The 461,373-nt window shown below is 63.1% G+C and carries 385 protein-coding genes, 2 tRNA genes, 1 other RNA gene and 4 pseudogenes (2 of these 392 cut by a window edge); 201 read left to right on the forward strand and 191 right to left on the reverse strand.

Going from position 1 to position 461,373, the window contains the following annotated elements:
- Positions 1–1,214, forward strand: partial view of a class II fumarate hydratase gene (fumC, locus tag ACE3TJ_RS14990; RefSeq protein ID WP_374597512.1) — the 3' portion only. 178 nt of this gene lie to the left of the window's left edge; only the last 1,214 of its 1,392 coding nucleotides appear in the window; its start codon lies off the left edge, out of view; the stop codon is at positions 1,212–1,214.
- On the opposite strand, the gene ACE3TJ_RS14995 is transcribed toward fumC, so the two are convergent.
- Positions 1,211–3,838: a putative bifunctional diguanylate cyclase/phosphodiesterase gene (locus tag ACE3TJ_RS14995; protein ID WP_374597514.1), complete on the reverse strand. Its 2,628-nt coding sequence runs from the start codon at positions 3,836–3,838 to the stop codon at positions 1,211–1,213. The two genes, fumC and ACE3TJ_RS14995, sit on opposite strands and share 4 nt — an antisense overlap.
- A gap of 1 nt (position 3,839) precedes the next feature.
- Positions 3,840–5,564 (reverse strand): diguanylate cyclase, encoded by a 1,725-nt coding sequence (locus tag ACE3TJ_RS15000; RefSeq protein ID WP_374597516.1) that lies wholly within the window; start codon positions 5,562–5,564, stop codon positions 3,840–3,842.
- A 125-nt stretch (positions 5,565–5,689) separates the two neighbouring features.
- Between ACE3TJ_RS15000 and gmk the strand changes: the two genes are divergently transcribed.
- Together gmk and ACE3TJ_RS15010 are read left to right on the forward strand one after the other, a co-directional pair.
- Complete coding sequence (gene gmk / locus ACE3TJ_RS15005) at positions 5,690–6,349, forward strand: guanylate kinase (RefSeq protein WP_374597518.1); 660 nt, start codon at positions 5,690–5,692, stop codon at positions 6,347–6,349.
- A 4-nt stretch (positions 6,350–6,353) separates the two neighbouring features.
- Positions 6,354–7,910, forward strand: a complete 1,557-nt coding sequence (locus ACE3TJ_RS15010) for a Do family serine endopeptidase (RefSeq protein WP_374597520.1) — start codon at positions 6,354–6,356, stop codon at positions 7,908–7,910.
- 6 nt (positions 7,911–7,916) lie between these two features.
- Here ACE3TJ_RS15010 and ACE3TJ_RS15015 read toward each other — a convergent pair whose 3' ends face one another.
- Genes ACE3TJ_RS15015 through ACE3TJ_RS15045 form a run of 7 tightly spaced genes read right to left on the reverse strand, consistent with a single transcriptional unit; the run spans position 7,917 to position 16,569 of the window.
- Complete coding sequence (locus ACE3TJ_RS15015) at positions 7,917–9,935, reverse strand: acetyl-CoA carboxylase biotin carboxylase subunit (RefSeq protein ID WP_374597522.1); 2,019 nt, start codon at positions 9,933–9,935, stop codon at positions 7,917–7,919.
- A 60-nt stretch (positions 9,936–9,995) separates the two neighbouring features.
- Positions 9,996–11,072 (reverse strand): sugar-transfer associated ATP-grasp domain-containing protein, encoded by a 1,077-nt coding sequence (locus ACE3TJ_RS15020; RefSeq protein WP_374597524.1) that lies wholly within the window; start codon positions 11,070–11,072, stop codon positions 9,996–9,998.
- Between the two features lies 1 nt (position 11,073).
- On the reverse strand, positions 11,074–12,162 hold the full coding sequence (locus tag ACE3TJ_RS15025; protein WP_374597526.1) for a sugar-transfer associated ATP-grasp domain-containing protein: 1,089 nt from the start codon (positions 12,160–12,162) through the stop codon (positions 11,074–11,076).
- Positions 12,159–13,334, reverse strand: a complete 1,176-nt coding sequence (locus ACE3TJ_RS15030; RefSeq protein ID WP_374597528.1) for a hypothetical protein — start codon at positions 13,332–13,334, stop codon at positions 12,159–12,161. The genes ACE3TJ_RS15025 and ACE3TJ_RS15030 overlap by 4 nt, the downstream gene beginning before the upstream one ends.
- Positions 13,331–13,966: an N-acetyltransferase family protein gene (locus ACE3TJ_RS15035; protein WP_374597530.1), complete on the reverse strand. Its 636-nt coding sequence runs from the start codon at positions 13,964–13,966 to the stop codon at positions 13,331–13,333. The genes ACE3TJ_RS15030 and ACE3TJ_RS15035 overlap by 4 nt, the downstream gene beginning before the upstream one ends.
- Positions 13,967–14,009: 43 nt before the next feature.
- Positions 14,010–15,023 (reverse strand): biotin synthase BioB, encoded by a 1,014-nt coding sequence (gene bioB, locus ACE3TJ_RS15040; protein ID WP_374597532.1) that lies wholly within the window; start codon positions 15,021–15,023, stop codon positions 14,010–14,012.
- Between the two features lie 13 nt (positions 15,024–15,036).
- Positions 15,037–16,569 carry an acyl-CoA carboxylase subunit beta gene (locus ACE3TJ_RS15045; protein ID WP_374597534.1) on the reverse strand — a complete coding sequence of 511 codons (1,533 nt, stop codon included), beginning with the start codon at positions 16,567–16,569 and terminating at the stop codon, positions 15,037–15,039.
- A 145-nt stretch (positions 16,570–16,714) separates the two neighbouring features.
- On the opposite strand from ACE3TJ_RS15045, the gene ACE3TJ_RS15050 reads away from it, so the two are divergent.
- Positions 16,715–17,269: a hypothetical protein gene (locus tag ACE3TJ_RS15050; RefSeq protein WP_374597536.1), complete on the forward strand. Its 555-nt coding sequence runs from the start codon at positions 16,715–16,717 to the stop codon at positions 17,267–17,269.
- On the opposite strand, the gene ACE3TJ_RS15055 is transcribed toward ACE3TJ_RS15050, so the two are convergent.
- The 5 genes from ACE3TJ_RS15055 to crcB are packed head-to-tail and all read right to left on the reverse strand — an operon-like array spanning position 17,223 to position 20,311.
- Positions 17,223–17,945 carry an ATP12 family chaperone protein gene (locus tag ACE3TJ_RS15055; RefSeq protein ID WP_374597538.1) on the reverse strand — a complete coding sequence of 241 codons (723 nt, stop codon included), beginning with the start codon at positions 17,943–17,945 and terminating at the stop codon, positions 17,223–17,225. The two genes, ACE3TJ_RS15050 and ACE3TJ_RS15055, sit on opposite strands and share 47 nt — an antisense overlap.
- Positions 17,942–18,163 carry a hypothetical protein gene (locus ACE3TJ_RS15060; RefSeq protein WP_374597540.1) on the reverse strand — a complete coding sequence of 74 codons (222 nt, stop codon included), beginning with the start codon at positions 18,161–18,163 and terminating at the stop codon, positions 17,942–17,944. The genes ACE3TJ_RS15055 and ACE3TJ_RS15060 overlap by 4 nt, the downstream gene beginning before the upstream one ends.
- On the reverse strand, positions 18,160–18,825 hold the full coding sequence (locus ACE3TJ_RS15065) for an HAD-IA family hydrolase (protein ID WP_374597542.1): 666 nt from the start codon (positions 18,823–18,825) through the stop codon (positions 18,160–18,162). The genes ACE3TJ_RS15060 and ACE3TJ_RS15065 overlap by 4 nt, the downstream gene beginning before the upstream one ends.
- Complete coding sequence (locus ACE3TJ_RS15070; RefSeq protein ID WP_374597544.1) at positions 18,822–19,949, reverse strand: RluA family pseudouridine synthase; 1,128 nt, start codon at positions 19,947–19,949, stop codon at positions 18,822–18,824. Before ACE3TJ_RS15070 ends, ACE3TJ_RS15065 begins: the two co-directional genes overlap by 4 nt.
- Positions 19,946–20,311: a fluoride efflux transporter CrcB gene (gene crcB / locus ACE3TJ_RS15075; RefSeq protein ID WP_374597546.1), complete on the reverse strand. Its 366-nt coding sequence runs from the start codon at positions 20,309–20,311 to the stop codon at positions 19,946–19,948. Before crcB ends, ACE3TJ_RS15070 begins: the two co-directional genes overlap by 4 nt.
- Positions 20,312–20,545: 234 nt before the next feature.
- On the opposite strand from crcB, the gene ACE3TJ_RS15080 reads away from it, so the two are divergent.
- Positions 20,546–21,229 carry a PEP-CTERM sorting domain-containing protein gene (locus tag ACE3TJ_RS15080; protein WP_374597548.1) on the forward strand — a complete coding sequence of 228 codons (684 nt, stop codon included), beginning with the start codon at positions 20,546–20,548 and terminating at the stop codon, positions 21,227–21,229.
- On the opposite strand, the gene ACE3TJ_RS15085 is transcribed toward ACE3TJ_RS15080, so the two are convergent.
- The 4 genes from ACE3TJ_RS15085 to ACE3TJ_RS15100 are packed head-to-tail and all read right to left on the reverse strand — an operon-like array spanning position 21,226 to position 25,061.
- Entirely contained in the window at positions 21,226–22,074 is an 849-nt protein-coding gene (locus tag ACE3TJ_RS15085; protein ID WP_374597550.1) for a hypothetical protein, read from the reverse strand. The two genes, ACE3TJ_RS15080 and ACE3TJ_RS15085, sit on opposite strands and share 4 nt — an antisense overlap.
- Positions 22,071–22,412, reverse strand: coding sequence for an MmcQ/YjbR family DNA-binding protein (locus ACE3TJ_RS15090; protein WP_374597552.1), 342 nt, complete (start codon positions 22,410–22,412; stop codon positions 22,071–22,073). Before ACE3TJ_RS15090 ends, ACE3TJ_RS15085 begins: the two co-directional genes overlap by 4 nt.
- On the reverse strand, positions 22,409–23,764 hold the full coding sequence (locus ACE3TJ_RS15095) for a serine hydrolase domain-containing protein (protein WP_374597554.1): 1,356 nt from the start codon (positions 23,762–23,764) through the stop codon (positions 22,409–22,411). The genes ACE3TJ_RS15090 and ACE3TJ_RS15095 overlap by 4 nt, the downstream gene beginning before the upstream one ends.
- Entirely contained in the window at positions 23,748–25,061 is a 1,314-nt protein-coding gene (locus ACE3TJ_RS15100; RefSeq protein ID WP_374597556.1) for a replication-associated recombination protein A, read from the reverse strand. The genes ACE3TJ_RS15095 and ACE3TJ_RS15100 overlap by 17 nt, the downstream gene beginning before the upstream one ends.
- Before the next feature lie 150 nt (positions 25,062–25,211).
- On the opposite strand from ACE3TJ_RS15100, the gene ACE3TJ_RS15105 reads away from it, so the two are divergent.
- Positions 25,212–25,793 (forward strand): PadR family transcriptional regulator, encoded by a 582-nt coding sequence (locus tag ACE3TJ_RS15105; protein WP_374597558.1) that lies wholly within the window; start codon positions 25,212–25,214, stop codon positions 25,791–25,793.
- A 2-nt stretch (positions 25,794–25,795) separates the two neighbouring features.
- On the forward strand, positions 25,796–26,083 hold the full coding sequence (locus ACE3TJ_RS15110; protein WP_374597560.1) for a DUF2218 domain-containing protein: 288 nt from the start codon (positions 25,796–25,798) through the stop codon (positions 26,081–26,083).
- A gap of 3 nt (positions 26,084–26,086) precedes the next feature.
- Here ACE3TJ_RS15110 and ACE3TJ_RS15115 read toward each other — a convergent pair whose 3' ends face one another.
- The 6 genes from ACE3TJ_RS15115 to ACE3TJ_RS15140 form a co-directional block, all read right to left on the reverse strand.
- Positions 26,087–27,334: a dicarboxylate/amino acid:cation symporter gene (locus ACE3TJ_RS15115; RefSeq protein WP_374597562.1), complete on the reverse strand. Its 1,248-nt coding sequence runs from the start codon at positions 27,332–27,334 to the stop codon at positions 26,087–26,089.
- A complete protein-coding gene (locus ACE3TJ_RS15120) occupies positions 27,331–28,920 on the reverse strand; it encodes an amidohydrolase family protein (RefSeq protein ID WP_374597564.1) in 1,590 nt (529 codons plus the stop codon). Before ACE3TJ_RS15120 ends, ACE3TJ_RS15115 begins: the two co-directional genes overlap by 4 nt.
- Before the next feature lie 110 nt (positions 28,921–29,030).
- The gene (gene dgcA / locus ACE3TJ_RS15125; protein WP_374597566.1) at positions 29,031–30,017 is read right to left on the reverse strand and encodes an N-acetyl-D-Glu racemase DgcA; all 987 of its coding nucleotides are present in this window, start codon (positions 30,015–30,017) and stop codon (positions 29,031–29,033) included.
- Complete coding sequence (gene dgcN, locus ACE3TJ_RS15130) at positions 30,005–31,012, reverse strand: N-acetyltransferase DgcN (protein ID WP_374597568.1); 1,008 nt, start codon at positions 31,010–31,012, stop codon at positions 30,005–30,007. Before dgcN ends, dgcA begins: the two co-directional genes overlap by 13 nt.
- Before the next feature lie 98 nt (positions 31,013–31,110).
- On the reverse strand, positions 31,111–31,995 hold the full coding sequence (locus ACE3TJ_RS15135; RefSeq protein ID WP_374599427.1) for a LysR family transcriptional regulator: 885 nt from the start codon (positions 31,993–31,995) through the stop codon (positions 31,111–31,113).
- Between the two features lie 67 nt (positions 31,996–32,062).
- Positions 32,063–32,554, reverse strand: a complete 492-nt coding sequence (locus ACE3TJ_RS15140) for a flavin reductase family protein (protein ID WP_374597570.1) — start codon at positions 32,552–32,554, stop codon at positions 32,063–32,065.
- A gap of 185 nt (positions 32,555–32,739) precedes the next feature.
- Between ACE3TJ_RS15140 and ACE3TJ_RS15145 the strand changes: the two genes are divergently transcribed.
- The 4 genes from ACE3TJ_RS15145 (at position 32,740) to ACE3TJ_RS15160 (ending at position 39,109) form a co-directional block, all read left to right on the forward strand.
- Complete coding sequence (locus ACE3TJ_RS15145) at positions 32,740–33,768, forward strand: AraC family transcriptional regulator (RefSeq protein WP_374597572.1); 1,029 nt, start codon at positions 32,740–32,742, stop codon at positions 33,766–33,768.
- Positions 33,769–33,881: 113 nt separating this feature from the next.
- Positions 33,882–35,114 carry a styrene monooxygenase/indole monooxygenase family protein gene (locus ACE3TJ_RS15150; protein ID WP_374597574.1) on the forward strand — a complete coding sequence of 411 codons (1,233 nt, stop codon included), beginning with the start codon at positions 33,882–33,884 and terminating at the stop codon, positions 35,112–35,114.
- 51 nt (positions 35,115–35,165) lie between these two features.
- Positions 35,166–37,514, forward strand: a complete 2,349-nt coding sequence (locus ACE3TJ_RS15155; protein ID WP_374597576.1) for a TonB-dependent receptor — start codon at positions 35,166–35,168, stop codon at positions 37,512–37,514.
- Between the two features lie 86 nt (positions 37,515–37,600).
- Positions 37,601–39,109, forward strand: a complete 1,509-nt coding sequence (locus ACE3TJ_RS15160; RefSeq protein WP_374597578.1) for an AMP-binding protein — start codon at positions 37,601–37,603, stop codon at positions 39,107–39,109.
- Here the strand turns inward: ACE3TJ_RS15160 and ACE3TJ_RS15165 are convergent.
- Positions 39,103–39,858, reverse strand: a complete 756-nt coding sequence (locus ACE3TJ_RS15165) for an aspartate/glutamate racemase family protein (RefSeq protein WP_374597580.1) — start codon at positions 39,856–39,858, stop codon at positions 39,103–39,105. The genes ACE3TJ_RS15160 and ACE3TJ_RS15165 overlap by 7 nt on opposite strands.
- A 22-nt stretch (positions 39,859–39,880) precedes the next feature.
- Positions 39,881–40,663 carry an IclR family transcriptional regulator gene (locus tag ACE3TJ_RS15170; RefSeq protein WP_374597582.1) on the reverse strand — a complete coding sequence of 261 codons (783 nt, stop codon included), beginning with the start codon at positions 40,661–40,663 and terminating at the stop codon, positions 39,881–39,883.
- Positions 40,664–41,019: 356 nt separating this feature from the next.
- Here ACE3TJ_RS15170 and ACE3TJ_RS15175 point away from each other — a divergent pair, with 356 nt between their 5' ends.
- The 7 genes from ACE3TJ_RS15175 (at position 41,020) to ACE3TJ_RS15205 (ending at position 50,370) form a co-directional block, all read left to right on the forward strand.
- Complete coding sequence (locus ACE3TJ_RS15175; protein ID WP_374597584.1) at positions 41,020–43,407, forward strand: TonB-dependent receptor; 2,388 nt, start codon at positions 41,020–41,022, stop codon at positions 43,405–43,407.
- Between the two features lie 169 nt (positions 43,408–43,576).
- Entirely contained in the window at positions 43,577–44,461 is an 885-nt protein-coding gene (locus ACE3TJ_RS15180; protein ID WP_374597586.1) for an alpha/beta fold hydrolase, read from the forward strand.
- 31 nt (positions 44,462–44,492) lie between these two features.
- The gene (locus ACE3TJ_RS15185) at positions 44,493–45,833 is read left to right on the forward strand and encodes a Rieske 2Fe-2S domain-containing protein (RefSeq protein ID WP_374597588.1); all 1,341 of its coding nucleotides are present in this window, start codon (positions 44,493–44,495) and stop codon (positions 45,831–45,833) included.
- Positions 45,833–46,864 carry an FAD-binding oxidoreductase gene (locus ACE3TJ_RS15190; RefSeq protein ID WP_374597590.1) on the forward strand — a complete coding sequence of 344 codons (1,032 nt, stop codon included), beginning with the start codon at positions 45,833–45,835 and terminating at the stop codon, positions 46,862–46,864. The genes ACE3TJ_RS15185 and ACE3TJ_RS15190 overlap by 1 nt, the downstream gene beginning before the upstream one ends.
- Before the next feature lie 20 nt (positions 46,865–46,884).
- Entirely contained in the window at positions 46,885–47,751 is an 867-nt protein-coding gene (locus ACE3TJ_RS15195; protein WP_374597592.1) for a VOC family protein, read from the forward strand.
- A gap of 4 nt (positions 47,752–47,755) precedes the next feature.
- On the forward strand, positions 47,756–49,027 hold the full coding sequence (locus ACE3TJ_RS15200) for an amidase (RefSeq protein WP_374597594.1): 1,272 nt from the start codon (positions 47,756–47,758) through the stop codon (positions 49,025–49,027).
- Positions 49,028–49,044: 17 nt separating this feature from the next.
- Positions 49,045–50,370 (forward strand): acetylornithine deacetylase, encoded by a 1,326-nt coding sequence (locus tag ACE3TJ_RS15205; protein ID WP_374597596.1) that lies wholly within the window; start codon positions 49,045–49,047, stop codon positions 50,368–50,370.
- Here ACE3TJ_RS15205 and ACE3TJ_RS15210 read toward each other — a convergent pair.
- The 5 genes from ACE3TJ_RS15210 to ACE3TJ_RS15230 all read right to left on the reverse strand — a co-directional run bounded on the left by ACE3TJ_RS15210 (position 50,367) and on the right by ACE3TJ_RS15230 (position 54,543).
- Positions 50,367–51,374 carry an NAD(P)-dependent alcohol dehydrogenase gene (locus tag ACE3TJ_RS15210; RefSeq protein WP_374597598.1) on the reverse strand — a complete coding sequence of 336 codons (1,008 nt, stop codon included), beginning with the start codon at positions 51,372–51,374 and terminating at the stop codon, positions 50,367–50,369. The genes ACE3TJ_RS15205 and ACE3TJ_RS15210 overlap by 4 nt on opposite strands.
- Complete coding sequence (locus ACE3TJ_RS15215) at positions 51,371–52,207, reverse strand: alpha/beta fold hydrolase (protein ID WP_374597600.1); 837 nt, start codon at positions 52,205–52,207, stop codon at positions 51,371–51,373. Before ACE3TJ_RS15215 ends, ACE3TJ_RS15210 begins: the two co-directional genes overlap by 4 nt.
- Positions 52,208–52,289: 82 nt before the next feature.
- Positions 52,290–52,811: a winged helix DNA-binding protein gene (locus ACE3TJ_RS15220; RefSeq protein ID WP_374597602.1), complete on the reverse strand. Its 522-nt coding sequence runs from the start codon at positions 52,809–52,811 to the stop codon at positions 52,290–52,292.
- A gap of 53 nt (positions 52,812–52,864) precedes the next feature.
- Complete coding sequence (locus tag ACE3TJ_RS15225; protein WP_374597604.1) at positions 52,865–53,644, reverse strand: Asp/Glu racemase; 780 nt, start codon at positions 53,642–53,644, stop codon at positions 52,865–52,867.
- A gap of 137 nt (positions 53,645–53,781) precedes the next feature.
- Positions 53,782–54,543 (reverse strand): META domain-containing protein, encoded by a 762-nt coding sequence (locus ACE3TJ_RS15230; RefSeq protein WP_374597606.1) that lies wholly within the window; start codon positions 54,541–54,543, stop codon positions 53,782–53,784.
- A gap of 147 nt (positions 54,544–54,690) precedes the next feature.
- On the opposite strand from ACE3TJ_RS15230, the gene ACE3TJ_RS15235 reads away from it, so the two are divergent.
- A tRNA-Ser gene (locus ACE3TJ_RS15235) sits at positions 54,691–54,781 on the forward strand.
- Between the two features lie 158 nt (positions 54,782–54,939).
- Positions 54,940–56,250 carry a tyrosine-type recombinase/integrase gene (locus ACE3TJ_RS15240; protein ID WP_374597608.1) on the forward strand — a complete coding sequence of 437 codons (1,311 nt, stop codon included), beginning with the start codon at positions 54,940–54,942 and terminating at the stop codon, positions 56,248–56,250.
- On the opposite strand, the gene ACE3TJ_RS15245 is transcribed toward ACE3TJ_RS15240, so the two are convergent.
- Positions 56,247–56,429: a helix-turn-helix transcriptional regulator gene (locus ACE3TJ_RS15245; RefSeq protein ID WP_374597610.1), complete on the reverse strand. Its 183-nt coding sequence runs from the start codon at positions 56,427–56,429 to the stop codon at positions 56,247–56,249. The two genes, ACE3TJ_RS15240 and ACE3TJ_RS15245, sit on opposite strands and share 4 nt — an antisense overlap.
- 3 nt (positions 56,430–56,432) lie before the next feature.
- Complete coding sequence (locus ACE3TJ_RS15250; RefSeq protein ID WP_339707831.1) at positions 56,433–56,639, reverse strand: AlpA family phage regulatory protein; 207 nt, start codon at positions 56,637–56,639, stop codon at positions 56,433–56,435.
- A 473-nt stretch (positions 56,640–57,112) separates the two neighbouring features.
- On the opposite strand from ACE3TJ_RS15250, the gene ACE3TJ_RS15255 reads away from it, so the two are divergent.
- From ACE3TJ_RS15255 to ACE3TJ_RS15265, 3 genes are all read left to right on the forward strand, one after another.
- Positions 57,113–57,514, forward strand: coding sequence for a sigma factor-like helix-turn-helix DNA-binding protein (locus tag ACE3TJ_RS15255; protein WP_374597613.1), 402 nt, complete (start codon positions 57,113–57,115; stop codon positions 57,512–57,514).
- An 84-nt stretch (positions 57,515–57,598) separates the two neighbouring features.
- Entirely contained in the window at positions 57,599–58,522 is a 924-nt protein-coding gene (locus ACE3TJ_RS15260; protein WP_374597615.1) for a HEPN domain-containing protein, read from the forward strand.
- Positions 58,523–58,635: 113 nt separating this feature from the next.
- Positions 58,636–60,111: a hypothetical protein gene (locus ACE3TJ_RS15265; RefSeq protein WP_374597617.1), complete on the forward strand. Its 1,476-nt coding sequence runs from the start codon at positions 58,636–58,638 to the stop codon at positions 60,109–60,111.
- Here ACE3TJ_RS15265 and ACE3TJ_RS15270 read toward each other — a convergent pair.
- A complete protein-coding gene (locus ACE3TJ_RS15270; RefSeq protein WP_374597619.1) occupies positions 60,108–60,326 on the reverse strand; it encodes a conjugal transfer protein TraD in 219 nt (72 codons plus the stop codon). The two genes, ACE3TJ_RS15265 and ACE3TJ_RS15270, sit on opposite strands and share 4 nt — an antisense overlap.
- Before the next feature lie 16 nt (positions 60,327–60,342).
- The gene (locus ACE3TJ_RS15275) at positions 60,343–60,666 is read right to left on the reverse strand and encodes a conjugal transfer protein TraD (RefSeq protein ID WP_374597621.1); all 324 of its coding nucleotides are present in this window, start codon (positions 60,664–60,666) and stop codon (positions 60,343–60,345) included.
- A 174-nt stretch (positions 60,667–60,840) separates the two neighbouring features.
- On the opposite strand from ACE3TJ_RS15275, the gene traA reads away from it, so the two are divergent.
- Positions 60,841–63,708 (forward strand): Ti-type conjugative transfer relaxase TraA, encoded by a 2,868-nt coding sequence (traA, locus tag ACE3TJ_RS15280; RefSeq protein ID WP_374597623.1) that lies wholly within the window; start codon positions 60,841–60,843, stop codon positions 63,706–63,708.
- A 10-nt stretch (positions 63,709–63,718) separates the two neighbouring features.
- Positions 63,719–64,213 carry a hypothetical protein gene (locus tag ACE3TJ_RS15285; protein WP_374597625.1) on the forward strand — a complete coding sequence of 165 codons (495 nt, stop codon included), beginning with the start codon at positions 63,719–63,721 and terminating at the stop codon, positions 64,211–64,213.
- A 218-nt stretch (positions 64,214–64,431) separates the two neighbouring features.
- Here ACE3TJ_RS15285 and ACE3TJ_RS15290 read toward each other — a convergent pair whose 3' ends face one another.
- Positions 64,432–65,559, reverse strand: coding sequence for an alanine--glyoxylate aminotransferase family protein (locus ACE3TJ_RS15290; RefSeq protein ID WP_374597627.1), 1,128 nt, complete (start codon positions 65,557–65,559; stop codon positions 64,432–64,434).
- A 296-nt stretch (positions 65,560–65,855) separates the two neighbouring features.
- Here ACE3TJ_RS15290 and ACE3TJ_RS15295 point away from each other — a divergent pair, with 296 nt between their 5' ends.
- Both ACE3TJ_RS15295 and ACE3TJ_RS15300 read left to right on the forward strand, forming a co-directional pair.
- Positions 65,856–67,220 (forward strand): aspartate aminotransferase family protein, encoded by a 1,365-nt coding sequence (locus ACE3TJ_RS15295; RefSeq protein WP_374597629.1) that lies wholly within the window; start codon positions 65,856–65,858, stop codon positions 67,218–67,220.
- Between the two features lies 1 nt (position 67,221).
- Positions 67,222–68,526 carry an NAD(P)/FAD-dependent oxidoreductase gene (locus ACE3TJ_RS15300; RefSeq protein ID WP_374597631.1) on the forward strand — a complete coding sequence of 435 codons (1,305 nt, stop codon included), beginning with the start codon at positions 67,222–67,224 and terminating at the stop codon, positions 68,524–68,526.
- A 12-nt stretch (positions 68,527–68,538) separates the two neighbouring features.
- Here the strand turns inward: ACE3TJ_RS15300 and ACE3TJ_RS15305 are convergent, their stop codons facing one another.
- Positions 68,539–69,375, reverse strand: coding sequence for an IclR family transcriptional regulator C-terminal domain-containing protein (locus tag ACE3TJ_RS15305; protein ID WP_374597633.1), 837 nt, complete (start codon positions 69,373–69,375; stop codon positions 68,539–68,541).
- Positions 69,376–69,569: 194 nt separating this feature from the next.
- Here ACE3TJ_RS15305 and ACE3TJ_RS15310 point away from each other — a divergent pair, with 194 nt between their 5' ends.
- The 24 genes from ACE3TJ_RS15310 to ACE3TJ_RS15425 all read left to right on the forward strand — a co-directional run bounded on the left by ACE3TJ_RS15310 (position 69,570) and on the right by ACE3TJ_RS15425 (position 99,906).
- A complete protein-coding gene (locus ACE3TJ_RS15310; protein ID WP_374597635.1) occupies positions 69,570–70,913 on the forward strand; it encodes a Rieske 2Fe-2S domain-containing protein in 1,344 nt (447 codons plus the stop codon).
- A gap of 1 nt (position 70,914) precedes the next feature.
- The gene (locus ACE3TJ_RS15315) at positions 70,915–72,384 is read left to right on the forward strand and encodes a glutamine synthetase family protein (protein ID WP_374597637.1); all 1,470 of its coding nucleotides are present in this window, start codon (positions 70,915–70,917) and stop codon (positions 72,382–72,384) included.
- A 195-nt stretch (positions 72,385–72,579) separates the two neighbouring features.
- Positions 72,580–74,778: a TonB-dependent receptor gene (locus ACE3TJ_RS15320; RefSeq protein ID WP_374597639.1), complete on the forward strand. Its 2,199-nt coding sequence runs from the start codon at positions 72,580–72,582 to the stop codon at positions 74,776–74,778.
- Between the two features lie 126 nt (positions 74,779–74,904).
- Entirely contained in the window at positions 74,905–75,165 is a 261-nt protein-coding gene (locus ACE3TJ_RS15325) for a DUF3303 family protein (RefSeq protein ID WP_374597641.1), read from the forward strand.
- A 184-nt stretch (positions 75,166–75,349) separates the two neighbouring features.
- Positions 75,350–76,054 carry an amidohydrolase family protein gene (locus ACE3TJ_RS15330; protein WP_374597643.1) on the forward strand — a complete coding sequence of 235 codons (705 nt, stop codon included), beginning with the start codon at positions 75,350–75,352 and terminating at the stop codon, positions 76,052–76,054.
- Positions 76,055–76,065: 11 nt separating this feature from the next.
- The gene (locus tag ACE3TJ_RS15335) at positions 76,066–77,340 is read left to right on the forward strand and encodes a M28 family metallopeptidase (RefSeq protein WP_374597645.1); all 1,275 of its coding nucleotides are present in this window, start codon (positions 76,066–76,068) and stop codon (positions 77,338–77,340) included.
- Positions 77,341–77,365: 25 nt separating this feature from the next.
- Positions 77,366–78,676, forward strand: a complete 1,311-nt coding sequence (locus ACE3TJ_RS15340) for a spinster family MFS transporter (RefSeq protein WP_374597647.1) — start codon at positions 77,366–77,368, stop codon at positions 78,674–78,676.
- Between the two features lie 43 nt (positions 78,677–78,719).
- Positions 78,720–80,072, forward strand: a complete 1,353-nt coding sequence (locus ACE3TJ_RS15345) for an aldehyde dehydrogenase family protein (RefSeq protein ID WP_374597649.1) — start codon at positions 78,720–78,722, stop codon at positions 80,070–80,072.
- Between the two features lie 11 nt (positions 80,073–80,083).
- The gene (locus tag ACE3TJ_RS15350; protein ID WP_374597651.1) at positions 80,084–81,088 is read left to right on the forward strand and encodes a 1-aminocyclopropane-1-carboxylate deaminase/D-cysteine desulfhydrase; all 1,005 of its coding nucleotides are present in this window, start codon (positions 80,084–80,086) and stop codon (positions 81,086–81,088) included.
- 531 nt (positions 81,089–81,619) lie between these two features.
- Positions 81,620–82,261, forward strand: coding sequence for a DUF4198 domain-containing protein (locus ACE3TJ_RS15355; protein WP_374597653.1), 642 nt, complete (start codon positions 81,620–81,622; stop codon positions 82,259–82,261).
- A 144-nt stretch (positions 82,262–82,405) separates the two neighbouring features.
- Complete coding sequence (locus tag ACE3TJ_RS15360) at positions 82,406–83,503, forward strand: carbohydrate porin (protein WP_374597655.1); 1,098 nt, start codon at positions 82,406–82,408, stop codon at positions 83,501–83,503.
- Between the two features lie 25 nt (positions 83,504–83,528).
- Positions 83,529–84,644, forward strand: coding sequence for a PepSY-associated TM helix domain-containing protein (locus ACE3TJ_RS15365; protein WP_374597657.1), 1,116 nt, complete (start codon positions 83,529–83,531; stop codon positions 84,642–84,644).
- 143 nt (positions 84,645–84,787) lie between these two features.
- Entirely contained in the window at positions 84,788–86,872 is a 2,085-nt protein-coding gene (locus ACE3TJ_RS15370; protein WP_374597659.1) for a TonB-dependent siderophore receptor, read from the forward strand.
- Between the two features lie 99 nt (positions 86,873–86,971).
- Positions 86,972–88,102, forward strand: a complete 1,131-nt coding sequence (locus ACE3TJ_RS15375) for an NAD(P)/FAD-dependent oxidoreductase (RefSeq protein WP_374597661.1) — start codon at positions 86,972–86,974, stop codon at positions 88,100–88,102.
- 52 nt (positions 88,103–88,154) lie between these two features.
- On the forward strand, positions 88,155–88,568 hold the full coding sequence (locus ACE3TJ_RS15380; RefSeq protein WP_374597663.1) for a Rid family hydrolase: 414 nt from the start codon (positions 88,155–88,157) through the stop codon (positions 88,566–88,568).
- Positions 88,555–89,910 carry an NAD(P)/FAD-dependent oxidoreductase gene (locus ACE3TJ_RS15385; RefSeq protein WP_374597665.1) on the forward strand — a complete coding sequence of 452 codons (1,356 nt, stop codon included), beginning with the start codon at positions 88,555–88,557 and terminating at the stop codon, positions 89,908–89,910. Before ACE3TJ_RS15380 ends, ACE3TJ_RS15385 begins: the two co-directional genes overlap by 14 nt.
- 10 nt (positions 89,911–89,920) lie before the next feature.
- Positions 89,921–91,429 (forward strand): aldehyde dehydrogenase, encoded by a 1,509-nt coding sequence (locus tag ACE3TJ_RS15390; protein ID WP_374597667.1) that lies wholly within the window; start codon positions 89,921–89,923, stop codon positions 91,427–91,429.
- Positions 91,430–91,450: 21 nt separating this feature from the next.
- Positions 91,451–92,359, forward strand: a complete 909-nt coding sequence (locus ACE3TJ_RS15395; RefSeq protein ID WP_126494590.1) for a LysR substrate-binding domain-containing protein — start codon at positions 91,451–91,453, stop codon at positions 92,357–92,359.
- A 14-nt stretch (positions 92,360–92,373) separates the two neighbouring features.
- The gene (locus tag ACE3TJ_RS15400) at positions 92,374–93,960 is read left to right on the forward strand and encodes an ABC transporter substrate-binding protein (RefSeq protein WP_374597669.1); all 1,587 of its coding nucleotides are present in this window, start codon (positions 92,374–92,376) and stop codon (positions 93,958–93,960) included.
- Positions 93,957–94,901, forward strand: a complete 945-nt coding sequence (locus ACE3TJ_RS15405; RefSeq protein ID WP_374597671.1) for an ABC transporter permease — start codon at positions 93,957–93,959, stop codon at positions 94,899–94,901. The genes ACE3TJ_RS15400 and ACE3TJ_RS15405 overlap by 4 nt, the downstream gene beginning before the upstream one ends.
- Positions 94,894–95,736 (forward strand): ABC transporter permease, encoded by an 843-nt coding sequence (locus tag ACE3TJ_RS15410; protein WP_374597673.1) that lies wholly within the window; start codon positions 94,894–94,896, stop codon positions 95,734–95,736. The genes ACE3TJ_RS15405 and ACE3TJ_RS15410 overlap by 8 nt, the downstream gene beginning before the upstream one ends.
- On the forward strand, positions 95,736–97,493 hold the full coding sequence (locus ACE3TJ_RS15415; RefSeq protein ID WP_374597675.1) for a dipeptide ABC transporter ATP-binding protein: 1,758 nt from the start codon (positions 95,736–95,738) through the stop codon (positions 97,491–97,493). The genes ACE3TJ_RS15410 and ACE3TJ_RS15415 overlap by 1 nt, the downstream gene beginning before the upstream one ends.
- A gap of 103 nt (positions 97,494–97,596) precedes the next feature.
- The gene (locus tag ACE3TJ_RS15420) at positions 97,597–98,736 is read left to right on the forward strand and encodes a serine hydrolase domain-containing protein (protein WP_374597677.1); all 1,140 of its coding nucleotides are present in this window, start codon (positions 97,597–97,599) and stop codon (positions 98,734–98,736) included.
- Between the two features lie 30 nt (positions 98,737–98,766).
- Entirely contained in the window at positions 98,767–99,906 is a 1,140-nt protein-coding gene (locus ACE3TJ_RS15425; RefSeq protein ID WP_374597679.1) for a CaiB/BaiF CoA transferase family protein, read from the forward strand.
- A 700-nt stretch (positions 99,907–100,606) separates the two neighbouring features.
- On the opposite strand, the gene ACE3TJ_RS15430 is transcribed toward ACE3TJ_RS15425, so the two are convergent.
- The 6 genes from ACE3TJ_RS15430 to ACE3TJ_RS15455 form a co-directional block, all read right to left on the reverse strand.
- The gene (locus ACE3TJ_RS15430; RefSeq protein ID WP_374597681.1) at positions 100,607–101,653 is read right to left on the reverse strand and encodes a FecR domain-containing protein; all 1,047 of its coding nucleotides are present in this window, start codon (positions 101,651–101,653) and stop codon (positions 100,607–100,609) included.
- A complete protein-coding gene (locus ACE3TJ_RS15435; protein ID WP_374597683.1) occupies positions 101,646–102,254 on the reverse strand; it encodes an RNA polymerase sigma factor in 609 nt (202 codons plus the stop codon). The genes ACE3TJ_RS15430 and ACE3TJ_RS15435 overlap by 8 nt, the downstream gene beginning before the upstream one ends.
- Before the next feature lie 118 nt (positions 102,255–102,372).
- A complete protein-coding gene (locus tag ACE3TJ_RS15440; RefSeq protein ID WP_374597685.1) occupies positions 102,373–103,485 on the reverse strand; it encodes a dipeptidase in 1,113 nt (370 codons plus the stop codon).
- A 22-nt stretch (positions 103,486–103,507) separates the two neighbouring features.
- The gene (locus ACE3TJ_RS15445) at positions 103,508–105,928 is read right to left on the reverse strand and encodes a DPP IV N-terminal domain-containing protein (protein ID WP_374597687.1); all 2,421 of its coding nucleotides are present in this window, start codon (positions 105,926–105,928) and stop codon (positions 103,508–103,510) included.
- Between the two features lie 61 nt (positions 105,929–105,989).
- Positions 105,990–108,728 (reverse strand): TonB-dependent receptor domain-containing protein, encoded by a 2,739-nt coding sequence (locus tag ACE3TJ_RS15450; RefSeq protein ID WP_374597689.1) that lies wholly within the window; start codon positions 108,726–108,728, stop codon positions 105,990–105,992.
- 201 nt (positions 108,729–108,929) lie between these two features.
- Positions 108,930–109,979 carry a DUF1611 domain-containing protein gene (locus tag ACE3TJ_RS15455; RefSeq protein ID WP_374597691.1) on the reverse strand — a complete coding sequence of 350 codons (1,050 nt, stop codon included), beginning with the start codon at positions 109,977–109,979 and terminating at the stop codon, positions 108,930–108,932.
- A gap of 151 nt (positions 109,980–110,130) precedes the next feature.
- Between ACE3TJ_RS15455 and ACE3TJ_RS15460 the strand changes: the two genes are divergently transcribed.
- The 3 genes from ACE3TJ_RS15460 to ACE3TJ_RS15470 all read left to right on the forward strand — a co-directional run bounded on the left by ACE3TJ_RS15460 (position 110,131) and on the right by ACE3TJ_RS15470 (position 113,899).
- A complete protein-coding gene (locus ACE3TJ_RS15460; protein ID WP_374597693.1) occupies positions 110,131–111,054 on the forward strand; it encodes a LysR substrate-binding domain-containing protein in 924 nt (307 codons plus the stop codon).
- Positions 111,055–111,171: 117 nt separating this feature from the next.
- Positions 111,172–112,488 (forward strand): spinster family MFS transporter, encoded by a 1,317-nt coding sequence (locus ACE3TJ_RS15465; RefSeq protein WP_374597695.1) that lies wholly within the window; start codon positions 111,172–111,174, stop codon positions 112,486–112,488.
- 25 nt (positions 112,489–112,513) lie between these two features.
- Positions 112,514–113,899, forward strand: coding sequence for a peptide MFS transporter (locus tag ACE3TJ_RS15470; RefSeq protein WP_374597697.1), 1,386 nt, complete (start codon positions 112,514–112,516; stop codon positions 113,897–113,899).
- 16 nt (positions 113,900–113,915) lie between these two features.
- Here the strand turns inward: ACE3TJ_RS15470 and ACE3TJ_RS15475 are convergent, their stop codons facing one another.
- Positions 113,916–114,782, reverse strand: a complete 867-nt coding sequence (locus ACE3TJ_RS15475; protein ID WP_374597699.1) for a LysR substrate-binding domain-containing protein — start codon at positions 114,780–114,782, stop codon at positions 113,916–113,918.
- A gap of 129 nt (positions 114,783–114,911) precedes the next feature.
- Here ACE3TJ_RS15475 and phnX point away from each other — a divergent pair, with 129 nt between their 5' ends.
- The 6 genes from phnX to ACE3TJ_RS15505 all read left to right on the forward strand — a co-directional run bounded on the left by phnX (position 114,912) and on the right by ACE3TJ_RS15505 (position 124,031).
- Positions 114,912–115,739, forward strand: coding sequence for a phosphonoacetaldehyde hydrolase (gene phnX / locus ACE3TJ_RS15480; RefSeq protein ID WP_374597701.1), 828 nt, complete (start codon positions 114,912–114,914; stop codon positions 115,737–115,739).
- Positions 115,736–116,869, forward strand: coding sequence for an iron-containing alcohol dehydrogenase PsrA (gene psrA / locus ACE3TJ_RS15485; protein WP_374597703.1), 1,134 nt, complete (start codon positions 115,736–115,738; stop codon positions 116,867–116,869). Before phnX ends, psrA begins: the two co-directional genes overlap by 4 nt.
- Positions 116,866–118,350: an MFS transporter gene (locus ACE3TJ_RS15490; RefSeq protein WP_374597705.1), complete on the forward strand. Its 1,485-nt coding sequence runs from the start codon at positions 116,866–116,868 to the stop codon at positions 118,348–118,350. The genes psrA and ACE3TJ_RS15490 overlap by 4 nt, the downstream gene beginning before the upstream one ends.
- The gene (locus tag ACE3TJ_RS15495) at positions 118,347–119,975 is read left to right on the forward strand and encodes an alkaline phosphatase (RefSeq protein WP_374597707.1); all 1,629 of its coding nucleotides are present in this window, start codon (positions 118,347–118,349) and stop codon (positions 119,973–119,975) included. The genes ACE3TJ_RS15490 and ACE3TJ_RS15495 overlap by 4 nt, the downstream gene beginning before the upstream one ends.
- Before the next feature lie 45 nt (positions 119,976–120,020).
- Positions 120,021–122,801 carry a TonB-dependent receptor gene (locus ACE3TJ_RS15500; RefSeq protein WP_374597709.1) on the forward strand — a complete coding sequence of 927 codons (2,781 nt, stop codon included), beginning with the start codon at positions 120,021–120,023 and terminating at the stop codon, positions 122,799–122,801.
- Between the two features lie 84 nt (positions 122,802–122,885).
- A complete protein-coding gene (locus ACE3TJ_RS15505) occupies positions 122,886–124,031 on the forward strand; it encodes an alkaline phosphatase family protein (protein WP_374597711.1) in 1,146 nt (381 codons plus the stop codon).
- Positions 124,032–124,057: 26 nt separating this feature from the next.
- Here ACE3TJ_RS15505 and ACE3TJ_RS15510 read toward each other — a convergent pair whose 3' ends face one another.
- From ACE3TJ_RS15510 to ACE3TJ_RS15520, 3 genes are all read right to left on the reverse strand, one after another.
- On the reverse strand, positions 124,058–124,471 hold the full coding sequence (locus ACE3TJ_RS15510) for a hypothetical protein (protein WP_374597713.1): 414 nt from the start codon (positions 124,469–124,471) through the stop codon (positions 124,058–124,060).
- A 102-nt stretch (positions 124,472–124,573) separates the two neighbouring features.
- Complete coding sequence (locus ACE3TJ_RS15515) at positions 124,574–125,602, reverse strand: YeiH family protein (RefSeq protein ID WP_374597715.1); 1,029 nt, start codon at positions 125,600–125,602, stop codon at positions 124,574–124,576.
- A gap of 2 nt (positions 125,603–125,604) precedes the next feature.
- Positions 125,605–125,859, reverse strand: coding sequence for a DUF6356 family protein (locus tag ACE3TJ_RS15520; protein WP_374597717.1), 255 nt, complete (start codon positions 125,857–125,859; stop codon positions 125,605–125,607).
- A 259-nt stretch (positions 125,860–126,118) separates the two neighbouring features.
- On the opposite strand from ACE3TJ_RS15520, the gene ACE3TJ_RS15525 reads away from it, so the two are divergent.
- The 4 genes from ACE3TJ_RS15525 (at position 126,119) to ACE3TJ_RS15540 (ending at position 131,079) form a co-directional block, all read left to right on the forward strand.
- Positions 126,119–127,342 (forward strand): MFS transporter, encoded by a 1,224-nt coding sequence (locus ACE3TJ_RS15525; protein ID WP_374597719.1) that lies wholly within the window; start codon positions 126,119–126,121, stop codon positions 127,340–127,342.
- Positions 127,343–127,440: 98 nt separating this feature from the next.
- Positions 127,441–128,778 (forward strand): amidohydrolase family protein, encoded by a 1,338-nt coding sequence (locus ACE3TJ_RS15530; protein ID WP_374597721.1) that lies wholly within the window; start codon positions 127,441–127,443, stop codon positions 128,776–128,778.
- A 31-nt stretch (positions 128,779–128,809) separates the two neighbouring features.
- Complete coding sequence (locus ACE3TJ_RS15535; RefSeq protein ID WP_374597723.1) at positions 128,810–129,982, forward strand: iron-containing alcohol dehydrogenase; 1,173 nt, start codon at positions 128,810–128,812, stop codon at positions 129,980–129,982.
- Positions 129,983–130,035: 53 nt separating this feature from the next.
- Positions 130,036–131,079 carry an alpha/beta hydrolase family protein gene (locus ACE3TJ_RS15540; RefSeq protein ID WP_374597725.1) on the forward strand — a complete coding sequence of 348 codons (1,044 nt, stop codon included), beginning with the start codon at positions 130,036–130,038 and terminating at the stop codon, positions 131,077–131,079.
- On the opposite strand, the gene ACE3TJ_RS15545 is transcribed toward ACE3TJ_RS15540, so the two are convergent.
- Positions 131,076–131,729, reverse strand: coding sequence for a TetR/AcrR family transcriptional regulator (locus ACE3TJ_RS15545; RefSeq protein ID WP_374597727.1), 654 nt, complete (start codon positions 131,727–131,729; stop codon positions 131,076–131,078). The two genes, ACE3TJ_RS15540 and ACE3TJ_RS15545, sit on opposite strands and share 4 nt — an antisense overlap.
- Before the next feature lie 125 nt (positions 131,730–131,854).
- Here ACE3TJ_RS15545 and ACE3TJ_RS15550 point away from each other — a divergent pair, with 125 nt between their 5' ends.
- Genes ACE3TJ_RS15550 through ACE3TJ_RS15565 form a run of 4 tightly spaced genes read left to right on the forward strand, consistent with a single transcriptional unit; the run spans position 131,855 to position 139,101 of the window.
- Positions 131,855–133,012, forward strand: coding sequence for an efflux RND transporter periplasmic adaptor subunit (locus ACE3TJ_RS15550; protein ID WP_374597729.1), 1,158 nt, complete (start codon positions 131,855–131,857; stop codon positions 133,010–133,012).
- Positions 133,009–136,173 (forward strand): multidrug efflux RND transporter permease subunit, encoded by a 3,165-nt coding sequence (locus ACE3TJ_RS15555; protein WP_374597731.1) that lies wholly within the window; start codon positions 133,009–133,011, stop codon positions 136,171–136,173. The genes ACE3TJ_RS15550 and ACE3TJ_RS15555 overlap by 4 nt, the downstream gene beginning before the upstream one ends.
- Positions 136,166–137,563 carry an efflux transporter outer membrane subunit gene (locus tag ACE3TJ_RS15560; RefSeq protein WP_374597733.1) on the forward strand — a complete coding sequence of 466 codons (1,398 nt, stop codon included), beginning with the start codon at positions 136,166–136,168 and terminating at the stop codon, positions 137,561–137,563. Before ACE3TJ_RS15555 ends, ACE3TJ_RS15560 begins: the two co-directional genes overlap by 8 nt.
- A 47-nt stretch (positions 137,564–137,610) precedes the next feature.
- Complete coding sequence (locus ACE3TJ_RS15565) at positions 137,611–139,101, forward strand: ATP-binding protein (protein ID WP_374597735.1); 1,491 nt, start codon at positions 137,611–137,613, stop codon at positions 139,099–139,101.
- A gap of 6 nt (positions 139,102–139,107) precedes the next feature.
- On the opposite strand, the gene ACE3TJ_RS15570 is transcribed toward ACE3TJ_RS15565, so the two are convergent.
- From ACE3TJ_RS15570 to ACE3TJ_RS15580, 3 genes are read right to left on the reverse strand one after another with little or no spacing between them, the layout of a single operon-like run.
- Positions 139,108–140,310 (reverse strand): dihydrolipoamide acetyltransferase family protein, encoded by a 1,203-nt coding sequence (locus ACE3TJ_RS15570; protein ID WP_374597737.1) that lies wholly within the window; start codon positions 140,308–140,310, stop codon positions 139,108–139,110.
- Positions 140,311–140,321: 11 nt separating this feature from the next.
- Positions 140,322–142,403, reverse strand: coding sequence for a transketolase C-terminal domain-containing protein (locus ACE3TJ_RS15575; protein WP_374597739.1), 2,082 nt, complete (start codon positions 142,401–142,403; stop codon positions 140,322–140,324).
- A 14-nt stretch (positions 142,404–142,417) separates the two neighbouring features.
- Positions 142,418–143,605 carry an aromatic amino acid transaminase gene (locus ACE3TJ_RS15580; protein ID WP_374597741.1) on the reverse strand — a complete coding sequence of 396 codons (1,188 nt, stop codon included), beginning with the start codon at positions 143,603–143,605 and terminating at the stop codon, positions 142,418–142,420.
- A 135-nt stretch (positions 143,606–143,740) separates the two neighbouring features.
- Here ACE3TJ_RS15580 and ACE3TJ_RS15585 point away from each other — a divergent pair, with 135 nt between their 5' ends.
- The gene (locus ACE3TJ_RS15585; RefSeq protein WP_374597743.1) at positions 143,741–144,193 is read left to right on the forward strand and encodes an Lrp/AsnC family transcriptional regulator; all 453 of its coding nucleotides are present in this window, start codon (positions 143,741–143,743) and stop codon (positions 144,191–144,193) included.
- Positions 144,194–144,210: 17 nt separating this feature from the next.
- Here the strand turns inward: ACE3TJ_RS15585 and ACE3TJ_RS15590 are convergent, their stop codons facing one another.
- Positions 144,211–144,324 (reverse strand): entericidin A/B family lipoprotein, encoded by a 114-nt coding sequence (locus ACE3TJ_RS15590; protein WP_374597745.1) that lies wholly within the window; start codon positions 144,322–144,324, stop codon positions 144,211–144,213.
- Between the two features lie 188 nt (positions 144,325–144,512).
- On the opposite strand from ACE3TJ_RS15590, the gene ACE3TJ_RS15595 reads away from it, so the two are divergent.
- The 3 genes from ACE3TJ_RS15595 (at position 144,513) to ACE3TJ_RS15605 (ending at position 148,479) form a co-directional block, all read left to right on the forward strand.
- On the forward strand, positions 144,513–144,908 hold the full coding sequence (locus tag ACE3TJ_RS15595; RefSeq protein WP_374597747.1) for a DUF2946 family protein: 396 nt from the start codon (positions 144,513–144,515) through the stop codon (positions 144,906–144,908).
- 146 nt (positions 144,909–145,054) lie between these two features.
- The gene (locus tag ACE3TJ_RS15600) at positions 145,055–147,097 is read left to right on the forward strand and encodes a TonB-dependent receptor (RefSeq protein ID WP_374597750.1); all 2,043 of its coding nucleotides are present in this window, start codon (positions 145,055–145,057) and stop codon (positions 147,095–147,097) included.
- A 17-nt stretch (positions 147,098–147,114) separates the two neighbouring features.
- The gene (locus ACE3TJ_RS15605) at positions 147,115–148,479 is read left to right on the forward strand and encodes a PepSY-associated TM helix domain-containing protein (protein ID WP_374597752.1); all 1,365 of its coding nucleotides are present in this window, start codon (positions 147,115–147,117) and stop codon (positions 148,477–148,479) included.
- On the opposite strand, the gene ACE3TJ_RS15610 is transcribed toward ACE3TJ_RS15605, so the two are convergent.
- A complete protein-coding gene (locus tag ACE3TJ_RS15610; RefSeq protein ID WP_374597754.1) occupies positions 148,439–149,581 on the reverse strand; it encodes an acyl-CoA dehydrogenase family protein in 1,143 nt (380 codons plus the stop codon). The two genes, ACE3TJ_RS15605 and ACE3TJ_RS15610, sit on opposite strands and share 41 nt — an antisense overlap.
- A 150-nt stretch (positions 149,582–149,731) precedes the next feature.
- Between ACE3TJ_RS15610 and ACE3TJ_RS15615 the strand changes: the two genes are divergently transcribed.
- The gene (locus ACE3TJ_RS15615) at positions 149,732–150,463 is read left to right on the forward strand and encodes a winged helix-turn-helix transcriptional regulator (RefSeq protein ID WP_374597756.1); all 732 of its coding nucleotides are present in this window, start codon (positions 149,732–149,734) and stop codon (positions 150,461–150,463) included.
- Here ACE3TJ_RS15615 and ACE3TJ_RS15620 read toward each other — a convergent pair.
- Positions 150,433–152,013, reverse strand: a complete 1,581-nt coding sequence (locus ACE3TJ_RS15620) for a hypothetical protein (RefSeq protein ID WP_374597758.1) — start codon at positions 152,011–152,013, stop codon at positions 150,433–150,435. The genes ACE3TJ_RS15615 and ACE3TJ_RS15620 overlap by 31 nt on opposite strands.
- Positions 152,014–152,204: 191 nt before the next feature.
- Between ACE3TJ_RS15620 and rnpB the strand changes: the two genes are divergently transcribed.
- Positions 152,205–152,581: RNase P RNA component class A (gene rnpB, locus ACE3TJ_RS15625), an RNA gene on the forward strand.
- Here rnpB and ACE3TJ_RS15630 read toward each other — a convergent pair.
- Positions 152,582–153,028 (reverse strand): NfeD family protein, encoded by a 447-nt coding sequence (locus tag ACE3TJ_RS15630; protein WP_374597760.1) that lies wholly within the window; start codon positions 153,026–153,028, stop codon positions 152,582–152,584. It lies immediately after the preceding RNA gene.
- A 10-nt stretch (positions 153,029–153,038) separates the two neighbouring features.
- On the reverse strand, positions 153,039–154,013 hold the full coding sequence (locus ACE3TJ_RS15635; RefSeq protein WP_374597762.1) for an SPFH domain-containing protein: 975 nt from the start codon (positions 154,011–154,013) through the stop codon (positions 153,039–153,041).
- 77 nt (positions 154,014–154,090) lie between these two features.
- Here ACE3TJ_RS15635 and ACE3TJ_RS15640 point away from each other — a divergent pair, with 77 nt between their 5' ends.
- From ACE3TJ_RS15640 to tesB, 4 genes are all read left to right on the forward strand, one after another.
- The gene (locus tag ACE3TJ_RS15640) at positions 154,091–154,936 is read left to right on the forward strand and encodes a CoA ester lyase (RefSeq protein WP_374597764.1); all 846 of its coding nucleotides are present in this window, start codon (positions 154,091–154,093) and stop codon (positions 154,934–154,936) included.
- 64 nt (positions 154,937–155,000) lie between these two features.
- The gene (locus tag ACE3TJ_RS15645; protein ID WP_374597766.1) at positions 155,001–157,088 is read left to right on the forward strand and encodes a TonB-dependent receptor; all 2,088 of its coding nucleotides are present in this window, start codon (positions 155,001–155,003) and stop codon (positions 157,086–157,088) included.
- A gap of 74 nt (positions 157,089–157,162) precedes the next feature.
- Positions 157,163–157,585 carry a methylmalonyl-CoA epimerase gene (mce, locus tag ACE3TJ_RS15650; RefSeq protein ID WP_339710584.1) on the forward strand — a complete coding sequence of 141 codons (423 nt, stop codon included), beginning with the start codon at positions 157,163–157,165 and terminating at the stop codon, positions 157,583–157,585.
- Complete coding sequence (gene tesB, locus ACE3TJ_RS15655) at positions 157,585–158,451, forward strand: acyl-CoA thioesterase II (protein ID WP_374597768.1); 867 nt, start codon at positions 157,585–157,587, stop codon at positions 158,449–158,451. Before mce ends, tesB begins: the two co-directional genes overlap by 1 nt.
- A 119-nt stretch (positions 158,452–158,570) precedes the next feature.
- Here tesB and nhaA read toward each other — a convergent pair whose 3' ends face one another.
- A complete protein-coding gene (gene nhaA, locus ACE3TJ_RS15660; protein WP_374597770.1) occupies positions 158,571–159,761 on the reverse strand; it encodes a Na+/H+ antiporter NhaA in 1,191 nt (396 codons plus the stop codon).
- A gap of 154 nt (positions 159,762–159,915) precedes the next feature.
- Here nhaA and ACE3TJ_RS15665 point away from each other — a divergent pair, with 154 nt between their 5' ends.
- The 3 genes from ACE3TJ_RS15665 to ACE3TJ_RS15675 are packed head-to-tail and all read left to right on the forward strand — an operon-like array spanning position 159,916 to position 162,031.
- Positions 159,916–160,542, forward strand: coding sequence for a class I SAM-dependent methyltransferase (locus ACE3TJ_RS15665; RefSeq protein WP_374597772.1), 627 nt, complete (start codon positions 159,916–159,918; stop codon positions 160,540–160,542).
- The gene (locus ACE3TJ_RS15670) at positions 160,539–161,153 is read left to right on the forward strand and encodes a TetR/AcrR family transcriptional regulator (RefSeq protein ID WP_374597774.1); all 615 of its coding nucleotides are present in this window, start codon (positions 160,539–160,541) and stop codon (positions 161,151–161,153) included. Before ACE3TJ_RS15665 ends, ACE3TJ_RS15670 begins: the two co-directional genes overlap by 4 nt.
- Complete coding sequence (locus tag ACE3TJ_RS15675; protein ID WP_374597776.1) at positions 161,150–162,031, forward strand: SUMF1/EgtB/PvdO family nonheme iron enzyme; 882 nt, start codon at positions 161,150–161,152, stop codon at positions 162,029–162,031. The genes ACE3TJ_RS15670 and ACE3TJ_RS15675 overlap by 4 nt, the downstream gene beginning before the upstream one ends.
- Here ACE3TJ_RS15675 and ACE3TJ_RS15680 read toward each other — a convergent pair.
- From ACE3TJ_RS15680 to ACE3TJ_RS15715, 8 genes are all read right to left on the reverse strand, one after another.
- Entirely contained in the window at positions 162,016–163,662 is a 1,647-nt protein-coding gene (locus ACE3TJ_RS15680) for a sulfatase-like hydrolase/transferase (protein WP_374597778.1), read from the reverse strand. The genes ACE3TJ_RS15675 and ACE3TJ_RS15680 overlap by 16 nt on opposite strands.
- Positions 163,659–164,681: a glutathione S-transferase family protein gene (locus tag ACE3TJ_RS15685; protein WP_374597780.1), complete on the reverse strand. Its 1,023-nt coding sequence runs from the start codon at positions 164,679–164,681 to the stop codon at positions 163,659–163,661. The genes ACE3TJ_RS15680 and ACE3TJ_RS15685 overlap by 4 nt, the downstream gene beginning before the upstream one ends.
- Positions 164,678–166,450, reverse strand: coding sequence for an arylsulfatase (locus tag ACE3TJ_RS15690; RefSeq protein WP_374597782.1), 1,773 nt, complete (start codon positions 166,448–166,450; stop codon positions 164,678–164,680). The genes ACE3TJ_RS15685 and ACE3TJ_RS15690 overlap by 4 nt, the downstream gene beginning before the upstream one ends.
- A gap of 97 nt (positions 166,451–166,547) precedes the next feature.
- Positions 166,548–178,817 (reverse strand): YDG domain-containing protein, encoded by a 12,270-nt coding sequence (locus ACE3TJ_RS15695; RefSeq protein ID WP_374597784.1) that lies wholly within the window; start codon positions 178,815–178,817, stop codon positions 166,548–166,550.
- A 29-nt stretch (positions 178,818–178,846) separates the two neighbouring features.
- On the reverse strand, positions 178,847–179,347 hold the full coding sequence (locus tag ACE3TJ_RS15700) for an invasion associated locus B family protein (RefSeq protein ID WP_374597786.1): 501 nt from the start codon (positions 179,345–179,347) through the stop codon (positions 178,847–178,849).
- Positions 179,348–179,366: 19 nt separating this feature from the next.
- Positions 179,367–181,070 carry a ShlB/FhaC/HecB family hemolysin secretion/activation protein gene (locus tag ACE3TJ_RS15705; protein ID WP_374597788.1) on the reverse strand — a complete coding sequence of 568 codons (1,704 nt, stop codon included), beginning with the start codon at positions 181,068–181,070 and terminating at the stop codon, positions 179,367–179,369.
- Positions 181,063–181,848, reverse strand: a complete 786-nt coding sequence (locus ACE3TJ_RS15710) for a SapC family protein (protein WP_374597790.1) — start codon at positions 181,846–181,848, stop codon at positions 181,063–181,065. The genes ACE3TJ_RS15705 and ACE3TJ_RS15710 overlap by 8 nt, the downstream gene beginning before the upstream one ends.
- 143 nt (positions 181,849–181,991) lie before the next feature.
- Positions 181,992–183,290, reverse strand: a complete 1,299-nt coding sequence (locus ACE3TJ_RS15715; RefSeq protein ID WP_374597791.1) for an EAL domain-containing protein — start codon at positions 183,288–183,290, stop codon at positions 181,992–181,994.
- Between the two features lie 153 nt (positions 183,291–183,443).
- Between ACE3TJ_RS15715 and ACE3TJ_RS15720 the strand changes: the two genes are divergently transcribed.
- The gene (locus ACE3TJ_RS15720; protein ID WP_374599429.1) at positions 183,444–184,424 is read left to right on the forward strand and encodes a tyrosine-type recombinase/integrase; all 981 of its coding nucleotides are present in this window, start codon (positions 183,444–183,446) and stop codon (positions 184,422–184,424) included.
- 18 nt (positions 184,425–184,442) lie between these two features.
- Here the strand turns inward: ACE3TJ_RS15720 and ACE3TJ_RS15725 are convergent, their stop codons facing one another.
- Positions 184,443–184,874 (reverse strand): DUF488 family protein, encoded by a 432-nt coding sequence (locus tag ACE3TJ_RS15725; protein WP_374597793.1) that lies wholly within the window; start codon positions 184,872–184,874, stop codon positions 184,443–184,445.
- Positions 184,875–184,950: 76 nt separating this feature from the next.
- On the opposite strand from ACE3TJ_RS15725, the gene ACE3TJ_RS15730 reads away from it, so the two are divergent.
- Positions 184,951–188,298 carry a PAS domain-containing hybrid sensor histidine kinase/response regulator gene (locus ACE3TJ_RS15730; RefSeq protein ID WP_374597795.1) on the forward strand — a complete coding sequence of 1,116 codons (3,348 nt, stop codon included), beginning with the start codon at positions 184,951–184,953 and terminating at the stop codon, positions 188,296–188,298.
- On the opposite strand, the gene ACE3TJ_RS15735 is transcribed toward ACE3TJ_RS15730, so the two are convergent.
- A complete protein-coding gene (locus tag ACE3TJ_RS15735; RefSeq protein ID WP_374597797.1) occupies positions 188,299–188,925 on the reverse strand; it encodes a response regulator in 627 nt (208 codons plus the stop codon).
- A 6-nt stretch (positions 188,926–188,931) separates the two neighbouring features.
- Entirely contained in the window at positions 188,932–190,893 is a 1,962-nt protein-coding gene (gene acs / locus ACE3TJ_RS15740) for an acetate--CoA ligase (RefSeq protein WP_374597799.1), read from the reverse strand.
- 183 nt (positions 190,894–191,076) lie between these two features.
- On the opposite strand from acs, the gene ACE3TJ_RS15745 reads away from it, so the two are divergent.
- From ACE3TJ_RS15745 to ACE3TJ_RS15760, 4 genes are all read left to right on the forward strand, one after another.
- Positions 191,077–192,444 carry a DcaP family trimeric outer membrane transporter gene (locus ACE3TJ_RS15745; RefSeq protein ID WP_374597802.1) on the forward strand — a complete coding sequence of 456 codons (1,368 nt, stop codon included), beginning with the start codon at positions 191,077–191,079 and terminating at the stop codon, positions 192,442–192,444.
- Positions 192,445–192,462: 18 nt separating this feature from the next.
- Complete coding sequence (locus ACE3TJ_RS15750) at positions 192,463–194,130, forward strand: MFS transporter (RefSeq protein ID WP_374597804.1); 1,668 nt, start codon at positions 192,463–192,465, stop codon at positions 194,128–194,130.
- 120 nt (positions 194,131–194,250) lie between these two features.
- Positions 194,251–194,326: transfer RNA gene (locus ACE3TJ_RS15755), tRNA-Glu, on the forward strand.
- 163 nt (positions 194,327–194,489) lie between these two features.
- Entirely contained in the window at positions 194,490–195,719 is a 1,230-nt protein-coding gene (locus ACE3TJ_RS15760; RefSeq protein ID WP_374597806.1) for a tyrosine-type recombinase/integrase, read from the forward strand.
- Positions 195,720–195,730: 11 nt separating this feature from the next.
- Here ACE3TJ_RS15760 and ACE3TJ_RS15765 read toward each other — a convergent pair.
- From ACE3TJ_RS15765 to ACE3TJ_RS15775, 3 genes and pseudogenes are all read right to left on the reverse strand, one after another.
- A pseudogene (locus ACE3TJ_RS15765) lies at positions 195,731–195,862 on the reverse strand (AlpA family phage regulatory protein); the annotation flags it as partial.
- A gap of 300 nt (positions 195,863–196,162) precedes the next feature.
- Positions 196,163–197,377 carry an NnrS family protein gene (locus ACE3TJ_RS15770; RefSeq protein ID WP_374597808.1) on the reverse strand — a complete coding sequence of 405 codons (1,215 nt, stop codon included), beginning with the start codon at positions 197,375–197,377 and terminating at the stop codon, positions 196,163–196,165.
- Positions 197,374–197,892 (reverse strand): hypothetical protein, encoded by a 519-nt coding sequence (locus tag ACE3TJ_RS15775; RefSeq protein WP_374597810.1) that lies wholly within the window; start codon positions 197,890–197,892, stop codon positions 197,374–197,376. The genes ACE3TJ_RS15770 and ACE3TJ_RS15775 overlap by 4 nt, the downstream gene beginning before the upstream one ends.
- A gap of 227 nt (positions 197,893–198,119) precedes the next feature.
- Between ACE3TJ_RS15775 and ACE3TJ_RS15780 the strand changes: the two genes are divergently transcribed.
- Positions 198,120–199,205, forward strand: a complete 1,086-nt coding sequence (locus ACE3TJ_RS15780; protein WP_374597812.1) for a hypothetical protein — start codon at positions 198,120–198,122, stop codon at positions 199,203–199,205.
- Here the strand turns inward: ACE3TJ_RS15780 and ACE3TJ_RS15785 are convergent.
- Positions 199,202–199,894, reverse strand: a complete 693-nt coding sequence (locus ACE3TJ_RS15785; protein ID WP_374597814.1) for a helix-turn-helix domain-containing protein — start codon at positions 199,892–199,894, stop codon at positions 199,202–199,204. The two genes, ACE3TJ_RS15780 and ACE3TJ_RS15785, sit on opposite strands and share 4 nt — an antisense overlap.
- Positions 199,895–200,106: 212 nt before the next feature.
- On the opposite strand from ACE3TJ_RS15785, the gene ACE3TJ_RS15790 reads away from it, so the two are divergent.
- The 9 genes from ACE3TJ_RS15790 (at position 200,107) to ACE3TJ_RS15830 (ending at position 213,184) form a co-directional block, all read left to right on the forward strand.
- Positions 200,107–202,860: a nitrate/nitrite transporter gene (locus ACE3TJ_RS15790; protein ID WP_374597816.1), complete on the forward strand. Its 2,754-nt coding sequence runs from the start codon at positions 200,107–200,109 to the stop codon at positions 202,858–202,860.
- Entirely contained in the window at positions 202,857–206,594 is a 3,738-nt protein-coding gene (locus ACE3TJ_RS15795) for a nitrate reductase subunit alpha (protein ID WP_374597818.1), read from the forward strand. The genes ACE3TJ_RS15790 and ACE3TJ_RS15795 overlap by 4 nt, the downstream gene beginning before the upstream one ends.
- Positions 206,591–208,117: a nitrate reductase subunit beta gene (narH, locus tag ACE3TJ_RS15800; protein WP_339708237.1), complete on the forward strand. Its 1,527-nt coding sequence runs from the start codon at positions 206,591–206,593 to the stop codon at positions 208,115–208,117. The genes ACE3TJ_RS15795 and narH overlap by 4 nt, the downstream gene beginning before the upstream one ends.
- The gene (gene narJ / locus ACE3TJ_RS15805; protein ID WP_374597821.1) at positions 208,117–208,821 is read left to right on the forward strand and encodes a nitrate reductase molybdenum cofactor assembly chaperone; all 705 of its coding nucleotides are present in this window, start codon (positions 208,117–208,119) and stop codon (positions 208,819–208,821) included. Before narH ends, narJ begins: the two co-directional genes overlap by 1 nt.
- A 3-nt stretch (positions 208,822–208,824) precedes the next feature.
- Positions 208,825–209,526 (forward strand): respiratory nitrate reductase subunit gamma, encoded by a 702-nt coding sequence (gene narI / locus ACE3TJ_RS15810; protein ID WP_374597823.1) that lies wholly within the window; start codon positions 208,825–208,827, stop codon positions 209,524–209,526.
- On the forward strand, positions 209,519–210,331 hold the full coding sequence (locus ACE3TJ_RS15815; RefSeq protein ID WP_374597825.1) for a peptidylprolyl isomerase: 813 nt from the start codon (positions 209,519–209,521) through the stop codon (positions 210,329–210,331). The genes narI and ACE3TJ_RS15815 overlap by 8 nt, the downstream gene beginning before the upstream one ends.
- Positions 210,328–211,356 (forward strand): GTP 3',8-cyclase MoaA, encoded by a 1,029-nt coding sequence (moaA, locus tag ACE3TJ_RS15820; RefSeq protein ID WP_374597827.1) that lies wholly within the window; start codon positions 210,328–210,330, stop codon positions 211,354–211,356. The genes ACE3TJ_RS15815 and moaA overlap by 4 nt, the downstream gene beginning before the upstream one ends.
- A gap of 80 nt (positions 211,357–211,436) precedes the next feature.
- Positions 211,437–211,973, forward strand: a complete 537-nt coding sequence (gene moaB / locus ACE3TJ_RS15825; RefSeq protein ID WP_374599431.1) for a molybdenum cofactor biosynthesis protein B — start codon at positions 211,437–211,439, stop codon at positions 211,971–211,973.
- 26 nt (positions 211,974–211,999) lie between these two features.
- Complete coding sequence (locus ACE3TJ_RS15830) at positions 212,000–213,184, forward strand: molybdopterin molybdotransferase MoeA (protein WP_374597829.1); 1,185 nt, start codon at positions 212,000–212,002, stop codon at positions 213,182–213,184.
- A 56-nt stretch (positions 213,185–213,240) separates the two neighbouring features.
- Here the strand turns inward: ACE3TJ_RS15830 and ubiM are convergent, their stop codons facing one another.
- The 17 genes from ubiM to ACE3TJ_RS15915 form a co-directional block, all read right to left on the reverse strand.
- Positions 213,241–214,398: a 5-demethoxyubiquinol-8 5-hydroxylase UbiM gene (gene ubiM, locus ACE3TJ_RS15835; RefSeq protein WP_374597831.1), complete on the reverse strand. Its 1,158-nt coding sequence runs from the start codon at positions 214,396–214,398 to the stop codon at positions 213,241–213,243.
- Positions 214,399–214,429: 31 nt separating this feature from the next.
- Positions 214,430–215,164 (reverse strand): anaerobic ribonucleoside-triphosphate reductase activating protein, encoded by a 735-nt coding sequence (locus ACE3TJ_RS15840; RefSeq protein ID WP_374597833.1) that lies wholly within the window; start codon positions 215,162–215,164, stop codon positions 214,430–214,432.
- A gap of 1 nt (position 215,165) precedes the next feature.
- The gene (locus tag ACE3TJ_RS15845; protein WP_374597835.1) at positions 215,166–217,187 is read right to left on the reverse strand and encodes a ribonucleoside triphosphate reductase; all 2,022 of its coding nucleotides are present in this window, start codon (positions 217,185–217,187) and stop codon (positions 215,166–215,168) included.
- A gap of 303 nt (positions 217,188–217,490) precedes the next feature.
- Complete coding sequence (locus ACE3TJ_RS15850; RefSeq protein ID WP_374597837.1) at positions 217,491–217,712, reverse strand: helix-turn-helix transcriptional regulator; 222 nt, start codon at positions 217,710–217,712, stop codon at positions 217,491–217,493.
- Positions 217,709–217,930: a DUF2274 domain-containing protein gene (locus ACE3TJ_RS15855; protein ID WP_374597839.1), complete on the reverse strand. Its 222-nt coding sequence runs from the start codon at positions 217,928–217,930 to the stop codon at positions 217,709–217,711. Before ACE3TJ_RS15855 ends, ACE3TJ_RS15850 begins: the two co-directional genes overlap by 4 nt.
- Before the next feature lies 1 nt (position 217,931).
- On the reverse strand, positions 217,932–219,026 hold the full coding sequence (locus tag ACE3TJ_RS15860; RefSeq protein WP_374597841.1) for a TrbI/VirB10 family protein: 1,095 nt from the start codon (positions 219,024–219,026) through the stop codon (positions 217,932–217,934).
- Positions 219,023–219,811 carry a P-type conjugative transfer protein TrbG gene (gene trbG / locus ACE3TJ_RS15865; protein ID WP_374597843.1) on the reverse strand — a complete coding sequence of 263 codons (789 nt, stop codon included), beginning with the start codon at positions 219,809–219,811 and terminating at the stop codon, positions 219,023–219,025. The genes ACE3TJ_RS15860 and trbG overlap by 4 nt, the downstream gene beginning before the upstream one ends.
- Positions 219,808–220,572, reverse strand: coding sequence for a conjugal transfer protein TrbF (gene trbF / locus ACE3TJ_RS15870; RefSeq protein ID WP_374597845.1), 765 nt, complete (start codon positions 220,570–220,572; stop codon positions 219,808–219,810). Before trbF ends, trbG begins: the two co-directional genes overlap by 4 nt.
- Before the next feature lie 19 nt (positions 220,573–220,591).
- A complete protein-coding gene (gene trbL / locus ACE3TJ_RS15875; RefSeq protein ID WP_374597847.1) occupies positions 220,592–221,887 on the reverse strand; it encodes a P-type conjugative transfer protein TrbL in 1,296 nt (431 codons plus the stop codon).
- Positions 221,888–222,021: 134 nt separating this feature from the next.
- Positions 222,022–222,762, reverse strand: a complete 741-nt coding sequence (trbJ, locus tag ACE3TJ_RS15880; protein ID WP_374597850.1) for a P-type conjugative transfer protein TrbJ — start codon at positions 222,760–222,762, stop codon at positions 222,022–222,024.
- A 3-nt stretch (positions 222,763–222,765) separates the two neighbouring features.
- The gene (gene trbE / locus ACE3TJ_RS15885) at positions 222,766–225,201 is read right to left on the reverse strand and encodes a conjugal transfer protein TrbE (RefSeq protein ID WP_374597852.1); all 2,436 of its coding nucleotides are present in this window, start codon (positions 225,199–225,201) and stop codon (positions 222,766–222,768) included.
- On the reverse strand, positions 225,195–225,467 hold the full coding sequence (locus ACE3TJ_RS15890; RefSeq protein ID WP_374597854.1) for a VirB3 family type IV secretion system protein: 273 nt from the start codon (positions 225,465–225,467) through the stop codon (positions 225,195–225,197). Before ACE3TJ_RS15890 ends, trbE begins: the two co-directional genes overlap by 7 nt.
- On the reverse strand, positions 225,464–225,787 hold the full coding sequence (locus tag ACE3TJ_RS15895; protein WP_374597856.1) for a TrbC/VirB2 family protein: 324 nt from the start codon (positions 225,785–225,787) through the stop codon (positions 225,464–225,466). Before ACE3TJ_RS15895 ends, ACE3TJ_RS15890 begins: the two co-directional genes overlap by 4 nt.
- Positions 225,784–226,773 (reverse strand): P-type conjugative transfer ATPase TrbB, encoded by a 990-nt coding sequence (gene trbB / locus ACE3TJ_RS15900; protein WP_374597858.1) that lies wholly within the window; start codon positions 226,771–226,773, stop codon positions 225,784–225,786. The genes ACE3TJ_RS15895 and trbB overlap by 4 nt, the downstream gene beginning before the upstream one ends.
- The gene (locus ACE3TJ_RS15905; RefSeq protein WP_374597860.1) at positions 226,770–227,168 is read right to left on the reverse strand and encodes a CopG family transcriptional regulator; all 399 of its coding nucleotides are present in this window, start codon (positions 227,166–227,168) and stop codon (positions 226,770–226,772) included. The genes trbB and ACE3TJ_RS15905 overlap by 4 nt, the downstream gene beginning before the upstream one ends.
- A complete protein-coding gene (gene traG, locus ACE3TJ_RS15910; RefSeq protein WP_374597862.1) occupies positions 227,165–229,171 on the reverse strand; it encodes an IncP-type conjugal transfer protein TraG in 2,007 nt (668 codons plus the stop codon). The genes ACE3TJ_RS15905 and traG overlap by 4 nt, the downstream gene beginning before the upstream one ends.
- Before the next feature lie 138 nt (positions 229,172–229,309).
- Positions 229,310–230,209, reverse strand: coding sequence for a hypothetical protein (locus ACE3TJ_RS15915; protein ID WP_374597864.1), 900 nt, complete (start codon positions 230,207–230,209; stop codon positions 229,310–229,312).
- Positions 230,210–230,448: 239 nt separating this feature from the next.
- On the opposite strand from ACE3TJ_RS15915, the gene ACE3TJ_RS15920 reads away from it, so the two are divergent.
- The gene (locus ACE3TJ_RS15920) at positions 230,449–231,696 is read left to right on the forward strand and encodes a Fic family protein (RefSeq protein ID WP_374597866.1); all 1,248 of its coding nucleotides are present in this window, start codon (positions 230,449–230,451) and stop codon (positions 231,694–231,696) included.
- Between the two features lie 82 nt (positions 231,697–231,778).
- Here ACE3TJ_RS15920 and rlxS read toward each other — a convergent pair whose 3' ends face one another.
- The 5 genes from rlxS to ACE3TJ_RS15945 form a co-directional block, all read right to left on the reverse strand.
- Positions 231,779–233,728 (reverse strand): relaxase/mobilization nuclease RlxS, encoded by a 1,950-nt coding sequence (gene rlxS, locus ACE3TJ_RS15925; RefSeq protein ID WP_374597868.1) that lies wholly within the window; start codon positions 233,726–233,728, stop codon positions 231,779–231,781.
- Between the two features lie 231 nt (positions 233,729–233,959).
- Positions 233,960–234,319, reverse strand: a complete 360-nt coding sequence (locus ACE3TJ_RS15930) for a hypothetical protein (RefSeq protein WP_374597870.1) — start codon at positions 234,317–234,319, stop codon at positions 233,960–233,962.
- A 205-nt stretch (positions 234,320–234,524) separates the two neighbouring features.
- Positions 234,525–235,124: a lytic transglycosylase domain-containing protein gene (locus tag ACE3TJ_RS15935; protein WP_374597872.1), complete on the reverse strand. Its 600-nt coding sequence runs from the start codon at positions 235,122–235,124 to the stop codon at positions 234,525–234,527.
- Entirely contained in the window at positions 235,112–235,660 is a 549-nt protein-coding gene (locus ACE3TJ_RS15940; RefSeq protein ID WP_374597874.1) for a S26 family signal peptidase, read from the reverse strand. Before ACE3TJ_RS15940 ends, ACE3TJ_RS15935 begins: the two co-directional genes overlap by 13 nt.
- A gap of 32 nt (positions 235,661–235,692) precedes the next feature.
- A complete protein-coding gene (locus ACE3TJ_RS15945) occupies positions 235,693–235,920 on the reverse strand; it encodes a helix-turn-helix domain-containing protein (RefSeq protein WP_374597876.1) in 228 nt (75 codons plus the stop codon).
- Between the two features lie 122 nt (positions 235,921–236,042).
- Here ACE3TJ_RS15945 and ACE3TJ_RS15950 point away from each other — a divergent pair, with 122 nt between their 5' ends.
- Positions 236,043–236,306: a DUF5818 domain-containing protein gene (locus tag ACE3TJ_RS15950; RefSeq protein WP_374597878.1), complete on the forward strand. Its 264-nt coding sequence runs from the start codon at positions 236,043–236,045 to the stop codon at positions 236,304–236,306.
- Between the two features lie 12 nt (positions 236,307–236,318).
- Here ACE3TJ_RS15950 and ACE3TJ_RS15955 read toward each other — a convergent pair whose 3' ends face one another.
- The 5 genes from ACE3TJ_RS15955 to ACE3TJ_RS15975 form a co-directional block, all read right to left on the reverse strand.
- Positions 236,319–237,242, reverse strand: a complete 924-nt coding sequence (locus ACE3TJ_RS15955) for a HEPN domain-containing protein (protein ID WP_374597880.1) — start codon at positions 237,240–237,242, stop codon at positions 236,319–236,321.
- A gap of 100 nt (positions 237,243–237,342) precedes the next feature.
- Positions 237,343–237,660, reverse strand: a complete 318-nt coding sequence (locus ACE3TJ_RS15960) for a DUF736 domain-containing protein (RefSeq protein ID WP_374597882.1) — start codon at positions 237,658–237,660, stop codon at positions 237,343–237,345.
- A 762-nt stretch (positions 237,661–238,422) separates the two neighbouring features.
- Complete coding sequence (locus ACE3TJ_RS15965; RefSeq protein WP_374597884.1) at positions 238,423–239,826, reverse strand: cyclic GMP-AMP synthase DncV-like nucleotidyltransferase; 1,404 nt, start codon at positions 239,824–239,826, stop codon at positions 238,423–238,425.
- A gap of 6 nt (positions 239,827–239,832) precedes the next feature.
- Complete coding sequence (locus ACE3TJ_RS15970) at positions 239,833–240,819, reverse strand: CBASS cGAMP-activated phospholipase (RefSeq protein WP_374597886.1); 987 nt, start codon at positions 240,817–240,819, stop codon at positions 239,833–239,835.
- 96 nt (positions 240,820–240,915) lie between these two features.
- Complete coding sequence (locus ACE3TJ_RS15975; protein WP_374597888.1) at positions 240,916–241,596, reverse strand: hypothetical protein; 681 nt, start codon at positions 241,594–241,596, stop codon at positions 240,916–240,918.
- Between the two features lie 418 nt (positions 241,597–242,014).
- Between ACE3TJ_RS15975 and ACE3TJ_RS15980 the strand changes: the two genes are divergently transcribed.
- Positions 242,015–243,517 (forward strand): DUF2235 domain-containing protein, encoded by a 1,503-nt coding sequence (locus ACE3TJ_RS15980; RefSeq protein ID WP_374597890.1) that lies wholly within the window; start codon positions 242,015–242,017, stop codon positions 243,515–243,517.
- 320 nt (positions 243,518–243,837) lie between these two features.
- On the forward strand, positions 243,838–244,491 hold the full coding sequence (locus ACE3TJ_RS15985) for a DUF4240 domain-containing protein (protein ID WP_374597892.1): 654 nt from the start codon (positions 243,838–243,840) through the stop codon (positions 244,489–244,491).
- A gap of 109 nt (positions 244,492–244,600) precedes the next feature.
- On the opposite strand, the gene ACE3TJ_RS15990 is transcribed toward ACE3TJ_RS15985, so the two are convergent.
- Complete coding sequence (locus ACE3TJ_RS15990; protein ID WP_374597894.1) at positions 244,601–246,388, reverse strand: recombinase family protein; 1,788 nt, start codon at positions 246,386–246,388, stop codon at positions 244,601–244,603.
- Positions 246,389–246,858: 470 nt separating this feature from the next.
- The gene (locus ACE3TJ_RS15995; RefSeq protein WP_374597896.1) at positions 246,859–247,503 is read right to left on the reverse strand and encodes an SOS response-associated peptidase; all 645 of its coding nucleotides are present in this window, start codon (positions 247,501–247,503) and stop codon (positions 246,859–246,861) included.
- Positions 247,504–247,599: 96 nt separating this feature from the next.
- Between ACE3TJ_RS15995 and ACE3TJ_RS16000 the strand changes: the two genes are divergently transcribed.
- Together ACE3TJ_RS16000 and ACE3TJ_RS16005 are read left to right on the forward strand one after the other, a co-directional pair.
- Positions 247,600–247,989, forward strand: coding sequence for an excalibur calcium-binding domain-containing protein (locus tag ACE3TJ_RS16000; RefSeq protein WP_374597898.1), 390 nt, complete (start codon positions 247,600–247,602; stop codon positions 247,987–247,989).
- A gap of 1 nt (position 247,990) precedes the next feature.
- A complete protein-coding gene (locus ACE3TJ_RS16005) occupies positions 247,991–248,311 on the forward strand; it encodes a hypothetical protein (protein WP_374597900.1) in 321 nt (106 codons plus the stop codon).
- On the opposite strand, the gene ACE3TJ_RS16010 is transcribed toward ACE3TJ_RS16005, so the two are convergent.
- The 3 genes from ACE3TJ_RS16010 to ACE3TJ_RS16020 form a co-directional block, all read right to left on the reverse strand.
- Positions 248,300–248,839 carry an SOS response-associated peptidase family protein gene (locus ACE3TJ_RS16010; protein ID WP_374597902.1) on the reverse strand — a complete coding sequence of 180 codons (540 nt, stop codon included), beginning with the start codon at positions 248,837–248,839 and terminating at the stop codon, positions 248,300–248,302. The two genes, ACE3TJ_RS16005 and ACE3TJ_RS16010, sit on opposite strands and share 12 nt — an antisense overlap.
- Before the next feature lie 12 nt (positions 248,840–248,851).
- Positions 248,852–249,157, reverse strand: coding sequence for a hypothetical protein (locus ACE3TJ_RS16015; RefSeq protein ID WP_374597904.1), 306 nt, complete (start codon positions 249,155–249,157; stop codon positions 248,852–248,854).
- 574 nt (positions 249,158–249,731) lie between these two features.
- A complete protein-coding gene (locus ACE3TJ_RS16020) occupies positions 249,732–250,820 on the reverse strand; it encodes a sugar-transfer associated ATP-grasp domain-containing protein (protein WP_374597906.1) in 1,089 nt (362 codons plus the stop codon).
- 180 nt (positions 250,821–251,000) lie between these two features.
- Between ACE3TJ_RS16020 and ACE3TJ_RS16025 the strand changes: the two genes are divergently transcribed.
- Positions 251,001–251,183 carry a DUF465 domain-containing protein gene (locus tag ACE3TJ_RS16025; RefSeq protein ID WP_121053877.1) on the forward strand — a complete coding sequence of 61 codons (183 nt, stop codon included), beginning with the start codon at positions 251,001–251,003 and terminating at the stop codon, positions 251,181–251,183.
- 390 nt (positions 251,184–251,573) lie between these two features.
- Here the strand turns inward: ACE3TJ_RS16025 and ACE3TJ_RS16030 are convergent, their stop codons facing one another.
- The gene (locus ACE3TJ_RS16030; protein WP_374597908.1) at positions 251,574–251,747 is read right to left on the reverse strand and encodes a DUF1328 domain-containing protein; all 174 of its coding nucleotides are present in this window, start codon (positions 251,745–251,747) and stop codon (positions 251,574–251,576) included.
- A gap of 189 nt (positions 251,748–251,936) precedes the next feature.
- The gene (locus tag ACE3TJ_RS16035; protein WP_374597910.1) at positions 251,937–252,245 is read right to left on the reverse strand and encodes an excalibur calcium-binding domain-containing protein; all 309 of its coding nucleotides are present in this window, start codon (positions 252,243–252,245) and stop codon (positions 251,937–251,939) included.
- Between the two features lie 200 nt (positions 252,246–252,445).
- Between ACE3TJ_RS16035 and ACE3TJ_RS16040 the strand changes: the two genes are divergently transcribed.
- Positions 252,446–252,649, forward strand: a complete 204-nt coding sequence (locus ACE3TJ_RS16040; protein ID WP_374597912.1) for a hypothetical protein — start codon at positions 252,446–252,448, stop codon at positions 252,647–252,649.
- 3 nt (positions 252,650–252,652) lie between these two features.
- Here the strand turns inward: ACE3TJ_RS16040 and ACE3TJ_RS16045 are convergent, their stop codons facing one another.
- From ACE3TJ_RS16045 to ACE3TJ_RS16090, 10 genes and pseudogenes are all read right to left on the reverse strand, one after another.
- Positions 252,653–252,898: a hypothetical protein gene (locus ACE3TJ_RS16045; RefSeq protein ID WP_374597914.1), complete on the reverse strand. Its 246-nt coding sequence runs from the start codon at positions 252,896–252,898 to the stop codon at positions 252,653–252,655.
- Between the two features lie 57 nt (positions 252,899–252,955).
- Entirely contained in the window at positions 252,956–253,618 is a 663-nt protein-coding gene (locus ACE3TJ_RS16050; RefSeq protein ID WP_374597916.1) for a RadC family protein, read from the reverse strand.
- A 419-nt stretch (positions 253,619–254,037) separates the two neighbouring features.
- Positions 254,038–254,232, reverse strand: a complete 195-nt coding sequence (locus ACE3TJ_RS16055) for a DUF5818 domain-containing protein (protein ID WP_374597918.1) — start codon at positions 254,230–254,232, stop codon at positions 254,038–254,040.
- The gene (locus ACE3TJ_RS16060) at positions 254,232–254,681 is read right to left on the reverse strand and encodes a thermonuclease family protein (protein ID WP_374597920.1); all 450 of its coding nucleotides are present in this window, start codon (positions 254,679–254,681) and stop codon (positions 254,232–254,234) included. Before ACE3TJ_RS16060 ends, ACE3TJ_RS16055 begins: the two co-directional genes overlap by 1 nt.
- Positions 254,682–254,887: 206 nt before the next feature.
- On the reverse strand, positions 254,888–255,403 hold the full coding sequence (locus tag ACE3TJ_RS16065; RefSeq protein WP_374597922.1) for an outer membrane beta-barrel protein: 516 nt from the start codon (positions 255,401–255,403) through the stop codon (positions 254,888–254,890).
- A 413-nt stretch (positions 255,404–255,816) separates the two neighbouring features.
- Positions 255,817–256,881, reverse strand: coding sequence for a DNA polymerase IV (gene dinB, locus ACE3TJ_RS16070; RefSeq protein WP_374597924.1), 1,065 nt, complete (start codon positions 256,879–256,881; stop codon positions 255,817–255,819).
- Positions 256,882–256,920: 39 nt separating this feature from the next.
- Positions 256,921–257,094 (reverse strand): annotated as a pseudogene (locus ACE3TJ_RS16075) (IS630 family transposase); the annotation flags it as partial.
- Between the two features lie 123 nt (positions 257,095–257,217).
- Positions 257,218–257,772, reverse strand: coding sequence for a GNAT family N-acetyltransferase (locus tag ACE3TJ_RS16080; protein ID WP_374597926.1), 555 nt, complete (start codon positions 257,770–257,772; stop codon positions 257,218–257,220).
- Positions 257,769–258,074 carry a DUF1778 domain-containing protein gene (locus tag ACE3TJ_RS16085; protein WP_374597928.1) on the reverse strand — a complete coding sequence of 102 codons (306 nt, stop codon included), beginning with the start codon at positions 258,072–258,074 and terminating at the stop codon, positions 257,769–257,771. Before ACE3TJ_RS16085 ends, ACE3TJ_RS16080 begins: the two co-directional genes overlap by 4 nt.
- A gap of 233 nt (positions 258,075–258,307) precedes the next feature.
- The gene (locus ACE3TJ_RS16090) at positions 258,308–258,496 is read right to left on the reverse strand and encodes a DUF6771 family protein (RefSeq protein WP_374597930.1); all 189 of its coding nucleotides are present in this window, start codon (positions 258,494–258,496) and stop codon (positions 258,308–258,310) included.
- Positions 258,497–258,606: 110 nt separating this feature from the next.
- Here ACE3TJ_RS16090 and ACE3TJ_RS16095 point away from each other — a divergent pair, with 110 nt between their 5' ends.
- Both ACE3TJ_RS16095 and ACE3TJ_RS16100 read left to right on the forward strand, forming a co-directional pair.
- Complete coding sequence (locus tag ACE3TJ_RS16095; RefSeq protein ID WP_374597932.1) at positions 258,607–258,945, forward strand: thermonuclease family protein; 339 nt, start codon at positions 258,607–258,609, stop codon at positions 258,943–258,945.
- A gap of 49 nt (positions 258,946–258,994) precedes the next feature.
- Positions 258,995–259,381 (forward strand): excalibur calcium-binding domain-containing protein, encoded by a 387-nt coding sequence (locus ACE3TJ_RS16100; RefSeq protein ID WP_374597934.1) that lies wholly within the window; start codon positions 258,995–258,997, stop codon positions 259,379–259,381.
- 101 nt (positions 259,382–259,482) lie between these two features.
- Here ACE3TJ_RS16100 and ACE3TJ_RS16105 read toward each other — a convergent pair whose 3' ends face one another.
- Both ACE3TJ_RS16105 and ACE3TJ_RS16110 read right to left on the reverse strand, forming a co-directional pair.
- Positions 259,483–261,216, reverse strand: coding sequence for a ParB/RepB/Spo0J family partition protein (locus ACE3TJ_RS16105; RefSeq protein ID WP_374597936.1), 1,734 nt, complete (start codon positions 261,214–261,216; stop codon positions 259,483–259,485).
- A 90-nt stretch (positions 261,217–261,306) separates the two neighbouring features.
- Positions 261,307–261,678, reverse strand: a complete 372-nt coding sequence (locus ACE3TJ_RS16110; RefSeq protein WP_374597938.1) for a DUF2958 domain-containing protein — start codon at positions 261,676–261,678, stop codon at positions 261,307–261,309.
- A 704-nt stretch (positions 261,679–262,382) separates the two neighbouring features.
- On the opposite strand from ACE3TJ_RS16110, the gene pobA reads away from it, so the two are divergent.
- The gene (pobA, locus tag ACE3TJ_RS16115; RefSeq protein ID WP_374597940.1) at positions 262,383–263,552 is read left to right on the forward strand and encodes a 4-hydroxybenzoate 3-monooxygenase; all 1,170 of its coding nucleotides are present in this window, start codon (positions 262,383–262,385) and stop codon (positions 263,550–263,552) included.
- Between the two features lie 105 nt (positions 263,553–263,657).
- Here pobA and ACE3TJ_RS16120 read toward each other — a convergent pair whose 3' ends face one another.
- Positions 263,658–264,197, reverse strand: a complete 540-nt coding sequence (locus ACE3TJ_RS16120) for a cupin domain-containing protein (RefSeq protein ID WP_374597942.1) — start codon at positions 264,195–264,197, stop codon at positions 263,658–263,660.
- A gap of 198 nt (positions 264,198–264,395) precedes the next feature.
- Between ACE3TJ_RS16120 and ACE3TJ_RS16125 the strand changes: the two genes are divergently transcribed.
- The 3 genes from ACE3TJ_RS16125 to ACE3TJ_RS16135 are packed head-to-tail and all read left to right on the forward strand — an operon-like array spanning position 264,396 to position 267,811.
- Positions 264,396–265,973, forward strand: coding sequence for a hypothetical protein (locus ACE3TJ_RS16125; RefSeq protein WP_374597944.1), 1,578 nt, complete (start codon positions 264,396–264,398; stop codon positions 265,971–265,973).
- Entirely contained in the window at positions 265,970–267,526 is a 1,557-nt protein-coding gene (locus ACE3TJ_RS16130; protein ID WP_374597946.1) for a S10 family peptidase, read from the forward strand. Before ACE3TJ_RS16125 ends, ACE3TJ_RS16130 begins: the two co-directional genes overlap by 4 nt.
- Before the next feature lie 48 nt (positions 267,527–267,574).
- Positions 267,575–267,811: a hypothetical protein gene (locus ACE3TJ_RS16135; protein WP_374597948.1), complete on the forward strand. Its 237-nt coding sequence runs from the start codon at positions 267,575–267,577 to the stop codon at positions 267,809–267,811.
- Between the two features lie 272 nt (positions 267,812–268,083).
- Here the strand turns inward: ACE3TJ_RS16135 and ACE3TJ_RS16140 are convergent, their stop codons facing one another.
- From ACE3TJ_RS16140 to ACE3TJ_RS16155, 4 genes are all read right to left on the reverse strand, one after another.
- Entirely contained in the window at positions 268,084–269,193 is a 1,110-nt protein-coding gene (locus ACE3TJ_RS16140; RefSeq protein WP_374597950.1) for a hypothetical protein, read from the reverse strand.
- Positions 269,194–269,211: 18 nt separating this feature from the next.
- The gene (locus ACE3TJ_RS16145) at positions 269,212–270,714 is read right to left on the reverse strand and encodes an aldehyde dehydrogenase (RefSeq protein WP_374597951.1); all 1,503 of its coding nucleotides are present in this window, start codon (positions 270,712–270,714) and stop codon (positions 269,212–269,214) included.
- Between the two features lie 63 nt (positions 270,715–270,777).
- Complete coding sequence (locus tag ACE3TJ_RS16150) at positions 270,778–272,166, reverse strand: aminotransferase class III-fold pyridoxal phosphate-dependent enzyme (protein ID WP_374597952.1); 1,389 nt, start codon at positions 272,164–272,166, stop codon at positions 270,778–270,780.
- A 111-nt stretch (positions 272,167–272,277) separates the two neighbouring features.
- Positions 272,278–273,681 (reverse strand): APC family permease, encoded by a 1,404-nt coding sequence (locus tag ACE3TJ_RS16155; RefSeq protein WP_374597953.1) that lies wholly within the window; start codon positions 273,679–273,681, stop codon positions 272,278–272,280.
- A gap of 159 nt (positions 273,682–273,840) precedes the next feature.
- Here ACE3TJ_RS16155 and ACE3TJ_RS16160 point away from each other — a divergent pair, with 159 nt between their 5' ends.
- Positions 273,841–274,185: an NIPSNAP family protein gene (locus ACE3TJ_RS16160; RefSeq protein WP_374597955.1), complete on the forward strand. Its 345-nt coding sequence runs from the start codon at positions 273,841–273,843 to the stop codon at positions 274,183–274,185.
- Between the two features lie 8 nt (positions 274,186–274,193).
- Here the strand turns inward: ACE3TJ_RS16160 and ACE3TJ_RS16165 are convergent, their stop codons facing one another.
- Positions 274,194–275,534, reverse strand: coding sequence for an MFS transporter (locus tag ACE3TJ_RS16165; protein ID WP_374597957.1), 1,341 nt, complete (start codon positions 275,532–275,534; stop codon positions 274,194–274,196).
- Between ACE3TJ_RS16165 and ACE3TJ_RS16170 the strand changes: the two genes are divergently transcribed.
- From ACE3TJ_RS16170 to ACE3TJ_RS16190, 5 genes are all read left to right on the forward strand, one after another.
- The gene (locus ACE3TJ_RS16170) at positions 275,518–276,021 is read left to right on the forward strand and encodes a nuclear transport factor 2 family protein (protein ID WP_374597959.1); all 504 of its coding nucleotides are present in this window, start codon (positions 275,518–275,520) and stop codon (positions 276,019–276,021) included. The two genes, ACE3TJ_RS16165 and ACE3TJ_RS16170, sit on opposite strands and share 17 nt — an antisense overlap.
- Before the next feature lie 30 nt (positions 276,022–276,051).
- On the forward strand, positions 276,052–276,801 hold the full coding sequence (locus ACE3TJ_RS16175; RefSeq protein ID WP_374597961.1) for an SDR family NAD(P)-dependent oxidoreductase: 750 nt from the start codon (positions 276,052–276,054) through the stop codon (positions 276,799–276,801).
- Between the two features lie 98 nt (positions 276,802–276,899).
- Positions 276,900–277,964, forward strand: a complete 1,065-nt coding sequence (locus ACE3TJ_RS16180; RefSeq protein ID WP_374597963.1) for a Rieske 2Fe-2S domain-containing protein — start codon at positions 276,900–276,902, stop codon at positions 277,962–277,964.
- 20 nt (positions 277,965–277,984) lie between these two features.
- Positions 277,985–279,166 (forward strand): SRPBCC family protein, encoded by a 1,182-nt coding sequence (locus ACE3TJ_RS16185; RefSeq protein WP_374597965.1) that lies wholly within the window; start codon positions 277,985–277,987, stop codon positions 279,164–279,166.
- Positions 279,163–280,350 (forward strand): hypothetical protein, encoded by a 1,188-nt coding sequence (locus ACE3TJ_RS16190; protein WP_374597968.1) that lies wholly within the window; start codon positions 279,163–279,165, stop codon positions 280,348–280,350. Before ACE3TJ_RS16185 ends, ACE3TJ_RS16190 begins: the two co-directional genes overlap by 4 nt.
- Here ACE3TJ_RS16190 and ACE3TJ_RS16195 read toward each other — a convergent pair.
- Together ACE3TJ_RS16195 and ACE3TJ_RS16200 are read right to left on the reverse strand one after the other, a co-directional pair.
- Positions 280,347–281,576, reverse strand: a complete 1,230-nt coding sequence (locus ACE3TJ_RS16195; protein WP_374597970.1) for a multidrug effflux MFS transporter — start codon at positions 281,574–281,576, stop codon at positions 280,347–280,349. The genes ACE3TJ_RS16190 and ACE3TJ_RS16195 overlap by 4 nt on opposite strands.
- 49 nt (positions 281,577–281,625) lie before the next feature.
- Positions 281,626–282,423, reverse strand: coding sequence for a LuxR C-terminal-related transcriptional regulator (locus tag ACE3TJ_RS16200; protein WP_374597972.1), 798 nt, complete (start codon positions 282,421–282,423; stop codon positions 281,626–281,628).
- A 188-nt stretch (positions 282,424–282,611) separates the two neighbouring features.
- On the opposite strand from ACE3TJ_RS16200, the gene ACE3TJ_RS16205 reads away from it, so the two are divergent.
- The 5 genes from ACE3TJ_RS16205 to ACE3TJ_RS16225 all read left to right on the forward strand — a co-directional run bounded on the left by ACE3TJ_RS16205 (position 282,612) and on the right by ACE3TJ_RS16225 (position 286,459).
- Positions 282,612–282,893 (forward strand): hypothetical protein, encoded by a 282-nt coding sequence (locus tag ACE3TJ_RS16205; RefSeq protein ID WP_374597974.1) that lies wholly within the window; start codon positions 282,612–282,614, stop codon positions 282,891–282,893.
- Positions 282,893–284,269, forward strand: a complete 1,377-nt coding sequence (locus ACE3TJ_RS16210; RefSeq protein WP_374597976.1) for an NAD(P)/FAD-dependent oxidoreductase — start codon at positions 282,893–282,895, stop codon at positions 284,267–284,269. The genes ACE3TJ_RS16205 and ACE3TJ_RS16210 overlap by 1 nt, the downstream gene beginning before the upstream one ends.
- Before the next feature lie 75 nt (positions 284,270–284,344).
- Positions 284,345–284,971, forward strand: coding sequence for a VOC family protein (locus tag ACE3TJ_RS16215; RefSeq protein ID WP_374597978.1), 627 nt, complete (start codon positions 284,345–284,347; stop codon positions 284,969–284,971).
- A 34-nt stretch (positions 284,972–285,005) separates the two neighbouring features.
- Positions 285,006–286,130 carry a class II histone deacetylase gene (locus ACE3TJ_RS16220; protein ID WP_374597980.1) on the forward strand — a complete coding sequence of 375 codons (1,125 nt, stop codon included), beginning with the start codon at positions 285,006–285,008 and terminating at the stop codon, positions 286,128–286,130.
- Positions 286,127–286,459 carry a DOPA 4,5-dioxygenase family protein gene (locus ACE3TJ_RS16225; protein ID WP_374597982.1) on the forward strand — a complete coding sequence of 111 codons (333 nt, stop codon included), beginning with the start codon at positions 286,127–286,129 and terminating at the stop codon, positions 286,457–286,459. The genes ACE3TJ_RS16220 and ACE3TJ_RS16225 overlap by 4 nt, the downstream gene beginning before the upstream one ends.
- A 7-nt stretch (positions 286,460–286,466) precedes the next feature.
- Here ACE3TJ_RS16225 and ACE3TJ_RS16230 read toward each other — a convergent pair whose 3' ends face one another.
- A complete protein-coding gene (locus ACE3TJ_RS16230; RefSeq protein ID WP_374597984.1) occupies positions 286,467–287,264 on the reverse strand; it encodes a LuxR C-terminal-related transcriptional regulator in 798 nt (265 codons plus the stop codon).
- Positions 287,236–288,663, reverse strand: a complete 1,428-nt coding sequence (locus ACE3TJ_RS16235; RefSeq protein WP_374597986.1) for an NAD(P)/FAD-dependent oxidoreductase — start codon at positions 288,661–288,663, stop codon at positions 287,236–287,238. Before ACE3TJ_RS16235 ends, ACE3TJ_RS16230 begins: the two co-directional genes overlap by 29 nt.
- 205 nt (positions 288,664–288,868) lie before the next feature.
- Here ACE3TJ_RS16235 and ACE3TJ_RS16240 point away from each other — a divergent pair, with 205 nt between their 5' ends.
- The 4 genes from ACE3TJ_RS16240 (at position 288,869) to ACE3TJ_RS16255 (ending at position 294,409) form a co-directional block, all read left to right on the forward strand.
- Positions 288,869–289,909: a Rieske 2Fe-2S domain-containing protein gene (locus ACE3TJ_RS16240; RefSeq protein WP_374597988.1), complete on the forward strand. Its 1,041-nt coding sequence runs from the start codon at positions 288,869–288,871 to the stop codon at positions 289,907–289,909.
- A 267-nt stretch (positions 289,910–290,176) separates the two neighbouring features.
- Complete coding sequence (locus ACE3TJ_RS16245) at positions 290,177–292,324, forward strand: TonB-dependent receptor (RefSeq protein WP_374597990.1); 2,148 nt, start codon at positions 290,177–290,179, stop codon at positions 292,322–292,324.
- 88 nt (positions 292,325–292,412) lie between these two features.
- Complete coding sequence (locus ACE3TJ_RS16250) at positions 292,413–293,369, forward strand: 2Fe-2S iron-sulfur cluster-binding protein (protein ID WP_374597992.1); 957 nt, start codon at positions 292,413–292,415, stop codon at positions 293,367–293,369.
- Between the two features lie 29 nt (positions 293,370–293,398).
- Positions 293,399–294,409 (forward strand): hypothetical protein, encoded by a 1,011-nt coding sequence (locus ACE3TJ_RS16255; RefSeq protein WP_374597994.1) that lies wholly within the window; start codon positions 293,399–293,401, stop codon positions 294,407–294,409.
- On the opposite strand, the gene ACE3TJ_RS16260 is transcribed toward ACE3TJ_RS16255, so the two are convergent.
- Entirely contained in the window at positions 294,400–295,602 is a 1,203-nt protein-coding gene (locus tag ACE3TJ_RS16260; protein ID WP_374599433.1) for an MFS transporter, read from the reverse strand. The genes ACE3TJ_RS16255 and ACE3TJ_RS16260 overlap by 10 nt on opposite strands.
- 45 nt (positions 295,603–295,647) lie before the next feature.
- Positions 295,648–296,802 carry an aromatic ring-hydroxylating dioxygenase subunit alpha gene (locus ACE3TJ_RS16265; RefSeq protein ID WP_374597996.1) on the reverse strand — a complete coding sequence of 385 codons (1,155 nt, stop codon included), beginning with the start codon at positions 296,800–296,802 and terminating at the stop codon, positions 295,648–295,650.
- Positions 296,803–297,079: 277 nt separating this feature from the next.
- On the opposite strand from ACE3TJ_RS16265, the gene ACE3TJ_RS16270 reads away from it, so the two are divergent.
- Complete coding sequence (locus ACE3TJ_RS16270; protein WP_374597998.1) at positions 297,080–297,919, forward strand: helix-turn-helix transcriptional regulator; 840 nt, start codon at positions 297,080–297,082, stop codon at positions 297,917–297,919.
- A 27-nt stretch (positions 297,920–297,946) separates the two neighbouring features.
- Here the strand turns inward: ACE3TJ_RS16270 and fahA are convergent, their stop codons facing one another.
- On the reverse strand, positions 297,947–299,263 hold the full coding sequence (gene fahA, locus ACE3TJ_RS16275; protein ID WP_374598000.1) for a fumarylacetoacetase: 1,317 nt from the start codon (positions 299,261–299,263) through the stop codon (positions 297,947–297,949).
- Between the two features lie 399 nt (positions 299,264–299,662).
- Here fahA and ACE3TJ_RS16280 point away from each other — a divergent pair, with 399 nt between their 5' ends.
- A complete protein-coding gene (locus ACE3TJ_RS16280; RefSeq protein ID WP_374598002.1) occupies positions 299,663–301,312 on the forward strand; it encodes an arylsulfatase in 1,650 nt (549 codons plus the stop codon).
- Positions 301,313–301,381: 69 nt separating this feature from the next.
- Here ACE3TJ_RS16280 and ACE3TJ_RS16285 read toward each other — a convergent pair whose 3' ends face one another.
- On the reverse strand, positions 301,382–301,723 hold the full coding sequence (locus ACE3TJ_RS16285; RefSeq protein ID WP_374598004.1) for a hypothetical protein: 342 nt from the start codon (positions 301,721–301,723) through the stop codon (positions 301,382–301,384).
- 416 nt (positions 301,724–302,139) lie between these two features.
- Here ACE3TJ_RS16285 and ACE3TJ_RS16290 point away from each other — a divergent pair, with 416 nt between their 5' ends.
- A complete protein-coding gene (locus ACE3TJ_RS16290) occupies positions 302,140–302,376 on the forward strand; it encodes a hypothetical protein (protein WP_374598006.1) in 237 nt (78 codons plus the stop codon).
- Positions 302,377–302,513: 137 nt separating this feature from the next.
- Here the strand turns inward: ACE3TJ_RS16290 and ACE3TJ_RS16295 are convergent, their stop codons facing one another.
- From ACE3TJ_RS16295 to ACE3TJ_RS16305, 3 genes are all read right to left on the reverse strand, one after another.
- Entirely contained in the window at positions 302,514–303,992 is a 1,479-nt protein-coding gene (locus tag ACE3TJ_RS16295; RefSeq protein WP_374598008.1) for a hypothetical protein, read from the reverse strand.
- A 222-nt stretch (positions 303,993–304,214) separates the two neighbouring features.
- Complete coding sequence (locus tag ACE3TJ_RS16300; protein ID WP_374598010.1) at positions 304,215–305,816, reverse strand: amidase family protein; 1,602 nt, start codon at positions 305,814–305,816, stop codon at positions 304,215–304,217.
- On the reverse strand, positions 305,816–308,098 hold the full coding sequence (locus ACE3TJ_RS16305) for a TonB-dependent receptor (protein ID WP_374598012.1): 2,283 nt from the start codon (positions 308,096–308,098) through the stop codon (positions 305,816–305,818). The genes ACE3TJ_RS16300 and ACE3TJ_RS16305 overlap by 1 nt, the downstream gene beginning before the upstream one ends.
- A 157-nt stretch (positions 308,099–308,255) precedes the next feature.
- On the opposite strand from ACE3TJ_RS16305, the gene ACE3TJ_RS16310 reads away from it, so the two are divergent.
- Entirely contained in the window at positions 308,256–308,519 is a 264-nt protein-coding gene (locus ACE3TJ_RS16310; RefSeq protein ID WP_374598014.1) for a hypothetical protein, read from the forward strand.
- A gap of 140 nt (positions 308,520–308,659) precedes the next feature.
- On the opposite strand, the gene ACE3TJ_RS16315 is transcribed toward ACE3TJ_RS16310, so the two are convergent.
- Positions 308,660–309,796, reverse strand: coding sequence for a dipeptidase (locus tag ACE3TJ_RS16315; protein ID WP_374598016.1), 1,137 nt, complete (start codon positions 309,794–309,796; stop codon positions 308,660–308,662).
- 117 nt (positions 309,797–309,913) lie between these two features.
- On the opposite strand from ACE3TJ_RS16315, the gene ACE3TJ_RS16320 reads away from it, so the two are divergent.
- Positions 309,914–311,380, forward strand: coding sequence for a hypothetical protein (locus ACE3TJ_RS16320; protein WP_374598018.1), 1,467 nt, complete (start codon positions 309,914–309,916; stop codon positions 311,378–311,380).
- Between the two features lie 135 nt (positions 311,381–311,515).
- Here ACE3TJ_RS16320 and ACE3TJ_RS16325 read toward each other — a convergent pair whose 3' ends face one another.
- The 3 genes from ACE3TJ_RS16325 to ACE3TJ_RS16335 are packed head-to-tail and all read right to left on the reverse strand — an operon-like array spanning position 311,516 to position 314,997.
- A complete protein-coding gene (locus ACE3TJ_RS16325) occupies positions 311,516–313,021 on the reverse strand; it encodes a hypothetical protein (protein WP_374598020.1) in 1,506 nt (501 codons plus the stop codon).
- Positions 313,022–313,026: 5 nt separating this feature from the next.
- On the reverse strand, positions 313,027–314,376 hold the full coding sequence (locus tag ACE3TJ_RS16330; RefSeq protein ID WP_374598022.1) for a CapA family protein: 1,350 nt from the start codon (positions 314,374–314,376) through the stop codon (positions 313,027–313,029).
- Between the two features lie 3 nt (positions 314,377–314,379).
- Positions 314,380–314,997 carry a hypothetical protein gene (locus ACE3TJ_RS16335; protein WP_374598024.1) on the reverse strand — a complete coding sequence of 206 codons (618 nt, stop codon included), beginning with the start codon at positions 314,995–314,997 and terminating at the stop codon, positions 314,380–314,382.
- A 463-nt stretch (positions 314,998–315,460) separates the two neighbouring features.
- Between ACE3TJ_RS16335 and ACE3TJ_RS16340 the strand changes: the two genes are divergently transcribed.
- The 3 genes from ACE3TJ_RS16340 to ACE3TJ_RS16350 all read left to right on the forward strand — a co-directional run bounded on the left by ACE3TJ_RS16340 (position 315,461) and on the right by ACE3TJ_RS16350 (position 320,464).
- Positions 315,461–317,713, forward strand: coding sequence for a TonB-dependent receptor (locus ACE3TJ_RS16340; RefSeq protein ID WP_374598026.1), 2,253 nt, complete (start codon positions 315,461–315,463; stop codon positions 317,711–317,713).
- A gap of 131 nt (positions 317,714–317,844) precedes the next feature.
- On the forward strand, positions 317,845–319,074 hold the full coding sequence (locus tag ACE3TJ_RS16345) for an aminotransferase class V-fold PLP-dependent enzyme (protein ID WP_374598028.1): 1,230 nt from the start codon (positions 317,845–317,847) through the stop codon (positions 319,072–319,074).
- 82 nt (positions 319,075–319,156) lie between these two features.
- Positions 319,157–320,464: a spinster family MFS transporter gene (locus tag ACE3TJ_RS16350; RefSeq protein ID WP_374598030.1), complete on the forward strand. Its 1,308-nt coding sequence runs from the start codon at positions 319,157–319,159 to the stop codon at positions 320,462–320,464.
- Here the strand turns inward: ACE3TJ_RS16350 and ACE3TJ_RS16355 are convergent.
- Genes ACE3TJ_RS16355 through ACE3TJ_RS16365 form a run of 3 tightly spaced genes read right to left on the reverse strand, consistent with a single transcriptional unit; the run spans position 320,437 to position 324,139 of the window.
- Complete coding sequence (locus ACE3TJ_RS16355) at positions 320,437–321,765, reverse strand: spinster family MFS transporter (RefSeq protein WP_374598032.1); 1,329 nt, start codon at positions 321,763–321,765, stop codon at positions 320,437–320,439. The genes ACE3TJ_RS16350 and ACE3TJ_RS16355 overlap by 28 nt on opposite strands.
- Positions 321,766–321,788: 23 nt before the next feature.
- Entirely contained in the window at positions 321,789–323,099 is a 1,311-nt protein-coding gene (locus tag ACE3TJ_RS16360) for an MFS transporter (RefSeq protein ID WP_374598034.1), read from the reverse strand.
- A 32-nt stretch (positions 323,100–323,131) separates the two neighbouring features.
- Positions 323,132–324,139, reverse strand: coding sequence for a dipeptidase (locus ACE3TJ_RS16365; RefSeq protein ID WP_374598036.1), 1,008 nt, complete (start codon positions 324,137–324,139; stop codon positions 323,132–323,134).
- Positions 324,140–324,233: 94 nt separating this feature from the next.
- Between ACE3TJ_RS16365 and ACE3TJ_RS16370 the strand changes: the two genes are divergently transcribed.
- The gene (locus tag ACE3TJ_RS16370; protein WP_374598038.1) at positions 324,234–324,965 is read left to right on the forward strand and encodes a transcriptional regulator; all 732 of its coding nucleotides are present in this window, start codon (positions 324,234–324,236) and stop codon (positions 324,963–324,965) included.
- Positions 324,966–324,983: 18 nt separating this feature from the next.
- Here ACE3TJ_RS16370 and ACE3TJ_RS16375 read toward each other — a convergent pair whose 3' ends face one another.
- The 4 genes from ACE3TJ_RS16375 to ACE3TJ_RS16390 form a co-directional block, all read right to left on the reverse strand.
- Positions 324,984–326,696: a hypothetical protein gene (locus tag ACE3TJ_RS16375; RefSeq protein ID WP_374598040.1), complete on the reverse strand. Its 1,713-nt coding sequence runs from the start codon at positions 326,694–326,696 to the stop codon at positions 324,984–324,986.
- A gap of 73 nt (positions 326,697–326,769) precedes the next feature.
- The gene (locus tag ACE3TJ_RS16380) at positions 326,770–328,362 is read right to left on the reverse strand and encodes a hypothetical protein (protein WP_374598042.1); all 1,593 of its coding nucleotides are present in this window, start codon (positions 328,360–328,362) and stop codon (positions 326,770–326,772) included.
- Positions 328,363–328,490: 128 nt separating this feature from the next.
- Positions 328,491–329,432 carry a hypothetical protein gene (locus ACE3TJ_RS16385; protein WP_374598044.1) on the reverse strand — a complete coding sequence of 314 codons (942 nt, stop codon included), beginning with the start codon at positions 329,430–329,432 and terminating at the stop codon, positions 328,491–328,493.
- Entirely contained in the window at positions 329,429–330,280 is an 852-nt protein-coding gene (locus tag ACE3TJ_RS16390; RefSeq protein WP_374598046.1) for a hypothetical protein, read from the reverse strand. Before ACE3TJ_RS16390 ends, ACE3TJ_RS16385 begins: the two co-directional genes overlap by 4 nt.
- Positions 330,281–330,372: 92 nt before the next feature.
- Here ACE3TJ_RS16390 and ACE3TJ_RS16395 point away from each other — a divergent pair, with 92 nt between their 5' ends.
- The 8 genes from ACE3TJ_RS16395 (at position 330,373) to ACE3TJ_RS16430 (ending at position 341,677) form a co-directional block, all read left to right on the forward strand.
- Positions 330,373–331,350 (forward strand): ornithine cyclodeaminase family protein, encoded by a 978-nt coding sequence (locus ACE3TJ_RS16395; protein WP_374598048.1) that lies wholly within the window; start codon positions 330,373–330,375, stop codon positions 331,348–331,350.
- A gap of 72 nt (positions 331,351–331,422) precedes the next feature.
- Positions 331,423–333,840 (forward strand): FAD-dependent oxidoreductase, encoded by a 2,418-nt coding sequence (locus ACE3TJ_RS16400; protein ID WP_374598050.1) that lies wholly within the window; start codon positions 331,423–331,425, stop codon positions 333,838–333,840.
- Between the two features lie 5 nt (positions 333,841–333,845).
- Positions 333,846–335,090 (forward strand): aromatic ring-hydroxylating dioxygenase subunit alpha, encoded by a 1,245-nt coding sequence (locus ACE3TJ_RS16405; protein ID WP_374598052.1) that lies wholly within the window; start codon positions 333,846–333,848, stop codon positions 335,088–335,090.
- Positions 335,091–335,092: 2 nt separating this feature from the next.
- Positions 335,093–336,793: a peptidase M61 gene (locus ACE3TJ_RS16410; protein ID WP_374598054.1), complete on the forward strand. Its 1,701-nt coding sequence runs from the start codon at positions 335,093–335,095 to the stop codon at positions 336,791–336,793.
- 91 nt (positions 336,794–336,884) lie between these two features.
- Complete coding sequence (locus tag ACE3TJ_RS16415) at positions 336,885–338,300, forward strand: CapA family protein (RefSeq protein ID WP_374598056.1); 1,416 nt, start codon at positions 336,885–336,887, stop codon at positions 338,298–338,300.
- Positions 338,301–338,348: 48 nt separating this feature from the next.
- Positions 338,349–339,842, forward strand: coding sequence for a hypothetical protein (locus ACE3TJ_RS16420; RefSeq protein WP_374598058.1), 1,494 nt, complete (start codon positions 338,349–338,351; stop codon positions 339,840–339,842).
- A gap of 11 nt (positions 339,843–339,853) precedes the next feature.
- A complete protein-coding gene (locus ACE3TJ_RS16425; protein WP_374598060.1) occupies positions 339,854–341,458 on the forward strand; it encodes a hypothetical protein in 1,605 nt (534 codons plus the stop codon).
- 15 nt (positions 341,459–341,473) lie between these two features.
- On the forward strand, positions 341,474–341,677 hold the full coding sequence (locus ACE3TJ_RS16430; RefSeq protein WP_374598062.1) for a hypothetical protein: 204 nt from the start codon (positions 341,474–341,476) through the stop codon (positions 341,675–341,677).
- Here the strand turns inward: ACE3TJ_RS16430 and ACE3TJ_RS16435 are convergent.
- The 3 genes from ACE3TJ_RS16435 to ACE3TJ_RS16445 all read right to left on the reverse strand — a co-directional run bounded on the left by ACE3TJ_RS16435 (position 341,674) and on the right by ACE3TJ_RS16445 (position 342,698).
- Positions 341,674–342,174 (reverse strand): DUF2285 domain-containing protein, encoded by a 501-nt coding sequence (locus ACE3TJ_RS16435; RefSeq protein ID WP_374598063.1) that lies wholly within the window; start codon positions 342,172–342,174, stop codon positions 341,674–341,676. The genes ACE3TJ_RS16430 and ACE3TJ_RS16435 overlap by 4 nt on opposite strands.
- On the reverse strand, positions 342,152–342,409 hold the full coding sequence (locus ACE3TJ_RS16440) for a transcriptional regulator domain-containing protein (protein WP_374598065.1): 258 nt from the start codon (positions 342,407–342,409) through the stop codon (positions 342,152–342,154). The genes ACE3TJ_RS16435 and ACE3TJ_RS16440 overlap by 23 nt, the downstream gene beginning before the upstream one ends.
- Before the next feature lie 100 nt (positions 342,410–342,509).
- Positions 342,510–342,698, reverse strand: a complete 189-nt coding sequence (locus tag ACE3TJ_RS16445; RefSeq protein ID WP_374598067.1) for a sigma factor-like helix-turn-helix DNA-binding protein — start codon at positions 342,696–342,698, stop codon at positions 342,510–342,512.
- 457 nt (positions 342,699–343,155) lie between these two features.
- On the opposite strand from ACE3TJ_RS16445, the gene ACE3TJ_RS16450 reads away from it, so the two are divergent.
- From ACE3TJ_RS16450 to ACE3TJ_RS16475, 6 genes are all read left to right on the forward strand, one after another.
- Positions 343,156–343,905 carry an autoinducer binding domain-containing protein gene (locus ACE3TJ_RS16450; protein WP_374598069.1) on the forward strand — a complete coding sequence of 250 codons (750 nt, stop codon included), beginning with the start codon at positions 343,156–343,158 and terminating at the stop codon, positions 343,903–343,905.
- Between the two features lie 111 nt (positions 343,906–344,016).
- The gene (locus ACE3TJ_RS16455) at positions 344,017–344,895 is read left to right on the forward strand and encodes a phytanoyl-CoA dioxygenase family protein (protein ID WP_374598071.1); all 879 of its coding nucleotides are present in this window, start codon (positions 344,017–344,019) and stop codon (positions 344,893–344,895) included.
- 208 nt (positions 344,896–345,103) lie between these two features.
- Positions 345,104–345,622 (forward strand): sigma-70 family RNA polymerase sigma factor, encoded by a 519-nt coding sequence (locus tag ACE3TJ_RS16460; protein ID WP_374598073.1) that lies wholly within the window; start codon positions 345,104–345,106, stop codon positions 345,620–345,622.
- Positions 345,619–346,542, forward strand: a complete 924-nt coding sequence (locus ACE3TJ_RS16465) for a FecR domain-containing protein (protein ID WP_374598075.1) — start codon at positions 345,619–345,621, stop codon at positions 346,540–346,542. Before ACE3TJ_RS16460 ends, ACE3TJ_RS16465 begins: the two co-directional genes overlap by 4 nt.
- Before the next feature lie 115 nt (positions 346,543–346,657).
- A complete protein-coding gene (locus tag ACE3TJ_RS16470; RefSeq protein WP_374598077.1) occupies positions 346,658–349,162 on the forward strand; it encodes a TonB-dependent receptor domain-containing protein in 2,505 nt (834 codons plus the stop codon).
- Between the two features lie 54 nt (positions 349,163–349,216).
- Positions 349,217–351,346 carry a prolyl oligopeptidase family serine peptidase gene (locus tag ACE3TJ_RS16475; RefSeq protein WP_374598079.1) on the forward strand — a complete coding sequence of 710 codons (2,130 nt, stop codon included), beginning with the start codon at positions 349,217–349,219 and terminating at the stop codon, positions 351,344–351,346.
- On the opposite strand, the gene ACE3TJ_RS16480 is transcribed toward ACE3TJ_RS16475, so the two are convergent.
- From ACE3TJ_RS16480 to ACE3TJ_RS16495, 4 genes are all read right to left on the reverse strand, one after another.
- The gene (locus ACE3TJ_RS16480) at positions 351,297–352,988 is read right to left on the reverse strand and encodes an asparagine synthase-related protein (protein WP_374598081.1); all 1,692 of its coding nucleotides are present in this window, start codon (positions 352,986–352,988) and stop codon (positions 351,297–351,299) included. The genes ACE3TJ_RS16475 and ACE3TJ_RS16480 overlap by 50 nt on opposite strands.
- Complete coding sequence (locus tag ACE3TJ_RS16485) at positions 352,985–353,632, reverse strand: lasso peptide biosynthesis B2 protein (RefSeq protein ID WP_374598083.1); 648 nt, start codon at positions 353,630–353,632, stop codon at positions 352,985–352,987. Before ACE3TJ_RS16485 ends, ACE3TJ_RS16480 begins: the two co-directional genes overlap by 4 nt.
- Positions 353,633–353,682: 50 nt before the next feature.
- Positions 353,683–353,808, reverse strand: coding sequence for a benenodin family lasso peptide (locus ACE3TJ_RS16490; RefSeq protein WP_374598085.1), 126 nt, complete (start codon positions 353,806–353,808; stop codon positions 353,683–353,685).
- A gap of 155 nt (positions 353,809–353,963) precedes the next feature.
- Complete coding sequence (locus tag ACE3TJ_RS16495) at positions 353,964–354,596, reverse strand: GntR family transcriptional regulator (protein WP_374598087.1); 633 nt, start codon at positions 354,594–354,596, stop codon at positions 353,964–353,966.
- Between the two features lie 401 nt (positions 354,597–354,997).
- Between ACE3TJ_RS16495 and ACE3TJ_RS16500 the strand changes: the two genes are divergently transcribed.
- The gene (locus ACE3TJ_RS16500) at positions 354,998–355,147 is read left to right on the forward strand and encodes a hypothetical protein (RefSeq protein ID WP_374598089.1); all 150 of its coding nucleotides are present in this window, start codon (positions 354,998–355,000) and stop codon (positions 355,145–355,147) included.
- Positions 355,148–355,346: 199 nt separating this feature from the next.
- On the opposite strand, the gene ACE3TJ_RS16505 is transcribed toward ACE3TJ_RS16500, so the two are convergent.
- Genes ACE3TJ_RS16505 through ACE3TJ_RS16525 form a run of 5 tightly spaced genes read right to left on the reverse strand, consistent with a single transcriptional unit; the run spans position 355,347 to position 362,163 of the window.
- Entirely contained in the window at positions 355,347–355,997 is a 651-nt protein-coding gene (locus ACE3TJ_RS16505) for a GntR family transcriptional regulator (RefSeq protein WP_374598091.1), read from the reverse strand.
- Between the two features lie 38 nt (positions 355,998–356,035).
- The gene (locus ACE3TJ_RS16510) at positions 356,036–357,265 is read right to left on the reverse strand and encodes an amidohydrolase family protein (protein ID WP_374598093.1); all 1,230 of its coding nucleotides are present in this window, start codon (positions 357,263–357,265) and stop codon (positions 356,036–356,038) included.
- 24 nt (positions 357,266–357,289) lie between these two features.
- Complete coding sequence (locus ACE3TJ_RS16515; RefSeq protein ID WP_374598095.1) at positions 357,290–358,465, reverse strand: MFS transporter; 1,176 nt, start codon at positions 358,463–358,465, stop codon at positions 357,290–357,292.
- A 3-nt stretch (positions 358,466–358,468) separates the two neighbouring features.
- A complete protein-coding gene (locus ACE3TJ_RS16520; RefSeq protein ID WP_374598097.1) occupies positions 358,469–360,112 on the reverse strand; it encodes a hydantoinase B/oxoprolinase family protein in 1,644 nt (547 codons plus the stop codon).
- Complete coding sequence (locus ACE3TJ_RS16525) at positions 360,109–362,163, reverse strand: hydantoinase/oxoprolinase family protein (protein ID WP_374598099.1); 2,055 nt, start codon at positions 362,161–362,163, stop codon at positions 360,109–360,111. The genes ACE3TJ_RS16520 and ACE3TJ_RS16525 overlap by 4 nt, the downstream gene beginning before the upstream one ends.
- 182 nt (positions 362,164–362,345) lie before the next feature.
- Here ACE3TJ_RS16525 and ACE3TJ_RS16530 point away from each other — a divergent pair, with 182 nt between their 5' ends.
- The 5 genes from ACE3TJ_RS16530 to ACE3TJ_RS16550 all read left to right on the forward strand — a co-directional run bounded on the left by ACE3TJ_RS16530 (position 362,346) and on the right by ACE3TJ_RS16550 (position 367,997).
- Positions 362,346–364,601 (forward strand): TonB-dependent receptor domain-containing protein, encoded by a 2,256-nt coding sequence (locus tag ACE3TJ_RS16530; RefSeq protein WP_374598101.1) that lies wholly within the window; start codon positions 362,346–362,348, stop codon positions 364,599–364,601.
- Between the two features lie 30 nt (positions 364,602–364,631).
- Positions 364,632–365,918, forward strand: coding sequence for an NAD(P)/FAD-dependent oxidoreductase (locus tag ACE3TJ_RS16535; RefSeq protein ID WP_374598103.1), 1,287 nt, complete (start codon positions 364,632–364,634; stop codon positions 365,916–365,918).
- 8 nt (positions 365,919–365,926) lie between these two features.
- A complete protein-coding gene (locus tag ACE3TJ_RS16540) occupies positions 365,927–366,298 on the forward strand; it encodes a hypothetical protein (RefSeq protein WP_374598105.1) in 372 nt (123 codons plus the stop codon).
- A 15-nt stretch (positions 366,299–366,313) separates the two neighbouring features.
- Positions 366,314–367,483 (forward strand): pyridoxal phosphate-dependent aminotransferase, encoded by a 1,170-nt coding sequence (locus ACE3TJ_RS16545; protein ID WP_374598107.1) that lies wholly within the window; start codon positions 366,314–366,316, stop codon positions 367,481–367,483.
- A 118-nt stretch (positions 367,484–367,601) separates the two neighbouring features.
- Complete coding sequence (locus tag ACE3TJ_RS16550) at positions 367,602–367,997, forward strand: Rid family hydrolase (protein WP_374598109.1); 396 nt, start codon at positions 367,602–367,604, stop codon at positions 367,995–367,997.
- 340 nt (positions 367,998–368,337) lie between these two features.
- Here ACE3TJ_RS16550 and ACE3TJ_RS16555 read toward each other — a convergent pair whose 3' ends face one another.
- Entirely contained in the window at positions 368,338–368,532 is a 195-nt protein-coding gene (locus ACE3TJ_RS16555; RefSeq protein ID WP_374598111.1) for a hypothetical protein, read from the reverse strand.
- Between the two features lie 190 nt (positions 368,533–368,722).
- Between ACE3TJ_RS16555 and ACE3TJ_RS16560 the strand changes: the two genes are divergently transcribed.
- A complete protein-coding gene (locus ACE3TJ_RS16560; protein WP_374599476.1) occupies positions 368,723–368,980 on the forward strand; it encodes a hypothetical protein in 258 nt (85 codons plus the stop codon).
- Here the strand turns inward: ACE3TJ_RS16560 and ACE3TJ_RS16565 are convergent.
- Positions 368,960–369,162 (reverse strand): annotated as a pseudogene (locus tag ACE3TJ_RS16565) (IS3 family transposase); the annotation flags it as partial. The gene ACE3TJ_RS16560 and the pseudogene ACE3TJ_RS16565 overlap by 21 nt on opposite strands.
- 366 nt (positions 369,163–369,528) lie before the next feature.
- Positions 369,529–369,691: pseudogene (locus ACE3TJ_RS16570) on the reverse strand (transposase); the annotation flags it as partial.
- Positions 369,692–370,125: 434 nt separating this feature from the next.
- Between ACE3TJ_RS16570 and ACE3TJ_RS16575 the strand changes: the two are divergent.
- From ACE3TJ_RS16575 to ACE3TJ_RS16610, 8 genes are all read left to right on the forward strand, one after another.
- Positions 370,126–371,685, forward strand: coding sequence for an aldehyde dehydrogenase (locus tag ACE3TJ_RS16575; RefSeq protein WP_374598113.1), 1,560 nt, complete (start codon positions 370,126–370,128; stop codon positions 371,683–371,685).
- A 4-nt stretch (positions 371,686–371,689) separates the two neighbouring features.
- A complete protein-coding gene (locus ACE3TJ_RS16580) occupies positions 371,690–373,768 on the forward strand; it encodes a PQQ-dependent dehydrogenase, methanol/ethanol family (protein WP_374598115.1) in 2,079 nt (692 codons plus the stop codon).
- A gap of 130 nt (positions 373,769–373,898) precedes the next feature.
- Positions 373,899–376,352, forward strand: a complete 2,454-nt coding sequence (locus ACE3TJ_RS16585; protein ID WP_374598117.1) for a TonB-dependent receptor — start codon at positions 373,899–373,901, stop codon at positions 376,350–376,352.
- 76 nt (positions 376,353–376,428) lie between these two features.
- Positions 376,429–377,970, forward strand: coding sequence for an acetyl-CoA acetyltransferase (locus tag ACE3TJ_RS16590; protein ID WP_374598119.1), 1,542 nt, complete (start codon positions 376,429–376,431; stop codon positions 377,968–377,970).
- On the forward strand, positions 377,967–380,114 hold the full coding sequence (locus ACE3TJ_RS16595; RefSeq protein WP_374598121.1) for an acyl-CoA dehydrogenase family protein: 2,148 nt from the start codon (positions 377,967–377,969) through the stop codon (positions 380,112–380,114). Before ACE3TJ_RS16590 ends, ACE3TJ_RS16595 begins: the two co-directional genes overlap by 4 nt.
- 33 nt (positions 380,115–380,147) lie before the next feature.
- Complete coding sequence (locus ACE3TJ_RS16600) at positions 380,148–381,269, forward strand: NAD(P)H-dependent flavin oxidoreductase (protein ID WP_374598123.1); 1,122 nt, start codon at positions 380,148–380,150, stop codon at positions 381,267–381,269.
- Between the two features lie 44 nt (positions 381,270–381,313).
- A complete protein-coding gene (locus tag ACE3TJ_RS16605) occupies positions 381,314–383,428 on the forward strand; it encodes an acetate--CoA ligase family protein (RefSeq protein WP_374598125.1) in 2,115 nt (704 codons plus the stop codon).
- Positions 383,425–384,219, forward strand: coding sequence for an enoyl-CoA hydratase-related protein (locus tag ACE3TJ_RS16610; RefSeq protein ID WP_374598127.1), 795 nt, complete (start codon positions 383,425–383,427; stop codon positions 384,217–384,219). The genes ACE3TJ_RS16605 and ACE3TJ_RS16610 overlap by 4 nt, the downstream gene beginning before the upstream one ends.
- Positions 384,220–384,233: 14 nt before the next feature.
- Here ACE3TJ_RS16610 and ACE3TJ_RS16615 read toward each other — a convergent pair whose 3' ends face one another.
- Both ACE3TJ_RS16615 and ACE3TJ_RS16620 read right to left on the reverse strand, forming a co-directional pair.
- Complete coding sequence (locus ACE3TJ_RS16615; protein WP_374598129.1) at positions 384,234–385,868, reverse strand: flavin-containing monooxygenase; 1,635 nt, start codon at positions 385,866–385,868, stop codon at positions 384,234–384,236.
- 171 nt (positions 385,869–386,039) lie between these two features.
- Complete coding sequence (locus ACE3TJ_RS16620) at positions 386,040–386,942, reverse strand: SDR family oxidoreductase (protein WP_374598131.1); 903 nt, start codon at positions 386,940–386,942, stop codon at positions 386,040–386,042.
- Between the two features lie 218 nt (positions 386,943–387,160).
- On the opposite strand from ACE3TJ_RS16620, the gene ACE3TJ_RS16625 reads away from it, so the two are divergent.
- From ACE3TJ_RS16625 to ACE3TJ_RS16655, 7 genes are all read left to right on the forward strand, one after another.
- Positions 387,161–387,880: a TetR/AcrR family transcriptional regulator gene (locus ACE3TJ_RS16625; protein ID WP_374598133.1), complete on the forward strand. Its 720-nt coding sequence runs from the start codon at positions 387,161–387,163 to the stop codon at positions 387,878–387,880.
- A 195-nt stretch (positions 387,881–388,075) separates the two neighbouring features.
- Positions 388,076–389,353, forward strand: a complete 1,278-nt coding sequence (locus tag ACE3TJ_RS16630; RefSeq protein ID WP_374598135.1) for an MFS transporter — start codon at positions 388,076–388,078, stop codon at positions 389,351–389,353.
- A complete protein-coding gene (locus ACE3TJ_RS16635) occupies positions 389,354–390,460 on the forward strand; it encodes an NADH:flavin oxidoreductase (RefSeq protein WP_374598137.1) in 1,107 nt (368 codons plus the stop codon).
- On the forward strand, positions 390,457–391,224 hold the full coding sequence (locus ACE3TJ_RS16640; RefSeq protein WP_374598139.1) for an enoyl-CoA hydratase/isomerase family protein: 768 nt from the start codon (positions 390,457–390,459) through the stop codon (positions 391,222–391,224). Before ACE3TJ_RS16635 ends, ACE3TJ_RS16640 begins: the two co-directional genes overlap by 4 nt.
- Positions 391,221–392,765 carry an acyl-CoA carboxylase subunit beta gene (locus ACE3TJ_RS16645; RefSeq protein WP_374598140.1) on the forward strand — a complete coding sequence of 515 codons (1,545 nt, stop codon included), beginning with the start codon at positions 391,221–391,223 and terminating at the stop codon, positions 392,763–392,765. Before ACE3TJ_RS16640 ends, ACE3TJ_RS16645 begins: the two co-directional genes overlap by 4 nt.
- The gene (locus ACE3TJ_RS16650) at positions 392,762–393,565 is read left to right on the forward strand and encodes a hypothetical protein (RefSeq protein WP_374598142.1); all 804 of its coding nucleotides are present in this window, start codon (positions 392,762–392,764) and stop codon (positions 393,563–393,565) included. Before ACE3TJ_RS16645 ends, ACE3TJ_RS16650 begins: the two co-directional genes overlap by 4 nt.
- 38 nt (positions 393,566–393,603) lie before the next feature.
- Positions 393,604–395,334, forward strand: a complete 1,731-nt coding sequence (locus ACE3TJ_RS16655) for a biotin carboxylase N-terminal domain-containing protein (RefSeq protein ID WP_374598144.1) — start codon at positions 393,604–393,606, stop codon at positions 395,332–395,334.
- On the opposite strand, the gene ACE3TJ_RS16660 is transcribed toward ACE3TJ_RS16655, so the two are convergent.
- From ACE3TJ_RS16660 to ACE3TJ_RS16670, 3 genes are read right to left on the reverse strand one after another with little or no spacing between them, the layout of a single operon-like run.
- Entirely contained in the window at positions 395,331–396,488 is a 1,158-nt protein-coding gene (locus ACE3TJ_RS16660) for an epoxide hydrolase family protein (protein ID WP_374598146.1), read from the reverse strand. The two genes, ACE3TJ_RS16655 and ACE3TJ_RS16660, sit on opposite strands and share 4 nt — an antisense overlap.
- The gene (locus ACE3TJ_RS16665; protein WP_374598148.1) at positions 396,481–397,260 is read right to left on the reverse strand and encodes an SDR family NAD(P)-dependent oxidoreductase; all 780 of its coding nucleotides are present in this window, start codon (positions 397,258–397,260) and stop codon (positions 396,481–396,483) included. The genes ACE3TJ_RS16660 and ACE3TJ_RS16665 overlap by 8 nt, the downstream gene beginning before the upstream one ends.
- Positions 397,260–398,273: a zinc-binding alcohol dehydrogenase family protein gene (locus tag ACE3TJ_RS16670; RefSeq protein ID WP_374598150.1), complete on the reverse strand. Its 1,014-nt coding sequence runs from the start codon at positions 398,271–398,273 to the stop codon at positions 397,260–397,262. The genes ACE3TJ_RS16665 and ACE3TJ_RS16670 overlap by 1 nt, the downstream gene beginning before the upstream one ends.
- A 167-nt stretch (positions 398,274–398,440) precedes the next feature.
- Between ACE3TJ_RS16670 and ACE3TJ_RS16675 the strand changes: the two genes are divergently transcribed.
- The 4 genes from ACE3TJ_RS16675 to ACE3TJ_RS16690 all read left to right on the forward strand — a co-directional run bounded on the left by ACE3TJ_RS16675 (position 398,441) and on the right by ACE3TJ_RS16690 (position 402,915).
- Positions 398,441–400,096 carry a class I adenylate-forming enzyme family protein gene (locus ACE3TJ_RS16675; RefSeq protein ID WP_374598152.1) on the forward strand — a complete coding sequence of 552 codons (1,656 nt, stop codon included), beginning with the start codon at positions 398,441–398,443 and terminating at the stop codon, positions 400,094–400,096.
- Positions 400,093–400,782, forward strand: coding sequence for an SDR family NAD(P)-dependent oxidoreductase (locus ACE3TJ_RS16680; RefSeq protein WP_374598154.1), 690 nt, complete (start codon positions 400,093–400,095; stop codon positions 400,780–400,782). The genes ACE3TJ_RS16675 and ACE3TJ_RS16680 overlap by 4 nt, the downstream gene beginning before the upstream one ends.
- A gap of 16 nt (positions 400,783–400,798) precedes the next feature.
- Entirely contained in the window at positions 400,799–402,043 is a 1,245-nt protein-coding gene (locus ACE3TJ_RS16685) for a cytochrome P450 (RefSeq protein ID WP_374598156.1), read from the forward strand.
- 86 nt (positions 402,044–402,129) lie between these two features.
- Complete coding sequence (locus tag ACE3TJ_RS16690; protein WP_374598158.1) at positions 402,130–402,915, forward strand: alpha/beta fold hydrolase; 786 nt, start codon at positions 402,130–402,132, stop codon at positions 402,913–402,915.
- Positions 402,916–402,954: 39 nt separating this feature from the next.
- On the opposite strand, the gene ACE3TJ_RS16695 is transcribed toward ACE3TJ_RS16690, so the two are convergent.
- Positions 402,955–403,752, reverse strand: a complete 798-nt coding sequence (locus tag ACE3TJ_RS16695) for an SDR family oxidoreductase (RefSeq protein ID WP_374598160.1) — start codon at positions 403,750–403,752, stop codon at positions 402,955–402,957.
- A gap of 136 nt (positions 403,753–403,888) precedes the next feature.
- Between ACE3TJ_RS16695 and ACE3TJ_RS16700 the strand changes: the two genes are divergently transcribed.
- Positions 403,889–404,560 (forward strand): TetR/AcrR family transcriptional regulator, encoded by a 672-nt coding sequence (locus ACE3TJ_RS16700; RefSeq protein WP_374598162.1) that lies wholly within the window; start codon positions 403,889–403,891, stop codon positions 404,558–404,560.
- Here the strand turns inward: ACE3TJ_RS16700 and ACE3TJ_RS16705 are convergent.
- From ACE3TJ_RS16705 to ACE3TJ_RS16715, 3 genes are read right to left on the reverse strand one after another with little or no spacing between them, the layout of a single operon-like run.
- Positions 404,557–404,946 (reverse strand): MaoC family dehydratase, encoded by a 390-nt coding sequence (locus ACE3TJ_RS16705; RefSeq protein ID WP_374598164.1) that lies wholly within the window; start codon positions 404,944–404,946, stop codon positions 404,557–404,559. The genes ACE3TJ_RS16700 and ACE3TJ_RS16705 overlap by 4 nt on opposite strands.
- The gene (locus tag ACE3TJ_RS16710; RefSeq protein WP_374598166.1) at positions 404,943–405,368 is read right to left on the reverse strand and encodes a hypothetical protein; all 426 of its coding nucleotides are present in this window, start codon (positions 405,366–405,368) and stop codon (positions 404,943–404,945) included. Before ACE3TJ_RS16710 ends, ACE3TJ_RS16705 begins: the two co-directional genes overlap by 4 nt.
- A complete protein-coding gene (locus ACE3TJ_RS16715) occupies positions 405,368–406,528 on the reverse strand; it encodes an acyl-CoA dehydrogenase family protein (protein WP_374598168.1) in 1,161 nt (386 codons plus the stop codon). Before ACE3TJ_RS16715 ends, ACE3TJ_RS16710 begins: the two co-directional genes overlap by 1 nt.
- Positions 406,529–406,685: 157 nt before the next feature.
- On the opposite strand from ACE3TJ_RS16715, the gene ACE3TJ_RS16720 reads away from it, so the two are divergent.
- From ACE3TJ_RS16720 to ACE3TJ_RS16740, 5 genes are all read left to right on the forward strand, one after another.
- On the forward strand, positions 406,686–407,894 hold the full coding sequence (locus ACE3TJ_RS16720; RefSeq protein WP_374598170.1) for an acetyl-CoA C-acetyltransferase: 1,209 nt from the start codon (positions 406,686–406,688) through the stop codon (positions 407,892–407,894).
- A gap of 1 nt (position 407,895) precedes the next feature.
- Positions 407,896–410,031 (forward strand): 3-hydroxyacyl-CoA dehydrogenase NAD-binding domain-containing protein, encoded by a 2,136-nt coding sequence (locus ACE3TJ_RS16725; RefSeq protein WP_374598172.1) that lies wholly within the window; start codon positions 407,896–407,898, stop codon positions 410,029–410,031.
- On the forward strand, positions 410,031–411,194 hold the full coding sequence (locus tag ACE3TJ_RS16730; RefSeq protein WP_374598174.1) for an acyl-CoA dehydrogenase family protein: 1,164 nt from the start codon (positions 410,031–410,033) through the stop codon (positions 411,192–411,194). The genes ACE3TJ_RS16725 and ACE3TJ_RS16730 overlap by 1 nt, the downstream gene beginning before the upstream one ends.
- Complete coding sequence (locus ACE3TJ_RS16735; RefSeq protein WP_374598176.1) at positions 411,191–412,258, forward strand: aminoglycoside phosphotransferase family protein; 1,068 nt, start codon at positions 411,191–411,193, stop codon at positions 412,256–412,258. The genes ACE3TJ_RS16730 and ACE3TJ_RS16735 overlap by 4 nt, the downstream gene beginning before the upstream one ends.
- 140 nt (positions 412,259–412,398) lie before the next feature.
- Positions 412,399–414,582: a TonB-dependent receptor gene (locus tag ACE3TJ_RS16740; RefSeq protein ID WP_374598178.1), complete on the forward strand. Its 2,184-nt coding sequence runs from the start codon at positions 412,399–412,401 to the stop codon at positions 414,580–414,582.
- A gap of 265 nt (positions 414,583–414,847) precedes the next feature.
- Here the strand turns inward: ACE3TJ_RS16740 and ACE3TJ_RS16745 are convergent, their stop codons facing one another.
- From ACE3TJ_RS16745 to ACE3TJ_RS16790, 10 genes are all read right to left on the reverse strand, one after another.
- A complete protein-coding gene (locus tag ACE3TJ_RS16745; protein ID WP_374598180.1) occupies positions 414,848–415,312 on the reverse strand; it encodes a MarR family winged helix-turn-helix transcriptional regulator in 465 nt (154 codons plus the stop codon).
- 11 nt (positions 415,313–415,323) lie between these two features.
- Complete coding sequence (locus ACE3TJ_RS16750; protein ID WP_374598182.1) at positions 415,324–415,803, reverse strand: aromatic-ring-hydroxylating dioxygenase subunit beta; 480 nt, start codon at positions 415,801–415,803, stop codon at positions 415,324–415,326.
- The gene (locus tag ACE3TJ_RS16755; RefSeq protein ID WP_374598184.1) at positions 415,800–417,092 is read right to left on the reverse strand and encodes an aromatic ring-hydroxylating dioxygenase subunit alpha; all 1,293 of its coding nucleotides are present in this window, start codon (positions 417,090–417,092) and stop codon (positions 415,800–415,802) included. Before ACE3TJ_RS16755 ends, ACE3TJ_RS16750 begins: the two co-directional genes overlap by 4 nt.
- A gap of 20 nt (positions 417,093–417,112) precedes the next feature.
- The gene (locus ACE3TJ_RS16760; RefSeq protein WP_374598186.1) at positions 417,113–417,841 is read right to left on the reverse strand and encodes an SDR family oxidoreductase; all 729 of its coding nucleotides are present in this window, start codon (positions 417,839–417,841) and stop codon (positions 417,113–417,115) included.
- Positions 417,834–418,160, reverse strand: coding sequence for a Zn-ribbon domain-containing OB-fold protein (locus ACE3TJ_RS16765; RefSeq protein ID WP_374598188.1), 327 nt, complete (start codon positions 418,158–418,160; stop codon positions 417,834–417,836). The genes ACE3TJ_RS16760 and ACE3TJ_RS16765 overlap by 8 nt, the downstream gene beginning before the upstream one ends.
- Positions 418,157–419,329 carry a thiolase family protein gene (locus ACE3TJ_RS16770; RefSeq protein ID WP_374598190.1) on the reverse strand — a complete coding sequence of 391 codons (1,173 nt, stop codon included), beginning with the start codon at positions 419,327–419,329 and terminating at the stop codon, positions 418,157–418,159. Before ACE3TJ_RS16770 ends, ACE3TJ_RS16765 begins: the two co-directional genes overlap by 4 nt.
- The gene (locus tag ACE3TJ_RS16775; protein WP_374598192.1) at positions 419,326–420,942 is read right to left on the reverse strand and encodes an AMP-binding protein; all 1,617 of its coding nucleotides are present in this window, start codon (positions 420,940–420,942) and stop codon (positions 419,326–419,328) included. Before ACE3TJ_RS16775 ends, ACE3TJ_RS16770 begins: the two co-directional genes overlap by 4 nt.
- A gap of 94 nt (positions 420,943–421,036) precedes the next feature.
- The gene (locus ACE3TJ_RS16780) at positions 421,037–422,491 is read right to left on the reverse strand and encodes an indolepyruvate oxidoreductase subunit beta family protein (protein WP_374598194.1); all 1,455 of its coding nucleotides are present in this window, start codon (positions 422,489–422,491) and stop codon (positions 421,037–421,039) included.
- Between the two features lie 2 nt (positions 422,492–422,493).
- The gene (locus tag ACE3TJ_RS16785; RefSeq protein WP_374598197.1) at positions 422,494–424,623 is read right to left on the reverse strand and encodes a thiamine pyrophosphate-dependent enzyme; all 2,130 of its coding nucleotides are present in this window, start codon (positions 424,621–424,623) and stop codon (positions 422,494–422,496) included.
- Between the two features lie 3 nt (positions 424,624–424,626).
- Positions 424,627–425,406: a cyclase family protein gene (locus ACE3TJ_RS16790; protein ID WP_374598199.1), complete on the reverse strand. Its 780-nt coding sequence runs from the start codon at positions 425,404–425,406 to the stop codon at positions 424,627–424,629.
- Positions 425,407–425,494: 88 nt separating this feature from the next.
- Between ACE3TJ_RS16790 and ACE3TJ_RS16795 the strand changes: the two genes are divergently transcribed.
- The 8 genes from ACE3TJ_RS16795 to ACE3TJ_RS16830 all read left to right on the forward strand — a co-directional run bounded on the left by ACE3TJ_RS16795 (position 425,495) and on the right by ACE3TJ_RS16830 (position 434,885).
- Positions 425,495–425,959 carry a MarR family winged helix-turn-helix transcriptional regulator gene (locus tag ACE3TJ_RS16795; RefSeq protein ID WP_374598201.1) on the forward strand — a complete coding sequence of 155 codons (465 nt, stop codon included), beginning with the start codon at positions 425,495–425,497 and terminating at the stop codon, positions 425,957–425,959.
- An 89-nt stretch (positions 425,960–426,048) separates the two neighbouring features.
- Positions 426,049–427,035, forward strand: a complete 987-nt coding sequence (locus ACE3TJ_RS16800) for a YihY/virulence factor BrkB family protein (RefSeq protein WP_374598202.1) — start codon at positions 426,049–426,051, stop codon at positions 427,033–427,035.
- A gap of 63 nt (positions 427,036–427,098) precedes the next feature.
- Positions 427,099–427,707, forward strand: coding sequence for a TetR/AcrR family transcriptional regulator (locus ACE3TJ_RS16805; RefSeq protein ID WP_374598204.1), 609 nt, complete (start codon positions 427,099–427,101; stop codon positions 427,705–427,707).
- Between the two features lie 336 nt (positions 427,708–428,043).
- Positions 428,044–428,457 carry a hypothetical protein gene (locus ACE3TJ_RS16810; protein ID WP_374598206.1) on the forward strand — a complete coding sequence of 138 codons (414 nt, stop codon included), beginning with the start codon at positions 428,044–428,046 and terminating at the stop codon, positions 428,455–428,457.
- The gene (locus ACE3TJ_RS16815) at positions 428,454–429,728 is read left to right on the forward strand and encodes an efflux RND transporter periplasmic adaptor subunit (RefSeq protein WP_374598208.1); all 1,275 of its coding nucleotides are present in this window, start codon (positions 428,454–428,456) and stop codon (positions 429,726–429,728) included. Before ACE3TJ_RS16810 ends, ACE3TJ_RS16815 begins: the two co-directional genes overlap by 4 nt.
- Positions 429,729–429,800: 72 nt before the next feature.
- Positions 429,801–432,959 (forward strand): efflux RND transporter permease subunit, encoded by a 3,159-nt coding sequence (locus ACE3TJ_RS16820; protein WP_374598210.1) that lies wholly within the window; start codon positions 429,801–429,803, stop codon positions 432,957–432,959.
- A 15-nt stretch (positions 432,960–432,974) separates the two neighbouring features.
- A complete protein-coding gene (locus tag ACE3TJ_RS16825; RefSeq protein ID WP_374598212.1) occupies positions 432,975–434,402 on the forward strand; it encodes an efflux transporter outer membrane subunit in 1,428 nt (475 codons plus the stop codon).
- Between the two features lie 48 nt (positions 434,403–434,450).
- A complete protein-coding gene (locus ACE3TJ_RS16830; protein ID WP_374598214.1) occupies positions 434,451–434,885 on the forward strand; it encodes a hypothetical protein in 435 nt (144 codons plus the stop codon).
- Here the strand turns inward: ACE3TJ_RS16830 and ACE3TJ_RS16835 are convergent.
- The 6 genes from ACE3TJ_RS16835 to ACE3TJ_RS16860 all read right to left on the reverse strand — a co-directional run bounded on the left by ACE3TJ_RS16835 (position 434,882) and on the right by ACE3TJ_RS16860 (position 440,189).
- Positions 434,882–435,823, reverse strand: coding sequence for a Gfo/Idh/MocA family oxidoreductase (locus tag ACE3TJ_RS16835; protein WP_374598216.1), 942 nt, complete (start codon positions 435,821–435,823; stop codon positions 434,882–434,884). The genes ACE3TJ_RS16830 and ACE3TJ_RS16835 overlap by 4 nt on opposite strands.
- A 19-nt stretch (positions 435,824–435,842) precedes the next feature.
- A complete protein-coding gene (locus ACE3TJ_RS16840; protein WP_374598218.1) occupies positions 435,843–436,682 on the reverse strand; it encodes a class III extradiol dioxygenase subunit beta in 840 nt (279 codons plus the stop codon).
- Between the two features lie 2 nt (positions 436,683–436,684).
- Entirely contained in the window at positions 436,685–437,089 is a 405-nt protein-coding gene (gene ligA / locus ACE3TJ_RS16845) for a protocatechuate 4,5-dioxygenase subunit alpha (RefSeq protein ID WP_374598220.1), read from the reverse strand.
- The gene (locus ACE3TJ_RS16850) at positions 437,086–438,111 is read right to left on the reverse strand and encodes an amidohydrolase family protein (protein WP_374598222.1); all 1,026 of its coding nucleotides are present in this window, start codon (positions 438,109–438,111) and stop codon (positions 437,086–437,088) included. The genes ligA and ACE3TJ_RS16850 overlap by 4 nt, the downstream gene beginning before the upstream one ends.
- Positions 438,108–438,965 carry a DUF1932 domain-containing protein gene (locus tag ACE3TJ_RS16855; protein WP_374598224.1) on the reverse strand — a complete coding sequence of 286 codons (858 nt, stop codon included), beginning with the start codon at positions 438,963–438,965 and terminating at the stop codon, positions 438,108–438,110. The genes ACE3TJ_RS16850 and ACE3TJ_RS16855 overlap by 4 nt, the downstream gene beginning before the upstream one ends.
- 72 nt (positions 438,966–439,037) lie before the next feature.
- Positions 439,038–440,189 carry a LysR family transcriptional regulator gene (locus tag ACE3TJ_RS16860; protein ID WP_374598226.1) on the reverse strand — a complete coding sequence of 384 codons (1,152 nt, stop codon included), beginning with the start codon at positions 440,187–440,189 and terminating at the stop codon, positions 439,038–439,040.
- Positions 440,190–440,289: 100 nt separating this feature from the next.
- Between ACE3TJ_RS16860 and ligK the strand changes: the two genes are divergently transcribed.
- Genes ligK through ACE3TJ_RS16880 form a run of 4 tightly spaced genes read left to right on the forward strand, consistent with a single transcriptional unit; the run spans position 440,290 to position 444,086 of the window.
- Complete coding sequence (ligK, locus tag ACE3TJ_RS16865) at positions 440,290–440,964, forward strand: 4-carboxy-4-hydroxy-2-oxoadipate aldolase/oxaloacetate decarboxylase (protein ID WP_374598228.1); 675 nt, start codon at positions 440,290–440,292, stop codon at positions 440,962–440,964.
- The gene (locus tag ACE3TJ_RS16870) at positions 440,957–442,009 is read left to right on the forward strand and encodes a 4-oxalomesaconate tautomerase (RefSeq protein ID WP_374598230.1); all 1,053 of its coding nucleotides are present in this window, start codon (positions 440,957–440,959) and stop codon (positions 442,007–442,009) included. Before ligK ends, ACE3TJ_RS16870 begins: the two co-directional genes overlap by 8 nt.
- On the forward strand, positions 442,009–442,878 hold the full coding sequence (locus ACE3TJ_RS16875) for an amidohydrolase (protein WP_374598232.1): 870 nt from the start codon (positions 442,009–442,011) through the stop codon (positions 442,876–442,878). The genes ACE3TJ_RS16870 and ACE3TJ_RS16875 overlap by 1 nt, the downstream gene beginning before the upstream one ends.
- A gap of 59 nt (positions 442,879–442,937) precedes the next feature.
- Entirely contained in the window at positions 442,938–444,086 is a 1,149-nt protein-coding gene (locus ACE3TJ_RS16880; RefSeq protein ID WP_374598234.1) for an acyl-CoA dehydrogenase family protein, read from the forward strand.
- An 18-nt stretch (positions 444,087–444,104) separates the two neighbouring features.
- Here the strand turns inward: ACE3TJ_RS16880 and ACE3TJ_RS16885 are convergent, their stop codons facing one another.
- A complete protein-coding gene (locus ACE3TJ_RS16885; RefSeq protein WP_374598236.1) occupies positions 444,105–446,168 on the reverse strand; it encodes a prolyl oligopeptidase family serine peptidase in 2,064 nt (687 codons plus the stop codon).
- 203 nt (positions 446,169–446,371) lie between these two features.
- Here ACE3TJ_RS16885 and ACE3TJ_RS16890 point away from each other — a divergent pair, with 203 nt between their 5' ends.
- The 4 genes from ACE3TJ_RS16890 to ACE3TJ_RS16905 all read left to right on the forward strand — a co-directional run bounded on the left by ACE3TJ_RS16890 (position 446,372) and on the right by ACE3TJ_RS16905 (position 450,326).
- Positions 446,372–447,664 (forward strand): amidohydrolase family protein, encoded by a 1,293-nt coding sequence (locus ACE3TJ_RS16890; protein ID WP_374598238.1) that lies wholly within the window; start codon positions 446,372–446,374, stop codon positions 447,662–447,664.
- 111 nt (positions 447,665–447,775) lie between these two features.
- Entirely contained in the window at positions 447,776–448,540 is a 765-nt protein-coding gene (locus ACE3TJ_RS16895) for an SDR family oxidoreductase (RefSeq protein ID WP_374598240.1), read from the forward strand.
- Positions 448,541–448,601: 61 nt separating this feature from the next.
- A complete protein-coding gene (locus ACE3TJ_RS16900; protein ID WP_374598242.1) occupies positions 448,602–449,306 on the forward strand; it encodes a GntR family transcriptional regulator in 705 nt (234 codons plus the stop codon).
- An 84-nt stretch (positions 449,307–449,390) separates the two neighbouring features.
- Entirely contained in the window at positions 449,391–450,326 is a 936-nt protein-coding gene (locus tag ACE3TJ_RS16905) for a 3-keto-5-aminohexanoate cleavage protein (RefSeq protein WP_374598244.1), read from the forward strand.
- 39 nt (positions 450,327–450,365) lie between these two features.
- Here the strand turns inward: ACE3TJ_RS16905 and ACE3TJ_RS16910 are convergent, their stop codons facing one another.
- Positions 450,366–451,394: a Gfo/Idh/MocA family protein gene (locus tag ACE3TJ_RS16910; RefSeq protein WP_374599435.1), complete on the reverse strand. Its 1,029-nt coding sequence runs from the start codon at positions 451,392–451,394 to the stop codon at positions 450,366–450,368.
- Between ACE3TJ_RS16910 and ACE3TJ_RS16915 the strand changes: the two genes are divergently transcribed.
- On the forward strand, positions 451,281–451,508 hold the full coding sequence (locus tag ACE3TJ_RS16915) for a hypothetical protein (RefSeq protein WP_374598246.1): 228 nt from the start codon (positions 451,281–451,283) through the stop codon (positions 451,506–451,508). The genes ACE3TJ_RS16910 and ACE3TJ_RS16915 overlap by 114 nt on opposite strands.
- Here ACE3TJ_RS16915 and ACE3TJ_RS16920 read toward each other — a convergent pair.
- Positions 451,457–453,745, reverse strand: coding sequence for a TonB-dependent receptor (locus tag ACE3TJ_RS16920; RefSeq protein WP_374598248.1), 2,289 nt, complete (start codon positions 453,743–453,745; stop codon positions 451,457–451,459). The genes ACE3TJ_RS16915 and ACE3TJ_RS16920 overlap by 52 nt on opposite strands.
- Positions 453,746–453,962: 217 nt before the next feature.
- On the opposite strand from ACE3TJ_RS16920, the gene ACE3TJ_RS16925 reads away from it, so the two are divergent.
- On the forward strand, positions 453,963–455,369 hold the full coding sequence (locus ACE3TJ_RS16925) for an APC family permease (RefSeq protein WP_374598250.1): 1,407 nt from the start codon (positions 453,963–453,965) through the stop codon (positions 455,367–455,369).
- On the opposite strand, the gene ACE3TJ_RS16930 is transcribed toward ACE3TJ_RS16925, so the two are convergent.
- The gene (locus ACE3TJ_RS16930; protein ID WP_374598252.1) at positions 455,275–456,681 is read right to left on the reverse strand and encodes a peptide MFS transporter; all 1,407 of its coding nucleotides are present in this window, start codon (positions 456,679–456,681) and stop codon (positions 455,275–455,277) included. The two genes, ACE3TJ_RS16925 and ACE3TJ_RS16930, sit on opposite strands and share 95 nt — an antisense overlap.
- Positions 456,682–456,685: 4 nt before the next feature.
- On the reverse strand, positions 456,686–457,741 hold the full coding sequence (locus ACE3TJ_RS16935) for a helix-turn-helix domain-containing protein (RefSeq protein WP_374598254.1): 1,056 nt from the start codon (positions 457,739–457,741) through the stop codon (positions 456,686–456,688).
- Positions 457,742–458,060: 319 nt separating this feature from the next.
- On the opposite strand from ACE3TJ_RS16935, the gene ACE3TJ_RS16940 reads away from it, so the two are divergent.
- Both ACE3TJ_RS16940 and ACE3TJ_RS16945 read left to right on the forward strand, forming a co-directional pair.
- Complete coding sequence (locus tag ACE3TJ_RS16940; protein WP_374598256.1) at positions 458,061–459,755, forward strand: gamma-glutamyltransferase; 1,695 nt, start codon at positions 458,061–458,063, stop codon at positions 459,753–459,755.
- Positions 459,756–459,790: 35 nt separating this feature from the next.
- A protein-coding gene (locus ACE3TJ_RS16945) for a TonB-dependent receptor (RefSeq protein WP_374598258.1) crosses the window boundary here: on the forward strand, positions 459,791–461,373 show its 5' portion. The gene runs 643 nt beyond the window's last position; only the first 1,583 of its 2,226 coding nucleotides appear in the window; its start codon is at positions 459,791–459,793; its stop codon lies beyond the right edge, outside the window.

Below are 461,373 nucleotides of genomic sequence, written 5' to 3' on the forward strand. Positions count from 1 at the left end.
AACTCGGCGTGCTCGACAACAATCTTGCGCCCGCAATCATCGAGGCCGCCGCCGAGGTTGCGGCGGGAAAGCGTGATGACCAGTTCCCGCTCGTCGTCTGGCAGACCGGTTCGGGCACGCAGAGCAACATGAACGCCAACGAGGTGATCGCCGGCCGCGCCAACGAGATCCTCACCGGCACGCGCGGCGGCAAGGTGCCGGTGCACCCGAACGACCACGTCAACGCCTCGCAAAGCTCCAACGACACGTTCCCGACCGCGATGCACGTCGCGGCGGCGCGCGAGGTGAACGAACGGCTGATCCCGGCGCTCCGCCACCTGCACGTGGCGCTGGCGGCAAAGGCAGAGGCGTTCGCGGACATCGTGAAGATCGGCCGCACGCACCTTCAGGATGCGACGCCGGTGACGCTGGGGCAGGAATTCTCGGGCTACGCGCAACAGCTCACGGATGGCATCGCGCGCGCCGAGGCGGCGCTGCCGCGGCTGTACCGGCTGGCGCAGGGCGGCACGGCGGTCGGCACGGGCCTCAACGCGCCCGAAGGCTTCGCCGAGGGCATCGCGAGCGAACTCGCGCGGCTTTCCGGCCTACCGTTCGAAACCGCGCCCAACAAGTTCGAAGCGCTGGCCACGCACGATACGATGGTGGAGCTGTCGGGCGTTCTGAACGTACTCGCGGTCAGCCTCAACAAGATCGCGAACGATATCCGTCTGCTCGGCTCCGGGCCGCGTTCGGGGCTCGGCGAGCTTTCCCTGCCGGAAAACGAGCCCGGCAGTTCGATCATGCCGGGCAAGGTGAACCCGACGCAGGCCGAGGCGCTGACGATGGTCGCCGCGCAGGTGATGGGCAATCATGTCTCCGTCACCGTGGGTGGCGCGCAGGGGCACATGGAGCTCAACGTCTTCAAGCCGGTAATCGCCTACAACGTGCTGCAGTCGATCCGCCTCATCGCCGACGCATCCGTGAGTTTCGCCGATCGCTGCGTCGTCGGGATCGAACCGAACCGCGCGCGCATCGCCGATCTCGTGGAACGCTCGCTGATGCTGGTGACCGCGCTTGCGCCGGAAATCGGCTACGACAATGCCGCAGCGATCGCCAAGCACGCGCACAAGCATGGGCTGACCTTGCTGGAAGCGGCAAAAGCGCTCGATCTCATCGACGAGACACGCTTCCGCGCCCTCGTCCGCCCGGAAACGATGCTCGCACCGGGGCGTTAGGCGGCGCGTTCCTCGTTTTCGATGTCGGCTGCGATGACCTGTTCGTCGTAGTGGATGCCGAACCGGTCTTCCTCCACCCATCGCACGATCCCCGAGCGGGGCTGCTGCCCTTCGACGAAGGTGGTTACCCGGTCATCCGGCCTCGGCAGCCAGCGCGCCTCGAACATCGCGCCCGTATCCGAGGTGTTGCGCAGCCGGGCGCTTCGTCTGCGACCGTTGTGCAGGATCGTCGCGCGTCGCAGCATCGCGATACGGCGCGGCCGGTTCGATTTCACGCCGTTCGGCGCGATTGGCGCTTCCGATCGCGCCAGGATGCCCGCCTCGGCCCAGGGCACGGCCTTGCCGAAGATGAAGCCCTGTACCTGCGTGCAGCCGATGCGGCGGATGATATCGAGATCGTCGTGCGTCTCGACGCCTTCGGCCGTGGTGATCATGCCGAGACTGTCGGCAAGCGCCACGATCGCCCTCACGATCGCGGCCTTCTGCCCGCCGCGCTCCGCCGCGCCGGAGACGAACGAGCGGTCGATCTTGATCTTCTTGAAGGGCGCCTTGGTGAGATAGGCGAAGCCCGAATAGCCGGTGCCGAAATCGTCGAGCGTCAACCGCACGCCGATCGCGCCGAGGCGCTGCAGCGTGGCGCGCGTGGCGGGATTTTCCTCAAGGAAGACGCTTTCGGTGATCTCCAGCTCCAGCCGTTCGGGCGCGAGGCCCGCCTGCGCGAGCGCGTTGATCACGAGCGTTGGGAGTTCCGGGTTCGTCACCTGCAGCGGCGAAAGGTTGACGGCGATGCCGATGTGCTCGGGCCATTTCGCTGCCACCATGCAGGCGTTGCGCAGCACCCACTCGCCGATGCCGTCGATAAGGCCGGTTTCCTCGGCGATCGGAATGAAGCTCGCGGGTGAGATCTCGCCGTGGCGCGGATGGTGCCAGCGCACCAGCGCTTCGAACCCGACGAGCGTTTCGCTCGCTGTCTCGACGATGGGCTGGAAATTGAGCGACAATCCGTTGCTGACGAGTGCGCTACGCAGGTCGGTTTCGATCTGCCGCCGCGTTTCGGCATTGCGGTGCATCCCGCCCTCGTAAAAGCGGTGCTTGCCGCGCCCGTCCGATTTCGCCGCGTAGAGCGCGAGATCGGCGTTCCGCATCAGCGCGTCGACGCTGTGGCCGTTGTCGGGGCCGATGGCGATGCCCACGCTCGCCCCGATGATGATGCGGTGCCCCTCCACCGTATAGGGCGCGGAGAGGTAGTCGATGATACGCTGGGCGAAGGCGGAAAGCGCGCCCATCGTTTCTGCGTCGCGCACGACGATCGCGAACTCGTCGCCGCCGAGGCGCCCGACGCGACCGTCCGCGCCGACGAGCGTGCCGAGCCGGTCGGCAACCTGTTCGAGCAGCTTGTCGCCCACCGGGTGGCCGAGCGTATCGTTCACCGATTTGAAGCGGTCGAGATCGAGCAGCAGCAGCGCGCAGCGCTGTGGCACGACACCGCCGTGGCTGAGCAGCGCGGTTTCCAGAGTTTCGCGGATGGTGACGCGGTTCGCAAGGCCCGTGAGCGGATCGAAGCGCGCAAGGCGCATGGCGCGGTCTTCGGACCGGCGCACGTCGGTAAGATCGCCGCCGATCCCGGTGAAGCCTTCGAAATGGCCGTGCTGGCTGTAGATCGGCGTGCCTGCGATCGACCACCACTGGATGCCGAGCGGGAACAACACGGGGATCACCACATCATGAAACGGCAGCTTGCCTTGCAGGTGGAACTCCAGCGTTCGTAGCGAGGTTGCCGCCTCGTCCGGGTCTTCCACCTCAAGCGAGATGATATCCCCAAGCGGGCGTCCGATCAGCAGGTCGTTCGTGGTGCCGTGTGCCGCGCCGAACGAGGGCGAGATATAGGTGATCCGGCCATCGACGTCGGTTTCCCAGAACCAGCCGCTGCCGCAGGTCTCGAATGTCGCGCAGAGCCTGCGCACGCGCTGTTCGCCGAGATCGCGCATCGATCCCTCGACGCGCTCGATGAGTGTGCGCCGCCCCGCGAGATAGAGCGTGAGCGCCCCCGACAGCACGACGACCGCGGCGGCGGACGATGCGAAGCCATCGAGCCGGGTGACGAGCGTGACCGCGAACGCGACCATGTAGGCCATCGCCGCAAGCGGCATCGGGGAGAGGGCGACGATGCCGAGCACGAGCATCGAAATGGAAAGAACGAGCGCGAACGGGATGTCGCTGATGACCGGAAGCGTGCTCCAAAGGAGCCCCGCCGCTGCGCTCAGCGTAACGAGGCCTCGCGCCGTATCGGCGACCTCGCCCGCCTTCGGCTGGGCTTCGCGCAGCCCGAACACCGCGAACAATGTCGTCAGCACGCCGCCCGCCGCAAGCCACGCGCCCTGGATCGATGCGGTGAGCGGCACGTGCCACAGCGTGACACCCGCCCAGATCAGCGCGCCGATTGCCGCGAACAGCGGAATCGTGGGGCGGAGATCGAGCAGCTGCCGATGCGTGTTGGCGATCTCGCTGCGCGAGCCGAGGCGGGGCAGTGCGACGCCGGCCAGCCAGTTCCGGGGCTCGCGAAGATTGGCGGCAGGATCGCCGCCTACGGTATCGCGGATCGGCTTGGCGGGGCGGCTGCGCATCTCAGGCCGCCGTCGCGACCGAAGGGTCGGGCTCGGCGGCGGCGACGTGCCGGTCGCGCCCGGTCCTCTTGGCCTCGTAAAGCGCTGTGTCGGCTCGCCGGTAGACCTGCCGCCAGCTGCGGTCGTCCGCGATGATGCCCGATGCGGAGCCGATGCTGACGGTGATACGGATGCCATCCGTCATCGGTGTCGCGCGGAAGGCGCGGAGGATCGTGCCCGCGCTATCGTCGCGTTCGCTATAGGGTACGATGAGTGCGAATTCCTCGCCGCCGAGGCGCCCGACGACCGCGCCCACCGGGGAGATGCTCTCGATCAGACGCCCGGCCTCGCGCAGCACGCGATCGCCGAATTCGTGCCCGAAACCGTCGTTGACGGTCTTGAAGTGATCGATGTCGATCAGCAGCAGCCGTGATTTCAGCTTGCCTTTGCCGCTCCGGCGGATGCCGTATTCGATGAAGGCGCGGCGGTTGAGAAGCCCGGTCAGCGCGTCGGTTTCGGCAAGGTAGGTCAGCTCGATCTCACGGGCGCGGGCTTCGTCGCGCTCGGCGCGAATGTTGGAGATGCGGTAGGCGATACCGATCATGCTCAGCACGCATTCCAGGCACATCGCGTAGAAATAGCTGTCCTCGATGAACGCGCTCGTCTCGACGAAGCCGAGCGCGACGAGGATGCGGGCGAAAGCGCCGGCGAGCGGTACGGCCCATGCCACCGTATAGATGAGGATGATGCGGCTGCCCCGACGCCATGCGATGATCGCCATCGGGAAGATCAATGCCATGGTGAGCGCGCCGAGGATGTTGACCACGGCGAGCGGGACATGCAGCAGCTCCGGCGCCTGGAACAGCGTGATGAGCGCGATGACGCCCGCGCCGCATTGCAATGTCGCGAGCGCGATTCCCGTGATCGCCAGCCGCATGTGTACGGTACCGCGCTCCAGCAGCGTGACCGTGAAGACGACCGCGAACCATAGCATGACAGGGAGAACGGCTTCTGCGGCGACGTTTCCCAGCATCGGCGGCAATCCCGCGGGAAGCATCCGCATCAGGATGCCGGATGCGGCGAGGCCATAAAGCAGGGTCGCTGCGGTCATGCCGCAGTAGAAAAAGAGGAACGCGTAGCGCAGCCACACGAGCAGCACGAGATTGAAGAACAGGGTGGCGAAGATCACGCCGCCGAACAGGCCATAGATCAGCGATTGCCGTTCGGTTTCAATGGACTCCGCCTGGGCGTTCTCGACCGCGGGGCGAACGAAGGCGCCGCGCGGGTCCACGACCTTCTCGGCGTGCAGCGCGATGGTTTCGATCGTGCCCGCCCGCCACGGAATGCGCAGCCGGAACATGCCGCCAAGCTCGGTGTGACGATTGGCGGAGGCGGCATCATGGCGCACGGTCCACACGAAGCCGTCCGCATAGCGGACGTAGAGCGTAACCTCTTCGAAAAGCGTTTGTTTGACGTGGACGGAGAGGGGCTCCGCGGGATGCTGCGTGAGTTCGAGGCCGGATTTCACCAGCCAGCTGTCGCGCATCTCGCCCGTGGATAGCCCGCCCGGGCAATCGTCGCGCGCGGCCCTCGCCATCGCGCCGGCAAGGCCCAGGTCCTTGTGATCGGGGAAAATGCACGCGCCGGTGCCGATATCGAGCGCAATCCGCGCGTTCGCCGCCGATGAAATGGCCAGCGCACAGAAAAGCAATCCCGCAAACAGGAGCAGCCCGCGCCGTGCGAACACGGCGGTTATGCCGAAAAAACCATGCATCCGCTTTAGGTTAACGCAGTGGATGATAACGATTCGCTAATTACGTTCTTCTTTGCGCAATCTTGACCGTGGCTCACCTTGCTTTATGTCCGGCGCGCATGGACGCACGGACAGACAAGGCCGGAAAAATCGAGCGGCGCGGTATCCTTTTCGTGCTGTCCTCCCCCTCGGGCGCGGGAAAAACCACCATGGCGCGGCGGCTGCTGGCGGCGGAGCCGCAGATGGCGGTCTCGGTGTCGGCGACGACACGCGCCAAGCGCCCCGGCGAGGTGGACGGCATCGACTATCACTTCCGCACCGAGGCGCAGTTCGAGCGCATGGTCGAGGCGGGCGAGTTCCTCGAATGGGCGCACGTGTTTGGCAACCGCTACGGTACGCCGCGCGCCGCCGTCGAGACCGCGCTCCGCATGGGCCGCGATGTGCTGTTCGATGTGGACTGGCAGGGCACACAGCAGCTTGCGCAGTCGATGGGCGACGACGTCGTCTCCATCTTCCTGCTGCCGCCGACGATGGCCGAGCTGGAGCGCCGCCTGCGCGCGCGCCGCACCGACAGCGAAGAGGTGATCGAGGGTCGCATGGCGCGCGCTGCCGCTGAAATAAGCCACTGGCCCGAATACGACTACGTGCTCGTCAACGAGGACATGCACGACTGCTTTGAGCAGATTCACACCGTTGTTCATGCCGAACGGCTCCGGCGACCGCGCCGGGGGGCGTGGCTCACCGAATTCACCCGCGAGATGGTGGGAAAACAAGGCTGATCGAATGCGGTGGCAGGGGGTTAACGCCCGCGCCTCGCGTACCTATGTGATTGCCGGAAACATCACGGGACGAACGATGAAAGCGAACCGATCACTTTGGCTGCTGGCGGCGGGCGTCATTGCCGGAACCAGTTTCGCCATGGCCATCGACCAGATCGAGCCGCAGGCCTCGGCGCAGCAGGTGGCGGCGCTTGCCGCGGCCGCCGCGCCGCCGGAGGTGCCGCGCCGCGTGCCGACCAGCAATACCGAGCTGATGCTGTCCTACGCACCGCTCGTGAAGGCGAGCGTGCCGGCCGTCGTCAACGTCTACACGGCGCGCCTCAATCGCACACGGCGCGATCCGTTCTGGGACCTGTTCTTCGGCGGCGGTCGCATGACGCCGCAGCCGCGCGTCGAGCAGTCGCTGGGCTCGGGCGTCATCGTCGATGGCACGGGGCTCATCGTCACCAACAACCATGTCGTGGAAGGCGCGGACGAGATCGTCGTCGCGCTTGCCGATCGCCGTGAATTTCCGGCCAAGCTGATGTTCACCGACAAGCAGCTCGATCTTGCGCTTCTGAAGGTGGAAACCGGCGGGGCGGCGCTTCCCGTCGTGCCGCTCGGCGACAGCGACAGCGCCGAGGTCGGCGACGTCGTCATTGCCATCGGCAACCCGTTCGGCGTCGGCCAGACTGTGACGCACGGCATTGTCTCCGCGCTGGCGCGCACTGGGGTCGGCATTAGCGACTACCAGTTCTTCGTGCAGACGGACGCCGCCATCAACCCCGGCAACTCGGGCGGTGCGCTCATCGGCATGGATGGCCGCCTCGTCGGCATCAACACCGCGATCTACTCGCGCTCGGGCGGCTCGAACGGCATCGGCTTCGCCATTCCGGCAAACATGGTCCGCCAGTTTATCGCGGGTGCGAAAACCGGCAAGATTTCCCGCCCGTGGCTCGGCATGGTGGGCCAGCCGGTAACGGGGGAGATTGCGCGTGCCTCCGGTCTCGACCGGCCGATGGGCGTCGTTATCAACGAGGTGACGAAGGGCTCACCCGCCGAGCGTGCCGGTGTGCGCGTCGGGGACATCATCTACGCCGTCGACGGCAAGGACGCCTCCGATCCCGATACGCTGCGCTACCTCGTCGCCAGCAAGCCCGTGGGCGAAACCGTGAAACTGACGCTTCTTCGCGGCGGAAAGGCGGAAAACGTGGCGCTGAAGCTCGTCGAGCCGCCCGAGGTGCCCGCACGCGACACGACGCTGCTCGCCGGCCGCTCGATCCTTGCGGGCATCACGGTCGCGAACCTGTCGCCGGCGCTCTCTGCCGAGATCGGCGGCGGGCTGCCCGACGCGGGCGTGGTGGTGATCGGCGCCGATCCGCGTGCGCCCGCGCTGCGCTTCGGGCTTGTCCAGCCCGGCGACATCCTCGAAGCGGTGAACGGCCGGGCCGTCACGAGCGCCAAGGGGCTACAGTCACAGGTGAATGATGCCGCTGCCGAGATGACGCTGCGCATGAACCGGGGCGGGAACACACGCGAATGCTATTTCCGCGCGCCGTCCTCGCTGCAATGCCGGGGCTGAGGAGCCCTATTCGAATTCCATGATGATGGCGTCCACGGCGAGGCTGTCGCCCGCCTTGGCGTTCACGGACTTCACCACCGCCGCCTTTTCGGCGCGGAGGATGTTTTCCATCTTCATCGCTTCGACAACCGCAAGCGCTTGGCCCGGTTCCACCTTGTCGCCCTCCGTCGCCGAGATGGAAACGACGAGACCCGGCATCGGGCAGAGCAGGAACTTCGAAAGGTCCGGCGGAATCTTCTCGATCATGTGCCCGGCGAGCGCACTCGCACGCGGCGTCAGCGCGCGGACGTTGTGGGCGGAGCCCTTCACCGTCATGCGGTAGCCCACGGGCCTCAGCGCGAGCTTCACGGCAACGTCGCGGCCGTCCACGTCGGCAAGGAACACCGGATCGCCCGGCTCCCACTCCGTCGCCACGTTGTGCGTATGCGCGCCGCCTTCGAATGAGTGCGTCACGCTCCAGCCGCTGCTCGTCTCCTCGGCGCGCACGCTAAACGGCTTGCGGTCAATCTCGATCACCCAGTCCGGGCCGAACTGCGCGCCGTGGCCGTTAAGCTGGCCTTCGATGAACTGCGCCCGCTGCACGGTGATGGCGTTGATGACAGCGGCGGCGATGATGAGGTCGTCGCGCTTGCCGTCGGTGAACGGCGCACCCTCGAATCCGTCCGGATACTCCTCGGCGATGAAGCCTGTGGTGAGCCGCCCGTCGCGGAAGCGCTGGTGCTGCATCACCGCGGAGAGGAAGTCGATGTTATGGCCGATGCCGTCGATCCGGTAGCGATCGAGCGCTGCGACCTGAAGATCCGCGGCTTCCTCGCGCGTCGGCGCGTGGGTGATCAGCTTGGCGATCATCGGATCGTAGAACATCGAGATCTCGCTGCCCTCGACGACGCCGGTATCCACGCGCACCGTCGTTTCGCCGCTCGTCTCCTCCGGCGGCGCATAGCGCGTCAGGCGGCCGATGGAGGGCAGGAAGTTACGGTAGGGGTCTTCCGCGTAAACGCGGCTTTCGAGCGCCCAACCGGAGAGCTTCACATCGTCCTGCGTGAAGGCGAGTTTCTCGCCCGCCGCGACGCGGATCATCTGCTCCACGAGGTCGAGCCCGGTGATCAACTCCGTCACCGGATGCTCCACCTGCAGGCGGGTGTTCATCTCCAGGAAGTAGAAGCCCTGACCCGTGGTGTCCGCGCCGCTGACGATCAGCTCGACCGTGCCCGCGCTGTAGTACCCCACGGCCTTCGACAGCGCGACGGCCTGCTCGCCCATGGCCTTGCGCATCTCGGGCGTCACGAAGGGCGATGGCGCCTCTTCGATCACCTTCTGGTGGCGGCGCTGGATCGAGCATTCGCGCTCGCCGAGGTAGAGCACATTGCCGTGCTGGTCGCCGAGCACCTGAATCTCGATGTGGCGCGGTTCGACGATGAACTTCTCGATGAACACGCGGTCGTCGCCGAAGCTCGACAGCCCTTCGCGCTTCGTCGCCTCAAAGCCCTCGCGCACGTCCTTTTCGGAGTAGGCGAGGCGCATGCCCTTGCCGCCGCCGCCAGCGGAGGCCTTCATCATCACCGGATAGCCGATCTCGTTTGCGATGCGGACGGCGTGCTCGGTGTCCTCGATCTCGCCGACGAAGCCGGGGACGACGTTGACGCCCGCGGCCTTGGCGAGCTTCTTCGATTCGATCTTGTCGCCCATCGCGGCGATGGCGTTCGGCGGCGGGCCGATGAAGGCGATGTTCTCTTCGGCGAGCTTCTTCGCGAACCACTCGCGCTCCGAGAGGAAACCGTAGCCCGGATGCACAGCCTCGGCGCCGGTCGCCTTGCACGCGGCGATGATGGCGTCGCCAAGCAGGTAGGATTCGGCTGCAGGCGGCGGACCGAGCCGCACGGCCTCATCCGCCATTTCCACATGCAGCGCGCCCGCGTCCGCATCCGAATAGACCGCGACCGTCTTGATGCCCATGCGCCGCGCCGTCTTGATGACCCGGCAGGCGATCTCACCGCGGTTCGCGATCAGGATTTTCTTGAACATGAAAGGCGCCGCCCCCCGAAAGCTATGACGCGGACCTTCAAGCGGTGAAGTGCGGCGCCGTCAAGCCTTGAGGAGGCTAAGGAAGGTTTCGTCCGCCACGCCGCGCCCTTCCGCCTGTTGCAGAAGGTCGAAGTCGCCGCGGTGGTTGACCTCGACGAACGACGGGCCTTCGGGTGTGATGGCAACGTCCCAGCCCTGTACGGGAACCCCCGCAAGCCCCGCAGCGGCGAAGCGCACGGCGTCCAGCGTCTCCGCCCAGAACGGCAGCCGCCAGCCGGCGAAGGCGGCGCCCGTGTCGGGATGGTTTTCGATCGTTCGGTGGGCAGCGCCGACACCCGAATGCACGCGGAGCACCTCGCCCGTTGCGGCATCGACATGGCCGAGCATGTTGCCGCTTTTGCCGCTGCGATAATTGTCGGTCATGTTGAGGCCCACCGGGATGCGGAAGGCGATGCGATGCACGCGCGGCCCTTCCGGGAGCAGCAGCACCATGATCCGAAGCGTCGCCGCACGCGGACCGATGACGCGCACGAGGTCGGCGTGAGGGACGATCAGTTCCTGGAAGATGAGCGGACCGGCCGAGCGGGTCCACATCTTGCCCACATAGTCGGTAACGCGGATCGTGCTCCCGTCCGACATCCGCAGCGAGTCCGATGCGCGGTCGTACCCCTCCAGCAGCGCACAACCCATGCCGAGGGCAAGATCGGAAGGCTTCGCAAAAAGCGGGTAGGGGCAGCCCTCGCGCAGCCAAGTGCCAAGCGCTTCGGGAGAGCCGAGCGTAGGCACGCCGGGATAGGTACGGTGCGGGTGTCCGATCGCGACGACCTTCGGGTAGAGAAGGCCAAGCCCGTCCAGAAACTGGTAGGTAAGCAGCTTGTCGTCGGCGACCGCATCCCAGCGATGATTGCCGACGTTATAAATCGTTCCTTTCGCCCAGGACCCGACGAAGGCGCGCTTCGACGCAGGGTTCATGCCCGGGCGGTAGAGCCGCTGCTCGTAATATTCCTGCGGCCGCAAACGGAATGGTCCGAACCGAAGCTGCACCATCTCCGCGAGCTGTGCGGCCAGGGGAAGCCCGCCGTCGGCGGCGCCCGCGCGCGCATAGCGCAGCGTGGCGGCGATGTTGCGCATACCCATCTCAGGCGGCCTTTCCGCGTGCGGGGAGCGCGTCCGTATCGGCATCCATCAGCGGTTCGAGGTAGAGCTGCGGCAGGATGACCCCCGGCGCGGCATTCACTTCAATGAGCATCGGCCCCTCATCGGTAAAGGCGAGGTCCCAGCCGGCGAACTTCAGCCCCGGCAGATAGGAAGCCGCCTGTCTTATGTCGGCGATTGCCTTCTCCCAGTCCGGCATGGTCAGCCGGGCAAAAGGCACGCCCGTATCCGGATGACATTCGAGTACATGCTGGTCCGGGCCGGTGCCGCGTGTCGCGGTGACGAGCTTGCCGGTTTCGGGGTCGATCGCCGCGTAGGCGTTGCCGGTGATGCCGCCCGCGAAGTTGTCGGTCATCGACGTGCCGACCGGGATGCGCAGCAACGCGCGCTTCACCTTGAACGCGTCTTCATGCGCGTAGGTCATCACGCGCACCGTGGCGAGCCGATCCCCGATCACTGCCGCCAGGTCCGGATGCGGCCGCGCCAGTTCCTGAACGACGAAGCCGCCGTCGCGCGTGCCGCTGTGCCGTGCCACGAACGCATCGAGCGGGACAGTCTCTCCGCTGCCGAGGCTCACGACGCCCGCGGTCGGGTCCACCGAACGCACAAGTGCCGCGCCGCGCCCTCGAATGTCGTCCACGCGCTTGATGAAAAAGGGGGCATTCCCCCTCCGCGTGAAAAACGCCCGGATCGCGTCGGCATCGCGCAGCATTTCGGCGCCCGCGAACACGCGCCACGGATGGATCACGGCGATCACGCGCGGTGCCGGCAGGTTCCACGCGCGCATCATCGTGTAGAACAGCAGCTTGTCCGTACCGATCGCGTAGAAGCGGCGGTCGTCGAAGCTGTAGAAGCGGGGCCGCGCCCATTCGTCAACGAAGCGCCGCTTGCGTTCCATGGGCAGGCCCGGCGTGTAGAGGCGATATTTGAAATAGGCCTCGGGCCTGATCCGGCCGGGAGCAAAACGCAGCCGGGCCATGTCGAGAATCTGTCCGGCGATCGAACGGCCGGTTTGCGCCTTCGCGCGGCGGGCCGATTTCACGATCTGATCGAGCGTCAGCCCGAGGCTCATAAAGTCGCTTTCCTGCGCAGTGCACGAATCTCGTTCGCCGCGAAGCGTCCGAACTCTCGGAAATACAACGCCCTATCTCCCGGAAAGTTTAAATCGGCATGAATGCGGGGATCGACGAAGCGCCATGCGAACGCGCCGAGCCGCGCCGCCTTGCTGCCGGGGCGCCGCAGCGCGTTCGCGAGCCAGGCAAATTCGCCGGGAAACGTGTCGCGGCAGACGACGTTCTGCTTCGGCCGGATCGGTGGCGGAATGCGGCCTTCGAGGAACCATTCGGCGGCGAGGCGGGGGAAATCGACGCCTGCGTGCAGATCGAGGTGCAGGTACTGCCAGAAGCGGGCATTCACTTCGATCACGTGGAAATCGCCGCTCTCGTCGTCGCGCCGGTATTCCACCATCGCGCAGCCGATCCAGCCGAGTGCGGACAGGCGGCGCACGGCGTCGTCGTAGATGTCCTGGTGCCACTGCGTGCGGCGCAGCGACATCGTGCCCTTGCTGTGCGGCTCTGCGTGGCAATCGACGACGACGTTGCCCGCAAGCGGTCCCTCCGGCCCCATCAGCAGGCTGACGCCCACCTGCCGCCCGGTGACGCCACCCTGTACGAGAACGCTCTCGTAGCCCGCCGCGAGCGTCTTGCGGATGGCGTCCTTGGCGGCGTCCACGCTCCGGCACTGATGGAAGCCGATACCGACCACCTCGCCGTCCGCGCCCCGGCCGCCCTTCACGTAGATCGGCAGCGGAAAGCCCGAAAGGTCGGGTGTTTCGCCCGCGCGTACCACCAGCGTTTTGGGATGATGATCGAGGAGGCCCGCTGCGCGCCAGCGGTCGTAGGCCGCGATCTTGTCGCCGCCCGCGTAGACGATCGCGGGATCGGCCGCGACGGGGAGGAGCGGCTTGAATTCCGCGAAACGCTCGCGCACGGCGGAAAGCAGGCCGCCCGAGGGCACGATCATGCGGATGCCGTTCGCCTCCACATAGGCGGCGAGCCAGTCGCAGAAGGCCGGGTCGCCGTAGCGCGGATGCGTCGCCGTGTGCCGCGCGAAGGTCGATCGCAGGCCCATCGCCTGTGGGTCTGCCGCCACGGCGTGCGTCTCGTAGCCCGCGCGGCCGAGCGAGCGCAGCGCCGCGAGCTGCGCGCGCGTCTGGACATCGGGGACGAGGATCGCGGGCTTCACGCGGCGTCCACAAAGCGGGCGTCGAAGGTCGGGTCGATACGCTCGGCAGTCATGCGCGCCATGCCCAGCCGCCGCCGCGTGCGGAGCAACGCGACCGGGCGCACGCCGGATTTCCGGGCGCTCGCGAGGGCCGCAAGGTTCGTGCTCACGACACCGCTCACCACCCAGCGCATACCGAGGTCCGCGATCAGATAGCGGATGCGCGCAAGCTGTAGTGCGGCGTGAAGGCCGTGCCCGCGCGCCATGGGGTGTACATATCCGCCGTAGAGCGTCGCCGTTCGTTCCGGCCACAGGACGCGCTGGCCGACATGCGTGTAGAGGGTGTCCTCGGAATTCGGATGCGCAAGGCCATAGCCGAGCAATGGTCCATCGGCGGCGGCAACCGTGAACAGCAGAGTCTTGCCTTCCGCGAGGCGCTGCTCCGCTGCGGAAACGAAGTCCTCGCGCGTCTGCCAGGGTACGGTCTGTTCGAAACGGCGGACATGGCCCATGTCGTTGACGCGAACATCGAGATCGGCGGGCGCCCCGGCGCCGGGCGTGTCGGCGGCGAACAGATGCAGCGCGTGATCGCTCCACAACCGCGCAACCGCTGGTTGCCGGGCTATCTTCGAAAGGATGCCGTCGCCGCTCATGCGCGCCTGTCTATGGGTGGGCGCGTTGCGAATGCGCTAATTTTCAGGCGGTTGCAAGCGCCGGCGCGGCCAATTCCATCGGATGGACGCCAAGGCGTGCGAACAGCGCCGCATCCTTGCTGTCACCCGCGTTCGGCGTGGTGAGCAGCCGGTCGCCGGTGAAGATGCTGTTCGCGCCCGCCATGAAGCACATCGCCTGCGCGGCATCGGACATGCTCTCCCGGCCCGCGGAAAGGCGCACCATGCTTTCGGGCATCAGAATGCGCGCGACGGCGACGGTGCGCACGAACTCGATCTCGTCGATCTTGGCGAGCGGCGTGTCCGCGAGCATGTCGCCGAGCACGGTGCCCTTCACGGGCACGAGCGCGTTGATCGGCACGCTTTCGGGGTGATGCGGAAGCGTGGCCAGCGCGTGCAGGAAGCCGACGCGGTCGCTACGCGTTTCGCCCATGCCGACGATACCCCCGGAGCACACGTTGATGCCCGCGCTGCGCACGTTCTCCAGCGTTTCGATGCGATCCTCGAAGGTGCGCGTGGTGATGACGTTGGCGTAGTTCTCGGGGCTCGTGTCGATGTTGTGGTTGTAATAGTCGAGCCCGGCCTCAGCCAGTTGCTTCGACTGGTCGGCGGTCAGCATCCCGAGCGTCATGCAGGTTTCGAGGCCCATGGCGCGGACGCCTTTCACCATCTCGACGATCGCGGGCATGTCGCGGTCCTTGGGGCTGCGCCACGCCGCGCCCATGCAGAACCGGCCGGAACCCGCGTCCTTCGCGGCGCGCGCCTCGCTGAGCACGGCCTCCACGTCCATCAACTTCTCGGCCTTGAGGCCGGTTTCGGCGCTCGCGGACTGGCTGCAATAGCCGCAATCCTCCGGGCAGCCGCCGGTCTTGATGGAGAGCAGCGTCGAGAGCTGCACCGCGTTCGGATCGAAGTGCGTGCGGTGCACGGTCTGCGCCGCGAACATCAGGTCTGCGAACGGCAGGTCGAAGAGGGCGGCGACTTCGTCGCGCGTCCAGTCGGTGCGGACCTCACGGGAGATGGGCGTGTGGAGGTTCATGTGGTCTTCCCTTTTAGAGCGGGATGTTGTCGTGCTTCTTCCACGGGTTTTCGAGGCTCTTGGTGCGGAGCTTGCGAAGACCGATGGCGATGCGCCGCCGCGTGGAGTGCGGCATGATCACTTCGTCGATGAAGCCCTTGGACGCCGCGACGAACGGGTTCGCGAAGCGCGCTTCATACTCGCGCGTGCGCTCGGCGATCTTCTCGGGGTCGCCAATGTCCTTGCGGAAGATGATCTCCACCGCGCCCTTCGCGCCCATCACCGCGATCTCGGCGGTCGGCCACGCGTAGTTCAGGTCGCCGCGCAGGTGCTTGGAGGCCATGACGTCGTAGGCGCCACCATAGGCCTTGCGGGTGATGACGGTGATCTTCGGCACGGTTGCCTCGGCATAGGCGAACAGCAGCTTGGCGCCGTGCTTGATGATGCCGTTGTGCTCCTGCGCGGTGCCGGGAAGGAAGCCGGGCACGTCCACGAAGGTGACGATCGGGATATTGAAGGCGTCGCAGAAGCGCACGAAGCGCCCGGCCTTCTTCGACGAGTTGATGTCGAGCACGCCCGCCAGCACCATCGGCTGGTTGGCGACGATGCCGACTGTTGTGCCCTCGACGCGTGCGAAGCCGATGATGATGTTGCCTGCGTGGTTCGGCTGAAGCTCGAAGAACTCGCCTTCGTCCGCCACTTTGCGGATCAGCTCGTGCATGTCGTAGGGCTTGTTGGCGCTGTCCGGGATCAGCGTATCGAGGCTCATCTCCAGGCGTTCGGGGTCGTCCTCTGTGGGGCGGAACGGCGCCGGCTGGCGGTTGTTGAGCGGCAGGAAGTCGAAGAAGGCGCGGGTGCGCAGCAGCGCGTCCACATCGTCTTCCATCGCGACGTCGGCGACGCCGGACTTGGAGGTGTGGGTAACGGCGCCACCCAGTTCCTCCTGCGTCACCACCTCGTTCGTCACGGTCTTCACGACGTCCGGGCCGGTGACGAACATGTAGGACGAGTCCTTCACCATGAAGATGAAGTCGGTCATCGCCGGCGAATAGACTGCGCCGCCCGCGCACGGACCCATGATGAGGCTGATCTGCGGGATGACGCCCGAGGCGAGCACATTCCGCTGGAACACCTCGGCATAGCCGCCGAGGCTCGCGACGCCCTCCTGGATGCGGGCGCCGCCCGAATCGTTGAGGCCGATGACGGGTGCGCCGACCTTCATCGCCATGTCCATCACCTTGCAGATCTTCTGCGCGTGACGCTCCGAAAGCGAGCCGCCGAACACGGTGAAGTCCTGGCTGAACACATAGACGAGGCGGCCGTTGATCGTGCCCGATCCGGTGACGACGCCGTCGCCGGGGATCGTCTGCTCGGCCATGCCGAAATCGACGCAGTTATGCTCGACGTACATGTCGAGCTCTTCGAAGCTGCCGGGATCGAGCAGGATGTCGAGCCGTTCGCGGGCCGTCAGGCGGCCCTTGGCGTGCTGCGCGTCGATGCGGGCCTGTCCGCCGCCAAGCTTCGCCGCCTCGCGGCGGCGTTCGAGTTCGGCAAGCACCTTCTGCATCGGCAAGTTCCCCGGTCCGTTTGTCGATTCGCCACCGCGCTTAGCCGTGTGGGGCGGCGATGTCACGCCCGCGCGAAAATGTGCTACGTTCGCGCCCGGCGGCCAAAGGGCCCCGCCCGCGCCGCCTGAACCAGGGGAGGGAGATATGGGCAGACTGCTCGTCGGCAGCCTCGTCGCTGCCGTTGCAATGTTCCTGATCGGCTTTGTGTTCTTCGGTACGCCTTTGTTCTCAAACGCCTACAAGACAGCACCTTTCGAAACGCAGGTGGCGGTGCAGGAGGCGTTGAAGGCGCTGCCTGCGAGCGGCACCTATTTCATTCCGATGGGCGAGGACGAGGCGGCGATGGCGGCGCACCGCGCCGGGCCGACGGCGATGCTGCGCGTGAACCTGCAGGGATCCGAGATGATGGACCCGATGGTGATGGTGAAGGGCTTCGTCCACATGGTGGTCTCGGCCTTCCTGCTTGGCCTCCTGCTGCTGCGCGTCGCGCCGAAGATCTGGAACTTCGGGGAACGGATGGGGATCGTGGTGGCGGCAAGCCTCGCGGTCGTCGTCTTCTCCCGGCTGGGTGAGCCGATCTGGTTCGGCGCGGACTGGCCGTTCACACTCTACGTGGCGGTGACCGACCTGATCTCGCTCGTCGTCGCGGGGTTCATCCTCGCGAAGTGGTTCCTGCCGAAGTCGCATCCAGCAGGCTGAGAAAGCGGGCGGCGGCGTCGAACGCGGCACGGCGCGCGGTGCGCGCGGCCGTCGCTTCGGCATCGTCGCCCCATTTTTCGGCCTGATACAGCTCGTCGAGATGCCCCGCGGCGAACGCCGCTTCCGCATCGACTTCGCCCTCGGCGAGCGCCAGCGCGATGACAAGCGAGCCTGCGATGGTGACGAGAGGCTGCATCGCGGCGAGCCTGTAGGCGTCCATGCCCTGAAGCGCAGCGGCAAGGCGCTGGACTGCCGTCGCGTCCTGCGCGATGTGCGCGATACCGTCCGTCACGCGCAGTGCGGCATCGTAACGCGTGCGTGCGAAGGTCACGAACGTATCCCACGCTTCCGCCTGACACGCCGCGAGGTCGGCGGGCGCATCGGCGCGGTAGCAGACAAGGTCGGATTCCGCATAGGCCGCGAGGCCCGCCGCGAACGCCTTCGGGTCCGGCAGCACGTGATCGATCGCCGCGTTGGCAAGGCCGGTCATCGGCATCGTCGCGGGCGCGATGCTACCGCCCTGCGCGTCCCATTCCTCGGCGACCGCGGCGGCGAGCGCGGCGGTCGGCAGGGAGAGGAACGCGCGCTTCGGCGTCCGCACCGGGCGCCCGTCGAGCGTGATCCGCCACGCGCCGTCTTCGGGAACGGCGGCAACCGCCGTGTAGAACCGCTTCACTTGCCGCCTGTATCCTTGCTGCGCCACGCCCGGCGCAGCAGCGCGGGGATGATCAGCGTTTCAAGCAGGCCGATGAGGAAGATGGCTTTCCCGATCAGCTCGTCCTGAAAGCCGCCGATGCCTTTGCGCCAGATGAGCAGGCCAACGCCCATGAAAATCAGCCCGCCCACGCGCAGAACGTTCAGCAGGATCCAGCGGTTCTTCGCCGGATCGTTCACGCCTGCCGCTCCAGCTCGGCGATCAGCGCGCCGAAATCGGCGACGACATGCCGCGCGCCCGCGGCGGTCAGCTCATGCGCCTCGTGATAGCCCCAATCGACGCCGATCGCGCGCGTACGCGCTGCCACAGCCATTTCCATGTCGAACACGGTATCGCCGATCATCACCGTGTCTTCTGCCCGCGCGCCGGTTTCCGCCATCGCCGTCTGGATCATCGACGGGTGCGGCTTGGAAGGGTGCCGGTCCGCCGTCTGCAGCGTGACGAAGCGGCCGTGAATTTCGTGGTGCATCAGTGTGATCGCGAGGCCCCGGTCGGATTTGCCCGTGGCGACGCCGAGCAGCCAGCCGCTGCGTTCAAGCTGGATGAGCCCGTCCCGAACCCCAGGATATAGCGGCTCGGCCGCAAGCCCGCCGTTCGCGCGCCGGCCCTGAAAGGCGAGCTTGTAGTCCTCCGCGAGCCGGTCGTGAAAGTCTGCTTCCGCATCCGGCAGCAGCACCGCCATCGCCTCGGCGAGAGACAGGCCAACAACACGCCGCACGGCATGCCGGTCCGGCTCATCGAGGCGGTGCTTCGCGAAGGTATCGGCCATGCAGTCGATGATGTTCGCCTGGCTGTCGACGAGTGTACCGTCGCAATCGAAGATCGCGAGGCGGAGCGTCATTTCTTGCCCCGTTTGGGCGCGACGCGTCCGCTGCCCCGGCGGCTGCGGTGCGTATCGCGGCGCTCGCGGCGGGCGTCGCGCGCCTTGTGCCGGGCCTTCCGCTCTTCGGCGCCGGGATCGACGAGTTCTTCTTCAAGCGGAAGGTCGCCGATCGAGGCGTCGAAGCCGATGGTGGCGAGGCTTTCGGCGAAGTGCGGCGCGGGATCGGCCTTGATGTCGAGCATCTTGCCGCCCGGAAGCTCGATCACCAGCCGCCGCGCGTGCAGGTGCAGCTTGCGTGAGACGCTGCCCGAAAGGAACGCTTCCTTGCCGCCGTATTTCGCATCGCCGACGATGGGATGGCCGATCGCGGCGGCGTGAACGCGAAGCTGGTGCGTGCGGCCGGTGAGCGGCTGCATCTCCAGCCATGCCGCCCGGCTGGCAGCACGCTCGATGCGGCGATAGCGCGTCACGGCGCGCTGCCCCCCGGCTTCATCGATATGCATCTTCTCGCCGCCGGTGCCCGGCTGCTTGCTGATGGGCAGCTCGATCATGCCGTCGCGGATATCGGGCACGCCCATCACGATCGCCCAGTAGAGCTTCTTTGCCGTGCGGCCCGCGAACGCCTTCGAGAAATGCGCCGCCGCGCGCGCCGTCCGCGCGAGGAGCAGCACGCCGCTCGTATCCTTGTCGAGCCGGTGGACAAGCTTCGGCCGGTCGGTGCGATCGAACATCAGCGCATCGAGCAGACCGTCGACATGCTCGGTCATCTTCGTGCCGCCCTGCGTGGCGAGGCCCGCGGGCTTGTTGATCACGATCGCGTACTCGTCGCGGTAAATGACGAGGCTCTGCGCGAACTCGATCTGGTCGTCCGTCAGCGCCCGGCGTTCAGGCTTCTTCACCGACATGATCGTCGGCGCCGCCGCTTCGGCCGGGGGCACGCGGATGCTCTGGCCGGTTTCGATCCGGTCGCCCGGCTGCGCGCGTTTGCCGTCCAGCCGCAGCTGGCCGGTGCGCGCCCACTTGGCGACGGTGGTGAAGCTGGTGTCGGGCAGGTGCCGCTTGAACCAGCGGTCGAGCCGGATGCCGTCGTCGTCCTCGCCGACGGTGAATTGGCGGACGCCGTCGCTGTCGTTCTCACTCATACCAGCGTCTTTCCGATGAAAAGCGCGGCAATCGAAAGCGCGACCGAAGCCGTCACGTAACCGATTGCGGTCAGCGCCGCGCCGCGCTCCAGCATCGCCACGACGTCGAGCGAGAAGGCCGAGAAGGTCGTGAACCCGCCGAGCACGCCGACGCCGAGCAGCAGACGCAACGGCTCGCTGCCGCCGCGCTCCGCGAGGATGCCGACAAGCAGCCCCATCAGAAGTCCGCCGCCGACGTTCACGATCAGCGTCGCCCAAGGGAAGCTCGGCCCCATGAGGCGCAGCGACGCCATGCCGACGCCATGCCTGAGCATTGCGCCCGCAGCGCCCCCGATTCCGACGATCAGGAAATGTTGAATCATGGCCCGCGCTTCTGAGCCATAGGTCGGCATCCGTCCACCCTTGTTGTGGCGCTTCTTCGGCTTCCGGCCATTTCGAATACGTCACAAATAATCGTCGGAATACATTACAGAAATTTATGAATATAACGATCGTGAAACGCCAAATAAAAGAAAATAATCAGAAAATCTTGTTGGTATAAATATTGCTTAAAATCATCCTGTTGGGAGAATGGATTTTTATTACGGGAGGTAAACATGAAACGAGTCGCCGCTGCTCTTTCTATTGCTTTTGCCCTGTCTTTCGTTTCACTTCCGGTACAGGCTGCCTTGATCGCGGATGGATTTACATTTGCCGTTGCCAGTGCTGGCGATGATTTCAGCGTCGGCACGCATTTCCATTCGAACACCGGCGGCGCCTTCGGCAATCCGGCCGGCAAAGCCGAGGTCGGTCGCTATTCGACGGAGGAGGTGCGCGGTCTTTCGGAGTATGATCTCACGGGCCTCGCCGCATCGCCGGCCGCCTTCGTGACGTTCAACGTGTTCAAGGCGGGCGGGCTTTTCGTCGGCGAAAACGACACGCCGTTCGATGGTACGATCGACATCGAGATTTACCAGGGCAACAACACCGAGGATCTCTCGGACTTCGAAGCGCCCACGGTGGCCTTTGTGATGAGCTTCGCCACGGCCGGCCTTTCGGTCGGCGAGGTGATCAGCGCCGACATCACGACATGGTTCAACCAGGCGATTACCGACGGTTGGACCAGCCTCGGCATTCGCCTGCGCAACGAACCGCTGCACGCCACAAGCCAGGCGTGGACCTTCGATCTGTTCCGCCTCACGACGGAAGATGAAACGACTGCGATTCCAGAACCGGGCGTGCTCGGTCTCCTCGGCATCGGGGTCGCAGCGCTCGGCATGGCGCGACGCCGACGGTCTTAGAGTACGCCGAACGTCCAGCCCTCGGTGCGTGCGACAGCCGCATCGAGGGTTTCCGGGCTCCAGTATGCGGTGTTGTCCGCAACGGCGCGCAGACCCGCCGCCGCCACGAGAACGTCGGTCTGATTGTCGTTCAGCGGCCTGCGGCTGCGCATCGGCCGCGCGCCGAGCCCGGCAAGCGCCGTGTTGAGATCGGCAAGGCTGCGCAGCTTGAGCCCGCGCCCGCCGGAAAGGCGAATGAAAGCGCGGCAATAGATCTCGACGAGCAGCGAGCCTTCGGCGGGCGGTGGATCGAACGGCCACACCGGCACGCGCCCGGCGAGATGATGCAGCAGGCGCATCCCCGCGAAGCTCGCCTTCGCCACCTGCGCCGCACCGATCGCATCGAACACGGTGGAAGGCTTGCCGCCGCCGCCCGCGTTGAACGCGTCTTCGCAGACGCGAAGATGCATGAAATCGGCTTTCGTGCCGTCCGCCTTGCCGAAATAGAAATGCCGTCGGAAGCTGCGTTCGAGGAAGGATGCGGCGCCAAGGTCTTCATCGTCGCAGGCGGTGTCCACGAAGGCCCAGAAGCTCCGTGCGTCATCCGGCGCGCTATCTCCCGGCAGATAGGCGCCGCGCGCGACGAACGGCGGCGCGAAGCTGAAATCCATGCCCACGAGTGTTGGCGGGCCGTCGGCAAGCGCCGCGATCCAGTCCAGCACCTCCGTGCGGGACCAGACATGGCCGGGCTTCACCAGCCGGGGCGGCGCGTCACCCGCCTCGGCGATGCCGACCGCGATGCCCTTGTGGCGGCTGCCTTTCGCGCCGGACCAGTCAATCGCGGCGAAACGCGCGAAACGGCTCAAGCCTTTTTCCTGCTGCGCGGTTTGGGCCTGCCCGCCTGCCATGCGTGGGCGCGTTCGATCATGGCGTGCACGCGCTCGGGGTCGTCCGTCTCAAAGCGAACCAGCACGGCAGGCCAGCCTTCATAGTGCGGCGATTGCCAATAGGTGGCGGGCTCGGTTTCCTTCAGCATCAGCACCGTGTCCATGTCGATCTGCAGGCAGAAGGAGCCCGGCTCGTGTCCGGTGTTCACGAACGCGCGGCCGTTCACCTTCACGGCGGGCTGGCCGTAGCTCGTGGAACGTTCCGCGCCGGGCAACGTCACCGCGAACGCGGCGACACTGTCCCAGTCGAGGCTCATTTCAGGGTTTTCAGCACGGATGCGGCAAAGCCCGCGATGTCGAAGCGCGTGCCCGCGTGATCCTCGCCGCGGCGCACGATCACGATGTTGCGGCTCGGTACGATCACGATGAACTGGCCGCGGTTGCCGAAGGCGCCGAACGTGTCCTTCGGGATGTCGTCCCGCGTGTTCAGAAGCCAGAAGGTCGCGCCGTAGCCGACACCTTCGTCGCCCGGCTGCGGCCCCGAAGGCGTGCTGACGTAGCGGACCCAGCCCTCGGGTAGCAGGCGCTCGCCGTTCCACACGCCGTCGTTCAGGTACAGGAGGCCGAGCCGCGCGAAATCGCGCGCCGTCGACCAGACCTGCGAGGAGAGGATGAAATTGCCGCGCCAGTCGGTTTCCGCAAACGTGTGCGTCATGCCGATTTTCCAGAACAGCTCGGTGAACGGGAAGGCATTGTATTTCGCGTCGTCGCCAATCGCGGCGCGCAGACCATAGGCGGCGAGCAGCGTGTCGTTGTTGGCATAGCGGAAGCGTGTGCCCGGCTTGGCTTCCAGCGCCTGTCCGGGCACATTCTCGTCGACATGCGTGCCGCCGAAATAGATCGCGTCGGTGCGGTTGCCCGCGAAGTCGCTGTGGAGGCCTGATGCCATGCGCAGCAGATTGTCCGTGGTGATCGCGGCGCGTGGGTCTCCGGGCGCCTGCCATTCGGGAACCGGCGCGGGTTTCGCGGGGTCGATCAGGCCCTTGTGCGCGGCAACGCCGATCAGCGTTCCGGTCATGCTCTTGGCGGCGGACCATGTGCGCTGCGGCACGTGCTGTCCGAAGCCTTCGGCGTATTTCTCGGCGACGATGCGGCCGCGCTGCACGATGACGACGCCGGTCGTGCTCGATGTCGTGAACGCCGCGTCGATAGCGGCGGCAAGTGCCTTGGCGTTGCCCTTCGGCTTCGCCTCGGCGCCGACATCGCCATAGGGCCAATCGGGTGCGCGGATGAACTGCGGCGGGGACACGGAGAGCGTTGGTAAGTTCACGGTCGTCGCGCCGATCGGCAGGCCGGTGCAGCCGAGCCATGGGCGCCATGCCGCGATGCGCGGCGGCAGCGCGGGGTCGAACGTCACCGATACCGTTTTCGCCGTCTCGTCGATGCGCGCTTCAAGGGTCGCGAGCAGCGGCGCGACATTCTCCTGCGTGCCGGCAAGCTCATAACGGTCGATCGCCTCGGGCGTGCGCCCGGCGCTGAACACGCCGCTGCAAACGAACTGCGCCTTGTAACCGGCGGCAAGCGCGCGCGTGTAGGGATCGGCATCCGCTGCCACCGCCGCGCTGCTCAGCAGCATCAATGCTGCGACAAGGCTATTTCCGGCGTTCACGGCGTTCCTCCCACCAGGCCAGCCGCTCGCTGACACGCTTCTCGAAACCCCGTTCGGTGGGGCGGTAATAGGTTTCGGGCTGCATTTCGTCAGGCCAGTAATTGTCGCCCGAAAAGCCGCCTTCGGCATCGTGATCGTAGGCGTAGCCCTTGCCGTAGCCGATGTCCTTCATCAGCTTGGTCGGCGCGTTCAGGATGTTCGCAGGCGGCATCAGTGATCCTGTTTCGCGTGCGCTCCGCCACGCCGCCTTCTGCGCCACGTAGGCGGCGTTCGATTTGGGCGCGGTCGCGCAGTAGAGGCAGGCCTGCACGATCGCGAGTTCGCCTTCGGGGGAGCCGAGGAAGTCGTAAGCGTCCTTCGCGGCCATGCACTGGATGAGCGCCTGCGGGTCGGCAAGGCCGATATCTTCGCTCGCGAACCGTGCGAGGCGGCGCAGCACGTAGAGCGGTTCTTCGCCCGCCGTCAGCATTCGCGCGAGATAATAGAGCGCCGCCTGCGGATCGGACCCGCGCAGCGATTTGTGGAGCGCGGAGATGAGGTTGTAATGCCCCTCGCGGTCCTTGTCGTACACGGCGACGCGGCGGTGCAGCAGGTCGCGCAGGCCAGCAGGATCAAGCGGCGCGTCGAGGTGCACCGACATCAGCGTTTCGATCTGGTTCAGCAGGAAGCGCCCGTCGCCGTCCGTCGAATGGAGGAGCGCCTCGCGCGCTTCGGGCGTGAGGGGGAGGGGGCGGCCGAAATCGGCTTCCGAGCGTTTCAGCAGCTCTTCGAGCGCCGCTTCATTGAGCCGGTGGACGAGCAGCACCTGGCAGCGCGAAAGGAGCGCGGCGTTGAGTTCGAAGCTCGGGTTCTCGGTGGTGGCGCCGACCAGCGTCACCGTGCCGTCCTCCACGAAGGGCAGGAAGCCGTCCTGCTGCGCGCGGTTGAAGCGGTGAATCTCGTCCACGAACAGCAGCGTCTTCTGCCCGATCTTCGCGTACTCGCGCGCCTCGGCGAACGCCTTCTTCAGATCGGCGACGCCCGAGAACACAGCCGAGATCTGCACGAAGCGCAGGCCCACCGCGTCGGCGAGCAGGCGCGCGATCGTGGTCTTGCCGGTTCCGGGCGGCCCCCAGAAGATGATGCTCGAAAGCTTCCCCGCCGCCACCATCCGCCCGATCGCACCCTCCGGGCCGGTCAGGTGTTCCTGCCCCACGACTTCATCCAGCGCACGCGGCCGCAGCCGCTCGGCAAGCGGTGCGTCGGCGGCAGGCCGCGCGTCGGGGCGCGGAGACTCCTTGGCGAAGAGATCGGGCATGAGGCGCGGACTTTAGAGCCTGATCGTTTGAGGGGAAAGCGCGGTGCGCTCTCACCTCAAACGATCAGGCTCTCATCCAAAAGCATCTTGCATTCGATGCATTAAGATATATCTTAGAGTCAATATAATGAGTCGAAAGGTATCGAAGATATGAGAGAACACAGACATGGCCACCACCCGCGGTGGCGCGGTCGTCGCGGTTGGGGCGGCTTTGCCGAAGCCCTCGCCGGCCTCGGCGCTGCAATGGAAGGCGACGAGCACGGACGCGGCCATCGCCGCCGCCGACTCGGCGCGGGCGAGCTGCAACTGCTGCTGCTCTCCCTGATCGAGGAAGCGCCGCTCCACGGTTACGCGATGATCGAAGCGATCGAGGCCCGCACCGGCGGCGCCTATGCGCCGAGCCCGGGCGTCGTCTACCCGACGCTGACGCTGCTCTCCGACATGGAGCTTGCCGAGGAGCGCGCCGACGGCAGCCGGAAACTCTATGCGGTCACGGCGAAGGGCAAGGCGCACCTCGACGAGCGCCGCGAGGAGCTGAACGCCCTCCTCGAACGGCTCGACGCGGCGGGCGAGGCGAACACCCGCGCCGACGCCGCGCCGGTCTGGCGCGCGATGATGAACCTCGGGTCCGTACTCAAGGGCCGCATGTGGGATCGCGGCGCCGACCGCGAGGCGATGCTGGAAGCCGCGCGCATCATCGACGAGGCTGCGCAAAAGATCGAAAGACTCTGAACATGGCGAGCGCAACCGCCGCCGTTCCGACCACGAACGGCAGCCGCTACATGCAGCAGCTCTGCAAGCACTGGAGCCACAAGTTCGACGTGAGCTTCGACAAGGCGCAGGGCCGGATCACGTTCCCCGAAGCGACGGTCATCATGACCGCAGAACCGGAAGCCCTCGCCGTAGTTCTGGATGCCGACGATCCCGCCGTCCTCGAACGGATGAAGGACGTGCTGGCAAGCCACCTCGACCGTTTCGCCTTCCGCGAGGCGCCGCTACCGTTCCGCTGGCTGAATGCCTGAAGTCTAGACGGTTTCCCGCGTGGGGGACGTGCTGCCCAGCTCACCCTCCCAGTGTGCAACCGTCGTCGCAGCAGCGAGGTTGGCGCAGGCGCTCGGCACCGTGCGCATCATGTCGAGCAGCCGATCGAACGGCAGGATGAACCCGACGATGAGCGCAGCCTGCTCGGTTGTGACGCCGACGGCGTTCAGCACCGCGGCGAGCATGAACAGCGAGGCGGACGGGATCGGTGCGGTGCCGAACGCGGCAAGTGCGGCCGTGAGGAAGATGATGACCAGCATATCTGCACTCGGCGTGATCCCGAGCGCCTGAAGGCTGAACAGGCTGAGCAGGCCGACGTACATCGCCGTGCCGTCCTTCCCGATGGCGGCGCCGATCGGCAGCACGGTCGAGGCGATGGGCGTCGGCACGCCGAGATTCTCGCGCGCGACACGCAGCGACACCGGCAGCGTTGCCGAAGACGAGGCGGTCGAGAAGGCGACCGCGAGCGCATCGATGATGCCGCGGAAGAAAAACGGCAGCGGCACACGCGCGATGCTCCGCACGATCACGCTGTGCACGACCCCCATCTGAAAGAGCGCGCCGAGCGCCACGCAGAGCGCGAGCAGGCCGATGTTGGTGAAGACGGCAAGGCCGTTCGCCGCGATGGCGCCTGCCGTCAGCGCGAAGACGCCGAAGGGCGTCGTTTCCATGACGACGCGGATCATCTGGAACAGTACGCTTGCCGCCGATTGCAGGAGCGATGCCACCGGCTTTCCGGCCTCGCCGGCAAGGATCGTGGCGATGCCGAGCATGAGCGAGAAGAAGATGATCGCGAGCATGTCGCCCGCCACCAGTGCTTCGAACACGTTCGTGGGAACGATGCCGACGAGCTGATCATATGTGGATTTCGGATCGCCGAGCGGACGAGGCTCCGCACTGCCGAGATCGGCGCCGATCCCCGGCTCCACGATGAGCGCGAGCACCATGCCGATCGCAACACCGATGCCGGTCAGCACCGCGAACAGGCCGATTGTCCGCCCACCGACCGAGCCGAGCCGCTTCGGATCGCCGAGCGAGGATACGCCCGACGCGATCGTGACGAACACGATCGGAACGACGAGCATCCGAATAAGGCGGATGAACAGGTCGCCCAGGATCGCGACCGAATCGGTTGCCGCAGGCCACAGCAGGCCGAAGGCGACGCCGAGCGCGAGCCCGCCGAGTACCCGTTTCCAAAGCGCGATGCCGAACCATGCGCGGATGAGCGTCATGAGCAGGCTCCCGCTTTGGGCGTGCGCGGCAATCCCCGGCCCGCGGCGACGCCCGTGGGTGCGCCGTCCTCCACCGCGACCTTGCCGTTGACGATGACCGTGCGGACGCCCTTCGCGAACAGCGCGGGCTGCGCGAAATCGGCACGAGGCGCGTAGGTTGCGGGGTCGAAAGCGATCACATCGGCGAACGCGCCGGGCGTCAGCCTGCCGCGGCCCTGGAGCGAAAATGCGTCCGCAGGCAGGGCGGTGCTGCGTTCGATGAAGTCCCTGAGCGGGATGACCTTGTTCGTCTTCACGTACGTCTCGTATTTCCGCGCATAGGAGCCGTAAAGGCGCGGATGGCCGGTGGAGGCATCCGAGCTGGTCATCACCCACGGCTGCTTCATGAACGCGGCGATATCGGCCTCGCTCTGGTTGAACGACGCGACGCCCGCTGGCGCGCGCCTCAATATGGCGATTGCGGCCTCAATGGGTTCGACGCCGCTTTCCTTCGCGATCGCTTCGAGCGTCTTGCCGACAAGATCGTCCGGCCCGGAGGTGATCAGCAGCGAAGCGGCGCCGCCGCGCCGCCGCAGGTTCTCGCGCATTTCGGGGCGGAGGCGTGCAAGCGTTTCCGGCTCGTCGAAGCGTTTCAGCATCGCCGCGCGCCCGCCATCTTCCGCCCAGCGCGGCAGCAGCGATGCCGAGAGCCCGGTGCCGGATGCCGACCACGGATACTGATCGGCGTGAACGATCTGTCCGGCGGCGCGCGCCGCCTCGATCTTCGCGATGATCGCAGGCGCCTGGCCATGCACATCGACGCCGAGCGCCTTGATGTGTGCGATGTGGGCGGGCAATCCCGCTTCACGCCCAACGGTGATGGCTTCGTCGATCGCAGCCGAGAGCCCGATCGTGTAGCTCGATTCGTCGCGAATGTGGCTGTCGTAGATGCCCCCGCGCGTTGCCGCTTCTTTGGCCAGCGCGATCACCTCATCCAGCTTCGCGAAGCTCTGCGGTGCGTAGAACAACCCGGTCGAAAAGCCGAGCGCGCCGCTGCACATCGCCGAGGCGACGAGCGTTTTCATTTCGGAAAGTTCGGTCGCTGTCGGCGCGCGGTCATCCTGCCCCACGACCTTCGTGCGAACGGCGCCGAAGCCAACGTATGCGGCATAGTTGATGCCGACCGGTCGCACCGCCGCGCTGCCCAGAACCTTCGCCGTGTCCGGATCGCCGTAGCCGTCGTTGCCGATGAACGCCGTAGTGACGCCCTGCATCAGGAACGGCAGGACGAGCCGCTCGGCGGCGTCATCGCCCGCGATCATGCCGTTCACGTGCGTGTGCGTATCGATGAAGCCCGGGGCGACGATCAGGTCCCTCGCATCGATCACGCGCTTTGCTCTGCCGGGGGCTTTTTTGCCGACGTAGGAAATGCGGTCACCGGTGATCGCGACATCGCCAACAAAGGCCGCAGCAGCGCCGGTGTAGATGGTGCCGCCCTTGAGAACGAGATCGGCTTCGGCAGCGGAGGCTGCGAGGAGCGGCATTGCCGTGAACGCCGTCGCGGCCATCGCCGTGCGCACCTTGCGCTTCAGCCCTCGAACACCCATCGCGCCCCCCTCGCTTGCTGTCCCTATCCGCCGATCCGACTGTGCAGGTGCAGCATGGGAAAGAAAAGCGGACAGGCCATTGTATGCGTTTGTATACATATAACGAGAGGCTATGCACCGCCCCATAGCGTAGGAGAGGGCGGTGTCAGAATGCCGTTGGAGCAGGTAACGCCGCCCGCGCGGTCGTTTGCCAGCCAGACCGGGCCGTCGAGATCGGTGAACGCCGCGTCTGCAGCGATAATGAGCGCGGGCGCAATGCTGAGCGACGAGCAGATCATGCACCCGGTCATCAGCCCCATGCCCTTTGCGCGCGCAGCATCGGCGAGCTCAAGCGCGGCGGTGAGCCCGCCTGTCTTGTCCAGCTTGATGTTGATGACCTGGTATTTCTGCATGAGCGCATCGAGATCCCCGGCGACGTGCGCGGATTCGTCTGCGGCGATCGGCACCGCCGAGCGAAAGCCTTCGAGCGCGGCGTCTTCGGCGGCGGGAAGCGGCTGCTCCAGCAGATCGATGCGGAGGTCGACGAGCAGCGATTGCAGATCCCGCACCTCGGCGATCGTCCAGCTTTCGTTCGGATCGACGATGAGCTTCGGCTTCGGCGCGGCGGCGCGCACGGCCCTGATCTGCGCCGCGGGGTCGCTGCGATCGACCTTCACTTTGACGAGCGGCACGTCCGCGAGCTTCAGCGCGGCGGCGCCCATGGCTTCGGGGGTATCGAGGCTGACCGTGAGCGCGGTCGGCGTCGGTCCAACCGGCGCACGGCCGATGAGCGCGGTGACGCTCTTTCCGGCGAGCCGGGCTTCGAGATCCCAGAGCGCGCAATCGACGGCGTTGCGGGCGGCGGACGGCGGCATCAGCGCATTGATTTCGGCGCGCCCCGCACCGGCTTCGATCGCGCCGCGCACGCTCTCGATCGCGGCGAGCGCGCTTTCGATCGTCTCGCCGTAGCGTGGATAGGGCACGCCCTCGCCGCGCCCGAAGTGGCCCTCCGCGGCGATTTCCACGGTGACGACGTCGGCGGCGGTCTTCACCCCGCGCGAGATGCGGAACGGGGCGACCAGCGGGAAATTGTCGCTGCGGGCGATCAGGCTTCGCATGTGAGAATCCGGTCGATGATGGGTTCCACGCCCATGGTGACCGGATCGACGCAAGGCAAGCCAAAAGCGTCCGACGTTTCGGCGCAAAGCTTCGCAGCCGCCTCCGGCGTCATCTTGGAGGTGTTGAGCGCGATGCCGACGGCTTTCACATCGGGGTTGGTAAGGCGTGCAGTGCGCAGGTTCGCTTCGAGGCAATCGGCAAGACTTGGCAGCTGATAGTGCGGCAGGCCGCGCATGTGCGGGCGATTCGGCTCGTGACACAGCACCAGCGCGTCGGGCTGCGCACCGTGCAGCAGCCCGGTGGTGACGCCCGCGAACGAGGGGTGGAACAGCGATCCCTGGCCCTCGATGAGATCCCAGCCGCCGTCGTGGCGTGCGGGGGAGATGTGCTCGATCGCGCCCGAGATGAAGTCCGCGACCACGGCATCGAGCGGAACGCCGTCGCCCGCGATGAGGATGCCGGTCTGGCCGGTCGCGCGGAAATCGGCGGGCACGCCGCGCGCCTGCAGCGCGCGGGCGAGGTGGAGTGTCGTGTACATCTTGCCCACCGAACAGTCCGTGCCGACGGTGAGCAGACGCTTGCCTGCGCGGCGGGCACCGTTGCCGACGGGAAGGTCGGGCGCCGGATCGCGGACGTCGAACAGGGAAACGCCCTTCGCCTGCGCGGCGGCAACGAGGCGCGGCTCGTCGCGCAGGCGCTGGTGGAGGCCCGATGCGATGTTGAGGCCCGCCTCGATCGCGGCGAGCGCATCCTGCACCAGATCCTCGCCGAGCGTGCCGCCCGCGTTCGCGATGCCGAGCACGAGCGTCTTCGCGCCCGCCGCGACGGCCTCTTCGATGGTCAGGCGGGGAAGGCCGAGTGTGAGGCCGCAATCATCGTGGCGAAACTCGCCGACGCAGTCTTCGCGGCGGAAAACCGCGAGTCCGCGCGAGGTCTTGATCCCGATCTCGTCGTTCGAATGACCGAGATAGAGGAAATAGGGACTGGGGATCATCGCGCACCTTTTTGCCATGCAATCTGTTGCCTGGATGCGATAGACGCGAGGCGCGCGCCCGGCTTCATATCAAGCGCCGTCACCCCTATAACGCGGGTCTATAGGGCCTCAATGACCTCGCTCAGCACCTTCAGAAACGCTGTCGCGAGGCCGGAGGGTGGGCGGTTCTGCAGGTGGACGGCGTGGATGTCGAACGCCAGTGAAGGCTGGATCGGACGGAAGGCGAGGCCCGGCGCCCTGGCGGCTTCCGCCGTGAAATTATCGACGATCGTCATGCCGACACCCGCCTTCACCAGTGCGGATGCGATGTAGAAGGTCCGCGCCGAGACGATCTCGTTCAGTTCGACGCCCACGCGCTGAAGTTCGGCGGAGAGGAGCCGGCCGATGGGGCCGCTCTGGATCGGGCTGATGAACGGCCGGTCCCGCAGCATCTCAAGCGGGATGCGCGGCGGCGCGTCCGGCATGTCCGCTTCCCGGTAGAGCACGACGAGTTCGCCCTCGCCGAGCCAGCGGTGGGAGACGGGCGCGGCGGGCGGCACTTCGTAGCTGACGACGATGTCCGTCTCGCGTTCGTAGAGCTTGCGGACCATGTCGTCGTGGTGGACCGTCTGCAGATCGAAGCTGACGCCCTCGTGATCGCGGAGGAAGCGGGCGACGGCGTCCGGCAGCGCGCTGAGGCTGAGCGAGGGAAGGGCGGAGACGCGCAGCGTGCCGCCGCGTCCGTGCCGCAGGTTCTGGCTCGCCTGCCGCAGCGAATAGACGCGCGTCTGGATCTCGGCGACCTCGGCGAACAGCGTGTGCGCGTCTTCGGTGGGCACCAGTCCGCTCTTGGCACGCTCGAACAATGGGAAGCCGAGCAGCATCTCGGCATGGCGCAGCACCTTCGTCACCGATGGCTGTGAGACGTTGAGCGCGCGCGCGGCCGCACTGACGGACCCGTTGCTGTAAACGGCGTGGAAAATCTCGATGTGACGCAGGTTGATCATGGAGGCCCATCCTCCCGTCCGGGGTGGGCCTGCGTCAATCCCGATTGTGACCGAAAACGCGCGTTTAGGCTATGTCGGGCACGGCGAGGCGTGCAAACCGGCCTTCGTGGTAGAGTAGCGGATCGTCGGCGCCCGTGATGTGAACGGCGTCCACATCGCCGATGACAAGACCGTGCGTCGCAAGCATGGTGATGCTGTGCACGCTGCATTCGAACGCGGCGAGCGCCGAAGCGAGCCGCGGCGCGCGGTCCGTCGTGCGCACCCACGCCCCGGCGGCGAAGCGATCGCCCGGCGCCGCGCCGATGCCCGCGAAAACCTCCGCAGCGGCGCGGTCGCCGCTGCCGACGAGGTTGACGCAGAACCGGCCGTGGCGGCGCAGGATGTCGAACGTCGCGCCGCCGCTGTTCAGGCAGGCGAGGAGGCGCGGCGGCTCTGCCGTCAGCGAGCAGACCGCCGTGGCGGTGAGGCCGCCCGCGTCCTCGCCTTTGCCCGCCGTCACGATCGTCACGGCCCCGGCGAGCCGGCGCATTCCCCGGCGGAAATCGTCTGTCTGCATGTCCGTCCTCACCTGATCACTGGGCCGCGATTCGTAGATGGTGAGAATCGGGGCCGCTATCCGGCCGGCGACGCCGATTGTCCGCTCCGCGCAAGACCGCCGCGCGATTGACGGAGGGAAGCGCTCTTCAATAAGCTGCGGCGTCCGCGTGGAGGGCGCGGATCGACATCGCCGAAAGTCCGCCGATGACAGCGTCACCTGATCCGGGGCTGCTCGCGCTGTGCGAGATGAGCCCGCTCGCCGCCCATAGCCGCTTCGCTTCCACCGACCGGGACGAGGTGCAATCGCACGTGGCCGACGTGTTCTGCGGCCACAGCCTCAGCGTGCTGAACCGCGCGCAGCCTCTGGACGCCGAGCTGGATCACATCCGCCTCGGCGGTGTGGCGCTGGCGATCATGCGCTACGGCGCGGACGTGATCGTGGAACCGGGCGTGCTTCAGGATTTCTACCTTGTGCAGATCCCGACGCGCGGCAAGGCGCGCATCAGCTTCGGGCGCGACGATGCGGTGATCGAACCCGGACGCGCTTCGGTGCAGCATCCCGCCGCGCCGCTCAGGATGCACTGGGATGCCGCCTGCACGAAGGTGGTGCTGCGCTACGACCGCGTCCGCTTCGAGCGCTTCGTGGAGGGCTGCGTCGGCCGCCCGCTGCGCGAGCCGTTATACCTGCGCCCGGAGATGGACCTTTCGGGCATCGCCGGCCAGATGCTGCTCGACCAGATCAAGTCGGGCCTGCGCTGCGCGAGCAAGCTCGGCGGTGCGGCGCTGCCGCCGCTCCTTGCGGCGCATCTGGAGAACAGCCTGATGAGCACACTACTGTTCACGCAGCCGCACGACCGCTCCGAAGAGTTCGCAGGCGCCATCGACGGCACCGAACCACGCCTCGTCACGCGCGTGCGCGACTATCTCGCCGCCCACGCCGACGAGCCGATCGACATGGCGATGCTGGCGGAAGTCGCAGGCGCGCCTGTGCGGACGATCTACCATCAGTTCAAGCGCACGCTCGGCATCGCGCCGCTGCAGCTGCTGCGCGACATCCGCATGGACCGCGTACGCCGCGACCTGATGGACGGCGGCGTCGATGCCAACGTCACGCGCATCGCGCTCGGCTGGGGCTTCGAACACCTCGGCCGCTTCGCCGCGCAGTACCGCGAGCGCTTCGGCGAAACCCCGCGCGACACGCTGCGCCGCCACCGCACCGGCCGGATGAACTGACGCTCCCAGCGCCGCTTGCACGCACCGGATAGTCGTTGCCGCCAGCGGATTGTGGGCGGCTCCCATGTTTCTAGTCTTTCCGCATCGGCCAATTCGGGATGTCGGGAGGGACTATGGCGAGGATCGCGATCGTGGGCGCGGGGCAGGGCGGATTGCACCTTGCGATCGGGCTGCTGCACGGCGGCCACGAAGTGACGGTGCTGTCCAATCGCACGGGTCAGCAGATCGCGGACGGCACCGTCACGTCGAGCCAGTCGATGTACGGCATGGCGCTCGCGCTCGAACGCGAACTCGGCATCGATTTCTGGGAGCACGGCAGCCCGCAGTACGGTGCGGCCTCCATGTGGATCGGCGATGGTGCGGGTAACCAGATGCTGCGCTGGGAAGGCGCGATGGACGTGCCGGGCCAGTCGATCGACCAGCGCGTGAAGATGCCGCGCTGGATGGCGCATTTCGAGTCGCTGGGCGGCACGCTGCGCTACGAGGACGCCGACATCGAAACGCTGGAGGCGCTCACGCTGGAGCACGACCTCGTCGTCGTCGCGTCCGGCAAGGGGCCGATCGGACAGCTCTTCGCGCGCGATCCGTCGCGCTCGCCCTACACGCAGCCGATGCGCGTGCTCGCGCTTACCTACGTGAAGCCGATGCTGCCGCGCGAAGGCGGCCCGGCGATCAGCATCAACATCAATCCCGGCATCGGCGAGTTCGTAACCTTCCCGGGCCTGACGCTGAGCGGCGCGTGCGACATCTTCACGATCGAATGCGTGCCGGGCGGTCCGATGGATTGCTGGGACGATGTACGCACCCCCGCCGATCATCTGGCGGTGAGCGAGCATCTGCTGCGCACCTATTTCCCCAAGGAAGCGGAGCGCATCGACGGGAAGCTCGTACTCACCGACGAAGGCGGCGTACTGCGCGGCCGGGTGACGCCCACGGTAAAACATCCGGTCGGCCGCCTGCCGAGCGGGCGCGTCGTGCTCGGCCTCGGCGATGTGCTCGTGCTCAATGATCCCATCACGGGGCAGGGATCGAACAACGCATCCAAAGGCGCGAAGATTTATCTCGATGCGATCAACGCCCATGCGGGGGTGTTCGATGACGAATGGATGACGACTGTTTTCGAGCGTTATTGGGACTACGCACGCTGGGCGGTCGCCTACACCAACATGACGCTGGGGGCGCCGCCCGAGCACATGCTGCGCATTTTGAAGACCGCGGAATCCGATGCCGGTCTCGCGCACAAAATGGCGAACAGCTTCAACGATCCGAAATCGATCTCGCCCTGGTACTTCGATCCCGCGGCGGCAAACGATTTCCTCGCCGCGCGCGCCCGCGCCGCGGCCTGAACTTCATTCGAAAAAACAAGAAACAAATATCAACACCAGAGGGGGTGACCTATGATGAAATCGCGATATCCGCTTGCCTGTTTCCTGCTTGCCACCACAGCAGTCATCGAACCCGCGCTCGCGCAGGATGCGCCCGATACGGCGAGCGACTCCGCACTCGGCGAAGCCATTGTCGTCACAGCGCGCAAACGCGAGGAATCGCTTCAGGAAACGCCGATCTCGATCACCGCGTTCAGCGGACGCGGCCTTGAAGCGCGCGGCATCCAGACGACCGAGGGCATTGCCCAGATCACGCCCAACCTGACGCTGCAGAACAACCCGGCGTTCAGCGGCGCGAGCAACAGCGCGACGATCTATATTCGCGGCGTCGGCCAGCAGGATTTCGTGCCTACGGTCGAGCCCGGCGTCGGGGTCTATGTCGACGGCGTGTATGTTGCGCGCTCGATCGGATCGATTCTCGATCTCGTCGATTTCGAACGCATCGAAGTGCTGCGCGGGCCGCAGGGCACGTTGTTCGGACGCAACACGATCGGCGGCGCGATCTCGGTGACGACCAAGGCACCAGGGCAGGAATTCGAGGCGTCTGGATCGGCGACCTACGGCACCGATGATCTCTTCGTGCTGAAGGGCTCGCTCAACCTGCCGCTCGGCCCGCGCGCAGCGCTGCGCGCATCGGTCGGCTGGTTCAATCAGGACGGCTACGTGACGCGGACGTTCGACGGCAAGAAGCTCGGCGATTCCGATCGCCTCGCCGGACGCGTCGCGCTACGCCTCGAACCCGTCGACGGCTGGACCGCCGACCTTGCCTTCGACGGCACCACGGCGCGCGAGAACGGTCCGGCGATCAGCCTCATCGGCATCAACTACGGCCGCACCATCGACCCCGCCACACCACCGTTCGCCGACATCAGCAACATCATCGCGAACGTGATGAGCGGCGGTGGCATGGTGCCCTGCGCGACCGCCGCCGCACCGATCAACCTTGCCGTCGCGGGATGCTACGACAACCGCTACGTGCTCGGCCCCGATACCAATGCGGGGACGGCACCGTCCTATTCGCGTTCCGACGTGTGGGGTCTCAGCCTCACCAACAGCTTCGAACTTTCTGATAGCCTCGATCTCAAGTCGATCACCGCATACCGCCACCTCAGCGGCAGCTTCGCGCGCGACGGCGATGGCTCGCCCGCCGTGATCGCGCAGTTCTACGACCGGCTGAAGCAGAAGCAGTTCAGCCAGGAAATCCAGTTGCTCGGCAAGAACTTCGACGAGCGGCTGAACTGGATTCTCGGCGCCTATTATTTCAAGGAAAGCGGCATCAACACCAACCGGCTGCTGTTCACGATCTCCGAGTTCCAGTCGGGCGGTGATTTCAAGAACGAAAGCCTTGCCTTCTTCGGGCAAGGCACGCTGAAGATCGGCGAGCGCTTCAGCCTCACGGCGGGCCTGCGCTACACCGAGGACGAGAAATCCTTCCACCCCGACCAGTTCATCATCGAAAACCGCGCCGCGTTCCTCGGGGCGCCGTTCGACAGCCCGATCTTCGCGGAAGGCACGCGCGTGCTCCCTGACGTGAACGCCAAGGTGAAGTTCAGCGAGATCACGCCGATGGTGAACCTGTCGTATGACGTGGCGGACGGGCTAATGACCTATGCGACGTGGTCGCGGGGCTTCAAGTCGGGCGGCTTCAGCCAGCGCGTGTTCCCGCCGATCATCCCGGGCGTGACGACGCCGATCACCGATCCCGTCGCGGCGATCCCATCCTTCTCGCCGGAGAAGGTCGATGCCTACGAACTCGGTGTGAAGTTCCAGACGCCGGACCGCGCGCTGACGCTCAATGCCTCGGCGTTCTACACCGATTACAAGGACATGCAGGTGCAGGTATTCACCAGCGTGGCGCCGGTGTTCCAGAACGCGGCGAGCGCATCGATCAAGGGCTTCGAGCTTGAAATGCAGGCACGGCCGCTCGCCGGGCTGACCATTGAGGGCACGGCGGGCCTCACCGACGCCTCTTATGACAGCATCGACGAGACGACGACGTTCATCGATCCCGAGAACGCCTTCGAGCGTGTCTCCAAGTGGACGCTGTCGGCGGCGCTCACCTACGAGCACGAACTGGCGGGCGGATCGACGCTGCGGCCGCGTGTCGATTGGTCGTGGCGCAGCCGCTTCTACAACAACACGTTCAACACGCCGGAGATTGCCCAGAGCGGCTATCATCTCGTGAACGCCAGCCTCGGCTGGACGTCGGCGGACGAGCGCTTCGGCCTGCAGGCAGGCGTGAAGAACATCGCCGACAAGCGCTACCTTGTCTCGGGCATCACCGTCGACGCAATCCAGGCGTTCGAAGGCGTCTACAACCGGGGCCGCGAGTGGTCGCTGACCGCGAGCGTCCGCTACTGATCACTAAAAATGAGAACCGCGCTTTGCCTTGGCCCCCCGTTCGGGGCTAAGGCCAGCGGGCGTATGGGCATTACTAGGGACAGGGCATGTCTGAGAATCTGGTCGCGATCTTCCTTGGCCGGCAGGCGGCGTTCGGCGCGAAGCCCGCGATCGTCTGGCGTGATGCGCCGCTGATCGATTTCGCGGGACTGCCCACGATGGTCGGGCGATACCGCGCGGCGCTTGCCGCGCTTGGCGTGAAGCGCGGCGATCGGGTGATGGTGAAGACCGAGAATTCGCCATCGTTCGTCTACACCTATCTTGCCGTGCTCGCGTCGGGCGCGATCTTCGTACCGATGAACGCGGCGTACACCGCCGCCGAGGTGGCGCTGCTGATCGAGGACGCGGAGCCTGCGCTCCTCGTCCACGCCGCCGCGACCCCGGTGCCCGGCGAGGACGCGGCGCCGGTGAAGCGCGTGACGCTGGAACCCGACGGGTCGGGGTCGCTGCCCGACCTCGCGCTGTCGCTGGCGCCGGACCTCTCGATCGAGCCGGTTGCGTCCAGCGATCTCGCCGCGATCCTGTTCACCTCGGGCACCACGGGGCGGCCGAAGGGCGCGATGCTGAGCCACGGCAATCTTTCGAGCAACGTCGCTGCGCTGCACGAGGCGTGGCAGTTCTCGTCCGACGATTCGATCCTGCACGCGTTGCCGCTGTTCCACGCGCACGGGCTGTTCGTGGCGCTGCACCTTGCGCTCTATAACGCCGCGACATTGGTGATGCTGCCCAAGTTCAACGCCGCCGACGTGCTCGCGCGGCTGGGGCAGGTGAGCGTGTTCATGGGCGTGCCGACCTTCTACGCGCGCCTGCTCGCAGAGCCCGCATTCGGCCGCGATGCCTGCGGCACGATCCGCCTGTTCGTCAGCGGTTCTGCGCCGCTGCTGCCGTCCGTGTTCGAAGCGTTCGAAGCGCGCACGGGCCACCGCATCCTCGAACGCTACGGCATGACCGAGGCGCTGATGATCACCTCCAACGCCTATGCGCAGGCGGGGCGTATCGCGGGCACCGTCGGCTATCCGCTGCCGGGTGTGTCGCTGAACGTTGTCGATGCGGACAGGAAGCCGCTCCCGGCGGGCGAGGTCGGCGAGATCGAGATCAAGGGGCCGAACCTCTGCGCGGGTTACTGGCGCCGCCCCGAGGCGACTGCGGAGAGCTTCTATGCGGACGGTTTCTTCCGCACCGGCGACACCGGGCGCAAGGACGCGGACGGGCGCGTGACCATCGTCGGGCGCTCGAAGGACCTTATCATCTCTGGCGGGTTCAACGTCTACCCGGCCGAGGTCGAGATCCTGCTCGCCGAAGTGGCGGGCGTCGTCGATGTCGCCGTGTTCGGCGTGCCGCACCCCGATTTCGGCGAGGCGGTGGTCGCGGCGGTAACGGTCGATGGACCGGACTTCGATGTCGCCGCGCTGGAAGCGGCGGCCACCGCGAACCTCGCGCGCTTCAAGCAGCCGAAGGCGATCCACGTGCTTGCCGAACTGCCGCGCAACGCCATGGGCAAGGTCGTGAAGACCGAACTGCGCCAACGCTACGCGGACAGCTTCACCGCTCAGTAGACAGAGGGCACGCCCGACAGCACGTCGTCGGCCGGGTTTTCCGGCGGCATGTACGTGCGCTTGCTGTGGCTGAGGCCGAGATCGAGCAGCATCTCGCACTGCTTGTAGGCGACGAGGCCCGGATTGAGCACGGGCACCTCCAGCCGTTCGCTGAGGTAGCGGTGCGACTGGTGCATCGTCGTGGAGCCGAGCACGATCACGTCGGCGCCGTCCTCATCGATGGCCTTGCGGCATTCGGCTTCGAGCAGGGCGAACACCGAGTCCTCCTTGCCGGAGAGAAGCTCCTGCGTATCCGGGCGGATGCCGATGTCGCGCACCGAGGCGAGGCGGTCACCGAGCCCGGTTTCAAGGGCGAGCTTGTCGTAAATCCAGCGCCAGCGCGGCCACATGGTGACGACCGAGAAGCGCTTGCCGAGATCGGCGGCGAGATGGAACGACGCGCGGCCCGGACCCGTGACCGGGATGCTGAGCCGCGAGCGCAGCGCCGCGAGGCCGGAATCGCTCATGCTGTTGAGGCAGATCGCGGCATAGCCTTCCTGTTCGGCGCGGATACCCGCTTCAAGGCAGAAGGCGTCGGCGAGCGTCGCTTCGAACTGCGAATCGAGGCAGGTGGTGCCGGCGCGGATGCCGGTGAAATCGACGGCGATCCCCGGCCGCACGAGGCCCGGCGGCATCTGCGCGGCGAAGCCCGCGACGGCCTCCGGCGGCAGCGGAACGGGCACGATGATCTTGATGCGGATGTCCGTCACGCGGCGGTTCCTTCTTTAGGCTTCAGTGCGCGCGGGGCGCGGTGGACGCGGCAGGATAGAGCTTGAGGCTGATCTCGCGCGCGTGCTCGGCGAGCGCCCGCGCGATGTCCGGAAGGTCCGCAGGCGCGAACACTGAGGCGGGCGCGGAGGTCGAAAGCGCGGCGACCACCTTGCCGTTCCGCCCCGTGATCGGCACGGCGACGCAGCGCAGGTCATCGAAAATCTCGCAGTCGTCGATCGCATAGCCCTGGCGCCGGACCTGTTCGAGTTCGCGTGCGAGCTGCGCCGCCTCCGTGATCGTGTTGACGGTGAGCGGCACGAACGGACCTTCCGCGATATAGGCGCTGCGCTCCGGGCACGGCAGCGCCGAGAGCAGCACCTTGCCGAGGCCCGAGCAATAGGCTTCGAGCTGGCTGCCGATCTGCGTCGGCATCCGATGCGACTTGCGCGCCATCTTGGCGATGTAAGTGACCATATAGTCGTCGTCGAGCATACCGACGTGCGCGGTGTGCCCCAGCGTCTGGATGATCCGGCGCAGCGCGGGCTCTGCGGCAGCGGCGAGGAGCTTGTCGGGTGCCGCCGTTCGCGCGAGATCGACGAGGCCCATCCCGATCCGGTATTCGCCGGGCGCGGTGTGTACGATCACGCCCAGCGTTTCGAGCGTCGCGAGCAGGCGGTGCGCCGTCGCCACCGAAAGCCCGCACTCCGCCGCCATCGACGGCAGGCTCTGGCAGCCGCCGTTCAGCGCCAGCTGCGATAGCAACGAGAATGCCCTGTCCACAGACTGAATCCGGGGTGTTGCCACTGCTCCCATCCCTCCCTTGCCTCATCGCGAAGTGCGACTCGCACCGCTCTGCGAATCCACCGCGAATCCCGTCCCACCGTTTTTTGAAGATTTAAGCGAAAATATATCGAATATCGATTGAACTTCGATGTAACGTAAATCCGGACTTTGCGAACCGGCGGTTTTCCGCGTATCTCAGATAATGAGAGCCAGGCCGTCAGGCGCTTTGACAGCCTGCCCGACCCCGCACATCCTCATCATCAGGACCGAACCTGCCGATAAAACGGGCGGTCGGGACAGGGAGCGGCCGGTGGAGATTGGAAGGTCTCGGCATCGGTACATGTGGTGGGATTCAAGAGGGGGACGGAATGAAAAGCATGTCGATGTTTCGGGCCGGTGTTGCGTTTGCGGCACTCGCCCTGCCGCTCGGTGCCGCCGCCGCGCAGGATGCGCAGCCGGAAGCGCCGGAAACCTTCGGTGAGATCGTGGTGACCGCACAGCGCCGTGCGCAGTCGCTTCAGGATGTCGGCATCTCGGTCGCCGCCTTTGCCGGCGAGGAGCTGAAATCGCTCGGCGTCGAGTCGAGCCTCGAGATCGCCCGGCTCACGCCCGGCGTGCACATCTCGGGCAACGTAGGCGGCCAGAACAGCCAGTTCACGATCCGCGGTGTCACGCAGAACGACTTCAACGACGCCATCGAAGCGCCGGTCGCCGTCTATGTCGATGACGGTTATATCCCCAACCTGCAGGGCCAGACCTTCGGCCTGTTCGACCTCGAACGCGTCGAGGTTCTGAAAGGCCCGCAGGGCACGCTCTTCGGGCGCAACGCCACCGGCGGCCTCGTGCACTATGTAATCAAGAAGCCCTCGGACACGCTCGAAGGTTCGATCGACGGCACCTACGGACGCTTCAATCAGGTGCGCATCGAGGCCGGGATCGGCGGGCCGCTTTCCGAAACGGTAAGTGCGCGCGTGTCGGTGTTCTACAACCGCCACGACGAGATCTGGAAAAACATCTATCCGTCGGGCGCCGCCGCAGGCGCACCGCTCAACCTCGGTCAGGAAGTCTCGCCCTGCTGCGAGGACGAGTGGAACGACGACACGCTCGCGGGGCGCGCCCAGCTTCAATTCAAGAGCGACCGCCTGACCGTCCGCCTCGTCGGCGCGGCCGCCCGCCAGCACCTCTCGACCGGGCCTTACACGCAGGCTGCGACGGTGCCGGTGGTCGACTCTCTCGGCCGCGTCGTCAATGCGATCTACGCGGGGCCGAACGAAACCCGCGTCGGCATCGATCACAACGGCAATAATTACACGGCGTTCCCCGGTGCGCCGGCAACCCGCCTTCCGGGTGCGGACTGGTTCGGCTTCATCGCCCCCGATCCTTCGAAGCGCCTGGTTTCCAAGGACTTCGCGCAGTCCGATCTCAACCGCACCGAAAGCTGGAACGGCGCACTGCACCTCGATTATGAATTCGACGGCGCGACGCTCGTTTCGATCAGCGATTACAAGAAGTTCACCAAGAACTTCAGCATGGACGTCGAAGCCTCGCCGCTCAGCCTCGTCGAATACGGCACCAAGGCGAACACGCGCAGCTTCACGCAGGAAATCCGCCTGACCGGCAGCAGCGACACGCTCGACTGGACGGTGGGCGCCTATTACCTCGATATCGATGCGAAATCCTCGAACGGCTTCCTCGCGCCCGCTTACTCGATCTATTCGAGCCTGCTCGGCGCAACGACGACCGGCATCGATCTCGTCAACACGTTCCGCCTGAAGACGCAGTCCGGATCGATCTTCGGTCAGGTGGAATACAAGTTCGCGCCGCAGTGGACGTTCATCGTCGGCGGCCGACTGATCCGCGAGCACCAGGAATACGAATTCGCCTCGAACGGCATCGTCGACGAAGATCCATACCGGATCGACACGGGCACGATCCTGTTCCCGCTGCAGCCCTCGTTCGCCGACAAGCGCACCAAGACATTGTGGGCGGGCAAGGCGCAGATCGAGTTCCGTCCGAACGACGATCTGCTGCTCTACGCGGGCATCAACCGTGGCGTGAAGGGCGGCAGCTACAACGCCAAGCTGCCCGACGGCACGCCGCCGCTCGACCCCAGCGATATCCCGTACAAGCCCGAAGTGCTGCTGTCGTACGAAGGCGGCTTCAAGTCGACGCTGATGGATGGGCGCGCGACGTTCAACGGTTCGGTCTATTACTACGACTATTCGAACTACCAGGCGTTCACCTTCTCGAACGTCTCGGGCTTCGTGCAGAACCGCGACGGGCGCACCTACGGCGCCGAGGCGGACGTTGCACTGCGGCCCACGCCCGGTCTCGAGATCGGCCTTGCCGCATCGGTGTTCAACGCGCGGGTGAAGAACGTGCAGATCGCGCCGGGCGTGTTCGAAACCGTGCGGCCGACATTCGCGCCGCAGACCCAGCTTTCGGGCCGGATCAGCTATGAGCTGCCCACCGACGTGTTCGGCGGCGCGCTCACCATCGGTGTCGACGGCAATTATTCGTCGAGCTTCTACCACAACATCCGCAACTTCGATGCGAACAAGATCAATGGCTATGCACTGTTCAACGCCCGGGTCAGCTGGACGGATGCAAGCGAGGCGTATCGCATCTCGGCGTTCGTGAACAACTTCACCAACAAGACATACAAAACGGTGGGTTACGATCTCTCGACGCTCTGCGGCTGCACCGAGGAGTCCTATGGACGCCCGCGCTGGTGGGGGCTGAGCATGGGTTACAGCTTCCGCTGAGGTCCGGTTTCCGGGGGCGGGCAGGGAGACCGCCCGCCCCCGGAAAGCTGCGATCCAGCGGATTTTTCGTACCTGTTAAATTGAAAGTCTATTGATTTTTTATTGTAAATCGAGTGATCATGAATCGGCTGTTACGGTGGATGCGGATCACGTCATGCGGAGAGACACGGTGGCTTCAATTCATATCGACCTGCTTGGAACGGAAACCCGGTTTGTGGACACGGGCCGTTTCCGCACGCGCATCATCACGGTCGAAAACGACAAGCCGCCGCTCATCCTCCTGCACGGCGGCGGCGGCCACGCGGAAACCTATTCGCGCAACATGATGCGGCTTGCCGAATATTGCCGTCCGATCGCGATGGATTTCATCTGGCACGGCATGTCGTCGGCACCAGCATATTCCGACAAGGGGCCCGATGAGGACGGCAACTGGCTCGATCAGTTCACCGCGCAGGTGATCGATCTGATGGATCATCTCGGCATCGAGAAGGCGGCCATCGAGGGCGAATCGCTTGGCGGCTGGATTGCGTATGACATGGCGGTCAATCACCCGGAGCGGACCTCGAAGGTCATCCTCAACACCACGTGGGGAATGAGCCTCGATCCTTCGAAGGTGCACGAGGGCGATACCGATCTCGATGCGCTGCGCCAAACCTCGGTGAACGCGCTGATGAACCCCACGCGGGAATTGCTGCGCAAGCGTCTTGAATGGCTGATGCCGCTCGGCGGCGTCACCGAAGAGCTGGTCGATCTGCGCATGGCGCTGTGGTCGATCCCGCAAACGCGCGATGCGCTTATCGAATATTACAAGCGGCTGTTCGCGCCAAACATCGGTGAATTCTATTTCACGGAGGACGAGATCCGGCGGATCACATGCCCGACGCTCGTGCTCTGGACCGACAAGAACCCGATCCACGGGGAAGACGCGGCCGATCGGCTCGCGGAGATCATTCCGGGCGCACAGAAGCACATCATGCGGGGCTGCGCGCACTGGCCGCAATGGGAGCGGCCCGAGGAGCACGACGAGGTGGTGGGAGCCTTCATGCAGGCGTGAGCATGAACTCAATTCCGAGGGAGACGACACGATGAACGAAGCAACACCGATCCGCCGCCGACAGACCGTGCGGCTGAACGAGATCAGCGACAAGCGCATGAACGACCAGAAGCTGCAGGGGCAGTATCAGCCCTACAAGGATGCGGCCTGGGGTTTCATCAACCATTGGTATCCGGCGCTGTTCAGCGAGGAACTGCCAGAGGAGGGCGTGGAGGGCATCCAGATCTGCGGCGTGCCGATCGTGCTGCGCCGCGTCGACGGCAAGATCTATGCGCTGAAGGATCAGTGCGTTCACCGCGGCGTGCGGCTCTCGGCAAAGCCAATGTGCCTCACGAAGAAGAGCATCAGCTGCTGGTATCACGGTTTCACGTTCGATCTTGAATCGGGCAAGCTGACGACGATCATCGCCAATCCCGAAGACAAGCTTATCGGCAACACCGGCATCACCACCTATCCGGTGGAAGAGAAGGGCGGGATGATCTTCGTCTTCGTGCGCGAGGATGATTTCCCCGATGAAGACGTGCCGCCGCTCGCGTCCGACCTGCCGGTACGCTTCCCCGACAACAGCGAGCGTTTTCCGCATCCGCTGTGGCCCGCGTCGCCGAGCATCCTCGATGAGAATGCGGTTGCGCTCGGCATTCACCGCACCGGCGAGACCAACTGGCGGATCGCGTGCGAGAACGGTTTCGATAATGCACACATCCTCGTCCACAAGGACAACACCATCGTCCAGGCGATGAACTGGGTGCTGCCGCTCGGCCTGCTGCCGACGTCGGACGATGCCATCACGCTGATCGAGGATGAAGACGGGCCGAAGGGCCTGATGCAGTGGCTGTTCACCGACAAGTGGGCGCCGGTTCTCGAAAACGAGGAACTGGGTCTGAAGGTGGAAGGCGTCAACGGCCGCTTCTATCGTACGTCGGTGGTGCTGCCGGGCTGCCTGATGGTCGAAAACTGGCCCGAGGAGCATGTCGTTCAATACGAGTGGTACGTGCCGATCACGGACGACCTCTACGAATATTGGGAAGTGCTCGTGAAGGTGTGCCGCACCGACGAGGAACGGACGAAATTCAAGTACCGCTTCGACCGCGTCTACGTGCCGCTCTGCCTCAACGGTTTCAACGACTGCGATCTCTACGCCCGAGAGGCGATGGAGGAATTCTACGCGGACGGCACCGGCTGGGACGACGAACAGCTCGTCGCGACGGACGTTTCGCCCGTCACCTGGCGCAAGCTCGCCTCGCGCTGGAATCGCGGCATCGCGAAGCCGGGACGCGGCGTCACCAACGCCACCAAGACGTCGAGCATCCGTATGCGCCGGCTCGCGGAAGGCAAGAAGCCCAGCTACTTCGTGGAAAAGATCGAAGACTGATGACGGACGGTCCGTTCCAGGTCGAGATCGCATTCAGCGACGGCGTCGAACATCGGCTCGAGGTCGCCCCCGGCGAAACCGTGCTCGATGCCGCGCTGAAGGCGGACCTGCCGGTGCTCTACCAGTGCCGGTCGGGAAGCTGCTCGAGCTGCCTCGCCAGCCTCACGGCGGGCGAAGCGGACACCCGGGCGGGTGCAAGCTCGACGCTGCTCGCTTCCGAACGGGCCGAAGGGTTTCGGCTGCTGTGCGTCACCGAACCGCACGGCAACTGCCGCTTCGAACTTGGCTACGACAGCGAGGCGGGGGCCTCGCGCCCGGTGGAGGGCCACGCCTTCGTCAACGCGGTCGAGCGCGTTGCGGCGGACGTGGTGCGGTTGGAGCTGGAACTCGCCGAAGGCTGCTGGTTCGATTTCCGGCCTGGCCAGTTCGTGCAGGTCAAGGTGCCCGGCACCGATGCGATGCGCAGCTATTCGATGTCGAGCACGCCCGGCGAACTGCCGAAGATCGAGTTGCTGATCCGCATCCTGCCCGGCGGCGTGATGTCCGAATGGCTGACGCAGCGCGCGGCGCCGGACGACGTCGTGGAGATTTCGGGGCCTTACGGCCACTTCTTCCTGCGGGAGAAGGTGCGCGCGCCGCACATCATGATCGCGGGCGGCACCGGCCTCGCGCCGATGATGTCGATGATCGACAGCTTGCGCGGCGTGCCCGGCCGCAAGCCGCAGATGCTGCTCAGTTTCGGCTGTCAGTCCGCGGAAGGCCTGTTCCATCTCGATGCGCTCGATCTGCGCCGTCACTGGTTGCCGACGCTCGACCTCCGCATCTCTGTGGAGCGCGGCGACGGACCCGAAGGCGTGCGGATCGGCAATCCGGTTGCGGCGATCGGCACGGGAGAGCCGATCGATCCGGCGAGCGTTGCCTATCTGTGCGGCCCACCGGGCATGATCGACGCGGCGCGGCGTCACCTGGAGGGGCTCGGCCTCGCGGCAGAGAATATTTTCGCGGAACAGTTCACCGCCAGCGGCACCTGAACGCGGCAAGGGAGGGAACCATGGGAGTTTCAGCACTCGGTTACGTCACGCTCGACGTCAGCGATATGGACGCATGGCTGAAGATCGCGACGAACGTTCTGGGGATGCAAACGACGCGACGCCCGGATGGCGCCGTCGACCTGCGCATTGATGATTTCCACCACCGCTTCACGCTCTATCCCGCTGCCACGGACCGGCTGCACAGCCTTGGCTGGGAAATGGCTTCGCCCGAAGATTTGCTCGCGCTTGTTGAGAAACTGCGCGGCCTCGGTTTCACCGTGGATGAGATGGACGCCGCGACGCGCGCCGACCGCAAGGTGATCTCGGGGTATCGTTTCCACGAGCCGCTGCTGAACGCGGAGACCGAATTGTTTTTCGGTCCTCTCGCGCACAATCTCGCCTTCGCGCCGACGCGCGGTATCGCCGGATACAACACACGCGGTCTCGGCCTCGGCCATGTCGTGTTCCACGTCGCCGATACCGACGCGACGGTTGCCTTCTACCGGGACGTGCTCGGCTTCAGCCTTTCCGACTACATCGGCTGGGATGGGATCGAAGCGATCTTCCTGCACTGCAATCCGCGCCATCACACGCTCGCGATCATGAACTGCTTCAACGGCATCCAGCCGGGCGCGCTCAACCACATCATGATCGAGGCGCTGAGCTACGACGATGTCGGCTATGCCTACGATATCGTGCGCGACAGCGGCGTGCCGCTGTTCATGGAAATGGGCAAGCACAGCAACGATCACATGCAATCCTTCTACATCCGCACACCCTCGGGTTTCTGTATCGAATACGGCTTTGGCGGCCGGCTGATCGGCCCCGACTGGGAAGTGCGCAACTACGATCAGCCGATGCTGTTCGGGCACCGGATGGTCGGCTGAGCGGATGACAGCCGTAACCGATCTCCCTGCGCTCTCCGCCTCCGAAGCCGCCGCCCGCATACGCACCGGATCACTCGGATCGGAAGAGCTCGTCCGCGCCTGCCTCGATCGCATCACCGCCCGCGAACCCGTAGTCCATGCCTGGGCCTGGGTCGATCCCGATGCCGCACTCGCCGCCGCCCGCGCCTGCGACGCGGAAGCTCCGCGCGGCCCGCTGCACGGCGTCCCCATCGGCCTCAAGGATGTCATCGACACCGCCGACATGCCGACCGAATTCGGCTCCGAGGCATTCGCCGGACATCTCCCCACCCGCGATGCGGCCTGCGTTGCGGCGCTGCGCGCGGCGGGTGCCGTCATCATGGGCAAGCTCGTCACCGCCGAGTTCGCGACCTATCGGCCAGGCCCCACGGCCAACCCTCTCAACCCCGGCCACACGCCCGGCGGCTCGTCGAGCGGATCGGCGGCGGCGGTGGCGGACTTTCATGTGCCGCTCGCGCTCGGCACGCAGACCGCGGGATCGGTGATCCGCCCGGCGAGCTTCTGCGGCATCCACGGCTTTAAGCCGACGTTCGGCCGCTATTCGAACGACGGCGTCATCGCGACTGCGCACCGGCTCGACACGCTCGGCAGCTTCGCACGCACGGTGGACGACCTGCTGCTCGTCGACGCCGTGTTCGGCGATGCTGTCGATCTGCCAGCACCGGCGCCCGTCATCGGCCTCTACCGCAGCGAGGCGTGGCAGGAGGCAAGCCCCACCATGCAGCGTGCGCTCGAGGAGACCGCCGTGAGACTCCGCGCAGCCGGTTACGACGTGATCGACATCGCCGCGGCAGAACCGTTCGTGAAGCTAGCCGAAGCGCAGGCGATCATCCACAAGCGCGAAGCCTTTCTCTGCCTTGGCGATATGCGCCGCGAACGTGCGGACAAGGTGAGCCAGATCTTCCGCGACTTCATCGACGAGGGCGAGCGGATCAGCGCGGACACTTACACGTGGGCCTGCGGCGTGCAGGATGCCTGCAAGGCGGACGAGGCACTGCTGTTCGGCCGGGCCGACGTGCTGCTCACCCCCGGCGCGCCCGGCATCGCGCCCGAGGGGCTGTCGGCGACCGGCAACCCGCGTTTCAACCGCGCGTGGACGGCGCTCGGCACACCCTGTCTCGGCTTCCCCGGCGGCAGTGAAAGCGGCCTGCCGCTCGGGCTGCAGTTCGTCGGGCGGAGCGGAAGCGACCGGGCGTTGCTGCGGCAAGGCGCAGCCATGCTCGCGGCATTGGCATAACGAAGGAGCGATCAGCCATGGAACCCACCGTCAAGGCCCCCTTCTCGGCGGAGCAGCAGGCCTGGTACGAAGCGGCTTGCGCGCGGCTCGATGCGGGGCGGCTGAAGCAGTTCCTGTTCGACCTCACCAACATCCACAGCCCCACGGGCGCGACGCGCGCGGCGAGCGAGTTCGTGGCGGCGCGGCTGGGCGCGGCGGGGCTGCGCTCCGCCTACAAGCCGATGAGCGAGCGCACCGGCAACGTGCTCGCCGAGCGGCGCGGCAGCGGCGGCGGCGCGACGCTGCTGCTCTACGCGCCGATCGACACGCATCTCGAAGGCGACGAAAGCGATTTTCCTTGGGCCGGGCCCGAGCAATACGCGGACCTGAGGCCCGAGGCGAAGATGGTGGGAAACTGGGTCTATGGGCTCGGCTCGTCGAACCCGAAGGCGATGGTTTCGACGCTCGTCGAGATCGCGACCGCGCTCATTGAGGCGGACGTGCCGATCGTGGGCGACCTCAACGTCGGGTTCGCCGACGGCGGCATGCCGGTGAACATCGCCGCGCGCGACAACGCGGGCATGTCGAACGGCGTGTTCCACCTGCTCAACCGCGGCATGGCGCCCGATTTCGCGATCATCATGAAGCCATGGAACTGGGTGTACCACGAGGAGCCGGGCATGGGCTGGTTCCGCATCGATGTGAAGGGCACGCTCGGCTACGCGGGCGTGCCGCGCGGGCTGCCGGCGTTCCGCAGCTCCGTGGTGCCGGCGGCGACGGTGATCCAGAAGCTGGAGGCATGGCTGATCGACTATGCCGAACGCAACACCTCGGGCGTCGTGAAGCCCTACGGCTGGATCGCGGGCGTGCGCGGCGGCTGGCCGGAGCGGCCAGCGTTCCCGAGCGCGACGACGCAGATCTTCCTCGATGTACGCATCAACCCGCGCACGACGCCGGGCGAAGTGAAGAGTCAGTTCGCGGCGTTCATCGCCGAACTGCGTGCGGCGCATCCCGACCTCGATCTCGACTGGGAGATGTATGGCTCCACGCCCGGCGGCACGACGGATGCATCCAACTGGATCATCCAGTCGGCGCGGCGCGGCTGGGAGACGATCGAGGACGCGCCCTACCGCGATCCAGACCTGCTCGGGGGGCAGACCGACGGCGCGGCGCTGCGGCGGCTCGGCGTGCCCACGGCGCGCATCGGCTGGCCGTGGCCGGCGACGGGCTCGCCCGAGCCGATCGCCGAAGGGCTGGGCGGCATGGGCGCGACCTACGTGCCCGACCTGATGCCCTGCGCGCGGAAGATCATGTACGCCGTGATCGACACACTTACGCGGAGCCGCGGCGAGATGGGCCTCTAGGACGGATCGACGTCCACCACCAGTTTGCCGAAGTGCTTCCCCGTGGGGAGTTCGGCGAAGGCGGAGACGGCGTCCTCGAAGGCGAAGCGGCGGTCGATGACGGGTTTCAGCCCCGCCGCATCCACGGCGGCGACGAGCGCCCGGAAATCCGCGCGGTGGCCGACGGTGATGCCCGACAATGTGATGTGGCGGAACAGGATCTGCGGCACCGGCACCGGGGCGACGAGGCCGGAAAGCACGCCGACGACGCTGATCCGCCCGCCGACGCGAACCGAGCCGAGCGACTGCGCCAGCGTGTCCTGCCCACCGACCTCGACGACGATGTCGGCGCCCTTGCCGCCCGTCGCGTCGAGGACGGCGGCGGACCATTCGGGCGTCTCGCGGTAGTTGATCCCGACATCGGCACCGAGCGCCTTGGCGCGTTCGAGCTTCGCGTCGCTGCCCGACAGCAGGATGACGCGCGCGTGTGACAGCTTCGCGAGCTGCAGCGCGAAGATGGCGACGCCGCCGGTGCCCTGCACCAGCACCGTCTGCCCCGGCCGCAGCCCGCCTTCGGTGTAGAGCGCCGTCCACGCCGTGAGCGCCGCGCACGGCAGCGTGGCGGCCTCGGCGAAATCGAGCGTGGCGGGCTTCAGGACGAGGCCGCTCGCCGGCACGAGCGCGTATTCCGACAGCATGCCGTCGAGGTTGCAGCCGAGCGAGGTGCGGTTGTTCTCGTCGGCGGGGCCGCTTTCCCAGAAGGGGTAGAAGCAGCCCATCACCGCGTCGCCGGCCGCGAAGCCGGAGACGCCGGGTCCCACCGCCTCGATGATGCCGGCGCCGTCGGAGAATGGTACGACATCCGGCTTGTTGGGATAGTGGCCGGCGAGGGTGCCGAGATCGCGCGCGTTGATCGCCGCGGCCTTCACGCGCACCAGCACCTCGCCGTGGCCGGGCGTGGGCACTCGCGCTCTGTTCAGCTTCAGGGCCTCGATGCCGACGCCTTCGAGCTGCCAGCGCCTCATGCCGCGCGCTCCTCCTCCAGGAAGTTCTCGACGAGCTGCCGGAAGCGGCGGCCGTGCTCGATCATCGTCCAGTGGCCGCAGCGCGAGATGCTGTGGAACTGCGAATTGATGAGGTGCTGGTGGAGGTTCCACGAGACCTTGGGATCGACCACGCGGTCGTCGCGGCCGTGGATCAGCAGCACCTCGTTGGTGATGCCCTGCAGCGCCGCGATCGGCAGCGCCTGCGCATCGAGCCAGCGCTGGTAGGGCGGCGGGAACACGCTCTCGAAGGCCTCCTGCGCGCCCTCACGCAGCGTGGCGCGGTAACGCATCTCGACGAGTTCGTCGGTGATGAGGCCCTGATTGTACGCCATCACGCTCATCGCCTGCCGCATGGCCTCGGGCGAAGGCTTGTAGCCCCACAGCGAGGCCAGCTCGGCGCCGACCGCGAGCGGCCAGCCGCCGGGGCCCATCAGCACCAGCCGGCCGGAGCGCTCGGGCTGGCGGTGCGCCATCCACAGCGCCACGGCGCCGCCGAAGCTGTTGCCGACGATGTGGGCGCGCGCGATGCCGAGCGCGTCCATCACGCCGAACACCTGATCGACCCAGCTGTCCATGAAGCGGAACGTGAAGCCGTCCGGCGTTTCGGTGTAGCCGAAACCAACGAGATCGGGCGCGAGCACACGCCACGACTTGGCAAGCTCGGGGATGAGGCCGCGCCAGTTCGCCCAGCCGGACACGCCCGCGCCGGAGCCGTGCAGCAGGATCACCGCATCGCCTTCACCCTGATCGTGGCAGTTGGTGCGATAGCCGCAGGTCGGCAGCATGGTGCCGAGTTCGGGATTGTCCGTCATGTCGTTCCTCCTGTCTTCACGGGAGGAGGGGGCGTCGAAACAGGCCAGGGGTTCAGCGTGCACGGCGCCCGCGAAGGCGGGATCAGGGCGTGCTGAACGTGGCCGCGCTGCGGGCCATCTCCTCGTAGATGCCGGTGAGCACGCCGAGAAGCTGGGTCATCTCGGTGATGCGCTCGTCGATGTTCGAAATCGTGCCGATCGCCTTCAGCAGCAGGTCGCTGCGGATATCGGCGTATTCGTCGGTCATCCGCTTGCCCGCCTCGGTGACGCTGTAGGAGAAGATCTTGCCGGCCTTTTCCTTGGTCTTGCGGATCAGCTTCGCGGATTCGAGTTTGCGCAGGCTGTACTGGATGTTGGGGATGTCATCCCGGTTGATCATCCGCGCGATGGTGGCGCTGCTCTTCGGGCGGTTCTGCATCCGGATCACGTGTAGGATCAGGTGCTCCGAGAATTTGATGTCGGCATCGGTGAGCACCGAGCCCGTCGTCGTCACCCAGCGCGAAAAGGCCTCGTAGAAGCGGATGATCGACCATTCGAACTCGGTGACGCGGTATTCCCCATCGGTCTTGGCTAAATGCCAGTTTTGATAGAATTTCGATTCCATGCGCTTTTCCTGCCTGACCACCGAACTGACAGGCCGGGTTAACGGAGCCACGCTCACAAGGAAAGAGCTTCGGGCAGTGGCGCGAAAGCCGGGGAAAGCGCGAAGCCGGCGCCGGGGGCCACGGGTTCCAGCCCGAGCGACTGCAGCATGACGCGCGCGGTGCAGGCCGCGGCGGACACGACGGGGAGGCCGACGGCGTCCTCCGCGCGCGAAAGCGCGTCGAGCGACGGCATCTGCACGCAGGCCGACAGCACGACGGCCTCGGCGCCGGTGACATCGAGGCGCTTCAGGTCTTCGAGCAGCAACAGCGGATCGCGGCGGCCGACCTCCAGATTGTCGGCGATCTCGAGCGCGATCGTATCGACGACGCGGACGCCTTCATGCTCGATATATTCGGCGACGAGATTGGTGAGCGGCCGCAGATAGGGCGTGATGATCGCCGCGCGGCGCACCCGCATCTCGCCCAGCACCTGAACGAGCGCGCCAGCGCTGGTGACGATGGGACAGGGCGCGCCGGCCTCGCGTACCGCCGCTCCGAGCCGTTCCTCGCTGGTGCGGTGGTAGCCGAGCCCTGACGACATGATGGCGACGAGGCAGGCGTAACCCATCACGTCGACCTCCGCGTCGGCAAGCTCCTCGGCGCAACGCACGCTTTGCGCGTCCATCGCGGCGAGTTCATCGCGCGTCACACGCTTCATCCGCATCCGCGAAGAATGGAAGCTGAACTGCTCCGGCCGGATGCTCTCGCGGGCGCGCAGCATGGCCGGGATCTCGGTCTCCATCGTGGTGTTGGAGCTCGGTACGATCTGGCCGATACGAAAGAGACGCGCCATGGATGCCCTTACGCGGCGGGAGTGCCGTTCCCGTGCATAGGGGAAGCCGCGCCGGGGCTGCAAACCGCACCCGGCCGGGGTCTATCACATCGTGATAAGCCGCCGGCGGATGGATAGAATGGGCACCCCGAAGAGGGTCAGTTCTGCGCGAGGATGCAGGGCATCAGCGCCATGCGGCCGCGTGCGAAGCGGAAGCCGTGCTGCGGCGACGTCTGGCGCTCCAGAGTCATGCGTCCGTTCGTGTAGGTTTCGGCGGCGCCTGTTTCACCTGCAAGCCGCGGGAGCATGGTGGCGCTGCCGTCATCAAGAATCACCTCCGCTTGCTCATCCACAAGCCGCACGCGCAGCTGCTCCGCGCCGCAGCGCATCACGATGTGCGAGGGAACGGGCATCGGCGGGGCAATACCTCCCGTGGCCGCGTTTTCCGCGGCACCGCTCTCCCATGCCCCGGTATTGGCGAAGCGAAGCATGCGGCCGTCGCTGCTCGTCACCTTCAGTTTGCCATCCGCGCCTACCGACGCTGTGGTCGCCGTCTCCAGCACGGCGCGGAAGGTCGCTTCCTGTGCCATGACTGCCTCGGGGCACGCCATCTTGGTGCCGATCATCGGCGGGTGCACCGTGAACGCGGTGCCGTTCAGCGCATAGCGCGCCGAAAAATTGTTGCAGCCCGAACGACCGCCGATTCGCCCGTCCACGCCCAGTTTGAGCTGGAACCGGGCACCGGGTGCGGGTGTCTCGCCCACAATGGTTTCCAATGCCCACATCGCGGGAGTGACAGGTGATGTGGGGGTAGTGGCGGCCGCTGCCGGTGCAACCGGCGCTGCTGCATCCTGCCGCTGTGTTTCCGCTGCGCACCCCGTCGCCATCAGAACCGTCACCATCCAAAGGCCACACTTCATTACGGCTCTCCTTTCACAGCGCCTCGCGCATGTCGCAGCTGACTGCCGGAAGAATAGCCATTTTCGGGACATCGAGGGAGACTGCATTTTGCATTGAGGGCTGGACGAACCCCCGCAATGGGCGCTAAGGCGCTCCCCCAGCGATGCGGAGCGGTGGCCGAGTGGTCGAAGGCGCTCGCCTGGAAAGTGAGTATACGGCAAAACCGTATCGAGGGTTCGAATCCCTCCCGCTCCGCCACCAAGCCTCTTCTAGAGCGCTCTGAAAGTACCGGAATTCCTTGCTTTTCAGCCAATTTTCGGTTAGTCTTCTCTCTCATTTGATTCCTTTGAGTGCCCCCAAATCCCATGCTGTACGGGACGTTTCTGGGGGCGCCGATTTGAGAGATGGGGGCACTTGTGCTGACAGACCTCCAGGTGCGGAAAGCAAAGCCCGCCGAGCGGGACTACAAGCTTGCGGATTCCGGCGGGCTTTACCTCTACGTGACGCGCAAGGGCGCGAAGTCGTGGAGGATGAAGTACCGCTTTGCTGATCGGGAAAAGCGGCTGGTCTTCGGCCTTTACCCCGAGGTGTCTCTGGACGCGGCGCGCAAGCTTCGCGATGAGGCCCGGCAGCAGCTGCGCGATTTCCGCGATCCCGCCGTCGAGAAGCGCAAGCGCAAGCTCGCAGCGTCTGCCGCGGCGATGGAGACGTTCGAGAAGCTGGCGCGCGCGTGGCACGCGCTGCAGGCGCCCCGCTGGGCGCCGGTGCATGCCGCGGATGTAATCTCGAGCCTTGAGAACGATGTTTTCCCGCACCTCGGCAAGCTTCCGATCCCGGCGATCGACAGCCGGGTGATCCTCGCGACCCTGCGCAAGGTCGAGGCACGCGGCGCGATCGAGACGGCGCGGCGGCTGCGCCAGCGCATCTCGTCGATCTTCTGCTACGCGATTGCCGAAGGCGTCGCTGATCATGATCCCGCGTCCGGCATTGTGAAGGCGATGAAGCCGGTGCCGAAGAAAGGCCGGCAGCCGGCGATGCTGCAGATTGAGGATGCGCGCAGCGTTCTGCTCGCGGCGGAAGGTTCTGACGCAACGCCGGTGGTGAAGCTCGCGTCGCGGCTGGTCGCGCTGACAGCGGTCAGACCCGGCGTCATCCGCGGCGTAACCTGGGACGAGTTCGAGAACATCGACTGGGAGCATCCTGATGGTGTTGGTGGAGACCCGCCGCTGTGGCGTATCCCCTCTACGCGGATGAAGCTGGTGCTTGTGCGCAAGGACGAGGCGGCGTTCGATCATCTGGTGCCGCTCTCCCGGCAGTCTGTTGCTGTGCTGCGCGCCATGCGGACGCTGACCGGGCGGAACCAGTTGGTGTTTCCCTCGCAGCGCCATGCGCATCGGCCGATGAGCGAGAATGCCATCGGCTATCTTTACAACCGCGTGGGGTTCCACGGCCGCCATGTGCCGCACGGCTGGCGGGCGAGCTTCTCGACGATCATGAACGAGGTGGCCGAGCGCAGCGCCCGCGAGAGCGGCCAGCGCCTCCTTGCCGAGCTCGATGCCAAGGTCATCGACCTGATGCTTGCGCATGTCCCCGCGAACACGGTGGAGAGCGCCTACAACCGGGCGGCGTTCATGGATCGCCGCATCGAGATCGCGCAGGACTGGGCCGACATGCTGTGCGAGGGGCTCGCCGAGCCCGCAGAGCTTCTGGAAGGCAACCGCCGCTAACGTGCCTCTGCGATCCATGCATCGATCTCGGACTCGTACCAGCCGACGCAGGTCGCGCTGAAGCGGACCGGCGCCGGGAATGATCCGGCCTTCACGCTCCGTGCGATCGTCGTGCGGCTGAGGCTGATGCGCCGGGCCACGTCACGAATACCGATGAGCCTGTCGGTGAGTTGCGGCACGGGCTACTCTGCGGGCAGGTCGTCGACATGGAAGAACATCGGGTTCTTCATCCATGCGCTGACGGCGGACTCGCGCCAGCCGGTACAGCGCGTGGCGATGCGCACCTGCCTTGGGAACGTGCCGCTTTGCATCTTCCGGTAGAGCGTCGAGCGGCTGAGCCCGGTGCGGTCGAGAACGGCTTTGAGGCGGATGATGCGGTCATGGGACATGGCTGGTCCTTCCTTAAGCGGTTGTCAGCTTCCCCAGTCGGGTCAGGATGCCGGGTCCGGTACGGGCGTCAAGAGTGGCGGAAATGGTGCCATCTCGCCGCATACGGACCCATGGGATATCCCAGGACGTCACCGAACGTCAGCGCACGTCCGTTCGCCGCCAAAGAATTTTTTGCAGCCGATCGCGGCGATGCGGGCCTGGCGTCCCATGATGTCCCGTACGCTGGATCGGCGCGCGAATCAGGCGCCGGGCTTTTGCCCGGCGGCGTGTTTGATCCGTCTGTTCCGGCGGGGGAGCGGGCGTCACGGGGCTTTAGGCGGGCCGCGTCGGCCTGCAACCTGCCTTCGGCCGGTCTTCCTCTCCGTTCCAGCCCTTCGGGTGCAGGCCGCCTCATGCAGCCCGCCTGACCCCGTTCCTGCCGCCCGCCCCCGCCCTTCCGGCCGGGGCCACGGCTGTTGGCAGGAGAAGGATCATGAACGGCAAATCTGTATCTGAACCCGGCGTGCCCCTTGAGCGGGATCGTCACGCGGTGATGAGGGCATGGCTTAGGCGACTGCCCGAACGGACGCTGCTGGTGTTCATAGCCCACAGGGTCGAAGGCCAGTCTTACGCCGAGATCGCCGCTGAGCTGGGCATCGGCGAGTGGCGCGTGCGCTGGCATATGCGCAGGGCCATCCGGCACATCGTGAAGATCGGCAAGCCCTACCGGGAAGCGCTCGCAGCGCTCGACCCGGTATCGCAGCAGGTCATGGAGCTTGCCTGGGACGGGCTGCTCAACGACAGGATCGCGTTGCGGCTCGGCCTCTCGGTCCGCGACGTGGAAACCCGCATGGCGGCGGCGCTGGTGGCGCTGCACAGGGCCGCAACCCTCTGATCAGGGGGTTGCGGCGCCCATCCTTACGGCAACAGCCTGTTCTTGCAGTGCAAAGTCATGCCTGAGTTGCTAGGAAGGTGTCCCATGCGCACGAGCCTCGATCATCTTCCGCCCACAAAGCAGCGCGAGCTCGAATGCGTCGTCGGGATTCTGTTCGAGGAGTTCAATGACACCCTCGCGCTTGCCCAGCACCAGTGGAAGAAGAAGGGCCGCATCACCAAGGTCATCCTCTACGGCAGCTACGCACGCGGCGGCTGGGTCGACGAGCCGCACACCGCCAAGGGCTACAAGTCCGACTTCGATCTCCTCGTCATCGTCAACGACAAGCGGCTCACCGACTATGTGAAATACTGGGCGAAGGCCGAGGAGCGCTTCCACCGCGAATACGGCATTACGAAGAGCATCAAGACCCCGGTCAACTTCATCGTGCACACGCTGCAGGAAGTGAACGATGGCCTCGCGCATGGCCGGTATTTCTTCATGGACGTCGCCAATGACGGCATCGCGCTCTACCAGAGCGATGACAGCGTGCTCCTTACGCCGAAGCCCAAGACGCCGAAGGACGCGCTCAAAATGGCGCGGGAATACTTTGATGAGTGGCTACCCAGCGGGGTCGAGTTTTTCGACAATTACAAGTTCAATCTGGGAAAGGGCCGGCGGAATAACGCGGCCTTCCAGCTACACCAAGCTGTTGAACGCCTCTATCACTGCGTGCTTTTGGTGTGCACGTTCTACACTCCTCACGTCCACAATCTGGGTTTTCTGCGGTCGCAGGCAAACCTCATCGACCGTCGATTGATGTATGTCTGGCCCGAAGACAACCGCAAGCAGCGGGCGATGTTCGAGAAGCTGAAGCAGGCCTATGTGAAGGCCCGCTACTCGAAGCACTACCGTATCAGCGAGGAAGAGCTCACGTGGCTCGGCGAGCAGGTCGAGGAGCTCGGCCGCGTCGTCCATGCCGTCTGCAGCGAGCGGATTGCCGAGCTGGAAGCGACGGCGAGGGGCTGAAAGCACGCGGCATCATGCCTGACCAACGTATCGGACTATAGATGAGTCGCCTCAGCCGGGACCTTCGTCGGCGTAAACTTGAGAAGCTGCTTGGTTATAGCAAGGATGAGCCGATGATCCGGCTCGTCACAAAGATAGGTGCGGTGCTTGGCGGCAATTCGGGTGCGCGGCATTCAGTGCTTGACCTGCCTGAAGACGCAGTCGGCGCAGAGATCGGATCCAAGTACTATATTGCACCCTGGACTCTCGAGACCTTTATAAACGAATTATTATGTACGCCGAAGCACCGGGTACCCGCCACGGGAACATCTCGCGAACTTCGTTCCGACAGTTATGCGGTGCTACGCATTCTGACGAACTTGATCATCGCACTCGAGAATGCTGAGGACGGTATATTTCTCGAAAAGCACGATGTCTTCACGGAGATGCATCGGCTTGGCCAGCGACAGTTTCCTTGGCAACGCGGCATGGGAAATAGTCCATCATTCTACCGTTCACTTCTGCTCTATGGCACCGGCAGCGCCGCCGATTATTTTGAATGCGACGTGGGGCTGACAACCGCTGACTTTGTCAAAGTGGGAGTTTGGCTCGCCAGAGCGCTAGACCGCTCCGATGGCGTCAACCGAAATACAGACCTGTCCTCGATTTCGATCACGCCAGAGGTCCGCGAGCGAGCACTGTCGCGGGTCGCTATTAGCCATAACGATGCCCGCGCTCGCGCCCGCTGTATGCGTGCGACGAACCTGCATACCGCATACAAACCTAGCATTCTTCGCAATTTTCCCATCATTGCTTTCGGGACTTATAATGAACGATTGCGTGCTCCCCTCCCAGCGCTAATCCTCGAGCGCGTTACGGGTGGGCATTATCTCGACGTGGTGGGTGGTGGCCCAACTGTATGGTCAGAGATTGGTGAGCGTTTCGAGCAATATTGCGTCAACTATCTATCCATAATGCTTGCGCCTTACACGGTTCGTGGCGAATACTCCTATGGTCCGAAAAAGATTCGCCAGCGCACACCAGATGTACTGGTTTCGGATGGCAACGAGGTAATCCTCATCGCTGAATGCAAGGCGAAGCGAATGACCTTTGAGGCCCGCTTCTCCGAAGATCCCATCACTGATGCCGCAACGGGTTATGCCGAGATTGCCAAGGGCATCTTCCAAATTTGGCGTTTCTTGTCACATGCTCGACGAGGCATAAGCGGGACACCCCCTGTTCGATCCGATTGCCTGGGCATTCTGTTGACGGTGGACCCATGGCTGACAATGGCACGAAACCAGGAAGAGAAAGTTTTCGCCGCTGCGCATGCGCTTGCTGATAAAGAGGGCAGCATTGAAACCGCTGATCGTTGTCACGTTCCTGTGTGCCTGATCGACGACGTCGAGTTCGCACTGCAGAATGGGACTGCCACCACATTTATTGATGCGTGTCGAGAGCTCTCCTTCGGAAAAAAGAAGGGCTGGATTCTGTCGGTGGCACATGTCTCAGAACCATCTGTTACGCGGCCATATCCCTTTCGAGAACGCATCGGTGACATATTGCCTTGGTGGCCATCATCAAGTGGTACAGACGAACTGGAGCGTTAGTCACCTCCTATTGTTTCTACCTCGAACGCTCGTTTCCCCTTGCGCCGCCAGAGTGCAACCAACCCTTCCCTCCGCTCGCCTTCCCCTTGTTGCACGATCCCGAGCAGCGCACCGTAAATCGCTGCCCGATCATCATCGACCAGCACATCGAGTCTGGCCTTGACGATAAGCCCACCGAGTTCGATGAGGCGTCGCGTCCGCGCGCGGCGTTTCACCACCCAGTCCCGCGTATCAGCCCGCGCCCGCTGTGCCTGCAGCCGGTGGCGCAATGCCCGGAGCTTTCGCTCGGCGCACAGTGTCTTTCGCAGCCGCAGCTTGAGCGAATTTCCCCCGCAGAAAAAACGCCGCGCCAGCCGTGCGCCATTCCTCCTTCTGCACCATGTTTGTCGTGGCGACGGCGTTGACCAGCACACCCGCAAGCACATCGATCCCGAGGCTATCGGCGCCCGTCGCCGAGACCAGCTGCCCAAGCTCGCGAAGCTTGCGGTCCTGAAGCGCTTTCGCCTTGTCAGCGAGCAGCTTCATCTCGGTATCATAGTCACGGGGCCTGCGCATGGGATGGGGTCCTTCCATTTGCGGTGATGTGCCCAACGCTACGAGTCGTTCTGGCGCGCGGTAAAGAGGCAGAACCCGTGTGAGACCACCCGGTCCCTCGCGAGCTTCGATCTTGTGAGGGCGCGCTTATACGTCGTGCCGACGTGGCTTTGGGGGTGTAGATCGTGTGCCGCCATGGCGATCTATCACTTCAGCGCGAAGATCATCAGCCGGTCGACCGGCGCCAGCGCGCTCGCGTCCGCCGCGTACCGCTCAGCCTCGCGGCTCCACGACCAGCGCCTCGATCGCCATCACGACTTCACCAACAAGGCCGGGGTCATCCACTCCGAAGTGTTGCTGCCGGAGAACGCCCCCGAACAGCTTCGGAATCGCGAAGCGCTCTGGAACAGCGTCGAGGCCGTCGAGGTACGCAAGGACGCACAGCTCGCGCGTGAGGTCGAGTTCGCGCTGCCGCGCGAGCTGGAACAGGCCGACGCGGTTCAGGTGGCGCGCGACTTCGTGGCCCGCGCGTTCGTCGAGCGCGGCATGTGCGCCGATCTCAACGTGCACTGGGACATCGGCGCCGATGGGCTCGCGAAGCCCCACGCCCACGTCATGCTCACGATGCGCGAAGTCGATGAAAACGGCTTCGGCGCGAAGGTGCGCGACTGGAACAGCACGCAGCTTCTCGAACACTGGCGCGAAGCCTGGGCGCAGCACCTCAACCGCGCACTCGCCGAGCGCGATATCGATGTCACCGTCGATCACCGCAGCCTCGAGGCGCAGGGCATCGACCTTGAGCCCCAGAACAAGATCGGCCCGGCAGCCGCGCGCATGGCGGATGTGGGGCTTACGGGCGAGCGTCTCGAGGAGCACCGCGCCATCGCGCGCGCCAACGGCGAGCGGCTGCTTCGCAGCCCTGAACTTGCCCTTGATGCCCTGACGCAACAGCAGTCGACGTTCACGCGGCGCGACCTCGCGATGTTCGTGCACCGGCACAGCGACGGCAAGGACCAGTTCGACCGTGTCCTCGCCGCCGTTGAAGCCTCGCCGGCGCTCGTCGCCTTGGGCAAGGATGGCCGCGAGCAGGAGCGGTTCACGTCCCGCGCGATGCTGGAGACCGAGCAGCGGCTGGGACACGCCACAGAGCGCCTGCACGAACAGCAGAAGCATAATGTCCGCGACCTGCTGCGCGACCATGCTGTCGCGCGCGCCGAGCGGCACGGGCTCGTGCTCTCGTCCGAACAGCGCGCCGCGCTCGATCATGTGACCGAAGCGAAGGGCCTCGGCGTCATTGTCGGGTACGCCGGAACGGGAAAGTCGGCATTGCTCGGCGTGGCACGTGAAGCGTGGGAGGATGCGGGCTACCATGTGCACGGTCTCGCTCTCTCCGGCATCGCCGCCGAGAACCTTGAAGCGGGATCGCGCATCGCGTCGCGCACGATCGCGGCGCAGGAGCACGCCTGGGCAAACGGCACCGATCATCTCACGCCGCGCGACGTGCTCGTCATCGACGAGGCGGGCATGATCGGAACGCGGCAGATGGAACGCGTACTGTCACATGCGAGCGAGGTCGGCGCGAAGGTGGTGCTGGTGGGCGATCCCGAGCAGCTGCAGGCGATCGAGGCGGGCGCCGCGTTCCGCAGCATCCATGAGCACCATGGCGGGGTCGAGGTCACCGAGATCCGCCGTCAGCACGACGCCTGGCAGCGCGATGCCGTCCGGCAGCTCGCCACCGGGAGAACCGCGGAGGCGGTCCATGCGTTCAAGGCACATGATCGCATCCATGCCGCACCAACCGAAGCCGACGCGAAGAAACAGCTGATCGATCGCTGGGACAAGGACCGGAAGGCGGCGCCGCAGAAGAGCCGGCTCATCCTCGCGCACACGCGCGCCGACGTCGCGGAACTCAACGCGCTTGCACGGCAGCGCCTGCGGCTGGGAAAACAGCTGGGTGATGACGGCCGTGTGGAAACGACGAAAGGCCCAAAGCCGTTCGCGCGCGGCGATCGGGTGATGTTCCTCCGGAACGAAAAGAGCCTTGGGGTGAAGAACGGCTCGCTCGGCAGAGTCGAGAGTGTGACGCAGGCCCGCATGGCGGTGATGCTCGATGATGGTAGGAGCCTCAGCTTCGACACGAAGCTCTATACCGACATCGACCATGGCTATGCCGCCACGATCCACAAGGCGCAGGGCGTCACCGTCGGCAGGGCCTATGTCCTCGCAACGCAGGGCATGGACCGGCACGGTGCCTATGTGGCGCTGTCACGTCACAGGGAGCGCGTGGACCTCTATTACGGCAAGGAGACGTTCAAGAACGAGCAGCAGCTGATCCGCACAATGGCACGCGATCGCGGCAAGGACATGGTCGGGGATTACGGCCCCGTTGCCGACAAAACGGAGGCGTTCGCCGCAAGGCGCGGCATCACGCTTCGGGAGCGGGTCAAGGCGGTCGCGGTCAAGGTCCGCGACATGTTCGAGGGGCTCCAGCTCAAAAGCACCCCCATCCAGGCACCGAAGCCGCAGCTCGAGCCTGCGGTCGAGCAGTACGCGCGCACGGTGCACAAGGTCCGCGAGATGGGCATCGCAGGCGTACCGATGAGCGAACCCTTGCGCGTCCTGCACGAACGCGACGAGGCCGCGCTCGATGCGATCCGGCCCGGCGCGGCGCGCGACCTTCGGAACGCATGGCGCGCGGACCTGAACTTGCTGGACACGATGGCGCGCGGCGATGTGCGGCAGGCGCGCGCCCTCCTCGACGAGGCCGAGCGTGTCCGCAGCGACCCCGCGTACCGGGCCGACCGGTTCGTCGCAGAATGGACGCGGCTCCGGAAGCAGCAGGAACATGCCCGGTTCTGGGGCGAGGAGTACAAGCTCCCGAAGATCAGCGCGGGCATGGCCGGGCTCGCCAAGAGTCTCGAGCGCGACGCGCAGATGGAATCACTCCTTCGGCCACGCGCCCGCGAGCTCGGGCTCGGTATCGGCATGGAACCGGAGCGCGGGCTGTCCCGGGAGCTCTCAGACTGGTTCGGCCTCTCGCGCGGAAGAGGGCTCAGCCGTTAGGCTCATGCTCATGACGACCGACTCATCCCCGGCAGAGGCGTTTGAGGCGCTCAGGCGCGAGGTGGCGCTGCTCCGCCGTGCGCTCGAAGGGCTTGCCGCCGAGCAGAAGGCACAGCCCGATTACAGCGGCGCGCTCGCCGGGGTCGGGGAACGCATCAAGGAGCAGAATGCAGCGCTCGGCACCATGGCCAACGCGCCGGCGCTTCAACTGACCCCCGAGGCCTTGGCGCAGCGGATCCTGCGCGCCAGCGAGCAGGTACGCGCGGAGGACGCTCGGCTGCTCGGTCATGCGCAGAACGGGATGACAGGCGCAGCGCGTCAGATCGAGGCCGCACTCGCGACGGCACGGACGGCGCAAGCCCAACAACGCACCGTGAGGTGGTCTGCGATTCTTGGGATTGTGATCGGCGCAATCCTCGGCATTGCCTGCACTACCGCTGCCGTTGAATGGAATGCATCCCATAGCACGATCGCTACCGAAGGTATCCCAAGGAGCGCCAACTAACGCCGGACGTGAACCGCTATTGCCTCACACGGCTGCAATCGCAATTTACAGATCACGCTTTCGACTATGCACATGTAAACGTGGAACCTTTCCGACGCTCGAACGTGAATTCTGCAGAGAGCTCACGTACTGATCCAATCTCTGACAAGGTTTGAAGCGGGAGGATCGCACCATTTGTCCCTATCGCGCCGAAGTGTGATTCTTCGGAAGGGCTTCGGTCAAAATACTTGGTCGAAGGCCGATTTAATTCGGCTTAGGCTCGCGTCAACATCGCGAAGTTTGTCCAGGCCGAACAGTCCGAGTCGGAAGCTGCGATAGTCGGCCCCCTCATCTATCATGAGCGGCACACCAGCTGCGATCTGCACGCCAATTTCGGAGAATTTTCTCCCGCTTTGTATCTCTGGTTGGCTAGTGAAGGATACAACGACACCGGGTGCGCCAAAACCTTCCGCAGAAACTGATCGTATCCCGTAGCCGCCCAACATGGCGCGGACACCATTGCCGAGCTCCCATTGAGCCTCACGCAGGTATTCCAGACCGGAAGCTCGCGTTTCCAACATGGCATCCCTCAACGTCTTCAAAGCATCCGTCGGCATGGTTGCATGATAGGCATAACCCCCGTTCAGATAGGCCTCCGTGATCTCGAGCCACTTGCCAAGGTTGGCCGCGAAGCTTGTGGAGCGTCCTGAACGGCAGCGTTCCAATGCAGCCGCGTTCATCATGACAAGCCCGGCGGATGGCGGAGCCGACCAGCTTTTTTGCGGCGCTGAAATCAAGACGTCGACACCGGAAGTTTCCATATCGACCCAGACGCAACCGGAAGCGATGCAATCGAGAATGAATAACCCATCGACGGCATGAACGGCATCAGCAAGCGCGCGAACATAGCTGTCGGGCAGGATCATACCGGAAGCAGTTTCAACATGAGGTGCAAAAAGAACGGCGGGCCGTTCAGCATGGATACGCGCGACCACGTCTTCGATCGGGGCGGGAGAAAAAGGTGCGTCGATGGTGTCGCCCTTTCGACAAGCTTTCATCACAATCTCTTCGACGGGTATGCTGCCCGCTTCGAAAATCTGACTCCACCGATAGGAAAAGAGCCCGTTGCGAATCACCATTACCCGGGCGTCAGTGGCGAACTGTCGCGCCACGGCTTCCATGGCATACGTACCTCCACCCGGAACAACCACAGCGCGCTGAGCCCCGTATGTTTCGCAAAGTATACCGTGAATGTCGTGCATTACCTTCTGGAAGGCTTCGCTCATGTGATTGAGCGAACGGTCTGTGAAGACGACAGAATATTCGAGCAACCCGTCAGGGTCGATGTCGGGACGTAGTGCTGGCATCCGTTTCCTCATCCTTCGTTTTGTACCTGATCCGGGAATCGCCGGGGTGTTTCGCAACGGGTGATCCGATCTTCCGTAAACGAATATCTTATTTGGCCCGCGCCCGATCCTGGCGCCGCTCGACGCCGTGCAATCCCCGCATGTCGTTCATCTTTTAGACGGCCACATTTCAATAATTTGCGCGTCATTCCACGCGATCCGTACTTTCACCCCTTGCCAAGCTGCAAAATGCATGAGAAATGTTCGTATAACGAATTTATGTTCGTAAAAAATAATTACGTCAATGAGGGAAAGCCATGGATCTGAGGGAACGCGCTCTAGACAAGATCTGGTTTCACGTGACGCCTCCAGCCGCCCTGAGGTCGCCGGGCGGCATGATGGTCTTCGAGAGGGGGGAAGGCTGTTATCTGACCGAGGTTGGGGGCGATGTGTACCTCGACGCCCTTTCGGGTGGCGCCTTTGTCACCAATGTGGGTCACGGCCGCAAAGAAATTGCCGATGCCATGGCGGAGCAGGCGGCAAAGCTTGCATACGTCACCCCTTACAACTTCGCGGCAGAACCGACTGTAAAGCTCGCCGAGAAGATTGCGGAAATCACGCCCGGGGATCTCAGCCGTGTATTCTTCACATCGGGAGGCTCAGAGGCTGTCGAAACGGCTCTGAAGATCGCCAAGCAGTATCACTGGCTCGGCGGTGACCAAAAACGAACCAAGGTCATAAGTCGCCACGGTTCGTATCATGGCTCAACCCACTACGCGATGAGCATCACGGGAGCGAGCCACGATTTCAACAGCAAGATTTTTGCACCACTCGTTCCCGGTACGCTTCAAGCGCCCCACCACAATTGCTATCGCTGTGAGCTCGAGCAGACCTATCCTGCGTGTCGTATCCAATGCGCACGGACGATGGAGAAGATCATTCTCCACGAAGGGCCGGATACGATCGCTGCTATCATCGCAGAGCCAATCCCGTCCGCTGCTTCGATCTATCTGCCACCGGACGAGTATCTGCCGGTGCTGCGCGAAATCTGTGACAAATACGGCATTCTTCTCATTCTGGACGAGGTCATTAACGGCTTCGGACGTACGGGGAAAATGTTCGCCAGTGAGCACTGGGGCGTCACACCGGACATCATGACGATGGCCAAGGGGCTCACCAGCGGTTACGCCCCGATGGGCGCCACGGTAACCAGCCCCAGGGTGACAAGCCGCTTCGAGGCGGCGGGTGGTCGCGAATCCGGCCTCAACCACGTCATCAGTTTCGGAGGGCACGCGGCCTCGGCCGCGGGCGCCCTCAAGAACATCGAGATCATGGAAAACGAAGGCATGATCGAGAATTCGCGCGTGATGGGCGACTATCTGCTCGAAGGCCTGAAGGACGTGCAGAAGCGCAGCCCAATCATCGGCGATGTGCGCGGCAAGGGGCTGCTCGCTGCAGTGGAACTGGTGCGCGACAAGAAGACCGGCCAGCCGTTCGCGCCATCCGACATGCTGTCGGCGAAGTTCACGGCAAAGATGCGCGAAGAGGGCGTTCTGATGCGTACGTTTGCCGTTGCCGAATTCGGCCCGCCGCTGTGTGCCGGGCGCAGAGAGGTGGAGAAGATCGTGGAGGCTTTAGAAAAGAGCGCCGCGTGGTTCGCCTCCGAAGCTGGGGTGGCCTGATATGGCAGAGAAAACCGCCGTCATCATCGGTGCGGGCGTGCTCGGCTGCTCGATCGCCTATGCGCTTGCGAAGGCAGGGTACAGGGTGATCGACATCGATAAGCTGCCTGCGCCCGGTTATGGATCGACCAGCAGCAGTTGCGCCATCGTTCGCTTCACCTACTCCACCCTTCCCACCGTCTCCCTCGCATATGAAGGTTATCACTACTGGAAAGACTGGGCGGGATTCCTGGGCGCGGGCACCGAAGAAGACCTTTCGCGCTATCTCGAAACCGGCCATCTCGTGCTGCGCACAAGCGCGGACGACCGGCGAGAGACGATCGAACTCTATCGTCAGCTCGGCATTTCGTACGAGGAATGGAGTCTCGACCAGATTCGCGAGCGGCTGCCGCTGCTTGATCTGCACCGCCTCGGTCCGCCCGTCAGCCTTGATGATCCGGCCTTCTATTCGGAGCAACAAGCGACTCTGGAGGGAGGCGTTTATCTACCGCAGGGCGGTTACGTCACCGATCCGCAGCTCGCCGCACGGAATCTCTACGACGCCGCGCGGCGAGCCGGCGCGACATTCATGTTCAACCGGGAAGTCGCCTCCATCGATCGCCGGGGTGGGCGTGTCTGCGGCGTAACGCTAGTCAGCGGCGAAGTGATCGAGGCGGATATCGTGGTCAATGTCGCCGGTCCGCACTCCGCGATCATCAATCGGATGGCGGGCGTAGAAGAGGACATGAGTGTTCGCACGCGTGCGCTCCGCCGCGAAGTGCATCATGTTCCCGCGCCGCAAGGCTTCGACCCGATCACCGATATGCCGGTGATGTCGGATCCCGACGCCGGTGTCTATCTGCGCCCCGAAACCGGGCGGACCATCTCGATTGGTTCCACTGATCCGGTTTGCGACGAGAAAACTTGGGTGGACGACCCTGACACGGTGGATCGCAACATCACCGACGTGTTTTGGAAAACACAAGTTTACCGCTTCGCGCGCCGTATGCCCACTCTGCCAATTCCGAATCAGGGCAAGGGCGTTGTCGACATGTACGACGTGTCGGACGACTGGACGCCGATCTACGATCGGTCCAGCCTTCCCGGCTTTTACATGGCAATCGGTACCAGCGGCCACCAGTTCAAGAACGCCGGCGTTGTCGGCGTGCTGATGGCGACGCTGATCGATGCCTGTGAAGCCGGTCTCGATCACGATGCGCGGCCGCTTTCCATCACAGGCACCTATACGGGTTTACCGATCGATTTGGGTGCCTTTTCCCGGCTCCGCGATCTCAACAGCAAGAGCAGTTTTTCGGTGCGCGGCTGAACAGCGATGTCGTCAGACGATCTCCAGCTGCTTCAGGTTCCGCGGCGTCAGCGGCAGCGCGTGCAGCGAGTCTTGGATGTTCTTCGCGGCCTTTCTCAGCGCGGGGAGATATTGCTCGGTCAGCATCTCCGTGCTGACGGTAGCAATGTCGGTGAGTATGATGGCGGCAGCCTCAACCTCGCCCGAGGGGTTGAGGATCGGCACGGCCACCGTGCGAATGCCGATCTCGACCTCCTGATCGAGAACGCAGAACCCCTGCGCACGAATGTGGTGCAATTCTTCCATCAGCAGCTTGGGGTCGCGGATGCTGCGCTCGTTGAAGGGGGTCAGCGGAGCTCCGAAGATGAACTTCTCCAGCGCCTCCTCGCTCATGTGGGCAAGGATGATGCGCCCTGCGGAGGTATAGAGCGCGGGCAGCCTGCGGCCGACAGGCACGCGGACCGACAACATGCGCTCCGCAGTGGACTGCGCGATGTAAACCGATTCTCTTCCGTCGAGCACGGACAGCGCGGACGATTGCACTATGGTCTCTGTCAGTTCGTCGAGAAACGGCTGTGCAAGGCCCCAAAGCGGCGTACCCGCAAGATAGGCATAGCCGAGTTCGAGCACCTTCGGGGTCAGGCGGAATTCGCGCCCGTCCTTGGCGAGATAGCCAAGATGGGCAAGCGTCAACAGGTAGCGCCGTGCGCCGGCACGGGTCATATCTGTCATTTCGGCGACCTCGGTAAGCGTCATCCTGGGTCGGATGCCGGCGAAGGCGCCAAGAACGTTAAGGCCGTGCACGAGCGAACTGACAAAGTCGCGCGGGCGTTCGTCCTCTTCCGTTTTCACCGGCTGTTTCTTCTTCATTACCTGCCCCTTGTTCGTGCGGCGACCCAAGCCTCCGCGGATGGTTCGACGACAATTGATCCGCGATCCTATCTTGCCGCTCGCGCGACGGCGATCAAGCAAACAAAATATCACGAACGTATGTTCGGTATGCGAACATACGCCGAAATGTCAAATCGAAGATTGAATCCATTTCGTACCGAAGGAGGGGCGCCATGCTGACGGCGGCAGAGAATCATCGTCTCACGCGGATTGGAAGAGGCGAGCCCGCGGGCAAACTTATGCGCCTTTATTGGCAGCCTGCCGCGCTCAGCGAAGAACTGCCCGTGGATCGTCCGGTGCGCGGCATCCGCCTGCTTGGCGAGGATCTCGTCCTGTTCCGTAACCAAGCCGGAGAGCTTGGTGCGATCGGACGCTATTGCACGCATAGAGGGGTCGATCTGGCATATGGTCGGTGTGAGAACGGCGGCCTGCGCTGCCCGTTTCATGGCTGGCTTTTTTCGACCGACGGCACCTGTCTCGAGCGGCCGGCGGAACCGGCGGGCGACAAGCCGCCACGTGCTGTTGCAGCCAATGCCTACCCCTGCGTTGAACGCAAGGGTATCATCTGGGTCTACATGGGGCCGGACACGCCGCCCGCCTTCCCCGATCTGGATTGTTTTGTCGCGCCCGACAGCCACAGCTTCGCCTTCAAGGGGCTTTGGGAGTGCAACTGGTTGCAGGCGGCCGAAGTTGGGGTCGATCCCGCGCACGCTTCATTCTTGCATCGCTTCTTCGAAGACGAGGACACAAGCCAGAGCTACGGTCGCCAGTTCCGCGACCGGGGTGCCGTGGATAGCGATCTGCCGATGACGCAGTTGCTGCGGGAATATCCCCGTCCGAAGATCAAGCCTTCGCGTACCGATTATGGTATGCAGATCGCCAGCATTCGCGAAACGCCGATCGGCACCCATGTGCGCGTAACGAACCAGATATTTCCGCACGCCATCTGCATTCCGATGAGCCCGACCATGACCATCACGCAGTGGCATGTGCCCATCGATGACGAAAGTTGCTACTGGTATTCGATCTTCACCAGCTTCGATGCGCCGGTGGACGCCGCGACGATGCGCGAACAACGTCTGCGTGAGCACCAGTTGCCCGATTACCGTCCGCTGAAGAACCGCCACAATGCTTATGGTTTTGATCCGCGCGAACAAGCGGCGCGGACCTACACGGGCATGGGCGACGACATCAACGTACACGACCAGTGGGCCGTGGAATCGCCGGGCCCAATCACCGACCGCAGCCGCGAACATCTCGCCACCACTGATATTGCGATCGTTCAATACCGCCGGGCACTGATGGAGGCGATCGCCATGGCCGAGGCGGGTGAGAACGATCTGCCGCTGCGCGCGGCCGGATCGTCGGGCGGTGACTATCGGGGGCCGCAGGCGATCGACGTTCTGCTTTCACCGGGCGAGCCGCTCGATGCATGGCGTGACCGTGAAGCTGCTCGCCGTGCCAACGCGCCGTGGGTAGATGCCGCTGGCGGCGTCGGCGTGACGGAGCGCGCATGACATGAGCGACTTTTCGATTCCGCCATCCTCGTTCGTCACCCGTTTCGACCTTTGGGATGATGCGCAGCGCGATGCCGCGGCGCGGATGCTGGCGACGGTTCGCGAAGCGGGCCTCACGCAGATCCGCTTTTCCTTTCCCGATCAGCACGGCGTGCTGCGCGGCAAGACGGTAACGGCGGCGTCGCTCGAAGAGTTCTTGTTTTCCGGCTGCGGCATGGCATCCACCATGTTGCTGAAGGATACGTCGCATCGCACCGTTTACCCGGTCTGGCAGAAATCGGGCGGGGACTTCGCCGGCTTTTCGGGCGCTGCGGACTTCCTGCTTGTAGCCGATCCGCTCACGTTCCGTGTGTTACCCTGGGCGGAAGCCACGGGCTGGGTGCTTTGCGATGCCTATGATCCGTCCGGCCATCCCGTGTTTTGCTCCACGCGCTTGCTGGCGCGGCAGGCACTGGCGCGTTTACAGGCGAGGGGGCTCGCCTACGTCGCCGGGCTGGAGATCGAACTGCATATCTTCCGCGTGATCGATCCGAAGCTGGCCGCCGGCGATTCGGGCCAACCGGGCACGCCGCCGGACGTGGCGCTGTGCGCGCAGGGCTTCCAGTATCTGACCGAACAGCGATACGATCAGCACGAGCCGATGTTCGAGCGCATCCGAAAGGTATGCGAGACACTCGACCTGCCGCTGCGCACCATGGAAGTCGAGTTCGGGCCGAGCCAGGTGGAACTGACCTTTGCGCCACTGCGCGGCATCCGCATTGCGGACGATTTCATGCTGCTCCGCTCCGCGGTCAAACAGGTCTGTGCGCGGCACGGTTATCACGCCACGTTCATGTGCCGCCCGGCGTTGCCGAATATTTTTTCCAGCGGCTGGCATCTGCACCAGTCTCTCGCCCAGCTTGAAGATGGCGGAAATGCCTTCGCGCCGGAAACGGGCGGCGGGCGGGATGCGCCGCCGCTTTCTCCGCTCGGCATGGATTTCGCGAATGGGTTGCTCCGCCATGCAGAGGCTTCGTGTCTGCTGACCACACCAACAATCAACGGATACAAGCGCTACCGGCCCTATTCGCTGGCGCCGGATCGTATCCTGATGGGCCGGGACAATCGCGCCGCCATGCTGCGGGTAATCAGTGCACCCGGCTCACCGGCGTCGCGGATCGAGAACCGGGTGGGTGAATCGGCTGCCAATCCCTATCTCTACATCACCTCGCAGATCCTCTCCGGGCTGGATGGAATCGATCGGCCGACTCCGTGGCCGGATGTGACCGAGGCGCCATACGAGACCGATGCCGCCAGCCTGCCGCGCAATATTCTTGCCGCGATCGACAGTTTCGCGGCTTCGGATTTCTACCGTGAGTCGCTTGGTACGGACGTGGTTGACTATCTGCTGATGCTAAAGCGAGCAGAGGCCAGCCGCTTCTTCGAGAGCGTAACCGACTGGGAACACAAGGAGTATTTCGACCTGTTCTGAAGGCGGTGAGGCGTGCGTCCTCAGGGCAAAGTGGGCAACATGAAATCTAAATTACGAACAAATGTTCGAAATTTACAACTTTCTTGTTTTCGATTTGCGTTTGTGTATTGTGAACAAAAATCCGCATAACGAACTTTCGGCGTTGGTGATTCTTGGGAGGATCAGGGAGCCCTGGAAGATAGGGAGGGAACGGAAATGAAAAATGTAACACTCGCTGGTGCAAGCCTTGCGGCCATGGTGGCGGCATCGACTGTGCAAGCTCAGACAAATGCCGATGAACCCATCGTGGTGACGGCAACGCGCATTCAGCAATCAATTCAGGATGTGCCGGTAAGTATCACCGCCTACACCGGCGAAGACCTCAAGGATCGAGGTATTGGCAGCATCGTCGATCTCGCACGGCAGACGCCGGGCCTGTCGATCGGGCAAAGCACGGGCGAGGGTGGCATTCCCCTCATCTCCATTCGCGGCGTTTCGCTTCAGGATTATTCCGACATCAACGAGAGCCCCTCGGCGGTCTACATCAATGAATTCTACAAGGGCGCGCTGTTTGGTCTCGATAACCAGCTTTTTGACATGGAACGTGTCGAGGTGCTGCGGGGACCACAGGGCACTCTATTCGGACGCAACGCCACCGGCGGCGTCATCCAGTACGTGACGGTGGCCCCCAGTGAGGCATTCTCCGGTTATGGTGAACTCGGAATTGGCGAATATGGCCTCTTCCGCGCCGAAGGTGCGGTCGGCGGCCGGCTTGCCGAAGGCGTGCAGGCACGCGTATCTTATTTCCACAAGGAATCGAACGGCTACAACAAAAACCTGTTCGCCGGTCGACCGAACGGCAACGGCCTCAATGTCGAGGCAGTGCGCGCGCAGTTGCGCTTCAAACCGACAACCAATTTCAGCGCCGACCTGTTCTTCCAATATTCGGAGAACAACAGCAACGGCAACATGTTCACGCACATCAGCGTGCTCGTGGATCCGGCGACAGGGCTGGCGGGTAACAACCCGGGCGGGGTCGATACCACGGGGTATCGCGATCCGACGCCTGGAAACCCGTGGGATGTCAACGTCGATGCCGAAACCTATTTGAAGACGAAGCAATACACAGTGATCGGTCGTTTCGACTGGAACATTTCCGATGCGCTGACGCTGACCTCGATCACTGGGTACGAGGCATCGCACAAGGACATGCTGGTGGATTCGGACGCCAGCCCGAATTTCGTTCGGGAGTCGGATTTCCATCCTGATGCCGAGGAGTTCTCGCAGGAGCTAAGGCTGGCCGGAGATATGGGCGATGTACGTTGGGTCGCCGGCGCCTATTACTTCAACTATGATGTAAAAGGCACGCAGGCGTCCAACGGCGTGTCTTTCGTCAGCGCCAACTACGAGCCGATGGATTACTCGGTTTCGACCAAGTCTTATGCATTGTTCGGCAACGTCACGGTGGACCTTTCGTCAACGCTCAGCGTCGATGCTGGCCTCCGCTACACGAAAGACAAGAAGTCCCTCGATCTCTTTATCCCGTTCACGTTCACCTATAATCCCGATGGGAGCTTCGCTGGCTTCGGATCGTTCACCTTTTCCGAGGCGACAGTCGGTGACCTTTCGCGCATCAAGGATGACAATCTCAGCTTCACCGGTCGCCTGAACTGGAAGCCGAACGACGATACGCTGGTTTATGCCGGAATCTCGCGCGGCTACAAGGGCGGCACGTTCAATCTCGGCCTGTTTGCGCTGCCACTCGTCGCCGACTATCCGGTGATGGAAGAGCAACTCACCAGCTACGAGATGGGTCTGAAGCTCGATCTGCTGCCGGCTGTCCGGCTCAACGCTTCGGCTTTCTACTATGACTACAAGGATTATCAGGCGTTCCTCTACGACAGCACGATCAGCGGATCGCAGATATTCAACGCCGATGCGAAGGTGCGCGGCTTTGAGGCCGAACTTTTGACACGCCCGTTCGATGGTTTCAGTCTTTCGGCCAGTGCCGCCTATCTTCACGGAGAGGTGAAGGACGTCGAGGACAAGCGCGGCAACATCGAAGATCGACGCATGGCACTCGCGCCGCGTTGGACGCTGGGCGCACTCGCGCGGTATGCGTTCGCGGCGCCGTGGGGCGGCGAACTCGCGCTTCAGGGCGATGTCGTTTACAAGTCGATGCAGTATTTCGACGTTCTGAACAGCCCTGCGCTGCGCGAATCCGGCTATGCCATCGCGAATGCCCAGGTTTCGTGGTCGAGCGCTGATGATCACTGGCGGGTCGCAGTGCGTCTCGATAACGTGGCGGACAAGTTCTACCGCAATTACGTATACGATTTCAGCTCGTTCAATTACGTGCAGGGTATGACCGGGAAGCCGAGATGGCTTGGCGCAAGCGTCGCCTATCGATGGTAAGCGCGCCTGTCGTTGCGCGGGGCCATGTGCGGGAGATGGCGGCTGCTGTCTCCCGGAGGCCTTCGCTCTTCAAATCCCGCGTTTCAGTGAAATCGCTCTACAAAGATCAACCACAAGGATGATATGATGGCTGAAGCCGCCCTGCAGTTTGCGGTATTTTTCACGCCCAAGGCCGGTTCCGCGGAAGAGCGGGTCAAACTCACGCGTGACTGGGTGTTTCCGGAAGGTCTGCGTTCCGTCCGATGGTATCACTTTCCCGACAGTGCGCTGCGATGGATGGAGATCGTCGAGGCTGATAATGTCGCGGTTCTGATGAATCTCGTGAAGGCCTTCGACGCGTTCTACGACATCAAGATTCTCCCCACTGAATTCGGAACGAGGGGCTGATCTTTCAGCACACACTTCATCTTTCCGTTTCATAACCAGCTCTGCTTGAAAGGATTATCAGTTGATTACCGATTACAACAGTCATCTCGGCAGCATTTTCGATGCGGAGGCTTTCGCCCATTGGGAAAAAACGGGCACGATCCTGGAGCGCATCGAGCAGCGCTATTTCGAAGTTATGGAAAACGTGGATCGCGCGATCGTAGTGGCCTTTCCGCAAGGGCCGCACATGAACAACAACGAGCCGATCGCGCATTTCGCGTCAAAGTATCCGAACAAGATCGCGCCGTTCTTCCTGATCGATCCGACCAAGCCGGACTGCGCGGATCTCATCGACAAAGCGGTGGCTGAATGGAACGCTAAAGGCTTTCACATGGCGCCGATCTATCAGAAATTCAGGCCCGACGACGAGGCGTACTTCCCGATTTACGAGAAACTGGAGAAGATCGGAAAACCGCTGATGTGGTTTCAAGGGAGCTCGTTCGAAGCTGTCGACGGCCCGCTGGAATGGGCGAATCCGATTCTTCTCGACAAAGTCGCCCGCAATTTTTCCGAGCTTCGGATGATCGTCGCGCATTTCGGTTCGCCCTTCTTCCGCGAAGTGATTGCGATGCTGAGAAAACACAAGAATTTCTATACGGAAATGAGTGCGCTTTCACACCGCACCTGGGCGCTCTACAATGCGTTGATTGATGCGAAGCAGTACAGCGTTCTCGACAAGGTTCTGTTTGGTTCGGAGTTTCCGATGCAATTGCCGCAGCAGAGCATGGATGGCCTCGCCGCAGTCGCCGCATTGACCGAGGGCACGAATCTTCCCGCGCTGACGCAGGATGATATTGACAGTCTGCTGCACCGGGATTGCTTCGAAGCGCTTGGCATAAAGCTCGGCTGAAGGAAGAGGCGATGACGGGCAGGTTTTCATTCGATCCCGACATCGCTTTCCAGCACGTGCGCGCGTTGACTGCGGGTGGTAGCCGGCTGGTAGGGTCGGCGGCTGATGCCGCCGCCGGCCATTATATTCTCGAACAGCTCCGGGCCTTGGGCCTCGCACCCTACGAGCAGGTTTTTCCCGTGGTGGCCGGAGAGACCGGTGAATGCCGCTTTGCGATTGAAGGCGCCCCGGAGCTGTTGATCGAAGCCGCGCCGATGTGCCTGTGCCCGTCGACGCCGCCGGAGGGTCTCACCGCTTCGACGGCATGGGTCGGCGGTCGCGGCGAAGAGCCTGTGGGACCGGGGCTAGCGGGAAGAATCGTCGTCTGGGCGGTCCGCTCGCGCAGTGATTTCCTCATGTCCTATCCGCGCATCGCGGCCCAGCGCCCGGGCGCGGTTATCGCGGTGTGGCCCGTGGCCGGCATTCCTCCCAAGCACCAGCAATTGCCGCAGGTGCTCGCCGCGAAGGGGAGCGGCGTTCCCACGGTCTGCATCGGCTTCGAAGATGGTGTGCGTCTTTGGCGGGAGCGACCCGAACGCCTGCATCTGCTTCTGGTCTCCCGCACATGGGCGAGTCAGACGTCGAACATCATTGTCGAGATTCCCGGGCGTACCCGGCCCGGCGAGGTCATTCTCGTCGGTGCACACCGTGATACGGCACCAGTGATCCCCGGCGCTATCGACAACGCGTCGGGCGTGGCCGTGCTTCTGGAACTCGCCCGTCATTTCGCGGAATTTCCCATGGACGCCACGCTCCGCATTGTCGCGTGGGGCGCAGAAAAGGCCGGCATGGCGGGCAGCCTTCATGCCATCAACAAAGCCGCGATGAACCTGGATCCGCTGCTTGCCACGATCAGCATCGACGGCGTGGGAAGCTGGCAGGCGTCGGACCAGTGTTATGTGGCCGGCAGCGAAGACATGACGGCGCGGATCCGTGCCGTACTTGGCGAGCTACCGGTGGGTGTTTCGGTTGGCTATTTCGGGTCGGACAGCGAGATGTTCGCGCTGCACGGCGTGCCCGGCGTATCCTTTGGTCAGGCCGGCCCCGCGCTGTCCTTGCTGCACACCTTGGCGGATGATCTCGGCATGATCGATCGCTCTTCGCTGATACGAAGCGCAGAGACGGTGGGAACGCTCGTCGGGGCGATGGGAACGGCACCCGACGAATGGCGGACCTTGCGCAACGTGCCGGTCGCTGTTTCTTCGGGGATAAGGGAAATTCTGGAAGCGTCGGGCTGGCTCGACTGACAGGAACGGTGAGGGAGGCCGGTTCATGACGACAGGGGAAGATGGGGAGGGGGCACGACAACCAGGCCGCGCTTATTCGATCTATGTGCTTGTTCTGCTGACCACCGTATACGCGTTTAACTGGCTTGACCGCTATATCTTCACCATCCTGATGGAGCCGATCAAGCAGGATCTCGACCTGTCGGATACCCAGCTCGGTTTTCTCAGCGGTTTCGCCTTCTCGCTCATGTATGCGGTCGCAGGCGTTGCCATCGCGCGCTGGGCGGATGTTGCGAACCGTCGCTCAATCGTAGCCGGCGGGCTTGCAATTTGGAGCGGTATGACCGCCGTCTGCGGTCTCGCCGGGAATTTCATGCACCTGCTGCTCGGCCGCATCGGCGTCGGGCTGGGCGAGGCGGCCTGCAGCCCGCCTTCGCACTCGCTGATCTCGGACTATTTCCCGAAGCACAAGCGCGGCGGCGCTTTTGCCATCTACGGTCTTGGCCTTTACCTGGGCATGGCGGCTGGGCTGATCATCGGCGGTGTTGTAAACCAGTATTACGGCTGGCGTACGGCCTTCTTCGTTGCCGGGCTTCCCGGCATATTGCTGGCGTTGTTGTTCCGTTTCACGGTGCGTGAACCGATAAGAGGCGGTCAGGATACGAGTGCGACGGATGTGCAGCCATATTCGCTCGGCAAGGCGCTCCACCGCCTGGCGCGGATGCCGTCCTTCATCGCCTATGTGCTGGGCATCGGCTTCTTCTCCTTTGCCGCAAATGCAGTGAACGTCTGGTCCACCGTCTATTTCATGCGTGTACAGGGCATGGAGAGCGCTCACGTCGGCTGGCTGACCGGCATCATCGGCGGTAGTGCGGGCCTCATTGGTACGCTGTTGTTCGGCTTCGTCGCCGATTGGCTCGCACGGAAGGACGTACGCTGGTATCTCTGGACGCCATGTCTCGCCATCGCGGCGCTGCTGCCAGCCACGGTGTATATGCTCTTCAGCGAAGGCAACATCATGATCGCCGGCTATTTCGTCGCGATGATGATGGGTGCCTCATGCCTTGCACCAGCCATCGCCATCACCCAGCGGATCATGCCAGTGCGGATGCGGGCACTCGCGTCCTCGATCCTGCTTCTCGGGCTCAATCTTATCGGCATTGGTGCCGGCACGTTTGCGGCTGGGGCCTTCACGGACATGTTCGAGCCCGCGTACGGCATCGAGGCGCTTCGTTATTCGCTGTCACTCACCACGCTGATCGGAACGGGACTTGGCCTGTTGCTGACGCTGGCTGGCGCTGCACGTCTCAACGCTGATCTTTGGAAGATCGAGATGGACGTTGCATCTCAATCATAAATCCACTATTTGAACAATTGTTCGTATATTGAATGGAATTGCTATGTCGATCACGGTCATCAATCCTGCCACGGGCGCATCCTGCGACACGGTGAAGGCCGTTTCGCCAGAAGAATTGAACGCGGTCGTTGAACGTGCAGCACGCGCATTCATCGGTTGGAAAACCGATCTGGCGGCGCGCCGCTCTGCCTTGCTCGCCTGTGCCGAGAAGATGCGCGCCAATGTCCATATGCTTGCCCGCCTTGTGACGCAGGAGCAGGGCAAACCGCTTCCCAAGGCCGAACGTGAGGTGATGGGCGCGGCGCGCTGGTTCGAATACACGGCCGGGCTCGAGATCCCTGTCGAGGTCATTCACGATGATGCCGCTATCCGTGCCGAAGTTCATAGGAAGCCGTTCGGGGTGGTCGGTGCGATCACGCCGTGGAACTATCCCGTGATGATCGCCGCATGGAAAATCGCGCCGGCACTCCTCGCCGGCAATACCGTCGTGTTGAAGCCGTCGCCCTTTACTCCGCTCGCAACGATCGCTCTCGGCGACCTGTTGAAGCCGCTCTTGCCTGAGGATGTGCTGACGGTCGTTCCAGGTGGTGATGATATCGGCGTAGCGCTGACAGCGCACGCGGCGATCCGCAAGATCAGCTTCACGGGATCTACCGCAGCCGGCCAGTCCATTGCGCGCACCACAGCCGGACAGTTGAAGCGCTTGACGCTGGAATTGGGTGGGAACGATGCGGCGATCGTGCTGCCGGATGCGAACATCGATGCAATCACGGAAAAACTGTTCTGGGCTGCCTTCGACAATTCGGGCCAGATCTGCGCTGCCGTGAAGCGCGTCTATGTGCATGAAAGCCAGCATGATCGCCTCGTCGAAGCGCTCGCCGCAAGACTGGACGCGGCCATCGTAGGCGATGGTCTGGAACAGGGGGTCGAACTGGGCCCGCTTACCAACAAGCCACAATTCGAGCGCGTGGTAGCCCTGGTTGAAGATGCGCGCGCCCGCGGCGGCGAAATCGTCGCTGGCGGCTCAAAGATCGATGGCCCGGGTTACTTCTTCCGGCCAACATTGGTGACCGGTCTTGCCGATGACGCACGGCTCGTGGCCGAGGAGCAGTTCGGCCCTGCGCTACCCGTCCTGTCCTATCGGGATGAAGACGAAGTGATCGCACGCGCGAACGATACGAACTTCGGCCTGTCCGGTTCGGTATGGGGCACGCCCGAGCGCGCTGCCGAAATCGGCGAGCACCTTCAGTGCGGTACGCTCTGGATTAATCAGCACATGACAATTCTGCCGCACGCGCCTCTGGCGGGCACCAAATTGTCCGGCGTCGGCGTCGAAAACGGCCCGTGGGGTCTCGCCGCCTACAGCGAAATTCGAACCGTCAACATCGCGCATTGAAGGCGAAATCCGTGATCGATGAACTGCCCCGCTTTCGCGCCGCGCAGCTTCCCACGCCGCTCGAGGAAGCAAAACGCCTATCCGATGCCCTTGGCGGCCCCCGCATCCTGTTGAAACGCGACGACCTGACGGGCGCCGGCCTCGGCGGCAACAAGGTTCGCAAGCTTGAATATATCGTCGGAGCCGCCATCGCGGAGGGTGCCGACACGCTGGTTGTCTGCGGTGGCTATCAATCGAACCTGGCGCGGATTGCCTCGGCACTCGGCGCGCGCGCGGGGCTGAAGGTCGAACTGATACTCGGCGGCGTGCCTGGGGAGCCGCGTCCCATTAAGGGAAATCTTCTACTCGACGGGTTGCTCGGCGCCCGGGTTCATTTCGTCGAAACCATCCCGCGTTGGGAATTCGGCACAGCTATAGAAGATGTGGCCGAAGATGTGAGACGCCGGGGCGGAAAGCCCTTCGTTATGCCGCTTGGGGGGTCGAGTCCGGCCGGTATGGCGGGCTATGTCCGTGCCGTGACGGAATTGAACGGACAGCTCTCCGCAATGGACGTACGGGCCGATTATCTGGTTGCTGCGATCGGGTCGGGGGGAACCTATTCGGGGTTGATTCTAGGGGCCGTCAATCAGAACGTCTCATGGAAGACGCTGGGTGTCAGCGTCAGCCGAACGGCAGAATACCTTGTCGACAAGATGGTAGAGGAACTGCCTAGTGCCGCTGCGCAACTGGGTTTGCAGCACGTGCCAAGCCGCTCTGACTTATTGATTACCGATGAATACATTGGAGAAGGGTACGGAGTCGCTACCCAAGGTGGTGTTGAAGCAATAAAGTTGCTGGGACGTACCGAAGGTATCCTTCTGGATCAGGTTTATTCCGGCAAGGCATTTCACGCGCTGGCCGACTGGATTGCAAAGGGACGTATTGGCAAGACGCAGACCGTTGTATTCCTGCTTAGCGGAGGCGTTCCCGCATTGTTTGCGGAAAGTCCCGAAATCTTTGCAATCTCCAATGGGTGATCGGGAGCCGATTGCTTTCGGTTTTAGCCGGAATAACGAGCAGCCATCCTGCCAGTCAGTTTATCATAAAATTGGTATGAGCATTCGGGGCATTGATAGGGGCGCTCTACGAGGAAAATTATCTTAAATAGTTGAATTTATTTATATTTCATGAGAAATGTACTTTCCTCCCGCGAAAATACCAGCGACGAATAAAGCTCAATAACGCCATGTCCAACACTCCTTGACCCCTCGCTCGTCAAAGCCAGGGGGAAGTTCAACATGGGTCAATTCTCAGTGGAAATTTATGCCCGCCCCGGGTCACTTCTCAGCGGCAATCAACAGCTAAGGGTCAGCTCGTCTTAGTCTGGCTGCGGTACCGCGCTAAAGAGTCTACAGCTCAAACCTCTGTTTATGAAAATCAGTATCATCAGTGGTTTCAATAATGTGGAAGGCGTATCCAATAATTATAATTGCTGTTTCACGCCGAACTCCATCCACTAAGCGCCGGTTCTGAATGGGCCTTGGCGAATAGCGATGGGAGTGATGCTAATGAGAATTTTACTGGCGGCAATATTTGCGATGTCAGGAGCCCAAGCCCAAGCGCATGAAATTTGGATTGAAAAGGATTCCGGTGGTCCGGCGAGAATATACCTTGGAGAGCCCGACTACCCGACTCCTGAAGGTGGCGACAAGGAGTTCCATCGTCTACGCGCGCCGCAGGTGTTCCAGACGAGCGCCAAGGAAGTGATTCCTGTTGTTCGCCGATCGGATCACCTGGAAGCTAACATATCAGGCAAGGGCGACATTCGGCTGCGCGATGATGATATTTTTGCGCCGGAGATGGGTGAGGACGGGAAATACGCCGCGCGCATCTATTATGCAAAAGCGGGCAGGGCCGAAATCGCCCCTAAGCTTGACTTCGAAGTCGTTCCTTTGGAGCCGGGCGGATCCACCTTTCAAATTCTGTTCCAAGGTAAGCCCACGCCCAAAGAGGGGGTGAGAATCATCCGTCCCGACGGATGGCTGAAAAATATCAAGTCTGATCAAAATGCCCAGTTCACGGTGCCGACCGATGTCAGCGGTCGTTATCTGCTCTTCGTTGACCACAACAAGGCTGTAAACCGTCAATTGGATGACAAGGCGGTATCCAAGATAACGCATGTCACAACCCTCACATTTGTTCAGCCCTGATGGGCGTGATGGGCATTGTCTGAGAATGCGCGGCTCATGATTGCTCCGTGCGAGGCCGGGTCTCGCCCGGTCGTCCCAAGCGTTTACCTGCGTCGCCCTGAATCGGCGACGCAGGTACTTTCCTGGGCGTTTGCATCTCTCGGGATGGCTTTCATCAGCGATCCGGCGCAGGCGGATGGTCGCGATGCACTGGAATGGAGGCTTGCCAGCACAACGGATGGCTGGGTCGCGCTCTCCAACCCAGTCCGGCGGGACGCTGTCGTGTTCAGCAAAATTGATGCGGAACTGACCGTCAAGGGTGAGGCGTTCGGGCTCGATGGGGTAACAGGGCGGGTAAGTTCCTTTCATGTCCTGGGTCATGGCCCATCCGAGCGCCTTGTCGCCGATGCGCACGGTATCGATAATGCGGAAAGCGATGTGCGGCACCGTCTCCTGGAGGCGTGGGTGGATGCGCGTCTTTCCGATAACGTCTCGGTACGTTTGGGATTGATGGATCTGAACGCCCAGTTCGATGCCATCGAGGCCACCGGGCTGTTTTTAAACAGTGGTCATGGCATGGGTAGTGAGTTTGCCGCCAGCGGGGTAAATGGCCCTTCCACGTATCCCGCAACCGGGCTTGGGATAAACGTACGCGGAGAATGGTCGGGGCTGACGGTTCAGGGTGCGGTTGTCGATGGCGCGCCGCGCGGCTTTTCTGATGATGGGAAGTTTCTTGCCATTCGATTGCACAGGGAAGAGGGTGCACTGCTTCTGGGACAGGTCGAATACGACATTGAAGATACTGGAGTGTCGTTTGGCTTTGGCGCCTATCACTATAGCCGCGCCCCTTCATCAGACATAGAAGGTCCTTCCCGCGCCGGAGGAGGTGCGTATGCAATGACGACCTTTGCGCTCGGTTCAGACACGGCCGCGTGGTTCAGAATAGGGCATGCCAGCGCCTCCGTATCGGATATCCGCCACCAAATCAGTGGAGGTCTTACTCAAAGCGCACCTTTTGGCCGTGACGGAGATATGATCGGCATAGCCCTGAGTTCGATACGTCTGCGCCCCGATGGTCCCGGGCAGACGGGATATGGCAGACGGGAGACAAATCTGGAACTCACCTATCGTTATGCGTTTAACGATCGGATCAGCCTGCAACCCGATGTCCAGTATGTTATCCAGCCGGCCTATGACCGGGGCGGGGGCAATGCGTTGGTCGTGGGTGCGCGGCTCCAGATTGTACTCGGAAACGACATATAAAATATCACCGGCAGGATTTATCGATGTGAAGCGCCTTTTGGTAAAAATACATCGCTATGGGTCGCTTTGTTTCGCGATATTCTGGATTCTGCAGATTCTTTCAGGCGTTCTTCTGGTTTTTTCCCGAGAGTTCGACGATGCAGTTGTCCTCGGCGCTTCGTCTCAACTTGTTTCTGCCGATGCGATGGAGCGGGTGCGCGAGCGCATCGCGCGAGAAGGCGGTAGCGCGGGTGAATATTTCATCAGCGGAGGGTTGGCCGGGCAGGTCGATATTCTCGGCGAAGATAAATCCGGAAAACTCAGGGTCTGGCGCGTCGAAGGCGCGGACGGCCGCATCGAGCGTATAAGTGCATGGTCGGATCCCTGGTGGGATTTGTCGATCGCACGGGGCGTTCTGCTCTTTCACAAATCACTTCTGGCAGGGCCTACCGGACGGATAATCGTGATTGCGAGCGGTGTGCTGCTGCTCGTCAACATGCTTGTAGGTCTGCGTCTGGTCTGGCCGCAGAAGGGCCGTTGGCGGGCCATATTGTTTCCGAAACGCGCTGCCAGTCCAATTGCAAGCTTCTACACTTGGCACCGGTTTCTGGGCGTGTGGATTCTGCCGTTCGGCGTGATCATGACGTTGACGGGTCTGGGGCTTCTTTTCCTTCCATCGCTCCAGAGAGTGACCGGCAGCCCGGCTGAATTGCCGGAACAGTGCGAGGCGATACACGGCGATGTTCAGCAGCATTCTTCCGCGCGAGCGGTAGAGCGCGCAAAGCAGGTGTTCCCGAATGCGGAGACCGTTGTCGTTACCCTGCCTAGTCGGAGCAATATTTGCTACACTGTGCAGATGCGGCAACCGGGTGAATGGCGCCGCGCCTTCGGCACAACACGGGTGTATGTAGATTCCCGCACATATAGCGTCGTCTCGGCCTGGGATGCCGTGGAAGCTCCAGCGTCCGTGAAGGCTGTGACGGCATTGTATACCGTGCACAGCGGAGAATGGGCGGGAATGGCTGGCCGATTATTGGCCGTGGTGATGGGGGCGGCATTCCTGATGCTTATGCTGATGGGAATACGGCTCTGGTGGTCGCGATACAGGTTGAAGATGCGCGGCTCCACCAAAGTCGGCGGTCTGTACGCGAACGGCAATTAGACACCGCCTTCCAAAAATTGTCATCGACTAGACCGTCACGACAGGTCCATCATCTCATAAAGAAAATGGACGCCAAAGCCTGCGTGCGTGGTCTCCGTAAGTGACGGTGGTCTTTGCAAATACAAACTAAAAAGGGGGTTGAAATGAAGTCGTGCAAAAAAATAATATTTCACTGCATTGTTCTTTCATCGGTTTCAATGTCATCGATAGCCAGTGCCCAGACGTCACCGGCAACTTCGGACGTCAATGAAGAAATCGTTGTAAGTGCTGACCGGCGGAACAGCTTTAGTCAGGATTATCTGCAGGCGGGTGCGTTTCGTGATGCCAAGATCATCGACACGCCGCTTACCGTGTCGGTGCTCAGCCGCGAACTTCTCGATGCGCAGCAGGCTGCCAGCATCCTTGACGCGGCGCGCAATACGGCGGGTGTCACGCAGTCGCAGCTCAACGCAACAATTTACAGCAACCTGTCGATCCGCGGCATCGCCGTCGACAACCTGACCAATTATCGATTCAACGGCATTCTGCCGATGATTAACTTCATCGACATGCCCATCGAGAACAAAGACCGCGTTGAAGTTCTGAAAGGTGCGGCGGGCCTCTATTACGGCTTCGCATCACCGTCGGGCATCGTGAACCTGGTGTCCTCGCGTCCGACGCTTGACCCGGTCAACCGCATTGACGTGTCTGGGAACGTGCATGGCGCGTTTGGTGCACACGCGGATATCGGCCGGAAATGGGGCGATGTCGGCCTCCGTATCAACGCTGCAGCCAGTTCGATCGAGAACGGTGTCGAAGACACCAAGGGCCGCCGCTTCTTCACCTCGGCTGCATTCGACTGGGAGCCGGTTGACGGGCTGCTCCTTCAGGTTGATGCGGAATATATCGACAAGTCTATTACCGAAGCGACGGAACTCGTCCTTCCGGCTGCGGTCAACGGCGTGATCACCGTGCCGCCGCTGCAAAAGGCCTCCAAGAACCTGGGTTCGACCTGGCTTCTGTCCGAAGGATACGAGTATAACCTTCTGGCTCGTGCAAGATACAATGTGTCGGCCGACTGGAGTGTGTCGATCGGCGTCGGCGAGTCCTATCTCAAGCGCGACCGTCGATACTCATCCTTCTCGGGCTATGATATTGTCACCGGAAACGGCACGCTTGGCGTCGCCCTGACTCATGGCAACGATTATCGTGCACGGATTGTTCGTGGCGATGTCGCCGGCGTCATCGAAACTGGCCCGATAAAGCACAATATTCTGATCGGCGTTTCCCACTACGAGCGCGACAGCAATATTCCTGCAGCGACACGTTACACGTTTTCGCAGAATCTCTATGATCCCATCGAAATTCCGGAGCAGCCGACGCCGGCGCGGACGATCACCAGCATCTCGCGTGTCAACGAGGATGCGTTTTTCATCTTCAACAGGGCGAGCCTGGATGATTGGCTCAACCTGATCATCGGCTACCGCAAGACCGAATACAAGGATCGCAGCCTCGTTTCCACCTACAAGGCCAGCCCCGATTCCTGGTCCTACGGTGCGCTCGTGAAGCCAATGTCCTGGCTTAGCGTGTATGGGAACTATATCGAAGGTTTGGAGTCGGGCGGGATCGTGCCGCAGATCGCGACAAACGCCGGCGAGGTGCTGCCAGCGGCGCTCAGCAAGCAGCATGAATTCGGCATCAAACTTGAACCAAAAAGGGGATTCCTGATCACGGGCGCCTATTTTGATATCGACAGGGCGTCCTCTTATCTCAATGCCGCCAATCTCTACGTTCAGGACGGTGAAGCCAACTACAAGGGCTTCGAGTTCAGTGCGTCGGGAGAACTCTTGACCGATCTTTCGCTTTCCGTGAGCGGGGTCCGTCTTGATGCGGAACAGAAGACGGGAAGCGCATCGGTTATCGGCAACAGGATCGAGAATACCGCAAAGTTCAGCGGTTCGATCTTCGCGGAGTATCGCATCGAGGCGCTCGATGGTCTCCGTGCTTCCGCCGGCGTGTTTCGCGTTGGAAGACGGGCATCGAATGCCGTCAATTCAGCCTTTGTGCCGGGTTATACAACGTTCGATCTGGGCCTTCGTTATGAGAAGGAAATGTACGGACGTCCGGTTTCCTTCCGGGTCTACGGCGAGAACGTAACCGGCAAGAAGTATTGGGCGGCTACAGGTTCGAGCCTGATCCAGCAGGGCTTGCCCCGCAGTGTGAAGTTCTCGGTATCGACGTCCTTCTGATTAAAATGCCGAAACGGGGCGGCCTCTTGTCGATCATGTTCGAGAAGGAGCCGCCCCGATCTTTCCGCATCAATAGCGAGTACTAGGGGTAAGAACGAAATGAAGTACGATGCGATCGTGATAGGTGGTGGCTTCGCTGGAACATCGGCGGCCTACTTTCTGTCACAGGCTGCAAACGTGATGTTGATCGAGGGAGAGACCTCGCTCGGTACGCAGAGCTCAGGGCGCTCGGCCGAGCAATTCACGGTTGGCATCGCTGCCGATACGATGCGCGGCCTTGGCGCTGCCAGTCGGTCGTTCTTCGATAACCCGCCGGACGGCTTTTGCGAAGGCGCGTTGCTTTCGCCGCGAGGCTGTCTCACCGTCGGGTCAACGGAGCAGAAAGGGCGTCTCGACGCCCTCGTTGAGCGTCTTGTATCGGCGAAGGCGGAAGCACAGATTCTATCAGGTTCGGAAGCGCTTGGCATGTTTCCATCGCTGCTCCCGGCAGGCGTCGAGTGTGGCGTCTATGAGCCCGGCGCTGCCGATATAGACAGCAACAAGTTGCTGCAGGGCTATGTACGCGGCGCCCGCCTGCACGGCGCCACGATTGAAAGCGGTCAACCCGCAATCAGCATCCGGAAAACCGCAAAGGGGTGGGAAGTCACCACACCGAGCGGGTGTCACGAAGCGGCGGTGCTCGTGAACGCGGCGGGCGCCTGGGTCGACGAGGTTGCCGCCATGGCAGGGATCAAACCCGTGGGCATTATGCCCATGCGCCGCACGGCCTTCACATTTGCTGCGCCGACGGGCGTCCGCGTCGACGACTGGCCGCACATCTTCAAGGTCGGCAGGCAATGGTATCTGAAGCCGGAGGCCGGACGCTTCATGGGGAGCCTTGCCGAGGAAGTGCTTACACCGCCCGGCGATGTCTACCCGGATGACATTGATGTGGCGCAGGCGATCGAGAACATTCAGGCCGACACTGATCTCGAGGTCGGGCGCCCGCTGAGCACGTGGGCCGGTCTCAGGAATTTCGTTCGCGATCGCAATCCGTTGTGCGGCGTGCGCGCGTCTGATCCGTCGTTTGTATGGGTGGCGGCTCAGGGCGGTTGCGGTGTGCTGACATCCCCGGCGCTCGGTGCTGCTGCCGCAGCCGCTGCGCTTGGTCAGCCGCTTCCCGAGATCGTCTCCGCTTTCGGCATTACGTCTGCAGATCTCTCTCCGGATCGTCTTTCCCTGAATCACTGATGCTTGTGTTTCAAAGCATCGCGGAATTGCTTCACCAACTACAGGATAGACAATGACCATCTACAAGCCGACTGCCGTACCCCGCACGCGTTATACTTCAGGCAGCGAGTACGAACGTCAGTATAACTACAGCCGGGCTGTTCTGGTAGGGAACCACTTGATGATTTCCGGCACGACGGGTTACGACTACGCGACCAGCACCCTCGTGGGTACCGCTGAGGCGCAAACGGCACAGCTTATCAGAAATGTCGAGAACGTCCTGGCACAGGCCGGGGGCACGCTTGCCGACATCGTGCGTGTGCGCATGTATCTGGCCTATGCTGAAGATTACGACGTCATCATGGACGTGTACGCTCGCGCATTCGAAGGGATCTGCCCGGCGTGTACGACGGTAGAGGCGAAGCTGTTCGACGCTGATATCCGCATCGAAATGGATATGGACGCGATCATCGATGTCCGCTCTTAGCCTTAGTTCTCATACACCGGATGACGTGCTCGCCCGTATCGAAGGGCGATATCCGCCAATTCCAAGCCAGGCTGATGCTGTCATCATCGGGGGCGGCATCATGGGTCTCGCGACAGCCTTTTACATGGCTGTCTCCGGTCTCAAGGTCCTGGTGATCGAGAAGGATCGTGTTGCCGGCCAGCAATCGGGTCGCAACTGGGGCTTTGTGCGCACCCAGTATCGGGATCCGGCCGAGATGCCATTGGCTGTCGAGGCGCTGCGTCTCTGGCGGGGTCTTGAAGCCGAACTTGGGATGCCTGTTGGCTGGCGGGAAACCGGCTGCCTGTTCGCCGCTTCAAATGAGCTGGAATATGATGCCTTTGCGGCTTGGTTGAAGTCAGTCGACGGGATCGCGCGTTCGTCCCGACTGCTGAACCGCAGCGAGACCTCAATGCTTTTGCCTGCACTGAAGCAGGGAACGGCGGGCGCTCTTTATACACCCGACGACGGGCAAGCGGAGCCGGGAGAGGCAACGTCCGCCTTTGCGAAGGCTGCGCGAGGTCTAGGCGCTCAAATTCTGGAAGACTGCGGGGCGATCGAGATCGACGTTGCTGGCGGACGCGTGAAGGGTGTTTACACGGAACATGGCAGAATAGCCGCCGACATTGTTGTCTGCGCGGCGGGAGCGGTGTCGCACCAACTGCTGCGCTCGTTGTTCCTGGTGCTGCCGCAGAAAACGGTTCGGAACACGGTGTCGTTGACGACCGTGGCGCCCCGGCTATCCCAGCCCTGCTTTTGCGGATTTGGTCTCGGGCTCAGGCAACGCGCTGACGGTTCCTGCATCATCGCTGCAGAGTCCATGTCTGATGTGGATGTCACATTGGGATCGTTCACGAACATCAAATATTTCCTGGGAAGTTTCCTGGCGAATCGCCGGTCGTTCCAGCTGAATGTCGGCCGAGCGCTGCTTGACGATCTGTATGCGCTGATGGTGAAAGGCCGGGATGAACGCAGGGTCGAACCTCGCCGTCCGTTCCTGCCGCCCAACGAGAAGCGCGCGGCCACGATGAAAGCGCTGTTGGGAAAGCTCTTCGAGGGCGCAGACAGTCTTGGGATCGTGAAATCGTGGGCCGGCGCGATCGATGTTCTTCCCGATGCGTTGCCCGTTATCGACGGTACGACGGGCGTGTCGGGGCTGATCGTCGCGACCGGCTTTTCCGGGCACGGCTTTGGCCTTGCGCCGGCGGTCGGGAAAGCCGTGTCGGGTATCGCGCAGGGGCAGGCGCCCTCCCTCGGGCTCGAGGCTTTTCGTCTCGACCGCTTTGCGAAGGGCACGTTCGGCCAGCCCCACGCGCCACTCTGAGGAGATTGTCATGACAGGTTCCAGTCACGCGCACTACGAAGCCATAGCGAGCCGGCTGGTCATGCCTTCGCGTGCACTGATCGGCGGCAGATCGCAATCCGCGACCAAGGGAGAGGTCTTCGAGACGGTCAACCCCGCGACCGGAGAGGTGCTGGCCACTGTTGCTCACTGCAGCGCGGCGGATGTCGACAGCGCTGTGATCGCCGCCCGGCGCAGCGTGCGCGAAGGCGTATGGTCACGCAGCGCACCTGAGTTTCGGAAGGAAATCCTCCTGCGGCTGGCCGATACCATCGCGCAGCATGCAGAGGAACTCGCCGTTCTTGAAAGCCTCGACAGCGGAAAGCCGATCCGGGACTGCCTGAAGGAGATCGGTGAAGAGGTGCCGAACTGCTTTCGCTGGTATGCAGAACTCATCGACAAGAGTTTCGGCAAGGTTGCGCCGACGGGTGAGCATGTTCTGGCCATGATCGTGAAAGAGCCGGTCGGTGTTGTCGGATTGGTGCTGCCCTGGAACTTCCCCTTGCTGATGGCTGCCTGGAAGATGGCGCCCGCGCTTGCCGCCGGGTGTTCTGTAATCGTCAAGCCCGCCGAACAAACGTCACTGTCCGCGTTGAGGCTCGGTGAACTCGCGGTTGAAGCGGGCATACCGGACGGTGTTCTCAGTATCGTGCCGGGGCTTGGAGAAACCACTGGCGCCGCAATCGGGCGTCATCCGGATATCGACGCCGTTTCCTTCACCGGATCGACGGAAATCGGGCGTGTCTTCCTTCGGTATGCGTCGGATTCCAATCTCAAGACTATCGGACTTGAGATGGGCGGAAAAAGCCCGTTCATCGTTCTGGACGATGCGGAAATTTCGGACGATCTCGTCGAAAGCGCAGTGATGTCGGCCTTCTGGAACGGAGGCCAGAACTGTTCTGCGAACATGCGTCAGATTGTATCCGCGAAGGTTCATGATGATTTCCTGCACGCCGTTGTTGAGCGCGCACGCGGAATCGTGATCGGCCATTCGCTTGATCCTGAAACCGAGATGGGACCGCTTGTGTCGGCGGAACACAAGGAAAACGTGTGCCGTTTCCTCGACATCGGCCGCAAGGAGGGGGCTCGGACCGTTCTGGATCTCGCCGATCAGGGTAGGCGGGGCAGCTATCTCGGGCCAACTGTATTTACGGACCTCTCTCCCGACATGCGGATCGCGCGGGAGGAAATTTTCGGGCCCGTTCTGGGTGTCCTGAAGGTCAACGCCCTCGACGAGGCGATCCGGGTGGCGAATGATTCCGACTACGGCCTGCATGCCACCGTCTACACGCGCGACATTGATGCCGCGCTTCATGTTGCCAAACGGCTCGAATGTGGCACGGTAGCCGTCAATGGGTTTACGGAAGGCGATATGAAGACGCCGTTTGGCGGATACAAGCAATCTGGCTCCCTGGCCCGGGACAAGGGAACAGAAGCGCTCGACCAATATCTCCGCAGTAAAACCATATGGATAACGTCAGGTGCCGATCGTCTCGGCTGACAATAACGAGGGAGTGCCGTCATGACCCGCCGTCTTCCGTCAGTCAACGCACTGAAATGCTTCGAGGTCGCGGCGGCACAGATGAGCATTCGCAAGGCGGCGTCGGTTCTGCGCGTCAGTGAGAGTGCGGTAAGCCGGCAGGTGCGGATTCTGGAGCAGCAGTTGAGCGTCACGCTGTTTCACCGCGGGCACAATGGTCTTGAGTTGACTCCGGAGGGCAAAATACTTGCATCCAGTACCAAGGATGCCTTCGATCAGATCGCCAGGACGATCGACAGTTTTCACCGTGATCAGGATGTGGTCGAACTTCGCGTTCTGCCGACGTTTGCGCTGCGCTGGCTATACCCGCGCCTTCGGGAGTTTCAGGAGCAGTATCCTTTCGTAAAGGTGATGATACACACGCGCTGGCATGACATGATCTCCAGCGACAACGACGCGGAGCTTGGCATTCGCTATGGGCTCGGAAACTGGCGGAACGAGGACGTAACCGAACTCTACGCAGAGCAGCTCGTCCCCATCTGCGCCCCGGGCTACATCTCCGGCGGCGAACTCCGCAGTGCGGAAGATTTGCGGGGCAAGACGTTGCTTCATTCCCAGCCAGACCATCAGGATTGGAAAACCTGGGCCGCGGGCTGGAACGGCGGCGTGATCGACACCGACAACGGGCTGGATTTCGATGTGCTCGACATGGCGCTTCGCGCTGCGGAGGCGGGGTTCGGTATCACGGCGAGCGATCTGCTGCTCGCCCACGACGCCATTCGGGATGAACAGCTGATTATGGCTTCACGTCGTGTCGTAGCGAGTGGCACGTCCTACTATCTGGTCCGTCCCGCAAATCTCAACGCGCGCCGCCAGGTCCGACTGCTCTCCGAATGGATCTGCGACGAGATGAGCTCGGCACGGCAGATGCTTGCCGCGTACAGAAACTGAAGGGGATGACTTCCTTGATTGCACGTCGGCTGCCGGCCGCCATGGCGCTTTGTGGCCTTCTTCTGGGCGCATGTACCGCATCGCAGCCATCCGGCACGAAATCGCAAGACATGATGCAGATTCCGCTCACGTCGGATATTCGCGGTACCAACCCTGGCGTTAATCGCGATGCCAATACCGATACCATCATGATGCATGTTCTTGAAGGGCTGGTTGGCTACCGCGAAGACGGCACGCCCGATCTGCTGCTCGCCGATGCCCTCACGGTGTCTCCCGATGGGAAGCGCTACACGTTCCACCTGCGCGAAGGGCTGGTGTTCCACAACGGTCAGCCCGTCACGTCACGCGAGGTCGTTTGGTCGTGGCGTCGGTATCTCGATCCCAAGACCAACTGGACCTGCCTCGCCGATTTCGATGGGACACGCGGCGCGAAGATCGAGTCTGTGGACGCGATCGACCCCCTGACCGTTTCCTTCACGCTTGATCGCCCCCAACCGCTGTTCCTGACCTTGATGGCGGCAATCAGCTGTGGTGGCGGGGCCGTCCTCCATCCGGATTCCGTCGCCGCCGACGGAAGCTGGCGCGAACCGATCAGCACGGGGCCATACCGGATCTCCAGCTGGGTGCGGGGGCGCTACATCGACATGACAGCCTTTGCCGGATATCGGCCTCTGGAAGGTGAACCCGACGGAAATGTGAGAGGCAAAACCCCGTACGAGCGTCATTTGCGCTGGCTGATCATCCGTGATGCATCGTCTCGCCTGGCTGCGCTCGTGAAGGGGCAGGTCGACGTGATGCCGGAGGTGCCCGCCGCGGAGATGCTGCAACTTCGCCGGATGAAGGATATCCGCATCGTCGCAGCGCCGATGCTCGGTTCCTACGGCATTCTCGTTCAGGACCGGAATCCGCTGCTTGCCGATCTCCGGCTTCGGGAAGCGATCGCCTATTCGATTGACCGGCGCACCTTGGCGCGACTGGTTACCGAAGACACCGCGGATGCCAATCCGTCGATTGTCGCCTCGGCAAGTCCCTTTGGCGTGTCCGCCGACACGGCGGAGGCACTGTTCGATCCCGCCCGCGCGAGAGCGTTGCTGAAGGCCGCGGGCTATCGAGGCCAGCCGATCGTTCTCACAACAAACCGGCGCTACCCCGCCATGTTCAATCAGGCGCTCCTCGTCCAGGCGATGGCGCGGCAGGTTGGGCTCAATATCAAGATCGAGGTTCTCGAGTGGGCGACACAGATGGATCGATGGCGCAGTGGTGATTTCCAGCTGCTGTCTTTTGGTTTTTCCGCCAAGGCAGATGCCGCGCAGAGTTATGAGTCCATCCTCGGCGACCGCGACGCTTCCCCGGGAAAAACATGGGGTGACCCCGAAGCCCGGAGGCTTCTGGCTGAAAGCATGATGACGGCGGATATGGCGGAGCGCCGCAAGATATTAAGCAAGCTGCACAGCGAAATGCTGCACGATGTTCCCTTTATCGGCTTGTTCAGTCCAGCGGATACCAACGCCATACGAGATGGCGTGACGGGGTTCCGTTCGTGGCAATTTGGGCGTGCCCGCTTCTGGGGCGTGCGTCGCAATGGGACACCTGCATCATGATACGCTACGCCATCACCAGGCTGGCGCTGGCCTTGCCGACGATCGTCATTGCGCTGTTTCTGATCTTTGCGCTCATCCGGCTCATCCCCGGCGATCCCGCGCAGCTCATTCTGGGCGAGACGGATGATCCGGCGGCGCTCGCGCGCATTCGTGCGGAGCTGGCGCTCGATCAGCCGCTCGCCGTGCAGTTCTATCACTGGGTGACAGCGCTGGGACAGGGGGATTTCGGGAAATCCATTTCGATGGAAAGCCCGGTTCTCGACCTTCTCGTGCCGGCCATGGGTGTAACCGCGTCCCTTGTGATTCCGGCGGTCGTGCTTGCCGCGATCATGGCTGTGCCGCTCGGCATGTTCGCCGCGTGGCGTCAGAACACCCGCACGGACACAGTCGTGGTCGCGCTCGCAACCGTCTCGCTGTCCATTCCAAGCTTCTGGCTGGGGTTGATGCTGCTGCTTCTCTTCGGTGTTCAGCTCGATATTTTCCCCGTGGTTGGATACATCTCGCTGACTGAAGATTTTGCGCAGGGGCTGCATTATCTCGTGCTTCCCGTGCTCACGCTTGCGTTGATCGAGGCCGGTGTGCTGGTGCGTTTGGCGCGCGCCAGCACGATTGAAGTCCTGCAGCTCGAATATGTTGCTCATGCGCGGGCCAAGGGGCTTTCGGAATCGGCTGTCGCCTGCCGGCATGTGCTGCCAAATGTGATCGGGCCGACGTGGATCATGATCGGGCTCGTACTCGGCGGCCTTCTCGGCGGCGCCGTTGTCATCGAGACGGTGTTTTCGTTGCCGGGCCTAGGACGCCTCATGGTCGAAGCCGTGTTCGCGCGTGATTACCCCGTTGTTCAAGGCTGTATGGTGATTGTGATGCTCTGCTATGTCGGCGTCAATTTGATGATCGAGCTTACCGCTCCTGTCGTATGTCCGGCGCTTCGCTATGATTAACTCTACGCGCAGCTGGACGACGATGCTGAAAACCCGCCCGAGCGGCGTCGTGGGAATGGTGGTGCTCGTTCTTGTCGTTTCCGCTGCGATTGCGGGGGCCATAGCCACGCCTTTCGATCCAACGATGGTGGATTTTTCCTCCCGCCTGCTGCCGCCATCCCTGCGGCATTGGCTTGGAACGGATGAGTGGGGACGAGACGTCTTCAGCCGCCTACTGTCCGGCGCGGCGATCACCGTGAGTGTTGCGGGCATGACGACGCTCCTCGTCACAGTTTTCGGCGCGCTGCTGGGCGCCTTCTCCGGCTTTGTCGGGGGCTGGTTCGATCGCGGCATCGTCGCGCTGATGGATGCGTTTCTTGCCTTTCCAGCGCTCGTTCTGGCGATCGCGATGACGACGGTTCTCGCGGGTTCGCCTGTCGCGCCCGTGATCGCGCTTGCCGTTGCCTACATGCCGTACATGGTTCGCGTGGTGCGGGCGAATGTCATGACGATGCGTCAAAGGGATTTTATCGCGGCATCGAAAGTGATGCGTAACAGCGCGGCATTCACGCTTGTTCGGCACATCATGCCGAACACCGTCGCCCCCGTGCTCGTTATGGCGACTTCGCTTTTCGGGTGGGCGTTGCTGGCAGAATCGGCCTTGTCGTTTCTCGGCCTGGGTCTCGCCCCGCCCGCGGCGAGCTGGGGCGGAATGTTGGCGGACAGCCGCAACTACTTCGCCGATGCGCCCTGGCTTGCAATCGCTCCCGGGGTCGCGATTTCAGGCGCCCTGCTCGGCATCAATCTTTTTGGTGATTTCTGCAGGGATTACTTCGATCGGAAGATGAAAGACTGATGAGCCCTTCTTCATCTACGCCCGTGCTTGCCGTTGAAGGCCTCACGATCGCCGCGAAAGGCGGCTCTGCCATTGTCCAGAATTTGGGATTTTCGCTGAAATCCGGGGAAATCGGCGCACTTGTGGGCGAGTCCGGGAGCGGCAAAACCACGGTGGGGCGTGCGATCCTCCGCCTTCTGTCACCGGCTCTGTCCGTTACGGCGGGCTCCATCCGTTTCGAAGGTCATGATCTCGTCCAGGCTGACGCCGGCATCATGCGTAACCTGCGCGGGCGGCGTATCGGCGCGGTCTTTCAGGAGCCGATGGTTTCGCTTAATCCGTCACTGACCGTCGGCCGACAAATGATGGAAGCGCTTTTGCTTCACGAAGCGATCTCCCGGCGAGAGGCGCGTGCGCGATGCCTCGATATGCTGGAAAGGGTGAGGATCAGCGATCCGCTTCGCTGTTTCAATGACTATCCCGGCAAGTTCTCGGGCGGCATGCGCCAGCGCTTCATGCTCGCATCGGTATTGTCGACGCGTCCATCACTGCTTATCGCAGACGAACCGACGACCGCACTGGACGCGATAATCCGCAAGGAAATCATGGATCAAATGGTCGAGCTCGTGCGGGAGCTCGGGACGACAGTGCTTCTCATCAGCCACGATCTGGCGATGCTGTCACAATATTCCGATACAACCACGGTCCTCAAGGGCGGGCAGATCGTCGAACATGGCGATACGCGCGATACTCTGCTCCACCCGCGGACGACCTACATGCGCGAATTCGTTGCTGCACTGCCCAAGCGCCCTGCGAGCAGCTCTGCCGAAACCGCGGAGGACGAGCTTGTCAGCGTCACGAACCTCGACGTGACATTCCGCACTAAACCCACTGCACCGTTCGCGAAAGGCGGTTCGGTTTGGGCCGTTCAAGATGTCAGTTTTGACGTTCGGCGCGGCGAGGTGGTGGCCGTAGTCGGCGAGTCCGGTTCCGGAAAGACGACCTTGGGACGAACGCTTGCAGGCCTCAACTTGGTCACATCCGGCACATTGGATGGACCGTGCTTTATCGACAGTCAGGCCAAAGCGGTGCCTCGCATACAGATGATCTTTCAAGATTCGCACTCTTCCCTCGATCCGCAAATGACGCTCGAGAGCATCGTAGCTGAACCACTAAGGCAGGATCGCAGTCTGACGAACGCGGAACGTCTGGCGCGTGCGCGTGAAGCACTTGAGGAGGTCGGGCTTCCCGCCTCGTTCTGCAAGCGCTACGTACATGAACTCTCGGGAGGACAGCGGCAGCGTGTCGGCATTGCACGCGCGGTGGTCAGCCATCCGGCCCTCGTTGTCGCTGATGAGCCCGTGTCCGCACTTGATGTTTCCGTTCAGCGCCAGGTCCTGAATCTCCTCGCGCAAATGAGGTCAACCTATGGCCTGTCTTACCTCTTCATTTCGCATGATCTCAGCGTTGTGGAGGAAATTGCGGACCGCGTCCTCGTGATGTACCGGGGGCGTCTCGTGGAGGCGGGAACGCGCGAGTCGATTTTCGAGCGACCGCGCCACCCGTACACGCGCCGCCTTCTGGAGGCCACGCCACGCATCTTTCACGCCTCTGACGACACATACGAACTCGCGATTCCATCGACCGAATTTAGCGCCGCCCCCGACGGCTTCATCTACTACGAGCCGGATAGTGCCAATGGCGGCGGGCTCGCACAAATGGTTCAGATTGATCAAGGGCATCAGGTTCTCTGCACCCGGGTCGCAGGTTTGTGCTGAGATCTTCTGTTTTGGAGGCTGGCTTCTATTAATTGAAAACGACGACCCATAAGAACGGCGCTAGGTCTGTTCGGATGGTCCGTGTGAAACGTGGAGTTCTGGTGTGAGCATTGATCTGGATGACAAGGCTGAGCTGTTGAAGCTGTTCGGCGGAACGCTCATGCCGGGCGAAGTCGTGCATGCGCTCCTTCGAAACAGTCGCGTGTTTCCCTATGGAATCGTGTCGCGCGGTTCAGGCGCGCCAAAGATGCTGTCCTATTCGCCGCAGCCATTTCCTGCGATCGCGGTCGAACACGATGGGCGTACGTTCGATATGGCGGACTTTCTTTCGGTAAACCGCGTCGCAGGCCTGCTGATCCTGAAGGACGGTCAGGTCGCTTTCGAACAATACGAGCTCGGGCTTGATGCGGATATGCATTGGGCATCCTGCTCGGTGGCAAAGTCGATTGCATCAACGCTTGTCGGCGCCGCGATGTACGACGGGGCTATCCGCGACCTCGACGCGCCGCTCACCGACTTTATCGAGATCGGCGGGCCGTACGCCGAGGTGTCGCTGCGCCAGCTGCTGCGCATGTGTACCGGCGTTCAGTGGAGCGAGGAGTATGTCGATCCCGGGTCCGAGCGGCGTAAACTTCTCGCTCGTCAGCTTGAATTCAAGCCGAGAGCCGTCGTGGAGCACATGGCCGGCCTGTCCCGGTGCGCACCGCCCGGAGGGTCGTGGGCTTACAACACGGGCGAATCGTACCTTGTCGCGGCCGTTCTTGAGAAGGCAACGGGCCGTCCGCTGACAGAGTATCTTTCCGAAAAGATCTGGTCCCGTCTCGGCATGGAGCAGGATGCCACCTGGTGGCTTGATAGTCCCGGCGGAATGGTTGTTTCCGGCAGCGGCATGGGCGCCACGCTTCGGGATTATGCGCGTTTTGGCCAGTTCGTCCTTGATGACGGCGTGATCGCGGGCGAGCGGGTCGTGCCCGAGGGATGGTTCAAGGAGGCGGGATCGCCGTTCCGTATCGGGGAGAGATTGATCCCCTATGGCTACATGTGGTGGATGCCGGAGCTTCAGGATCCCGAACTCGAAGGAACGTTCCAGGCCGAAGGGATTTACGGTCAGTATATTCATCTCAACCCTCGTGAGCGCCTTGTCATCGTCCTGCTAAGCGCGCGTTCGAAGCCCAACTATCGCTTGCGTTTCGAATTGAACGACGATGCTTTTTTTGCCGCAGTGGCGCGGGCGCTCAAATGACCGGCGGAAAGCGGGTCTGAGGAGAAGCTGGTGCGTCCGCTTGAGAACGTCCTTGTGGTCAGTCTGGAACAGGCGATCGCCGCACCCTTCTGCACGCGGCAGCTCGCGGATCTTGGCGCGCGTATCATCAAGATCGAACGGCCGGGTGGCGGCGATTTCGCGCGAGGATATGACGAACGGGCACGGGGAATGTCATCGCACTTCGTATGGGTCAATCGTTCCAAGGAAAGCGTGACACTGGATCTGAAGATCGCGGGCGACCTGCAGGCGCTACGCGGATTGCTGTGCCGGGCCGATGTCTTTGTTCAGAATCTCGCTCCTGGCGTAACAAGCCGCCTTGGCCTTGACCATGGCACGCTTGCGGCGAGGAATCCGGGGCTTATCGTGTGTGATATCTCTGGCTATGGCGAGGGTGGACCTGATGAGCAGCGCAAGGCCTATGATCTGTTGATCCAGGCTGAATCCGGTTTCCTCTCGTTGACGGGAACCGGGTCCGAGCCCTGCAAGGCTGGAATATCCATAGCCGATATCGCAGCGGGAATGTATGCTTACAGCAATATTCTGAGCGCGCTTCTGGAGCGTCAGAAGACGGGGCGGGGGCGACGGGTCGACATATCGATGCTGGAAGCCATGGCAGAGTGGATGAGCTTTCCGCTTTACTACGCCCTCGATGGCGCTTCCCCACCGGCGCGGTCAGGTGCCGACCATGCCACGATCTTTCCGTATGGCCGGTTTGCCGTGGCCGACGGTGAGATCGTGCTCGCTGTGCAGAACGATTGGGAATGGGCGGCGCTTTGCACGAAGGTCCTGCGTCAGGCGGCACTTGAAAAGGATCCTCGATTCAAAACTAATTCCCTACGGGTGATGAACCGTGCCGCGTTGAAAGCGATTATCTCTGGCACTGTCGGCAGCCTTTCTCTTGAAGAGGTTGAACGTCGGCTCGCGGAGGCGCGAATTGCCTATGCGCCTATCAACACGATGACGGATTTGTGGGAACATCGGCAACTGAAAGCCAGAGGCCGATGGCGGCAGCTCGAAACGCCGGTCGGAATGTTGCCGTGCCTCCTCGCTCCCGGGCAGGTGGATATGCACATTTCGTCAGTGCCCGAAAAGGGCGCGCACACTTCAGCTGTTCTTCAAGAGTTCGGATTGGGGCCTTTCGGCGTATAGAGGCGTGCCAGTAATGATGCCGAAGGCCTGGACACCGGAACGATCTGGCGTTCCGCGCAGCGATGGATGTGTTCTGTATCGGCGGCTTGTCGATAAGGCTGGGTGATCTGGTTTGGCGGCGTTCTGACGCTCGGCCTCGCTTTCCTCCGGCGCTATCTGAAGGACAGCCGCAAAAATTCCGACAGTCGGAAGCCTGCAATTATCGACTCTTGGCGCGGAATCTCCTAAAGCAAGGAACGCCAGCTTTGCCGAGCGACCACCCCGATCACGTGCCTGCCCCGGCGGCTGAGGGGCCGGAGATAATCATCAACGATGGGGCGGAAACTTTCGCCTTTTCGCGGCATCGCGTCGAACCGGACTGCTAATCCGCTCTATATCTATCCGTTTAGCGACTGGAGAAGGACGCTTGTGGTTGCTCAGGTATTGTAAACGCCGCAGAAAAAACGGCCACTCTCTCCGTTTCAATCAACGAAATAATGATGGGGCATGATCGGGGGCGTTTGTAGTCTAATAGAAATGAAACCATTGTATTTACAGATATAAATTCCCCAAGTAACCTTCCTCCCGCTCCGCCACGAACCCCTCCTTAAGGGGTTCGCAGAAATCGATCGAGATTGTCGATTGTTTGCCGAAATCAAACGCTTGACGGATCAAGTCGTCCACGCTCGTTCGGAGGTCTCCAGCTATTTAACGATAAACATCACTTCGATGCGGACAATACCAGGTGGCCCGGCGCGACCTCCGTCACTTCCACACCCGTCATGATGTGCAGTGCCTCCACGAAGCCTTCGACTTCGCCAGCCTTGAAGTAACCCGCTATGGGCATGGCGCGAAGTTCATCGCCGCGAACTTCGATGTCGACGTCCGAATAGCGGCCGACCTCATCTACAACATCCGAGAGCGGCTCCCCAGCGAAGGCGAGCATTCCGACGCGCCACGACAGCTTTCGATCGATCTCGGTAGGTGTCACATGCTCCAGGATTTCGACGTGTTCGGCCGAAAAGACTGCGCTCTGGCCTGCTGTCAGTTCCATGACCGTGCGGGCCGGTGAGCTGGCGCTTTGCGTTCCGGCGCGCGGTTTCGCTGCGGAGAGGGCCACGCGCCCTTCAGAGACCATGACGTCGAGCTTATTGGCCTTGTTGAGGCGCACAGAGAAAGCCGTTCCCACTGCTCTCACGATGCCGCTTCCAGCATAGACGGAGAACGGCCTCGATGTGTCGTGCGCGACTTCGAAAAACGCTTCCCCGCGCAGGAGCTTTACGCGCCGCTCCTTTTCCGTGAATTCTGTGGCGATGCGGCTGTCCGTGTTCAGGGTCAGCTTCGAACCGTCCGGCAAGGTGACAATTTCCTGCCCGCCGACACTCGTCTGATACGCCGCAACAAAGCGGGGAGGGCGGGTCTCGAGAACATCGCGATTGAGGAGCGCGCCAATGGCCACAACAGCGAGCAGGACCGCAGCCAGTGCCGGCAGCGCCACCGCCACGCGGCGCAGGAACGACGGCTTTACGGGCGCGTCTTCCGTCGAGGCATAGGCGTTCAGGCCTTCCAGCCTGTCAAGACCATCCCAGAGCCCGGCAAAACGTTCGAAAGCATCGTGATTTTGTTCGCTTTCGCCGCGCCACCGGGCGAACGCCGCGTGGTCTGCCGGCGTCATTTCGCCGCCTTCAAGGCGCGCAGCCCACTCGGCAGCTTCCGCCTCGCTCTTCTTCGGATCGGGAAGAAGATAGATGTTCCCTGCGTCAGTCATTGGCTTTGCGCGCCATTTCGGTTCCCGCAGTCGTCATTTTCAGGATCGCACCCGTGCTTGCTTTGCGCAGGGCGCCTCCGCTGAATTCCGCCGGGTCATAGCCTTGATTGCGCAGATAGGCGTTGCACGCGATCAATGCCGCAGCCACGCGCTTTTCAACCGTGCTGACCGAAACGTCCAATTTCGCCGCAATCTGCTTGAACTTCAGTTTATCGACCTTGCACATCCAAAGCGCTTGCCGCAGTTCCGGTTTCAGGCTGGCAATAGCCTGAGACAGGATGAACAGTTTGAGGCGCCCGTCGACCTGGTCCTCGACAGTGCCATGGCGCTCGTCGACGAGGGCTTCGGAGCCTTTTGAATCCTCGAAAAATTCCGTCGCGCTGTTTTCCTTCTTCGTTGCCTCGCTGATCGCCAGGTTTTTGGCAACGCGGATGAGGAAGGCCTTGAGGTTTCCGATGTCTTGCTTCTCGCTGGCAACGAAGGTGCGCAGGAAGACCTCTTGCACCAGATCGTCCACGTCGTCTCCCCGACGGCGATAGCGGGAGACGACGCGCCGAAGCGTCACCTCGCACTCGATAAAGGTGTTCAGCAAACTCGACATCGGTACTTTCCGAAACGGCCGAGGGCGCACGGCGATGCGGATGCTAGCACGTAGCGGCAGGGCAGGCCAGAATCCATCACGCTGCCTCGGTTTTCTCTGCCTGCCGCCATTCGGGTATCTAAGCCCCCATGCTCGCTTCGTAAACGCGCATCCAGTTCTCGCCCATGACCTTGTCGATGTCGGGCCTGCTCCAGCCACGCCGCTCCATCTCGGAGCGGACGGTCGGCAGCTTTGAAATGTCTTCGAAGCCCTGCGCATATTGGATCGGGTCCTGAAGATAGGTCATTTCCGGCGGAAATGCGAAGGACTCCTCCGGATTTATGGAAGACGTCGCGCCGGTCGTGAAATCGCCGCCAATGCCGATGTGGTCTACGCCGACGAGCCTCTTCAGATAGTCGAGTTCGTCTACATAACGCTTGATGTCTGCGCGGTGCTGCGGCTCCTTGCGCTTGCCGACATCATCGCGGCTCCAGCTCATGAAGGGATCGATCGCGCTGACACCGAAAAGGCCACCGGTCTTCGCGATGCCTTCAATAACCCGGTCCGATGTGTTGCGCGGATTGGCGTTGAGCGCGGCGATGTTCGAATGCGTACACACAACCGGCCGCTCCGCCATCGCAATGATGTCGAGGCTGGAGCGCTCGCCTGTATGACCGCCGACATCCACCAGAATGCCGAGCGACTGCATCTGTGAGACAATGGCTCGGCCGGCCTTGGTGAGGCCGACATGCGGATCGAGGCAGCCGCCGGCGAAGGCGTTGGTCAGATTGTAGATGAGACCGCAAACACGAAGGCCGAGATCGTAGAAAAGCCGCATCGTCGTCTTCGGCGGTTTCGACCACCAGTCGCTTTCACCCTTCATGACGAATAGATCGGCTTCCTGCCAACCGATGGTAAGGGAAATCCTGCCCTCGCGCTTGATGCGCCTGATATCGGCGGCTGATTTGGCGATCTCCACCTGCGCGGCGTTCCGCGCCGCGAACTCGAGCAGTTGCGACATCTGGAGGAGCGTGGGCAACATGCTGACGTTCCAGCAATCGACGCCGCCTTTTCGGAGCAGTTCAAGGTATTCGGTGGTCGGCGCAGCCGGGCTGCATCCATCCACGACGATCGGACCAACTGCGGAAGGCTCGTCGGCCACGGCACGGCTTGCAGCCGTACTTGTCGCGGCGGCAAGAAGGCTTCCCCCGGTGAGTTTCATCAGCCCGCGGCGGTTCATTTCGGATCCCATCAGAAAGCCTCCCTGTTCAAACCTAGTTCACCGCCTGTGCAAAAGGCACGGGTGGCTCCTGTTCCTGCAAATGCCGAACGAAGAAGCTTGCGAGCCGCCGTGCGGCGTAAGGATGATATCCCACGTCATGGGCCGCGTTCGGCACGAGCACGAAGTCGAACTCCTTGCCGGCCTCGATCAGCGCATTCGAAAACGCAACCGTTTGATTGAACGGCACGTTCTGATCGATTTCGCCTGCGATCAGCATCAGCTTGCCTTCCAGCCGCTTCGCCAGATGCAGATTGCCGACGCGGGCGTAAACATCATCCTCGCCATCCCCCGGAACGCCGAAGAAACGCTCTACCGAGATCGACGAGATCATGGTCCGATAATCGTGCGGGCCCGCGATCGAGACGGCGGCCTTGTAAAAATCCGGGAACAGCAGAATAGCGCGTGCCGAGGCGTAGCCGCCGAACGAAATACCGGTGATGCCGACGCGCTCCAGAGCCATGTAAGGCCGCGTTTGGGCAGCCGATTTGATTCCGGCGACATGATCGGCAAGGGCAAACGAATCTTCGTCTTTCATCGGGGCCATATGAAAGGCTCTCGATCGTCGCGGTGTGCCGCGCCCGTCCTGAATGACGATGATGAAACCGAGTTCCGCAAGCGACTGCATGTAGGCGCCACGCGCGCCAAGCGCATCCGTGAAACTCTGCGGCGCAAACGATACTTGTGGGCCCGCGTAGATCTGTTCGATCACGGGATAGCGCCTGGCCTTGTCGAAATTCGTGGGCTTCAGGAGAACGCCATGAATGTCATATGCTCCGTCGGCACTTTTCGCGACCAGCCGCTCCGGCGGCGACCACCCGGTCGCAAGCAACGCGCTTGCGTCCGCATCGACAAGATCGAAAATGCGCGCGCCGTCTGCCGCACGCACGACAGTGCGCGGCGGTTCCGAAACTGTCGAGAAGGTGTCGACGAAATAGCGGCCGCTGGGTGAAAAGCGGCGCATCGGCGTGTCGTAATGACCGTTGAGGCCGCGTTCCGGGAAGTTCGTATAGGCATGGTCAGCATTTTCGGGAGTCAGCAGTTTCAGCCCGCTTCCATCGAGATTGACGCGATAGAGATGACGATAATAGGGATTGCGGCCTTGTTCTTTTCCACCGCCCGTGAAGTAGACGACGCCGGCGGCTTCATCGATGCGCACAATATCGAAGACCGCCCAGTCGCCCTTGGTCACGGCGTTCTTGAGAGCGCCCGTCCTTGCATCGTAGCGATAGAGATGCCCCCAACCACTACGCTCTGACCACCATAGAATTTCATCGCGATTTGCCAGCAGGCGCACGTTCGGCACGTGATAGTCGAAGGGGTTGAGATTGAGGAACTGATCGTCGCGTTCTTCAAGAACGGTCCGTGCCTTGCCGGTTTCCAGATCGACGGCAACGAGGCCGAGAGCACGCGAATCGCGCGTCGATGTCACAAGATAGAGTTCGCCGCTCTCCATATCCCAACCGGGCTCCCCAACGATCGCCCAGTACGGTGCGTAGTCATTGAAGCCGAAAGCGCCGCCATCGACCTCGACAACGCGGCCGCTTTTCCGGTCGATGAGCGAAAGCGTGTAAGGTGCCTTGGGGGCATCCGCGGCCGTCGGCATCGCAATCTGGTGCGCAATGGGCCGCGGCGAATCCGGCGGGAGATATTCGACGACATAAGGCGCAGACTTTACACCTCGGTAGTCCGTGCGAACTGCAAGAATATAGCGCCCGTCAGGAGACCAGGTTGCACCGGGGTAGGTGGGCGGTTCCGTACCGCGGCGTTCCTCGATATAGGTCGTTCGAAAGGCGGTGTACTGGTAAGGAAACTCCGCTGTCCCGTCGGTCGTCAGCGATCGTTCTCTACCGCCAGAGGTTTCCCGCACCCACAGGTTGTGATCGCGTACGAAAACCGCGTGCGCGCCGTCCGGTGAGAGAGCGGCGGCTGGATCGGGTGGTGTTTCCACCTTCATGTTGCAAAAACTGGCATCGCGGCTGCACTCGAATGTCTTTTCGCCTGCGGCGAAGACGATCCGTTTCAGGCCATCCGAATAGCGGAATGACGTGAAAGGGAGTTTCTGTGCCGAAATCGTCTTGCCGAGCTCGAGCGAAAGCATCCGCGCGATCTCTTCATGGTTGAACGAGGGTGCGGCTTCTCCGGTCGCGGTGTTCACGGTTTCGAAGTGAAATCCGCCGCTCAGGTCGCGGCGATACCAGAATTGATCGGTTTCCCCGATCCAGTTTGGAACCGGCGCGGCATTGAGCACGAGGCCGCGAACGGCATCGGGATAAAAGCGTGCTGCACGCTCGAAATCAGCGCGCGTCAGGCCCGGCGTCGCCTCACCAACTCCGAGCTGGTTGATGCTTCCGCAGGAGTTGGACAGCAGGACCAGCGCCCCGATCAACACCCGCCGCACATACGCCTTCAGCATAGCACTCTTCCCAAGCAAGAGCGGCGGCGCCCGCGTGAGCGCCGCCGTCCCCTGTGCAGTATCAGTAGCGAACGGTGAACGTCAGTCCGGTCGTCCGCGGCCTGTTGATGAAGGCCGACGACAGATTGCCATCGAGCACGCCGTCAACCAATGTTGCCGCGCTCGTCGGGATGGTGGTCGCCTGCAGCTCCAGGTCGTTGAAAACGTTGTTCATGTACGCGGTCAGCGACCAACGTTCCGTTTCAAGACCCACGCGAAGGTTCAGCATCTCCATGCTTCCGAGTCTTCCCGAGGGGAAGTTCTGCGGGAAGGTTTCGCGCTCGCCGATATACTGGAACGCGACCTGTCCGGTCAGCTCGATATCGCCCACGCCGAGCGGGTAATTGAAATCCGCGCCGGTCGAGAACGAAACCTTGGGCACGTTCGGCGGGCGGTTGCCCTTGGCGAGATCCTGGAAGTCGGCAGGGGCGCCGGCGATCGAAAAGACCGTCATGCCCTTGGTGTATTCCGCTTCCGTATAGTTGCCGCTGAAGAACAGCGAAACGTTCGGATTCACCTTGTAAAGGCTTTCGATCTCAAGGCCGTAGATTCGCAGCTGCGGCCCGTTCGCCGTAAGCGCGCCCGGATTGCTGATGCCGATCTGCGGCGTATCGAAATCGGAATAGAAGCCGGCGACATTGAAGGTGAGGTCGCCATCCATCCACCGCGACTTGAGACCGATTTCGCCCGTCACGATATCATCGGAGCCATAGGTCAGGGCATCTTCGAATTCCGGCGAGCCGACCGGGCCGAAGCCCATCGCCGAAAATGGGCTGTTCAGGCCGCCGTTGCGGACACCGCGTGCGATCGTGCCGTAAAGCATCGCATCGTCGGACATATCATATTCGAAGCCGGCACGTGGCAGGAACGTGTTGAGCTTGAAATCGAAGCTGACACCGGGGCCGCCCGGCGCCGTCAGCGCTTCCACATCATTCGGCACCGGGAAATAGATCGGCGCAAAAATGTCGTCCGGATCGGTGAAGATCGGCGAGAAAATGCCGATCACATACGATTCGACGAGCGTGGACGTAACCTTTTCGTTGACGTAGCGCGCACCGGCGAAAATGCGGAAACGGTCGCTGACTTCATAATTGAATTCCGCAAAGGCCGAGAACTGGCGCGTATCGACGCGCGTGGTGCTCCGCTCGATCTCCGTCGTTCCGCTGTCCGTGATGTTCGCGTATCCGGGGCCGGCGACGAGCGCCGTGTCGGTTGCTTCGGTGTCCTGATAGAAGGCGCCCGCAACGAAGTTCAGCGGCGATTCGAAGTCCGAAACGAAACGGAATTCCTGCGAAACGCTCTTTTCCTTGCCGCGCGTCTGCGCAATCGCCGTGAGGTCGGACGACAGCAGATTGCTTGCCGTATCGAAGGGCGGGAAGGCGTTGAAGAAGCCTTCGAAGCCATATGTGTACGCCGAGCTGAAAGTCTCGGCCTGGCGCTTGCGCTTGTAGAGGCCGGTGATCGATTCGATCGTGATCGGCCCGCCGTTCCAGGAAACCTTGCCGCTGTAGAGTTCGAAATCATCTTGGCCGAGGCCGTCGATGAGGCTGAGCGACGGCGCGATCAGGTCTTCGGTTCCAACGGAATTGCCGATCGTCGTCGGTTCGATGAAGTTGAGTTCGCCGATATCGTCGCGTCCGAAATGCGCCGCGAGACGGATGCTCAGATCCTCCGTCGGCTTGAAAAGAACGATGGCGCGCCCTCCGTAGGACTCGAAATCATTCATGTCCTTCTTGCCGAGGCCGATGTTGTCGATGTAGCCGTCGTCCTTGCGATAGAAGCCGACCAGGCGCACACCGAGCTTGCCCGGTACCAGAACGAAGCTCGTCGCATTGTCCACGCGATAGTTGAAGCCGCCGTGGTTCGTGGCGCTGAGGCCATTGCTCCACATGCCCTCGATCACCTTGCCGCTGTCGAGGTCCGGGTCGGCAGAGAAATAGCGGATCGCGCCGCCCATTGCGCCTTCGCCGAAATAGGTCGGCTGCGGGCCGCGGAGGACCTCCACCCGGTCAAAATCGAAGAAGTTGAAGTCGCGCTGCGAAGCGGATGCCGATGCAACCGGAATATCGTCCACGAGGATGGAAACGAGCGGCTGCAGCTGATTGCCCGAAACCTGGGTGCTGTTCGTTACGCCGCGAATGTTGATTTCATTCGTGTTCGGGCCGCGATCCAGAAGCTCTACGCCGGCAACCCGGTTCGAGAGGTCTTCAAAGTCCACGATGCCGGAACGGCGAAGCTCCCGGCCATCGAGCGCCGCGACGCTGCCGCCGATGTTCTGAATGGATTCCTGGCGGAAGCGCGCCGTTACGACGATCTCCTCGCGGTCGTTGTTTTGCACGGCGACATCCTGTGCCGCTGCCCCGTTTGCACCGAATATGAACGTCGAAATTCCCGCGAAGAGCGACGCTTTCAATCCCCTGCCTGCCACTTTCATCTCCCTGCCTTCACCTGTTGGTTTCGGGGTGATGACGATCACCCCTTTCTTGGTGAGGCGGGCGGAATATCCTGTGCGCTGAAGCAAAATTGCGAGCGCTTCATCGACCGTGTGCCGTCCACGAACGCGCGGAGCGTCCGGGACATCGGCCAGATCTGGAGGGTAGAGAAGCTGTGCGCCGGTAAGATTTACCAACGACGACAGCGCCTCCCCGAGAGTCTCCTCTTCGATACGAAGATCGTAGGAGCCCGCCGGCAAAGCCTGAGCATTCGCGGCAACGACCACGGAGGCGGCAAAAGCGCCGCCAAGCGTGAGTTGCCAACGCAAACTCAACCTCTCCCATTTCTGGCCGGGCATAACGGCGCGTATCGGATCTTCACACCAGCCCTGTAGACGAAGACTGGCGAGGCGGGAAAACCCGTAAAATTTTCTTCAAAGAAACGTCGCACTTCAAATTCCTTGCAAGCCGCGCACGGCTCCAGCCCGGCATAACCCGCTTCTTGGCCGGCGCATAGGTTTCAACATATATCATTGTATTTTCAGCATTTTACTCTCTACCGCGTGAGTGGCCGTAAAATCCGCCAATACGTCTACGACGGCTTTCACGCCGGTCCGTATCGGGTCGAAGCAGGCAAGACCTGTCTCTTCCGCCGTGCGAATGATCATTTCGAACGCTTCGCTTTCCGACATTGCAGACGTGTTCAGGGATATGCCGACGAAGCGCGCGGCAGGGTTGGCGGCGCGCGCAAGCGGAAGGTAGGCCTCCATGGCCTCCTGAAGCGTCGGGCATCGGACGTGGGGAAAATCGTTCAGCCTATCCCGCAGCGGATCGTCACATAGAACAAGCGCATCGGGCTGCGAACCGTAGAGCAGCCCGAGCGTGACCGGCGCATAGGCGGGATGCAGGATCGCGCCCTGTCCCTCGATGACATCCCAGTGATCCGGTTCGTTTTCGGGGGACAGCATCTCTGCGGTACCCGAAATAAAGTCGCCAACCACGGCATCAATCGCGATTCCGCCTCCGGCGATGAGAATGCCGGTTTGTCCCGTCGCGCGGAAATCGGCCTTCAGTCCGCGCGCCTTCATTTCCTTCGCGATCGCCATCGCGGTATATTTCTTCCCGAGCGCGCAGTCCGTGCCGACCGTCAGCAAACGCAGCCCTCTACGCGGCTTGCCGTTGCCCACGGGCAAGGCGAGCGTGTTGTGGCGCACATCGTGGAGCGTGCGCCCGAGCGTTGCGGCCAAATCCGCGATTTCCGGAATATCCTTCAAACGGCTGTGAAGGCCGGATGCGATATCGAGGCCCGCCCGAAGCACATCCTGCAAGACCGGCACCCAGTGCGCGGGAAGAACACCGCCTTGCGGCGCAATGCCGATCACGGCGGTTTTCACGCCTTCAGCCGCTGCCTGCTGCGCCGTCATCGAAGGTAGGCCGAGGTCGACCGCGTCCTCTGCGAACGTGAGCTGGCCCAGGCAATCGGCGCGCGCCCAATCCCGCAAGCCGAAGGCGGTCTTCGCGTTGCGGGGGTTCGTCATGTCGCCGATGACGAGGAGAAACGGTTTCTTGATCGTCAGCATAGTCCCTGTAAAAATCCATTTTTTGCCTGTGTGCAGGCGCGGCGAAGAGCCGGCACCGAACCAGTGCGTTGTGATGGGACCGTGGGTTTGACTCGTCGCTGCAGGCAAGACAAACCAGTAGTCCTAACGCGAGGGCGAGCGCTGCTAAACCATGTTCCTGAATTCACAGACGCTTGCCTCGCTTCGCTTCTTCGAAGCTGCCGCACGCAAGCTGAGCTTCCGGAAAGCGGCGGCAGAGCTCCACGTAACCGACGGCGCCGTCAGTCAGCAGATCAAGCATCTTGAAGAGGCGCTGGGGCAGAAACTCTTTCTCCGTTTGCCCCGGCGTATCGCGCTTACGGAGGCAGGCGAACGCTTCGCGGCCACAGTGCGGAAAGCGCTCGCGGAAATCGAAGACGAAGCGCGCGCCATCAGTGTTGGCGACACGAGAACGGAAATCCGTGTCCGCGTGAATCCATCGTTTGCGCTGCGCTGGTTGATGCCGCGCGTCGGCGATTTTTATGCGCAACACCCCGGCAGCAAGCTCTTCATGATCGGCGAGTACGGCGATATCGATTTGTCCGAGCGCGATTTCGATATCACGATCGAACAGGCCGTGCATCCGCTCACTGGCCTGCATTCGGAAAGGCTGTTTGACGAATACATCACCCCGGTTTGCACGCCGGCCTATCTGCAAGGCCATCCTCTCAATACGCCCGGCGGCCTGGCTATGTGCACGCTCCTGCACGACGCACATGCCTGGAGCGGGAGCGCGAACGATGCGGAATGGCAGGTGTGGCTTCAGGAGGTGGGCGTCCTGCAAATCCCGGCGTCGCAAGGCCGCTTCTTCAGTCTTGCCGACATGGCAATCCAGGCGGCGCTCAACGATCAAGGGGTCGCCATGGGCCGAACCGCATTGGTCGGCGACTTGCTGAAAGCAGGCGCCCTTGTCGCGCCCTTCGCCCTGAAAGTGAAAAGCCCCGCATCCTACTGGCTTGCTTTCCCCAGCGCGTATTCGGAAACGCCGGCTATCGAGATTGTCGGAAACTGGCTCAGGTCCGAGGTGAAGCGTTTCCTCGCCCAATCGCCTTTCTGAAAGCGGTCGAGTATATGCAGTTTACTGCCTTGTCTAAATTCACATACAGTACAGTTATGTATTGACATGAGGACGCCCATCGCCCTTTCTGCGCGGCTCACGGCAGGGGGACAAAGAATGGACGTCAGCGCCTCGGGGCATACCCCTGCAATCTCCCATCCCTCAGGCGCCAGCCTCGTTCAGCGCTATTGGGTTCTGGCGGTGATGACGCTGGTCTATGCGCTCAACATCGCAGACCGCTTTGTCCTTTCGACATTGATCGAACCGATCAAGGCGGAGTTCGCGTTGTCGGATAGCGCCGTCGGTTTCCTTACCGGCGTTGCGCTTGCCTTGTTCTATACGACCGCCGGGTTGCCTCTCGGCATCCTGGCAGACCGCGTCAACCGCAAGAAGATGATCGGCTGGGCACTCGCAATCTGGTCAATCTTCACGGCCTTCTGCGGGCTCGCGCAGAATTTCTGGCAATTGCTCATCGCACGTATCGGTGTCGGCGTCGGCGAGGCCGGCGGCACGCCGCCCTCGCATTCCATCATCGCCGATTATTTCCTGCCGTCCGAACGTGTCATCGCGATGTCGATCTACGCGCTCGGCGTCTCGCTCGGGTCCGCGATCGGCGGCATCGGCGGCGGGCTGCTGACCGAACAGTTTGGCTGGCGAACCTGCCTCATCATCTTTGCCTTCGCCAGCCTCCCGGCGCTCCTCATGCTCCTTACGATTCGCGAACCGCGTCGTGGCGCCTGCGATCCCGGCGTCAGCGCCACTGCGCAAAAGCCGGGCTTCCGGGAATCGCTGGATTTCATCCGCTCACAGCGCGCGCTGATACATGTAATTGCTGGCGGCACCGTTGCGACGTTCGCTGGCGGCGGTCTCGTGTGGTGGACACCGGCCTTCCTTGGAAGATCACATGGCTTCAGTGTCGGCGAGGCCGGGCTCCAGGTCGGGCTGATGAGCGGCGCGGCGGGTGCGGCGGCGATGATCGCCGCAATGTTCCTGATGTTCCGCATGGCGCGCATGGACCCGAAATGGCAGTGCTATTTCCTTGCGGGCTTGACACTGCTCATCACGATTCCCGGTGTTGCCGCCCACGTGGTTTCGGATCGCGCGACGGCCATCGCGCTGCTGTGGCTTTTCGTGCCCTTCATCAATGTGATGATCGGGCCGAGCCTCGCGCTCATCCAGAATCTGACACGCCCTGATGTGCGCGGGTTCACGGTCGCCGTTCTGCTGTTCACGGCAAACATTGCGAACCTTGCGATCGCGCCGCAGCTGATCGGTTTCGTGTCGGACATCCTCGCCAGCCGGATCGCCGATCCCGCCCAATCGCTGCGCTATGCCCTGGCCGGCTTCGGGCTGACAGGCATCTGGGCGGCATGGCATTTCTATGCTGCAGTGGGTTCGCTGAGATCGGATCTTGCGAGGGCAGGGAGCGCCTGATCGCATTCGGGCGGAAAGCAATATCGTGGCAACAGCATCATCCGTATCCGCTCCCACCGCACAGGGTGAAGAGCAGAGCTTCCTCGGCCACCCCAAGGGCCTAGCCTATCTCGCGTTCACCGAGGCGTGGGAGCGCCTGTCCTTCTACGGCATGTCGAGCTTGCTGCTGCTCTACCTCATCCAGCGACTGCTGACGCCGGAGATCGCAGGCAGCGTGCTCGCGTTCGGCAGCCTTCGGGCGGGGATCGAGACGCTCACCGGACCGCTTTCGAACCAAGCCTTCGCGAGCCAGGTGTTCAGTCTCTATTCGGGGCTCGTGTATTTCACGCCGGTGTTCGGCGGAATGCTGGCGGACCACCTGCTGGGGCAGCGGCGCACGGTGGTGCTGGGCGCTCTGCTCATGGTCGCGGGTCATGTCCTGATGGTCTTTGATGCGAGCTTCCTGATCGCCCTGTCGCTGCTGATCCTGGGAACGGGCTGTCTCAAGGGGAACATCTCGGCGCAAGTCGGGCAGCTTTACGCGCCGGGTGACGAGGGGCGGCGGACCCGTGCCTTTGCGATCTTCTATGCGGCGATCAACACCGGCGCACTGCTGGGGCCGCTGGTGTGCGGCATTCTCGCGCAGATCTATGGTTGGCACGTCGGCTTCGGCGCAGCCGGGGCGCTGATGCTGATCGCGCTTGTTATCTACGGTGCGGGCTGGAAGCATCTCCCTCCCGACCGCAAACGGCAGCGGGGTATGGGCGCACCCGCGGCACTGACAGCACGGGATTGGCGGATCATTGCCGCGCTGCTGTTTGTGAGCCTGGTCGGGGTCTTGCCCTTCGCTGCCTATTTTCAGGAAATGAATGCTGGTCTGTTGTTCATTGAAGCGTCGGTGGACCGCGGGCTGTTCGGCTGGACCGTTCCGGCAACATCGTTCAACGCGCTCGACGGCCTCTTCTGCATCATTGCGGTGCCGCTGTTGATTGTCCTTTGGCAGTGGCAGGCAAAGCGGGGTCGCGAACCGCATGATCTCAGCAAGATCACATTCGGCTATCTGATCATTGCCGCCGCCAATCTGATGATGGTCGTTCCCGCTGGGTGGGTAGACAAGGGCGAGACCGTCAGCGCGCTCTGGCCGGTCGCGTTATACGCGCTGAACGCCCTTGGGTTCATATTCTTTTGGCCGACACAGTTGGCGCTCTATTCGCGCGCGGCGCCGGCGCAGGTCAATTCGACGATGATGGGCATTCTTTTCCTGTCCATCTTCGTTGCCAATCTCCTCGTCGGCACGCTCGCCGGATTATGGGAGACACTGAGCCACGCCAGCTTCTTCGCACTCCACGCAGCGCTCGCCTTCGGAGCATTCCTGATCATGCTGCTCGCGATGCGTCCGATTGAGAAACTGCTGGCGCAGCCTCATCCTTGAACCCGGCCCGCGGGCGTCAAGCTGCCAGCGTCTGGACGACGTCGAGAAAGGATCGGACCAGCCGGCTTTCGCCGCGCTCTTTCAGCCAGTAGACATGGGTGCTTGTCATCACCGGATCCCCTTTGATCCGGATGGCGCGAAGGTGCGGGCCTTCGATATATTCGGCTTGCGAAACCGCGCCGATGCCGAGCCCACGCCCAACGGCTTCCCGGATCGCCTCGCGGCTGCCGATCTCCATGGCGACGCGCGGGCGAACGTGCTCGCTGTGCATCGCGGTTTCGAGTGCCTTGCGGGTCGTCGAACCCAGCTCCCGCATGATCATCGTCTGGCCGTGGAGCGCGCTCAGAGCGATTTCCTTTCGGCCGGCCAGCGGGTGATTCGCGGCAACGAACAGGATCACCGGATGCGATTTGAATGCCATGCTCGCATAGCGCTCGTCCTCCGAAAAGCTGGCGAGGATCGCAACGTCGCATTGATAGTCGCCGAGGCTCTTCAGCACCGCCTCGGAATTGCCGAGCGTTACCGAAATTCGGATGCCTGAATAGCGCGTATTGTAGGCGGCGATCATCTCGGTGACGTGAAAAGGCCCGACCGCGCCGATACGCAGGGCGCCCGTGCGCAGCGCGCCGTTGTCGCGCAGCAGAAGCTCGGCCTCCGCCTCCAGGGCCTTGATCTGCCGCGCGATCGGCAGCAGCGCCTCGCCCACGTCCGAAAGCAGGGTGCGGTGACCGCGCCGGTGGAAGAGTTCGACGCCGAACCCACGCTCCAGCGCCTGAATCTGCGAAGTCACCGTCGCTTGACTGAGCGACAGTGCACGCGCTGCCGCCGTGAAGCCGCCGTGACGCGCGACAGCGATGAAGCTCCGAAGCTGGGATAGGTTCATAAGCGGCGAATACCCATAGATATTTTCAGTTATATGACGAAGTAGTATCATTTCTTTCGATGCATTGGCTGTCACAATGGCCGTCTAGTCCGCAGGCACATTCGCTCCTCGCCTGAGAAAGTTTCGGACTTGTCGGTTCCTGCCATCCATTCCTCGCTTCCCGTGCGTGCTGTGCTTTTCGATTGGGCGGGGACCATCATCGATTTCGGGTGCATGGCGCCGCTGTGTGCATTCCGGCAGGCTTTCGAGGCATGTGGAATCGCCCTCACCGATGCGCAGATCAGGGCGCCGATGGGCAGCGCGAAGCGCGATCATATCCTCCGCATCCTTTCCGATCCCGAGGTTCACGCCCTGTGGATCGAACAGAACGGCGCCGAGCCGGTGTCTGCGGACATCGATCGGCTCTACGCCGCTTTCCTCGCGGCGGACGAGGCAGTTGCAACAGACTATTGCGATCTGGTCCCCGGCGTGCAGATGACCATCGAAGCCTTGGGCGAGCTGGGCATTCTGATTGGCGGAACCACCGGATATCCGCGCGCGATCATCGACCGGATTGCGCCCATCGTTGCAGCGCAGGGCATCCGCTTTGCGAGTTCAGTCACCGCCAGCGACGTGGAACACGGACGCCCGGCGCCGGACATGTGCCGTCTCGCCGCTGAACGGCTTGGCGTTGCGGAGCCGGCCAGCTGTGTGGTTGTCGATGATACGCTGGCCGGAATCGCGGCTGGGCGGTCTGCGGGAATGTGGAGCGTGGGCGTCGCGGCCAGCGGCAACGAACTCGGCTTGCCGCTTGGCGTGTGGCAGGCGATGCCGGTGCGCGAACGCGAGCCGCGGCTGGGCCCGATCCGGGAACGGATGCGCGATGCCGGCGCGCATTTCGTGATCGATACGGTCGCGGATCTCGGGACGACGATTGATATCATCAACGGCAGGTTGGCGATGGGGAAGCGGCCATGAACGCCGACCCCGAAAATCCCGTCCGCGTCCTGTTCGGTGCCGGGATGCTGGACCGGATCGGCGAACTGGCAGGTGGGCGGCGTTATGCGCTGCTCACCTATGCCGATCCGCCCTTTGCCGGCCTCGCGGCGCGGGTCGTTCGCGATGCGGGTGCGCCGGCATTGCTGTTCGATCGCGTTGTGCCGAACCCCTCGCTCGATATGCTGCGCACGCTTTGCGAATCGGCACGAAGCATCGAAGCGCCGATCGAGCTTTGCATTGCGCTGGGTGGCGGCTCGGTGATCGATGCGGCCAAGGCTTTCGCCTTCGGACATGGCGATTACGATGTCCTGTTGGACGCCGTCGCGGGCAAGCCGGTGCCGCCTCGGCGCGTGCTTCCGATCATCGCGATTCCCACGACGGCGGGAACCGGCAGCGAGGTCACCTGCTGGGCCACGCTCTGGGATACGGCCAACGGCCGTAAACTCTCGCTCGAACGGCCGGAACTTTATCCGGAAGCCGCGATCCTCGATCCGCTTCTGATGACCGGTCTTTCGAGACAGCAGACATGTGCGAGCGGTCTGGACGCGTTTTCCCATGCGCTCGAAAGCCTATGGAATCGCAATGCGGACGTGTGTTCGCGTGGACTCGCCGTTGAGAGCGCGCGGATCATTCTCGATGCCTTGCCGTGCGTGCTCGCCGATCCGGCAAGCCTTCACGAACGCACGGAGCTCGCGCGCGGCGCATTGCTGGCGGGGTTTGCCTTTTCGCGAACCCGCACCGCGCTCGCCCACAGCCTGTCCTATGCGCTGACGATTGATTACGGCGTTCCCCACGGCATCGCCTGCTCGTTCTGCCTGCCTGCCGTCATGCACGCGGCGCTCGGCGTGTCGGCGGATTGCGATGCGGCGATCGAGACGATTTTCGGCTGCGCGCCTTCAGACGCGCCAGCGAAGCTCGAAGCATTCCTGACCAGTGTCGGAATTGCCGTGCACCCCTCCGCCTACGGCGTCGATGCCGACGCGTGGAAGCATATCGTGGCGCAGGCTTTCGATGGCGCGCGCGGGCGCAATTTCATCGGCACGCCGGAGGCCTTCCCGGATTTCTTCGCAGCCTTGCCGCGCACCGGGAAAAGACAGGCGCACTCATGAAGCACGAAGCCCCGGACAAAGCCGTGATAGCGAGCGATGCGCTGGAACGGCTCGACCAGATGCCGTGGTCGCGCTTCCACACCACCCTCACGCTGGCGCTCGGCGTCGGCTGGGCGCTCGATTCCTTCGAAACCAACATCATCGGCAGCGTTCTCGGCATCCTCAAGGATCACTGGCATCTGAGCGCGGAGCAGGGCGGCTGGGTGGTGAGCACCTGGGTCGGCGGCATGATGGTGGGGGCACTGCTTTTCGGCTATCTCGCCGATCGCTTCGGTCGCAAGTGGCTCTTTCTGGCAACGCTGCTCTGGTACGCATTGTTCAGCGTTCTCACCGTGTTTTCTTGGAACTTCGAATCGTTCCTCGTGTTCCGTGCGCTGACGGCTCTTGCTGTCGGTGGAGAATACGCGGCGGTCACGGCTGCGATGGGTGAATTCATTCCCCGGAAACACCGGGGTAAAACGGATTCGCTGATCCTTTCCGGCTTTCCGCTCGGTGCGCTCGCATCGGCGGGTGTCGCCTATGCCGTATTGCAGACGCTCCCGGCGGATATCGCGTGGCGCGTCGGCTTCGGTCTCGGCACGACGATGGCGATCGCCTTCTTCTGGATTCGCAAGGTGATACCGGAATCGCCGCGCTGGTTGATCCAGCAGGGACGAATTGCGGAAGCCGAAGCCATTGTCGATCGGATCGCGTCCTTCGCGCGGCCCGAAGACAAAGAGGCCGCCGCGCGACGCTGGCCGCCCGTCGCCGTAACCGTGATGCCCATCACCATCGCACGCACCGTCCGCACGCTGATCAACCCGTACGGCGGGCGGCTGCTGCTGGCGAGTGCGCTCAATTTCTCGCAGGCAGCGGTCGTCTACGGCGTCATCAGCCTGATGAGCCTTGTGACCCTGCCGTACATGCAGGTGCCGGCGATCGATCTGCCGCTCTATTACGCGGCCGGCAATGCGACAGCGCTCCTCGGCGGGCTGACGGCAGCGCTGCTCGTCGATGTGTGGGGACGCCGCGCGTCGCTGCTCGCGAGCTATTCCTTCACGATGGCCGCGGCGGTGTTCCTTTATGCGGCGGATAGCCTTCCCGCGATGGTCGCAGGCTATTGCCTCGTCCAGTTCGGCGTCACCTGGGCTTATATCTCTGCCTACGTCATCTCGGCGGAAATCCTGCCGACGCACATCCGCGCGACCGGGCTCGGCGCGTCAGTCGCGCTCGGGCGGCTCGGCGCGGTGCTCGCCCCGCCGCTGCTGACGGGCGCCTTCGCCGCCTATCACCATCCTTCCGCCGCACTGCTTGTTCTGCTGCTTCTTACTGCACCCGGTCCGATCGCTGCCGCGTTCTGGTGGGTGAGGGGGCGCGAGACGCGGGGGCTTTCGCTGGAGGCGGGAAGCCTGACCGGCACGCCCGATCCTGTCACGACTCACGCGGGCATTTCCCGCCCTGCTGCAAATCCACATTCCTCATGGAGCGAGGTGAAGCCATGAATATTTCCATCAATCGCCGTTCGCTGATCGAAGCGGCCTTTCTCGGCGCCGGTATTGCAGCGTTGCCGCGCGCAGCATGGGCCTCCCCGACACGCGGGTTCACGCACAGCGTCGCCAGTGGCGAGCCCTCGGCGGACGGTGTCACGCTCTGGACACGCTACGTCCGGCCCGATGCCGGAGAGGCACGTCTCAAGGTGGAGATCGCGGAAGATGATCGTTTCCGCGCGGTCGTTGCCGCAGGCGAGGCGGTGGCCGGGCCGGAAAACGATTACTGCGCGCACATCCGGCCGACGGGGCTGCGGCCCGGGCGCCATTATTACTACCGCTTCACCGCGCCCGGCGGCGAGGTTTCGCCGACCGGACGGACCAAAACATTGCCGTCCGGTTCGCTCGACCGCTTCCGCATTGCCGTCATGTCCTGCTCCAACATCACGTCGGGCTGGTTCACGGCTTACAGCCATGCCGCGGCACGCGACGACATCGATCTCATCGTGCATCTGGGTGACTATATCTACGAGTCGCCGACGACACGCTCCGACGCGCTTGCCGAGCTTGCGCGTGTGCGCGACGTGCAGCCGCTCGGCGAGATCGAGACGCTTGCCGATTATCGCCTGCGCTATGCGAGTTATCGCAACGATCCCGCGCTTCAGGAGCTTCATCGGCTGCACCCGTGGGTGGTGATGTGGGACGATCACGAAACCGCGAACAATTCCTGGACCGGCGGGGCTGAGAACCACAGCGATACAGAGGGATTCTGGGCGCTGCGCGCGGCGGCGGGCGTAAGGGCATTTCGCGAATGGCTGCCGGCGGGCAGTGACTATGCTGCCTATCAGCTCGGCGACCTTGCAACGATGTACCGGCTGGAAACGCGCCTCCTCGCACGCGACCGACAGTTCGACCCGCAGACGTTTTTGGCGCGGGCCGGAAACGCCGAACAGGCCATCGCCGATTTCGTGAATGGACCGCTGGCGGATTCGAACCGTCAGCTGCTGGGGCCGACACAGCTTGGTTGGCTTGCGGATGGCATGAAGGCCTCCGTTTCGGCGGGCACCAAATGGCAGGTGCTTGCTCAGCAGGTCATCATGGCGCCGCTCGTGATGCCCTCGATCACGTCGTCTTGGTTTGCATCCGATTTCGTTCCCGATGCGAAGGAGAGCGCAGAGCTGGAGCTTACCAACCGTATGCACCGTGCCGGCCTGCCGATCGGCATGGATCGATGGAACGGCTACCCCGCCGAACGGACGCGCGTCCTGCAGGCCGCCACGGCCGCGGGTGCCAGTCTCGTGACGCTGAGCGGCGACAGCCACAACGCCTGGGCGAGCGATCTGATGCTGGACGGAAAACCCGCGGGTGTCGAATTGTGCGTCCAGTCGGTGTCGTCGTTTGGGTTGGAACGCCGCTTCACCGGAAATGCAGATGCCATCGCGCGCGATTACTGCGACATTAATCCCAACCTCAAGTGGTGCGATACGAGCCGCCGTGGCTACATGGTGATCGATTTCACGCCGACAGGTCTTTCCTGTGACTGGCTGTTCCTGCCGTCGCGCCTCGAAAAATCAGCCACGGTTACCGGTGCGCACAGGCTTGTTTCAGATCTGCGCAGCCATCGCCTCTCGGCCGCCTGATCGACTTTTCATCCCAAACCAACACAAACCTTCCGGAGAATTCCCATGCGCTCACATGCGATGTTTTCGCGACGTCTTCTGCTCGCCAGGGCCGTTATCCTCACCTCGGCAGCGTCCGTTCCGGGTCTGGCACTTGCCGCCGATCTGCAGGGTGTCGTCACCAATCCGGCGCTCTCCCGTCCGGTCAGCGGCGCGCGCGTCAGCATCGAAGGCACCGCCCAGCCGGTCTGGACTGATGAGGGCGGCCGTTACCGTCTCACCGGCATCGCGCCAGGCGTGTATAATGTCCATATCGATCTGTCCGGCTACAAGCCGTTCGTTGGTGCGGTGACGGTACCCGCGGAAGGCGCGGCCACGCTTGATGCCGAAATTCAGCTCGTTGAGGCGGACGGCAACGAAATCGTGGTCCTGGGCTCGCGCGTCTCGCGTCTGCTGTCTGTCGAACGCAAGCGGGCGCTGCCCACGATTTCGGACGTCGTCTCCGCAGACACGATCGGCCAGCTTCCGGATTACAACACGGCGCAGGCCTTGCAGCGTCTGCCGGGTATCTCCGTCGAGACCGATCAGGGTGAACCGCGTTACGTCGTTGTGCGCGGCGTTGATCCCAATCTCAATCAGGTGACGGTCGACGGCAATCTTGTCGGCATTCCCGAAGCCGAGGGGCGCCGCGTCGCACTCGACACGATCCCTTCGGATCTCGTCGCTGCCATCGAAGTCGTGAAGGCGGTCACGCCGGACTATGATGCCAACGCCGTGGGCGGCAGCATCAATATCGTGACGCCGACGGCGTTCGATCGCACCGAAGACTTCTTCTTCGTGTCGGGCAAGACCTCCTATTCCGATGCAGCCGACAAGTTCGGCTTCAGTGGCAGCGCCACGTACGGCACGAAATTCGGCGCCGACGATCAGTTCGGCATCGTGCTTGCCGCCAGTTATTCGAAACGCTTCATCCACAGTCAGCTCGCCGGTCCGCGCGGCTGGACCGATTTCGGGGAGGAGACCGCGCCGACCTCGATCGTGCTCTATGACTATCGCATCATGCGTGAACGCATCGGCGCGCTCGCCAATCTCGATTGGCGCCCGAACGACAAGACGCGCTTTTACGTCCGCACGATCTACAACGAGTACACCGACGAGGAAGAGCGGGACCAGTTCAACTGGGAATTGGCGCGCGGCACGCGCACCTTCCCGGCCGAGGATCAGGTGAGCTGGTCGCGGGGACGCGCGACGCGCGAGTTCCGGCAGAACAACCAGACGCAGAAGCTTTACAACATCTCGCCCGGTACCGAACTGACCTTCGGCGATATGCAGCTCGATCTCAACTACACCTATGCGCGTGCGCAGGAGCACACACCCGTGCGCGACGATATCGAGTTCCGTTCGGTCGATACGCTATACAGCACGCTCGACCTTACCAAGCCGAGCCCAACGTTCGTGAGCTATAATCCTGCGGCGCTCGATCCCGCGGCCTATCCGCTTCGCCGCATCCGTATGCGCAGCGAGGAGATCGATGAGGATCTGAACGCCTTCCGCGCCGATCTGCGCTACGACATTCCGGGCATGGAGGGCACCTTCCTGAAGGTCGGCGCCAAGTTCACCGACCGGAAGAAGCACCGCGACAATCGCCAGTCGCTGCAGACACCCTCAGCCGCGGTTACGTTCGCCGACACCGGCACCTATTCGGCCGAGCACATCCCGTTCTTCGACGGCGTCTACGATTTCGGGCCGGGCATGGATTATCAGGGCGTCCTTGATTATTTTGCCGCGCGCCCTGGCTCGCTCGTGCTCGACGAGACGGCCACCTACATCAACGATCATAGCCTCGATTACGACATCCACGAAAAGATCTATGCCGGATACGGCATGGCGAATGTGCAACTCGGCGATCTCACGGTGATCGGTGGCGTTCGCGTCGAGAAGACGAAGGGTGATTACAGCGCCTTCGCTATTCGCGACACCGACGGTGACGGTACGCTGGAAACGTCGGATATCGTGCCGATCGCTCTCGGCACGAACTATACCGACGTGCTGCCGAGCCTTCATCTCAACTATCGCATCCGGCCGGATCTGATCGCGCGCGCTGCCTGGACGAACACCATCGGCCGCCCGAATTACGATGCGCAGGTCCCGACCTTCGAGGAAGAGGACGGCTCCGGCGCTGCCGGCAATCCGAGCCTCGCGCCCTACAAGGCGATGGGCCTCGATGTGTCGCTCGAATATTATCCGGGCGCCGATACGCTCGTATCGCTTGCGGCGTTCTACAAGAAGATCAAGAACCCGATCTTCACGCGCACGATCTACGATACCAGCTTCGCCGGTGTCCCTCTGCTGTCGCTGTCGCAGCCGCAGAACGCCGATTCCGGCGAATTGAAGGGCCTCGAACTCGGCGTGCAGAAGCGCCTGACCTTCCTGCCGCAGCCCCTCGATGGTCTCGGCGTCTCACTGAATGGCACCTTCGTCGATTCGAGTGTGGATGTGCCGGGGCGGGAAAGCGAAGACCTGCCGTTCTTCCGCCAGTCCAAATGGCTTTTCAACGCGGCGCTCTTCTATGAAAAAGGCCCGTTCGAAGCCAAGGTCGCGGTTACCTTCCGCGACGACTACCTGACCGGGATCGGCGCAAACGCGGCCGGTGATACGTATGTGAAAGCCCGCACCGTCATCGATGCCCGCGCGGCCTACCGCGTTACGGACAGGATCGAGGTCTTCGTCTCGGGCGCCAATCTGAACGACGCCTCGGCCGTGATCTATCAGGCGACGCCGCGCCAGCTCGTGAGCGACGAGGTTTACTCCTACACGGTCGATTTCGGCGTCAACGTCAGGTTCTGATCCCGCCGGACACATGCCGGTCACATGCATCTGCCATGTGACCGGCATTCCAGCGGCCAACCAGAAACTCCACGAGAGAGCTCCATGACCCAGGCCCGGTTTGCGAGATACATCCTGTTGCTCGGCGCGTTCACGGTCCTGCCGGCTGCGGCGGCTGCGCAGACGGCGGCGCCGTCAAGCGATGCGCGCCTCATCCTTGTCACGATCGACGGCGTACGCTGGCAGGATCTGTTCAGGGGTGCCGACCCGGAACTCGCCGCGGACAAGGCGCAGACGAAGAAGGCAGCCGAGGTTCACGACCGCTATATCGCACCGGCTGATCGCCCCCGCGCACTCGCGCCCTTTCTGCACAGCTTCCCGCAGCGGGGCGGCGTATTGATCGGGAACCGCGATCAGGGGTCCTGCATGCGCGTCGCCAATCGCTATTGGTTCTCCTATCCCGGATACAGCGAGATGCTGACGGGGCGGGTGGGCTGGGCGAACAGCAACGCCCCAGTGGACAATCCCGATACGACCGTGCTGGAATGGCTTAACCGGCAGCCCGGCTATGCAGGGCACGTCCGCGTCTTCGCGACCTGGGCCGTCTTCCCGGCCATCGTCAATGCGAAGCGCAGCGGCATTCCTGTCAATGCGGGCCTTGTGCCGCTTCCGGGTAACGATCCCGAGATCGCAGCACTCAATAAGGTACAGAACGATCTGCCGCGCCCATGGAATCTCGATGAGCGTTACGATGCGCTCACCCACGCTTTCGGACTGCGGTCGCTCATGGCCGATGCGCCGCGCGTTCTCCATGTCGCCTACGGTGAACCCGATGCGCACGCCCACGCCGGCGCCTACGACGAATATCTGATTGCGACCGAGCGCGCCGATCGTTTCGCGCGCGAACTCTGGGACGCCGCGCAGGCCGACCCGGCATGGGCAGGGAGGACGACGCTCATCGTCACCACAGATCATGGCCGGGGCGAACTCGGCCCCTTGAAAGACGGCTGGCGCCATCACGGCAGCGGGCTCGATGAGGCCGGAATGCAACATCCCGAGCGCGCGCGTACGGGCTCGGACCAGAGTTGGGCGGCCATACTCGGCCCGGCACCGCTTGTCGCCGAAGCAGCGCCGGGAGTGTGCGCGACCGCAAGCCAGATCGCTGCGACCGCGCTTCAGGCGCTGGGATTCGACCGGAGCCGCTACGATCCCCGGTCAGCACCGCCGCTGGTCCGCCCGGTCGGTGAATAGCGCCGGAAAATAGCGCCCCGCCGCGATCAGTGCTTGTGAGCGTCTGCCTTGGCGGGCTTCGTGTAGGGCACGAACTTGCCGAGCCCCACTGATCCCGCCTGCATGTGCGATCCGGAATCGAAGAGGCGCACGATATCGACCGAGCAGAGCTGGTCCGAATGCGTGTTCGTGACCAGCACATAGTCTCGCCGTAGTGATGCCGCGCCCGAGTCGGGCGTGTTGACATAGATCGTGCCGCCCGCCGTTTCATAAACGATCGCCTTGCGGTCGATGATCCGCGATGAGCGGATGTCCCGCTGCCTCAGGCAGTCCTGCGGCTTGCCGGCGACGCGGCCTTCGATGGCGCGCGCGAGCTGTTCGTCAGCGGTTTGCGTTTTTGCCTGCGCGGCGGTGCCGGCGAGCAATGCGCCGGAAAGAAGAATGAAGAACGACCTTTTCATGTTGGCCTTCCTTTTCGCTGGGTGATCTGAAGCCTGTGCGCCTATTTCCGCCTACGAACATGGCTGGAGAATGAACGGCGCGTATCGGCAGGCAGGCACGGCTTACACGCGAATGAGCAGCACCACGATCGCCAGCTGCAACAGCGTTTGGGCGGCAAGGAAGGCCAGCAGGAGTGGCGGCGCGGCCCGCAGGTCTTCAAGCCGGGTGGAAAGGCCGAGGGCAGCGACGGCTGCGGTCAGCAGCCATGTCGCCGCCGTGCTGCCGAGGCTGACGAGGAGCGGCGGAGCGATCCCGAAACCCGCGACCAGGGCAAGGACGACGTAAGCGACCAGAAACGTGGGCAGCAACTGGGGGCGCGTGCCGCCGTCGTGTTTCGCGCGAAGCAGGATTCCGAAGCCTAGAACGATCGGCAAAAGTCCCGCGACGCGGATCATCTTCACGGCAACGGCCTGCGTTGCGACCTCCGGGGATATCGCAAGGCCTGCTCCCGCCACCTGTGCGACATCATGGATGGCCGCGCCGAACAGCAGCGCGGTTTCGGCGGGGGAAAAGCCGAGCGCCGCAGCGAGCGGCGGATACGCCAGCATCACGATCGTGCTCAGCAGCGAGACAACGATGACGACGAGCGTGGTCATCCGTTCAAGCGCGGCGCGCTGCGGAAAGATCGCGGAGACTGCCAGCGCGGCGGACGCGCCGCAGACCGCCACAGCGGCGGCGGCCACGGCCGCGACCTGCCGATCGCGCAGCATGGGCCTCGCGATCAGATAACCGGCACCGATCGTGGCTGCGAGCGAAACCGCGACGATGCCGATCGCGCCGGGGCCGAGCGCGGCGAGATCAGGTGCCGCCAGCCGAAGCCCGAGCAGCGCCACGGCGATGCGCAGCAGCGTACGGCTGCAATAGCGTATGCCGGGCTCGGTCGTCTCCGCGGGCCCGGGAAGCAGCGCACGCGCGATCATCCCCAATATCAGTGCGGCGACCACACCGGGCAGCGCCGAAACGCTTGCGATTCCGATCGCGCCTGCTGCCAGCGAAGCGCAGAGCGCGATGCCTGAAAGGAACAGTGTTGTGCGCGGCCGTGCGTTTGCGCCGGCGCCGGCCTGCGCCGGATCGCTCCCGATGCTGGCCACGGCTAGCGGGCGCCGCTCAGGTCTCCGTCGATACGGGGAAGCCGGCGGTCGCGGTGCGCGACCATCCGGTCATGAAGAATGCGAATCTGGTCGCTGCCGGTCCGCACGAACAGGAACGGCAGCAGCCCATGGAGCAGGCAAGCGAGACAGCCGCCGAACATGCGCATCGAAAAGCCGAACGACATGGCCATGTGTTCGAAATAGCTCTCGCCCACCGAGGCCGGATGATTCGTGAAGAGCCCGAAAAATGACCGCATGTGTCCACCGCCCCGTTGTCCGTCCGCTGATGGACGCAGAATAGAGAGAGGGGGACAGAAGGTGGCACCAAATGCGCTACAATTCTCCGACATTCTTGGGAAATTTAGCCGAAATTTCGGACATGTATGGAATGTGATCCCAAGGTGGGACAAGAGCAAGCCATAGCTGTAAATCGCGTTCGCACAGCGGCAGGACTGCGATATGTCCTTCCGGGGAGGCGGCTGTGGATGCGCCTTGCGTGGGGGGAATCGGGTGCAGATGATTTTCGTTCGGCCGGCTTACCGGCAGCTTGGCGTGCTCACCGTCTTTGCAATCCTGCTAGACGGTCTTGATGGTCAGGCGCTGAGTTTTGCTCTGCCCGCCATCGCCGCCGAATGGGGCGCAGAGAAGAGTGCGTTCGGCCTCGTTTTCATGGCCGGGCTCGTCGGTATGGCGGCGGGAACCATCGTGCTCGGCTATGTCGGTGATCGTTTCGGCAGGCACATCGCACTCGGGATCAGTGTTGTTCTGTTCGGCCTGTTTACGGGGCTTTGCGCCTGGGCTGGCAGCGTGAATGAAATCCTCCTCCTGCGGTTTATTGCCGGTCTCGGCATGGGCGGCGCGCTTCCGAATGCTGCTGCGCTGATGTCGGAAACCATAGCGCCGCGATGGCGGGCCGTCGCGGTGACCGCCACGATCCTCTGCATTCCGCTCGGCGGGATGCTGGGTGGTATCCTTGCGTCGTGGGTGCTGCCTACGTTTGGCTGGCGGCCGCTGTTCATCGGTTGCGGCGTAGCCTCGATCCTGCTCGGCGCGCTCCTGTTCCTTCAGAAGTACGAAGCCGCGCCCGCGCCCGAAACGCCGGATGTCAGCCCGTTGCCCTCGCCGGGTTTCGCCAAAACGCTCGCTCTGGTGCTCGGCAAGGATGCACGGCGCGACACGCTGGCGATGTGGATTTCGTATTTCTGGTCGCTGATGGCCGTATACCTCTCGCTCAACTGGCTGCCGAGCCTGCTTGTCGGCGCGGGGTTCGATCTCGGTGATGCCAGCATCGGTGCTGCGCTTTTTAACTGCGGCGGCATCGTCGGCGCACTCCTCGGCGCAGTGCTCATTCGCAGATTCGGGTCGCGGACCGTGCTTGTCACGATGGCACTTGGCGGCGGCGTCACCAGCGTGCTGCTCGCGAGCTTTCCGCCACATCCTGGCGCATTCCTGATCAGCGTTTCGCTGATCGCCCTGCTCGGCGTGTCCAGCGCGGGCATTCAGTCGATTCTCTTCGCGGTCGCCGCGCAGCTCTACACGGTCGAGACACGATCGACTGCGATCGGTGTGGCACTTGGCTTCGGGCGGACGGGTGCGATGATCAGCGCTCTTGCGGGCGGCGTGCTCATTGGTTGGCAGGCTGGCGGCTTTTTTGTCACCATAGCGCTTCTGATGGCGCTGCTTGCCGTGTCGCTGATGATCCTGCGCCGGCATATCGAAAGGCACCGTGACCCGGCCTGACCCGGCATCGGCCATCACAGCGCCGAGGCCGGCCTTGATCCTTTGAAAGAAGCGGGACTATGACGGGTTCATATCCAAAGCTTCAGGGGATCTTTCATATGCGTCGTGTTGCTGCCGTCACCCTCGCCCTGCTTTCCACCTCGCTGCTCGCCGCGCAGCCCGCGCCGACGGACGAGGCCGTGACCCTCGTTTACGCTGGAACGCTGCTTGCCGAGCCCGGCAAGGCGCCGCGTGGACCGAGCACGATCATCATTCGGAATGGCAAGGTCGCGGAAGTGCGCGACGGCTATGCCGAGCCGGAGGCGGGCGCGAAGGTCGTCGACCTCAAGGACCGCTTCGTGCTGCCGGGCCTGATCGACCTCCACGTCCACTTCTACGGCATCGGCGGCGATCCGCTGCGCGCGCGGCTGACCGGCATGACCAACGATACGACCGACGACATGATGTATGCCGTCTCGAACGCGCGCGTCACGCTCGACGCCGGATTCACCACGGTGCGCGATCTTGGCGGCGATCCGCGCGGCATCCGCGCGCTGCGCGACGGCATCGAGCGCGGTGATGTCGAGGGGCCGACGATCGTGAACGCGGGTGCGCCGATTTCGGTGTCCGGCGGCCACGGCGACCCCTCGAACGGGCTTGCCGAGCCTTTCTACAACGCCGTCCACGAGCATCAGATCAACACGTGCGATGGCGCTGACGATTGCCGCCGCGCGGTGCGTCAGCAGGTTGCGCTCGGCGCGCAGGTCATCAAGTTCATGTCGACGGGCGGCGTGCTCTCCAACGTTTCGGGCGGTCTCGGCCGCTCGATGACCGACGAGGAGATCAAGGCGGTGATCGACACGGCGCACGGTCTCGGCCGCAAGGTTGCGACGCACAGCCACCATGCCGCGGGCACGAAGGCGGCGATTCCGGCGGGCGTCGACACGGTCGATCACGGCTCGTTCCTCGATGACGAGGCGATCAAGCTCCTGAAGACGCACGGCACGTGGCTCGTGCCGACCATGCTTGCGGCCAACACGGCCGTCACGCAGGCGCGCGCCGGCGCGCTGCCGCCCGCTGTGATCCCGAAGGCTGAGGAAGCGGCCGCCAACGCGTTCAACAGCCACAAGAAGGCGTTCGCGGCGGGCGTGAAGGTTGCGTTCGGCACGGACAGCGGCGTTTCGAAGCACGGCGACAACGCGAAGGAGTTCGCGCTGATGGTGAAGGCGGGCATGTCGCCTGCCGCCGCGCTTCAGGCGGCGACGGTGAACGCGGCCGAAGCACTCGGCCGCTCGGCGACCATCGGCACGATCACGCCGGGCAAGGATGCGGACATCATCGCCGTTGCGGGCAGCCCGCTCGACGATGTGACGCGCATGGAAAGCGTCGATTTCGTGATGCGCCGCGGCGTCGTCCACAAGGCGGGCGGCAAGCGCCAGGGCTTCCCGGCGGATTGAGGCCCGCCGTGATCGGGGAGGAGATGATCCGTTGACGGTTGCCGGCATCGCGCTTCCCCGCATCCTGCGGATCGGCGGCGGCGCAGCGCAGCAGCTTGCCGAGGTGCTCGGCGCGCTCGGCGTTGCGCGGCCGCTCGTCGTCACCGATTCCTTCCTCGCCGGGCAGGGTATGGTCGAGCGGCTGCTCGACGGACTGCATGCGGCCGGGATCACGGCGCGCGTCTTCACGGAGACGGTGCCGGATCCCACGGTCGCCTCGATCGAGGCCGGGCTCGCGTTCCTGCATGACGGGGATCACGACTGCGTCGTTGGCTTCGGCGGTGGCAGCCCGCTCGATAGCGCCAAGGCGATCGCCATGCTCGCCGTCCACGGCGGCGCGATGGCCGACTACAAGGTGCCGCACGTGCAGGATGTGCCGGGCCTGCCGGTGATCGCGATTCCCACGACAGCGGGCACGGGTTCGGAGGCGACGCGCTTCACGATCGTCACCGACGGTGAAACCGACGAGAAGATGCTCTGCGCGGGCCTCGCCTATCTGCCGGTCGCTGCCCTCGTCGATTACGAGCTGACGCTGGGCAAGCCGCGGCGGCTCACCGCCGACACGGGCATCGATTCGCTCACGCACGCGATCGAGGCCTACGTCTCGCGCAAGGCCAATCCGTTCAGCGACGGCATGGCGCTCTCGGCAATGCGCCTCATCGCGCCCAACATCCGCCGCGTCTGTACCGATCCCGGCGACCGCCCGGCGCGCGAGGCGATGATGCTCGGCGCGATGCAGGGCGGCATCGCCTTTTCGAACAGCTCGGTTGCGCTCGTCCACGGCATGAGCCGACCGATCGGCGCGCATTTCCATGTCCCGCACGGGCTTTCGAACGCCATGCTGCTCCCCGCCGTCACGGCGTGGTCGGCGCCTGCCGCCATGACACGCTATGCGGACTGCGCGCGGGCGATGGGTGTCGCCGAGGAGGGGGAGGGCGAACAGTCGGCGGTCGCGCGTCTGCTGGAAGAACTCTCTGCGCTCAATCGTGATCTCGATGTGCCGTCGCCCGCCGCGTGGGGCATAGATGCGGCGCGCTGGAACGATCTCGTGCCGCTGATGTGCTCGCAGGCGCTCGCCTCGGGCTCACCCGCGAACAACCCGCGCGTTCCTGGCGAAGCGGAGATGGCCGCGCTCTACGCCCGCGCCTGGGATGGCGTCGCGTAAGCACGACAGCGTGGCGTCAGCTGTGCCGGGCATGGGAGACACAAGGGGGGACCATGCTGCTCATTACTGCTCTCATCGCATCGCTGGCCGCGTCGGCGGCTCCGGAGACACCAGCTTCCGGCAAGGGTGCTGCAAACGACTTCTCGCGCTCGGTGGACGAGCGCGAAGGGGCGCTCGACAGCTTCACCAACACGGGGACGGACGATCCTGCCGCGCTGCTGAAGCATCTCCAGCAGGAGATTTACGTCAACCAGCAGCTCGCGATCCTCACCCAATTCCGGCTCGACTATTCGGACCGCATCCGGCTCTCGACCGAGTATGTGAACAGCGACGGCGAGCTGATCCCGACGCACGTGTTCACGCCGGTCAAAGCGTCGAATGCGCGCCGCCCCGCCGTCGTGATGGTGCATGGAGGCTTCCACGAGCGGCTGGAGCCGTCATGGTTCCCGCTTATCGAAGCGGCGGTGGAAGCGGGCTATGTCGTGCTGTTCCCCGAATACCGCGGCAGCCGCGGCTACGGGGACGCGATCTACCAGAACGATTACGGCAACACCGATGTTGCCGATGTGCTCGCCGCGGCGCGTTATGCTGCGACGCGACCGGACATCGATGGCGCCCGCATTGGTATCCTCGGCCAGAGCCGCGGCGGCATGATCACGCTGCTCGCCATCGAGCGTGCACCGAAGCAGTTCAAGGCTGCAGTTGATATCGTGGGACTCACCGATTTCGTGGCCTACATGTCGTACAAGCCCGACTACCGCCGCAAGGAAATCGCCGAGACGAACCCTAGCTTCAAGGGCAAGCTGCCGCACGAGAACCTGCCTGCCTACATCAACGTGTCGCCGATCAACTTCGTCGACAAGATCGAGGCGCCGGTGCTGGTCCTCGCCACGAGCGGCGACAAGATCGTGCCGCACACGATCCATACCGGTCGTCTCATCGATGCGCTGAAGGCGAACGGCAAGACCCACGAGGTCAAGATTTACGATGAGGCGCCCGGCGGCCACGTGTTCATGAAGGGCGCGACGCCCGAGCGCGATGACGCGCTGAAGCGTATCGTTGCCTGGTTCAACCGCTGGATGGGTCCGGCGCGCTAAGCCTCGGTCTCGGCCTTCATTCCGAAGCGATCGAGAAACCCGGCGAGACGCCAAATGGTGTCCTCGCGCGAAGGTTTTTCAGCCGGTCGGCCCAGCATGAACCGGATCGGCAGATTGCACAGCAGCATGGCGAGATAAAGCTCCGCTGCCTGTTGCGGACGGTCGATACGGGCAAGGCCCTGCGCGTTCCAGTTTTCGAACAGGCCTGCAATGCGGGCGATGTACTTCATCTGCATATCGTTATCGAACGCCTCGCCGAAGTCCGGATCGGTGAGACTTTCCGTGATGACGAGGCGCATGAAGGCGATCTTGCGCGGCGTCGTTGTGAAGGCGAGATAGCTGATGGCGAACTCTTCGAGGATGCGCCTTGGCGACAATCCGCTTGCCAGCAGCGTATCCAAATCCTTGAGACTTTCGTCGCTGCTGCGGTCGACTACGGCGCGCAGGAGGCCCTGCTTGTTGCCGAACATCTGGTAGATGGTGGCGAGCGAGCCACCGGAACGCTGCACGATCGTGCTGAGGCTGACAGACGGATAGCCGTATTCGAGGAACAGCGCCTCTGCGGCGTCGAGAATGGCCTGACGTCGGACGGTGCGGCGCTCGTCCTGTGTCATGCGCGGTGCGTCTAGCTGCTCTGCCTCTGCGTTCATGCTATTCTGGCGTTCCCCATATTGATCTTGTCTTTGGTTGTTGACCTGTAATGTACGTTACACTACACGCTTTGACAAGGGCGGCGCCAACAGTGTCCCGATTCATCCCCCGCGACGGAGTTTTCATGCGTAACAACCGATGGCTGGCGGCAGCGGCACTTGCCGTCTGCGTGGGGCTTTCCGCCTGCGCGGAGGATGCGCCGCCCGCACCGCCGCCGCCCGAAGTCGAGATCGTTACGGTCCGGTCGCAGCCGGTCGCGAACGTCATCGAGCTGCCGGGGCGCGTGCAGGCGATCCGCACGGCGGAGGTGCGCGCACGCGTGGACGGCATCATCGAACGCCGCCTGTTCGACGAGGGCACCGACGTGAAGGCCGGGCAGGCGCTGTTCGCCATCGACCCGCGCGAGATGACCGCGGCGCTCAATGCTGCGCAGGCGGCGCGTGCACGTGCGCAGGCGACATCGGCGAACGCGGCGCAGGATCTTCAGCGTTACGACGGACTGATCGCCGATCAGGCGATCAGCAAGCAGGAATATGACGCGGCGGTGGCGCGGCTGGGCACGGCGCAGGCCGATGTCGATCAGGCACGCGCGCAGGTCGAATCGGCGCGTCTCAGTCTCGGCTACGCGACCGTACGGGCCCCGATCGCGGGCCGTGCGGGCCGTGCGCAGGTGACGGAGGGCGCGCTCGTCAGCGTGTCGCAGGGCACGCTGCTCACCACGATCGAACAGATCGATTCGATCTACGTGAACTTCTCGCAATCGAGTTCCGATCTGCTCGCAATCCGCCGCGACATCGCCGGCGGCAAGCTGCACATCCCGGAGCTTGGCCGCTGGGACGTGACACTGATCCTTGAGGACGGCACCGCGTACGAGCAGATCGGCCACATCGATTTCCTCGACCTTTCGATCGACGAAGCGACGGGAACGGCCGCGCTGCGTGCCGAGTTCCCGAACCCCAGGCGGATACTTCTGCCCGGCCAGTTCGTGCGTGCGCAGATCGGTGCTGGAACGCGGGCGAATGGCATCCTCGTCCCGCAGCGTGCGGTCACCGTCACCGAAGACGGCGGCAGCGTTTATGTGATCGGCGCGAAGGACGTCGCCGAGGTGCGCCCCGTGAAGCTCGGCCGGCTTCAGGGTAACAGCTGGGTGATCGACGAGGGCCTTCGCAGCGGCGACCGTGTCGTTGTGAGCGGTCTTCAGGGTGTCCGCCCCGGCCAGCCGGTCCGCATCGTGAGTGCTGCGGCGAAAAAGGCCGCAGAGAAGGCTGCCGGCGCCAAATGACCCCGCGTTTCTTCATCGATCGCCCCGTCTTCTCGTGGGTGCTCGCGCTCTGCATCACGCTTGCGGGCGTGCTGGCGCTGCGTGGGCTGCCGGTCGAGCAGTATCCGTCCGTCGCACCGCCTTCGCTCACGATCCAGCTGACCTATCCCGGCGCTGACGCGGCGGTGCTCGAGCAGAACGTCACACAGGTCATCGAGCAGCAGCTGAACGGCGTCGAGGGTTTCCTCTACATGTCGTCGACCAGCCTTTCCAATGGCACTGCGTCGATCAATGTCACCTTCAGTACCGGCACGGACATCAACGAAGCGCAGATGGAGGTGCAGAATCGGCTGCGCCGTGTCGAGCAGCGGCTTCCCGAGGAGGTGCGCAGACAGGGCATTTCGGTCGCTGAGGCCAATGCGGGCTTCCTGCTGATTGTTGGCCTGCAATCGAAGAGCGGCCAAACTGCCGCGCTCGATCTCGGCAACTTCGCCAATAGCCGCGTCGTTGACGAACTGCGCCGTGTGTCCGGCGTCGGCGAGGTGCAGGTGTTCACGCCGCCCTACGCGATGCGCATCTGGCTCGATCCGCAGAAGCTTGCGAACTACCGCCTTTCGGCGGCCGAAGCGCTCGGCGCCGTGCGCGAGCAGAACAGCCAGTCGCCGGGTGGTGCGCTCGGCGATCGGCCGCTGGCGAACGGCAGCGAGCTCAACGCCACGATCATCACGCAAAGCCGCTTCACCAATCCGGAGCAGTTCGCGGCAATCATCCTGCGCGCCAACCCGGACGGGTCGGCCGTGCGCCTCAAGGACGTCGCACGCGTCGAACTCGGCGCGCAGAACTACACGTTCGATTCCGAGCTGAATGGCAATCCGGTGGCCGGCATTGCTGTGCAGATGACACCCGGCGCAAACGCGCTCGCCACGGCGGAGGGTGTCAATGCGCGCATGAAAGAGCTGGAGCGCAGCTTCCCCTCCGACATCACGTGGAAAATTCCCTACAATACGACGCCCTTTATTACCGTTTCCATCGAAGAGGTCGTGAAGGCGCTCGGCGAAGCGATGGTGCTCGTCTTCCTCGTGATGTTCCTGTTCCTTCAGAACTGGCGGGCGACACTGATTCCCACGATCGTGGTCCCGATCGCACTCGCCGGCGCTTGCCTCGGCCTCTGGCTGTTCGGCTTTTCGATCAATGTGCTTTCGCTGTTCGGCATGGTGCTCGCCATCGGTATCCTCGTCGACGATGCCATCGTCGTGATCGAGAATGTCGAGCGCATCATGGCGGAGGAGAATCTCTCGCCCTACGAGGCGACGGTAAAGGCGATGAGCCAGATCACCTCGGCGATCATCGGCATCACGCTCGTGTTGATGGCGGTGTTCATCCCGATGGCGTTCTTCCCCGGTTCGACCGGGCAGATCTATCGCCAGTTCTCGGTGACGCTGATCGTTTCCATCGGCTTCTCCGCGCTGCTCGCGCTGACGCTGACGCCGGCGCTTTGCGCCACCTTCCTGAAGCCGCACAGCGAGGTGAAAGAGCGGCGGGGTCGCTTCGCGCAGATCACAGGCGGTTTCTTCGATCGGTTCAACGCGTGGTTTGCCCGCTCGACGGACCGCTACCAGCGCACCGTCGGCAAAGTGTTGTCGCGGCCGCTGCGCTGGCTCGGCGTATTCGTCCTGCTGTTCGGTCTCACTGCGATCCTGTTCACGCGCCTCCCCGGCGGCTTCCTGCCCACCGAGGATCAGGGCAGCATCATCACAGCCATTCAAGCGCCGGCGGGCGCGACGCGCGAGCGCACCGAAGAGGCGATCGTTCAGGTTAAGGCGTTCTACGCCACGCAGCCGCAGGTGCAGAATGTTTTCGTCGTGCGCGGTTTCAGCTTCTTCGGGCAGGGGCAGGGCAACGCGATCGTGTTCGTGAACCTGAAGCCGTGGGACGAGCGCAAGGGCGTCGACAACAAGGCGGACGCGATTGTCGGCCGCGCGATGGGCGCGTTCATGCAGATCAAGCAGGCGATGGTGTTCGCGCTCAATCCGCCCGCGATCCAGGAACTCGGCACGGCGGGCGGTTTCACGTTCAAGCTGCAGGATCGCGGCGGCCATGGGCACAAGGCACTTATCGCCGCGCAGGGCCAGTTGCTCGGCCTCGCGTCGCAAAGCCCGGTGTTATTGGGCGTGCGGCCCGAAGGTCAGCCGGAATCGCCGCAGCTTCGCGTGCTGATCGATCGCATCAAGGCACGCGCGCTTGGGCTTTCGATCGGCGATGTGAATGATACGCTCGCGATCTCGTTCGGCAGCGCCTACGCGAACGATTTCACGCGCGACGGCCGCGTGCTGCAGGTGTTGCTGCAGGCCGACGCGCCCTTCCGCATGACCCCGCAGGACGTGCTCGATCTCAAGGTGCGCAGCGCCTCGGGCGACATGGTGCCGTTCGGCGCATTCACGCAGGTGGAATGGACAGCCGGGCCGCAGCAGCTCCAGCGCTACAACGGCTACCCGTCGATGACGATTTCGGGTTCCGCCGCGCCCGGCCGTTCGACCGGCGAGGCGATGGCGGAGATGGAGCGTTTCGCGGAACAGCTTCCCGAAGGTTTCGCCTACGAATGGACGGGCATCTCTTACGAGGAGAAACAGTCCGCGGGTCAGATCGGTCTGCTGCTCGGCCTGTCGCTCGTCGTCGTCTACCTGCTGCTCGCCGCGCTTTACGAAAGCTGGGCGGTGCCGGTGTCGGTGCTGCTCATCGTGCCGCTCGGCGTGCTCGGCTCGGTGCTGCTGACGGCGATGCGCGGGCTGTCGGCGGATATTTATTTCAACGTCGGCCTCGTCACCATCATCGGTCTCGCCGCCAAGAACGCCATCCTCATCGTCGAATTCGCGATCGAGGAAGAGGCCAAAGGCAAGTCGCCGCTCGAAGCGACGATGGAGGCGGTGAAGCTCCGCCTGCGTCCGATCATCATGACCTCGCTGGCGTTCATCGGCGGCATGTTCCCGCTGTTCATCGCGAGCGGTGCGGGTGCGGCAAGCCGCCGCGCGGTCGGCACCGGCGTGATGGGCGGCATGATCACCGCGACGCTGATCGGCATCTTCCTCATTCCGCTGTTCTATTATGCGGTGCGCCGCTGGATCAGCCGCAGGCGGCCGCCCGCACCCGGCGAGCCGCGTCACGTGGAGACGACCGATGCGTAAGCTTCTGTTCCTCTCCGCACTGCTGGTCTCCGCGTGCCAGATGGCGCCGAAGCACGAGCGTCCTGCATTGCCGACCGCACCCGCCTATCCGCTGTCCCCGGACCCTGCGGATGGAACGCGCGCGGAAACCATCGGCTGGCGCGATTTCTTCGCCGACCCGGCGCTGCGCACGTTGATCGGCACAGCGCTGGAGCGCAACCGCGACCTCGCCGTCTCGATTGCGCGTATCGAGGAAGCGCGCGGGCTCTACCGCATCCAGCGCGCGGACCGACTGCCGACGCTCGCCGCGAGCGGCGATGCGACGCGAAGCCGGGGTCCGGTCACGACATCAACCGGCGTCGCCGTGGCGGAGCAGGATCGCTTTTCCGTCGGTGTCGGCGTCTCGGCGTTCGAGCTCGATTTCTGGGGCCGTGTCCGCAACCTCTCCGAAGCGGCGCGGGCGCAGTATCTCTCGACTGTGCAGGCGGAGCGCGCCTTCCGGCTCAGCCTCGTCCGCGATGTCGCGACCACGTGGTTTGCGCTCCGCGAAACCGAAGAGCGCATCACGCTCGCCGAAGCGACGGTGAAAAGCCGCGAGGACGGCGTGCGCATCGCCCAGCGCCGCCTCGATGCGGGCGTCACCTCCGCGCTCGATTTCCGGCAGGCCGAATCGCTGCTCACGCAGGCCGAGACCGAGCTTGCCGGGCTCCGCCTTTCGCGCAGCCGCAATGCGAACTTCCTCGCCGTCCTCGTCGGCGGACCGCTTCCTGAAACCGAAGCGCCGCTGCCGCTTGGCGAGCAGGACGGCTTCCCACGGCTGGCGGCGGGCCTGCCCTCCGATCTCCTGACGCTGAGGCCGGATATCCTCGCGGCCGAGGAAACGCTTCGTGCTGCCCGCGCCAATATCGGCGCGGCGCGCGCGGCGTTCTTCCCGACCATCTCGCTCACCGGCACGCTCGGCTTCGCGTCGGGTGAGCTTGATTCGCTCTTCGACAACGGCAGCTTCAACTGGAGCGTCGGTCCGGCGCTCAACCTGCCGATCTTCGATTTCGGCCGTCGCAAGGGCAACCTCACCGTTGCCGAAGCGCGCGAGGACATCGCGGTCGCTCAGTACGAGCAGACCGTCCAGCTCGCCTTCCGCGAGGTGGCCGATGCGCTCGCGGGCCGTCGTTTCCTCGCTGAGCAGATGCTCGCGCAGCTCCGCGCGACCGAGGCCCAGCGGCACATCGCGCAGCTCGCGCGCACGCGCTACCGCGAGGGCGTCGTCGGCTATCTCGAAGTGCTGGATGCGGAGCGCAACCTGTTCGATGCCGAGCAGGCGCTCATCACCGCGAACCGCGCCGTGCTCGACAATCGCGTGGCGCTTTACGTCGCGCTCGGCGGCGGTCTCGTCGAAGGCGGCGGTTCTTAGATTATCAGGGCTTGCGCGCGCCGTGTGCCTTCTCCCAAAGAGGGGGGATGACGGTCACCATTGATATCGGAAACGATCGGTCCGGGCAGTCCGTGCCGATCGATCTCCAGGAATTGCTCGCAACCCGCCTGCTCGTGCAGGGCAACTCGGGCTCGGGCAAGTCGCACCTGCTGCGCCGCCTCTTGGAGGAGAGCGCCGGGAGCGTCCAGCAGGTCGTGATCGATCCGGAGGGTGATTTCGTCACGCTTGCCGAACCGTTCGGCCATTCGGTGATCGAGGCGGCGGACTATGGCGAGCGCGAGATCGGCCATTTCGCCGCGCGCGTGCGCGAACACCGCGCGTCGGTCGTGCTCAATCTTGAAGACCTTGATGTCGAAGCGCAGATGCGCTGTGCCGCCACGTTCCTCAATGGCCTGTTCGATGCGCCGCGCGAGCAGTGGTATCCCGTGCTGGTCATCGTCGACGAAGCGCAGCTTTTCGCCCCCGCGGGCGCGGGAGACGTTGCGGACGACGTGCGCCGCGCCTCGCTCGCGGCGATGACGAACCTCATGTGCCGCGGCCGCAAGCGCGGCCTCGCGGGCGTCATCGCGACGCAGCGCCTCGCCAAGCTCGCGAAGAACGTTGCTGCTGAGGCCTCGAACTTCCTGATGGGCCGCACCTTCCTCGATATCGACATGGCCCGCGCCGCCGATCTGCTCGGCATGGAGCGGCGGCAGGCCGAGGCGATCCGTGATCTCGAACGCGGCGCGTTCCTCGCGCTCGGTCCTGCCATCGCAAGGCGTCCGGTGCCCGTGCGCATCGGCGCGGTGCGAACGCAGGCACGCGGCACCGGCCCGTCGCTTGCGCCGCTGCCGATGGACGCGGCGGAGGTCCGGGGCCTCATCTTCGCGCCCGTGCCCGAAGATGCGCCGCTTCCTGCGCCCCCGCCGCGCACGCCGGTCCCCGCCGAAACGCTGCTGCGCCGCGTCGCGCAGGAACTGCGCCCCGCCGCGCCCGTACCCGAAGGTCCGCCACCCGATCCCGAGGCCGTGGGCGCCATCATCGCCGATGTGCTCGATGCCATGCTGGCGGAAGAGGGCAGCGAGCATCGCAGCGCGAACGTGCTTTTCCAGGATTTCCAGGTCCGCTGCCGCATGGCCGGCCTCGCATCGCCGCCGCTCGATCTCGACGGTTTCAGCCGCCGCCTCTCCTGCGCGCGCGCCGGCATCGCGAACCCGGAGGACGAAGATTGGCGCGATGCGATGGCGCTCGCCGACACGCTTCCCGCCGAGATGGTGGGCGCGTTCCTGCTCATCGCCCATGCGGCGCGCGAACGCCTGCCTTGCCCGGAAGACACCGCGATCGCGGCCGTTTACGGCACAAGTTCGCTCGGCCGCGTCCGCCGCCTGCTGGGTTATATGGAAAGCACCGGCCTCATCGTCAGCCGCAACGACCTTTCGGGCAACCGCACGATCAGCATCCCGCAACTCGGCTTCACGACGGCCCCATCCGCGTCCACCGGCGCGCGTGCTGCACGGCGCAGGTCGGCGACGGGCTGAAAAGTCTCAGACTGGCCAGTTTTCCAGCGTCTCGACGAACTTCGAAAGCCACGTGTTCGTCTGGTGCCCATCGACCACGCGGTGATCAATGGTGAGCGACACGTAGGCCATCGGCCTGATCTGGATCGTATCGACGCCACCGACCTCGCGCACGACGACGCGCTTCTCGGTTTTGCCGATGCCGAGGATCGCCGATTGCGGCTGGCTGATGATGATGGGCGTGGCGAGCAACGAGCCGGAAACGCCGTGGTTCGAAATCGTGAACGTGCCGCCCGAAACATCACCGCCTGAAAGCTTCCCGTCGCGCGCGCGCGTCACGAGATCGGTGAGGCGCTGCGCAATGCCGAGCAGCGACAGCGCCTGCGCGCCGTGCACCACCGGCACGATCAATCCCTTGTCGCCAAGCGCGGTGCCGACGCCGATGTTGATGTCGTCGTAGATGTCCAGCCGGTCGTCGAACCAGCGGCTGTTGATCGCAGGCGCGGCGCGCATCGCCTCCACGCACGCGGCGATGAAATAGGCGGTGAACGTGAGGCTCGCGCCCGAGGCGGCGAAGCCATCCTTGTGCGCCTTGCGGTGCGCCATGATCGCGGAGAAGTCGCACTCGAACACGGCGGTCACATGCGGCGCCGTGGTGACAGAGCCGAGCATGTTGCGCGCGATCGCGAGCCGCATCCGGTCGTGCGGCACGCTGGTTACGCCGCCGCTCTTGGCGGGGGGCTGCGGCGAAGACGCTTTCGGCGCTGCGGGCGCCGGTGCTTCGGCGCGCTCCGCCACGTGGCGTTCCACGTCGTTCCGCGTGATGCGCCCGCCGCGTCCGGTGCCGGTGACGTTGGCGGGATCGACGTCATGCTCCTGAACTGCGCGGCGGACCGAAGGCGACAGCCAGTTGGCGGGGGCCGGGCGTTCGTTTGTCGGCGCGGCTTTCGGCGTTTCGACGGGCGCGGCGGTCTCGGGCGCGGGCGGCGCAGCGGAATCCGCCGGGCGCAGACGCCCAAGCAGCGCGCCCGGTGTCGCCTCGGCATCGGTATCGAGCAGAATTTCGCCGAGAATGCCGTCGGCGGGCGCAGGCACCTCTTGCGTCACCTTGTCGGTCTCCAGCTCCACGAGCGGGTCGTTCTCCTTCACCGCCTCGCCGACCTTGACGAGCCAGCTCCGCACGATGGCCTTGGTCCCCTCCTGTTCGTAGGGAACGAGAATGTCGATCATGGGAGCGTCCTTCAAAAACCGATCAGGTCGTCGATCTTCGCGCGGATGCGCTCGACCGAAGGCACCGCCCAGTTGAGCAGCACGGGATTATGCGGGCTCGGAATGTCCGGCATGGTCAGCCGCGCGACCGGCGCGTCGAGGTTCGTGAAGGCCTCGTCCGCCACCACGGCGGCGATCTCCGCGCCGAAGCCCGCCGTCTGCAGGTCTTCGTGCACGATCAGGCAGCGCCCGGTGCGACGCACGGATTCAAGCACCGCCGCCTTGTCCCACGGCATCAAAGTGCGCAGGTCGATCACGTCGGCGGAGCGACCTTCGGCGGCCTCCTCACAGCGCTGCACCATCGCGCCCCACGTCACGATCGTGATGTCGCTGCCCTCGCGGGTGAACTTCGCCTTGCCGAATTCCAGCACGAAATCGTCGCCGGGATACGGCCGCCGCGCCCACGCGTGGTCCAGCATCGCGCGGTGCTCGAAGAAGATCACCGGGTCATTGCCGCGCAGCGCGCCGCGCAGCAGGCCCACGGCATCCTCGGCGTTCGAAGGCACCGCGACCTTCCAGCCCGGGTTGTGGATGAAAGCGACTTCATTCGTCTGACTATGCCACGGATCGCCGCACTTGAAGAAGCCGCCGGGAATGCGCAGCACCATCGGCGCGGCGAAGCGGTTGTTGGTGCGCCAGCGCATCGTGCCGCAGTCGTTGATCTGTTCGGTCGCGGGCTCGGCGTATTTGCGGAACTGGATTTCCGGCACCGGCATCAGCCCGGCGAGCGCCATGCCCACGGCGCGGCCGATGATGCCTTCTTCCGAAAGGCTGGTGTCGAACACGCGCGCCTCGCCGAAGCGCTCCTGCAGCCCCAGCGTCACGGCGTGGACGCCGCCCTTGGGGCCGATGTCCTCGCCGAACAGCACGACGCGCTCGTTGATCTCCAGCTCGTGCTCCAGCGTGCGGCGGATCGCCGTCACCATGTTGATGCGCTGGCCTTCGGGCTTCGGCTGGTCCGTCGAAGGCGGCGCCGTGTAGCCGTGCGTCCACTGCCCGCCGACCGTTTGAAGCTCGCCTTCGAAGAACACGTTCCGCATCACCGTTTCCGGGTCGGCCACGGGCCGCGCCTCGGCGCGCTCGCGCGCGGCCTCCGCATCGGCCCCAGCTTCGTCTTCGATCGCCGCCCACTCGCTTTCGGAAAGCAGCGCGGGAACGAGATACGATTTCAGTTTGGGCAGCGGATCGCGCGCCCATTCGGATGCGACGAAGTCCTCGTCCTTGTACGTCTGCGTATCCTGAAAGCTGTGTCCCTGCAGGCGCGGCACGGTGAGGCGGAGCAGCGCAGGCGCGCGCGCGTCGCGCACATAGCTCACCGCCTCTTCGATCAGCCGCGCCGCCTCGGCGGGTTCGGTGCCGTCGCCATTGATGATGCGCAGGTCCTGCCATGCCGCGAGGTTGGCGGCGATGTTGCCGCCCGGCGTCTGGAAGGTGGAGGGCACGGAGATGCCGTAGCCGTTGTCCTCGATGTAGAACAGCATCGGCAGCTTCTGCGTCGTGGCGACGGTCAGCGCCGCCCAGAAGCCGTTCGAAGCGACCGACCCGTCGCCGCCCAGCACGACGGCGAGTGCGCCTTCATAGGCCGGGTCCTTGATGACGTCGCGGTAGTAATCGATCGCCTGCGCCCATCCGGCGGTCGGCGTGTACTGCGCGCCGACACCGCCGCACATCGGGAGCGCCGAAGCGCCGCTCGGGTTCGGGAAGTTGAACACCACGCCGATGTCGCGCCCGTCCGAATAGCCGCCCGCGCGGCCCATCGAGGAACCGAGCGCGTCCGCCACGTCGACGCCGAGCGACAGCAGCAGCGGCCGCGAGCGGTAATAGCCGCAGGTCGCGTCGCGCGGGTTGTCGAGGCGGCTGCCGAGCAGGATCTGCGCCATGTCGTGTCCGCGCGCGGAAAATTGATAGAGCACCTTCTTCTCGGGAACGAGCCGCTGCTCCTCCATCGCGTCGAGTGCGCGCGACAGGTTCAGCAGATAGGCGACACGCCGCCAGTCGACATTCTCGTCCGGCGCGTTGCGGAGGGGGGCTTTGAGCGCGGTTGCCTGGGCCATGATTGTCTCCCTCTTCAGCGAACGGCAGCGACGGCGGCGGCGAACGCGGGGATCGCGTCCGGCGTCAGTCCGGCGACGTTGATGCGGCCGGAACCTGCCATGTAAACAGCGTGAACTTCACGCAGCGTGCGGATCTGGTCGGGGCTCAGCGGTAGCATCGAGAACATGCCCGTCTGCTGCGTCAGGGTGGCGAGCGCCGGATCGAACGCCGCAACGCCTTCGCGCACGCTGAGGATACGCAGCCGCATCGCGTCCAGCTCCGCGCGCCAGCTGGCGGTGAGTTCAGGGCTGTCGAGGATGGTGCGCACGATCGCCGCGCCATGATCGGGCGGCATCGACCAGTTGGCGCGTGCCAGCGCGAGCAGGTTGGACTGGATCACGTCCACCTTGTCCGACACCGCGAACAGTGCGCCGACGCGCTCCCGGTACAGGCCGAAATTCTTGTCGCAGCTATACGCGACTAGCACATCCGGATTGTGCGCCACGACCGCGCGCAGACCCGCCGCATCAGCCTCGAGACCGTTTCCAAGCCCCTGATAGGCGAGGTCGACGAAGGGCAGCAGGCCGCGCTCGGCGATCAGGGGGGCAAGCGTGTTCCACTGGTCCACCGTGTAGTCGGCGCCCGTCGGGTTATGGCAGCAGCCGTGCAGCAGGATCACGTCGCCCGGCGTCGCGCCCTTGATGGCGGCGAGTGTCTCTTCGAAGCGCAAAGTCTGCGTCGCCACGTCGAAGTGCTTGAACGGCACAATCTGCAGCCCCGCCGCTTCCATCAGCGGCACATGGTTCGGCCATGTCGGCGTGCCGACGAGAACCCGCGCACCCGCGCGGCCGCGCGCCAGAAGCTCCGCGCCTAGGCGAAGCGCGCCGGTCCCGCCCGGCGTCTGCACACCGCAAAGCCGCGCACGGTCGATCTCGCCGAACGCGATCGGTGTCAGAAGCTCGGCGAAGCGCGCGTCGCCCTCCGGTCCGAGGTAGGATTTCGTCTGCTGGTCCTTCAGCAGGAAGGCTTCTGCCGCCTTCACCGCCGCCATCACCGGTGTCTTGCCGCCCGCGTCGCGATAGACGCCGACGCCCATGTCGATCTTGCCCGGTCGGGGGTCGTCGCGGAACAGGCCGATCAGCGCAAGCAGCGGGTCGGCGGGCTGGGCGGTAAGCCCATCCAGAACCGATCCGTTTTCGATTTGTGCTGCCAGCGCGCTCATTCAGCCATCTCCCAATGCGACGTTTGAACAGGATAGTTGGGAAACGGCGAAAATTTCTTTCAATCTTCAGATGTTTTGCGGTATTTGTGAGACGGTTTCTCGGATTTGCGGGTGATTGTGAAATGATTGCATCACATGGATGAGATCGACCGTCAGATCGTCCGAATCATGCAGGAAGACGGCGGCATCAGCAGCGCCGCGCTCGGCGAGCGTGTAGGCGCGTCGGCGGCCTCGTGCTGGCGCCGCATCCGCAATCTCGAAAGCGATGGTGTGCTCGGGCCGGTGGTGCGTCTCGTGAACCGTGACGCGATCGGAAAAGGCCTCGATGTCGTCTGTCAGGTTCGCATCAAGTCGCACGAGCGCGGCGCCCGCGAGGAATTCGAGGCGTGGGTGATGGCGCGCGAGGAGATCATGGAGTGCCTCTCCATGTCCGGCGAGTGGGACTATCAACTCCGCGTCGTCGTCGCGGACGTCGGCGCCTATGAAGCGTTCCTGATGCGGAAGCTCCTGAACCACGCGGCGGTGGCGTCCACCGCCTCGCACTTCGCGCTCAAGCGCATCAAGTATACGACCGCCGTGCCGGTATAATCGCCCGGCGACTTCGTCTACTTCGCCGCGTCTGCAACAGCTCCGCCCGCCGACTCCAGATCCTTGCCGATGCCGCCGATCGTATTGCACGCCGTCAGCAGCAGCACCGCAGCGACCATGATGTAACGCATCTTGCCTCCAAAACCCTGTCCGGCCGGGATCCCGTGATCCCGATTTTCTGCCCGTTGTTTTCTAGGCAATTGTCGCGCCCGACGTGAACAGGGAATTTACGGATGGCGGATGCCTGCGGCACGGCGCCTCATGTCCGTGTCCCGATTCGTCGGTGACAAGCCGCAGCGATGTTCCTATGGGACCGGACATGATCGGGGGACTGCGGAAAGGCTGGATGCGGGAAGGCGCGGTTGCGGTCGCACTGTTCCTCGTGCTGTTCGTCCGCATCCTCGTCCCGTCGGGCTACATGTCCGTCGCGACCGCCAACGGTGTTCTCGTCACGCTTTGCACCGGAAACGGGCCGGTCGAGATGCTTCTCGATCTTGGCGGCGATCACGCACCGGCGAAGCACGATTCCTCCGGCATGGACGCGTCCTGCGCGTTCGCTGGCATGGGCGGTGGCACACTTGCCGCCGCGCCCGTGCTCGCGGTCTTCGTTGCGATCGATGCAGGGCGCACGTTCAGCCGTGCCATTGCGGACCTCACGGTCCACCGTCTCGCGGCACCGCCGCCCCCTGCGATCGGTCCGCCCGCGCGCCTCTGACGGCCCGCGGCGCATCGTCCAGTTCTTGCCGCCGCTGATCGCGCGCGCCGCCGTGCGCGCCGATCGGGGCCGTCCTGCCTGAATATTCCGCACAATTCTGCCGGAGCCTGCGCCGCGTGCGCGCCCGGTCGACAGGAGGACGTATCGTGAAAGTTCTGTTTGCAGCCCTGCTCGCCACCACCGCCGCCACATCCGCATTTGCCGAGGAAGCGATCGACCCAGAGATCGTTGTTACCGGCACCAAGTTTTCGGGCGATTTCGGCGAAAAATCGGGCATCCCCATCGATCGCCTGCCGCAGAGCGTGCAGATCGTCACTGCGGACGACATTGTCGAAAGCGGCGCCCGCTCGATCAGCGACCTGCTGCGCGGGGTGCCGAGCGCCAACGCGGGCTCGTCGCGCGTCAGCGCCTACCAGTCGTTCACGCTCAAGGTGCGCGGCTTCCTCGCCGATCAGATGCGCAACGGGATGCGTCAGCGTTATTACGAGGATGTGGATGCCTCCGCGCTTTCCAACATCGAGCGCGTCGAGGTGCTGAAGGGGCCTTCCGGCGTGCTCTATGGCCAGTCGGCGGTCGGCGGCATCATCAGCATCGTTACCAAGCGGCCGCAGGCGGAGCCTGCCGCGCATTTCTCCGCCACCTTCGGCAGCTTCGACCAGAAGCTGGTTGCGTTCGACATGACGGGCGGTGTCGCGCCCGGACTCTCGATCCGCGCCACGGGTGAGGTTGAGCGCTCGAGCACGTTCATCGATTTCCAGGATATGGACCGCCTGAACGGCGGCCTCAGCCTGCACTATGCCGGCGAGGGTTTCAGCGCGAATCTCGTCGCTGAATACACCGAGCGCAAGACGGGCCGTTATCCGGGGCTTCCGGTCGTCGGCACCGTGGCGCCGAACGGCGGCGAACGGCTGCGGCGCGGGCTCAACCTCGGCGAGCCGGCGGTCGACCGTCTCACCGCCGATGCGCCGCTGGTGCAGGCGTGGGTGGATGTGAAACTGGCGGACGGCTGGACGCTCACGCCGCGCATCCAGTATCAGGAATTCAACTCCGCGTTCCTGCAAATCCGGCTGCGCGCCCCGGTCACCTCCACGCTCATCGGCCGCAACGGCCGCATCGGGCGGGAGGACGATGCCTACACGATCGCGCAGCTCGATCTTGCCGGAACGCTGAAGACCGGCCCGGTCACGCACAAGCTGCTCTTCGGCTACGAATACGACCGCGAACGGGGCCGCTTCACGCAATATTCGCTCGATAACGTCACGCCGATCGATGTGACGGCACCGGTCTACCACTACGACACGACTGCACCCGCCACGAGCTTCGCGTTCGACAGCTTCTACAATATCGATGGCCACGCGGTTTACCTGCAGGATCAGGTCTCGCTCACTGATCGCTGGGACGTTGTCGGCGCCGTCCGGCACAGCTGGGTGAAGGCGTCGAGCGGCGACTGGGGCGGGGTTGCCGCCGACCGCACGCCGACTGAATCGACGATCTGGCAGATCGGCTCCACCTACCGCGTCAGCGAGCAGCTTTCGGTCTATGCCGGCTACAACACCGGCTTCGATGTCGAAAGCAGCGCCGGTGCGCGCGCAGCGGACGGAAAGCCGCTGAAGCCCGAGGAATCGAACCAGCTCGAAGCCGGTCTCCGTTTCCGTCACGGCGATTTCCGGGCGAGCTTCGCGGCGTTTCGCATCAAGCGCGTGAACGCGCTCACCATCGATCTCGACAATCCCGATTTCAGCGTCAACCTCGGCGCGCAGCGGGTTCAGGGCGTCGAGCTGGAAGGCGAGTGGCAGCCCGCGCCGTGGTGGACGCTTTCGGCAGGCTACGCGCTGCTCGATTCGAAGATCACGCGCAGCAACGATAGCGACGAAGGCCTGCGGCTCGGCGACGTGCCGCGGCACACGATCACGGCGCGCACAGCGGTTGCCGTCCCCGGCACGCCGCTCACGCTCCGCGCGGCGTTGAGCCGCGTCGGCAGCCGCCTTCTGGTGAACGGCAGCAGTGTCAGCCTACCCGCCTACACGATCGTGGACCTTGGCGCCGGGCTGCGCGCGGGCCGCTTCACGATTGACGCGACCGTCAGCAATCTGTTCGACAAGCTGTATTACACGGCGTCGGGCAACGGCTTCGCGGTCAACCCGGGCGATCCGCGCACGTTCAGCATCCGCGTCGGCGTCGGCTTCTGACAGGGGAGGGGCGGACCATGGAGAGGACAAGGGGAACCGGCGCCTACCGATCGGTGTGGCGCTGGCACTTCTACGCCGGGCTGTTCTCGGCGCCGCTGCTCATCGTGCTGACGCTGACGGGCGCGATCTACCTGTTCGACCGGGAAATCGACGGCTGGTGGAACCGCGACATGCAGGCGGTTGCTGCGGGCGGGGCAACGCTCCCGCTCGCCGCGCAGGAGGCTGCCGTGCGGCGGGCGGTTCCCGGCGCCGTCATCGGCAGGGTCCGCCTTCCGCACAGCGCGGGCGAGGCCGCCGTCTGGAACGTTCGGCTTCCGGGCGGCGCGGCGCGGGATGTGTATCTCGATCCGTATCGCGGCATCGTGACGGGCACGGCCGACCCGGCGCTCCAGCCGACCGTGATCGTGCGTGATCTCCACGGCAACCTCATGGGCGGCAAGATCGGCAGCCATATCGTCGAACTCGTCGCCTGCTGGACACTGGTGATGCTGGCAACCGGGGTCTGGCTCTGGTGGCCGCGCCGCTGGAAGCTGCGCGGCGTGCTGGTGCCGCGCCTGTCGGCGACCGGGCGGCGTTTCTGGCGTGATCTTCACGCCATTCCTGCCACGATGAACGCGCTGCTCGTGGCGCTACTGGTGCTCACCGGGCTGCCGTGGTCCGCCTTCTGGGGGCAGCAGTTCGCGCGCATCGGCGAAAGCGTGCCGTTCGTCGCGCCCTCGCCGAACTTCAAGGCGCCGCCCACAGTGGTCCCGGGCGCCGCTGCCGACGAACACGCCATGCACGATCCCGATGCCGCGAAGCTGCCGTGGACGATCCGCCAGATGCCGATGCCGCACGGCTCCGGCGGCCACAGTGTCGGCATTGCCGAGATCGAACAGCTGCTTCCGCGTCTCCACCGCGAGCGTTTCGGCGGCGGCGTGCGCATCTTCTATCCGTCCGCGCCCGGCGGTGTCTTCACGATCAGCTATGTGCCGGACAAGGCGGCGGGCCAGCGCACGATCCATGTCGATCCCGGCACGGGCGCGATCCTCGGCGACATCGGATGGGAAAATTACAGCCCGGTCGCAAAGGCGGTGGAGTGGGGCGTTTCGCTCCATGTCGGCCGCGAATACGGTCTCGCCAACCAGCTTGCGAACCTTGCGGTGTGCCTTGTCCTAATCGGCGGAGTCGTCGCCGGGGTCGTCCTCTGGTGGCGTAGGCGTCCCGAAGGCGAACTGGCGGCGCCGATCACCCATGCGGATGATAGGCTACCGCCTGTTGTCGTCGGGATGATCGCGGCGCTTGCCGTGATCTTCCCGCTTGTTGGCGCCTCGCTTCTGCTCGTGCTCGGCGGCCGATGGCTCAGCCGTCGATATCGAGCCCCAGCGCCAGTCGCCCGCTGAAATCGCGCTGCGCCGGGCCTTGCAGGGGGTGGAAGCGCGCGCCCTGTATGTCGCGGAAGGCGCGTTCGATCCCGGCGCTCTTGTAGAAAGCTGCGCCGCCTGCGACCTCCAGCGCCAGCTCGGCGGTGCGGATCGCGTTTTGTCCGGCAACCGTGCGTCCGGTCATGATCGCATTCGTGGTTTCCGGCCCGGGCATTGCTGTTTCCGCCGTGGCGATCATCGCGGCGTGCGCCGTTTCCGCCGTCCAGAACGCCGTCTGCATCTCGCCGGCAAGGCCGATGAGTCCGGCATTCGCAGGCTTCGATCTTGCCATCGCCAGCGCCGCATCGCGCGCGCCCTCGGCAACGCCCACATAGGCCGAATAGATGAGCGGGAAGGCGATCATGCTGATCGTGTGGAACAGCGGATGCCACGCGCCCTGCGGCCGTCGTCCCGAGATGGCAGCGTCGGGCACGAACACGCTTTTCAGTTCCACATCGTTCGATCCCGTGCCGCGCATCCCCATCACGTGCCACGTGTCGAGGATGCTGACGCCCTCGGCCTTGAAGGGCACCGCGAAGTGCAGCACTGTCGCACCTGCATCGGGATCGTCGTAAACCGCGCTCGTCATCAGCAGGTCGCCCGCCGGGCAGCCGCTCGAGAAGATCTTGCGCGCGTCGATCCGGAAGCCGCCGTCCACCTTCGTGGCGGTGCCTGCGCTTTTCAGCCAGTCCGAACCGCCGCTCGATACGAGCACGAGATTTTCCGCCGCGATGCGCCGCAGCAGGCCGTCCGTGGGCGCCTGCTGGTGCGTCCAGCGCCAGGCTGCGGTCGCGACCAGATGCGCGTGCATCGAAAAGGCGAGCGCGGTCGATCCGCAGCGCGAGCCGATCTGGCGGATGATGCTGCAAAGCGTGCGGTAATCGATGCCGCCGCCGCCAAGCTCTGCGGGAACGGCCGCTGCGATCAGGCCGGAATCGCGTAGTTTCGCGTAATTTTCCGCAACGAAACTCTCATCCGCATCATGGGCGGCGGCGTTTGCGCCCACGGCGGCGGCGATTTCTGCGCCGATCGTTGTCCAGTTACGCGGGGTTTGCATTTTCAGAACCGGTGTTGCCGACATGTCCGTCATCTCCTCAATCGGGTGTTGACGCAACTGATCGCGATTTTGCCGGGGTGCGGCCAGTTCAGCATCTGAATCGCCCCGGTACAAAATCTGAACTCGTCACCTCCCGCCATTTCGCGGTAAACTTCCCTGCAAAGGAACCCGATGATGGCACAGACCACTTACGGCCAGTTCTGCCCGGTCGCGATGGCGGCGGAAATCCTCTGTACGCGCTGGACCGTCGTGCTGCTGCGCGAGCTCATCGCCGGATCCACCCGCTTCAACGACCTGCGCCGCGGCCTCCCCCGCATGTCGCCCGCACTCCTTTCGCAGCGGCTGAAGGAGCTGGAGGCGGCCGGCATCATACACCGCCAGCCGTTCGCGCGCGATGCCGGCGTTTCCGAATACCGGCTGACGGAGGCGGGCAGGGAGCTGGAACCCCTCGTCGAGGCGTTCGGCCTGTGGGGTCATCGCTGGGTGGATAGCGAGCTTTCGCTGCAGCGGCTCGATGCGCCGCTCCTGATGTGGGACATGCGGCGTAATCTCGATCCGCGTCCGCTCCCCGAGCAGCGGACGGTCGTCCAGTTCCGCTATCCCGAGCTGCCCGCGGATCGGCGAGCCTGGTGGCTGATGATCGAACCGGGCGCCGAAATCGATCTCTGCTCGGTCGATCCGGGCTTCGATGTCGATCTCTACGTGTCCACGGACCTGCGCACGATGACCGCGATCTGGATGGGCCACGATACCGTCGCAGCCGCGGTGGAGGAGGACCGCCTGCACCTCACCGGCGATCGCCGCCTCACCGCGAACATGCACATATGGCTCGGCCTCAGCCCGTTCGCGAAGCTCGGGGCCGAGCAGCCCAGCGGCTATGATCCGGCAGCGTCGGCGCGAATGTAGATTGGCTCGAGCGCCACACGCAGCGCGGCGGCATCGATTGCACGGTCGTTGTCGGCTGATATGGAATCAAGGAAATCGACCTCGATCTGCGATCCGTATCCGGCCGTCACAGTCGGCCCTATGGGTGAGCCATACATCGTCGGTGTGGATGTCATCCGATAATCGCTGCGGTCCCGGATCAGGAACGCTGGCTTGCCGCTTTTCTGAGCAAGTTCGGCGGCACGCAACAAAGCCATTTCTCCCACCGCAAGCGGCGTCGATTTGTCTCCGAAATACTTGATTGTCGCGCCGGTTCCATCTTTGCGAAGTGTATCCTTGAAACCGCTCGCGCGAAGAAACAGGATCGAACTGCGATAGTGGTTGGTTGCCGCAACATCTTCATGTTCGGGCATGTCTGCCAATAAAAAAGTCCGCAGCACGTCATTGTCGGCCGCTTTCCGCTGACCATTCAGAAGCTGTGCTCTGAGAGATGACACATCACTGAGCGGCCCTGTGCGGCTCGCTGTCGGTAATGCTTCGGCGATGGATGACAGCATCTGGACGACGATCATGTTCGCAGGCAGGTTTTTCAATGCGTACACGCGCTCTGCTGCGCCGGGTGCATCGCCGGATTTGTACGCTCCGGCTGCTTCGACCAAGCCTTCCCAGGCTGCAAGCCTGGAGGTCTGCTTTTCTGCGCTGATGCGTGGGTGGTAAGGCGTGTCACTGTCTGACGGGGGGCTTTCGATGGCGCTCCGTGCAGCAGCCAGCCATTTTCGTGCGGTTTCGATTTCGCCTGTCATCGCGGCGGAAAGTGCAGCCTGTCCCGTTCGCGTGACATCCACGTCCGTTGTGACAAGGTTAAACTTTCCGCCCCGTCCGTCCATGGCTTTTCCGTAAGACCCCGGCTCAGATTCTGCGTGTTTCCAGTCGTGTAACGCGCCGGCCCAGTCGCCGGACGCGCTGCGTATACGTGCGCGCTGTTCGATGTTTGAAGGTGAAACGCGAATGGCCTGTGTCCAGAATTGCGCTTCGTCGGCCGATGTCGAGCCATCCAATTGGCCTATGAATGCAGCAAATGTAGCAATGTCGTCGCTCCAGGGCCTCAGTTTTGCGGCTTCCATCGCCGATATCGTCGCGGCTTCGAATTGCCCGGTTTTCGCAAGGGCGAGCGCGCGAAGCATCAGCAGAGATAATCCGAAGCTGCGCGTATAGGCCGTATCGGGCCGTTCAATGGACTTTATCAGATCAAGGTCCGCAAGTGCGCCTTCCGCGTCGTCGCTCAAAAGCGCGAAACGGGCACGTGATCGTAGAAGGCTTGCGCGTCGTTGCCACGGCGCGTTCGCCATCGCTGGATCATCAAGCGCCAGCGTGCAGCGTTGGTGGCCGATCTCTGGAAGGACTTTCGGCGTTCTGGCTTTCGCGGCTTTGGGCCCCACCATGAACGTCGTTGTCTTGGAAACTGGATTTTCCCCGCATCCCGCCCACAATGCATCCGACGCAGAACCTTGTGCGCTCGCCGCTGACGTGACGAAAAACACAGCCACGAGTGCAGCGTAACGAGTAATCATGACGGACATCCCCCTTGTCTCACAAATCTATAATGATTTTCGGGGGTATCAAGACGCCTTTAGCCAAATACTCCTCTGGGTGAGGCCGCGGATTTATGAAACGAGACTTTATTGTTTCGATGGTCTTGAAAGCGCCTCTGTTCAGGCGACGCCTTGTAAATCCGAACCTCTCACCGTATCTGTCTGCTCGGTCAGAGGGTCGGACGGCCGCCGCGCCAGGGTTCGAAAGAACGGCGGGGAGGAAAGTCCGGGCTCCACGGATAGACGGTGCCGGGTAACGCCCGGCGGGGGCGACCCCAGGGAAAGTGCCACAGAGAGCAGACCGCCAAGCGGCTTCGGCCGGAAGGCAAGGGTGAAAGGGTGCGGTAAGAGCGCACCGCGCGACCGGCAACGGAAGCGGCACGGCAAACCCCACCGGGAGCAAAACCGAATAGGGGCGGCGCATGGCTTATCCGGCCGGACCGCCCGGGTAGGTTGCTTGAGGCGGCGCGCAAGCGTCGTCCTAGAGGAATGGTCGTCGCCGCCTTTCGGGGCGGTACAGAACCCGGCTTACAGATCCTCTGACCGTTTACGCCGGTTCGACCTTGAGCGTCGCGCCGTCAACGCCGGTGATGCGGACCATGCTGCCTGCGGCGGCATCTGGCCCCGTGGCAAGCCAAGGCGAATCGCCGACCTGAACATGCCCGCGTCCGTCGGCGATGGGTTCCACCACCTTCACGAGCTGGCCGACCAGGCGCTCGCCGCGCCGATTGAGGCCGGTGTCGCTGGTTTCCACGGGGTTTCGCTTCAGGAAATTGCGGCCCAGGAACACGGCGACGACCGAGAGGATCGCGAACACCGCGAGTTGCAGTTCCCATCCGAAGCCGAATGCGAACGTTGCGAGGCCGGTCGCTGCGGCGGCGAGCGCCAGCCAGATCATGAAGATGCCGGGCGCGATGATCTCCATGATCGCGAGCACGGCGGCGGCGGCGAACCAGACCCAATGGGTCATCTCGATGTTCTGGAAATCCGGCATGGCGGTCTCCTCAGGCCTGTTCGAACGGACCCGGACGGCGCGGACGCGGCGCGGGGGCGGGCGGCGGCGTGTCACCGCCGTCGCGAACGGCCTTCACCAGTTCCCCGATGCCGCCGATCGTGCCGACGAGGCTCGTCGCTTCCAGCGGCATGAAGATTGTCTTGGCGTTGGGCGCGTTCGCGAAGGCGTGCATCGCGTCCACATATTTCTGCGCGACGAAGTAGTTGATCGCCTGCGCGTTGCCGCCCGCGATGGCGTTCGAAACCATCTCGGTCGCCTTGGCTTCGGCCTCGGCTTCCCGTTCGCGCGCCTCTGCGTCGCGGAACGCGGCCTCGCGGCGGCCCTCGGCCTCCAGAATCTGCGACTGTTTCTGGCCTTCCGCCTTCAAAATCTCGGACGCGCGCAGGCCCTCGGCCTCAAGGATCGCGGCGCGCTTCTCGCGTTCCGCCTTCATCTGGCGGGCCATCGAATTCACGATGTCCTGCGGCGGGCGGATGTCCTTCACCTCGACGCGCGTGATCTTCACACCCCACGATGTCGTCGCGTCGTCGACGACATGCAGCAACCGCGCGTTGATCTCATCGCGGCGCGACAGCGTCTCATCGAGGTCCATTGAGCCCATCACGGTGCGCAGGTTCGTGGTCGTCAGGTTCAAGATCGCCACATAGAGGTCGGAGACCTCGTAGGCTGCCTTGGCGGCGTCAAGCACCTGGAAGAACACGATGCCGTCCACGGAGACCATCGCGTTGTCCTTGGTGATGATCTCCTGCCCCGGGATCTCAAGCACCTGCTCCATCATGTTGATCTTGCGTCCGACCCGTTCGATGAACGGCAGGATCAGCGTGAAGCCGGGCTTCGCGACCTGCGTGAAGCGCCCGAAGCGCTCGATCGTGTATTCATAGCCCTGCCGCACGATGACGACGGCCGTCCACACGAAGATGACGGCGAGCGCCGCCAGGAAAATCACGAAAATCCCGCCGCCCATATCTCTCCCCCATAAATCGGTTGCTCACAGCGATATTGGAACGCCATAGCACGAATTCCACAGGGAATCTTAACGCCATGACCGAATTTCGTCCCCATCGCAGCGTGCTCTACCTTCCCGCCGCGAATGCGCGCGCCATCGAGAAGGCGCGGACGCTGGATGCCGACGTGGTGATCCTCGATCTCGAAGACGCCGTCGCGCCCGATGCGAAGCCGGCTGCCCGTGCCGCCGCCCTCGAAGCCGTGAAGTCGGGCGGGTGGGGGCGTCGCGCGGTCGCGATCCGCGTAAACGGCATCGGCACGAACTGGTACGAGGCGGATTTTCTTGCTGTCCAATCGGCCAAGCCCGCGGCCGTGGTCGTGCCTAAAGTGAACAGCGCGGCCGAAGCGGCGGAGGCGGTTCGCCTTGCGGGCGGTGTCCCGGTGTGGGCGATGATCGAAACGCCGCGCGGGGTGCAGGCGGTGGATAGCATTGCCGATACGCCGGGTGTTGCCGCGCTCGTGGTGGGCGCTGCCGATCTTGAAAAGGATCTCGGCTGTCGTGTCGGCCCGGCGCGGGCTGAGATCGGCTATGCCCTGCAGCGCGTCATCATCGCGGCGCGCGCGGCCGGGATTTTGGCGTTCGACGCGATGTACGCCGACATCAAGGATATGGAGGGGCTGGAGGCGGTGACACTCCAGGGCCGCGCGCTCGGCTTTGATGGAAAGACGCTCATCCACCCCGCGCAGATCGAAACCGCGAACCGCGTCTTCTCGCCCTCCGCCGCCGAGGTCGAGCAGGCGCACCGCATCGTCGCGGCGTTCGAGGCTGCGACAGCGGACGGGAAGGGCGTCGCGACGCTCGACGGCAAGATCGTCGAAGTGCTCCACGCCGCGCAGGCGCGCGAGCTGATCACCTTCGCCGAAAGCATCGCCTCACATTGATTGACAAGATATAACATCACATTCTAAACGGGCTCCCATCAAAGAAAAAAGGGAGTTCGTGGTTATGCGTTCGATGCTTCTTGCCGCGTGTGCGGTTCAGGTCCTTGCGCTTCCGGCGTTTGCGCAAACCGCGGAGGCGCCGAAGAGCGACGACCTGCACACGATCGGCGACGACATCGTGGTGACCGCGCCTTATGCGCGCTCCCGCGCCGATCTGCTCTCAGGCACGTCGGTGATGACCGAGGGCGAGCTCCGGCAATCGCTGCAGCCGCAGATCGGCGAAGTGATCGCGCGTCAGCCCGGCGTTTCGGCAACGAGCTTCTCGCCCGGCGCCTCCCGGCCCGTTCTGCGCGGTATGCAGGGCGAACGTATCCGCGTGCTGACCGACGGCATCGGCTCCATCGACGTGTCAAACACGTCGGCCGACCATGCCGTCACCATCGATCCAATCACCGCGCAGCGCGTCGAGATCATCCGTGGCCCCGCCTCGCTGCTCTATGGCTCGTCGGCGATCGGCGGCGTCGTCAACGTGCTCGACAAGCGCATCCCGCGTGCGGTTCCCGAGCACGGCGTGCATGTCGACGCGATCGGCAGCGTCGCCAGCGCGGCGGATGAAGTCAGCATCGCCGGCGGCATCGACGCCGCGCTCACCGACACGATCGTCGCCCACGTCGACGGCAGCTGGCGCGACACCAACAACCTCAGGATCGGCGGCTACGCGCTCGCCCCCGAGCTTCGCGCGCACGCGCTCGAACACGCCGCGGAGGGTGACGAAGAGGCCGCCGAGGCTGCCGGCGTGCGCGGGCGCCTGCCAAACAGCTTCACGCGCACGAAAACGGCGGGCGGCGGTCTTGCGATCATCACCGACGGCGGGTCGCTCGGCTTCTCGGTCGGCTACTTCGATTCGACCTACGGCGTTCCCGAGCGGCCCGCGCTTCACGCGCATGAAGGCGAGGGAGAAGGTGAGGAAGGCCACGAGCACGGCGACGTCAGCATCGGCCTCAAGCAGTGGCGCGCCGACGTTCGCGGTGAGGTCGAACTCGGCGAGGGCTTCCTCGAAAAGCTCCGCGTCCGCGTTGGCTACGCCGATTACACGCACACTGAATTCGAAGGCGACGAGGTCGGCACCGTGTTCGACAACCAGGGCGTCGAAGGCCGCGTCGAGCTCGTGCAGGCAAAGCGCGGCGTGTGGAACGGCGCTTTCGGCGGCCAGTTCTACATCCGCGACTTCTCGGCCGTCGGCGAGGAAGCTTTCCTGCCGCCGAACGAGACCGAACAGTTCGGCCTGTTCACGGTGCAGGAGCTGAACTTCGGCGCGCTCGGCGTCGAAGCTTCGGGTCGCTACGAGCGCACGAACGTCAGCTCGAACGCGGTCGGCATCACCCGTCATTTCAACGCTTTTTCCGCCGCGCTTGGCGCGCGCTATGAACTGATCGACGGCATCAGCATCGGCATCAACGGCTCGCGCGCCGTGCGCGCACCGTCCGCCGAGGAGCTGTTCTCGAACGGCCCGCACATCGCGACGCAGGCGTTCGAGGTCGGCGATCCGATGCTCGCCAAGGAAAAGAGCTGGGGCCTCGAAACCTTCCTGCGCGGAGAGACCGGCGGCGTCGCCTTCTCGCTCGGCGCCTTCGCGAGCTGGTTCAAGAACTACATCTACGAAGGGGACACAGGGCTGGAGGAAGACGAGCTTCCGGTCTTCCAGTACGCGCAGGCCGACGCGACCTACTATGGCTTCGAAGCGGAACTCTCCGCGCCGCTGTTCGATGCGGGCGACTTCCGCTTCGTGGCGGATGGTGTTGCCGATTATGTGCGCGCGAAGATCGATTCGGTCGGCCCCGCGCCGCGCATCCCGCCGCTCCGGCTGCTCGGCGGCATCGAGGCGCAGTCGGACCTCGTGAACGGCCGCATCGAGCTCGAATGGAGCGACAAGCAGACGCGCGTCGCCGCCTTCGAAACGCCTACGGGTTCGCACACGCTGGTGAATGCCTCCGTCTCGTGGCGTGTCCTCGGTGTGGATAGCCCCGCGACGCTCCAGCTTTCGGCGAACAACCTCTTCGATGTCGATGCGCGCCGCCATGCGAGCTTCACCAAGGACTATGTGCCGCTCGCGGGCCGCGACGTCCGGGCGACGCTCAGCCTGAGTTTCTAGCTGGGTTGCGTCCGGCGCCCACGCAGGGCTAAGGGCCTTCTTCGCAGATGCAACATGCGGCGAAGGAGGCCCAAATGATCGGACGCTTGAACCATGTGGGTATCGCAACCCCGTCGATCGACAAGGCTGTGGCCGTCTACCGCGATTTTCTGGGCGCGACGAAGATCCACGAAAAGTTCGCGCTTCCTGCGCAGGGCGTGTGGGTCTGCTTCGTCGATACGCCGAACAGCCAGATCGAACTGATCGAGCCTTACGGCGAGGATTCGCCCATCCACGGCTTCCTGAAGAAGAACCCGGCCGGCGGGCAGCACCATGTCTGCTTCGAGGTGCCGGATATCATCGCGGCGCGCGACGACATGCGCGCGAAGGGCGCCACCGTGCTCGGCACCGGCGAGCCGCGTATCGGCGCGCACGGCACGCCGGTGATCTTCATTCACCCCAAGGACATGGGCGGCGTTCTTGTCGAATTGATGGAAACCCCGAAGGACGCGCACTGATGCGCCCGGAGGAGATGGTCGCGGATCTTTTGTCCGCGCTCGATCTGGAACGGATCGAGGAAAATCTGTTCCGCGGCCGCAACACGGGCGAGGGTTTCCGCCGGCTGTTCGGCGGTCAGGTGATCGCGCAGGCGCTCGTCGCGGCGAGCCGTACGGTGGCGGACGACCGCCCGCCGCACAGCCTCCATGCGTATTTCATGCGCGAAGGCGACCATAGTGTGCCGGTCGTCTATCAGGTCGAGCGCGACCGAGACGGCAAGAGCTTTTCTACCCGGCGCGTCATCGCCATCCAGCACGGCCGCCCGATCTTCAACCTCGCGGCGTCGTTCCAGGTCGAGGAAAAGGGTCTGGAGCATCAGTTCGACATGCCCGATGTCCCCGATCCCGAAACGCTGATCAGCGACATGGACTGGCGGAGGCAGTTCGCCGACAAGATTCCCGAGGCGAGCCTTGCGCGTTTCCTGCAGGAGCGCCCAATCGAATTCCGCCGTGTCGATCCGTCGATACCGGGCAGCGGGGCGAGGCCGCCGCAGCAGAATATATGGTTCAAGGCGATCGCGCCGGTGCCGGACGATGCCGCGCTGCACCGGTGCATGCTCGCCTACGCTTCCGACATGACGCTGCTCTCGACGAGCGAGCGGCCGCACAACTTTGCCTGGTGGGACGAAGCGATGCAGATCGCCAGCCTCGACCACGCGCTCTGGTTCCATGCGCCGTTCCGCATCGACGACTGGCTGCTCTACGTGCAGGATAGCCCGCGCTCGTCTGGCGCGCGCGGTTTCAATCGCGGCCTCATCTACGACCGCTCCGGCGTTCTCGTCGCCTCGGTGACGCAGGAAGGGCTGATCCGGAAACGGGACCTCTAGACCGCGATCGTTTAAGGCCTCTACGGCCTGAAACGTGAATCGCTGTCTAAGCTATTGAAGAGAGACTGATTCACGTTTGAGATGGAAGCGCACCCGCTTCCATCTCAAACGATCAGGCTCTAGGCGAACTGTTCGCGGCGCGCGATCGAGAGTACGGCCGCGCCCACGATGCCCGAGAGCAGCGAGCCGCCGAGCACGCCGAGCTTCACCTCGTCGAGATAGATGTCGGAGGCATAGGAAAGCCCGCCGATGAACAGGCTCATCGTGAAGCCGATGCCGCAGAGCAGCGCAACGCCGTAAACCTGCGCTGTAGAGGCATGGACCGGATAGTCGGCGAGATCGAGCTTCTTCATTGCCCAGATCACGCCGAAAACGCCGACCTGCTTTCCGATGAAAAGCCCAAGAACAATGCCGAGGACGATGGGGCTCACCAGCATCTCCGGTGTCACGTTCGCGAACGAAAGCCCGGCATTGGCGAAGCCGAAGATCGGCACGATCGCGAAAGCGACCCAGCCGGCGATGGCATGTTCCAGTCGGTGCAGCGGCGAATGCTCGTCGTCGACATGGCCGGGTGCCGGTGTCAGCGGGATCGTCAGCGCCACGGCAACGCCCGCGAGCGTCGCATGAACGCCGGAGAGCAGCATCGCCGTCCAGACCCCGGCGCCGATGACGAGATAGGGCCACAACGAGCGGACGCCGAAGCGGTTGAAGCCGTAAAGCACCGCGATGAGCAGGATCGCGGCGCCGAGTGCGGCGAGATCAAGCTCGGCGGTGTAGAACAGCGCGATGATGACGATGGCGCCAAGGTCATCGATGATCGCAACCGCGGTCAGGAACACTTTCAGCGACACGGGAACGCGCGGCCCGAGCAGCGTCAGCACGCCGAGCGCGAAGGCGATATCGGTCGCGGAGGGGATTGCCCAGCCACGGATCGTCGCGGCATCGCCGATGTTGAACGCCGCGAAGATGAGCGCCGGTACGATCATGCCGCCCGCCGCCGCCGCTCCGGGCAATATGCGCCGGTCCCATGTGGAAAGCTGGCCGTCCAGCAACTCGCGCTTCACTTCGAGGCCAACGAGCAGGAAGAAGATCGCCATCAGCCCGTCGTTGATCCAGTGACTGAGCGAAAGCGGGCCGACATAGGTTTTGAGAGCGGCGAAATAGGCGTCGGCGAAGGGCGAATTGGCGACGATGAGCGCCGCTGCGGCAGCCACCATCAGCACGATGCCGCCGGCGGATTCGGTACGCAGGAACTCACGCAGTGCCGACCGCGGGCGCTCGATCACCAGAGTGTGTAGATCGCGTATCATTTCACCTCGTCCGCAACGTTCACCATGCGCCGCGAATGGGGTTACAGGAGCGGGCCGGAGGCGAAAACCCCAAAACCGGACCTTGGACCCGCCGAAATATGTCGCTTGCCCGCGCCCGCCCGCTGTCCGACTATCCGCGCAAGGAGATATTCTGATGGGGCTTTGGGATCGTTATGCCGTGCCGGCGATCGTGTCGTGCGCCTGCACGTCGAAGCCGGTGATGCGACAGCGCGCGAAGGTCGTGCCGGAAGCCACGGGGGCGGTGCTCGAGCTTGGCTGCGGTTCGGGAACGAACTTCGCCTTCTACGATCCGGCGCGCATCACGCGGCTCCATGCGGTGGAGCCCGCACCCGGCATGGTCGCAAGGGCTCGCGAGACGGCGCGGCATACCGCGATCACGGACCGCGTGCAGTTTCACGAAACGGGCGCCGAGCGGCTTTCGCTTGAAGATGCGAGCATCGATACGGCGGTGGTCACCTTCGTGCTGTGCACGATCCCGGATTGGGGGAGTGCGCTCAGGGAAGTGCGCCGCGTGCTGAAGCCGGGCGGACGCGTGCTGTTTTCCGAGCACGGCCTCGCGCCCGATGCGGACGTCGCGCGCTGGCAGCAGCGGATCGAGCCCGTATGGAAGCGTCTTTTCGGCGGCTGCCACCTGACGCGCCAGCCGGCCGCGATGCTGGCGAACAGTGGCTTTCGCGTCGACCGCCTTGAAACCATGTATTTGCCGTCGACACCGCGCTTCGCGGGCTTCGCAAGCTGGGGCGCGGCGGTGCCGTCGTGACGGAAAGCATGGCGAACGTCACGCGCCTGGTTCCGCCCGGCGAGGAAGCCGTGGATGGCCGCCGCCTGCGGAGCGAACGAAGCCGCGCGCAGATCGTCGCCGCGATGCGCGCTGTGATCGAGGGCGGAGACATGGATCCCAATGCCACGAGCGTGGCCGCGGCGGCGGGCGTGTCGATCCGTACCGTTTTTCGGCACTTCGAGGAGATGGACAGTCTCTACCGTGGACTGAACGCGCAGATCGAAGCGGAAATCCTGCCGATGGTGATGACGCAGTTCGAAGCGCGCGATTGGCAGGGCAGGGCGGGCGAGGTCGTGACGCGCCGGGCGCGCATTTACGAGCGGCTGATGCCGTTCAAGATCGCGGCGCACGCGCGCCGGTTCCAGTCCGAATATCTGATGGATGCGCACCGGCGCTTTCTCGCGCTGGAGCGTGCGGCCCTGCAGGCGATCCTGCCTGCCGAGGTCCAGTCGAACGCGGCGCTGTTTGCGGCGCTCGAAATGGTCACGGGGTTTCAGTCGTGGCAGCGCCTGCGGCACGATCAAAACCTCACGTCCGAAGAGGCGGAGGCGGCGATGCGGCTTGCTGTCGAACGGCTGCTCGGCCTGTGAGGCGCGCGGCCCTTCTTGCGCTGGCGCTGCTGTCGGCGTGCGGCGTGCGCGGAGAGGATGCCGCGTGCGGGATTCCCGCGGACAGTCTCGGCGTTTTTGTTGATGTGCCCGAGGGGCGCTTCATCAAGGGCGCCGCGCCGCGTTATCCCGAGGAGCGGCCCGAGTTGTCGCTGCACGTCGGCGGGTTCCGCATTCAGGCGCACGAGGTCACGAACGATCAGTTCGCAGCGTTCGTGAAGGCCACCGGCTATCTCACCGATGCCGAGCGCACGGCAGACGAGGCCGATGGCGGATCGGCGGTGTTCACGGCGCCCGAAGGCGGCGAGAGCCGGCCGTGGAAGCTGGTGCAGGGCGCGACGTGGCGGACGCCGGAGGGGCCGGGCTCGGACATCGCCGGGCACGGCCGCGATCCCGTCGTGCACGTCTCCCCCGCGGATGCCGCCGCCTATGCGACGTGGGCGGGTGGGCGCCTGCCGACCGAGGTCGAGTGGGAGTATGCAGCATCGCTCGGCCTGCCGAAGGGCGGCGATCAGGAAGCGGGCGCCTATGCATCCAATGCGCGGCCGGTCGCGAACACGTGGCAGGGCCTGTTTCCTGAAGAGCAGAAAGCCGCAGACGGTTTCGCTGGCCGCGCACCGGTTGGCTGCTTCCCGCCGAGCCGCATCGGCCTCTACGACATGATCGGCAACGTCTGGGAAATCACAGATACGCCTTGGGGCGAAGGCGCGCAGACGATCAAGGGCGGCTCCTATCTCTGCTCGGAAAACTTCTGCCGCCGTTACCGCCCCGCCGCTCGTCAGCCGCAGGAGGCTCACTTCTCCGCAAGCCACGTCGGCTTCCGCATCGTCAAAGACGCACCGTCTCAGTTGGGCCAGTAGATAAACTCATCCCCAGGCCCGACGCGCTCCGCGAGCGTCTTGTCGACCGCGACCGGCGCTTCGATCGTATGCGGATAGAGCGGCGCCCGCCCGGCCTCGCGGTGCGCATTGAGCAGCGCCGTCATTGCCGCGACGCGAGCCGGCTCGCGGTCGGCGAGATTGACCTTTTCGGTCGGGTCTGCGGCAAGGTCGAACAGCCACGTCTTCTTCGGCCGCTCCGTCACCTGCAGCTTCCAGTCGCCCTGCCGCACCACGCGGTAGTAGGCACTCTGCCAGAACAGCGCATTGTCGGCGCGCGCAGGTGTTTGCGCGAGCAGATCGATGCCGTCGATGGCGACACCGGCGGGGAGCGGCGCGCCCGCCGCCGCGGCGAAGGTCGGCATCAGGTCGATATGCCCGGCGGGCTTTTCGACACGCGTGCCGGGTGCGATGCGGGCGGGCCAGCGCATGAACAGCGGCACGCGGATGCCGCCTTCGAACATGGTGAGCTTCCAGCCCCGATAGGGCGCGTTGATGTCGGGGAGACCGACATAGCCCGCGCCGCCGTTGTCGCTTGAAAACACCACGATCGTGTTTTCGTCGAGCCCCTCGTCCTTCAGCGCCGCGAGCACGCGCCCCACGCTCCGGTCGAGCGAACGCACCATCGCGGCATAGACGCGCAGCCGATGCGGCTTGATATCGCCGACGGCTTCGTAGTCGGCGCGCGTTGCCTGTAGCGGCGTGTGCACCCCCCAGTGTGCGAGATAGAGGAAGAACGGCCGGTTGCGGTTGGCCCGGATCACTTTCACCGCCTCGTCGGTCCAGTAGTCGGCGAGGTAGCCGCCCGGTGCGAACAGCGGCCCTTCGTTGAACGATGCGGCATATTGCATCCGCGCCCAGAGAAACCGGTCGATTGGGTCGAAATCGACCTTGGCATTGACGACGTCGGTGGCGTCCTCCGGCAGATGAAGTCCGCTCGCCATCAGCAGGCTTTCGTCGAAGCCCTGCGCGTTTGCGCCGAATTCTTTGCCGCTGCCGAGGTGCCACTTGCCGATGTGGACCGTGTGATAGCCCGCACCTTTCAGCACCTCGGCAATGGTCACTTCCGCGCCCGGCAGGCCCTGTTCGTCAAAGCTCGGCACCTTGTCGTCGGCTTCGCGGTTCCAGTCGACCGGCGGCAGACCGGAGCGCTCATTGTCCGAGAACATTGCCACCATGCGCCCCATGCCGTCGGGCGTCGGCGTGAACTCGAATCCCGTGCGTGTCGGATAGCGGCCTGTCAGGATCATGGCGCGCGACGGCGCGCAGCTTGCGGTTCCGGCATAGGCCTGCGCGAACAGCGCGCCGTCCTTGGCGAGCCGATCAATGTTCGGCGTCGGCACGCGCCCGCCCGCCACGCCGCCGCCGAACGCCGAGATGTCGTTGATGCCGAGGTCGTCGGCGAGGATGAAGACGATGTTGGGCGGGCGGTCTCCCGCGGGTGCTGCCGCCGGACCCTCATTCCACGCGACGGGGCTGTAAGGCGCAATATCGCGGTCCTTGGCGAGCGTGGTGACGAGCCACAGGATTACCTCCTTGCGGTTCATCCACGCCGCCCCACCGAACACGATCAGAAGAGCCGCGACGCCGACAAGGGCCGATCGTCTTTTCATGGCAGAAGCGCCTCGCATCCGGTGTGATCGAGGAGCGTCCGCACCGCGGCCTGATCATCCGTCCCAAGCGCCGCGAACGCCTCCCGTATCCACTGCAGACATTTCGCCTGATAGGGGAAGACCGGCTGCGTCCACGCACGCCCATCGATTTCCGTCTGCACGATCTCGGAGCCCGCCATCACCGCTTTCGCGTTCGCGATCAGAAACGGCGCGTACACCCGCCCGATCTCACAGAGCAGCGGGCGCAGTGCGGTCATCTCGTCGCGCGAGAACCAGTCGGCGGTGGTTGGCTCGACGCCAGAGAGATCCTCGACCCGGTCGAGCCACGCCCGCACGCGCGGCGCGGTCTGCGCGGCGATCGCGGTGGAGGTCGGCTCGATCACCGCAAGCTGCGCGAGCTGCCCGTGGATGGCGAAATCGGCAGAAGACGGGCGCGCGCCGAGCACATAGCCGCGCTCCGTGATCAGAGCATCGAGAACGGCAAGGAAACGCCGATAGCTGTGTTCGATCGTTTCCCCGGTCGTGTCGTTCGAACCGACCACGTGGAGCCTGCTGATCTGTCGGTCGGCAAACATGTCCGCCGTCTGCGCGGCGGTTTCCGCGTGCATTGTCGGGGCCATCCAGAACACCAGCAGCGGCGCGGCATTCGCTGCATCCTCTGCAAACGCCCAGCGATAGTGGAACATGGCCTTGGTCAGCCACTCGTCCGCATAGTCCTCGATCAGGTGATTGAGGAACGCCAGAACCGGATCGGCGGGAATCGCTTCACGGCCCCCATGCTCCTTTTCCAGCCGCCGAATGATCGGCGAGGAATCCACTGCGGGCTCCAGCGTGCCGTCGGCCAAAGGGAAATACACCGTTGGCAGCAGCTTCACCTTCGGCGCCGGAAGGCCTTCGGGCGGTTGCATGTGGCTGCCCCAGAGGATCGCGTGGGGTATGCGCCTGTACCGGAGCAGCGCGATCATCTTGCGCGTGTAGGGCGAACCCGGGGCGCCCAGCAGTCTGAGCGGTTCGGTCAAGCGTGCCTCCGTTTGTGCTTCCCGAAGAGCCGCGTCGTAACGGCGATGGCAGCTACGAGCGCAAGCAGGATGCCGCCGAGCGCCCATCCGTGATGCTTCAGGATCTTAATGCGTGTGTTGAGCGTGATCTGCCGAAACGGATCGTAGCCTTCCGGGATATCCAGCACGCCCATGGATTTCGAATAAGCTTGGTAGTCGGCGAGCATGGATTGGAGCCGTGCCGGTTCGGCGGCGCTGAGATCGCGCGTTTCGCCGGGGTCGCGGCTGAGATCGTAGAGCTTCCACGTGCCGTCGCCGTGCGGAGGCAGGTTGCGCACGAGCTTGAAGTCGCCGCGATAGAGCGCTGCGTTTCCGGAAACCTCCATGCCGATCGGGGTGTCCGGCGAATAGACGTGATCCGCCGAGCCGCTCAGTACGGGCCTGAGGCTGCGCCCCGTCATGGCCTTGCCGTCGCTGCCCTCTATACCCGCGATGTCGAGCAGCGTCGGCGCAACGTCGGTGACGAAGGCGGCGGCGGAAACGCGCGGTTGCGCCGCGATACCGGGGCCGGACATGATGAAGGGCACGCGCAGCCCGCCTTCGGAGGCGTAGAACTTGAACAGGCTGAGCGGTGCTGCCGCCGCGGTCGCCCACTCGGGGCCGATCGAGACGAACGAACCTTTTTCGCCGAGCCGATCCAGATTCTGGTCGTAGCCGTTCATCCGCATCCATAGCGGAAAGCCGCGCTGGCTGACGGGCTCGTTCGGTTCTGGCCCATTGTCGGAGGTGACGACGAACACGGTGTTCTGAAGCACGCCGCGCTTGTCGAGATAGGCGATCAGGCGGCCGATATGGTGGTCCATCGCCTCGATCATGCCCGCGTTCACCGCCATGCTCTTCGCAAGCAGGCGCCGTTCGGGATCGGGAAGCGTCTTCCATTCCCGCAATCCGGCGGGCTTGGCCGCGAGCGGCGCACCTTCGGGGATCAGGCCCATCGTCTGCGCGCGCCGCCAGCGCGTCTCGCGGATGCTGTCCCAGCCCTTGTCGTAGACCGTCTCGTAATGTGCCGTGTAGGCGCGCGGCGCCTGCACCGGGATATGCACGGCCTGAAACGCCAAATAGGCGAAGAACGGATCGCTCCCGCCCTGATCCGCCAGATAGTCGATCATGCGATCGACGATGAATTCGGATGAGTAGAATTCGGCAGGCAGCGTCGCCGGCTTGCCGTCCTCGAACCATGGGGCCGTATCGTAATACGGCATGTAGGGCTTCTGCTCCCAGTTGTCCGCGCCGGAGGCGTCGAGCGCGAACGACTTCTGGAAGCCGTGCGACGGCGGTAGTTCGCCCTCGCCGCTGCCAAGGTGCCACTTGCCGGTCATGTAGGTGCGGTAGCCCGCGCGCCGCAGCCGCTCCGCGACCGTGATCGCATCGGGTTCGAGACGGAGGCCGTAGCCCGGCTTCCCCGCGTGTTCGGGCGGCAGCACCTCAGGAATGGTGGCGACGCCGTTCCGGTGATTGTCGATGCCCGTGAGCAGCATCGCCCGCGACGGCGCGCAGAGCGGCGAGGTGCGGTAGTGCGTGAACAGCGCGCCCGCGCCGGCGAGCCGGTCGATATTCGGCGTGCGTGCCTCGCCGCCATAGCTGCCGAAATCCATCAGCGCTGCGTCATCCACCAGGATGAGCACGAAGTTGGGGCGCACGGGCGGAGGCTCGGCGCGGGCAGGGGCGCACGTGGCTGCAATGGCGGCAAAGCCTGCCCAAAGCCACCGTTGCAGCCTGCCCAGCCGCATAAATACCCTCCCCCGCTTGACCGTCCCCTTGTGCCCGCAGCGCTCTCGCCCGCGGAACACTCAACAATATGACACTAGGACTGTCAATTTAAGGCGTCTATTGCACAAAACGCGAGGGGCTGCCGAGGCAATAGAGCGTGCGGCCGCTCATGTTGAGCTGGAGGTACGGGAGCAGGCGCTGCCCCCGTGTGCGGTTCCCCGGATCGGAGCAGAACGGTCCGCGGCCGTCCGGCGCGGCCACCTCACCGACCCCCATGTCCGCGTAGCCGGAGAGCATGTGAAGTGTGGGCGCCGGTGCGATCGAAACGATGCCGCCGAAACCGTCGCTGCCGCTTAGGCTGCCGGGCACGTGCTGGATGCGGTCCTGATCATAAGGCGGGATCAGGTGGCCGGTCACGGTGAGCGTGCCGGGCATGTAAGCGAGCACGTAGTTCGATGCCGATCCGCCCGACGCTTCGATCGCATACTGCCCGACGAGCGAGTCGCCTGCCGCGGCCGTAAGGAACGTCACACCGCTCACCACAGAGGCGTCGTCGCCATCGGCGAGGCCGACGAGGTGATAGGTGAACGCCGGATTGGTCTGAAACCGCGGACGAGACTGGTCGTTGACAACCACCGTCAGAGCCTTCGCGGAAACGTCCGCGGTGAGGCCGCCGAGCAGGCCGTCGTCCAGCGCGAGATCGTAATTGCCCGCATCCTCGCCTGCGAGCGAAACCCCGCCCACGGTGACGACCTTGCCGGTCCCGGCGTTGCGATCGGTGGCCAGCGCCTCGTAGTCGAACACGACATCGTCGCCTCCGAGAATATCCGCGGTCGTAAAATCGAGCGGTACGTTCCGTGTGCCGTCGTAGGTCTTGTCGCTGGCGGCGACATTGGTGACGGTCAGCGTCTTCCGGCCGATGTCGGCGCTGAGGCCGAGCAGCAGCGCGGCATCAAGGCTGAGCGCGTAGTTGCCCGCGTCGGCGCCGGTCAGCGCTACCGCGCCGCCGGTGACGCCGATGGCCTTGCCCGTGCCCGCGTTCTTGTCCACAAACAGCGCCTCGTAACCAAAGCCGACGCTGTCGCCGCCGACGATGTCGTCGGTAACGAAGGTGAGGTCGGCGCCGCGCGATCCGTCGTAGGTTTTCGCGAGCGCGAGCACGTCCGTGATGCTCAGCGTCTTCGCGATGATGTCCGCCGAAAGTCCGCCAAGCAGCACGGGATCGAGCACGACGACATAATTGTCCGCGTCGCCGCCGCTCAGGCTGATGCCGCCCGCGACCGTCACGGGTTTGCCCACGCCCACGTTCTTGTCTGCAAAGCGCGCATCATAGCCGAACACCGCATCGTCGCCGCCGACGAGTCCTGTCGCGGTAATCGCCAGCGCGGCCGTCGTCGTTCCGTCGTAGACCTTGTCGAGGGCCGCAACGGCGGTGACATTCAGCGTCCTTGCGGCAATGTCGAGCGCAAGGCCCGTAAGCAGGGCGGGGTCGAAGCCGAGATCGTAGTTGTCAGCATCGGCACCGCTCAAAGACACTGCGCCCCCGGTCACCGTCACGGCCTTGCCGGTTCCGGCGTTTCCGTCCGCTGCCAGTGCCTCGTAGAGGAAGCCGATGTCGTCGCCGGAAACGAGGTCGCCCGTCGTGAAGTCGAGCGTCACGTTCCGGTTGCCGTCGTATGTCTTGTCCACCGCTGCGGCAGTCTCCAGCGTCAAGGCTTTCCGATCGATGTCGGCCGTGAGCCCGGCGAGCAGCGCGCCATCGAGGACAAGAACATAATTTCCACCGTCCACGCCCGAGAGCGACACGCCGGAGGCGCTCACACCCTTGCCCGCGCCGGCATTCTTGTCCGCGAAGTTCGCCGTGTAGTCGAACGTCACCGTGTCGCCGGAGAGAATGTCCGCCGTCGCGAACGAGAGTCCCGCCGACGTGCCGCCATCGTAGATCTTGTCGAGCGCGCCGACGGTGCTCACCGTCAGCGTGCGCGCGGAGATGTCCGCTGCGAGCGCGGAAACGTCACCCGGATCGAGCGCGAGCGTGTAATTCGTGGCCTCCGTTCCGGTAAGCGTCACGCTGCCGGTCAGGCTGACCGTTTTGCCCGTTCCGGCGGCCTTGTCGGCGAACTGCGCACCGTAGGCGAATGTCACCGAATCCCCGGCCACGATGTCGCTGGTGGAGAAGGTGAGGGTGGCGTCGCGCGTCCCGTCATAGATCTTGCCGTCAGCGGTGACGCCCGCGTTCAGCGTACGCCGTGAGATCGTCGCGTTGGCGATGGTCGGCTGCGCCAGCGTATAATTCCCGGCGTCGTCGCCGGTGAGTGCATAGCCGGTTGCCGTAACTGTCCATGTGCCGACATTCTTGCTCGAAAAGATTCCGGTGCCGGCGCCGAACGTCACGTCCTCGCTACCGACGATTCCAACAAGCGCTCCACCGGAGAGGTCGGCCGTGTCGCCGCCGTCATAGTCCTTGCCTGCCGCAGTGACGCCGGAAAGGGTGAGAGCCTTTGCCGAAATCGTCGCGTTTGCGACAGTGGGCTGTGTGAGTATGTAATTTCCGGCGTCGTCACCGGTGAGCATATAGCCCGATGCAGTGACACTCCATGCGCCCACGTTCTTGCTGGCGAACAGTCCCGCACCCGCGGTGAATTCGACATCCTCGCTGCCGACGATACCGACGAGCGACCCACCGGAGAGGTCGGCATCGGCATTGCCATCATAGTCTTTGCCCGCGGCGGTCACGCCGGTCAGCGTCAGAGCTTTTGCGGAGATTGTCGCATTGGCGACGGCGGGCTGCGTCAGCGTGTAGTTGCCCGCATCGTCACCGGTGAGCGCATACCCGGTTGCCGTGATCGTCCACGTGCCGACATTCTTGCTTGCGAAAGTACCGCTTCCTGCCGAGAATTCGACATCCTCGCTGCCGACGATACCGATCAGCGACCCGCCGGAGAGGTCGGCATCGGCATCGCCGTCGTAATCCTTCCCCGCCGCGGTCACGCCGGTGATCGTCAATGTTTTCGGCGTCACGGTCAGCGTACCGGTGGAAGAGGGGGTGCCGAACGCATAGCCGGCGCTGCTTGCAAGCGTGCCGTTGGCAATGCTGATGGCATAGGGTGATCCAGCGACGTTCGCGTCCGCTGCGGCGCCGCTCGAACTGAATTCGGGCGCACCGGAGAGGCCGAGATCGCTCAGTGTTTCCTGCGTCCACACGCTTTGATAGCTGGATGCCGATACGATACCCGAAATGCTGTAGTTGGTGCCGCGCGTCGGCGTCGGGAACGTGTATTCGGTTCCATAGGTCTTGCTGTCGGAGAAGCTCGTTGAAACCGTGAGCGTGGGCTGATTGGCGAAGACGTAGCGGTTGCCGGCGCCGACGGATGCGGGCGCGAGCGTGGACTGTGTCTTCCCCCAGATCGGCAGGTTGCCGCTGGCGAGATTGTTGAGGGTGCTGTTATCCGGATGGGTCAGGTAGATGATCCAGCGGCCGGTCGTGGACTGCACCGCCGTGTTGCCGGTCAGGTTGTTGAAATCCTTGCCGGTGCCGCCGCCCTTGGCCGCATCGACGATCACCTCGCCGCTGCTGCTTTGAACCTTTGTGCCCACGCCGGAAACGTAAAGCCCGTCGGTGCCCGTGCCGCCTGCGCTCACACCACCCCGTGCGGTGATGGAGATATTGCCTGCGTCGCTTTTAAGGGCCTCGACAGCGTTCAGATACACGCCGTTTCGCTCGTTTCCGGTGCCGCTGCCGCCGGTTCCTGAAACGATGATATCGGCGGCATCGGCGTCGCTCCCGGTGGACCGCACCTGTGTGCCGAGCCCGAGCTGGATGCCGTAGTGGTGGGCATCCGCGCCGTCCGATCCGGCGCCGCCCGTGGCGGTCATCGTGATGTCGCCGAACACGCTCTCGATGTAGGTGTTCGCGCTCGAAAGATAGATGCCGATGTTGGTGTTGGAGGTCGCCGATGCGGCATCGCCGCCACCCTGTCCGGAAAGCGTGATCTTCGCCGCGCCGGGCGCGCTGCCCGTTGATGTGACGTGTGCGCCCTCCAGGATATGAATGCCGTGATTGTTGGCGCTCCCCGCCGTTGCCGACCCCGTGCCGGTGATCGAAATGTCGCCGAACGCGGTTGTGATCTTCGCGGCCGCGCCCTGCAGGCTGACGCCCTGATTGTTCGCGGAAAGCGCGCCGGTGCCGCCGGCGTTGCCGATCACCGTGATCTTCGCCGCGTTGGCAGTTGCGCCGGTCGATTCGATCCGTGCGTCGTTGATAAGGCGCACACCGATGTTGTTGTTCGATGTCGATGCCGCCGCGCCGGTGCCGGTCACGCTGATATCGCCGTCGATGCTGGTGATCATCGCCCCAGTATCCGCGATATAGACGCCGATATTGGTCGCGCCGCTTCCTGTGCCGCCCGCCGCGCCGATCACGTCGATCGCCGCCGCGTCGTCTCCCGTACCGACGGACGCGATGATGGCGCCGTCGTGGATATGCACGCCATAGTTCTGCGGACCGGTGGAAGCACCGCCCGTGCCGGAGATCAGCATGGCACCGGTGTTGCCGATGATGCCGGTCATCACGCCTTTAAGGTAGATGCCCATGTTGGTGCCGCCGGCCGAGGAGCCACCCGTTCCGGTCAGCGTGAGCGCGCCAGCACCCAGCGATTCGATGCTGCTGCCATCCACGAATATCCCGTGGCTGACGCTCGCGCCGCCCTTGCCGAGCAGGCTGATGTTCCCGCCGCCGCCCGCCGCCGTGGAGATGCGGGCACCTCCGGCGAGCTTGATCGCTGCGTCGCCCGAACCTGTGCCCGTGCCGGCTTCGTTGGCCTTCAGCGTGATCGCTTCGAACGCGTCGCTATCCGCCGTGTAGCTGTTCGCGAGCGTGCCGCCGGAAAGCAGGATGCGTGCGCCCGCCGTCAGGGCAAGCGTTGCCTTGCCGCTCACGGCAAGATCGGCGCCGGCATTCACGGTAATCGTGCCAGGCGCTCCATAGGTCTGCGCGCCTGTCGTGGTGACGTCCTGATTGAAGATCAGGCCCGCGGTCGTCTGTGTCGTGGTGATCGCAACACTGGTGGCATCGATGCCGGCAGTCGTGTCGATCGTTCCAACCGTCAGATTGCCGCTGCCGCCATGTGTGAGCGTGATCGTCCCGGTGTCGCCCGCCAGCGTGCCGATCGTATTGCCGGTATTCGTCAGCGTGTAAGCACCGGTGGCATTCAGGAGAAGAAGCTTGTCCGCAGTGATCGCCGCCGTCTGGCTCGTCGCGCCTGCGATATCGAGCGTCAGGCGATTGCTGCCGGTGCTGAGCGTGCCGCCGATCGCAAGCGCGGCGGCACTTTCGAGGCGCAGGTTGTCGTTGAAGGCGGAGAGGCCGTTTCCGACCGTGATCGCGCCCGCATCCGCATTGCCGATCACGATTTCGCTGAAACCATTCTGGATGTTGGCGAGCGAGGTGGCCGTGAGCACAAGGTCGCCCGCGCCGTCGCCAAGGCCGATCGTGCGCCCATCGGTGCGCGACTGGATCGTCAGGATGCCGTTTCCGGAAACCGTGCCCGTGAAGCCGATCGTATCTGCATTGATGGTGATGTCGTTCGTGTTTGCGCTGCCGAGCGTGCCGCCCGAGCCGATCACGAAATCCGGCTGGCCCCCGTCACCGCTCGTCGCGGTGATGCTGATGTCGCCCGAGATGGTGTGCACGCCAGCCGAGCTCGACGCGATCCACACGCCCTGACCGCCCGCCACGGCGGAGCCGATAAGTGCGATGTCGCCCGTGACGGTGGTCCGCACCTGCGATCCGCTGAACACGTAGAGCCCCGGCGCAACGCCGCTACCAACGGCCTCTCCGGTGATCTCGATATCGCCGTTCGTACCGACGACCTGCGACGACTGGTGGAGGAAGACGCCGTAGGTGGTGCCGCCCGATCCCGTGCCGCTGGTGCCGTGAAGCGTGATCGTGCCCGATCCCAGCGATTCGATCGTCGAACCGCCGAGCATGTTGATGCCGCGCCCATCGGCCGCGCCGCCACGCGCGGAAAGGGCGATGCTGCCCGCCGCACCCGCCGCCGTGCGGATGATCGCGCCGCTGAGGTCAATGCCGCTCAGCGTTCCGGCGTCGGCGGTCGCGCGGCGATTGGCCGTGATGTCGATCGCGGCGAAAGGCGTGAGGCCGCCGGCATATGTGTTCTCGATCTTCGCGCCGGTGGTGAGCGAAACCTGCCGGGCGGCGTCCATGCTCAGCGTCGCCGCGCCGGTGACGGTGAGCGTCGTGCTCGCCGCGAGCTTGATATCGCGTTCGGACGTGTAGTCCTGCACGCCGCTCGTGGTGACGTTGCCGTTCAGCAGGATGTCGCCCGCGGTTGCGGCGCTGGTGACGGTGAGCGCACCCGCCGTGATCGCGCGCAGCGTGATGTCGCCCGCCGCCGTGTTGGTCTTGCCCGCGCCGCTGCGCAGATCGATGGTGACGCTGCCCGTGCCGGCGGTGATCGTCGTGCCCACGCCCATGGTGACGGCAGCGCTGCCGGTGTCGCGGTAGGCATCGACGACGCCGTTCGCCAGCGTGTCGTTGGCGATGATGGCGAGATCGCCGTTGTCGGTCGTGATGCTTGCATTGACGAGCACGCTGCGCCCGGCCTGGAGCGTCAGGTTGCCGCCATCGCCGAGCGCGTTGTTCACCGTCACCGCCGCCGAGACGGTGATGTCGTTCGAGGCCTGCAGCGTCAGGTTCGTCCCCGCCGCGAGCAGCGCTGCGAGCGAGGTGGCGGAGACGTTGACCGTCGCGTCCGGGTCGCTGGCGTAGATCAGCCCGCCGTCTATCGCGCGTTCGGTGGTGAACAGGTACATTGCGCCGCTGTTGGAGATGGCGTTGCTTGCGCCGTCGTCGGCATTCGCCCCCGCCGCCAGCCGCAGACCGTTCGCGCTGAGCGCAGCCGACACGCCGAAATTGTCATCGACGTCGAGCGTGATGTTCGTGTCCCACGTCCCCGTGTAACCCGATCCGATCGTGCCCTTCAGTGCGCCTCCGGTGAAACTGGTATCGGTGAAGTTGAACAGGTGGATCGCGCCCGCGTTCTGCACGCTGTTGCCGAAGCCGTCGTCCAGATTGGCTCCCGCGGCGAGATAATTGCCGTCCCCATTGAAAGCGACCGATCGGCCGAACTGGTCGCCGGCCTCGAGCGAAGCGAGATTGACGTTCTTTCCGCCGGAATAGCCGACGCCGATCCTCGCGGCGGAGGCACCGCCGCCAAAATCCGCATCGGTGAAGCTGAATAAATACACCGCGCCCGAAGCGCTCGCCGCGTTGCCAGCGCCATCATCGCCCGAGGCGCCGACGGCAAGCCGGTCTCCGGCCGCGTTCAGCGCTACCGAAATGCCGAAATAGTCGCTGTCTTCAAGCGTAGGCATCCCGCTGGCGCCGGTATAACCGTTCCCGATGGTGCCCGCGTGCGTCCCGCCGCCGAAATCGGTGTCGGTGAAGCGGAACAGGTAAACCGCCCCCGCATTCGCGGTGGCGTTGGTGCTTCCATCATCGAGATATGCGCCGATCGCAAGCCGATCGCCCGCGGCATTCAGCGCGACCGCCGAACCGAAAGAATCGCTGGCGCCAAGCGTCATTGCAATGTCGCCGGTGCCCACATAGCCCGCGCCGATTGTGCCTGAATGGGCGCCATTCGAAAAGGCGTCGTCCGTGAAACTGAACAAGTGTACCGCGCCCGAGCCCGCCACACTATTTGCGAAACCGTCATCGCCCCACGCGCCAACCGCCATGCGATCGCCGGTGTCATTCAGCGCGACCGAAAAGCCGAAGCCGTCACCCGTTTCGAGCCCGGTGAGATTGATGTTCTTGCCGCCCGAATAGCCCTTCCCGATAATGGCTTCGAGCGCACCGTCCGAAAACTGGTCGTCGCTGAAACTGAAGAGATAGACTGCGCCGTAGCTGGTCGTGCCGTGGGCGACGCCGTGGTCCCCGAAGGCGCCCACCGCCAAAAGGTCGCCTGCGCCGTTCAGCGCCGCCGATATGCCGAACTGGTCAGCCGCATCGGGCCCGGGGTTGAGTGCGATATCCTGATGCCGCTGATAGCCGTTGCCGATCAGGCCCGTGAGTTGCCCGCCACTGAAATCACCATCCGTGAACCCGAAAAGATAGACCGCGCCCGAAGAGGCCGTCCGATTGCTCGCGCCGCCGTCCAGGAACGATCCGACGGCAAGCCTGTCGCCGTCGGCGTTCAGCGCAACGGAAAAGCCGAAGCGGTCACCTGCCTCAAGGTTGACCGGGCTGAGATTCTTGCCGCCGCTGTAGCCGCTGCCGATCCGGGCTGAAAGCGTGCCGCCTGAAAAATCCGTGTCCGTGAAGCTGAGCAGATAAACCGCGCCCGCACTCGCTGCGGTGTTGCTGTTGCCGGCATCGCCCGGTGCGCCGATCGCGAGCCGGTCGCCCGCCGCGTTCAGGGATACGCCGATTCCCAGCAGATCACTGGCATCCAGTGCCAACGAAACATCCCCGGCGCCCGCATAGCCCTTCCCGATTGTACCGGTATGGGAAGCGCCCGTGAAATCGGTGCTCGTGAAGGAGATGAGATAGATCGCGCCCGCGTCGCTCGTCAGGTCGTCGCTCGCGTCGTCACCGATCGCGCCGATGGCAAGCCGATCGCCGGCCGCGTTCAGCGATACGGAGTTTCCGAGCTGGTCGTCGCTGGCAAGCCCGATGTTGAGATCATTGGCGCCAACGTACCCAGCACCGATGGTCCCCACCAGCGACACCATACTGTCCAATGTGAACAGGCGCACAGCGCCGGACCCGCTGCCACTGTTGCCGGCACCGTCGTCGGAATTGGCCCCGATTGCCATGCGGTCGCCCGCAGCATTGAGCGCGACGCCACGGCCGAACCGATCCTGGTTGTCGAGATCGGTTACGTCAAAATCATTGACGCCGCCTTCGCCGGAATATCCCTTGCCGACAATACCGCGGATTTCACCGGCGGATTGATCCCGGTCGATGAAGTCCAGCAGATAGACCGCGCCTGCATCGCTGGTGAGTTCGTCGCTCCCGTCGTCGCCGATCGCGCCTATTGCAAGCCGGGTTCCCTCGGCATTGAACGCCAATGAAGACCCGAAGAAATCGTTCGTTTGCAGGCGCGGCACGTCTATATTCGCGCCCCCTGTATAACCTTTGCCGACGATCCCGGTGAGTGTGCCGCCCGAAAAATCGCCGTCCGAGAAGCTGAACAGATAGACTGCGCCCGTCGTCGGCGTATCGTCGAGTGCGCCTGCATCATACATCGCACCAACCGCGAGTCGGTCACCCACGGCGTTGAGCGCGACGGAAATGCCCAGCCTGTCGCCTGTCTGCAGCGTGTCGACCGCGATATCACCCCGCCATGCATCCCGGCCAATCACGCCAGCTACCGTACCGCCTGAAAAATTGCCGTCCGCGAAGCGCATCAGATAAACGCCGCCTGCGCCGCTCAGGCTGTTGTTGCCGCCGTCGTCGCTGTAAGCGCCGACCGCCAGCCGGTCACCCGCGGCATTCATCGCGAGGCCGAAGCCGAACATGTCGCCCGCTTCCAGCTCGGCGATGTCGATGTTCTTGCCGCCCGTGTAGCCACGGCCGATCATGCCTTCGTAGGTGCCGCCGGAAAGATCAATGTTCGCGAACGACAGCAGATGCACGGCGCCCGTGTTCGACAGGTTGTTCGTCACGGCATTGTCGCCGAGCGCGGTTCCGGCGACGCGCGTGCCGTCCGCATTCATGGCGACGGCGTAACCGAACATGTCGCCGCCGACGAGGGCCGAGACGTTGGTGTCGCCCACACCCACATAGCCTTTGCCGATGGTGCCCAGCCGCATGCCGTCGGAGAAACTGGTGTCGGAAAAGCCGATGACGTGGATCGCGCCGGACTCTGCCGCGCTGTTGCCGAAGCCGTTGTCGCCATGCGCACCAATCGCGAGCCGGTCCCCGGCGGCATTCAGCGCGAGGGAGACGCCAAGATAATCGCCGGTGTCGAGCACGAGATCGACGTCACCCGCGCCGAGATATCCATAGCCGATTGTACCGCTATGCGTGCCGCCGCCGAACGCCGTGTCAGCGAAGCGCACGAGATAGGCCGCGCCTGATTTGTCGGCGGCATTGCCGAAGCCGCCATCGTTCCAGGCGCCGGCAGCGAGCAGATTGCCATCTCCGTTCAGCGAGACGGAACGCCCGAAACCGTCATCGGCTGCCGCGGCAATCGCGACGTCGCCTGCGCCGTTATAGTCCTTGCCGATCGTGCCGACATGCGTGCCGGTGCTGAAGTTGCCGTCCGCGAAACGCAGCAGGTAGACCGCGCCCGAACCGCTTGCATCTTCAGTCTTGCCGTCGTCGCCGAGCGCGCCGACCGCGAGCAGATCGCCTGCGGCGTTGAGCGCGACCGACGTACCGAACGCGTCGGCGCCGGCGAGCTGTGCAATGTCGACATTCTTGCCGCCCGTGTAGCCTTTGCCGACGATGCCGGTGAGCGTGCCGTTCGAAAAGTCGCCATCGCTGAAGCTGAACAGGTACACCGCGCCCACGTTGGTCGTGAGATTCCCCGCGCCGTCGTCACCGCTCACGCCGACGGCCATGCGCGTTCCGGCCGCATTGAGCGCGACCGATGATCCGAACGAGTCGAACGTGTCGAGTGCGGCCGCCACGGAATTTTCCAGGACGTCGGGATTGCCGCTGTTCGCGTAGACCGCGCCGAGCACGGCGGCGTACTGCCAGCTTTCCACATCGTCGACCGTGCCGATCACGATGTTCTTCGGGTCGAGCAGCAGATGACCGCCGGCGCCCGTTGTCACGCGGTCGAGCGCGGCCTGGCGAAGATCGCCTGCCGAGGAGATTTCCACCGACCCGCCGCGTCCGCCGCGCGCATCCACGGAACCGAGGAACGTCGTTTGCGCGTTTGACCAGAACACTGCCGTGCCGCCGTCGCCGCGCGCGGATGAAACGTCGATTGATGCCGCGTTGCCCACGAAGAGCGTGTCCGCGTTCGGCAGCGCTTCGCGCTCGCCCCAGCGGCCGAGGAATGTCGCATGATAGGCCTTCGCCGGATCGGGCGTCTTGCCGCCCTGAAACGCGCCGCCGATGCGCACGAGACCGCCCGCGAGCCGTCCGCGTGCGCTGATGTGCGTTGAAAGCAGCGAGACGCCGTCGCCGCTGAGATCGATCTGTCCGCCGCGCCCATAGACGCCGTCCGCCGCATAGCTGCCCGACGTGGCGAGCCCGCCTTCGGTGACGACGCGGATCGCGCCGCCGTCGATGGCGCCCGAGGCATCGTTGCGGCTCGTCGCGGTTTCGATGATGCGTCCGGCGTCGAAGCGGATCGTCCCGCCGTTGTCGAGGCGGCCCGTGGCAGCGACATTCTCCGCGAGTGACAACAGGCAGTCGGCACTCACCGTGACCGTACCGCCGTCGGTGCCGCTCGCACTGATCAGCCCGCCGAGCGAAACGCTGCCGCCGCTGATCGCGATGCTGCCACCCCCCTGTTTCTCGCTGTCGGCCGCAAGCGTGCCGGTGGCGGTGACGCTGCCCGAGCCCGAGAGCACGATGCTGCCGCCCTTCCGGCTGATGGCGCCCGCGCGCACGACGCCCGACACGTTCACCGAAGCATTGACGACCTCGCGCGCAGCCGCAGCGCTCAGCAGAACCTTGCCGCCGCTCGCTTCGATAACGCCGCTGTTCTCGACAAGTGCAGTGCCGCCGTCGCCGATGGTGGCCGCGACGATGCCGTCCGGCGCGAACGATACCAGCCCGTCGCCGTAGAAATCGACCGTGAAGCCGGTACCCGCGCCGAGTGCGACGCGGCCGAGGTTGGCGATGATCGTGCCGCTGTTGCGCACGCTCGGCGCCACGAGTGCGGCAAGCCCTGCATCGCGTACCGTGATGCGCCCTTCGTTGACGATCGATGCGCCGGGCAGGCTGCCGCCGGAAAAATTGAGCGATCCGGTCGCCATGAAGGCTTGCCGGTCGATGTCCGCTGTCGTTGCGACGAGCCCGCCGACATCTACGGTCGCATCCTTGCCGAAGGCGATGCCGTTCCGGTTGATGAGGACGACGCGGCCGTTCGCGGTGAGGCTGCCGAGGATCGAGGAGGGGTCTGCGCCCGTCACGCGGTTCACCGCGACCGATGTGCTGCCGGGCTGGATGAACCGCGTGCTTTCGCCCGTGCCGATCGAAAAGCTGTTCCAGTCGAGGATCGCGCGATCGCTCGTCTGCGTCACCGTCACGTGGCCGGTGCCGTCACCCGCGATCGATGCGCTCCCGGCACTCACGCTGCCGCCGGAAGGGCCTGCGTGCGCCGCTCCGGCGAGCGTGAGTGCGGCAAGGCTGGTGCCCGCAAGAATGATGCGGCGCTTGTCGAATACGGAACGCGGGGCCATCGGGAACGCCTTTTGTTGTTATTGGTCTTTCAGCGGTTGGCGGCCTTCGCCCACGCCGTGTTCTGAACGGCCGAAGCGTCGAGCGCCTCGGCGAAGCCGTTGAAGGAAAGCGGCATCACCATCGGCTTGCCGTCGCTGCCCAGAACGGCGAGCACGCCCGTCTTCGCTGCGCGCAGGCGCGTGATCTCCGGCGTGCCGAGCAGGCGTTCGATATAGCAGCCGCCCGCGTCGCAGCGCGTGAAGCCATAGCCTTCGAGGTCGGTATTCTCGTCGAGGCGCAGCAGCGGCTGCTGCGAGAGGCGGATGCCGAGCGGCAGGCGGATCTGCACGGCGTAGCGTTCGCCGCTGCCGCGATAGGCGAAGGCGATGCGCATGATTTGCTCGCCCGTGCTCTTCGATGTTGCGGCCTGCGCGATCTCGCACGGGGGCACGTCCGCCGCCTTCGTGCACTGCACGGTCCAGTCGCCGTGGATGTCGGCCTTCAGGGAGGCAGGCGCGGCGGCAGCGAGCGCGAGAAAGAAGGCGATCATCAGGCTGTCCTTGCGAGAGTCATAGTGAGAGCGAGATCGAAAAATTGGCGCGCCATTTGCGCTCGGTCGGTCCCGAAAGGCCGCGTGCGGCTTCTGCCTGCGCGGTGAGGCGCGGGCCGATCTGGAATGAAATCCCGCCGCCCGCGGAGGATGCGGAATGCCGCCGCGCTTCGCCCTCATCAAGCCGGCCTTTCTGCCAGCCGATGCCGCCGTCGACGAAGCCGTGAACGCCGATGCCGAGCTTGCCGACCCCGCGCCGCCAGCGCGCCTCGATCCCGCCCATCACGCAGTGATCGGCGCTTACCGTGCCGCTGTCGAAGCTGCGCCCGAACCCCGCGCCGCCGTAGCTGCACTCCGCCGCGCTCAGCAGCGCATCGGTCGCCGCCCATTGGCCCGAACTCTTCGCGACAATGCCGAAATCGCCGCCCGCCAGCGCGGCGACCGGCTGGTAGCGCTGCGCATAGAGCGTGAAATTGAGGAAGGACGCCGATCCGTTCATCCGCGTGCGCAGCGGGTCGTCGTCCGTCGTGGCGCCGAGCCCGGAGAAGCCCTTGATGGCGCCCACCCGCACGAGATTGATGCCGCCGCCCGCGTCCGCCCAGTCAAGATCGAGATCGGCGGTAGCCGTGCGGATGCGGTCCCGCGTGAATCCCGTGCCGAGCACGGTGGAGTCGGAATCGATCACGTGTCCGCCGACAGTGAGACCGATGTTGTTCGCGCGGCTGCGGCGGATCGGTATGCTCATGCCCAGATCGACATTCAGAGTCTCGCCGCGATAGCGGATCGCCTCGAGGAGTTCGCCGATCGGACGGCTCCACGAAAAGCTGGTGCGGCCGTCGATGCGCAGGCCATTGGGGCCCAGCCACTTGGTCGCCTCGCCGGTGAACGATCGGTAGCGGTCGCCGTCAGGGCTCGCCCAGCCGCGCAGGCGCACCTCGCCGCTGTCGCCGCTGAAACGCAGCCCGCCGCCCAGCATGTCGCGGCCGAGCACGCCCGACATCATGTTGGTGTAGCTCGCGTCCGCGCGCACCGCGCCGTGCGAGAGGTCGATCGTGAGCAGCGACGTTCCCGGGGTGTCGGGGGACGGCGCAAGCTGCGATGTCGCGGCAAGGCCCGGCAGATCGTTCATCAGCAGCAGGGCGCGCTCCAGATCCTCCGCCTTCAGCGGGCGCGATTCGAGAATACGCGCCGCCGTGCGCACGGCGAGCGGTTCTCCCGCGGCTTCGGCCACGCTGCGGATTTCACGCACCGCGCCGTTTCGTTTCACGCGGATCGCCGAGACGTACCCTTCGATGATCTGAATTCGAACGACGCCTTCGGAGAGCGCCTGCTCGGGCACCAGCGCGAAGGAGAGGAGATAGCCGCGTGCCGAATAGGTGCGCGTCACGGCATCGGCGAATTCGAAGATCGTGCTGACGGAGATTTCGTCGCCAGGCTTCGCCCGCCACAGCGCGCGCAGTTCGGTTTCGGGAATTGCCGATGCGCCGTCGATGACGAGCGTGCGGAACGCAAAGCGCGTTTCGGCGGCAGCTTCCGGTGCGACCTGCTGGCGGAGCAGCGGTGCGGGTGCGGGTGTGGTCGCGCGCGCCTCTGGAAGCGGTTCGGGCGTTTGCGGCCGTGGTTCCGCGGTGCGCGGAATGTCCGCAGGCGTCACCTGCGCCTCCGCCGCGTGCGCGGTGCACAGTAGGGCGGCGAGCATGACCGCCGGAAGAGCATCACGCATCGGCACGCTTTCTGCTGGACTGCCGACGCGCGGGCGCCGGTTTCGCCGTGGTACCGCGCTGCGCGGCGTGGCGATCGAGCAGCGTCTGCCAGTTCGCCTGTGCGGTTTCGGCAAGCGCGGCGAGGTCGAGCCAGCCCTTGCGGAACCAGTCGCCGAGACGATCGTCGGGAAGCGCGCGTAGCTTCGTGCGATCGATCATCCGAAATCCGTCGATCCGGAATTGCGACTGATCGGGCAGGCGAATGTCTGCGCGCCGGGTTTCGAGAAGATCGCGTTCCTGCAAGCCCGCGACGAATTCCGCTGTGCGCAGATGATCGCGATGATAGCGCTCGCAGAAGTCGAGTGCCCGCGCGGCCAGCGGAGAGGCGTTGTCGCCGTCGAAAAGCCCGTTTGCGTCCGCCGCTACTATGCCGTCGCGTTCGACAAGCCGCGGCCGGTCGATTGCCAGCATCAGCGCGTCGCTCTTCGGTGTGGTCACCGGCAGAAACGGATAGCGCCGCACATAGGCGGGCACATAGGCGCCGTCCGTCCAGCGGCCCTCTTCGTCCACGAACAGGTTGGACCCGTCGCTGAGTCCGGTCACCGCCAGCGGCAGCATCTCGTTCGTATCCGCGAACACGATCGGGTAGCAGCGCGCGGCAAGCGCGAACTCCGAAGCGTTCAGAGGCACGGCCACGATACCCGCCGCGAATTGAAAACTTTCGCAGGCGAGGAGCGCGGCGTGTTTGTGGAGATCTCCCCGGAGAAGGACGGGGTCTTCGTAGAGCAACGGAGGCATTGTTCACCAGCAGCATTGTTATTGTTATGTGCGACTGCCGTTCGACTTCGCGAGAGAACGCATAAACACGCCGTACCCGGAATCGAACCGGGGATGGAACCGTTCCGGTGCTTCGGACCGTTCCCGCAATGATTCTGTTCGGATCATCCGGATAATCCGATCGATCGATACGGCGAATTTGCGGGCAGAAACGCGGCGCCTTCAGATGCGGCCATTGTGGATGAAAATCCGCTCGCCGCGGCGGGTGCCTTGCGGCGCGCGATCCATGGGCGCAGCGTGGAGGGGAAATGAACGTGGTGGCCCTGCTGCCAGTCCGCGCCGAGCGACGCAACGAGGCGGCTGTCCGCCTCAGTTTCGACGCCTTCGACGATAACCCCGGCGGCCATCGTGCCGGCAAGCCCGATCATGTGCGCGAGCGCGTTGCGGCAGCGGGCCGATTGGCCTGCGCGGCGAAGAAAGAAGGCGTCGACCTTCACGTAGTCGGGCGACAGGGCAAGGACGCTCCGCACGGAGCTGAAGCCCACGCCGAAATCGTCGATCGCGATCCGGCAGCCGAGTTCCCGCAGCGCGGATGTGAAGCGTGCGGCACTGGAAATGGATGCGAACGCCGCGGTCTCGGTGATTTCCACCACCAGCCGCCGCGCGGTGGCGGGGTTCGAACGCAGCCTTGCGAGCGCGTCGTCCCACCAGGAATCGAGCACGGCGCTCGCGGCCGAAATGTTGACACCGAGCCGAACGGCCGGATCGGTCTCCAGCTCATCGAGCACAAGCGACACCATGATCTGGTCGAATGCGCGCACAAGGCCCGTGCGTTCCAGCGCCGCGATGGCATCGCCCACAGCGGGCGTGTCGTCGCCGACGAGCCGCAGCAGGCACTCGTGATAGAGCGTCTCGTCCTCGCCGCTCACCGCCTGCCATGCGGGAAACAGGCGCCCCTCCGCCGCGGCCGTGAAGACTTGCGCGGCAATCGCCATGTCGCGACGATAGCGCGCGGCATCCGGGCACGCGGGCGGAGGGACGCCGAGGGCGTCGTGAAGTGCGGCAAACCCGGCGGGGCTTATGTCCGCCCCGCTCGAGAATGCCGCTGCCGACCAGGCACTGGACACGGTCAGGAAAATGGAATTGTCCAGATGCCGGATCGGCGAACGGGCAAGTACGCTACGCAACTGCCGGGTGAAATGGTCCGGGCTGCCGGGCACCACGAGCGCTGCATCCAGCCGGCCGAGCGCGCGGTCGGCGACATGCGTCGTCGCGAGCCCGGCAACGGCGGTCTCAAGATGCTGCTGCGCTGCGAGTGCGGCCGCCTCGCCATAGGCTTTCGCGATCGACTGGATATTGTCGATTCTGAGCGCGATGAGGATCGGGGCGCAGTGGAAAACGCTGGCCACGGAGATGTCCGGGTACGCGGCTTCCGCCTCGATTGTCGTGAATCTTGCCGCCATGTCCGCCATGCGCTCCGCCAAATCCTGTTCGCCTTGGTTTGAGACGAAATAACCAAAACGGTATCAGAGGCGGCTGGACGCCAGAGTATCGGGAATGAATATTCCCCGGATGAAGAAGAAAATTCAAAAAAACAATGTGGCGGTAAAGTGAAAATGTCCTGGAATATGTATAATACTAATGGAAAAAGAAAGTATCTTACAGAATCCGAAACCATAGATTTTGTTAGATTTGCGAAACAAAAAAGTAAAGATGTGTATGCTTTTTGTTGGTTGATGGCCGAAACAGGTTGTCGAATATCAGAAGCGTTGGCCGTCAATACGGAAAGTATAGATTTTCAGGCCGGAACCCTGATCATAAAATGCCTGAAGAAACGAGGTAAATCTGTCTACAGAGAGGTTCCTCTTTCCGAAGAGCTTCTGAGATTCATGAAAAAATGGATAAGCTGCAAATCAAGATCGGATTCTGATCTTTGGACGTGGTCGCGCATGACGGCATATCGCCGTGTTTGCGAGGTAATGGTCGAGGCGGGACTTACCGGGGACTATGCAACGCCGCGCGGATTACGCCACGGCTTCGGCGTTCGGGCGATCCAGTCGGGTGTTCCGCTCAATCTGGTGCAGCGCTGGCTCGGTCATGCCGACATGAAGACGACGGCGATCTATGCGAGCGCCTCCGGGCCGGAGGAGCGGCAGATCGCAGCGCGCATGTGGCTCGAAGGGCGGGGCGGGGCAGCGGCGGTGTCGGGCGGCGCGCGGGCACCGCGCGAAAATAAAATCGAGTCCGATGAAGGGCTTGAATCCGCGCATTTCGCGGAAAATGTATCAACTGGAAAGCGTTCGGAAGGGGGTCGGGCGCGTGCCGCGACGACACCGCCGTGGACGTTCAGATCCGCGGCGCGTTTAATTTATTGCCATCTGTTACGATATTGGTTATTTTGTAACACGAATTTCCGTTGCTTTTCATTGACTTGCCTCGCGTCCCATGGGGGTTTCCGTCTCCGGTCGTTATTGTCCCGGATGGCGGTTTTTCGGCCATTCGGCCTGATTGCGGACCCTGTGCCGTCCGACCGGAAATTGTGCAATCGTACAATTGTCGCAGATCGACTTTCCGGGCGGCGGGTCGGGTCCGAATAGGGAATTCAGCGTCTCGCATCAGGCGAACAGATGCGTCACGTCCGCATCGGGCATGACGGCATCGATAAGGAGCGTGCGATGGCAGCACGCAGGGTCGCGCTCGAAGCAGAGCAGCGCGGTCGGCTTCTCTGCGGCAAGTTCGATCAGCTGTTCTGCCTGAACAATGGCCTCGGGTTCGCGGAGCTGGCCTTCGTAGACGGCGGCGAGCCCGGCGTGATCGCCTTTCCGCGCGGCCTCCCGGCCTGCGGGCGGCGTGCCGAGCGCTTTCAGCCCGACATAATCGATCCCGGCCTCGCGAAGACTGGCGGCGAGCACGTTCTTCGAAAAGCCCGGACGGCGCGACAGCGGCACGGCGCGGACATCGGCAACCACGGAGACTCCGGCCTCGCGCAGTGTCGCGATAAAGGCCTCCTGCGTCGTTCCTTCGTAGCCGATGGTGAAGATGCGCATGGTGCTTCATAGCATTGCTTGCATTGCCCTGTGAATCCTCTCAAATTCCGGTCAATTTCGGGGAGGCTTCGCCCATATGGACGGGCTGGTTCTGTTCGCGATCGCCGCGGTCTACGTGTCCGCGCTTTTCGCGCTCGCCTATTGGGCGGAAAACCGGCGCGGCCGCTGGCTGAAGCCGCGCTACCGGATTCCGGCCTATACGCTGGCGCTCGCGGTCTATTGCACAAGCTGGACGTTCTACGGCGCGGTCGGCAGCGCGGTGGCGGACGGCTGGCTGTATCTGCCGATCTATCTGGGGCCGATCCTCGTCTATCTGTTCGGCTGGCGTTTCCTCGAACGGCTCGTGGCTACCGTTCAGCGCGAGGGCGCCACGTCCATCGCCGATTTCATCGGCTCGCGCTTCGGCAAGAGCCGAACGGTGGCCGCGCTTGTCACGCTGCTCGCGCTCCTCGGCACGATCCCCTATCTCGCGCTGCAGCTGCGCTCGGTCGGCACCAGCTTCGCCGAGTTCACGGGCAGCAGCAATCCGGGCCTCGCCATGGGGCTCACCGCTGCGATGCTCGCGCTGTTTGCGATGCTGTTCGGCACGCGGCGCTATGAAGCGGCGGGGCGCAACGACGGCGTGCTCTTCGCCGTCGGCGTTGAATCGCTCGTGAAGCTCACCGCGCTCGTTGCGGCGGGCGTGTTCGCGGCGGTGGTGTTCATGGGCCTTGATGCGCCGGTGCGCGGGGCGGGGATTGAAGCCCTGGGTGAAAAATTCGCGCCCGCCGGCATCGGTATCGATTTCTTCGTCATCACTTTGCTGTCGATGACAGCGATCGTCTGCCTGCCGCGCCAGTTTTACATCGGGGTGATCGAGGCGGCCTCCGTTCAGGATATCGGCCGTTCGCGTCTTCCGTTCGTGGGCTATCTCGTCATCACATCGGTCGTCGTCATCCCGATCGCGCTCGCCGCGACGGCGCTCGTCCCAGGGGGCGCCAGCGCCGATCTGCTCGTGCTCGAAATGCCGCTCGCGGCAGGCGCGGATGCGCTTGCGATCCTCGTGTTCATCGGCGGCTTCTCCGCGGCGACAGGCATGGCGATCGTCGAATCCGTTGCGCTTTCGACGATGGTTTCGAATGATCTCATCGCACCGCTTCTGCTGCGCAGTCCGCGCTGGGCGAACGAGGCGAATCTTGGCCGTGTGATGCTCACGATCCGGCGTGTGGTCATCGTTTCGGTGATGGCGGGTGCGCTTGCCTACACGCAGATCATTCCAGCGGGGGAGCGGCTCGCCGCGATCGGGCTGATCGCGTTCGCGGCGATGGCGCAGTTCGCGCCAAGCCTCGTGCTCGCCGTCAGCCGCGCGGGGCGCGACGCGACCGCGGCGAAGGCGGGTCTTTCGACCGGCCTCCTGCTCTGGGCCTATACGCTTTTCATCCCCGCCGTCGTCGGGGTGGACGGGATCGCACCACTCGCCGGTACGCTCGCAGATCCCACGGCGCTGCTCGGCATCGATGGGCTCAGCCCTCTGGTTCACGGCACGCTCTGGAGCCTCGGGCTCAACATCGCCGTCCATGCGATCGTGGCGGCGCGGCGCATCCGCTCGGCGCGCGTGTCGTTCGATTTCGGGGATGGAGACGGCGTCGCGCGCGTGTCGGATCTGGCGGGGCTCGCACGCCTCGTCGAGCGCTTCGTGGGCACCGAGCGCACGGCGGCTGCATTCGGTGATGCGCCGGCAGGCGTTCCGGTCGGGCGCGCGACCGCGCAGATGGCGGAACGCATGATCGCGGGCGTCGTCGGTGCGCCCTCCGCGCGCTCGCTGGTAGCGTCCGCGCTTTCAGGCGCGACGTTCACGGCGAGCGACGTCGCCTTGATGCTCGATGAGAGCGCGGGCAGCCTGCAGTTCTCGAAGGATCTGCTCGCCGCGACGCTCGAGCATATCGATCCGGGCGTCAGCGTGATCGACAGCGATCTCAATCTCGTGGCGTGGAACAGCCGCTACCTCGATCTCTTCGATTATCCGCCGGGCATCGTCCGCGTCGGCGCGCCGGTTTCCGATCTCATTCGTCACAATGCGCTGCGCGGCGAATGCGGCCCCGGCGAGGTCGACGATCATGTGCAGCGCCGTCTCGATCACATGCGGCGCGGCAGCCGCCACAGTTTCGAGCGCGTGCGGCCGGATGGACGCGTCATCAAGACCGTCGGCGGCCCGATGCCGCGCGGCGGCTACGTGATGTGCTTCACCGATACGACTGCGGAGGCCGAGGCGCGCGCGGCGCTCGAACAGTCGCGGGCCGAACTCGAAATCCGCGTCGTGCAGCGCACCGCCGAGCTTTCCGAAGCCAATGTCGCGCTCGCCCGCGCCACGCGCGAGAAAACACGCTTCCTCGCCGCCGCGAGCCACGATCTGCTGCAACCGCTCCACGCCGCCCGCCTGTTCGCCGCTGCGCTCGACCGCGAGGTGAGCGGCAGCAGCCATGTGCTGGTGGATCGGATCGACCAGTCGATCGACGCCGCCGAGCAGCTCCTGCGCACGCTGCTCGATATCTCCAAGCTGGACGCAGGCGGTTTCGAACCGACGATCACCGTCTTCCAACTGAAACCCCTGCTCCACGAGGTCGCGGCCACATTCCAGCCAATGGCCGCCGAAAAAGGACTGACGCTCCGTATCAGTGGTATCGATGCGACCCTCGCAACAGACCGCACCCTACTCCGCTCGATCGTCCAGAACCTCCTCTCAAACGCCGTCCGCTACACAGCACGCGGCGGCATCGTCGTCGGCGCGCGGCGGCGGGGCAGGCGGGTCCGCATCGATGTCGTCGATACCGGCGCCGGCATCCCCGAAGACAAGCAGGATGTGATCTTCCGCGAATTCGAACGCCTCGGCACCGGCGGCGAGGCGGGCGTCGGCCTCGGCCTCGCCATCGTCGATCGCGCGACCCGCCGTCTCGGCGCGAAAGTCGAACTCGCATCCGTGCAGGGCAGGGGCAGCCGCTTCAGCGTGACGTTCGCTCGTGCCGAAGCGGAAGCGACGGAGCATCACGATGGCAAGGCGGCGTCCGTGGCGGAGACTGTGCCGCTGCATCTCCTCGTCGTTGATGACGATCTCGCCGTTTGCGAGGCGATGACTGTGCTCGGCGCCAGCCGGCGACATCGTGTGACGACCGCGAACGATCCGGCGGCGGCGCTTGCACAGGAAGGGCCGTTCGATGTCGCGCTCGTCGACTTTCAACTCGGCCACGAGATGGACGGTATCGATCTGATCGCTCGCCTGCGCGCCGACCATCCCGGCTTGCGCGCTGCGCTCGTTACGGCGGACCGCAGCCCCGAAACGCCGCGCCGCGCTGCTGCGCTCGGCATTCCCGTGCTCGCAAAGCCGCTTGCCGCGACAACCCTCGATGCCTGGCTTGCGGGCACGGCGGAGGAGCCCCGCGCCGCCTGATCAGTGCTTGATACCGATGCCGAGCGCGCGTGCCGCAAGCGCGGCCTGTGTGCGGTTGCCGACATCGAGCTTGCGCAGGATCACGGTCATGTGCGCTTTCACGGTCGCTTCGGTGATGCCGAGATCGAAGGCGATCTGCTTGTTGAGCCGCCCGTCAAGCACGCCGAGCAGCACGCGAAGCTGGGTGGGCGTCAGTGCCGCGACGCGCGCCGCGACATCGTCGAGTTCACCGCTGGCGGGCGCTTCGATGGTTTCCCCGGCAAGCGCATTCGCGATGGCCTTCTCGATCGTCCCAAGGTCGCTTTCCTTGCTGACGAAACCCACAGCACCGAAACGCCGCGCCTCCGCCGCGGCGGACGACGCCTCGGCGCTCGACACCACGAGGATCGGCACGCCGGGCCGCTCGGCGTGGAGCAGTGCCACGCCCGAATAGCCGGTCGCGCCCGGCATGTTGAGATCGAGCAGGATGAGCGCGATGTCTGCGTTCGCCTCCGCCGCGCGCGATGCGGTGTCGAGCGTTCCCGCTTCAATGATGCGCGCGTCGGGACGGATGCGGGAAGCGGCGAGCGAGAGCGCCTGTCGGAAGAGCGGATGGTCGTCCGCGATCAGGATGCTCTCGCCTGCCATGCAGCCTCAATTCTGCCGATTGCCGACGAGGTTCGCAACCACTGACGGGTCGGCGAGCGTCGACGTATCGCCGAGGTTGGAAACGTCGCCTTCCGCGATTTTGCGCAGGATGCGCCGCATGATCTTGCCCGATCGCGTCTTTGGGAGGCCAGCAGCGAACTGGATGGCGTCCGGAGTTGCGATGGGGCCGATCTCGCGGCGCACCCATTGCACGAGCTCACGGCGCAGGGCTTCATCACCGGTCTCGTTGGCATTCAGGGTCACGTAGGCATAGATGCCCTGGCCCTTCAGGTCGTGCGGCATCCCGACGACGGCCGCTTCCGCGACCTTCGCGTGCGCGACGAGCGCGCTTTCGATTTCGGCCGTGCCCATGCGATGGCCGGAAACATTGATCACGTCGTCGACGCGGCCAGTGATCCAGTAATAGCCATCAGCATCGCGGCGGCAGCCGTCACCGGTGAAATACTTGCCCGCGTAGGTCGTGAAATAGGTCTGGAAGAACCGTTCGTGATCGCCCCAGATCGTGCGGGCCTGCCCCGGCCAGCTTTCGGTGATGACGAGATTGCCCTCCGCCGCGCCTTCCAGCACGGCACCCTCGGCATCCACGAGTTCGGGCTTCACACCGAACAACGGCTTCGTCGCGCTGCCGGGTTTCAGATCGGTCGCGCCCGGCATCGGTGAAATCATCGCACCGCCGGTCTCCGTTTGCCACCATGTATCGACGATTGGGCAGCGGCCTTCGCCGACGACGCGGTGATACCATTCCCATGCCTCGGGATTGATCGGCTCGCCCACGGTGCCGAGCAGACGCAGCGACTTGCGGCTGGTGCGCTCCACCCACGCATCGCCCTCGCGCATCAGCGTGCGCAGCGCGGTAGGCGCAGCGTAAAAAATTTCGACCTGATATTTGTCGATGATGCTCCAGAAGCGGCTGAAGTCCGGATAATTCGGAATGCCTTCGTACATCAGCGTCGTCGCGCCGTTCGCGAGCGCGCCGTAGACGACATAGGTGTGGCCGGTCACCCAGCCCACGTCTGCCGCGCACCAGAAGACTTCGCCGGGCCGGTAGTCAAATACGTACTGATGCGTCATCGATGCCCACACGAGATATCCTCCGGTCGTGTGCAGCACACCCTTGGGCTTTCCGGTGGAGCCAGAGGTGTAGAGGATGAACAGCGGGTCTTCGGCATTCATCGCTTCGGCGTCGCAGTCCGGCGCGGCGGCGGCAACCGCTTCGTGATACCAGATGTCGCGGCCGTCCCTCATCGCGACGTCCGCGCCCGTCCGGCGTACGACGATCACCTTCTCAACGCTCGTGCAGTGCGTCAGGGCTTCGTCGACATTGGCTTTCAGCGGCACGCGCTTGCCGCCGCGCAGGCCCTCGTCGGCGGTGATGACGAGCTGGGAATCGCAGTCGGTGATGCGCCCTGCGAGGCTGTCCGGCGAGAAGCCGCCGAACACCACCGAATGGATCGCGCCGATGCGCGCGCAGGCGAGCATGGAGGCCGCGGCTTCCGGGATCATCGGCAAATAGATCGTCACGCGGTCACCCTTGCGGACCCCGTTCGCCTTCAGCGCATTCGCCAGCCGGCAGACCTCTTCATGAAGGTCGCGGTAGCTGATGATACGGCTGTCGCCCGGCTCGTCGCCTTCCCAGATGATGGCGATCGCGTCGGGCCGCTCGGCGACGTGACGGTCCAGGCAATTGGCGGAAACGTTGAGCGCGCCGTCTTCGAACCACTTGATGCCGAAATCTGCCTCATTGAACGAGGTGTTCTTCACCTTCGTGAACGGCGTCATCCAGTCGAGCCGCTGCGCCTCGCGCTTCCAGAAGGCGTCGGGATCATGCGCGGCTTCCGCGTAGAAGGCGTCATAGATGTCCGGCTTGATCATCGCGCGTGCACGCCATTCGGCGGGAACGGGATATGTTGCGGATGCGCTGGCTGCGGATACGGCGAGACTGGCCATGATGATCTCCTCCCATTCTGTTTGGGGCAGCACATAGGGCAGGGGCGCCTTGTCGCGCATCCTCGACCATGGTCGTAGCCGCATTCGACCATGGTCGGGGTGTTCCCGCTCCCCCGTCGGCGCGATGCTCAGCAGCGTCGGCACTGTCCCGTCAGGGGATCGGCCGCCACTGGGAGGATTGCCATGACCATGCGTTCGCGGCCCGGCTTTTACGCCGGCGTTGCCCTGATCGCCCTTGTCGCCGGGCCGGCAAGCGCCGCTGAAAGCCCCGATATCGAAGCGCGCATGAGCGCGATCGAGAGCCGCATGGCGGCGCTCACCGGAGAGCTTGAAGCCACCCGCGCGGAAAATGCCTCGCTTCGCAGCGAACTCGCCGAGACCCGCGCAAAGGCATCGCCGCCGCCCACTGTTCAGACGGCAGCGGCGCCCGCCGACGGTTTCAAGGTGGGCGGTACGACCATCAAGATCGGCGGCTTCTTGAAAACGGTCGCCACCTTCAGCCGCTGGGACGACGGCGACGTTGCCGGGAATTCGCTCGGCCGGGATTTCTATCTGCCGCAGGCGATCCCCGTGGGCGGTACGCGCGAGTCGACCGACAGCGATTTCTCGGCAAAGCAGACGCGGCTGTGGCTCAATCTTTCCACCGACGTCTCCGGCCACACGCTGAAGGGCTATCTCGAAACCGATTTCCAGACCTCACCGGGCACGCAGGGGTCGGAGCGCACCACGAATGGCTACAACCTCGCGCTGCGCCGCGCCTGGGTCCAGTTCGACAATCTGCTCGTCGGGCAAGACTGGTCGACATTCCAATATGTCGGCGCGCTTCCTGAAAGCACGGATTTCGTGGGCCCCACCGAAGGCACCGTCTTCGTCCGTCAACCGCTCGTACGTTACACGGCGAAGTTGACGCCTGCGCTGGCGCTCAGCGTTTCCGCCGAAAACGCCGAGTCCGCGACGATTTCGTCTACTTCACCCACGCTCACGGAAAACGACGACGACCGTATGCCGGACTTCGTCGCGCGGCTGACCTACACTGCGCCGTTCGGCGAACTTTCGCTCGCCGGACTGTTCCGCCAGCTCTCGGTGGATAACGGCACCATCTCCGACAAGACCGGGGCATGGGGCGTCAGTGCCGCGGGCAAGATTATGTTCGGGCCGGACAAGCGCCACGATTTTCGCTTCATGGCGACCTACGGCGACGGCATCGGGCGCTATGTGGGTCTGAACTTCGCGCCGGACGCGGTGTATGACGGGCTTCCCGGAAGCACGCTGGAAACGGTGAAGACCTTCGCTGCGCTCGCCGCCCTGAAGCTCGGCTGGACGCCGACGCTGCGTTCCACCTTCATGGCCGGCTACCAGAACGCCAGCTATCCTTCTCCGGCACCGCTTACGGCAAACGACAAGGCATGGAGCCTTGCCGCGAATCTCTTCTGGTCGCCGGTGAAGGCGCTCGATCTCGGCGTCGAATACCGCCACGGTGAGCGCGAATTGCTGAATGGTCTTGCGGGCCAGCTCAACAGGCTGGAATTTGCCGCGAAATACAATTTCTGAGGGAGAGGAAACAGGGACATGGCAACGGCTTATGACAGCATCCCCAAGCACCATAAGGCGACGCAGAGCGAAAAGCTCGTCATCGCCGCATCGTCGCTCGGCACGGTTTTCGAATGGTATGATTTCTACCTTTACGGCCTTCTGGCGCTCTACATCTCGTCGCACTTCTTCTCGGGCGTGAACGAGACGACGGGCTTCATCCTCGCGCTCGCAGCCTTTGCTGCAGGCTTCGCGGTCAGACCGTTTGGCGCCATTTTCTTCGGGCGTATCGGCGATATTGTGGGGCGCAAGAACACGTTCCTCGTCACCATGGGCATCATGGGCCTGTCGACCTTCGCGGTCGGCCTGCTCCCGTCCTACGCCACGATCGGCGTCGCGGCCCCGTTCATCCTTGTTGCGCTCCGGCTGCTTCAGGGGCTCGCGCTCGGCGGCGAATACGGCGGTGCGGCGACTTACGTCGCCGAGCACGCGCCCAACCACAAGCGCGGCCTCTACACGAGCTGGATCCAGACCACGGCGACGCTCGGCCTGTTCGCGGCGCTGCTCGTCGTCATCGGCATCCGCACGTTCATGGGCGAGGAAGCCTTTGCCGACTGGGGCTGGAGGATTCCGTTCCTCGTTTCGATCATCCTGCTCGCGGTTTCGATGTGGATCCGTATGCAGCTCTCCGAAAGCCCGGTTTTCCAGAAGATGAAGGACGAGGGCACCACATCGAAGGCGCCGCTCACCGAGGCATTCGGCAAGTGGGGCAATCTGAAGTGGGTTCTGATCGCGCTGATGGGTGCGGTCGCGGGGCAGGCGGTGGTCTGGTACACGGGCCAGTTCTACGCGCTGTTCTTTCTTGAAAAGACGCTGAAGGTGGACGGCGCGACCGCCAACATCCTCATCGCCATCGCACTTGCCCTCGGCACGCCGTTCTTCATCTTCTTCGGCTGGCTGTCAGACAAGATCGGCCGCAAACCGATCATCCTCACCGGCTGCCTGATCGCGGCGCTCACCTACTTCCCGCTGTTCACCGCGCTTACAAAGGCGGCGAACCCGGCGCTCGCGGAGGCGCAGGCGGAGGCTCCGATCAGTGTGACGGCGAACAAAGCGGAGTGCTCGTTCCAGTTCGATCCGATCGGCAAGAACAAGTTCGACAGCTCGAGCTGCGACATTGCCAAGGCCTATCTCGCCAAAGCGGGTCTCAACTACGAGAACGTCGAGGCACCTCCGGGTACCGTCGCGGAAATCCACATCGGCGGCACCACGATCGCGGCACCGAATCCGACTGAAGTGACAGGTGCTGACCGTGCGGCGGCGATCACCGCCTTCCAGGATCAGGTGAAGGGCGCGCTCGGCGATGCCGGTTATCCCCCCGCAGCCGATCCGGAGCAGATTGACAAGCCGATGGTCGTAGCGATCCTGTTCTTCCTCGTGCTGCTCGTTACGGCGGTGTACGGCCCGATCGCGGCGCTCCTGGTTGAACTGTTCCCCAGTCGCATCCGCTACACCTCGATGTCGCTGCCGTATCACATCGGCAACGGCTGGTTCGGCGGCTTCCTGCCGACCACGGCCTTCGCGATGGTCGCGGCGACGGGCGATATCTACTACGGCCTCTGGTATCCGGTGGTCGTGGCGGTGATCACGCTGGTGATCGGGCTTCTGTTCCTGCCCGAAACCTTCCGCCGCAACATCGACCAGTAAACCTGGCTTCTGCATGAAACCGGGCGGCGATGGCAGCATCGCCGCCCTTTTCTTGCCCGCTTGACTCCGGCAGGCGGCCCGCCTAAGTCACGCGCCTTCGCAAGCGGCTCTGCCGCCGATGGCCCCTTCGTCTAGCGGTCTAGGACGTCGCCCTCTCACGGCGAAAACACGGGTTCGAGTCCCGTAGGGGTCACCACGAAGCCTTCCCAAGGCATCCCAAGGCGCACCATAAGTGGCTGTTTTCCGCCATTTATTCTGCTATAATGCCCCCAAGTCATCCCGCTCTAGACCGCCACATACCATCAATCTGATGGTATTTTTGATGGTACATCGCGCGGGTCGGGAAGGGAGATACCATCATGGGTCTGAGCACCGTTGCCATCAAAGCCGCGAAGGGGCGGGACAAGCCGTTCAAGCTGACGGATGGCGATGGCCTCTATCTGCTGGTCCTGCCCTCGGGCGGGCGGTACTGGCGCATGAACTACCGGTATCTTGGCAAGCAGAAGACGCTCGCGCTCGGCGTCTGGCCCGGAACCGGGCTTGCCGAAGCACGTGAGCGCCGGGACGCCGCGCGCAAGGTGCTGGCTGACGGGAACGACCCCGGAGAACACATCAAGCTCGAACGCATCGCCGCGAGCGTGGCCGCCGCGAACAGCTTCAAGGCCGTTGCCGATGAGTGGCTGATCAAGGTCGAGCGGGAAGGCCGCTCGGTGGTCACGATGAAGAAGTTGCGCTGGCTGCTCGACTTCGTGTGTCAATCGATTGGAAAGCGACCCATTGCATCGATCACAGCTCAAGAATTGCTGCTGATGCTTCGGAAAATGGAGGTCAAGGGCCACTATGAGACGGCGCGACGGCTGCGCAGCACCTGCTCGCAGGTTTTTCGATACGCCATTGCCACGGCGCGTGCCGACCGCGACATCGCGTCCGATCTGAAGGGAGCGCTTATTACGCCGAAGCCTGTTCACCGCGCGGCGATCACCAAGGCCGATGAGGTAGGAGGCTTGTTGCGGGCGATCGACGCGTTCGCGGGTCATGCGAACACGAAAGTGGCCCTACGCCTCTTGCCGCATGTTTTTGTCCGGCCCGGCGAACTCAGGTATGTGGAGTGGACCGAACTCGATCTGGACGCTGCTGTCTGGACCATTCCTGCGCAGAAGATGAAAATGCGCCGGCCCCACGCGATTCCGCTTTCGCGTCAGGCAATCGATATCATCCGCTCGATCCAGCACGATGCGCGCTACTGCCGGTTTCTCTTCCCGTCACTGCGATCCGCCAATCGGCCGATGTCGGAAAACACGATCAACGCGGCCTTGCGGCGTATGGGCTTCGCGCAGACCGAAATGACGGGTCACGGCTTTCGCGCGATGGCAGCGACTCTGCTCAATGAAATGGGGATATGGCATGCCGATGCCATCGAGCGGCAGCTCGCGCACTGTGACGGAAATGCCGTGAGGCGGGCTTATGCGCGGGGCGAGTATTGGGAGGAACGCGTGCGAATGATGCAGCATTGGTCCGACCATCTCGACACGCTGCGGAGGGCATCTCCCGCGCCAACCGGGGTCAGATATCTCCGGATAGCGGTATAAGGACGGGCATTCTACCCATTGGTTGAGGTCGGTTCGCGCCTTCCGATGCAGCGCAGGCCCAAAGTCACCTGCTTCGGAAACGTGCTTTCATCGATCTTGCGGTAAAGCGTCGTTCGGAAGAGCCCGCTCCGCCTAAGGGCTGCAGGAAGCCGAACTCAGCATCCCGCAATCTTTATGATCTGCTCCGCTGTATAATTCTTCCGTACTATTCGCCGCTCCTGCCAAGCACGAAATAGCCGAAACTCTTACTTTCAATCCGGACCAATTTGTTGGCGAAGGTCACGATTGCGCGCCTGCCCGAATGTTGCTGAGGTTTGATTGCTCCTGAGATGGGCCTTACAAGTTGGGGCTGGTCAGTTGGTAGATCGCAACGTACGAGCGACACCCCAAACCATTGGCAGCTTCGGCTGCGTCGTGGGCTGCCAAAAAAGTAGTACGAGTGATCATCCGGGTCGGCCATCCTTTCGGGGGCTGAGATAGATGGTGCCGCCCCGCAATACCCAGGGGAACACGCCTAGCGTTAGCAGCAGGGCGGCGATCAGGAGCAGAGAGGAATGCTCGAACGTGAGGGCCGCTCCGAGCCGTGCCAGCGCCGCCGCCTGCACTGCTCCAAAGGCAAGCCATGCCACCGCAGGCATGGTCAGCGGTCGTCCGCTATGCCCCTGGGTGACGCGCGTCACCATCGCCACGAGCAGACTTGCGCCCATGCCGAGCAGCAGGGCGTGAATGGCGGCGATAGGAGGGACAGGAGCCACGGTGGCCAGCGCGGCAAAGAGGAAGCTGGCGGGCGCCCAGGCAAAGCCCCACAGCAGCACCATCAGCAACCCCGGCACAGGCCTGCGCGGAGTCCAGCGCCACAGCATCATCAGCAATAGCAGCGTCATCGCCGCGGCTATCAGCCCGCGCAGCGGTGAACCACAATGGGTCGCCACGATGTCTGCCAGTAGCAGCGGCCAGAACAAACCAAGCAGCCAATAGGGGCGCCAACTGACGTAGCCGGCCACCACATTGCCGGCGAAAAAGGGGATCATGCGGTGGCAGACGGTGACGAAGATGGCGGCGGTTAACCCATGCGTGCCGAGCAGGATCGAAGCCGCTCGGCCGGGTGCCCACTCACCGGCGGTAAAGGCGAGCAACAGCGCGAGGCCGGCAAGCGCGAGCAGCCAGCCCGCCAAAGCCGAAAGGCCGTGCCAGTGTGGCTTGCGGGTGGCCTTGCAATGCGCCAGCAGCACGCTGGCGAGCAGCACGGCGCCGATGCCCCATCCAGCCAGCATCAGCGCCAGCGCGGCATTGAGCAATGCCAATTGGTCGCTCCACAGTGCCGCGGCGAGGAGCAGGCTGCCGAGCATCATCGGGATGGCAGCGGGTAGAAAGCGCCGGGATGGCAGGTCGTCCAACCCCATCCAGCGCGGAAAGACGGTTGCAAGAAAGCCGAGGATGAACGGCATGAACAGCGCATAGACAGTCACCGGTCCATGCAGTGTCGCGTGGAGCGCATCGCCCTGTGGGAGACCAAGCGGAAACCAGTGCGCGTCCGTCAGCCGCGCCAGCCACCACAGCGGCAGCATCAAGAGATTGAACACGCCGGTCAGGAACGGCAGGCGATGGGGTGCGGCGCCAAGCAGGCGGAAGGGGCTTCCCTTTGCGGCGTGGTTCATTGTGCCCAGCCATGCGATCCCGCGACGGCGCCCGCTATGGTCACGAAGCCGGCCAGCGACAGCACGACGTGCACGATCTGCAGCCGGCGGTGCCAACGCCCTTCGGGATCGCCTCCCCGTAGCAGAGGATGGATGACCAGCGGTTCGAGTACGAACAGGATCAGAACGAACACTAGCCAGACAAGCAGCATCGCCCACATCCACCAATAGGCCGGATCAGCAAAGCGCCACCACAGGTCCATTCGCCCGACGAGCCAGAAGCCGCTGGCCCCTGTGAGCAGCACCCAAAAACCCGCTTGCGGGGCAAACCGTCCCTCGATCCGGTGAAAGGCGCTGATGCGGCGCTCGGGCGGCTCGGCCCGGCGGATAGCAGGCAGCACCACCAACGTGACAAACCATACGCCGCCAAACCAGGCCACGACACCGATCACATGCACAGCGCGCGCTATAAGCAGGTCATCCATGGCACCGATCTCCAAGCGAATGAAATACTCACTAAAGTTGATATCGATCATTACTATTGATTTATATCAATTGAAGCCACAATGACCGGGCTCAAATGGCGTGCATGTCACACGCTTGCATCGGCCTGCCCATAGCTCTCTCCGCCTCTGCACTGTTTGCGCTGATGCCGGCAGCCAGCGCCCTTGCGCAGGTATCCGCGCCGCCAACCCCCGCCCCGGCCACGGAAATATCCGATGCGGTTACGCCCTATCTCAACGCGCGATACCGGCTTGAAACCGTGGATCAGGAGGGCATTGCCAAATCGGCGACGGCATCCACGCTGCGCCTGCGCGCTGGTGTGCGTACCGCTGCCTGGCATGGTTTCAGCGCAGTGGTCGAGGGCGAGGCGATCCTACGCGTCGGACCGAAAGATTATAATGACACGGTGAATGGACGGGCGGCCTTTCCGGTGGTCGCGGATCCATCCGACATATTGCTAAATCAGGCCTATGTCCGCTGGCAGCCCGCGCGCCAGTTGGAGGTGATCGGCGGCCGTCACGCCATCAATTTCGACAATCAGCGCTGGGTCGGCAGCGTCGACTGGCGGCAGAACGACCAGACGCTCGACGCCGTGCGCATCGGCATCGTGCCCGCCGCCGGCACGCGCATCGATTATGCATACAGCTGGCGCGTCAATCGGGTGTTTGGGAAGGATTCGCCGCAGGGCATCTGGCCGGATTCAGATATTCATCTGCTGCGCGGATCAGTCACGCTCGCGCCGTTCGGGACGCTGATCGCCTATGGCTATTGGCTGGATATACCGGCCGCTCCGGCACTTTCATCGCGCACGCTCGGCGGGCGCCTGACAGGCGAACAACCGCTGAGCGACGGGCTGCGCATTCACTATGCCGCCGAATATGCCCGGCAAAGCGACCTGAGTATCAATCCGCGCGATTTCGCACACGACTATCTGTTGTTGGAGCCCGGCATCGGCATCGGGCCCGTGACGATACGAGTTGGTTATGAGCGGCTGGAAGGCGATGGGATCACAGCCCTGCAAACGCCGCTTGCGACCCTGCACGCCTTCAACGGTTGGACCGATCGTTTCCTGACGACGCCGCCGAGCGGTCTTCGCGATCTTTATGCCGACGTGCAGTGGCGCATAGGTTCGCTGTTCACAAGCACTCCGGCAACGCTGCGATTTCAACTGCACGATTTCAATGCCACGCACGGCGGTGCCGATTATGGTCGCGAAGTGGGCGCGTGGCTAACCGTGCCTGTCACGCGACAGATCAGTGCCGCGTTCAAACTCTCGCACTATGAGGCGGACGCTTTTGCAACCGACACAACCAAATCCTGGTTCTCGGTCGAGGCCCGTTTCTAAAGATCATCAACCACCGGATCAGGCCGGGCGAGTGCGATCAGCTTCGTACGGTCGATGATCTGTACTGTGGGCCCGCTGATAAGCACGCCGTGCTCTGCCAGCGTTCCACAGGCGCGGGACAGATTCTCAGGTGTCATGCCCAGCAACGAAGCAATCACGCGCTTTTCGGCAGGTAGCTGGAATTGCACGGTATCTCCCTGCCGCTGGCTTTCCAGAAACAGGAAATTGGCCAGCCTTTCGAGAGTCTGCCTGAGCTTGATATCCGTCAGCGAGCGCACCAAATTGCGGTAGCGTAACGCAATTTCGGTCATCGCCGCGGCGGCAAGCGCACCGTCCTTGGCGATCGTTGTTCTCAGCAGCGGCGATGGGATCATCAGGATACGCGAAGCCGATAGCGTCCGCGCCGACATCAGATAACGCTGATCGGTGTACGCTGCGGCGAGAATGAAGCTTGAAACGGGGCGCACCAACTGCATCGTGACTTCGCGCGATCCGTTGGTCGTGAACAACTCTACCAGCCCGTCCAGGAGCACGTGCAGGAAATCGGCACGACCGCCGGTTTCGATGAGCGTAAGCGCTGGCGGAAAGACCTGCAGGAACGAAGCGTGAAAAATCTCCCCGCGCATCCTCTCGTCCATGGCAGCGAACAATGGCAGAGCCGCGATTTCAGGAATCTCTTCGGTGCGCATGACTATAGCACTAACAGTCGCGATGATGATTATCAAGAGTTTGATTGATATATATCAATCATATAATTGATTATTATGAAATCGCGTTCATCTGCAAATCAAGTCGAGTAAATTCCAGTGTTGCCGCCCTCGCTTTTTTTGATCGGCATCAATAATCTCTTCCCTAACCTAAGCATGGTCGGTCTCATCATTTTGCTGTGCAGGGTAGAATCATGGACGCGACAACGGCGGCCCAGCCGACCAAAGGCCTTCAAGCCAAAGCGTTAAGCTTGAGCACTCTTGCGTTCACCACATGCTTCGCGGTTTGGACGATCTTTGCCATCATCGGTATCGAGATCAAAAGCCAGTTGGATCTCAACGACACCCAGTTCGGTCTGCTGGTGGGGACACCCATCCTGACCGGGTCGCTCGTGCGGGTCTTCCTTGGCATCTGGACGGACCAATTCGGCGGTCGTCTGATGTTCACGCTCACGATGTTGGCGTCGGCAATTTCTACCTGGCTGCTGTCGACCGCCGAAAGCTATTCCCTCATGCTTCTCGCCGCCCTGGGGCTCGGGCTTGCCGGCGGAGGATTCGCTGTCGGCGTTGCCTATGTCTCCAAATGGTTCCCGCCCGAGAAGCAGGGGACAGCGCTCGGTATCTTCGGCATGGGCAATGTCGGCGCGGCGGTGACCAAATTCCTTGCGCCCTTCGTGATGGTAGCGATGGGTTGGCAGGCGGTTGCCCAAATTTGGGCGATCGGCTTGGCGGTTGCGGCAGTGCTGTTTTTCCTCTTTGCCCGTAACGACCCCGCGTTTGAAGCGCGCAAGGCGCGCGGTGAGAAGCCGCGCAGCTTGATCGAACAGCTTGAGCCACTTCGCCATCAACAGGTCTGGCGCTTCTCGCTCTATTATTTCTTCGTGTTCGGCGCCTTTGTCGCACTCGCCCTGTGGCTGCCCAACTATCTGGTCGGGGTTTATGGCGTCGACATAAAGGTCGCGGGTATGCTCGCGGCAACCTTCTCCCTCTCGGCCAGCCTGTTCCGCGCCTATGGTGGGATGTTGTCCGACCGCTATGGCGCGCGCAAGGTGATGTACACGACCTTCGGCGTGTCGCTTCTCTGCCTGTTCATGCTCGCCTATCCTTCGACTGATTATGTCATTCACGGCATTGACGGGGACATCCACTTCTCGACCTCGATGGGGTTGGTTCCGTTCGTGATCGCGGTGTTTGTGCTCGGCTTCTTCATGTCGCTGGGCAAGGCGGCGGTCTACAAGCACATCCCGGTCTATTATCCGGAGCATGTCGGTGCTGTCGGCGGCATGGTCGGCATGGTCGGCGGCCTGGGCGGCTTCATCCTGCCGATCGTGTTCGGCGCGGCCAACGATCTCACCAACATCTGGACCAGCTGCTTCATGGTGTTGTTCGCGCTCGTCGGCGTAGCGCTTGCCTGGATGCACATGGCGGTACGGCAGATGGAGCAGAGCGCAAGCGGGCTCGATCATCGCACCCTGCCGCAGTTCCCGGAAATGGCCTCGATCCACGAGGAGGGGCGCCATGCCGCCGCCCAGCCGGCGAAGGTGATCACGGAATGGCGTCCGGAAGACAAGGATTTCTGGGAAACGACCGGCCAACGTATTGCGCAGCGGAATCTCACAATCTCCATTCCCGCATTGCTGCTCGCCTTCTCGGTCTGGATGGTATGGTCGATGGTGGTCGCGAAATTGCCGGCGATCGGCTTCAATTATACCACTGACCAGCTGTTCTGGCTGGCCGCCCTGCCTGGGCTGTCAGGTGCGACCTTCCGCATCTTCTACAGCTTCATGGTGCCGATCTTCGGCGGACGGCTGTGGACGACGCTGTCGACCGCGTCGCTGCTGATCCCGGCTTTCGGCATCGGCTATGCCGTGCAGAACCCGGATACACCCTATCTCATCTTCCTCGTGCTGGCATTGCTGTGCGGCTTCGGCGGCGGCAATTTTGCCTCGTCGATGTCGAATATCAGCTTCTTCTTCCCCAAGGCGCAAAAGGGCAACGCGCTGGCGCTCAACGCGGGCCTCGGCAATCTGGGCGTCTCGGTGATGCAGTTCGCTGTGCCGCTGGTAATTACCGCGAGCGTATTCGGTGCCATTGGCGGCGATCCGCGCCCATCGAGCGAGGGCGGGCAGCTGTGGTTGCAGAACGCTGGCTTCATCTGGGTGCCATTCATCATCGCTTCAACGCTCCTCGCCTGGTTCGGGATGGATGATATCGCCGATGCCAAGGCGAGCTTTGCCGAACAGGCCGTGATCTTCCAGCGCAAGCATAACTGGCTGATGTGCTGGCTCTACACCGGCACCTTCGGTTCGTTCATCGGCTTTTCCGCCGGCCTGCCGCTGCTGGCCAAGCATCAGTTTCCCGATGTCGATGTGCTCAAATTCATTTTCCTCGGCCCGCTGGTCGGCGCGCTGAGCCGCGCAGGCACCGGCTGGGTGTCGGACCGCTGGGGCGGCGCCCGCGTCACCTTGTGGGTATTCGTGCTGATGATGGTCGGCGTGGTCGGTGTGATCTATTTCCTTGAAGCTGCCAATTGGTGGGGCTTCCTTGGCATGTTCATCTTCATGTTCTTCATGACCGGGGTGGGCAATGCCTCGACCTTCCAGATGATCCCCAACATCATGCGCCTCGAGGTGCCGCGCCTTATGCCGCAGCTGTCTGCAGCGGAGCAGGTGCGGCAAGCAGAAAAGGAATCGGCGGCGATTGTCGGTTTCACGTCGGCTATCGCGGCCTACGGTGCCTTCTTCATCCCCAAAAGCTTTGGTTCATCCATCGCAGTGACAGGCTCGCCGATGGCGGCACTGATCAGCTTTCTTGTCTTCTACGCCAGTTGTGCTGCGCTGACGTGGTTCATCTACACCCGGCGCGGCGGGCTCTTGCACGACATTGAGCGTGGTCGTGTGCCTGCCCCCGCCGGTACCCCCACCTTCATCCAGGGAGTTGCCGCATGAGCCAGCTACTCGACCGCCTGACCTTTTTCCGGCAGGCCAAGCAGTCCTTTTCCAAAGGTCACGGCATCACCACCAACCAGAACCGCGACTGGGAGGATGGCTATCGGAAGCGCTGGCAGCACGACAAGATCGTGCGCTCCACCCACGGCGTGAACTGCACCGGCTCCTGTTCCTGGAAAATCTACGTCAAGGGCGGGATCATTACCTGGGAAACACAGCAGACCGATTATCCCCGCACCAGGCCCGATCTCCCCAACCACGAGCCGCGGGGCTGCCCACGCGGCGCGAGCTACAGCTGGTACATCTATTCGGCGCAGCGGCTGAAATATCCGATGGTCCGCTCCCGCCTGCTCAAGTTGTGGCGCGAAGCGCGGGTCATCCGCACGCCCGTCGCGGCCTGGGCATCGATCGTCGAGGATCCGGTCAAGCGCAAAAGCTATACCGCTATTCGCGGCCACGGCGGCTTCGTGCGCGCGACTTGGGAAGAGGTGAACGAGATCATCGCTTCGGCCAATGCCTATACCGCCAAGACCTATGGGCCGGATCGGGTCATCGGCTTTTCGCCTATCCCGGCCATGTCGATGGTCAGCTATGCCGCCGGATCGCGCTATCTGTCGCTGCTCGGCGGCACCTGCATGAGCTTTTACGACTGGTATTGCGACCTGCCGCCGTCGAGCCCGCAGACCTGGGGAGAGCAGACCGACGTGCCGGAGAGCGCGGATTGGTACAACGCCGGATTCCTGATGATGTGGGGTTCGAATGTTCCGCAGACGCGGACTCCCGATGCTCATTTCATGACCGAGGCTCGCTATCGCGGTGCCAAGGTGGCGGTGGTGTCACCCGACTACGCCGAGGCCACCAAGTTCGCCGACCTGTGGCTGAACCCCAAGCAGGGTACGGACGCTGCGCTCGCGATGGCGATGGGGCATGTTATTCTCCGCGAATTCCACCTCGATCGGCAGGCGGAATATTTCGAGGATTATTGCCGAAAATATTCGGACATGCCGATGCTGGTGCGGCTGGTGCCCGGCAAGGGCGGACTGGTCCCCGAACGGCTGCTGCGCGCGTCCGACTTCAAGGATGCGCTGGGTGAGACGAACAACCCGGAATGGAAGACCGTCGCCATCGACGCGAAGAGCGGCGAACCGGTGGTGCCGCTGGGCTCTGCCGGCTTCCGTTGGGGCGAACATGGCAAATGGAATCTGGAAGAGAAGGATGGAAAAGGCGAGGAGACCCAGTTGCGCATGACCGCGATCCTTGGCGGCGACCATGATGTCGTCGTCGATGTCGCCTTTCCCTATTTCGGCAATCGCGAACACGATCATTTCCAGGGCACGGACCATGCCGATGTGCTGAACCGGCGCGTACCTGTCCGTGAGATCGCGCTCAAGGACGGCAAGGCACTGGTCGCGACGGTGTTTGATCTGTTCTGCGCGAACTACGGACTCGACCGAGGCCTTGGCGGCGGCAATGTCGCGCGGGACTACAGTCTTAACGTGCCCTACACGCCTGCCTGGGCGGAAAAGATCACCGGCGTACCTGCGGATCACATCATCACTGTCGCACGTGAATTCGCGCACAACGCAGAAATCACCAAAGGCAAGTCGATGGTGATCCTGGGGGCCGGTCTCAACCACTGGTATCACATGGACATGAACTATCGCGGCATCATCAACCTGTTGGTGATGTGCGGATGTGTTGGCCAGTCGGGCGGTGGCTGGTCGCACTACGTGGGGCAGGAAAAGCTGCGACCGCAGACCGGCTGGACCGCGCTCGCCTTTGCACTCGACTGGAACCGGCCACCGCGCCACATGAATTCGACCAGCTTTTTCTATGCACACACCGACCAGTGGCGCTACGAAACGCTGGGTGTTGATGAGATCTTGTCCCCCACTGCACCGGAAGGGGATTGGGACGCCAGCCTGATCGATTACAACGTGCGCGCCGAACGCATGGGCTGGCTGCCGTCCGCGCCGCAGCTCAAGACCAATCCGCTCACCGTCGGCAAGGCGGTGAAGGCGTCCGGCAAGGAGGCAGGGCCCTATCTCGCCGCCGCGCTGAAAACGGGCGAAATCGAGCTTTCCTGTTTCGATCCGGACGATCCTGCCAACTGGCCGCGGAACATGTTTGTCTGGCGCTCCAATTTGCTCGGGTCGTCGGGCAAGGGCCACGAATATTTCCTCAAGCATCTGCTCGGTACCGCGCATGGCGTGCAGGGCAAGGACCTCGGCGAAACCGGCGCGCAGAAGCCGAAGGATGTGAAGTGGCACGAGGATGCACCGAAGGGTAAACTCGACCTGCTCGTGACGCTTGATTTTCGCATGTCGACCACCTGCGTTTATTCGGACATCGTGCTGCCAACCGCGAGCTGGTACGAAAAGGACGACCTCAACACGTCCGATATGCACCCGTTCATTCACCCGTTGTCGGCGGCGGTTGATCCGGTGTGGGAATCGCGCAGCGACTGGGACATTTACAAGGGTATCGCGAAAACATTCTCCGAAGTCGCGCCCGAAGTTCTGGATATCGAGCATGATGTCGTGCTGACCCCTATCCAGCACGACAGCCCTAACGAGATCGCTCAACCTTTCGACGTTGCCGACTGGGGCAAGGGCGAGGTTGAACCGATCCCGGGCCGGACGATGGCGACCGTGGCGCTGATCGAACGGGACTACCCGAACCTTTACAAGCGCTTCACGGCGCTGGGGCCACTGATGGAAAAGCTTGGCAATGGCGGCAAAGGGATCGGTTGGAATACCGATCACGAAGTCGAGAATCTCCGCCGCCTCAATGGCCCGGTGCTTGAAGACGGTGTGACGAAAGGACGACCGCAGATCGAAAGCGCCATCGACGCAGCCGAGGTGATCCTGATGCTGGCGCCTGAAACCAATGGCGAGGTCGCGGTCAAGGCCTGGGCGGCGCTATCAAGGAATACCGGCCGTGACCACACGCACCTGGCGCTGCCCAAGGAAGACGAGAAGATCCGATTCCGCGACATTCAGGCACAGCCGCGGAAGATCATTTCCTCCCCGACCTGGTCGGGCCTTGAAAGCGAACACGTCTGCTATAACGCGGGCTACACCAACGTCCACGAACTGATCCCCTGGCGCACGCTGACCGGCCGGCAGCAACTCTATCAGGATCACAAATGGATGCGCGCTTTTGGCGAAGGCTTTTGCGTCTATCGACCGCCGATCGACACGAAGGCCGTCAAGCCGATGCTGGATGAGGCTAAAGACGCACCGCACGTCATCCTCAACTTCATCACGCCGCACCAGAAATGGGGTATTCATTCGACCTACACCGACAACCTGCTGATGCTCACGCTATCACGCGGTGGGCCGATCGTCTGGATGAGCGAGGTCGACGCCGCCAAGGCGGGTTTGGTCGACAACGACTGGGTCGAGGCCTTCAACAGCAACGGCGCGCTGGTTGCACGCGTGGTGGTGTCGCAGCGGATGAAGGAAGGCACGTTGTTCATGTACCACGCGCAGGAAAAGATCGTGAATGTCCCCGGTTCGCCGCTTACCGGTCAGCGGGGCGGTATCCACAACAGCGTTACGCGCGCGGTGCTGAAACCGACGCATATGATCGGCGGTTATGTCCAGCTCGCTTACGGCTTCAACTATTACGGAACGGTCGGGTCCAACCGCGACGAATATGTGATCGTCCGTAAACTGCAAAAGGTCGATTGGCTCGAGGGGGCTCTCGCCGATGGGGAGGCCGCAGCATGAAGATCCGTGCCCAGATCGGAAAGGTGCTCAATCTCGACAAGTGCATCGGCTGCCATACCTGTTCCGTCACCTGCAAGAACGTGTGGACCAGCCGCGAAGGCATGGAATATGCGTGGTTCAACAACGTCGAAACCAAACCCGGCATCGGTTATCCCAAGGACTGGGAAAACCAGAAGCGCTGGAACGGCGGCTGGGTTCGCGATGCCGGTGGGTCGATCCGACCGCGCATGGGCGGCAAATGGCGGCTGCTCGCAAAGATTTTTGCCAATCCAGATCTACCTGAGATCGACGATTATTACGAGCCCTTCACCTTCGATTATGCCCATCTGCAAAAGACGGGCGAGAGCAAGGCTTTCCCTACGGCGCGGCCGCGCAGCCTGGTGTCGGGCGAACGAATGGAAAAGATCAACTGGGGTCCCAACTGGGAAGAAATCCTGGGCGGTGAATTTTCCAAGCGCTCGGAGGATTACAACTTCGAGGGCGTGCAGAAGGAAATATACGGCCAGTTCGAAAATACTTTCATGATGTATCTGCCCCGGCTGTGCGAACATTGCCTCAACCCCACCTGCGTCGCGGCTTGCCCCTCAGGTGCCATCTACAAGCGTGAGGAAGATGGCATTGTCCTCATTGACCAGGAAGCCTGCCGGGGTTGGCGGATGTGCGTCTCGGGCTGCCCATACAAAAAAATATACTACAACTGGAAAACCGGAAAATCGGAGAAGTGCATCTTCTGCTATCCGCGCATCGAGGCCGGGCAGCCGACCGTGTGTTCGGAAACCTGCGTCGGGCGCATCCGGTATCTGGGGGTCATGCTCTATGACGCGGATCGGATCGAGGAGGCGGCAAGCGTCGCCGATGTCGAGGATCTCTATCAGGCGCAGCTGGACATCTTCCTTGATCCCAATGATCCCAAGGTGATCGAGCAGGCCCGCAAAGACGGGGTTCCAGAGGCTTGGCTGGAGGCCGCCCGCCATTCGCCCGTCTACAAGATGGCGATGGAATGGAAGGTCGCCTTCCCGCTCCACCCTGAATATCGCACGCTGCCGATGGTGTGGTATGTGCCGCCGCTGTCGCCGATCAATGCAGCGGCGAGCGCGGGACAGATTTCAGTCAACAACGGAATGCCTGACATCCGCAGCTTGCGCATTCCGCTCAAGTATCTCGCGAACCTGCTGACGGCAGGTGACGAGAAACCGGTGGCGCTTTGCCTCGAGCGGATGCTCGCGATGCGCGGCTACATGCGTTCGAAAACGATCGAGGGCGTGCAGAATGACGCCATAGCGGAAGCGGTAGGCCTGACGGCGAAACAGATCGAGGAAATGTACAAGGTCATGGCGCTGGCGGACTATGAAGATCGCTTCGTCATCCCGACCGGACACCGCGAGGATGCCGAGGACATGTTCGATGAGCGCGGTTCCTGCGGCTTTTCCTTCGGCAATGGCTGTTCTAGCGGCACCACCAGCAGCAACATGTTCGGCGCGCCGGCACGCAAGAAGCTGCAAACGCCGACGGAGGTGTTCTGATGCACAATCTGCACCTTTTCTCGCTCCTGCTCAGCTATCCGACGTCCGATCTCCAGGCGGTATGCAGCGAAATCCGCGAACGGCTGGCGACGGATCCGGCATTGCCGCGCGATACGGTGAGGCGGCTGCACCCGTTGCTGACCCGCCTTGCCGCCAGTGACATCTATGCCGCGCAGGAAGCCTATGTCGAGCTGTTCGACCGGGGGCGGGCACACAGCCTGCACCTGTTCGAGCACGTCCATGGCGAGAGCCGGGACCGCGGCCAGGCGATGGTCGATCTGCGCCAGCGCTATCTCGATGCAGGACTTGAACCGGCGGGCAACGAATTGCCCGATTATCTGCCGCTGTTCCTCGACTATTGCTCCACATTGTCCGAAGCGGCTGCGCGCGAAACCCTCGCCGAACCCGGCGTGGTTCTTGTCGCGCTCGCCGCGCGGCTGGCCGAGCGCGGCTCGGATTATGCCCCGCTGCTGGCGCTGCTTTGCGAGATCGCAGAGGTCGAGCAGGACGAAGAGGCGCAAAAGGCGCTCTCCCCGGTCGACGATCCCGATGATCTGGAGACGCTCGATGCACAATGGGCAGAGGAAGAGATCCGTTTCACAGCAGAGGCAGTGCCTGATCCAGCGGCCTCCTGTCCGCAGGTGAGCGCAATTCTGGATCGCATGTACGATCCGGCGCCGGCCACAAAACGCCCGAGGAACTGAGCCATGGAAGCTTTCGTCCATCATCTGCTGTTCGGCATCTATCCCTACATCGCGCTTGGGGTGCTCGCCATTGGGTCGATCATCCGCTTCGACCGCGAGCCTTACAGCTGGCGCTCCGGCTCCAGCCAGCTGTTGCGGCGCAAGCAGTTGATCTGGGGATCAGTACTCTTTCACATCGGGGTTCTGTTCGTCTTTTTCGGTCATCTTGTCGGCTTGTTGACCCCGATTGCGCTGTTCGATGCACTGGGTATCAGTCATGGTGCAAAACAGCTTCTGGCCATCATCGCAGGTGGTATTGCAGGTGTGATGGCAATCATCGGCGCCACCCTGCTCATCCATCGCCGTTTCTTCGATCCCCGTGTACGTGCGGCGTCCAATGTCAGCGACAATATGATTATCCTGATCCTGTGGGTGCAGCTGGCGCTGGGGCTCGCAACCATTCCGCTATCGGCCGGGCATCTCGATGGGCATGAAATGGTCAAGTTCATGAGCTGGGCCCAAGGTATCTTCACCTTCCGCAGCGACGCCGCCAGCTCTATCGCGGACGTCCACATCATCTTCAAACTACACCTGTTCCTCGGCCTCACCATTTTACTGATCTTCCCGTTCACGCGTCTGGTCCACATGCTATCGGCACCAGTGCGTTACCTATGGCGGGGTGGTTACCAGATCGTCCGTTCGCGGCGGAATCTCAGCCATGGTTGAACTCGCCGAGCGCGCGGCCGTAAGGGTCGGCGGTGTAGAGATTCCGGCCGGAGCGATTGCCGCCGAAGTACAGAATCATCCCGCCCCCGACGCTGATGCCGCCTGGCAGGCCGCTGCCGAAGCCTTGGTGATTCGTCAGCTGCTGCTGACCGAGGCGGATCGGCAAGGCATCGTCGCGCAGGAAAGTCGCGATGCCGAAGGACGGTTGCTGATCGAGGAAGATGCCCGCATCGACGCCCTGCTGACTTCGGCAGTCAAAGTGCCCAGCGCCACGACCGAAGAGGCACGACGCTTTTACGAACGGCACCGTACCCGCTTTGCTAGCGAAACGCTGATCGAGGCAGAGCACATCCTGATCACGGCGGACCCGTCAGACCGGCTCGCCTACAGTCTTGCGGTCGGCGACGTGCGGATGCTGATCCGCAAGATCCAAGCCGATCCATCGCGGTTTGCGGATTTGGCACGCGAACATTCAGCCTGTCCTTCAAAAGCGCAGGGCGGCAACCTCGGACAGATCGGGCGCGGCCAGACCGTTGCAGCGTTTGAGGCTGCGTTGTTTGCGCTTGGCGAGGGCGAGCTCTGCGTTGAGCCTGTACGCTCTCCCTATGGTGTCCATGTCGTGCGTACGGGTCGCCGGATCGATGGGCAACCTCTGCCGTTCGAGGTCGTGGAACCCACCATCCGCGACTATCTGGAAGAAGCGAGTGCGCGCCGCGCGACGGCGCAATATCTCGCCATCCTGGCGAGTGAAATGCCTGTCGAAGGTGTGACTCTGCCCATCGCCGAAGGACCCCTGGTCCAGTGACCATCGCGCGCACTCCGGATCAGATCTTCGTGGGAATGGACGAGAACCGGGGCCTGACCGATGCCATCGGACGCCGCTTCGAATATCTGCGCCTGTCGCTGACCGATGTGTGCAATTTCCGCTGCACCTATTGCCTGCCAGAAGGCTACCGCAAGGTGCACGGAAGGCCACACCCACTGTCGATCGCTGAAATGATCCGCGCGGTGCGGGCCTTTGCGCGGCTTGGTTTGTGGAAAGTGCGGTTGACCGGGGGTGAGCCGACGCTACGCAGCGATTTCACACAGGTCGCGCGCGCCATCGCAGCGGTGCCGGGAATTCGCCACTTGGCGATGACGACCAACGGCTATCACCTTGCGGAGCGCGCACGTGCGTGGCGGGACGCCGGGATCAGCACGATCAATATCAGCGTCGACTCGCTCGACCCGGCGCGTTTCGCGGCGATCACCGGGCACGATCGGCTGGCAGAGGTCTTGCGCGGAGTATCGGCGGCGCGGGCGGCCGGGTTCGACAACGTCAAACTCAACGCCGTGCTAATGCGCGGTGTCAATGACGATGAACTGGCAGCCATGATTGATTTCGTGGCCGCGCACGATCTGTCGCTCCGTTTCATCGAGGTGATGAGGACCAACGACAATGTCGCCTTTTTCGGGAAGCACCATCTTGCTGGGGCGGCCGTGGCCGATCAGCTCAAGGCGGCGGGCTGGCAGCGGCTGCCGCGCCTCCCCGGCGCCGGGCCGGCGGTCGAATATGCGCACCCGGCGGCCAAGGGGCGCATCGGCATCATTGCGCCGTATTCGCGGGATTTCTGCGCGAGCTGCAATCGGCTGCGACTATCCTCCGAAGGCAAGTTGCATCTCTGCCTGTTCGGCGACGGCGGCATCGACCTGCGTCCGCTGCTGCAGGGGGATGACGAGAATGCGCTGGTCGCGCAGATCGTGACGCTCACCGCTACCAAGGCACCCGCACACCGTCTGAGTAGGGGCGACAGCGGCGCGACCCCACATCTCGCTTCTATCGGAGGTTAGCGTGACAGCGATCATCAGATCGAACACATCACAGCGGACCGGGAGATATTGCCGATCGGGTGAGCAAACAGGACTGGCTCATGTCGGGAATTGACGAGAGGTTGACCTTCCACCCCCTAAACATCGCAGTGCTGACCGTGTCTGATACGCGCAATCTGGATACCGATACGTCTGGTGCGCTGTTGGCTGGGCGGTTGACCGGAGCGGGGCATATGCTCGCTGCACGAGCAATTGTTACAGACGATGTCGAACCGATCCGTGCACAGATGCGTGCGTGGATTGCCGACCCCGGTGTGGACATCATCGTCAGCACGGGCGGCACCGGATTTACACCGCGCGACGTGACGCCGGAAGCCGTGATGCCGCTGCTGCGGCGAACAATGGACGGGTTCAGCGTGGTGTTCCACCAGGCAAGCATAGGTACAATCGGCATCTCGACCCTGCAATCGCGCGCCTTTGCGGGGCAGGCGGAAGAGACGTTTGTCTTCTGCCTGCCGGGGTCGACCGGCGCCTGCCGCGATGCGTGGGATCTGGTGCTGGGCTTTGAATTCGACAGCCGCTATCGCCCCTGCTCGATTGCCGGGCAAGTGCCGCGTCTGCGGGGTCTATGCGCATGAGCGGGCCACCCCATGATGGCGACGACATGATCGGATTCGAAGCGGCAATCGCGCTTATCGCGAGCGCAGCCGGTCCGCTGGAAACCGAAACGGTGCCGCTGGCTGAGGCTGCGGGGCGCGTCCTTGCCGAACCGCTACACGCCCGCAGCGATGTTCCGCGCCGGGCGGTCGCCGCGATGGATGGCTATGCAGTGGTCGATGCAGGGACGCAGGCTGGAGAAGCGCTGCGGGTGGTCGGGGAAAGCTGTGCCGGGGCAGGCTTTGCCGGACCGGTCGCACCCGGCGAAGCAGTGCGCATCTTCACTGGCGCTCCGATGCCGGAAGGGTCTGACCGCTGCATCATGCAGGAGTATGCGACGCGCGAAGCCGATGTGGTGTGCTTCAACCGCGGATATGGCCCTGCCTGGCATGTGCGGGCCTCGGGCAGCGATTTTTCTGCCGGCGCCTTGCTGCTCGATGCCGGGACGAGGCTGACTCCGCGCGCAATGGTCGTGGCAGCCGCAGCGGACGTGGCGGACATTCTCGTTGCTGCGCGTCCGCGCGTCGCGATCATCGGTACGGGGGATGAACTCGCCGCGCCGGGTGAAGCCTATCAACGCGAGGACGCCATTCCGGAAAGCGTAACCTTCGGCGCTGCCGCCATGGTACAACAGGCTGGTGCAGCCTTGGTCTACCGCGCAACCGGCATAGACCAGCTCCCGGCCCTGGAGGCATTGGCGGCGGCAGCGCTCGATATGGCGGACCTTGTGATCGTTACCGGCGGCGCTTCAGTGGGAGAGCGCGATTTTGCGAAGCCGATGTTCGCTGCGCACGGGCTGGAGCTGCTGTTTGCCAAAGTCGCGATCAAGCCCGGAAAACCCGTATGGCTGGGCCGTGCACGAGGAAAATGGGTGCTCGGCTTGCCGGGCAATCCCACCTCGGCCATGGTCACCGCGCGGCTGTTTCTGTTGCCGTTACTGGCCCGATTACAAGGTCGGAGAGTCGACGATGAGCTGCGCTGGCGCACCCTGCCGCTTGCTACTGCACTCGGCGCGGCGGGCTCTCGCGAATCCTTTGTCCGAGCGCATTGGGATGACGCAGGGCTCACTGCGCTCGGCAACCAGGACAGCGGAGCGCAAGGCGCGCTTGCTGTCGCCGACTGGTTGATCCGCTGTCCGGCGGGCCAACCGGCGCTTGGCTGCGGTGCTCTGGTCAGCGCCCTGTCATTTTAGGATATACGGGCCTCAGCTCAGGATACGGCAGGCCAATCACGACCGTGCACTCTCATTCAAGCCGCTTGCATCAGCAGCCGGGAGATCATGCGCCGTGCCGGAGTAACGTGTGCCGCTCTGATGCCCATGTGCCGCGCGATGCGGCCCGTCATTCGCTCATCGGTGTAAAGCCCGACAATGGCATTGGTTGCAGCATAGAGCGGCCAGGTCGCGACACGATGTCCGATTTCATAGCGCTTTAGGAGAGACGCCTCACCCAGATCGCCCGCCCGACGGAGGAGTCCCGCCAGGCGTGCGGTGCCCGATAGCCCAAGATTGAATCCATGCGCCGTAACCGGATGCATCCCCACTGCCGCATCGCCAACCAGCGCCGCACGCGCGACAGCGAACCGCCCGGCATAGCTGGTTGTCAGTGGATAGCGGTGCAGCGGCGTCAGCATTTCCATGGCCCCAAAACGCCGATGAAAGCGCCGCGTAAGCTCCGTGCCGAGCGCGCGTCGATCCATGTCGGCCAATGCTGCCGCCTGCCCATCGGGCAATGTAACGACCGCGGAAGCAACGCCGGGAGCAAGCGGTAATAATGCCAACGTCTGCCCATGGTCGAACCATTCGGTGGCAATCCCGCAGTGATCTTTGTCCAATCTAACGCGTCCGACCAGCATCGATTTTCTCAAACGATGCATCCGCGCCGCAATTCCCAGCTGGCTGCGGAGCGTGGAAAAGCGCGAGTCTGCGGCGACCACCAACGGGCCCGACAGGGTCTGCCCGTTGCCAAGCGTGATCCGGCCTTCCGTTGGCGTCGTGATCACATGATCAACGCTGACGCCCGCCATCAATTTTATGTTCGAACGCGCGGCGGCGCAGTCGAAAAGCGCCCTGCGGATGTCGCAGTTCGATACCATCGAACCAAGTTGGCCACCTTTGTTCGCATCCGGCGTGAACGCCAGCGCGAGCGGTGAATGCCCGTTGTAGACCTTGGCTCGGGTCAGCGGATGCACGGCATCGGCGGCCAATCTCTCCCATGCACCGAGACGGCGCAAGATTGCCGTCGATTTGTGTGTCAGGGCGATCTCGCGGCCGTCGAAAACGGGCTCGGCAAGCGATCTTTCCTCGCTTTTCTCGATCAGGACAACATCGATGCCTGCCAGCGCAAGATCGTTCGCCAGTGCCAGCCCGGCGGGACCGGCCCCACAGATCAGAACGGAATTCAGCATCGAACTGCTTCCTTCTACTTCATACCAGGGATCAGCGAAACGACATCGCCATCGGACTTGATGCGGCAAGACGCACCATATCGAATGGCCGCGCGGCGTGCGCCAGGTTACCGAGCGTAGGCCGATCGGGGCCTGCAATCGCCCGCTGCACGGTGTAATTGCCACGGTAACCGCGGGCGGCCAGATCACCCGCTATGTCGAGCACATCTTGCTCTTCGAGAAGCGCGTGATGCACCGTGGTGCGCACTTCGAACGGCACGGCCTGTTGCGTGCACAGCAGGTCGAGTGTTGCGGAAAATTTTCGATAGGCGCAGGTGCTGGTCACCGCCCGAAACTTTTCCGGTGGCGCCTTGTAATCGAGCGCGATGCGATCGACGAGACGGGCAGCGAGCAGCCGGGCGACCACATCGGGCCGCAACCCATTGGTGTCGAGCTTCACGGCAAAACCCATTGCTTTCACCCGCGCCGCGAAGGCGATGAGACCGGGCCACGCTGTCGCCTCCCCACCCGAAAGCACGACCCCGTCCAGAAGCCCTATGCGACGGTACAGAAAATTCATAACATCCGCTTCCGACAAAACTCCTTTACCCAGCACGATCTGCGGATTGTGACAATAACCGCAGCGCATGTTGCATCCCGCCACCCACAGGATGCAGGCGGTGCCGTTCGGAAAATCCTGCATGGTGAAAGGGGTGATGGCGTGGAACGGGCGGGGGCGCCCCGCTCGCCTGACAGCGCTGTCCCTTTTTGGCTCGCGCCCCGACATTTCAGCGCGTGGGAGCGAACAGGTTGGCTACCATCGCCGCATCTTCGGTAAAATGGCGGCGTTGGCGATGTTCGCCAACCTTGCCTTTATTAAAACTGTCGACGGGGCGGAAATAGCCCATCACTCGCGTCCACACCTTGGTCTGCGTGCCGCATTGTGGGCATTCCGGCTGCTCGCCTGCCAGATAGCCATGCGTATTACAGACCGAGAACACCGGCGTCAGCGTGACATAGGGCAAGCGATAGTTGGTCAGCACTGTCTTCAGAAAGCTGCGCGCTGCAGCAGCGCTCGACAACTTCTCGCTCATGTAGAGATGCAGCACCGTGCCGCCGGTATATTTGCATTGCAGATCATTCTGCAGGTCCAGCGCTTCGAACGGATCTTCGGTGTGATCGACTGGGATCTGCGAGCTGTTCGTGTAGTAAATATTCTCGCCGCTGCCCGCTTGCAGGATATCGGGAAAGCGCTTCCTGTCCTCCTTGGCGAAACGATAGGTGGTTCCTTCGGCCGGCGTTGCCTCGAGATTATAGAGATTACCGGTGCGCTCCTGATAGCTGATCAGCCGGGCACGCATATGATCCAGGATGCCGAGCGCCAGTTCGATGCCCTGCCGTTCGGTCAGGTCATGATCGTCGCCCGTAAAATTGCGCACCATCTCGTTCATGCCATTGACCCCGATGGTGGAGAAATGGTTGCGCAGGAACGGCAGGTAGCGCGCCGTATAGGGATAGAGGCCACGATCGTACATTTTCTGTACGAATGCGCGCTTCTTTTCGAGCGTCGAACTGGCGATATCCATCAGCCGGTTGAGCTCGGTCATCAAACCTGTCAGATCACCTTTGAAGCGATAGCCCAAAGCTGCCATGTTGATGGTGACAACGCCGAGCGAGCCGGTCATCTCCGCCGAGCCGAACAGGCCGTTCCCGCGCTTAAGCAATTCACGCAGATCGAGTTGCAGGCGACAACACATCGAGCGCACCGCGCCGGGGGTATAGGCTTCCGGATTGGGGCGGCGTTCGCCAGTCTCGGGATCCCGCACATACTGGCTACCGATGAAATTCTGGAAATAGGAGGAACCGACCTTGGCCGCATTGTCAAAAATGACCGTGGCTACCCCGCTCTCCCAGTTGAAATCCTCTGTGATGTTGACTGTAGGAATGGGGAAGGTGAAGGGCTGACCGGTGGAATCCCCTTCGGTCATCACCTCATAATAAGCGATGTTGATCTGTTCCATTTCCGGTGCGAAATGCGAAAATCTCATGTCTTCGAGGCAGCGAATGCCCATGTCGCGTGCCCGTGCGCGCGCAAGCAGAGCCTCATCGTTCAGTCCTGCGAACAGGTGCCGGTCGCGATAAGTCGGGTAAAGAATGCGCAGGTCCTCGGGTACGGTGATGTCGAGCGTGATATTGGTGAAGGGGGATTGCCCCCAGCGCGCGGGCACATTGAGATTGTAGACAAACTGGCGAATGGCCTTCTTGATCTCCGGAAAACCGAGAGAGTCGAGAAACACATAGGGCGCAAGGTAGGTGTCAAAACTGGAAAAGGCCTGTGCTCCTGCCCACTCGGATTGGAGGATGCCAAGAAAGTTGCTCATCTGACCCAGCGCTTCACGGAAATGACGCGGGGGGCGAGAGGACACCCGGCCGGCCACGCCGTTGAAACCGTCATTGAGCAGCCCGCGCAGTGACCAGCCCGCGCAATAGCCGGTCAGGCAGTCGAGATCGTGGATATGTAGATCTCCCTGCCGATGGGCCAAACCCTCCTCCGGCGCGTAGATCGTATCGAGCCAAAAGTTGGCGATTACCTTACCTGCAACGTTGCTGATCAGACCGGCGTGGGAATAGCCTACATTGGCATTCGCCTTGATCCGCCAGTCGGCGCCGGAGATGTATTCGCCGACGGCATCCGAACAATCGATGTTTCGCCGGCCTGCCAGCGGCACAGCCGGAGTAAAATTCGGTGGCAATGCCTCGGAAGCCGCGATCAATCCTGACATCTGATCCACTACGTCCGCCACCTGCATTGTCATCCCTATACAATATTTGGTGTTCCATTTAATCTAGTGTACCAGATATGGATTTGTGATTTGATTTACATCAATATTGCCTTTAAAGGCCTCTTGGCCTCGCCCTATCGATAGCTTCGGAGTGGCGGCAGCGATGCTGCCCGAGCATCGATAGTGCTTTCATAACCTGTGATCAGCTCCGATGGCGCTGCCGTGGCCGTATATCCACGTGCAAAATCAGAGTTCAGGCCACTGTAAGAACGCGTGTGTATGGTGCCGCACTGGCCTGACCATCTCGATACGTGGCGATCTTCGCCGGCACTAACCCGGATCAGACATCTCCTGGTAGCGGTATGAGGACGGGCATTCGGCCCATTGGTTGAGGTCGGATTCGCGCCATCCGATGCAGCGCAGGCCAAGCGTAACCTGTCGCGGAAATGTTCCCTCATCGATCTTGCGGTAAAGCGTTGATCGCGTAAGCCCGCTTCGTCTGAGGACTTCGGGAAGCCGCAGAAATCGATCTGCGCGCGGGGCACCGCTCATGATGGTGTCCTCGTTCGTGTGCGCACGAAGGCCTTGTCGGTTTCGAGGAACAGCCGAAGCATGAACGGGATCAGCTCGGTGATGGATTCGGTGTCTCCGTAATGCTCGCGGTAGAGGTCGGCGTAGGTGGAGAGATGCCTATGGAGATCGGGTGCCAGCGTGATGGTGATCTTGACCGGACTGCGATCCGGCAGGCGGGGTAGACGCAGCGCACTCATCCTAACGGCTCCTTGCAGGCGAAGGTTCGATGACGAGATCCTGATGAACGAGCAGTCTGATAGGCGTACCCGGCCTGACGATGATGGTCGGACGTATCCCAAGACCGCGTGAGACGATCTGATCACCGGCTCGATTGCTGCTCGACTGGACCGCGGAGCGCAGGGCATCGGCGACCTCGTTGTTCCCTGAAATGGTGAGCTCCGATCCGATGCCGAGAAGTGTGGACATGGCTACGGCTTTCAGAACTTCGCCACTGTGTCGATCGACACGGTCACTGATGCCAGCATAGCCGCCGGCGTCGGTCGCGGGGGATTCTGGAAGCGCCAATGCGCGACCATCGGGAAAGATGAGCCGCTGCCAGACCACGAGTGCGCGTGCCTGACCAAACGCGATATTGCTTTCGTAGCGTCCGAGCAGCCGTGCGCCCTGCGGAACGAGAAGAATGCGTCCTGTCGGACTGTCGAAGACATTCTCGGTGACCTGCGCGGTGACAAGCCCGGGAAGGTCTGAGTTGAGGCCGGTGATGAGGCTCGCGGCGATGACGCTGCCAGCTGACAGGAGATAGGGGGAGGGCGCTTGACGCGTACCACCGGTGTCTGTTGGAGGCCGTGGTCTTGACGGTGCGACGTCATCCCCATCGGTTTGGGATCGCGTTCCCGACAGGCGAACCAGGATGGGCGCGTTTGCCGCCCGCGTTCGCGCATCGCCTGCCGCGTCCGGTTTGATGATCCCTGCCGCTGCGGAGGCGTCTTCTTCCGCGATCTCGCGCTGACGTTTGAGGATCGGACGTCCGAGATCGCCGGGCAGCGCTGGGCCGAGTTTCGGGATCTCGTCGTATCGCTCGGGCAGACCGGATACGGCGTCGGGCAATCCCGGGAGGCGGGGTGCCGGTTTTGCTGTTTCGTCAGCCGGCAGGCCGCGCTCGCCCGGAGACAGCGCGAACCAGCTGACACCGGCGAGAAGCGCGAGAACCATGCCGGTGAGCCCGACGATGAGGCGCTTGCGGAAGCGGACGACCGGCTCCGGCTTTGCACGGAGAACGAATGTTTCCGGATCCTGCTTGCCGGGGACGGAGGGCTGTATCGGCGCCGTCATTTGCAGACCTGCGCGCGGTCACCGCGCGTCCAGGTGATGCGGACGATCATCTGCTTCTTCTGGCCGAGCCGCAGCTCGGCCTGATCGAACAGCCTGTCGATGATGTAGAAGCGGCCGCGCATCCGGTAGTTGACGAGTGCGGGTGCCTGGTCCGGTCCGGTGATGAAGAACGGCGGCGCTTCACGCGTCGCGATCGTGTCAGGGAATTCCACATAGGTGCGCTGGCCGTCATCGAATGCCCGCACCGGGCGCCATGGCGGGGCGTCTCCGGAAATCGTGTAGCCGAAGCACAAGGTCCCGACGTCGAACGCCGGACGCACCGTCTCGGCGGCTTGCGGCCGCTCTGTCCCGGGTTTCCCCTTCACCGAAATGAGGGCGCCCGAAGGATAGGTCCATGACAGCGCGACTGCGGCGGCCGCGCCGCTCGTCAGCTGGAGATGATAAGTCCGGCGGTCGGTCGTGACGACGAGATTGGTGGCGAGGCCCATTGATACGGGCTTCACAAGAATATGCGTTCGCCGCATGCCTTCCGAGCCGCTTTCGGTGTCGCCGATGATCCATCGGGCCGTGTCGCCGCTCGCAACGGCGATGAGGGTTTCGCCGGGCTCAAGGGCGATGTCGGTGATCGCCCCGGGGCTCGTCCGGACCCTGTAGACGCGCCCCTCGGCCCAGGGATGCACCTCAATGGCGTTCACGAACACGGGCGTCTCGGTGTTCGCGGAGGGGCCGGCCACGGCGGGGAAGGTGGCGCCAACGAGAAGGGCGGCGGGCAGGAAGTGGTTCATGGGCGATCGCTTTCGGCAGGAGGTTCTGGGTCGGGATCGAGAACAGCAGTCGGCGTCGGCCGCGTCCGGGGGGTCTCGCTCGCGTCGTATTCGCGGCTCCAGTCGATGCCCTCGACGTAGATGCCGAACGGATTGCGCCGCAGCGTCTCGATGTCGGGCGGGGGGCGTTCGGTGATCGACAGGATCGCGGTCCATCGCTCGGAGCCGTCTTCGATGCCGTTCGTGTACGTGCGTTCGCGCCACTTGATCTGGAATGCGCGGTCGGACGCGCGGACCACGCTCGACACATCGACGGCGATGGTCCGCACGCCGAGATCGGCGAATGGATTTGTCGATCGGGCATGCGCGTGGAGGAACGTCGTCGCCTGACCGGTCGCAAACCCGTAGGCCTCCATCCACGACCTGCGCATGAGCACCGGGTCGAGCGATTTCGCGCGGACGTTGGTGATGAACAGCGCGAGCGCCCATCCGATCTGGGGGTCGGTCGGCCGGGCCGTTTCCGCCGGCCCTACGGCCTGCGGCATACCGTGCCTGTCGACCTCGACGATGTAGGGCACGACGCGGCTCTGTGCCGACTGCCAGAGGAGCCCGCCGCCGAGTGCGGCGGCGAGGCCAAGGCTGGCGAACGCCATAAGGCGCCAGTTCGCCGCCTGCGCGCGGGCTGAGCCGATACGGTCGTCCCAGACTTGCCCCGCCCGCTGGAACGGGGTTTCCGGTTCGGGTGTGCGTCCGTAGCGCTGCTGGGCGCGCCTAAAGATCATGATGTCTGAAGACGGTCATTCAATCGTCCCTTTCCCTGATGTCGGGTGTAAGACTGCCGCCGGCGCGGTCGCCGTCGTGAAGTGCCTGGACGGCAATGTGTCGCCGGTGGCGCCGTGTCTGCTCGGCGCGGAGTGCCTGCGCCCAGCGCGGTGCGGGCTCGGCACTCGCACTTCCGGCCGTTTTTCCGCCGCCGGTGAGTGCGTGCCAGGCGGCGAGGCGGCCTTCGGAGACGGCGGTGCCGAGTCCGGCGGCGTTCGCCGCGCGGTGCCCGAGCGCATTTGCGGCAGCGCCGGCCATGGTCTTGAGGCCGGCGCCGATCGTTGGTTTTTCCGCGGTTTCGCGGCCGAGCGCATAGGCGGTATGGGCGGCCGCACCGATCGACGTTCCCGCGCGGACGGCACCGAGCGTTCCGGCTGCGGCCGCATGCGCCGTGCCGGCGAGCGCGCCGCCGGCAACGACGGTGCCGCCTGCAGCGCCTGCGACCGTGCCGATCGCGGCGCCGGCGCCCAGCTGTGGACCGCCCGACACGAGACCGGCTGCGATGCCGGGTCCGAAGATGCCGAGCCCGAAGAGTGCGAGGCTTGCAAGCACGAGACTCATGGCATCCTCGATCGTCGGTTCGCGTCCGGCGAATGCCGAGGTAAACTCAGCGAAGATGCCCGTGCCGATGCCGACGATCGTGCCGAGGACCATGACCTTGATTCCGGACGCGACGACGTTTCCGAGAACGCGCTCGGCAAGGAACGCCGTGCGGTTCCAGAGCGCGAAGGGGACGAGCACGAATCCGGCGAGCGCGGTCAGCTTGAATTCGAGGATGGTGACGAACATCTGGACGGCGAGGATGAAGAAGGCCGCGAGCACGATCGCCCAGGCCAGCATGAGCACGGCGATCTGCAGGAAGTTGTCGAAGAAGCTCGCAAAGCCGAGGAGGTCGCTGACCTGCTCGAGGAGCGGCGCTGCGGCCTCGAAGCCGGTGCCGGCGAGGCGGCCGGGGCGGAGCAGGTCCGCCGCGCTGATCGATCCGCCGCCCGCGGTGAGGCCGAGCCCGGCGAAGGATTCAAAGATGATGCCGGCGAGTGTATCGAAATTGCCGAGGATGAAGGCGAAAGCGCCGACGTAAAGGATCTTGCGCAGAAGCTTGGCGATCACATCGTTCTCGCCGCCGAGTGCCCAGAACAGTCCGGCGAGCGTGATGTCGATGCCGATGAGGACGCGCGTCAGGAACGCGACGTCACCGCCAAGAAGCCCGAATCCGCTATCGATGTAGAGGATGAAGGTTTCCAGGAACCGGTCGATGACATTGAGATCGTCCATCATAGCCTCTGGCAGGGCCCTGCAATTTGCCGCGGCGCTTCCCGCGCGATGCTGGAAAAACGGGAAGCGCCGCAGCGGGGCAGACGTCGGGCCGTTTCGGGTGGGACCCTGCTGCCTGCCCAAGCGAAAAATATTCAGCGCGGCGTGTAGGCCTTGCCGTCGCCGAGGAAGCGCTGCGTCGCGGCGCGGGCTTCCGCCGCGGCCTGGTCTTCGCGCGCGCGCTCGAGCGAATCGCTGCGATATTGCGCGGCCGTCATCTGCTGCATCTGCAGTGCCTGCTTTGCGGCGAGGATCAGCAGCTGGTTTGTGGCCTGTGCGGCCTGAAGGCTGCCTTCGGCCGCGTCGCTGCGCGCGGCGATCTCGCTGAGCGTGCGGGCATCCTCGCGGACCGATGCGACGATCTCGGACTGAAGCCGGACCGTGTCGCGGAAGGCCGCGCGGCTTGCCGCCATGCGGGCTTCGGCGCGGCGTAGCCGATCGCCGATCCCGCTATCGGGCAGATCATCGGGGAAAAGGGTGCGCATGGCGGCCTCGGCCTCTTCGATGCGGTAGCTGATCGCGCGGGCCTCGGACATCAGGCTGTCGATCGCGTCGAGGCGCGATTTGAGTGCAGCGAGTTCGGGAAAGTCGAAGGACGAAAGATTGCGCGCAAGGCCGACGAGCATCTTCGCCTCGTTCTGCAGCGACTGGATCTGATTGTTCACCTGCTGCAGCGTGCGCGCCGCGATGAGCAGATTCTGCGCGTAGTTGGTGGCGTCGAACACGGGAATGGCCATCGCCGGTTTTGAAAATAGCATGAGTGCGGGTGGAAGCGTGACGGCGCTCATTCCGATCGCGAATGCGAGCAGATGATGCCGGGTTTTGAGGACGGACATGGCTTACTCCTTCGTGGGTTTCGGAAAATCGGCGGCAAGTTCGGCGGCCCAGGCGAGGCCGCAAGACGCGAGGAAGCGGGCTGCAAAATCCGCGGTTCCGCCCTCCGCGAGCAGCGCATCGATCTTCGCCTGCGTTCTCGCGCCTGAAGCGCCGCAGAGCACGATGGCGATAGGCCCGAGGCCCAACTCGAACAGGCGGTTGCCGCGCGCGGACTGGAGGTAATAGTGCCGCTTGGGCACGGCCTGCGCGATGAGGTCGATCTGGCGTGCATTGAGCCCGAGCCGGGCATAGGCCTCGCGGGATTGCGGTTCGGCGGCGCGATCGTTCGGCAGAAAGATGCGCTGCGGGCAGCTTTCGAGCACGGCGGGGGCGACCGGGCTTGCGATGATGTCGGCGAGGCTTTGCGTTGCGAAGACGACCGCGACATTACGCTTGCGCAGCACCTTCAGCCATTCGCGGATGCGCTGGCTGAACAGCGGATGGTCGAGGAAGAGCCAGGCCTCATCGAGGACGAGGAGGGTGGGCCTGCCGTCGAAGCGGCTTTCGAGACGGTGGAAGAGATAGGTGAGAACGGCGCCGGCGGCGCCCGGCTCGCGCATCAGGGCTTCGGTCTCGAAGCCGTGTACGTCGGCGATCTCGAACGTGTCGGTGTCGGCATCGAGCAGGCTGCCCCACGCGCCGGCGAGCGTGTACGGGGTCAGCGCCGTGCGGAGCGCTGGAACGGCAAGCAGCAGGGCAAGCCCTGACAGGGTGCGTTGCTGCACGGGCGCCGAGGCCAGGCTGCCGAGCGCCGACCATACGGCATCCTTGACCTCGGGGGTCAGCGCGAGGTTCTCCTGGAGAAGCAGGGCGTGAATCCAGTCGGCGGCCCAGCTTCGTTCGTCGGGCCTGTCGACATGCCGAAGCGGCTGAAGTGACGGCGGGTCGGTGCCGTCGCTTGCGAGACCGAGGGCATGATGTCTGCCGCCGCACGCCAGAACGGCGGCGCGCGCGGACAGGCCCTTGTCGAACATGAACACCTGGGCACCCGGATAGCGGCGGAACTGCAGCGCCATGAGGGCGAGCAACACGGATTTTCCGGCGCCGGTCGGGCCCACGACGATCATGTGGCCGACGTCGCCGACATGGTTCGAAAGCCGGAAGGGGGTCGTGCCTTCCGTCCGCGCGATGAGGAGCACCGGGCCGCCGAGATGCGCGTTGCGTTCCGGACCCGCCCATGCGGTGGACAGCGGCATCAGGTGCGCAAGGTTGAGCGTGTGGACGAGCGGCTGGCGGACGTTCGCGTAGACATGGCCGGGCAGGGTTCCGAGCCACGCCTCGACGGCATTGACCGTCTCGCGGACGACCGTGAAGCCGAGATCGTGAAAGGTGCGTTCGGCGCGGCGGAGCCGCTCGGCTGCGATCGCGGCATCGGGCGCGAGAATCGCGAACGTCGTGGTGAGATAGCCGAAGCCTGCGTGGTTGCCGCCCGCGACCTGCAGGGCGGCATCGACCTCGTCCGCCTTGTTGCCGGCATCGCTGTCGAGGAGCTGCGCGGGCGTGCTGTAGAGCACCTCGCGAAGCAGCGCCGTGAGCGACTTGCGCTTGTTGAACCATTGCCGGCGGAGGCGCGTCAGCGCCTTCACGGCGTCGGCCGTGTCCAGCGGAATGAACCGCGTCGACCACCGGTAGGGAAAGTCGAGCGTGTTCAGCGCGTCGAGAATCGCGGGGTGGCTCACGTTGGGAAAGCCGGTCACGGTGAGCAGGCGGAGAGCGCTGCTGCCGAGCCTTGGCTCAAGGCCGCCAAGGAGCGGCGTGTCACAGAGCAGCGCATCGAGGTACATCGGCGTGTCGGGGACGGCGACGCCGTGGTGACGCTCCGAGACCGTACCGTGAAGATAGGTCAGCGTTTCGGCCGCGCCGAGCGGCCTTGCCATCGGCATGAACGCGGCGAGGAGATCGGACGCGCGATCGGTTGCAGTGACGAAGGATGCGAGCGCCGTGCGCCAGTCGCGCGCGGACTGCGGGTCAGGCCGGCTGAGGAGCCGGCGTCCTGCGCCGTCGGCAGCGTCCGCGGGGGGCATCCAGCAGAATGTCAGAAAATATCGGCTTTCGAACTGGGCATCTTCGGCGAGGAAACTTGCGCGCCGCTCCGCGTCGACGAGCCACGAGGCCGCGTCCGGAAAGCGGCTCTCGGGATAGGTTTGCACGGTCCGGCGCTGCGCTTCGATGAACAGGGCCCAGCCGCTCCCGAACCGCCGGAGGACATTGTTGACGCGCGCGCAGGCGCTGACGAGTTCGGCTTCGGTCGAGGACTCGAGGTCCGGTCCGCGAAACGCGATCGTGCGCTGGAAGCTGCCGTCCTTGTTCAGCACCGCGCCGTCGCCGACGAGGGCTGCCCAGGGGAGGTGGTCGGCAAGTCGGTCGGCAGTGCGGCGGTATTCGCGGAGGTTCAGCATGAAAGCCATGCCTTCTGACGGAGGTGGCGGAGCAGGATCGGCGCGAAATCGGGATCGCGACGCGCGGCGATGCAGAGCAGGCTGTGAGCGGTCGCCCAGAGACCCAGGCCCGCGATCCATTGCTGGAGGCCGAGCCCGACGGCGGCGGCAAGCGTGCCGCTGACGATGGCGAGACCGCGCGGCGCGCCGGCGAGGAGCAGGGGCTGGGAAAGCGCGTCGTGGAGCGGCACCTCGAACCCCTCGATATGTCGGCCGGCCGCGATCACGGGATGAGCGCTCCGCCGCCGAAGCTGAAGAAGGAGAGGAAGAACGACGAGGCCGCGAATGCGATCGACAGGCCGAAGACGATCTGGATGAGGCGCCGGAAGCCGCCGCCGGTATCGCCGAACGCGAGCGTGAGGCCAGTGGCGATGATGATGATCACCGCGACGATCTTGGCGACGGGCCCCTGGATCGATTCGAGCACCTGCTCGAGAGGTTCCTCCCAAGGCATGCCCGAGCCTGCGGCATGCGCGGCGGTAGAAACGAGCATGGCGCCGAGGCTCGCGGCCGCGCCGCGCAGGATGGGTATCAGGGTCGGCTTCATTTGAGGTCTCCGTTGCAAGGGGGTGAGAGCAGTTCTTCGAGTGCATAGTCGCCGCTTGCCGTGAGGCCCTGGACGCGCGCGAGCGAGGTGAGGCGGCGCGCAGGGCCGCGGCCGCTGACAAATGCGATGATGTCGACGGCATCCGCGATCAGCCTGCGGGGCACCGCGGCGATGCATTCCTGGACGAGCTGCTCGAGCCGGTAGAGCGCGGCGCGGCTGCCGTTCGCGTGGACGGTGGCAAGCCCGCCCGGGTGGCCGGTGTTCCACGCCTTGAGGAGATCGAGCGCTTCGCCCCCGCGGACTTCGCCGACGATGATCCGGTCGGGACGAAGCCGTAATGCCGAGCGCACGAGATCGGCCATGCTGACGGCACCGGTCCGGGTGCGGAGCGCCACGGTATCGCGCACGGGCGACTGGAGCTCGCGCGTGTCTTCGATGAGAATGACACGTTCGTGGCTCGCCGTCATCTCGGCGAGCAATGCGTTCGCGAGCGTGGTCTTGCCCGACCCGGTGCCGCCGGCGATCAGGATGTTGCGGCGTTCGACGACGGCGAGGCTGAGGAGGCGCGCGGCGTCCGGCGTCATGATGCCGGCCTCGGCGTAGTCTGTGAGCTTCAGGTCCCGCACGGCGGGAACCCGGATCGCGAAGCAGGGAGCGGTTGCGACAGGGGGAAGCACAGCTTCGAAGCGTTCGCCCGCGCGCCCGTCCGCATGGACCGGCAGATCGGCGGAGAGGATAGGATGGTGCGGCGATGCTTCAACGTCGAGGTGTGCCGCGACGAGCCGGATGATGCGTTCGGCCTGGACCGCATCGATGCGGTGGCTTGTCTCGCGAAGCGGTTCGCCGGAGCGTTCGATGCGCAGCACGCCGTCGGGATTGAGGAGGATGTCGGTGACCGCGGGATCGGCCAGAGCCGCCTCGATCTCCGGACCGAAGGCGGCCGCGAACATGGCGCGGCGCCGCGCAGCGATGCGATCGTCGATCATCGGGCGGTGTCTCCGCTGCTGAAGGTGCGCTGACCGCTTGCGACGGCCCTTGCGACGCGAACGACGAAGCTTTCGAAGCGGGCGCGGGCGTCCGCACGGCCCGCATCGTCGTCGGCCGAGAGCGGTAGATGGACGGCGAGTTCGTAGCGGACGAGAAGCGCGAGGGTTTCCATGAGAATCTGGAGATCGCGTTCGATGCGCCCCAAGGCGAGGCTCATCCTGTCGAGCCGGGGACCGTAGCGGTCCTCGAAGGCGAGACGGCTCCGGCGGTCCAGCCAGTCGCCGAGCGCGGCGGCGAGGATTCCCGATTTGGTGGCGCCGGGCTGGCCTGCGAGTTGCTCGAAGCGGGTGCTGAGCGCTGCGTCGAGGAACAGCTGGTAGCGGACCTTGCTCATCGGGGGAGCTCCAGCTGCAGCTGCGCCGGACGGCGGGATGCGGCGAACGTTATCCGTGCCGGTCCTGTCTGGGTCAGCGCCCTGGGGTCCTGTGCGAGATCGTCGTCATCCGGTCCGAGGTTGAGCGTGTCCGTGCGGTCCTGCGCGGGTGAGCGCCGCGGTGCCTCGTCTCCCGGCGTCCGGTCGAGATCGCGGTCGCCGGAGGATGCTTGCGGTGAGGGCGCACGGGCCGTGACCTCGACGGGGCTGCAGGCCGCGTTCGCCCAGACATTGTTGCGCGCCGGCGGAAGGTCCTGAAAGCGTGTTTCGTCGAGCTCCGGGGGCGGGAGCAGGCGGGTCTTGAGCGCGGGATCCTCGTAGTATCGCAGTTTCTGCGCACGGATCGGCGGCGCGCCGGCGACGAGGATCAGCGCGTCCTCTGCAGGCATCTGCATGACCTCGCCCGGGGTCATCAGGGCCCGCGCGGTCTCCTGCCGGCTGACCATGACGTGGGCGAGCCAGGGCGCGAGCCGGTGGCCGGCGTAGTTGCGCATCGCGCGCTGTTCGGTTGCGGTCCCGAGCGCGTCCGAGATCCGCCGCGCCGTACGTTCGTCGTTCGCTGCGAAGGCGATGCGGACGTGGCAATTGTCGAGAATGGAATTGTGCTCGCCGTAGGCCTTCTCGATCTGGTTGAGGCTCTGCGCGATGAGGTACGCACGCACGCCGTAGCCCGCGAGAAAGGCGAGGCTAGTTTCGAAGAAGTCGAGCCGCCCAAGCGCCGGGAACTCATCGAGCATCAAGAGCAGGGGGTGGCGTGCGCCGGTCTCTTCGCCGGGGAGCTTTTCGGTGAGGCGCCGCGCAATCTGGTTGAGGACAAGGCGGATGAGCGGACGGGTGCGGCTGATGTCGGAGGGCGGCACGACGAGGTAGAGCGAGACAGGGTGACGGCCCTCTGTAAGATCGGCGATGCGCCAGTCGCAGGCGGATGTCACGGCAGCGACGGTCGGGTCGCGATAGAGGCTGAGCAGACTGATTGCAGTCGAGAGAACGCCGGAGCGTTCGTTCTCGGATTTGTTGAGGAGCTCACGCGCCGCCGAGGCGACAACGGGATGCACCTTGGGATTGTCGGGCGTGCCAAGATGATTGGCGGTCATCATGACAGCGAGCGTTTCAGCGAACGTCCGCGCGGGATCGGAGAGGATGGTGACGACGCGCGACAGCGTCTTTTCCTCTTCCGCGTAGAGGACGTGGAGGATCGCGCCGACGAGCAGCGCATATGCCGTGTTTTCCCAGTGATTGCGCCGTTCGGACGTGCCTTCGGGATCGACGAGAATGTCCGCGATGTTCTGGGTGTCGCGAACCTCGTTCTGGCCGCGGCGGATTTCGAGGAGTGGATTGTAGCGCGCCGAGCGAAGGTCGGTGGGGTTGAAGAGGATGCTGTGCGAGAAGCGGGACCGCCAGCTTGCGGTCAGAAGCCAGTTCTCACCCTTGATGTCGTGAACGATTGTCGATCCGGTCCACGAGAGCAGGGTTGGGATGACGAGGCCGACGCCCTTGCCGGAACGTGTTGGTGCGAAGGCGAGCACATGTTCGGGCCCGTCATGCCGAAGGTGGCGGCGGCCAAGCCGGCCGAGGAAAACGCCGCGACCTTCGTGCAGGCCGCATGCGGCGATCTGAAGGCGAGATGCCCAACGCGCCGAGCCATAGGTCGTGACATCGCGCTTATACCGTGCGCGCCGGAGCGAGCCGATGATGGCTGCAAAAAATCCGGCGAGGCTTCCGCTTGCGGCAATCAATCCTGCGGTATCGAATACTGCCGGGGCATAGGCCTCGTAGCGGTACCACCAGAGGAAGAGTGACCACGGCGCGTAGAGGGGAATGCCGGACACGGTCGTGAAAGGTGCGCCGAGCGCGGACTGGTGGCCGAGCGCCGCGGCGGTCCACTGCGTGGCGCACCACAGGCCGATGACCACGATAGCGAGGACAAGACTGATCTGTCCGACAAGGAGCCGCGACGGAGACATGGATTCCCTCGTTCGGGCAGCGGAGCCGTTCCGCTGCGTCAGGGACTATCATTCGCGGATTTCAGCGTTCTCGCGCAGAGCCTGTCCGGTGCAGCCGACTACCTTTCCGGTGCATTTCGGATATTGGCCGATACTTGGCTAGGCGGTGGTCGCGGGGAGCGTCGTGTCGGGAACGTTGATTGATAGCATCCACTTTTCCGAGAAGCGGTTTTCATAGGCCGTTGCTGAATCGAGTTTGCGCGAACTTCCGCGCTGTGCGTCTGCGGCCCATGCGGAGATTCGATGGTCGTTGATGCCGAGAACCTCCTCCAGAAGATAACCGGCCCGGACGCGCAAAATTTTCTCCGCGCTGGTGTTTACCGAAGTGATGATTTCATCGACATGCCTTGTGGCGTGTTCACGCCATATGTCGATCACGGCCCTGATCCCTCCGCACCAGTTGGGTGCTGCGAGCGTGTCGCGGAAAGTTTCGCCTATCGGTGTTGCCCGAATTCCATTTCGAATGACTACCGTGAATGGGAAGCGCAGTTCATGACGAAACACACGGCGCTTACGGACGAGTGGCTTCGGTGTCTGACGGGTCAGGTGGAGCGGCAACTGATAAGGTCGGGCTTCATCATGAAGGGAACTGAGCTCGGCTTCCATTTTGGCATTCGCTTGGATTTTCCATGTTTTCCTGTCTGGCAGAGTGAGGTGGACCTCGCGCCCTTCGGTGGCGAGCCGATGGAATGCAAGGGCGCTTGCGTGGGACAGGCAGCAGAACGGGTCAGCCGTCATCATGACTTCAATCGTTTCTGCTGGAGCGAGCATAAAAAGGACAGATGAAAAATCGGGGTCTCGGGGCAGCCGATTGGTAGGCAACGAAGAGTCTTCGCTTGTGGTCGCTTGCGATAGAAGCGTGCGCGCTCGGCGTTCCGTAAGCGCTTTGTTGCGTGGCGGAAGAGGATGGCCTGCATAGGCTCGATCGCGGAAAAGTTTGCGAGCGAAAAGGTAAAGGCCGAATTCGCTGATGACAGGTTGACCGCTGTCGCGGGCCATTTGAACGAGAAGATCGGCAGCGGTATAGATAAGACGGTGGCCTCGATCGATGTCCTTAGGACATCGATCGAGGCCACCGTTCTGTCAAGGTTATTTGATAACGCTAGAGAGCCTGCACTTCCCTTGTGTCCTTAGGACACAAGGGAAGTGCAGGCTGATGTCAAGGTTGAAATTTAGAAACCGGACATGGAAGCGGACATTGATGCGGACCTAAGTGTATTTGTGTTAATGAAATTTCCTTGAAAATAAGCTATTTTCTCTCTAGATATGAGCGGACATGGAAGCGGACATTGATCGTGCAGGATCGCGGTGAACCAGTTGATATAATGCAGCCGATGCGAGTGGGTGAAGGTTCGCCCCGCCTCGGCCTGCTTCGCGACCTGTCGGTCGACCTCGCTGCAAAGGCGGCTTCCTTTCGCGCCAGCCTGCCCCCCGAGATACAGGTTGCACTCGCGCACCTCGTGCGCGCTATGAACTGTTACTACAGCAACCTCATCGAGGGGCATGATACCCATCCGATCGACATCGAACGCGCCCTCAACAACGATTTCAGCGACAATCCCGAACAGCGCGACCTTCAGCTCGAGGCACGTGCACATATCGCCGTCCAGGAATGGATCGATGCCGGGGGGCTGAGCGGCCGAGCGCACACCGTTGCAGGATTATCCGAGATTCATGCGCGATTCTGCGAAAATCTCCCCGAAAGCCTCCTCTGGGTCGAGATGCCGGAGAGTCGTGAGCGAGTGCGTGTCGAGCCCGGGCTACCAAGAACGCGAGACGTTCAGGTCGGACGTCTCGTCGCCGTTAGCCCAGGCGCCGTCCCGCGCTTTCTTGAACATTTTGAACATTGCTACGCAAACCTTGGGCGCAGCGATGCGATCATCGCCGTGGCCGCTGCTCATCATCGTTTCGTCTGGATCCATCCGTTTCTCGACGGAAACGGCCGCACAGCCCGGCTGATGTCGCACGCGATGCTGCTTGAGACGCTCGATACCGGGGGTGTCTGGTCGGTCGCGCGAGGTCTGGGGCGCACGGCGCAGGATTACAAGCGCCATCTGGCGGCCTGTGATCTGCCGCGGCGCAACGATCTTGATGGCCGGGGAGCACTCAGCGAGGAAGAACTTGCCGCGTTCACCGCATATTTTCTGAAAACTTGCATTGACCAGGTCGATTTCATGACGAGCCTCGTCGAGCCTACGCGGTTCAGAACGCGTATCCATCGGTGGATCGACGAAGAATCGGCACTTGGAAAGCTGCCCGCGAAAGCCGGTACGATAATCGACGCAATACTCTATCGCGGCGAACTTCCGCGTGGGGAGCTGGAATCGGTTGTCGGTACGGGCGATCGGCAGGCGCGGCGGGTCGCTGCGGCACTGCTCGATCTCGGCGTTCTGGTTTCGGAAAGCAGTCGTGCGCCGCTGCGCCTTGCTTTTCCAGCCACGCTCGCATCGCGTTGGATGCCCGGCCTTTTCCCCGACAAGGACTGAGCCGCCGCTTATGAGGAACGCTACCAACCAGTGAGAACTTCGGTCGACCCTGGGCCATGCCGCCCATCGCGCAGCGCACAGCTTACCGCTCCAGCCCTCGTGTCCGTCCGCGCCGCCAGCTGAACCCGTCGTCGCGGACGATGCCGCCGATCTCCTTGCCGATCTGGCGCTCAAGCGATCGCCGCCAGGGAACGAGCGAGAATTCGCGCTCGGTCTCGATGAGCGCAAAGCGGCCGCTCATGAGATCGATCCGCCGCGTCAGCCGGCCATCGACGGCCTTGCCGACGGGTGTCTCGACGAAGCCCTTGTCCAGTGCCTCGGCGAGTTCGCTGCCGGCGCGAGCGAGCTCGCGGCGCTGAAGGCGAGCCAGTGTAGGCGCGCGCAGGCGCAAACGATCGCCTTCGGCGTCGGCAAGTTGCTGGTCGATCAGCCACTGGCCGCGCACATGCAAGGCGGACAATACTTCATGCCCGAACCCGGCGTCACGGATTGGTGGGCGCATACCTTCGGCAAGTGTACGGTCGAGCCAGGTTGCCGCTTCGGCCTGTGGCAATCGTTCAAGCGGAACGCTGGAGAGCACTTCGACCGTGACCGGCCTGTCCCGCGCTGTTCGTGCGGCATGATCGATGGCTTGCTTTTCGAAATCTGCAGGGATCGTCCAACTGCCGTCAGCATGACGTTCGGGGCCGACGCCGGCACGGCGCAGCGCTTCGAGGCGGCGGATGTGAGCGGTGATGTAGGCAGGATCGGCGGACGGATCGTGGAGAATATGGAGCGGCTCGGAATATCGCCCCTGATTGGCGGCAGCGATGTTCGTGATCGTCCGGTCAGCGGGCCTTGCTTGCGGCACGGTCCGCGCGACGCGGACGATGGACTCCTCGGGTAGGGGTTCGGTTTCGGCACCGCGGCCGATCTCGATATAATGGAGGCGGCCGTCGACGCCGTCGACGATCAGATAGTGCCGGTCACGAAGCTCGTCGGCGAGGCCACGTGCGAGCAGTCGCCCCTCGACCGGAACCGAGGGGCCGTGCACGCGGTCGGCGATGACGTGATCGGGTTCGCGTGCATCGAGCCGACGGTGTGCCATCTCGCGCTGGAGCGTGCGGATGATATCGCCGCGTTCGCCCATCTGGCGCAGCGTCGGTTCAAGCGCATCGCTTAGCTGCCAGACGCCGCCGCCGCGATCGGTTGCTAGGCCGAGGTTCGCGAGATGCTTCAACCGCCCGGCGATCAGCGACTGGCGGAACGGATTACGGTCGGCTGCGACAAGGCGGTGGCCCTCGTCCATGCGGCGGATGAGATCGCGGTCGATCGCGGTGAACCGGTCCTGTCCGATATCGCGGCGCAAGTGCTGTTCGATCTCGATGGCGGTGCGTGGCCCGAGGTCGAGTGTCAGCAGTTCGGCGGCGCGGGCGCGGAAGCCGTGCGATATATATTCCCTGGCGATGACGAGGTTGTCGCCCTGGTCGTCGACGCCGCGGAGCAGGAGATGTGTGTGCGGCTGGCCGGTGTTGAAATGGTCGATCGCGACCCACTCGAGCCGGGTGCCGAGGTCGGTCTCGATCTGCGTCATCAGGCGGCGGACGAAGGGTTTCAAATCTGGCATGAGGTCGCCGTCCTCGGGCGAGACGATGATGCGGAACTGGTGGCGGTCGCCCGAACAGCGCTCGACGAACGCCCGTCCGTCGACGATCCCCTCGCGCGCCGAATAGAGCGTGCCGGAGAGACCTTCACGGGTAACGCCGTCGCGCTGGATGTAGCGAAGGTGTGCGTGCGCTGCGGCAAGGGTGCGGGGTGCGAGCCGGACGAGATGCGTCTTGACGATGACGCGCCGCATGGCTGCGCGTGTACCCAGCAGCCGGCCCATGCCGGCGCCGCGGCCGATGCGGCTGCCGTTGAAGCGGGGGTTGCGCGCGCCGGACTTGATCCCGTGCAGCTTCGCGGCGGCGAGGACCTTGCGGGTGTAGGTGCGGGGTTGCCTGCCGCGATCGCCGATACGTCCCGGCCGCAGTTCGAAAGGGTCATCTGTCATGGGTGCGTTCCACTGAGGATCCAGCGAAACGCTGCAGGAGACGGTCGGCTCGCGCCCCGGCACCGCAGTCTCGCGCGAAATCGACGTGCAGGCGCGGGTCCGAAGGATCCTGCGAGATTCTCCCTTTCTCTTGCTTTCCTCTTCCCCCGCCGTCCTTTCCCTCTTCCGGCGTAAAAATGGACTGGGACACGATACCGATCCGGCACCGCGTCCCAGCCGGGAGAACGGATATCAGCGCGCGTTGAATGCGCGGCGGGCTTCGCTGAAGTCGCTGAAGTTTCGGCGTCCGATGAGGCCGTCGGGGTGGCCTTCGCCGTCGACGATGACGATCGCGACGAACCAGTCCCTGCCGCATTTTCCGATGATCGCGAGCCGGTCGAGATCGGCTTCCGGTTCGCGGTCGAGGCTTTCGTAGCGGCCGATCCAGCGCTCGGCGAGGCGCGCCTCCCAGAGCACGTCGGCCTCTTCGGCCTTGAGGAATCGGGCGGCGAGGACCGTTGCTGCAGCGACGCCGACAGTACCGCTGAGGCCGCGAATGAGGGTAGAGACGATACGGTCGTGACGCTCTGGATCGTGCGAACGGGTCTGCATGAGGATCTCCTTGCTGCGTTTCCGGGATCGGAAACGTGAGGCTCGGGGATGCCTGGCGGCGCGGCTGTCAGGGCCGCGGCGCCAGGCGCCGCGCCGCGCAGCGGACGCGGGAGGAACCGATCTGCGCAGCAAATCGGAGGGCGCCCGCGGGCCTTGAGAGGCGTGCCGGCAGGCGTCATGCTGGGCCGTCGCCTTCGAACACCGCTCATCTTGGTTGAACCGAAGGCGCGCGCCGGACGGCAAACAGCGTGTTCGCAGGCGTGGTGTCGAGAGGTAGAGACGCCGTCCTTCGCACGACGAACAGCGTCTCAGGCGGATGCGGCGGCAGGCTATCAGGTGGCAAGAGGCCGCGCGTCACGGCAGCGGCATAGGCGATGGTTTCCGGGGGTAGGGGGCGCCCGGCGAGATGTTCGCCGTAGCGCGCGGGGCCGGCGTGATAGGCCGCGAACAGCGCGGGAAAGCCGAAGCGATCGTACATGATGCGGAGGTAGGCCGCGCCGCCGAGGATGTTGGCGCGCGGGTCGTCGGGATCGTTTCCGAGACCGTGCCGCGCGGTCATGTCGGCCCAGGTGCCGGGCATCAGCTGCATGAGCCCGATGGCGCCTGCGGGCGAACGGATCGGCAGACCGCCGCGCGTCGCATGGCCGCCGCTTTCGGCGCGCATGACGCGGGCGATCCAGTCGGCGGGGATACCGGAACGGAGCGCGGCTTCGTCGATGAAGGGCTGCCAGCGGCGGATGGGATCGGCGTGAGCGGGCGCGGCAAGCACGACCGCGAGGGCGAAAGCGGCTCTCAGCGGTGCCATATCAGCCGCGCGCGGCCGAGTACGTCGGCGGCCTCCGTCACCCCGAAGTAGCGTCCGTCGAACGAGGCGGGGCTGTCTTCCATGAGGAGGAAGACCTGCCCGTCGCGGAGGTGCACGCAGCCCTGCCATGCAGAGAGCGGGCGGCCGAGGCTGTCGGCGTTGCGGCGCAGGGCGAGGAGGCGGCCGTTGACGGTGACGAGGGCGCCGAACGCACAGACGCTGTCACCGGACAGCGCGGCGATGCGTTTGATGAGCGGGACGCGGGCGGGGAGATAGCGGCGCTGGTCCGCGAGCGCTGCCCATCGCATCGGCAGGCGCGCGGCGACCATGGTGCCGTGCCGCGGCTGCGCGGACGGATCGAGCAGATAAAGGCCGCGCGGTGCACTTGCCGAGACGTTCCAGATCAGGCGCGGCACAGGCTCGGCGCTCAGCAGAATGCAGGCAAGTGTCGCAGCAAGGCCGATGCGGGCTTGATCCCGCGCGCGCCGGAGCCTGACAATGCGGGCGCGGGCGAGCGTGTCGCCCCACGCGCGCAAGGAAGCGGCGCCTGTACTCGAATGGTGCCGGCTCAACGGATCGACCCTTTGCCGGAGGCTTCGGACCAGGCATCGAGATCGTCGATATGATACTGGATGAAGCGGCTATGGTGCCGGAAGGTCGGTCCGGTTCCCTCTTTCCGCAGCTGCTTCAGAAGCCGGCTCGAGATGCGGAGGTAGGCTGCGGCCTGGTCGGTATTGAGAAAGGGGGAGCCGCGCCGTGCCTGTGCGGCGCGCGCGATATCGTCGTCCGTGGTCATGTCCGGTTTTCCTGGCGCCCGCGGCACCGAAGCCGCGTCTGGCAACACCGACCATGGCGCGATCGGCACTCGGCCGGGAGGCTCGAAAACGCGTGCCTGCGAAATCGAGCCAGCGGCGCGCGATGCGAATTTCATTGCGGAACGGGGAGGGGCGACCCTACATCCGCGTCGTCATGAGCTTCGGAACGAGAATCGATGAGGCGGGCACGCTGCTCGCCGAGGGAGAGGAAACGCTGCTGCGGCGCGATGCGGGCGGCCGCTACCGTCTGGACCTCAGGCGGGTTGCCGCGCCGCCGCACGGCGCGCGCGTGCGGGTGACGGGCGTGCTCGTCGAGGCCGATCTGGTGGATGTGGACGCGGTCACCGCCGAGCGTAGCGCCGCCTGAACGAACGAAAGCCTAGCTTTTCGCGGCGGCTTCGAGCTCGGCAATGCGCTCGCTGCACACGGCGTGGACGACGCGGCCGAGCTCTTCGACTTGGCTACCCAGCCACTCCAGCTCTTCGGCAGAAATACGGTAGTGCTTCGAGTAGCGGGCCTTCACGTAGGCCTCCTTGAGCTTCTCGAAGAGGGCGCGTTCCTTCTTCGTATCGCGCGGCCAGACATGGAAAAGGCGCCGGTCCAGCCGCTCGGCCTGCGTGCGCAGGAAGCCCAGATTATGGACGTGAGGCGTGTAGAACGTGCACACCAGAAGCACGCAATGGTAGAGAAACTCGGCTGTCTGGTGCATGTCGAACGCGGCTGGTTTTAGAAAGCCTTGCGCTGTTGCGTGCTTGGCAAGTTCATATCGCTGCATCGCGACAGGAAACCACTCCTCGAAGTATTCCTTGGCCATGGCGAGCGCCTGTGTGGGCGTCTTGGGCTTCGGCGTATGGAACGGCGTATCGTCGCTCTGGTAGAGCGCGATGCCGTCCTTCGCGACGTCCATGAAGAAGTACCGGCCATGCGCGAGCCCGTCGTTCACCTCCTGCAGCGTGTGCACGATGAAGTTGACCGGGGTCTTCAGGGCCTTCGTGATGCCGTACTCGCGCATCAGCTGGTCTTCGGCCTTTTCCCAGTAGGGGATGCGGTCGGTTAGGCGTTTGTCGTTGACGACAACAAGCAGGTCGAAGTCCGACTTGTAGCCCTTGGCGGTGTGCGGCTCGTCGACCCAGCCGCCGCGCGCGTAGCTGCCGTAGAGCACGATCTTGAGGATGCGGCCCTTCTTCTTCCATGCCTGTGTGGCGAGGCTCGTCGCTTCCTCAAAGCCAGCGAACAGCACCTCGAGGACGCGCTCGAGCTCGCGCTGCTTGGCGGGCGGCAGATGATCGAGGTCGGTACGCATGGCCTATCCTAGCAGTCAGGGCGTGCAAATCCACAGCGATATCAGCGCGCTGCGGGCCGGAAAAACCGGCTCCCGCAGGGGGCGGGAGCCGGGGCGGCGGTCAGTCGGCCGGGTTCCAGATGATGGCGAAGCTGTTCTCGTCCTTGCCAGCGGCGCGGCCGAGGTTGGCGTAGATGCGGCGGGGACCGAACTCCGGCGCGGCCATGACGAGCGCGACATATTCGTTGCCGGATGTCTCGCCGACGCGCTTCCAGCCGGCGCCGACCTCGATGCCTTCGGACGACACCCGGTAGTCGGGATGGCTGTCGCTGGCCTTGGACGGGTTGGGCGTGATCTCGATCGCGGCGCGGATCGTGAGGGTGCGAAGCTGGCCCTTGAAGCTGTCGCCTTCGCGGGTGACGTAGCCGATTGCAGACATGATTTCTCTCCTGTGTCTCGCCGGCGACCATTCGCGGGCGATGGCCAGCCTGAGGAACGGCGTCAGCGCCCTTGCCGGACCTGTAAGGCCGCAGCGAACGCGGAGGACCGGAGGCAGGACGCGGATTTGGAGCGCGAGCGTCCGCGAGGAGGCCGGCCATGCGGCCGGGGAAATCCGTGACCGGGCGATGGTTTGGGCAAGAGGGCGGCCGGTCCAGGCGCAATGGCCTGCCCGCCATATGGTTGCCAGACATGGAGAGGTCAGCTGGAAGTGACTGTTTCCCGACGTGGCTAAGATTGGCCGTGCTACCCAGAAGTATCTGGAACGTCATCCTGTCATTCCCGCAGCGGAGGGGCCTTTCCGATTAATTCCGCCGAGAGGAACGGCGGCTAGGTTCGACCATCCGGAACGGCAGGTTTTGGGTTGTTGCTTGCGGATAGCTGCCTCTCGACGCCCTAAGTCCGGTGGCGACCGCGCGCCCTAACTGCTGCCATTTAGCCTCAACGGAGGCAATCCAGAAAGCGACCCTTCGTTCGTGTGGGCTAAGTGTTTGCTGACGCGACTGCGCGGCGCCGCTGTCGGACGCCGGGTGTTGAGGTCTCCTCTGTCTTTTCCTCAAGATTGAGTGAGAATTATCGCGGTGCGTTTCTTAAACTTAGAGACGCCGTGGAGATCGCGTGATGGCTCGCGGCTATTACGTATCTTGAAGCTGCGCCCGCAACGGACGTTGCCTTTCCTCGAGGTCGGACCACAGAGCCATGGTCACCGGCGCCGAAAGATCCGCTTATTCGGCTTGTGCCTCGGCGGCATCACGCCACCGCGCACGGTGATCTCGACCCGGCGGCGGCCGATAATCCGACCCCACTGATAGACGGCCACGTCCATGGCGTGGTTGCCATTATAGGCGGACTGCTCGTCGGCGGTGAGCTCGGCGCCGGCGAAGTGTCCGATGTCGTTCTTACTCCACGCTTCATGGCCCCGGTTGCGCACCGTCCAGCGCACCGAGGCTCCGGCCGGAAGCTGCGCCGCGTTCATCAGTTCGAAGTGGATTGAGCAGTTCTTCACGATGACGCCGATCTCGTTCACGCCCTCGCGCACGTAGCTGGCGTTGTCCTTCGACTCCGCCCGCACGTAGATCTGAGGATCGAAGGCATAGGCCACGAGCGCGGTACCCTTGCCGACCGACGCCTGGCCGCCTTCGTAGCTTTCGGCGGCAAGGTCCTCGGGCATAGGGAAGAAATGCTCGAACGCCTCCGTCCAGATTTCGGCAGCGCTCTCCTCGCTGGTCGCGGCGTTCGCCCTCCTGGCCGTGTCAATGAATTCGCGCAGGCGGGCGCGGAACGCCGAAGTGGCGTCGGCGTCCAGCCTGTTGAGGTCCTCGGCGGGATCAGCAGGGTTGGGGACCGCCCCATCGCCATCCAGCGTGTCGGCGACCACCGTGATCGTCTTCTCAAGCAAGTCGTCGTCGTCGGCAAGCGCCGAACGGTCGAGATCGCCGAAGGCCTGCGCGACCAGAACGGTGAGCATGATCGACGAAGGCCGGGCGGCGGCGTCCTTGATCTTCAGGGCGGCCCACATCTTGAAGTAGCAGACTAGGCGCCTCAACTGCGCGCGGTCGGCCTGATCCGGAAGAAGGTCCTTGAACCACTTATAGATTGCCTTGGGGTCGCTGGCCTCCCACCCTCGGGTCTCCGTCGCCAGCGCGCGCCGGTCGGCGCCGCGATCTAAATGGTAGCAGGGGACGTCGATGTGGAAGTCGGGGCGGAACGAGATGCGGCAGCAGCGCTCCTTCGGTTCCTCGACCCCCGTGGCGTCGTTCTCAGCATCTTCGGCATAGTCGAGCAAAGCGTTCTGAACCAACTCTTTGAAACCCGCAGGTTCGTAGTCACCCTCGTCGTCGTCGCCCGCCCATTCGAAATACAGCCCGAGATCGATGTCGAATTTCGCACCAGATTTCCACGGCCGTATCTGGGTGTCGAACTTGTAAGATCCCTGCAGCCAAGTGCTCATTGGGTATCCTGCGTCGTCCTTAAGTCGCGACTTCAGGAAGTCGGCCAGATCGTTCCAGCGGGCCTGCTGCGTCGCGAACTGGTCGGCGGACGGCGTAATGCGTGCGTATAGCGACTGGTCTGACTTCGAATTGAACAGGCGTGCGGCGCAGGACATGGGACCTCAGATGCTCGCGTTGATGAACGTGAATCGCGGCGCATCATGCGCCAGGAAGTCGCGCAGCCTAGGATCGCCCGACACATCGGCGAACGACGCCAGGGCTATCGACTGCAAATTAGCGATCGCGCCCGGCGTCGCCGCGTCAAGCGCCAGCTCGCGCCGCTGCTCGTCGGCCTGCCGACGGTCGATGCGCAGATAGCGATCGTCGAGTACGTGCCGCATCATGTCGTTGATCAGCGCCTGCTGCGAGCCGATCATCACGTCCGTGAGCCGCTGATTCCGCATCCAGCCCATCACACCCATGTTCGGATCGAGGGCGCTGGACATCGCGAAGTCGGTGGTCGTTGTCCCGATGCTAAGGACCCGAATGTCTTCGCGCCGTGCGCCGAGAAGCATCTCCGCCTCGTGCATCGCGATCATGTCGGGGGAGTTGGCGAACATGCCGCCGTCGGCAAAGAGCTCGTTGCCGATCCGATGAGCCGGGAAGTAGGTAGGCGCCGCCGACGTCGCCAGAGCCACGTCGACGACCTTGAGGCGCCAGTCCAGCACGAAGCGCGCATGATGCCCGGTCTTGAACACCTTAGGTCCACCCTTCGTGAGATTCACGGCCGGGATGACCACAGGACGCAACAGGTCCGACATGCACGCGTCGGCGCCGACAATGCTCTCGACGGTCCGGCGGAGCGGATCGGCACTGTACAGCGGTGCCGGGACATTGCGGGCGAAACGATAGGCCCAAGCCGTCCTAGTTTTCGGAGGCGCGTGCGGAAAGATGCGCGGTCCATGTTCGACGAAGGCGTCTCTTATGTCCGCCGCGCTCCGCCCCGCGGCGAGCCCGAGGGCGATGATGCCGCCGATCGAGGTGCCGGCGATGAGGTCAAAACAGTCCCGCAGCGGTCTGCCGGATCGCTCCTCCAGCTCCGCCAACACAGTGGCGGTATAGAGGCCTAGGAAGCCGCCGCCTGACAATGACAGAATCTGATAGGTCACCGGTAATCCCCCTCAACATCGAACATAGTGCGAACAGGATCGGATTCAACGGATGGGTTATCTGGACGCCGTCGATGGTGACAGTCGAGCGGGGCCTCAATCGCGCAGATGCGCGTTCGCCGCGAGCGAGGCGGTGCAGTCGTAGTAAGCCTTGTCGAGATCCTCGAACTCGAACGGGCGGGTCACCGTTGTGACGACGGACAGCGACCGACCGTCCGTCCTGTCGACCTGCATCATGTAGGCGACGACATGACCGCCGATGAACACCCGTTCGTCGGGGGGCAGCCGATCCTGCTCGGCGCGCTGGGCACGACATACCTCGACGAAGTCGTCGGGAAACCGCTCCATCGGCAGTTCGCCGGAATATCCGGGCTTCGTCCGCACGCCGTAGTCAAGCCGCTCGCTGGCGAAATCGGCGGTCGAGCGGTAGGCGAACCCCACGAAGCGGTCCTCCTGTTCGTTGAAGCCGAGATGATAGATGGTGCTGGTCAGGGCGTCGCGCTCTGCAGCCGTTCGGCCGGCATGAAGCGAACGCATGCTGTCCTGTGCGAACTCGTCGAGGTGGGTGACGTCCACCGCTAGCATTGCTCCCAGCAGGTATCGCGACCAGTCGAGGATGAAGCCCAGATCGCCAGTGCCGCACACCAGAGCGTTCAGGTGGGGCACCACATGCACTTTCGACGTGAAGAAGCTCGGTTCGAACATGTGGTTCGTGACGAGCGTGTCGGCCACGACGAATACTCCGTCGGGTAGCAGCGCGAAGTTGATCACCGTCATGGCCCAGCATCGCCGGCAAAGCTGCTTTTGGCAAGGCGCGCCACGCTCGGGCGCCAAACGGGCCTGGTCATCCGTCAAGTCGGATTGTTGGACCGAACAACAATGGCTATCGGCGCGCGGCCTCTCGCATTAATCCATCTAAAAGTTCGGAAAAGACTTGGACTATATTCTGCCATCGAGCGACTGAAGCTCGTCTTCCGGCTGTTGTGGAAGCGGTCGGGTGGCACCAACTCCGGAAAGGCGGAAAGCCCTAATCACGCTGAGCAAAAGTGGTCAGAAAATGGTCAGCAGACTACCGTATGTTTGGCCTTTCCTGGGTTTGATCCGGCAGGAGCGTTCTAACAGTCGATCGCGGCTAGAGTTAATCTACTTGCCCAATGATTAAATAGCAGGAAAGTAAAGCAGGGGCGCAATGGCAATGACAAAAACCATCCTCATCTTCTCGGACGGCACCGGCCAGATCGGTGGGCTGCGTCCTGACCAGCGACTGTCCAACGTGTACAAGATGTATCGTGCGATGCGGCCGGGCCCGGATTCGCTGATCGACCCGCGCAAGCAGTTGGCCTTCTACGACGCCGGCCTTGGTGCTGGCGAGACCGGCGGGCTCACGTTCAAGCGAATCCGCAACGTGCTGGCGGCTGCGGTCGGCACCGGCATCGATGAGAACGTGATCGACTGCTATGCCGCAATCAGCGCGCGCTACGAGCCAGGCGACCGCATCTGCATCTTTGGCTTCAGCCGCGGTGCCTACACCGCACGATCGCTGGCCAACGTACTTAACCTATGCGGCGTCCCAACCCACGACGCCGGCGGCGGACCGGTGCCGCGGTACGGCCCAGAGTTGCGGACGATCGCGTCGGAGGCGGTGCGGAAGGTTTATAATCACGGAGCCGGCGCAAAACGCGACCGTTACGAGACGGAGCGCGAGATTCTTGCTGCGCGCTTCCGCGCCAAGTTCGCGTCGGAGGGGACGGGAAGCGAGGGTGAGGGCCAGGGGAATGTGCAACCGGACTTCGTCGGCGTGTTCGACACGGTGGCGGCACTTGGCAGCCGGACTGCGGCGTTGATCGCGCTGGCCGGAATGCTGCTGCTCGTCGGGCTAACCATCCTGGTCGCGTCGCTCGCGCCGTGGTGGATGACTGCGATCACTGCGCTGCTTCCGCTGTCTGCACTCTACTGGTTCGCGACGTCGTTCTGGTCGCAGGTAAAGACGTTCGCAGACGACGAGGCGCTTAGCAAGCCGTGGTGGCACTGGCGCCGCTGGGGCTACCAGCTTGGTCACTTTCACCTCGCTTGGTGGAGCGGGAAGCATTACGATCGATACGTTGACCGCGAGGTGGGCTTCCTGCGTCACGCCCTCTCGATCGACGAGGATCGAGCGCGTTTCCCACGGGTCGGGTGGGGCCGACCGTCGGACCTAACCTGGCATAAGGAGCGGGGGCGGGAGGACTGGCTGGTGCAGACCTGGTTCGCTGGCAACCACTCTGACATCGGCGGAAGCTATCCGGAGGAGGAGTCCAGGCTGTCGGACATCGCTTTGCGCTGGATGGTGGAGGAGTTGAAGGCCGCCATGGGCGATGCGGTGACCGTACTGGACGAACGGCTGGTTACGTCGCCCAACGCGCTCGGTCTCCAGCACAGCGAGCGGACCGGAATGCTGAATGCGCAGCCGACATGGCTGCGAAGGATCACCGGATGCCGCCTAGTGTGGACTCACGCCGACCGCGACATACACCCCGATGCGCAGCTGCATCCGACAGTGCTGGAGCGGCTAGGCGCCCCCCACGTTCCGCAGATGGGCGAGGTGAAGCCGTACCGACCGGAGAGCCTGCGGCGCCACCGCGACGCGAAGGCAATGTACTCGCGGTCGGACGATCAAGCCCCGGCGTTACAGACCGACTTAACAAGCGCAGCTATCTAAATATCGCCCACTAAACCTGCCATTCCGCAACTGGCCCAATTGCGGTCGTCAATGACTACCTGAACGAACGGCAGCTAGTCGCTGTCCCTCATTTTTCCGAGCGAGCATCCGTCCGATACAGATCAGCGAAATTACTCCCGACGCTGGGTCGGTCATGGCCGAAGGGCAAGGGGCGGCACTTCCTCAAGGAGAGTCTGCCCTTGCGGATCGATGGCAACATCTCAAACCTGAGAGAGATACCCGCCGACGAACTGGCTGCTTCGACATTGCGACTGCCGTGCCGCCGTGGGAAGATGCGTGGAACTTGAAGGGGGGGAATCGTGAACTCAGTCGCTATAGGCTTGCTCGCATTCGCGGCGCTGGCATTGGTGGCCTTCCGCCTGGTAGGCGGTCAACAAGCGGCTGCACAACTTGCGCCTAAATCGCCAGCGCCGATCGAAATCACTTCGGGGCCCCTCGACATCGAAAGCTTTTGGGCGTTGATCGATCATTCTGCTGCGTTTGAATCCAATCCGGACGCGCAGGTCGCCGATCTCCGGGCATCGTTAAACCGGCTGACTCCGGACCAGATCGTTGACTTTGAGAGACTGTTCGATGAGGCAATGCGAGATTCATATTCATGGGACCTCTGGGGAGCGGCATACCTTGCGAATGGGGGCGTATCTGACGACGGCTTCGAGTATTTTCGATGCTGGTTAATTTCCAAGGGCCGGCGCGTGTTTGAAGCGGTTTCCGCTAACCCTGATAGCCTGGCGGATATGCTGGCATCGGGCTCTCGAGGCGACCTTGAATTCGAAGATTACGCCTACGTCGCCCGTGAAGTGTGGGCTGCAAAAACCGGACTGGATTGGAATGACATGCCGGTGATTGCGAACATGATCTATGATAGCGAGCCGAAAGGGCAGTCCTTTTCTGAGGATCAAGAGGCGCTTGCGAAGCGCTACCCCAAGCTGTGGAATCGATTTGGAAGCTGATGCCTTCGAAATCGCTTCCTTGCCGGGGGTATGATGACGGTGCCCTTCATGCTCGATACCCACGTTCGACACTCACGGTCTGAACCGGACAGACGGGAGACGGCCCAAACTATTTGAATGCGCTCGGCCACATTCCCCGACCAAACAGATTTCGCGGGTCGATGGCACGCTCAGGTGGCGGAAATCCGTATAGCCTTCTCTGTACTGCCCAATCGGTCGGTACGTTGGAATTTAACAGCACTTTCCTGTTCAGCGCTGGCGGTTGCGTGCCATCGAAGACCGCGGTGATTATGTCCGGAGCCAAGTAATTGAGCCGTACCAATCGTGCGAATTGGGCGGTGCGGCATCCTTGGATCTTGGCGAGCGCTTCAAGGTCGAGCTCCCGGTTCTCTTCCACGAGCCTCTGTGCCTTCCGAGCGCTGCGAATGAGGTCGACAAGCTTCCTATCAGGCGTACTCGTGCATGACACTTTGCGTGGATTGATGTGCAAAGATGGCCAGCGCTCCGCGGTGATGGCCTTCACGGAGACCACGTGCTCATAGCGCGCATCACTGCACGGCCAATCCGCCGGACGACCTCGAAAGCTCATCTCACTGTTCCATTCGAGATAGCGGCGCACCTCCAGCATGCGAAACTCGATCGCGACCTGATCCTCGCCCAGCTCAATGCGATGCACGATTGCCTGGAAGAGTTCCTTCAGATGCGGCTTTGGGGTCGCTACAAGACGGTCGGATGTGGCCACCCCTTTCTCGGCCAATCTATCCAGTTCTTCACCGAAGAGGCCCAGGCACCTCAGCGCCATTCTCAGCTTAATGCGGTCGCTCAGTAATTCGGCAACTGACGCCAGAACCACCGCATCTAACTCGTCGGCGTTCGAGCGATACTGCCGGAGAAATTGCTTCTGGGACCAGATCGCGTTGCTCGACACGTAAGTTTTGTAAGACTTGCCGCAATGCCAATTTAGATCAAGTCGCATATGGCGGCCCAGATCGTCCCAGAGCAGACCTGCGAGGAAGTGATCAGTATCGCGATTATTGGGTTTGCGCTTCTTGCGCTCCTGGCAAATCTGCTGCGCCTCATCCCATATCTCCCGCGCGATCAGTGGTTCGTGTTTGCCAGGATAGGTTCGATCATGCCCACGGATCTCGCCGACATACATGGGATTTTGGACGATGCCATAGACCGTGCTCGGCGAAATCGGGGTTCCACCGCGCGGCTGCCCGCGCGGTGAATATTTTACCGAGCTGCACAGCCCTCGCTCGCGCACCGTCGTCATTACCTGCGTGTAACGTTTCGTTCGCAGAAACTCGTCGAAAATAAACTTTACGATCTCGGCCTCAGAATTGTCGATCTTGAGACCGTCGGGTGTAGCGATATAGCCGAATGGCGGTAGGCCGCCGTGCATCTTTCCATGCCTCTTTCGTGTTCGAATGCTGTCGCGCACCCGCTCGGCGATCAATTCTCGCTCGAACTGCGAGAAGGTAAGCAAGACGTTGAGGATCATCCGGCCCATGCTGTCGGACGTGTCGAACGCCTGCGAGATCGATACGAGTGCGATGTTGCGGCGATCGAAGATCTCGATCAGCCTGACAAAATCGGCGAGGCTTCGCGTTAGCCGGTCGATCTTATAGACTACGACCATGTCGATCTCTCCAGCCTCGATATCCTGCATGAGCCTAGCGAGCGCCGGACGTTCCAGTCCGCTGCCCGAATGGCCGCCATCGTCATAACGATAGGGCAGTTCGACCCAGCCCTTGTATTGCTGGCTCTTGATATAGGCGCTGCTGATCTCGCGCTGCGTGACGAGCGAGTTCACATCATGCTCAAGACGCTTGTTCGTACTCTTGCGGGTGTAGATTGCGCACCGTCTGGCTGGTGCAATCGGTTCCATGGTCATAAAGCGACTCCAAGGTGGAACGCGAATATCAATCCTCCGCGATCTATCGGATACCGGCCAGCGCCAGAAGCGCCCGTGACTGCGCCAACTCGCAAGGCTTCATGGCCTTCGGCAGGTCGAAACAATTTTCCTGCAGCAAGCTATTTTGCTTTTCGCGGTCGGGAAGAAAATGGATATGAATTTAATCGATCCGGCGCTCCTAAGCGCCAAAGCAGCACTCGCTACCGCTATCGGTTACCTAGTTTGGTCGTGGTGGAGAAATCCAGACAACGAGTAGAGGAGTGTCCGCTTTGATCTGTGAGCACGCCAAGAGCGAACAGCCTTTTACCGCACGGGAACGGCCAAAGTTCACAGTGTGACTTAAGACCGGTTTCGGAGGGGTAAGCCGAGCCGTCGAATGTCTCCTATGTCGGCGGCAGCCGGCATGAGTGAGCGAATGCGCGCCAATGGCCAATGTCCATGTGCACTGTCTAGGCGTGCGGCATGGGAGGTATTCGCCTGATCCAGGGTTCGGCGGTCCGCTCCACTTCGGTAAGCTCGGCCGGAAAGCACCGATCCTGAAATGCCTGTACGTCGTCGAGCGACCCGTGAAGCCAGCGCTCCCACTCATCGGGTAGCAAGAGAACCGGCATCCGATGATGCACGGGTTCGACGACTGCGTTGCAGTCGGTCATCAGCCCCGAATAGACCGCGCCCCATTCGTCGCTGTCCTTCCATAGGCCCGCCCACGCGAACACGGACTGACCCTTAACCCGAAACCACGTCCGCGTCTTGGCGCCTTGCTCGCCCTCCGCCTCGGCGAAGCCGGTTAGCGGGATCAGGCAGCGGTGTTCGGGACGCGGGGCGATATGGCGCCACATGAAGCTCGACAGGTCGGCGATGTTGTTCACGGGCTTGGGCTTGATCGGCAGGCCGGTTTTCTTGCTCTTTTGCGGGAGTGGGAAGCCCCATGTCATGGCCTGCACGACGCGCGCGCCGTCGGCCTCACGCACGACCATGCCGGGCGCGCCGGGATACACGTCGCCCTGCGCGGCATTGAAGGCGGTCGGCATCCGGGCCTTGAACGCGTCGGCTATGTCAGCGGCGCTCACGTTGACGGTGTAGAGGTTGCACATTGGGCGAAGGTAACATGCGAGGTGTCGCGCGCAATGCGTGCGCCTTCCGGTCCGGCTGGAAACGTCCGGTTTACCGCTCGGCGGTATCATTGCAGCATGGGCCACCGCAGACGCTCCCGCTCCAGTTTCGTCGCGCTTGGCGATTTCTCCCGCTCGAAACGGCGGGCAGACACGCGAGACCCGGTCGTCAAGGTGCTCGGTATCGCCGGCGCGGTTGGCGTAGCGCTGGGGGTGCTTATCGGGCTCCATGAAAGCGGGGGCCTTGCGAAAGCAGCCACGTTTGTGGGCGTGGTGACAAAGGAGGTTGCGGTCTCGCAAGGCATCATGCGCGCGAACACGCCGCAGCCCGGCGCCTACTATCGCTACTGCGCGGACGCACGAGCGGCAGGCGTGGCGCCTCTTTATGCCGGGGAGCCCGGCTATCGGCCCGAACTTGACCGCGACGGGGACGGCGTGGCGTGCGAGCCTTACCGGGGACGCCGATAGAATGCCGGTCTGGTACTACGCGACGGCTCTATTCCTGCTCCTTCTGGTGGGCATCCTCGCCTATGCCGCACTCGCGAAGGTCCGCGCGGGCCAATACACTCGGACAAGCGTTTCCGGCCGATCCCCGCCGCACTTTCCCACCCCTGCCGCTGCCGTCCTCAAGATGATAACGCCGGTCCTCCTTGCCATTGTCGTCGCGGTCGCGACGGGGAACCTCGGCGGGGCGGCATTAGCCGTTGCGGTCGTGTGCGCGCTCGCCTTCGCTGTTCTCGTGTATTTCGCGGCGAGCAAGCGGAACCCGCGCCAAGCCTCATCGGAGTAAAGGCTTCACCGCAGCGCCGCCCTTCGCCGGGTCAGTGATCTCGAAACTGCCCTTCGGAAACGGCCGCAGAAGCTCCGCCACGGGCCTTTGCTGCGTCAGCCAGTCCTGCCAGTCGTCGGGACGCACGACGGCCATGTGGCGGTCCTTGTAGGGCGCAATGTCGGGGTTCGCTTCTACGGTGAGCGCCGCGAACGCCTCGGGCCATCCGTCCTCCGCCGGGCGCCATACACCTGCAAAGCAGAAGAACGGCTCGTCGGTGATGAGCTTCGCTGTGTAGCGTTTCCTGCGCGATCCCTTGCCCGCTTCGATTGTGAAATCCGATGCGATGATAAGGCACGGATTCGTGATCGCGCGGCCTTCCGAGCGCAGTAGGTGGACGGGGTTCCCGTACATCTCGGCAGGTTTCAGGCCCCACTTGCAGCGCAGCTGCATCGCCGTGCCGTTCCGCCAGAGGACAATTTGCGCGCTCTTGCCGGGTCCGTCGCGCCAGCTTTCAGCAGGTGCCCGTGTGCGGGCCTGTGCCATCATGTCGGGTCTCCTTCAGCGCCGCCGCCGTAGCTCCTTCTTCCACTCGATCTCGCTCGGCATCGGCAAGGTCTCATCGGTCGGCTGTTCGTGTACGAGGTCCAGCGTCGGCCGCCGCGCGCCGCAGGCCGTGCAGCGGCACTTCTCGCGAACGTCGGGCAGCCAGTCGGGACGGCCGCGCCTGTGGAAGTGATACCAGAGGGCGTGAGGGTCGAAGATGCGCTGATGACGGCAGCGGGTGCAGGTGAGCTTGACGGCGTAGTGCCGGACAGCCGCGTCGAACAGGTCGCGGACGGGGTTCGCAAGATCGCGGGGCGGCATGTCACGCGCACGGGTCCGGTTCCGTCACGCCGAACTTGCCGGGATTTTTACCGTGCGGTGAGGCGTCCACCATGTCGGCCGCAATGACAATCGTTCCGCTGTTGTCGATCATGTCTCAGATACGCTCGGCAAGCGCGGCCGCGCCTTCGTCGGACTCGTGCGGCAGCTTGGATTTGTATTTCCGCACATCGACCTTCGAAGCCGTTTTCAGGCTCACGCTAATCGACGTTTTCAATTCGTCTCTGCCGATTCGTCTCATGCGGCGATTATGAGAACGAAACGGGAACAATGGCAAGAGGCCCCACGGTCCGCTGCGATTTTCCCCTTGCATCTAGGAACGGTACCGAAATGATGTAATATGAAGTCAGGGGGAGTTGCATATGCTTAGTAGAACTCCGCGAAGGGAGAGCATCCCTCGCTGCCGCGTGCATAAAATTGCGCCAGACCTGATTGTTGAGGATGGTACTGGCGCGATAATACGCTGTCCGCATGGCTGTGACCGGGCGGAGGCAGCCGATTTTGTTCGTGCGCTCGAAGAGTGGAAGAACCGAAACTCGCGGTTCCTTGGCCTGTTTTAGATGCGCCCGCTTGGATAAAGCTTCAGGAGCCTCGGCGTGGCAAGTCCGCGTTCGGCCGTGACCTGCGCGAGAATGAAATCCCCAAAGGGATTGTCCTCGATGATCATCGGCCCTTGATCGGTGAAAGCGACGTCCCAGTTGTGGATCTTGAGGCCAGGGGCGTGTTTGCTCGCACGCAGGACAAGCGCGAGCGCATCGGACCAACCGGGCAACTGAAAGCCGGCGAACGGTGCTCCGGTGTCCGGGTGTGTTTCGATCGGGCGCCACTTAAGGCCGATACCTGCCAGAACATCCCGTATCACGCCCGTATCGGGGTCAAGGCGGGCGAGCATGTTGCCCGATGCGCCGCCCCGGAAGTTGTCGACCATGCTGCTCCCGGCGGGAAGGCGAAGTCCGACGCGGAACACTTCGGGCGTGTCGGTATCGTTCAGCACCACGAAGCGCGCCGTCGCGAGGCGCGGCCCGATCAGCGCAGCAATCGCCGGATGCGGGCGCATGACGTTCTGAAACACAAGGGTCGGGGCGCTTTCCAGACCGTGCTGCGCCGCGAATTGCTCGACTGCCACGCGCACATTGTCGCCGAACACGATCTCGTCGGCCTCGCGGTCGAGCGCCTTGGCGAGCTTGTTTCCATAGCCGCGGTAGCTGACGGACGGCTTCGAGAAGAAGGGATAGGGCGCTTCATCGCGCAGCCACGAGGCCAGCGCAGCGGGAGATCGCAGCGCCTTCACGCCCGGCACGTCGAAGGCCGGGTTTGTTGCGGCCAGAATCTCCGGGGTCAGAATATCATGAGCGCGGAAGAAGGTGAGTGCCCGCAGCTTGTCGGCGAACAGGCTAGACGATTCCGGCTCCTGCACGCTGTAGAAGCGCGGCTTGATCCATGAGCCGACGAACTCCGCCTTGCGGTCCCAGCCGAGCTTGGGATCGAACAGCCGCAGGTCGTAATAGACGTCGGCAAGGACACCGTGCCCGTGCAGCCTGAGCCGCGCGATGTCGATAAGCTGTCCAAGTAACGACCGCTCGGTTTGCCGCCTGGCTTCAAGCGCGCATCGCAAAAGCTGCCCGATCGGCATCCCGAAGTGCATAAGGTCCCCACCTGTTCCCGCCACAATAGCAAGGCGAGGCGGTTACTGTCGCACGAAATCATTAGCGAACCGTCACAACTGTACAGCGGCTCTTGAAGCGATCGAAACACGATCCAAAATAAGCGGGGCCGAGCCGTTCAGGTCGGCGCGAACATAGTCAACTTTTGCATGGAGTAGGCGATGTCCAACCATCTCTTGAACTATCTGCGGCGCGAACATGCACGCCTCGAAGGTGAACTCGCGAGGGAGGCGGCACGGCCGCTCCCCGATCAGGTCCTTCTGGCCCGGCTGAAGAAGCTGAAGCTGGCCGTGAAGGACCAGATGGCAGAGGCGGAGAGAGAAAGCCGTCAGGTCGCGGCCTGACCGGCACTGGCGGGGCCGACACGGCCCCGCCTTCCTTCACGTAAGGCCCATAGGGACGCACATGGCGGGCTTGGGGTCCTTAATCTGACAGTCAGCTTGGCAGGGATAACGCGAAGTATGACAGAGATAGCACCATTGAACGCGGGTCCGGCAGGACGCAGGCGGAAACTTAAAGGCGAAGCTAGGGAGCGGACGCTCGATCCCGATAGCGTCCGTGCCCAGTGGCTTGGAACGCGCCTCAAGGACCTCGCGCTGATCACATTGAGCGGCCTCGTGCTCTGCGCGTTTGCCGTGTGGTCCATAGGGCTGGTGAACGGCGCCTTGTAAACGAAAACGCCCGGCACTGGCGCCGGGCGTTACGATTTTGTCCTGATCAGGTGGTGCAGGTCGTCACATGATCTTCCGGGCGGCGGTAAGTCCCAGAACAAGAAAAATGACGGCAATGATCAGCGCCGCGACGAACAAGACTTTGGCAATCCCCATCGAGGCACCGGCGAGGCCGCCGAAACCCAGGGCGCCGAGCACCAATGCGGCGATGGCGAAAATAATGGCCCATTTGATCAACGCGCGCTCCTCTCGTTAAGGGATCTCTCCCGAAACAATGTCTCGAACGCCGAAGTGTTCCGTGCGCTGCATGGGTCACCGTTGTGCGGTGCTGCTGGTCCCGCCCAACGTTTCAAAGCCCGTATCGCTTGTCCGCGTCACCACGCGAGCGCGATCCGGCGGCGGAGAAGCCCGCATGGAGGGCAAGGTTCACCGACCGCGATACGGCTCGCACGCGATGCCGTCGCCGTCCCTGTCGAGATGTGGCCCGTACCCCGGCTCGCCGATGCGGATCGGCGCGGCGCCCGCGGCGCGCGCCTCGCTGCAGTTCCGGTAGGCCCCGCCTGAGGCACCGAACAACCGGGACGGCGTTTCGGACCGTGGCGATGCGGATGCACGGTGACAATGATAGTCGCCGGTCTTTCGGTTGTTATGGCAGCCTTCAGCATTGAGGCCGCCCGGATGCGACAACGCCGGCATCGCGGCAAATGCCACGCACAAGATCGTCAGATACCGCATGTCCGCTCCAAAGCCAGAGTTGCGCTGAATATGGCAGCGTCTGTACCAATTTGACGTTTCCTTGCGGTGTTGAACATGACTTGCGTGTTGGAAGACTGAAATGGCCTTGATCGAATGAATGCCCACGTGCAGTCCGGAACTTATATTGAACTCAATCCTCACGTCCCGTGGGGCCGAAGGGATGGAATGGGAGTCTGCGGATGGTGCCGCCGCCGCTGAGCGACTGGGAGCTCTGGGCCGTTGCGCGGCGGTTCATGGAGGAGCACGGCGACATGGCGGCCGGCTATGCAAGCCTGAAGGCGGCCGAGCTTGATGCGCGGGACGACGCACGCGGGCGGGATGTGTTCCTAGAGGTCGCTGCCCGGATCAATCGAATGGGTTCAGCCGAAGGGACGCGGCACTAGCGCCTAGTACCCGGCATCCTCGATGCTCGCCGCGCGCGCGCGGATCGCGGCATTCGTGAACGTCCTGTGTGCGGGCGGCGCGAAACCGAGCTTGCGCGCGGCGAGCCAGAGCTCCAGTCGCCGCTCTTCCTGCACTTCATTTGCAATTGCGGAAAGTAGCGAGGCAACACCACGATCGTATTCGGCAGTCGAAAGGCTCGCGACGTCCGATCGGCCAAAGTGCTCGGCAATGATGGTATCTGCAACCATCGGGCCTCCGCGAGACTTCAATCTCTTATTTTACGCTCCGAGTATATGAACAGCAAGTTAAAGCAGGCCGAGCGTCTTGAAGCTTTTTATTCCGCTCTCGCTGACGACAACATGATCGTGAAGTTGAAGTCCAAGCACGCGCGCCGCATCGCGAACGTGGTTGGTGAGCTGGATATCGTCGCGACTGGGGGTCGGATCGCCGGAGGGGTGGTTGTGGATGAGAATGAGTGCGGTCGCGCCGACGTCGAGTGCGCGGTGTATCACCTCGCGAACGTAAACAGGCGCCTGGTTGACCGTACCGACGCCCATCTCCTCGTCCGTAATGAGCGCGTTCCGGGAATTCAGGAACAGCACCCGGAAATGCTCGCGCCGGCTGTGCCCGAGGCTCACATGGAGATAGTCATTCAGCGCCTGCCATCCCGTGATCACGTTGCCGTGCGTCAGCTCCCGGAAAAGCGCGCGTTCGAGGCTCTGCGCGACGGTTGCAAGGATATCGAGTCCCTTGGGCGGAACCCCGAGCTTGATGAGCATCGAAGGCGCGCTCGTCAGCACGCGCGGATAGCTGCCGCGTTCCGCGATCAGCGTTTCGGCGAGCCGGGTCGCCCTGGCGTCCGGCAGGACGAAGCCGAGCAAATGCGCGAGCAGCGCCCGGTCCGCGTCCGGGGCGCGGTCGCGGGGACATGCACAGGGTACGTCCCTGACATCCGATAAACTTCTCACGGCACGTCTCCCAGAATATCCAGGACGCGGCCGCGCAATTGTCGCCCCTCAATACGACTGGATGGGTCCAGTTCGTCCCCGGACCCTTTCCGGCCCGGTTTCGTCAATGCGCGGTTTCTTCAGTTCCCCGACTGTCAAACCGATGAGAATTATATTTTGTAACGAAAACCCCTGGAACGCTCGCTTCCCAACGCGGTCCAGGTCCTGATCACCAGCATGTTGCGCTCCTCCATAACTTTTCTTGATTTAGCGTTCAGGAGAAGGCGAGATCATAACTCAACCGTATCGATTCGCCAGACGTGAATATAGGTGTGCCGACGATATGCGGCTTTCGATCGGAAAATCTTGATTGTACCGCCGCCGCGATGTCTCTTTGCTTGCTTTGACAGCGGATGTTCTGCGCGATCCTGGCCTTTCATTCAGCACGGGATCATGTCTTCCACGGAGAGCCTGTCGAATCCGACGCGCCATGCGGCGATCCGCACCCGCCGCCCCACGAGCGCGTCTGCGCGGCGCGGCGCGTCGAGCTGCCAGGTTCCGCCGTCATCGCGCCTGAGCACGAGTCCGGTTTCGCTGCGCAGGAGCAGGCCGGTTTCGGTGACGCGTCTTGCCATCAGCGCGCGCAGCGCCGGTAGGCGCCTTTTGAAAAATGCGTCCATTCGTGCGCTGCGCCGAGCGCGATCAGGCGGCAGCCGAGATCGCTCTTGTCGGGGAGCCAGCACTGGGCGGCGGTGCGGTTGCCGCCCGCGCCGCCGTGGGAGCGGCAGGCGATGGGGCTGGCCTCCACAAGGCGGAGATGGCCGGTCGACGTGGCCCCGCTCGCGGCGGGCTGGAGGAGCTTGATCAGGACGTCCCTCGCCGCGATGGGCGGCATGTCCGGGCACGGGTGATCGGCGCGGCAGGTGCCGTCCATTTCGCGCGCGGCGATCCCGTGGAGCCGAATGCGCGGGCCCTCGGCGCACCAGATCGGGCCGTCGGCGTCCCAGACCTGCACCGGCGTGCACGCGAAGATCTCGGCCTCCGGCACGACGAACACGGCAGCAGCAAGGATCGTGAACAGCATTCAGGCGCGTTTTCTCATGGTCACAGACGACAAAGTCTGTCGCATGAGGCAGGGCCTGTTGTCACGGCGCCGCGTGTCAGGATGGATGTCGAGAGACTTTCCCCCGCCGCTGCGCCGCGCGCGCCGCCCGGCGTTCACGCGAAGGGCAGGCAAGCACAAAGGCGGGGGCGGCGGCATATGGCTGCCGCCCCCGGTTTGCGCGCGTGTCAGAAGCGGAACAGGACGCCGACGACACCCTGATTGTTGATGACGTCGTCCTCGAAGTTCACGTGATTGAACTCGGCGCGGAGCGAGGCCTTGTCGCTGATCGCGGTCTCGACGCCGCCGCCGAAGCGGACGCCGTCGCCCCACGCGCTGACGCCGCCGCCGCTGATCTTGTTGCGCTGATAACCGATGCGGCCATAGAGGCCCGTCGCGTCATTGATCTTGAAGCCAGCGCGGGCGCTTGCGCCCCAGCCCCATTTGGCTTCAAGCCCGCCAGCATCGGCGGTGTTGAGGTCGATATTGCCTTCAACGCCGACGAACGCGCCGCCGAGCGGCATGTCATAGCCGACGAAGCCGGTGAGGCCGGCGCCGCTTGCACCCAAGCCCTCGAGGCTGCCGGAACCGTTCACGTTGTCGAGGGTCGCACCGAGACCGGCATAAGCGCCATTGAACACGTCGGCAGACGCAGGCGACACGACAGCGAGCGCCGCGAGCGACGCCAGAACGAATGTCTTCATTTTTATGCTTACCTTTATTTGAATGAGCGAACAGCGCCGCTGCGCGAGACCTTGTTTTTTTATCCAGCGGCGGCGCGGAAATAGGCACGGGTTTGCGGTGCGGCAAGGCGACAAAGGTCTTGATCTCAATCGGTAAACTTCGATGTTGCCGAATTGTGACACGCCCGACGCCCGTATTCCGGTTGAACAAGCGTGTAAGTAATGTGCCGGAAACCTCGCGGAAAGGTAGGGCGGTGCGAAGTCAAGTCCTAACGTGTGGTTATATTGTACAAATGTATCATCTCGCAAATCGGCTCATCGTCAAAGCCGTCAAGAAAAAACTGTGCCGACTGCTAAAAAAATACTTGCCTGTCATTCAGGGAAAATTGCGAAGGGCATACTTGAATCGCGCGGCGACAGCCTCGGGAATCGATTCAGAAAAGGGGCAGTGGGGTGTCCGGATCGGCCGCCGTGAAATTCGAAATCGTCACACCCACGAGCCTTATCCCCTTGCGTGTCGGCAGCACGCTCCGAATGAGCGCAAGGCTGAGTTCGTGAAGCCGTTCCCGGCTGGTCACGGGAGCCGAATCGCTGCGGCTGCGCGTGACCTGCGTGAAATCCTGGTATTTCACCTTGACGGTCACGGTGCGTCCGAACGCCTGCGTTTTTTCGCACCACGCCCAGACGTCGTCGGCCTGCCCGAGCACACCGGTTTCGATGTCCGCGTTTTCGGTGAGATCGCGGTTGAACGTTGTTTCGCTGCCTGCCGATTTGCGCACCCGATCGGGATCGACGGGCCGGTTGTCCTCGCCGCGTGCGATCGCATGATACCATTCCGCGGAACTTCCGAAATGCTGCCGGAGGAACGCGAGGGACTTTTCGCGAAGATCGCGCCCGCTCTCGATGCCGAGCCGCTTCATTTTCGCGGCCGTGACCGGACCCACGCCGTGAAAGCGCGCGACGGGGAGTGTCTCGACCCACGCTGCGCCCATGTCGGGCGTGACGGCGAACTGGCCGTTCGGCTTGCGCTGATCGGAGGCGAGCTTGGCGAGAAACTTGTTGTAGGAGACGCCCGCCGACGCGGTGAGCCCGGTTTCAGCAAGAATGCGCGCGCGGATGTCCTTCGCGGTGTCCCACGCGGTCGGGAGACCGCGGCGGTTGGCGGTTACGTCGAGATAGGCCTCGTCGAGCGAGAGCGGCTGGATGAGATCGGTGTAGTCGGCGAAGATCGCGTGAATCTGCTTCGAAACGGCGCGGTAAACATCGAAGCGCGGCGGCACGAAGATAAGTTCGGGGCATCGTCGGAGCGCCGATACCGACGGCATTGCCGAACGCACACCAAACACGCGTGCCTCGTAGCTTGCCGCTGCGACGACGCCGCGCGCGGCGCCGTGGCCCACGGCAACGGGCTTGCCACGAAGCGATGGATCGTCGCGCTGCTCGACCGACGCAAAGAAGGCGTCCATATCGATATGGATGATCTTGCGAACCGGGCTCATGCAGGTGTGTTCTAGAGCGTGATGATCTTAGGCTGAAGCCTATCCATTGTTTCTGACGTCGTTGGCGTATTCGCTGGGAGAGACGGCATCGCGCAGGGTTCGGATGCGTTTCCAGTTGGGTTCGACGGATTGTTCGTTCGCCATTCGCAGGCGAGTCTTGAGCTTGGCGAAGACCTGCTCGATCGGGTTGAGGTTGGGTCTGTAGGGCGGGAGGGAAGTGTACGCTCGCGATGGGTGCAGAGATTGGGAGCGCGAAAGCTGAAGCTGTAATTCTGGATTACGAAAGGCAGAGATCAAACAGATTGGTTTGATCCCTGAAGGACCGCCCTGTTGGCTTTAGCTGAACGCCGCGACCAGCGCGTCGACATCGGACATGGGCAGGTACATGCGTAGGTCGTTCGACGGAAGTGGGACGAAGCCATAAGAGGCATAGAGCGTCTTGCGTTGCTCGACGCGCGCGGGGTTGCCGCAGTCGAGCACGTCCAGCAACACCACGCGAATCCCGATTTCGGCGGCCGCGCCGGCGATACGGCGGAGGCAGTCGACGAGCAGGTCGCCGCCAAAGCCCCGGCCCTGATATTTGCTGTCGACGCCGATCATCGAGATATAGGCGGCAGGGATGATGCCGTGGCCGGGCCGGTCCCGTTTGAACGGGTCGGGTAGTTCGGCATAGTGAACCGCGTGGGCGTTGGTCGCGTAAAATCCGATCAGGCCGCCGTCCGGTGTGGTCAGCACATAAACGCGTGTATTACCGGCTTTCGCGAGCTTGTTCGCGGTCCTTCTGAAATAATTGTCGACCTGCTCGATGCCGCATGAAAAAGCCGCGCGATCATGCTTTGATGGATCGAGCGGCTCTATGATGCATTTTGCATCCGCATTTTCGCCGCTCACCGGCTTTCGATCGTCTCGCGGTGACGCGCGAATGCAGCGCGCAGCCTGTCGGACGGCGCCGCCGGACGGTCGAGCGCGGCAAGGAAAGCTGCATGATCGACGGGCTGGAGTGTCGTGTGCTCGTGCGCGGAAATCGTTTCCATGGCAGCCTTGTAGGCCGCGTTCATCGTGAAGACGGAATCGTCCACGCCCGCGAGCGCCGCGGCTTTCTGGATGGTTTCCTTGATGCGCGGCTTGGTCCGAAACGACATGCGTTCCGTACTCCGCTCATCGATCGCGTCGGTGATGCCGTGGCTCAGCATGGCCGTCTCCTTTCATGCATCATGTACGCCTCTACGGCGTACATTTCAAGATATGTGCGCCGTAGAGGCGTACATGCAGTGGCGGCATGATGTCCTGCCTCTCATCGCGAGAAGGACGGCTTGAAAGCGCCGGGAGCCCGCTGCGCGATTTTCCGGATTGAAAATCCTGCTCCACCGCCGTGTTGGCGCATCCCTTTTTGACAGGCCCGGCGCATATGTTTGCGCGCGAGGTTCTAGATCGGCAGCCGCAGCTGGTTGCGGTCCACCTCCAGCGCGCCGTCGAGCCGCCGAACAACGCTCTCCGCGAGCGCACGTGCGGCGGCGAGCCGAGCGGTTTCGCTATGCATTGCAAGCCCGATGCGGGCGCCGAGTGGGGCGGTCAGGAGCAGGGTTGCAAGTTCGGAAGGATCGATTCGAGACATGGCTGGAAGAGAACATAGATAGAACATTCTTGCAACGGTGTCTTCCGGTCGGGTGCTTGGTGCCGTAGGGGGGGCAGCAAGACCCGCCGACGTTTTTCCAGGGATAAACCGTGTTTGCTGCTGCGCTCATCCTGTCGTGCCTCGCGCCTCCAGTCCACGACGGGGACAGTCTGCGTTGCCAGGGCGAACGGGTGCGGCTGGTCGGCATCGATGCGCCCGAAATGGCGGAGAGCCCCCGCTGCAAGGATGCGCGGCGGTTTCGGTCGGACTGCGATCCGGGACGTGCGGCGGCATCGCGGGATTTTCTGCGGGCGCTGACGCGGGGCGAAGTGCGTTGCACGGTGACGGGTCGTGACGCCTACGGCCGTGCGCTCGCCCGGTGCGTGTCGGACGGTGTGGACCTCAATCGTGCCATGCTGCGGGCGGGGATGGCGCGCCGCTACCGGTGAGGTGAGCGCGGCAACGTCCGGTTTACCGCTTTGCCGGTACGGTTCGGGCATGGGCTCCCGGAAACCGTCCCGCACGAACGTTGTCGCCTTCGGCGCCCGCGCCCGCACGCGCAGGCAGGTTCGGCAGCGTCATGGGATCGTCCGGATTCTCGGGATCGGCGGGCTTGCCGGGGTGGCGCTCGGCGCTGCCGTGGGGCTTCAGGAAAGCGGCGACCTCGGGAACGCGGCCAGGTTCGTCGGGGCGGTTTCGAAAGAGGTCGCGGTTTCGCAGGGGATCGCGCGGGCCAGCGCGCCGCCGCCCGGCGCTTATTATCGTTACTGCGCCGATGCCCGCGCTGCCGGGGTCGCGCCGCTTTACGCTGGCGAGCCGGGCTATCGCCCAGCGCTCGACCGCGACGGCGACGGTGTCGCGTGCGAGCCCTACCGGGGGCGCTGAGGGCGGGCGCCATCCTTGCGTTTCAAGTTTTTCCGTACGGCACGCGCGTTTACGGCAGCAGAAATGCGGGCGCGGGGGAGGCGCCCGCGCCCGCATGCGTCTCAGGCGGCGAGCCTCGCTGTTTCCGCGTCCGGCGCGTCCACCGCGACGGGGCCGGGCGCGGCGTCGCCATAATGCGACGCCGGGAACCGCATCCAGCGCGGCACCCAGCGGGTCACGCGGGGGCGTCCGTTGCTGCCGCTGAGATGGTCGCCGAGGATCGAGCGCAGCACCTTGCCCGCCGCGCCGTGGTTGGCGTCGGCGACGGCCTTGCCCGCCACCTCGGCAACGAGCGCGGAGAGGGTTCCCTTGTCGCGGACGAGGCCGAGGAAGGCGTCGTCGGCCTGCCACCAGTCGGCCATGTCGATGCCGAGATGGACGCCGAGCGCGGCGATGACGGGATCGCCCGCCGCGAGCGTTTCGCCCATGACGACGGCGAGGATATCGAGAACGACACCGTCGGGAAGCTCGGCGAGACGCAGGAACAGCGCGGCAAGGTCGCGTACGCCGTAGGCGCCGATGACGCTCGGGCAGTCGGCGTCGAGTCCGAGCACGTCGAGGACGGCGCGGCGCTTGCTGTCGAACGCGGTTTCTCCGGCGGAGGTTTCGACGCTCTCGGCGACGGCCTCGCTTGCCGCCGTCTGCGGTTCACGGCGGACCGACCAGAGGGTGGAACCGCAGACCGCGTGCGCGAGCATGAGGCGGAGCGCGGCACCGGGATGCGCGGTGAGCACGGCGCGGACGGCGGCATGGCGGTGGAGGTCGAGATAGGCGCGGAGTGCCTTGCTGATCTCGGCGCGCGGCAACGGGGCGGGCGCGGCATCGGCGCCGCCGCGAAGCCGTTTCGCCTCGCGGCGGGTGATATAGCCTTCGTGGAAGACGACCTCGCCGGTGCTGCGCACGTCAATGTAGACGCGTCCGCCCTTGCGCCGCGCGCATTTCTCATGCTCCCAGCTTTGGAACGGCGTGTCGGGGCCAAGGATGACGACCTCCTGCCATCCCGCCGCGCGGTACGCGTCGGCGCGGGCGGCGACGGCGGCGTTCTGCGCGGTCCAGAACGCGTCGGCATCGGCGAACCAGCGCGTTTCCCTGAACAGGTCTTCGGCAATCGCGAGGCCGCTCGCATCGACATCGAACAGCGCGTGATCGGCGGGAATGGACGCGCCGCCGAAGAGCCATGCCCTCAGGCGCTCGCCGGTGGGGGCGTGGCTGTCCGCGTCATCGAGACGCGCAAGCCATGCCTGCTGCTGGCGCTTGGTGGCAAGGGTGAGGTGGCGGATGCTCGCAGTGTCGATGTCGCCGCGCCGGTAGAGGCTGCGGAGGCGCGGCAGCAGGTTGCCGAGCGCGAGGATGCGGCGGACGGCGCTGTCCGCAAGCCCGAACGTCGCGGCGATGTCGGCGGGCGTGCGGCCTTCGCGGGTAAGGCGCACGAAGGTTTCCCACTGGGCGACCTCGTCGGGATCGAGGCGGGCGAGGTTCTCGATGAGCGAGGCCTCGACGGCGGCGGCATCGTCGCCGTCGTCGATAATCGCGCAGGCCAACATCGCGGCGTCCGCATCGTCGGGGCGTTCGGCGGCGACGGCGAGCGCGGCGTGGAAGCGGCGGCGTCCGGCGACGATCTCGAAGGTGCCGCCAGTGCTGCCCGTGCTGCCGCCTGCGCGAACGAGAACGGGGACGAGCACGCCACGCGCGCGGACCGAGGGGAGGATGTCGCCGACGTCGGGCGGGCGCTTGCCGTGGCGCATGTTGGCGCGGCTGACGCTGAGGCTGGCGAGCGGGATGAAGTCGAGTTTCATGGGAATGGTCCTTTCAGGTTCGAACTGCGGCGAATGCGCGCCGCGCGCCTTTCGCACCGCGCCGCTTGGAACGGCGGGCGCGGAAGCGGGTCAGGCTTTGGCCATGCGCACGAGCGCGGCCTCGGCGGCGATGATCGAGCCGGTACGGCGGGCAAGGTCGGCCCATGCCGAGATCGGGGCCGTGCTCGTGAAATGAAGATCGCGTTCGATGCGCAGCCCGAAGCGCAGGCGGATCGCGGCGATTTCGGAAAGGCTGAACGAGCCGAGCTCGGGGCAGCCGAAGCCGAGATCGGCGAGGCCGAACAGCGTGTCGCCGTCGGCGTCGAGTTCGGTCGCGAGCCATGTCGCGCCACCGCAGGGGTTGAAGAACTTGACGGCGGGCGGCGGGTCGTGGCGACGGCGTGCGGCGGCGTCGGCATTGACGCGCAGCGTGGTGCGCAAGGGTGGGGTGAGAAGCTCCATGCGTGTCTCCTTGCCGCCCGCTAAAAAAGCAAGCGTGGCTCCCCGCATTGGCGGGGACGGGCGGCAGGCGCGGGATCGGACCCGCCGGTGAGCCGCGGACCGCACCCGGAGGGCCGGAACGCATGTGGAGGAGCCGGCGGCGCCGGCTTGCGGACCGTGGCGGCGGGTCCAGAAGACCGTGCCGTCCGGTCCCGCCGCCGCGGTGAGCCATCATTCATCCTGGCGGATGAGAACGTCAGAGCGTCGCGGGCACCTCGCAGTGACAAGCTTGCAGGCCGCAGCGCGGGCACGGGGCGGTACAGGTCAATGGCCAAGATCGGAAAGGGTGGTGCAGGCACCACAACAATATTGCGGTGACCGTCGACAATCCGACGTCGTCCTCGACGTCCGAATTGCTGCACCCGCGTACGCCCGTGGAGCGACGCGTCCCGGCCCTACCGGTGGGTGTATGATCTACAACAATGCTTATGGGAGGCGTGCGTTTCCTCGCCGTGCGAGGAGGGTCTCGATGCCCTTTGGCTTCAGCCGATTGACGGCGAATCTCAACACGGCGCGAAGGTCGAAAAAATGCCGGGCGCCGCCGTGTGAAATCTCAGAATTAACAGGATCCGATAGGCCTCATTCGTTTTTGATTGGAAAGCAGCGGGGGCAGCCTGTCAGAAGAAAAGTCACGCCGTTTCGAAGGCGGCCTCGGGGAGTATGCAGTGAAGGCAGATGTCGCGATCATCGGTGCCGGGCCAGCCGGATTGCTGTTGGGTCATCTGCTCCGCGCTGAAGGTCTTATCGTCAAGATCGTTGAACGCGCCAGTGCCGACCATGTCGTCGGTCGCATCCGCGCAGGTGTGCTTGAACACACCACGACAGACCTCCTCGCCAGGCTTGGCCTTGATGGCCGCTTGAAGACCGAAGGATTGCTACACAGCGGGTTCGTGCTTGCTGATGGTGAACAGATTGTCCGCATCGATCTTGCTGACCTGACCGGACATCATGTCACCGTTTACGGCCAGACCGAAATGACGTGCGACCTGATGGAGGCTGCACCGGCGCGTGGTCTGGAGATTTTCTACGAGGCCGAGAACGTCGTGCTCGCAGATATCGAAAGTGAAACGCCGTGCGTTCGTTTCACGAAGGATGGCCGGGACCATTATCTCGAGGCGCGATTCATTGTGGGATGCGACGGCTTTCATGGGCCTTCGCGCCAGGCGATACCGGCAAATCAGGGGGGCATTTATGAGAAGGTCTATCCGTTTGGATGGCTCGGTATCCTCGCTGATGTGCCGCCGTGCCATGACGAGCTGATTTATGCCAGTCATGAGCGGGGGTTCGCACTGGCGTCCATGCGGTCGGCAACCCGGAGCCGTTACTATATCCAGGTGGCATCCGACGAGACGCTCGATGACTGGTCCGATGGTCGGCTTTGGGACGAACTTGCGGTAAGGCTCGGACCCGAGGTGGGTGGACGTATAACGCGCGGTGTCGCACTCGAGAAATCGATCGCGCCACTGAGGTCGTTCGTGTTCGAGCCGATGCGTCACGGTTCGCTGTTTCTTGCCGGCGACAGCGCCCACATCGTTCCGCCCACCGGTGCCAAAGGCCTGAACCTTGCTGCGTCGGACGTGGCCTATCTTTCGGAAGCGCTTTCGCTGTTCTTCAAGCGCGGGGATCAAGAAGGGATTATCGCGTATTCGGGACGCGCGCTGGCGCGCGTCTGGAAGGCCGAGCGCTTTTCGTGGCAGCTCACGCATCTGCTGCACCGCTTTCCGGGACAAACCGGGTTCGACCGAAAAATGCAGGTGGCGGAGCTGCGTTACATCGCAGGCTCACGAAACGCGCAAGCAAGCATCGCGGAAAACTACGTGGGTCTTTTGCTCTGATCCGATGATCGGCCGGGTTCGGGCTTTAGGGGCGGTCCAGCGAGCACGCGCAGGTGCGCAAACTTGCCGAACGCTATCCGAATATGCTGCTGCGATGAGCGCGCATCAGGCCGATCCGCTGCGCATGGGCCGGGGCTCGTTGCCGCGCTTGATGAATGTCAGAAACACCTTCAAATTTTCCGTCGCGTGGGTGTTCTCGATCCCGTGCGCGACTTCAAGGGGCGTATGGACATGATCCCCTTCGGAAACGGCAACGATCTGGCCATCGATTTCCATCTGACCCGACCCACTGACGATATAATAATATTCGTCGAACGAGCCTTCGTTGTTGCGGTTGTCGAGATAATGGACATGGACGCCTTCGCTCGCGCCGGGGGGCAGGTCGTATATGATGAAATTGGCGGGCGCCGGGGCACCCTCAAAACCGAAGACCTTGATCCTACCCGTCCCTTTTCCCTCGTGAATGCCTGGGATTTCCAGCATACCGGCGGCTTCGGACTCCTTACTGTAGCCGGCTCGTTTCACATTGGTCTGTTCTGTATCGGTCATCGCGTTGGCATTCTGGCTTAGCACGGCAAAACAGGCTGCACCCGCACCCATGGCCTCCCGGCGCGTCACCGCCGGGGCTTTCAGCGACTTTGCCATTTCCGTTGTCCTCAAAGTCTGGCGGGGCGGATGTGAGCCGGCAGCGTAAATCCGCGATACTGCGGCTGTTCAAGAAATCTGACCAAAGCAGCAGCCGGGGTCAAGTGGCGATATTGATTTTTTTTGTAATTATTAAAAATTTTGATTGAAAGATGATCCGAAATCCTCTCCTATCTCGAACAATTTCGGGAGGCGTGGATGTTCAGGAAAGTCGTGAATAATCGGATCGGTTCGCCGTTGGCGGCCGCTGTGTGTGGGCTGGCCATGCTTGCAAGCCTGTCGTCGCATGCCGAAGACAGGGTCGCCGCACCGCAGCTGACACCTGTGCCGCGCTCGGGGAGTGTCGATGTTCCCTTGATGATGTCCGGCATCCCGCCGCTGCCGCCGATGACGATGTCGGCGCGGGAAGGGGCGCGTAAGTTCGTCTCGACGGAAACCGGAACGTTCAACGGCGTGAAAGTCCGTTATCGGATCGAACTGGCCGAGACGATCATCGAAACCTCCGGCGGAGAACCTGCGGCATCGCTCTTTACGACCAGTTACGTAGCGCAGGGCAAGAACTCGGCCGCACGGCCGGTCGTGTTCGTGTTCAACGGCGGGCCCGGGGGATCGTCGGCGCCGCTGCACATGACGGCCCTGGGGCCGAAGCGGCTTTCCTCCCTGAAGCTCGAGGATCTTGCAAATCCCGACAGTCCGCTGATCGCCAACCCCGAGACGGTGCTCGATGTCGCGGACCTCGTGTTCATCGATCCTGTGGACACGGGCTTCAGCCGCGCCATGCCGGGAAAGGCTGAACGGTTCCGTACTGTGGATTCGGATTCCGAAGCGCTGACGCAATTCGTTCTGCAGTGGCTCAAGGCGCATGGGCGGATGAACGCCCCCAAATACATCCTCGGCGAAAGCTACGGATCGCTGCGCGCGATCGCGATGGCGCGCGACCTTGCAAGGTCCAGCGAAAAGGTGGTCATCGACGGGATTGTTCTCGTCGGGAGTGCCTATACGTTCGGATCGAACGGCCGGACACCTGAACCGCTGATGGTGGCGTCAAAGCTCCCCATGATGGCCTCGGTCGCCTGGCACTACGGTAAGATCGACAACCGGACCCAGAGCTGGGAGCAGGCGGTGGACAAGGCCCGCGCCTTCGTCCGCGACACCTATGCCGGTGCGCTCATGCAGGGGCACAGGCTTGATCCGGAAACCCGCGAAAAAGTGATTCGTGCGTTGCCGGGACTTATCGGTATCCCGGAAACCTATTTTCGCCAGAACAACCGCATAAGCGTCGCGAACTTCAACGGCGAACTGCTGCGTCAGGAAGGACGCGTTCTCGACCGGAACAACGGGCTTGAAACGCGGCCGGCCGAGCCTGGCACACCGGTCGGCGAGCTTGACTACGACAAGATCGTCAGCGGCTACGCGGCGGTGACATCGGCGATGGAGAAGCTGGCGGCGCGGCTTGGTGCAAAAGACCTTGGGCGTTACGTGATGCTCGACCGCGCCGCCATGAATCCCGGCTATTGGTCGATGCAAATCGCCGGCGATCCCGCGCTCGATGTCACGCTTGCAAAATTGTTGAACACACACGCGAAGATGCAGCTTCTGGTTCTACAGGGGCGCTACGATACGCTGACCGATATGGGCACGGTCGAATATACGCTCGGCCAGACGGACCTGGCGCCGCAGCGCTATCGCATCGCCCATTATGACGGCGGCCATGCGCTTGCACCGGAAAAAGAGGCGATGGAGCCGCTGCGCGCGCTGTTGAAAGGTGCCCGATGACCATTTCATCGCTTCGGCTGCTTGCCGGCCTGTTCATCGCGGCACTATTGCCGGCTTCCGCCCTTGCGAGCGAGGCTGTCGACAGTCCGCGCGTCGTGGCCGACGCTGTCACGCATCATCAGGTCACGATCAACCGGACGCGCATAGCTTTTACAGCGCGCGCGGGCGAGACACTGCTCCACGATTGGCGCGGCGAGCCGACAGCGAGTATTTTCAGCTTCGCCTATCTCAAGGACGGTGCCGATGCTGCGACGCGACCGGTACTGTTTGCGATCGGCGGCGGGCCGGGTTCGGCGTCAACCTTTCTGCATGTCGGTCTGCTCGGTCCCTGGGCGGTTCCGCTCGATCGGCTTTCGCCGGAATCGATCGGAAAACTTGGGAACCTCCCGCCCGTCGAACTGGTGGAAAATCCCCTCAGTCCTCTTGATGTGGCTGACATCGTGTTCATCGATCCCGTAGGGACTGGGTATAGCCGTCCACTGAAAGGCGGCGACGCCCAATCCTTTTGGAGTGCCGATGGCGATCTCGAAGCGGTCGCACAGTTCATCGAGCAGTGGCTCACAAAGAATGGGCGCTGGAATTCACCCAAGTTCTTTCTTGGCGAGAGCTACGGCAGCATGCGGGCCGCTCGGATCTCGGAGCCGCTGCTGGGCGGGCCGTATAGTAACGGGCTGCTGCGCGGCATCACGCTGAATGGCCTGATCCTTCTTGCCACCACGCTGGATGCGTTTCCAGAAAGCATGGATGCGCCGCCGAAGACATTCGATCCTGACCTCGCCAGCGCGCTTGCCGTGCCGGGAGCGGCGGCGACGGCCTGGTATCATGGGACAGCCGACCGCGGGGGCGCGAGTGTCGGGGCGCTCGTGGAAGATGCGCGCCGTTTTGCAATGGGTGCCTATCTGTCTGCACTGCGAAAGGACGCATCGAAGACATTGTCGCCGGAGGAGCGCAAGGCCACCCAGCAGCAGCTGTCGCGCTATACGGGACTTCCCGCAGCAACGTTCGAGAAAGATCTTCGGATCAGTGCGGCAAACTTCGCAAAAACGGGACTTGCTGCGCGGGGTTTGCAGCTCGGTCAATATGACAGCCGGTACACGCTGCCGCTGTCCGACAGTGCCGTAAATCCGGTGGGTGACGATCCTGCGCTAAGTCAGGCGTTTCCCGTGTGGACGGCCGCTATGCACCGGCTGCTCGACGAGAAGCTGAACGTCAGAATGGAGCGGCCCTATCACCACATCCTGTGGAAGCCGCTTCTCTACAAATGGAACTTCAAACGAGGCGACGCACCGCAGGAACAGAGTTTTGCTGTCGATCTGGCCGACTCCATGCGCCGAGTCAGTGGGATGCACGTTCTTGTAACAGGCGGTTACTATGATCTTGTCACGCCGGCGGCGGCGGTGCGACATGCGCTCGACCAGGTGAACGTGCCTGCCGACCGCCTTACGCTCAAAACCTATGAGGGCGGCCACGATCTTTATGTGAGCCCAGCGGCAGCGGCGGTTGGAGACGATATCCGGGCTCTGATACGAGCGGCTTCGAAGCTCGGCCGCTAGGCAGCGGCTTCATCGCTGCTAACCGCACGCGTCAGAAAGGAGAACGTGGTGAAGCTCGGCAGGGGAGCCATTTCTGACGGTGAACGGCCGCGTCGGTGGGGTGATCGCCGGATTCGGAGGACATTGCTGAGCGCGCTGATGGCGGCGCTTGTCGTCGATCCCGCAGCGGCCCAGGCACAGACGTCCGAGCCTCGACTGGCCTATACGGTTCGGCCGGAACGTGAGGGGACGGAGGTCACGCACCTCAAGGTCGATCTGCAGATCACCGGGACGATGAAGAAGTAGCGGTTCCCGACCCGAATGCTTACCCCGCCCACGTACCTCCCTCACCGTCCGCATCCCCGAGGCCTGCCGCATGACCGGCATCGGACGGTCCAAGCACTACGAACTCATCAAGGCTAGAGAGATCGAAACCCCTCAAGGTCGGCAGCAGCGCGCTGGTCACCGTGGCCGGGCTGAAAGTGTTCCTCGACAAATGCAGGGCGTTAAGCGCCCCCTTCGGTCGTTCCGGCCGTGGCGTAACTGATCGGGGTTAGCTGCTGCAGGCGGGCGCAATGTTAGAGACGCAGAGCAAACTCGGTCAGCTCATCAGCCAGTTGCTCCACGAGTGTGGGCTGGCCTGATAGATAGTGGTTGCCCCCCTTGAGTTGGACGTGGCGCGCCCGACCTGGAGCGGCATTCATCCATTCCACTACATCGCTCGGAAAGGTAGAGGAATCAGCCGTGTGTTCTGCGAGGAGCACTGGAACCTGCGTGCGGGCAAGGCAGGCTGGCCCGTCGCCCCGGCTGCACATTGCCCACTGGCTGAGATAGGCGGTGAGGGAAGTGTAGCGCCCCATGCTGTTCGCGGCGTGGTTCTGCATTTTCGGTGCCCCCCAGACGCTGGTGCCGGGTGGTCGGTCATTGGGATCGATCGAGGGGTCGAGACATCGCGGATCCGCAAGCGTGCGGTGAATGATGAAGGCCATGTCTCGCGGGCCATCGGGAATCGCGCGGAGCTGCCGCAGCTTTGCCCTTGCCCATTCCTCGATGCGATCCTGCCTACGGCGCTGCGCTGCCCGATAGCGACCGAGGAAGTCTGCCGAATATGGTGGGCCGTTTTCAGGGTTGAACATATCGAGCGAAGGGTCACTCGACAGGGGATCGTGCTCGTCGATCACAGCGGGATCGATCCAGCATTGCATGAGGCGCGAACGGCCGAGATGGGCTGCCGACAGTGCAATGCCCTGCGCTGGAGGAAGGTCTTCGGGTGATAGGTCGATAGGATCGCCGGCTGGCGTTTCCGTGATGTCGAGATGTTCAGCCTGTGACTGGTAGAGGCTGACAAGCGCCGCACCGCCGCTGTTGCCGATCAGCAGGATGCGATCGTAACCCTGCGCGCGAAGCCAGCGCACGCCTGCACCCAGATCCTGTATCGCGCGTTCCAGAAGCATCGCCACGTCGCTGCCAAGATACCGCGTGTTGAGGCCGAGGGCAGCGATGCCGCGCTTGCGCAGCGGTTCGAGCAGATAATGGTGCATGAAGTTTGATGTGGGGTGGATGACGATGGCCGCCACCTTGCCGGGTGCGCGGTGGAATGCGCCCCAGATACGCGGGCGCATCAGTTGCAGACCGGACTGGCTTTCATGTGCGTCGCCCTGCGCGACGTCGATGAGGACGGCTTCCACCCGGCTCGGCTCCGATTTTCAAATGCGGAGAATAATGGATTTGGTCTGAAGGCACGCATCGAGCGCATCGCGCCCCAGATCCTTGCCGTGGCCAGATGCCTTGCGTCCGCCTTCGGGAAGGCCGGGGTAGGGGAAGCCGCTGTTGTTCACCAGCACCTTGCCACATTCCAGTGCTTCCGAAACGCGCATGACCCGGCTGATGTTCGATGACCAGATCGTTGCGGCCAGCCCGTATTCGGAATCGTTGGCCAGCGACAGCGCTTCTTCCTCGTCTTCGAACCGATAGACGGAGAGAACCGGGCCGAACACTTCCTCGCGCGTGATGACGGCATCCTGCATCGCGCCCGTCACGATCGCGGGGCTGACGAAATAGCCCGCGTCATCATCGACCGCTGCGCCGCGCAGAACCTCGCAGCCGGCACTTGCCGCCGCCTCCACATAGCCGGTCACCCGCTGCTTCTGCGCGGCGTTCACCAGCGGGCCCATGAAGACGTCGGATGAAAAGCCGGCCCCGACCTTGAGTGTCATCGCGTGCTTGTGCAGCCGTTCGACCACTTCGTCGTGGATCCGCGATTGGACGTAAAGGCGCGATCCGGCCACGCAGATCTGACCGGAATTGAGGAAGATCGATGCGGCCGCGCCGGGTACGGCGTCGTTGAGATCGGCATCATCGAACAGCAGGACTGGAGACTTTCCACCCAGTTCCAGAGTGTGTTTCTTGAGGTTCCGCCCTGCGATCTCGCCGATGCGGCGGCCGGTTGCAGTGGAGCCCGTGAAGCTGATCTTGGCGACGCCAGGATGGCGCACGAGCGCTTCGCCTGCGTCGGCGCCGCGTCCCGTCACCACGTTGACGACGCCTTTGGGGATACCGGCCTGCTCGATCAGGTCCGCCAGCATCAGCGCGGAGAGGCTGGTATCCTCTGCGGGTTTCAGCACCACTGTGCAACCGGCGGCCAGGGCGGGCGCGAGTTTCCACGCCGCCATCATGAACGGCACGTTCCACGGAATGATGGCGCCGATCACGCCGACCGGCGACTTCTGCGTGTAGCCCCGAAACACGCCCGCACCCGGCGGTCCTTCGACCGGCATCGTCTCGCCTGCGATCTTGGTCGGCCAACCGGCATAATAGCGATAGACGCCCGCCGAACCCATGATCGTCGGTCCGAACGCGAACCAGCTCGGCATACCGTTGTCGAGCGTTTCAAGCTGGGCGAGTACGGCGGCGTTGCTTTCGATCAGCGCGACAAGATTGAGGATCAGGCGTTCGCGGGCCGCGGGGCCGATTTCGGCCCATTCGGGCGAGCGCAGCGCGCGGTTAGCCGCTGCGACGGCAACGTCGATTTCCGCTGCGCCGCCGGCACCGATCTCCGCAACCTGCGCGCCGGAAGATGGATCCAGAACGGGAATTGCCGCACTCGCCGCGGCCCAGCGGCCGTCGATATAGTGCGCCGGTTTGCGTGCGAGCCGCTGACGTGTTTCGGGTTCAAGGACCGAAAGATCGTGACGAAACGGGTTGGTCATGCTTGTCTCCTCGCCCAAGGTTTCCGGGTTCACGGCCGCAATCGTTGTTGCGGAGCACCCGGATCAGCGCGGCGTTGATGCCAGCGCGTGGTCCAGAACCGCCACGATGGTATCGGCCTGTTCCTTCGTCAGAATGAGCGGCGGCGAAATGATGAACTTATTCACGATCGTCCGTAGCATCACACCGTTCGCGAGGCAGGCGTCGGACACCTTGCCGGGGTAGCTGTCGAGCGGCGTAAACGGCTCCTTCGTTGCTCGGTCCTTGACGAGTTCCACCGCGATCATCAGCCCCTTGCCGCGAACGTCGCCGATCGCCTCGTGCCGATCCATGAGGCTGCGCAGCCCTGCCAGAAGGTGCGCGCCGACGTCTGCCGCGTTGGCCGTAAGGTTTTCCTGGATAACGAGATCGATGGCGGCAAGGCCTGCAGCGCAGCCGACCGGGTGGCCGCTGTAGGTATAGCCGTGCATGACGACCGACCGCGGCCCTTCGGCCTCCCAGGCGCTTGCGACGCGCTCGTTGAGCAGAGTTGCACCGAGCGGGATGTAACCGGACGTGATGCCCTTTGCCATGCACATGATGTCGGGCTTCACGCCCCAGTTGCGCACGCCGAACAGTTCGCCCGAGCGGCCGAGTCCGGTGATCACCTCGTCGGCGATCAGCAGCACGCCGTAGCGGTCACAAATCTCGCGCAGCTTCGGCCAGTAATTGGCAGGCGGTACGTTGACACCACCCGCACCCTGAATGGGTTCGGCGATCACGGCTGCTACTGTATCGGGCACCTGGAACTGGATTTCCCGTTCGAGCAGGTGCGCGCACATATCGGCGAGCGTTTCCGGATCGACGCCTTCGAACGGCGGGCGATAGAGGTTCGGCGATTCGACGTTGAAAAAGCCGGGCACCAGCGGTTCGTAGCTGCGCCGCCAAGCATCGCCGCCGCAGGCGGACATGCCACCGAAATGCAGGCCGTGATAGCCGCCTCGTAGCGAGATGAACTTCACCCGCTCCGGCTCCCCCACCAGCTTCCAATACTGCCGTGCCATCTTGAAAGCCGTCTCGGTCGCGTCCGATCCGCCGGAGCTGAACAGCACGCGCGCCATGTCTTCATGCTCGGTCAGTTCGCACAGCTTGGCCGCCAGCCGTATCGCGGGCGCGTTGGCGGCGCCGGGGAACAGGTTGTAATAAGGCAGTTCTTTGAGCTGAGCGGTGATCGCATCGACGATCTCGTCGCGGCCATAGCCCGCGTTGACGCACCACAGACCGCCCTGACAATCCAGCATCCGGCGCCCGTCGAGATCGGTGACATACGCGCCGTCGCCGCGTGCGATGATGGGGGGCGGGTTGGCAACCGTGTCCTTAGGATCGGCCATCGGGTGGAACATGTGATGGCCGACTTCCTGCTTGAGCCAGTTCGCATCCGCTAGGACGGCTTGCATGTTCTCCAACGCGCTCATCAGGCTCTCCCGCTCAACTGTTCCGTGAGGTTTGCACTCTCCTTCTACCTAGCCGTCATGCCGGTGTTGTTGCTCTACCCCCAAAGGGCGACATGAACGGGCGGATTCCGTTCAGCCGTGCGCGGCGGGCCGAGCGATCACCGCACCGACTGCAGCGGTCATCACGAGCAGGTATGGAAGGGCCGCAGCATATCCATCTTGGGCACCTGTCAGCACATCGAAGCGGGTTGCCGCCAGCACGGTGATTCCCAGCAGCCCAAGAAACGACAGTGCGGCCGGAAGCGCTCGCGCCGCCGGAAAATCGCGTTCACGCATGAAAAACACGATAATTGCCGCCGCAGCCAACACCATCATCAGCAATATGCCGAGCGTGCCGAGGGCGGTCGGCAAGGTGAAGACCACAAGGATGGGATCAGCACCACCGGTGGCGAACAGGATGATGGCTGTTATCGCGAGCAGGGTCTGGGCAATGGACCCTCTATGAGGGCTGCGATGGCGCGGATGGCTGCGGCCGAAGAAGCCGGGCAAAATGCCGTCGCGCCCCAGAGCAAAGGCATAGCGGGCAAGCGCATTGTGGAATGCGAGCATGGCGGCAAAGATGCTCGTGACGAACAGGATGCGCATCGTGGTGACGAGTGGGGCCCCGGCATAGCGCCCGGCAACATCGAAAAGCAGCTCAGTGGGATCCGCTGCGGATTGCAGGATCCCAGCCACGTTCCCCGTGCCGAGCGCCATCACCAGTGCCCATGTCGAAACCGTATAAAAGATGCCGATCACCAGCAGCGAAGCATAGGTCGCGAGGGGAATCGATCGCTCGGGATCGCGCGCCTCTTCACTATAGATGGTGGTGGCCTCGAACCCTATGAATGCCGCGAAGCCCAGCATCAGTCCGATCATCGGCGATCCCGACAGGATCGTGTCGCTGGAAAACGGCTGCAACGACAGGCCCTGGTCGCCGCCCTGCGATATGATCGCGAAATCGAGCGCAAGGACCACGAGATATTCGCCCGCGCAAAGCAGGCCGAGCAACCTTACTGAAAGGTCGATCTGCCGATAGCCAAGCACGCCGATCAGCAGGAGCGCCGATAACGAATAGCCCCACCAGGGCAAGACATAGCCAAACAGGCTCTGCACGAGAGCGTCGGCGGCGACGCCGAACAGGCCGTAGAGGCCGATTTGCATACCGTTGTAGCTGAGCAGGGCGATCATGCCCGTCGCGCCGCCCATGCGCAGGCCGAGGCCGGCTTGAACCAGCGCGTAAAAGGCGCCGGCATTCCGGTATCGCCGCGCCATGGCCGTATAACCGACAGCAAACAGCATGAGCAGAACGGTGAGCACCGCGAACACGATCGGAATGCCGGCGCCGTTCCCGAACAGCATGGTGATTGGAATACCGCCCGCCATGGCAACGAGCGGCCCCGCCGCGGACACGACGAAGAAGGTGATGGCGAGTGCGCCGAGCCGTCCTTCTCCTAGTCCACCTTCGGCAGCGGCTTTCGGTCCGGCGCTCTCCATATCGTTAATCCCCTCCCGCTTTGCGCACCCTTTTCGTCTGCAAGGGCTAATTATCGCAGTCCCCGAAATCGCCGTGTCACCTGATGCGGTGACGCGGAAGTTCCGAAATTTGCGTCAGTTGAACGCATATTCGGCATTCCGCCGCAAGGGAGGCGTACGATGTTTGTGGAAGAACGCGTCTATCGTCTGAAACCGGGCTGCATTCCGGCGTATTTCGGGCTTTACGAGAACAAAGGGTTGGTGCCTCAGCGGCGCTATCTGAAACTGATGCTGGGCTACTACGCCAGCGAGATCGGCGATCTCAACGAGGTGGTTCACCTGTGGGCGCATGAAAGCCTGGATGCGCGCGAGGAAAACCGTGCGCGTATGCGGGCGGATGCGGATTTCCAGGCTTACTGGCAGGAGGTTCGTCCGCTGATCGTCGAGCAGCGCACGCGGATCCTGAAACCGGCGCCCTTCTTTGCCGATACGCTCGCACGCATGATCGCTGTCGCCGGGGCGTAGGCTTCGTTTCAATCCTTCGCGTGCAACAATGCGGAAGGCGTCTCGTGCGCGTCTCCGTCTCTCTCGCTGCGGATGGCGAGTTCGATGCGCCACAGGATGAAGAAGGACACGATGCCGATAAGGATCGCAACCACGCTCATCACCTCCATGCCGACCGTAACGGCAAGGAGGCCGCCGAGCCCCGGTCCCACCGCACCCGTGAGATAGAAGGCGCTCCCCACGTAAACCGCGCCGCGTCCGCTCGAATCCAGCGCGGCTGCCGCGCCGAAGAGATAGGGCGTCAGGAAGTAGATCGCCGAGACATTGCCGATGGTGCCGAGCCGGAAGCCCAATTCATTCGGTTCGCTTACAAGTATGGCCACGGCAGCGGCTAGCACCGTAAGGCCGATCCCGACCGGAACAGCGCGGCCGAATCTGCCGCCGATCAGCGATGCGAGGCCCGCTGCGCACAGCGCACCGAAAATCGCCACTGATATCGCCATGTCGATTGCTCCGATCGAAAGCCCGGCTTTTTGGCCGATGAGCGCATAAAACACCCACATCATGCCGCTGACGCACCCGATCAGAAATGTGATCGCGCACAAGAGCGCGATGCGGCGTGCCGTCACCGGATCGAAACGGTCCGTGCCATTCTGCGCGGTGCTGGTCGGCGCCTTGACCCGCAGCGAGCGGGGCAGCATGGCTACGAACGGTATCGTGGCCAGCAGCGCCAGAAATACCATCCAGAACGGGGTGAAACCGGCGTAAAGTCGTGTTGCCAGCGGCATTGCGGCCACAATGGCCATTCCATAAATGATGTTCACCACCGAAAGGCGTGCAAAGGCGCGGTCGGGATCCGGAAACATCGCGGCTGCGGCGTTCATCATCATCAGGCCGAGGCCGGCTCCGGCGCCGGCCGCGCCGCGCGCCAGCATCAATGTCGCATAAGTGTCTGCGATGATGGCAAGCGCGCTGCCGCCAACGGCGAGAAGGATGCCGCAAACCGCAAGCGTAGCGATGCGAGCGCCGATCATGAGCCGTGCCGCGACGACCGCGGCAAGCGCCATCGCCGCCATTTCGGCGGAAAGTACCATGCCGCCGCCGAACTCGCCGAGCTGCCGTGTATCTGCGAGTTCGTGCATCAAAAGCGGCTGCATCCACCAACTGGCGTTCGCGACGCAGGCTGCGCCCGCTGCTGCGATGAAAATCCGCCCGCTGTTCTGCAAACCTGCGCTTGATGTGTCGTGCTGCACTTCGCGTTTCCCCGCCCAACATTCCGGCGCGATGCCGGCTCCCATGCTGACATGATGCCAGAGTGCAGGGTCGGGCAAGGTCACCGTGTTGGGTGACGCTGTGGCGGATGCCTGCATCACGGTCACGCTTGAAGGGTATCGCGTGCTGGATCGTTGCACCCTAGCTTCGTACCGGTTCGCAGCAGCCTTGAAAGAGGGAATTCCTATGTCGCCAGCTGTTTCGGTTGCCGAAGCCATTGCAGAGCGTTCGCGCCGTTTCGAAACCGCCTACGGTGCCGCCGATGCCAATGCGCTGGTCGAGGCGTATTTCGCTGGGGACAGCCATGGACCGATGGCTTTGCCGCCCGGAGGGGCGCCCCCGGTGCGTGGCCGCGCGTCGTTGAAAGCGATGTTTGTCGGCATGTTCGCGGACGCGCCGAAAATCCGGCTGGAAACCGTGGAGCTGGTCGCTTCGGACACGGTCGCGACAGAGATCGGCCGGGCCTTTCTCACCACCAGGGACGGAGTGGACGTCATCGGGCGCTACGTCGTCTGCTGGGTTCTGACCAGCGACGGTTGGCGGGCCAAAGTGGATTTCTTTGCCCAAGACGGCTGGGCGGATTGAACGTGCGGCGCCTGGAGAGGGGAGGCGATCTTGACGGGTGAACTGGCTGGCAAGGTCGCGGTCGTGGTCGGCGGCAGCGGCGGCATCGGCGCCGCGACCGTAAGGATGCTCGCGGACGCGGGCGCTGTTGTCGCGATCGGCTATAATCGCAGCCACGAAAAGGCGGAGGCGCTCGCCCAAACGCTTTCCGGCGGCGGCCATTCCCTCTTTCGCATCGAGGTGGACAGTGGCGCTTCGGTACGCGCGGCGGCGTCCGAGGTTCTGCATCGCCACAAACGCACGGACATTCTCGTCAACGCCGCCGGCACAACGAAGCCGGTTCCGCACGCCGATCTCGAAGGCCTGCCCGATGATCTTTTCGATCGCATCCTGATCAGCAACGTGCGTGGGCCATTCGCCACGATCCGGGCGTTCGCCGAGGCATTGAAGGCGAACGGGGACGGGGTCGTCGTCAATATTTCGTCGATATCCGGCTTCACGGGATCGGGCAGCAGTGTCGGCTATTGCGCATCCAAGGGCGCGCTCGACACGATGACGCTGTCGCTGGCGCGCGCGCTCGGCCCGGAGATTCGCGTACTCTGCGTTTCGCCGGGCGCCGTCGCCACGGATTTCCTGCCGGGCCGGGGGCGGGAACAACTCGAAAAAGTCGCGCAGGCGACGCCACTGAAGCGGGTCGTCGAGCCCGAAGACGTCGCGCGTGCGGTGATGGCGTGCATCACCCACCTGCGGGCCACGACGGGTGCAAGGATCGTTGTGGACGGCGGTCGTTTCTTGGTGTGATGAACGCATTGGGGCGGTTATGTACCCTTTCCAGGGCATTGTACTGAAGAATTCCGCCAGTAATTTGGGAACATCTCTTGCGGTTCGGGAGTAGCCGAGTGTTCCTGCATCCCCAGTCCTGCCCCTCCGTGGACCTTCGGCCCGCAGCTTCTCGTATTGCGCCCAACGATTGGGAGATTCTCAGTCAATACTGGTATCCCGTGGCAGAGAGCAGAGATGTCGGCCCCGATCCGGTCGCGGCTCGCCTGCTGGATGTCGATTTGGTCATCTATCGCAGCAGTACTGGCCTTGCTGTTGCCCTCGACAGCTGCCCTCACAGGCACATACGACTAAGCGCCGGTAGACTGACAGAGGGCCATATCGTTTGTATTTATCATGCCCTGGCATTCGACGGGGAGGGCCGCTGTACGCATATCCCGGCGGTCGGCAATGGCGCACGTATCCCGGAAAGCTACCGCCTTCGTACCTTTCCCGTTCGGGAACGCTATGGGCTGATCTGGACAAATCTATCGGAGGGTGAAAAGGCCGACATGCCCTATCTTTCCGGGATCCCGGATGATGGGTCAGGTATCTGCTTTATCAAGACCCGGGACTGGCCAGTGTCCGCCGCGCGTCAGGTGGAAAATTTCGTTGACCTCGGCCATCTGCCGGTGGTCCATTCGGCGACGCTTGGCAATGATGAAGCTACGCGAGTCGTACCCGGTAGGGTCGTTCAACACGACGATGGCGTCGCTCTGCACGCTTACTACGTAGAACGTCCATTCGGTGGCGACGAAAGGCAGTGCGAGTATATCTATCGTATTATTCTGCCGTTCGCGATCGACTTCACCATCAACGACAAAACCGGCCATTCAATGAAGCTTTATGAAGTTGTTGCGCCGATCAGCGCCTACAAGTGCCGGGTTTTCCAGTTCATGAAGGATACGCGAGATGTTGATGAGAATCACCGTCAGCTGATCGAGGGACTAGATGCTGTCAATCTGGAGGATATCGCTGTTCTTGAAAATCTGATGCAGCCCGATCTGCCGCTCAACTCGTATCACGAGCTACATCTTCAAGCGGATAACATCTCACACGCCTATCGGCACCGGCTCGTCGAATTGGGGCTGGGACGCGGGGACGCCGGATCGGACGCACTGTTGCGTAGCGTTTCGGCGAACTGATCAAACGAAAGAGGACGCTGATGGCCGCCATTCTTAAGCTCGATACTTATCGACAATCTGCGGAAGCGGGGAGCCGTCTATTTCCGGGAAATATTCCGCAAACTGCTTTCGAGGCGGTACGCAGACCGCTTGAAACCGCGCAGGTCTTGCCGCCCAAGGCCTACACGGACCCGGATTTCTATGCCTTCGAGGTTGAAAAGGTGATGATGCACAGCTGGCTGCCCGCCGGCCGTGCCGACCAGATCCCCAATCCCGGCGACTACTTCACCTATACGCGCTTTGGCGAAACGGCGCTGATCGTGCGTGATTTCGACAATGAGATTCGTGCCTTTTCCTCGGTGTGCCGCCATCGCGGCTATCCGGTTGCGGAGGGGCAGGGGAATTGCGGCAAGCGCGGCTTCACCTGCCCCTATCACGCCTGGCGCTATCGTCTCGATGGAACGCTGGCGGCGGCGCCGTTCATGCAGGAAGGTTTCGATCCGTCCGTGTGGGCGCTGCCGCGCTTCGGCGTCGATGTCTGGCAGGGCTTCATCTTCATCAATTTCGACAACGCCGCTGCGCCGCTATCGCCGCAACTGAAGACGCTGGACAAGGCGATCGAGCCCTTCGGCCTGACAAACCTGAAATGTTCGACAATGCGTGAGAAGGCGTGGCCGGGAAACTGGAAGGCGACGCTCGACAACTTCACGGAGGCCTACCACCAGCCGTTCGTCCATCCGACCACGTTCGAACCGTGGGCGCCGGCGCGAAAGGGCGTCTACGAAGAGGTGGATGGCCCCTACAACCTGTTCTGGCTGCCATCGAAGGACGGCAAGGACATCCCCACCGAATGGGATTCCATTCCCGGCCTGCCAGAAAAACATCGCACGGCCTTCATCGTGGTAAACATTTTTCCGCTGTTCCACGCGCTCATTGATCCGTCCTGCTGGGTCGTGCTCGATATGAACCCGCACGGCGTCGACAGCCTGACCGCGCGTTGGGACGTGCTGGTCAGGGAAGAAACGTTCAACCGTCCCGATTTCGAGAAGGAACGGGATCATCTGACCGAACTGCTGATCCCGACCTGGAACGAGGATGAGCACGCCTGCGCGACGGTGCGGAAGGGACAGCGTTCGCGTTTCGCCGAACAGGGACATTACTCCTGGATGGAGCGTTCGGTTCACCAGTTCCATAGCTGGATGGCGGAGCGATACTGCGAATGACGGACGTGGTGGCCTTTCTGGCTGCACTGGCCTCTGGGGCGCCTGTCATCAAAGTTTCCGGCCGTGTTGAAGGTCTGCCGTCGTTCTCGCTGCAACCCGGCCAGGTGATCGTGGGCGATGGCGATACCGCCGGTCTTGCATTCGCGGCGGACGGTATTGTGCTGACCGCGAACAACACGATCTCTGGTCTTGCGCTGCTTTGCCCAGCGGAGTGTTGCGCGCTCCGCATCGCTGCTGATGCGGCGTGCGGGCGGATCGCGCTCGCGGACCTGCACTGCGAAGGGATCGTGCATCTCGTTTTCACGGCCGCGAACGGTGACACGGTGCTTTATCTGCGAAACCTCTTCGTTTCCGATGCTGATGCCTCTGCCTGCCTGCCCCGCCCTTTCGGAAACGGTGTCGAGGTGCAGCAGGGCGCACTCACCATCTGGAATCGTTCGGAAACGGATACCACGATCGCCGTGGACGCGCGGGGCCTGCGGATCGGGGATGCCGGAAAGCCGGTTCGCGGTACCGGCCTGTTCGTGGCGGGGCAGGGGGAAACCGGGCGCGGGAAGGTGGTGCTGGAACGCTTCGAAACCGGAGATGTCCATTCCGATTCCGGTCTGCCTGAAGGCACTACGCAAACGGTGTCGGGCGGCATCTTCTTCCTGTTCGGCGTGGAAGGCGACGAGGTAGGCACGATCGGCGACGTATCCACGCGTGGTGCGAATGCCGTGCCGATCGATACGTGGGCGAGGCTGGGGCTATGGACGGTGGACGGCAACGTCCGTTCGTTCGGACCGAGCGCGGTCGGTTTCGTCAATGCCGGCGACCTGGGTACTTGCAAAATCACCGGTACGCTCGAAACCTTCGGCGACGGTGCGCGGGCCTGCTGCATCTACGGTCCGACCGGCAGCTTTGTTGCCGATACAATCCGCACCCACGGCCGCGCGGCGACCGGCGTTCAGGTGGTGAACCGCCTGGAACGGTTGCAGGTTCGTTCGGGGCTGTTCACCGCAGGCGACGCGGGCGAGGGGCTCGTGAAAGGCCGGATGGTGGCAACGCCGGCGCATGGTGTGGAGGTGGAAGCCGGCGGCTATCTTGGTGAACTCGACAGCGGGGTGATCGAAGCGACGGGCCGCGACGCGCTTGCTGTTCACGTCGAAGGGACGCTTGGAGCGATCGTGCGGCCGCGTCTCTAGCGGAGCATCTCCGCTTTTGATCCACTGCGAAGCGCGAGAAGCGTTGCCAGCAAAGCAACGCCGGCGCAGCCAAATGCCGTTCCCGCGAAGGACAGGGCGAGGTCGGCGGATGCGCCCGCCAGCGGGCTTGCAAGTGCGCTGACGCTGAACTGCAAGACGCCGAGAAACGCCGATGCCGTTCCTGCGAAACCCTCGGGCGCGTGTCGCATGGCAAGCGATACGGCGTTGCCGAGCAAGATGCCGAGATTGGCCATCAGCAATACCCACAGCACGGCGAACACCATCGCTCCGGCGACGCCTGCAAATAGGCTGGCCATCATCGCAGCCGTGATCAGGAATTGCAGCGCCATGCCGATCTTCAGCAAGGCTTCGTCGCCGAGCTTCGGCAGCATCCAGTTATTGATCTGGCAGACACCGATGAAGGCAACGGAGCTTGATGCGTAAAGGATCGAGAACTCCGTGCTGCTCCAGCCGTACTGGTCGATGAACAGGAACGAACTGCCGGAAAGCGTCGCGAACATCGTTGCCGTGCCGAACGCTGCCGCGATTGTCGCCAACAGGAAGACCGGTTGCCGAAACAGTTTGCCGTAGCCGGAGAAAATGCCTTGTGCGCGCTGTCTCCGCTCCGGCGGCAGGCTTTCGGGGATTCCTGCATAGCTCCACGCCATGGTCGCCAATCCGGCCACAAAAAGGAACAGGAAGATCAGCCGCCAGCCGCTGACGAGCAGAAGCGCGCCGCCCAAAAGCGGTGACACGAGCGCCGTGACGCCGAGAACCTGCATCATGATCGAATACAGGCGCGCCGCGGCGTCGGGATCCCACAGATCGCTGATAATGGCCCGCGCGAGCACGAGCCCGGCGGAGGCGCCGATCGCCTGCAGGAAGCGCGCCGCAATGAGCAGTTCCATTGATGGCGCCATCATACCGCCAAGTGAACCCAGGCAATACACGGCAAGCCCGGCAAGGATCGGCCCGCGACGGCCGAAGCGGTCGCTGATCGGTCCCCAGAGCGCCTGTCCCGCTGCCAGGCCGATCAGGAAGATGGAGAGCGTGACCTGCGCTTCCACAACACTTGCATCCATGTCGCGGGCGATCGCCGGCAGGGCAGGCAGATAGCTGTCGATGGCCATGGCATCGAGTGCAGTCAGCATACCGAGCAGCACGATGGCAGGGCGTCGGAGAGCCCGTGATGACGATGCGCGATGAGAATGGCAGGAGGCGTCCATGGCGGTGACGATGCCAAAGCGGCGCTGTCGCCGCCCTACCCTTGAAAGGTTAGTTGCGATCCGACCACCCGGCGAACAGGATGCCGAACAATTCGGTCTGGCTGGAGATGTGCAGCTTCGCGTAAGCGCGTTTGCGGTGCGTGGTGACGGTGTTGGGCGATATGCCGAGCCGCCCCGCGATCGCCTCGGCGCGGTATCCCATCACGATCGCGGCGCAAACCTCGGCTTCGCGGCGGGTAAGCCCCGGTTGGTGCTCGGCGAGCAGGCGGTAAATCGTCTGTTCCCGGTTGGCGGTGCTCGCTTCAACACCTTCAGGTCGTCCCCAGACCAGTGCGGCGTGCCGCCTCACGAGGCTGAGGGCGAGAGGCAGGGCGAGCCGGAACCGGGCAATGTCGTCCGCTCCGTAGCCGGTTGGGAACGAGGAGGCACCGAGATAGAGCGTGCTTCCTCCTGCGTGGCTGAAGAGCGACAGTTCCTGCGGGGCGCCCACCGAATCAAAGTATTTCAGTCGGAAATCCACGTCCCTGTCCTCGCGGTTCTGGAGGACGAGTTCGTTTCCCCCTTGTTCGACGCGGTGTGCAATGAACACGGCGTCGGTCACGTGATCCTCCTCGGCATATTCGCGGGAGATCCGCCGCGCGCGCGCCGTCAGGCTTTCGTTGCCGCCCTCGGTGACGAGCACACGTCCCGGCAGCCCGTCGTCGAAGATTTCGATGGCGAACAGTACGGATACGGGTCCGATGCTCGCCACCCAGTCGTAAAGCGCGCGTTCGAAGGTGTCCCTGCCAAGGACATCGATCAGGGACGCCAGCGCCCGCCATGCGGCGCTGGAGGGCACGGCGTTCATCTCGGCTTCCTTCCGCGCGAAGGGATGGTGTTCGTTCCCAAAACCAAACGTGCCCGAAATAACAGCCACCGGCCAATACCTTCGCCGGGCGACAGGCGCTGATCGAACCTGTCATGGTGGGAGGGTATGGCTTTTTGCCGTGCCGTGCTTCAGCCTGCGCTACCGGGTCAGCTTCAAGGTGGGTGGGAATGCAGATATATCTCGTTGTGGTGAAAGTGCGGCTTTGCCTACCCTATGCACATTGGGAATCGTGTTTCGATGCAGACAAACCGGCGCGCGCCGCTGCGGGGATAGAGGATGTGTTCCGCTATCCCGTGCAGGGTGAACAGGCCGCGCTCTACGGCGTGAAAACCGCGCACCCGCGCATGGTGCATGATTTCGTCTACGATCCGGAAAAGCGCCCTTTCGTGGAAGCATCCGGGTTCGTGGTGGGCCGCGAAGAGATCACCATCTGCGAAGTCAACGACTAGTGGCGGCTTTCGGCGCGCCGCTTATCGCGCTGCCGAGCTCCCGCAAGACGGCTTTCGGCGTGATGCGTGCCGCGGCGTTTGCTGGCGATGCGGAGCTTCCGGCGGAAGTGGACGTGATTGTCGTCGGCGGAGGCCTGAACGGCGTGATGAGCGCCTATTTCCTCGCCCGGCGCGGTGTCAGGGTATTGCTATGCGAAAAGGCGGAGATCGCTTGCGAAGCATCGGGTCGCGCCTTCGGCTGGGTGTCCGAGCTGTTGCTCGATCCCGTAAAGATGCCGCTTTCGGCGGAAAGCAAACGCCTCTGGCGGGACGTTCATGCCGATGTGGGGGAGACCGGATTCCGTCAGGATGGTCTGTTCTACTTTGCGGAAAATCGCGAGGAGATGGATTTCTACGCGGACTGGCTCGCTTCCGTGAAAGGCGCCGGAGCGCCCGACACGCAATTGCTGACGGCTGCCGGGGTTCGCGCGCGCTTTCCCGGTGGGGTCGGGGATTGGGCGGGAGGGATTCTCGCGCCGAGCGATGGCTGCGCGGAGCCGCAACTTGCCGCGTCCTTGGTCGCCGGGGCCGCGCGCCGCGCCGGGGCGGTCATCATGACCGGCTGCGCGGTTCGCACGCTCGATATCGCCGGAGGGCGGGTCGCGGGCGTCGTTACCGAGCGCGGACGGGTTCGGGCGCCGCAGGTGCTGTTCGCGGGAAATGCGTGGTCGCGTTTGTTCTGCGGCAATCATGGTATCGACGTGCCGCAGCTGTTCTTCCACATGACGATGGGCCGCACCGAGCCGCTGCCGGACGGGCCGGTAGGCTGTGGCGGCCAAGAAAGCTGGGCGTGGCGCAGGCAGATCGACGGCGGCTATTCGCTCGGACGTCTCCGTGGCCAGAAGGTGCCCCTGACCCGCGATTGCATCCAGCTGTTTTCGCGTTTCATTCCGGCCATGATGTCCGAATGGAAGAATGTTTCGCTATCGCTCGGGGCCGATTGCTTCGCAGATTGGCGCCGGTCGCGCCGGTGGGGTGCAAATGATGTTTCGCCCATGGAGCGGGAGCGGGCACTGGTTCCGGTCCCGGACCGCGCCGTGTCGGAAATGTCCCTCAAGCTTAACTGCCGGGCTTTCCCGGCGTTCGAGGCCGCTCGCGTGGCCGAGTGCTGGGCAGGCGTGATCGCTGCGACTCCCGATAACATGCCGATCGCCTCTGCGGTGGGGAGTCTGCCCGGCTTCTACCTTGTCACCGGCTGTTCCTACGGCCTCACATGGTCGCCGGCACTTGGCAAGCTGATGGCGGATATTATCACCGGCGCGCCGCCGACGCTCGACCCCACGCCATTCCGCCATGCCCGCTTCTTCGATGGTTCCGCTCTTCGCCTGACACACTGACGGCGCCGAAAACGGTCACCTGTCACGGGTATGGATATGCCTTGCGCCGCTGCTAGGATTGCTTGTGGGAAATTTGTGGTCGGAGCGGTGAGACGGTCAGGGCCGAACAGGTCGCTGAAATCCGCTGTGTTTCTGAAGAGGGATAAAACCATGCTTTGCAAGAGCCTTCACCATGCAGCCTTCCGCTGCAAGGACGCGCGGGAGACGGTTGAGTTCTACACGGGTGTGCTTGGTCTCAACTTCATTCACGCCATGGGCGAGGATCATGTCCCATCGACCGGTAAGTACAGCCCGCACATCCACATTTTCTTTGAAATGGAAGATGGCAGCTGCATCGCCTTTTTCGAATGTCCGGAGGACGCAGGCGAGACGTCCGGCCGTGATCCGGCGACGCCGGACTGGATTCAGCACTTTGCCTTTCGCGTGAAGGATATGGACGTTCTGTTGAAGGCCAAAGCCGATATCGAAGCCAAGGGCATCAATGTCGTCGGGCCGACCAATCACGACGACTTCCTGCATTCGATCTACTTCTTCGATCCCTCCGGCCATCGGCTGGAACTCAGCGTCCAGACACTGACACCGGAAATGGACCGCGTGCACCGTACCAGCGCGATGGCGGTGCTGGAGCATTGGGACGAGCGCCACAATTGGTCGGAACGTGAAAAAATCTTCGGCGCGCAATCGGGTTACGTTCACGCCTGAGTTCCTACGCGGCGGTTGAAAACAGGGAGAGATAATGAAGATGGGTACGCGGACCGGCCTTGTCTGGCACGAAACCTTCATGTGGCATCAGCAGGGCAAGTTTTCTGGTCTGATGCCCGCGATCTATCCCGTACAACCCGGCCATCACTATGAAACGCCGGAAAGCAAGCGGCGGATCAAGAACCTGTTCGATGCCTCTGGCCTGACACGCAAACTCGCGCACATCGAGCCGCGCCCTGCGACGGATGCCGAGCTGCAGCGTGTCCACAAGCCGGATTATCTCGCGCAGCTTGCGCGCGACAATGAACTGCCGGAAGCCTCCGCCGGTTTTGATGCGCCGTTCAGCCGCGGCAGTTTCGATTTCGCCCGGCTTGCCGCCGGCGGCGCGATCGAGGCCGTCGATCAGATCCTGAAAGGCGATCTAGACAACGCCTACCTGCTGGCGCGTCCGGTCGGACACCATGCGGAATCGGGCATTGGCAAGGGCTTCTGCCTGGTCAATAACGCGTCGATCGCTGCGGCCCACGCGCTTGCCTCGGGGCTGGAGCGCGTGGCGTTCGTCGACGTCGATGTGCATCACGGCAACGGCGCTGAGGAAATCTTCTGGCGCGATCCGCGCGTGCTCACCATTTCCGTGCACCAGGACCGCTGGTTCCCGCCGGATACGGGCGACGTTTCCGCTGTCGGGGAGGGGCCTGGCAAGGGTTTCAACCTCAACATCCCGCTTCCCGCCGGATGCGGCTTCGGCGCCTACAAGGCAGTGGTGGACGAGGTCATCGTGCCGGCGCTCGAGATTTATCGCCCGCAGATGCTGTTCGTGCCGTTCGGCTTCGATGCTGGCGCGCAGGATCCGCTGGGCCGGATGATCCTCGGTTCGAACCACTTCCGTTATATCGCGTCCGAACTGAGGGCTGCCTCACAGCGCCATTGTGGGGGCAAGATGCTGGTCACGCACGAGGGCGGTTATAACGAGGCGACGACACCGTTCATGGCGCTCGCCATGATCGAAGCGGTTTCGGGCATCGACAGCGGCGTCACGGACCCCTATGGCGCGATCATGGACGGTATGCCGGGACACGAAATTTTGCCGCATCAGCGTGCAGCGGTGGATGCCGCACGAGCGAATCTGGACGGGATCCGCGCTGCAACGGGGGCATGACCGGCGAGATCGCCAACTATCACGCGCACATCTATTTCGATGTGCATCAGGCCGATATCGCACGTTCGCTCGGAGAATGCGTGCTGGCGCGCTTCTCCGATGTCAGGATGGGGCGGGTCCATCTCGTTCCCGTCGGACCGCATCCGCGTGGCAGTTGCCAGCTGACCGTACCGCGCGCGCAGCTTGCCGAGGTACTTGAATATCTCCTTGTCCATCGGGGCGACCTCACCATCTTCGTCCACGCGAACACCGGAGATGATTTCGCTGATCACACGCAGTATGTGATGTGGCTCGGCTCCAGCGAAACGCTCGACCTGTCGGGCTTCTGAAGGCGCCCTAGCCAACTACGCCGTAGGGTGTGGAGGAGGGGACATAAATCTGCGCGAACAGCTCCGCCTTGCTGGAAACGCGCAGTTTTGCATACGCCCGCTTCCGGTGCGTGGCGACAGTATGCTGTGAGATGTTGAGGTTGAGGGCGATAGCCTCGGAGGAATAGCCCTTGGCGACGAGCACGCAGATCTCCGCCTCCCGCGACGTTAATCCGCAAGGATGCTCCATGAGCATTGCGTGAATCTGCTCGAATTCGCTGGGCCTTTCGGCATTCGCCGCCGTGGCTTCTACGATCTGTCGGTGCTTCTGCATCAGCGCGAGGATGAGGGAAGCCTGCTGGCGGACAAAGTCCTGCTCCTCATCCGAAAAATGCTCCGCGCATAGGCCGATATAGAGCAGCTCCGGGCCTTCTCCGTCGAAAACGGCGATCTCTTCCCGATTTCCGAATCTTTCAAAATAGCGTTCGCGGAAATCCCGGTCCTCGAAGTCCTCGACATGATGCAGTCGGACCGTGGGGCCAGGCGACTTTTCCTGGCGGACCTCGCGCAGTGTCTTGTCGGTTCGGAAATCAGTTCCGGCATAGGTACGTGCGGCATCCTTGGCGCGGCTGCGCATACGCGCCGACAGCGTTTCCGTCATCAGGTGAATGGCGCCGTCGTCCTCCGGGCGTATGGCGTAGGCGAACAGCAGCTTTGCCGATACTCCTTTGCGCAGATACTCGTGCAAGGCTCTCGAAAACCCCGGCGTGCCGAGTGCTTCCACCACCTGCGCGAGGTCAACTGCGGAAGACGAGCCGGGAGCCATCGAAGAAGCGCTCATATCTGTAATCTTTCAGATCGAGCTGCGGCGTGTTGCCCATCACCAGATCGGCAAGGGCCTCGCCAGCGGCCGGTCCCATGGTCAGACCATAGTAAAACCCGGTGCCGAGGTACAGACCCGGCAGTTGGGGGGCTGCGGAGAGGACCGGCATGTTGTCGAGGGTGGTGACGAGCGTTCCGGCCCACCGCTCGACCTCCTCGGCACCTTCGAAGACGGGGAAGTCGGTGACCATCCTTGCTTTTGCGGCATCCAGAAAGCCATGCCGGATTTCCGGCATCAGGATACGGTTGCGCTCGAAGGGGGAGACGTCATCGAGCGACCACGTGCGCGGTGTCCGCAGGTCCGCGAGGAACGCGGACGGAGACAGTACGGGATCGACCTCGTTCCACATCGCCCGGATCGCCGGTAGCAGCCGGAACGCATGGCGCAAGGTCTGCGGCGTGATGGGGACTGCGCCGTTGATCGCGCCGACGGTGTAACAGTCGTCGATCTGGCGCCGCCACACGTAGCCCGGGCCCCATGCAGATATTTCCGGAGAGTGCGCCGCCCGCGGCCGAAGTGACAGCATCGAAGCGTTGGCGTGGAATTGCGGCAGCGGGATGCCAAGACTGCGAGCGAACAGTGGCGACCAATAGCCGCCCGCCAGCACGACGGACTGGCAGGCGATCGGCCCCCTTTCCGTGACAACGCCGGAAACGCGGCCACCGCTCGTTTCCAGTCCGCGCACGGCGCAGTTTTGCAAAATCTTCGCGCCGCGCCGCCGGGCGGCGGCGGCCATTGCTGGCACCGCAAGCCGGGGTTCGACCGATGCGTCGCTCGGTTGATAGAGCCCCCCTGCGAAGGCATGGGAGGCCCCTGGCACAAGCGCCGCGACTTCGTTCGCGTCAACCAGCCGGGCATCCACGCCGGGCATCCCTTGCACGGAGGCAAGCCAGCCGGCCGCGAAGTTCCGCGCAGAATCGTCAGCGAAAAGGCTGACGACGCCGCTTCGCCGATAGCCGGTTTCGCCGCCGATACGCGCGTTCATGTCCGACCAGAGCGTCTTGGAACGGCTGATCAGTTCCATCTTTGCGGGGGCCAGGAACTGGCTGTCGACCCAGCCGACAGAGCGGCCCGACGCTTCACCCGCAACCACGCCTTTTTCACACAGCGCGACCGAAACCCCTCTTTCCGCAAGTGTCAGCGCCGCTGAGCAGCCGATGTAACCGCCGCCGATCACGACGACGTCGACCGCATCGGGAAGCAGCGTATCGCCCGCGACAGGGGCCGCGCGTGCGATACCTGGAACGATACGCCCTCCATGGCCGGTGAGAACCCGCGCCATTTTCTTCAGCATCTCCGCCCGGTTCCTTCCATCGTCCCAGTTGCCGCTACGTGGTGGCACCGCCACTCTTCCGGCTATATCCCCTCACAGGGTGATAGGCGCTTTCGCGATGGAAGGCGCCCAAGTTCACGCGCGTGTCGCTTGTGCCTCCAGCTACCCGGTGTCGGGTATTAACGCCTGAAAATGTGCCGCTTATCGTTGGCTTCGTAAACGCGCCTGATATTCCGAACGGGAGAGGAGGCGGCGCGGATGAGGGAGAGGGAAGATGGCGGATTTTCTGAAGCAGACGTGGTACATGATCGGCTGGGCTGGGGAACTGGATGATGGTGTTCTTGCCCGTACGATCACGGACACGCCGGTCGTTGCCTTTCGAGACACGGCGGGCATCGTCCACGCCATCCATGACCGCTGCCCGCATCGCTTTGCACCGCTTTCGAAAGGCATTCGGAAGGGCGATGCCATCATGTGCCATTACCACGGGCTGACCTTCGACGGCGCCGGGACCTGTGTCGACAATCCGTTGGGCGGGCCTGTTCCGGCCGCGTGCCGCGTGGCCTCATACCCGGCCGTGGAACAGGATGGGATGCTCTGGGTGTGGCTTGGCGATCCCGCGCTGGCGGATCCGGCGCTGATCGTCCGGTTCCCGTGGCTGAACGATGAGGGCTTGCGGAGCATCCAAGGCTATACGCGGGTCGATGCGAACTATGAACTTCTGACAGACAATCTCATGGACCTCACACACGCGAAATTCCTGCATCCGGGTTTCGGCGGTGATGCTTACAGCCCGCACAACACGATGGAGGCGGGACGCGACACGGTGTTGTCCAAATATGTCGTCATCGATATCGACAATCCGGAGTTTCCCGAGAACGCCTGGTCTTCTCATGGCAACAAGGTCGATCTGTGGGATGATATCCAGTGGTACGCCCCGGCCACGCTCTCGCTCTCGTCCGGCGTGGTGCTGACTGGGCGCCCGCGCGAGGAAGGCTGCGAAATTCCTGCTGCTCACGTCATCACGCCGGAAAGCGCCGGCAGGTCGCATTATTTCTGGGGGTCCGCACTGCCCAAGGACAGCCCGCTGTCGAACGACGGCTTTCGGGAGGTTCTGTCGCAGGCGTTCGACGCCGAGGACAAGCCGATGATCGAGGCTGCGCAGCAGCGCATGGGCGAAGCGGACTTCTGGGAGCTCGGTCCCGTGTTGCTGGGCACGGACGCACCCGCCGTGCGCGTCCGTCGCATCCTGCGTGAAATGATCGGAAACGAGAAGAAATCGCAAGCCGCAAGTGCTGAGATGAGCGCGGCCTGATCCCCTATTCCTCCATGCGGGCCTATCGTCACCCTACGCGGGTATTCAAAGCCGGAATGCCTGTCGCCATATTCGATATGGACGGAGAGTATTTTCCGGAAGAATTGTATTTTCAAAGAAAAATTGAGGACGCTTCAGGCGTTCATGGAAATACGATAAAAACTAAAAGGAGGGGCTCATTCTATGCTCAATACTGTAAACCGCCGCGCCGGTGTGCGTTGCAGCCTTTCGCTTTTCTGCTCGATTGCCGCGCTGGCGACGGCGGACATGGCGTATGCTCAGGACGCGCAGGACGGTCAACACGAGCCGGGTTTCGGGGAAATCGTCGTGACCGCGCAGCGCCGTGCGCAGGCGGTCTCCGATATCCCGATCGCCGTGACCGCGCTTGGCGGAGCCGAGCTTGAGCGTGCGGGCATCCAGAATACGCAGGATCTTACTTATATCGCGCCGAACATGCGCATGAGCACCTTCTATCCGGGACGCGCGGAAATCTCGATCCGCGGTGTTGCGATGTCGGAATCGTTCCTGTCGACTGACCAGCAGCCGGTCGGCGTCTATCAGGAGGAAGTTTTCCAAGGTTCGCGCCTCGTTCATATGTCCCAGCTTTTCGATCTGGAGCGGGTCGAGATCGTGCGCGGTCCCCAGGGCGTTCTGTTCGGGCGCAACACGACGGCCGGCGCGCTCAGCTTCTATGCCAAGAAACCTGAGGACGAATTCGGCGGCTATGCCTCTTTCGGCTATGGAAATTATGATGCCTTCGTTCTCGAAGGCGCGGTGAACGTGCCGCTCGGTGGCGGCTTCTCCGCGCGCGTGTCGGGCAACTACAAGCAGGACGATGGGTGGGCGCGCAATGTGTTCACCGGTGCGCGCATCATGGATTCTTCATCCCGCGGTCTCAGAGGTATCCTTCAGTATGAGGGGGCCGCAACAACCTGGATTCTGAACGTTCACGAAAGCCGCTATAACGGCGACGTAAACTACTACTTCTCGTCGGATATCCCTGGCTACGCCTTCAACGAGCTGGGTCAGCGTTCACCCGAGGCGCCGGAGGTGATCGACGCGTTCGGCAGTTCTCTCACCGGTACGTTCAGCATTGGCGATGTCGATGTCACCAGCATTACCGCCTACGAGGAAAGTCAGTACTTCGCTTACGAGGATTTCGGTCACGGCCCGACCGATATCAACAATGCCGGGCAGTTCGCGCAGTTCAATCCGTTCATGATCGGCTATACGGATGATTTCTACCAGGTCAGCCAGGAATTCCGCTTCGCCGGTTCACTCGGTCGACTGGAATGGGTTGCCGGTGTCTTCGGCTACTACGAGAAGGTAAATAGCACCTACTCCGATGGGGCATACGGCAGAGGAACGATCGGGCTCGACTTCAACGAGAATGGTGTGATCGACGTGCCGGACGAAGGCTGGTTTCCGGAAGACGACTCCCGCATCTGGAAACAGACGACAAAGGAAGCAGCGATTTTCGCTCACGGCAATTACGCGCTGAGTGACCAGTTTTCGATCCTTGGCGGTCTGCGCTATACCTATTCGAAGAAAGAACTCGACTGGCAGTACACCGATATGCTCAGCGGCTTCGACTATGTGCCGAAGACGCATCTTCAGAAGTCGTGGAATTCACTGACCGCGCGTGCTGGTGTGGAGTACCGCCCGAATACCGATATCTTGCTCTACGGCCGCTATGATCGCGGCTTCAAAAATGGCGGTTTCAACGTCGGCGGGTCGAACGCGGCTTCTCTTGCCATTGTCGATCCCGAAAAAGTTGATGCCTTCGAAGTCGGTGGCAAGTTCACATTCCTTGACGGTCGCGCTCAATTGAACACGGCGGTGTTCCTCACCAAGATCAGAGATTATCAGGCGAACCTCAACGTCGTGACCACAAGCGGCCTCGGTTTTGCCTTCCAGAATGCGGCCAAGGTCGAAAGCAAGGGCTTCGAGCTCGAGCTCAACATGGAACCGGTCGACGATCTCAAACTCTCCGGGTCATTCGGCTACACAGATTCAAAATTCAAGGAATATTACGATCCGATTTCAGATACGGACTATTCGGGGAATTATATTCCCAACACGCCGAAATACTCCCTGGCTGCCTCGGCCGAGTACACGTTCACATTGCCGGGAGATTACAGGATCATCCCGCGCGCCGATTATAGCTACACGAGCCGGATGCAGAGCCGTCACTACAACCGGCCGTACGAGAGTTACGATCCCCGCAATCTGGTAAATGCTCAGCTTGCATTTATCTTTCCAGGTGAGGTGCTCTCCGTCACGGGGTGGGTCAAGAACCTGACCAATCTCAAGTATTGGACGAAGATCATCGGTGAACCGCAGTTCGCCGGTGGCCTCATGGAAAAGCGCGGCACGCCGCGCACCTATGGTCTTACTTTGCGGTCGACTTGGTAGGCGATCAGAGGTTGCGAGCGGCGCTGGATATCGAAACGTCCGGCGCCGTTTTCATTTTTAGTCTGGAAAATGCCCTGATGGATGATGCATGAGCGATAGTTTGATCGGCGTCAGCATTGCTTCAAGATCGATGGCGGCGCGCGATATCGTCAGCCTCGATCTCGTTTCAGTGGATGGTGCGCTCCTGCCCCCGTTCACGCCCGGCGCACATATCGATCTTCATTTGCCCGGTGGGCTGATCAGGCAGTATTCGCTTTGCAACCCATCCATTGAAACCGGCAGTTACAGGGTTGCTGTTCTTCTCGATCCTGAAACACGCGGCGGTTCGCGCGCCGTCCATGCTTTATCGGCCGGCGACAGGCTCTTCATCAGCGCGCCCCGAAATCATTTCCCGCTTGTCGAAAGCAGCGCGGATATCGTTCTGCTCGGCGGTGGCATCGGGATCACGCCTCTGCTGGCGATGGCCTATGCGCTGTACCGAGAGAGCCGGTCTTTTACGCTCCACTATTGTAGCCGCAGCAGTGATCGCATGGCGTTCCGTGAAGATCTGCACACCGCGCCATTTGCCGATCGCGTGCAACTCCACTTCGATGACGGAGACGCCTCACAGCATTTCCGTGCGGCCGAGGCGATGGGAAGCCATGTGCCGGGGCGCTATATTTACACATGCGGACCGACCGGATTTCTGGCTCATGTCCTCGCGACCGCGAAAACTGCGGGCTGGCCCGATGAGGCCGTGCGATATGAACGCTTCTCGGCCGATGTCGATACGCACGGCGGGCATTTCACCATCATAGCGCAAAGAAGCGGGCTCAGCTTCACGGTTGGGGATGATCAGACGATTGCCGCGGCGCTTGCCGCGAATGGGATCGCAGTGCCGCTGTCCTGCGAACAGGGTGTCTGCGGCACCTGCCTAACCAAGGTTCTGGAAGGTGTTCCAGATCATCGCGACCTTTACCTGACCGATGCTGAAAGGGCGGCCAACGACAGCATGACGATCTGCTGCTCGCGCGCGCTAACACCGACTCTGGTCCTTGATGTTTAAAGTGCGACGTTAGTCGGAAAAGGGGTGGCATGAAATGTCTGGTCTTCGGCCTGGGTAAGGCCGGCATGGCAGCACTGGGCTATCTTCACGCACGGGGCGCGGAGGTCGTGGGTGTCTACAGCCGCTTCTCCCATGTGGGCGCGGATGTGGGTACGCTCTCCGGCGGCACCGAAACCGGATTGAAGGTGCAGACGGTGTCGGATTTTGTGCCGCATCGCGGCATGGCCGATATTGCGCTGTTCTTCACGACATCCGATATGGCGGACCTGCTTGGCGAACCGCGCACCTGTCTGGAACATGGGATCAACGTGGTTACGATCGCTGAGCAGGCGCTCTTTCCCTGGATATTCGCGCCCGATATCTGCGCAGAGCTCGACGGCATCGCGCGTGCCAATGATTGCACGCTGACGGCGACGGGTGTGAACGACACGGTCATGTGCGCACTGCCGGCCATCATTGCCGGCATCGCGCCGGATGTCAGGCATATCGATATCGAAGCTACGGGGAATTTTGGCGTGCTCGGTCCCGCGACGTTGCAGGCCCTGCCGCTCGGGCTCACTCCGACCGAGTATGATGCTTCACAAGCCGAGGCCGGGCCTGTCGATCCGGCGGCAAGCATCTGCGGTCAGGTCGCGCTGGCGCTTGCGGCGATGACCGGGCTGATCCCGGAACGGATCGAGGTCGCGGAGGTGCCGCTCTTCGCTGGCGCTGCCATCGAGGTGCCCACGATCGGCCGAACGATCGGCGCGGGCCTTACGCGCGGCCTCATCGAGAGCGTTCGGGTCCAGACACGGCAGGGCCCGACGATTGAGATTCGCCTACACGGGAAGCTCTTCGAGGCGGGAGAGGAGGAGTATCTGTCGGTGAGGATCGACGGCCTCTGCCCTCTAGCCATGGACCTACGTCCCTTGCCCAGCATCGAGACTACCGCCGCGATTGCGGTGGGGCGGGCGCCCGACGTGATCGCCGCCTCGCCGGGCTTCATCACGATAGACCAGCTGCCGGCCGCCCTCCTGCGCGATCGCCGTGCTTACGTCTGAGGAGCGGCCGCAAGGTCGGCCGGCGGCCGGCGCTTCAGGTCACGATCGAACCACAAGAGTGCAGCAAGCGCGACGGCGTTGGTCACGATAGCGGCTGTGGCGATTGCTTCCATGCCGAAATGCTCGATGATTAACCCGGCCGTATAGGGCGAGACCGCCACCGTCAGCAGAAAGGCACCGCCGACCAGCGCCGCTCCGCGTCCGCTGCTGTCTTCGGCGGCAGCATAGCCCATGAAATAGGGGATGATGAAGTAGACAGAGGCAACGAGCAGGCAGGCGCAGATCCTGAAAAGCAGCAGGTCTGTTTGCGTGCACAGGATCGCGATGCAGCCGGTCATTGAAACGATGCCTGTGACGGTCGGCCACAACCGGCCGAATCGGACGCCAAGGATCGTCGCCAGCAGGCTGCCGGTAACCGATATAAAGGCAACGATGCCGACAGTCGTTGTCGCCGCTGTCTCGTCGAGTCCGGCGCGGGTTCCGAGAAGAACGAGGAACGACCACACTGCGCTGCTGTTCAGCGCAACGATGAACATCGTGGCGGCCAGGAGATAGAGGCGGGGCGATAGGTCGTGGTGCCTGACAGGCACATTCCTGTCGGCGGAGGCTGCCATGTCGAGAGCGAGATTCCGCGGCATGATGAGCAGGAACGGCGTCAGGATCAGCAGGCCGACGAGCAGCGTTGGGAACGCGACGTTGGGGCCGACATATCGGGCGATTGCGGGAAGCAGGAAGATGAGCCCGGCTCCGAACACGATGTTGACCACGTTCATCTGGCCATAGGCGCGGTCAGGGTCCCGAAAGCGAGCGAGCGCGGCACTCGACACCATCAGCGCCGCGCCTTCGCCCATGCCGGTAATGCCGCGCAGAAGCAGGATAAGGCCATGGTCGTGGGCGATGATGGAAAGCGCGGTGGCGATAATCGCCACGACCGTCCCTACCAGGCTGATGACAAGGAAGGATGTGCGCTTCATGAACCGGGCGAGGAGCATCGAACTGAGCGCGAGCGCCGCCAGCTCAACCGTGCCGACGAGCCCTGCCTGCGATTCGGAAAGGTGCTTCACCGACACGAATTCGTGAATCAGATCGGGCAATATCCAGCCGGCGATATTGGCGATGCAATAAGCGGCGAAACTGGCGATCAGGATTCGGTAATAGAGGCTGCCGGTTTCTGGCGCGCCGTTCACGCTCATCAAAGCCACGGCCTTTCCCGGCCAGTCACAGGCACGCGGTTCCGATCAGGCTTCGAGATACTGGTCGAGCAGCCAGTTGTGAAACTGGTGAACGGTTTTTTCCATATGCGATGGGCGCCCCGCTCGGGCGAGCTCCGAGCGCACACCCGCACCGACAGCCTCGCAGACCTCAACATCTTCGAGCAGAATAGGTTCAATGATGGCACAGAATTCCGCTTTCAGGGCTTGCTCGTCGGCGTCGGCGAGGCGGCTTTTCGGAACCATCATATACCAGATGAGCTCGTGCGAGTCCTTTCCGGTGATGTTCCAGTCCATCCACAGCGGGATCGAAGCGTCGGTGAAGAGGTGCAGCAGCGGATAGACGTTCACCACCGAATAAGCGCGATAATACTGATCCGGCATACCTTCCACGGGTGGCACCAGGAAGGGAGGCAATTCGTTGTTTTTCTGGTGCATCCAGAACATGCCATACGGCCCCTCGACATCTTCGTAGGTCGTCAGCGTCGCGGGGAACTGACCATCAAACGTATCCGGGTGGATGAAGGGCTGGTGGTAGGCCTCGCTGAAGTTCTCCAGGCTGATCTTCCAGTTCCAGGCGACATTGGCGCGACGGAACTCGATCGCGATCATGTCCTCGAAGCGGTACGGGGCGACCTTGGGTTCGAAGGGTTCGAGCTGTTTCAGCAGGCTCGGGGCTTCGCCGTCGAAATTGACCATCACGAAGCCGTGCCAGATTTCGAAGCGGACCTCGGGCAGGCCGATGTCACCTTTGGTGAAGGTGTCGGTCTGATCCATGAACGGCGCCGCGATCAGCTTGCCGTCCAGCCCATAGACCCAGCCATGGTAAGGGCAGGTCAGTCTTCGGCCCTTGCAAACGCCAGCACCGGGGCGTGTCAGAACAGCGTTACGATGCCGGCAGACGTTTGAAAAGACACGGATATTGTCGTCGCGGTCGCGCAGGGCGATCACGGGTTCGTCGAAAAGCTGGCGCGCGACGTAGCTGCCCGGCTCGGAAATCTGGCTCGCATGGCAAAGCGGTAGCCATGTCTTGCGAAACATTACGGTTTTTTCAAACGTGAAGATCTCCGCGTTCGAGTAAATCCGCGGCGGCAAGAACGATGCCTGCGACAAGGGGCGCCGAACTGCCGCGACCTCCTCATCGCTGAAAAACCGAGCGTTGCTCTGCAGGACGGTCGCCATGTTTGTACCCTCTTTGTTATTGGAATGCGGTCAGGTGCGGTGATGCCCACCGCGTTTGTTCCGGCAGCCCGATAAGACGGGCTTCGGGCAGACCCGCATTCCTCCCTCAGCATTGAAGGTGACCGGAAATGGGCCGAACCGCCATACCCCGCGCAGGGGACGATTTTAGGCTTGCTTCGCCGCAGGCGGATCAGCTCGGGAGGTGCTCTCTATTGACTCGAAGCCCGCAAATGCTAGCCTTGTTCATTGGGCGGCGGCGGGTTTGTCGGGAGGGACAATGCTTGGTTCGGCGGAATTTGATCGCCTCGGGGAGATCGTGTCCACGCTCGGCTCGCGAGAGTTCGGGCCGCAGTTCTATGGGCTTTTCCGGGACCTTCTGGATGTCGAGGAGTGCACTGTTTTTTCGTTCCCGGATCCGTCGAATCCCAGGTCGCTTGTGGTTGAGGGGAACTGCGCCGAGCAACGAGAGGCTGCGCGCAAGCTTGCGTCCGACTATGTATCGGGCGGGTATCTCAACGATCCCAATGTGAAGCGTCCGCACAGCCAGGTGCCCATAGATATCTATATCACCGAAGCTGATAATATCTTCAATGACGAGTATCGCCGTCATTACTACGATACGCCGGAGCTTAGCCACGAACTCGTGGTGCTCGGCAATGCCAGTGGCACACTGTATTACACGAGCTTTTACCGAAAAAAACACCGTCATGAGTTCGGCGAAAGCGAGATCGAGATCATGAGCCTGATGGCCGGGTTCATGATAAAGGCGCTGCATCGCCACAGCGAACTTGTTCGTCACACCGACAGCGCGGGGTTCAATTTCATTCCGTCATCGTCTGGCGAGACCGGCGAGATGCGGCAGAAAACTCTGGAACACTTGAAAAATGTCCTGGTCGCAGGGCCTCACAAGTTGAGCCAGCGCGAAGCCGAAGTGTGCGCTGGGATCGTGATGGGCTATTCCACGGAGGCCATTAGTCTCAACTGTTCCATTTCCACGAACACGGTCGCAACCCACCGCAAGCGCGCCTATGCCAAACTCGGCATATCGAGCCAGAACGAATTGTTTCTGCGTTATTTCCTGACCGTGCGAGAGTTTCAGTCTGGCACGGTGCAATAGGCTATTCTCGCGGTAAAGATCACTGAGTCAGTCCGCTTGCGATGCGAGCGCGGGTTGGATGCGCCCCCGACATTCGCCGAATCCGATGCGGGCATAGCCGGGGCGCTCGCAATAAGCCTTCATCACCAGCTCGTCTCCGTCTTCAAGAAATATGCGGGTTTCGCCGTTTTCCAGGCGAAGAGGCTGTGATCCGCCCCGCGATATTTCCATGAGGCTGCCGAAACTCCGCTCGTCCGTACCGGAAAGCGTTCCGGTGCCAAGCAGGTCACCGGTCATGAGATTGCAGCCGTTGCTGGTGTGATGGGTTACCAGCTGCGCAGGGGTCCAGTACATCGCCGTCATCGACCCGGAGCTGAGCTTGTGGGCGGATAGACCCGCTTCGCGCATGGCCGTGGTTTGCAGGTAGACCTCCATCCGTACGTCGAAGGCGCCCCGCATCTGATCGGCGGTATCCATCAGGTAGGGAAGTGGGGAGGGATCGTTCTCGGGGCGAGCAGGCTGCGCCGTCCGGAACGGCGCGAGCGCTTCCGTCGTCACGACCCACGGCGAGATCGTCGAGTGAAAATTCTTGGCGAGGAAGGGGCCGAGCGGTTGGTACTCCCAAGCCTGGATATCGCGCGCGGACCAGTCGTTTAGCAGGGATAAGCCGCCGATATGCGAGCCTGCATTCTCGATCGAAACAGGCTCACCAAGCCGATTACCCGAACCGATCCATATTGCCATTTCCAATTCGTAATCGAGCCTTTGGCAAGGCCCGAAAGACGGGCGGTCGGCATCGATCGTCTTCGTCTGCCCCATAGGGCGACGCACATCCATCCCAGAAAGACGGATGGATGACGTACGACCATGGTATCCGATCGGCACGTGCTTGTAGTTCGGAAGCAGGGGGTTATCGGGACGCAGTAGGCGTCCAACATTTTCGGCATGACGGATGCCCGTGTAGAAATCAGTGTAATCACCAATCGCGAATGGGAGAAGGAGGGTGCAGTCTTGCGCTTTGAATAGGGCCTTCGCAGCCTTGTCCCGTTGTGATGCGTCTGTCAGAAACTGCGATAGGCCTCTGCGGAGCGTTTGCATTGCGCTATGCCCCAAAGCGAACATTGCATTCAGAGTGGAGGCCGCGCCATATTCTGCGATGCGTTTTGCTTCACCTTCGAGGCAGAGGGACGCGGCAGCCAAATCGAGGATGAAGTCACCTATGGCGACACCGCCGCGAGGCAGGCCATCTTTCGGACAGAAAATTGCTACTGGTAGGTTCTGAACCGGAAAGTCGAGATGAGCCCCAGCGCTGGGTACCCAACTCTTCAAGCGTAGGTCATGGGTAATGTCAATTTCTACGGTCATGGCGGCTTTTCTAATTTTAGGGTGTATCTATTCCTGATCGGTGCTCTGCGACGTGTTGTCGTTGAGGCATTTCCCGGAAAGCTTGAGTGCCGACAGGGTCACAGGTATTCTTATCCTCTGCCTGAACCAATCGCTCTCAATGCCGATAAGACACGCTTCCCGATTTCAATAATTTTCACAATACCCGCGCCGGGCGACAAACACTTTCAGATTCCGTCTGAATTCAACGTCACACGGCAAGGGTATGGGGCGTCGAACAGTTCGAGCCTAGCGTTGACCTTGCTTTTCAGGATTTTGCGGAGGCGTAATGCGCCTCTAGCATATGGCGTTGCCGCAGTGGCGAACCTTTTGGGGGCGCCGATTGGCTGAACGGCGTTTCTGGACGGGAAGGGGTGAGCGATGCGTGCCGGCTATCTGATCTCCTTCCTTGTCGCCAGCATCGGCTTGGTCCAAGATGCATCGGCCGCCGATGAGAGTCAGCGACCGAACATTCTTCTTATCGTTGCCGACGATTTGGCAATCTCCGACCTTGGATACATGGGCAGCGAGATCCGTACACCCAACCTGGATGCGTTGGCGCGGCGGGGTGTAATTCTCGATAACTTCTATGTCAGCCCGGCATGTTCCCCTACACGCGCCATGCTGATGTCCGGGGTGGATAATCACCGCTCAGGGCTGGGTGTCATGGGTGAATCTATCATGCCGGAACAGCGTGGGCGCCCCGGATATGAAGGATATTTGAACTTTAAGGTACATCCGCTGGCCGAGCGTTTACGGAAGGCGGGCTATGCCACGTTCATGGCCGGGAAATGGCACCTCGGCGCAGGCGACGGGCAGCGACCATCAGACAGAGGCTTTGACCGTAGCTTTGCCCTCATGGAAGGTGGCGCGAGCCACTTTTCAGATGCGAGGGGGACATCCATCCATAGTCTCCAGGTGCGCTATTTTGATAACGGCCGCCAGACAAAGCTTCCACCGGATTTCTATTCGTCTGCTTTTTATACCGACAGGCTGATCGCTGATATTGAAGCGTCGCTGGAAACACGGTCGGCACGCCCATTTTTTGCTTATGCAGCCTATACGGCACCACACTGGCCGCTCCAGGTTCCAGATGACTGGCTCGATCGCTATGTCGGCATGTATGACGAGGGATACGAGGCACTTGCCGCGCAGCGGCTCAAGCGGCAGATCGGGCTGGGGCGTATGGTGGATACCGCTACGCCCACACCTTTGCCCCCGCACGTCAAACCATGGTCTGCGCTGACACCTGCGCAAAGAAGGCGTGAATCGCGCGCTATGGAAATTTATGCCGCGATGGTGGAAAATCTAGATCATCATATTGGCCGCTTGATACAGCGCCTGAAAGAACGAGGAGTTTACGAAAATACGCTCGTGATCTTCATGGCGGACAACGGCCCAGAAGGAAACGATGTAACTCTTTTCCGGGGCCATGCGGAGTTTCTCACTCGCTCCGGAATTGATGACACCCCGGAAAATATGGGGCGTGTGGGTTCCTACGTGCACTATGGGCCCGGGTGGGCTACAGCGGCTGCATCTCCCTATCGGCTCTACAAAGCCTTCACGAGTGAGGGCGGTATCCGAGCACCCGCCTTCATCACGTGGCCGGCACAGATCGCGGCCGGTCGGAGACATGCCTTCACTGTTGTGAATGACATCGCACCAACGCTTGCAGAACTGGCTGGCCCAGAAGCGATGGAGACACCGCCGGAATTGCTGGCAATGGATGGAATATCTTTGGTTCCCATGCTGCGCCATCCGGGCGAGGCTCTCAGAGCCGGTGAGCCCCACGGATGGGAGCTTTTTAATCGCCGCGCGATCCGAAGTGGTCCGTGGAAAGCCACGTGGTTCCTCCCGCCTTATGGGCCCGGACGCTGGCAGCTTTACCATCTCCGCCGCGATCCCTACGAGCGTGATGACATGGCGGCGAAGTTTCCAGGAAAATTTCGAAAAATGCAAAAGCTATGGTCGGAGTACGCGCGGCGCAACGGCGTCGTCGAACTTGACTACGACATGGACTATGACAAATAGTCGCCGCAACATTAGCCATATGGTGATGAGTGAAGTGCTTGGAAACTGCAGTGCACGGAAGAGCATGACCTAGGTGTCAAACAAACAGGAATAAGCTAATTTGTTGATTTTAACGAGACGTCCATATATAGGCTCCTCACGCCCAAGCAGTTCGAGTTCTCCACCGTGAGACAGGATATTACGTATAATACGCTCAAAATTCCAGGCGGCTGGCCATTTGTCGGCATTCCCAGAATTGTTAGGCAGAAAACCAGACATCGGTAAGTCTAGACATATGCAATCGTCCGCGCCTCTAAGGTATGCGCCACTGCCGTTATAGGTTTCGGCGCGTGCTCCAAACGAGAGCAGGCTGACGAGGAATGTGGCTAGTGGCACAAACATGGCATCGGTGTCCGACAGCGGAATCTGCATAAGCGGTTTCTCGATCCCAGCTATTTGCCCTCGAGATGCCCGATATTGATGCGAACGCCTGCGACTGATCTTTCAAGCCACAGGTACCCAAAATAGGGCCCGGTGTCCGCTCCCATAAGTTTAATAGACGAAAGTATACGGTCAGATCAGGCCCGATACCAGACGACTCAGTGCTGCAAACTACGCCAAAGGCCCGCTTCCAGACTCGAACCACACCGCAAAAAAAATCTTTCATATCGGCCGGGTTGCAAATGAAATAGTATAAAAAAATTATCATTTAAAATCAATATTATATTGATCATATTCGAGTCCTTTCCTAGTCGGATGTCGACGCGCGCATTCGGGCGCGATCTAAGGGCAAGCGAAGTCTGGATGATGTCATCGTTCCGCTCGTATCGGGACGGCTCGATCACGATATGCATTTCAATCGGGAAAAGCTGCTGGGCGCTTTGGCCGCGGAGCTCGCGCCGTCGATCCGCGACCATTTCAATGCCGTGATTGAGTGCGGCGCGTTGATCGAGCCTCCGTCCGGGGCGTTCGGTCCATGCTTCGAACGACATGAAAATGCGTACGAGGTGGCGGGAAAGCTTTTGCACGGCTACGAATGGAAACGAATTGCATCCGTACCCGAGGAGCGCCGCCACTCATGGTGAGCCGAGTATAGAGGATAAGCCGTCGAAGGCGTCGGCTTCTGAATCCAATCCCGTTTACACGATGAGCGCAGGCCGACGTCGACCTGCGCTGCGGATACGCACGGTTGCCGCTCTCTTCGCGATCACCCGAAGAGGTTCTATTTTTGGGAGAGAATAAGGCCCCTTATTGCGTCAATGACCTTCGGCCTTGTCTCTCGGTCGGCGTGGACGGCATGCGGTCCGGGAAGTGTCAGGAACTGCATCCGATCGGCAGGGAGACCCGCATGTGTCAACGCATACTGCTGTGCAAGCACCGGCGTTGTCATATCGTAGTAGCCGCTGACGAGAAGAAGGCGGAATGAGGGTTGCATCTTGAATAAATCTCCAAGACGCGGAGTGGGGTTGAGCCTCACTGTATCTTCGATTTTCCGTGAGCCGAATGCCCAATCAAGATTGAGATTCATATTGAGGTTGAGGCCGATGTACGGGCGATCGATCTTGACTCCGAGACTGCGCAGGTAGTCGCCTGTCAACGTATCAGCCATGATGTTGCTATCACCGATGCCCAGGGCGGGGTCATCGGCTGCGCGCGAACGGCCGGCGATTAGGGCGTCTTTCCGCGCGGGTCCGGAAATGCGCGTGTCGGTTCGTCCGACGACCCGGTCCGCGAGAAGCTTATCCAGAAAATACTGGGGATCGATCCTCAGATTGGACGTCTTGATCCTCTCCGCTGGAAGGCCGATCAATTCCGACATGTCCTGTGCGAGCCTGTCACGTTCCGTTTCTGGAAGTCGCGAGCCGAGGTGCAGCGCGGTAAGGAGAGGTTTCTCAGCGAAGGTTCGCGCTGCTACAAATATCTCACTTATCGTCTTGCCGCCCATATCGGTTCGTCCGTGATAGGCTGCAGCGGCGGCCATGACTGGAAACGCGAAGATATAGTGATTGTCCGGTGTTCCGGAGCTTCCGGGCTGATCCGTCAGATCCAGGGCAGGCGATATCAGTATCGCGCCCTTGACGTTGAGGCCAACCAGACTGGAGGCCATGACGGCGAGACGATAGCCGCCATAACTTTCGCCGACGATAAAAATCGGTGATCCTGTTCGCCCATTGTCAGAAAGCCACTTCCGAATGAAGGTTTCGACCGCTCGCGCATCCGATGGCGCAGTATAGAAATATTCATTGCCCCCGCGGCGGAGTTCGCAGTTGAAGCCGGAACCAGGCGTATCGATCATAACCAGATCCGCCTCGCCCAGAAGGGTGTCGACGTTGTCGATCAGCTTTGGTTGGCCATTGTCGAAGACTTTGAGCTTGGGACCAAAGAGGCCGAAGTTGAGGCCGCTGGCAGATGCGCCCGGACCTCCATTGAAGCCAAAAATGATAGGCCGCGGGTTGTCGCCTGTGTTGCGCAGGCGATAGGTCGTCGCGGATATGGTTCCTTGAGGAACGCCTCGGCCGTTCTTGATTGCCAATTGCGTCCATCCCGCTTCATAGTGAAGGTCTCCGGTCGGCAAGATCAGCGTTTCTGCTGTGGCTACCGTTGGATGAACTTTGCAAGAGGGTTCCGCAGAGGCGGCTGCCGCAGGCAGTGCAAGCAGGAGGCCGGCAAAAAAGCAGCGGCGTATCGCTTTCGTTTTCATGGCTTGATGGGATCCTTCACGAGCATACGGCTTCGATTTGTGTCGTGTATACTCTGCTGCAAGTCGCCCCGTACAAAGGCCATGTTTGCACGAACAAGGCCTGTAACCCGGATGACGGTGTTTTACTGGGCGACCATATTCCTGTCCGAAATTCGCGCGCGACGGGATGACGACATTGCCGTAGCGAGATTTCCGGGAGGTCGGAACCGCGTTCAATTGCGCTCACCCGTCTACGTAAGCGGGAGGGTCGATCGGCCCTAGCAGCCTTTCGATCGCCATGCCGAGCCCGAGCAGATGGAGGTCTGATCCAGATGGCGCCTCAAGCTGCAATCCCACGGGCAAGCCGTCTGCGAGACCCGAAGGAATGGTGATTCCGGTCGCGCCCAGGGCGGGGCCCCAGAAAATATTGCGGCAGAGTGTCCAGACCTGACTGAACGTTTTGCCTGCGATCACAATGGACTGCCCCTCCTTTTCGCCATCAGTGCGAAGCTCCGGAGCGGGGATCGTCACGGTCGGGGAGAGGATTGCCGTTACACCGTGTGTCACAAACAGATCGAGAAATCGGCGGCGTGCGCGTGTCAGGACATTGCGCCTCTCGTGCGCATCGAGAACCGGCAGATCGGGAAACGCATAAAGCCCTTCGCGACGTGACAGGACGTACGCCTCGCTGATTTTGGGAAGGTGTTCAGCCAACCATGCTTCAATGTCGGCTGCGGCGAAGGGCAGCGCGGCCATCATCCTGTCGTCGTAGAGCGTGCGAACGGCCTCGAAATCGATTTCCACGAGTGTCGCTCCCGCATCGCGCAGCAGTGCAAGAGCGGCTTGCATGCTGCGCGCGACCCCGGGATCAACGAACGCCTCGCTCCAGTAGGCTTCCGCAGGGACCGCAATGCGGGCACGGCGAAGGTCGACAGAAGGGGCTGTTTCCCCGGTGACGATGCTGTCCAGAAAGGCGAGGTCACTGACAGTCCGTGCCATCGGACCGAAGGTGTCCTGCAGCCCGGCGGGCGGGATGACAATTCCGTCATCGGGATATCGCTTGGGCCGATTCTCTCCGAGCGCGTTTTCGATCGTCCACGTGGATGGACGTAATCCCGAAACGCCGCAAAGTGCGGCAGGGAAGCGGATAGAGCCTGTCGTATCCTCTCCTATCGCGGCCGGTACGATACGCGCGCCGAGCGCCGACCCGTTGCCGCCGCTGGTGCCGCCGGTCATTCGTTTCATATCGTAGGGGTTGCGCGGCGCTCCGAACCACGGGTTCACGCTTGCAGCGCCGACGTCGAGCGTGAAACCGGCGACCATATCCGGCATATTGGTCTTGCCGAACACGATCGCGCCGGCCCCTTCGAGTGCATGAACGACCGAAGCGGAACGATCGGGGACGTAGCCTTTGAGCGCGCCGTTGCCGCCTGTCGCCGGGTAGCCGGCAACGGCGATCTGGTCCTTTACGGCGAACGGCAGGCCCGCCGCCCGTCCTGGGACATCGCCGCGCTTTCGCGATCTGTCCACGGCATTTGCTGCTTCGAGCACCCGCTCGGGGATCAGGGTAATGAAGGCGTTGAGCGCCTTGTGCGCCTCGGCCTGCCGGAGAAGTACGGAAACATAGGTTTCCGCGCTCAAATCGCCTTTGCGAATGTGATCAACGGCGTCTCGGGCGCCGAGTTTGATGATTTCATTGTTTGGCAGGTCTGGTGTCGCGCCGCACCCGGTCAGCAGGCCCGGCGCTGCTGCCGCGAGGGTCAGCGCTGTGATGCTTTCCCTGCGTGAACAGCTGAAGTCTGGAGTGTTGTTTTCCAAGACTTGCGGGTGCGGCGCGTTTTCCATCAGAATTGCGTCTTCATGCGGATCCCGAACGTTTGCGGGCGTGCGATTGTCACCGTATCCCCCGGCTGGGTGCTCGGGAAGGGATTATTGGCAATCGAGGTAACGACATAATCATCAGTCAGATTGCGTCCATAGATCGAAATGGACATGTCTTCAGTCTGCCAGGTAATGGCGGCATTGAAGACATGTGACGATGGATTTGTCCTGTATTCGGAGTCCGCGGGATTGAACCGTGTGCCCGTTGCGCTGCGGTAACTGAAGTCGCCCTGCAGAATGAGGCTTCCCGCATTCAGAGGAATTTCATACTCCGCACCGAGGGTAAGGAGATAGCGGGGGAAGTAAGGGACACGGTCTCCCTTGAGCGCATTGAGGTCGGGGAGTGGGTCGCGCGTCTTGGCATCGGTGTAGCTTCCGGTCGCAGAGAGCGTCAGATTTTCAAGAGGGCGAAACCGTGACTCGAGCTCGAGTCCCTGACTGCGAACCTTTCCGGCATTCTGCGTGAAGTAATAGCCGCATTCGTCGAGATAATGCCGTGTCTGAACATTGTCCCAATTTGTTAGGAAGGCGGCCACGTTAAGCGTAACCTTTCGGTCGAGGAACTGTGCCTTCTCGCCGATGCTGTATGTCCACAGCTTATCGGGGTCGTAGTCGACCGGCGCACTCGTCAATCCGTCCGCTGCAAGAGCATCGCCGCAGAAGTCGAGCGGCACGACCTGATTGACGCCGCCGTATCTGAAACCTCGAGCAGCTTCCGCATACACCATCACATTGTCATCGACGCGATAGGTGACCGAGGCTTTCGGATTGACGCCATTCGCCTTGGATTTTCCAGTCAGAGTCAAGGGTTGGCCGGAGGCATCGACGCCGCCCAGGCCGGCACTGAACAGGGTGTACCGCTGTTTCCAGTCGAAATAGCGAAGGCCCGCGACGAGGTCCAGATTTGGCACGGGAGAGTAAGTGATTTCGCCGAACAGCGCGAGCTGCTTGGTTTTCGTAAATGTGTCGCTCCGGAAAAGCTGGTCCTGGCGCACTGCACCGAAATCCCGGGAATCGATGCCTATGGCAGCGTCCATGCCCGACCAGTCGTTGGTTTGCTCATAGCCGCGCGTCTGTCTTTGATAGAAAGCGCCGATCTGCGCACGCAGCGGCCGGCTGGCATCAGTCGCCAAGCGCAGCTCCTGCGTAAAATCCTTGATCCTGTTATGATAGACGGCAGTCGCGGAGGGACTTGAGAAGCCGAGAAGGCCTTGAGTGTAATATTCCTGGGACTGGAAAATCTTGTAGGAACGGTCAATATAGCCGGTGGACGACAGAAGCGTCACACCTCCAAGATCAATCTGCGGGGCGAAATTGATGATATGGAAACGATCTTCGACACCGACCTTGTCCTGGGCACCGTACTCATAGTCACCGAGTTCGGATAGCGTGGTGTTGTTGCCGCCGTTTTCGAGCGTTCCGTAGAGCCAGCTCAGATCCGCCGTGATCTTGCTGTCGCTGTATCGAAGCACCGACCGAACCTGCGTCATCTCCAGGTCATTGAAATTGTCTTCGCCGGCGACATTGTCGATATAGCCGCCATCCTTGCCGTGATAAGCTGTAACACGAAGGCCTAGACGATCTGTGGCGAGCGGCAGATTCATCATGCCCCGGACGCTGTAGCTTTCCTCGCCGTGTTTCGTGGCGGCAAGGCTTCCTTCTGCCGAGGCTTCGAATTCCGTGAGGTTGGGTTTGCGCGTGATGTAACGCACGGTTCCCGCCATGGCGCCTGCGCCGAACAATGTCCCCTGAGGTCCGCGGAGAAACTCTACGCGTTCAAGATCGAAGACGCGAATGTCGGGTGTCGCGCCCTGAATGGAGATGGGAACATCATCGAGATACACGGATACCAGCGCCTGCTCGGCCGTGTCCGTCTGCTGAATGCCGGCGTTCGTATTGATGCCGCGGATGACGATCTTGTTCTGTCCGCCACCCTCTTCCTGAACGAACACGCCGGGTACATTCCGGCTGATGTCGGCCAGGGTTTCATTGCCCTGGCGCTGCATGGCTTCGGGGTCCACAGCCGTAATCGAGAGCGGAATGTTCTGGATTGACTGTGCGCCGGATCGCGTTGCGGTGACAATGATCTCATCAGTGTTGAAGGCTGCTCCGCTTTCCGACGGTTCAAGGCTCTCGGCATCGGCGTGCGTTTGTGCACCGGCCGGTTCGCTGGCGCTTGCAAGCAATACCGCAAGGGCGAGAGGCGATGTTCTGCAAAACAGGTTACGCAGGCGTCCGCTGGTCATGATACCCCCTCCGTTTACTTTGACAAAAAATTGTTATGTTCAACATTAAGTTGTCAAAAATGATGGGCTGTCAATACATAAATGTACGGACGTTCTCTCCGGACCGTCGCCGATGTCTCGGCCGGAGAGGGGCGGGTTGCGTTGTGGATGCGTCAAATTGAAGCTGTTGATTTTAAGTAATTTTTTCTGTTCGCTTCATCCCGAGCGGCGGAAGATCGGCCTGATGGAACCGCCTATGCCGATTGCGCAGCGCCGGATTGTCCTCACGAACTGTGTGTGCATCGCGCGTCAGAACGTTGCCGCTTCACAAGAGTCGCGGTCTGATCTTTCATCATTCATGATTGGCCGCAGCGCAGCCGCCAGCAGGCTGGCGCCGTGTCATTACAATTGGCCTCCACGTTATCGCGAAGGTCTTTTGTAGTCTCGCTGATGCCGGCGTTCTTACCTCAGGAAGAGCCGATATCGGTGGTCTTCAAGACCGAGCCATAGCCATCGTTCACGCAATATTGCTTGGAACTGTGCTGCCGTGTTTGGATGCGCACCGGTTCTTCAGGGTGGCCGCTAATTTTTCCAGACATCCTTGGCAAAACGCAGGAAGTTGCCGCCCATGACTTTCTCCACCTGCGTCGCCGTATGGCCGCGGGCAAGGAGCTTGCGAGACAAGACCCTGAATTGCTGTGGTCCGGTGAGATCGGTCGCATAGGGAAGCAGGGCCGGGTCTTCGCCGGGTGCGGAAATGCCTTTCGCCCGCCGCTCGGTCACGGTTTCCGCATAGGTCTTCCGGACAGTGGCCATATCGCCCAGATCCGCGAGGCCGTGATCGGTGCCAATTCCCACGTGATCTTCACCGCACACTTTGATGGCATGGTTGATATGGGCGACCACGTCATCCGAATTGAATGCCCTGCCGGGTGCGAGAAACGGCATGAAATAAATGCCCACATAGCCGCCTTTTTCCGCGACGGCGCGCAATTCTTCGTCCGTCTTGTTCCGCGGTACCGAAGCGAGGGCCGCGCATCCCGTATGCGTGATCGCAATCGGGTCCTTCGACGCGGAGGCCGCATCAAGACACGTTTGGCGTCCGCTGTGCGACAGGTCGACGATGAGATGTCTGGCGTTCAGTTGTTTCACGACTTCATGCCCGAAGGGCGTGAGGCCAGGGTCGCCTTGAGCCAAAGAACCGCCGCCGAGCTGGTTGAGCGTATTGTAGGTGAGCTGAACGATCCTCACGCCCATATCCGCAAACCGATCAACATTATCGATGTCGTTTTCGATCATCGCCGCGTTCTGGAAGCCGTAAATGATTCCGATCTTGTTGTCGGCCTTGGCGCGGTGGATATCCGCGGTGCTCAAAACCTTGAGAAGATCCTTCGCATGGCGTTGAATGACGCCGTCGGAGTCTCGAACGGACTGCGCCGCGTCTGAAAACCTGTCTGCGACCGAGATGGTGAGGTTGAGCGCGGTGACACCGGAAGCGCGGCCATCGGCGAGTAGGCGCTTTGTCGTGAGCAGGAGCGGGGTGCTGGGTTCGATCTGTGGCCGACTGCCATAGCCGTCATGTAGAAAGCCGAGCGTGTTGATCACGATACGGCCGGCAAGGGGGTCCGCTTCGCCCTGGGCGCGGACGCTTCGGCCGACCACCAGGCTTGCCGCCGTGGCAGACGCCAAACATATGAATTCGCGCCGATCCACAGTCATGGCCTTCTCACTTCCGTCTCGCCGATTACCGATTCAAGCACTTTCAACATTATGTTGAATGTGGCAATGATTTTTTAGTTTCAGACGGGCGCGCACGTTCCTGCGTTGGAGGGGTAAATGAATTTTCGGTGTTTTCTCCTGGCAATGGCGGCGACGATCGCGGGCAGCGCTTTCGACGGGGCCTACGCCGACCAGGCACAGCCCACCGCAATTCGATCGGTCCGCGTCGACGACGGGGTGGTCGACTACAAGGTGGGTTGGTCGGAAACGGTGCTCAAAAGCGCGGATGGCATTCCGGATGCGACCATTTCTGCCACCAGCTACGTTCGCGAGGGTGCTGTTCTTCGCACGCGCCCGGTGGTTTTTGCCTTCAATGGCGGGCCGGGCGCCGCGAGCGGCCCGCTTCACTTCGGTCTGCTCGGACCGCGCCGGCGCGTGGAAGCCAGGGGGGAGCCGGCACGCTTTGCTGACAACCCCGAGACGCTGCTCGATGTCGCCGACCTGGTACTTATCGATCCGGTGGGGACCGGGTTCAGCCGCGAACTGCGTCCCGGCGGTGCACAAGCCTATTGGAGCGTGAAAGGCGATGCGCAAGCGACGGTTGCGCTGATCAGGGAATGGCTTCGCGTCAACGGTCGTGAGGCGTCCCCGATCTTCATTGTGGGCGAAAGCTATGGCGGCTTTCGAGCGGCAACACTTGTGCAGCACATAACCGATCTCAATGTTGCCGGAATCGTGCTTGTCTCACCCGGCCTCGTGCTTTCGGTCGATCCCGACCAGAATGCCATTTTCGAATTTCCATCCATGGCCGCAGCCGCATTCGCGCACGGGCGTGCCGGAAGCGGGAAAGACGACGTGGCAAAGCTGTTCGAAGAGGCGCGTCAGTTTGCGCAGACCGAATATGCAGCCGCCCTGCAACGCGGCAATAGCTTGCCCAAGGCCGATAAAATTGCCGTCGCCAGGCGCATGTCGGCAATGATCGGAATTCCCGAGGATATCATCGCGGAAGCGAACCTCCGCTTGTCCAGCCAGGATTTTCTCGAGAAGCTGCTTCCGGGTCAGGTGGTTGGCAGGATCGATACGCGCGTGGCGGCGCCCGCACCGAAAGCTGTTCTTGTCCCGGGCCGCGACAAGGCGGCCGATGACCCCGCCCTGGGTATGGGAAAATCGAATGTCATCGTAAACGCGGGAACCGGCGACTATTTGCGGGAGATCGGCGTCGATACGGACCGCGCCTATATTGGCCTGTCCCTGGATGTGAATTTTGCTTGGAACTGGAACTCCGGATCCCCGAAGATCCAGGACAATTCCGGGATTACCGCACTGCCGGGGTTGGAAGCGCTTCATCGTGCGAAGCCGGGGGTGCCGGTGATGCTGGTCAGCGGCTATTATGATCTGGCGACGCCGCTTCTCGCTCAGCGGTATGCGCTTGAGCACTCGGCGATCTCACCATCCCGAATTCAAAGCCTGTTCTTCGCGTCCGGTCATACGGTTTTCAATGACGATCCCGCGCGGATTGAATTGTCCCGTCAACTCCGGCGGTTCGTGACAAGTGCGGCGGATGCGGTGCGAATCCGCAACTGATAACGAACGGCAGTGCCTGTTCGTGTGCGGAGCCGAGGCGGCCAGGCATCCGCGCGCGGCATCGTCGGCATGGAAAGGCATGCACAGCCTGACGGAGGTTCCGTTATCGGTGCATGCCGCCTGCACGCGCTGAGGTTATTCGCGCCTTAGGAACTTGCGCATTGCATCGAGAACTTCGCGATGCGGCAGCAGGGTGTGGCCACCGTCATAAAGCGACATGGCGACGCGGTTCCAGGGCAGGTCGGATTGCGAAAGCGTGTATTCCGTGCTTCCGATGGTTGTCAGCGTGTCGTGGCGGCCTTGCGTTACGAGCAATCGCAGATCGGGATTGCTGCGCATAAGATCGGCAAGCGTCACATCCAGGGAGGCTGCGCCTGTCGGTTGGAAATTCCATGCGTAATAGGTGGCATCGGCATCCGGTATCAGCATTGCGTATGTCCCGACACCGGACACGGTCAGCTCGTCGCGCATATAGCGATTCATCGCGGTTCCGATGCCGGCAAACATCTGGTTGTAGTCGGGTTCGCTCTCAGATTTCGGAAGGGTTTGACGTCCATCGTTGCCGTCGAGGACGAGATTCCGATCTTTCAATAGCTCGGCATTGAAATTGTTCACGACGATTGTGTTGTTCTCCCGGAAATATGTCTCGGGAATTCCGATAAGCGGTGGAAGTGCGCTGGCGATCTTCTCGCGGGTCGAAGGATCAAGCCTGTACCCCTGCGCCAACGCCGGAAGATATTCCTCATATGCGAAGCGCCGGGCGCGTTCTACGGCTTCCTCCCAGCTTTGGGACTTGTTGTCGATCTTGCCATGGTAGTGAGCAAGCGATGCCATCATCGGCAGACGCATCGCGATCCATGCCGGATTTCTGACCCGGCCCATCTGGCCGTGCGTAATGGCCTGACCGTTGAGGATGATTCCGTCGACACGGACTGCAGGCTGCATTCGGGTAAGGTCTCGACCGAGCGCGACGGCGCGCAGTGAGCCATAACTTTCGCCCCAAATGTATATGGGTGAGCCCGTACGTCGGTTGCGGTCGAGCCAATGGCGTATGAGCACGGCGACCAGTTCTGAATCGCCGTCGATCGAGTTGAGGTCGGCTGAGGCATCGGAGAGGGCTTTGCTGAAGCCGGTGCCCGGCGGATCGATAAAAACAAGATCCGCAACGTCGAGAAGCGAGTCTTGATTATCCATCAGTCGCGCGCCTGTGTCGGCGAGGCCCTTGTTCGAGAGGTCCGCAAGTCGGCGGGGGCCGAGCGCCATCAAATGCACGAAGGCGGAAGCCGCACCGGGGCCGCCGTTGAAAACGAACATGACGGGCCGCGGCTTCGAATCGCGTCCCGCGACGGCCTGGTAGGTTGTGGTGAACAGGCTTGCGACCGGGGCACCGTTCGCAGCGTGCACCCTGGTCTCAGCGACCTCCGCCCGGTACTTCACGCGTTTGCCGTTGAATGTGCCGACATGCTGCGAGACGAAGGCATCATCGCCCGTCTCAGCGTAAAGCGAGAGCGGGCGAAGGGGAGGCGGCGGCCCCACCTGCGCTTCGAGCGAGGTCGAGGCGCTTGCGGCAAGCAACACCACAAGACCGCGAAGAGCATGACGAAGACGGATGTTGCGTATCATTCTCTCGACTTTCCGCATTTGCGTCACAGGCGAATAAAGCCGATGTCGCCGTGGACCTGTATGTTTGTTCCGAAGTCACGGGAACGATCCCGGATCGCGCGCAAAATTCGCTGTGCCTCGGCGCCTTGCGCAAGGCGCGGCAAACCGCGCCCATCGCCGTCCCGAGGATCGAGGAGAAGGGGATAAATCTTGATTTCCTTCACTTGTCCGCCAACATAGCTGCTGACGGCGGCGGCACCGTCGTACCAGCTGTCCGGTAGCTCGACGACCTGCTTGTTCGGACCATCACTTGCGATCGTCAACGTTTTCGGAAGATCGAAGAACAGGCTCGCAAGTCCATAGAAAATCGGCCTTCCCTTGTAGATTTCGATTCCCTGGACGGCGTGCGGCCCATGACGAACGACGGCATCGGCGCCGGCATCAATGGCCGCGCGAAACAGCGGCTGAAGGAAGTCCGCAGGCGCGGGATCCTCATACCCGCCGGAAAGCGTTTCATGCGCATGGATCGAAAACACGACGAAGCCGGCCTCGTCTCGTGCGGCGCCGACGGACTTCAACAATGCATCCTGGTCGACTTTGCTGACTTCGTAGGTCAGCCCCTCTTTCCCCGCGAGGCGAAACGTCCGTTCATCCAAATGAATGTCCGGTGTGCCCTTTACGGGAAGTTCGTAGCCCTGCCAGCCTGCATTGACGGCGAGGCGTCTCAGCGCTTCGTATTCATCCTTCTTCACAAGCCTGACCTGCTGCACGTGCAGCGGATTGAGCCCGGCACGTGCCGCCGCGCCGCGCGCCGGCGCGCCGGCGGGTGACATGCCTGTAAACGTCGATGCTGTGGCGATCAGCGCGACGCGTCCCTTCGATGTCGAGAGAAATCCGGGTGCACGTGCCTTCTCCAACGATCCGCCGGTGCCCGCGTGGGTGAGGCCGATGGCATCGAGCGCCTCGTCGGATGCGATCATCCCCTCGACACCCCAATCCGTTGCATGATTGTTGGCCCGGGAAATGAGATTCAGGCCAATTTCCCGGAACTTGCGGAAGACCTCAAGGCTGTGAATCGGGTAGCCTCCGCCGTTTTCTGCGGCGAGGCTCCCCCGGAAATTGCCGACATCGAAAACATTGCCTTCGTGATTGGCAAAGGCTGCATCGCTTGTTCGGATCAGGGAGAAAACGCGCGCGACCTGGGCGTCGACGTCCGGCATGGTGCTGCCGTAGGGGCCGAGCAAATCGCCGGCTGCAAAAAAGGTGAAGCCGTCCGCGACGGGGCCAGGTCGCGTTTCCGATTGAGATGATGAGGGTGAAGCGGCATCGGCGGGCGCGGATGCCGCGCTCGCCATAAGCATAAGAAGCGCAAGCGCGCTGTTTCGAACTGCCATTTTCTATTCCTCCAGGGGACCGAGCGGGCGGGAAGGGGCGGGCGTCGCCATGACGCGATTGATGAATCCCAGAACCTCGGCGTCGAACTCACGTCCGGTTGTCATGTGTCCGCCCGCATAGCGCAGGACGACGACATTGTCTTTGTATGCCAAGGGAACTTTGCGAGCCGCGTACTCAGCGGCGAAATAGGGTGTTGCGATGTCGTAGGCGCCGCTGATCAGCAGCGCGTGCAAGTAACCCGCACCCTCGGTGACCGCGGCGACAAATGCGGGCAGTGCCTTTTCGGTACCGGCGCCTTCATCGTTCGATATCGATATCGGGGCCCACCATTGATAATACATCCAGTCCATGAACGGATCTGCCGCAGGCGGCCACTGCCCGCCGAAGGGACCGGCATAGATGCGATCCGACATGATTCCGATGTAGCGGATTGTGTGCCGCCCGCCGATGTGCAGCTGTCTTTTGATGAGTGCCGTTCCATCGGCTTGCTCAGTGGTCGGGGAAACACGCCAACTGTCGTTTTTTTCAGAGGCGTGCGCACCAAATGCAGGTTTCAGGAAGATGGCGACAAAGGCGACAAGAAGAAGCCTGGCGATGGCGTTCGATTCAATGTGGCGCATACTCAGGCTGCCTCCATTCCCCGCCCGGAACTTCGGGCGCTTCCGGCCGAGCGCCGGTGCTTCCCTGCGTCGTATCGCGCGCTGTTTGCCAAAAGGCTCATAAAACCGGCCGGGTGCGAAAGCCCTCTTGAAAGTGCTTTCGGATCAGCAGGCTTCGTCGCGTCCCGTTGAGCCCGGGAGATCGAACGGTCGCGGTGCAGACGCGTGCATCTCGACTGGAACGCGGCCCGGGCAAGGCCGACTGCAGCGCCGAAGACGGGTCTGACATGCGAAGTGCGCTTTCCTGTGAACGAAGGCTGCTCGTCACGTGCTAAGGCAGAAATGTCACGCATTCAAACTTTTTGTAGCTTAGTTAAAAATTTTGATTGATCTGGGCCCGAAATTCCATGCATTGCTGTTTGTAGGACCGGTGAACGGTCGAGCCCGATGCAAGGGGGGAAGGGGAATGAACGTGAAATACGCAATGTTGGTTACGTGTGCGCTGGGCGCGATGGTCTCCGCTGAGGCTTCGTGGGCGCAGTCGTCGTCGCAGGCCGAGTCGGCAGAGGCGGGCGACGCGCGCCTTGAATCGGAAATTGTCGTCACGGCGCAAAAGCGCGAGCAGCGTCTTCTTGATGTGCCGCTCGCGGTGACGGCGGTGTCCGCGGACACGCTCGTTGAGCAGAATTTGGTCGGTATTGCCGACTATTATGATCGGGTTCCCGGCCTTCAGATCGGTGGCGACGAGGATATTTCCGAGGTTTCGATTCGCGGCATCACGACCGGCGGCGGCACCAATCCGACGATCGCCGTTCTTGTGGACGATATCCAGTTCGGGTCTTCGGTCTATGCAGGGCAGGCGCCGTTTCCGGACCTCGATCCCGCGACGCTCAGCCGAATCGAGGTTCTGCGCGGGCCTCAGGGTACGCTTTATGGTGCCTCGAGTCTCGGCGGTCTCATCAAGTTCGTGACGCGTGACCCGAGCACGACGCGTTTCTCCGGGCGCGTCGAGGTGGGGGCGAGCGCTGTCAAGGACGGCGACTGGGGTTATTCGACGCGCGGCGGGCTCAACATTCCGCTTGTGGACGGTATCGCGGGGCTGAGCGTGAGCGGTTTCTATCGCAACGATCCGCGATTCATCGACAACGTGCATCCCAATGCGCCGGGCGAGGATGTGAACAAGCTTGAAGCCTGGGGCGGCCGCGTCGCGCTGATGCTTCAGCCGACCTCCAACCTCGCGATCAAGTTGTCCTATCTGCGGCAGGACAAGAAGTCGCGCTTCAACGATACGATCCAGGTCTGTCCGGAGTGCGTGATCGATCGATCGACCGTCACGAACTACACGCCGCGATTCGGGGATCGGACGATCCGACAGGTTCCCAACGACAATCATAACCGCTTCCAGCTTTATTCAGGCCGCGTGGAGCTTGATCTCGGCTTTGCTGATCTGACGTCGATTACCGCTTACGGTAAGAGTCGCGGCCTCAACAACAACGACGTCACGGCAGTGTTCGGCGGCCTTTTCCAATCCTTGTACGGATTGCCGGCGGGCAGTGCGACGGTCGTTATCGGCGACAACAACAAGACCAACAAATTCTCGCAGGAGATTCGGTTGGGTGCGACCGGCGAGACGCTGGATTGGCTCGTCGGCGGATTCTATACCAAGGAAAAGTCGGACGTTGCCCAGACGCTTTTCCTGTCGGGTGGCGGGCTCAGCGATGTCGTGCCGTTCAGCGGAACGAATCCGAGCCGGTTCGAGGAAAAGTCCGTCTTCGGCACGCTCACGCTGCACGCGACCGAGAAACTGGATATCCAGGTCGGTGGGCGCTATGCGGACAACAAGCAGCGCTACTTCTCGATTCAGGAAATCGATGGTCCCGCTCAGGCCGTCTTCGGACTGCCGGGCACGAGCGCGACGATCCGGGCCGGCGAAGACGCGTTCACATGGCTGATTTCACCGAGCTATCACTTCAATCCTGACATGATGGCCTATGCGCGGGTCGCGAGCGGGTATCGCCCCGGCGGACCGAACACCGACGTTCCGACAATTCCGACGTCGTTCGACTCCGACTCCGTGATGAACTACGAGGTCGGTTTCAAGGGCTCCACGCTTGATCGTATGCTGAGCTTCGACATTGCGGCGTTCCAGATCGACTGGAAGGATATCCAGCTCATCAATACGGATGCCGTGTCGCAGTTTCTCTTCTTCACGAACGGCGGCAAGGCCCGGAGCCGGGGTGTCGAGCTCGCGGGACAGTTGAACCCGTCCGAAGGCCTCAGCATCAACGCAAGCACGACGTTCACGGATGCCAAGCTGCGCGAGGATCTGCCGCCATCGACCGCAGCGACGACACAGCTCGAGGGAGCAAAGGGCGATCGGTTGCCCTACTCCGCCAAGTTCACGGCCACGCTGGGTGTGCGACAGGAATTTGACCTGAGCGACAAGGTGTCGGCCTATGTCGGCGGTTCTCTGGCGCATGTCGGCAAGCGCTTCTCGGCCTTCCGGACGGATTCCGTTTCTGCTCCGAGGCCGCGTTACACGATCCCTGCTTATACGCAGTTCGATCTGAACGCCGGCATCACCTATGACGAAGTGTGGAAGCTGAATGTGTTCGTGCGCAATCTCTTCGACAAGGATGGTGTCGTGATTTCACAGAACCGCAACGGTACGGCGGACCCGACTGCGCAGTTCCTTGATCCAAGAACGATCGGCTTCACGCTGGCACGAGAGTTCTAAGTTCCCAGTGGGAATGGGAGCGGCAACCAGCGGGTTGTCGCTCCCATTCTTTTTGAGGCGGTGTTGGTGTAAAGAGCGATACATGGCTGCGAAGATGGAGCTCAAACCTTGTGGTTTCGCGGACAGTGGCCATGCTGACGCGTAGGGAGCTCATGGCGGCCGGCGCGGTCGTTCCCGCTGCCGTTTCGGCGGCGGTGTCAAAGGAAAGACCGGAGCTGAGCCTTCCAGACAAGGCGGCATTCTTCGCATCCGGACTGACCTATCTCGACTCCGGGAGCCAGCACCCTATCAGCCTGGCGGGCAGGCGTGCCGCAGACGCGTATTTCTCCCGCCGAATGCTCGATCCCCACGCCGCTGCATTCAAGCTTGATGCCGACGGATTGAGACGGAAGTTTGCCACATTGATCAATGCGCAAGGCGATGAAATCGCCTTTGTCCAGAGCACGACGGCGGGCGAGCAGCTTGTTCTCAGGTCCCTCGGATTCCCCGAGGACGGCGGCCATATCGTGACCGATACACTCCACTTCTTCGGATCGATGCCGATATACGAAGAGCTGGCCAAACGGGGGGTGGAGGTAACCTGGATTCGGGATCGGCAGGGCAGGATCGAGCCTGCCGCGTACAAAAAGGCCATGCGTCCCGGAACACGGTTGATCGCGCTGTCGCACGTATCCACCTACAACGGTTTCGAGCACGATCTGAAAGCGATTTGCGATCTGGCGCATGACAACGGCACGCTCGTCTATGCGGATATGGTGCACGCGGCAGGGTGCATACCGGTTGACGTCAAGGCGGCCGGGGTCGATTTTGCCGCCTGCGCGACCTACAAATGGCTGATGGGGGATTTCGGTCTCGGGTTTCTCTACGCTCGCGCTGATCGCCTGCCGATGCTGAAACGGCCGGTTGCCGGCTATTACGGTCTCAGCACATTTCAGACGCACGTCTACCCGCTTGACCCTGCCGGGACGCGGGTGGCGGATTACGCATTCGCACCGACGGCGATGGGCATGTTTGCGCAAGGCACGCACTCTCATACCGTGATTGCCCAGTTGCACCATTCTCTCGACTATATCCGTTCGCTTGGCGTGGCCGATATACAGCGGCACGCGCAAGGCCTAACGGACCAGCTCAAGGCGGAGCTTCCCAAGCGCGGCTACACGCTGTTGACGCCTCGCGAGGCGAAGACGCCGCTTGTGACGTTTCAGCAGCGTGATGCGAACACCGTGCTGGGACCGTTGCTCGATGCAGCCAGGGTCAAGATAACATTGTCGGCAAATCGTGGCCGGGTGTCACCGTCGGTGTTCAACGACGCGGCCGATATCGACCGGCTTCTGTCCGTATTGCCGCGCGCGAGCGGGTGAAGGCATGCGGAGGCGTTGAGGGACGCATTCCGATTTTACAGATTCGATTCACATGTCACGGGTGCACGCGGAGGGATGGGGAATGACGACAACGCGGAAGCAGTACTGGTTTTTGTTCGTGCTGACTCTGGTCGTCACCCTCAATTACGTCGACCGATATGTTCTCTCCATACTCGTGGAACCGATCCGGCTCGAGCTTGATCTCAGCGACACTCAGATCGGCCTGCTTACGGGCGCGGCTTTCGCGCTTTTCTATTCGACGCTGGCAATCCCCATTGCGCGTCTGGCCGAGCGCTACAATCGTCTGCTGATCCTGTTCGGAGCGGTGCTCATCTGGAGCGTGGCGACAGCGGCATGCGGACTTGCCGGGGGATTCTTGATGCTGCTGCTCGCACGCATATTCGTGGGAGTCGGTGAAGCGGGGGCCATGGCACCGTCGATGTCGATGCTCGCCGATGTTTTTCCGATCGAGAAGCGTGGCACGATCATGGGCCTCTTCGCGCTGGGCGCGCCTTTGGGCGGTGCACTTGCGCCGCTGCTTGGCGGTTGGCTCGAGCCTGCCATCGGGTGGCGGGCGACCTTTTTTGTGCTCGGCGGTGCCGGGCTTCCACTCGCTCTGCTTCTCGTTGCGACTGTTCGAGAACCACGGCGGGGCCTGGCCGATGGTCTGGAAAAATCGCCGATCGCGGTCCCGTTTCGTGAAGCCGCGCGGCGCCTTTTCCGGCGGCGTACCTTCGCCCTCCTGACGCCGGCGCTAATCCTGATGGCGCTTGGGGAATACAGCATGATCTTGTGGATGCCTGCGTTTTTCCAGCGTACGTTCGATATTGCGCCGACCGATCTGGGTGCGCAGATCGCGCTGTACCAAGGCTTGCCGTTTTTCCTTGGAACGCTGGCGGGCGGCATTTTCGTGGACCGGCTCGCAAAACGCGATCAGCGCTGGATGGTGTGGCTTCCAGCGTTGGGCGCCATCCTTACCGTCCCGGTCGTGCTCATGCTTTTTGCGTCGAACACCGCTTCAATGGCCTTTGCCCTGCTGATCCTGCCTTCGGCAGTGAACGGGCTTTATATCGCGCCGAGCTATGCCCTTGTTCAGAACCTGTCGGCCGTACATTCGCGCGCGACAGCGGCTGCCATTCTCACCTTTACCGTCACGATTGTTGGCGCAGGTCTGGGGCCGTTTCTCCTGGGTGCGCTGAGCGACTTCCTCTCTTCGCAGTATGGAAACCAGTCGCTGCGCTATGCCTTTTTCTCGCTGGTGCCGATGTATGCGCTTGCCGCTTTCCTGTTCACGTTCATCGGGTCCAGTCTCGTGCGTGACATAGAGGACGCGCGCTCGGACTCGCTGTCAGGGATAGACGATCAGGCGCCGGTCACAGCGGCGGCTTGAGTCGCTGATCGCTGATCGTCGACAGGGCGCGCCAGGTCATGCGCCAATCGCCGCGCCGCGGCAAAATAGTGTGCGCTGGCCCAAAGGCCGGTGAGACTGCAGGCCATCAGGACATAGCGAAGCGACTGTGCTGGGTCAGCTATGCGCGTGCTGAGGACATCTGACAGAAAGCCGATGAGCAGCGGGGCGACGACGAGGTTCGCGACATTGGCGACGAAGACGAGAACGGCGCTTATCAGCGCGCGCATGGTTGCTGGAACAAGGTTTTGAGCGAGTGCAAGCGTTGGCCCGATGTAGAGATAGGTTACCGGAATGAAGAGCCACAATAGCGCAATGGCCGCCGCTTCCGAGGAAACCCAGTACGCGAGCATCGAGGGTGCGGTGGCGAGGAGGGTGGTCCCGCCGACAAACCATGCCTGATAGCGTGGATCCTTGCCGGCCATCCGGTGCATTGCCCAGGCTGTGCCGAGCGTAACAGCGGTTCCCCCAAGCGCATGCATGAGCCCGAGGTGTTCGCCGATCTCGCTGAGGGTCATGGCATGGCTGCGCGCAAGAAAGCTCGGTGTCCACCACATCAGTCCCCATCCCCAGAACGTAATGATTGTGACGCCCGCGAGCGTGTGCAGCAGCGAAGGCCGCCGGGCTATGAAACGTAGCGCTTCTCTGAGGTTGGCAGGTTCCTGGGACGCTGGCGATGCGTCCAACTCGCCGCGCAACGGTTCGGAGACCGACAACGCCAGAATCAGCGCGACGGGAAGGCCCATCGCGCCGAAGGCGATCAGGACAAAGCGCCAACCGTAGGCGTCGTTCAGATAACCGCCGAGCGAAGATCCCAGCGCTGCGCCTGCTGCTGCACCGATGGCGAAAAGTGACATTGCCATCGCGCGTTCCCGTGGATGGAAGCGGTCGGCGAGCAAGGATTGGGAGGGCGGTGTACCGCCGGCCTCGCCGATACCGACACCGATCCGTGCAAGAAGCAGTTCCATGAAGGAGCGGGTTGCACCGCAAAGCGCTGTTAGAAGCGACCAGGCGGTGAGCGAGACCACGATCATCCGCTTTCGGTTTATCCGGTCGGCAAGGAAGCCGAGGGGAATGCCGGCCGTGACGTAGAAGACGGCAAGAACGGCCCCGGTGAGCAGTCCAACCTCGGCGTCTGTCAATGCGAATTCAGACTTTATCGGTTCGATCAGAGTCGAAAGAACGAATCTGTCGGCGATGTTCAACGTGTAAACAAGTGTCAGGATCAGCAGCACATACCAACGCGAGTTCAAGACCGGAAACCATCGCATCCCATCCTTCATCGCTGCCCCTCCCGCATTTCGATCTAGGTGCGCATTGAATCGGCTGGCCGTGACCGCCCAGCAGGGTCGTGGCGTTTGATCGCGAGAATGCAAACCGTCCCGGCGGCCATGGCAGCACCTATCGTCAGGAAAAATCCGGTGGATCCCCATGCAAGCACGAGTGCGCCGAGCGTCGTGCTGATGACAGCGCCCAGTCTGCCGACGCTTGAGGCGATGCCGATCCCCGTCGCCCGGATTTCGACGGGAAATACGTGGGCTGCAAGTGCGTAGAGCAGAATTTGTGTGCCGCCGAGACAAAAGCCCTGCAATGCAAGAGCCGGGAGAAGCCAGAATGCATCATGGGGAGAAAGCGGGAAGAGCGCGATCGCAAGAGCGCTCAGGCCGCCGCCGCCCGCGACGAGTGATAACGGAATGCGCGTCCCGAGGCGCATCGTCAAAAGTCCGGCGCCCAAGCCTCCGGCCACGCCGCCGATATTGAAAACAAGCAGCCCAATGCTTGAAGCGGAGATGTCGAACCCCGTTTCGGTCAGGAGGACCGGGAGCCAATTGAAATAGAGATAATTGCTGAGCAAGCCGACTGTGAATGCTCCCCACAGCAAGATCGTGTCGGCGCGCAGATTCTTCTCGGAAACTGTCCGGAAAAAGCTGGACCCGGCTTTCGTGTGCGGGCGTGGCTGGCGGGCTTGCTCTTCTGACTCTGGTTCAGGTTCGCTGCGCGCGACATTGCGACTGCGCAGAAACGACGGCGATTCCGGAAGAAAGAATGCCAGCAGAATCGCGACACAAAGAGGCAAGACGCCGGCAATCACGAACATGCCCCTCCAGCCGATGACCGGGAGCAGAGGTGCAGCAAACAGCCCGCCCAGGATACCGCCAGCCGGAACGCAGAGAATGCTGATGGAGATGGCAAGGCTCCTGCGATTGGCCGGCGTAAACTCCGCCACGAGGGCTGTTGCGACGGGAAATGCAGCGCCGAGACCGAGCCCGGCGATGAGCCTCAGAAACCCCAGTTCCAACAAATTGCCCGCTAACGCCATGGCACCGCTGGCAAGACCGAACGTCATGACGCTTCCGATCATCGTGACGCGCCGACCGAGCCGGTCCGCAATGTAACCGCCCAAGGCGGCACCCAGCATCATTCCGGCAAGGCCTATGCCGAGGATCGGGGCAAGGTCCGCTTTGCTGATTGGCCAGTCGGCCAAAAGGGCGGGGGCTGCAAAGCCTATGACCTGCGTGTCGAAGCCGTCCAGAATAATGGCGAGCGCGCACAGCGCGAGAACCATCTTCTGCCGCGTCGTCCAGTGCTCCGCGGTTCCGGGACCTTGAAGGTTCATAGGGGGTGGGACTTCCGTGGAGAGAGGTGTTGTCAACGCCAAAGCCGTTCGGCGAGATCCAGGAAATTCTCGCCGAGAACGCCGCGGACGTCCTTTTCGGAATGGCCGCGCCGCAGCAGAATATCTGCAAGCGGCCGAAGTATGGAAGGCGCCAGAAAGTCGATCCGGCCATGATATCCTTCCGATGTCGGCCAGAACTGCGGGTTGGCCGCAACGATTTCGCTTACGTCGACATCCACCGGAAAGCCGTAATCCAGCCCGATGCCGACGTGCTTCGGACCCGCTACCTGGATCAGATGCTCGACATGGTCCGCAAACAGCTCCGCGCTTGGCCTCTCGCCAAGGAACAGGCTGACGCCGACGGCACCGATGACACCGCCGGTAGCTGCACACGCGCGAATTTGCTCGTCGGAAATATTGCGTCCGTGCTTCCAGCGCGCTGCAGGATTGGAATGCGAAAAGATCACCGGGCTCCCGGAATACTCCATGACCTCCATACTGGAGCGATAGCCGCAATGGCTGACATCGACGAACATTCCGAGACGATTCATCTCGTCGATCACGCCTCTTCCGAAAGCGGTCAGGCCTGTGTCTTCGTCGTGACATCCGCCTGCAGCCGCATTGTTGCGATTGTAGGCGAAGAGCATCTGCTTGACGCCGAGATGGTGATAAAGGGAGACCATGTCCAGGCGTTCGTTGAGCGCGTTCATCCCCTCGAGGTCGAACGTCACGGACATTTTTCCTTCCGCCTTGGCGCGCCGCACGTCAGTAGCCGTTGAGGCGAGGATAAAGCGTGTCGGCCTGTCGAGCAGCCATCTCCGGAAGGCGGACAACGTCGTTATGCAGTCCTGCCAAGGCATGAGGTCGAAGCCGACATTGATCGAAAGGTGGCTGCCGCCCGCATTTTTCCATATTGAAAGGTTTTCGAGGGCCGCAGCGGGATCCGGCATGAAGCCCGAATGATTGTCCCAGACGACTGCGGATTCGAAGAACGTGGCCGCATCCGTTTCACCCGGCTTTTCCGCTTGTGCAAAATCCATTAGACAACCTTTCAATTTGGTTGGCCACTTCAACATAATGTTGATATGAGGTCAATCGAAGTCAGGGTCATCCAGAGATCGGAGCTACGTGCGTATGGCAACCACCTCACTCGCCGAGAAGCTGAAGGCAGGTTACGCCAAAGCCTTTGCGCCGAAGCAAGGTGAGCCGGACGGTACGGAAGTGCTGATCGGCATAGCGGAAGCGCTGCGGCAGATCGTGGGGAGTCACATCGAGGTCGTCGTCCATGACCTGCGGGTTCCCGAAAAATCGGTCGTTCACATTGTAAACGGGCATGTCAGCGGTCGCCGTCGAGGGCATCCGATCATTGCAGGTCTTGCAGAAGATGAAGGCTTCCGAGGGATCATCGCGGGCAGCAACCCGGCCGATGCCAATGTCGTTCGGGTGATCGGCAGCTATCTTTCGTCGTCACGCGACGGGCGCGGTCTGCGGTCGTCTTCGGTCATCATTCACGACAAGGATGGGCGCGCGACCTCTGCATTGTGTTTCAATGTCGATCCGGGTCCGGTGGAGCGTGTCGCCCAGGAACTGGACAGGCTTCTCATGCCGGCCAATGGCGACGATGAAGACGAGGCTGGCGGTGCGATCACGACCGAGGAACTTATCCTTGAAATCATGAACACGGCGATTCAGCCTCCGGGAGTCGACGTGAAGCGGATGAGCAAGGCGGAAAAGCTGGAGGCCGTGCGGAAGATGCACGCCCGGGGCCTCTTCATGATGCGAGGTTCGGTCGAACGGGTCGCAAAACAGCTCAAGACAACCAAGTTCACGATCTACAACTACCTTGAAGAACTGGGCGTCAAGTAGACGCGTCGGTTACGCGGCCTACAGATTGCAGCTGGATGCGGGCACGTCTTCGACGCGTGCCCAGCGGTAGCCCGAGACGGGCCCCGAGCGAGGGAGATACGTAACGTCGAGCAGCTGCTCGCCGCGCCGAACCTTGACGGTGATGGTCGCTTCCGGATCCCCTTCGGCGTCCGATGCACCGGACAAGCTGACAAAGACATCGCCGTTACGGATGCCCGCCTTTGCGGCGGGAGACTGAGGGGCGAGACCGGCGATGGCCATGGCTCCGGGCTGCAGAAATTCCGGTGCCAGGCCGAGGTCGAATTGCCGGACCACTGTTTCGACCGGCCTGAAACAGGGCGCAAAGCTGTTTTGGGGCGGCAGCAGCCTGGCTCCGCTCGTCATCGCATCATAGTCGGCGCGCCCTTCGGGGCCGAGCTCTGAAGCTATCATCTCCAGCCATTGCGAAAGGCCGTGGGGTTGGCCCTGAGCCCGGCGCGCCGTCATGGCCTTCACGAGATCGTCAAGGCTTCGGCGACCTCCGGACGCTTTACGGATTTTCGCATCAACGGTTACGAGATAGAGGAAGCCGCGCCCGTACGGGACGCGCTGCGCGTTTCGATCTTGCCAGAAGCGTTTTCCGGCTTCGGCGAGAGTGAGCGTCTGTAGCGGATTTGCATAATATTGATAAGCACGCTTGTTGATCTCGCGCTCGAAGTCCTCAAGACTGTACACGCCCGCCCGATACGAAAGCAGAATGGAGTAGAATTCCGCATTCCCTTCCGAGTACCACGCCGTTGCGCCATGATCGTCATCGCTGAGATGTGGCCAGTTGTGTGCGGTTTCATGCGCGAGGAGTGCATGCAGTGACGCGGGCGTCGGAACAGCCGCGTCGCTGTAACCGAACATGAAGGATTGAAGAAGCGCCGTACCCCCACCGGAAGGATAGGGGTTCTTTCTGGCGAACACCCTGTAGGCCTTCCCTTCATCGGAAAAGAATTCGGATGCATACAGGTAAAATTTCCGGATGTTTTCAGCGACTGTCTGCATGTCGAAGCTGGGTTCGGACAGCCAATACGTGCCGAAAGACGTGGTATCCGGCGGCGTGGACCGGACGGGGCCGGCCATGTAGAAGCTTTGTGCAAGATCGGCCGCAGATCCCCGACGCCGGACGTCGTTCTCTCCGAACGTCCATATACCTCGCGAACCGGCCGGCATCGCCGAAAGGTCGAACCGGACGCGTATATCGAAAGACTTCTCATCTGGAGGAATGGCGAGAAAAGAAATACCCGCGCCGCTGACACCGCCCGCTTCGGCAACAAGGTCGAACAGCGGGCCGCCGCGCGTGCTTGCGTCGACCGCGCGTGGGGGTGCGGAGAAGCGCACGGTGACGTCGCCGACCGTCGGGCGTGATACGAGCCAACGCCGGTAATCAGCGGAGGGCGTTTTCGGTTCGTCTTCGGCGGTAAGCGGAAGCGGTCCGGCGGCATCGAACGCCGTGAGAGCATTTCCGTCATAACGGGGTGTCGGGATCGACGTGATGCGCAGGGGCATCCGGACGAGCGGCGACATAGCCGGAAGCGCGGGAGCTTCGATGCGCTGCTCGACATTGACCTCGGTGACGTTCCCGTCACGGCTGACAGGGCTCAGGACGATGTCCAGATGCGGCAATCGTTCTGCTGCCCATGCCGTGCTGCCGGCAAATATTGTTGTAGCCAGAACAATGAACGCTGCGCGGTCGGTCGGGATCATTGCTGCAACCTCGTCAACATATTGGTGAAATGCACCTGCGAACCGAGTGACGTCTGCACGTGACGGCGATATTTCAGCGGCCACCAGCAGTTTTGCCGACCGAAACCTTCTCGACGAAATCCGCAAAATCGGCCTGCGCCCTGCGCCGGGTTTCCCTGTCGCTGTAAAACATGTGTCCGCCGACATAGCACGCGGACTGCACGCGGTTGCGGATTTCCACGCTCAGGCTCCTGATGGCCTCCTCACGTCCCGCGCAGGTTCCATCGTACAAGCCCAACATGCTGAAAACGCGCATCTCCGGATTTTCCCGCATGGCACGCAAGAGCGGCAGGTCCGCTGGCGGCGCATGCCCCGCCTCTCCGAACTTGAACATCAGTGCCATCCAGTCCTTCGCGTAGCCGAACTGCGGCTCGACCTGCAGGGGGGCGGGGTGAAAAGCCTTGCCGAACGGTCCTCGGTAAAGGAGGTCGCTCCGGAAACCGAGATCGTCGCGGATATAGGTGTTGAAGATACGGGATGTGCCTTCCATCAAATCCGCCATTGGAGCCAGGCTCGGATCCTTCCATGGCATCCAATGCTCACCCGGCGCTCTTTTTTTGACAGCCATGCGGCTGTCGTAGCGGCCGAGTTCCAGCCCTCGCTCTGCCAGAAGATTGTCATGAAAGTCGTCACTGCCGATCGTGAGTGTTTTGGAATCAATATGTTTGGGATCGAGCCCCGTGATGCTCGCGAGACGCTCGAGAATTGCAGCCCGTTCCGTCGAGGAGAGCGTGTTGAGGCGCGCAAGCGCAGGCGCATAGGATGCACGCGCCCAGGCCTCGGCCTTGCTAAGCGCCTCTTGCTGGGACAGCGCTTGCAGGTCCGGGCCCATCTTGCCGTGAAAATGGGCGGCCGCCGCGAATTCGACGACATCCATCGCTTTTTCGAGGTGCGGCGGAGTTTTCTGACCCAGTTCCATGAAGCCCGAAATAAGCAGAACACCCGCGACATGTGTTCGGCGCCGTTCCAGCATGTCCGCCACGAGTTCGGCCCGGGTTGTCCCGTAGCTTTCACCCGCGAGGAGCAGCGGTGAATTCCATCTTTCGAAGCGATGAAGAAAGACGCGAATGAATTCGGCGACGGCTTCCGCGTCGCCGCGCGCCGTGTAGAGCGTATCGCGAAAGTCCTGGGTTGTCGCGCGGCTGAAACCCGTGCCGATCGGATCGACGAAGACAAGGTCGCTGCTGTCGAGCCAGGTCTCCGCATGATCGACGATCGCGGTCTCGGTGTGCGCGCCAAACTCGGGATAGGTGTCGCCCGTTATCACACGCTTAGGGCCAAATCCGACAATATGAACCTGCGCCGAATTCGATCCCGGGCCGCCGTTCCATAGGAAGGTCAACGGCCGCGGCGGTGATCCCTTCGGACGGTCGGCGATGTACGCCACGAAGAACATCGTGGCCATGCGCTCGCCGGTATCGTTGACGTACAGGGGGATTTGTCCGGCATGGGCCGTGTAGGATATCGGCATGCCGTTGCCGAGCCGAACCTTGTGTCGCGTGGAGACGATCTCATTCCCGTGGGGAGCGATTGCGGCGCGAATGTCGTCTTCGGGTTTGGCCGATGCCGCGCCGCCTGAAACGGCAATCAGCAGGCTGATAACATATGGAGACAAAAGTCTAAGCAAGGCGCCCCCCTCAAGAGGTCCTGACGGACCCACTTTTGGCTAACACGGATTCGGACATATATTCAACAATATGTTGAAATTTGCAACATGGTGTCTGATTGTTAGAAGGCGGCAAACAAGCGCGTCGGTCACGGAATGTCACAGTTTTCCAGTTTGCGCTTTGCAAGCCATCGATAGTAGTCAATTCCGGGGCCTTCAGTTGAGAAGCGGATATCCAGCATTTCATCTCCGCGTCGCACGGTAAGCTCGACGATGGGATCCAGTCTGATGTTCGAAGCACTGTGCGCGATCCGCTCCGTGACTCCCGTCCGTGACACGATCTTGTCGCCATTGCGCAATCCAGCGCGCGCAGCGGCGGAATTCTCGTCGAGTTCCGTTACGATAAAGGGCTCCGTCAGAAGTGTGTTTTCTTCGAAGCCGAGTATGGGGCGCCGCGTACCGTCGACCTTCACGCGCCGGAAGCAACTCCCGAAGGCATTGTCGGGGGGCGTGATGAGGCGGCCTGCCTGCATCGCGTCGAGATCTGCAGGGCCCTCGGGGCCGAGTTCGGCCAGGAGCAAGGTGCGCCATGATGCTTCGTCATAGGGCAGGCCGCTGTTCCGGCGTGCGAGCATTGCGCGCACGAGGTCGTCTAACGACCGCTTGCCGCCCGAGCGTGCGACGATCTTCGCATTGAGGTCAACGAAGTACATGAAGCCGCGATTGTATGGGACGGTTTGAATCGAGCGATCCGCCCAGCGAAGTCGTCCGGCTTCAACGATGGGTGTCGCCACGAAGGCATTGGTATAATAAGCATCCGTCATGACATTGATCTCGTGCAGGACGCCATCGATCCCCAACAGTCCTGCGCGATAAGGCGCACGAATCTTGTAGAACTCGGCAAGGCCTTCGCCAAACCAGGCATTCTGCCCGGAATCGCCAGCGAGGCTGCCTATGAAGTGATGAACCATTTCGTGCGTGAACATGGCCTTGCGCGAGTCGCCGCTGAGTCTGCCGGTTCCATATTCGAGCATGAAGCCGCCGCGCGTCGCGCCGCCGCCGTCACGGGGATTTGCAAAGGGACGCATCAACAGCGTGTACTGGTCTGCCTCAACATCCGGGAAATGGGACTGAAGGACGCCGAATGCCTGCGCGGACCATTGAAGCAGTGCGGTCGCCTCGAATGGAGGTTGACCGATCCAGTATGCCTTGAACCTGCTCTCGGGGGGGGGGCGTGCTGTGAAATTCTCCCGCCCAGCAGAAAGACGGTGTTGAGATCGGAAGGCGGGATGTCCATGGCGAGATTGCCTGGCCCGCTGGTCGTTACGCCTTCTGCTCCGGCCGGCAGGCCGTCGAGGGACCATGTCAAGGTGACATGCGCCTTGTCCTGGCGCTGTGCGGGAAGAAGAAGGAACGAGAAAAAGGCGCCTCCGAAGCCCCCATTGCTGCCGCGCAGATCATAAGAGGGGCCGCGCGGGCGTGGTGACATTGCGGGGGCCGCCGCCGCACGGTACTTCAGCGTAATCGGTCCATTGGTGGCGCGCAGCGGTGCAAAGACCTGAAGATCGAGGAAATGTCCGGCCGGTGATGCAATGTTCGTGAGCGCGAGCGGCAATGGCCCTTCGGCATCGCTCGCGCTGATGTCCCCGTTTGCATAGTTCTGGCCGCTGGTGGTTGCGATGCGGGACGGCACGCTGAATGCCGGTTCGCCCGAGCTCGCCACATAGCCTTGAAAGATCTGAACAACATCGACTGCGGCAATTTCGCCCGCTTTCGGAATCGGCGCCAGGGTGATGTCGATTGCCGGAAGCGGCTGAGCCACGGCGTTCGCGGCGGACAAAGCCACTGCCGCTGCCAGGGACAATCGTGCGCAGCAATATCTCTTCATAGCATTCGGCACCCGGCAGGAACGGCTCGACATCGCCATGTGGTTGACCATTGACAGTGGTTCCACATTCTGTTGAGTGATGCAACTTATTGTTGCTGTTGTTCGACCCGAGGGTCGCGGCATTCCGGAAGTGGGACGATTCAATGAGGATGTATCAGGAAGCCGAAGTGGAAGCTCTCCTCGACTATCGGGGCTGCATCGAAACGGTCCGCTCGTTGATGGCCGAACTCAGCGGCGACCAGAAGAAACAGCCCTTGAGGGAAATTCTGCATCTTGGCGCGGGAAAACTCTTTGCCCTGATGCCGGGGTTTTTGCCGAACGCCTCCGGTGTGGGTTGCAAGGTGATAACCGCCTATCCGGATCCCGGTCGGCCGGGGCGGTCGTCGCATCGCGGGGTCGTTACACTTTTTGACGAGGAGAATGGTAATATCCTTGCGGTCGCGGACGCGCACGCAATCACGGCGATTCGCACTGGCGCCGCGTCCGCCGTGGCCACGGATCTGTTCGCACGTGCCGATGCACGTCGCTTGCTCGTCATGGGCTGTGGCACGCAGGCGCGTTCGCATATTCAGGCAATTGCGCAGGTGCGGGATCTTGAAAGGGTGGAGGTCTGGGGGCGCTCGCTCGAGCGCGTCACGGCTTTCTGCAAGGCGTTGGGCTCCGAGATCGGCAGAGAATTGGTTCCGGTCGCCGATGCAGCCGACGCGGCGTCCAGGGCCGATATGATCTGCACCGTGACGAGTGCGCCGACACCAATACTCAAAGGGGATTGGGTGCGGCCAGGCACGCACGTGAACGTAGTGGGTTCCAGCCATGCGGGTCCGGTGGAAGTGGATAGCCGGCTGGTTGTAGACAGCAGGTATTTCGTCGACAGCAGAGCGTCTGCGCTTGCAGCGGCTGCAGAATTTCTTGTCGCGAGACAGGAGGGCCTCATTGCCGATGATCATATCGTGGCGGAAGTGGGCGATGTGCTCCTCGGGCGTTGCGAGGGTCGCCGAAATGAGGCCGAGATAACCATCTACAAATCGCTTGGCCACATCGTTCAGGATCTTGGCTCGCTGCGCTACGTTCATGAACGTGCGCAAGCGCTATCTGGTCATGTCCCGGTTTCGGGAGGCTGATGCAAACGGCGTGTTGCATCTTCGATTGATGCAGGTTCGCTTACTTAACAGGCATTGAGGGAGTCACGGGTCGTGCAGAAACTGTATCGGGTGGCGGTTATCGGGGGCGGTGTGGTGGGATGCAGCGTCCTGTATCACCTGACGAAGCTTGGCTGGACCGATGTGGTCCTTATTGAAAGGAAGGAGCTTACGGCAGGCTCGAGTTGGCATGCGGCGGGTGGGTTTCACGCGCTGAACAGCGATCCCGGCGTCGCACGGCTGCAGAGCTATACGATCGGACTCTACAAGGAGATCGAGGCGCTGTCCGGCCAGAGCGTGGGCATGCATATGACCGGCGGCCTGAACATCGCGGCGACACCGGAGCGGTGGGAGATATTGCGCGCTGATCAGGCCAGGCACAAGGTGCTGGGCATCGACACCGAACTCCTTGGGCCGGCGGAAATCAAGGCGCTTTGCCCGCTCGTGGACGTGACGGATGTGCTTGGTGCTGTCTATGACCCGCATGAAGGCCATGTGGATCCATCGGGGGCGACGTATGCCTACGCCAAGGCCGCCCGCAATGCTGGCGCGACCGTGCAGCGCCACACACGTGTCATGGACCTCCGGCCGACCGGACGCGGGACATGGCGGATCATTACCGACACTGGTGAGATCGAGGCCGAGCATGTGGTGAATGCCGGCGGTCTCTGGGCGCGTGAGGTGGGTCAGATGGTTGGCGTCAACCTGCCGCTGATCCCGATGGAACATCATTATCTTCTGACAGACGACATCCCAGAGATCGCAGCGCTGGAACGCGAACTGACGCTTATTCTCGACCTTGATGCGGAAATCTACATGCGTCAGGAGGGCAAGGGCATGCTCGTCGGCGTGTACGAAAAGCAGGCGACGCCCTGGGCGGTGAATGGTACGCCGTGGGACTATGGTGAAACCGAATTGCTCCCCCCGCAACTCGAGCGTCTCAGTGAAGAACTGCTCAAGGGTTATCAACGGTTTCCAGCCGTGGCTGAGGCGGGGATTCGCCGCATCGTCAACGGGCCTTTCACATTCACGCCGGATGGTAACCCGCTCGTCGGACCGGTGCGGGGCGTTCCGAACTACTGGTCTGCTTGCGGCGTCATGGCGGGCTTCGCTCAGGGCGGCGGCGTCGGTCTGACACTCGCGCAATGGATCATCAACGGAGAGCCGGAAGGCGACGTCTATGCGATGGATGTCGCGCGTTTCGGGGACTATGCGACTCAAAGCTACGTGATCGACAAGGCCAGGGAGTTCTATTCCCGGAGGTTCGCCATCGCATATCCCAACGAGTACTGGCCCGCAGGCAGGCCCTGCCGGACAAGCGCCCTCCACCGCGATCTTGAACAGAAGAATGCGGTGTTCGGGGTCAGTTACGGTCTTGAAATTCCGCTCTTCTTCGCGCCGGCTGGTGAACAACCTGTCGAAACGCCGAGCCTCTCCCGCTCGAACGCGTTTCGGATCGCCGCCGATGAGGTCGCCGCAGTCAGGGGCGGCGTCGGTATTTTCGACAGTTCCTCGTTCGGGAAGTACGAATTCAGTGGCAAGGACGCCGCCCGCTTTCTCGACAAGCTGCTCGCCAACCGTCTTCCCGGTACCGGCCGTGTTCGCCTTGCGCCGTTGCTTTCAGACACGGGACGTCTGATGGGTGATTTGACCGCGTTCAAGCTGGCGGAGGACCGATTTGTCCTCATGGGCTCAGGATATCTTCAGAACTGGCATGGACGGTGGTTCGAAGCGCAAGGCGACGGCTATCAGTTCGTGTTCCGAAATCGATCCGACGACTGGCAAGGTGTGGTGATTGCAGGTCCGAGGTCGCGCGAGCTTCTCCAGAAAGTAACGCGCTCAGACGTGTCCAACGATGCTTTTCCGTTCCTGTCGGTCCGGAACATGGATGTTGGCTTCGCGCCCGCAATTGTTGCCCGTCTTTCCTTGTCGGGCGAGCTGGCGTACGAAATTTACACGCCGGCAAACCATCTTCCTTCGGTCTACCGCCTGCTTTTCAAAGCCGGGAGGGATCTGGGGCTGAGAGATTTCGGCCTCCAGGCCTTGAATTCGATGCGTCTTGAAAAGTCGATTGGCATCTGGTCGCGCGAGTACAGCCGCGACTACACAGCCGCGGAGGCAGGCCTTGAACGGTTCGTGGACTTTACGAAACCGAGCTTCATTGGTCGAGACGCTGCGCTCCGCGCGCGGGAACACACGCCTCCGCGCAGGCTGGTGACATTTGCTGTTGATGCCGATGGCGCGGACGCATCGGGATACGAACCGATCTGGGCCGGCGACAACCATGTCGGGTTCGTGACTTCGGGTGGTTTTGGCCATCGTACCGGAACGAGTATCGCCATGGGATATGTCGACACTGCGGTTCTGGATCAATTGCCTGAATTTGAAGTGTCGGTTCTTGGTGTCCGCCGAAAGGCCGTGGTTGCTGAAGAGCCTCTTTACGATCCCAAGAATATCCTGCCGCGGAGTTGATAGCGATGAACATGCACGATGTGACGTCGGCTCCGGAGAGCGCGGGCCTTTTATCGGACCTCATAGCCCGTCAGCAGCCGGGCTGGTCACTGGCGCAGCCGTTCTATCTGTCTCCAGAGATCTATGTGATCGAACGAAAGGGCTGGCTGGCGGATCAATGGTATCTGATCGGTCATGCAAGCGAACTTCCAACGCCGAAATCGGTGATTGTACGCGAATTACTCGGTGAACCGATTCTCATCGTTCGGGATGAGGACGGTACCTTGCGCGGCTTCTACAATGTCTGCCGCCATCGGGGTTCGCGCCTTTGCTCTGAAGATGGGCGGGTTTCCAATCTACTTTGCCCGTACCATGCATGGACCTACCGCTTTGATGGAGCGCTGCGTTCGGCGCCGTCCATGCCCGACACGATGGACCGTTCGGCATTTCATCTGCAACGGATCAACGTTGCCGAAATCGGAGGGCTTGTCCTCGCAAGTCTGAGCGGCAGTTTGGATGCTGTCGACAAGGTGCGAGCGCAGGGAGAGGATCTCCTTGCCTATCATGGTCTTCCAAACGCGCGCATCGCATACCGGAAGAGTTATCCGACGCACGCCAACTGGAAACTGGTGATGGAGAATTTCTTCGAATGTTACCATTGCCTTCCAAGTCACCCGGAATTCAGCTCCGTCATGAATTTCGTCAGTGTCATCGGCAAGGTGCCGAGTGCCGCCGCCGCGGAAAAATGGGAGAAGGAGGTCGCGGAGTGGAGCGAAGGACGCGCCAACCGCGAGTGCCCCATGCCGGACTTTGGTTCGGACTTTAACAAGGTTGCCGATTCGAACACATATCGCCTGCCCATAGGCAATGGTCACTTGACGGCATCGCGGGACGGGCAGCCCGTTGCGCCGCTCATGGGCGGGCAGAAGGCATTCGACGGGGGCATGAGCGGCTTCCGCATGGAGCCGTTTGTGAATGTCGTCGCTTACAACGATCACGTCCGACTGATCCATTTTTTGCCCAAGGGACCTGAGGAGACTGATGTCTCGATCACATGGCTTGTCGATGCCGACGCGGCGCCCGACGATATCGATATCGATCGAATGATCTGGCTCTGGGATGTTACGACGGTGCAGGACAAGAAGATCATCGAGGAGAATGCCGCGGGCGTGCGCTCGCGCGCTTATGCCAGCGGTCCGTACTCTCCGCTCGAGTCGCTCGCATCCGGCTTTGTCCAGACCTATCTGGACGGTCTGCGCGGGAACCTCTGATCATGGTCATTTCCAATCTTTCCCTGTTCCTGCTGCTCGGCATCTCCGGACCGGCACCGTCCAGCGCTGGCGAGCTTTCAGTTGCCCTGCAGCCTCAGGTGGAAGCGGACGGCGATATAGCGGAAATCGGAATCGAGGAGCGCTTTCGACCGGATAAAATCGTTCCGGGCGAGCCGCTTCTCGAGTTGAGGCACGTGTATTCGAATGTCCCGACCGTTGCCCGGCAGATCGAGGTGCAGGCATGGGATGATCTCGGCTTGCTACCCCTGGTCGCGCGTGACAGCGGCGAAGGGACCTCAGGCAAACGGGAGTGGTTTCCACTGCGTGAGGGTTCGGGCGCCGTTCGTGTCCGCTATTCCGCGCCGGTGACCGCTGAAAATGCGCCTATGGGTGCGGCGCCGCCGATCGAACTTCGCAGCGAGGCAGGCACGGTTTCGGGGTCCGGGTCGACGTTCCTCGTACGCCCTGCGTCAGGCGACTTCAAGGTTCGCATTGCGTGGGATCTCGCACACATGGGCTCAGCGTCGGGGCTCACGACGATCAGCGATCAAATTCCGGTGAGATCACCGGGTGTCACGTTCGACACGTCCTATTTCATGGCAGGTCAATTCCACCGCCACCCCTTGGGTCAAAGCACCAACGGCTTTTCGGCGGCTGTTCAGGGAAAGCCGCCTTTTGAGGCGCAGCCCGTCCTTGCCTGGATGGACGGCCTGTACGACCGCTATCTTGAGCTCTTCGGGAAAGCGTCGGCTCCCTATGCCGTTTTCATGCGCCGCAACGTCGTAAACCCCGGTGGAGGTATGGGTTATGATGGCGGGTTCGTGGTTACATACGGCAACACGATGGATACGGCAGACATCGAGGATCTGAAGTCGACCATCACCCACGAGATGTTCCATACGTTTCAACCCATGATGATCTCCGGTGATTCTCCTGGCGAAAGCCTGGCGAGCAGCTGGTTCAATGAGGGATTGGCCGTCTTTTATCAGGTGGTGTTGCCGCGCCGGTTTGGACTGGACGATGCCGACGCGTTTCTGCGTCAGCTGAACTTTGCGGCCGGTCGCTATTATACGAATGTCATGGCCAACCTCCCGGAGAGCGAAGTGCCTGCCGGGTTCTGGGCGGACACGCGCATTCGCACTCTGCCTTATGATCGTGGATTCCTGTTTTTTGCCGCCATCGATGCGCGTATTCGTGAGGTATCCGGTGGAAAGCGTTCGCTTGACGACCTCATGCTCGAATGGCGGAGGCGGCAGGATGCCGGACAGCCGGTTACGAAAGCGTTGGTTGAGGAGCTTCTCGCCCGCGAGCTCGGGCCTGATGGTCCGCGTGAGCTGCAGCGGGTATTGGCAGGCGGTTCGCCTTTGCCGCCCTCCAACGCATTCGGTCCGTGCTTCCGCCGCGTTCAAAAATCGCTGCGCCGTTATGAATTGGGTTTCGCACCGAAGGTGCTGACCGAACCGCGCCGCTTTGTTCGTGATCTCGTGCCGGGCTCAGCCGCTGAACGTGCCGGACTGCGGAATGGCGACGAGATTCTGAAGCCGGTCGGTCAGGATCGCATCCAGGGGGATCAGGAAGGCATCCTATCGCTCCTGGTGAGCCGCGGCAGCGAACAGAAGACAATCAGCTACAAGCCGCGAGGGGAAACGGTTCGCGCCTGGCAATGGGAAAAAGTTGCAGATCGCGGGCAGCAGTGCAGGTGAGGCCGAGTGGTCCCGGTAAGTTTTCAGGAAGTGAGCTGCCGCCAGTGGGTCTGTTCAGGCGTCGATAAACAGAATTTGCGGAGTTCGGTCCATGTCCAGTCTATTCAGTCCTCGCCATTTGTGTCTTGCAGCGAGCACCTTCCTTCTCGCTGCCCTCCATGGTCCAGCTGCAGATGCAGGTACTCAGGACATTCCTGATCCTGGAGTTCTGACGGCAGTCGCAGCCAAACCGGCGAGCGTGAAGGGAGAGTTCGTACTCATCAGCGTCGGTGATCTGATCAACGCGCGTCCAGTCGTTCCGAATCCGCATTCCGAACTTGCAAGGTTGATCGATATCGTCAAGGCCGGGGACGTGGCTATTGGAAATCAGGAAGGTATATTTTTCGATCTCGATACGTTCAAAGGCCATGCGCCGGGAAGCCCCTACAACCTTCGGGGAGAACCAGAACTGGCCGAGGGTCTGAAGTCCATCGGAATCGATATGGTTTCGACTGCCAACAACCATGCGAGCGATTGGGATACTGCGGGCCTCCAAGCGATGACAACGCTGCTCGATGATGCCGGCGTGGTGCATGCCGGAGATGGCAAGATGCTGGCGGATGCTCGTGCGGCTCGCTATTTTGAAACGCCTAAGGGTCGTGTTGCGCTCATTGCCACGGCATCGACCTTCAAGCAGGGGGCGCGCGCACAGGATGCGATGGAAACGGTTCCGGCGCGGCCGGGAATCAGCACACTTCGGCTGCGCAATGTAAAGATTGTCTCGGCCGCAACCATGGATCACCTGCGCGCTGCGGGTGCTCGTGAGGGTTCAGGCGGAAAACTTGTCTTGGAAGCAAATACGCCTGCAGGGCCGGTTTCTCAGTATTATCGGATGGGACCGGAACCACGCCTTGCTTACGAGATGAATACGTTTGATCATTTCGCGATCCTCAATGCAATCAGAGAAGGCAAAGCGGCGGCAGATCTTGCGGTTTTCACAATCCACGCGCATGAGAACGCGAGATCGGTCGACGACACCGCGATGCAAGATCCTGCAGATTTTCTCGTTCGACTTTCACGCGAGGCGATCGACGTCGGAGCGGATGTCGTGATGGCGGGCGGCCCGCACTCCATGCGTGGAGTCGAAATTTATAAGGGAAAGCCGATTTTCTATGGGCTCGCCGTCTTCCTGTTCAACGGCAACGTCGTCCTGACGCAGGATCAGAAAACGGAACACTACGGTTCCACGGCCAAACGTGATCCGAACAACCCTGCGGACGGTGCGTTTCGGATGCCGGAGAGCTGGGATGACGGCTTCACTGCAGCGACCACGTTTCAAGACGGCCGGCTCAAGGAAGTTCGGCTTTATCCACTGGATCATGGCCGCGTGGAAAACTCCAGTCGTCGGGGCACGGGTTTGTCTTCACCGACGCGTTCCAGAAAAATCCTTGAATCTCTGCAGGCGTTCTCGACTGCTTACGGCACGAAGATATCGATTGAAGGGTCGGTTGGTGTCATCCGGCCATAGTGTCGGCGGCATTCCGTCCAGGATTTGGCGAGTATTGGGGGAGGTTTGATGCGCTTTTTTGATCTACGCTGGGTTGTCGCAGTTGGTGTCTTGTTTGCGACACCGGTATCGGCGCAAGATTCTGCGCAGCCGGTCAAAACAATCGATCGTGATCCATACTCCGATATCTTCTTCAAAACTCTACCGCTTCGTCCCCTGACGTTAAGCGGGACGGGTGGCCGAAACTACACTACGGATCAGAAGGCAACGATCGGCGGGCGCACTTTGAAATATCGCACGACGTTGGCTGAAGTCATTCTCCGCGACGCCGGTGGGCGCCCCATGGCCAGCGTCTTTTCGACGAGTTATGTGTCTCAGTGGCGGGGCGAGGCTACGCGACCTGTTCTTTTTGCGTTCAATGGCGGTCCAGGCGGTTCGTCATCCATTGCAAATTTCGTTTTCGGGCCTTTGCGTCTGAAATCCGAGGCTCCGGAAAAGCTGCATGATCCGGATAACGGTGTAGAGGCCAATCCTCTTTCACTTCTGGACGTCGCGGATCTGGTTTTTATCGATCCGGTTGAAACGGGGTACAGCAAGGTGCTGCCCGGCATCGAGGACCATCCGTTCTTCACGCTGGATGGCGATGCCGAGCAGGTCACGGCGGTTATTCTTCAATGGTTGCGCGACCATCAACGGCTGGGGTCGCCGGTTTACATTTTTGGGGAGAGCTATGGGAGCTTGCGCGCCGTTGCGGTGGCGAGAGATCTCGCGCGCAGCGAGCCGGCCGTGGTGGCAAGGGGTGTCATTCTCGCAGGTACTTCGCTGACACTCAGCGGATGGGGGCGGGCATCTAATCCTATGCTCCTCGCCAATCGGGTTCCGATGATGGCGTCCGTTGCGCATTACCATGGTATGATCGACAATACGGGTCAGACGTGGGATCAAGCTGTCGAACGTGCTCGAAAATTTGCATACCAAGATTACCTTCCCGCTTTGATGAAGGGTACATCCCTGACACATGAGGAATTTGATCGGACCATCTCTGCGTTGCCGGGAATTATCGGGGTTCCTGAGCAGCATTTTCGCGCGGGTGGAAAGATCACAGTGTCCGATTTTAATCGGGAGTTGCTGAAGCACCAGAATCGTGTGCTGGATTCCAACAATGGACTCTTCACGCATGCCAAGGATTATGTGTCGCCGCGAACATATGAAGCCTTTTCGGCTGCTTATGAAAGGAATATTGCATCTCGGCTTGGTGCGAAAGGTCTGGGAAAATATCTGGCAATCAATCCCAACCTTTTTTCCCGTTGGGAAAGCAAGATGTCTGGTGCGCCGACCATGGATGTCACACTTCGACAACTCGTTGACCAGCATCCGAATTTGCGCGTTCTTGTTATGCAGGGTCGTTACGACACACTTACCGATCTCGGTACGACTGAATTCATGATGGCGCAGTCGCAGGTTCCCCAGGATCGTTACAAGATTGCGTATTACGACGGCGGCCACAGCATCATTCCCGTGCCAGAAGCGATCGAGCCGATCCGTGAGCTTCTGTCTCGTTGACGGTTTAGATCATGGTTATGAAGCAATTTGCCAAGCGAAGGATGAAAGTTGTGGAGCTAAATCGTCACCTCACAGCTTTGATTTTGACGCTTGGGCTGGCTTTGCAGAGTGGACCGGCAGGTGCTTTCTCTCCGTTTGAAGGAAATTCCGCAGATCTCGTAACTTTACCTGCGCTGAAGGCTTTCGTTTCAAAACATCGTATCTCCATTGGTAGGACGCAGCTTGATTTCACTGCGACGGCCGGCGAATCCTACATTTACGATGATCGTGGCGAGCCGATCGCCACGATGTTTTCCTATGCCTTTACAAAGGATAAGGGCGACCCATCGCGCCCGGTCCTGTTTATCGTGCCGGGTGGGCCCGGAAACGCTACGGAGGCCGGTGTGTCCTCCTTCGGCCCATGGCGGATTGTCCGGCCATCAGAGACAGCGAGCGGTTTTCCGCGTAGCGTTCCGCCCGTTTCGATCGAGGACAATCCCAACAGCCTTCTCGACGTAGCCGATCTCGTATTCATAGATCCGGTTGGAACCGGTTACAGCCGCATTGTCGGTAAAGGCAAGCCCGAGCAGTTTTACGGTGTAGATGTGGACATCGACATATTCGCCCAGTTTGTGGAGCAATGGCTGGTACGGAACAATCGCTGGAATTCGCCGCGATACTTGACGGGCCAGAGTTACGGCGGTTTGCGCGCCGCGATTTTTCCACGCGCTTTCAATGGCGATGTAACAACGGGTATTGTAAGGGGCATCACGTTAAACGGCGTGATTCCCGTTGTGAATTCGCTTTCATTGCCCGGGTGGGGTGCAGAAGGTCTGGATCCAGTGCTCACTGCAGCCACGACGTTCCCGAGCTATGCTGTCGCCGCGTGGTATCACAACAAAATCGACCGGAACGGGCGGTCTCTGGAGGCCTATCACGAGGAAGCTTATGCATTTGCGGTCGGCGACTATGCAGCCGCGCTGAAAAAGGAGGCCACGCAAACGCTGACTCAGACCGAACGGGCCAAGATCGTTGCGAGACTGGCGATGTTCACTGGGCTTCCGCATGAGACGTTCGAAAGGAAGCTCTCCCTCGATGTCATGGAATTCAGCAATCTGCTTTTGGCAGATCAAGGTCTTCGCCTCGCGGCCTACGACAGTCGTGTCACCATTCCCGCGAAGCTGGCTGGTCCTGACCCTGTCGGCGACGACCCTTCGCTTGCGCGTGAATTCCCAATCGAGATTGCCGGTTTTCGCATTGTGGAGCAGCAAAAGCTTCGCATGACGATGGGGCGACCGTATATTGCTCAGGATTTTCGAAACGTCGGGATGAAATGGGAGCGCAAACGTCGACCGATGGTGCTCGGAGGCGATAATTTCAAAACGCAGGCCGAGGAGCTTGGCAGCGCAATGGCTGTAAACGATGACCTGCGGGCTCTCATTGCGGTGAATTACTTCGATATGGTCATGCCGACAGCACAAGCCCGGCTTGCCGTGGAACTCGCCAAGCTTCCAGAAGATCGGACATCAGTAAATTTTTATCTTGATGGCCATTCGTCTACCGGCGGTGCCGCAGCGACAAAACTGGCTCAGGATATGCGCGCCTTCATTCGCGGGACGGTCGCCGGCGCGCGTTAGGCTCTCGACGACACGATGACTATTGAACTGCGATTTGCAGAACATCGGGATATCCTGTCGCGTGACATGGCTGTACATGTCTGGACACGTCGGTTGCGTGAAGCAGTGCTGTCGGTAAAACGCGTGCGCCACGCTTGGATATCACTGATCGAGGCGGGCTTCAAACAGGGCGGATGTTTCGAAGGCGCTGTCCACACCTTAATGCGCTGCGGCGCTTAGGACGGACCTTCGAGGCCGAGCAGCGTCCGGTAGCCGCCTTCGATCATCCTGCGTGCGCTGCGAAGGACGCGCTGGATGCGCAGCCGCATGAAGCGCGAGCCGTCGCTCCAGCGTTCGTCCGCCGCCGCGCGTCCGTAGAGCAGTCCGGCAATGTCGCGGTGCGAGGCGCCTGCTTCCTCGGCATCATGGGCGCGCAGCATGGCCTCGAGACGTGCGGCGCGGCGGAGCGGCGGCCAGAGCCGCCTGCCGGGCGCGCCGCTCAGGCGTGCTGCGAACCGGCGGAGCGTCAGCAGTTGGGGTGCCATGCCGCCTGCGCCGTCGACGGCGAACAGCGGCCGGATGGGTCCGGAGAAAATGGTGCCGCCGATGACATCGATCCGAAGATGCCCTGGGCCTGCGGGGATGAGCAGGCGCTCGGCGTCAGGTTCGACGAGCACGGCAATGTTGCCGTCCAGCGCCAGCACGTCGATGCCGTCAGGGGACGGCTCGGCGTGCATGGCCACGACATGGGGATCGGCATCGCTTCGCCAGAAGGCAAGCGCCTGCGCGGCGGGTCGTGCGGGGTCTTCCGCGAAAATGCAGCCCCCAAGCGGCGGGTATCAGTCCATGGATGTTGTCCTTGCCCGTCGGCGACGCGGCCTCGGCGGCCATGCGCCTGTAGGCGGGATCACGCCGCAAAAATTCCCAGGCGAAACCATGTGCATCCAGTCCCGTCATGCCACTGAGCACCATCGCGGCGATCCTTACGGCTGCGTTACAAGCGTCAGGAAGGGACAAGCGGGCACCGGCGTCGACCCTTCGATCAGAGGGTCGACGCCGGCAGGGGCATCGTTCAGCTGGAATCGAGCGCTGCAACAAGCCGTGCGATGGCTTCGGCAAGCCCGGCTTCGACCTCGGTAACGCCGATACCGAGGTGCTCGGCGATGGCGTCGTAAGGCCAGTCATCGAGCGCACGGGCGAGTATGTCGCGAAGCGGCGCGGGAAGCGCGCGAACGGCGCTCCGGTAGCGATCCTGATCCATGGCGGCTTCCTCCTTGCCGCGCGGCACGCGCTGCGGGCGGCAGGTCGGAGGTCGGGCGGACCCGGACGGCGCACGCACCGGGAACCGGCCGAAGCGTCAGCGGAGGACCCGCCGGGGTTGCGGGTGCGGGCCGGGTCCGCCATTGGACCTGCAACCGCCCGGCGCGGACCGATGCCGCCATGATCCGAGAGATGGCTGGAAAGATTTCGCCTGCCGTGATCGTGTTCATGTATGTCTTCTGCATTCTGCTGCAGGAACGAATGTCGAAGAGGTGTAAGGAGGTAAAATACAGAATTAAGGGGTGGATTTGTATATCGCGATGATTTCGATATCTTGACTTGCGTTTATTCAGAACTGTGAGATCATTCGTTCGGAATGGTCTGTCATTCGAGTCGATTGTCTTTCGATCGCTCATCAAAATGGACGGACCGCGTGTGCCGCTGGTGTGGAGTTCGTCATGGTGGCGACGTTCGATTTCGGCGTCCACGAGGAGGGCTTCCGCAGCGCGCGCAGCCCGGAGTTGGTTGCCGAGCTGCTCACGGCCGCAGCGCACGATCTCGGGTTTGAGCAGTTCATGATCGGCCACCATGTCGATCCCGTCGCGCCGCCGCGTTATACATTCCAGCTGTCGAACTATCATCCCGACTGGGTCGAGCAGGCTATCCTGAAGCGACACTTCGAAGTGGATCCGGTACATATCGCGGTCATGCGAACGGCATCAGGCCTGCAATGGAGCGAGGTGCCGCGACTGCTGCGGCTGTCGCCCCGTCAGTCCAGGATTCTTGAGCGGGCGCAGGCGTACGGCCTGTGCGCGGGCTATACGGCGGCGTTCAACGTTCCCGGCGAGCCGCGCGGTAGCTGTTCGTTCGGCACGCGTTCGCCCGAGCGGCTGCGCCGCAACGCGTTGCCAATCGCGGCGTGCATCGGCGGCTATGCGTTCGAAGCGATGCGCCGCCTGGTCCAGCCGGCGGACGGCGGTCCCGCGCCGCCGCCGGCACTGTCGCAGCGCGAACATATTGCGCTGATCCGTGTCGCGCAGGGCAAGAGCGATATCGAAATCTCGATGATGGAAAAGATCGCGCCGAGCACCGCGCACGAGCGCGTCGAGAACGTCCGGCGCGCCTACGGCGGCGCGGTGCGACCCTATCTCGTCGCCCGCGCACTTTACGACGGGCAGATTTCGTTTCGCGAAATCTTCGAGTCCTGAACCGCCCGACTCCTGGCGCATCGCACACCAACCCCCTGATCAGCGGGTCGCACATTTGCTCGCCGAGAGGCGATCCTTGCCGCTTGGGAGGCAAGGTGTGTGGCGGACGGCGTGGACAGCACAATCGACGAGGCGGCCTGCCGCTGGCACGATGCGTTGCTGCGCGACGGCTACTGTATCATTCCGGACCTTGTCGGGGAGGACGCGGTCGCGGCACTTTCTGCCGATCTTGATCCCGTGTTCGAACGGACGCCCTTGTCCGAGGGCCTGTTCTACGGAAACGCCACGCGGCGCTTTCACGGGCTGCTCGCGCGCACGCCGCATGCGGCTGCGTTCGTCGGCCATCCGCTCATCCTCGCGATCGCGCGCGCTGTGCTGACGGAATGTGACGCGATCCAGCTCAACCTGACGCAGGCGGTCGAGCTGATGCCGGGCGCGCCGATGCAGCCGCCGCACCGTGACGAGGAGATGTGGCCGCTGCGCACGCCCGGTGTCGAATATCTCGTCAACGTCATGTGGCCGTTCGTGCCGTACACGGCCGGGAACGGCGCGACGCTGGTCTGGCCGGGGAGCCACCGCCGCGAGCCGGAACCGTCCGAAGCGCCGGTCGCGGCTAAGATGAGGCCCGGCGCAGCCTTGCTTTTCCTCGGCTCGACGCTCCATGGCGGCGGCGCGAACCGGTCACCTTACCCTCGCCGCGGCATGATCGTCAGCTACAGCCTCGGCTGGCTGAAGCCCTACGAGCTGCCATGGCTCGCCTATCCGCCGGCGGTGGCACGCACCTTTCCGAGGGAGATCGCCGCGCTTGCGGGCTACCGGGCGCACCGTCCCAATCTCGGGACCTGGGAGGGGCGCTGCCCATCGTTCCTGCTCGGGTGCGTGTCGGCGCAGCCGCCTGGCGCGTGCGATACGCTGCGGCCCGAGCAGGAGGCCGCAATCCGGGCGTTCATGGACATGCAGCAGGGACTGGTCCGGCAAGAGCCGCGCTGACGGGCTTGCCGCCAGCGGTGCATTGGGTCTAGGATTCGAGATGACGCGGCGAACGCAGGCCGGCCGCGTTGCAGGATGTCCTGCACGGCATCATGAAGTTTCGGCCTGACGGCCGGAGCATGCGCGGCGGCTTCTGGCGGCAAGCGCTTCCGCTGACCCCCGACGCAGCGCCTGCAGGCGCTGTAGCGTGCCTGCCGCGCGGGTTTCCATGGAGAATGACGAGGCGCGACGATGTGCGCCGGATACGGACGCGCTCTACCGGCGCGAGGCAACGCGGCTTGCGCGCTTCTTTCGTCGCCGACGCACTGCCGAAGAGCCGCAGGACCTTGTGCATGATGCCTTTGTCCGCCTGATGAGTGCGGCTACGGTACGGCCGGTACCGGAACGCCCGGCCGCCTATCTGCAGCGTATCGCTTGCAATCTTCTCGTCGACTGCGCGCGCCGTGCCGCCGTGCGCGGCGAGACGGTGTCTCTGCAGGCGGACAGCGCCGCGCTGGCCCACGCGCCTGAGCAAACCCATGCCATCGAGGTTGAAGACGTGCGCAGACAATATCGCGCCGCGGTCGACGCACTCCCGCCCCGCACGCGGGAGGTGTTCCTGCTGCACCGGGTCGAGGACCTTACCTACCGCCAGATCGCCGAGCGGCTCGGTATCGGCATTCGCACCGTCGAGTGGCATATCGCGGAAGCGCTGGTGCGAATCGGGGAGTCGCTGGACAGGCCATGACGGATCCGTCTCAGGGAGCAGGGGATGCGCTGCGGCGCGAGGCGGCGCGCTGGTTCGCGCGCATGCGCGGGCCGGGTGCGGAGCGCTGGCGCGCGGAATTCGACGTCTGGTTCGCCGTGCCGGAACACCGCGCCGCCTATAACCGCGCAAGCGAGGTGTTCGGGCTCGGCAAGCTGCTGCGCGATGAAGGCGGTTTCGTGGAGCTGCCGCGGCGGGCATTCGCGCGAAACGTCGTTGCCGGGACGGCGGCAGCAGGCCTGCTTGGCGCTGGCGGGTGGCTGGCGCTCGCCGGGCGCGGGAGACAGGACGGTATCGTCGCGACGCGCCGCGGCGAGATCCGCGCGGTGGTGCTCGCCGACGGCAGCACGGCGACGCTCGATACCGAAACCCGCCTTGCACTCCAGATCGGCGCGGAGCGCCGTGTGACGCTGGTGCATGGCCGCGCGCGCTTCGTGGTCGCGCCCGACCCGCGCCGGTTCGTGGTGACGGCGGGAACGAGCACGGTCGTGGCGCATGGCACGGTGTTCGATGTGACGCGTGAGGCGGGCGGCACCGCGGTCGCGCTCCTCGAAGGCCGGGTCGAGGTCGCCGATGCCGGCACTGTGCTTCCGCTGGCGCCTGGCGAGGGAATTCGCCGCGAGGCCAGCGGCGGTCTTGTTCGCGAGCGCGCGGCCTCGCGTGATGCCGAATGGCCCGCCGGTATTGCGGTGTTCGAAACGGCACGGCTTGCCGAGGTGATCGGCACCGCCAACCGCTACGGGCCTGAGATGCTCGTTCTTGCCGGGCCAGACCTTGCCGACCTCAAGGTCTCGGGACGCTTTCGGGTGAACGATCCCCGTCTGCTCGCGCCGCGCCTTGCGCGGATGTTCGGGCTTCGCGTCGAGGCGGAACGCGGCGTCATTCGGCTAACGCGCGCCTGATGCTGCGGGCGCGTTCCCGAAGATATTTTTCGTCACCGCACCCCGTGTAGGGCGCGCTCTCCACGTCGAACCTTCCTGAACGCCGCAACCACGCGGCGCGCAGGGAGGGGGAGTTATGACGACAGGACGAAAAGCCTTGGTGCTGGGCATTGCCGCGGCGTGGGTATTGGTCGCGCCCGTTGCAGCAGCGGAACCGATTGAATTCGCGGTTGCGGCCCAGCCGCTCGGAACGGCGCTGACAGAGGTCGCGCGAACGGCGGGCCTGGAGGTGATGTTTCCGGCCGATGCCGTCGTGGGCCGGCGTGCGCTGGCGATCAGCGGACGCCGCACGCTTGCGGACGCGCTCGACCTGCTGGTGGCAGGGACCGGCCTCACCGCGACGATCGAGAACGGAACCATCGTCGTCCGGGAAGGCGGCGAGATCGTGGTCACGGGAACGCGCATCCGCGGCGGCGCAATCGCCTCGCCGCTGATTTCGATTTCGGGCGCGGACATGCGCGCTGCCGGCCATTCGTCGCTGACCGAAGTTGCCGCGGCGCTTCCCCAGAATTTCGGGGGCGGTCAGAATCCCGGTATCGGCTTCAACGTGCCGCTGGCAAGCGGCGAGAACGTCGGCTCGGGAACATCGATCAACCTGCGCGGGCTCGGCCAGGATGCGACGCTGACATTGCTGAACGGGCGGCGGCTGTCGTTCGGGGGCAATCGGCAGGCGATCGACGTTTCGGCGATCCCGGTCGCGGCCGTCGATCGCCTCGAGATCGTCGCCGACGGGGCCTCGGCGCTGTACGGCTCCGATGCCGTTGCCGGCGTCGCCAACATCATCCTGAAGCGGGACTATGAGGGTTTGACGACGTCGGCGCGCTTCGGCGCTTCGACCGACGGCGGCAATGCGCAGCAGCAATACGGGATCGTCGCCGGGACGCGCTGGGCGGGCGGGGGTCTCATCGCGACATACGACTATGGCCGCCAGTCAGCGATCCTGTGGCGGCAGCGCGACTATAGTGCGGATGTAAACTACGGCCTGTCGCTCTATCCCGAGCTTTCGCATCATAGTGTCGTAGCCAGTGGCCACCAGGCGCTTGGCGACCTTACGGTCGCGCTTGATGCGCTCTACAATCGTCGCAGCGAGCGGCGTATCTATGCCGTGCTGGCGGACCCTGCGTATCCGACATTCGCTGTGCCGGGGCGGACAGAAAGTCTCTCGATCGCTCCCTCGCTCAAGATGGATGCCGGACGCTGGTCGCTCGGCGTGTTCGCGACCTACGGCTTCGATCACACCCGGTACGGGACCGACATGCTGTCAGGCGGGACGGTAACCCGCACCTTGCGCGGCTGCTATTGCAACACCGCCTGGTCGGCGGAAGCCAATGCGGACGGGCCGCTGTTCGTCCTGCCTGCGGGAGAGGTGCGCGCGGCGTTCGGCACTGGATACAGGGTCAACGATTTCCACGCCTATCGCACGGTGGGTCCAGTGCAGGACATCGATGTCTCGCAGGACACCTACTACGCGTTCGGCGAGCTCAGTATTCCGCTTGTTTCGCCGACGCAGGGTTTGAGGTTCGCACATCGGCTCGAACTGAGCGCTGCGCTTCGCTACGAGAATTATCCAGGCGTAGACAAGGTCACGACGCCGCGGCTCGGGCTTGTCTACGCCCCGACGCGCGATATCGACCTCAAGGCATCGTGGGGGCGCTCGTTCAAGGCGCCGACGCTCTGGCAGCAGCATAGCGGACAGATCGTCGACCTGCGGCCCGCGTCGACGGCGGGCGGCATCGGCCTCCCTGCATCGGCGACGGTGCTGACCGTATTTGGCGGCAATCCGGGGTTGAAGCCTGAACGCGCCTCGACGTGGTCTGTGAGCGCGGCGTTACATCCTGAAGCCTTGCCCGGAACGTCGGTCGAGATCAGCGGTTTCGGAATCGACTACGACGAACGGATCGTAACACCGATCACGCAATATGCGCGCGCACTGTCGAATCCGGCCTTTGCCGAATTCGTCGTCAGCAATCCGTCGGCAGCGGATATCGCTGCCGCATTCGACGGCCGCGAGTTCGTCAACCGGGCAGGTGTTCCCTACGATCCGTCGAACGTCGCAGCGGTGATCTGGAACGCGAACGTCAATGCCGCCTGGCAGAAGGTACGCGGTATCGACGTCGCCGTGCGTCAGCGCTTCGAACTCGGCGTGGATACGGGGCTTATTCTCAGCGGGTCGGCGACCTGGATGAAGAGCCGGCAGAAGGTCAGTGACGGGCAACCGGAAATGCGGCTCGCAGGAACGGCTTTCAACCCGCCAAAATTCAGGACGCGGGCTGGCGCGACTTATGCCGCACCCGAATTCGATCTGTCGGCGTTCGTCAATCACGTCGGGGGTGTCGATCAGACACGCATTGTTCCTGCCGAACGCCTGCACGGCATGACGATGGTTGATCTCAGCTGGGTGTATCGCCCTTCGGGATCGGGTGTGTTTCGAAACCTCGTGTTCAGTGTGTCCGTTGCGAATGTTCTGAACGCGAAGCCCGACACGTTCAGGCCCGACTACGTTCTCGATGCCCCTTACGACTCGACGAACTATTCGGCGCTTGGCCGTGTCGTGAGTGCCGGAATCAGCAAAAGCTGGTGATTGTCCTTCGCCGCAGCGGAACGGAGCTTTCGCTGCGGCCTACCGGAGTTTTTCATGCATTATCATCGATTTCCCGGCTGCACGCCGCCGCTCGCAGCCTGTCTTGCCGTTCTCCTGATGGCAGGTTGCGCCGCGCGCGCAGCGACACCGATCGACTATGCCGATATTGCCGAGATCAGAACGATTGATGGTCTGACCGTCTCTCCTGACGGCCGCTATGTCGCGTACCGCGTCGTCTCGCCGTCTGTCGCTGCCAATCATATTACGGAGCAATGGTACCGCGTGCCTGTGGACGGCGGCGAGCCGGAGCGCCTTGGTGACGCGGCCGAGCCGATCGTGATGCCGCTGCACGATGTGGTCGAGGATCCCGTCAGCCAGTGGAATGCTGACGGCAGCGCGCTCTACGTTCGCCGGCTCGAAGGGGCGGCAATCGAAGTGCACCGCCTTGCGTCGAGCGGCGTGTCGCAGCGGGCGGTTGTCGATGCGGCGGACGTCGAGCGCTTCACGATCGAGGGCAACATCGTCCGCTATCAGGTGCGCGCGCCGCGTGCGGAGATTGATGCCCGCCAGGCCGACGAGGCGCGTCGGGGCGTGCATTTCGGAACGGACGTGTTCACCGAAGGGCTGCCGATGACGCGGAGCGTTCCAATCGGAACGCGCGAGACCTCGATCCGTCGCACCGGCGCGATCGGACCGATCGAGGCTTTCGCCGGACCACTGCGCGACAAGCAGGCGGTCATCGCGGAGCTGGGCGCGCCCAGCGCGGAACAGCGCACGATCAATCCCTCGCTCGATCTTCGGGGGCCGATTGCCCTGCCGGGTGGTCTGAGGCTCGTTCTCGAGACACGCGTGCCGAGTGATCCACTCTGGGGGAGGGACTTCCGATCGGACCGGATCACAGTGCTTCGCGCGGATGGACGCAGGCTTGTCTGCAGTCACGATGTCTGCACCGGTGCGCCGCGGCAGCTGCGGTTCATCTCGCCAAGCCGGACCGGTGAAGTTGTATTCGCCCGCGCCGACCAGGCCGGCCGCATGGTGCTCCATGGCTGGACGCCGGCGACCGACCGCCTGCGCACGATCGCGGAAATCAGTGGCTCGATTGACGGCGGTATTCGCTATACGCGTCCACACTGCCCGCTGGCCGGAAACAGTCTTTTGTGCGTCGAAGCGGGGCCTGTGCAGCCGCCGCGCCTCGTGCGCATCGACCTCGCCACGGGCGCGGTCACAGCGCTTGCCGATCCGAATGCCGTGCTTCGCGCCAAGCCGCACCTGGCACCGAAGTATCTGTCATGGACGGACGGCAAAGGGCTCAGCGCGGCGGGTCTCCTGATCCTACCGGAGAACGGCACGGGACCGGTTCCGCTTGTGATTACGACGACGGCGTGCCGCGGCTATCTGCGCGGCGGAGCCGTGCCGCTTGCTCCCGAGCAGATTCTGGCGCGCCATGGCATTGCAGCGCTGTGCGTGAGTGCGAGCGACGAGGGCGGAAACGCGCGCGGGCCGGACGGGAAACCCGTGCCTCTGGCCCTGCATGAGACTGCGCTCTCGGCCTATGCGGCGATCATCGAGAAGCTCGCTGGGGAAGGGGTCATCGACCCGAAGCGGGTGGCGCTCACGGGGCACAGTTTTGGCGCGATCATCACGACGCATGCGATTTCGCACACGAACCTGTTCGCGGCTGCCGTGATCGGCACGGGCATCACCACCGACCCAGCGGTGTTCACGATCTCGGCGCCGCACGCGGACTCGCCGCGCGCGATTTCGTTTCACGGCACAGGTCTGCCTGCGCCCGAGGACGATCCGAAGGGCATATGGAAGTCTGTATCGCCGTCGCTCAATGCCGGCCGGATCCGTGCGCCTCTGCTGATCCAGCCCCCCGAGGACGAATGGCTGATGGCGCTGCCGCTTTTTTCCGCGATCGACCGCAGCGGCGGCACTGTCGACATGTACGTCTATCCGAAGTCCGGCCACATGCTGCAGCGCTATCCGTCGCATGAGTCCTGGCGCCTGCGCCGTTCGGTCGAATGGCTGGTCTTCTGGCTGCTCGGCAAGGAAATCCCCGATGCTGCGACGGCCGATCAGTATCGTCATTGGCGCGTGCTTCGCGATGAGAGGAATGCGCGGCGCGATGCGTCTAATGTGCCCAACAGCGAGCCCAGCTCTCGGCATCAACAAGGCTCATGATCTGCATGTAGCGAACATCGGAGACCGGACGCGGATCCCGCGTATACTGAGCGATCGCCGCCCGGTCGATGAGGCCATTGGCTGCGAGGAGACCATCGCAGAGCATTTCGCGGATTTGCCGCCGTCTGCTTTCGAAGAGCGACATGACGAAGCTGGCCGGCGTGCCTTTGGAGCGTCGTTCGAGAACGGCCGGGGGTAGAACATCGCGAAAGGCCTCGCGGGCGACGGCGCGGTCGCGCCCGCCGCGCACCCACATCCAGGTCGGAATGCGCAGGCACAGCTCGACAACGGGCTGCGCCATCAGGGGAAAGATGCCTGGGAGTTGCAGCGTGCGGCCAACCGGATCGAGGTGGTTGAAGATACCGAGGATCCAGGCGACGTGCGCGGCCTTGCCCGGGGGCGTCCCAGGGGGCGGTATCAGCCAGGGATGGAGCGGCAGCGCGGGCGCGGCGGCCATGCAATCCGTGCTGAGAAACGGATTGGCGAGTACGGGCAGTGGCCTGGCCCCGCGCCAGGCATTGCGGACGCCGCGGACAAGAACGGGTCCGAGCGGGCTTCCGGTGAGGCGGGCGACATCGCGCGCGGTGCGCCCCAGATTCGTCGGTGCGGCCTTGGCGAGAATCCGGTCGGCGAGGGGGGAGGCGGATCGAAGCGCGCAGAACACACTGTCGCCGCCGCCACCGCTCATGAACGCGGCGGCATGGTGTTCGGAGGCGATCGCCAGCTGGATTGCGTCCGAGGACTGGCTGAACGCACGCGTCGATGGTCGCGGCAGGGGGGCGGCTGCCGAATATTCGAGGTTGACGTGATCCGGACTTTCGAACGCCTCGACAAGAGAAATGGCAAGCCCATGGGCGAGAGCACGCGCGTGAACGCGCTCGTCGCCGTCCGGCTCCCGCGTGGCGAGCGTGACGGCGGTGATATTCGCGCCGGCATGCTTCAGCGCCGCAGCGACAATCGAGGAATCCAGTCCGCCCGATACTCCAAGGACGACATCGGGAAACTTTGTGACCCAGGCCTGGACGACGTGCTCGACCGTGTGGCGTAATTGTTCGGCGGCGATCGTTTCCGATGGAATCGGGCGCTGCGCGGCGGCGAACGTCCATGGGGACCAGAGGGTTTCCGGAACGGCGTGTGGATCGAGCTGCCAACATGTTCCCGGCACGGGTTCGAAGATGTCTGCGAGGCATGTCGCGGGGCTTCGCCTGCCGCCGCTTGCAAGAAAGCCGGCAAGATGCGGCCAGTCGATCTCGGCTGCGCCGACGCACGTCAGCAGCTCGGCGTCGGACGCGGCGAGGCATACGCCGTCGACGTGCCGGACATAGCACGGGAGCATGCCGGAGGGGTCGCGCGCGAGGACAAGTCCACGTGGCGTGTCGGAGAGTTGGATATAGCTCCCCCAATTTGGGAAATCGGGTGCCTCCGCGACCCCGTCCAAGCCCGTCCAGGGAAAGGCATGGCCGATCGTCAGCGTCTTTCCCGTCGCCGACAGGGCAATAGGCATGTCCGTGCTGAGAATGACCGCCGACCCGAAGGCCTTCATACGGACGTTTGCCGACAGGGAGGATTTCGCGCTTCGGGCGATGGCGCTGCCCCGCTCGATATCGGCCGAGCTGATGATGAGGTAGCGGCCCGCGCTCATACGGAAAAGATGGGCGCATAGAGCCTGACGATATCAGCACGGTCTCCGATCACGCGATCGCCTGCCTGTACCCAGGCATGCGCGCGGAACGGGTGCAACGAGAGCCCGATAACAAGATCGCCTGGCACGCCTTTCCGGAGCATCATGCGGAGGATTGCGGCGGCGCGGGGAAGGCACTGGTCCTGCCGTGGGAAAATCCTGTCAAAGAGCCGGATGAGCGCGGCGATTTCTCCGAGATGGGTTTCCGGTGAGGACGAGGGCCGGATAGCAGTCTTGCGCCGCGGTATGTCGTCGATGATGGCCTGTAGGGATAAGCGTGCACATTTTTGCGCCGATACACGTTCAGCAAGCCCGCGCGGGATGTCGGAAAGACGCAGCCGTGCCGCCGGCCATTCGCCGGTGGGGGGCACGACGGAACAGGGCGGGGGTATCTCGCAGTGGGGAGCAGGCCGGATGATGTCGAGATTCTGGAGTTTTTCGGTGGCCTGCGCGTGTTGGGACGCGATGTCTCCGTGCGCGGCTGCCACGAATGCACGCGCTGCTGAGCCCTTGAGGCAGAAATAGCGGTCGGCCGGAAGGTCGAGGAAGAAGACGTGGTCTTCGATGTCACGCCAGTGAAGACCGGGGCGGAGGGAGAATGTCATGGCTGATCGGTTCGGAAAGCCGGCGCGCGCTTCGCGCGCGCCGGACCCGGTCAGTCGTCGCTGAGGCCTTCTTGCGGGCGGTCACCGTAGTTGTCCGGGAACGGAATTCCCGGCGCGCCCTTGGTTTCGTGGCTGGCGGTGCCGAGGTCGACGATCTCGGTGGCATCGTAGGTCATGTCAGTCTCCATCGCATTCGCCGCACCAGATGCGGCACATGCAGGATCGGAAAATCACCACCGATACTCACGGATAAATATGCGGGCGGATCGGTGCCGCCTCCCGAAGTTGCCGGTTGAACAGCCGGTGCGGTGTCTTGAATCGTAGCGGGGGTTCAGGACGATGCGTCGAGAGCCAGCCTGTCCGCGATCTGGGGGACGAGCAGGATACGGCGGCGGTGATAGGCAAGAATTCTCCTTCGAACGGCCTTTTGAACGTCTGATGCGCCGGGACTCGCGAGCCGTCGCACTTCGGCGGCAATGCCGGGCACCAATGCGCATTCCATCCGCCGTATATGAGCGAGGCGTGCATTGGCCGCCGCTACTCTACGGCTAAACTCGCGGTTGGCCGATGCATCCGCAAGCGCCTGGAATAGGCCGGCGACCTGCATGTCGGGATCGTTCCCTGCGGTATTCATGTGCCGCCAGGCGGTCTCAAGCAATGCGGCGACCCGGATGAACGGCGTCGCATGAAGTGCCGCGAGCAGGTGCTGACCGTTCCAGAAATAGAGATCGCGGATGCAGCCGGCGGTCGGCAGCCACAGGCGAAATCCGCCGCCGGGAAGCATTTCCACGACCTCTTCGCCGACGAGGCGACATAGGCCGTCCCGGACAGGCGTCACGCTCGAGCGGAACCGATCGGCGAGCTCTGTAACGTCGATACGCTGGCCAGACCTGTAGTGACGACTGATGAGCAGGGCTTTCAGCGACAGGTAGATGTGTTCGTGGAGATGCCGGTCGGGTGCCATGCTCATGTCTCCTAAATGCCCGGGACCGCGTGCGAGTCTGCGTGAGGATGGTCAGCCCATTGTCAGGCTTGGTTGGGACCCGCATGAATTGATCGTGGCCCATTTTCGTGTCGACCCTCTGATTGGAGGGCAGGGATGAGCGCGCAAATGCTGATCACAAAAAATGTGATCTGCTGATTAATTCTGTCTTTGGTCGATTGAGAGAACATTTGAGAGAGGTTAGGCTTTTATGGGTTGCTTCCTTCTGCCCTGAGTCCAGTGATATCTGACAGTCAGTTCGGCTTGCGATCGATCGGGAGCCGAAACGTGGGATCGGTTGAATATTATCGCATGCGCGAGCATGCGTTGCCGGGCTATCTGTTCTACTTTGGAAAAACTTGGCCAATTCTAGAGAGCCCTTTGTGGCGAAGGAATTGGAGAAAATTATGGGACGTCAACGTTTTACGCCGGAGCAGCTTATTGCGAAGCTGCATGAGGCGGGTGTGCTGGCCGGGCGGGACTCAACTGTGGTTGAGGCTTGCCGCCAGATCGGGATATCCGAGCAGTGGTAGCGTAACCGAGGGGGGCGACCCCGCGATGATTCGACAGAATTATTCTGTCGGAGAAGATGAGAAAGACATGACCGCTCGCTTCGAATTACTCTAAACGGGGCTTCCGCGTGAGCCGGCCGTAGAAGTACGTGCGCAACGGAAGCGCGGGAACCCGCCATTTGCAGGCCGGTATGGGCTGAACGTCGATCGGTCCTAGCGATCAGCTGTCGAAACCCACCGTCCTGCGAACGTCGACGGCATTCCAGCGGATATGCTGGCGCAGGCTTTCCAGCGCGCCATGCTTGTCGCCCGCCTTGATGCAATCGAGGATGCGCATATGCTCGGCGTCGCTTTCCTGCTGCGTCTGCGGCGACATGAAGCGCTGCATCTTCAGATAGCGATCGGCGCGCACCAGCAGCCTGTCGAGCATCTGCAGCGTCAATGGCCGATCCGCGGCTTCGTAAAGCGTTCGGTGGAACTCGACATTCAGGCCGGCCCATTCGGTCTTGTCCGACGCTCGGCGCGAACGCTCGACGATATCGTCGAGCGTGTCGATGATCTCCGGCGTGATGCGAGCGATCGCTTCCTCGAGCAGATAGGGTTCGAGCAGGCCACGCAGCGCGTAGATCTCCTCGATCTCCGCCGCCGACAGCCTGGGCACCACTGCGCCCCGGAACTTCTCGCGGATGACGAGGCCCTCCGCTTCGAGAAGCGCCAGCGCCTCGCGCACCGGAATCCGGCTGACGCCCAGTTCCTGCGCGATCAGATCCTGCCGGATGAACTGATCCTCCGCATAATGGCCAGCAAGAATCCGTTCCTTCAAAACCCGTGTCACGTCGAGTGCCGTCGTACTACGCGCAAGCTTCCCCATGGGCGGCATCTATAAAATCATCCTATGTGGTCAACGGCTCACTGTAACTCGTCCTTGCAGAAGCGGCCATCCTTGATGATCGCGACGATCGCACCACGGCTTTCATTCAGCAGCGAAATGTCCTCGACCGGATCGCCGTCGACGACGATCATGTCGGCGAGCGCGCCCGGTGCGATGCAGCCGAGCTGGCCGGTCTGGCCCAGGATCTCCGCATTGACCGAGGTGGCCGAGCGGATGATGTCCATGGCGGGCAGAACGTTCGCGCGCAGTTCGAATTCCTTGGTCTGCGCGGCGATCATCTCTCCCATCAGATCGGTGCCGAAGCCCATGGTGACGCCGGCGTCGCGGCAGACCTCGAGCATCTGGAGGCCGGCGGCATTCACCTCCGCCAGCTTGCGCTTCACTTCCGCGCGCAGCCCATAGGCATCGGCATTGTCGGCGGATTCGCTGTAGCAGATCAGCGTGGGCACCATGAAGGCACCCTTTTCTACCATGAAGCGCGCGGTTTCGGTGTCGACGAAATTGCCGTGCTCGATCGTGCGGACGCCGCATTCGACCGCGCGGCGCGTGCTTTTCGCGGTATAGCTGTGCGCCGCGACATAGGTGCCGCGTGCTGCGGCTTCCTCGACGGCGATACGCACCTCGTCCATCGAATATTGGGTATGTTCCAGCGCGTCGTGCGGGCTGCCGACGCCGCCGGAGACCATCACCTTGATATGGTCGGCGCCCTTGCGCAGTTCCTCCCGCACGGCATGGCGCACCTGATCGGGGCCGTCGGCGATGCGGGTCATGATATCGAGCGCGGAGGTGCAGGCGCAAGGAATGCTGTCGTCGGTACGGTGGCGATGGTCGCCATGGCCGCCGGTCTGGCCGAGCGCGCGGCCCGAGACGAACATGCGCGGCCCTTCGACCAGGCCCAGCTCCACCGCCATCTTCATGCCCCAGTCACCGCCGGCGACGTCGCGCACGGTGGTGAAGCCGCGCATTAGCATCGCGCGCACGCGGTGGATGGCATGCGCCATCATCAACGTGTGCGGCATGCCGCGTTCCTTGTCCGAATTCAGGTGCGTCGAATAGACATGGACATGCGCGTCGATCAGGCCGGGCATCAGCGTGCGGCCGGCCAGATCGACGACGCGCGCGCCTTCCGCCCGGATCGGCGTGTCGGACACTTCCCCGATGCGGTTTCCCTCGACCAGGACGTGGCAATCCTCGCGCACGGCATCCGATGTTCCGTCGATCAGGCGACAATTGGCGAAAATGATCATGTGGCTACTCCGTCAGGCGATCGATCATGCGGCGGCGCGGCGGCCGTAGCGATTGGCAAGCGGAGCCACGCCGATGATGATCAGGGTGAAGAGAAGGAAATGGAAAAGCGATGCCCAGGTGAGGCCGGACCATCCCGCCGCCTCCAGGCTGGCGCCGCCGATCCAGGCGCCCATCGAGCTGCCCGCCGTCATCGCCGCCGACGAGGCGGCGGCAAGGCGGCCGGCGGGGTCGGCCAGCGACAATATGCCCATCACATAGGGGGTGATGAACAGCGACAGCAGCATGAAGGCGGGCACTGCCAGCATGAACGCGCGCGGGCTGACCAGATAGCCGATCGCCAGGACTGCGCCGATCTTCAGCACGATGGCGGCGACCATCGGCGCGCCATAGCCGAGCCGCGTATCGAGCAGGCGCACCAGGCTGGGGCCGGCGATCGTCAGAAACGCGGACAGTGACAGGATCGCGCCGATCTCAGTCACGCTCATGCCGTTGCGTACGCCGATCCGCTCGATGAAGGTCCAAACGACATTATGGCCCGACCACAGAATGATGAGCGCGGCGAAGGCGAGGAAGCCGAATGCGGGCAGCGCCCGCAGGCTGAGGCCGGTGAGTTCGCTCGACGTCAGCCGTTCGGCGGGGAAGCGGATCATGAAAAGCGCGCCGACCATCGCGACGGCGCCCATGGTGGTGAAGGCGCCGGCCGCACCGTCCCAGCGGATCGCGTAAGGCACGGTCATATAGAAAAGCGCGGCGAACAGGCCGTAGACGATGTTGAGCAGGGCGAAGGCGCGGGTGGGGCGTGACGAGCCCGCCGCCAGGCTGAAGGCGATGGCGACCACCAGCCCCTTGCCGACCCCGCACAGCATCCGCGCGGCGATCAATCCGCCTTCGCTGCCCGCATGGGCGGAGGCGAAATTGCCGAGCGCCAACAGCGCGATGCCGATCGCGGCGGTCAGGCGCGTGGGAAAGACCTGGATGCGCAGCGCCACCAGCAGTGAGACCGCCGCCACCGCCATGAATTCGAACGAGCCGATCCGCCCTGCCGCCGCCTGCGACAGGTGAAGATCGTCGATGACCGCGCCCACCCAGAGCGGCATCACCATCTGCGACGAGAAGGCGCTGCACACCACCACCAGCAGCGCGACCCATTGCAACGGCGAGAAATCCTCGCGGGTAACTGGCTGGCGTGCGGCGGTCATCGCTCAGGCGGTCCGGCTGACGACGCCGTCGGCGATGTCGGCGGTCCGCGCCTCGGCCGTGCGTTCTGAGGGTGGGCCATAACCGCCGCCCCCCCCGGTTTCCGCTACGAAACGGTCACCCGGGCGCAGCGGCAATTGTTCGACCTTGCGCACGATGAAGCCCTCCGGATGCTGCTCGTTATACACCGTTACTCGGGATGGCGCGCCGTCCTCGCCACCGAACAGGCCCCATTCGGGGGTCTTCGATCGGTCGAAATGCAGCGTTACGGTCATGTCGACCAGCGCTTCATATTCCTTGACGACATTCTGGCCGCCGCGGAACCGTCCGGCGCCGCCGCTGTCGCGGCCCAGTTCCATCCGGTTGATGCGCACGGGGGTGCGGTGCTCCAGCGTTTCGACCGGCATGTTGCGGAAATCGCCCGCCGCGCTGTGGATGATCGCGCTCGGGCCGTCGCCCTGAGCGCTGGCGCCCCAGCCGCCGTCGAGCGCCTCGCCGCTGGTGAAGCGCTTGCCGGTGGCGGGATCGACGCCCATCAGGAAGATGTTCCAGCTGTCGCCGGGCAGGCCTGCCGCGACATGATCGGGCAGCACGTCGCTCAACGCCTTGATGATCAGATCGATCAGCAGCATCACCGGATGCGGGCGCATGCACGGAGCGGGGGCCTCCGCCGCGTAGATCGAGCCGGGTTCGGCCAGCACCTCGATCGCGCGGAAGCTGCCGTCGTTGATGTCGGGCTCGCGCGCCGGGAACAGCAGCGCGAGTGCAAGGCGCACCGCCGAGACGGTGTTGGCATAGCCGGTGTTGAGATTGCCGGCGCGCTGTGGCGAGGAACCGGCGGTGTCGACGGTCATGCGATCGCCCGCGATCGTGACCGTCACCCTGGAGAGCACGGGGTCGTCGGTGACGCCGTCATCGTCCGAAACGCCCTCCGCCGTATAGACGCCGTCGGGGATCGAACGCAGGAAGGCGCGGAACTTGCCGTCGGTAGCGTCGAAGATCTGTGTGGAGCAGGCGTCGAGCACATCCTGGCCGAAGCGCCGCTTGAGCCAGGTCATCCGGTCGTTGCCCAGCCGGATAGCGGCGATCTGCGCCTTGAGATCGCCCATCAGCGTCTTCGGCACGCGGCTGTTGAGGCACAGCAGGTCGATGATGTCGCGCACCCATTCGCCGCCGCGCATGATCCGCGTCGGGCCCCAGCGCACGCCTTCCTGGAAGATGTTGCGGCTGTTGACCGGAAAACCCGGTTCCGCCGTGCCGATATCGGCCCAATGGGCGCGGATGGCGATGAAGCCGAGCAATTCGTCGCCGTCGGAAATCACGCCGATCACGTCGACATCGTTCAGATGACCGCCGGTGATATAGGTGTCGTTGACGGTGAAAACGTCGCCCGCGCGCATATCGTCCAGGCCATAGCGTTCGATCGTCGCGCGCAGCCCCGCGTCGAGGCCGCCGGTGAACAGCGGCAGGCCGGCATACTGGCCGAGCAGCCGGGCATGGCGATCGAACAGCGCGATGCCGTAATCATGGGCTTCGTAGATGATCGGCGAATAGGCCGATCGCGCGATCATCGCGCTCATGTCGTCGGCGATGGCGTTATAGGCGTTGCGGACAACTTCGCTCGTGATCGGATCCGGCGTGATGCTCATGCGGCCTCTCCCTCGAAGGTCAGGACAAGATTGCCGATCGGATCGATTGTGGCGGAAAAATCGGGCGGGACGATCGTGGTGCAGGTCTTTTCCTCGACCACGCAAGGGCCGGGCACACGTTCGCCCGGCACCATCGCGGCACGGGGCAGGAACCGGGTGTCACGATCGGCGCCGTCGAACCGGACGGTGAGCGTGCGCTGGCGCTTGCCCTCGGCCTCCGGCGCGCTTTCGGCCATGATCAGCGTCTGTGCGTCGAGCCCTGTGCGGCCACTGGCGCGCAGGCGGACGGTTGCCACCTCCAGCGCCTCGTCGTCGTTGATATGGCCGAAGATATCGGCATAGGCGCGTTCGAAATCAGCGCGCAGCCGGGCGTCCCGGCCCGCCGCGTCGGCGAAGCCGCCGGCATCGACGCGCACGCCGATGCCCTGTTCCTGCCCAAGATAGCGCACGTCGAAACTGCGGGTGAACTGGATACGGTCTCGCGCCACGCCCTCTTCGATGAGCGTTTCGGCCAGTTCGGCCTCCAGCGCCGCATAGCGCGCATCGAGCGCCGCCCAGTCGAGTTCGGCGGCGGGGGCCAGGATGGTTTCGGCGCGGTCGTGCACCAGATCGGATTGCAGCATGCCCCAGGCGGAGAATGCGCCGGCCGCGCGCGGCACCACGATGGTGCCGATGCCCAGCAGCCGCGCGATATCGGCGGCATGCATCGGACCGGCGCCGCCATAGGCGACCAACACGAAGCTGCGCGGATCGATACCCCGCCGCACTGTGATGGTGCGGATGGCATTGGCCATCTGTTCGTTGATGACGTCCAATATGCCCTGCGCCATCGCTTCGCCCGACAGGCCGAAATCGCCCGCGAATTCGGCGATCGCCGCGCGCGCCAAGCCGGCGTCCAGGCGCAGGTCGCCAAAGGCGCAGCCATCTTCCAGCCGGCCGAGTGCGATATTGGCGTCGGTGACGGTCGGCTGCGTGCCGCCATGGCCATAGCTCGCCGGGCCGGGTCGCGCGCCCGCGCTTTGCGGGCCAACGCGCAGCGCGCCCGCATCGTTCCAGGCGATCGACCCGCCGCCCGCGCCGATCGTGTGGATATCCACCATCGGCGTCAGGATTGGGAAGCCGCCGACTTCGCGTTCGTTGCGGACGACGGATTCGCCGTCGATGACCAGGCTCGCCTCGAAACTGGTGCCGCCCATGTCGATGCAGATGAGATTGGGCATGTCCGCCACCTGCGAAAGCGCCCGGCCCGCTACATTGCCGCCCACCGGGCCTGAGAGTAGCGACAGGATGCCGCGATCGCCCGCGCCCTCGGCGCGCATCAGTCCGCCATTGGACTGGAGCAGGAACAGGCGCGATTCCGCCTTCTGCTCTAGCGCGCCGAGCAGATCAGTCAGGTAGCGCTTGAGCACCGGCGAGGCATAGGCGTTGATGACGGCGGTGCTGGTGCGTTCATATTCGCGCCATTCGCGGCACACCTCGTGCGAGGGCGCGATCAGTATACCGGGCAGTTCGGCGCGCAGAAGTTCGGCGACCGCCGCCTCGTTGGCGGGATTGCGATAGCTGTGGAGGAAGCAGATCGCCAGCGCCTGATAATCGTCCGCGCGCAAGCGTTTCACGAGTGCTCGGACCTCGTCGACCTCGACCTTGGTCAGGATCGTGCCGTCGGCGCCGACGCGTTCTGCCAGTTCGAAGATGTCGCGGCGGGCGACCAGCGGCGTCGGATAGCGGAAATGCATGTCGTAGGGCTGGGGGCGGTTGCCGCGCCGCATTTCATAGACGTCGCGAAAGCCGGCGGTGGTGACGAGCGCCATGCGCGCGCCCTTGCGTTCCAGAAAGGCGTTCAGGTGCACGGTGGTGCCGTGCAGGATCGTCGCGTCCCGCTGCGAATCGATGCCCGCCTTGTCGAGCGCGTCGATCACCGATGGCCAGAAGAGAGGGGGCGAGGACGGTACCTTCACTGTGGAAAACTGGTGCGTCGCCGCGTCGAACATCGCCAGATCGGTGAATGTTCCGCCGACATCGATGCCGACAAATGCACTGGAACTACGCATTTCATTCCCTGTCCGGTGGAGGAGATCTTGCGCCAACCTAGCCGCAAAAAAAAATGCGACAAGAGAATAAAGAATATTGGATCCAATTTCGTTTCGCGCTAGGGATGCGAGGGTAGGAATACGGGCCCTAGGCGAGAAGTCGGGCGCGATCTGTCGAAAACTCTAGGAGGGGGAGTAGATTTATGCGGACTCGAATCTCACTTTTCACGGCCAGTGCCGCTTTTGCTCTGATGGCGGGCACTGCCCATGCGCAGACCCAGCAGCAACCCCCGGCCGGGACAGCGGCGGCGGTTGAGGGCTTCGGCGACGAGATTGTCGTGACGGCGCAGCGCCGTTCGGAATCGGTGCAGGATGTGCCGATCTCGATCAGCGCCTTTTCCGGCAAGCAGCTTCAGGAGTTGAAGGTCACGCAGCCCGCCGATGTGGCGGCGATTTCGCCCGGCGTGTTCGTCAACGCTACGCGCGGCGACCAGAATCCGACATTCTCGATCCGCGGGCTCAGCCTCAATGATACGTTTTCGAACAACAACCCAACTGTCGGCATCTATTTCGACGATGTGAACCTGCCCTATACGCCGATGATGTCGTTCCAGATGTTCGACATCGAGCGGGTGGAGGTGCTGAAGGGGCCGCAGGGCACACTTTACGGCCGCAACACCACGGGTGGTGCGATCAACTTCATCAGCCGCAAGCCGACCCATGAGCCCGAAGGCTATGCCACGCTCAGCTATGGCCGGTTTGACCGGCTGGAGCTGGAGGGTGCCGCCGGCGGTGGCGTGACCGACACGCTGGCCGTCCGTTTCTCCGCCCGGACGGTGCAGCAGTCGGGCGGCTGGCAGACCAATGGGTTGACTGGCAAGTCGATCGGCGACGTCAACAACATCGCCTTGCGCGGGCAGGCACTGTGGACGCCGATGCCGGAACTGACGGTGAACCTGCAGGGCACTTACGTCTACAATGAGAGCGACCAGCAATTGCGCGAGCATGTCGGCTATTATGCCAAGGGCGGCAGCGGCTATTGCGCGGCAGCGCTCGCCGGAAAGCTCGACCCGACGACCTGTGCTGACATATTGGGCTATTCGGACCCGACGCCCGAGCGGCGTACCGTCGAGAACAGCGCGACCTATGGCTATGAGAACAAGAGCCGCTCCGAAGGTGTGGCGCTGAACGTCAGCTATGATTTCGGCGGCGTCACCCTGACCTCGATCACCGGCTATAATCATTTCAACCGCGTCTCGGGCGACGACAGCGACGGCAGCGCGCTTATCGAACTCGACACCCGTTTCACCGACGACATCAAGTCCTTCACGCAGGAACTGCGCCTGACATCGGACAATGATTCCCCGCTGAGCTGGGTGGCGGGCGCCTATTACTCGTGGGACAGGATCGCCGGCAACGCGCTGCAGGCGCTGGACGATCATTTCTTCCACACTCGCGTCGATACCGGCTTCGTACAGAAGACCGACGCGTACGCGGTGTTTGGCCAGGCGAACTACAAGTTGAACGACGCGCTGACGCTGACCGCCGGGCTGCGCTTCACCCGCGACGACAAGCGCTTCACCTATGACAGTTTCGACCTGAACCCCTATGGCAATTCGACGCTGCCCGTGCCCGTCGCCGGCATCGTCGATGGGGTGGAGCAGGACAATCTATCGGGCAAGATCGGGGTCGACTATAAGGTTACGCCCGATGTGATGCTGTATGCGAGCGCCAGCCGCGGCTTCAAGAGCGGTGGTTTCAAGGCGGCGATCGCCTTCAACCCGGAGGAACTGCGGCCGTTCAAGGGCGAGACCGTCTATTCCTATGAAGTGGGGGCCAAGACCAGTCTGCTGGACGGCGCGCTGACCTTCAACCTGGCAGGCTACTACAATGACTGGCGCGATTTCCAGGCGATGGTCACCGAGATCCGCAGCGGCATCAACGTGATCGTACTCTCTAATGCGGGCGATGCGCGCGTCTATGGTCTGGAGGCGGAGACGACCTATCGCCCCACCGACCGATTGACGCTGCGCGGCGCGCTGAACTGGCAGAGCAGCAAGATTACCGACTTCAACAATGCCCCGGGCGCCGCCGATTTCACCGGCAACCGCCTGTCCAACGCCCCGGCATTCAGCGCCAGCGCGATGGCGCGCTGGGAGACCCCGATCCAGGGGAACAATTGGGGCGTGGCGATCCTGAGCGATGCATCCTATCGCAGCAAGACCTTCTACTCGCTGGCGAACCGCAACCTGTCCGCGCAGGACGGATATTGGCTGGTGAACGGCCGGCTTGCGGTACACGACAAGGACGATCGCTGGGAAGCCGCGATCTATGGCCGCAATATCTTCAACAAGCTCTACGTTTCGTCCGCCTATGACAATTGGGGCGGCATCTTCCCGTCGCAGAACTTCCTGGGCGATCCGGCGACATACGGCGTCTCGTTCACCGTGCGTTTCTGATCGGTGCGGCGAACGCCAACCGTGTGAGACATGATCGACAGATCCGATAATCTATGGTGGGCATCCGCCGGCCGGCGTCCCGCCGCGCCGGCGGTATCGGGCACGCTGCGCTGCGACATCGCGGTGGTGGGCGCCGGTATCATGGGCACCACCACCGCCCAGGCACTGGCGGCTGCGGGGCTGAGCGTGATCCTGATCGATGCCGGGCCGGTGGGGAGCGGCGCATCCTCCACCCCCGGCGGCTTCGTGGTCCCGCATTTCAGCGTCGGATCGCCGGACGCGATTGTCGAGCGCGTCGGCGAGATCGGGGAAAGGCTGGTTCAGGCTACGGGCGGATCGGCGGATCATCTGTTCGCAAAGGTCCGTGCGCTCAACATCGACTGTGATGCCCGGCAGGGCGGCTGGTATCAGCCCGCACATTCGGCGGCGGCGCGCGCCCGGATCGAGGATGTCGCGGGTCAATGGCATTCGCGCGGCTTCGCGGTCGAGATGCTGTCGGCCGAGGAGACGGCCGGCCGGACCGGTGTGGAGGGCTATGAGGGGAGCTGGTTCGCGCCCTCGGGAGGCACGATCCACCCCTTGCTTTATTGCCGGGGCCTGGCCGATGCGGCGGTCGTCAGCGGTGCGCGGCTGTTCGAACGGTCGCCGGTGCTGGGGATCGAACGACAACCGGGCGGCTATGCGCTGCGCTTGAACGACGGCCGGGTGATCGCGAACACGGTGATCCTGTGCACCAACGGCCTTTCGGGTGATCTGGTGCCGCCGATGACGGCATCGATCGTCACGCTCGGCGTGTGGCAATGCGCGACCGCCCCGATACCGGCGGAGCAGCGCCGGCACCTGTTCCAGCGCGGCGAGGCGCTGTCCGACACGCGCGAGCATCTCTTCACCTATCGCGTCGACAGCGAAGGGAGGATCATCACCGGTGCGCTCGACGCCTTCGGGGTTTCGCCAGCGCACCAGCGCGCGGCGATGGCGCGGCGCCTGCGGACCATGCTACGCCTGCCACACCTGCCGGAAATCACGCATTTGTGGACCGGCACCAGTTCGATATCCGCGTCGCGCTATCCCGCGACTTTGCTGGTTGATGGCGGCATCATCAGCGCCACCGCCTGCAATGCGCGAGGCATCGCACTATCGACCGTGATCGGCGACAGCCTGGCCCGTTTCGTGCTGGACGGCACGCCACCGCCCGTGCCGCTGTTGGACACGGCGCGTGCGCGCACCGCCGGCATTCAGCGACAATTGCGTCGCTTCTATCCCTTGATGGGGCCGATCCTCGACTGGATCGATACCCGCAGAGCCCCTGCCCGATGAGAGAGACCATGCAGACCGACAACATCATCCTCGACTTCTTCGCCTGGTGGAACACCGCGATGGCAGGCAGCGATCCGCTGCGGGCGGAGGGCTTCGCCCCCTTTTTCCACGAGGATGGCCGGCTGATCGTCAACGGCAATCTCCGCGCCACCGGCCCCGCTGAACTCGCCGCACATTACCAGGCGATCGCCGACCGGCTCGACCTTGTCGAAATGGTACTGCCCGTGGAAGAGGCGTTCGCCACTGAAAACCACGCCTTCGCCCATTGCCGCACCAGGGCGCGGAGCGGTGACAGCGAAAGCGCCGAGGAGGCGATGGCCTATGCGCTGGTCGATGGCGGGCGGATGCGTCTGCTCCGCGTCGTCTCGCTATCGGTTTGAAGGAGCGTCGTCGCGATGGTTCAACTGGCCGACCGCATCACCCGAACGCCTAAGAAAAGCTATGGCATGTACGAACAGGCCATAGTGCTGGAAGCACGGGGTATCGACCTGATCCATATGGAGTTCGGGCGCCCCGTCCATGACACGCCGAACCATATCAAGCAGGCGGCGGCTGATGCGCTGTTCTCTGGGCATGTCCATTACAGCGACATGGCGGGCGAGCGCGCCTTTCGCGAGGTGCTGGCGGAAAAGCTACGCCGTTTCAATCGGATGTATGTGAGCCCCGACGAGATCCTCGTCACCAACGGACTGACCCAGGGATCCTTCGCGGCGTTCATGGCGCTGATCAATCCGGGCGACGAGGTGATCCTGCTTGATCCCTATTATCCGCAGCATCTAGGGAAGATTGAGATGGCGGGCGGGCGGATCGTACCGGTACCGCTGGATGCGGCGGCGGATTTCGCGATCCGCGCCGACTGGATCGAGGCGGCGGTGACGCCGCGCACGCGCATGATCGTGCTGGTCAATCCGGCAAATCCGACTGGCCGCGTCTATGGCCGCGCCGAACTGGAGGCGCTGGCCGATGTCGCGATCCGCTACGACCTGTCGGTTGTCTCCGACGAGGTCTATGAATATATCACCTATGATGGGGCCGAGCATGTCAGTATCGCCAGCCTGCCGGGCATGGCGGAGCGTACAATCTCTCTCCACGCCTTCACCAAGGCTTATGCGATGGACGGATGGCGGCTGGGCTATGCGGTGGCACCCGCCGCGCTGATGCCGGGTTTGCTGAAGATCTCGACCAGCGCGGTGACGCATGTGAACACCTTCATCCAATATGGGGGCCTGGCCGCCGTTGCCGGTCCGCAGGACGCGATGGAGGCGATGGTGCGCGATGACCGGGCGAAGCGCGACCGGCTGGTGCAGCGGCTGAACCAGATGCCCGGTGTACGCTGCGCGCCGCCACAGGGCACGATCTACGCCTTTCCCGACATCAGCCGCACCGGCATTGCGGCGCAGGCGCTTGCTGAGCGCATCCTGAACGAGGCGCATGTGGTGGTGGAGGCGGGCAGCTTTTATGGCCCTGGCGGCGAAGGCCATCTGCGCCTGTGCTTCGGAGCGGAAAGCGCGGAGCGGCTGGACGAGGGGATGGACCGGCTTTCGCGTTTCTTCAACGCGCTGTAGAGCATCGTACGGAAAAGCGGGAACCGGTTTTCCGCAAAAAAAGATGCGATCACAAAAAACCTAAAGCAGGCTGCCTGATTCAGACTTCGCGCAGCCTGTTCCTAAAAGGAGAATGACCGTGTCCGATCTTACGCGCCTGTCTTCCGGATCGCGTTTCGAAACGCTAGCCGCCTATTCGCGCGCGGTGGCGGACGATTGCTACGTCCATATTTCGGGGACGGTGGGCGCCGATCCCGAAACCGGCGCGATCCCCGAAGCGGTTTCCGAACAAGTGAACAATATCTTCCGGATCATGGGCGATGTGCTGGCGGGTTTCGATATCGGCCTGGACGCCGTGGTGCGCACCCGCGTGTACCTGACCGATATCGAGCATCTGATGGTGGTGGCCGAAGGACTGCGCGCGCGCTTCAGCGATTGCCCGCCGACCAACACCACGCTGATCTGCGGTATTCCGGCCCCCGGCGCGAAGGTGGAGATCGAGATGACGGCGCGGCTGGCCGACACGCCCACCTGATCCCGGCATCGCGGTGGCGTGATCCTCCGTATCGACGGGCAGGTCCGCGAACCCGTGCATCGGGATGGCGTTTCGCCAGCGGCCGCGATGATGGGGGCAATTTCCAGTTTGCGGCATTGTCATTGATCCAGGATCCCGGCAATTGTCAAAATTGCCGTCAATCCTTCGTGAGCGAGGGACGAGTCATAAGAAAAGCTGCCGTGAACATGTCAATCGGATTAGTTCCGCTGCAGTCTTTCTTTCTGAGGGCATATCTGATGGTGTAAATCCTTTTCGAAAAGAAATAGATTATATTATTCAATAGGATAAAGGCGTCCTTTGGATCCCGTAGGGGTCACCACTATCCTGTTGATATTGTTACATATTTCTTTCCCGTGACCAAAATCTGATCAAATTCGCTGTACGGGCCATTCATCTTATCGGCTTCCTGCCCGCCGCCTGCCGCGTCGATCCACCGCGCGTAGTGCTTGAACAACATAGCCGGTGAGACGTACCCCATCTGCTTCGAGATATAGGACGGTTTGATGCCGCCCATGAGCGCGAGCGTGCCGTAGGTGTGCCGGGTCTGGTATGCATCTTCGTCCTCCCGAGAAGGTCGGGGCAGCGGCCAAAGTCTATGCGCAGATCATCAACGATGCGAATTGCGAACGCCGGCCACAGGCCGACGCCGACCGGTAGGCGCACCGACCACCGTGCCGGGCAATCAATGAAGTTCAGGTGGCTGCATGAAGTTTCAGGCTTTCGACGATCTGCGGCGGGAGCAGGTTACGCCGACGGTGATAGAGAAGAATCTTCCTTCGCAAGGCCTTTTGAACATCTGCGCCTCCGGGTCTCATGGCCCGTCCCGCTTCAGCGCTGGCGTCAGGGATCAACAAACTTTCTGCCTGACGTACGTGATAAAGGCGGGCATTGGCAGCGTCAGCCTTGCGACTGAATTCGCGGTTGGCTGCTGCGTCGGCGATCTTCTGGAGCCGGACCGGTAGGTTTCGCCGTAATTGATCGATGCAGCGCCGACACCGCGCGGGGCTCAGAGGTTTCCCTTCGCGGCTTCCCGCACCATCCGCTTGTCCAGCGTCAGGACCGAGATCGCACGACGAAGCCGCTTCTCCATCCCCAGATCCTTCATATGCCACGCCGGGTCGGTCCTCAGGCCTCCATATGATCGATCTATGCCGAGGCGGGGTCGATCGCTTCATGATAGCATTCACGGGTCAGTGACCAGTCCCTCGTCTGCTTCGCGTTCGATGACGCAGGTTTTACCTCGGGCTCGGCCTGCCTCTCGTCCTGTCGACAAGGGAAGGCCATTGTCATGGTCAGGCGATGATCGTCATGCATTCCTCCTCAAGGTGATGACCCAGCTGTCGGCCTTATCGTCGGGCAGGTCGATATTCTGTTCCATCGATCCACATCCGGTGCATCACAGCCGCGAGCTTGCGCGCCCGTGCGACGGTCGCCTTCTTATGGCCAACCTTCGCTTTCAGCTTTAACGCCCAGCGCTTGAGGCCGAGCATCCCGCCGTATCGGCGCGTGATCAGGCTGGAGGCCGCCTCGAACAGCGATGTTCGCAAGAGCGGATCGCCCAGCTTGCTGATACGCCCGGTATAATCCATCTGCCCTGACTGGTGACGCCTGGGCGTCAGGCCAGCATAGGCGCCAACCGAAGCCGACGATGCAAACCGCTCCGGCTTCTCGACGCAGCTTGCCAATGATCTCTTTCGACATGTGCTTTTTTTCGGCATTCGATATCTCATTTTTGGTCCAAATTGTCAGAGTCTCTGGGCCACCCAGCGAGGGGGTAGATCAATTGCCCAGGGCAGCCGTGACTCCGATCGGGAGAGCAGATTGCTGCCGGACGAGCGCGTGCCTGGAGATGCGCAAGAGTCAAAATTGAAAAACCGAAGCAGAAGCAATTTCTTCATAACAATTTGATATTAAATAGATAAATTTGCATATATCGTGTTTCCATTTAGCAAACGAACGACTGTTTGAAAGCGAAAAATAAAAGTTTGCACACTGATATAAACTCTTGACCGATCTCGCCGCTGCGATGTAAAAATCGAACCAAGCAATGGGAGCGGCTGGTTAATGTGCCGACGGGGAGGCGGTCGTTTTTCGACCATTCATTGGCATGTTTTCCTGGCGCGTCACCTGCAGCCTACGGCCGCATTGGCCAGGGAGGAATTGTCCGGTGAAGCCAGCGGGTGCGCACCCAGGGGTGCGGGTCGAAAAATTCCTTGCCCGACAGCACCGGCTGTTGATCGGTGGTGAGTGGGCCGCTTCGGTTTCAGGTGCGCGATACGACACACTAAACCCCGCGACAGGGCAGCCGATCGCGAACGTGGCAAGGGCGGATGGCGCGGATGTAGACTGTGCTGTGGATGCGGCGCGACGCGCGTTCGAAGGTGTGCAGTGGAGCGGATTATCCTGCAGCGCAAGGGCACGCTTGCTTTGGCGTTTTGCAGACCTTCTTGAAGAAAACGCTTCCGAACTTGTGGAATTGGAAGTTCTCAACAACGGAATGCCGAAGGCGTTTGCCGGATGGGGCGTTGCGGCTTCGGCATCGTGGCTACGCCATTTTGCCGGCATGGCGGTGCGCGTTTTAGGGCAAAATGCCTCTGCGGCAGTCTCAGGCGATGGCGCGCAGTTCCACGCCTATACGGCGCGAGAACCCGTTGGCGTGGTTGGCCTGATCATTCCTTGGAATGGGCCAATCGGAACCTTCGTTATTAAGGTGGCGCCGGCACTTGCTGCGGGCTGCACCTGCGTCGTGAAGGTTGCGGAGGATACACCGCTTACTGCTCTGCGCCTTGGTGAGCTTGCGCTCGAGGCGGGTATCCCGGCCGGTGTTTTGAATGTCGTCACGGGCTTCGGCGACGCGGGGGCGGCGCTCGTCGCGCACGCGGGTGTCGACAAGATATCTTTCACGGGCTCCACGGAAACCGGTAAGACTGTGCTGCGTTCGGCGGCGGACAGCGTGAAGCGCGTTACATTGGAACTGGGTGGAAAGTCGCCCTGCGTTGTTTTCGATGATGCGGATTTGGCCCAGGCTATTCCTGGCGCCGCCATGGCGATTTTCGCCAACACGGGGCAGGTCTGTTTTGCCGGTTCCCGTCTCTATGTGCAGCGCAAGGTGTTCGACAGGGTTGTCGAGGGCGTCGCGGACTTCGCTCGCTCGCTGAAGGTCGGCAGCGGTCTCAGTGCCGAAAATCAGATCGGGCCGCTGATCTCTGAAAAGCAGCGCCGGCGGGTGTGCGAATACATCGCGCTCGGTTCGCAGGAAGGCGGCCAGATCGTGGCGGGTGGCAAGGTTCGCGAAGGCGATGGCTTTTTCGTGGAACCCACAGTGTTCACCAACCTCTCCTCCAGCGCACGCATCGTGAAGGAAGAGATATTCGGGCCTGTGGTTGTCGCGACGCCATTCGACGATGTGGACGAAGTTGTCGGCCTCGCGAATGACACGCAGTACGGCCTTGGAGCCGGCATCTTCACGAACAGTCTATCGAGAGCGCATATTCTTGCCGGACGACTGCAGGCCGGCAATGTCTGGATCAACTGCTACGGTGTGATGAACCCGTCCATGCCGTTTGGTGGCTTCAAGCAATCCGGTATCGGAAAGGAAATGGGCGACGAGGGCTTTTCGGCGTTCCTCGAAACCAAATCCGTTTATATCAACCTTGGCGGGGCCTGACGCCATGCGCGCAACTCACCTTGGGCTGGCGGCACTGCTCATCCTTTCGGCCTGTGACCGGCCGATTGCCGAAACGTCTTTGGTGGTGGGTGAGGATTGGCCGGCAATAGGCGGATCATCGCTTGAGCAGCACTATACGCGGCTGACCGATATCAATCGCACGAATGTGAGCCAGCTCGGTCTTGCATGGTCGCTCGATCTCGACACGACGCGCGGTCAGGAGGCGACACCGGTTCTTGTCGACGGCACCCTCTACACCACGACGGCGTGGAGCAAGGTGATCGCGGTCGATGCCGTGAGCGGCAAGCTGAAATGGCAGTATGATCCGGAGGTTCCAGGCGAAACAGCAGTGAAAGCCTGCTGCGATGTCGTGAACCGCGGCGCCGCCTATTTCGATGGCAAGATTTATTCGGCAACGCTCGACGGTCGCCTCATCGCGCTTGATGCGAAAACCGGAAAGCTGGTCTGGAGTGTGCAAACGCTTGACGATGGCTGGCCATACACGATCACCGGTGCGCCGCGTATCGCAAACGGAAAGGTCATCATCGGCAACGGCGGTGCTGACCTTGGCGCGCGCGGTTACGTAACCGCCTATGATGCGCAGTCCGGAAAGCAGGCCTGGCGCTTTTACACGGTGCCCGGTGATCCCGATAAGGGAGCGGATGGCGCAGCTTCGGATGAGGTTCTGAAGACCAAGGCAGCGCCCACCTGGTTCGGTTCCTTTTGGAATTACGGCGGTGGCGGCACGGTTTGGGACGCCATCGTTCACGATGCAGAGCTGAACCAGCTCTACATTGGCGTCGGCAATGGTTCTCCGTGGAATCACAGAATCCGTTCGGATGGGCGCGGCGACAATCTCTTCCTGTCCTCCATTGTGGCGCTCGATCCGGACACCGGGAAATACCTCTGGCACTACCAGCAGAACCCCGGAGAGACGTGGGATTTCACAGCGACGCAGCCGATCGTCCTCGCGGATCTCAAGATCGATGGACTGGACCGAAAGGTCCTGATGCAGGCCCCCAAGAACGGCTTTTTCTACGTGATTGATCGGCGCACGGGAAAGCTGATCTCGGCGCGAAATTTCGTCCCCACGACGTGGGCGAAGGACATTGATCAGAAAACCGGGCGACCGATCGAAACGCCCAACGCCCGTTATCCGAATCCTGAAGTCGGGCTGCCCGGAAGCCCCGGCGCGCACAGTTGGCAACCGATGGCGTACAGCCCGGATACCGGGCTCGTCTATATCCCTGCGCAATCGATCCCGTTCCTGTATCTGGAAGACAAGAGCTTCCGCTTTCGTCCCGGCGCTTGGAATCTCGGCGTCGACCTGAACGCCGCGCCTTTGCCGGATACGCCGGAAGCCAAAAAAGCGGCGCGTGACGCACTCAGCGGCGCGCTCATCGCATGGAACCCGGTGACGCAGACGATGGCGTGGAAGGTCGATCATCAGCGCCCCGTCAATGGCGGTGTTCTCGCGACAGCGGGCGGTCTGGTGTTCCAGGGGCAGTCGAGCGGAATCCTCTCCGCTTATGACGCATCGAACGGCAAGGAGCTGTGGCGCTTCGATACGCAGTCTGGCGTTGTCGCGGCGCCGATGAGCTACAGAATCGACGGTACGCAATATATCGCCGTTCTTGCTGGATATGGCGGCGCGATGGCGCTGGCGCTACCCAATTTCTACGAGCCGAGGCCGCGGATGCCCGGACGGCTTCTGGCGTTCAAACTGAACGGCAAAGCCGCGCTAGCGGAGCCGCCGCCTGTTTCGCCGCCCAATATCACAACCGAAGCCTGGCCTGCGGAGAGCGTTACCCGGGGCGGCGCGCTCTACGCAGAGGTGTGCTCCGGCTGCCATGCCGCGGGTGCGATGTCGGCGAACGTCGTTCCTGATCTTCGCCGCAGCGCGGTTCTCTCGGACGCCGAAACCTGGCGTGCGGTGGTTATCGACGGTGCGTTGTCGAGCGTCGGAATGGTGAGCTTTGGGAATCGGCTGTCGGCTGAAGAGGCTGAACAGATTCGGGCTTATGTCCAGATACAGGCGCGCAAGCTCGAAAGGCCCAAGGGTGGAGCAAGCGATGGTCGTTAGCTGTCACCCGATCGCGAACGGATCATTCTTGAAATGAGAGGGGAGAAGGCTGCCGAATCCAGCGGTGGTGGTACGGGGACTTGATCAAAAAATCTTGTGAAATCGGATATCAAGACCAGGGGAGTGAGAAATGACAAACAATGAGACCGGTATTTCAGGGAAGATTTGTCGAATTGGATTGATGTGCACGTCGGCAATCGCCGGACTCGTCCTCGGAGGTGCGCCGGCGGCGGCGCAGGCTCCCGCAGGCGAGGCTGTGGATCAGATCGTGCAGGATGCCGGCGAAATCATCGTCACGGCACGCCAGCGCAAGGAAACGCTTATCGAGGCTCCCGTTGCCGTCAGTGCGATCGACGCGCAGACACTGAGCCGCTTCGGCGCCACGGATACCCGCGATCTCGCAAAGCTCGCGCCCTCTCTCACCATCGACCGTTCATCGAGCGGCGGCGGCGGCGTTATCGCGCTACGTGGTATCGGTACATCGCCGAGCAACGCGGGGTTCGATCAGGCGGTCTCGATCAACGTGGATGGTATCCAGACAGGCCGATCGCGCATCATGGAACTCGGTATGCTCGATTTGGCTCAGGTCGAAGTCATGAAGGGGCCGCAGGCGTTGTTCTTCGGAAAGAACAGCCCGGCGGGCGTTATCAATATCACGTCGGCATCTCCCACGCGCACTTTAGAAGGCTACGCGCGCGTCGGCTACGAGTTCGTCGGCGACGAAGCGCTGGTGGAAGGGGCAGTCTCCGGGCCGCTGTCTGATGCTTTTTCTGCACGCGTTGCGGTTCGCTACCGCCACCTGGACGGTTGGCTTCGGAACAACGCCGGTCAATTGACGAGTTCGCCGTTCGCAGGGCCGAACAATCTGCCGCAGGCGCCGAAAACCTCGCGGCCGGGCGACGAAGAGTTTATCGGTCGTGTGAGCCTTGCCTTTGAGCCTGAAGGAAGCGATTTCAGCGCCACGCTCAAGGTTGCGGGCATGGTCCGCAATGATGACGGGCCGTCGGCGGGTCAGCAACTCGTCAACTGCGGTGGCTATACCACGCCGACAGTCGTCTACGCGGGAATTCCGACTGTTGCCGTCGATCCTTACGGCGATTGCAAGCTGGATCGCAACTACTCGAACGGTGCGTTGCCAAACGGCTATGCGGATAACTGGCCGATCGCAAAGCAGGATCCATACACAAAAACAAAGATGCTGCTGTCGAGCCTGACAGCGAACTATGATTTCGAAAATCTCACGCTCACATCGGTTACGGGATATTTCATCAGCAATTCGAAATATTTCGATAATTACGATGCCACACTCTACATGGCATACGATGCTGCTGAGCAGGAGAAATTCAGGTCCTTCAGCCAGGAGTTCCGGCTCTTGTCATCGTTCGATTCCCCGGTGAATTTCATGCTCGGGGCATATTACCAGCACTCGAAGCACGACTTCTTCAACGCAGCTCTCATCGCGCCGCTGCCGGTCGACGCCGCCACGGGGAAATATCACACGTGGGAAAAGCCGGGTGATACCAAGGGCAACACCTATTCGGTGTTCGGACAGCTGATCTGGAAGATCGTGCCCGAACTCGAACTCGCTGGCGGCGTGCGCTACACGCACGAAACCAAGGATTCGAGCATTGTGAACACCTATGTTCATCCTCCGCTGTCTGGAACAGTCCTGGCGGCTGAGGGGCAGGTCTTCACAGACAAGTTCAAGGACAGCAACTATTCACCGGAAGCGACCTTGTCCTGGCGTCCGACATCGGATCTCACCACATATGTCGCCTATAAGACGGGTTACAAATCCGGTGGTTTCGGTATCAGCACGAACCTTATTCCCGCAACGATTACCTCTGATTCGATCCGGTTCAAATCGGAGAAGATCAAGGGTTTTGAAGGCGGCATTAAAGCAAGGTTGATGGATCGCGCGTTAACGGTAACGAGTTCGATTTTCTCCTACAAATACTCGAATTTGCAGGTGAACTCTTTCAACGCATCGACCACAAGCTTCATCATCACCAACGCTGCCGAAGCGCGAGTCAAGGGCGTGGAGTTCGATTTTAACGCGCGCGCCAACGATTGGCTGAGTTTCAACGGCGGAATCGCGTATAATCGTGCCCGTTTCCTCGATTACCTATCGCAGTGCTGGGGCGGCCAGACCGCAGCACTCGGTTGCAACGTGGATAATGGGAACGGCACGTTCTCCCAGCAGCGCTCGGGCCAGGCGCTTGCACGTGCACCCGAATGGACGGCGACGGCAGGTTTCAATGCTGATATTCCGGCAGGCGACGACTTCGTGGTCGGTCTTTCAGGAAACACGCGCTTCAGCGATAGCTATTTCGCACTTGAAAATGGCAATCCAGCCGGGGTTCAGGACAGCTTCTGGCTTTTTGATGCGAGCGTGCGCCTGAAGAGGTCCGACGAACGGTGGGAAGTTGCGTTGATCGGGCGTAATCTGACGAACGAATATTACACGTCGTATATGGCCGAAAAGCCCGGTGCGCCTGCCCCGGCTGTGGGCGATACGGTTCAGATCATGGGCATACCGAACCGTGGACGCCAGTTCATGGTGCAGGGCACCGTGAAGTTCTGATCATGGTTGGAGGGGAGCTACATCTTGTGGCTCCCTTCGCTTTTTCGAGTGTGCATGTTTTTTCCAGATGAGCAGCATGACCGATAACGGCGTTTATTCGATTCCCGTCATCGTCGGGGTCGCGCAGATCAACGACAGGAATGAAGACCCTGCGGCTGGTCTCGATGCGTTAGACCTCATGGCGCTCGCACTCGAGCGTGCGGATGATGATGCCGGTGGAAACTGGCTCGCACGCACCGACTTTCTCGGCATCGAAAATCAGGTGAGCAGCGGGATCACGGCCTGGCCCGCAAGGGAGCCGATCACACCCCATCTTCTGCAGAGGATGGCTCTCTCCCCAAAATCGACGATGCTGACCCGGGAGCCGAGCGGTGATGGTCCCGTCCTTCTGCTGAATCATGCGGCCAATATGATCGCCTCGGGCAACGCGCAGGTGGCCGCTGTCGTCGGCGCCGAAGCGCTGCGCACGGCCGCCCACCGCAATACTGCGCGCAAGGCGGAAGGGGCAGGCAGATCGAATATGATGAGCGATTTGCTCGACGGATCGGTCAGGCCGATTCTTCGCAAATACGGGCTGATAACGCCCGCGGATGTCTATCCCCTTTATGAGACCGCCACGCGCGCGGCGTGGAAGCAAAGCCACGCCGACGCCCAGCGGGAAACGGGAATCCTGTGGTCCGGTTATGCTCGCGCGGCGGCAGAGAACGACGGCGCCTGGATACGGGAGCCTTACGCGCCCGAAGCGATCACGGCGGTCTCACCGGGCAATCGGATGGTCACATATCCCTACACAAAGCTCATGGTCGCGAACAGCGCCGTCAATCAGGGCGCAGCGCTCATCCTGACCAGTCTCGGCATGGCGCGCGAAAGCGGTATTCCGGAGGACAGGCTGGTTTTCGTGGGTCGGGGTGCTTCCGCGCACGAAGATGAAGATTTTCTTGCGCGCGATAGTTATGCGGCCTCTCCTGCGATGGCCGTGTCCATCCGCAGGACGATGGAGCTCAATCAGCTTTCCGCTGAGGATCTCGATTTTGTGGAACTCTACAATTGCTTCCCCTGTGTTGCGAAGATGGCGCGCCGGGTTCTCGGCTGGCCGCTGGAGAAATTGCCGAGCGTATACGGTGGACTAAGCTTCGGGGGCGGACCGATCGGCAATTGCATGATGCACGCGGCTGTCGTGATGACGCAGAAGCTGCGGAAAGGTGGTCGTCATGGTTTGATCTTCGCAAACGGCGGTTTTGCAACGCACAATCATACGATCGTGATCAGCAGCCAGATGACAGAAGGACTGTTTCCGCAGAATTTTGATTATCAGGACGAGGCGGACTCCCAGCGTGGCGCAATCCCGCCGCTTGATGATCACTATGTCGGCCCGGGCCAGATCGAGGCTTATACAGTCCCCTATGGCCGTGATGGTTCTCCACGCTACGGCACTATCGTCGGCCGCTCGCCGGACGGCGCACGTTTCCTCTGCCGTGTTCCGCCGGAGGATGAGGCGACACTCAGCTTCCTGGTTTCGGGCGCAACCGAGCCCGTGGGCACGGAGGGCGTCGCCGTTCCGGCCGAGGACGGTTATGTCGTGTGGCGGCGAGCCATGAGCGCAGGCGGGCCGGGATGATGTCTGGCGCGCACGGTCACGATGCAATTCTTCAGGCTGCGGTCCGCAGGATGCTCGCGTCCACCGTGGCGGAGCGTGGCTCGGCGTCTGCGATCTGGCAAACGGCTGTCGACCAGGGCTTGTCGATGCTGTGCGTCGACGGCGAAACAGGTCTTCATGATCTTGTGTTGGTGATGCGAGAACTCGGGCGCGCGGCGTCGTCGCTTCCCGTGCTCGAGTCCGCGGTCGCCAACATCTTTGTGCCCGGACACATCGAAAGCGGCCGGCGGGTTGCGATCGGTTTTGCGCGCGAAGGCGATATCCGCCACGCCGGCGGCACGGCAAGTGGCCGCGTTCGTCTTGTCGAAGGCGCCGCTGACGCCGATCAGCTTCTGCTTTGCCTCGACAACCATGTCCTTATCCTGCCGCTCCGCACGACAGGTGTCTCTGTCGTCGCCACGCCGGCTTTGCTTCCGGGCCTTGCAGATGTGGGGATGGAGAACGCCCCTTGTGAAGCGATTGCTCTATCCGACGCCGAAATGCGCAATCTGCTTGCACTTGTGCGCCTTGGGTTTGGGGCACGCGCACTCGGAGCCGCGGAACGCGGGTTCGAGATGGTTGTGGAGTATGCCAAGGTCCGGCGGCAGTTCGGTCAGGCGATCGGCAGCTTTCAGGCTGTTCAGCACAAGCTTGCCAACAGTCACATGCTTCTTGAAGGGTGCCGTCTGCAATTCACGGCGGCCGCGCAAGCTTATGACAGCGGTTCTGCGGGCTGGACGGCGCTTGAGGAGTCTGCAACCGCGTTCGCGGCGCTGTCCCTGCGGCAGGTGGCGCTTGAAACGCAGCACTGTTTCGGCGCCGTGGGCTTTGCCGAGGAGCACGAAGCACCCGCCCTGTTCCGACGCGTCCATGGAGATGTTGCCCGCTGCGAAGCCATGCGCGGTGCCCGGCGCGATCTTGGGACTCGTATCCTGAAGGATGGAGCTCAGGGGATGAAGGCCCTGTTCACGCGCGAGGACGATCCGGCCGCAGAATTTCGCGCGAACCTCCGCGCTTGGCTCGATGCGAACTGGTCTGCTGCGGAACGTGCCGCGCATTCCGGCAAGCCGTTTTCCGAACGAAACTGGAATCTGACATTCGCCGAGCGCTTGGGAAGGGACGGTTGGGCCGCACTGAACTGGCCTCAGTCTGCAGGGGGGCTAGATGCGACGCCCCTTGAACAGCTTGCCTTCAGCGAAGAGCTGTTGAAGACCGGCGTATCCGATTATCCGCTGATCTGCAGCTGCCGGATCATGGCGCCGGAAATCATCGCGCATGGGACAGACGCGCTGCAACAGGCTTTGCTGCCCGGCCTGCGTGCGGGCAAGATCACGGGTTGTCTTGGCTACAGCGAGCCGGAAGCCGGGTCCGACCTTGCCAGCCTCCGCACGAAGGCGGAGCGGGAGGGTGATGATTACGTCATCAATGGCCAGAAGATATGGACGACCGATGGCCACCGCGCGACGCACATGATCCTCGCCGCGCGAACGCATCCCGATCCCGCGGTCAGGCACGGCGGCATCAGCCTGTTCATCCTGCCGATGGACAGCCCCGGCATCTCTGTTCGACCGATGATGGCCATGTACGGCCAGACGTTCTGCAACATCTTCTTTGATAATGTGCGCCTGCCCGCAAGCTGGCGGCTGGGCGAGGAGAACGGCGGCTGGAAAATTCTGTCGCGGGCGCTTGCAAACGAACGCATCGCGATGGGCGGCTTCGTGTTCCAGTTACGCATCCTGCTCGAAGCCCTTGTCGAGCATCTTCGGCGGGACAGTGAACTGCGCGACTGTTCCGTCACAGCCGACGCGATCGGTAGGCTTGCGTGCGAACTCTTGACAAGCAGCCAGCTCACGCTGCGTTCGATCACGCCAATGGGCGATCATGTGCCGCTCGTCGAGGCGGCGATGGCGAAGGTTTACGCAAGCGAGCTTGCGCAGCGTATCACCGAGACGGCGATCGATCTTCTCGGCGGCGAAGCACTGCTTTCCGCAGGCGCGACGGATGCGCCAGCGGCTGGGGCGATCGAGCAGATCTTGCGCACGTCGATCATGTACGTCGTCGGCGGCGGCAGCAACGAGATCCAGCGGTCGATGATCGCGCAGCGCGGCCTTGGGCTCGGGCGGTGAGATCGCGCTGTCTCAGAAAGGGAGTGAGTGAAGATGGAACCGATTAAGAGCCTGGTAGGCGCAGAATTCCCGCTGTTCGCATTCAGCCATTGCCGCGACGTTGTGGCTGCGGTCAGCAGGGCGGGTGGGTTCGGTGTGCTCGGCGGTTCGAGCTTCACACCCGAACTGCTCGAGGAGGAACTGCGCTGGATCGACGATCACGTCGACGGCAAGCCCTATGGTGTCGATATCCTCATTCCCGAAAATCAGGCGCTCGGCACGAATTTCGATATGGACAGCCTCCTGCAGCAGATCCCGCAGAAGCATGTAGATTTCGCGGTCGATCTTCTGAAGGCGCACAACATTCCGGTGAAGCCCGGCGACGTCGTCGCGAATATTCCGCCAACGACACTGCCGGAGGTGGGGGAGGCGTTGATGGATGTCGCGTTTCGCCATCCTATCAGGCTGATCGTGAATGCGCTCGGCATCGCACCTGAATCGATGATCGACCGCGCACGTCGTCACGGTGTTCCGGTCGGCGCTCTCGTCGGCGCAAAGGAGCACGCGATCCGCCAGGTGAACGCCGGTGTCGATCTTATCGTGGCGCAAGGCGGCGAAGCGGGCGGACACTGCGGGGAGGTTTCCACGCTCGTGCTCGTTCCCGAAGTCATCCGCGCGATCGCGCCGATCCGCAAGGTGCCTGTGCTCGCGGCGGGCGGCATCATGACCGGCGCGCAGATGGCGGGCTGCATGGCGATGGGCGCGGCGGGGGCGTGGACGGGCTCTGTCTGGCTCGCCACGACCGAGGCGGAAACCAGCGAAACCTTCAAGGAAAAGATGGTCGCCGCTGGCTCGCGCGACACTATCCGTTCCAAAACGCGTACCGGAAAGCCGAGCCGCCAGTTGCGGTCTGAATGGCATGCCGCTTGGGATGGGGCCGGGAGCCCCGGTGCGCTCCCGATGCCGATGATGGCGATGATCAGCATCCCCACCTTCGCGCGTATCGACAAGGCGGCGGACACTGGGAATGCGGATGCGAAACGGCTGGTGAGCTATTGGGTAGGGCAGGGTGTCGGCCTCGTCGATTCCGTGCGCTCCGCAACAGCCGTCGTGCAGGAGTTCAAATCCGATTTCGCAGATGCCATCGAAAGCCTCATGTCGACGATCGAGAGCTGAAGAGATCACGCGGGCACAAAGCTGCTTGCTGCAGGGAGAGATTAATGGCCGATGCCCCAAAGCGCTCCGCGCACCGCCTTTCCACACTTTTCGAGCCGCGCAGCATCGCCCTTGTCGGTGCGACGGAACGGTCGATGTGGTCCAGTTTCATCATCAGAAACTTTCGGGACTTCGGATTTGAAGGCAAGGTCTATGCGATCAATCGGAATGCCGCCGATGTTCTGGGCGTAAAAGGCTATGCCTCGTGCCGCGATATCGGGGAGCCGGTTGATGTCGCGTTCCTGTTCGTGCCCCAGCCGGTGGTGCTGAGCGCGATGGAGGATGCCGCGGCTGCAGGCATTCGGAACATGGTGATCCTCACATCCGGCTACGCTGAAACGGGAGACGCGGGCGCGGCCCTGCAGCAGGCGCTCGTCGACAAGGCAGCCGCGCTCGGCGTCACTTTCTGGGGGCCGAATTCGCTTGGGTTCAACAACGTCAGCGCGCGCGCGCCGGTGTCGTCGATCCCGGCGGTCTTTCCGATCCTCGAGCCGCGCATTGCCATCGTCTCGCAGAGCGGGGCGACGGCGAGCGAGCTCAACGAGTTCGCAAACAGTCAGAACATCGGCACAAGCTTCGTCGCGGCAACCGGAAACGAGGGACAGCTCAGCCTGTCGGATGTCGTCGACTATCTCGTCGACCACGAGCCCACGCGCGCCATTGCGATTTTCTCTGAATCCATTCGTGATCCGGAAACCTTCGCCCGCGCCGCGCTTCGCGCGCGTGAAAAGCGCAAACCGATCGTGATCCTGAAGATCGGGCGCAGCGAGCTTGCGACCGCCGTTGCGAAGGCACACACGGGCTCGCTTGCGGGAGACGACCGCGTTTTCGATGCGGTTTGCGCGCACCTTGGCATTATCCGCGTCTATTCGACCGAGGATCTGATCACCACAGCGGGTATGCTCGCCGCGACCGGGCCGCTCCCCGAACCGGGCCTTGGTTTCATCTCCATTTCGGGCGGCGCCTGCACGCTTGTGGCGGACGGCGCAGAGTCCGTAGGACTTCTCGTACCTCCTCCGCCACCTGAAACAGCCGCTGCGCTGAAATCGCTGATGGCGGATTTCGCCTCTGCCATGAATCCGCTCGACGTAACCGGTGCGGTCATGGGTGATCCGGCAATGCTCGAAAGGATCATTCCGGTGGCGGCGGCGGCCCCGCAGATCGGCATTGTCGGCATCAACATCGCCGTGCCCACGTCGGAAGACAGCGCAGGGCTTCCGCCTGCGCTCACGGCGATCGGCAGGGCCGTCAAAGGGCTCGATAAGCCTGCTGTCATGGTCACGACCACGGCGAAATCTCTTACGGATGTAACGCGCGCCGCCATCAAGGAGCATGATCTTCCGCATGTCGTGTGCGGCATTGAATCCATGCTGCGCGCAGCTTCCCATGCGGCATGGTGGTCGCAGGAACTAGGCAAGCCTGCTCAGCATCTGAATCCGGCGCGCGAACAGGCCGCGCTGCCGCCGGCATTGTCGTCGGAACGCGCCGTCCTTGATTATCTCGCGCAAAAAAGTGTGCCCGTCATCCCGGCCGCTGTCGTTTGTTCCCGCGCGGAGGCCGAGGCCGCCGGAATCGAAGGGCCGCTCGTGCTCAAAATCCTGTCGCCAGACATCGCGCACAAAACCGAGGTTGGCGGTGTTCGGCTGAACGTGGCGAGCGCAGATGTCGGCGCTGCTTACGAAGCGTTGCTGGAAGCGGTGAAGACCGCGCGTCCCGATGCGCGGATCGAGGGCGTTATCATGTCTCCGATGCGGCAGGGCGGGGTGGAACTGCTCGTCGGGGTCACGCGTGACCCCACATGGGGGCCGATGATCACGGTCGGCTTCGGCGGCGTCCTCGTCGAACTCCTCGCCGATGTTGCGATTTCTCCGCTGCCGGTAACCCGCGAAAATGTGGTCTCGATGCTGGATCGCCTTCGGGGCGCCAAGCTGCTGAAAGGTTTCCGAAACACGCCCGTCGCCGATCTCGATCGCCTCTCCGATGCCATCGTCCGTATCGGAGAGGCCGCGCTGGCGCTTGGCCCGAATCTGGACTCTCTCGAGGTGAATCCGCTCCTCGTTCGCGGCGGTGATGTGGAGGCTCTCGATGGTCTCGTGATCTGGAAGGATGAAACACGATGAGTACGGCGGACACGTCTGGAACGCTCGGCGAAGTTCTGGTCGAGCGTGTCGGCGAGCATGTCGTGCTCATTACGCTGAACCGTCCCGATTCTCACAATGCCGTCAATGTCGCCATTGCGGAGGCGCTTGAAGCCTGTGTGATACAGATAGAGTCAGATAAGACCGTCCGCGCAGCGGTTCTTGCGGCGCGCGGCAAGTCCTTCTGCGCCGGCGCAGACCTGCGCGAAGTCGCCGCCGGGCGGGCGCTCCAGCTTGCGAGGCCGGAAACCGGCTTTGCGGGTTTCGTCTACGCCGCGAAGAGCAAGCCGTGGATCGCTGCCGTGCAGGGGGCGGCGTTTGGCGGCGGAACCGAAATTGCGCTGGCGTGCGATATGATCATCGCTGGAGAAAAGGCGAGTTTCGCTCTGCCCGAGGTGAAGCGCGGGCTGATCGCGGGGGCCGGCGGTGCGTACCGGGTCACGAATGTATTGCCGCGTCCGGTCGCCATAGAGATGGTCGTGACCGGAGAACCGATCGGCGCGAAGCGCGCGTATGAACTTGGCCTCGTCAATCATCTCGTGGCGGGGGGCGAAGAGGTCGCGGCAGCGTTACGGCTTGCCGAAACGATCGCTCGCAATGCACCACTTTCCGTCCGTGAAAGCCTGCGGTTGACGCGCTTTGCCGCCGATCGCGGGGAGGCGGAAAATCTCAGGCTTCAGGACGAGGTCGTCACCAACGTCCTTGCCTCGCCCAACCTTGCCGAAGGTGCGAAAGCCTTCATCGAAAAGCGTGCGCCGGTCTGGACCGACTGAACGGTCCACACCGCCTAGGAAAACCGGAAACCGGGGTATCCCTGCTCGCGATCTTCGGTGCACCGTGCCTTATAGGTGCCGTAGCCGCCTACGTAGGCCAGAATGACGCGTGGCTTGCCCGGAACATTCGAGCCCACATACCAGCTGTCCGCCGTTTCCCAGAGATTGCCTTTCACCAGATCGTTTACGTGCTGTGTCCACGTATCTTGGGCTTCGGCGGTAGTCTCGCAGCGCTTGTAGCCGTTCTTTTCGGTGTAACAGATCAGGTCCGCGATCCAGTCGACCTGCATTTCATTGGTCATCACGACGTTCGTGAGGACGGAGGGGCTGCCCGGGCCGCCAATCATGTATAAATTGGGGAAGCCCTGTACGCTGATCCCGAGATAGGTGTGCGGTCCGTTTCCCCAGACCTCGGCGAGGGATCGGCCGTCTTCTCCCCGAACGTCGATAACGGTAAGCGCCCCGGTAAGCGCATCGAAGCCCGACGCACAGATCAGGAAATCGAGAGGGATTTCTCGCCCGTCCACAATGGCGCCTGTCTCGGTGAAGCGCTCGATCGGACTCGTCTTCACGTCGATGAGGTCGACATTGTCGCGGTTGAAGGTCTCATAGAAATCGGTGCCGACCGTGCAGCGTTTCGTGCCGTAGGCGAAGCCTTTCGGCGTCAATGTTTCCGCGACGTCGGGGTCGTTCACGATTGTCTTGATCTTGCTGCGCAGGAAGTTCGCCGCCTCTTCGTTGACATCCTTGTCGATCATCGCGTCACAAAACGCCCAGCCGACGACCCCGCCGCCGCATTCCCAGCGGCTTTCGTAGATTTCGCGACGCTCTTCGTCCGTGAATTCGGAAGCTTTGCGGAACATGGCGTCATTGATGCTGTCGTCCAGCATCAGGTCGCCGCCGCCCCATCTCAGACAGTTCTGCAGACGATCGCGGGTCAAATCGCGATTCTGTTCCCACCAATCGTAATCGTTTTGCGTCAGCGGGCGATTGCGTGCCGGCGCGTGGAAATTGGGAGTGCGGATGAACACGGTCATGTGCCCGCATTGTTCGGCAACGATTGGAATCACCTGTGTGCCCGATGAACCTGTGCCGATAATGCCCACACGTTTTCCGGCGAAATCCGGATACGTCTCTGGCCAGCGCGCCGTGTGGATCACCTCGCCCCGGAACGTGTCGAGGCCCGGTATATTCGGCATGATGGGCGCCGATATGGGGCCTGGAGACGACAGGAAGTGCCGCGCGCGATAGTGGGCGCCGTTTTCCGTCTCGAATTCCCAAAGGCCGCTCGCCTTGTCGAATGCGGCTTTCGTCAGTCTGGAATTGAAGCGGATGTCTTTGCGAAGGTCCAGCCGGTCGGCAACCCATTGCAGATAGCGGCAGATCTCGTCGCGTCCGGCATATCGCTCGGTCCATTTCCATTCCGCGTCGAGGATCGGTGAGAACGTGTAGCAGTAGGCAAGGCTCTCAACGTCGCAACGTGCGCCGGGATACCGGTTCCAATACCAGGCGCCGCCCGTGTCAGGCGCTGCTTCGATCGCCAGCACCTTCAGTCCTTCTTCGCGCAGGCGATGCAGGCTGTGGAGGCCGCCAAAGCCCGCGCCGAGTATCAGTACGTCCAGAACCTCCTCGTCGGCGGTGTTGGTCATCCTTCCCTCCTGGCTTGTATAGGCTTTTCGTTGTTCGATGTTGATATTGATATATCAAGTTATATAAAATATGCAAATATATGTGAGACTGGATATTCTATGCAATTTCAGTCTGTTGAGGGTAGCAGTCCGAATTCGCCAACGGCGGTCGGTTGCTGGCGGCGGGATGGGTCAGCTATTCCCGCGAAGGCGGAACGGTACCATGCCGCCATCGATCCTGAGGTCGGTACCGGTGATGAAGGATGCGTCATCAGAAGCGAGGAAGGCTGCTGCCCGTGCGATGTCCATGGGCGTTCCCCAGCGCCGGATCGGGGTTTCCTTCAGCAGTTCGCCGGCAGCCTCTCCTTGGTCTACCTCGAATCTGCCCATCGGTGTCCAGATAAGTCCGGGCGAAAGCGATACGATGCGCGCGCCCTTGTTTGCCCACGATGGGGCGCGGGCCTCGGCCATACGGATCGTCGCACGTTTGGAAACGCCGTAGGCCGGGCCGCTCAGGCCTGAATAAGAAAACGACTTCGAGTCCGTCATCATTGCTGCGAGCCGCTGGAGGTGCGATTCCATCACCTCAAGGGAGGTTTCTGTCGGGGCGGCAAGCAGGGCATCTACCTCGGCGTCGGCTGGCGCAAGATGGCCCGCGATTGAAGCGATGAGCACGCACACGCTGCCTGGGTTCAGGCGGGCCTCCAGCGCATCGAGCAGCATCGCGGTCCCAAGGGCGTTGGTGCGCAGGATTGCACGCCAATCCGCCATGCCGGAAGAAAGTCCGGCGGTGTGGACGATGGTGCCGAGCGATCCGTGTGCATCAATGGCCTCAGCGATCGCGGCCATGGTTGTGGGGGCGGCAATATCGCCTGCGATCGTGGCCGAAACGCTATATCCTTCATCCTTCAATTGCGCGCTGGTCTGGGCCAGGCGATCCTGGGAAATGTCGGCGAGGATGAGGTCCTGCGATCGCCCGAATTCACGGGCGCACGCGATGCCCATTCCGCCGCACCCACCGGTAATCAAGGCGGCTCGCTTTCCAATCCCCAAGGTCAAGCCCGTCCTCCCCATGCCATTCACGTTCATGCGCATCAAATGTGCGAGCGGCTGATGTTATTATAACAAGTTATAACATTGGAGTGTCTGGACGCAAGCCTTCCGCGGCGGTGGGATTTGTGGGAAACGACCAGTGTTTTCGATATCAGCCGAGTTGTCCTGGCCGCTTTTTTTTAATAGCCCGGGTACGGGCCTCTTTCCGGCGAACGTGTGAGGGAGGGGTGCCTCGATGCGGGTCTGGGAGCAAAGCCCTAATGAAATACAGAAAAAAAGCCACGGAGGAGCCAAATGCTTCCGAAGACCCGCCGCGACAGAAGCGACCGTACAACAGCCGCTCGATGGTGGAGCGGCGCCAGAGAATCCTGAAGGCCACGCTGCAGCTCATCGAGGAGGAAGGGGTCAACGGCGTCACAATCCGGGAGATCAGCAAAAAGTCTGACGTTGCACTGCGGACCCTCTATTTATATTTCGGTAGCCGTGAAGTTATCATTGGCGTTGCCATCAAGGACTTCTTTTACAAAAACATTGAAGAATCGGGCGCGGACCTAGAACCGAAGACGCTTCCAAGCCTTCTTGATCGCTTTGACCGCCTGACCGATATCATTATCGGTAATGAGGCGTATTCAAGCGCCCTTGCGCCTATCTTTTTTTCTGCAAACATCGACCCGAGTATTTACGAAATTCTTAGGGATATTGCGATTTCGCACGTCAGAAGCTTCGTGTGCGAGCTTGCCTCCTCGAAGGCCAATCCGCTGAGCGATGCGGAACGCGATCTGCTTATTGCTCAGATCGCGAACATAGAGTTTTCCGTGATAAACGATGCGCTCAGCGGCCGCATTCCGCTTTCACAGCTCAGTACGTGTCTGAAACTGGCTGTTCTGTCGCTGATCGCGGGGTTTATTCCAAAACCGTCGGCAGAGCTGAAGGCGACGATCCTGGCGCTGCGAGAGGGGCTCGAGCCCGACGAAGCCTAGGCACGCGCGCTGTTTGCCGCTGCTGCAAACGTGGTCGTTCCGCAACTCAATATTCTACCTTCCAGCAGTTTGATAACTGTGTTAGGCCTGCTCAGAGATGAGGCGAGGGTGGTATGAGTGCAGGTGTCTAAGATTTCGCGTAACGATATGATAAAAAAAGAGGTTTCTGCCTCCGATGTCTACCCTTGGGTCGTGGTGTTCTTTCTCACGGCGATCTACACGGTGGCCTTCATCGATCGGCAAATCCTCAATCTTCTCGTCGACCCGATCAAGCGCAGCTTCATCCTGTCGGACACGGAGGTGAGCCTGCTGCAAGGGCTCGCCTTCACATCAGCCTATGTGGTGTTCAGTCCGTTCTTCGGTCGTCTCGCCGATCGCGCCAATCGCCGGAACATTCTCGTGACGGGCGTGATTGTCTGGAGCCTGGGCACGATCTCCTGCGGCTTGTCGTCGGACTATGGGACGCTGTTTGCCTCACGCGTGGTCGTCGGCGCCGCGGAGGCGTGCGTATCGCCGGCGGCCTGGTCGATGCTGTCGGATTATTTCGACCGAAAGCGCCTGCCGCGCGCCATGAGCATCTTTCTGATCGGGCCTTACCTCGGCGCCGGTCTTGCGCTTGTCTTCGGCGGGTTGCTGATCGGCGCGGCCGGGGGCGTTATCGGCGGGCACGAGATTTTCTCAGGGCTGGAGCCTTGGCAGTTCGTCTTCATTGCCATCGGTTTTCCGGGGATCTTGCTCGGCCTTGCCGCGCTTGTCGTGCGCGAACCTCCGCGACGCAGCTTCGCCAATGAAGGGGGCGCGGCGGAAATCTACACGCTGAAGGAAACGTTGGTCTTCTTCTGGGCAGGCCGCGCCTTCTTCGGGCGTTTCTATGCCGCGATGACGGGAATCATCATCGTTCTTTACGCACTGCCCGCATGGATGCCTGCATTTCTGATGCGCCGTCACGGCGCGGATTCGGCATCGATGGGACTCGAATACGGCGCGCTCGTCCTCGTGATGGGTACGCTCGGCGTGCTGAGCGGACCTGCAATCGGCAGGTGGATCGAACAGCGCGGGCATGAAGGCGGCACGGTGATCGTCGCCGCCGTTGCGGCGCTCGCCCTTGTCCCCGCAAGCATTGCGCTGTCGCTCGCACCGACTTACGGCACGGCTCTTGCGGCTGCAGCGGTCGCGACATTCTTTTTCAGCCTTCCGCAGGCCATGGCAGCATCCGCGCTGCAACTTGCCACACCGAACGGAATGCGGGGGCTGGCCTCGGCCATGTATGTTTTCCTGGTGGCGGTCGTCGGGCTCGGAATCGCGCCCACAATCGTCGCCTTGTTCACCGATGTCGTCTTCCGCGATCCGGCGAAGGTCGGCATTTCACTTTCGATTGTTTGCGCATCGAGCGCGGCGGTTGGAGCGTGGCTCGCATTTCGCGCGCTTCCGCACTATCGCGCTTCCCTCAAGCGCGTGGCGGCAGTTGATTAAATGAGCGGACTCGAACCTTTGTTCACGCCGTTTTCGGGCGGCCACCTCAGCGTGCCGAACAGGCTCGTAATGGCGCCGATGACGCGCTGGTTCTCGCCAGGCGAAGTTCCGGGCCGCGACGTCGCAGCCTATTATCGGCGGCGCGCAGAGCACGGCGTTGGTCTCATCATTACGGAAGGGACGACGATCGACCATCCCGTCGCCTCCCATTCCCTGCGGATTCCGGCGTTCCACGGCGCTGGCCTCGATGGCTGGCGACGCGTGGTTGAAGAGGTGCACGAGGCAGGCGGCAAGATCGCCCCGCAGATCTGGCATGTCGGTGCGATGCGCCATCCCAAGCAGGATCTGCCAAACCCTCACCTTCCGCCGATGAGCCCGTCGGGCCTTCACAAACCCGGCGCCTCGGCAAGCGGACAGGAAATGACCGCGAAAGACATTGCGGATATCGCCGATGCCTTCGGCAAAGCGGCGTATAATGCGCGGCGCCTTGGTTTCGATGGTGTCGAGATTCACGGCGCGCATGGATATATTCTCGACCAATTCCTGTGGGAGCCGCTCAACCGCCGCAAAGATGCCTACGGCGGAACCGCGGTGGAGCGAACGCGATTCGCGGCGGAGATCGTCGCGGCAGTACGCCGCGCGGTCGGACCGGACTTTCCGCTCATCCTGCGCATATCGCAGTGGAAGCAGCAGGATTACACCGCGCGCCTGGCGACAGACCCGGAGGCTTTGGGCGCCATCCTGAAGCCGCTTACAGAGGCTGGTGTCGATATCTATCATTGCTCGCAGCGCCGTTATTGGGAAACGGAATTCGAAAGCTCTGCGCTCAATCTGGCGGGCTGGGTAAAGCGTTTGACAGGGCGGCCGACGATTACGGTTGGCAGTGTTGGTCTCAGCGCGCCGCTCTCCGTCACCGATATCGGTGACGAGGCCGGTACGGATGATGACCTGCAGCCACTGGCGGATGCCGTTGCAAGAGGTGATTATGATCTGGTCGCCGTGGGCCGCGCGCTCATTGGCGATGCGGAATGGGTGGATAAGGTTCGGGAAGGGCGGTTCAGTGAACTGCGCCGTTTCGATCGGAGTGCTTTGGAGGAATTGATATGAGCCAGCCGCCGAACTGGCAGCGTGGAATGATCCGCGTCGATCTTGATGAGACGGTCGGCTTCGTAACGTTCGATAGACCGGAAAAATTGAACGCGATGGACCGGGCTTTCTGGCCCGATCTTCGCGCTGCGCTGGTTTGGGCGGAGGAGGCGGGCGCGCGGTGCATCGTTTTCCGCGGTGCGGGAACGCGCGCATTCTGCGTGGGCGGCGACGTAAAGAGTTTCGCGGCACTCTCCACGGAAGAGGAGCGCCGCGCATTCCAAATCGATGCCATGGCGACGTTCGATGCTATCGCGCGGTGCGCGCTGCCGACAGTCGCAGCCGTAAGGGGGCTTGCCCTAGGCGGTGGCTGCGAAGTGGCGATGGCTTGTGATATGGTGATCGCAGCGGATGATGCCGTATTCGCAATGCCAGAGGCGCGTTTCGGGCTGGTGCCCGGCTATGGCGTGTTGAGGGCGCCGTCCGTCGTGGGTGCGCAGATCACGAAATTCATGGTGTTCGGCGGGGAAAAGCTTGATGCCGAAAGTGCGCTGCGCCTTGGTCTTGTCCAGCGTCTTTCGACGGTGGACGGGCTTATGGATGATGCGCTTGCCCTCGCGCGAAAGGTTGCGGCGGTACCGCCCGCAGCCATTGCGGCAGGGAAGGCGCTGATCGATACGGCGATTGATCCGGCCCGTGTCGCACAGTCGATCGAAATGGTGACGGCACTGCATTCCACGCCGGAATCTCGCGCGGCGGTATCCAGCTTTGGAGAGAAAGCATGAGCGAAGATCGGACCATGGCGAGCCTGATCGCCGATCTTCGGGCACGTCAGGCACGCGCAAGGGAAATGGGCGGGCCAGACGCATTGGCGCGTCACCGGGCATCGGGGCGCCTGCCGGTGCGCGAACGCGTGGATTTGCTGATCGACGAGGGGAGCTGGTTTGAAATCGGCGCGCTTGCTCTGCCGGAACTGCGCACAAAGCATGTGCCGGGTGATGCCGTCGTCACCGGGTTCGCGCGGCTTGATGGCCGCCACGTCGGCGTTATCGGCATCGACAGCTCGATTGTCGCCGGAACGACTGCGCCGACCAGCATGCGCAAGCAGGGGCGCCTTATCGAGATCGCCCAGCGCAACGGCTTCCCGATCGTTCTCCTCTGTGATGCCGATGGTGGCCGCATTCCCGATGTGATGGGTTGGCGCTTTTCGCACCTGCCGCTGGATTTCAAAACCTTCCTTGCGCCTACCGACGGCGGTCCGCTCGTTCCGCGCGCAGCGGCGGTTCTCGGGCCGTCTTACGGTGATTCCGCCTTGCATGCGTCGACGGCGCATTTTGTCGTGATGCTGCGCTCGGCCTCGCTGGCGCTTGTCGGGCCGTCCGTGATCGAACCGGCAACTGGCGAGAAGCTGACGGACGAGGAGCTTGGCGGTCCCGCGAAGGCTCTCGCTGTCGGGAATGCTCACGCCGTCGCCGAAAGTGAAGCGGAGGCGATGGACGCGATCGCGGCATTTCTGTCGTTCCTGCCGTCGAACAGCAACCTGCCGGCACCCGTCGCACCCGCGCGCGATCCGGCTGTCGATCCGGCGCGCCTCGCCGAAATCGTGCCGCTCGGCGCGAAGGATGGCTACGACATGTACCGGGTGATCGAAGCGATCGCCGATGCGGGCAGCCTCTTCCCCTGGGGCGACGAATGGGGCGGGTCCGTGATCACCTGTCTTGCAAGGATCGAAGGGCAGCCGGTCGGCTTCGTCGCGAGCCAGCCCATCGTCCGTGCCGGCGCGCTCGATGCGGATGCGCTCAACAAGGAACGCGAATTCGTCGATCTCTGCGATACCTTCAACCTGCCCATCGTGTTCCTGCACGACGTGCCGGGTCTGATGGTTGGCACCAGTGCCGAACGGTCCGGCATTCTCAAAGCTTACGAGAAACTTGCGCTGCGAATCTCCACGGCCAATGTGCCCAAGATCGGCGTGATCATCCGCAAGGCATACGGCGGCGGTCATTTCGCGCTCGGCGGCCGGCCCACGCATCCTGATTTTCTCTTCGCGTGGCCGTCCGCCGAAATGGGATTCATGGCGCCCGATACCGGCGTCAGAACCGTGTATCGGCGAAAGATTGATGCGGTTCGCGAAGAGCTGGGAGATGAGGCGGCGGCGACGCTCGCGGCGGAACTCCGCAGGGAGTGGGAAACTGAATCCGAACCCTGGGAGGCGGCTGCGTATATCGCGCTCGATGATGTTATCGAACCGGGCGAAACGCGCGCCAAGCTTGTGTCCGCGATCGACTATGCCTGGGGTGTTCAGGCGGAAAGAGTCCGCCCATGACGCTCTCGCTTGCCGACGCGCCGGCCTTCCTCCGGCTGATGAAGCACTATGTGCTCGATTATACGAACCGCAACGACCAGTCGCAGACGCCGGCCATCATGGAAGCGGATTATGTGCTGCGGATGGGCGATTATTTCGTGCGCGGACGCGATACCGAATATCACGCCGCGACCGCCAAGCAGATGGAGCAGTTCCCCAACCTGTGTCTCACGGTCCACGAGATCGCGACATCGGGCGAACGTCTGGTGATGCGGTTTTCGGAGCATGGCAGGTCGCGTGCCCACGACAATCGCGGCTGCGCTTGGGGCGGTATCGGGCTCTACAAGTGGAACGGCAAGAAGCTCGTTATGAACCACGTCGAGCAGGATTATCTGGCGCGGAAGCGGCAGTTGCGGACGGGTATTCCCGATCTCGTCGATCACCCGGCACTTTCGCCGTGGACCACTGCTGCCGAGGCGCCCGATATTGAGGCCGAAGCGGTCGTGAAAACATGGCTCGAAAGCGGCGCGCTGGCGAAGACGCCCGGCGTGCTTCTCGATGATCAGTGGACCGGCATTGCAGCGTCGCCGCTCGTCGCGCAGAGCCACGTGGAGATCAATGATTTCTTCTCCTGCGGTAATGCGGTCGCCTTCCATCTCACGCAGCACGGCGGCCTCATTCCAGACGCCGACGTTGCGGGGGAGGCGGGAACACCCGTCCGGCTGCATATGGCCGGTCTCGTTCATGTCGAAAACGGCGGCGTGAGGCGCGGTCGCATCGTCCGCAATCGCCTTGATCTCGTTCGATCGCTCGGCCGATGATACGCTCGATCCTGATCGCAAACCGTGGTGAGATCGCCGTGCGTATCATCGCCGCGGCAAGAACACTCGGTATCCGCACTGTCGCTGTCTACAGCGAGGCAGACGTTGGCGCGCTCCACGTACGCTTGGCGGATATGGCGCTGCCTATCGGGCCGGCGAATGTGCGGCAGAGCTATCTCAATATCGAAGCGGTGGTCGCCGCCGCACTCGAAAGCGGCGCCGAAGCGGTTCATCCCGGCTACGGCTTTCTCAGTGAGAATGCGGATTTCGCGCGCGCCGTCACGGAGGCCGGCCTGATCTTCATCGGCCCCGATGCCGACGCCATTGCCACGATGAGCGACAAGGTTGCGGCCCGTAAGGCAGCGATCGCAGCCGGTGTTCCCGTGCTGCCGGGATCGGACGGGGCTGTCTCAAGCGCGGACGACGCCCACGCGATCGCACGCGAGATCGGCTATCCGATTGCGGTCAAAGCTTCGTTCGGCGGCGGCGGTCGCGGCATCCGCGTGGCGACGAATGCCGATGACCTCGAAGCCGCCATGGCGGCTGCGGGGCGCGAGGCGGGCGCGGCGTTCGGCAGGTCGGAGATTTTCCTCGAATCCTTCCTCATGCGCCCGCGCCATGTCGAGGTTCAGATCCTCGGTGATCGGCACGGCAACGTCATTCACCTCGGCGACCGCGATTGCACCGTGCAACGTCGGCATCAGAAGATGATCGAAGAGGCGCCCGCGCCGGATTTGCCGGTGGAAATGCGCTCGGCAATGCAGGCGGCGGCGGTCGCGCTCTGCCGGTCCGTAAACTATACGGGTGCGGGTACGGTGGAATTCCTGGTAGACAGGCAGTCGGACCGTTTCGCCTTCCTTGAAATGAACACGCGCCTTCAGGTCGAGCACGGGGTTACTGAGCTTGTCACCGGCGTTGATCTTGTCGAAGCGCAGATCCGTGTCGCGGCGGGGGATGCGCTCGGCATTCAACAGGATGATGTTCGCATCTCAGGCCACGCCATACAGGCGCGGATTTCGGCGGAGGATTGCACGGACGATTTCCGTCCTGCGCCGGGCCGCATCACCGATCTTTCCGTACCGCTCGCCCCTTGGACACGCGCCGATTTCGGTGTTGCGCGCGGGGATAGCGTTCAGCCGCATTACGATTCGATGATCGGCAAGCTGCTCGCATGGGGACCGGATCGGGAAAAGGCCCGGATCCGGCTTCATGGTGCGCTCGGTCGCTTGCGCATCGCAGGTGTCCCTACGACCGCGCCCTATGCGGCGGCAGTGCTTGAGGAAGAGGATTTCAGGTCGGTCCGTCATTTCACGGGATCGGTCGAGCAGGACTGGGCGATCACGCTTCCCCTCCACACGGAAAGCGCAGTCAATATCGAGGAGGATGAGGTTGTGACGTCGCGCCTGACCGAACGAGAAGTGAAGCTTGCGGGCGCCGCGAACCGGTTGGTTTCCGTGTTCGGTCACGCGCAACCATCGCCGCCCCGCGTCTCGCAAAGCCCGCGCGCCGCGCGCGCCGGGGCGGCAGTCGGCAGCGGCGCGTCGGCAACGGCAGGCGCAGTCGTCTCCCCGATGGACGGCATGGTGCTGCAGGTCCCCGTCGCGGTCGGCGACACGGTCGAGCGCGGCGCGACGGTGCTGGTCCTCGAGGCGATGAAGATGGAGGTCGTGGTCGCCGCGCCCCACGGTGGCGTGGTGCGTGTCCTTACCTGCCGCCCGAATGAAGCCGTGTCGAAGGGCCAGATGCTGGTCGAGATCGAGGCCGTCTAGCGGAGAATTTTCCCGAAGGCGCGATACTCATCGACCAACTGCTGCGGCGTCTCCGACGGCAGGAAGTGCCCGCCTTCAGGAAGCACCGACCAGCGGACGAGATTGGTTTTCCGTTCCGCGATCTGGCGCGGCATCAGGAACAGTTCGCGCGGCGCGACCGCAAAGGCGGTGGGGACGTCGATCACGCGCTCCCGGTCGTGCAGCGGCGCCCAGCGTTCCGGGCCGTGCGCAGCATAGAGCCGCATCGACGTTCCGATCGTGCGCGTGAACCAGTAGAGCGACGCCGTCGTGCACAGGAAGTCGCGTCCGAAAACCCGTTCGACATCTCCGTTGCAGTCGCTCCAGTTCCGCCGCCGCTCCCAGATCCAGGCGGCGAGTCCGGCAGGCGAATCCTCAAAGGCATAGGCCAAAGTCTGCGCGCTGCGCCGATGCGCGAGAATATGTCCGTCCGATACGGCCTGCGCCTCTCGGTTCCGCTCGCGCATCCAGTGTTCGGAGGCGTCGAAGTCGGAAGGCCGCACGGTTCCCCGGTTGACACCCGGCAGCATCGGAAGCGTCAGGTGCACGCCCGCGACCCGGCGCGGGTGGGCGTGCCCCAGTTCGGCCGTCACGAGCGAGCCCCAATCGCCTCCCCCCGCCATGAAACGGTCATGGCCGAGCCCGCCCATCAGGCGCACCCAGAGCGCTGCAATGTCCCGAACGCCGATGTCCGTCTTTCGCAGCGGCGCTGAAAAGCCGAACCCGGGGAGCGAGGGGACGATCACATCGAACGCGTCGTTGGCGGACCCTCCATAAGCAGCAGGATCGCTCAGCGGGCCGATCAGGTCGCGCCAGTCCCAGAACGTCCACGGCCATCCATGCGTCAGGATGATGGGAAGAGGGGCGGGGCCTTTACCTTTCGCGTGAACGTAGTGGATGGGAACGCCGTCGATTTCCGTTCGGTGGTGCGGCAGGCGGTTGATCGCCGTCTCTTCGGCGCGCCAGTCGTAGTCGTCGGCCCAGTAGGCCAGCATGTCTTTCAGCCAGCCCCTCTCGACCCCGAAACGCCAATCGGCGTTGGCGAAGTCGTCCGCAAGCCGCACCGCGCGCAGCCGCGCTTTCAGGTCGCGCACGTCGGTTTCCGGAATCTCCACCCGGAAAGGCGTGTCATCCATTCTTTGAACGCCCGAGTGCCGCGCCGCTCAGTTGCATTGTGGTGAGACCCATGCCGCAGTCCACGTCCATATCGATTCCGGTGATCGCTGCCGCGCCCGGGCTGAGCAGGAAGAGGATCGTCGCAGCCACCTGGTCGGCCTCGGCGATGCGCCGCAGCGGCAGCGTCGAAGCCCGGGCTTCGCGCACGGCCGCGTCGGCATAGGCGGGCGCCATCGGCGTTGCCGTCGGTCCCGGCGACACGGCGTTGGCGCGAATCCCGAGCGGCCCCCACTCCAGCGCGATCTGCCGCACCAGCATGGAAAGTGCCGCCTTGCTTGGTGCATAGCCGCCAAGATTGGGAACCGGGTGGTGCGCCGCGGCCGATGATACGGCGACAAGACTGCCCCGGCTCGCCTTCAGATACGGAAAGGCGGCCTGCGCGAGCAGCAGGGTAGGGCGCACGTTCACCGCGAAAGCGCCTTCGAAATCGCCAAGCGGCAAATCGCTGAGCGGAGCGCCGTTCGCGATCGATCCCGCAGCGCTGACGATGGCGTCGATCCCGCCCAGCCGCGCGGCGGCTTCTTCCACTACCGAGACGGGGACGGCGGGGTCGGTAATGTCTCCGCCGATGCCGTGGGCCTCTGCGCCGCGCGCCTTCAGCGTGTGCAGGTTCGCTTCGCGGCGCTCGGCATTGCGGTCAACGATCAGCAGCCGCGCGCCCGGCGCGGCGGCAAGCGCCAGGGCCGTGGCCCAGCCTATGCCGCTGCCTGCGCCGGTCACGATTGCGCGCATCAGTCGTTGCCCGGCATCTCGATGACCACCTTACCGAAATGATGCCCGTTTTCCAGGTAGAGCAGTGCGTCTTTCGCGTCGGCAAAGGGGAAGCACTTGTCGATAACGGGCTCCAGCTTGTGCGTGGAGATGAAATCCAGCATCGCGCCGAAATCCGCCGGGCTTCCCATCGCCGTTCCAATCACCGCGGCGTGGCGCAGAAACAGATCGGGCGCTGAGACCGTGAAGTTCGGGCCGCCGGTCGATCCGTAGAGAACCACGCGCGCGCCCATCGCGAGCGCGCGTCCGTAGCCGGCGAAGGCGGAGGCCGGCGCACCGTCGAACACCATGTTGATCGCCCCGGCCGTCTTGCGAAGGCTCTTGCCCCAGCTTTCATCGCGGTAGTTGAACGCGCCGTCCGCCCCGTGCGCGGTTGCAGCCTCCAGCGTCGTATCGGAACCGCTTGTCACGAAAACGCGCGCGCCGAGCGCCTTGGCAAAGATCAGGGCGAATGTCGCAACACCGCCGCCGATCCCCGTGATCAGCACGGTGTCGCCGCTCTTCACATTTCCCTTCACGGTCAAGCCTCGGAAAGCGGTCAGCGCGGCGACGGGCAAGGCCGCTGCCTGCACATGCGTAAGATGGGCGGGTTTCGTGAAGACGTTCTCCACCGGCACGCAGATCGTTTCGGTGATGGTGCCCGGCCCGGGCATGCCGAGCAGGCCGAACCGGTCACTCGGGAACGCTTCGTTTTCGCCCCAATGCAGCCCGGGATAGAGAACGGTTTCGCGGCCGATCAGCGCGCCATCGACACCTTCGCCGACAGCGGTGACAACGCCCGAGCCGTCGGCGCCCAGAATCGTGGGAAGCGTCATCCCCGGATAAAGGCCACGCGAAATCCAAAGTTCCCGATGGTTCAGTGAGGCGGCGCGTAGTGCGACGGCCACTTCGCCGGCGCGGGGCGAGGGGGTTTCCATCTCTTGGATCGCTGCCGATGCAGGCCCGTCGGCCGAAGTGAGCAAAAGTGCCTTCACCAAAGATTCTCCCGTGCTTCGGGCGCTCGTATCTGCGCCATTTCCGTGGCAACCTACCGCAAAGCCGCCTTCTAATCAAACAACTGTTTGATCAATAAACGAGTTGAAACGCGCTTCGTTATGGGCAAGTATGCCGCGGAGAAAAGAAAAGGGAGGGTCGTTAGACCATGAGCGCTGCCGATGCGCCGCCGGTTCCGGGACTGAAGACAATCGCGGCGCTCCTCAGGGAGAAAGCGGCGGCGATTCCCGATGATATCTACGGAATATTTCCCGATCGCGAGATTTCGTTCGGCGAGCTTGATGCCGAAGCGCGGCGCATTGCCAAGGGGTTGATCGCGCTCGGTGTGCGTCCCGGCGATCATGTTGCCACGTTGATGCCGAATCACGCCCATTGGGTGTTCGCCTATTTTGGGGCGCTTTATGCCGGCGCGACGGTCGTTGCGCTCAACGCCCGGTACAAGCGGCACGAACTCGACTACACGATCAACCACAGCCGCTCGCGCGTGTTGATGACGACGGACGCCATCGAAGATTACGTCGATTTCGCTGGCCTGCTTACAGATCTGTATCCGGATGTCGCGGCGCAGAAGGATGTCACCTCGATCCAGTTGAAGGGCGCGCCGGAGCTCCGCTCGCTCGTCCTGTTTGGGCAGGCCCGGACGGACGGTTTCCTGTCGCTGCAGAGCCTTGTCGATGCAGGCGCTGCGGTCCCGGATTCGGACGTTGATGCGGCGATGGCAGCAGTCGGGCCTGAAGACCCGGCAGCGATCATCTACACGTCGGGTACGACATCCAATCCAAAAGGGTGCGTCCTCACACACGGCAGCCTGCAAAGAAGCTGGTATACATTTGCCGAAATCGTCGATCTGAAGCGCGGTCAGCGCGTCTGGATGCCAATGCCGTTCTTCCACACGGGTGGAATCGGCCCGATGACCGCGTATCTCGCGCGCGGCGCGGCATTCGTGACTCAGCCGCACTTCAATCCCGACGGTGTGATCGCCCTGATGGAAAAATACCGGATCGATCATCTCTATCCGGGCTTTCCGCAGATGTCGCTCACCGTGCTCCAGCATCCACGGTTCTCGAAAGAGCGCTTTTCGCACGTTCGGTCCCTGCTCAACGTCGGCCCGCCGGCAATGCAGCGACAGATCGAAAATCTGCTGCCGGATGGCGCGGTTGTGCTGAACCTTTTCGGCATGACGGAAGGTTCGGGTATCGTGACCTTCACGCCCATGGATGCGTCGTTCGATTTGCGTGCGACGAGCAGCGGAAAGGCGCCCGCCCACACCGAGGTCAGGATCGTGGACCCGGAAAGCGGGGAAGTCTGCGGACCCGATCGGTCCGGCGAGATTCAGTTTCGCGGTGGTGGTGCCCTGAAGGAATATTATCGCGACCCGGAGGCGACCGCTGCCACGATCCTGCCCGGCGGCTGGGTACGAACCGGTGATCGCGGCAAGATGGATGGCGATGGTTATCTGTATTTCCTGGGCCGCCTGAAGGACATGTTGAAGGTCGGCGGAGAGAATGTTGCTGCGGCGGAGATCGAGTTCTTCCTGAACCAGCACCCAGACGTGAAAATGGTGCAGGTTATCGGCGGGGCGGATGCGCGTCTTGGCGAAGTGCCCGTCGCCTTTGTCGAACGCGTGCCGGGCGGCACGGTCACGGCCGAAGAGCTCATCGAAATGTGCCGGGGTGAGATCGCGAAGTGGAAGATTCCGCGTGATGTGGTCTTCGTCACCGAATGGCCAATGTCCACGACCAAGGTCCAGAAATTCCGGCTCAGGGATATGCTTCCCGAACGCTTTCGGAGTGATGCGGCATGAGCGTGGCGATCGTTACGGGGTCTGCGGGCGGATTGGGTGCTGCCATCGTGCGGCGGCTACACGCCGATGGCTGGACCGTCGCCAGCGTTGATCTGGCAGAATCCGGGCCTGTTGAGGCCGCGCGGCACGACCGGGCGGACCTCACGGACCTTGGCGGTCTCGATGCGCTGGTGGACGGCGTCGAGGCAGGGCTCGGCCCTGTCTCGCTGCTTGTGAACAACGCCGCCTATTGGCGCCCGACACCGTTTTTCGAGCTTACGGCGGATCAGATCCAGCGCACGCTCACGGTCAACGTCGCTGCTACGTTGTTGCTCTGCCAGGCAGTGGCGCGGCGCATGATTGCACATGGCGGCGGCGGTATCGTGAATGTCGCCTCGATCGCGGGGCGGCGCGGGTCGACCCAGGTCGATTACGGTGCGTCCAAGGCGGGCGTCATCAACCTAACGGCGACACTCGCGCGCGAACTTGCCGCGCACGGTATCCGTGTGAACGCTGTCGCACCTGCGCTCATCGACGCGGGCATGGGCGATCGGCTGCCGCCGCACGTGAAGGAAGCGTATCTGGCGCAAACACCGCTAAAGCGCGGAGCGCGGCCCGAAGAAATCGCCAATGTAGTCGCCTTTCTCGCCAGCGAAGAAGCGTCCTACGTCACCGGCGAGACAATCGATGTCCACGGCGGGCTTTGAAACAAAGGGAGGTCGTATGTCTGCATCGGCGGAGTTGCTGAAAGAGGCTCGTGCCTGCCCGGCGCATGAAACCATCGTCGGTTTCACCGATACCGATCCGTTTCCCTTTTACGAGCGGATGCGCGCGCAGGGTTCGCCAGTGTGGGATGCGAAAGCCAATGCGTGGCTGGTGCTCGATTTCGATCAGTGTGCCGCGGCGGAGAAGGACGAGAGCCATTTTGCGAACGCCTATGTCTTCGCGGACGATCTCGTGAAGGAAATCAAGGGCGGCGGCGCGAACATCACGATCAGCCGCGACGAAGAGCACAACAAACTGAGGCGCTTCCATCTCAAGCTGCTGTCTCCGGCAAGCGTTGAGCGCTTTCGCGAGCCGCATGTGCGCCCTATCATCGATTTTGCGCTTCGGCGGCTTGAAGGCCGGACAGAAGCGGAGCTCGCGCAGGATTTCGCAGCGCAGATCCCCCCGCGCGTGATCTGCTCGCTGCTCGGGATGCCTTATGAAGACGATGCCATGATGGCGCGAATTCTCTTTCTCAACGAAGAAATCGTCAACTTCATCGCCTCGGGTTATCGCGACACGCAGCTTCGAGACCGTGCGCTTGCGGCCTCGCACGAGCTGAACGAGATGCTGCTCCCCTATATCCGGGCACGGCGGGATCGACCGCAGGACGATTTCATCAGCCGGGTGTGGCAAGAAGCGCCTGAAGCCGGGATCACACTTGATGAGGAAGGTGCGCTCGGCCTTTGCCGAGAGTTGTATTTCGCCGGCTCCGACACCACTGTGCATGGCATCGCGAATGCACTCTATCTGCTGCTCGTCGACGACGCGGCCATGGCGCGGGTGCGCGCGGATCGCGGAAAGCCGCTCGCCGCGCTCATCGAGGAGTCGCTGCGCCTTTTTAACGTCGTTCAATTCCGTCACCGGTTCTGCGTGGCCGACGCGCAGATCGGCGATGTGTCCATCCGCAAGGGCGAAATGATTATTCTCGTCCATGCTGCAGCCAACCGGGACCCTGAAAAATACGGCTGTCCGCAGGCGATGGATCTCGATCGCCGGGCGCCGACGGATCATCTCGCCTTCGCGAAAGGCACGCGTTCCTGCGTCGGTTCGCAGCTTGCGCGCGTGGAAATGCGCGAAGCCATATCGGCGCTCCTGGACCGCTATCCGGCGCTTACGCTTGATCGTACCAGGGAAGCGCCTGCTTTCCGGCAGCTCTACATGCGCTCGATGGGGCCGCTCCACGCGCGGCTTGTCGCCTAAGCGCCGTGGGGTCGGTATTGCGGCTGAGCGGGGCGGACGGCAACGCGATTGCAGCGGACTCCTTCGGGGAGCAGGGGAGGCCGCCCGTGCTTTTCCTCCACGGCGGCGGGCAGAGCCGATCGGCGTGGCGTGCCGCCGCGCGGGCGCTCGGGGACGAAGGCTATTACAGCATCTCTCTCGACCTGAGGGGGCATGGCGACAGCGACTGGGCGGCGGACGGAAACTACGCCTTTGATCGGCATGTGGCCGATCTCGACACGATCATCGCCGGTCTTGGTCAGCCGGCGATCCTCGTTGGCGCGTCGCTCGGCGGTCATATCGCGCTGATCGCGGCGGCGAACCTGCCGCACCGTGTCCGCGCGCTCGCGCTTGCCGACGTCACGCCCTGGATCGACGAGACCGAGGCCGACACGCTGCGTGCTGCCATGCGCCGTGTCGCCGAGGGTTTCGATACGGTCGCCGAAGCGGCCGCTGCGGTGGACCGCCTTCGCGGCGTCGCTTCAAACGGCGACCCGGAGCGGCTGCGCGCGCACATGCGAGAGGAAAACGGCCGCCTGTATTGGCGCTGGGACCCTCGCTTCATCCAGGACGAGTTCGTGCGTCACGGCGGTGAAGGCGGCCTTTTCGCGGCTGCGGCCGCCAGGCTGCGTGTGCCCGCCCTGTTGATGCACGCCGAGTTCAGCACGGTCGTAAGCGAGGCGCAGGTCCTTAGATTTCAAGAAGTTGTGCCCGATCTGCACTGCGAACGCATCGCCGGGGTCGGCCACATGGTTTCCGGCGACGACAACGACGCCTATCTGCCCGCCCTGCGACGTTTCCTATCGTCGCAAGAGTCCCCCGCACCGTCTCGGTCGTTTCAGTCCCGCCCCTGACCCCTCCCGGCCCGCGCGCATGATCCTCACCTTTGTCGCCTAACGGCAGCCACTGATCCCGCCATCCACAACGATCTCGCTTCCCGTCAGGTAAGCAGAAGCACGCGATGCGAGGAAGACCGCGACGCCGCCGATATCGTCCGGTCGTCCGAACCGGCGCATCGGAATATGGTCCGCAAGCATGCCGGTGGGCGCGCCATCACTATCTTGAAGATGAGCGGTCATGCTCGTCGGGAAATAGCCCGGAATGATCGTGTTGACCGTGATGTTCCGGGGGGCAAGCTCGCTCGCGAGCTGGCGGCTGAGTTGATGGATGGCTGCTTTGCTGGCGGAATAGCTATAGGCGTGCAGCGGCTCGATGATCTTTCCCGCAACCGAACCGATATTGATGACGCGAGAAGGGTCGCTATCCGTTGCGCTCGTCTCGAGCAACGGGAGCAGCAACTGGGTCAGCTTGAAAGGAAGCTGGACATTCATCGTCATGACGCCCGGCCAGGCCTTGTCAGGGAAGCTTTCGAGCGGAGCGCCCCATGTCTTTCCCGCATTGTTGATCAGGATGTCGAGCCGGTCGTGGCGGCTCCGAAAGCTGTCAACAAATGCCTCGGCCGCGGCGGGGTCTGAGAAGTCGGCGGAGATTGCGTTGCACGCCCCGTACTTCGACATTTCCGCCTCCGCGCGCTCGCAGGCGTCGGCCTTACGCGACGTTACGACCACGCGCGCGCCTGCCTGAAGCAGGGCTTCTGCGATCATGCGGCCAAGTCCATTGGCCCCGCCGGTCACGAGTGCGGTCTTGCCGGTCAGGTCGAACAGGCTGGAACCGTTTGCATTTTCTGTCATAGTCTGAAATCCAACCTTTCCAGTACATTCTATCTACCAAACATATGGTTGCTATTCGACCATATACAGGTTTTTCTGTTGACGCGAGATATTCGGGGGTCGACGATATGCACAAACAGTACAGGGGCAAATGATAGTGCCGAAAACGACGAAGAAAATGGAATCTGGGCGTCCCAGCGATGGCCGCAGCGTAAATGATCGGAAGCCGAAGGAGAAGCGGTGGCAGGAGATCTTGAAGGCTGCCGCCGAAGTCTTCTACGAGAAAGGATATGATGCTGCAACCTTGCAGGAAATCGCCGATCGGGTCGGTATCCTGAAAGGCAGTATCTACTATTATATCAAGACAAAGAGTGATCTCCTTGATCACCTGCTCACCGAAGTGCACAACGAAGGTGTGGCAATGATACGGAAACGGTCTGAATTGACCGGGACCGTTTTTGACAAACTTGATGCTATGTTTCGCAGTCACATCGAATACATGTGTCGAAACCAAGCAAAGACGACGGTTTACCTTCACGAGCTGAAAGCGCTCGATCCGAAGCGCCGAGAATCGCTCTTTCGCGGCCATGAATTCCGCGACGAGTTTCTGGCGTTGATCAAGAAAGGACAGGCGGAGGGACTGATCCTCGAACGCCTCGATCCGAAACTCACCGCACAGACCATGATGGGTTGGACGAATTCGCTCTACCAGTGGTATCGGCCGCAGCCGCGAAAGCCCGTGGATCAGATTGCCGATCATTTCATCACGATCATGTTGAGAGGCATAGCCACGGAAAAGGGGCTCGCGCTGCTGCCAACAGACCGCTAGGGCCGCCGTACCAACGTCGCTTGTCCCTTCACCGCTGGCCCGACGTCGGCAACGTTCAGCCAGACTTCGCAGGTAATGCGATCAGCTTCTCTCGCCGTAACCGTTCCGCCAGCCTCGACCGCGTCGCCGTCTCTCACGTTGGCGAGGAAGCGGCTGTCCATTTGCTCCAGCCGATGATCGGGGAACGCGTTGGCGAGCATGTTCATGATATAGGCGAGATTGGTAGGGCCCTGGTTGATAACCCGGTCGCCAAGTCCCGCTGCATTTACGGCGGCGGGATCTAGGTGAATCGGATTGGGATCATGCAGCAGGGCGGCCATCGGTACCATGTCGGCGGCGCGAACGATATGCGTTAGTGTCGGAAGAGTGTCGTTGGCCTGTGTCATGCCTCTGCCTGCCTGCGAGGGAGAATCCATTCGTTCACGCATTCAAGGATGGCCCCACCGCTCGCCGGCGTCATTCGCAGGCGAAAACGAAGCGTGTCGGCGAAGCCGAAGGTTCGGCTGGGCTTGCGGGTCAGTGAGAGAATCTCCCCGTCGATCCGATAGTCGGTATCGACGCGAAGGTCGCCCTTGAAGCGGGCATTGCTGCCGGTCATCATTGGCCCGTCATTCACGTCGAAATCGCACAGTTCCAGAAGGCCCGCGACCGTCACTCCCATGCCGACCTGCGTCGCGATGTAGTAGAACATCGGGTGCGCCCGACCATTTCCGTCCGGGGCGGCGCCGACGGCCTTGCAAAGCGTGTCATTGTCCTGCCGCGTAATGCGGTAGGTGCCGCCCGGGAACGCATGGCCTTCAACAGTCATCAGAATGACCTCGGCAGGCCCAGTTGTTCCGCGATCGAGTTGCGCGCCATTTCGTTTGTTATGGGGCCGATCCGCCACAGCCGCGAATCGCGCCAGTAACGCTGCATGTCGGTCTCCGCGGAGTAACCCATGCCGCCGAGTATCTGGATGCCTGCGTCTGCCGCCTTGTTGACGATGTCCGAAGCGGCGACCTTGAGCATGGTTGTCTCAAGGACTGCGGGCAGTCCGGCAGTCATTTTGGCAGCGCAGTCCATCAGCATGGTTTCAACCTGATACTGCCCGATCTTGATGTCGGCGATCATGTGTTGAATCGCCTGCATCTGGCCGATCGGCTTCCCGAATGCCTTGCGTTCCTTCGCATAGTCGAGAGCGTCTTCCAGAACCCCATCGAGAATGCCGAGGCAAAACGCGCTGACCATCAGGCGTTCGTTGTTCAGCGTGGGGAGCAGCATGTACCACGCCTTGTGCGGCTCGCCGAGGACGAGTTCGTCAGGAACGAAGACGTCGTCGAGATGAATGCTGCACGAACCCATCGAGCGCATGCCGAGTTTTGCAAGCGGCGTGATGGTGAGGTCGTCGCTCTTTGTCGGAATCCAGAACAGCGTCAGTCCCTGCTGCGGGCGTGCGGCGTCCTTGTCGCTGCGCGCGAGGAGCAGGAGGTAGTCGGCGACATGCGCGGACGAGCTCCAGATCTTCTCGCCGCTGATTCGCCAGCCGCCGTCTACCCGAGTTGCGACCGTCCGCATGCCGCCGAGAAGGTCGGTTCCGCCGCTGGGCTCGGTAAAGGCGATCGCTGCTTTCAGCCGGCCGGCCGCGATTTCTGGCAGGAAGCGGTCCTTTTGTTCTTCGGTTCCGTAGAGGCCGATTGACTTCACGCCCGCGAACGAGGTGATTCCCCAGATCCAGGACAGGCCGCCGAGGGTGCGTGCAAGCTCGCGCGCGAGCAGCATCTGCATAAGGATGTCGCCGCCTTGTCCGCCGTATTTTTCATCGATGCCGAGGCCGTGGAAGCCGACCTTCGTGAACTTCTCCCACAGCGCGAAGGGATAGTTGTGCTCATCCTGTTCAAGTGCGCGCGCCCAGTCCTTCGGAAGCTCTGCGTCGACGAAGCGGCGTACGGTGTCGCGGAAGGCGAGGTGCTCTTCGGAAAGGAGGCTCATATCCGGGTAATCTCCCTGTTCGGCATTCATTTATCTACCATACGTTTGATAAAATTGTTCACGATTGCCAAGAGGGAAAATGCGATCGAGGTGGTATCATTCGCCTTGAATTCCATCAAACGGATGGTAGGTAAGTGCGGAAAGGGAGAACGGAAGCGTGACGCAGACCGCATATATCTATGACCATGCCCGCACACCCCGAGGTCGCGGGCGGCCTGACGGGTCGTTGCACGAAATCACAGCGGTTGAGCTGGCGGCAACGCCGCTGCGCGCACTTGCCGCGCGTCATGCGCTCGATACGGCGCTCATCGACGACGTCATCATGGGCTGCGCCCAGCCGGTCGGCGAGCAAGGCGGAAACATTGCAAGGGCGGCGGTTCTGGCTGCGGACTATGCGGAAAGCGTCGCCGGTCAGCAGGTTCACCGGTTCTGCGCCTCCGCGCTGGAAGCGGTGAACAATGCTGCTGCACAGGTGATGGTCGGTGCGGCGAGTGCGGCGATCGGTGGCGGCGTCGAGTGCATGTCGCGCACCTATATCGGAGCGGATACCGGCGCCTGGTCTGCCGACCCGTGGCGCAGCTATCACAGCTATTTCGCGCCCCAGGGTATCGGCGCGGACCTCATCGCAACCCTGGACGGCTTCACTCGGGAGGATGTCGATGCCTATGCGCTGGAAAGCCAGCGCCGCGCCGCGGCCAGCCAGGCTGCCGGGCACTTCGACCGTGCCGTCGTTCCGGTGCTCGACGTCATCGGGCAGACTGTCCTCGACCGTGACGAGTATCTGCGGCCCGATACCACGATGGAGGGCCTGGGGTCGCTGAAGCCTGCGTTCGTCGGTCTCGGTGCGGCCGGCTATGATGCCATCGCGCTTCAACGTTATCCGGGCGTTGAGGCCATTCAGCATGTCCACACCGGTGGAAATTCGAGCGGTATCGTCGATGGTGCGTCGGCCGTTCTGGTCGGCAGCGCGGCGTTCGGAGAGGCTGCGGGGCTGAAGCCCCGGGCGCGGATTGTCGGTTTCACCAATATCGGATCCGAGCCGACGATCATGCTGACGGCGCCCGCAGCCGTTTCAGAAAAACTGCTCCGTCAGGTCGGCATGTCGAAGGCCGACATCGACCTTTTCGAGATCAACGAGGCGTTCGCGAGCGTGGTTCTGCGCTTCATGCAGAAGCTCGAACTGGACCCTGAGCGGGTCAACGTCGCGGGTGGGGCGATCGCGCTCGGCCATCCGCTCGGCGCTACCGGTGGGATGATCCTGGGTACGGTTCTGGATGAACTGGAACGGCGAGACCTCTCAACTGCGCTGGTAACTCTATGCGCCGGCAACGGTCTCGGAACAGCCACGATCATTGAGCGAGTCTGACATGTCCAAATACTTCCGCTACGACGTTGCCGATGGCATCGCGACCCTTACGCTGGACGAGGCCGATGCGCCGGTGAACACGGTTTCGCCGGGCTGGATCGACGAAATGGTCGACGTTATCGGCCGGGTGAAGAGTGACGATGCCGTCAAGGGGCTCGTGATCACGTCGGCGAAGTCCAGCTTCATGGCGGGCGCGGACCTGAAGTACATCCTTGAACATGCCGGCGGCATGTCGGCGTCAGAAGCGTTCGCTTTCAGCCAGAATGCGACTCGGATGCACCGGCTGCTGGAAACCTGCGGCAAGCCCGTCGTCGCAGCAATCAACGGCTATGCTCTCGGCGGCGGATACGAGCTTGTGCTCGCGTGTACGCACCGGATTCTGGCCGATGTGCCGGGCGCCGTCGTGGGTCTGCCGGAAGTGAGTGTGGGCCTTCTTCCCGGGTCTGGCGGCACCCAGCGGCTTCCGCGAATGATCGGTGCCGAGCGCGCCATGGAGGTGCTGCTCGAAGGCCGGAGCTACAAGCCTTCGGCTGCGCAGGGCATGGGCCTTGTGGACGCGGTCGTACCGGCGGACACCCTTCTGGAATCGGCGCGCGCATGGCTGAAGACTGCGCCCAATCCGGTGCGGCCGTGGGACGTGAAGGGCTTCAAGACAAAAGAGTCCGATGGGCTGTTGAAGCAGAGCACGGCCGTGATGTTCACGATGGCCACCGGAAAGCTCCTCGCCCGCTACGGGCGCAATTACCCGGCGCCGATTTCGATCCTCACCTGCATCTTCGAGGGGCTGCAGGTGCCGTTCGACAAGGGGCTCGTCGTCGAAAGCCGGCATTTCGCGCGCCTGCTGACGAACCCTGTCAGCCGAAACATCATTCGCACGACCTTCGTGAACAAGGGGCTCGCCGAAAAGGGCGCTCGCCGGCCGCAAGGCATTCCGCCTCACAAGGTGAGCAAGATCGGCGTTCTCGGCGCGGGCATGATGGGGGCGGGCATCGCCTACGTTACCGCGAAGGCAGGCATCGAGGTCGTTCTTCTCGACGCGAGCTTTGAGGCTGCAACCAAGGGTAAGGCCTATTCCGGGAAGATCGTCGGCAAGGCGGTCGAGAAGGGGGCAATGGCGCAGGCTGCCGCAGACACGCTGCTCGCGCGGATCAAGCCTACAACCGATTATGCCGATCTCGCGGGGGCCGATCTCGTCGTGGAAGCGGTTTTCGAAGATACGGCGATCAAGGCGGACGTGACCGCAAAGGCCGCCGCCGTATTGAGCGAAAATGCGCTGTTCGCATCCAACACGTCGACCCTGCCGATTACCCAGCTTGCAGAGGCATTTCCGCGCCCCGAACGCTTCATCGGCCTGCACTTCTTCTCGCCGGTCGACAGGATGGCGCTTGTCGAGGTCATCATGGGCCGCAAGACCGATGATGAGACGCTGGCACGCGCGCTCGATTTCGTCGCTCAGATCCGCAAGACGCCGATCGTCGTCAACGACAGCCGGGGATTCTACACAAGCCGCGTATTCCAGACCTTCATCCACGAAGGCATGGAACTTCTACGCGAGGGCGTTGCACCGGCGCTGATCGAGAACGGAGCCAAGCAGGCCGGCATGCCCGTCGGTCCGCTCGCGGTTCTCGACGAGGTGACGCTCGATCTGCCGATGAAGATTGTGCGGCAGAGCGAGGCGGAAGATCCGAACTATCGCCGCCCCGGTTCGATGGAGGTCATGGAAAAGATGGCCGAAAAGCTCGGCCGTTCGAGCCGGAAAGCCGGCGGGGCGTTCTATGCCTATCCTGAACAGGGTGGGAAGCATCTGTGGCCGGGGCTCTCCGAACATTTCCCTCCGGCTACCGAGCAGCCCGACGTCGAGGAGGTGAAGAAGCGCATTCTCTATATTCAGGCGCTGGAAACCGTCCGCTGCCTTGAAGAAAACGTGCTGACGCATCCGGCGGACGGCGACCTCGGCGCGGTTCTCGGCTGGGGATTCCCGACATGGACGGGCGGCACGCTCTCGCTCATCGAAACCGTCGGCGTTGCTGATTTCGTCGCCGATTGCGACCGGATGGCGCAGCGTTACGGGGCGCGCTTCGCGCCTACCGATGGCCTGCGCGCCATGGCCGCGGCCGGACGGGGCTTCGACTACTGATGCGTCGCCTGATCTTCGACGCGGAGCACGAGGCTTTTCGCGACAGCGTCATCCGCTTCTACAAGGCCGAAGTCGCCCCTCACGCCGAGCGCTGGCGAGAGCAGGGCTTTGTCGATCGCGAGATTTTCCGGAAGGCCGGCGCGCAGGGCTATCTGCTGCCTTGGGCGGACGAAGCCTATGGCGGGCTCGGCATCGCGGACTTTCGCTACGAGCAGATCGTTTTCGAAGAAAACGTCCGCTACGGCGAGCCAGGCTTCTACATCAATCTCCACTCGGGGCTGGTTGCCCCATATCTCGCCAAACTTGGCAGCGATGAGCAGAAGGCGCGCTGGCTGCCGGGCTGCATTTCCGGCGATCTCATTCTCGCCGTCGCGATGACGGAACCGGCGGCGGGCAGCGACCTGGCCGGGATGCGAAGCCGTGCGGAAGATCGCGGCGACCATTGGCTGCTGAACGGCTCGAAGACCTATATTTCGAACGGCCAGCTTGCCGACCTCATCATTGTCGCCGCGCGAACGGGGCAGGGCAGCCATGAACTCGGCCTGTTCGTCATCGAGGCAGGCATGGAAGGGTTCGAGCGGGGCAAGCGTCTGCACAAGATGGGTCTTGCCGCGCAGGACACGTCGGAGCTTTTCTTCAACGACGTGAAGGTGCCCAAGGCAAACATCCTTGGCAATGCAGGCGAGGGGTTCCGCTATCTCACGCGCTTCCTTGCGGGCGAACGTCTGATCGCGGCGGTCGGCTCAATCGCAGCCGCGCAGGTCGCATTCGAAACGACACTCGAATTCGTGAAGGAACGCAAGGCGTTCGGGCGCCCGATCGGCACGTTCCAGAACGCGCGCTTCACGCTCGCCGGTCTTCGCGCGGAGATCGATGCGGTCCAGACGTTCGTCGACCAGTGCGTGCTGCTCTACAACGCGGCCGAGCTGACCGCCGAACTCGCAGCGGAAGCCAAGCTGCTGACGTCCGAAACCGAAGGGCGCATGGTGGACGCGGGCGTGCAGCTTCATGGCGGCGCGGGCTACATGGACGAATACCGGATTTCGCGCCTCTACACGGATGCGCGCATCTCCCGGATCTTTGCGGGGTCCAGCGAGATCATGAAGGAGATCATCGGTCGCGGCCTTGGTCTTGATGAGCGCAAGCTCGGGAAAAACACATGAAACTGCCGCACGCGATCGAGGAAGTGACGGCGGAGTGGGTGTCCGCCGCGCTGTCCGTCCGCTATCCCGGAACGGAGGTGACGCGGCTTACGTTCGGCAGCGCCGTGCGCGCGACCGGCACGAAGCAGCGCCTGCTTCTTGAATATAATGATGCCGGCCATGCCCACCGACTCCCCGCCACGATGTGGTACAAGGGCGGGCTTGAACCGCACTCCGATCACGTGCGCACGAGCCATGTTCGCGAATCGCTCTTCTACGATCGAATTGCACCGCTCAATCTCGTCAACGCGCCCGCCGGCTATTTCGCCGCCGTCGACGAGACCGGCCATTCCGCCCAGCTGATCGAAGATCTTCTCCAGCGCAATGCCCGCTTCGGAACGGCGCTCAAACCCTTGTCACCGGAAGCTGCAGCGCAGGCCCTGGAAATGCTGGCGCGGCTTCATGCCCATTGGTGGCGTGCACCCGAACTCGAACAGCTCGGCGCGCCCGGCGGGACGCTTGCGACCGACGGCATCATTCTCCGCCTGCTGACGCCCGAGGCATGGGACGCTGCGATGCTCCGTCCGGCCGCCGATGGTCTTGAGGCGGGCCTGCGCGACGTCGCCAACGTGCGCGGCGGCATGGAGGCGCTTTGGGAGGTCGACCGAACCTCTGCCGGTCTCTGCATGGTTCACGGCGACGCGCATCCCGGCAACCTGTTTTTCGAACAGGATGGGCGCCCCGGCTTTCTCGATTGGCAGCGCCTCATGCAGTGCGACTGGGCGCACGACATCAATTATCTTCTCGTGTCGTCGATGGGCATCGAGGATTGCGCAGAGCGCGAGCAGGACCTTCTCCGTCACTATCTTGAGTTTCGTACCGCACTCGGTGTGCCGGCAATGACCTGGGACGATGCGTGGCTCAGCTATCGCCAGCACACCATGTATGGCCTTATCTGGAATGTCGTGCCGCCGGCGATGCAAACGGCAGAAGTCTGCGATGCCGTGGCTTCAAGGTTCAATGCAGCGTCGCAGCGTCACGATGTTCTTGGGTCGCTCAATATGACGCATATCGGCCACGGGTGAGGCGCATTCGCATCCGACTTTAATCCCGGAGGAGATCCGCTATTCGAAATAAGTTGCACATCACGGCCGAATGCATAATCTACCAAACAGATGGTCGAATATAACACGTTATAAAATTGGGGCTTTGGAGGAGGATCAACGTGAATCGCAAATCCGTATTGTCGGTTGGTGTCGCGCTCGCCGCCATCGTGTGGGCAAATGACAGTGCTTTCGCGCAAGCGGCGGCAGGGCAGTCTGCGGCTGCTCAAGATAATCTCTCCACGGAAGCTGGTGCGCAGCTTGAAGAAATCGTGGTTATCGGGCGCAAGCGCGCACGCGCGGAAGACGTTCAGGAAACGCCGCTGTCAATCACCGCATTCAGCGCCGGCCAGCTTGATCGCGCCGTCGTGGAAGACCTTGTCGATGTCGGCCGCATGACGCCGAATGCCTCGCTTCAGCCGTCGTCGCAGCGGGGCATTCAGAACTTCTCGATTCGCGGTATGGGCATTTCCGGTTCCACCCCGTCCGATGAACCGGCCGTCGGTATCTTTCAGGACGGTGTCTATTGGGGTTCCAACTACGGCGCGGTCGGCGACCTTTTCGATATGGAGGGCGTCGAGGTGCTGCGCGGACCGCAGGGCACCTTGTTTGGACGCAACGTCACAGGCGGTGCGCTCACGGTTCGGTCTGCGCGTCCCCGCAATGAATTCGAAGGCAGTATTGGTGCAGGCGTCGGTAACTACGGCCTGTTCGAAGGCTCGGCTGTCGTAAATGCTCCGATCGTGACCGATGTGCTGGCAGCGCGCCTCGCCGTGCAGGCACGCACGTTCGATGGCTATTTCACTGACACCAACACGAACAGTGACTACGGCAAAAGCACCACCTATCTTGTTCGTCCCAGCATCAAGTTCACGCCGAGCGCGGATCTCGATATCACGCTGCTCGGCGAGTGGTACTCCGAAGAGGGCGACCCGACCGTAGCGCGCGGCATTGCGCCGAACACGATTCCCGGCGGACCGCTGACGCTGCCGGAGCGGGAAGGCTATGTCACGCCCAAGGACTATTGGCACGTTTCCCCGAATGCGCGCGGCTATAACGACATCGACGTGAAATTCGCGATGATGGAGCTCAACTGGCAGGTGGCCGGTGGCGTGCTGACGTCAATTTCCGGATACCGTGACGTTCGGACGCGGGTGGAAACCGATTATGACGGAACCCCGAGCCGCGGCTTCCTGCAGCAGATCCAGTACGACCAGGATCAGTTCAGCACCGAGCTTCGTTACGCACGCGAAGTGGGCGAATGGCTCAGCTTCACGGTTGGCGGATATTATTTCGAACAGGATATCCACTTCGGCGAAGCCAGAGATCTCAACAACGGTCTGACACGGCTCGGCACGCGGTCTGTTCTCGACAACAGCAGCTATGCCTTCTTCGCGGAAGCGGATATCACGCCGATCGAGAATCTGACGGTAACGCTGGGCGCACGGTATACCGACGAAACCAAAACGGCGTCGGCAGCCCCGTTCGGCAGTTGCTCGTTTGATCTCCTGACCTGCACCTTCACCGGGCCACGAAAGTACAGCGACGGGAACTTCTCGCCGAAACTCGGCGTCTCCTATCAGATGGACAACGTCCTGTTGTTCGCATCGGTTACACGCGGATACCGCAGCGGTGGATTCTCGCTACGCGGAACGCCACTGATCGAGCCGTACCAGTCCGAAACAGTCACGGCTTACGAGGGCGGTTTCAAGAGCGATCTTCTGGATCGGCGCCTGCGCTTCAATGCTGCGCTGTTCTACAACGAGTACAGCAATTTGCAGCGCACGGTACTCGGCGTCAGCCCGGAAGCGGGTGTGATCCAGTCGGTGTTCAACGCCGCCGATGCAACGGTTCAGGGTCTGGAGCTCGAGCTAACAGCGATCCTTACGGACGAACTGTCCTTGAATGCGGCCTACGGATACACCGATGCTGACTACAAGACATTCATCGGTGTGCCCAATCCGGAAGACCGGCAGTTCGTTCGCGTGCCGCGGCATACCGGGACCATCGCGCTCAACTATGAACGCCAGCTCGAGAATGGCAGCAGCATCGCGGCGCGCGTGTCGGCAAACTATACCGGCGCCTATTACTACGACGACCCGAACCTGTTGAGGCAGGATAACTATACGCTGATTGATGCCAGCCTCTCTTATACGCTGCCCTCGGACATCACGTTCACGATCTATGGGAAGAACCTCTCCGAAGAAGAATATTCTCCTTGGGGTTCCACCCTCGGGGCGCTGGGACAGAACCTCTTCCCGGGCGCCCCCCGAACGTTCGGCGCACGCGTTACAGCGCGCTTCTAGGCGGGTTTACCCCCTTGTTTCGAGGCGGCAGGGTGTGGAGGGGTGCTTCCTCCGCGTCCTGCCGGCCCAGATGCTCAGCCGGGAACCAAGCCTCGCTGATGGTGTATTTGATGGTATCATCATTGAATTCTGAAGGCAGACTTCAATATTGTCTGTTTCTTATCTGAATTTTTGGGTTCCCGTAGAGGTCGCCATTAAAGCGTTGATCTTGCTTTATATTCTATTCTCCGCGATCTGACAAAACTCGTGATGCAGGCTACGGTCTTCAGTTGTCGAGATTGCGATTGAGTGCGCGTAGCGTTCGGTTCAGGCGCGTCACGTCGTCGGCAGGGATTTTGCCGAATGTGCGGGTGTAGAGGCCGTCCGCCACGGCCCATGCCTGCTGGCCAGCACGTCTGCCTGCATCCGTCAGCTCGACTTCGGTGACGCGCCGGTCCGACGCGCTCTGGCGGCAGAGGACGAGGCCGTCGGCCTGCATCCGCTGGACGATCCGCGTCATCGTCGGCAGCTTAACGATGGCGTTGTCGGCGATTTCGCTGACGCTCAGCACCTTGTCGCCGCGCAGGCTCATCAGCACGCGCCAGCGGGGGATATCGAGCCCGAGCGCTTTCAAGGCGATTTCCATCTCGTGAAGATAGCGGCCAGTGAACCGCGTCAGCCAGTAGAAGGGCCAGCGTTCGATATCGAATTCGCCGGAAGCGGAGATCGCGCTGGACACCTGTTCTGTCATCGACCCATCGGCTAAAGGTAGAGATTGATATCTCCGCGCATGGCATCGCAGTCAAGCAGCTCCACCCGTTTCAGCGCGATGCGGAAGGAGTCGCCTTCCGTCACGAGGCGATGCGTGACGAAAGCCTCGAAGCGGGTCGTGCGGTCGCGTTGATACTCGGCTGCCATCAGCCGCGAGCTGACGGTAATCGTATTCGCCTCCGCATCGTGCGCATCGATGCGCACGTTTGCGACGATGCGCCAGCCGCGCGGGCCGCCCTGCAGCGAAAAAGCGCTGGTGTCTGCGAAGCGGCGGATGCGAATTTCGCGGAGCAGGGCAGTCTCGTAGATGAGGGAGACGTGCCGTAGTGGATCGTCCTGTCCCGGAGCGGCCGGCATCCAGTAGATGCCATCGGGCGTGAACAGCGCATCCCATGCCGCCCAGTCCCGCGCATCGAGGAGGCGCGCCTCGTGGACGAGGAAATCCTCGACCTTGCGGAGATCGGCGCTCATGCAGCGGTCTCCATGTACGCGGCCCATGTCCGGTATTGGTTTCGAAACACGAGATCGCTCGTGCCCATCGCAGACCAGCCGCCATCCGCGTTGGGCCGTTCCTTGCCCATGTGGCGCTGCATGTTCACCCATTCCACCTTTTCCGACATCAGGCCGGTCTGGATGCGCTGGTACGCCTCGTGATCATCCGGCCCCACCAGATTGGCCGAGGAGTTTATAAGGTTGCAGTAGAGGATCGAACGCTCCAGCAATTCGTCAGGTGCGCCCTTCATGCGGAACGTCCAGGATTCGACGAGCGTTCGATCGACAGCGATCGGTTTGATAACGCGGATGGTTTGTATCGGGCCTTTCAGCGTCAGGCTGGGATAGACGATCGTATTGTGGCGGTTCATCGAGAAGATTTCCCGCGCGCGCGCCTCGCCATATGCAGCGTTCATCGCATCGTTGTACGCATCGATTTCCGAATAGCGCGAATGGATGCTGACCGTGCCGCCCGAATAGCTGTGCCCGCCCGGGAAGGCGTGGATACCCATGTCTTCGAAGAACTCGTAATTGCTCGTGAAAGGTCCGAGGATTTCGATCGCGGCCGGAAGCTTCTCGCCCTTGCCGAAGTGCCGGTTGGCAACGCTGCGCGCCGTACCGGAGGACGACATGTGCGTCACCATCGGGTGCATCAGGTCATTGAGATTCTCGAGGAATATCTTCCAGTTGCAGCGGTGCATGTAGCGCAGCACGCCGCCCGTCACCTCCAGTTCGCCTTCTGGCGAGCGGTCGGCCATGTTGTCGATGGAGGAATCGACGCCCCTCAGCCATTCCTGAAACGGCGGCGCCTCATCGGCGAGACAGGCGAAGACGAAACCGCGATAGGACGCGACGTTCGCGACCCGCGTCATGCTCGCGTCGGGGCTGTGCTTGCCGATGCACGTCCCTTCGTATCCGTCGTCGAGCGGAATGGTCCGCACGGCGCCGTCGCGCTGGAAGATCCAGCCGTGATAGGCGCAGCGGAACATGCGGGCGTTGCCCTGTCCTTCGGGGACGACCTGTGCGCCTTTGTGGGGGCAGCGGTTGTAGAGCAGGTGCACCGCGCCCTTGTCGCGCACCATCAGCAGCGGTTGTCTCGCGATCGAGGCGGTTATGAAATCGCCGTCGTTCGGCACCTGGCTTTCATGGCCGACATAGATCCACGTTGCGCCGAAGATGTTCTGCATCTCCAGCTCGAAGATTGCCGGATCGGTATAGACGCTGCGATGAACGCGGTCGTTTTCGACAAGGCCTGTTGTGATGGACATGGATGGTCCTCCCAATCAAATCAAAGCGTGATCGAGCCAATGCTGGCGCCGCCACACACGAATAGATTCTGGCCGGTGATGAAGCCGGTGTCGTCGCCCAGAAAGAAGCGCACGGCCGCCGCGACATCTTCCGGCGTTCCCACACGCCCCACGGGGATCGAAGCGGCGACATTGCGTTTGCGCTCCGATCCGTCCGGGATCAGTTCGTGGAACATGTCGGTTTCGATGGGGCCGGGGGACACGACGTTCACGGTGATGCCATCGCCGGCGAGTTCCAGCGCCCATGTACGCGCCATGCCGATCATTCCGGCTTTGGTCGCGGCATAAGCCGTGCGGCCCTGCAGGCCGAGCGCACCGCGCGAGGAAATCAGCACGATGCGGCCCGTACCGGCGGCTTTCATTCCGGGCAGCAGTGCCTGCCCGATGTGGATCGCCGCGCGGAGATGAAGATCGACGAGATGATCGAGATCGTCGTCCTTCACAGCACCGAACAGTGCAGGCCGGATCACCCCGGCATTGTGGACGAAGCCCGTGATGCCCATTTCGGCGGCTTCCGCGCAGATGCGTGCAAGGTCGGCGGAATCGGTGAGATCGCCGACAATCGTTTGCAATCGTTCGTGCGTGAAATCGGGCATTCGGCGCGACACGTTGATCACCCGAGCGCCGCCTTCCAGAAGGCTTTGGCTGATCGCGGCGCCGATCCCGGTATTGCCGCCCGTCACCAGAATCGTGTTTTTCCGCTCAGGCATCGGATGGCTCTCTCTCCGCGGTGAAAATCTGGCGCTGTTCTGCATCGGCTGCGGCATGAAGAACGATCCGGTCGCCCGGCTGAGCGTGCCCAAGGAACGCGATCACGCGTACACCCGCATCGAGCGCAACCGTGCCGATCCGAAGCGGGAGCGCGGCGGCGGGATCAAGCGAACGATGCAGCGTCGTGGCGGCGACAAGCTGGCCTCGCCCGCTGTCCTCCGTCCAAACGAGTTCATCGCGCAGGCACGTGCGGCACACATCCCGCGGGGGATACTGGCACGCGCCGCACGCCGCGCAGGTCTGGAGGCGGATCGTCATGCCATCCCCTCCAGCAGCACCGCCCCGCTCGCGAGGCAGCGGTCGTAAGTGACCATGCCGTAACCGCTTGCGAGCGCGATGCGCGCGCCGGGCACCTGCCGCCCGATCGGTTGCCGCGTGACCTGGCGCAGCGCTTCCACGACCGGCAGGAAACCGCCCGCCGCGCCCGCCTGCCCGCAGGAAAGCTGGCCACCGCAAGTGTTCTGCGGAAAGTCGCCCTCGACGGTCAGGTCGCACGCGCGCAGAAACGCCGGCGTCTCGCCCTTGCCGCAAAAGCCGAGATCCTCGATCTGCATGGCGACGATCACGGGATAGTCGTCATAGGTTTGCAGGCAATCGACCGCATCGGGGCCGAGGCCCGCCTGCGCATACAGCGCATCGCGGTCCATCGCCCAACCGCCGCGCTCGGCGACGGGGTCTTCGAAGAAAGCGTTGTGCCGCTCGATCGCACCCCGAATATGGGCATGACGCAGGCCGAGCGCACGCGCGCGTTCGTCGCTCATCACCAGAAATGCCTCGGCGCCCGCGCACGGCAAAACACAGTCGAACAGGTGAAGCGGTTCGGCGATGGGCGGCGCGGCCAGATAATCGTCGAGGCTGAGCGGCTTCGCACCGAGCAGCGCGTTGGGATTGCCGCGCGCATTGGCACGCTGGGCGATGGCGATCCGCCCGAAATCCGCGCGCTCCGCGCCGAAACGGCGCATGTAATTATCGGTGATCAGCGCGAACACGCCGTTGGGACCAGCCGCGCCATAGGGATAGACAGCCGCGCTCGAAAAACGACTGAAGTGCCTCACGAGGTCCGAAAAGCGGGCGCTTCCGGCAGTGTCACCCGCGATGCAGGCGACGACGTTTGCGTCCCCGTCCTGCACGGCGCGCGCGGCGCGGCGCAGCGCCATCACGCCGCTTGCGCCGCCCGTCGGCAGCCATTCGATCCAGCGCGGGGACATGTCGAAATGCTCGGTGAGCGCAATCGTCGTGTCGCTGCCGAGCGAGAAGGAGGAAACCGCGAGGCCGTCGATCGCGCCCTTGTCGAGCCCGCTCGCATCGAGAAGCGCGCGCAGCGCCGAGCCGACGAACCAGTGCGCGGGCTTATCGCTGCGCCGGGCATAGGGCACCGTCACCGGGCACGCCACGGCTACGCCGCGATAGTCTCGCGCGCCGATCATGCCGCCTTGGGCCCGCGTTTGAGCGCGCGCGTGTCGAAGGCTTTACCCTTCGCGTGCAGTTCACGGCCGAGCGACCGGATTTCGCCGCGCTGCAATTTCTGCGATGCTGTCGTCGGCAAATGATCGACGAACGCGACGTAACCGGGCGCCTTGAAGTAGGCGAGGCGTTCGAGGCAGTGCTTCACGAGATCGGCCGCAAGCGCTTCGCTTCGTGCGCCCTCATCGGTCTGCACCAGCGCCATCACTTCCTCGCCGCGCAGTTCGTCCTCGATCGGCAGCACCGCGCAGGCGGTGACGGATGCGTGTTGCATCAGCACGCCTTCCACTTCGACTGCCGCGATATTCTCGCCGCTGCGGCGCACGATGTTCTTGCTGCGATCGACGAAGAAGAAATTGCCCTCGGCGTCGCGCTTCACGATGTCGCCGGTGTGGAACCAGCCGCCTTCCCAAGCCGCCTCGGTCGCTGCGGGATTGCAATAATAGCCGGAAAAGAAATGGCGGCGCGGATCGTCGCCGCGCGCACGCACCAGCAACTCACCCGGCTCCCCATCCGGCACATCGGCGTCCGCGTCGTCTGCGATGCGAACCTCGAGATGGTCGGGTGTGCGCCCGAAACAGCGCGTGCCGACATGGCGCGGTTCGCGATTGGCGGTGATCCATGCGGCCGCGCCGGTTTCGGTCATCGCCCACGCCTCGATCAGCGGGAAACCGAAGCGCTCCTCGAAGCGCGCGTGGTGTCGCGGATCGACGCCCGCGCCGAATCCGAACCGCACCGCGAGATCGGCCGTCTCGTCCTCGCGTTGCAGCAGGATCGCTGGCATCACGCCCAGATAATGGATCACGCTCGCGCGCGTTTCGCGCACCGTGTCCCACCAGCGCGAGGCATGGAAACGGTCGAGCTGAATGAGGCAGCTTCCCGTCATCATCGCGGCCATGAAGCTGCACGCGAGCGCGTTCATGTGATTGACCGGCAGCGGCGTCAGGATGCGATCCTCGCCCTCGCGGAATTCGCAATAGCCGCCGAGCGTCGCGTAGAAACGCCCCACCCACGTGAAATAGGCGTTGGAGAGGATGCACCCCTTGGGCTTGCCCGTCGTGCCGGAGGTGAACAGCATCGCCGCCTCGCGGTCGGCATCCGGCGCTTCGTCTTCGTCTGCGCCACGCACCGCGCGAGGAAGGTCCGCAAGCGACGGCTCCGCGACCGGTACGGTCGTGCCGCTCAGCGTTTGCGTGCTGCCTAGCATCGCACGATGTTTCGGCCAGGCTACGATGGCGTCGAGATCGGCCGCCGCGACGATTGGCGCCATCTCTTCGGGCCGCATCGCGGTGTTGAGCGGCACGACGCTCGCGCCGAGCGCGTTCAGCGACAGGAAGTGCAGGAAGAAGGCGGGGTGGTTGTCGAGCGCAAGGCCGATCCGGTGCCCCTTGCCGTATCCCTGTTTGCCGTAGGCGGTGCGGAGGACTTCGACGGCCCCGGCGGCTTCCGCGAAGCTCTGCTCGAAGGGCAGGGGTTCACCGATCGCGTCCGCGGGGGCGTGAAGGAAGGGCCGCTCCGCCCAGCGTTCCGCCGCTGCCGCGAAGGTCAGATAGACCGAGGGTCGCGCGATCGCCACGGTATGAACTCCTCTCCCCAGTGCAGAAACGATACTCGAAAAACTTGAATAATCAAGTATTATGTTATGGCGCGACACGCGCGAATGTGAGGTTTCAGGCGACTTTCAGCGCCTCATCGAGCGCCTGGCCGTCTTCATCCGAAAGCGCGGCCGCACATAAACGACTCACCTCTTCCGCCGACTGCGGCCGCGCGGCCATGATCCGCTCGAAGTTGCCGAGCCCGCGCTCGAAGGTGTCGCCGTAGCCCTTGATCAGGCGCTGGCAGCGCACGAGTTCGATGGCGAGCGCGTTATCGCTCGCCGCGGCCGTCCGCACGCGGTCGAGCCATGTTTCAATCCGTGCCTGTTCGTCCGCGAAGCGCAGCGACTTCGGACGCCACCGGCGCATCCCGGCAAGAGTCCTCAGCAGCAGGAACCAGCGCAGGCTTGTCGTTTCAACATGTCTGCCGCTCGTGAAGAAGCCGGAGATGCTACGGGAAAACGTCTCGTTCGCGAGAATGGCGCGGCCGAGGCGCGCGGGCAGGATCTCGCAGATCTCGCGAAGCCGGGGATGCATGAATTCGGTGATCGTCAGAAGCTGCGCATCCGAAGCCTTCACCTCGCCCCGCACACGCGCGACGCGCGTGTCGCGCGTCTTCAGATCGGCCACGCGGATCGAATCCTCATAGCTCATCCAGAGCGCGAGATGACGCGCGGCTTCGGCGGTGAGCGTGAAGGGACTCTGGTCGCGCACCGCCACGGTTTCCAGCCGATCGAGGAATAGTCCCGCATAGGCAGCATCCTGGTAATCCATCAGCCGCTGGATGCCGTGCAATGCATTCGGGATCGCGGCCTCGGGCAGATTGGCGCGCGCGCGCGTTTCCAGTGCCTTGCCCGCCGTTGTCGTCGCGCTGGGAACTGCGTGGCTTTCCGCCGCAGGCATCGCGACGACACCCTGCGCCGCCTGCCAGCCCGCATCGAATCCCGCGAGATTGGTCGCAACCGCGATGCCGCTGTCGCGAATGGCCTTTTCATAAAGATCACGCGCAAAGGGCAGTGCACCGCTTCCAGCGAGCGCGCCGAACATCACGGCACTGATCACGCTGTTGGTGCCGTCGGCCGCCGCTTCCATATCGAAACCGATGAACCGCTTCGAACGCTCGCCCGCCGCCTTCACGATCGCATCGCTGTTGCCGCGCCCGTCGCCCATCGCGGTCTTTTCGGACATGGCGTAGACGCGGTGCGTCGATCCGATCAGCGTGGTGCGGCCCGCCGTGGAAAAGCCGCGCAGCAGCGCCCGGCCGGTTTCCATGAGTTCGGACGCAATCACGATGTCCACGTCGCCGGGCATCGGCATTTGCGCCATCACCGGGCTGCGCCCACCGGTGTCGGGCTTTGCCAGCTCAACGTAATAGACCGTCGATCCCGTTCGCTGCGCGACACCCGGAACCGAAGTCCCTTGCGCGAGCCAGCCATCCTCGCGCGCGATGTGCTGGATCCAGTCGGCAAGCACGCCGCCGCCCTGTCCGCCGAGGGCGAGGACTGCGATGCTGAAGCGGTTCTGCGCCATGGTCAGAAGGCCCGGGCCAAACGCGCGCGCGTATCGCGCCGCTGAAGACCGCCGATAATGGCCTGCCGCATCTTCATCCACGCGCGCTCCACGCGGCCCGGATTGGAAACGATGCTGGCGCGATAGAAGCTCGGGCAAAGCACCGCCGCGTGGCTCACCTCACCGCACAGGCCGCAGCCCACGCAGCTGTTTTCCACGTGCGCCACAGGGTCTTGCCGCAGCGGATCGGGATTGGGTTTTATTGAAAGCGAAGGGCAGCCCGAAAGCCGGATGCAGCTATGGTCGCCCGTGCAGGTGTCGCTGTCGACACCGAAGCGCTCGCGCACGACGCGCTTCCCGTCCTTCTCGGCCTTGCGCATCAGCGGCTTTTCGCGCCGCTGCCGATTGAGCATACATTCCGACTGCGCGATGATGACCTTGGGGCCTTTCTCCGGCGCGGTCAGCGCCTCGCGCAGCGTGTCGCGCATCCGCTTGATGTCGTAGGTGCGCTCGATCGTGCGCACCCATGCGCCGCCGACGCCGCGAATAGCACGCTCGATCGGGTTTCGCGTCACGCGGCGCGTGTTGTCGGCGCGGGAAGAGGGGATGTCCTGGCCGCCCGTTGCGGCCGAATAGCCGTTGTCGATCACGAGCGTGACGGTGTCGTCCTTGTTGAACACCGCGTTGCCGATGCCGGAGGTCAGGCCGTTGTGCCAGAATCCGCCGTCGCCCATCACGGCGATCGCCCGTTTGTCCTTCGGTTTGAATGCGGACGCGCCCGCCGTGCCGAGGCCGTAGCCCATCGTCGTGTTGCCGATGTTGAAGGGGGGCAGGATCGAAAACAGGTGGCAGCCGATGTCGGCGGAAACGTGCGCGGGGCCAAGCTCGCGTTCGAGCAGCTTCATCGCCGTGAACACCGGCCGCTCCGGGCAGCCCGTGCAGAAGCCCGCGGGGCGCTGCGGAATCTGCCGCGCGACCGGCGCGGGCAGGGGGTCTTCCGCCGCCTTTGCGGGCGCGATCTCGGGCGCCCATGCGTGCAGGAAATCGGAAAGCCCCTTGCGGATCACCTGCGCGCTATATTCCCCGGCGCGCGGCAGCATGTCCTTGCCGATGATGCGGCAATCAAGGCCGGCGCGGCGCACGAGCGTATTCAGTTCATGCTCGATGAATTCCGGCTGCCCTTCCTCCACCACCAGCACCGTGCGCTTGTCCGCACAAAACGCGCTGACCTCGTCGGGGATCAGCGGGTAAGTGACGTTCAGGCAATAGATCGGCAGCGCGCTGTCGCCGAAGGCATTCGAAAGCCCCGCGAGTTCCATCGCGCGATTGAGATTGTTGTAAAGCCCGCCCTGCACGATGATGCCGATGCCGTGCGCAGCATCCGGCCCGAACCATTCGTTCAGATGATGGTCGCGCACATAAGCGATCCCCGCCGGCCAGCGCTTCTCGATCTTCTCCACTTCGTGCAGGAAGTTCGCAGGGGGCAGAACGATGCGGTTCGTGTCGCGCTGTGGCGCGGCGGCAGCGTCTGCCACCGTCAGCTTCGGCCGCACATTGTCCTTCGCCGTGAACGATCCCGTCATGTGGCAGGATCGCACGCGTAGCTGCAGCATTACCGGCGTGCTCGAAGCCTCCGAAAGCGCGAAGCCCTGTTCCACCGCCGCGACGATGCTCGGCAGGTTGGGGCGGGGATCGAGCAGCCAGATCTGCGATTTCATCGCGAAGGCGTGCGTGCGCTCCTGCATGATCGAGGAGCCTTCGCCATAATCCTCGCCGACGATGACGAGCGCCCCACCGTTCACGCCGCCCGATGCGACGTTGGAAAGCGCGTCCGACGCCACGTTCGTACCGACCACGGATTTCCACACGACCGCACCGCGCAGCGGATAATTGACGGAAGCCGCGAGCATCGCCGCTGCGCTTGCTTCCGATGCGCTCGCCTCGAAATGCACGCCGAGGCTTTCGAGGAGATCGCTCGCGTCCGCGAACACGTCCATCAGGTGGCTGATCGGCGAACCCTGATAGCCGCCCACGTAAGCCACGCCCGATTGCAGCAGCGCCTTGGTCACGGCGAGAATGCCTTCGCCGGTGAACGTCTCGCCGTTCCCGGCGGTCAGCTTCCGCGCTTCAGCAACGAACGAACGCTCGGCCACCGCTCACGCCTCGACGAGCGCGAGGACGCGCAGCGGACTCCCCGAGCCGCCGCGAATCTTGAGCGGCGGGCAGACGAGCATGGCGCCTGTTGCAGGGAGCTGATCGAGATTCTGCAGACATTGCAGGCCATAGCGCCCGGCGCCGTGCAGCAGCGTGTGCGCGGGGTAGGCGGGCGTCAGCAGATGCGCCTGTCCGGCATCGGTGCCGATCGTCTCCACGCCGAAGCCGAGAACGTCCCGCGCGATCAGATATTCGATCGCGTCGGTTGCGGGGCCGGGCGTGTGCGCGCCGTCCTCGCGGCGATTGGTGTAGGCGTCCACGTCGCGTTTGGACCAGTCGGACCGGAACAGAACCCAGCTTCCCGCTGGGATAGGTCCGTTGGCGCTCTCCCAAGCCTTCACATGATCAGCGGTGAGCAGAAAATCCGGGTCAGCTGCGCATTCGCGGGAAAAGTCCAGAACGACCACGGGCGCGACGAAATTCGCCGCAGGCACCGCGTCGACCGTGTTGTCCGGCAGGTCGCGGCCACTCACCCAGTGGACCGGCGCATCGAAATGCGTGCCGGTGTGCTCGCCCACGGTGAAGTTGTTCCAGTGCCACGCGACGCCGCGGTCGTCGTAGCGCGAGATTTCCTGCCGCGAGAATGCCGCCGTCTGTCCGAACGGCTCGGGCAGCACCAGCAGCGGCGTATCTTCCGAAAGCGTCTGCGTCAGGTCGACGACCTTGACGTCGCCGCGTGACAACGCCTGTGCAAGCCCTGCAAGAATCGGCGCGCTGGACATAATCCCTCCTCCAGACCATGAAGCGAAACTATGCTTCGATAAACTTGCATGTGCAAGTAAATTCGGTTGCGCGTCGAAGGAGTTCAAAGTGGCCGAGGATTTGCGTGCCTATGGCGATCCGGGATCGGATGACTTCCGGGTGGATAACTATCCGTTCTACCTGCTGAATCGCGCGGTCAGCCGCTACAACGTCATCATCGAGGCGGAACTCCGCGCCATCGGCATCGATATCCCGACATGGCGCGTGCTCATGATTCTGGGGGAGGCGGAGCCCCAGTCGATCGGCCAGGTCGCGAAGCTCGCGGTCATCAATGTTTCCACGCTGATGCGTGTTGCGGAGCGGATGGAGAAGGCAGGGCTCGTGGAGACGCTTCCGTCCGCCACGGACGGACGCGTGACGACGCTGGTGATGAAGCCTTTGGGTCGCGAAAAGCTAAAGGCGGCCCGCGCGGTGACGGCACCGCTTTACCGGCGCCTGATCCGCGGCTTCTCGGCCCCGGATTTCAGGCGCCTGATCGAGCTTTTGAACCGCCTGCAGCAAAATCTGGAGTAGAGATTTCCCGGATCGCCGGATCAACCCTTGGGAACCTTCGCGGACGCAGCGCCTTGTAACCGGATAAAGGGCCGGAGACTGAGGACGTTATGGCGACCCCCGAACAGCGCGGTGTAGGCGCGCATGGCCCCCATGCCCTGCCGCTTCGGGCATGGCGGGAAATCCTTTTCCGCGTTTGGCGGGGGAACGGCACGCACAACCTGTCGCTGATGGCGGCCGGGGTCGCTTTCTACGCGTTCCTGTCGTTCGTTCCCCTGCTCGGCGCGCTCGTGATGAGTTATGGCCTCGTCGCCGATCCTGCCGCCGTTGCCGATCACATGCGCCTCATCATCGAACTCGTGCCGACTGAGGCGGCCCGGCTTATCTACGAACAATTGCTCAACCTCACCCGTGCGGCTGCAACGGCAAAGGGCCTCGGCCTCGCCATCGCGATCGGCATTTCGATCTTCGGTGCAAGCCGCGCCGCGCGTGCCGTGATGACGGCGCTCAACGTCATCTACGACGAGCGGGATACGCGCGGCATCGTTCGCGGTGCGGCGGTTTCGGCCATTCTCGTGGTCGGCGCCGTGTTCCTCGGCATCTTCGGCCTGCTCGCGGCCTCGGCGCTGGGCTTCGCGCGCGAACTTGCCGAAGGGCTGGGGGCTGTTGCCGCGCTTCTGATGCGGATCGTCACCTGGGTGTGTGCGGGGGTTTTCTGCAGCTTCACCATCGCGGCCATGTACCGTTTCGCGCCGCACCGGGCGGACGCGCGCTGGCGGTGGCTGACGATCGGGTCGCTGCTGGCGACCGTGATGTGGCTTGTCGCGACGCTGGGTTTTGGCGTCTACGTCGCCGAGTTCGGATCGTATCAGACGACGTATGGGTCGCTCGGCGCGGTCGTGGTGCTGCTGATGTGGCTCTATGTTTCCGCCTATGCCGTGTTGCTCGGCGGGCTGATCAATGCCGAGGCCGAGCGCCAGACGGCGTGCGATACGACGACAGGCGCGCCACGCCCGATCGGCCAGCGCGGGGCGGCCGTGGCCGACATGAGCGTGGCCGCGGATATCTACCCCGCGCATGGGCGCGCCCGGCGATAGCGCGAATCCCTGCCGCTGCCGGAGGCTTGCACTCCGTGACGGATTGATTATATACCGCTCGATATGGAAACGGTCGTAACCCCTGTCAAAGGTCGTCCGCGCGAGTTTTGCGTCGATATGGCGCTTGCCGCCGCGCTCCGCGTGTTCTGGAGCAAGGGCTACGAAGGCGCGTCGCTCAACGACCTCACCGAGGCGATGGGCATTACGCGCCCCAGCCTCTATGCGGCCTTCGGCAACAAGGAGGCGTTGTTCCGCAAGGCGCTCGATCTCTACGAGACCGAGAAGCTGGCCTACGTGGGCAAGTCGCTGGCTGAGCCGACTGCGCGCGGGGTCGCCGAACATTTGCTGCGCGGCAGCATGGAAAATCAGACAAGCACCTGCGAGCCGCATGGCTGCCTCGGCGTGATCAGCTCCGTCGCGTGCGGAGAGGAGGCCGAGTGCATCCGCCTCGAGGTGCTGGAGCGCGGCAAGGTCGCGCGGCGTGCGCTCGTCGAACGCTTTGAACGCGCGAAGGTGGAAGGCGATCTCCCCGAAAGCGTGGATGTCGAGGGGCTGACCAGCTTTCTCTACGCGCTTTTGCAGGGCATGGCGGTTCAGGCCGGGGCGGGCGCGACGCGCGCCGATCTCGAACGCATGATCGATACCAGCATGATCATGTGGCCTTCGAAATAACAGCTTCAGCGTACCGCCAATAAATATTTATCGACCGGTACAAAAAGCTGTTGACGCACCGCAGCACGGTTTATATACCTAGAGGTACAGAAGGTGGGCGGTCATCCCGGCCGGTCACGGCATCGAAAGGAAACCGATGCGACACTGCGATATTCACAAGGGCTGACACGGGACGTCAACGTCCGTTTCAATCTGAAAATCCATAGCCGACGATTGCCGGGCAGGGCCTTTCGCGCTGCGTGAGGCCGTGTGCCCGGCAATCATCATCCCAAACCGACGCCGCGACGAGACGCGGCGAACGAAGGCGTGCGCGCCTTGATCAAGGAGACTTGCACCATGGCCTATCTCGCCTTCACGGATGTTCTCGGCGCTGCGGCTCCGGCCATTCCCCAGTCCCAGCCCTTATCCTCGTCCCCCGCTGCCGACCGTCCCCGGGCCCATTTCTCGGCTCTGGAATGGTCGGTGGTCGCCCTCGCCGAGCGCGACAGCCTCTCGACGCTGCAGTCCCCCGGCCGCGTCGCCGTCGCGCTCGGCACCCTCTTTGGAAGCCGGCCCAATCCGCAGCTCGCCGATTCGAAGCTGGAAGCGCTGCGCAAGATCGCCGTGCTCACGTGGCATCAGGGCTATCATATCGCCGAGTCCGCAATCCGCGGCTTCCTCGGCGTTGGCTTTACCCAGGATCACTACGCGCTGCTTGCGAGCAGCATCACCAATGCACGCGCCCGCCGCGACCGAAGGAATTCCCGATGAATATGATGACCAAGATCGAAGCCGACGCCGCGGCACCGACGCCCGTACGGCGCAGGTTCTCGGAACGCCCGCTTTGGCAGCATCTTTCCGCAGCCGCACTGCCGGTGATCGCAGTCGTGGCGGTCGGCATTCTGAACCGTGAATCGCCCGCGATCGCGGCGGCACCGCCGCCCACGGTCACCATCGCGGCGCCGCTCGTGCGCGATGTGACCGAGTGGGACGACCATGTCGGCCGGTTCGAGCCTTCAAGCAGCGTCGAAGTCCGGCCGCGCGTTTCGGGCGCCGTGACTGCGGTTCACTTCACCGACGGCGCGATCGTGCAGAAGGGCCAGCTGCTCTTCACCATCGATTCACGGCCATTCACCGCTTCCCTTGCCGAAGCCCGCGCCGGAGCCGCGCAGGCGCGGAGCGACGTTGCCCTCGCAGAGGCCGATCTCGAACGCGCCAACCGGCTCCTTGCCGATGATGCCGTATCACAAAGCGATCTCGATCGTCTCGCCGCCCGCGTCCGTGCTGCCCGCGCTTCGCTCGCGGCAGCCGACGCCCGCATCGGTGCCCGCGCGCTGGATGTTCAGTTCACCGAAGTTCGCGCGCCTATCACCGGACGCATTTCGGACCGCCGCGTCGATGCGGGCAATATCGTCTCCACTGCCGATTCCGGCGGCGGCACGCTGCTCACCACGATCAATGCGCTCGATCCGATCTACTTCACGTTCGACAGTTCAGAAGCGCTGTTCCTGAAAGCACAGCGCGAACGGCAGAAGGCAGGCGGCGCGCAGCAGGTCGAGATCCGGCTGCAGGACGAAACCGGCTACACCTGGAAGGGTCATGTCGATTTCACCGACAACGGGATCAGCGCCCAGTCCGGCACGATCCGCGCCCGTGCCGTGGTCGCCAACCCGGAGTATTTCCTCACCCCCGGCATGTTCGGCAACATGCGGCTGACGGACGGTTCGTCCGCCCGCGCGCTGCTCGTTCCCGATGCCGCCGTCCGCACCGATCAGGCGCGCAAGGTGGTCTATGTGGTCGGCAAGGATGGCACCGTCGCCGCGCGCGAAGTCTCGCCCGGTCCGCGCATCGGCAGCCTGCGCAGCATCCGCGCGGGTCTCTCGGCCGAGGACAAGGTCGTGATCCGGGGCCTCCAGATGGTGCAGCCCGGCGCAAAGGTCACCGCGCGCGTCGCCAGGATCGATCCGCCGGGTGCCGCCCCGAAAACCGCTGTACCCGTAAACGAACCCGCGGCCTCGCAGGCGACCATCGCCACGCTCTGATCCGCCGCCACAACAAACGAAGACCACGCCTCCCGCGCAAAATGCGGGAGGCGGCAGGAAAGGCATTGTCCGATGCGCTTCAGCCATTTCTTCATCCGCCGGCCCATATTCGCAGGCGTGATCGCGATCATCATCACGATCGTCGGCGCCTTCGCCTATCTGGGCCTGCCGATCTCGCAATTCCCCGATATCGTCCCGCCGACCGTCACGGTGAGCGCGAACTACCCCGGCGCTTCCGCCGAAACCGTGGCCGATACCGTCGCCGCACCGATCGAGCAGCAGATCAACGGCGTCGACAACATGCTCTACCAGTCGTCGCAATCGACCGGCGATGGGCGGTTGACGATCACCGTCACCTTCAAGCTCGGCACCGATCTCGATTCCGCGCAGGTGCTGGTTCAGAACCGCGTTGCGCTCGCCGAGCCCAGCCTCCCTGAAGAGGTGCGGCGTCAGGGCGTCGTCGTTCGCAAGACCTCGCCGTCGTGGCTGATGGCGGTGAACGTGCTGTCGCCCGATAACTCGCTCGATCGCAGCTATGTTTCCAACTACGCGCTCACGCAGATCAAGGACCGGCTGACCCGCGTCGACGGCATCGGCGATGTGCAGGTGTTCGGCGCGCGCGATTATGCGATGCGCGTCTGGATCGATCCCGGCCGCGCCGCCGCGCTCGGGCTTACCGCGGGCGAGATCGTCTCCGCGCTGCGTTCGCAGAACATTCAGGTCGCGGCCGGAACCATCGGTCAGCCGCCGTTCGATACCGGCGCAGCGCAGCAGCTCAGCGTCGAAACGCAGGGCCGCTTCAAGACCGCCGACGAATTCGCGGACATCATCGTGCGGACGGATAGCACCGGCGCGATCACCCGCGTGCGCGACATCGCGCGTGTCGAACTCGGCGCGGAAGATTATGGCGTCAACGCCTACCTTTCGGGGCAGGATTCGATCATCATGGGGATCACCCAGCGGCCGGGCACCAATGCGCTCGCAGCTGCCGAAGGCATCAAAGCCGAACTCGCCGAAGCTGCGAAGAGCTTTCCGCAGGGACTCGAATACCGGATCATCTGGAACCCCACCGAATTCATCAGCGAATCGATGGGTGCCGTGCAGGCGACCCTGTTGGAAGCCGCGCTGCTCGTCGTCGTCGTCATCCTCGTGTTCCTGCAAAGCTGGCGCGCCGCGATCATTCCGATCATCGCGATTCCGGTTTCGCTGATCGGCACGTTCGCGGTGCTCGCAGGCCTCGGCTATTCGCTAAACACGCTGTCGATGTTCGGCCTTGTGCTCGCCATCGGCATCGTCGTCGACGACGCGATCGTCGTCGTCGAGAATGTCGAGCGTAATCTCGAACACGGCCTCTCGCCACGCGAGGCATCGCACCGTTCGATGGATGAAGTCTCCGCCGCACTGGTCGCGATCGTGCTCGTGCTCTGCGCCGTGTTCGTGCCGACGACCTTTCTCACCGGCATCACGGGTGAATTCTACCGCCAGTTCGCCGTCACGATCGCCAGCGCGACGATCATCTCGCTTGTGCTGTCACTCACTTTGTCGCCCGCGCTTGCCGCACTGCTGCTGCGGCCAAAGGCGGAAACCGCGCCTGAATCCGGCTGGCGCCGCCGCGCGTGGCTTGCGGGCGCGTGGTTCAACCGCAACTTCGATCGGTTGAGCGAACGCTACGGCAGCCTTACCCGCCGGCTTGCGGCGGCACCAAAGCGCGTCTTCCTGGTCTACGGCGGCCTCGTCCTCGCGGCGGGCGGACTGTTCTGGGCGACCCCGGCCGGGTTCATCCCCGCACAGGATCAGGGCTATGCGCTTGCAGCGATCCAGCTTCCGCCGGGCAGTTCGATCGAACAGACCGATCGCGTGCTGAAGAAGGCCGTTGCGAAACTGCTGGAGGTGCCGGGCACCGAAGCAGCGGTGATGTTCTCCGGCTTCGACGGCGCCTCGCAGACGCAGGCGTCGAACGCCGCCGCTGCCTATGTCACGTTCAAGCCTTTCGCGCAGCGCGCCAAAACCGGCCGCACCGAGGCCGCAATCGAGAACGACATGCGCGCCGCACTCGCTGATCTCAACGAAGCGTTCGTATTCGTCGTGCCGCCGCCCGTCATTCAGGGCATCGGCAACGGTGGCGGCTGGCGCATGATGGTGCAGGATCGGAGCGGCGCGGGCTATCAGGCGCTCGAACAGGCGGCTGGCGGCGTGATCGGTTCGGCGCATCAGGCGAAGGAACTCGCCAACGTGCGCACGCTGTTCAACACCGCGACGCCGCGCATCTATGCCGATATCGATCGCGCCAAGGCAGATATGCTCGGCGTGCCCGCAACGCGCGTGTTCGAAGCGATGCAGGTCTATCTCGGCTCGGCCTATGTCAACGACTTCAACCTGCTCGGCCGCACCTTCCGCGTCACCGCGCAGGCCGACGCGCCCTTCCGCGACGATGCCTCCGATATCGCGCAACTGAAAACGCGTTCGAACGGCGGTGGCATGGTGCCGATCGGCGCCGTCGCGACCTTCGAGGATCGCACCGGCCCCTACCGCGTGACACGCTACAACCTGTTCCCGGCGGTCGAGATCGACGGCGACACTGCACCCGGTGCCTCCACCGGACAGGCGCTCGCGCAGATGGAAACGATCGCGGAAGATCTGCCGCAGGGTTTCGCGGCGGAATGGACCGATCTCGCCTTCCAGCAGAAGGCGGCGGGCAATATCGCGGCGCTGATCTTCGGCCTGTCGGTCGTGTTCGTCTTCCTCGTGCTCGCGGCGCAGTTCGAAAGCCTGATGCTGCCGCTCGCGATCATCCTCATCGTGCCGATGACGCTGCTCGCGGCGATGCTGGGCGTGAACCTGCACGGGCTCGACAACAATATCCTCACGCAGATCGGCCTCATCGTGCTCATCGGCCTTGCCGCGAAGAACGCGATCCTGATCGTCGAGTTCGCGAAGCAGGCCGAGGAGAGGGGGCTTGCCCCGCGCGCGGCGGCGGTCGAGGCGGCGCGTGCGCGGCTGCGCCCGATCCTGATGACGAGCTTCGCATTCATCCTCGGCGTGCTGCCGCTGATGATGGGGTCCGGCCCGGGCTGGGAACTGCGTCAGGCGCTCGGCACCGCCGTGTTCTACGGCATGATCGGCGTCACCGCCTTCGGCCTCGTCTTCACCCCCGTGTTCTATGTGGCGAGCCGCAGCCTCGGCGAACGGTTCGGACGCCGCCATTCCTCTGCATTGCAACTCGCCGAATAAGAAAGGCGCAAGCTCATGTTCCGCAATCTGATGATCGCCGCCTCCGCGCTCGCGCTCGCCGCCTGCGCGACCGGCCCCGACTATGCCACCCCTGAAACGCCGTCATCCGCCGGCGCGTTCGTCGCGGCGACACCCGCCGTCGATACGCTCGCGCCGGTGAAGGCCGACTGGTGGCGGCTCTACGACGACCCCGTGCTCGACCGATTGGTTGCCGACGCCATCGCCGCGAACACGGACGTGCGCGTCGCGGTCGCGAGGCTGGAGAAAGCCCGCGCTGCGCTCCGCGAGGTCCGCACCGACCGACTCCCGGACGTCGGCGTCGGTGCGAGCGCCACCTACGGCCGCCTACCCGAAAGCCAGCGCGGGTCGGGCGCGCCCCGGGAAGACTGGTCCATCGATACCGGGCTCGACGTGGCCTATGAGGTCGACCTGTTCGGCCGCGTCTCGCGCGGTATCGAGGCCGCGCGCGGCGATCTCGGCGCCGCCGAGGCCGATCTCGAAGCGGTGCGCGTCTCGGTCGTTGCCGAAACCACGCGCGCCTATGCGACCGCCGCCGCTTCGGGTGAGCAGATTGCCGTTGCCGAACGCATCGTTGAATTGCTCGACAGGTCGCTGCGCGTCACGGACAGGCGGCGCGCGGTGGGGCTCACCACCAGTCTCGACGTCGCGCGCATCGCCACGCTCCGCAATCAGCGGCAGGCCGAAATCCCGGCGCTTGCCGCGGAGCGCAACGCGGCGCTGTTCCGCCTTGCCACGCTCACCGGCCGCGCCCCCGCCGACCTTCCGCCGATCGCGGCGGCGCGCGTCTCCACCCTCCGCCTCGACACGCCGATCCCGGTCGGCGACGGCGCGCAGCTTCTCGCGCGCCGCCCGGATATCCGCGCCGCCGAACGCCGCCTCGCCGCCGCAACCGCGCGCATCGGCGTCGCCACCGCCGATCTCTATCCGCGCATCAGCCTCGGCGCGTCGATCGGCTCGACCGGGCCCGACATCGGCGATGTGTTCGGGGGCGGGCCGCTGCGCTGGCTGCTCGGCCCGCTGATCAGCTGGTCGTTCACCGATCACGAGCGCGCCCGCGCCCGCGTCGCCGGTGCAGAGGCGGACACGCGCGCCGCGCTCGCGGGTTTCGACGGCACCGTGCTGCGCTCGCTCGAGGAAACCGAAACCGCGCTCTCTGCCTATGCGAGCGCGCTCGATCGCCGCACGGCGCTCAAGGCTGCGCGCGACGCCGCCGAACAGGCGGCACGCATCGTCCGCGCGCAGCAGCGGGAAGGGCAGGTGGACAGCCTCGCCCTCATCGATGCGGAACGTACCTTCGCGGAAGCCGAAGCCCAACTCGCCGCGATCGACGCGGGCATCGCCGATGCCCAGATCAATCTGTTCAAGGCGCTCGGCGGCGGCTGGAGCGCGGGGCCCACCGCGTATGCGGCCGCCTTGCCGTAAACGTGTTCAGCCTCCGCTCATCAAGCGGGCGCAAAGGATGCCGAAGCGATGGCGGACGAGATCATGAAACGCGGCGGCATGAGCGAGTTGAAGGTGAAGGGGCTGCTGTGCGCCGCACTCCTCGCCGTCGTGTACGTACCTTCGGCGCACGCCGAGGCGCCGAATCGCATCACCAACATCACCGTCTACGGCAATGAACCATGCCCGAAGGGCGATGGCGACGAGATCGTGGTCTGCGCGCGAGAGCCCGAGGGCGAGCAGTACCGCATCCCCAAGCGCCTGCGCGAAACGAAGAAGAACGACCCGCCCTCGCAATCGTGGACGGCGCGCGTGCGCACGCTCGACGAGGCGAGCCGTCCCACCATGCCCAACAGTTGCTCGGCGGTCGGTTCCGGCGGGCAAACCGGCTGCACCATGGAAATGCTGCGCCAGTGGTTTGCCGAGCGACAGGCTGCCAAGGCGAGGGCGGCTGACGTTCCCTAACTGCTGAGCTGCTTTTCGAGCGCGTCCAGAACCCGGTAGCACGGCATCACCTGCGCCACGCTGGCGTTCGGCTCGCGCCCTTCGCGGATCGCGGTGACGAATTCGCGGTCCTGCAACTCGATGCCGTTCATCGACACGTCCACCTTCGACACGTCCACCACCTCGTCGCGCCCGGTCACGAGATCGTCATAGCGCGCGACCCATGTGCCGTTGTCGCAGATGTAGCGGAAGAAGGTGCCGAGCGGCCCGTCGTTGTTGAAGGACAGCGACAGCGTGCAGATGGCACCACTTTCGCTTTTCAGCTGGATCGACATGTCCATCGCGATGCCGAGATCCGGATGGACCGGCCCTTGAATCGCATTCGCCTGCACGATCGGCCCGGCCTGATAGGCGAACAGATCGATGGTGTGCGCGGCGTGGTGCCAGAGCAGGTGATCGGTCCAGCTGCGCGGCTCGCCCTTGGCGTTGATGTTTTTGCGGCGGAAGAAATAGGTCTGCACATCCATCTGCTGGATGCTGATCTCGCCCGCCTTGATCTTGTTGTATATATACTGGTGGCTCGGGTTGAAGCGCCGCGTGTGGCCCACCATCGCGACGAGGCCGGTTTCCTGCTGCGCTTTCAGCACCGCTTCACCCTCGGCGAGCGTATCGCAGAGCGGGATTTCCACCTGCACATGCTTGCCCGCGTTCAGGCACTGGATCGCCTGGCTCGCATGAAGCTGCGTTGGCGTCGCCAGGATCACGGCGTCGAGGCCGGGCAGCGCAAGCGCTTCGGCAAGGTCTGTCGCCGCGTGCCCGATGCCGTATTTCGCGGCAACGGCGCGCGTCGGCTCCAGCGTGCGCCCGACAACCGAGATAACCTCGACGCCGTCGATCTGCCGAAGCGCATCGAGATGCTTTTCGCCGAATGCACCGGCGCCTGCGAGGGCGATCTTCATGGGGTCTCCTTGGTTCGTCTCAGGCGGGTTCGAGCACGATGTGCCCGACCGCGGTGTTGCTGGCGGGGACGTGATAGTGGCGGTGCAGTTCTTTTACATGGCTCCCGAGCGCGCCGCGCATGATGAGCCACATGACGAGTTCGATGCCTTCGGAGCCTGCCTCGCGCAGATATTCGATGTGCGGCATATGGCGGAGCGCTTCGGGATCGCTGGTGAGCCGGTCGAGGAAGGCCTTGTCCCACGCCTTGTTGATAAGCCCCGCACGGGGCCCTTGAAGCTGGTGGCTCATGCCGCCCGTGCCCCAGATCTGCACGTTCAGGTCTTCCGGGAAACTTTCCACCGCGCGCGCGATGGCTTCGCCGAGCAGCCAGCAGCGGTTGCCCGAGGGCGGCGGATAGGTGACGACGTTGACCGCGATGGGCACGACCCGCGCGGGCCATTGGCTTACCTCGCCGAAGATCAGCGACAGCGGCACGGTCAGCCCGTGGTCGACCGTCATCTCGTTGATCATGGTAAGGTCGAATTCGTCGAGGACGCAGCACTGCGCGATGTGCCAGGCGAGATCGGCGTGGCCCTTCACGGGCGGCACCGGGCGCGGCCCCCAGCCTTCATCGGCGATGGCGTATTCGTCCGCGCAGCCGATCGCGAACGTCGGGATGATCTTCATGTCGAAGGCAGAGGCGTGATCGTTGTAGACGAGCACGACGACGTCGGGCTTTTCGCGCGCCTGATACTGCTTCACCCAGTCGTAACCGGCGAACACCGGTTTCCAGTAATCCTCGCCCGTCTTGCCGAGATCGATCGCGGCGCCGATCGCGGGAACGTGGCTGGTCGTGATTCCGGCGGTGATGCGCGCCATGTTCAGCGTCCCTCTCGTATCGAGCGCACGCCTTCGGGCGAGCGGCCGCCGCCCAGCATCATGGCGGCGTATTCGTCCTGCGACATGCCCGTCATCGATCCCGCCGCGTACTGGAAGCTCTTGCCGTCGGTCGCGAAGATCTTGGCGAGGAAATAGATGTTGCCGCCCTCGTCGAGCATCGCGTTGTAATCGCGCGCCAGCACTGCCGCCTTCTGTGCATCGGTGAGCGGCCATTCGGCGAGATAGGCGTTCTCGTCCGCCTTGAAGCGTTCGCGGTTCTCCGCCTTCATCAGGCTCATCGCGAACTGGTTCAGGTGATAGCCCTTGCGGGCGCGTACGGCCGTGTACACGCGCGTTCCCGGTATGTCGTCGAATTCGGCGAGGTAGGCGTGGATATTGTATGTCACAGCCCGCGACCTTTCAGCAGCGCATCGAGTCTTGGAAACACGCGGCGCACGTTGCCTTCGAAGATCGCATGGCGGTCCGCATCGCTGATCGGCAGCGCGTCAACATAGCGCTTGGTATCGTCGAAATACTGGCCCGTGGTCGGATCGATGCCGCGCACGGCGCCCACCATCTCGCTGCCGAACAGGATGTTCTTCGTGTCGATCACGTCCGCGAGCAGGTCGATGCCCGGCTGGTGATAGACGCAGGTATCGAAAAACACATTGTTCATCAGGTGTGCGGCAAGGTCCGGCTTCTTCAGCATGTCGGCAAGCCCGCGATAGCGGCCCCAGTGATAGGGAACCGCGCCGCCACCGTGCGGAATGATGAAGCGCAGCGTGGGGAAGTCGCGGAACAGGTCGCCTTCGATGAGTTGCATGAAGGCGATCGTGTCGGCGGCGATGTAATAGGCGCCCGTCGCGTGCAGCCCCGGATTGCACGATCCCGAAACGTGGATCATCGCGGGCACGTCGAGTTCGCACATCTTTTCGTAGATCGGATACCAATAGCGGTCGGTGAGCGGCGGGTGCTTGAAATGTCCGCCGCCCGGATCGGGATTGAGATTGCAGCCGACGAAGCCGAGTTCGTTCACACAGCGCTCGAGTTCGGAAACCGAAGCGGCAAGATCGGCGGCGGGGGACTGCGGCAACATGCAGACGCCCACGAACGTTTCCGGGTAAAGATGCGCGACGCGCCCGATGAGATCGTTGCACGCGCGCGACCACGCGATGCTCACGGCCTCGTCGCCCACATGATGCGCCATTGCCGATGCGCGCGGCGAAAACAGCGTCATGTCCGCGCCGCGTTCGCGGATCAGCCGCAGCTGGTTCTTCTCGATGCTCTCGCGAATCTCGTCGTCGGACACGGCAGGGTAGGGCGGCGGCGCGCTGCCCGCCTTGAACGCGGCCTTCTGCGTCTCGCGCCATGCGTTGTGGGGTTCGGGAGCCGTCGTGTAGTGGCCATGGCAATCGATCACGAGCGTCATGCGGGGTCTTTCAGGCTGTCGAGCGCGGCCAGCTTCGCCGCGAGTCCTTCCGTCGGCGCGATGCCGAGCGCGCCAAGCGCACGCTGCCGGGCGATCGTACCGCGCGTCATCAGCGGCGCGACGCCGAGGTCTTCGAGCGTGCGCGCCGATTCCTCCATCTCGGCGGCGCGGCGCAGGCCGTGCGCCAGCATCCGTTCGAGGTTGTAGTCGGCCTTCTGCGTCCAATCTCCGCCGAGCGACGAAAGCACCTCGTCAACGACTCCTGCCCGGTGCGCGGCGAGCACGCATTCGGCGGTCAGCGCCTCGATGCCCTTCACCATCACCGATCGGATCATCTTGATCGCGGAGGCATCGCCGATGCGTGCGCCGACGCAGCGCACATCCCGAAAGCCGAGGCCCTGCAGCAGGGCGGCGCCCACTTCGGCATGTGGCCCCGATACCAGCAGCGGGACAGAAATGCGTTTGGGATGAACGGGCGCCATCACCGCGACATCGACATAGCGCCCGCCCGCAGCGGTCACCGTCGTTTCGGCCGCGCGCTTGGTTTCGGGCGAAACGCTGTTCATATCGAACCACAGCGCATCTGCCGGGAGATGGCGCGCACAATCCCGCGCGGTCGCGAGCGCCGCGTCCGCCGTCACGAGCGACAGCGCCGCCGGGGTCTCCGCAAGTGCGGCGACCGCGCTTCCATATCCGGTCACGCCGTGTCGCGCGTAGTCTGCAAGTTTCGCGGCGCGCGTTTCAGCGGCCTCGGTCTTGATGTCAAAGGCTCCGGCGCCGTCAGCCCAGCCCGCCGCGGCCGCAAACGCTTGCGCGGCTTCGCCGAAACCGATGAGGGCGATCTTGTGAGCCATGCCGGGCATATGCGCACGGGCGCGCACGGCCCGCTAATCGGAACGGGGCAGGGGGTATAGGTTTTATCGAACTCAGAGTGCTCTGGCGCAGTTCTGCAAGGCGTCCACGAATGCCTGCTGCGCGGCGGTGGGTCGCCACCCTGTGCGTGTGGTGACGCCGATCGTGCGCTTGAGGCCCGGCGGCGTGTCGCAGAGCTTCACGAGCCAGCCGGCCTCCAGCTCGACCGAGACCTGATCGCGCGACAGCAGCGTCAGGAAGTCGCTTTCGAGCAGGATCTGCCGGATCGTCATCACCGATCCGCATTCGACCGGCACTTCGGGAACGGCAACGCCCGCATCCACGAACATCTTTTCCCACTGCGCGCGCAGCGGCGTTCCGGGCGCCGCGATCGTCCACGGGTATCGGGCGAGCGCCGCGATATCCGGCCTCTTCGCCTTCGTCAGCGGGTGGTCGGCGCGCGAGACGACGATCGGATGATCATCGAACAGCGGCTGCTGCACCACGTCGCCGCCGGCTTCGGGCGTGCGCAGTGCGCCCACAAGAAGGTCGAGTTCGCCGTCGCGTAGCGGCTCGATCAGCTCCGCGTGCGAGCCCTCGACGATGGCGGCGGTGATGCCGGGGTGGGTGCGGTGGAACGCGGTGATGGCGCCCGGCAGCAGCCGCGCGCGCGATAGCGGCATGGCGCCGATGGCGATGCGTCCGCTTTCCCGCCCCCTCAGCGTGCCCAGTTCCGAAAGCGCGGCGGCGAGTTCGGCGCGCGCGAGCCGGAACGCACGCACCGTGCGTTTTCCGCCCGCCGTCAGCACCACGCTGCGCCCGCGCCGCTCGACGAGCGTCCGTCGCAGCGCCACCGACAGGTCGTGGACCGCGCGGTGCAGCGAAGGTTCCGCAAGGCCGGTCGCGAGGCTTGCCCCTGCGTAGCTGCCGCCTTCCGCAACCGCGAGCAGCGCGCGGAATTGTGCCATCGTCACGCGCGGTGATCCGATGTGCGCGAGCGCTGCATCCGCCCGCGCGGCGAGCAGCTGCCCGGCCTCGGTCGGCAGCATCCCCGAAGGGATGCGATCGAACAGCGCCAGCCCCAGCCGGTCCTCCAGCCGCGCCAGCGCCTCGGTGATCGCCGGCTGCGTCAGTCCGATGATGCGCGCCGCCGCCGATATGCTGCCCGCACGCGTGACGATGGCGTGGGCGCGAAGGTGGCGGAGATTGAAGTCCCAGTAGTGCATATGTTGATGATTAGCATCAGCCTATGGGCTGTGCACAGTTCCGAATTGCAGCTGCGTCCGCCGCGGCGCATCGCTTTTCCGGCAAAGAGCGGGAGAGCCTATGTCCGGAATCGTCGTCCAGACCATCGCGCGCGCGGACGCCGCCGTGATCGATGGCCTCGCGCGCTGCGGCGTCGCAACGGTGCACGAGGCGCAGGGGCGCACAGGCCTTCTCGGCAGTCGTCTCCGCCCCATATATGCAGGTGCGCGCATCGCGGGCTCGGCCGTGACGATCTCGGCGCCCCCGGGCGACAACTGGATGGTTCATGTCGCGATCGAGCAGCTACAGCCCGGCGATATCCTCGTGCTCGCGCCGACCAGCCCCTGTGAAGACGGCTATTTCGGTGACTTGCTGGCGACATCGGCGATGGCGCGCGGTTGCCGAGGCCTCGTGATCGACGCGGGCGTGCGCGACGTGCGCGATCTCTCCGAAATGGGTTTCCCGGTCTGGTCGAAGGCGGTGTTCGCACAAGGCACGGTAAAGGCGACGCTCGGCTCGGTGAACGTGCCCGTCGTCTGCGCCGGGGCGGCGATCCTGCCGGGCGACGTGATCGTGGCGGACGACGACGGCGTCTGCGTCGTGCCGCGCGCGTCGGCGGCCGAAACGCTCGCGAAGGCCGAGGCGCGCGAGGCCGCGGAGATCGCTAAGCGCGAACGCCTCGCCGCGGGAGAACTCGGCCTCGACATCTATTCCATGCGCGAAAAGCTCGCGGCGATGGGCCTCAAATATGTCTGATGGCGTCCGCTGCATGTGGATGCGCGGCGGTACGTCGAAGGGCGGCTATTTCCTCGGCACGGAACTGCCGCAAGACCCCGCCTCGCGTGACGCGCTGCTGCTCCGCATCATGGGTTCGCCCGATCCGCGCCAGATCGACGGCATGGGCGGCGCCGATCCGCTCACCAGCAAGGTCGCCGTCGTTTCGAAATCCGCGCGACCGGGTGTCGACGTCGATTATCTGTTCCTGCAGGTGTTCGTGGACGAGGCGATCGTCAGCGACGCGCAGAACTGCGGCAACATCCTCGCGGGCGTCGGCCCGTTCGCGATCGAGCGCGGGCTGGTGGCGGCCGAAGACGGCGAAACCCGCGTTTCCATCTACATGGAAAACACCGGCCAGATCGCCATTGCGAGCGTCAGCACTCCCGGCGGCGTTGTTACATACGAAGGCGACGCCCGCATCGATGGCGTACCCGGCGCGCACGCCCCCGTGCCGCTCGCCTTCCGCGATACGGCAGGCTCAAGCTGCGGCGCTTTGCTGCCCACCGGGAACGCGGCGGACGAGATCGAAGGCGTATCCTGCACGCTCATTGACAGCGGTATGCCCTGCGTCGTGATGCAGGCGGCGGATGTCGGCGCCACCGGCTACGAGAGCCGCGAAGAGCTCGATGCCGCGTCCACGCTCAAGGCCCGGATCGAGGCGATCCGTTTGAAGGCCGGGCCGCTGATGAACCTCGGCGATGTTTCCGCGAAATCGGTGCCCAAGATGATGCTTGTGGCACCCCCGCGCGGTGGCGGGGCGGTCACCGTCCGCAGCTTCATCCCGCACCGCGCGCACGCGAGCATCGGCGTGCTCGGCGCTGTGAGCGTGGCGACTGCCTGCCTCATCGAAGGTTCCCCCGCTGCCGCCGTCGCCACAGTGCCCGCCGGCGCGCGCAAGCGCATTTCGGTCGAGCACCCGACGGGCGAGATGAGCTGTGTGCTCGAGGTCGACGAGAGCGACGCCGTGACAAGCGCGGCACTGCTCCGCACGGCGCGCAAGCTGATGGACGGGATGGTATTCTGATGGCGCGCAGCAAGACATGGGTCGATTTCCCCTCGAAGCCGAACTGGACGCCGCCGCCCGGCGCGGTCGATGCACACGTTCACGTGTTCGGCCCCGAGGCGGAATTCCCGTTCAGCCCGCTCGCCAAATATCACCCCGAAGATGCGCCGCCCGAGATGCTCTTCGCGCTCCGCGATCACCTCGGCTTTTCGCGCAACGTCATCGTGCAGGCAAGCTGCCACGGCACGGACAATGCCGCGACGCTGAATGCCATCGCCAAATCCGCCGGCCGCGCGCGCGGCGTCGCCGTCGTCGATCCCGATATCGGCATTGATGAACTGAAGCGTCTGCACGCGGGCGGCGTCCGGGGCATACGCTTCAACTTCCTGAAGCGCCTCGTCGACAATGCGCCGAAGGATAAATTCATCGAGGTCGCGAAACGCATCGCGCCGCTCAGCTGGCACGTCGTCGTCTATTTCGAGGCGGACATCCTCGAAGAGCTGATCCCCTTCCTCGAAGCCATCCCCACCACCATCGTCGTCGATCACCTCGGACGGCCGGATATCGCGCAGGGGCCGGGCGGCGCCGACATCACCGCCTTCAAGGCCCTGCTCGACAGCCACCCCAATATCTGGGCCAAGGTCTCCGGGCCTGAGCGCCTGTCCCCCATGGGCCCGCCGTTCGATGATTTCGTGGAGGTCGTCCGTCCCATCGTCGAACGTTACCCCGATCGCGTGCTCTGGGGCACAGACTGGCCGCACCCCAACATGGAGCACCGCATCCCCGACGACGGCACGCTCGTCGACGTGCTACCCCGCATCGCGGTGACGGAAGCGCTCCAGCACAAGCTCCTCGTTGCCAATCCCGAGCGGCTTTACTGGGCGGACTGACAGCTCGCATCCCGCTCCGCACCATGCCATAGGGCAGCGGGTCTGGAGGAGTGCACGCCATGGATACCGAAACGTTCGGCCTGTTCCGCTCGGCTATCCGCCGTTTCGTCGATGAGCGCCTGATCCCCGCAGAGGATGCGGTCGAGGAAGCCGACGCGGTTCCCGATGCGATCGTGGACGAAATGCGCGAAATGGGCCTGTTCGGCATTTCCGTGCCCGAGGCGTACGGCGGGCTCGGCTGCACCATGTCCGAAGAGGCCGCGCTCATCCGTGAACTGACGCGCGCCTCCGTCGTGTTCCGCTCGTTGATCGGCACCACGCTCGGCATCGGCAGCCAGGGCATCGTCATCGATGGCACGGAGGCGCAGAAACGCGAATGGCTGCCGAAGTTCGCGAGCGGCGCGGCGATCGCGAGCTTCTGCCTCACCGAGCCCGAGGCGGGCTCCGATGCCGCCTCGCTGCGCACCGCCGCCGTGCGCGACGGCGACACATATCGCATCACCGGCACCAAGCGCTTCATCACCAACGCGACGCGCGCGAACGTCTTCACGCTGATGGCGCGCACGGAAGCCGACGTGAAGGGCGCGGGCGGTATCTCCGCTTTCATCCTGCCTGCCGATACGCCCGGCATCACGCTCGGCAAGCCCGACAAGAAAATGGGCCAAAAGGGCTCCGTCACGACCGACGTGATCCTCGACGATGTCGTTGTCCCGGCCGCAAATATCATCGGCGGCGTGCCGGGTCGCGGCTTCAAGACCGCGATGAAGGTGCTGGATCGCGGCCGCATCCATATCTCCGCCGTAGCGCTCGGCATGTGCGACCGCCTGATCGAGATGAGCCTCGCCTACGCGATCGAGCGCAAGCAGTTCGGTGAGCGCATCGCGAACTTCCAGCTCGTGCAGGCGATGCTCGCGGACATGAAGGTGGACCTCCTGACGACCGAGGCGCTGATGCAATCGGTCGCCGCGAAGTTCGATGCGGGCGAAGCTGTCAGCCTCGAATGCTCGGCGCTGAAGCTCCACGCGTCGGAGGCCGTCGGCCGCATCGCCGACCGCGCCGTGCAGATCCACGGCGGCGCCGGCTACATGGCCGAATACAAGGTCGAACGCTTCTACCGCGACGTGCGCCTGCTTCGCATCTACGAGGGCACCTCGCAGATCCAGCAGACGATCATCGCCAAGCAGATGATCCGGCAGGCCGAAGCCTGACCGGCGTCAGCGCACCCCTTACTTGTGTGCCTCAAACCAGCCGATGACCCCGGCCACCTTCTGCGCGAAGTGGCTCGGGAACGTGCGGATGCCGTGGTTTTCGAGCGGAACGCGCACGAACACGCTTTCGACCCCGTGGTATTTGAGCGCGGCGAAATACTGCTCCGATTCCGAGATCGGCGTGCGGTAGTCGGCTTCGCCCGTCATCACCATCGTCGGCGTTTTCACCTTGTCGACCGAGGCGAGCAGCGAACGGCGGCGGTAGTCGTCCGGTTGGCTCCACGGCGTCCCGAAGAAGAAGCCCTTGAAGACCAGCGGCAGGATATCGGATGTGAGCGCCTGGCTCTGCCAGTCGATTACCGGATAGAGCACGGCGGCGGCGCGGAAGCGCTCGCTGCGCGCGATCAGCCAGGCGGAGAGCGTGCCGCCGCCCGAGCCGCCCGTCACGTAAAGACGAGATGTATCGATGAAGCCGCGCGCGACAACCGCGTCGACGCCGCTCATCAGGTCGTCGAACTCGTCGCCCGGAAACGCATTCTCGATGAGGTTGGCGTAGGGTTCGCCATAGGACGTGCTGCCCCGCACGTTGGGATAGAAGACGACGTAGCCTGCCGCTGCCATCAGCTGCTTTTCCATGTCGAAAAGCGGGCCATAGGCGGCATTGGGGCCGCCGTGGATTTCCATGATCAGCGGGTATTTTTTCGCGGGGTCGAAGTCCGGCGGATAGATCAGCCAGCCCTGCACGGGGAGGTCGCCCTTCGACGAGCGGTAATTGATCTCCTCGACACGGCCGAGCGCGCGCGCGGCGAACAGCGCCTCGTTCAGCCCCGTGATCGAACGCGCCTTGCCGATGCCCGTACCCGCGAGCGCGATGTTGCCGCTCGAATCCGGCGCCGCCCACTGCATGGCGACACGGCCGGTTCGTGAAACCGTGAAGGCGGGCGCCGCCGTGTAGGCGATGTGTGCCATGCCGAGTCCTTCGGCGATCTCGCGGCGTCCGCCTTTCAGGTCGAAGAGGGCAAGCCGGTTCTCGCCGCGATCGGCGTAATAGGCATAGATGCCGCGCCCGTCCGCGGCCCAGCGTGGCGCCATCACGTCGCGGTCGAGCGCGGCGGAAAGCACGCGGCGTTCGCCGGTGTTCGTGTCGAGCACCATCAACCGCGTCGTCGTGTGCCAGCGTCCGGCCTCGTCAGCGCCGATGTAGGCAATGTATCTCCCGTCGGGCGATACTTGCGGAGAGGCTTCGGGGCCGTCGCGGTCGATAAGCGTCTTCATCGCGCCGCCGTCCACGGGGAGCAGGTACAGTCCCGTGTCGAACATCTTGCCTTTCAAGATGGCGTTTTCGTCGTTGCGGTTGAGCGCAACAATCAGGGCCTTGCCGTCAGCCGCCCAGGCATAGGGGCTGCCGATCAGCGGGAAGGCGCCTGATTCGTCGGTCGTGATCTGGCGGGGCGTGCCGCCGCTCGCCGGAACCGTGAAGATATGCATCCGCCCCGGCGGAATGATGCCGGCGCCGTCCTGGCGGTACATCGCCTTGTCGACGACGATCGGCCCCGGCTTCCAGGTCGCGCCGGGCGGGGGCGTGACGGGCGTGCCGAAGCTTTTCGGCGCGGCGGGAACGTGCATTGCGTAAGCGAGCGTCTTGCCATCCGGCGACCATTCCAGGCCCATGGGTGCGCCGGGGAAGCCACCGATTGTGGTCTCGACGCCGTTATCCATCCAGCGCACGACGATCTGGCGCGCGCCGCTGCGCGTGGCGACGAAAGCAAGCCGCTTTCCGTCCGGCGACCAGCGCGGATCGCTCGCGGCCTCTTCGGTCTTGGTGAGCGGCACATGGTTGCGGCCGTCGGCATCGATCAGCCACAGCGTGGGCTGATAGGAATCCGTCACGATGTCGGCTTTCAGGCGCACGTAGGCGACGCGCGTGCCGTCTGGGGATATTTGCGGGTCGTTTCCCGTTTCCAGGGCGAATACATCAATGGGCTGCAGCGGCGGATTGCTTGCGGCGTGGGCCGGCGCGGCGAAAGCGGTCAGCATTGCGAGCGCGGCAAATGATGCTGTTCGGAAACTGGCTCTCGACATAAATCCCCCTTCCAAATATTGATCAAAGATCATAATTTTATATTTCTGTTCGTCAATCACTCTCCTGATGACCCGTGGCTCGGGCGCCGGACAGTCCGGATGCCGCGATGTCAAAAATGGGTGCCGTTTGGTCATGTGGCGCGGTGCCCGCCGACTTTAGGACGTGCGAGGCGAGAGAGAGAAGCAAGGGAAGGCGACAAATCATGAAAAGGCGGAGCGCGATCATTTTTGCGGCGTTGCTGATGCCGCTGGCGCAGGCGGCCGGCGCGGCGACTTTCATCCAGGCGGGAAACCTGATCGACGGCAAGGCCGATGCGCCGCTTGGCCTGCACACGATTGTCGTCGACGAGGGGCGCATCGTGCGCGTGGCGGCCGGAAAGGTCGCGCCGGGCGCGGGCGATACGCTGATCGACCTCTCGGGCCACAGCGTGATGCCGGGCCTGATGGACATGCACACGCATCTTTCCTCTGAAAGTGGCCCGGCGAGCTACACGGATCCCTTTGCCCTGGGACCTGCGGATTTCGCCTACAAGATCGAAAAATATGCACGTGTCACGCTGATGTCCGGCTTCACGCTCGTCCGCGATCTCGGCGATGCCTACGGTGTGTCGATCGCGCTGCGCAAGGCGATTGATCGCGACGACGTCGTCGGGCCGCATATCTTCACCTCCGGCGCTCCGATCGCGTCCACGGGCGGTCACGGCGATCCCACCAACGGCATTTCGCCAGCGCTCGGCCTGAAGACCCCCGGCGCCACCGAAGGCGTCGTCGATAGTGCGGACGAAGCGCGCAAGGCCGTTCGCCAGCGCTACAAGGATGGGGCCGATCTCATCAAGATCACGGCGACGGGCGGCGTGATGAGCCTCGCAAAAAACAGCCAGAACGCACAGTTCACGCCCGATGAGCTTGCCGCGATTGTTGCCACGGCACGCGACTACGGGATGCACGTCGCCGCGCACGCCCATGGCCTCGATGGTTTGCGGCGCGCCGTCGCGGCCGGGGTCTCGACGATCGAACACGGCACCTATCTCGACGACGAGACCATGCGGCAGATGAAGACGAAGGGCATTTATCTCGTGCCGACGCTCATGGCCGGAGACTGGATCACCGAGAAAGCGAAAACAGCAGGTGCGCTGCCCGATGTCGTGCGGCCCAAAGCCGCGGCGATCGGCCCGCGGATGTCGGGCACGTTCGCGCGCGCCTATCGACTTGGCGTGCCGATCCTGTTCGGCACCGACAGCGGCGTGTCCGCGCACGGCGACAACGCGCGCGAGTTCGAGCTGATGGTCGCCGCAGGGATGCCGCCGATGGCCGCGATCCGCGCTGCAACGTCGGAGCCCGCGAAGTTCCTTGGCATTGCCGACCGTCAGGGCAGCATCGGCGCGGGCATGGCGGCCGACATCATCGCGGTTCCCGGCAACCCGGTGCAGGATATCGCGCTGATGCGGAAGGTCGATTTCGTGATGATCGGCGGAAAAGTCGTCAAGCAGCCCTGACCGCATGGTTGACTTGCTATATGATCTTTGATCAATAATATCTCGCGGGTTTTCTCCGCCCGCAGCGTATCGGTCGTGTGCCTGAACACCGCCGACTTGATCGGGACACGTATGACAGCTTTCAGTTCAACCCAGGTTCTGGTGACCGCAGGCGCGTCCGGCATCGGCCGCGCAATCGCCGAACGCTTCGCCGATGCAGGCGCGCAGGTCCGTATCTGCGACGTCTCCGAAGAGGCGATCGCGGTGCTTGCCGAAGCGCGCCCGGATATTGCCGCAACACGCGCGGACGTGTCCGACGAAGCCGATGTCGCCGCGCTGTTCGATGCCCTCGGCTCGAAGCTCGAGGTCCTCATCAACAACGCCGGCATCGGCGGGCCGCGAGGGCCGGTTGAGGATATCGAAGACGCTGAATGGGAACGCACGCTCGCCGTGAACCTCACAGGCGCGCTCCGCGTGACGCGGCGCGCGGTGCGCCTGATGAAGCCGGCAGGGCAGGGCGCTATCGTGAACATTTCCACGGCCTCGGTGCGTACCGGCCTTCCGAACCGGACAGCCTATGTTGCCTCCAAGGAGGGGCTCATGGGCTTCACGGCCAACCTTGCGCGTGAACTCGGGCCCAGCAACATCCGCTGCAACGCGATCCTCCCCGGCCTTATCGACAATCCGCGCGGCCGCGCGCTCGCTGCGCGGGCAGCGGAAGAGCAGGGGCGTAGCGTGGCCGAGGTCGAGGCGGAGATGCTGCGCTTCGTCTCGATGCGGTGCTGGATCGACCCGGCGGAGGTCGGCGACCTCGCGGTGTTCCTTGCGTCACCAGCAGCGCGGCACATCACGGGGCAGTTCATCGGTGTCTGCGGCGGCGCGGAGTGGGAAGGCTGAGCGCAGCGATGGACAGGAGCAGCGGCTGCGTCCTAAAGAAAAGCCGAAAGGGACATCGTCGATGACGACTGCTGCGCGCGCGACCCGGTTTGCACCGGTGCATCGCAATACATTGAAGGACCAGAGCTATTCGGAACTCCGCCGTGCGCTCGTGACCGGCCGCTTCCAGCCGGGTGAGCACGTGACGGTGAAGCTGCTCGCCGAACAGCTCGGTTCCGGCATCATGCCTGTGCGCGAGTCCATGCAGCGGCTGGTGGCGGAAGGCGCGCTCGTCAATCTGCCAAGCGGCCGGGTGTGCGTTCCATCTCTGACGCGCGCGGAGTTCGACGAGATCATCGAGATCCGGATGCTCCTCGAACCGCACTGCTGCCGCAAGGCCGCAGCTGCCATGACCGACGCGATCTTCGCCGAGATATCGGAAGGGCAGGCGCGACTTCGCGCCGCCGCCGCAGGCGAGAATCCGGAGGCGGCGCTGTGGGCCAATCACCAATATCATTTCGGTATCTACCGCCAGGCCGGTTCGCGGCAGATGCTCGCGCTTATCGAATCCGTATGGCTGCGCTTCGGGCCCATGATGACGCACAGCCAGGCTGGCGGTGCCGGGGCGCAGGAATATCTGGAGGCCGAGCTCAAGACGCAGGAAGAGCTGCTGGCCGCCCTCGCGGCGCACGACGGCGCGCGATCGGCGAAGCTGATGGCCAGCATCATTCAGTGCACGGCCCGCTGGTATCACAAATCTTATCCGTTCGCGGAGGATGTTGAATAATTTTGATCAAATATCATAGATCATAGTATTGACGTTCGTGGTGGTTTGCGCCAACCCGGTGCGTGTCGTGCACAGGGGAAAATCATGCGTAAATCTCGGAAAACGATCATCACATGCGCCGTCACCGGCTCGATCCACACGCCATCTATGTCGCCGTACCTGCCGATCACCCCAGACGAGATCGCCGAACAATCGATCGCGGCGGTGGAAGCAGGCGCAGCGATCGTTCACCTGCATGCGCGCGATCCGGCTGATGGCCGTCCGACGCCTGACCCCGACGTGTTTGCGGGCTTCCTGCCGCGCATCAAGCAGGCGACCGACGCCGTGCTCAATCTCACGACAGGCGGCGCACCGGGGTTCACGATGGATGATCGTCTTGCTGCGCCCGTACGTTTCCAGCCCGAGCTGACCTCGCTCAACATGGGCTCGATCAACTTCGGCGTGTTCGGGCTCGCGGAGCGCGAACAGCCGTGGAAGCACGAATGGGAAAAGCCGTTCCTGCAAGGTTCGCACGCCGCGCCGCAATCGAATACGTTCGCGCAGATCGAGCGTGTGATCCGGGAGCTCCACGAAGGCTGCGGCACACGCTTCGAATTCGAATGCTACGATGTCGGCCATCTCTACACGCTGGCACACTATGCCGACAAAGGCCTGCTGAAGCCGCCGTACTTCGTGCAGTGCATCTTCGGCATTCTCGGCGGTATCGGCGCGGATATCGATCATCTCGCACACATGCGCAACACGGCGGACCGATTGTTCGGCGATGACTATTACCTGTCGTGCTTCGCGATCGGTCGTAACCAGATGCCGTTCGTCACGACGTGTGCCGCGATGGGCGGCAACGTGCGTGTTGGCCTGGAAGACAGTCTCTACATCGGCAAGGGACAACTCGCGACGAGCAACGCGCAGCAGGTCACGAAGGTGCGGTCGATCCTCGAAGAGCTGGGGCTCGAAATCGCAACGCCCGCCGAAGCACGCGAGATGCTCGCGCTCAAGGGCGGAGATCGCGTCGCGTTCTGATCGGTGAAAAGGGGAGGGCGGGATTTGATCCCGCCCTTTTCAGGTCTGGCACTCTATCGCGACGTTCCGGCCTGCGCTCGCATAGATCGCTTCGAGCACGGTGAGAGCCGCGATCCCTGCATCGGCGCCGGTCCCCGGCGGAGTGCCGCTGCGGAGTTCGGCCGCAAAGGCATCGATCTGCGCGCGGAAATGGTCGGGTGCCGGATCACCGTCGAGCACGATCTGGCGTGTGCCGTCGGCATCGGTCAGGTAAAGTGCGTGCGCGTAGTGGAATATGCGAAGCGCGCCGCGCGTGCCATGGATATGGATGCTACCCGGATTGGTCTGCCATGCGCCGCCCGGGTGATAACCGTCCGCATCCCAGCTTGCGCCCCAGCTGAACTGGCCTTCTGCCGGCAGCTGTGTCGGCCAGGCGCCGTCTTCATAGAGCAGGTGCCCCGTCGCGCCGTTCGCAAGGCCGAGAATTGCATATTCGGTTTCCAGAGCATCGCCCGAACGATTGCCGCGCCCGCTTGCCCACGCAATGGGACTGTCCGCAAGCCAGGCGAATGCATCGATCAGGTGGACGCCATGGTCGACGAGACCCATGCCGGTGCCGCCGATTCCGCCTTCGGGATAGTGCCACGGCGGCAGCGCCGCGCGCGATGCTGGCCCGCGCCCGCCGACGAAATCCTCGCGGAGCAGGATCACGTCTCCGATCGCGCCATCCGCGATCAAGGCGCGCGCCTGCTTCAGGGCGGGCAGGTGGCGGTAACTCGCACCGTAACTGAGCGGGACGCCTGCGGCATCGCACAGTCTCCGCATCTCCTCGGCATCCGCGCGTGTTGTTGCCATCGGTTTCTCGATGAGAATGGCACGGCCTGCGGCGGCAACATCGGCAACGATCTGCAGGCGACTTGCGGGCGGCGTCAGAATGCACACGATATCGAGCGGTTCCGCCGCCAGCATGTCCCGGTGGTCCGTATAAGCGGCAGCACCGCACGCCTCAGCCGCCTCTGCGACACGTTTCGGATCAGCGTCGCACCGCGCAGTCACCTCGACGGCATCGGAGCGCCGGTACGCCTCCAGATGGAGGCGCCCGACGCCGCCGATGCCGACGAGGCCGACACGGAGACGGTTCGCGTGGTCGCTCAGAAGTTCACCCTCGCCTCGATGCCGATCGAGCGCGGCGTGTTGATGTAGACGCGGGCGCGGCCCGGTGTTTCGACCGCTGCCGCGACGTTGTCGGAAAGACTGGCGCGCTCGTCGGTCAGGTTCTTCACATAGGCTGCGATCTCGTAGTTGCCGAAGCGAACCCCGCCGCGCACGTTCACGATCTCGTAGCTTGGCCGGATACGCGGAACGAGTGTGCCGGTATCGGGATCGGTGTTGGCGTTGTTGCCGCTCGTGCTTTTGCCGATGTAGCGATAGTCGCCGTAAACGAACCCGTCGATCGCGTCGCTGAGCGGGAAATCATAGGACGCTGCAAAGCTTGCCGTGTACTTCGCAATTTCCGGAACCCTGTCGCCCTTCGCGCGGCGCGTGGTGAGCACGGTCTCAGTGAATTTCGCATCCGTGTAGCCGAACGCCGCGTCAAGGCTCAGACCTTCTGCGGGGCGCAGCGTTGCCTCAATCTCGATGCCTTCGCTCTTCGCCTTGCCGGCGTTCCCTCTGAAACCGAAGCCGCATTGCAGGCGCACCAATTGCTGAATGCTGCTCCAGTCGATGCGGAAGGCGGTAGCGTTCAGCGTCAGCTTGCGATCGAACGCGCGGGACTTCACGCCGGCTTCGTAGCTCCACACGCTGTCCGACTTGAACGACCCCACGCTGTCGTTTGAGAGGCCGAGCTCGGCGAGTTCATCGAGGCAGCCGAACGAGGCGGGGATCAGTGCGTTGACGCCGCCCGGCCGGAAACCCTTGGCGGCGGTCGCGAAGATCTGGTTGTCGTCGGCGAACTTGTATTGAAGCGAGAACTTCGGCGTGACGCCGCTCTCGCCGCTGCTCTTCTCCGGCACCACCGAAGGGCCGCCATTGGCGAGGCCGTCCGCCGTTTTCGACGAGGTCGTGCGAACATGGAATGCGCGCAAACCCGCGATGGCGGAAAGTTGCGGCACGATTTCGTAGATGATCTCGGTATAGGCGGCCTTTTCAACCTGCTTCACCGGATTCTCGGTGACGTAGACGAGGTCTGTGCCCAGCGGGAAACCGTTCGCCCCTTCGAAGGCGGCGTCGAGGCCCGGAATGATGTTGGGCGGATAGGCGTACTTGCCCTTGTTGTGGGCATAATAGAGGCCCGAGACGAATTCGAACGGCCCGCCGAACGAAGATGCGAAGCGGACTTCCTGGATGAAGTTGTCGCGATTGTTGCGCACTTCCACCGAGGTCGGGATCGGGGGAACGCCGAACGCAGCCGCGATGAAATCCGTCTGGTCGTCGATGTCGCGCGAGCGCCGATGGAAATATGAACTCGCCGAGGTGAACGTGCCGAAATCGCGCTGCAGCTTGATGTCGAAGGAGGCGAGCAGCCATTTGTCGCGTGACGCTTCGGGCACGTCGAATTGGCGACGCTGAATCAGGGAGGTCGGTTCCAGAACCACCGGCCCTGAGCCCGGAAGCGTAAGATCGGTGAACGGATAGCCGTTCATCCGGGTCTCCTGATAGAGCACGCGCGGCGTCAGGCTGAGATCTTCGGTGGGCTTGAACAGCATCGCGATCGACGCGCCGTTCGTTCGGGTTCGCGCGACGTTGTCGATCGTCGTCGTCGCGCCTTCCGGGCCGAACTCGCGTTTCATGAAGCCCGCATCATACTGGTGGATGCCGACCATGCGGACGGCGATCTTGTCCGTCACGAGCGGCAGGTTGATCATGGCGTCGAATTGGTAGCTCGGCCGGTCCGCACCGTGCGTGTCCGCGATGCCGGCATGAACGCGGCCTGACATTTCGCCCGCATCGGGCTGCGCGGTCACGAGCCGCACGGTGCCGCCCATCGACCGGCCGCCATAAAGCGTGCCCTGGGGCCCGCGCAGCACCTCGATGCGCGACACGTCGACGACGCGGGGATCGAGCGATTCAGGCACGGGCGTTTCATCGATGTAGAAGCCCGTGGTGTTGCGGTCGCCGATCCCGCGAATGGCGATCGTGCGGGAATTGGTCGTACCCTCCGCCGAGGTGCCGAAGGTGAGGTTGGGCACAGAGGTCGCATAGTCCGCGAAGGTTGTGGCGGCCTGACGCTGCAGGGTTTCCGCTGTCATCACATGGATGCTCATTGGGACATTCTGAAGCGTTTCGCTGCGCCGCGTCGCGGTAACGATGATCTCGTCCGTGGCAACGGTTTCGGCGGCGTGCGCACCGGCAGGTGCGATCGCCTGTAAGACCGGAAGCAGGCTTGCGGCTCCCAACAGCAGCCGGCTTACGATCCGTGTGTATCCCTGATTTCCCATTTTATCCCCCTTGTTGGCGCCGTGCGCTGGATTGCATAATAGTGATCTTTGATCAAAGATAAAAATGCAACCGATTCGTGAAGCATGGCGAAACGGGACAAACAGGTTGCCGATTGGCACGCGCTGTTGGTGCTGGCGGGAAGATGGGCAATACGGCTTTCAGGGGGATTGCGGATGCAAGGGTGGGGGATGGCAGGGACAGCCGTGGAGGCGCCCAGTGGCTGAGGTTCAGCGGCTTGCAGGCCGGATCGGCCGCTTTCAGCTTTTCGCGCTCGGCTTCGGCTCGATCATCGGGTCGGCGTGGGTGGTAATCCTGAACCGCTGGCTTGCCGAAGCGGGGCCTGTCGGTGCCGTGCTCGGTTTTGTCGCGGGTGGCATCGCCGTTGTCTGTATCGGGGCGTGCTATGCCGAGCTTACGGCGCGTGTGCCGAAGACAGGCGGGGATTTCACGTTCGCGCTGGCGGCGTTCGGGCCCAGACTTGCCTTTTTCGTCGGATGGTTCACGGCGCTCGGGTGGATTTCGGTCACGGTGTTCGAAGGACTTGCGGTCGCGTGGGTGGTCGAGCTGCTGCTGCCGGGTCTCGACGATGTCGTGCTCTACACGCTGTTCGATGCGCCGGTGACGCGCAATCAGCTCCTGATCGGCACGGCTGGCGCGCTCGTGATGACGATCGTCAATTATCTGGGCGGCGCCGCGTCGGCACGGTTCCAGGGGCTGCTCACCTATGGCTTCCTCGCTGTCGCGCTGGTGCTCCTTCTCGCGATGGCGGGGACCGGCGACACGGCGCTCCTGCTGCCCGCCTTTCCCGCAATGCCCGGTGGCGCGCCGTGGTGGCACGGCAGCCTTGCGATCTTCGCCAGCTGCGCGTTTCTGCTGAATGGCTTCCAGACGATCGCTCAGGCGGTCGAGGAGCGCGCCAGCGGGATTTCGCTTCGCACCATCGCGCGTGTGATGATCACCTCGATCGGGGCGGCGGCGCTGTTCTACTGTCTCGCCGTAACGGCGGCGGCGATGATGAAGCCGTGGTCCGAACTCGCGGGCGCGGACCTCGCGATGGTCGAGGCCGTGCGCGGTCTGCCGATGGGGGATACGCTTGCGCGTATTCTGCTCGTGATCCTGCTTGCATCGCTATTGAAGACCTGGAATGGCGTCTATTTCGCCGGAACACGAACGCTGTACGGGCTTGCGGCGCAGGGTTTTCTGCCGCGCGGGATGACCAACCTGCATCCGCGGTTCGGCTCGCCGTACCGGATCGTCCTCATCATCGGGGCGATCAACGTGGGGGGGTTATTGCTCGGGCGCGGCGCGGTGGGGCTGCTCGTCGATACCAGCGCGACGAGCATCGTGATCTGCTTCGTGCTGTGCTGCGCGGCGGTCTTCGTGCTCAGGCGGAAGCAGGCGCAGGTACCTGAATTCGTGGTGCCGGGCGGCCGTGTCGTGATCGGCTTCGCCTTCCTTGCGGCGCTCACGATGGCGGCCTCCGCGCTCGTCACGCCGCTGCTGCGCAGCGCGTTTCCGGTTGAATATCTCATCCTTGGCGGATGGGCCGGGCTCGGTGCATTGACGCTGGTGCTTCGGCGGAAAGCGTACGACGGCACAGGCCCCCGATCGCAAGAACCATGATGCCCGCCAGCAGGCCGATCCCTGCGTGCATCAACCAGAATGCGGACGCATCCAGCCTGTCCAGCCAGCCCCCGATCCAGCCGGTCGTACCGTTCGCCAGAAACAGGTGGAGGTAATAAAGGCCCATCATCGTCGAAACGATCGCGGGCGGGGAGACGCGCGCATAGAGCGCGAGCGAGACGGGATAGATATGCGCGAACGCCGTGCTTCCGAGCACATGGAACACCACGAGCGTCGCAAGGCCGACCTTCGTGCCCTCCGCGTCCGCCATCCAGGATGCCCCGGCCAGCAGCACATAGGCCGCGACGGAAAACAGGCAGCCGATCGCGATCCGCGTGATTTCCGTAGGTGCGATGCCGATTGTCGCCATCCGCCTCCAGAACCACATCACGCCGAGCAGGCAGGCGATCGACGCGAGCATGTCGATCGTGATCAGCCACGTCGTCGGCATACGCGTGCCGAAAACCTCCAGCGCTGCCGACGTATCCGACCAGATGAGATAAGCGTTGAACATCTGCTGATTGCCGATTGCGGCGAGCGCGAGCACTGGAATCAGGGCAAGCAGAACGAAGGTGGATTTCCATTCGCCGGTCGTCAGCGACCAGCGCTCTGCACGCCGCGCCCGCACCTTCGGCGCCGGGTCTTTCGGCAGATGGCGCTGCCCAGCGAGATATACGCCGAGGCCGATCGCCATCCCCACGCCTGCGGCCGCGAAACCGTATCGCCACCCGAGCGTCTCGCCGAGCGTCCCCGCAACGAGCGGCGCCGCGATGACACCGGCGTTCACGGCGAGCGTGTAGATATGGTAGGCGTCGGCCCGGCGGGCATCGTCCGTGCCGTAGAGCGCATTGATCTGCGCGGCGAGGTTGCCCTTGAAGCAGCCGATCCCGAACACGAGCAGGAGCAGCGCGGGAAGGAACGCGGCTTCGCTCATCATCAGAAAGTGCCCGGCGATCATCAGGACGCTGCCCGTAATCACCGTGGATGTGCGCCCGAGAAAACGATCGGCGATAAAGCCGCCGAGGATGGGCGTCAGGTAGATGAAGCTGCCGTAGATGCCGAAGATCGCGGAGGCGAGCGCTGTCGTCTGCATCGGGCCGAACAGTGCTTCGAGCGCGTCGCGCACGACCCTGAAACCCGCCACGCTTTCGATGTGGCCGGGCTGGAGCAGCGTATCGACCAGATACAGAACCAGCAGCGTCTGCATACCGTACTGGGCGAAGCGCTCCCACGCTTCAGTCACGGCGATAAAGCCGAGCGCGCGCGGATGGCCGAAGAAACCGGCCGGGCCGCCGGGACGCGCCAGCTTCAACGTCTCACGGCTGCGGCTGGAAATATTTCGGTGGGCGGCCATGGAACTGGCGGAACGCGCGGCTGAAGCTGGTCTGGTCGGCGTAGCCCACTTTTTCCGCCACGTCGGCAATGGATTCGCCGCTCTCAAGCAGTTCGCGCGCGTGCGACATGCGCCGATCCACGCAGTATTTGAGAACGGTGGTTCCGAAGCGGCTCCGGAAACCGCTCGTCAGCTTGCGGCGGTTGAGCCCGGCCATGCGGCTGAGCACGGAGAGGGTCGGCGGGTTCGCGAAATGCCGGTCCATGATGTCGCGTGCATCGTCGAGCCGTGTCTGGTCGCGCCGGGAGAGCGGAACGTCCTGCCGGTCGCTGATGCCATCGTTGATGAAGGCGATGGCGAGGCAGAGTAGCTCCACCGTCTTTGCCTCCAGAAAGGCGCGGCGCAGCGGGCCTGTGAACCTGCAGGTCCGCACGGCGTGCGCCGCGTCCGACATCGCGGGCGTCAGCGGATGGTTCACCTGTGCGTGCCGCGCCTGCCAGCGGCGGAAGGCGTGGGCGGCCTGCTGAAGGTCGCCCTCTTCCTCCTCCAGAAGGCGCTCCGCCGCCTCCCAGCCGAAAAAGGGCGTAACCGTGCGCCAGGGCTCCGAGAGCAACATGCGGCTGCGCTTTTCGTGGCCCGTGGGTGCCGACGATACGGAAAAGCCCGGCCGATGCACGAGCAGCGCCTCGTCCGTTCCCGCATCTTCGAATGACCGCCCTTCGAAGCGGAACTGGATGAAGCTCAGGTTCTCGAAAACGAAATCGTAATCGAACTCGCGGTCGTAGGTTACGTCGGAGGTCACGAGGCCGAGATCGCTCGAGAAGAACAGGATTTCCTGCTCTCCCTGCATCGGCATCCCTTCGGAATAGGCAAGCGCGATGCGTTCATCCGCGGCTTCGAACGGCACGAGGCCGGTTCCCCGGGTCTGCGCAACCGCATCGACGAGCGCACTTTTGCTGAAGCAGCGGAAATGCTCGGGGCAGTCGGCCTTCCGGTAGAACGGTCTTTCCCCGCCGGGCAGCATCACTGTCTGCTGCATGTTCGCGCCCCCTCGATCTCCGCGCTCCCGATGTTCGCGCCCCTGTGCCGGTGTGTTCGGTCACCTGTTCTGATGCGAATACTATAATGCATGGCCGCGCATGGCGAGCCCTCCCGAAGCCCTCCGCGCGGAGTCGAAGGCTGCTGCGCCTCTCGTTTATATGACTGAAATTCCGATGATTTTTGCGTGTCTCAGACGGTGGGTTCCGCATTGTCAAAAAGTAGTAACGATAGGTCATTCCGGTTCGGCGGCGTGTCGATAGCCTTTCTGTGTGTCGGGCGGCGGGGGAAAATCCGTGGCCCGTGTCGTGCAGGGGGGAATGGACTTGGTTCAGATCGGACGGCGCGGTCTTCTGGCTTCGGCTGCTGCTGCGGGGCTTGTGACTCCGCGTATGGCGGCTGCCGCGCAGGGCTCCGGCGCGCGTATTGCCGCAAGCGGCGGGGAGGCCGATATGTCTAGCGGCGCCTTCGGCAGAAAGACGCCGGCGCGCGGCCGCAGCGGCCTTGCGATCACCGGGCATCCCTGGGCCACGGAGGTTGCCGTGGGAATTCTGCGCGAAGGCGGCAACGCCTGCGATGCCCTGCTCGCGGCGGCGGCGGCGCAGACCGTGATCGAACCGCACCTCACCACGATCACCGGCTGCATGTCGATGATGTACCACGATGCCGCCACCGGCCGCACGCGCTACCTGAACGGCAACGTCAATGCTCCGCGTGCGCTGGCGCCCGTGCTGACGGAGGTGGATACTTCGACAGGTCGCATGGCCTGCGTGCCGGGGTTCTGGGCGGCGTTCGAGGCGGCGGCGTCCACGTTCGGAACGATGCCGGTGCCGCGCCTACTGAAACCGGCGATCGGTTTCGCGCGGGACGGCATCGCCTGTCACCCTTCGCTCTGGGGGGAGGTCTACAGCCGTCAGGCCATGCTCGCGCGCACCGCTGAGGGGCGTTCGATCTTCATGCCGCGCCGGGCGATCCTCAATCCCGGCGAAAAGCTCGTTCAGCCCGGCGCTGCCGAAACGCTGCAGCGCCTCGGCGAAGAAGGAAGCCGGTGGTTTTACACGGGCGGCTTCGCGAAGGATTTCTGCGCTGCCGTCAACGCGGCGGGCGGCGCTCTCACGCCCGAGGAATTCGCCGCATATCAGGTGCGCTGGGAAGAGCCGGTCAAGGGGCAATACCGCGATCTCGAAATTCTCGGATCGGTGCCGCCGGATACGGGCGGGCTGCATCTCATCGAGATGCTCAACATGGTCGAGCTGATGGACATTCGGAAGAATGGCCCAGCGAGCGAGTCTCCCGAAACGCTGAAGCGGATGATGCTCGCCGCGCGCGACGTGCTTGTCACAGGCATGACGTATCGCGATCCGCGTTCAACGCCGCTCGATGTCGAACGCATTGCTTCGAAGGCCTATGCGGCAGAACGTTACGCAAAAATTCTTAAGGGCGCTGCGCCCGCACCGGGCGCTGCGCCCCACGGTCCCGGAAGCTGTCACCTCACGGTCATCGACCGCGCGGGCAATATCGCGACCGCGCTGCATTCCACGTTGTCGCTGCCCTGGGCGAACGGCTTGTTCGTGCACGGCGTCAGCATCTGCGGTCCCGGCAATCATTTCCTGAACACGATGCCGAAGCCGGGGGACCGCGTCACCGTGCTCATCTGCCCGAGCATGGTGTTCCGCGGCGGACGGCCCTTTCTCGCGGGCGGATCGCCGAGCACGAGCCTCGTCTGCAACCTCGTCCAGAATATCACGAACATCGTCGATTTCGGTATGCCGCTTGCAGAGAGCGTCGAGCGCCCCTCGTTCGGCGGACTTGTCGATGGTCAGTATCGCATGACGGTCGAGACCGATCTCGGTGATCGCCTGATCGGCGCGGCCGAAGCGGCCGGAATTCTTGTCGAGCGCGTCAATCCGTGGAGTTCGCGGCACGGCGCGTTCGAAGCCATTCACGTCTCGGAGGACGGAGAAGCGTTTGCCTGCGGTGATCCGAGGCGAACCTCGGTTGCGCTTGCGGCGTGAGCCAAATTCAACTTGAACCAAAAAAGGGGGAAACCATGATCCACAACAGAAAATTCCGGCACGGGCTTCTCGCCGGTGCATTGCCTGCGATTGCCATTGCGGCATTCTGCAGCCCGGCTCTGGCGGCGGAGAACGAGGCAGCCGTCGCGCTTCCCGAAATCATCGTCACGGCGCGCAAGCAGCAGGAATCGCTGCAGAACGTGCCGATCTCCGTGACAGCCTTCGATTCCGCATCGATCGAACTGCACAATTTCAACAATGTGCAGGACATGTCCTACAGCATTCCCAACCTCAACTTCAGCCGTCTGACGACGCTCAGCACCTCGATCAGCATTCGCGGCATCAACTCGGCCGACAATGCCCCCGGTTTCGAAACGGGCGTCGCGGTCATTCTCGATGACGTCTACATCGGCCGCGCGGCCGGATTCACGACGAACCTTATCGATATCGAACGCGTCGAGGTGCTGCGTGGACCGCAAGGCACGCTGCAGGGCCGGAACGTCACGGCGGGCTCGATCAATATCGTCACCGAGCGCCCCTCCGACGATTTCAAGGTCAAGGGCAAGATCAGCTACGGCAACTATGATGAGCTGACCGCGATGGGTGTCGTCAGCGGCCCGATCGTGCCGGGCAAGCTGGCCGGCAAGATCGGCATCGCCCGGATCAAGAACGACGGCTACGGTCGCAACGCCTCGCTCGACAAGCCGCTCGACAGCACGGACGCATGGTCGTTCCGCGGCCAGCTCGCGTTCACGCCGACGGACGACCTCACCATCCTGCTGACGGGCGACTACGATGACTACGACAACCACGATTCTCACGGCTATTACGGCCCGCCGGACATCGTGAAGCTGACACCGGAGATCACCTCGCGCGAGATGTTTGGAGACGTCTGGAACAACGGCTTCCGCAAGGTCGGCGGCGGGGCGCTCAACATCTACTACACATTCCCGAACGAGATGACGCTCGCCTCGATCACCAGCGCGCGCGCCTACGATGTCTCGGCGATTCAGGAGGCCGATCCGGACCTCAACTGGGGACCGTCGGGCGCCGGAACGTTTGTAGCAACGGCGCGCAACGACCAGAAGCAGAACCAGTTCTCTCAGGAAGTTCGCCTTGCGTCGCCCTCGGGCGGAAATTTCACGTGGCTCACCGGTCTCTATTATTACCGGGACACGCTGAAGAACTATCAGAACTTCCTGTTCGGCGTGAACACCGGAACCGTCATCGCAGGTGCAAGCACCATCGACGATTCCCGATCGACGACGAAGAGCTATGCGGCCTTCGGTTCGGCGACCAATCGGTTCAGCGATCGCTTCAGCGTAACGGGCGGACTTCGCTATACGATTAACAAGCGCGGAATCCGTGTTCTGGAAGCACTCGGCATCGATGGCACCGATCCAGATTTCGGCGACTATGTCGATATGCTGACCGCGGACGATCCAGCACCGACGGAATTCGGTGCGCTGGTCGAGCTCGGCACGACGCGCAACAAGGTCACCGACAAGGCACTGACCGGCGACCTGACCTTCACGGTCGATTGGACCGACGATGTCTCTACGTTCGCGAAATACGCGCACGGCTTCAAGGGCGGTGGTTTCAACGCCAGCTTCAACTC

The organism is Sphingosinicella sp., assembly GCF_041916975.1.
GTDB lineage: Bacteria > Pseudomonadota > Alphaproteobacteria > Sphingomonadales > Sphingomonadaceae > Sphingosinicella.

Coding starts and splice junctions, on each gene's coding strand:
- ACE3TJ_RS14995 (WP_374597514.1), bottom strand. CDS start 3,838: ATGCGCAGCCGCCCCGCCAAGCCGATCCGCGATACCGTAGGCGGCGAT.
- gmk (WP_374597518.1), top strand. CDS start 5,690: ATGGACGCACGGACAGACAAGGCCGGAAAAATCGAGCGGCGCGGTATC.
- ACE3TJ_RS15010 (WP_374597520.1), top strand. CDS start 6,354: ATGCGGTGGCAGGGGGTTAACGCCCGCGCCTCGCGTACCTATGTGATT.
- ACE3TJ_RS15015 (WP_374597522.1), bottom strand. CDS start 9,935: ATGTTCAAGAAAATCCTGATCGCGAACCGCGGTGAGATCGCCTGCCGG.
- ACE3TJ_RS15020 (WP_374597524.1), bottom strand. CDS start 11,072: ATGGGTATGCGCAACATCGCCGCCACGCTGCGCTATGCGCGCGCGGGC.
- ACE3TJ_RS15025 (WP_374597526.1), bottom strand. CDS start 12,162: ATGAGCCTCGGGCTGACGCTCGATCAGATCGTGAAATCGGCCCGCCGC.
- ACE3TJ_RS15035 (WP_374597530.1), bottom strand. CDS start 13,966: ATGAGCGGCGACGGCATCCTTTCGAAGATAGCCCGGCAACCAGCGGTT.
- bioB (WP_374597532.1), bottom strand. CDS start 15,023: ATGAACCTCCACACGCCCATCTCCCGTGAGGTCCGCACCGACTGGACG.
- ACE3TJ_RS15045 (WP_374597534.1), bottom strand. CDS start 16,569: ATGCAGAAGGTGCTTGCCGAACTCGAACGCCGCCGCGAGGCGGCGAAG.
- ACE3TJ_RS15050 (WP_374597536.1), top strand. CDS start 16,715: ATGGGCAGACTGCTCGTCGGCAGCCTCGTCGCTGCCGTTGCAATGTTC.
- ACE3TJ_RS15065 (WP_374597542.1), bottom strand. CDS start 18,825: ATGACGCTCCGCCTCGCGATCTTCGATTGCGACGGTACACTCGTCGAC.
- ACE3TJ_RS15070 (WP_374597544.1), bottom strand. CDS start 19,949: ATGAGTGAGAACGACAGCGACGGCGTCCGCCAATTCACCGTCGGCGAG.
- crcB (WP_374597546.1), bottom strand. CDS start 20,311: ATGATTCAACATTTCCTGATCGTCGGAATCGGGGGCGCTGCGGGCGCA.
- ACE3TJ_RS15080 (WP_374597548.1), top strand. CDS start 20,546: ATGAAACGAGTCGCCGCTGCTCTTTCTATTGCTTTTGCCCTGTCTTTC.
- ACE3TJ_RS15090 (WP_374597552.1), bottom strand. CDS start 22,412: ATGAGCCTCGACTGGGACAGTGTCGCCGCGTTCGCGGTGACGTTGCCC.
- ACE3TJ_RS15100 (WP_374597556.1), bottom strand. CDS start 25,061: ATGCCCGATCTCTTCGCCAAGGAGTCTCCGCGCCCCGACGCGCGGCCT.
- ACE3TJ_RS15105 (WP_374597558.1), top strand. CDS start 25,212: ATGAGAGAACACAGACATGGCCACCACCCGCGGTGGCGCGGTCGTCGC.
- ACE3TJ_RS15110 (WP_374597560.1), top strand. CDS start 25,796: ATGGCGAGCGCAACCGCCGCCGTTCCGACCACGAACGGCAGCCGCTAC.
- ACE3TJ_RS15115 (WP_374597562.1), bottom strand. CDS start 27,334: ATGACGCTCATCCGCGCATGGTTCGGCATCGCGCTTTGGAAACGGGTA.
- ACE3TJ_RS15120 (WP_374597564.1), bottom strand. CDS start 28,920: ATGGGTGTTCGAGGGCTGAAGCGCAAGGTGCGCACGGCGATGGCCGCG.
- dgcA (WP_374597566.1), bottom strand. CDS start 30,017: ATGCGAAGCCTGATCGCCCGCAGCGACAATTTCCCGCTGGTCGCCCCG.
- dgcN (WP_374597568.1), bottom strand. CDS start 31,012: ATGATCCCCAGTCCCTATTTCCTCTATCTCGGTCATTCGAACGACGAG.
- ACE3TJ_RS15140 (WP_374597570.1), bottom strand. CDS start 32,554: ATGCAGACAGACGATTTCCGCCGGGGAATGCGCCGGCTCGCCGGGGCC.
- ACE3TJ_RS15145 (WP_374597572.1), top strand. CDS start 32,740: ATGACAGCGTCACCTGATCCGGGGCTGCTCGCGCTGTGCGAGATGAGC.
- ACE3TJ_RS15150 (WP_374597574.1), top strand. CDS start 33,882: ATGGCGAGGATCGCGATCGTGGGCGCGGGGCAGGGCGGATTGCACCTT.
- ACE3TJ_RS15155 (WP_374597576.1), top strand. CDS start 35,166: ATGATGAAATCGCGATATCCGCTTGCCTGTTTCCTGCTTGCCACCACA.
- ACE3TJ_RS15160 (WP_374597578.1), top strand. CDS start 37,601: ATGTCTGAGAATCTGGTCGCGATCTTCCTTGGCCGGCAGGCGGCGTTC.
- ACE3TJ_RS15175 (WP_374597584.1), top strand. CDS start 41,020: ATGTCGATGTTTCGGGCCGGTGTTGCGTTTGCGGCACTCGCCCTGCCG.
- ACE3TJ_RS15185 (WP_374597588.1), top strand. CDS start 44,493: ATGAACGAAGCAACACCGATCCGCCGCCGACAGACCGTGCGGCTGAAC.
- ACE3TJ_RS15190 (WP_374597590.1), top strand. CDS start 45,833: ATGACGGACGGTCCGTTCCAGGTCGAGATCGCATTCAGCGACGGCGTC.
- ACE3TJ_RS15195 (WP_374597592.1), top strand. CDS start 46,885: ATGGGAGTTTCAGCACTCGGTTACGTCACGCTCGACGTCAGCGATATG.
- ACE3TJ_RS15200 (WP_374597594.1), top strand. CDS start 47,756: ATGACAGCCGTAACCGATCTCCCTGCGCTCTCCGCCTCCGAAGCCGCC.
- ACE3TJ_RS15205 (WP_374597596.1), top strand. CDS start 49,045: ATGGAACCCACCGTCAAGGCCCCCTTCTCGGCGGAGCAGCAGGCCTGG.
- ACE3TJ_RS15210 (WP_374597598.1), bottom strand. CDS start 51,374: ATGAGGCGCTGGCAGCTCGAAGGCGTCGGCATCGAGGCCCTGAAGCTG.
- ACE3TJ_RS15215 (WP_374597600.1), bottom strand. CDS start 52,207: ATGACGGACAATCCCGAACTCGGCACCATGCTGCCGACCTGCGGCTAT.
- ACE3TJ_RS15220 (WP_374597602.1), bottom strand. CDS start 52,811: ATGGAATCGAAATTCTATCAAAACTGGCATTTAGCCAAGACCGATGGG.
- ACE3TJ_RS15225 (WP_374597604.1), bottom strand. CDS start 53,644: ATGGCGCGTCTCTTTCGTATCGGCCAGATCGTACCGAGCTCCAACACC.
- ACE3TJ_RS15230 (WP_374597606.1), bottom strand. CDS start 54,543: ATGAAGTGTGGCCTTTGGATGGTGACGGTTCTGATGGCGACGGGGTGC.
- ACE3TJ_RS15250 (WP_339707831.1), bottom strand. CDS start 56,639: ATGTCCCATGACCGCATCATCCGCCTCAAAGCCGTTCTCGACCGCACC.
- ACE3TJ_RS15255 (WP_374597613.1), top strand. CDS start 57,113: ATGAACGGCAAATCTGTATCTGAACCCGGCGTGCCCCTTGAGCGGGAT.
- ACE3TJ_RS15260 (WP_374597615.1), top strand. CDS start 57,599: ATGCGCACGAGCCTCGATCATCTTCCGCCCACAAAGCAGCGCGAGCTC.
- ACE3TJ_RS15265 (WP_374597617.1), top strand. CDS start 58,636: ATGATCCGGCTCGTCACAAAGATAGGTGCGGTGCTTGGCGGCAATTCG.
- ACE3TJ_RS15275 (WP_374597621.1), bottom strand. CDS start 60,666: ATGCGCAGGCCCCGTGACTATGATACCGAGATGAAGCTGCTCGCTGAC.
- traA (WP_374597623.1), top strand. CDS start 60,841: ATGGCGATCTATCACTTCAGCGCGAAGATCATCAGCCGGTCGACCGGC.
- ACE3TJ_RS15285 (WP_374597625.1), top strand. CDS start 63,719: ATGACGACCGACTCATCCCCGGCAGAGGCGTTTGAGGCGCTCAGGCGC.
- ACE3TJ_RS15290 (WP_374597627.1), bottom strand. CDS start 65,559: ATGCCAGCACTACGTCCCGACATCGACCCTGACGGGTTGCTCGAATAT.
- ACE3TJ_RS15295 (WP_374597629.1), top strand. CDS start 65,856: ATGGATCTGAGGGAACGCGCTCTAGACAAGATCTGGTTTCACGTGACG.
- ACE3TJ_RS15300 (WP_374597631.1), top strand. CDS start 67,222: ATGGCAGAGAAAACCGCCGTCATCATCGGTGCGGGCGTGCTCGGCTGC.
- ACE3TJ_RS15305 (WP_374597633.1), bottom strand. CDS start 69,375: ATGAAGAAGAAACAGCCGGTGAAAACGGAAGAGGACGAACGCCCGCGC.
- ACE3TJ_RS15310 (WP_374597635.1), top strand. CDS start 69,570: ATGCTGACGGCGGCAGAGAATCATCGTCTCACGCGGATTGGAAGAGGC.
- ACE3TJ_RS15315 (WP_374597637.1), top strand. CDS start 70,915: ATGAGCGACTTTTCGATTCCGCCATCCTCGTTCGTCACCCGTTTCGAC.
- ACE3TJ_RS15320 (WP_374597639.1), top strand. CDS start 72,580: ATGAAAAATGTAACACTCGCTGGTGCAAGCCTTGCGGCCATGGTGGCG.
- ACE3TJ_RS15325 (WP_374597641.1), top strand. CDS start 74,905: ATGGCTGAAGCCGCCCTGCAGTTTGCGGTATTTTTCACGCCCAAGGCC.
- ACE3TJ_RS15335 (WP_374597645.1), top strand. CDS start 76,066: ATGACGGGCAGGTTTTCATTCGATCCCGACATCGCTTTCCAGCACGTG.
- ACE3TJ_RS15340 (WP_374597647.1), top strand. CDS start 77,366: ATGACGACAGGGGAAGATGGGGAGGGGGCACGACAACCAGGCCGCGCT.
- ACE3TJ_RS15345 (WP_374597649.1), top strand. CDS start 78,720: ATGTCGATCACGGTCATCAATCCTGCCACGGGCGCATCCTGCGACACG.
- ACE3TJ_RS15355 (WP_374597653.1), top strand. CDS start 81,620: ATGAGAATTTTACTGGCGGCAATATTTGCGATGTCAGGAGCCCAAGCC.
- ACE3TJ_RS15360 (WP_374597655.1), top strand. CDS start 82,406: ATGGCTTTCATCAGCGATCCGGCGCAGGCGGATGGTCGCGATGCACTG.
- ACE3TJ_RS15370 (WP_374597659.1), top strand. CDS start 84,788: ATGAAGTCGTGCAAAAAAATAATATTTCACTGCATTGTTCTTTCATCG.
- ACE3TJ_RS15375 (WP_374597661.1), top strand. CDS start 86,972: ATGAAGTACGATGCGATCGTGATAGGTGGTGGCTTCGCTGGAACATCG.
- ACE3TJ_RS15380 (WP_374597663.1), top strand. CDS start 88,155: ATGACCATCTACAAGCCGACTGCCGTACCCCGCACGCGTTATACTTCA.
- ACE3TJ_RS15385 (WP_374597665.1), top strand. CDS start 88,555: ATGTCCGCTCTTAGCCTTAGTTCTCATACACCGGATGACGTGCTCGCC.
- ACE3TJ_RS15390 (WP_374597667.1), top strand. CDS start 89,921: ATGACAGGTTCCAGTCACGCGCACTACGAAGCCATAGCGAGCCGGCTG.
- ACE3TJ_RS15395 (WP_126494590.1), top strand. CDS start 91,451: ATGACCCGCCGTCTTCCGTCAGTCAACGCACTGAAATGCTTCGAGGTC.
- ACE3TJ_RS15405 (WP_374597671.1), top strand. CDS start 93,957: ATGATACGCTACGCCATCACCAGGCTGGCGCTGGCCTTGCCGACGATC.
- ACE3TJ_RS15410 (WP_374597673.1), top strand. CDS start 94,894: ATGATTAACTCTACGCGCAGCTGGACGACGATGCTGAAAACCCGCCCG.
- ACE3TJ_RS15415 (WP_374597675.1), top strand. CDS start 95,736: ATGAGCCCTTCTTCATCTACGCCCGTGCTTGCCGTTGAAGGCCTCACG.
- ACE3TJ_RS15430 (WP_374597681.1), bottom strand. CDS start 101,653: ATGACTGACGCAGGGAACATCTATCTTCTTCCCGATCCGAAGAAGAGC.
- ACE3TJ_RS15435 (WP_374597683.1), bottom strand. CDS start 102,254: ATGTCGAGTTTGCTGAACACCTTTATCGAGTGCGAGGTGACGCTTCGG.
- ACE3TJ_RS15440 (WP_374597685.1), bottom strand. CDS start 103,485: ATGGGATCCGAAATGAACCGCCGCGGGCTGATGAAACTCACCGGGGGA.
- ACE3TJ_RS15445 (WP_374597687.1), bottom strand. CDS start 105,928: ATGCTGAAGGCGTATGTGCGGCGGGTGTTGATCGGGGCGCTGGTCCTG.
- ACE3TJ_RS15455 (WP_374597691.1), bottom strand. CDS start 109,979: ATGCTGACGATCAAGAAACCGTTTCTCCTCGTCATCGGCGACATGACG.
- ACE3TJ_RS15460 (WP_374597693.1), top strand. CDS start 110,131: ATGTTCCTGAATTCACAGACGCTTGCCTCGCTTCGCTTCTTCGAAGCT.
- ACE3TJ_RS15465 (WP_374597695.1), top strand. CDS start 111,172: ATGGACGTCAGCGCCTCGGGGCATACCCCTGCAATCTCCCATCCCTCA.
- ACE3TJ_RS15475 (WP_374597699.1), bottom strand. CDS start 114,782: ATGAACCTATCCCAGCTTCGGAGCTTCATCGCTGTCGCGCGTCACGGC.
- psrA (WP_374597703.1), top strand. CDS start 115,736: ATGAACGCCGACCCCGAAAATCCCGTCCGCGTCCTGTTCGGTGCCGGG.
- ACE3TJ_RS15490 (WP_374597705.1), top strand. CDS start 116,866: ATGAAGCACGAAGCCCCGGACAAAGCCGTGATAGCGAGCGATGCGCTG.
- ACE3TJ_RS15495 (WP_374597707.1), top strand. CDS start 118,347: ATGAATATTTCCATCAATCGCCGTTCGCTGATCGAAGCGGCCTTTCTC.
- ACE3TJ_RS15500 (WP_374597709.1), top strand. CDS start 120,021: ATGCGCTCACATGCGATGTTTTCGCGACGTCTTCTGCTCGCCAGGGCC.
- ACE3TJ_RS15505 (WP_374597711.1), top strand. CDS start 122,886: ATGACCCAGGCCCGGTTTGCGAGATACATCCTGTTGCTCGGCGCGTTC.
- ACE3TJ_RS15510 (WP_374597713.1), bottom strand. CDS start 124,471: ATGAAAAGGTCGTTCTTCATTCTTCTTTCCGGCGCATTGCTCGCCGGC.
- ACE3TJ_RS15520 (WP_374597717.1), bottom strand. CDS start 125,859: ATGCGGTCATTTTTCGGGCTCTTCACGAATCATCCGGCCTCGGTGGGC.
- ACE3TJ_RS15525 (WP_374597719.1), top strand. CDS start 126,119: ATGATTTTCGTTCGGCCGGCTTACCGGCAGCTTGGCGTGCTCACCGTC.
- ACE3TJ_RS15530 (WP_374597721.1), top strand. CDS start 127,441: ATGCGTCGTGTTGCTGCCGTCACCCTCGCCCTGCTTTCCACCTCGCTG.
- ACE3TJ_RS15540 (WP_374597725.1), top strand. CDS start 130,036: ATGCTGCTCATTACTGCTCTCATCGCATCGCTGGCCGCGTCGGCGGCT.
- ACE3TJ_RS15545 (WP_374597727.1), bottom strand. CDS start 131,729: ATGAACGCAGAGGCAGAGCAGCTAGACGCACCGCGCATGACACAGGAC.
- ACE3TJ_RS15550 (WP_374597729.1), top strand. CDS start 131,855: ATGCGTAACAACCGATGGCTGGCGGCAGCGGCACTTGCCGTCTGCGTG.
- ACE3TJ_RS15555 (WP_374597731.1), top strand. CDS start 133,009: ATGACCCCGCGTTTCTTCATCGATCGCCCCGTCTTCTCGTGGGTGCTC.
- ACE3TJ_RS15560 (WP_374597733.1), top strand. CDS start 136,166: ATGCGTAAGCTTCTGTTCCTCTCCGCACTGCTGGTCTCCGCGTGCCAG.
- ACE3TJ_RS15565 (WP_374597735.1), top strand. CDS start 137,611: ATGACGGTCACCATTGATATCGGAAACGATCGGTCCGGGCAGTCCGTG.
- ACE3TJ_RS15570 (WP_374597737.1), bottom strand. CDS start 140,310: ATGATCGACATTCTCGTTCCCTACGAACAGGAGGGGACCAAGGCCATC.
- ACE3TJ_RS15575 (WP_374597739.1), bottom strand. CDS start 142,403: ATGGCCCAGGCAACCGCGCTCAAAGCCCCCCTCCGCAACGCGCCGGAC.
- ACE3TJ_RS15580 (WP_374597741.1), bottom strand. CDS start 143,605: ATGAGCGCGCTGGCAGCACAAATCGAAAACGGATCGGTTCTGGATGGG.
- ACE3TJ_RS15585 (WP_374597743.1), top strand. CDS start 143,741: ATGGATGAGATCGACCGTCAGATCGTCCGAATCATGCAGGAAGACGGC.
- ACE3TJ_RS15590 (WP_374597745.1), bottom strand. CDS start 144,324: ATGCGTTACATCATGGTCGCTGCGGTGCTGCTGCTGACGGCGTGCAAT.
- ACE3TJ_RS15595 (WP_374597747.1), top strand. CDS start 144,513: ATGATCGGGGGACTGCGGAAAGGCTGGATGCGGGAAGGCGCGGTTGCG.
- ACE3TJ_RS15605 (WP_374597752.1), top strand. CDS start 147,115: ATGGAGAGGACAAGGGGAACCGGCGCCTACCGATCGGTGTGGCGCTGG.
- ACE3TJ_RS15610 (WP_374597754.1), bottom strand. CDS start 149,581: ATGTCGGCAACACCGGTTCTGAAAATGCAAACCCCGCGTAACTGGACA.
- ACE3TJ_RS15615 (WP_374597756.1), top strand. CDS start 149,732: ATGGCACAGACCACTTACGGCCAGTTCTGCCCGGTCGCGATGGCGGCG.
- ACE3TJ_RS15620 (WP_374597758.1), bottom strand. CDS start 152,013: ATGATTACTCGTTACGCTGCACTCGTGGCTGTGTTTTTCGTCACGTCA.
- ACE3TJ_RS15630 (WP_374597760.1), bottom strand. CDS start 153,028: ATGCCGGATTTCCAGAACATCGAGATGACCCATTGGGTCTGGTTCGCC.
- ACE3TJ_RS15635 (WP_374597762.1), bottom strand. CDS start 154,013: ATGGGCGGCGGGATTTTCGTGATTTTCCTGGCGGCGCTCGCCGTCATC.
- ACE3TJ_RS15640 (WP_374597764.1), top strand. CDS start 154,091: ATGACCGAATTTCGTCCCCATCGCAGCGTGCTCTACCTTCCCGCCGCG.
- ACE3TJ_RS15645 (WP_374597766.1), top strand. CDS start 155,001: ATGCGTTCGATGCTTCTTGCCGCGTGTGCGGTTCAGGTCCTTGCGCTT.
- mce (WP_339710584.1), top strand. CDS start 157,163: ATGATCGGACGCTTGAACCATGTGGGTATCGCAACCCCGTCGATCGAC.
- tesB (WP_374597768.1), top strand. CDS start 157,585: ATGCGCCCGGAGGAGATGGTCGCGGATCTTTTGTCCGCGCTCGATCTG.
- nhaA (WP_374597770.1), bottom strand. CDS start 159,761: ATGATACGCGATCTACACACTCTGGTGATCGAGCGCCCGCGGTCGGCA.
- ACE3TJ_RS15665 (WP_374597772.1), top strand. CDS start 159,916: ATGGGGCTTTGGGATCGTTATGCCGTGCCGGCGATCGTGTCGTGCGCC.
- ACE3TJ_RS15680 (WP_374597778.1), bottom strand. CDS start 163,662: ATGAAAAGACGATCGGCCCTTGTCGGCGTCGCGGCTCTTCTGATCGTG.
- ACE3TJ_RS15690 (WP_374597782.1), bottom strand. CDS start 166,450: ATGCGGCTGGGCAGGCTGCAACGGTGGCTTTGGGCAGGCTTTGCCGCC.
- ACE3TJ_RS15695 (WP_374597784.1), bottom strand. CDS start 178,817: ATGGCCCCGCGTTCCGTATTCGACAAGCGCCGCATCATTCTTGCGGGC.
- ACE3TJ_RS15700 (WP_374597786.1), bottom strand. CDS start 179,347: ATGATCGCCTTCTTTCTCGCGCTCGCTGCCGCCGCGCCTGCCTCCCTG.
- ACE3TJ_RS15705 (WP_374597788.1), bottom strand. CDS start 181,070: ATGCGTGATGCTCTTCCGGCGGTCATGCTCGCCGCCCTACTGTGCACC.
- ACE3TJ_RS15710 (WP_374597790.1), bottom strand. CDS start 181,848: ATGCCTCCGTTGCTCTACGAAGACCCCGTCCTTCTCCGGGGAGATCTC.
- ACE3TJ_RS15715 (WP_374597791.1), bottom strand. CDS start 183,290: ATGGCGGCAAGATTCACGACAATCGAGGCGGAAGCCGCGTACCCGGAC.
- ACE3TJ_RS15720 (WP_374599429.1), top strand. CDS start 183,444: ATGTCCTGGAATATGTATAATACTAATGGAAAAAGAAAGTATCTTACA.
- ACE3TJ_RS15725 (WP_374597793.1), bottom strand. CDS start 184,874: ATGCGCATCTTCACCATCGGCTACGAAGGAACGACGCAGGAGGCCTTT.
- ACE3TJ_RS15730 (WP_374597795.1), top strand. CDS start 184,951: ATGGACGGGCTGGTTCTGTTCGCGATCGCCGCGGTCTACGTGTCCGCG.
- ACE3TJ_RS15735 (WP_374597797.1), bottom strand. CDS start 188,925: ATGGCAGGCGAGAGCATCCTGATCGCGGACGACCATCCGCTCTTCCGA.
- acs (WP_374597799.1), bottom strand. CDS start 190,893: ATGGCCAGTCTCGCCGTATCCGCAGCCAGCGCATCCGCAACATATCCC.
- ACE3TJ_RS15745 (WP_374597802.1), top strand. CDS start 191,077: ATGACCATGCGTTCGCGGCCCGGCTTTTACGCCGGCGTTGCCCTGATC.
- ACE3TJ_RS15750 (WP_374597804.1), top strand. CDS start 192,463: ATGGCAACGGCTTATGACAGCATCCCCAAGCACCATAAGGCGACGCAG.
- ACE3TJ_RS15760 (WP_374597806.1), top strand. CDS start 194,490: ATGGGTCTGAGCACCGTTGCCATCAAAGCCGCGAAGGGGCGGGACAAG.
- ACE3TJ_RS15770 (WP_374597808.1), bottom strand. CDS start 197,377: ATGAACCACGCCGCAAAGGGAAGCCCCTTCCGCCTGCTTGGCGCCGCA.
- ACE3TJ_RS15775 (WP_374597810.1), bottom strand. CDS start 197,892: ATGATCGATATCAACTTTAGTGAGTATTTCATTCGCTTGGAGATCGGT.
- ACE3TJ_RS15785 (WP_374597814.1), bottom strand. CDS start 199,894: ATGCGCACCGAAGAGATTCCTGAAATCGCGGCTCTGCCATTGTTCGCT.
- ACE3TJ_RS15790 (WP_374597816.1), top strand. CDS start 200,107: ATGGACGCGACAACGGCGGCCCAGCCGACCAAAGGCCTTCAAGCCAAA.
- ACE3TJ_RS15795 (WP_374597818.1), top strand. CDS start 202,857: ATGAGCCAGCTACTCGACCGCCTGACCTTTTTCCGGCAGGCCAAGCAG.
- narH (WP_339708237.1), top strand. CDS start 206,591: ATGAAGATCCGTGCCCAGATCGGAAAGGTGCTCAATCTCGACAAGTGC.
- narJ (WP_374597821.1), top strand. CDS start 208,117: ATGCACAATCTGCACCTTTTCTCGCTCCTGCTCAGCTATCCGACGTCC.
- narI (WP_374597823.1), top strand. CDS start 208,825: ATGGAAGCTTTCGTCCATCATCTGCTGTTCGGCATCTATCCCTACATC.
- ACE3TJ_RS15815 (WP_374597825.1), top strand. CDS start 209,519: ATGGTTGAACTCGCCGAGCGCGCGGCCGTAAGGGTCGGCGGTGTAGAG.
- moaB (WP_374599431.1), top strand. CDS start 211,437: ATGTCGGGAATTGACGAGAGGTTGACCTTCCACCCCCTAAACATCGCA.
- ACE3TJ_RS15830 (WP_374597829.1), top strand. CDS start 212,000: ATGATCGGATTCGAAGCGGCAATCGCGCTTATCGCGAGCGCAGCCGGT.
- ubiM (WP_374597831.1), bottom strand. CDS start 214,398: ATGCTGAATTCCGTTCTGATCTGTGGGGCCGGTCCCGCCGGGCTGGCA.
- ACE3TJ_RS15840 (WP_374597833.1), bottom strand. CDS start 215,164: ATGTCGGGGCGCGAGCCAAAAAGGGACAGCGCTGTCAGGCGAGCGGGG.
- ACE3TJ_RS15845 (WP_374597835.1), bottom strand. CDS start 217,187: ATGCAGGTGGCGGACGTAGTGGATCAGATGTCAGGATTGATCGCGGCT.
- ACE3TJ_RS15850 (WP_374597837.1), bottom strand. CDS start 217,712: ATGAGCGGTGCCCCGCGCGCAGATCGATTTCTGCGGCTTCCCGAAGTC.
- ACE3TJ_RS15855 (WP_374597839.1), bottom strand. CDS start 217,930: ATGAGTGCGCTGCGTCTACCCCGCCTGCCGGATCGCAGTCCGGTCAAG.
- ACE3TJ_RS15860 (WP_374597841.1), bottom strand. CDS start 219,026: ATGACGGCGCCGATACAGCCCTCCGTCCCCGGCAAGCAGGATCCGGAA.
- trbG (WP_374597843.1), bottom strand. CDS start 219,811: ATGAACCACTTCCTGCCCGCCGCCCTTCTCGTTGGCGCCACCTTCCCC.
- trbF (WP_374597845.1), bottom strand. CDS start 220,572: ATGATCTTTAGGCGCGCCCAGCAGCGCTACGGACGCACACCCGAACCG.
- trbL (WP_374597847.1), bottom strand. CDS start 221,887: ATGGACGATCTCAATGTCATCGACCGGTTCCTGGAAACCTTCATCCTC.
- trbJ (WP_374597850.1), bottom strand. CDS start 222,762: ATGTCCGTCCTCAAAACCCGGCATCATCTGCTCGCATTCGCGATCGGA.
- trbE (WP_374597852.1), bottom strand. CDS start 225,201: ATGCTGAACCTCCGCGAATACCGCCGCACTGCCGACCGACTTGCCGAC.
- ACE3TJ_RS15895 (WP_374597856.1), bottom strand. CDS start 225,787: ATGAAGCCGACCCTGATACCCATCCTGCGCGGCGCGGCCGCGAGCCTC.
- trbB (WP_374597858.1), bottom strand. CDS start 226,773: ATGATCGACGATCGCATCGCTGCGCGGCGCCGCGCCATGTTCGCGGCC.
- ACE3TJ_RS15905 (WP_374597860.1), bottom strand. CDS start 227,168: ATGAGCAAGGTCCGCTACCAGCTGTTCCTCGACGCAGCGCTCAGCACC.
- traG (WP_374597862.1), bottom strand. CDS start 229,171: ATGTCTCCGTCGCGGCTCCTTGTCGGACAGATCAGTCTTGTCCTCGCT.
- ACE3TJ_RS15915 (WP_374597864.1), bottom strand. CDS start 230,209: ATGGCCCGCGACAGCGGTCAACCTGTCATCAGCGAATTCGGCCTTTAC.
- rlxS (WP_374597868.1), bottom strand. CDS start 233,728: ATGACAGATGACCCTTTCGAACTGCGGCCGGGACGTATCGGCGATCGC.
- ACE3TJ_RS15930 (WP_374597870.1), bottom strand. CDS start 234,319: ATGCAGACCCGTTCGCACGATCCAGAGCGTCACGACCGTATCGTCTCT.
- ACE3TJ_RS15935 (WP_374597872.1), bottom strand. CDS start 235,124: ATGGCACCGCTGAGAGCCGCTTTCGCCCTCGCGGTCGTGCTTGCCGCG.
- ACE3TJ_RS15945 (WP_374597876.1), bottom strand. CDS start 235,920: ATGACCACGGACGACGATATCGCGCGCGCCGCACAGGCACGGCGCGGC.
- ACE3TJ_RS15950 (WP_374597878.1), top strand. CDS start 236,043: ATGCGAATTTCATTGCGGAACGGGGAGGGGCGACCCTACATCCGCGTC.
- ACE3TJ_RS15955 (WP_374597880.1), bottom strand. CDS start 237,242: ATGCGTACCGACCTCGATCATCTGCCGCCCGCCAAGCAGCGCGAGCTC.
- ACE3TJ_RS15960 (WP_374597882.1), bottom strand. CDS start 237,660: ATGTCTGCAATCGGCTACGTCACCCGCGAAGGCGACAGCTTCAAGGGC.
- ACE3TJ_RS15965 (WP_374597884.1), bottom strand. CDS start 239,826: ATGTCCTGCGCCGCACGCCTGTTCAATTCGAAGTCAGACCAGTCGCTA.
- ACE3TJ_RS15975 (WP_374597888.1), bottom strand. CDS start 241,596: ATGACGGTGATCAACTTCGCGCTGCTACCCGACGGAGTATTCGTCGTG.
- ACE3TJ_RS15980 (WP_374597890.1), top strand. CDS start 242,015: ATGACAAAAACCATCCTCATCTTCTCGGACGGCACCGGCCAGATCGGT.
- ACE3TJ_RS15990 (WP_374597894.1), bottom strand. CDS start 246,388: ATGACCATGGAACCGATTGCACCAGCCAGACGGTGCGCAATCTACACC.
- ACE3TJ_RS15995 (WP_374597896.1), bottom strand. CDS start 247,503: ATGTGCAACCTCTACACCGTCAACGTGAGCGCCGCTGACATAGCCGAC.
- ACE3TJ_RS16000 (WP_374597898.1), top strand. CDS start 247,600: ATGGGCCACCGCAGACGCTCCCGCTCCAGTTTCGTCGCGCTTGGCGAT.
- ACE3TJ_RS16005 (WP_374597900.1), top strand. CDS start 247,991: ATGCCGGTCTGGTACTACGCGACGGCTCTATTCCTGCTCCTTCTGGTG.
- ACE3TJ_RS16010 (WP_374597902.1), bottom strand. CDS start 248,839: ATGATGGCACAGGCCCGCACACGGGCACCTGCTGAAAGCTGGCGCGAC.
- ACE3TJ_RS16015 (WP_374597904.1), bottom strand. CDS start 249,157: ATGCCGCCCCGCGATCTTGCGAACCCCGTCCGCGACCTGTTCGACGCG.
- ACE3TJ_RS16020 (WP_374597906.1), bottom strand. CDS start 250,820: ATGCACTTCGGGATGCCGATCGGGCAGCTTTTGCGATGCGCGCTTGAA.
- ACE3TJ_RS16025 (WP_121053877.1), top strand. CDS start 251,001: ATGTCCAACCATCTCTTGAACTATCTGCGGCGCGAACATGCACGCCTC.
- ACE3TJ_RS16035 (WP_374597910.1), bottom strand. CDS start 252,245: ATGCGGTATCTGACGATCTTGTGCGTGGCATTTGCCGCGATGCCGGCG.
- ACE3TJ_RS16040 (WP_374597912.1), top strand. CDS start 252,446: ATGGTGCCGCCGCCGCTGAGCGACTGGGAGCTCTGGGCCGTTGCGCGG.
- ACE3TJ_RS16045 (WP_374597914.1), bottom strand. CDS start 252,898: ATGGTTGCAGATACCATCATTGCCGAGCACTTTGGCCGATCGGACGTC.
- ACE3TJ_RS16055 (WP_374597918.1), bottom strand. CDS start 254,232: ATGGCAAGACGCGTCACCGAAACCGGCCTGCTCCTGCGCAGCGAAACC.
- ACE3TJ_RS16060 (WP_374597920.1), bottom strand. CDS start 254,681: ATGCTGTTCACGATCCTTGCTGCTGCCGTGTTCGTCGTGCCGGAGGCC.
- ACE3TJ_RS16065 (WP_374597922.1), bottom strand. CDS start 255,403: ATGAAGACATTCGTTCTGGCGTCGCTCGCGGCGCTCGCTGTCGTGTCG.
- dinB (WP_374597924.1), bottom strand. CDS start 256,881: ATGAGCCCGGTTCGCAAGATCATCCATATCGATATGGACGCCTTCTTT.
- ACE3TJ_RS16085 (WP_374597928.1), bottom strand. CDS start 258,074: ATGCTGAGCCACGGCATCACCGACGCGATCGATGAGCGGAGTACGGAA.
- ACE3TJ_RS16090 (WP_374597930.1), bottom strand. CDS start 258,496: ATGTCTCGAATCGATCCTTCCGAACTTGCAACCCTGCTCCTGACCGCC.
- ACE3TJ_RS16100 (WP_374597934.1), top strand. CDS start 258,995: ATGGGCTCCCGGAAACCGTCCCGCACGAACGTTGTCGCCTTCGGCGCC.
- ACE3TJ_RS16105 (WP_374597936.1), bottom strand. CDS start 261,216: ATGAAACTCGACTTCATCCCGCTCGCCAGCCTCAGCGTCAGCCGCGCC.
- ACE3TJ_RS16110 (WP_374597938.1), bottom strand. CDS start 261,678: ATGGAGCTTCTCACCCCACCCTTGCGCACCACGCTGCGCGTCAATGCC.
- ACE3TJ_RS16120 (WP_374597942.1), bottom strand. CDS start 264,197: ATGGCAAAGTCGCTGAAAGCCCCGGCGGTGACGCGCCGGGAGGCCATG.
- ACE3TJ_RS16125 (WP_374597944.1), top strand. CDS start 264,396: ATGTTCAGGAAAGTCGTGAATAATCGGATCGGTTCGCCGTTGGCGGCC.
- ACE3TJ_RS16130 (WP_374597946.1), top strand. CDS start 265,970: ATGACCATTTCATCGCTTCGGCTGCTTGCCGGCCTGTTCATCGCGGCA.
- ACE3TJ_RS16145 (WP_374597951.1), bottom strand. CDS start 270,714: ATGACCAACCCGTTTCGTCACGATCTTTCGGTCCTTGAACCCGAAACA.
- ACE3TJ_RS16150 (WP_374597952.1), bottom strand. CDS start 272,166: ATGAGCGCGTTGGAGAACATGCAAGCCGTCCTAGCGGATGCGAACTGG.
- ACE3TJ_RS16155 (WP_374597953.1), bottom strand. CDS start 273,681: ATGGAGAGCGCCGGACCGAAAGCCGCTGCCGAAGGTGGACTAGGAGAA.
- ACE3TJ_RS16160 (WP_374597955.1), top strand. CDS start 273,841: ATGTTTGTGGAAGAACGCGTCTATCGTCTGAAACCGGGCTGCATTCCG.
- ACE3TJ_RS16165 (WP_374597957.1), bottom strand. CDS start 275,534: ATGCAGGCATCCGCCACAGCGTCACCCAACACGGTGACCTTGCCCGAC.
- ACE3TJ_RS16185 (WP_374597965.1), top strand. CDS start 277,985: ATGGCCGCCATTCTTAAGCTCGATACTTATCGACAATCTGCGGAAGCG.
- ACE3TJ_RS16190 (WP_374597968.1), top strand. CDS start 279,163: ATGACGGACGTGGTGGCCTTTCTGGCTGCACTGGCCTCTGGGGCGCCT.
- ACE3TJ_RS16195 (WP_374597970.1), bottom strand. CDS start 281,576: ATGGACGCCTCCTGCCATTCTCATCGCGCATCGTCATCACGGGCTCTC.
- ACE3TJ_RS16200 (WP_374597972.1), bottom strand. CDS start 282,423: ATGAACGCCGTGCCCTCCAGCGCCGCATGGCGGGCGCTGGCGTCCCTG.
- ACE3TJ_RS16205 (WP_374597974.1), top strand. CDS start 282,612: ATGCAGATATATCTCGTTGTGGTGAAAGTGCGGCTTTGCCTACCCTAT.
- ACE3TJ_RS16220 (WP_374597980.1), top strand. CDS start 285,006: ATGAAGATGGGTACGCGGACCGGCCTTGTCTGGCACGAAACCTTCATG.
- ACE3TJ_RS16225 (WP_374597982.1), top strand. CDS start 286,127: ATGACCGGCGAGATCGCCAACTATCACGCGCACATCTATTTCGATGTG.
- ACE3TJ_RS16230 (WP_374597984.1), bottom strand. CDS start 287,264: ATGGCTCCCGGCTCGTCTTCCGCAGTTGACCTCGCGCAGGTGGTGGAA.
- ACE3TJ_RS16240 (WP_374597988.1), top strand. CDS start 288,869: ATGGCGGATTTTCTGAAGCAGACGTGGTACATGATCGGCTGGGCTGGG.
- ACE3TJ_RS16245 (WP_374597990.1), top strand. CDS start 290,177: ATGGCGTATGCTCAGGACGCGCAGGACGGTCAACACGAGCCGGGTTTC.
- ACE3TJ_RS16250 (WP_374597992.1), top strand. CDS start 292,413: ATGAGCGATAGTTTGATCGGCGTCAGCATTGCTTCAAGATCGATGGCG.
- ACE3TJ_RS16255 (WP_374597994.1), top strand. CDS start 293,399: ATGAAATGTCTGGTCTTCGGCCTGGGTAAGGCCGGCATGGCAGCACTG.
- ACE3TJ_RS16260 (WP_374599433.1), bottom strand. CDS start 295,602: ATGAGCGTGAACGGCGCGCCAGAAACCGGCAGCCTCTATTACCGAATC.
- ACE3TJ_RS16265 (WP_374597996.1), bottom strand. CDS start 296,802: ATGGCGACCGTCCTGCAGAGCAACGCTCGGTTTTTCAGCGATGAGGAG.
- ACE3TJ_RS16270 (WP_374597998.1), top strand. CDS start 297,080: ATGCTTGGTTCGGCGGAATTTGATCGCCTCGGGGAGATCGTGTCCACG.
- fahA (WP_374598000.1), bottom strand. CDS start 299,263: ATGACCGTAGAAATTGACATTACCCATGACCTACGCTTGAAGAGTTGG.
- ACE3TJ_RS16280 (WP_374598002.1), top strand. CDS start 299,663: ATGCGTGCCGGCTATCTGATCTCCTTCCTTGTCGCCAGCATCGGCTTG.
- ACE3TJ_RS16285 (WP_374598004.1), bottom strand. CDS start 301,723: ATGCAGATTCCGCTGTCGGACACCGATGCCATGTTTGTGCCACTAGCC.
- ACE3TJ_RS16290 (WP_374598006.1), top strand. CDS start 302,140: ATGCATTTCAATCGGGAAAAGCTGCTGGGCGCTTTGGCCGCGGAGCTC.
- ACE3TJ_RS16295 (WP_374598008.1), bottom strand. CDS start 303,992: ATGAAAACGAAAGCGATACGCCGCTGCTTTTTTGCCGGCCTCCTGCTT.
- ACE3TJ_RS16300 (WP_374598010.1), bottom strand. CDS start 305,816: ATGGAAAACGCGCCGCACCCGCAAGTCTTGGAAAACAACACTCCAGAC.
- ACE3TJ_RS16305 (WP_374598012.1), bottom strand. CDS start 308,098: ATGACCAGCGGACGCCTGCGTAACCTGTTTTGCAGAACATCGCCTCTC.
- ACE3TJ_RS16315 (WP_374598016.1), bottom strand. CDS start 309,796: ATGACTGTGGATCGGCGCGAATTCATATGTTTGGCGTCTGCCACGGCG.
- ACE3TJ_RS16320 (WP_374598018.1), top strand. CDS start 309,914: ATGAATTTTCGGTGTTTTCTCCTGGCAATGGCGGCGACGATCGCGGGC.
- ACE3TJ_RS16325 (WP_374598020.1), bottom strand. CDS start 313,021: ATGCGGAAAGTCGAGAGAATGATACGCAACATCCGTCTTCGTCATGCT.
- ACE3TJ_RS16330 (WP_374598022.1), bottom strand. CDS start 314,376: ATGGCAGTTCGAAACAGCGCGCTTGCGCTTCTTATGCTTATGGCGAGC.
- ACE3TJ_RS16335 (WP_374598024.1), bottom strand. CDS start 314,997: ATGCGCCACATTGAATCGAACGCCATCGCCAGGCTTCTTCTTGTCGCC.
- ACE3TJ_RS16340 (WP_374598026.1), top strand. CDS start 315,461: ATGTTGGTTACGTGTGCGCTGGGCGCGATGGTCTCCGCTGAGGCTTCG.
- ACE3TJ_RS16345 (WP_374598028.1), top strand. CDS start 317,845: ATGCTGACGCGTAGGGAGCTCATGGCGGCCGGCGCGGTCGTTCCCGCT.
- ACE3TJ_RS16350 (WP_374598030.1), top strand. CDS start 319,157: ATGACGACAACGCGGAAGCAGTACTGGTTTTTGTTCGTGCTGACTCTG.
- ACE3TJ_RS16355 (WP_374598032.1), bottom strand. CDS start 321,765: ATGAAGGATGGGATGCGATGGTTTCCGGTCTTGAACTCGCGTTGGTAT.
- ACE3TJ_RS16360 (WP_374598034.1), bottom strand. CDS start 323,099: ATGAACCTTCAAGGTCCCGGAACCGCGGAGCACTGGACGACGCGGCAG.
- ACE3TJ_RS16365 (WP_374598036.1), bottom strand. CDS start 324,139: ATGGATTTTGCACAAGCGGAAAAGCCGGGTGAAACGGATGCGGCCACG.
- ACE3TJ_RS16370 (WP_374598038.1), top strand. CDS start 324,234: ATGGCAACCACCTCACTCGCCGAGAAGCTGAAGGCAGGTTACGCCAAA.
- ACE3TJ_RS16375 (WP_374598040.1), bottom strand. CDS start 326,696: ATGATCCCGACCGACCGCGCAGCGTTCATTGTTCTGGCTACAACAATA.
- ACE3TJ_RS16390 (WP_374598046.1), bottom strand. CDS start 330,280: ATGGTCAACCACATGGCGATGTCGAGCCGTTCCTGCCGGGTGCCGAAT.
- ACE3TJ_RS16395 (WP_374598048.1), top strand. CDS start 330,373: ATGAGGATGTATCAGGAAGCCGAAGTGGAAGCTCTCCTCGACTATCGG.
- ACE3TJ_RS16405 (WP_374598052.1), top strand. CDS start 333,846: ATGAACATGCACGATGTGACGTCGGCTCCGGAGAGCGCGGGCCTTTTA.
- ACE3TJ_RS16410 (WP_374598054.1), top strand. CDS start 335,093: ATGGTCATTTCCAATCTTTCCCTGTTCCTGCTGCTCGGCATCTCCGGA.
- ACE3TJ_RS16415 (WP_374598056.1), top strand. CDS start 336,885: ATGTCCAGTCTATTCAGTCCTCGCCATTTGTGTCTTGCAGCGAGCACC.
- ACE3TJ_RS16420 (WP_374598058.1), top strand. CDS start 338,349: ATGCGCTTTTTTGATCTACGCTGGGTTGTCGCAGTTGGTGTCTTGTTT.
- ACE3TJ_RS16425 (WP_374598060.1), top strand. CDS start 339,854: ATGGTTATGAAGCAATTTGCCAAGCGAAGGATGAAAGTTGTGGAGCTA.
- ACE3TJ_RS16430 (WP_374598062.1), top strand. CDS start 341,474: ATGACTATTGAACTGCGATTTGCAGAACATCGGGATATCCTGTCGCGT.
- ACE3TJ_RS16435 (WP_374598063.1), bottom strand. CDS start 342,174: ATGCACGCCGAGCCGTCCCCTGACGGCATCGACGTGCTGGCGCTGGAC.
- ACE3TJ_RS16440 (WP_374598065.1), bottom strand. CDS start 342,409: ATGGTGCTCAGTGGCATGACGGGACTGGATGCACATGGTTTCGCCTGG.
- ACE3TJ_RS16445 (WP_374598067.1), bottom strand. CDS start 342,698: ATGGATCAGGATCGCTACCGGAGCGCCGTTCGCGCGCTTCCCGCGCCG.
- ACE3TJ_RS16450 (WP_374598069.1), top strand. CDS start 343,156: ATGGTGGCGACGTTCGATTTCGGCGTCCACGAGGAGGGCTTCCGCAGC.
- ACE3TJ_RS16460 (WP_374598073.1), top strand. CDS start 345,104: ATGGAGAATGACGAGGCGCGACGATGTGCGCCGGATACGGACGCGCTC.
- ACE3TJ_RS16465 (WP_374598075.1), top strand. CDS start 345,619: ATGACGGATCCGTCTCAGGGAGCAGGGGATGCGCTGCGGCGCGAGGCG.
- ACE3TJ_RS16470 (WP_374598077.1), top strand. CDS start 346,658: ATGACGACAGGACGAAAAGCCTTGGTGCTGGGCATTGCCGCGGCGTGG.
- ACE3TJ_RS16475 (WP_374598079.1), top strand. CDS start 349,217: ATGCATTATCATCGATTTCCCGGCTGCACGCCGCCGCTCGCAGCCTGT.
- ACE3TJ_RS16480 (WP_374598081.1), bottom strand. CDS start 352,988: ATGAGCGCGGGCCGCTACCTCATCATCAGCTCGGCCGATATCGAGCGG.
- ACE3TJ_RS16485 (WP_374598083.1), bottom strand. CDS start 353,632: ATGACATTCTCCCTCCGCCCCGGTCTTCACTGGCGTGACATCGAAGAC.
- ACE3TJ_RS16490 (WP_374598085.1), bottom strand. CDS start 353,808: ATGACCTACGATGCCACCGAGATCGTCGACCTCGGCACCGCCAGCCAC.
- ACE3TJ_RS16495 (WP_374598087.1), bottom strand. CDS start 354,596: ATGGCACCCGACCGGCATCTCCACGAACACATCTACCTGTCGCTGAAA.
- ACE3TJ_RS16505 (WP_374598091.1), bottom strand. CDS start 355,997: ATGGGGAAGCTTGCGCGTAGTACGACGGCACTCGACGTGACACGGGTT.
- ACE3TJ_RS16510 (WP_374598093.1), bottom strand. CDS start 357,265: ATGATCATTTTCGCCAATTGTCGCCTGATCGACGGAACATCGGATGCC.
- ACE3TJ_RS16515 (WP_374598095.1), bottom strand. CDS start 358,465: ATGACCGCCGCACGCCAGCCAGTTACCCGCGAGGATTTCTCGCCGTTG.
- ACE3TJ_RS16520 (WP_374598097.1), bottom strand. CDS start 360,112: ATGAGCATCACGCCGGATCCGATCACGAGCGAAGTTGTCCGCAACGCC.
- ACE3TJ_RS16525 (WP_374598099.1), bottom strand. CDS start 362,163: ATGCGTAGTTCCAGTGCATTTGTCGGCATCGATGTCGGCGGAACATTC.
- ACE3TJ_RS16530 (WP_374598101.1), top strand. CDS start 362,346: ATGCGGACTCGAATCTCACTTTTCACGGCCAGTGCCGCTTTTGCTCTG.
- ACE3TJ_RS16535 (WP_374598103.1), top strand. CDS start 364,632: ATGATCGACAGATCCGATAATCTATGGTGGGCATCCGCCGGCCGGCGT.
- ACE3TJ_RS16540 (WP_374598105.1), top strand. CDS start 365,927: ATGCAGACCGACAACATCATCCTCGACTTCTTCGCCTGGTGGAACACC.
- ACE3TJ_RS16545 (WP_374598107.1), top strand. CDS start 366,314: ATGGTTCAACTGGCCGACCGCATCACCCGAACGCCTAAGAAAAGCTAT.
- ACE3TJ_RS16555 (WP_374598111.1), bottom strand. CDS start 368,532: ATGGGCGGCATCAAACCGTCCTATATCTCGAAGCAGATGGGGTACGTC.
- ACE3TJ_RS16560 (WP_374599476.1), top strand. CDS start 368,723: ATGAAGTTTCAGGCTTTCGACGATCTGCGGCGGGAGCAGGTTACGCCG.
- ACE3TJ_RS16575 (WP_374598113.1), top strand. CDS start 370,126: ATGTTTTCCTGGCGCGTCACCTGCAGCCTACGGCCGCATTGGCCAGGG.
- ACE3TJ_RS16580 (WP_374598115.1), top strand. CDS start 371,690: ATGCGCGCAACTCACCTTGGGCTGGCGGCACTGCTCATCCTTTCGGCC.
- ACE3TJ_RS16585 (WP_374598117.1), top strand. CDS start 373,899: ATGACAAACAATGAGACCGGTATTTCAGGGAAGATTTGTCGAATTGGA.
- ACE3TJ_RS16590 (WP_374598119.1), top strand. CDS start 376,429: ATGACCGATAACGGCGTTTATTCGATTCCCGTCATCGTCGGGGTCGCG.
- ACE3TJ_RS16595 (WP_374598121.1), top strand. CDS start 377,967: ATGATGTCTGGCGCGCACGGTCACGATGCAATTCTTCAGGCTGCGGTC.
- ACE3TJ_RS16600 (WP_374598123.1), top strand. CDS start 380,148: ATGGAACCGATTAAGAGCCTGGTAGGCGCAGAATTCCCGCTGTTCGCA.
- ACE3TJ_RS16605 (WP_374598125.1), top strand. CDS start 381,314: ATGGCCGATGCCCCAAAGCGCTCCGCGCACCGCCTTTCCACACTTTTC.
- ACE3TJ_RS16610 (WP_374598127.1), top strand. CDS start 383,425: ATGAGTACGGCGGACACGTCTGGAACGCTCGGCGAAGTTCTGGTCGAG.
- ACE3TJ_RS16615 (WP_374598129.1), bottom strand. CDS start 385,868: ATGACCAACACCGCCGACGAGGAGGTTCTGGACGTACTGATACTCGGC.
- ACE3TJ_RS16620 (WP_374598131.1), bottom strand. CDS start 386,942: ATGCGCATGAACGTGAATGGCATGGGGAGGACGGGCTTGACCTTGGGG.
- ACE3TJ_RS16625 (WP_374598133.1), top strand. CDS start 387,161: ATGAAATACAGAAAAAAAGCCACGGAGGAGCCAAATGCTTCCGAAGAC.
- ACE3TJ_RS16635 (WP_374598137.1), top strand. CDS start 389,354: ATGAGCGGACTCGAACCTTTGTTCACGCCGTTTTCGGGCGGCCACCTC.
- ACE3TJ_RS16640 (WP_374598139.1), top strand. CDS start 390,457: ATGAGCCAGCCGCCGAACTGGCAGCGTGGAATGATCCGCGTCGATCTT.
- ACE3TJ_RS16645 (WP_374598140.1), top strand. CDS start 391,221: ATGAGCGAAGATCGGACCATGGCGAGCCTGATCGCCGATCTTCGGGCA.
- ACE3TJ_RS16650 (WP_374598142.1), top strand. CDS start 392,762: ATGACGCTCTCGCTTGCCGACGCGCCGGCCTTCCTCCGGCTGATGAAG.
- ACE3TJ_RS16660 (WP_374598146.1), bottom strand. CDS start 396,488: ATGGATGACACGCCTTTCCGGGTGGAGATTCCGGAAACCGACGTGCGC.
- ACE3TJ_RS16665 (WP_374598148.1), bottom strand. CDS start 397,260: ATGCGCGCAATCGTGACCGGCGCAGGCAGCGGCATAGGCTGGGCCACG.
- ACE3TJ_RS16675 (WP_374598152.1), top strand. CDS start 398,441: ATGAGCGCTGCCGATGCGCCGCCGGTTCCGGGACTGAAGACAATCGCG.
- ACE3TJ_RS16680 (WP_374598154.1), top strand. CDS start 400,093: ATGAGCGTGGCGATCGTTACGGGGTCTGCGGGCGGATTGGGTGCTGCC.
- ACE3TJ_RS16685 (WP_374598156.1), top strand. CDS start 400,799: ATGTCTGCATCGGCGGAGTTGCTGAAAGAGGCTCGTGCCTGCCCGGCG.
- ACE3TJ_RS16695 (WP_374598160.1), bottom strand. CDS start 403,752: ATGACAGAAAATGCAAACGGTTCCAGCCTGTTCGACCTGACCGGCAAG.
- ACE3TJ_RS16705 (WP_374598164.1), bottom strand. CDS start 404,946: ATGACACAGGCCAACGACACTCTTCCGACACTAACGCATATCGTTCGC.
- ACE3TJ_RS16710 (WP_374598166.1), bottom strand. CDS start 405,368: ATGACTGTTGAAGGCCATGCGTTCCCGGGCGGCACCTACCGCATTACG.
- ACE3TJ_RS16715 (WP_374598168.1), bottom strand. CDS start 406,528: ATGAGCCTCCTTTCCGAAGAGCACCTCGCCTTCCGCGACACCGTACGC.
- ACE3TJ_RS16725 (WP_374598172.1), top strand. CDS start 407,896: ATGTCCAAATACTTCCGCTACGACGTTGCCGATGGCATCGCGACCCTT.
- ACE3TJ_RS16730 (WP_374598174.1), top strand. CDS start 410,031: ATGCGTCGCCTGATCTTCGACGCGGAGCACGAGGCTTTTCGCGACAGC.
- ACE3TJ_RS16735 (WP_374598176.1), top strand. CDS start 411,191: ATGAAACTGCCGCACGCGATCGAGGAAGTGACGGCGGAGTGGGTGTCC.
- ACE3TJ_RS16745 (WP_374598180.1), bottom strand. CDS start 415,312: ATGACAGAACAGGTGTCCAGCGCGATCTCCGCTTCCGGCGAATTCGAT.
- ACE3TJ_RS16750 (WP_374598182.1), bottom strand. CDS start 415,803: ATGAGCGCCGATCTCCGCAAGGTCGAGGATTTCCTCGTCCACGAGGCG.
- ACE3TJ_RS16755 (WP_374598184.1), bottom strand. CDS start 417,092: ATGTCCATCACAACAGGCCTTGTCGAAAACGACCGCGTTCATCGCAGC.
- ACE3TJ_RS16760 (WP_374598186.1), bottom strand. CDS start 417,841: ATGCCTGAGCGGAAAAACACGATTCTGGTGACGGGCGGCAATACCGGG.
- ACE3TJ_RS16765 (WP_374598188.1), bottom strand. CDS start 418,160: ATGACGATCCGCCTCCAGACCTGCGCGGCGTGCGGCGCGTGCCAGTAT.
- ACE3TJ_RS16770 (WP_374598190.1), bottom strand. CDS start 419,329: ATGATCGGCGCGCGAGACTATCGCGGCGTAGCCGTGGCGTGCCCGGTG.
- ACE3TJ_RS16780 (WP_374598194.1), bottom strand. CDS start 422,491: ATGGCGCAGAACCGCTTCAGCATCGCAGTCCTCGCCCTCGGCGGACAG.
- ACE3TJ_RS16790 (WP_374598199.1), bottom strand. CDS start 425,406: ATGTCCAGCGCGCCGATTCTTGCAGGGCTTGCACAGGCGTTGTCACGC.
- ACE3TJ_RS16800 (WP_374598202.1), top strand. CDS start 426,049: ATGGCGACCCCCGAACAGCGCGGTGTAGGCGCGCATGGCCCCCATGCC.
- ACE3TJ_RS16805 (WP_374598204.1), top strand. CDS start 427,099: ATGGAAACGGTCGTAACCCCTGTCAAAGGTCGTCCGCGCGAGTTTTGC.
- ACE3TJ_RS16810 (WP_374598206.1), top strand. CDS start 428,044: ATGGCCTATCTCGCCTTCACGGATGTTCTCGGCGCTGCGGCTCCGGCC.
- ACE3TJ_RS16815 (WP_374598208.1), top strand. CDS start 428,454: ATGAATATGATGACCAAGATCGAAGCCGACGCCGCGGCACCGACGCCC.
- ACE3TJ_RS16820 (WP_374598210.1), top strand. CDS start 429,801: ATGCGCTTCAGCCATTTCTTCATCCGCCGGCCCATATTCGCAGGCGTG.
- ACE3TJ_RS16825 (WP_374598212.1), top strand. CDS start 432,975: ATGTTCCGCAATCTGATGATCGCCGCCTCCGCGCTCGCGCTCGCCGCC.
- ACE3TJ_RS16830 (WP_374598214.1), top strand. CDS start 434,451: ATGGCGGACGAGATCATGAAACGCGGCGGCATGAGCGAGTTGAAGGTG.
- ACE3TJ_RS16835 (WP_374598216.1), bottom strand. CDS start 435,823: ATGAAGATCGCCCTCGCAGGCGCCGGTGCATTCGGCGAAAAGCATCTC.
- ACE3TJ_RS16840 (WP_374598218.1), bottom strand. CDS start 436,682: ATGGCGCGCATCACCGCCGGAATCACGACCAGCCACGTTCCCGCGATC.
- ACE3TJ_RS16850 (WP_374598222.1), bottom strand. CDS start 438,111: ATGACGCTCGTGATCGATTGCCATGGCCACTACACGACGGCTCCCGAA.
- ACE3TJ_RS16855 (WP_374598224.1), bottom strand. CDS start 438,965: ATGGCTCACAAGATCGCCCTCATCGGTTTCGGCGAAGCCGCGCAAGCG.
- ACE3TJ_RS16860 (WP_374598226.1), bottom strand. CDS start 440,189: ATGCACTACTGGGACTTCAATCTCCGCCACCTTCGCGCCCACGCCATC.
- ligK (WP_374598228.1), top strand. CDS start 440,290: ATGTCCGGAATCGTCGTCCAGACCATCGCGCGCGCGGACGCCGCCGTG.
- ACE3TJ_RS16870 (WP_374598230.1), top strand. CDS start 440,957: ATGTCTGATGGCGTCCGCTGCATGTGGATGCGCGGCGGTACGTCGAAG.
- ACE3TJ_RS16875 (WP_374598232.1), top strand. CDS start 442,009: ATGGCGCGCAGCAAGACATGGGTCGATTTCCCCTCGAAGCCGAACTGG.
- ACE3TJ_RS16880 (WP_374598234.1), top strand. CDS start 442,938: ATGGATACCGAAACGTTCGGCCTGTTCCGCTCGGCTATCCGCCGTTTC.
- ACE3TJ_RS16885 (WP_374598236.1), bottom strand. CDS start 446,168: ATGTCGAGAGCCAGTTTCCGAACAGCATCATTTGCCGCGCTCGCAATG.
- ACE3TJ_RS16890 (WP_374598238.1), top strand. CDS start 446,372: ATGAAAAGGCGGAGCGCGATCATTTTTGCGGCGTTGCTGATGCCGCTG.
- ACE3TJ_RS16895 (WP_374598240.1), top strand. CDS start 447,776: ATGACAGCTTTCAGTTCAACCCAGGTTCTGGTGACCGCAGGCGCGTCC.
- ACE3TJ_RS16900 (WP_374598242.1), top strand. CDS start 448,602: ATGACGACTGCTGCGCGCGCGACCCGGTTTGCACCGGTGCATCGCAAT.
- ACE3TJ_RS16905 (WP_374598244.1), top strand. CDS start 449,391: ATGCGTAAATCTCGGAAAACGATCATCACATGCGCCGTCACCGGCTCG.
- ACE3TJ_RS16920 (WP_374598248.1), bottom strand. CDS start 453,745: ATGGGAAATCAGGGATACACACGGATCGTAAGCCGGCTGCTGTTGGGA.
- ACE3TJ_RS16935 (WP_374598254.1), bottom strand. CDS start 457,741: ATGCAGCAGACAGTGATGCTGCCCGGCGGGGAAAGACCGTTCTACCGG.
- ACE3TJ_RS16940 (WP_374598256.1), top strand. CDS start 458,061: ATGGACTTGGTTCAGATCGGACGGCGCGGTCTTCTGGCTTCGGCTGCT.